Source organism: Ramlibacter henchirensis (genome assembly GCF_004682015.1).
GTDB classification, from domain to species: domain Bacteria; phylum Pseudomonadota; class Gammaproteobacteria; order Burkholderiales; family Burkholderiaceae_C; genus Ramlibacter; species Ramlibacter henchirensis.
On record NZ_SMLM01000003.1, the window covers coordinates 1 to 447,950 of the forward strand.

Sequence of the window (447,950 nt, forward strand, 5' to 3'; positions counted from 1 at the left end):
CTACTGGTTCAAGCAGCAATGAGCGGGCATCCCATGACCACCGACGCGTGCAGCCGCCCCATGCCGCGCCACGCCGCCCGCGCGATCCGCGGCTTCACCATGCCGGAGATGATGGTGACGATCGCGATCGCCGCCGTTCTCGCCGGGGTGGCGGCGCCGTCCGTGCGGGACATGGTCGCCAGGAACCGGCTCAAGTCGCACACCAGCGCCTTGCAGACCAGCCTGATGCTGGCGCGCACCGAGGCGATCAAGCGTCAGGTGCGGGTGGTGGTCTGCAAGTCGGCCGACCAGGCCGGCTGCACCACGGCGGGCGACTGGCAGCAGGGCTGGATCGTGTTCCTCGACGCGAACGATTCCGCCTCGGTCGATGCCGGCGAAACCATCATCGAGAAAGTCGGCGCCCTCAGCGGCTCCTTCATCCTCCAGGGAACCGGAAACCTGGCCGACTACGTCTCGTATACCGGCAACGGGTCGGCCAAGGTCACGGCATCGGACAACGTCCAGACAGGCCGCTTCAACCTGTGCCAGACCGCCGGCGGCGATGCCCGGCAGATCGACGTCTTCGCGACGGGCCGCCTGAGTTTCGGCAAGGAACCGGCGCCTACCTGCCCCGTCACGTAAGCAGCGCCGGCGTCCGCGCCTCCTCCCGATTCGGGATGTCGAAGGCCTGACTCGCGAATAGCTTCAGGCGGTGCCTGCACCGCCTGTTACTTCGCTCTCTCCATGCCTTGCCGCCAGCGGGCCGGCCGCGGCGTTCCAGCGGCGCTCGAGCGGCATGACGCTGGTGGAGCAGGCGGCGACGCTGGCCGTCGCAGCGGTCGTGCTGGCCATCGGTGTTCCTTCCTTTCGCCGCGCCACCGAAACCAGGCAGCTGGATCACGCAGCGATGACGATGCTGGCCACGCTCGGCCTGGCGCGCAGCGAGGCGATCAAGCGCGGCAGCCCGGTCGTGCTGTGCAAATCCGCCAATGGAGCTGCCTGCAGCGACAGCGGGGGCTGGGAACAAGGCTGGATCACCTTCCACGACGCCAACAACAACGCGCTTGTCGAGCCCGGGGAAGAGGTGATCCAGAAGGCGCAGGCTCTCGGACCGCACGTGCGTTTCACCGGCAACCTGCAGGTCGCCCGGTACATCTCGTTTTCATCCTTGGGCGCGCCCCGCACCATAGGCGGTGCTTTCCAGGCCGGCACGCTGACGGCGTGTCAACAGCGGGCGGGCCTGACGGCCGTCCGTCAGGTGACGCTGAGCGCCACCGGGAGAGCGCGCCTGGGCAAGGCGAGCGCCAGCGAGTGCCTGTGACGCCTAGCGCCGGACCTCGTCGACCAGCGTCTTGAACTCGTCGATGTCCTCGAAGCTGCGGTAGACGCTGGCGAAGCGCACGTAGGCCACCTTGTCCAGCTTCTTGAGCTCGCGCATCACCAGTTCGCCAAGCCGCGAGCTCGGGATCTCACGCAGGCCCAGCGTCAGCAGCTTTTCCTCGATGCGCTCCATGGCGGCGTCGACCTGCTCGGTGCTCACCGGCCGCTTGCGCAGCGCCAGGTTCATCGAGGCCAGCAGCTTGCCGCGCTGGTAGTCGATGCGGCGGCCGTCCTTCTTGACCACGGCCGGGAAGTTCACCTCCGGCCGCTCGTAGGTGGTGAAGCGCTTCTCGCAGTCGGCGCACTGGCGCCGGCGGCGGATGAAGTCCCCGTCCTCGGACACCCGGGTCTCGACCACCTGGGTGTCGGCGTTGCCGCAGAAGGGGCACTTCATATCGCGTTCCTAGCGGTAGACCGGGAAGCGGCGGGTGAGGGCGTTCACCTTCTCGCGGACCGCGGCGATGTTGTTTTCATCGCGCGGCCTGTCCAGGACGTCGGCGATCAGGTGGGCCGTCTGGCGGGTCTCTTCTTCCTTGAAGCCGCGCGTCGTCAGGGCCGGCGTGCCGATCCGGACGCCGCTGGTGACCATGGGCTTCTCGGGATCGTTCGGGATGGCGTTCTTGTTGATCGTCATGTGCGCCTGGCCCAGCACCGCCTCGGCTTCCTTGCCGGTGATGCCCTTGGCGCGCAGGTCCACCAGCATGACGTGGCTCTCGGTGCGGCCGCTCACGATGCGAAGACCGCGCTCGACCAGCGTCTCGGCCATGACCCGCGCATTGCGGACCACCTGTTCCTGGTAGGCCTTGAACTCGGGCGACAGCGCCTCCTTGAAGGCGACGGCCTTGGCGGCGATGACGTGCATCAGCGGCCCGCCCTGCAGGCCGGGGAAGATGGCGCTGTTGATCGCCTTCTCGTGCTCGGCCTTCATCAGGATGATGCCGCCGCGCGGACCGCGCAGGCTCTTATGGGTCGTGGAGGTCACCACGTCGGCGTGCGGCACCGGGTTCGGGTAGACGCCGGCGGCGATCAGGCCGGCGTAGTGGGCCATGTCGACCATGAAGATGGCGCCGATCTCCTTCGCGACGCGGGCGAACCGCTCGAAGTCGATGCGCAGCGAATAGGCCGAGGCGCCGGCGATGATCAGCTTGGGGCGGGTCTCCCGCGCCTTGCGCTCCATCGCGTCGTAGTCGATCGCCTCTCGGGCGTCCAGGCCGTAGCTGACCACGTTGAACCACTTGCCGCTCATGTTCAGCGACATGCCGTGGGTCAGGTGTCCGCCCTCGGCCAGGCTCATGCCCATGATGGTGTCGCCGGGCTTGAGGAAGGCCAGGAACACCGCCTCGTTGGCCTGCGCGCCCGAGTGCGCCTGCACGTTGGCCGCGTCCGCCCTGAACAGCTGCTTGACGCGGTCGATGGCCAGCTGCTCGGCCACGTCGACGTTCTCGCAGCCGCCGTAGTAGCGCTTGCCGGGGTAGCCCTCGGCGTACTTGTTGGTCAGCTGCGTGCCCTGGGCGGCCATGACGGCCGGCGAGGCGTAGTTCTCGCTGGCGATCAGCTCGATGTGTTCTTCCTGGCGGCGGTTCTCGGCGGTGATCGCCGCCCACAGCTCGGGGTCGGTTTGCTCGATGAGGATGTTGCGGTGGTACATGCGGCAGTCCTTCCAGACTTATGGTCCTTGTGATGCACAAGGGCTGCCCAGGCGAACGGCGGATCGCGGGGAAAGGAGCGGCGCCCTGGCGCGATCGCGCGCGGCGCAACGTCATCTACCCGCGGTACGCTTCCCAGTGGTGTCCCACGTCAGCGCGGGCCACCCCCTTGGGGCGCCGCGCCTATCGCCAGTCGCGTACGGGGAAAGTGTAGCCGAGGGGCCGTGCCGGGGAGACCGGGCGCGGCCGAACAGCTTCAATAGAAGGCAGCGACCTTCTGCGGATCGGCCGGGGCGGCGGCCTCGGGCGCCGCCGGCGTGGGCGCCATCGTGCGGATGGCGGGCGGGGCGGGCGTGATCACAGGAACGGCCCGCCCGGCGGCCACCTGCTGCAGACGCGCGTACTCGGCCAGGACCTTGTCGGCGTAGCCGCCGTCGTCCGGCAGATGGGCGGCGCCCACGTAGAACTTCAGCCCGGCCTGCAGCGAGCCGGCGCGCTGGATGCACTCCTGCAGCACCTTCACGCCCACGCGCAGGTTGGTCACCGGATCGAAGGCCGCCAGCTTGCCGCCGAAGACCTCGTACTTGTCGCTGTGGATGCCCGTCATCACCTGCATCAGGCCCTGGGCGCCCACCGGGCTCTGGGCGAACGGGTTGAAGCCGGACTCGATGGCCATCACGGCCAGGATCAGCGTCGGCTCCAGCTTGGCGCGGCGGCCGGTGTCGTAGGCCTCGGCCACCAGCGCGCTGAGCGGCTCCGGAGCCACCCGGTACTTCTTGCTCAACCAATAAGCCACGGCGGCCTGCTGCTTGGGCAGGTCCTTGGGGTTGGCGGCCGTCGCGCGGTCGATGGCGTCCAGTTCGGGCACCAGCCCCAGCGCTTCCACTTGGCGGGCCTGCAGCCAGCTCATGAGCTGGCTTTCGCCCACCTGGCGCAGGTCGGGACGCGCAACCAGCGCCGCCAGCGCGACGACGACGGCGACGCCGAGCACGGCCAGTCCGTTGTGCGTGATATCGAAGAAACCTTCGGCGATGTCCGCCGCGAAGGTCCGCAGGCCCTGGGCCAGCCTGGTGGTGCGTCGCACCACTTCTCCTGACGCTGTCATAGCACTTCCTTTCTACGCGTGGGGCCTTCGGTCCTGTGTGCCCGGGGGCACTGGGGGCCTGGAGGCTCCTCGTTTGGATTGGTACGCCATCGAAAGACCGCAGCCCTTGCCAGGGCCTGCAACGGTGATTCGACTTCGCCGGGTTCGGCAGCGGGTCGGGGTGTCCCTAGGTCAGCGGGAAGGGACGGGCGGATTCTAGAAGGCCGCCAAATAACCGGTCAAGAATAAGAGTGTCAGCGCTTATGCAACTGCTTGCGGGTAGAAGCAGAAATTTACGGGCTGGCTCGGCCGCAGGAAAGTCGGACAGAAGCGCCCGCTCTCGTCGGACGCGTCGTACAACAGGAGACGTTCGACGCCCGGCGACACGCTTGTCAATGCAACGCGCTAAATCAGCGCACCCGCCGTCATTGAAAAACGGGGCTTGAAATGATTGGGGGAACTACCTAACTTGGAGGCACCCGAGTGATCGGGCCCTTGTACCGGGATGGTTTCGCTTCGGCGCCCCGTTCCGGTCTTTCCTGGGGGCAATCCCTTGCTCCCGGTGCCGTCGGGACCCTCTTCTCCCGCGGTACGCCCAGACGGCCGGACTCGCGCCGCCGTCAAGCCCGGCAGGCTGGCTTCAGGCCGCCTGCCGGGCTTTCTCTTTTGCGCGGCAGACCGGCTCGAAAACCGCCTGCCGGGCGCTCGCTTTTCCGCGTTCGCGGGCGCCTGCTTCAATCGGGGCGAGAATACGGGCCGGCCCCCGCGATGCGAGGGCGTGTTTTTTTCAGACCAACAGAAGTGACCCAAGCCAGTCTCAAATCCCCCGACAGCCAGGCCCTCGATGCGCTCACCGGCGGCGCGTTCTCGGCGCCCACCTCGGGCGAGCGTGCCTCTCGCGTGCGCGAATGGCTTGCCGCCAACCCGAGCGCCGAGCAGATGCAGGAGGTGTACCGGGAGCTGAGCGCCCGCGACAAGGGCGCGGCGCGGGCGGTGCGCGAGAAGCTCGACGAGCTCAAGCGCGCCCGCGGCCAGGAAGCCATCGCCGCCGAATGGTCGCAGAAGGCCCAGGGCCTGCTCGAGCAGCCCCGGCTGAACATCGCCGACGCCATGGCCTGGCAGCGCGACGCGGCCAAGGCCGGCGCTCCCCTCAGCCGCGAGCCGCTCGCCGGCCTCAAGGCGAAGCTGGCCGACCGCGTCAAGGGCATTGAGGACCTCCAGCACCGGGTGCAGGTGCAGCGAGAGGCGGCCGTGCTGCTGGCGCAGCGGATCGAGGTGCTGTCGACCAAGTCCTGGCGCGACGCCCAGGCCGCCGCCGACGCGCTGCGCGCCGACGTGCCCGAATGGCAGACGCAGGCCCAGGCGCTGCTCGAAGACCCGAACTGGCCCAGCGTGGACTCGCGCTTCCCGCCCCTGCTGGAGGCCTCGCGCAGCCAGCTGCAGGTGGTCTGGGACGCTTTCCAGAGCGCGCTGGCGCAGGCTGTCGCAGCCGACGCCGACCCCGCGGCGCCGCTGCCGCCGGTGCCGGTCTGGGCCGATGAACTGCGCAACGCGCGCGGCTTGCCGGTCGAGCCCGCCCCTGCCAAGCCCGCGCGGCCCAAGGCCGACCCGGAGCTCAAGGCCAAGGCGGCCGAGGCGGTCACGGCCGCGATCGGCCGGCTGGAGCAGGAGATCGCCCAAGGCCACGGAAAGGGCACCTCCGGCGCCGCCGCCGCCCTTCGCGCCGCGCTCAAGGAGCACGGCAAGCTGCTCGAGGACAAGCTGGAGAACCAGGCCCACGCGCTGCTGGCGTCGGCCGGCGAGCTGGAAGGCTGGCAGCGCTGGCGCGCCGACCAGCTGCGGCAGGAGCTGGTGGCCAAGGCCGAAGGCCTGTTCGAGGCGGCCCCGGCGCCGACACCGGCGTCAGCGCCCGCGGAAGGCGAAGCGGCCCCTGAAGCCGCGGCGCCTGCCGAGCCCGAGCCCGCGGTGCGCAAGCCCAAATACGGCGGCCGCAAGATGCAGGAGCAGCTGCGCGCATTGCGCGAGCAGTGGAAGCTGGTCGACCAGGGCGGCCCGCCCAACCACGCGCTGTGGAAGCGCTTCGACGAAGCCTGCAACGAGGCCTACAAGGTGGTCGAGGCCTGGCTGGACAAGATGAAGGCCGAGGCGGCCGACCACCGGGCGCAGCGCGTGGCGCTGATCGAGGAAGTCCAGGCCTGGGCCGGTCAGAACACCACGGCCCTGAACGGCGACTGGAAGGGCTTCAACCGCGTCATCCACCAGTTCGAGACGCGCTGGCGCGAAGCCGGCCACCTGAGCGAAAAGGCGTTCGCCGAACTGCAGCCGTTGTGGAAGCAGGCGATCCAGGCGGCCGAGGCCCCGCTGGCCGCGGTGCAGAAGCAGAGCCTGGAGCGCCGGCACGCGATGATCGAGGAGGCCAAGGCGCTGGGCGCGGCGCCGCAGCTGCGCATCGACGCCGTCAAGGCGCTGCAGCAGCGCTGGCAGGCGGAGGCGCAGGCGGTGCCGCTGGACCGCAAGCACGAACAGAAGCTGTGGGACGCGTTCCGCAAGCCGATCGACGATGCCTTCCAGCGCAAGACCGAGGACCGCGAGCGCGCCGCGGCGGCGCTGAGCGAGCGCGATCGCGCGGTGCTCGAGGCGTCCAAGGCGCTGGAGGCGGCCAACGCGGGTGGCGACGCCCACAAGATCCGCGCCGCGATGTCCGCGCTGGACGCCGCGCTGAAGGGGCAGGCCCAGGCGCAGGCCGACAAGGCCCGCGCCGACGCGCAGCCCACCGAAGGGACGGCGCCCACCGAGGCCGCGACCGAAGCCGAAGGCGCCGAGCCCGCTGACCCCGAGGCTGCTGCTGAAGGCGAGGCGGCGCCCGCCGCGGCGCCCGCGCCCGCGAAGGCCGCTCCCAAGCCCGTCATCGCGATGCGCGGCGACGACCGTCCCGGCATGAAGAAGACCGAACCCGCGCCCATGGGCCGCGGCGGCAAGTTCGGCGACCGGCGCGGTGCGCCCGGCGCCGGCCGTCCCGGCGACCGGGGTGGCGACCGCTCGGGCCGCGATACCCGTTCTCCCGGCCGCTTCGGCGACCGCCCGCAGGAGGACCGTGGCCCGCGCCTCGGCGACGTGGCTTTCCGCGCGCAGCGCGAAGCGCTGGAACACGCGCAGCAGACGCTCAAGAAGCTCGCCGCGCAGGCGCACGGCGAGGCGTTGACGCAGCTGCTCTCGGCCTGGGAGCAGCGGTCCGCGGACCAGGTGCCCAGCCAGAGCGAACTGGGCCGCGCGGTGTCGCCCGCGATCCGGGGCAGCTGGGTCAAGGCGCTGCAGGCGGAGCCTGCAGGCGATCCGGGCGAGGCGCTGCTGCGCCTGGAGATCGCGGCCGAAGCCCCGACGCCGGCCGACCAGCTGGACGCGCGGCGCCGCATGCAGCTGCATCTGCTCACGCGCCGCAACGATCCTTCCCCGGCCCAGACCTGGGGCGAGGACACCGCGCGCGTGCTGGCCACCGCATCCAACCCCGCCGTGGCGCGGCGCCTGCAGAACGTCCTGAAGGTGCTCCTGCGCTGACGCGCGGCTAGGGCCGCGGCCGGAAGAAGCCGTCGAACAGCGCCAGCAGCGCCGGGAACCCCGTGGCGAAGCTGGCGCGGTTGACGAAATAGGCTTCGCCCGCCACCGCGAAGAACTCGCCGATGTTCTCGGCGCCGTATGGGTCGAGCCAGGTCGGCTCGCCGCCGAAGCGCTCGGCGATGACGACCTGTTCGCGGAAGCGCTCGTACTCGGCCTGCATCACGCCGAGCCAGGCCTTGCGGCGGCTCGCGAGCATCGGCGGGCAGCCGTCCGGCGCGCCGTCACGCATGTCGATCTTGTGGATGAACTCGTGGATCACGACGTTGTAGCCCTGGTCGGCCGATGCGCCGGCCTGCTGCACGTCCTTCCAGCTGAGCATCACCGGCCCGCGCTCCATGGCCTCGCCGGCGAGCACCTCCTCCCATTCGTGCACCACGCCCACCTCGTCCTGCGAGGTGCGGCGGGCGACGACCTGGTCGGCATGCACGACGATGCCGACGAAGTCGTCGTACCAATCCAGGCCGAGGTGCAGCACGGGCAGCACGGCCTGCGCCGCGATGGCCAGCGCCATCGAGTCGGTGATCACAAGGCCCTGTGCGCCGTGGAACTCCTTGTCGTGCAGGAAGCGGGCGGCCAGTTCGCGCACGTGCACGAGATCCGCATCGGAGCGGTCGCGCAGGAAGGGATATGCGGAGAGCACGTCCTGCCAGAGCGGCTCCGGGATCGGGCGCGCAGCGCGCCGCCGCCACCAGCCGAACATCAGGCGAGCGGGATGCGCCGCGCGCCGCCGTCCAGCGAAAGGCGCAGCGCCTGCGCGCGCGGCGGGTGCGCCTGCAGGTCCCAGTCGGTGAGCACGATGCGGCGCAGGCCACCGCCAAGATCGTGTTCGCCCGGACGGTGCGTGTGGCCGTGCACCAGCGTCGTGGCGCCGGCGGCGTTCAACCAGGCACGGGCTTCTTCGGAATCGACGTCCGCATAGCTCGCGCCGGAGCGCTTGCGGTCTTCGCTGCGCGCGCGCAGCGAGCGTGCGAGGGCCTGGCGCTCGGCCAGCGGGCGGGCCAGCAGCTCGCGTTGCCATGCGGGGTCACGGACCTGCGCACGGAACTGCAGGTACTCGGTGTCCCCGAGGCACAGAGCGTCAGAGTGGCTGAGGAGCCATCGATGCGTGCCGAACTCCAGCACCGCCGGATCCGGCAGCAGCCGAACGCCGGTGGACTGCGCGAAAGCTTCGCCGACCAGGAAGTCGCGGTTGCCGTGCATGAAGAAGACGGCGCGCTTTTCGGACGCCGAACGCAGCACGCCCGCGCATTCGGCGAGAAAGCCGGGCGACTGCAGCACGTCATCGCCCGGCCAGGCCTCGAACAGGTCGCCGAGGATGATCACGGCGTCGGCGCCGGCGGCCGCCATGAAGCGCCGCCAGGCCTCGAAGGTGGCGGGCTCGCTGTCCTGCAGGTGCAGGTCGGAGATGATGTCGACCGAGCGCCAGGAGGGCCCGGCCTTCAGCTCGAACGCGGAGGGCGGCGCCACCGGCGCGGGCGTCAGAGGGCGACGGCCTTCTCGATGACCACGTCCTGCTGCGGCACGTCGTCATGGAAGCCCTTGCGGCCGGTCTTGACGCCCTTGATGCGGTCGACGATGTCCTTCCCGCCGACCACCTTGCCGAACACCGCGTAGCCCCAGCCCTGCGCGCTCGGCGCCGTGTGGTTGAGGAAGTCGTTGTCGGCGACGTTGATGAAGAACTGCGCCGTCGCCGAATGGGGCGCGTTGGTGCGCGCCATCGCCACGGTGTACTCGTCGTTCTTCAGCCCGTTGTTGGCCTCGTTCTCGATCGGCGCGTCGGTCGGCTTCTGATTCATGCCCGGCTGGAAGCCGCCGCCCTGGACCATGAAGCCGCTGATCACGCGGTGGAAGATCGTGCCGTCGTAGTGGCCCTTGCGCACGTACGACAGGAAGTTCTCGACGGACTTGGGCGCCTTGGCCTGGTCCAGCTCCAGCGTGACGACGCCGTAGCCGGCGATGTGCAGTTCGACCTTGGGATTGGCCATGCTCTTATCTCCTGTTCCTTACTTCACCAGGGTGGCCGACTGGATCACCACCGGGGTCTTGGGCACGTCGCTCGGGAAGGGACCGCCCGCGCCCGTGGGCATGGCCTTGATCTTCTCGATCACGTCCATGCCGCTGACCACCTTGCCGAACACCGTGTAGCCGTACAGCTGCGGCGCGCCTTCCAGCTGCGCGCGCGGCACCTTCTCGTACACGCGGCCCTGGTACTCGAACCGCGGCACCGGGTCGCCGGGCGGGATCGGCACCGGGTCCAGGAACGCGTTGTCCTTGACGTTGATGAAGAACTGCGACGTGGCGGAGTTCGGGTCGTTGGTGCGCGCCATCGCGAGCGTGCCGACCTGGTTCTTCTGCCCGCCCTTGGCCAGCGCCTGCCGGCCTTCGTGCGCCACCGGGGGCCGCGTGGGCTTCTGCACGTAGCGCGAGTCGTAGCCGCCGCCCTGGACCATGAAGTTGTCGATCACGCGATGGAAGATCGTGCCGTCGTAGTGCTTGTCGCGCACGTACTGCAGGAAGTTCTCGACCGTCTTTGGCGCCTTGTCGGGATAGACCTCGACGACGAAGTCACCGGCGCTGGTGCTGAACTTCACCTTGGGCGCCTGCTGCGCCCAGGCACCGCTGCAGGCGGCCAGGCCAACGACGAGAAAGGCCGCCGCGCGGCGCGTCACTGCTGGGATCAACCGATCACTCCTTCGAAAAAGATCTTCCACTGGGTCCCGACGCGCATCCAGTACTGGCGCTTGACGGGGCCGGTGCGGGCGCCCGCGGGCACCTCGCCAAAGGTTACCACCATGGTGTCGGCCGAGTCGGTCCAGCGCAGGATGGAAACGTCCTTGAGCTGCACGTCCTTGCCGCGCGTGCGCTGCAATTCCGACCGCAGCTGCGGCATCCACTCGGCCACGCTCTTGCCGGCGGCCGAGAAGTCGGGCGCGTAGAACGGCAGCACGCGATCGACTTCGCCGCTCGATCGCGCGGCGCGCCAGGCGGCCAGCGCATCACCGAACGGCCGCGCATCGGACTGCAGCTGCTGCGGCGCCACCCATTGCAGCGAGGAGGCGATCACCACCGGCGTGCTGCGAACCTCGACGGTGCGGATGATGCGTTCCAGGTCCGGGTTGGCCAGCACGACGCAACCGTCGGTGGCCTTGGGCGCGCGCGAGAACTGGGTGGGCGGCGTGCCGTGCAGCCAGATGCCGCCGCCGGTCTTGCCGCGGCGCGCGTCGTACGGGTTGGGGTAGTTGATCGGCAGCGCGCCGACGCCGTAGAAGTCCTTCAGCGTCTTCGGGTCGAGGTTGCTGGTGACGTAGTAGACGCCCAGCGGCGTGCGCAGGTCGCCTTCGGCCGACTTGTCGGTGCCCGAGCGCCCGACGGAGATGTAGTAGTCGGCCAGCAGCTTCAGCCCCGAGGCGCTGTTCTCGAAAAGGTACAGGCGCGCGCGCGATGTATCGACCGCGATCGCATGCCGGCTGCGCGGCGAAAGCTGCAGGAACTGCGCGGGCACGGTGCCCGCCGGCGGCCGCTCGCGCAGCGCGCGCAGGCGCAGCTGCGACTCCTCGCGCAGCTCGGACAGCAGCTGCGCGCCGTTCGGGCCGGCCACTTCGGGCACGTCGCCGAGGCCCCGCACCGGGCGCGCACGCGAGGCGAGCAGGTCGCCGTACACCAGTTGCGCCAGCTGGAAATTGGGATGGTCGCGCACCAGCGCCTCGGCCTCCGCCAGGGCTTCGCTCACCTGGCCCGAACCGACCCGCCGGTAGATCGAGATCAGGCGCGCTTCCGCCTGGCCGTCCTGGGGAGCGGGTTGCACCGCCTTGACCGCTGTCTTCGCCTTGCGCGTCGCCGACTCCGAGGGATGCGGCCACGCGATCGCGAGGCACGCGCAGGCCGCGAGCAGGTGGACGGGGCGCGGCCAGGCGGACGGGAAACGGAAGTTCAAGACTGCGGACCTTGGGCGCGCGGCGAACGGCGCGGCTGGCGTGTCAGGCGCCGGTGCTCTCGCGCACGATCAGCCAGCGGCCTTCGACCTTCTGAAGTTCGAGCGTCTTGCGGCCGGTGACGTTCAGCGCGTCGGCGCTGTAGGCCTGCCGGAAGCGGGCGGTGGCCTTGTCGCCCTCGACGTTGACTGCGATGTCCGAGACCCGCACCGAGATGCGCGACTTGCCCACGATGCGGTCGCGGCGCTCCTCTTCCCAGGCCTTGCGCGACTGGCTGCCGGGCGGATCGAACTCCTTGCCGTAGGAGCCGAGGTAGGCCGCCATGTCCTTCGTGGACCATGCGCGGGCCCATGCGTTGACGGCGGCTTCGACTTCCTTGGAGGCGGTGCCTGCAGCCGCGGGTGCGGCGGGGGAAGGCGAGGGCGCTGCTGCGGGCGCCTTCGCGACGGTGGTCGGAGCGGGGGCGGGGGCTGCTGCAGCCGGCGCAGCCGGCGTTGTGGCAGCCGGCGCGGGCGCAGCGGCGGGCGCCTTGGCAACCGTCGTGGCCGGCGCCGCCGCGGGAGCCGCCGCGGCGGGCGACGTCGGCTTGACGCCGCGCGCGCCCGGCGAGAACAGCTCGCGGATCAGCGCCAGCTTGGGCTGCACCGCGGTGTTGTTCGAATCCAGCTGCAGTGCCTTGCTGTACGCCTGGCTGGCAAGCTTGGCGTACACGTCGCCCAGGTTCTCGTGCGCCGTGGCATAGCTGGGGTTGGTGCGGATCGCCATCTCGAGCGCCGCACGCGCCTTGTCGAATTGGCTTTGCCCCGCGTACAGGACCGCGAGGTTGTTGTACGGCTCGGGCAGCTCGGGATAGTCCTCGGTGAGCTTGACGAAAGCGGTGATCGCCTCGTTCGTGCGGCCCGCCTCGGTGAGGATGACGCCGCGCGTGAAGCGCATCTGCGGGTCGCGCGGCTTGGCGGCGAGGAACTGGTCGGCTTTCGCCAGCGCTTCGGTGTGGCGGCCGTTGCGCAGCAGCTGGTTGACGTCGCCGTAGTCGTCGGCGAACACCAGCGCGGGCGCCGCAAGCGCGGCCACCAGGGCGAGCAGGCGCAGCTTGCGCGGGACATGAAGGCGGCGGGCGTGCGACATGGAGGCCTCGAGAAAAGCGCGTGCGGAACGGCCCGGGCAGGGCTATATACTGCGGGCCGATTGTACCGGGCACCTCGACCGCAAGCCCGGGAAAAGACAGCGAGAACCCTCCCGAACTCGCGCCGCCCGAAGGCAGCGCAGGTCGTCCCGAAGATCCATGAGCCTGCGCATCTACAACACGCTGACGCGTGCCTTGGAGGACTTCGCACCGCTGCAAGCGGGCCACGTGCGCATGTACGTGTGCGGCATCACCGTCTACGACCTGTGCCACGTGGGCCACGCCCGCTCCAGCGTCGCCTTCGACCTGGTGCAGCGCTGGCTGAAGGCGTCCGGCTTTCGCGTCACCTTCGTGCGCAACATCACGGACATCGACGACAAGATCATCCGCCGCGCGGTGGAGAACAACGAGCCCGTGCGGCAGCTGACCGACCGGATGACTGCCGAGATGTATCGCGACTTCGACGCCCTGGGCATCGAGCGGCCCACGCACGATCCGCGCGCCACCGACTACGTGCCGCAGATGCTGGACATCGTGCGCAGGCTCGAGGAGAAGGGCCTGGCCTATCGCAGCGGCGGCGACGTCAACTACGCGGTGCGGCGCTTCGCCGGCTACGGCAAGCTCTCCGGCAAGTCGCTGGACGAGCTGCATGCGGGCGAACGAGTCGCGGTGCTCGAAGGCAAGGAGGACCCGCTGGACTTCGTGCTGTGGAAGGCCGCCAAGCCCACCGAGCCGCAGGACGCGCAGTGGGACAGCGACTTTGGCCGCGGGCGACCCGGCTGGCACATCGAGTGCTCGGCGATGTCGTGCGCGCTGCTGGGCGAAACCTTCGACATCCACGGCGGCGGCGCCGATCTCACTTTCCCGCACCACGAGAACGAGATCGCCCAGAGCGAGGGCGCCAGCGGCAAGCCGCTGGCCCGCTTCTGGATGCACAACGGCTTCGTCAACATCGACAACGAGAAGATGTCCAAGTCGCTGGGCAACTTCTTCACCATCCGCGATGTCCTGCAGAAGTTCGATGCGGAAACGATCCGCTTCTTCATCGTCCGCGCGCACTACCGAAGCCCGCTGAACTACAGCGACGTCCATCTCGAGGACGCACGCGGCGCGCTGCGGCGGCTCTACACGGCGCTGGGTTCGACGCCGCCCGCCCCGGTGAGCATCGACTGGGCCGACCCATACGCGGCCCGCTTCAAGGCGGCAATGGACAACGACTTCGGCACGCCCGAGGCCGTGGCCGTGCTGTTCGACGTAGCCGCCGAGGTGAACCGCACCAAGTCTCCGCAGCTCGCCGGCGTGCTCAAGGCGCTGGGCGCTTGCCTGGGATTGCTGCAGGGCGACCCGCAGGCCTTCCTGCGCAGTGGCGCTTCGCTGGATGAGGCCACCATCCTGCGCCGCATCGAGGAACGCGCCGCCGCCAAGAAGGCCAAGGACTTCGCGGCCGCCGACCGCATCCGCGCCGAGCTGCTGGCGCAGGGCATCGTGCTGAAGGATTCGCCCACCGGCACCACGTGGGAGGCCGCGTCCTGATGTCCGACGCCACCGGCTCGCCCGTCGAATTCGCCCGCCCCGACTACTGGCCGGACGCGTGCAAGCACCTCTCCAAGCGCGATCGCGTGATGAAGCGCCTGATCCCCCAGTTCGGCGACTCCTGCCTGCAATCGCGCGGCGACGCTTTCACCACGCTGGCGCGCAGCATCGTGGGCCAGCAGATCTCGGTGAAGGCGGCGCAGACGGTGTGGGACCGCTTCGCCCGGCTGCCGCGGCGGATGACGCCGGCCAATGTGCTCAAGCTCAAGGTCGACGACATGCAGGCCGCGGGCCTGTCCGCGCGCAAGATCGAGTACCTGGTCGACCTGGCGCTGCATTTCGACTCCGGCGCCATCCACGTCGAGTCCTGGAAGGCGATGAGCGACGAGGAGATCATCACCGAGCTGGTGGGCATCCGCGGCATCGGCCGCTGGACCGCGGAGATGTTCCTCATCTTCCACCTCATGCGCCCCAACGTGCTGCCGCTGGACGACGTTGGCCTCATCACCGGCATCAGCCGCAACTACTTCTCCGGCGACCCGGTCAGCCGCAGCGAGGCGCGTGAGGTGGCTCAGGCGTGGGAGCCCTTCTGCAGCGTGGCCACTTGGTATATTTGGCGGTCGCTCGACCCGCTGCCCGTCGACTACTGACGGGCCAAAAGAAGCAAAAGAGAGGAGCCTTCCGCTTGGCCAAGAGAACCTTCCTGGATTTCGAGCAGCCGATCGCCGAGCTCGAGACCAAGATCGACGAGCTGCGCTACGTGCAGACCGAGTCCGCCGTCGACATCTCCGAGGAGATCGACCAGCTCTCGCGCAAGAGCCTGCAGCTCACCAAGGACATCTACAGCCAGCTCACGCCCTGGCAGATCACCAAGATCGCCCGCCATCCCGAGCGCCCCTACACGCTGGACTACGTCGGCGAGATCTTCACCGACTTCATCGAACTGCACGGCGACAGGCACTTCGCCGACGACCTGTCCATCGTCGGCGGGCTGGCGCGCTTCAACGGCAACCCCTGCGTGGTGCTCGGCCACCAGAAGGGCCGCGACACCAAGGAGCGCGCCGCGCGCAACTTCGGCATGAGCCGGCCCGAGGGCTACCGCAAGGCGCTGCGCCTGATGAAGACGGCGGAGAAGTTCAAGCTGCCGGTGTTCACCTTCGTCGACACGCCCGGGGCCTATCCCGGCATCGACGCGGAGGAGCGGGGGCAGTCCGAGGCGATCGGCCGCAACATCTACGAGATGGCCCAGCTCGAGGTGCCCATCATCACCACGGTGATCGGCGAGGGCGGCTCGGGTGGCGCCCTCGCGATCGCGGTGGCCGACCAGGTGCTGATGCTGCAGTACTCGATCTACTCCGTGATCAGCCCGGAGGGCTGCGCGTCCATCCTCTGGAAGACGTCGGAGAAGGCGCAGGACGCCGCCGACGCGATGGGCATCACGGCGCACCGCCTCAAGGCCATGGGCCTGGTGGACAAGATCGTCAACGAGCCGGTGGGCGGCGCCCACCGCGACCACAAGCAGATGGCCGCGTTCCTCAAGCGCGCGCTGAACGATGCCTGGCGCCAGGTGGCGGACCTGAAGGCCCGCGAACTCCTCGACCGGCGCTACGAGCGGCTGCAAAGCTATGGCCGCTTCAACGACACCAAGGCCGAATCCCGCTGAGCCGCCGGGCCGCTCCCAAGGCTCAGAGCACCGCCGCGCGCAGGGCGGCGGTCTTCCTGATACACCGGGACCGAACCCCGCGCTGGCGCCGCTGCAGGCGCTGAATCCCCCGCTTCCCCTGGGCGTCGCCTTCAGCGGCGGCGCCGATTCCACGGTGCTGCTGCACGCCGCCGCGCGGCTGTGGCCGGGCGCCGTGCATGCGATCCACGTGCACCATGGGCTGCAGGCGGCGGCCGATGCGTTCACGCATCACTGCGAGCAAACCTGCCAATCGCTTCGCGTGCCGCTGCATGTGCGCCGGGTCGATGCACGGGCTGCTTCCGGCGAGAGTCCCGAGGAGGCGGCACGCCGGGCGCGCTACCAAGCCTTGGCCGATGCGGCACGCGAAGCGGGCTTGACGTGTGTCGCGCTCGCCCAGCATGCGGACGACCAGGCCGAGACGATGCTGCTGGCGCTCAGCCGCGGCGCCGGCCTGCCGGGGCTGGCCGCCATGCCGCCGAAATTCGAGCGGCACGACACGGTGTTCCTGCGCCCGCTGCTCTCCGTGCCCGGCCCCGAACTGCGCCGCTTCGCCCGCGAACAATCGATCGCCTTCGTGGAGGACCCGACGAACGCCGACACGCGCTACACGCGCAACCGCATCCGCCACGAACTGCTGCCGGCGCTGGAACGGGCCTTCCCCGCCTTTCGCGAGACGTTCCCGCGCAGCGCCCGGCATGCGGCCCAGGCCCAGCGATTGCTGGACGAAGTCGCGGCCGGCGATCTCGCGGCGATGGGCGGCGAGCCGGACATCGCCTCGCTGCAGGGTTTCTCGCCCGCACGCCAAGGCAATCTTTTGCGTTACTGGCTCAGGACCGCGCATTCGCAGCAGCCGAGCGCCGCGCAACTCGATGAGCTGCTGGCCCAGGTGGCCGACTGCACCACGCGGGGCCATCGCCTGCGCCTGAAGGTGGGGACCGGGTACGTCCTCCGGGATGGTCCCCGGTTGCGCTTTGGGACCGGCTGACAGAAGAATGCCGGGCGACAACCCCACAGGAGACGAACGATGGCCATCACCCGCCGCACGGCACTCAAGCAACTCGGCGGCGTCTCGGCCGCGATCGTGGCGTTCCCCGCGCTCTCGCAGCAGGGATGGCCGAACAAGCCGATCCGCTACATCGTGCCCTTCGCGCCGGGCGGCAGCACGGACATCCTGGGCCGCATCGCGGCCGAACGGCTCACGCCGGTGCTGGGGCAGCCCGTCGTCGTGGAGAACAAGGCGGGGCAGGGAGGCTCCATCGGCGCGGCCGAGCTCGCCAAGGCGGCGCCGGACGGCTACACCATCGGCGGCGGCACGATCAGCTCGCACGCGATCAACGCCTCGCTGTACTCGAAGCTGTCGTACGACCCGGCGACCAGCTTCGCCCCGATCACGATGTACGCCACGCAGCCCAACGTGCTGCTGGTGCATCCGAGCGTGCCCGCGCAGTCGCTGGCCGACCTGATCAAGCTGCTCAAGGCCAGCCCCGACAAGTACTCGTTCGGCTCTGCGGGCAGCGGCACTTCGCAGCACATCTCGGGCGAGCTGTTCAAGAGCATGGCCGGCGTGCAGATGCAGCACATCCCGTACAAGGGCAGCGGGCCGATGATGACGGACCTGCTGGGAGGCAACCTCACGGTCGCCGTCGACAACATCGCCACCGCCATTCCGCACATGAAGGCGGGCAAGCTGCGCCCGCTGGCCGTGACCACGTCCAGGCGTTCGCAGGCCGCGCCCGACGTGCCCACCTTCGCGGAGCAGGGGCTGACCGGCTACGAGCTGAGTTCGTGGCAGGCGGTGTTCGCGCCGGCCGGCACCCCGCAGCCGATCATCGACCGGCTCTACAGCGAAATCAGCAAGTACCTCAAGACGCCCGAGATCCAGAAGCGCTTCGCCGACATGGGGCTGGACCCCAGCGGCATGCCGCCGCAGGAACTGGCCGCCCTGGTCAAGTCCGACGTGCAGCGCCTGGGCAAGGTGGTGCGGGACAGCGGCGCAAAAGCCGACTGACGCCCCGCGCTCGAAACAGCGCCGAATGGAAGAGCTGCCGCTTGGCGGCAGTTAAAATGCGCGGTTCCCCATGCGGCCCGAGCCGGCCCCAAGCCGGCCGGGCCCTTCTTTCGCATCTTCCATGGCATTGATCGTTCACAAGTACGGCGGCACGTCGATGGGCTCGACCGAGCGCATCCGCAACGTCGCCAAGCGTGTCGCCAAGTGGGTTCGGGCCGGCCACCAGCTGGTGGTGGTGCCCAGCGCCATGAGCGGCGAGACCAACCGGCTGCTCGGCCTGGCGAAGGAACTCGCCCCCGCGAAACCCGGCGACGCGTACCTGCGCGAGCTGGACATGCTGGGCTCCACCGGCGAGCAGGTCTCGGTGGGGCTGCTGTCCATCGCATTGCAGGCCGAGGGCCTCGAGTCCGTCAGCTACGCCGGCTGGCAGGTCCCCATCCGCACCAACAGCGCCTACACCAAGGCCCGCATCGAGTCGATCGACGACAAGAAGGTGCGCAAGGACTTGGCGGCCGGCAAGGTGGTCATCATCACCGGCTTCCAGGGCGTGGACGACAGCGGCAACATCACGACGCTGGGCCGCGGCGGCAGCGACACGTCGGCCGTCGCGGTGGCGGCCGCGATGCAGGCGGCGGAGTGCCTGATCTACACCGACGTCGACGGCGTCTACACGACCGACCCGCGCGTGGTGCCCGAGGCGCGTCGCCTGCACACCGTCAGCTTCGAGGAGATGCTGGAGATGGCCTCCATGGGCTCCAAGGTGCTGCAGATCCGCTCGGTGGAATTCGCCGGCAAGTACAGGGTGCCGCTGCGCGTCCTGTCGAGCTTCACCCCTTGGGACATCCCGATCGAGGAAGAGGCCAAGTCCGGCACCCTGATCACATTCGAGGAAGACGAACAAATGGAACAAGCCGTCGTTTCCGGCATCGCCTTCAACCGCGACGAGGCCAAGGTGTCGATCCTGGGCGTGCCCGACAAGCCCGGCATCGCCTACAACATCCTGGGCGCCGTGGCCGATGCCAACATCGAGGTGGACGTCATCATCCAGAACCTCTCCAAGGAGGGGAAGACCGACTTCAGCTTCACCGTGCACCGCAACGACTACGCGCGCACCGTGGACCTGCTCAAGTCCAAGGTCCTTCCCTCGCTGGGCACCGACCGGATCGAGGGCGACACGCGCATCTGCAAGGTGAGCATCGTGGGTATCGGCATGCGCAGCCACGTGGGCATCGCCAGCAAGATGTTCCGCGCGCTGGCCGAGGAGGGCATCAACATCCAGATGATCTCCACCAGCGAGATCAAGACCTCGGTCGTGATCGACGAGAAGTACATGGAACTGGCCGTGCGCGCCCTTCACCGCGCGTTCGACCTGGATCAGCCGGCCGCCTGAAACCGCTCTCGAAAGAGCCAGCCGCCCGCCACTGCAGAGCGAATGCTTGGGGCATAATGCCCTTCGCGCTGGAGACGTGACCGAGAGGCCGAAGGTGCTCCCCTGCTAAGGGAGTATGCGGTGTAGAGCTGCATCGAGGGTTCGAATCCCTCCGTCTCCGCCAGCGCAGACCAGAACGCGCCATCCGGCGCGTTTTGTTTTTTGTTCTGGCTTCTGTATCGCTTCGCCCACGACGGCCGCGAGAAAGCAGGGGAATGCCCGCCACTGTTGGTAACGGCGGGCAGGCGCGCGCAGGACATCCATTACCATTCTTCGGTCACGGATGAGTTCTGTCCGAAGGGGCCAAATGGGAGTGCGTTTTGCGATCGTGGACTGGACCGCCCTGGCCCCCGGTCTCGCCGCGCGCACGGATTGGCAGGCCTGGTCCCGGGCACCGCAGCGGCCCGAGGGCGCACTCGAGGCGAAGCTCGACGCGATGCCCGCCATGCAGCGGCGGCGCCTCAATCCGCTGGGGCGCGCCGCAGCGCAGGCGGCTTGGGACTGCCACTCGCCCGATGGTCAAACACCCGTCGTTTTCGCTTCCGGCTATGGCGATGCCCAGCGCTGCCTGCAGCTGCTCAAGGAGTTCGCCGCCAGCGGTGAAGCCTCCCCCACCGACTTCGCGCTGTCCGTCCACAACGCCATCGGCGCCATGTACTCCATCGCGCGCGGGGACGGCGCGAGCTACAGCAGCGTGGCGGCGGGCGCCGCCAGCGCCGCGGCCGGTGTGCTGGAAGCCTGCGCGCTGCTGGCCCAGGGCGCTTCCGAGGTGCTGCTCGTCTGCTATGAGAGTCCCTTGCCCGGCGAGTACGGGGCGTTCGAGCGCGAGCCGCAATGCCCGTACGCCTGGGCCTGGCGCATCGCGCCCGCGCAAGATGGCCGGCCGCACTTCTCGCTCGCGTGGACGGATGCCGCTGATGCGGATTCCAAGGAGGCTGTCGACGGAGACGGTCTTCCCTTCGGCCTCGAATCCCTGCGCTTCGCGATCTCGTCCGATGCCCAACTCTGCGCTCGCGCCGAAGGCACGCGGTGGACCTGGAGCCGCCATGCGTGACCGCCTCGAGCGGGGCTGGCGCGTTTTGGCCACCGGCCTTTGTTTCGCCTCGTTCAGCCTGGGCAGCTTGATGCTCGGCGCGATGGTCTTTCCGTTCCTTCGGCTGGCGATCCGCAACCGCGCGCGGAGGGTGGCGATCGCGCGGCAAGTGATCCGCGGCATGTTCCGATTGTTCGTCGGCATGATGCGCGCGACTGGCGTCCTCACCATCGAGGTGTGCGGCGCCGAACGGCTTCGCGGCGGCGGGCGCCTGATCCTCGCCAACCACCCGACGCTGATCGACGTCGTCCTGCTGCTGGCGCTGGTGGACCGCGGCGATTGCGTCATCAAGGGCGCCCTGGGTCGCAATCCGATCATGCGCGGCACGGTGCGCGGCGCCGGCTTCGTCTTCAACGACGGCGGCGGCGAGGAACTGCTGGCCGACTGCGTGCAGTCGGTGCGCACCGGGAACAACCTGATCATCTTCCCCGAGGGCACGCGCACCTCGCGCGACGAGCCGATCCGCCTGCAGCGCGGGGCGGCCCGCGTCGCGGTGCACGGGGAACTCGACATCACGCCGGTGCGGATCGTCTGCACGCCCGCCACGCTCGCCAAAGGCGAGAAGTGGTACCGGGTGCCGCCGCGCCGGGTGCACTTCCGCATCGAGGTGGGCGAGCCCATCGCGGTCTCGCCCTTCATCGACGCATCCCCGACGGCGGCGCTCGCCGCGCGGCGCCTCACCCGCCATCTCACCGACTACTTCTCACGAGAGGAAGTTGCAATTGCTTGAACAAGAAATCAAGGAACTGATCGTGTCCGTCCTGTCGCTGGAGGACCTGCGGCCGGACGACATCGACACGAACGCGCCTCTCTTCGTCGAAGGCCTTGGGCTGGACTCGATCGATGCGCTGGAACTCGGCGTCGCGCTGCAGAAGCGCTACGGCGTCACCATGTCCGCCGATGCGGCCCAGACGCGAGCCCACTTCCACAGCGTCGCGTCGCTGGCGCGCTTCGTCGCGGCCGTGCGCGGCACGGCCGCATCCGCTTCCACCCAAGCCAGGTGATCGCATGACCAAGGACGAGATCCACCAACGCATCGCGACCATCCTGGAGGAGGCCTTCGAGGTCGACCGCAGCAAGGTCACGCTCGAAGCGAAGCTCTATGACGACCTGGAGATCGACAGCATCGACGCCGTGGACTTGATCGTGCAACTCAAGCCGCTGGTCGGCCGGCGCCTCGAGCCGGACGCATTCAAGTCGGTGCGCACCGTGTCCGACGTCGTCGAGGCCCTGTACGGCCTCGTGAACAACCCGACCACCGCCTGAGTCGCAGGTGCAGGCCGGCGTGAAAGTCGTGCTGACGGCGGCCACGGTCGTCTACCCGCTCGTGGTCTACCTGGGCTTCGGGCGGTGGAATCCCGTCTGGATCGCCTTGCTGCTCGCGGGCCTGATGGTCCTGCGCGCGTGGAGCGGGCGCGATCCGGTGTGGCTGGCCGCGGCCGCCGGCGCGGCACTGCTCGGCGCGGCAGCCGGGCTGGACGGCAGCTACCTGCCGCTGAAGCTGTACCCGTTGATGGTCAGCGCGGTGCTGCTGGCCGTGTTCTCCTTCAGCCTGCTGCGGCCGCCGACCGTGGTCGAGCGGATCGCACGCCTGGGCGAACCCGACCTGCCGCCCGAGGCGGTCGCGTACACACGCAAGGTCACGATCGCCTGGTGCGGCTTCTTCGTCGTGAACGGGGGCATCTCCGCCGCTACGGCGCTCTGGGGCAGCGAGCAGTCCTGGCTGCTCTACAACGGCCTGCTGTCGTACGTGTTCATCGGCCTGTTCTTCGCGGGCGAATGGATGCTGCGCCGGCGCGTGCGTGCGCGCCTCGCGACGGGCTCGGGCCATGGCTGACTGGATCCCGCTCGCTCGCGTGGCCTTGCCAGGGGCTTCCAATCGTCCGGTGGCGCTCCGCGGCGGCGTGGTGCTGGACCACGGGCGCTTCGCGGCCGACGTGGCGCGCTGGCGCGAAGCGTTCTCTCGCGTCGGCGGTGAGAAGGTGGCGCTGCATTTCGCCGACAGTTACGACTTCGGTTGCGCGCTGTTCGGCGCCTGGCACGCCGGCAAGGTCCCGGTGCTTCCGGGCGATGCCCAGCCGGACACGCTCGAGCGCCTGCTGCCGCAGGTGGCCGCATGCGCGGGCGAACTGCCCGGGGCCATCGTCCCGCCCGCGACCGGACGGCCCGGCGACTTGCAGGAGCTCGACCCGCACGCCGCACGCCTCTTGATCTACACCTCCGGTTCCAGCGGCAAGCCCCTTGCGATTCCCAAGCGGCTGGCCCAGCTCGACGCCGAAGTGCGGCACCAGGAAGCCGTGTTCGGCGCACGGCTCGATGCCGAAGGCCCGGTGGTGATCCACGCCACGGTTTCGCACCAGCACATCTACGGGCTCCTCTTCCTCACGATATGGCCGCTGGCGGCGGGGCGCTGCGTCTCCGCCGAGAAGCTGGAGTACCCCGAGCAACTGGCCGCGCGGCTGGCGCAGGGCTCCTGCGTGCTGGTGTCGAGTCCGGCGCACCTGCGCCGCATCCCCGAGTCGCTGGACTGGAGCGGCGCGCGCAGCCACCTGCGCGCCGTGTTCTCCTCCGGCGGTCCGCTGCCGCCCGAGAGCTCGCAGGGTGCCCACGAGCTCTGGGGCCAGTCGCCCATCGAGGTGTACGGCAGCTCCGAAACCGGCGGCGTCGCGTGGCGCCAGCGCGCCTACGACGGGGACGCCTGGACGCCATTGCCCGGCGTGCACTGGCGCCTGGAGGAGGGCACGCTGCACGTGCGCTCCGCGCACCTGGAGAACGATGATTGGTGGGAGACCTCCGACGTCGCAAAGGCATTGCCCGACGGCCGCTTCGTGCTGAAGGGGCGCGTGGACCGGATCGTGAAGGTCGAGGAGAAGCGCGTCTCGCTGCCCGCGATGGAGAAGGCGCTGCAGGCCGGCGGTCTCATCGCCGAGGCGAAGGTGCTGCCCCTGGAGGACCGTGGCGCGACGCGGCTTGCGGTCGTCGCCGTGCCGACGTCCGCCGGCTGGGACGCGCTGCGCACCCAGGGCAAGCGCGAGTTCAACGAGCAACTTCGCAGCGATTTGCTGCGCGGTTTCGAACGCGTGGTGCTGCCCCGGCGCTTCCGCTTCGTGCGCGAACTGCCGGTCAACACCCAGGGCAAGTCCACCGAAGCGCTGCTGAGTGCGCTGTTCCAGCCGGACCTGCCGTCCGTGCAATGGCGCGTGCAAGGGCCGCAAGCGGCTGTCGCGACGCTGGACATCGTTCCACAACTGCGAGTGCTGGACGGCCACTTCCCGGGCGCGCCGGTGCTGCCCGGGGTGGCGCAACTGCACTGGGCCGCGGTGCTCGGTCGGCAGTCCTTTCCTTTGCCCGGGCGCTTCGTGCGCGCCGAGCAGCTCAAGTTCCAGATGCCCATCGTGCCGCCGCTGCAGCTCGATCTCTCGCTCGAGTGGGATGCGCAGCGCCAGTGCATGAATTTCTCTTACACGTCCGCACTCGGCACGCATTCCTGCGGCCGGCTCGTGTTCCGGCCCGACGATGTTTGATCCTGTCGTCGTCATCCCCGTCTTCAACCATCCGGCGACCATCGGCGGCATGGTCGCGCAGGTGCGCGCCCACGGGCTGCGCTGCATCCTCGTCGACGATGGCAGCGATCGGGAGTGCGCCGGGGTCCTCGATGCGCTGGCGCGTCAGGACGACGCAATCGCCCTCGTGCGCCTGCCGCGCAACCGGGGGAAGGGCGCTGCCATGGTCGCGGGCTTTCGCGAGGCGGGACGCCGCGGCCACAGCCACGTGCTGCAGATCGACGCCGACGGGCAGCACGCCTGCGCGGACATCCCGCGCTTCCTCGCGCAAGCCCGTGCGCATCCAAAGGCCGTGATCGCCGGGTGCCCGCTGTACGACGCCAGCGTGCCTCGCGGGCGCCTGCTGGGAAGGTATGCCACGCACGTCTGGGTCTGGATCAACACGCTCTCGTTCGACATCCGCGACTCGATGTGCGGCTTCCGCGTGTACCCGCTCGCAAGCCTGCTGCCGCTGCTCGATGCGGTGAAGATCGGCCGTCGGATGGAGTTCGACAGCGACGTGATCGTTCGTTTGCACTGGCGCGGCGTGCCCGTGGTGAACCAGCCGACGCGCGTCACGTATCCGCAGGACGGCGTTTCGCACTTCCGCATGTGGCGCGACAACGTCCGCATCTCGGCCATGCACGCACGCCTCTTCGCGGGAATGCTGTGCCGCGCGCCGCTGCTGCTCTGGCGAAAGGTGGCTGCGTGAGCATTGCAGCGCGCGGCGTCCACTGGGCCCGCATCGGCGAATCCACTTTCGCCGCTGGCATCTGGTTCCTCTATGGTGTGAACGCCGTCGCCGGGCGCCGGGTACTGCGGCTGCTGCTCTGGCCGGTGGTGCTGTTCTACGCGTGCACCCAGCCACGGGCGCGGCGGGCCTCGCTCGATTACCTGCGGCGGATCGAGGCGGCGCACGGCGTGCTGGGCGAGCCGCCGCGCGCACGCCATTGGCTGCGGCACCTGATGGCCTTCGCGGAAACGCTGGTCGACAAGCTGCTGGCGACTTCGGGCCGCTACCGCTTCGCGCACGTCCGCATCGAGGGGCAGCAACAGGTCGAGCGGCTGCTGGCCGAAGGCCGCGGCGCCGTGCTCGTCACCGCGCACGTCGGCTGCCTCGAGTTGTGTCAGGCCCTCGCGTCGCGCATGCCGGCGCTGCGGCTCACGGTGCTCGTGCACACCCGCCATGCGGAGCGCTTCAATGCCATCCTCCGCCGGCTCAATCCCGAGAGCCGTGTCGAACTGCTGCAGGTCACCGACGTCAATGCGGCCACGGCCGTGGAGCTGGAGAAGATCGTGCGCGCCGGCGGCTTCGTCGCGATTGCAGGCGATCGCGTTCCCGTCGATGGCGGGCGGATCGCGCGGGTGCCGTTCCTGGGAGCACCCGCGGAGTTCCCGGTGGGTGCGTACGTGCTGGCCTCGCTGCTCGCATGCCCGCTGCTGATGCTCGGCTGCGTGCGCGAGGGCGGAGGGCATGTCGTGCGCTTCGAGGCCCTGGCCGAAAGCGTCGAGCTGCCGCGGACGGGCCGGACGCAGGCGCTGGAGCAGTACGCGGCCTCGTTCGCGCAGCGCCTCGAAGCCCTGCTGGTGCGCTCGCCGTACGAGTGGTTCAACTTCTACCCGTTCTGGTCCCGGACATGAGCGCATCCCTCGACCTGAGCCACGAGATCGAGGTGGTCCCCGCCTTCTACGACATCGACCCGATGGAGATCGTCTGGCACGGGCACTACGTCAAGTACCTGGAGCTCGCACGCTCGGCGCTGCTGCGGAAGTTCGATTACGACTATCCCAGGATGCGGGCCTCGGGCTACGCCTGGCCGATCGTCGAGATGCGACTGAAGTACGTGCGGCCCGCGGAGCTGGGACAGCGCCTGATCGTCCGGGCTGAGGTCCTGGAGTGGGAGAACCGGCTGCGCATCGGCTACCGCATCCGCGATGCGGCCACGTCTCGCAAGCTCACCGAGGCCAGCACGATCCAGGTCGCGGTGGACCTCGCCACGCGCGAGATGCTCTACGTCTGCCCGGGCGTTCTCTGGCAGCGCCTGGGGGTGCGGCCGTGATCACGCGCAGGGCGCTCTGCGTCGTGTTGGCTTCAGCTCCGGCCCTTCTGAGGGCCGAGAGCCTGTCGCCGCTGTTGCGCGAAGTGCGCCAGCGGCTCGTGAACGAGCCGGTGGTTCGCGGCGGCTTCGAGCAGCACAAGACGGTCAAGGGATTCCGCAATCCGCTGGTCTCCAGCGGCGACTTCGTCGTGGCGCGCGGGCAGGGCGTCCTCTGGCGCACCCGGCAGCCGTTCGCCTCGACCCTCGTCGTCACCCGGGACCGCGTGCTCGCCCGCCAGGCCGACGGCACGGTCGTGCGGCGCCTGAACGCGAACGAGGAGCCAGCCGTTCGCGCAGTGAGCGAAACCCTGTTCGGCGTGATGGCCGCCGAGTTCTCCGCGCTGGCGCAGCGGTTCCAGATCGATGGCGAGTCCGGTACGGGCGCAGGAGAGTGGCGCCTCGCGCTGCTGCCGCTCCAGCCCTCTCTGGCGCGCTGGGTCCAGCGCGTGGAGCTGCAAGGCGACCGCTTCCTGCGCAGCATCCGGATGCACGAAGCCAGCGGCGACCAGACGCAGATCCGTCTCGCGCGGCACGCGACCGGCTCGGCCATAACGGCGGACGAGGAGGCCCAGTTTGAGTGATCCCGCCGTCCTGCGAGCGCCGCCGGAACTGACCGCAGGGCCTGCGGCGTCGGGCCGGGCCTGGCGTCTGGCGGCATTCGCCTGGCTGTTGTGCGTGCTCCTGATCGCGGCGCACCATTGGCAGTTCTGGCGCGGCGGCCGGCTCGACACCGACGTGCTCGCGTTGTTGCCCCGGGCCGAGCAATCGCCCGAAGTCGCGCGCGCGAGCGACGTGCTCGCGCAAGGCGCCTCCCGGCAGGTGGTGGTGCTGCTCGGCGCGCCCGACTGGGCTTCGGCGAAGCAGGCCGCGCAGCAGTGGCGCACAGCCATGGAGGGCAGCGGCGCGCCCATGCAGTCTTCGGCGAGCGCCGGTGAACGGGCGGTGGATGCGTTGTTCGAGTTCTACGCCCCATCGCGCGACCGCCTCCTCACCCCCGGGCAGCGCAGGCAGCTCGAACAGGATCCCGCGCAAGTCCAACTGGAGCGCGCCCTGGCGCTGCTGCACCAGCCGGGCGCCGGCGCACGTCTGGCGGACTTCGCGTCGGACCCTCTCGGCCTGTGGCCCCAGTGGCTGCAGGCGCGTTCCGCGCAAAGCCGCGCGCGGCCTCGCGACGGCGAACTGTGGGTCAGCGGAGAGGGCGTGGAGTGGGTCGTGCTCCGCTACGAGATCACCGGGCAACCGTTTTCCCTGAGCGGCGAAGCCCGCCTGCAGCCGGCGCTGGACGCGGCGCTGCAGGCCGCCCGGAAGGAAGTGCCGCAGGCGCGCGTGCTCGCCGCCGGGCTGCCCTTGCATGCCGAGTCGGCCGCGGTTCGCGCCAGCCGCGAGGTCAGCACGATCGGTTGGGGTTCGCTGGCGGCCGTCGTGCTGCTGGTCTGGCTCGCGTTCCGCAGCTTCTCGCCGATCGCGCTCACGGCCCTGTCGCTCGTGATCGGCGTGGCGGCCGGTGTCTCGGTCACGGCCTGGATGTTCGGCCAGGTCCATCTGCTGACGCTCGTGTTCGGCGCCAGCCTCGTCGGCGTCGCGGAAGACTACGGCATCCACTATTTCGCGGCCCGGCAGTCGGAGCCTTCGACGCGACCAAGGACGCTGATGCGAAAGCTGCTCCCCGGCCTGGCCCTGGCGCTCGCGACCAGCGTGGTCGCCTACCTGGCCCTCGGACTTGCCCCGTTCCCCGGGCTGCGGCAGATGGCCGTGTTCTCCGCCGCCGGGCTGACCGCCGCGTTTCTTACGGCGATCTGCTGGTTTCCCTGGCTCGATCGCGCGGTGCCGCGCTCGTCGCGCTTCGCCGATTTCGTGCGCGGTTCCCTCGCGCGCTTCCCGCGCTGGCAGGGATCGCGGCGGCAGCACATCGCCACGTGCTTGCTGGCGCTGGCCTGCATCGGGGGAGCGGTGCAGCTGCGCGCCAGCGACGACCTGCGGCACTGGCAAGGCTCGCCGCCGGAACTGCTGCAGGCGCAGTGGAAGGTGGGCCAGCTCCTCGGCACTCCCAGCGTCGCCCAGTTCTACATGGTGCGGGGCGCCACCGCGCAGGAGGTGCTGGAACGCGAGGAAGCGCTGAAGGAGCGGCTCGACGGGATCGTGGAGGCGCGCCTGCTGGCGGGTTACGCGGCGGTTTCCGACTGGCTTCCTTCGCTGCGCAGGCAGGAGCGCGACGCACGGCTCTTGACGCAAGTCGAAACGCAGCTGATCTCGGGCGTCAACCGGCTGCTCGGTGAGCGGCTCGCGCGGCCCCCTTCCGCATCGCGCCCGCTCACGCCGCAAGAGTGGCTCGCGCATCCCGCGTCGGCGGCGGGGCGGCCGCTCTGGCTCGGGGAAGTCGAAGGTGCGTACACCACTGTCGTGATGCTGCACGGGCTGCAGGATCCGGCGCTGCTTCCGCGCCTGCAAAGCCTGACCGACGGGCTCGCCGGAGTGCGCTGGGTGGATCGGTCGGGAGACATCGCGTCCCTGCTCGGGCGCTATCGCTGGGCGATGACGCTGCTGCTGCTGGCCGGTCATGTCCTGGTGTTCGCCGCGTTGTGGTCGCGTTTCCGCGCCGCAGCGTGGCGCGCGTGGCTGCCCACGGTCCTGGCCAGTGTCGCGGCGGTCGCGGTCCAGGGCTGGCTGGGTGTTCCCTTCCAGCTCTCCAACATCCTCGCCTTGCTGCTGCTGCTCGGCATCGGTGTGGACTACGGCATCTTCCTGCTCGAGCACCGCGGCGATGGCGGCGCGTGGCTGGCGGTCGTCCTCGGCGCAGCGAGCACCTGGCTGGCTTTCGGACTGCTGGCCCTTTCGTCGACGCCGGCGCTGCATGCGTTCGGCCTGACGCTGATGATCGGTGTCGCCGTCGTGTGGGCCGTGTCGCCCGTATTCCGTCGCAGCGAGGCCGTGCAATGAGGTTGCTGCCCGCCATTTCCGCAATGCTGCTGGCCGGCTGCGCCGTCGCGCCGCCGCAAAGCGACATCATGCTGCGCCTCGCCCCCGGCTCGCTGGGACGCGAGCTCGCATTGCAGCAGCGCATGACGGTGAGCTCCCATGGCCGCACCGAACAGCTGGACCTCGCCATCGAATCCGACGAGGACTCGGTGCGGCTCGCCGTCATGGATTTCGGCCAGACCGTGATGCGGCTCGAATGGGACGGGCAGGCGCTGAAGGAGAGCCGTGCCACCGGCTGGCCCGCCTTCATCACGCCGGAACGTGTCCTGAGCGACCTGCAGCTGGTGCACTGGCCCCTGGAGTCGATCCGGCCCGGCCTGCCCACGGGCTGGTCGGTGGACGACGAGGCCGGCACGAGGGTGGTGCGCGCGCGCGGGGAGGTGGCGATCCGCATCCGTCATTCCGGCACCGACAACGCCGAACTGGAGCACCTCGCGGCGAAATACCGCGTCCGCCTCGAGCCCTGGCCCAGGAGCGCGCCATGAGCCCCGTGTACCTGCAAGCGCCGGCCTGGCTGAGTGCGCTGGGCCGCGGCACCGACGCACGCGAGGCGATGTTCGGTCTGCGTTCCGCCGGCATGGCCGTGACCGAGCGCTACACGCCGGGCAGGCCGCTTCACCTCGGCTGCGTGACCGAGCCGCTGCCGTCGCTGGAGTCGCAGCCGGTGGCCTTTCGCAGCCGCACGAATGCATTGCTGGCCGCGGTCGTGCCCGACCTGCAGCCGATGCTCGAGACGGCCCTGTCGCAACACGGGCCCGACCGCATTGCGGTGGTCCTGGGCGTCAGCGCGGCCGGGCTGCAGGAAGGCGTCGCCGCCGCACGCCAGTTCCGCGCGCAAGGCTCGTGGCCGGCCGGCTACGACTACGCGCAGCAGGAGATGGGCAACGCGGCGGCCTTCCTGAAGCGCGCGCTCGGGCTGCGTGGCCCGGCGTACACGGTCTCGACCGCTTGCTCCTCCAGTGCCAAGGCGCTCGCATCGGCGGCCCGGCTGCTGCACGCCGGCATCGCCGATGCGGTCGTGGCCGGTGGCGTCGATGCGCTCAGCGGCTTCACGATCGGCGGCTTCAGCGCGCTGGAATCCGTGAGCGCGCAGCGCTGCAACCCGCTCTCCGCCCATCGCAGCGGCATCAACATCGGCGAGGGCGCTGCCCTCTTCGTCGTCAGCCGCGAACCCTCGGCGGTCCGGCTCGCGGGCTGGGGCGAGAGTTCGGATGCGCACCACATGTCCGCGCCCGAGCCCGGCGGCCGCGGCGCGCTTGCCGCGATGGAGCAGGCGCTCGCGAGGGCGGGCATTCCGGCCGGCGCGATCGACTACGTGAACCTGCACGGCACGGCCACGCGGCAGAACGACGCGATGGAAGCCCTCGCGGTCGCACGGTTGCTGGGCCACGAGGTGCCGGTCAGTTCGACCAAGCCGCTGACGGGACATGCGCTCGCCGCGGCCGGCGCCATCGAGGCGGCGATCGCCTGGCACACGCTGGCCGCCAATCCATCCGGGCGCCTGCCGCCGCACCTGTGGGACGGTGTGCGCGATCCGGAGCTGGCGCGGGTGCGTGTGGTCGCAGCCGGTGAATCGCTCGGGCGGTCCCCGCGCCATGTCCTGAGCAACTCCTTTGCCTTCGGCGGCAGCAATGCCTGCCTGGTCTTCTCGGGTGAGTGATATGGAACAACGAGTGGAGAGCTGGATCCCGCACCGCGGTGCGATGTGCCTGCTGGACCGCGTGCTGGAAGTCGGCGCGGAGATGGCCGTCGCCGAGGTCGAGGTTCCTTTCGATGGCCTGTTCGTGAGCGATGGACAGGTCCCCGCGTGGGTCGGCATCGAATACATGGCGCAGACCGTATCGGCCTGGGCCGGCGGACGCGCACGCGGCAGCGGCGAAGCGCCGCGCCCTGGACTGCTGCTGGGCACGCGCCGCTACGAGGTCGACTGCGACGGTTTTCCCAGCGGAGCGCGGCTTCGCATCGAAGCGCGCTGCGAATTGATCGGCGGCAACGGGCTGGGCCAGTTCGACTGCCGCATCGAGATGGACGGCAGGCAGGTCGCGACGGCGAAGCTCACCGTGCTCGATCCACCCAAGGACGCCAACCCGCTGGCGAGGAACGAGGCATGAGCGCGACCACCGTGCTGGTCACCGGCTCCAGCAGCGGCATCGGCGAGGCCATCGCGCTGCGGCTGGCGGCGGCCGGCCATGACATCGTGGTGCATTGCCGCTCGAGCCGCTCGAAGGCCGACGCCGTCGCAGACCGCATCCGGGCGCTCGGGCGTGCAGCCCGCGTGCTGCAATTCGATGTCGCCGATCGCGCCGCGTGCGCCGAGACGCTGGAGGCCGACATCGCCGCCCACGGCGCCTACTACGGCGTGGTCTGCAACGCAGGCATCACTCGCGATGCGGCGTTCCCGGCGATGTCGGGCGACGATTGGGATGCGGTCGTGCACACGAACCTCGACGCCTTCTACAACGTGCTGCATCCGGTCACGATGCCCATGGTCCAGCGGCGCAAGCCGGGCCGCATCGTGACGATCGCCTCGGTGTCGGGCCTGGTGGGCAATCGCGGGCAGGCCAACTACAGCGCCGCGAAGGCCGGGCTGATCGGCGCGACCAAGGCGCTGGCGATCGAGCTGGCCAAGCGCGCCATCACGGTCAACTGCGTCGCGCCCGGCCTGATCGACACGGAGATGCTGCCGGCCGAAGTGCGGGAGCAGGCCATCGAGGTGGTGCCGATGCGGCGCGTGGGCACCGCAGGTGAAGTAGCGGGTGCGGTGGCTTTTCTCATGAGCGACGAGGCGGCGTACATCACGCGCCAGGTGATATCGGTCAACGGGGGAATGGTGTGAAGCGTGTCGTCATCACGGGTGTGGGCGCGTTCAGCCCGCTGGGCCATGACTGGCCCACGGTGCGCGAGAGCTTGCGCGCGATGCGCAATGCGGTGCGCCGCATGGACGAGTGGGACGTGTACGACGGCCTGAACACGCGGCTGGGCGCGCCGGCCAAACCCTTCGAACTGCCGGACCACTACAACCGCAAGGCCACGCGCAGCATGGGCCGCGTCGCCCTGATGGCGACGCGCGCGAGCGAGCTTGCATTGGCCGATGCCGGGCTGCTGGGCGACCCGCTGGTGGCCGGCGGAAAGATGGGCATTTCCTACGGCTCCTCGGTGGGGTCGCCGCCGGCCATCGCGGACTTCGGCCGCATGATCATCGCGAAGGCGACCGAAGGCATCACGGCCAACACGTACATCAAGATGATGTCGCACACGGCCGCCGTCAACATCGGCGTGTTCCTGGGCATCACCGGCCGCATCGTCACCACATCGAGCGCCTGCGCGGCCGGCAGCCAGGGCATCGGCTACGCGTTCGAGGCGATCCAGAGCGGCCGGCAGGTCGCGATGCTCGCGGGCGGCGCCGAGGAACTCGATGCGATCGACGCGGCCGTGTTCGACACGCTGTTCGCCACCAGCGTGAAGAACGACCAGCCGCAACTCACGCCGCGGCCTTTCGACGCCGCCCGCGACGGGCTGGTGCTGGGCGAGGGCGCCTGCACGCTGGTGCTGGAAGAGATGGAGCACGCCAGGGCGCGCGGCGCCCGCATCCTGGCCGAGGTCGCCGGCTATGGCACCAACAGCGACGGCGCGCACGTGACGCAGCCGCAGTCGGCCACCATGGCGGGTGCGATGAGATTGGCGCTCGAAAGCGCGGGGATCCCGGCCGCGGAGATCGGCTACGTGAATGCGCATGGCACCGCGACCGACCACGGGGACATCGCCGAGAGCGTGGCGACGCATGCAGTGCTGGGTGATCGCGTACCCATCAGCTCGCTCAAGAGCTACATGGGGCACACGCTCGGCGCCTGCGGCGCGCTCGAGGCCTGGATGTCCATCGAGATGATGCGGGAGGACTGGTTCGCGCCGAACCTGAACCTGGAAAACGTGGGCCCGGGCTGCGCGGAGCTGGACTACATCCGCGGCGGCCTGCGCAAGCTGCAGACCGAGTGGGTGATGAGCAACAACTTCGCCTTCGGCGGGATCAACACCTCACTGGTGCTTCGGCGCTGGCCGTGATGGCGGGAGCTATCCATCTCGCCTGCGGCCGGGTCGATGCGCTGCTGCGGGAGGCGCGCGAGCCTACGAAGTGGCTGTCCGCCGGGGAGTTGCAGCGCCTCGGGTCCATGCGATCGTCCAGGCGCCGCGGGCAGTTCGTGGCCGCGAGGTGGCAGGCGCGTCGGCTGCTCGCTTCCGTGTTCGGTGGCAGCCCCGCCGACTGGCCGCTGGACGCCGCGCCCGACTCACCGCCGACGTTGCCGGCCCGCAGCGACCTTCATCTGTCCATCAGCCACAGCGCGGATTGGACGGCCTGCGCCGTCAGCTTCGAGGCCGTGGGACTGGACATCGAAACGCCTCGGCCGGATCGCGACATCGAGGGACTCGCGCAGGTCTGCTGCACACCCGGGGAGGTGGCGTTGATGCAGGCCGCCCCGGACGGGGAGGCGTTCTTCTATTCGCTGTGGACCGCCAAGGAAGCCTGGCTCAAGCGCCGCCGCGAGTGGATGGCGCCGAGCCGCTTGCGGCAGCTGGAACTGAGGCCGGGCGGATTCGACGCGAGGACCTGGTCGGCCCCGGGTTGGTCGCTGGCCCTGTGCGGCTCGGGCAAAGTCCGCTGGTCGAGCGATGAACCGACGTCAAGGCGCTGCTGGGAAATGCGCGACGAGGCAGCGTCGCCGGCTTGAGGCGAGCCGCGGATCAGGCGGCCGGCTTGATCGCCACCAGGTTCAGCAGCGTTTCTTCCCGTTGCGCACGGGGCCGGATGCCGAACCACCGCTCCAGGATGCCGAGGTCGGACCGGCTCCACCACAGGTACGGATAGGAGATCGAGCTTTCCGGCACCCTGAAGCCGGCCCTGCGCAGCATGTCGATGTACTCCGGTGCGCTGCGCTGCACGTCCATCGGATGCCGGAACAGCGCTCGGATGATCCAGGAATGGATGTAGCGGCGCGTGGACTCCGCGAACAGCAGGATGCCGCCCGGCTTGAGCACCCGGAAGAACTCCGCGAGGGCCGCCTCCTGCTCGACGAGGTGGTGGAAGGTCTGGTGGCAGAACAGCAGGTCGGCCGACGAATCCTGCAGCGGCATCAGCGTGCTGGAAGCTTCCAGCAACCTCACCGGAACGCCTGCGCGCGCGGCCTCGTCGCGCGCGGCTGCGAGCATCTCCGGATCGATGTCGACGCCCACCAGGTCACGAGGCGAAAACCGCTGCGCGAGCTTGGGCAGCGAATAGCCGGAGCCGCAGCCCACGTCGACCACGACGGGGTAAGCCGGTTGCCGGTCCGGGATCAGGCGGACCAGGTCGGCGACGGCGCGCTCGAGCACATGGACCCGCCAGGTTTCGGTCTTCAGGAACCACTTGCCGAATGCGGTTTCGGGAACGTGGAGCGCCGTGGAGTGATGCATCTTCCAGGCCGCCGGGAGGGCCGGCGGGTACTTCCTTTGCGAAGGGTTCAGGCGGCCTTCGCCAGTTCCGTCCGGATGGCCTGGATGAACTCGTTCACCCACTGGTTGTAGAAGGGATGGATCACGCCGGCGCCGGTGGATGCCGGGGGCGTACTTCATGTTGATGCTGTCCTTGTACGCCACCGAGAACTGCGACGCGGTGTAGCGGATGTCGGTGACCACGGTGTGCGTGCGCACCTGGTAGGTGGCCACCAGGTGGCCGGGGACCTGTTCGGCGATGACCCATTTGCGACCGGTGGCGGATGCGGCCGCGACGATGGCCTTCTTCACGTCGTCGGCCGTCGCGCTGCGGCCCGAGGGCGCCTGGACCAGGACGTTTTCGTGGTTGACGATCGGCACCGGGGCGCGTTGCGCGCCGGCTTGGGCGGCGGCGAAGGCGAGCACCGCGGCGAGGAGCAGGTGGGATGGCTTCATGTTTTCCTCCAGTGCTTGTTTCGTACTAAAAATTGAACCGGAGGCTCCAGCGCCGGCCGAACTGCCCGGCAGTGTAGCAATGGATGAGCTGGCGCAAGGGGTTGGCGGATTACCGCCCGCAGGCGGCGTCCCGCCTGGCCGGGCCGCCGTTCTGAGGAACGAGCGGAAAAGCAAAGCCGCCCCGAGGGGCGGCTTTTTCTTGCGCGTCGCGCGGCGGGATCAGGCCTTGCGCGTTCCGTTCGGCAGCGCCAGCGGCGCTTGCTTGAGCGGCTGGCTCACCGCCACGGTTCCACTCACCCCCTGGCTGCTTGCGCGCCCGGCGATGCTGGGCGGAAGCTGCAGGCCGTAGGAGGCGGCCGTGACCGCGAGGATCACCGGCACACGCTGGAGCATGGAGCTGGTTTTACGTTCTTGCATTCGCACTCCTCTAATGCTGCGAAGCCTGCGAGTATCACCCGCCCTCGTGTCGGTCTCGTGACGAATTGCTGCGTTGGACAGCAGCTCGCGACCGATGCCCACGCCGATGTCGGAGGGGTCCGACAGGGCGCGCTCACGCGGGCTTGAGACGCGCGTTTCCCTGCTTCCATGCAGCGAGCTGCCGCACCAGCACCGGCACCACCATGACCGCGCCGACGATCGTCACGACGAGGCCCGGCGCGATCAGCAGCAGGGCCGCGGCGGCGCACAGCAGCTGTTCCCAGCGCTTCATCTCGACGAGGAAGAACTTGCTCAGGGCCGCCGCCAGCACGGTGATTCCCAGCACGCAGCCGATGAAGGTGACGCTGAAGTCGTACCAGGTGAAGCCCTTGGCCACGAGCAGCAGCGAGGGCGAGAACACGAACACGAACGGCACCAGCACCTTGGCCAGCCCGAGACGGAACGCCATGTTGCCGGTTCGGAACGGGTCGCCGCCCGCCATGCCCGCGGCGGCGTAGGCCGCCAGGGCCACGGGTGGCGTGATGTCCGCGAGCACGCCGTAATAGAAGACGAAGAAGTGCGCGACCAGCGGTTCGACACCCAGCTGCACCAGCGTGGGCGCTGCCACCGTGACCATGATGATGTAGTTGGCGGTCGTCGGGATGCCGCAGCCCATGAGGATGCAGACCACGCCGGTCATCACCAGCGCCGCGAAGAGCGTCAGCGCGCGCGTGTCCGCCAGGAGCGCGGGCACCACGGCCGAGAGGCCGCCGGCGATCGTCGTCGCCCAGCTCGTGATGATGTAGCTGATCTTGAATCCCACGCCGGTGAGCGTGACCACGCCGATGACGATGCCGACCGTCGCCGCCGCCGCGCCCACCGCGAGCGCGTACTTGGCGCCGGTCTCGAAGGCTTCCATCAGCACGCCGTGGCGGATGCGGCCCGTGACGCCGGCCAGCTTCCAGGCCGCGAGGGCGAGCAAGGTACCGAAAGTGAAGATGCCCAGCCGGATCTCTTCGCTGCGCGCGCCGTAGTCGCCGAAGGCGATGGCGGCGAGCAGCGCGTGCAGCACGACCAGCATCAACCAGTTCTTCACCGCGTTGCCGCTCACCTGCGTGGTGAGGCCCACGATGGCGCAGGACGTGATGCCCGTGAAAGCTGCGAGGTACGGCGTGCGGCCGGACACCAGGATCCAGATCAGCAGCACCAGCGGGATCAGCGTGGGCCAGCGCTGGCGCAGTGACTCGCGCAGCCTGGGCATCTCCTCTTCGGTCAGTCCGCGCAGGCCATGGCGTTTGGCCTCGAAGTGCACCTGCATGAACACGCCGAAGAAATGCATGAAGGCCGGCACCACGGCGGCCGCGATGATCGTCTGGTAGGAGACGTCCAGGAACTCGATCATCAGGAAGGCCGCCGCGCCCAGCACCGGCGGCGTGATCTGGCCGCCGGTCGAGGAAGCCGCTTCCACCGCGCCGGCGAACTCGCGCTTGTAGCCGACCCGGATCATCGCGGGGATGGTGAGCGAGCCGACCGTGACCGCGTTGGCGACCGAGGAGCCGGACAGCATGCCGAACATCGCCGAGCCGAACACGCTCACCTTGGCGGGACCGCCGGCGTAGCGGCCCGCCACCGTGGATGCGATGTCCAGGAACAGCTGCCCCAGCCCGATGCGCGTGGCCATCACGCCGAACAGGACGAAGTGGAAGACGTAGGTCGCCACCACCCCGATCGCCACGCCGTAGATGCCCTGGCTGGTGAGGTACTGGTGGTTGATCATCTGGCTCCACGTCGCGCCCGCGTGTTTGAGCAGCCCCGGGAACCAGGGTCCGGCGAGCGAGTAGGCCGTGAAGAAGATGGCGATCAGCGGCAGCGGCCAGCCCATGGAACGGCGCGTCGCTTCCAGCAGCGTGATGAACAGGATCGAGCCGAACACCACGTCGACGAGGCTCGGGTTGCCGACGCGGAAGGCAAGGTCGTCGAAGACCCAGGGGATGTAGAGCACGCTGGCGACGCAGGCCAGCCCGAGCAGCCAGTCCGCCAGTGGCACGCTGCCGGGCGAGAGCCACGAGGACTTGGCTTCCCGGTCGTGCGAACGCTTGCCGGCCGCGAACACCAGGAAGATCAGGCCGAGCACGAAGGCCATGTGCACGCCGCGGTGGGTGGTCTCGCGCAGCAGGCCGAATCCGGCGGTGTAGAAGTGGAAGCAGGACAGCGCGATCAGCAGCCACTTCACGATCACCGAAGCCGGCGGAACCGTCGGCCGGAAGCGCATCTCCGGGTCGAACTTCTCCTCCAGCTCCTGCAGCTTGCTTTCGTCCAGCGTCGTTGCAACCGTCATGTGAACCGCCCCTCTCGCGGTGAACGTCCAATAAAAAAGGGAGGGCGCGCCCTCCCTCGTGGGAAGCCCGCGCTGCTTACTTCAGCAGGCCCGCTTCCTTGTAGAACTTCTCGGCGCCCGGATGGAACGGGATGCCGACGCCCTGGACCGCATTTTCCTTGGTGATGAACTTGCCCTTGGCGTGGCCGGCCTGCAGCGCCTTCTGCGTGGTCTCGGAGAACAGCGCCTTGGTGATCTGGTAGACCGTCTCGGTGTCGACCTTGGCGCTGGTCACCCACTGGGCGCCCACGGCCAGGGTCTGCACGGCGGGCACGTCCTTGTAGGTGCCGGCCGCGATGTTGTCGACGGAGAAGTACGGGTTCGTCTTGCGCAGCCCCTCGGCCTGCGTGCCGGTGAGCGGCACCAGCTCGATGCCCGTGCCGCCCGAGGCCAGCTCGGCGATGGCGCCGGCGGGCGCTCCGCCGACGAAGAAGAAGGCGTCCAGCGCGCCGTCCTTCAGCTTGTCGCCCGCCTGGTTGGGCTTGATGTATTCCGGCTTGATGTCCGATTCCTTGACGCCGTATGCGGCCAGCACCATGCGGGCGTTGATCAGCGTGCCGGAACCCGGCTCGTCGAGCGCCACGCGCTTGCCCTTGAGGTCGGCCACGGTCTTGATGCCCGAGCCCTTCTTGGTGACCAGGTGGATGCTCTCGGGGTACAGGTTGGCGATCATGCGCAGGTCGGCGATCTTGGGCTTGCCCTCGAAGGCGCCGGTGCCGGTATAGGCCCAGGTGGCCACGTCCGACTGCGAGAAGCCCGACTCCATCGCGCCGCCGGCGATCGCGTTCACGTTGGCCAGCGAGCCGTTGGTGGCCTGGGCGGTCACCACGATCTTGCCGGGCTGGCTCACGTTGTTGGCGATCATGCCGCCCACCGGGTAGTACGTGCCCGCGGTGCCGCCGGTGCCGATGCGGAAGAACTGCTGCGCCTGCGCAGTGCCGGCGAAGGCGAGGGTGGCCGCGACAACGGCGGCCCAGTGCTTGAGGTTCATGGATGGAGCTCCTGTGGGAAGGCGGCAGTAGAGCATGCAGGCAGGAACCGGGGAATAGTGAAAGCCCGAGCACTCGACACGAGCACCGGCGGAAATGGGGCGCCGGTGCGTGCCCTCACCCCAACCCTCTCCCGGAGGGAGAGGGAGCAACACGCTAGCCGTCGTCGTCGATCGACGCGCTCCAGCGGTCGCCCCAGCCCTTTTGCGCCTCGTCCAGCTCGCGCCTTCCGCGCTTGGTGGGCCGGCCATGCTCGATCGACAGGGCCGGTTCGCGCGCGAAGCGCCGCTGCTGCGCCGCCTCCTCGCGCGCCTTCAGGCTCTCGGGCGTTTCCTCATAGAGCTGCTGCGCGACCGGCGCCGGGCCGCGCAGGTTGGAGAGCCCCTTGACCACCACCGTGCGCGTCACCGACTCGCGCCGCACCGAAACCGTGTCGCCCACCTTCACCTCTCGTGCGGCCTTGGCTTCCTGGCCGTTGATCTCGACGCGGCCCTTGCCGATCTCTTCCGCCGCCAGCGTGCGCGTCTTGTAGAAGCGCGCGCTCCACAGCCACTTGTCAATGCGCAGTCGTTCCATCTGCCTCCATTGTGGCCAGCGGCCCCACCATTGTCTCCAGCGGCAGCCGCACCGTGGCGTCCAGTCCCTGGGTTTGCCCCTGCATCAGCCGGTTCTCCAGTTCGATCGAACCGTCGAGCGCACGCACGATCTCCGCACAGATGACCAGCCCGAGGCCGCTGCCGCTGCGCAGGTCGCCGGCCGCGAACGGCTGGAACAGGCGCGAGCGCAGCTCGTCCGCGATTCCCGGGCCGCTGTCGGAGAACGTGAGCGCGAGCGAGCGCGCATCCGTCACGAGCCGCACCGCAAGCGGCCCGCCTGCGCGGCTGTGACGGATCGCGTTGTGCAGCAGGTTGCGGGTGAGCTCGCGCAGCATCCACTCGTGCGAGCGCACCGGCGCCGGCACGGTGTCGAGGCCGAAGTCGAGATCGCGCTCGGCCACCAGCGGCGACAGTTCCAGCGCGACGGACCGAACCACCTCGGCAAGGTCCGTGACCGGTGCATCGGCCTGTTGCCTCAACTGCTCCACTTTCGCGAGCGACAGCATCTGGTTGGCCAGCAGCGTCGCGCGCTGGACCGTGCCGCCGACTTCCTGCAGCGCCTGGCGAGGTTCGACATCGCCGCGCAGCGCCGACTGCACCTGCGTCTTGAGCACGGCCAGCGGCGTGCGCAGCTGATGCGCCGCGTCGCGCACGAAGCGCTTCTGGTTCTCGAGCAGCTGGGCCAGGCGCGCCATGACGTCGTTGGTGGCGTCCACCAGCGGCAGCAGTTCGCGCGGAGCGTCTCCGGCCGCGATCGGTGTCAGGTCGCCTTCCGGCCGCGCCTGCAGCACCGCCGAGAGCCGCCGCACGGGACGAGTCGCGCGCTGGACCACGACCAGCACCACGAGCGCGATCACCGCCACCAGCAGCGCCTGGCGCCAAAGCGTGTCCACCAGGATCTGCCGCGCGAGCGTGCGCCGCAGCTCCAGTGTCTCGGCCACCTGCACGACGGCCATGCCGCGGCCGCGTGAACTGGCGACGGGCTGCAGCAGCACGGCGACGCGCACGTCGTTTTCCCGGAAGCGTTCGTCGTAGAAGTCGACGAGGGCGGCATACGGCGGCTTGGCCGGCAGTTCGCCGCGCCAGAAGGGCAGGTCGTCGAAGCCCGAGACCAGGACTCCTTGCAGGTCCGAGACGCGGTAGAAGAGCCGACTGCGAGTGTCCGCCTCGAAGGCTTCAAGCGCCGAGTACGGCACCGTGGCGCGCAACCGGGCCTGGCCGTCGTAGCCCTCGACGTCGAGCTGCTCGCCGATCACCTTGGCCGAAGCCAGCAGCGTGCGGTCGTAGGCCGTGTTCACCGCCTCGAGCGCCTGCCGGTACAGGCTGACGCCATTGGCGGCGATCAGCAGCAGCACTGGAAGCAGGATGCCCAGCAGCAGGAAGCGGCGCAGGGACATCTGCCTCATCCGCAGCACCCCGGGGACGCGCATCGGTGCCGCGTCATTCGCCCTTCACCAGGTAGCCCAGTCCGCGCAGCGTCATGAGCGACACGCCGGTGCCCGCCAGCTTCTTGCGCAGACGGTAGGCCACGACTTCGACGGCTTCGTACTGCACGTCCGCCTCGCCCGGGAACACCAGCTCGAACAGCTTCTCCTTGGACACGGCATGGCCCGGCCGCGTGAACAAGGCCTGCAGCAGCGCGGATTCGCGCGGCGTCAGTTCCAGCACTTGCGCGCCGACGTAGAAGGCGCCAGCGGCGCGGTCGAGCCTCACCCGGCCGACCTGCACCTCGCCGCCCGGGTCCGCCGCGGAAGAGCGGCGGCGGGCCAGCGCACGCAGGCGCGCTTCCAGCTCGTCGAGGTCGAAGGGCTTGGGCAGATAGTCGTCGGCACCCGCGTTCAAGCCGAGCACGCGGTCGCCCACGGTGCCGCGCGCGGTGAGCAGCAGCACGGGCGTGGCGAGCCCGTCGCGCCGCGCCCGCTCGAGCACCTGCAGGCCATCCAGCCCGGGCAGGCTCAGGTCGAGCACGACCACATCGGGCTGGAAGGCCGTCCACGCCGCGAGCGCGAGTCCTCCGTCCGCGCAGGCCTGCACCTGCATGCCGCGGCGAGCGAGCGAGCGTTCGAGCGTGGTGCGCATGGAGACGTCGTCCTCGACCAGCAGCAACTTCATGGGTGGGGGAGGGTAGCAGCGCGGGCTTCAGCAGCCAGCTTCGGTAGTTTCCCCAATGCCGCGGACAGCCGATTGACAGGAGCGCGGCGCATGATCCGCTGGTTCACCCGATCCCCAAGCAAGGAGACAAGCTCATGCGTCGAGACACCTTCCTGAAAACCATCGCGGCGCTGGCCGCCGCGGGCGCGCTGCCGCTGAGCGCGCGTGCCGCCGCCAACGTCAAGATGATGATCCCCGCCAACCCGGGCGGCGGCTGGGACACCACCGGCCGCGCGCTCGGCAAGGCACTGCAGGACGCGAAGGTGGCCGACAACGTCACCTACGAGAACAAGGGCGGCGCCGCCGGCGCGCTGGGCCTGGCCCAGTTCGTCAACGCCAGCAAGGGCGACCCGAACGCGCTGATGGTGATGGGCGCCGTGATGCTGGGCGGCATCATCACCGGCAAGCCGCCGGTCAACCTGTCGCAGGCCACGCCGATCGCGCGCCTGACCAGCGAGTACAACGTGTTCGTGCTGCCGTCCAACTCGCAGTTCAAGACCATGGGCGACGTGGTCGCGCAGCTGAAGAAGGACCCGGGCAGCGTCAAGTGGGGCGGCGGCTCGCGCGGCTCGACCGAGCACATCGCCGCGGCCATGATCGCGCAGAAGGTCGGCGTCGATCCGTCCAAGATCAACTACGTCGCCTTCCGGGGCGGCGGCGAGGCGACGGCGGCCATCCTGGGCGGCAACGTCACCGTCGGCGGCAGCGGCTTCTCCGAGTTCGCCGAATACATCAAGTCCGGCAAGATGAAGCCGATCGCCGTCACCTCGGCCAAGCGCCTGAACAACGTGCCGACGCTGAAGGAGCAGGGCATCGACGTGGAGATCGGCAACTGGCGCGGCGTCTACGGTGCGCCCGGCCTGAACGACGCGCAGCGCAAGCAGGTGACCGACATGGTGCTGGCCGCGCTCAAGACCAAGAGCTGGCAGGAGGCGCTGGAGAAGAACGACTGGACGCCGGCGGTGATGTCCGGCCCGGCCTTCGAGAAGTTCGTCGACGACGAGTTCGCCAGCCTGCGCGCCACCATGGTGAAGTCCGGCATGGTCTGACGCGGTCTTGCGCCAACCCTGACGCCCGGCCTGTCCGGGCGTTTCGTCGTGAGCAGCCGGCCAGGAGACAAGCGATGGACAACAAGACGAACAAGGCGGCCAGGCCGCAGGCGGCGGTCGGCGCGGGCGTACTGCTGCTGGGCGCGGCGCTCGCGGCCGGGGCGCTGGTGATTCCCTCGGCGGCCGGCTACGGCGGCGTCGGCCCCAACTTCCTGCCGTGGATCGTGGCGGTCGGGCTCGTGGCCTGCGGCGCGATGATCCTGCGCGAGGCGTTCACCGGCGGATTCCGTGCGATGGAGGAAGCCTCCGGCGCCGCCACCGCTTACTGGCCCGGCCTGGCCTGGATCAGCGCCGGCCTGCTGGTGAATGCGGCGCTGATCACGCGCATCGGCTTCATCCTCGGCTGCACGCTCTGCTACATGCTGGCGATCCAGGGCCTGCGACGTTCGACCGGGCAGGCGGCAGGCCGGCCGGCCTCATTGGGTGCCGACCTCGTCACCGGCCTGCTGATCTCGGCGCCGGTCTACTGGCTCTTCACCAAGTTCCTCGGCATCAACCTGCCGGGGCTCACCGGGACGGGCTGGCTGTGATGGACATCCTCAACGCCCTGATGCAGGGCTTCGCCACCGCCGTCTCGCCCGTCAACCTGCTGTGGGCGCTGGTGGGCTGCGCCCTCGGCACGGCGGTCGGCGTGTTGCCCGGCATCGGCCCGGCGACGGCCGTGGCCATGCTGCTGCCGATCACGGCCAAGGTCGACATCACCGCATCGATGATCTTCTTCGCCGGCATCTACTACGGCGCGATGTATGGCGGCTCCACGACCTCGATCCTGCTGAACACGCCGGGCGAGACGGCCACCATGGTCACCGCCATGGAAGGCAACCGCATGGCCAAGAGCGGCCGCGCCGGCGCGGCGCTGGCGACGGCGGCGATCGGCTCCTTCGTCGCGGGGACGATCGCGACGGTGATCGTCACGCTGTTCGCGCCGACCGTCGCCGAATTCGCCGTGCAGCTCGGGCCACCGGAATACTTCATGCTGATGGTGCTGGCGTTCACCACGGTCAGCGCGGTGCTGGGCAAGAGCACGCTGCGAGGCATCGCGGCGCTGCTGCTCGGGCTGGCCATCGGCTGCATCGGCCTGGACCAGATCTCGGGCCAGCCGCGCTACACGCTGGGCGTGCCGGAGCTGCTGGACGGCATCGAGATCGTGCTGGTCGCCGTGGGCCTGTTCGCAGTCTCCGAGGTGCTGTACGCGGCGATGTACGAGGGCCGCGTGCGCGAGTCGCAGAACGCGATGAGCCGCATCTACATGAGCGGCCGCGACTGGCGCCGCTCCGTGCCGGCCTGGCTGCGCGGCACGGCGATCGGCGCGCCGTTCGGCTGCATCCCGGCCGGTGGCACCGAGATCCCCACCTTCCTGAGCTACGCGACGGAGAAGAAGCTGGCCAAGGGCGAGGACCTGGCCGAGTTCGGCGGCAAGGGCGCGATCGAGGGCGTGGCGGGGCCGGAGGCGGCGAACAACGCGACGGTGACGGCGGCGCTGATCCCGTTGCTCACGCTGGGCATTCCGACGTCCAACACCACCGCGATCCTGCTCGGCGCCTTCCAGAACTACGGCATCCAGCCGGGGCCGCAGCTGTTCACCGCGTCGGCGGCGCTGGTCTGGGCGCTGATCGCATCGCTCTACATCGGCAACCTGATGCTGCTGGTGCTCAACCTGCCGCTGGTGCGCCTGTGGGTGCTGCTGCTGAAGATCCCGAAGCCGCAGCTGTACGCGGGCATCCTGGTCTTCGCCACCGTCGGCGCCTACGGCATGCGCCAGAGCGCTTTCGACCTGGTGCTGCTGTGGGGCATCGGCCTGCTCGGCGTGGTGATGCGCCGCTTCGACTTCCCGGCGGCGCCGGTGGTGGTCGGCATGATCCTGGGGCCGCTGGCCGAGGCGCAGCTTCGCAACGCCGTGTCGATCGGCGAGGGCAGCTTCATGGTGTTCCTGCAGCGGCCGATGTCGCTGGCGCTGCTCGTCGTGGTGATCGCGATCCTCGTGCTGCCGCGCGTGCTGCGGGTGCGGGCGCGCCGGCGCGCCGAGGCCGGGACCGGCTGAGCGCCGCGGCGCTACCATCCGGGCCCATGCAAGACGACTCGCTGCCGCGCGACGGCCAGCGCATCCTGGAGCTGGCGGCGCGGTCCATGTTCGACCTGTTCGCGAATGCGAGCGAGGGCATGCTGCTGGTCGACCGCGACGCGCGCGTGGTCTGGATCAACGACCAGTACAAGCGCTTCCTGCCGGCGCTGGGCTTCGAGCGGGTGGAGGACTTCGTCGGCCACCCGGTGTCCGAGGTGGTGCAGAACACGCAGATGGACCGCGTGATCCGCACCGGCAAGCCGATCCTGATCGACCTGCTGTCCAACCGCGCCGGCACCTTCGTGGTCAGCCGCATCCCGCTGCGCGACGAAGGCGGGCAGGTGATCGGCGCGCTGGGCATCGTGCTGTTCGACCATCCCGAGACCACGCTGCAGCCGCTGATCCACAAGTTCGCCAACCTGCAGCGCGACCTGGACGATGCGCGGCGCGAGCTGGCCACGCAGCGCCGCACCAAGTACACGCTGGGCAGCTTCATCGGATCGAGCCCGCCGGCGGTGGAGGTGAAGCGCCAGGCGCGCCGCGCCGCAGGCTCGTCCAGCCCGGTGCTGCTGCTGGGCGAGACCGGCACGGGCAAGGAGTTGCTCGCCCATGCGATCCACGCCGGTTCGTCGCGCGCGAGCGGGCCTTTCGTCAGCGTCAACATCGCCGCGGTACCGGACACGTTGTTGGAGGCCGAGTTCTTCGGCGTGGCGCCGGGCGCCTTCACCGGCGCCGACCGGCGCGGACGCGACGGCAAGTTCAAGCTGGCCGACGGCGGCACGCTGTTCCTCGACGAGATCGGCGACATGCCCACCAGCCTGCAGCCCAAGCTGCTGCGCGCGCTGCAGGAAGGCGAGATCGAGCCGTTGGGCTCGAACAAGGTCGTGCCGTTCGACGTGCGAGTGATCGCGGCGACCTCGCGCGACCTCGGTGCGCTGGTGCGGGAAGGGCGCTTCCGCGAGGATCTCTACTACCGCCTCAACGTGCTGCCGATCCGGGTTCCGCCGCTGCGCGAGCGCCGCGGCGACATCGCGGCTCTGGTGGAGGCGCTGGGCGAGGACATGGCGCTGCGCAACGGCACGCCCGCACCCGAGGTCAGCGCGCAGGCCATGGCCCTGCTGGCCGCGCAGTCCTGGCGCGGCAACATCCGCGAGCTGCGCAACGTGCTGGAACAGGCGGCGATGCGCAGCGACTCGCCGCGGCTGGAGGCGGCGCAGGTGGAAGAAGTGCTGCGCGCTGCGGGCATCGAGCACATCGCTCCGGCGGCATTGCCGATTGAGCCGCCCGCGGTGGGCGATCCGGGCCTGCTGCGTCCGCTGGCCGAGCAGGTCGCCCGGCTGGAGCGCGCGGCGATCAGCGCGGCCATGGCCGCCACCGGCGGCAACAAGGTGGCCGCGGCGCGCATGCTGGGCATCTCGCGCGCCAAGCTGTACGAGCGGTTGATGAATGAAGATCAGACATTTGCCTGAAAATCAGACATCAAAAATGACTGACAATCGAACACGCAGCGAGCGGCGAACTCGCTCCGCCTTTGAAATCAACCACTTACGGGCTGGCACGCTGCGTGCAGACGTGAGCCCGGGTTCGCAGTTCTATCAGGAGACAAAGCAATGCAAAGACGCACCTGGGTCGCGCTCGCCGCGCTGGCCGCCTCGGCTCTCGCCACCCCGTTCGCTGTCGCCCAGTCCAAGGGCGACATCAAGATCGCCCACATCTACAGCCGCACCGGCCCGCTCGAGGCCTACGGCAAGCAGACCCAGACGGGCCTGCTGATGGGCCTGGACTACGCCACCAACGGCACGATGACTGTCAACGGCCGCAAGATCGTGGTGATCGAGAAGGACGACCAGGGCAAGCCGGACGTGGGCAAGAGCCTGCTGGCGACCGCCTACGGCGACGACAAGGTCGACCTGGCCGTCGGCCCGACCTCCAGCGCCGTCGCGCTCGCGATGCTGCCGGTGGCCGAGGAGTACAAGAAGATCCTGCTGGTCGAGCCCGCGGTGGCCGATGCGATCACCGGCGACAAGTGGAACAAGTACATCTTCCGCACGGGCCGCAACAGCTCGCAGGACGCGGCCAGCAATGCCGCGGTGGCGGACCAGGACGGTGTTTCCATCGCCACGCTGGCGCAGGACTACGCGTTCGGCCGTGACGGCATCAAGGCCTTCAAGGAAGCGCTGAAGAAGGCCAAGGTGGTCCACGAGGAATACCTGCCGCCGAACACGACCGACTTCACCGCTGGCATCCAGCGCGTGGTCGACCAGCTCAAGGACAAGCCGGGCCGCAAGTTCATCGCCGTGGTCTGGGCCGGCGCCACGCCGCCGTTCAACGCGCTGGCCGCGCAGAACCTGAAGCAGCGTTATGGCATCGACGTGGCCACCGGCGGCAACATCCTGCCGGCCATGGTGTCGTACAAGCAGTTCCCCGGCATGGAAGGCGCTACCTACTACTACTTCGGCATCCCGAAGAACCCGGTGAACGAGGCGATGGTCGCGGCCCACTACAAGCAGTTCAAGTCGCCGCCGGACTTCTTCACCGCGGGCGGCTTCTCGGCGGCGATGGCCATCGTCACCGCGCTGAAGAAGACCAACGGCGAGACCGACAGCAACAAGCTGATCGCCGCGATGGAGGGCATGAGCTTCGACACGCCCAAGGGCAAGATGACGTTCCGCAAGGAAGACCACCAGGCCCTGCAGAGCATGTACCACTTCAAGATCAAGGCCGACCCGGCCTTCGCGTGGGGCGTGCCGGAGCTGGTGCGCGAGATCAAGCCGGAGGAGATGAACATCCCCGTCCGGAACAAGAGATAGACAGACGATGACGAGGCGCCCCGGCGGCGCCTCGCCTTCTGTCCGACTTCCCCTCCTGCCTCGAGGCCCGGTTTCCTGGCCCGGCCTCGCTCACCCTCACGACCATGAGCCGACTCGAAACCCGCGACCTGACGATCCGCTTCGGCGGGCACGTGGCCGTCAACGCCGTCACGTGCAGCTTCGAGCCCGGCACGCTGACGGCCATCGTCGGGCCGAACGGCGCGGGCAAGACGACCTACTTCAACCTGATCTCGGGACAGCTCAAGGCGTCGAGCGGCAGCGTCAGCCTGGGCGGGCGCGACCTCTCGGGGATGTCGGCGTCGGAGCGCACCCACGCGGGCCTCGGCCGCGCGTTCCAGCTCACCAACCTGTTCCCGCGCCTGACGGTGCTGGAGAACGTGCGGCTGGCGGTGCAGGCCTCGCGCGGTGGCCCGCACCGGCGCGGGCTGAACCTGTGGAGCGTGTGGAGCGACCACCGCACGCTGCTGCAGCATGCCGATGAGATCCTGGGTTCCATCGCCCTCAAGGACAAGGAACACGAACTCGTGGCCAACCTGCCGCATGGCGACCAGCGCAAGCTGGAGGTCGCGCTGCTGATGGCGCTGGAGCCGCAGGTGTTCATGTTCGACGAGCCCACCGCGGGCATGAACGCGGCGGAGGCGCCGGTGATCCTGGACCTGATCCGCCGCCTCAAGGCGGACCGCAGCAAGACCATCCTGCTGGTGGAACACAAGATGGACGTGGTGCGCGAACTGGCCGACCGCATCATCGTGCTGCACAACGGAAGCCTGGTCGCGGACGGCGAACCCGCGGAGGTGATCGCCTCGCCGGTCGTGCAGGAGGCGTACCTGGGGCTGTCGCCCCAGGACGCCTCTGGCGGTACCGACACTCCCCCCCATCCCGACCTTCCCCCGTCCGGGGGAAGGAGCAAACAGCCATGAACGAGAGCCTCTTGACGCTCGAAGGCGTCCACACCCACATCGGCGCGTACCACATCCTGCACGGCGTCGACCTGCAGGTGCCGCGCGGGCAGCTCACCATGCTCCTGGGGCGCAACGGCGCCGGCAAGACCACGACGCTGCGGACCATCATGGGCCTGTGGAAGGCCTCGCGCGGCCGCATCACCCTGGACGGCCAGGACATCACGGCGCAGCCGACGCCGCAGATCGCCGGCCGCGGCGTGGCCTACGTGCCGGAGAACATGGGCATCTTCGCGGACCTCACCGTGCGCGAGAACATGCTGCTCGCCGCGCGCTCGGCCAAGAACGCCGACCAGATCGACGAGCAGCGCCTCAAGTGGATCTTCTCGCTCTTCCCTGCGGTGGAGAAGTTCTGGAACCACCCGGCCGGCAAGCTCTCGGGCGGGCAGAAGCAGATGCTGGCGGTCTCGCGTTCGATCGTCGAGCCGCGAGAGTTGCTGATCATCGACGAGCCGAGCAAGGGCCTCGCGCCCGCGATCATCAACAACATGATCGAAGCCTTCGGCGAGCTCAAGCGCAGCGGCGTGACCATCCTGCTGGTGGAGCAGAACTTCAACTTCGCCAAGCGGCTGGGCGACACCGTCGCGGTGATGGACAACGGCCAGATCGTGCATGCCGGCGGCATGGAGGAGCTGGCCGAGGACGAGGAACTGCAGCATTCGCTGCTCGGGCTGGCTCTATGAAGAATGTCGATTTCGACTGGAAGCCGCTCGCGCTCGTGCCGCTGCTCGCGCTGCTGGTGCTGCCCTTCATCGGATCGAGCTCGACGTGGGTCACGCTCACCATCGCGGGCCTGGCCATGGGCATGATCATCTTCGTCATCGCGTCCGGCCTCACGCTGGTGTTCGGCCTGATGGACGTGCTGAACTTCGGCCACGGGGTGTTCATCGCGCTTGGTGCGTTCGTCGCCACCAGCGTGCTGGGCGCGATGGCCGACTACACCGCTTCGGGCAGCCTGTTGCAGAACCTGCTGGCCGTGCTGCCGGCGATGGTGATCGCGATGCTGGTGGCGGCCGCGATCGGCCTGGCCTTCGAACGATTCATCGTGCGGCCGGTGTACGGCAATCATCTCAAGCAGATCCTGATCACCATGGGCGGGATGATTATCGGTGAGGAGCTGATCAAGGTCATCTGGGGCCCGCTGCAGATCCCGCTGCCGCTGCCCGAAGGCATGCGCGGCATGGTGCTGCTGGGCGACGCCGCGGTCGAGCGATACCGCCTGCTCGCGGTCATCGTCGGCGTGCTGGTGTTCGGCCTGCTGCTGTGGACGCTGACGCGCACCAAGCTCGGCCTGCTGATCCGCGCCGGCGTGCAGGACCGCGAGATGGTCGAGTCGCTCGGCTACCGCATCCACGTGCTGTTCGTCGGCGTGTTCGTGGCCGGCAGCGCGCTGGCGGGCCTGGGCGGCGTGATGTGGGGCATGTACCAGCAGACCGTCGTGCCGCAAATGGGCGCGCAGGTCAATGTGCTGATCTTCATCGTGCTGATCATCGGCGGCCTGGGCTCCACGACGGGCGCACTGATCGGCGCGCTGCTGGTCGGCCTGATGGCCAACTACACCGGCTTCCTGGTGCCCAAGGCGGCGCTGTTCTCCAACATCGCGCTGATGATGGCCATCCTGCTGTGGCGGCCGCAGGGCGTGTACGCGCTGAGCAAGTGAGGGGAACGCCATGATCGCCCGACTGCTTTCCAACGACTTCCCGCGCAACCGCATCCTCGCCGTGCTGCTGCTGGTCGTGGTGGTCACGCTGGCGCTCACGCCGTTCGTGATCCCCGGCATCAAGGCGCTGAACGTCGCGGCCAAGGTGCTGGTGTTCATCGTGCTCGTCGCCAGCTTCGACCTGCTGCTGGGCTACACCGGCATCGTGAGCTTCGCGCACACCATGTTCTTCGGCATCGGCGCGTACGGCGTCGCGATCGCATTCACCCGGCTCGGGCCGACCTGGCCGGCGCTCGCCGCCGGCGTGGCCGCGGCGCTCGCGTTGTCGTTCGTGCTCGCGCTGGCCATCGGCCTGTTCTCGCTGCGGGTGCGCGCGATCTTCTTCTCGATGATCACGCTGGCCTTCGCGGCGGCCTTCCAGACCCTGGCCTCGCAGCTGTCGGAGATCACGGGCGGCGAGGACGGCCTGACCTTCAAGGTGCCGAGCGTGCTGTCCCCCAGCCACGAGTTCTCCTCCGAGCCCTTCCTCGGGGTGAGCCTGGACGGCCGGCTGCTGACCTACTACCTGCTGTTCGTCACCGCGCTGGTGCTCGTGCTGGCGCTGCTGCGCATCGTGAACTCGCCGTTCGGCCGCGTGCTGCAGGCAATCCGCGAGAACGAGTTCCGGGCCGAAGCGATCGGCTATCGCGTGGTGGTCTACCGCACGACGTCGGCCATCCTGTCGGCGCTGTTCGCCACCCTCGCGGGCGCGATGCTGGCGCTCTGGCTGCGCTACAACGGGCCGGACACGTCGCTGTCCTTCGAGATCATGCTGGACGTGCTGCTGATCGTGGTGATCGGCGGCATGGGCACGATCTACGGCGCGGTGATCGGCTCCGGGCTGTTCGTCGTCGCCCAGAGCTACCTGCAGGACCTGCTGCGCATCGCGAGCGAGGCGACGTCGGGCCTTCCATGGCTTTCCGCGCTGCTGTCGCCCGACCGCTGGCTGCTCTGGCTGGGCCTGCTGTTCGTGCTGTCCGTCTACTACTTCCCCACCGGCATCGTCGGCAAGCTGCGCTCGATGCGCGCGGCGTCCAAGCGTCCACCGGCTGCCGGCGAGCCGCGGCACAGCCCCGCGCTCAAGTAGCAACGAGAGGAAGGCGCCCATGGTTCCGAGCTCGAATTACGTCACCTGCGCCGGCCGCGAGATCCACTTCATGGAGTGGGGCGCCGGGAACGCCGCGACCGTCATCGCCTGGCACGGCCTGGCGCGCACCGGCCGCGACATGGACGAACTGGCCGGGCACCTGAGCGGCCGCTGGCGGGTGATCTGCCCCGACACGCTGGGCCGCGGCTTCTCGCAATGGAGCCCGCAACCGGACGTCGAGTACTCGCTGGCCTTCTACTCGCAACTGGCCGCGGACCTGTTCGACCGGCTCGGCATCGACAGCGCGCACTGGGTCGGTACATCCATGGGCGGAGCCATCGGCACCGTGTGCGCAGGTGGCCTCGTGCAGCCGCGGCTGAAGGGCCGCGTGCGCAGCCTGGTGCTCAACGACAACGCGCCGCGTCTGGCGCAAGCGGCGGTGGAACGGATCAAGGCCTATGCGGGCAACCCGCCGGCCTTCGCCACGATGGGGGAACTCGAGGCGTTCTTCCGGCAGGTCTACAAGCCCTTCGGCTGGCTGAGCGACGCGCAGTGGCGCCGGCTCACCGAGACTTCGGCGCGCCGGCTGCCCGACGGCCGCCTGACGCCGCACTACGACCCCGCGATGGTTCGCCAGTTCATCGACCATCCGCGCGACTACGACCTCTGGCAGCACTACGACGCGATCGAGGCGCCCGTGCTGTGCCTGCGCGGCGCCGAGTCCGACCTCGTGCTGCCCGATGCCGTCGAGGAGATGAAGCGGCGCGGCCCGGGCGCGCGCGGCCGCCTGCGCGTGGTGGAAGTGCCCGGCTGCGGCCATGCGCCCGCGCTGAACGTGGCCGAGCAGCTCGACCTGGTGGCCGGCTTCATCGAGGAAAGCGAGCGCGCGTTCCAGGCCGCGCGCCTGGTCACCGCGTAGCGCCCAGCGCCGCGGCGGCCTGCCGCGTACGCTCCTGCGCCTGCGCATCGGGCGCGGCCTGCGTGGGCCAGCCCGCGAGATGCCGCGCGGTGATCTCGCCGAAGGCACGGATCCAGGCTGGCTCGGCGTTCAGGCAGGGGATATAGCGGAAGTCCTTCCCGCCCGCGGTGAGGAAGGCATCGCGGCCTTCCTGCGCGATCTCTTCCAGAGTCTCCAGGCAGTCGCTGGTGAACCCCGGACACGCCACGTCGACGCGCTCCAGTCCCTTGCCCGCCAATGCGCGCAGCGTGGGCTCGGTGTACGGCTCCAGCCACTTGGCGCGGCCGAAGCGCGACTGGAACGACACCGTGTAATCGCCCTCTGCCAGTCCGAGCCGGCCCGCCAGCAGCCGAGCCGTCTTGCGGCACTCGCAGTGGTACGGATCACCGAGATGGAGCGTGCGCTGCGGCACGCCATGGAAGCTCATGAGGAAGTGGTCGGGCGGCCCGTTCTGGCGCCAGTAGCCGCCGATGCGGCTGGCCAGCGCTTCGATGTAGCCGGGCTCGTCGTGGTAGCCCCGCACGAACCGCAGTTCCGGCACGTTGCGGATGCCCCCGGCCCACGCATTGACTTCGTCGATCACGCTGGCGGTCGTGGTGCCCGAGTACTGCGGGTAGGCCATGATGACCAGGATGCGCGTGGCCCCTTCGGCCTTGAGCGCATCGAGCTGCGATGCGATGGAAGGATTGCCGTAGCGCATCGCGTAGCGCACCTTCACCCGGTGCCCGGCCTCGCCCAGCCAGCCTTGCAGCAGCCTGGCCTGCCGCTCGGTCCACACCTTCAGCGGCGATCCTTCCGGCGTCCAGATGCTGGCGTACTTCGCCGCCGATCTGGAGGAACGTCGCGGCAGGATGACGGTGTGCAGCAGCGGCAACCACACGGCGCGCGGGATCTCCACCACACGCGGGTCGGAGAGGAATTCGCGCAGGTAGCGCCGCACTGCGGCCGGTGTCGGCTCGTCGGGCGTGCCCAGGTTGCACAGCAGGACACCGGTGGCCGCCGCCTGGCCGTGGGTGAAGGCCGGTTCGGCGCGGTAACGGGAGGCGAGGGGCATGCGGTTATTCTCGCCGCATGCTCGACACCCGGAAGGTCAAGGCCATCACGCTGGACCTGGACGACACGCTCTGGCCGATCTGGCCCACGATCGAACGCGCCGAGAAGGTGCTGCACGAGTGGCTGGTGGAAAACGCGCCCATGGCCGCCGCGCTGTTCTCCAACCCCGCCGCCCTGCGCGAGATCCGCAACCACCTGGCCGAACAGCGGCCCGAACTCAAGCACGACCTGAGCGCGGTGCGGCGCGAGTCCATCCGCCTGGCGCTGTACCGCGCCGGCGAGGACCCGCTGCTGGCCGAAGCCGCCTTCGACGCCTTCTTCGCGGCGCGGCAGCAGGTCGAGCTGTTCGACGACGTGCGTCCGGCGCTGCAGAAACTCTCCGAACGCTTTCCGCTGGTGAGCCTGTCCAACGGCAACGCGGACCTGGAGCGCGTCGGTCTCGCGGCCTACTTCCGCGCGGCGGTGTCGGCGCGTGAATTCGGCGTGGGCAAGCCCGATCCCCGCATCTTCCACGCGGCGGCCGGCGCCGTGGACGTCGTGCCCGAGCAGGTGCTGCATGTCGGCGACGACGCGACGCTGGACGTGGTGGGCGCGCTCAACGCGGGCATGCAGGCGGTGTGGGTCAATCGCGGCGACCACCTGTGGCCGCATCCGCAGCAGCCGCACGCGACGGTCACGACGCTGACGCAGCTGTGCGAACTGTTGGCCTGAGGCGGTCCGCGGCCGCGATCGCCGACCGCACGGCACCTTCGATCGTGGCCGGATAGGGCCCGTCCACGTAGTCGCCGCAGGCGAGCAGGCCCGGCGCCACCTCGATCGGCGGCCTGCTCAGTCCGGGCAGGCAGGCGAACGTCGCACGCTTTTCCACGACGGTCTTGATAGGCTGCACTTGCCAGCCGAGGGAAGCGGCCTGGGCGATCACCTGCTGCTCGATCGTCCGCGCATCGCCTTCGCTGGCGCTGACGACGAAGGCGAGCACGTCGCTCGGGCCGCCGAGCTGCGCGCGATCGAACACGAACTGCGCGGGCGCACCCGCGCCCGAGTCGAGCGCCAGCATCGGCAAGGGCAGGGCGGGACCGCCCGTGGCGTAGACCGTGGCGATGCCCTCGTGCGTCAAGGCGCCGGTGCTGGTCAGCCAGGCGCGCGCCCCCGCATCGCTCGCGGCCACGAGGCGCTCCGCTTCCCAGGCCGGGCAGGCCAGCAGCACGGCGTCGAAGGGCTCGGCGTCGAGGGCCCAGCCGCCGCCGTGCCGGCGCAGCGTCTGCACGCGCGAACCGAGGCGCAGCTCGGCTCCGCGTGCCTGCAGCCACTCGGCGGCCTGTTCGGGAAAGACCTGGCCGAGGTCCACGCGAGGGATCAGCAGGTTGGACGCGCCCCAGCCGTTGCGTGCAGGGCCGAAGAGGCCGTCGCGCAGCACGCGCAGGAATACTGCGGCGCTCGCCCGCTCGGCGGAGGTGTTGAGTGCCGCGACGCAGAGCGGCTCGACCAGCTCGCGCATCACGGCCCGAGGCAGCCCGCGGCAAAGCTGCCGCACCGTCATCCGGTCGTCGCATTGGAATCGGCGCAACTGCCAGCCCGCGGCGTGCCGCAACAGCGAGAGCTTGTCGCGCCAGCTCCAGCCGCTCGCGGTGAGGATGCCCCAGGCGGCGTCGAGCGGCGACGGCCAGTCCGGCAATCCGAGGCCGCGTCCATCGGGGAAACGCAGCGTCAACGGCAGGCGATGCAGCACCTGCGCGGGCACGATGCCGACCTCTCGCATCAGCGCAAGCGTCTCGGTGTACGCGCCGATCATGATGTGCTGCCCGTTGTCCAGCAGCGCCTCGCCGCCTTCGGGGAGCTTCAGCGCGAGCGAGCGCGCCCGACCGCCGAGCTGCCGGGTGGCTTCGTGCACGACGACACGGTGGCCGTCACGGGTCGCGCGCACCGCCGCCGCCAGCCCGGCCCAGCCCGCGCCGACGATGGCGACCTTCACAGCCGGCCCAGCGCCTGGACCTTCCAGGCCAGCCAGAACTTGCGCAGCGGCGTCAGGCTCACGCGCTGGTGCAGCACCCTGAAGTCGTCGGCCTCGATCTCGCGCAGCAGCGTGCGGTAGATGCTGGCCATCATCAGGCCCGGCTTCTGGTTGCGCCGGTCTTCGGCCGGCAGCAGCGCCAGCGCTTCGTCATACAGCCGGTGCGCGCGTTGGGCCTGGAAGCGCATCAGCTCGGTGAACCGCTCCGAGTACTTGCGCTGCACGACCTCGTGCGCCTTCACGTCGAACTGCTGCATCTCGTCGATCGGCAGGTAGATGCGGCCGCGCATCGCGTCCTCGCCGACGTCGCGGATGATGTTGGTCAGCTGGAAGGCGAGGCCGAGCTTGTGCGCGTAGTCGGTGGTGCCCGGCTGCGTCTGGCCGAAGATGCGCGCGGCCACCTCGCCCACCACGCCGGCCACGAGGTGGCAGTAGCGCTCGAGCGAAGGAAAGTCCAGGTAGCGGGTCTGCTCCAGGTCCATGCGGCAGCCCTGGATGACGGCCTGCAGCTGCCGCTCCTCGATGCCGAACTCGCCCGCGAGCGGCATCAGCGCGCGCATGACCGGATGCTGCGGATCGCCCGCGAACGAGCGCGCCACCTCTGTCTGCCACCAGGCGAGCTTGGTCTGCGCGACGCCCGGGTCCTGCACCTCGTCGACCACGTCGTCCACCTCGCGGCAGAACGCGTAGAAGGCCGTGATCGCGGCGCGCCGGCGGGGCGGCAGGAAGAGGAAGGCGTAGTAGAAGCTGCTGCCCGAACCTGCCGCCTTCTCCTGGACGTATTGCTCCGGGGTCATCGGGCGATTGTCACATCCGCACCATGCGCGCCCCGATGACGAGAACGTCGAGCGGCCCGAGCCTGGGCCGGTGCCGGAAGGTGTCGAAGCCGAGGGCTTCGATCCTGTCCAGGATGCGCAGGCCGCCTTGCACCACGGCTCGCAGCTCCCATCCCGCGCGGCCCGGCACCCGATGCACGAGCGGCGCGCCTTCGAGCATCAGGCCGCGGGCCCACGCGCATTCGGCTTCCAGCAACGCCGCGCGTTGCGCTGCGGGCGACGCAGCGGGCGCGATCGGATCGACGCCGTGTTCGAGGCAGTCCGCATCGGGCAGGTAGCGGCGGCCGCGCGCAAGGTCCTGCCCGACGTCCTGCCAGAAGTTGATCAGCTGCAGCGCGGTGCAGACCGCGTCGCTGCGGGCGAGGGACGTCGCGTCCGAGACGCCATAGAGGTGCAGCATCAGACGTCCGACGGGATTGGCGGAGCGCCGGCAGTAGTCCAGCAGTTCCGCCCGGTCCGCATAGCCGGCGCCGTCGCGCGTCTTCACCACGTCCTGCTCGAAGGCACTCAGGAGGTCGAGGAGCGCGGAGACGGGCAGTTGCCATTCGGCCAAGGCACGCGCGAGGGGGCCGAAGACCGCAGGCCAGCGGTCCGAAGGCGGGCGGCCGGCTGCGATGGCATGCAAATCCGCGCGGTACGCAGCCAGCTCATCAAGCCTGTTTTGCGGTGAGGCATCGCCCTCATCCGCCAGGTCATCCGCGGTCCGTGCGAACCAGTAGATGGCGGCGACGGCGGGCCGCAGGCGCGGCGGGCACAGCCAGGAAGCGACCGGAAAGTTCTCGTAATGGTCGACGGGCCGGGCCCGGTGCAGAGCAGTCACGGGGCCGGATTCTCGCTTGACAAGGGCCGGAGGTTGCACTTAGATTACTAACCAGTCAGTCATTAGCAACGCTTCTCCCCGGGATTCCACCTATGCGCCTGCCTACCGCCCGCCCGCGGCTGCTGTTGCCGCTGCTGCTCGCAGCCACCCTCGCGGCCTGCTCCAGGCCGGAGCCCGCGCCCGAACCCATCCGCTCGGTCAAGGTCGTGACCGTGGGGACCAGCACCTACGGTTCGGCCTACGAATTCGCGGGCGAGGTGCGGCCGCGCCTCGAATCGCGCCTGGGGTTCCGCGTCGCCGGGAAGATCGTCCAGCGACAGGCCGAAGTCGGCCAGCGCGTGCGGCCCGGGCAGGTGCTCGCGCAGCTCGATCCGCAGGACTACCGCCTGGCGGCGGACGCCGCCCGTGCGCAGGTGGCGGCGGCCACGACCAACCGCGACCTGGCCGCGGCGGACTTCAAGCGCTATGCGACCCTGCGCGACCAGAACTTCATCAGCGGCGCGGAACTGGAGCGGCGCGAGAGCACGCTGAAGGCGGCCCAGGCGCAGCTGGAGCAGGCGCAGGCGCAACTCACGACGCAATCCAACCAGGCCGGCTACACGCGGCTGGTTGCGGACGTGTCCGGCGTGATCACCGCCATCGAGGCGGAACCCGGCCAGGTGGTGAGCTCCGGCGCGCCCGTGGTGCGCATCGCGCAGGACGGCCCGCGCGACGTGGTGTTCGCCGTGCCCGAGGACAAGGTGACCGCGATCCGCCCGGGCTCCGAGGTACGCGTGCGCGTCTGGGCCAATGGCGAGAGCGTGTCGGGCAAGGTCCGCGAAATCGCCGCCACCGCCGATCCCGTCACCCGCACGTATCCCGTGAAGGTGTCGCTCGAAGCTTCGGTCCAGCCGCCGCTGGGCGCGACCGCCTACGTGTCACCGCAGTCGCTCAGCCAGGCCGGCACGCAGGTGATCAAGCTGCCGACCAGCGCGCTGCGGCAGGACGGGCGGGAAACGGCCGTGTGGGTGCTCGATCGCTCGAGCATGACGGTTCGCTCGCAGCCGATCCGGATCGCCACCGCGGACGGCAACGAAGCCGTGGTCGCGGGCGGGCTGGAGCCCGGCACGCTGGTGGTCTCCGCGGGCGTGCATGTGCTCGCGCCGGGGCAGAAGGTGCGCATCTACGAAGAGCGCGCAGGCTCGCCGAATGGCGTCGCCACGCAGGCGGACAGCGCCTCGATCACCGCCGCCGCGGCGCGGCCGGTCACGACCAAGTGAGGCGGCCATGAGGGACGACGACACGCCGCCCGCGCGCGGCTTCAATCTCTCGCGCTGGGCCCTGGAGCACCCGGCGCTCACGCGCTACCTGATGGTGGTGCTGATGGTGCTGGGCTTCGCCGCCTACTTCCAGCTGGGGCAGGACGAAGACCCGCCGTTCACCTTCCGCGCGATGGTGGTGCGCACGAACTGGCCCGGCGCGACGGCGCAACAGGTGGCCGAGCAGGTGACGGACAGGATCGAGCGGACGCTGCAGGAGGTGCCGTACGCCGACATCATCCGCAGCTACTCCAAGCCGGGCGAGTCGCAGATCATTTTCCAGATCAAGGACTCGTCGAAGCCCTCCGAGGTCGCCAACGTCTGGTACACGGTGCGCAAGAAGATCGGCGACATGCGCCAGACGCTGCCCGCGGGCATCCAGGGGCCGTTCTTCAACGACGAATTCGGCGACGTCTACGGCGTGATCTACGCGCTCAAGGCCGATGCGGGCTTCAGCTACGCCGAACTCAAGACCTTCGCCGACGACGTGCGCCAGCAGCTGCTGCGCGTGCCCGACGTCGCCAAGGTCGAACTGTTCGGCGTGCAGGACGAGAAGCTCTACGTCGAGGTCTCGCAGAAGCGGCTGGCCCAGCTGGGCCTCGACCTGAACCAGGTGCTCGCCCAGCTCGGGCAGCAGAACGCGGTGGAGCCGGCCGGCGCCGTGCAGACGCCGCTGGACGTAGTGCAGGTGCGCGTGGGCGGCCAGTTCCAGGCAGTCGATCAGCTTACGGCGATGCCGATCCGCGGCAGCTCCGGCAACCAGCTCAAGCTGGGCGACATCGCGGAGATCAAGCGGGCCTACGTGGATCCGCCGCTGGTGAAAGTCCGCCACGACGGGCAGGAAGTGATCGCGCTGGGCGTGTCGATGACCAAGGGCGGCGACATCATCGAGCTGGGCCAGTCGCTGCGCGCCGCGTTCAACCGCATCGAGGACGGACTGCCCGCGGGCGTCCGACTGGTGCAGGTTCAGGACCAGCCGCGCGCGGTGGCCACGTCGGTCAACGAGTTCGTGCGGGTGCTGGTCGAGGCGGTGATCATCGTGCTGGCCGTGAGCTTCATCGCCCTGGGCCTGCACAAGCGCCCGAACGCCGCCGCGCTGCCGCTGTGGAAGCGCTGGTACGTGGACATGCGCCCCGGCCTGGTGGTCGGCATCACCATCCCGCTGGTGCTGGCCGTCACCTTCCTGGCCATGAATTACTGGGGCATCGGGCTGCACAAGATCTCGCTGGGCTCGCTGATCATCGCGCTGGGCCTGCTGGTGGACGACGCCATCATCGCGGTCGAGATGATGGTGCGGAAGATGGAGGAGGGCTACGACAAGGTCCGGGCCGCCACCTTCGCGTATGAGGTCACCGCGATGCCGATGCTCACCGGCACGCTGATCACCGCCACCGGCTTCCTGCCGATCGGCATGGCCCGCTCCACGGTGGGCGAGTACACGTTCGCCATCTTCGCCGTGACGGTGATCGCGCTGGTGCTCAGCTGGTTCGTCTCGGTCTACTTCGTGCCTTACCTCGGCACGCTGCTGCTCAAGGCCAAGCCCGTGTCCAGCGAGCACCACGAGCATTTCGACACGCCGTTCTATCGCACGTTCCGCCGCACGGTGGACTGGTGCGTGGAACACCGCTGGCTCACGATCGGTGCGACGCTGCTGGTGTTCGCGCTGGGCATCGTGGGCATGGGCAAGGTGCAGCAGCAGTTCTTCCCGGATTCGAGCCGGCCGGAGATCCTCGTCGCGCTGTGGTCGCCCGAGGGCACGTCGTTCACCGCGAACGAGGAAGTGGCCAGGCGGGTCGAAGCGCGCCTGAAGCGTGAGTCCGGCGTTACGACGGTCAGTACCTGGGTGGGCTCGGGCGTGCCGCGCTTCTACCTGCCGCTGGACCAGGTCTTCCCGCAGACCAACGTGTCGCAGCTGATCGTGATGCCGCAGGACCTGAAGACGCGCGAGAAGCTGCGGGTCGCGCTGCCCGCGCTGCTGGCGACCGAGTTCCCGGAGGTGCGAGGCCGCGTCACGCTGCTGCCCAACGGCCCGCCGGTTCCGTATCCGGTGATGTTCCGCGTGGTCGGAACCGACCCGGCGGTGCTGCGCGGCTACGCGGACCAGGTGAAGGAAGCGATGCGCGCCAGCCCCAACACGCGCGGCGTCAACGACAACTGGAACGAGGCGGTGAAGGTGCTGCGGCTGGAGATCGACCAGGCCAAGGCCCGCACCCTGGGCGTCACCAGCCAGTCCATCGCGCAGGCCTCGCGCACCATCCTGTCCGGCACGCCGGTGGGGCAGTACCGCGAAGGCGACAAGCTGATCGACATCGTGCTGCGCCAGCCGCTGGACGAGCGCAACGCGATCACCGACATTGGCAACGCCTACCTGCCGACTGCGTCGGGCAAGTCGATCCCGCTGACGCAGATCGCCAAGCCGGTGTTCACCTGGGAGCCGGGCGTGATGTGGCGCGAGGGCCGCAGCTACGCGATCACGGTGCAGAGCGACATCGTCGAAGGCCTGCAGGGCGCAACCGTCACGAATGAGCTGCTGCCCCAACTGCGCGAGCTGGAGAAGAAGTGGACGCCGGGCTACCAGATCCAGGTGGCGGGTGCGGTGGAGGAGAGCTCCAAGGGCTCTTCGTCGATCTCGGCGGGCGTTCCCGTCATGCTGTTCATCACCTTCACGCTGCTGATGCTGCAGCTGCATAGCTTCAGCCGCGCCATGCTGGTCTTCCTGACCGGCCCGCTGGGCATCGCGGGCGTGGCGGGCGCGCTGCTGGTGCTGGATCGGCCGTTCGGCTTCGTGGCGCTGCTGGGCGTGATCGCGCTCATGGGGATGATCCAGCGCAACTCGGTGATCCTGATCGACCAGATCGAGCAGGACCGCAGCCGCGGCGTGCCGGCGTGGGAGGCCATCGTCGAATCGGCGGTGCGAAGGCTGCGGCCGATCGTGCTGACGGCGGCGGCCGCGGTGCTGGCGATGATTCCGCTCTCGCGGTCCGTGTTCTGGGGGCCGATGGCGGTCGCGATCATGGGCGGGCTGATCGTCGCCACCGTGCTCACCCTGCTGGCGCTGCCGGCGATGTACGCGGCCTGGTTCCGCGTGAAGCGCCCCGGCGGCTGAGCCTCTGCGGGCCGAGCCGGTGCCCGCCTAGGGTTTAAAATCGCGGACTGACCGAATTCGGGCGGGCGGCCGGTGTTCCATTCCGGGCCGCCCGCCCTGCTTTTGGACCGCGCGGGTGGCGAAATTGGTAGACGCACCAGGTTTAGGTCCTGACGCCTTCACCGGCGTGTCGGTTCGAGTCCGACCCCGCGCACCACGATTGAAACCTCTAGAGACCCACCATGGCCGTGAACGTTGAAACCCTCGACAAGCTCGAACGCAAGATCACGCTGACGCTGCCCGCCGACGCGATCAAGTCCGAAGTCGACTCCCGCCTCAAGCGCCTGGCGCGCACCGTCAAGATGGACGGCTTCCGTCCCGGCAAGGTGCCGATCAACGTGGTGGCGCAGCGCTACGGCTACTCGGTGCACTACGAGGTGATGAACGACAAGGTGGGCGAGGCCTTCGCCCAGGCGGCCAACGAAGCCAAGCTGCGCGTCGCCGGCCAGCCGAAGATCACCGAGAAGCAGGAAGCGCCCGAGGGCCAGCTGGCCTTCGATGCGATCTTCGAGGTGTTCCCCGACGTCAAGATCGGCGACCTGTCCACCGCCGAAGTGGAGAAGCTCTCCGCCGAGGTGAGCGATGCCGCCATCGACAAGACGCTGGACATCCTGCGCAAGCAGCGCCGCACCTTCGCGCAGCGCGCGCAGGACGCGTCGGCGCAGGACGGCGACCGTGTCACCGTGGACTTCGAAGGCAAGATCGACGGCGAGACGTTCCAGGGCGGCAAGGCCGAGGACTTCCAGTTCCTGGTCGGCGAGGGCCAGATGCTCAAGGAGTTCGAGGACGCCGTGCGCGGCATGAAGTCCGGCGAGAGCAAGACCTTCCCGCTGGCCTTCCCGGCCGACTACCACGGCAAGGACGTGGCCGGGAAGACGGCCGATTTTCTGGTGACCGTCAAGAAGATCGAGGCCGCGAAACTGCCGGAGGTGAACGAGGACCTGGCCAAGTCGCTGGGCATCGCCGAAGGGACCGTGGAAGGCCTGCGCGCCGACATCAAGAAGAACCTGGAGCGCGAGGTCAAGTTCCGCCTGCTGGCGCGCAACAAGAACGCCGTGATGGACGCGCTGGTCTCGAAGGCCGAGCTCGACCTGCCCAAGAGCAGCGTGCAGGCCGAGATGGACCGCATGGTCGAAGGCGCGCGCGCCGACCTGAAGCAGCGTGGCGTGAAGGACGCCGACAAGGCGCCGATCCCCGACGACCTGTTCCGCCCGCAGGCCGAGCGCCGCGTGCGACTGGGCCTGGTGGTGGCCGAACTCGTTCGCGCCAACAACCTGCAGGCCAAGCCGGAGCAGATCCGCGCGCACGTGGAAGAGTTGTCCGCCAGCTACGAGAAGCCGGCCGAGGTGGTGCGCTGGTACTACAGCGACAACCGCCGCCTCGCGGAGGTCGAGGCCGTCGTCATCGAGAACAACGTCACGGAGTTCGTGCTCTCCAAGGCCCAGGTCAAGGACAAGCAGATCTCCTTCGACGAGCTGATGGGGCAGGGCTGACGAGGGCGGCTCGGAGCCGTCACAAACGCCGGGGCCTGGTGCCGGGACTTGCAGTCCGGCGCGCAGGCCCCATGTCTTTTTTGGCTACAGTAAGAGCCGCACTTCAGAGATTCCCCCAATGAGCTCACTAGACACCCAGGGCCTCGGCATGATCCCGATGGTCATCGAGCAGTCCGGCCGCGGCGAGCGGTCCTACGACATCTATTCGCGCCTGCTCAAGGAGCGCGTGGTGTTCCTGGTCGGCCCGGTCAACGACCAGACGGCCAACCTGGTGGTGGCGCAACTGCTGTTCCTCGAGAGCGAGAACCCCGACAAGGACATCTCGTTCTACATCAACTCCCCGGGCGGCAGCGTGAGCGCCGGCATGGCGATCTACGACACCATGAACTTCATCAAGCCGGACGTGTCCACGCTGTGCACCGGCATGGCCGCCAGCATGGGCGCCTTCCTGCTGGCCGCCGGGGCGAAGGGCAAGCGCTTCTCGCTGCCGCATTCGAAGATCATGATCCACCAGCCCCTGGGCGGCATGCAGGGCCAGGCCACCGACATCGAGATCCACGCCAAGGACATCCTCAAGACCCGGGCGCTGCTGAACAAGATCCTGGCGGACAAGACCGGCCAGCCGCTCGAGCGCATCGAGCGCGACACCGAGCGCGACTACTTCCTGTCGGCCGAAGAGGGCAGGGAATACGGCCTCGTCGACCAGGTCATCGCCAAGCGGCCCTGAGCGCCCCTTCCGCTTTCACCGACGCCCTTGCACGCCCGGTTGCGGTAGAGCAACGGCGTCTCCACTGACAGGAGGCGCCGCGGGACCTTTGGTTATCATTGAAATTCCACGCGACGGAAAGCGCACCCCCATGGCCGACAAGAAGGGCTCATCCAGCGAGAAAACGCTTTACTGCTCGTTTTGCGGGAAGAGCCAGCACGAGGTGAAGAAGCTCATCGCAGGCCCATCTGTCTTCATCTGCGACGAGTGCATCGACCTTTGCAACGAGATCATCCGCGACGAGCTTCCCGCGGGTGAGGAGCAGCGCGAGGCGCGCGGCGACCTGCCCACGCCCACCGAGATCAAGGCCAACCTGGACAACTACGTCATCGGGCAGGAGGCGGCCAAGCGCGCTCTGTCGGTGGCCGTGTACAACCACTACAAGCGGCTGCGCCACAAGGACAAGGCCAAGAAGGACGACGTCGAGCTCACCAAGAGCAACATCCTCCTGATCGGCCCCACCGGCTCGGGCAAGACCCTGCTGGCCCAGACGCTGGCGCGCATGCTCGACGTTCCGTTCGTCATGGCCGACGCCACCACGCTGACCGAAGCGGGCTACGTGGGCGAGGACGTCGAGAACATCATCCAGAAGCTGCTCCAGAGCTGCAACTACGAGGTGGAGCGCGCCCAGCGAGGCATCGTGTACATCGACGAGATCGACAAGATCTCGCGCAAGTCCGACAACCCCAGCATCACGCGGGACGTGTCGGGCGAGGGTGTGCAGCAGGCCCTGCTGAAGCTGATCGAAGGCACCATGGCCAGCGTGCCGCCGCAGGGCGGCCGCAAGCACCCGAACCAGGATTTCCTGCAGATCGACACCACCAACATCCTGTTCATCTGCGGCGGCGCCTTCGCCGGGCTGGAGAAGGTGATCGAGCAGCGCACCGAAGGCTCGGGCATCGGCTTTGGCGCGGCGGTCAAGAGCAAGGCCCAGCGCAGCCTCACGGACGTCTTCCGCGAAGTCGAGCCGGAGGACCTGATCAAGTTCGGCCTCATCCCCGAGCTGGTCGGCCGCATGCCGGTGGTCGCCACGCTGGCCGAGCTGTCGGAAGAGGCGCTGGTCCAGATCCTGACCGAGCCGAAGAACGCCCTGGTCAAGCAGTACGCCAAGCTGCTGGCCATGGAAGGCGTCGACCTCGAGATCCGTCCCAGCGCGCTGCGCGCCATCGCCCGCAAGGCCCTGGCCCGCAAGACCGGCGCGCGGGGGCTGCGCTCCATCCTGGAGCAGTCGTTGATCGACACCATGTTCGAGCTGCCCAACACCTCGAACGTGGACAAGGTCGTGGTGGACGAGTCCACCATCGAAGAGAGCAAGCCGCCGCTGCTGGTGTACCGGGAAGCGGCCAAGAAGGCCTGAACTCCCCCGTTTTCCCGTTGACTCGACCTTTTCTTCCCACCCCCGGCGCCCACCGCGCCGGCGGACGGGTTGAAAATCCGCATTTCCGGGCCATCTGCGCCAGGTAACACAAGGATCCTCATGTCCGGACACGTCCCGCTTCCCGCCACCCCGATCGAGCTGCCGCTGCTGCCGCTGCGCGACGTGGTGGTGTTCCCCCACATGGTCATCCCGCTGTTCGTCGGCCGGCCCAAGAGCATCAAGGCCCTCGAGGCCGCGATGGAGGCCGAGCGCCGCATCATGCTGGTGGCGCAGAAGGCGGCCGCCAAGGACGAGCCTTCCGTCAACGACATGTTCGAGGTGGGCTGCGTCTCCACCATCCTGCAGATGCTCAAGCTGCCCGACGGCACGGTGAAGGTGCTGGTCGAAGGCCAGCAGCGCGCCCGGGTGAACAGGATCGACGAGGGCGAGGCCCACTTCCTAGCCAACGTCACGCCGGTCGATCCTGCCGAGCAGGACGCCAAGTCCAGCGAGATCGAGGCGCTGCGCCGCGCGGTGATGCAGCAGTTCGACCAGTACGTGAAGTTGAACAAGAAGATCCCGCCGGAGATCCTCACGTCCATCTCCAGCATCGACGACGCGGGCCGGCTGGCGGACACCATCGCCGCGCACCTGCCGCTGAAGCTGGACAACAAGCAGATCGTGCTGGACCTGGCCGACATCAAGGCGCGGCTGGAGAACCTGTTCGAGCAGATCGAGCGCGAGGTCGACATCCTCAACGTCGACAAGAAGATCCGCTCGCGCGTGAAGCGCCAGATGGAGAAGAACCAGCGCGACTTCTACCTCAACGAGCAGGTCAAGGCCATCCAGAAGGAGCTGGGCGAGGGCGAAGAGGGCGCCGACATCGAGGAGATCGAGAAGAAGATCAAGTCGGCCAAGATGCCCAAGGACGCCCTGAAGAAGGCCGAGGGCGAGCTCAAGAAGCTCAAGCTGATGTCGCCCATGTCGGCCGAGGCCACCGTGGTGCGCAACTACATCGACGTGCTCACCAGCTTGCCGTGGAGCAAGCGCACGAAGATCAAGCACAACCTGGCCCATGCCGAGGACGTGCTCAACGAAGACCATTACGGCCTCGAGAAGGTCAAGGACCGCATCCTCGAGTACCTCGCGGTGCAGCAGCGCGTGGACAAGGTGAAGGCCCCGATCCTGTGCCTCGTGGGCCCGCCGGGCGTGGGCAAGACGTCGCTGGGGCAATCGGTGGCCAAGGCCACCGGCCGCAAGTACGTGCGCATGGCGCTAGGCGGCATGCGCGACGAGGCGGAGATCCGCGGCCACCGCCGCACCTACATCGGCGCGCTGCCGGGCAAGGTGCTGCAGTCGCTGTCCAAGGTGGGCACGCGCAACCCGCTGTTCCTGCTGGACGAGATCGACAAGCTCGGCACCGACTTCCGCGGCGACCCCTCCAGCGCGCTGCTGGAAGTGCTGGACCCGGAGCAGAACCACACCTTCAGCGACCACTACGTCGAGGTCGACTTCGACCTGTCGGACGTGATGTTCGTCGCGACGTCGAACTCGATGAACATCCCGCCCGCGCTGCTGGACCGGATGGAAGTGATCCGCCTCTCGGGCTACACCGAGGACGAGAAGACCAACATCGCCATCAAGTACCTGCTGCCCAAGCAGATGAAGAACAACGGCGTGAAGGACAACGAACTCGAGGTCACCGAAGACGCCATCCGCGACATCGTCCGCTACTACACGCGCGAGGCGGGCGTGCGTTCGCTCGAGCGCGAGCTGTCCAAGATCTGCCGCAAGGTGGTCAAGGGCCTGCAGTTGAAGAAGATGACGCCCAAGGTGGTCGTCAGCGCGGAAAACCTCAACGACTTCCTCGGCGTCCGCAAGCACACCTACGGCCGCGCCGAGAAGCAGAACCAGGTCGGCCAGGTGGTCGGCCTCGCGTGGACCGAGGTGGGCGGCGACCTGCTCACCATCGAGGCGGCGCTCATGCCCGGCAAGGGCAACATCCTGCGCACCGGCTCGCTGGGCGACGTGATGAAGGAGTCGGTGGAGGCCGCGCGCACGGTGGTGCGCAGCCGCTCGCGGCGCCTGGGCATCCCGGACGAAGTGTTCGAGAAGAAGGACATGCACATCCACGTGCCCGATGGCGCGACGCCCAAGGACGGCCCAAGCGCGGGCATCGCGATGACCACCGCGATCGTCTCGGCGCTCACCGGCATCCCGGTGCGCAGCGAAGTCGCGATGACCGGCGAGATCACGCTGCGTGGCGAGGTCACCGCGATCGGCGGGCTGAAGGAGAAGCTGCTCGCGGCCCTGCGCGGCGGCATCAAGACGGTGCTGATCCCGGAAGAGAACACCAAGGACCTGCAGGACATCCCGGAGAACGTGAAGAACGGCCTGGAGATCGTGCCGGTCAAGTGGATCGACCGCGTGCTGGAAGTGGCGCTCGAGCGGCAGGCCACGCCGCTGCCGGAGGACGAACCGCAGCCCGCCGCCGCGAGCACCACGCCCGATGGCGCGCCCGCGGTGCCGGCCTCGGTGAAGCACTGAGATTTTTTCGCCGGGCCGAAAGAGGGCCTCGAAATTGGCCCTATAATGGCGGGCTTACGCGGGAGTAGCTCAGTTGGTAGAGCGCAACCTTGCCAAGGTTGAGGTCGCGAGTTCGAGACTCGTCTCCCGCTCCAGTTTCTGAACGCGAAAAGGGAAGCCCAGGCTTCCCTTTTTCGCTCGAAGGGATCCGAGACACGGCGCGTTAGCAAAGCGGTTATGCAGCGGATTGCAAATCCGTTTAGATCGGTTCGACTCCGGTACGCGCCTCCACCCACAGCCCCGTGCCCCGCGCCGGGGCTGTTTGCTTTTTGGCGTACAGTGAACCGCCGGCCTCGATGGTGAAATTGGTAGACACAGCGGACTTAAAATCCGCCGCTTGCTGCAAGGCGGCGTACCGGTTCGAGCCCGGTTCGAGGCACCAGGCACCAGGCACGCGCGGACAGGCCGCCGGATACAGCGCATAGGCGGACAGCACATGGCGAACTACGACAACGCCCCCTTCGAGATCCACGTCCATGGCGACGTGCCGCTGCGCGCCGACGTTACCTACGCCCAGCTGCAAGAGGCGCTCAAGCCCCTGTGGAAGTACGCCGGGGCCAAGTCGCTGGCCGACGGCGCCGAGAGCGCTTACGAGGAAGAGCCGGGCATCAAGTTCGACGCGCAGGAGCACCTGCTCACCATGTGCTGGACGGTCGGCGGGGACATGGACTTCCGCCAGTCGCTGGACGACATGTGCATGAGCCTCAACGAGCTGGCCGAGCAGGGCGCGGCCATCGAGGTCACCTTCTACGACGCCGAGTTCGACGAGGAAGAGGAGCCGCCCGAGGCCGAGTCGCGCGACGACTTCATCATGCTGTTCGTCGGCCCGACGCCGGCGGCCATCATGCAGGTGCAGCGCGACCTGCTGGTCGAGGACGTGGTGAACCTGATGGAGCGCCACTTCGACACCCAGGAGCTGGGCGGCGTGGTGGCCGAGATCGACAAGCTGTTCTCGCAGCGCTTCGACGCGCTGGTGAGTTCGCTCGAGATCGGCAAGCCCCCGCGCGGCGGCGGCAGCGGAGGCAGCCATGGCGGCGGTCGACGGCCGCGCCACCTGCATTGAAGGACGATGACGACGCGGCCCCGGTGGCCGCGTTTTTTCTGGAGGAGGCGAGCCCATGGCCTTGTTCCCGCAGGACGCGCTGAACCCCGGCGTGCGCAGGCGCGAGGTGTTCGGCTGGGCGATGTACGACTTCGCCAACTCGGGCTACACCACCGTCGTGATCACCGCGGTCTTCGCCGCGTACTTCGTCGGCGGCATCGCGGGCAAGGCGCCCTGGGCCACCTTCGCGTGGACGGCGGCGCTCTCGATCTCCTATGCGATCGTGATGCTCACCATGCCCAGCCTCGGCGCGTATGCGGACCTGCGGGCGGCCAAGAAGAAACTGCTGATGGTGGTCACGGCGGCCTGCGTGGTGAGCACCGCCGCGCTCGCGCTGGCCCAGCCTGGGTCCGTCGCGCTCGCGATGTTGCTGATCATCGTCTCCAATACCTTCTACAGCTATGGCGAGTCGCTGACCGCGGCCTTCCTGCCGGAGCTGGCGCGGCCGCACGCGCTGGGCAAGGTCAGTGGATGGGGCTGGGGCTTCGGCTACTTTGGCGGGATGCTGGCGCTGGGCATCTGCCTGGCATACGTGCTGTCGGCGCAGGCGCGGGGCATCCCCGCGCAGCGGTTCGTGCCCGTGACCATGCTGGTGACGGCCGCGATCTACGGGCTGGCGGCGCTCGTCACCTTTCGGCTGCTGCGCGAACGTGCGCAGCCCAATCCGCAGGCGCTGCGGCAGGGCGGCCTGCGCGCCTCGCTGCAGCAGCTGCGCCAGACCTTCCGGCAGGCGCGCCGCTACCGCGACTTCATGTGGCTGATGGCGTGCGCCGTGTTCTACCAGGGTGGAGTGGCGGTGGCCGTGACGCTGGCCGCGATCTACGCGGAGCAGGTGATCGGCTTCCAGCCGCAGGAGACGATGGTGCTGATCTTCGTGCTCAACCTCGCGGCCGCAGGCGGCGCCTTCGCGTGGGGGTACCTGCAGGACCGCATCGGGCACAAGCTGGCCCTGGGCAGCACTCTCGTGGGCTGGATCGCCACGTGCGTCATCGCGGCCCTGACCACGACCAAGGGCGGCTTCTGGTGGGCCGCCGCGATCGCCGGCCTGTGCATGGGCTCCAGCCAGTCGGCGGGGCGCGCGATGGCCGGCATGTTCGCGCCGAAGCGGCAGTCGGCCGAGTTCTTCGGCCTGTGGACTTTCGCGATCCGGTTCGCGAGCATCGTCGGGCCGCTGTCGTACGGCGCGATCACCTGGGCGACCGGCGGCAACCAGCGCACCGCGATCCTGTCCACGACCGCGCTCTTCATCGTGGGCCTGGTGCTGCTCGCGAAAGTGGATGTGCAGCGCGGCCGCCTCGCTGCCTCGGAGGCGGACGAACAGCCGCTGGAAGACGGGCGGCTCGCGCCCGCCTGAAGCGCGCGCCCGGTCAGGCGGCCGCGACCGGGATCTTCTTGAACTCGCCCGTGGCGATGCGCTTGCTCCACTCGGCCGGACCGGTGATGTGGGCGCTGGTGCCGCCGGCGTCCACCGCCACCGTCACCGGCATGTCGACGACGTCGAACTCGTAGATCGCTTCCATGCCGAGGTCCTCGAAGCCGACCACGCGGGCCTTCTTGATCGCCTTGCTCACCAGGTAGGCCGCGCCGCCCACTGCCATGAGGTAGGCGGAGCGGTGCTTCTTGATCGCCTCGATGGCCGCCGGGCCGCGCTCGGCCTTGCCGATCATCGCGATCAGCCCGGTCCGGGCCAGCATCATGTCGGTGAACTTGTCCATGCGCGTCGAGGTCGTCGGGCCCGCGGGGCCGACCGCTTCATCGCGCACGGGATCGACGGGGCCGACGTAGTAGATGACGCGGTTGGTGAAGTCCACCGGCAGCTTCTCGCACTTGGCCAGCATGTCCTGGATGCGCTTGTGCGCGGCGTCGCGGCCGGTGAGCATCTTGCCGTTGAGAAGCAGCGTTTCGCCCGGCTTCCAGCCGGCGACTTCCTCGCGCGTGAGCGTGTCCAGGTCGACGCGGCGGCTCTTCTGCGTGTCGGGCATCCACTCGACCTTGGGCCAGAGGTCCAGGCTGGGCGCCTCGAGGTACACAGGGCCGGAGCCATCCAGCACGAAGTGCGCGTGGCGCGTCGCCGCGCAGTTGGGGATCATCGCCACCGGCTTGCTGGCCGCGTGCGTCGGGTACATCTTGATCTTGACGTCCAGCACGGTCGTGAGGCCGCCCAGGCCCTGCGCGCCGATGCCCAGCGCGTTCACTTTCTCGAACAGCTCCAGGCGTAGCTCCTCGACCTGCGTGAGCTTCTCGCCCTTCGCCGCCCTGGCCTGCAGCTCGTACATGTCGAGGTCGTCCATCAGGCTTTCCTTGGCCATCAGGACCGCCTTCTCGGCGGTGCCGCCGATGCCGATGCCCAGCATGCCGGGAGGGCACCAGCCCGCGCCCATGGTGGGCACCGTCTTCAACACCCAGTCGACGACCGAGTCGCTCGGGTTGAGCATCACCATCTTGCTCTTGTTCTCGCTGCCGCCGCCCTTGGCCGCGACCGTGACATCGACTTTGTCGCCCGGCACCAGCTCCGTGAAGATCACCGCCGGTGTGTTGTCCCTGGTGTTCTTGCGGGCGAACTGCGGATCGGCCACCACGCTGGCGCGCAGCGTGTTGTCAGGATGGTTGTAGCCGCGGCGCACGCCTTCGTTCACCGCGTCTTCCACGCTGCCGGTGAAGCCCTCGAAGCGCACGTCCATCCCGACCTTGAGGAACACGTTGACGATGCCGGTGTCCTGGCAGATCGGCCGATGCCCGGTCGCGCTCATCTTGCTGTTGGTCAGGATCTGCGCGATCGCGTCCTTGGCCGCGGGGCTCTGCTCGCGCTCGTAGGCGCGCGCGAGATGCGTGATGTAGTCGGCGGGGTGGTAGTAGCTGATGTACTGCAGCGCGGCCGAGATGGATTCGATCAGGTCGGCTTGCTTGATGGTGGTCGGCATGTCTGTTGAGCTTCCAAGGCGCAGCCTGCGATTATCCCATCCGCACAGTGGTGGCCGCGCGTGCGAGCCTTGACGCGTCTCGAGCGCGCGCCGCATCATGTTCCTTCCGCGGCGACGCCCGCTCCTCGAGAGGAGACAACCATGACCCTGCGCATCAACGACGTGGCGCCCGACTTCAAGGCCGAAACGACCAAGGGCCCCATCAACTTCCACGAGTGGATCGGCGACGGCTGGGCGATCCTGTTCTCGCATCCGAAGGACTTCACGCCCGTGTGCACCACCGAGCTGGGCTACATGGCGCGCATCGAGCCCGAGTTCACCAAGCGCAACGCCAGGCTCATCGGCCTGAGCGTCGATCCAGTGGACAGCCACCAGCGCTGGCTGGGGGACATCGAGGAGACCCAGGGCGCCAAGGTCAACTATCCGATCATCGCGGACCGCGACCTGGCCGTCTCCAAGCTGTACAACATGCTGCCCGCCGAGGAGACCGGCACTTCCGAGGGCCGCACGCCCGTCACCAACCAGACGGTTCGCACCGTGTTCGTGATCGGCCCGGACAAGCGCATCAAGATGATGCTGGCCTATCCCATGACCACGGGCCGCAACTTCGACGAGATCCTTCGCGTGATCGACTCGATCCAGATGACGGCCAAGCACAGGGTGGCCACCCCGGCCAACTGGAAGCAGGGCGAAGACGTCATCATCGCCAGCTCGGTCTCCGACGAGGAAGCGAAGAAGCTGTTCCCGGGCGGCTGGAAGACGGTCAAGCCGTATCTGCGCGTTGTCGGCCAGCCGCGCTGACGCGGGAGCCGCCATGCTGTTCGAGCAGGTCGCCGCGGGCGGCTGCCGGTCCTACCTGGTCGGTTGCCCGGACACCTGCGCGGCCGCGGTGATCGATCCCGAGGCCAGCCAGGTCGATCGCTACCTCGCGCTCGCCGCGCGCGATGGCCTGCGCATACGCTACGTGATCGACACGCACACGCATGCCGACCACTTTTCGGCCGGCAAGCAGCTGGCGCGCAAGGTGGACGCGCCCGTGGTCATGCACCGCCAGAGCACGGTGCCCACCGTGGACATGCGGGTGGATGACGGCGACATGGTGATCGTCGGCAAGCTGCGCCTGCAGGTGCTGCACACGCCGGGCCATACGCGGGATTCGATGTGCCTGCACGTCGCGGACCGCGTCTTCACGGGCGATACCTTGTTGATCGGCGGCACCGGCCGCACGGACCTGCCGACAGGGGACTCTTCGGCGCTGTACGACAGCCTGTTCGGCAAGCTGCTGCGGCTCGATCCGGCCACGCTGGTTTTCCCGGCCCACGAGTACAAGGGGCGCGATCACACGACCCTCGGCCAGGAGCTGGCGAGCAACCCGCGCCTGCAGGTGCGGGAGCGCGAAGCGTTCATCGAGCTGATGTCCAGCCTCAACCTGGCCATGCCCGACCACATCACCGAAGCGCTGCGCACCAACCTCAGCGGCGGCAAGACCGTGGCGCAGATGCTGGCCGAGGCGGCGGCGACCGTGCCCTTCATGTCCATGCAGCAGTTGCAGCAGCGGATCGGCGCCCGCGATGACGAACTGATCGTCCTGGACGTTCGTGAGCGCGAAGCCTGGGAGGCGGGGCACATCCCCGGCGCTAGGCTCCTGCCGCGCGGGCAGCTGGAGTTGCGGGTGAACGAGGAGTTGCCCGATCCCACCAGCCGCATCGTCACCTGCTGCGAGTTCGGCCGCATCTCCACGCTGGCGGCGGCGACGCTGCGGGAGATGGGCTTCCAGCGCGCGGTGGCGCTGGATGGCGGGATGAAGGCCTGGCGCGAGGCGGGTTATCCCCTCGAGTCGGCGCCCGTACGGCACTGAGTGCGCCGGGCGCCACCGAACTGGAGCCGCCGTCGGGCTAGACGGCCGTCGCGCCGTCGATCACGGCGCTCACGCGCGAGATGCGGTTGGCCGGGAAGCCGCCCTTCTCGGCATGCTCTAGCACGTCCTTCTCGCTGTCCGCGATGTAGACGCAGTAGACCTTGTCGTCCGTGACGTAGCTCTGTTGCCAGTTCACGCGCGGCCCCATGCTGCGCAGCACGTCGCAGGATTTCTGGGCGACCGCCTGGAGCTCCTGGGGCGACAGCTTGCCGGCATTCGGGATCTCGCGCTCGATGACGTACTTGGGCATGGCGGTGTCCTTGGTGGTTGGGCGGCAAGTATGGTTCGCAACTGCCAAAAGCCAAGACGCACATTGCGTGCGCTGCAGCACTGCTCAGCGGGCAGCCGGATGCCAAGCCCGAACGTGGATCTCGATGGTGGAATGCGCCACGTCCGTGTGTGCCGACATCCAGCCGCGGACGGTGTCGGCCGTCAGGGTGGCGTCGTTCGTCACCGCCGTGAGGGCGCAGGAGTAGGCGGAGCGTCCCACGCGCCAGACGTGCAGGTCGACGATGCTCGTGCCGCTGTCCCGGCCGTTCGTCTCGACCGCGCGCCGGATGCCGTCGACGACGGGATGGTCCATCTCGCGGTCGAGTAGCACCTTGCCGGTCTGCACGATCAGCCCCTTGGCCCACAGGGCCACGAAGGCGGCGCCGAAGATGCCCATCAGCGGGTCGAGCCAGGCCCAGCCCCAGAGCCAGCCGCCCAGCAGCGCGATGATGGCCAGCACCGACGTTGCGGCATCGGTCACGACGTGCAGGTACGCGGACTTCAGGTTCAGATCCTCGTGGTGATGGGGATCATCGCCATGCAGATGCTCGTGGCCATCGTGCTCGTGCGCCGATTGCTCGTGCGCAAGGTGCTCGTGCGCATGGCCGTGATCGTGGCGGTGCGCCTTGCCGAGGATGAACGCCGAAGCAATGTTCACGACCAGCCCCAGAGCCGCGACGGCGATCGCTTCCCCGTACGCGATCGGTTCCGGCGAGAGCAGCCGTTCCACGGAACCGGCGAGCATGAGCGCCGCCACCGCAAGCAACAGGACCGCGCTCGTGAAGCCACCGAGCACCTCGATCTTCCAGGTACCGAAAGCAAAGCGGTCATCCCCGGCATGACGCCGCGCCGCCGCATAGGCGAACGCACTCAGCCCGATGGCGAGCGCATGCGTGCTCATGTGAAAGCCGTCGGCCAGCAGCGCCATCGAGTTGTAGAACCAGCCGGCCGCGATCTCCGCGGCCATCGTCAGGGCCGTCAGCCAGACGACGAGCCGGGTGCCGCTCTCGGCGCGGGCATTGCCGCGGTCGAACACGTGCTCGTGGCGCCACTCGCTCAGGTCATGCGTGTGCATAAGCTGCCCGATTATCCGGGCTCCCGCCCGCGCGAGGTCACGCAGACACAGCCGGGCGCAACTCTGGTACGGTGAAACTCAGTGCATCACCGGACACCGCCATGCCCAGCCGCATCGAGAAAGACACCTTCGGGCCGATCGAAGTTCCGGCCGAGCGCCTTTGGGGCGCGCAGACGCAGCGCTCGCTGCAGAACTTCGCGATCTCGGGCGAGCGTCAGCCGCGCGAGTTGATCCGCGCCTTGGTACAGGTCAAGCGCGCCTCGGCCGTGGCCAATCACCTGCTCGGGCTGATGGATGACCGCAAGGCCTCGGCCATCATCGCGGCGGCGGACGAAGTGCTCGGCGGGCGGCATGACGATGAATTTCCGCTCGTGGTCTGGCAGACGGGCTCGGGCACGCAGAGCAACATGAACGTCAACGAGGTCCTGGCCAATCGCGCCAGCGAGCTGCTGGGCGGCGCGCGCGGCGAGGCCCGGCTGATCCATCCCAACGACGACGTCAACCGCAGCCAGTCGTCGAACGACGTGTTCCCCACCGCCATGCACGTTGCGGCGGTGGACGCGATCCGCAACAAGCTGCTGCCCGCGCTGCAGAAGCTGAAGGGCACGCTCGCCGACAAGAGCGAGGCTTTTCGCGACATCGTGAAGATCGGGCGCACCCATCTGCAGGATGCGACGCCGCTCACGCTCGGCCAGGAGTTCTCCGGCTACGTGGCGCAGCTCGAACAATCCGACCGCCACCTGCACGCCAGCCTTCCCCACCTGTGCGAGCTGGCGCTGGGCGGTACCGCGGTGGGCACGGGGCTGAACGCACCTCCCGGCTACGCGGAGAAGGTGGCGCAGGAGCTGGCGCGGCTCACCGGGCTTCCATTCGTCACGGCGCCGAACAAGTTCGAGGTGATGGCCGCGGCCGATGCGCTGGTGCATGCGCACGGCGCGCTCAAGACGCTCGCGGCCAGCCTGATGAAGATCGCCAACGACATCCGCTGGCTGGCCAGCGGCCCGCGCAGCGGCATCGGCGAGCTCTCGATTCCGGAGAACGAGCCCGGCTCTTCGATCATGCCGGGCAAGGTGAATCCGACGCAGAGCGAGGCGCTGACCATGCTGTGCTGCCAGGTGTTCGGCAACGACGTCGCGATCAACTTCGGCGGCGCGTCGGGCAACTTCGAGCTCAATGTCTTCCGGCCCATGATCGCCCACAACTTCCTGCAAAGCGTGCGGCTGCTGGCCGACGGCATGAACAGCTTCAACGACCACTGCGCCGTGGGCATAGAGCCGAACCGCGAGCGCATCACGGAGCTGGTCGACCGGTCGCTGATGCTGGTGACCGCGCTCAACCCGCACATAGGCTACGACAAGGCGGCGCAGATCGCCAAGAAGGCGCACAAGGAGGGCACGACCTTGCGCGAGGCGGCGTTGGCCACGGGTTACGTGACTGCCGAGCAGTTCGACCAGTGGGTGCGGCCCGGAGACATGGTCGGCCCGCGCTGAGCGCTCACGCGGGCCGGGCGCGTTCGGCCCGGCGCCGCTCGCGCAACCAGCCGACGAGGACCGCGACGAGCGCGGTCAGCAGCAGCAGCGTGAAGACGCCCACGCCCCAGACGACCAGCAGCACCGCGGGCATCAGGTCTTCCAGCCAGCCGGCCGAGCCCTGCAGCATGCGGATGGCCCACTCGACCATCGGCGCGGCCGCCTCGAGCCACTCGCGCCAGGCGGTGCCCAGCCACGCTTCGAGCGCTGGCGGCAACTGGATCTCGCGGATCCGTTCGCTGACCTGCGACCAGGGCAAGGCGGCCAGCATCGTCCAGCCCAGCCACGACACCCACATCGTGGCGGTCCACAGCACCAGCAGCAGCAGGCCCACGGCCCAGACGGCGATCAGCATGGCGTTCTCCCGGTTCGTCTGATCCATGGACCCGCGGCGGCACGGCAGGGTTCCGCGCGCGCAAACGACAACGGCGCCCGAAGGCGCCGTTGTGTCCTCGCCGCGTGGCGGTCAGAGCGTGTCGATGAAGCTGCGCAGCTTGTCCGAGCGGCTCGGGTGCTTGAGCTTGCGCAGGGCCTTGGCCTCGATCTGGCGGATGCGCTCGCGGGTGACGTCGAACTGCTTGCCGACTTCCTCCAGCGTGTGGTCCGTGCTCATCTCGATGCCGAAGCGCATGCGCAGCACCTTGGCTTCGCGCGGGGTGAGCGAGTCCAGGATGTCCTTGACCACGTCGCGCAGGCCGGCCTGCATGGCGGCGTCGATCGGCGCGGTGTTGCCGGTGTCCTCGATGAAATCGCCCAGGTGGCTGTCGTCGTCGTCGCCGATCGGCGTCTCCATGGAGATCGGCTCCTTGGCGATCTTCATGATCTTGCGGATCTTGTCCTCGGGGATCTCCATCTTGGCCGCCAGGATGGACGCATCGGGCTCGAAGCCGAACTCCTGCAGGTGCTGGCGCGAGATCCGGTTCATCTTGTTGATGGTCTCGATCATGTGCACCGGGATGCGGATGGTCCGGGCCTGGTCGGCGATCGAGCGCGTGATGGCCTGCCGGATCCACCAGGTGGCATACGTCGAGAACTTGTAGCCGCGGCGGTATTCGAACTTGTCCACCGCCTTCATCAGGCCGATGTTGCCTTCCTGGATCAGGTCCAGGAACTGCAGGCCGCGGTTGGTGTACTTCTTGGCGATCGAGATCACGAGGCGCAGGTTGGCCTCGATCATCTCCTTCTTGGCCTCGCGCGAGGACGCCTCGCCCTCGTTCATGCGCTTGTTGATCTCCTTGAGCTCGTGCAGCGGCACCACCACGCGCGCCTGCAGGTCCATCAGCTTCTGCTGCAGTTCCTGGATCGGCGGGACGTTGCGGGCCAGCACCGTGCTCCACGGCTTGCCGGCGGCGGCCTGCTTCTCCACCCACTTCAGGTTGAGCAGGTTGGGCGGGAACTCCTTGATGAAGGTTTCCTGCGGCATGCCGCACTTGTCCACGATGATGCGGCGCAGCTCGCGCTCCTTCTTGCGCACGTCGTCGACCTGCGCGCGCACCATGTCGCACAGCTTCTCGATGGTCTTGGCCGTGAAGCGGATGGTCATCAGCTCCTCGGACAGGGCCTTCTGGCACTTCATGTAGCTGGGAGTGCCGTAGCCTTCCTTGTCGTAGACGCGGTGCACCTTCTCGAACAGCTCGGCGATGCGGCTGAAGCGCTCCAGCGCCTGCGCCTTGAGTTCCTCGAGCTTCTTGGTCAGCGCCTTGGAGCCGCCGTTGCCGTCGTCGTCGTCGTCCGCGTCGAACTCGTCGAAGTCCTCCTCGGCCACGTAGTCGTCGGCTTCGTTGGGGTTGGAGAAGCCGTCGACGATGCTGGAGATGACGACCTTGCCCTCGCGGATCTCCGCGGCCAGGCGCAGGATCTCGGCGATGGTCGCGGGCGAGGCCGAGATCGCCTCCATCATGGCCTGCAGGCCGCCTTCGATGCGCTTGGCGATCTCGATCTCGCCCTCGCGCGTGAGCAGTTCCACCGTGCCCATCTCGCGCATGTACATGCGCACTGGGTCGGTGGTGCGGCCGAATTCGCTGTCCACGGTGGACAGGGCGGCCTCGGCTTCCTCTTCGGCTTCCTCCTCGGTGGCGGCGGTGGGGCCGGTGTTTGTCAGCAGCAGCGTCTCGGCGTCGGGCGTCTGCTCGTACACCGCCACGCCCATGTCGTTGAGCATGGAGACCACGACCTCGAGCGTCTCCGCATCGACCAGCTTCTCGGGCAGGTGGTCGGTGATCTCGGCGTGGGTCAGGTAGCCGCGGGTCTTGCCGAGCTTGATCAGCGTCTTCAGGCGCTGACGCCGCTTGGTCATTTCCTCTTCGGTGAGGATGGTCTCGTCGAGGCCGAATTCCTTCATCAAGGCCCGTTCCTTGGCCTTGCTGATCTTCATGCGCAGCGGTTTGACCTTCTCCGCGGTCTCGGCGGCCGGCTCTTCGGAGAACTCGGCCTCGATGTCCGACAGGTCTTCGTCTTCCGCGGGCGCGGCGTCCGGCTTCTCGGCGCCGGCCTTGGGCTTGCGGCCGCGCTTTGCACCGGCGGTCTTGGCGGGCGCTTCGCTCTCGGCGGCGGCAGCCTTGGGCGGGCGGCCGGGCTTCTTCTTGACCGGCTCGTCGGCGGCGGTCACGGCCGCCTTCGCGGTCTTCTTGGGCTCTTCCTTGGCGGCGGCTTTGTCGGTCTTGGCAGGCGTGGTCTTGGTACTGCTGGGCACGGGCTTGGCTTTCGTGAGGGGCTTCGTGGCGGCCTCGGCTGCGGGCGCTGGAGTCTTGACGACCTTCAGCGCCGCCTTGGCGGGCGAAGCGGGTTTGACCGGTTTTTTCGCGCTGGGTTTCGCGGGCTGCTTGGGCGACGCAGGCTTCTGAGCGGGCATGAACGACCTCGGGCAAAGGAAACGGGATGCGCCACAACTACCCGGCGCGGGCGACGGAAGGCGCACGCATGACGCGCGCCTCCTACTGGGCAAGATGGGTGGGCGAACATTTGGAATGCAGTCCTTGCGGTGGAGTGGCGCTGTCGTGTCCGTCTGGATGCACGGTCGGCCGGGCCCGGAGGTGCTGCTGTCGCTCTTGCCGCTAGCAAACCCTACATTATATCTTTTCTTCGCGTTTTCAAGACCTTAGCGCGTGTTTCTGCTGCAACAGCGCCTGCTGCCTGCGGCTGAGTTCGAGCAGCCGGTCGACCCGCGACGGGTCGCTTTGCGGCACCTGGCTGGCCTGCTCGATCGCGGCGCCGACGACGTCCAGGTGGATCTCCAGCATCGACAGGCGCAGGTCCCTGTCGGTCGTGTCCAGGTCTTCCACCACGCGGCTGAGCGGCTGGCTGCCGTCGTAGGCCATGAGCTCCGTGGCGCGCGTCTCGAAGGCCTGGCCTCCCAGGCCGGCCTGGAGGGCGGCCCAGGGCTGGCCGCCATGTTCGTGCGTGGTGGCGTCGATCCAGGAGAACAGGTCGCCCAGCGGCGGCTGCAAGCCGCACAGGACCTCGTGGTCGTCATGGCCCAGCAGTTCCCACGCGCTGGAGTTGCGCAGGACCAAGCGGGCGACGGTCTCAGCGTACGCGATGGTCTTGGGCTTCACCGCCTGGCGCACCCCCGCGCCGTAGGCACGCTGCGGGCGGAAGCCGCGGGATGCGCGCGATCCCGAATGGCCCGGCACCCGCCACAGCTGGCCGAGCTCGTGCGTGCCCATCTGCGAACGCTCCGCGATGTCGGCGAACAGCTGGCGCTTGAGTGCGCCGTCGGGCAGCAGCGACCAGAGCGGGTGAGCAACCGTGAGCATGCGAGAGCGGCCCTCGGCCGTGGAGAGATCGCAGTCTTCCGCCGCGGCCTCGAGAAGGAAAACGCTCAACGGGACGGCCTGCCGCACGTAGCGCTGGAACTCCTCGCGCCCGAACTCGCGGATGAAGCTGTCGGGGTCGTGCTCCGGGGGCAGGAACAGGAACTTCACCGTGCGCACATCGGTGGCGTAGGGCAGGGCGCCGTCCAGCGCCTTGCGCGCGGCCCGCCGGCCCGCGGCGTCTCCGTCGAAGCTGAAGACGACGCTGTCGGTAAACCGGAACAGCTTGTGCACGTGCTCCGGCGTGCAGGCGGTGCCAAGCGTGGCCACCGCGTTCGGGAATCCGAGCTGCGCGAGCGCGACGACGTCCATGTAGCCCTCGGTCACCAGCACGAAGCCGGCATCGCGAACGGCATTGCGCGCTTCGTACAGGCCGTACAGCTCGCGCCCCTTGCTGAAGACCGGCGTCTCGGGCGAGTTCAGGTACTTGGGTTTCTCGTCCCCGAGCACGCGGCCGCCAAAGCCGATGCACTCGCCCTTGACGTTGCGGATCGGAAACATCACGCGGTCGCGGAAGCGGTCGTAGCGCTTGCCGTCTTCCTCATTCACGATCACCAGGCCGCTCTCGGCCAGCAGCGGGTCGTCGTATTCGGGAAAGACGCTGGCCAGGCTGCGCCATCCCGCGGGCGCATAGCCCAGGCCGAACTGCTTCGCGATCTCGCCGGACAGGCCTCGGCCCTTGAGGTACTCGATCGCGCGCTGCGATCCCTTCAGGTGCTTGCGGTAGGCCTGGCCCGCTTTTTCCAGGACGTCGCTGAGCGTGGCCTGCTTCTCGCGCTGCTGCGCCGCGCGCTCGCGGTCCTCGGGCGAGCGTTCGTCCTGCGGCACCTCCATGCCGTACTGGCCGGCCAGGTCCTTCACCGCGTCGATGAAGCCCATGCCGGCATGCTCCATCAGGAAGCCGATCGCGTTGCCGTGCTTGCCGCATCCGAAGCAGTGGAAGAACTGCTTGGTGGGGCTGACCGTGAAGGAGGGACTCTTCTCCGAGTGGAAAGGGCACAGCCCCGAGAAGTTGGCGCCCGTCTTCTTCAGCTGGACATGGCGGCCGACGATCTCGACCACGTCCGCGCGGGCCAGCAACTCCTGGATGAACGACTGGGGAATGGCCATCGGCTCGGTATTCTTACTTAATGGAGCCGCGATGCGGCCGGGCTTACGCTAGTGCCGCAGCCCGCCGGACAACACCAGGAGACACCGCATGCCCAGCATTTTCGACCAGGACCTGCCGCGCAACGCGGCGAATTTCGCGCCGATCTCGCCGCTGTCGTTCCTGGAACGGTCCGCCGAGGTCTACCCGCAACAGCTGGCCGTGGTGCATGGCGAGCTGCGCCGCACCTGGTCGCAGCTGTACTCGCGCTGCCGGCAGCTGGCTTCTTCCCTGAAGCGCCGCGGCATCGGCAAGGGCGACACGGTGTCCGTGATCCTTCCCAACACCCCGCCGATGGTGGAGGCGCATTTCGGCATCCCGATGGCCGGGGCCGTGCTCAATGCGCTGAACACGCGCCTGGACGCCGAAACCATCGCGTTCATGCTGGACCACGGCGAAGCCAAGGCGGTGATCGTCGATCCGGAGTTCGCACCGGTGATGAAGAAGGCGCTGGCGCTGCGCACGCGCAAGGCGCCGCTGCTGGTGGTCGACGTGGAGGATCCGCTGTTCACCGGCGCGGCCGAGCGGATCGGAGAGATCGGGTACGACGCCTTCGTCGCGCAAGGCGAAGCGGCGGACCCGTGGGAGCTGCCGGCCGACGAATGGGATGCGATCGCCCTCAACTACACGAGCGGCACCACCGGCAACCCCAAGGGCGTGGTCTACCACCACCGCGGTGCGGCGACCAACGCCGTTTCCAACATCCTCGAGTGGGACATGCCCAAGCACGCGGTGTACCTGTGGACGCTGCCCATGTTCCACTGCAACGGCTGGTGCTTCCCGTGGACGGTCGCGGCTCGCGCCGGCGTCAACGTGTGCCTGCGCCGCGTGGAAGCCAAAGCGATCATCGACGCGATCCGGCAGCACGGCGTGACGCACTACTGCGGCGCACCCATCGTTCACGGCATGCTGGTCAACGCGCCGGACGAAATGAAGCAGGGCCTGCCGCGCGGCGTGAAGGCCATGGTGGCGGGCGCCGCGCCACCGGCGTCGATGATCGAAGGCATGGAGCGCCTCGGCTTCGACCTCACGCACGTCTATGGCCTGACCGAGGTGTATGGCCCCGCAACGGTCTGCCCGAAGCACGAGGAGTGGGAGCAGCTGGACATCGGCGAGCGTGCGCGGCTGAATGCGCGCCAGGGCGTGCGCTACCACCTGCAGCAGGGCGCGCGCGTGCTGGATCCGGAGACGATGCGGCCCGTGCCCTGGGACGGCGAGACCATGGGCGAGATCATGTTCCGCGGGAACATCACGATGAAGGGCTACCTGAAGAACGCGAAGGCCACCGAAGAGGCCTTCGCGGGCGGCTGGTTCCACACGGGCGACCTCGCGGTGCAGTACCCGGACGGCTACATCAAGATCAAGGATCGCAGCAAGGACATCATCATCTCGGGCGGCGAGAACATCTCCTCGATCGAGGTGGAGGACGTTCTCTATCGCCACCCCGACGTGCTGGCCGCTGCAGTCGTGGCCCGGCCCGATCCGAAGTGGGGCGAGACGCCGTGCGCCTTCGTCGAACTGAAGCCCGGTGCCACCACCGGGGCCGAGGACATCGTGGCGCATTGCCGCAAGCACCTGGCGGGTTTCAAGGTGCCCAGGGCCGTGGTCTTCGGCGAGCTGCCGAAGACGTCGACCGGCAAGATCCAGAAGTTCGAGCTGCGCAAGCAGGCCGGCAGCGCCGACGCGATCGACGTCTGAGCCCGCGGCTCAGGTCTTCAGCGAGAGCCCGAGGCGCTCGATGATCTGCTTTTCCTTCTGGTACTGCTCGCGCATGAACTTCGTGTAGTCCTCGGTGTTCATGTAGATCACCGACTGGTCGTACTTCTCGAAGCTGGCCAGCACCGCGGGGTCTTCCGTCGTCTTCTTGAAGGCGTCGTGCAGGCGGCGCGTGACGGCGGGGTCCATGCCTTTGGGGCCGCCGATCCCGAAAGGCGAGTCCGACACCGTGTCGTAGCCCAGTTCGTTGAGCGTGGGCACGTTCGGCCAGCGCTTCGTGCGCTTCGATCCATACGTGGCCAACAAGCGGCAGGTGCCCGCATCGACGTGCGGGCCCCAGCCCGTCGCGTCACTGTGCGACATGACGTGGCCGCCCAGCAGCGCCTGCATGCCGTCGGCGTTGCCCTTGAACGGCACGTGCTGCAGCTTGATGCCGGCCTTCATGGCGAACTCCTCCACGGCCAGGTGCGGCGTGGTGCCGTTGCCAGTGGAGCCGAAGGTGAACTGGCCGGGGTTGGCCTTGGCGTAGTCGACCAGGTCCTTCACGGATTTGATCGGCGAGTCCGCGCGCACCACCAGCCCGAACGTGTAGCCGGTCAGCAGGGCGATGTAGGTGAAATCCGCCAGCGGGTCGAACTGCATCTTCTGCATGTGCGGAAGGCGCACCACGCCGATGGTGAGCTGCGATAGCGTGTAGCCGTCGGGCTTGGCGGTCAGCAGCTCGTTGGGACCGAGCATGCCGCTGGCGCCAGCCTTGTTCTCCACCACCATCTGCCCGCCCAGCGCCTTGGCTGCGCTGTCGGCGATCGCCCGCATCACCGCATCCGTCGAGCCGCCGGCGGGCCAGGGACAGATCAGCTTGATCGGCCGCGACGGGAAGGCTTGTGCGAACGCCAGTCGCGGCGCGGCGATCATGGCTGCGCCGGCGGCGATCGCCTTGTGGAAAGCACGGCGGGTGGAAACGGGTTGGCTCATGGCTGCCTCCTGTGGTCCCGGCAATCTAGACCGCGGCGCCAGCCTGAACCATGGGACAAGCCCGATTCGGGCAAGCCCTGTAACAGCGGCGCCCGGTCCCCGGTGCGCCGCACGATACTGGACTCATGAGCATGCTCAGCCCCGCGGCGTCGCAGGTGCTCGCCCACCCCGGCGAGTTCCTGCGGCGCGTGTTGCGCAACTTCGTGCGCAACCAGGGGCTGCTGCTGGCGGGAGCCGTCGCGTACTACGCGCTGCTCTCGGTGGTGCCGCTCCTGATCCTGGCGGTGATCTTCCTGTCGCACTACGTCGACAAGACCATGCTGCTGGAGACGCTCGGGCTCTATCTCGAGTGGCTGATGCCGGGCCAGTCGAAGGCGATCGTGAGCGAGCTCGCCACGTTCGTGACGCACCGGGACACGGTCGGCTGGGTGCTGCTGGCCACGATGCTGTTCTTCAGCTCACTGGCGTTCACGGTGCTCGAGAAGGCGATGTCGGTGATCTTCCTGCACCGGGTGGTGATCCGCCGCCGGCATTTCCTGGTGTCGGCGCTGCTGCCGTACTGCTACATCGTGTTCCTCAGTTTCGGCCTGCTCGTGGTCACGCTGGTCTCGGGCGGGCTGCAGTCGCTGGGGGACGAAAGCGTGGCCGTGCTGGGGCGGGAGTGGTCGCTCAGTGGGCTTTCGGGCGTGCTGCTGTACCTGCTCGGGTTCACCGGCGAGGTGTTCCTGCTCACCTCGGTCTACATGGTGATGCCGGTCGGGCGGATCACGTGGCGGCACGCGCTGCCGGGCGGCGCGACCGCGGCGGTGCTGTGGGAGATCACGCGGCACGTGCTGGTCTGGTACTTCAGCACGCTGTCGCAGGTGAGCGTGGTCTACGGTTCGCTGACCACGGCGATCGTGGTGCTCCTCAGCCTGGAGATCGCCGCCACCTTCCTGCTGCTGGGCGCGCAGGTGATCTCGGAGTACGAGCGCATCGACCGCAAGGAAGCGCAGGCCGGGGCCGCCCACTGAAGGCGGCCGCGTCCTTTCAGTCGCCCATCACGACGCCTTCGCGGCGCGGATCGGCGCCGCCGAACCAGAAGACCTGGCCGTGCGCCTGGCCGCGCGTGATCGCCTGCAGGCCGCTGGTCAGGGCCTGCTCACGCACTTCGGCGCCGCGCGCACGCAGGGCTTCCACGGTCGCGGGCGGGAAGCGCTTTTCCTCGAGCAGGGAAGGTCCGTTCAGCGAGGCGAAATTGGGCAGGTTGATGGCCTGCTGCGGCGTCATGCCCCAGTTGAGCGCGCCATAGATCGTCTTGGCCGTGAAGTGGATGATGAGCGCGCCGCCCGGGCTGCCGCCGCTCATCACGAGCGCGTTGGTCGACTTGTCGAACACCAGGGTCGGCGCCATCGAGGAGCGCGGACGTTTGCCGGGCTGGACGCGATTGGCGATCGGCTGGCCCTGCGCATCGGCGGGCGCGAAGCTGAAGTCGGTGAGCTCGTTGTTCAGCAGGAAGCCGCGCACCATCTGGCGCGAGCCGAACTGGTCCTCGATGGTGGTGGTCATCGCGATGGCGTTGCCGTGCGGGTCGACGATGCTGATGTGCGACGTGCCGTACTCCGGCTGCTCCGGCATCGGCGCATGGCTGGTGCGCACAGCCCCCGGCGTGCCGGGCTGCGCGACCTTCATGCTCTGGGGGCCGATCAGTCGCGCGCGCTGTGCCAGGTAGCCGGGATCGAGCAGCGACATCCAGCTGCCGCCGGGCGGCTGCACGAAATCCGGATCGGCGACGTACTGCCCGCGATCGGCGAAGGCGAGCCGGGAGGCCTCGGTGTACAGATGCAGCCAGTCCGGGCTGGGCAGGCCGTCCGCCAGCGGAAGCGAAGCCGCATTGGTGTTCGAGAGGATGCCCAGGATCTGTCCGATGGCAATGGCGCCTGAGCTCGGGGGCGGGAAGCCGCAGACGCGATAACCCTTGCCCTGCGCCTGGTAGTCGTGGCACAGCGGCGCCCGCTTCTTCGGCTGGTAGCCCGCGAGATCGGCCATCGTCAGCTTGCCGGGATTCGTGGGGTGCTTCTGGACCTTCTCGACGATGGCCTGCGCGATGTCGCCCTCGTGGAAGGCCTTCGAGCCTTCGGCCGCGATGCGCCGCAGGACGGCCGCGAGTTCAGGGTTGCGCCGCACGGAGCCGACGTCGATCGGCTCGCCGTCGGGCTTGTAGAAGTAGGCGGCCGCGACGGGGTCCTTCTTCAGGTGGGCTTCGGCCTTGAGCAGCGTGTTCAGTCGCGGGCTGACGCGGAAGCCTTGCTCCGCCAGCGTGATCGCGGGCTGGAACAGCACGGCCCAGGGCAGCCGGCCGTGCTGCTTGTGCGCCATCTCCAGCACGCGCACCGTGCCCGGCACGCCGACGGAACGCCCGCCGACGACACCTTCGTAGAACGGGACCGGCTTGCCGTCCGCCCCGACGAACAACTTCTCGTCGGCCGCGGCCGGCGCGGTCTCGCGGCCGTCAAAAGCCTCGACTTCGTTGCCCTTCGCATGCAGCAGGAAGGCGCCGCCCCCGATGCCGCTGGACTGCGGCTCGACCAGCGTCAGCACCATTTGCACCGCTACCGCCGCATCGATCGCCGAACCCCCGGCCTTGAGCACCTGGTAGCCCGCGTCGGTGGCCAGCGGATTGGCCGCGGCGACTGCGAACTTCTTCGTCGCCCAACCCGGCTTTTCGGTGTAGCCCGAAGGCGCCTCCGGCAGGACCGGCGGCTGGTAGCTGAAGTTGGTGGGCGTTGCGGCGCACGCGGCCAGCAGCGCGGCGAAGGCAAGGGCCGTGAACCTGGGTTTCATGGCGTCTCCCGTGTTTGCGGAAGGCCCATCCTACCCCCGGCCTTCGAGGCCGAAGGTCAGCGCGGTGCGAGCCGGATCGCGCCGTCGAGGCGGATCACTTCGCCGTTGAGCATGTCGTTCTCGAAGATGTGCTTGGCGAGCTTGGAATAGTCCTGCGGCGTGCCGAGGCGCGAAGGGAAGGGCACCGCCGCGGCCAGCGACTCCTGCACTTCCTTGGGCATGCCGAACATCATCGGCGTGCCGAAGATGCCGGGCGCGATCGTCATGTTGCGGATGCCGCTGCGCGCCAGGTCGCGGGCGATGGGCAGTGTCATGCCGACGACGCCGCCCTTCGAGGCGCTGTAGGCGGCCTGGCCGATCTGGCCGTCGTAGGCCGCCACCGAGGCGGTGGACACGATGCAGCCGCGCTCGCCGGTGGACTCGGGCTCGTTCTTGCTCATGGCTTCGGCCGCGAGCCGGGTCATGTTGAACGTGCCGATCAGGTTGACCGTGATGCACTTGGTGAACACCGCCAGGCTGTGCGCGCCGGTCTTGCCGACGGTCTTCTCCGCCGGCGCGATGCCGGCGCAATTCACCAGCCCCATCAGCTTGCCCATGGACACCGCCTTCGCGACCACGGCCTGGCCGTCGGCTTCCTGGCTGACGTCGCACTTCACGAACGCGCCGCCGATCTCGCGGGCCACGGCCTCGCCTTTCTCGACCTGCATGTCGGCGACGACGACCTTGCCGCCCTCGGCCGCGAGCATGCGCGCCGTGCCTTCGCCCAGGCCCGAAGCGCCGCCGGTGACGATGAAGACCTTGCCCTTGATGTCCATGAGTGCTCCTGTTGTGTTGACGTGCGCGTCAATTATCGGGGACGAAAAAAGGGCCGCTTGGGCGGCCCCTTTCTGGATCCCCGCCTTCGCAGGGATGACCTTGCGAAGCCGCGGGGCGGCCTTTGCAAGGTCACTTGAATCCGACGCGATCCAGCATCTGCTGCACCTTCACCTGGTTGGCCCCGACCGCGGAAAGAGGGATCGTCTCGGACTTGAAGTCGCCGCCGCCGCTCATGGCCTGCAGGGCGGGGTTGTTCACCTTCACGCCCTTGGCCGTGGGCCATTCGTTGTTGCCGTTGGCGAAGTAGTTCTGCGCCTCGGCGCTGGCCAGGTACTCGAGGAACTTCACCGCGGCCGCGGTGTTCTTCGCGTTCTTCGCGACGGCGCCGCCCGCGATGTTCAGGTGCGTGCCCCACGACTGCTGGTTCGGGAACACGACGGAGACCTTCTCCATCACGGCGCGGTCCTCCGCCTTCTCGGAGCGCAGCAGGCGCGCGACGTAGTAGCTGTTGCTCACCGCGATCTGGCATTCGCCCGCCGCGACGGCCTTGATCTGGTCGGTGTCTCCACCCTTGGGGTCGCGCGCCAGGTTGGCATGCAGGCCCTTGATCCAGTCCTGCGCCTTGGCTTCGCCCAGGTGCTCGGTCACTGCGCCGAACAGCGACAGGTTGTACGGATGCGAGCCGGAGCGGATGCAGATCTTGCCCTTGTTCTTGGCGTCCGCGAGTTCCTCGTAGGTGTCCACGTCCTCGCGCTTGACCTTGTTCTTGTCGTACACGACGACGCGGGCGCGGGTGGAGAAGCCGAACCACGGCGTGCCTTCGGCCGTGGCGGTGCCGCGGTATTGGGCGGGGATCGCGTCCTCCAGCACCTTCGACTTGACGGGCTTGAACAGGCCATCGACCTCGCCCTTGTACAGGCGGGCGGCATCGACCAGCAGGATCACGTCGGCCGGCGATGCGGCGCCTTCAGCCTTGAGGCGGGCCAGGATGCCGGCGTCGTCGGCATCGACGCGGTTGATCTTGATGCCGGTGGCCTTCGTGAAGTTGCTGTAGAGCGCCTCGTCGGTCGAGTAGTGCCGCGCCGAGTACAGGTTGAGCACCTGCTCCTGGGCGAACGAGGAGGAGGCGAGGGCGGCCAGCGCGAAGGCGGCGGCGAGGGCTTTTCGGGACATGCAGGGCTCCGGTGATGAGAAACGGTGTCGTGTGTGGCGCGAATGGTAAACCAAACACGAATCATTCTCAATCGCAGGCGTGCAGGGCACGGCAAAAGGAAGGCCCAGGCCTTCACTTCGGGCAATAAAAAAGCCCCAGCCTTGCAGCTGGGGCTAGCGTCGCTGCGCTCCGTCGCCCAAAGGGCGCAATAAAAAAGCCCCAAGCTTTCGCTTGGGGCTAAGGATCCCTGAACCTGTGAAGGTGTCGAAAGGACCCGAGGAGACAACCTGAAGAACTCCGGTCGATCACAGGAGTGTCCTATAGACGCTCCGGGACGAGTGAGAGTTCCGGCTCTCGGTCAGTTGCGGGCCGAAACCCGGGTTTCAAGTGTTCTCAGCGCTTGGCGCGGGCGGTCGGCGCCTTGCTGGCGTTGACGGCAGTGGTGGCGACGGCGTTGAAGTTGGCTTCCGCGACTTCGGTGGCCTGCTTGACGGCCTTCTGCACAGATTCCAGGGCGTTGTTGCCGGCGGCAACGGCGCTCTTGAACACGGCGACGGCCGTCTCGGAGCCGGCGGGAGCGTTCTTGGCGGCGTTGTCGACCACGGCCAGGAACTTCTTCTGGGCGTCGGCGGCTTGCGTCTCGAACGTCTTGCCGAACTCGGCGCCGGTGCCGGCGGCGATGTCGTACAGGTGACGGCTGTAGGCAGCGGTCTTCTCGGCCAGGGGCTGGAACAGGCTGGCTTGGAGGGCCAGCAGTTCCTGGGCGTCCTTGACGCTCAGCAGCGACTGGGTGGTGCCGGCGGCTTCGGCCAGGGCGGCCTTGGTGGCGGTCAGGTTCAGCTCGACGAGCTTCTCGACACCTTCGAAGGCCTTGTTGGTCAGGCCGAAGAGGGTCTCGACGGAGGCCTTCTGGGAGGCCAGGACTTGTTCAGCGGTCAGCATTGCGGAATCTCCAGGTAATGGGCGGCGGAAAAAACGCTGCTCTGGAGGGCCGGAGCCTTCATGTTGCAGTGCAGCATGGGCCGAATTATAGGGAGGTCGTCCGTGGAGGCAAGCATTTTTTTGTGCGTTGCAGCATTCTAGATCGTCCCACCTAAAACCCGGCGAACCGCCGGGCCGGGACAATCTCGGCATGCAGGTGTTCTACGCCACCCAGTTCGTCCTGCCGCTGCCGCCTGGCCACCGCTTTCCCATGGGCAAGTACCAGCTGTTGCGCGACCGGCTCGCGGCCGAGCTCCCGGCCATCCGGCTCATGCAGGCCCTGCCGGCGTCTGACGGCGAGTTGGCGCTCGTCCACAAGCCCAGCTACGTCCAGGGGATCACGGACGGCACGGTCGACCCGGCCATCCTGCGCGAGATCGGCTTTCCATGGAGTGCGGCGATGGCCGAGCGCGCCCGCCGGTCGGTCGGCGCGACCATCTCCGCCTGCCGCGCCGCGTTCTCCGAAGGCATCGCCGCCAACATCGCCGGCGGCACCCACCACGCGAGCGCCGACCGGGGCGGTGGCTTCTGCGTGTTCAACGACGCCGCTGTCGCCGCCTGCCTGATGCAGGCGGAGCAGGCCCGACTCGGCCGCCGGCTTCGCGTGGCGATCGTCGACCTGGACGTCCACCAGGGAAACGGCACGGCGCGCATCTTTCGCGGCGACGACAGCGTCTTCACCCTGTCGATCCACGGCCAGAAGAACTTCCCGTTCCGCAAGGAGCCGTCCGACCTCGACGTGGACCTGCCGGACGGCTGCACGGACGACGAGTACCTGCACGCGCTCGAAGGCGCGCTGGCCGAACTCGAGCGGCGCTTCGACCCCGGCCTGGTGATCTACCTCGCCGGCGCGGACCCGCACGAAGGCGATCGGCTCGGCCGCCTGAAGCTCACCTGGGACGGTCTCGAAGCGCGCGACCGCCGTGTGTTCGACTGGGCCTGGCAACGCGGCCTGCCGCTGGCCTTCGCGATGGCGGGTGGCTATGGCCGCCGGATGGAGGACACCGTGCAGGCCCAGGTCAACACCTTCGGCGTGGCGGTGAGCTACTGGCAGCGCTGGCAGAATCGCCGGCGATGAGCGACAGCCCCGCCGCCCCCCACCGGCCCCAGCCCGAACCGCGCAGCGCCTACAAGGTCTTCCGCACGATCAGCACCCGCTGGATGGACAACGACGTGTACGGCCACGTCAACAACGTCGTCTACTACAGCTGGTTCGACACCGCCGTGAACGCGCACCTGATCGAGCGCGGCGCGCTCGACATCGAAGGCGGCGGCGCGATCGGCCTGGTGATCGAGACCCAGTGCAACTACTTCGCCCCGCTGGCGTTCCCGCAAACCGTGGAAGCCGGCCTTCGCGTGGCGCGCCTGGGCGGCTCCAGCGTGCGCTATGAGGTCGGGCTGTTCGCCGCCGGCCAGCCCTCGACCGCCGCCAAGGGCCATTTCGTCCACGTGTACGTCGATCGCGCCACCCGCCGTCCCGTGCCGCTGCCCGACCGCCTGCGGTCGGTCCTCGAGGAACTCCAATGAACGCAAACAAACGGCCAGCCGTGGCCGACCCGATCAGCGTCGAGACGGCCATCCAGACCCGCTTCTCCGCACGCGCTTTCCTGCCGAAACCCGTGCCGCGCGAAACGATCGAGCGCCTGCTCGAACTGGCCAGCCGCGCGCCTTCGGGCACCAACACCCAACCCTGGAACGTCTACGTGCTGCAGGGCGCGAGCCGCGACGAACTGGTGCGCAAGGTGTGCGCCGCGCACGACGCCATGTACGCCAATCCCGCGCTGGCCGCCGAGTACCGGGAGGAATACGACTACTACCCGGAGAAATGGGTGTCGCCCTACATCGACCGCCGGCGCGAGAACGGCTGGAGCCTGTACGGCCTGCTGGGCATCGCCAAGGGCGAGAAGGACAAGATGCATGCGCAGCACCAGCGCAACTTCCGCTTCTTCGACGCCCCGGTCGGGATGATGTTCACGCTCGACCGGATCATGGGCCGCGGCTCGCTCGCGGACTACGGCATGTTCCTGCAGAACCTGATGCTGGCGGCGCGCGCCCATGGCCTGCACACCTGTCCGCAGGCGGCGTGGAACGGGTTCGCGAAGATCATCCTCCCGCACGTCGGCGCCGGCGAGCACGAGATGCTGGTCTGCGGCATGTCGCTGGGCTACCTGGACGAGAAAGCGCCGGTGAATTCGTTCCACACGCCGCGCGAGCCGGTGTCCGGCTTCACCCGCTGGCTGGAGTAGCGCCGCAAAAGAAAGAGGGCGCGACACCGGTGCCACGGCATCGCGCCCTTGCATGAAGAACCGCCCCGCCGGACGGTCTCCCGCGGCGGCCGCTGTCCGGACGGCCACCGCATCCCAACGCGCCTTCAGGACCCGTCGAAACGGAAGTCCGGATTGCGCCGCTCGAACTCCTTCACCTGCCCGTCCGCCTCTTCCTTCGCGATCCCGTGCCGCTCCTGGATGCGGCCCAGCAGCTGCTCGCGGCGGCCGGCGATCACGTCGAGGTCATCGTCCGTGAGGCGCCCCCAGCGCTCCTTGAGCTTGCCCCTGAACTGCTTCCACTGGCCGCGAAGCCGGTCGTTGTTCATCTTGCTTCCCTGGCGGACTGGCTTGCGGTTCACTTTAGGCGGCGGCCCCGGCCGGCGCGGTAGGAGGGCCTGCCCAGCGCCCGTAGGCACCAGCCTACAGCTGAGGTAGAAAATCCCGCGTTGGTATGCTCGGCGGTCGCCGGCAAACCCGGCCTGACCTGGAGAAGACCCCAATGAGTTCCGCGCGCTCCATCGGCATGGGGCTGGCCCTGCTGATGCCGCAACTGGCGCTGGCCGCTGAATTCGACGGCCGCCAGCTCTCGCCGATCTGGGGCGTCCCGTTCGCGGGCATCCTGCTCTCGATCGCGGTGATGCCGCTGCTGGCGCCGAGCTTCTGGCACCACCATTTCGGGAAAGTGGCGGCCGCCTGGTCGCTGGCCTTCCTGGTGCCATTCGCCATCGTTTTCGGCCCCGGCGCGGCGGGCGCCGCCTTCGTGCATGCGCTGCTGGGCGAGTACATCCCCTTCGTGATCCTGCTCACGGCCCTGTTCACGGTCGCCGGCGGCATCTTCATCCGGGGCAACCTGCACGGCAGCCCCGGTCTCAACACCGGCGTCCTGGCGGGCGGGGCCGTGCTGGCCAGCATCATGGGCACGACAGGCGCCTCGATGCTGCTCGTGCGGCCCCTGATCCGGGCCAACGACAACCGCCGCCACAAGGTGCACGTCTTCGTCTTCTTCATCTTCATCGTTTCCAACGCCGGCGGCTCGCTGACGCCGCTGGGCGACCCGCCGCTGTTCCTGGGCTTCCTCAAGGGCGTGGACTTCTTTTGGACCGTGCGCCACATCTTCCCGGAGACGCTGTTCCTGGTGGGCTCGCTGCTGGTCCTCTTCTTCGCGCTGGACAGCTGGTACTACCGCCGCCGCGAGGAGGTCCTGCCGCGCGATCCCACGCCGGACACGCAGCGCCTGGGCTTCGACGGCGCGCGCAATTTCTGGCTGCTCGGTGTCATCGTCGGCCTGGTGCTGCTGTCCGGCATCTGGAAGTCGCCGGTGGTCTTCAACATCGCGGGCACCGAAGTGGGCCTGCCCGGCATCGTGCGCGACGTGGGGCTGATCGCGGTGACGCTGGTCTCGATGGCGATCACGCCCAAATCGGTCCACGCGGCCAACCAGTTCGCGTGGGCGCCGATGCAGGAGGTGGCCAAGCTGTTCGCCGGCATCTTCCTGACCATCATCCCGGTGATCGCGATGTTGCGTGCGGGCATCGACGGCCCCTTCGGCGCCGTGATCGCCGCCGTCACGCGGCCCGACGGCTCGCCCGACCCGGCGATGTATTTCTGGGCTTCCGGCGTGCTCAGCTCCTTCCTGGACAACGCGCCGACCTACCTGGTGTTCTTCAACACCGCCGGCGGCGATCCGCAGGTGCTGATGACGACAATGGCGGCCACGCTGGCCGCGATTTCGGCCGGCTCCGTCTTCATGGGCGCGAACAGTTACATCGGCAACGCGCCCAACCTCATGGTCAAGGCGATTGCCGAGGATCGCGGCGTCAAAATGCCCAGCTTCTTCGGCTACATGGTCTGGTCGACGGGCATCCTGGTCCCGCTGTTCGCGCTCATGACCCTCATCTGGTTCCGCTAATCCCCTTCATGAACAAGCCCTCCATCCTCGTCGCCCGGGCCGTCTTCCCCGAGGTGATCGCCCGCCTGCAGCAGCACTTCGACGTCGAGCAGAACCCGGCCGACGAGCCGCTCTCGCGCGAGCAGCTGGTCGCCCGTCTGCACGGCAAGGCCGGCGTCTTCACCACCGGCGGCGAGCGCATCGACGCGTCGCTGCTGGCCGCCTGCCCGCAATTGCGCATCTGCGCCAACATGGCCGTGGGCTACAACAACTTCGACCTGCCCGCGATGACGGCGGCGAAGGTGCTGGCCACCAACACGCCCGACGTGCTCACCGAAACCACCGCGGACTTCGGCTTCGCGCTGCTGATGGCGACCGCCCGGCGCATGGCCGAGGGCGAGCATTTCCTGCGCGCGGGCAAGTGGAACAAGTGGGCGTACGACATGTTCTCCGGCTCCGACGTGCACGGCAGCACGCTCGGCATCCTGGGCATGGGCCGCATCGGCCAGGGCATCGCCCGCCGCGGCGCGCATGGCTTCGGCATGAAGGTGATCTACCACAACCGCTCCCGCCTTTCGCCCGAGCTGGAATCGGAGTGCAAGGCCCGGTACGTGGGCAAGGAGGAACTGCTGCGCGAGTCGGACCACCTGGTCCTCGTGCTGCCGTACTCCGCCCAGTCGCACCACTCGATCGGCGCCGCCGAACTGGCGCAGATGAAGCCGACGGCGACGCTGATCAACGTGGCCCGAGGCGGCATCGTCGACGACGCCGCGCTGGCCAAGGCGCTGCGCGAGCGCCGGATCGCGGCCGCGGGCCTGGACGTCTTCGAAGGCGAACCCAAGGTCCATCCGGACCTGCTCACCGTGCCGAACGTGGTCCTCACGCCGCACATCGCCAGCGCCACCGTGCCGACCCGGCTCGCGATGGCCAACCTCGCCGCCGACAACCTGATCGGCTACCTGGTCCACGGCAAGCCGGTGACGCCGCTCAATCCCGAAGTGCTGGGGTCCTGACGGTGCAGGGTTCGATGACGCAATTGCCGGCCGGAGCCGGCACCGTGTGGCTGCTCGTCGCGGCCACTGTCCTGCTGCTGGTGGGCGTGATCGCCGGCTGGCTGCTGGCCCGCCGTTCGGCAGGAGCGCAGATCCAGGCCGTCGCGGCCCAGGTGAAGGCCGAGGCCTTGGTCGAGGTCGCCACGTTGGGCGAGCGCGCTCGCAGCCTCGAGGCGGAGCGCCAGTCGCTCTCGGCCGAATTGCTGGAGGTCCGCAGCCAGTCCGCCGCACTGCGCGACGCGCTGGACAGCTCGCGCGACGAGCGGGCCCAGCTCGGCGAGCGGGCCGCGCGCGTTGCGGTGCTGGAGGCCGAAATGACCGCGCTCGTCACGCGCGCCGAGCGGCTGGCGCAGGACCTTTCCGGCGTCGAGCGCCGAGCGGCCGGGCTCGATGCTTCGCTCAAGGCCGAGGCCGAGACCGCCGAAACCCTGCGCCGCGAACTCGCCGTCGCGATCGAAGCGCGCGAGGGCCTGCAGCGCCAAGCGGTGGAACTGGGCCGGCAGGTCGCCGAGCTCACGACGCAGCTCAATGCGGAGCGCTCGCAATCGCAGGAAAAGCTCGCGCTGCTCACCAATGCCAAGGACGAACTGTCCAACCAGTTCAAGGCGCTGGCCAACGACATCCTGGAAGAGAAGACCCGCAAGTTCTCCGAGCAGAACCAGGCCAGTCTGGGTCAGCTGCTCGATCCGCTGCGGTTGCGGCTGCAGGAGTTCCAGGGCCGCGTCGAGAAGCTGTACGACACCGAAGGCAAGGAGCGGTCCGCGCTGGCGCAGCAGGTGCTGCAGCTGCTCGAACTCAATCGCACCCTGGCCGACGAAGCGAAGAACCTGACGTCGGCTCTCAAGGGCTCGGCCAAGGTGCAGGGCAACTGGGGCGAGCTGATCCTCGAGCGGGTGCTGGAGGGCTGCGGGCTGCGCAAGGGCGTGGAGTACGAAACCCAGGCCAGCGTCAACCGCGAGGAGGGCGGCCGCGCCCAAGCCGACGTGGTGATCCGCATGCCCGAGGAACGCAGCCTCGTGGTCGATGCCAAGGTGTCCTTGCTGGCGTACGAGGAATACGCCAGCAGCGACGAAGACGATGTACGTGCCGCAGCGCGCAAGCGGCACCTGGATTCGATCCGCGCCCACGTGAAGGGCCTGTCCGAGCGCAACTACCAGCTGCTCTACGGGCTCAAGTCGATCGACTTCGTGCTCATGTTCGTTCCGATCGAACCGGCCTTCATGCTCGCCGTCACCGACGACGGCAGCCTGTTCATGGATGCCTGGAACAGGAACGTGCTGCTGGTCAGCCCTTCGACGCTGATGTTCGTGCTGCGCACGGTGGCCCACCTGTGGCGGCAGGAGCAGCAGAGCCGCAACGCGCAGGAGATCGCGCGGCGCGGCGCGGAGCTGTACGACCGACTCACGGCCTTCGTCGCCGACCTGGAGAAGGTCGGCAAGAACATCAAGCAGGCCAGCGAAGCCTACGGCGAAGCCTTCGACAAGCTCACCAAGAACAAGGGCAACGTCATCCGGCAGGCGGAGATGCTGCGCAGCCTCGGGGTAAAGCCCACCAAGTCCTTGCCCGCACCCCTCGTCGCCGATGCGGTCGGCGACAGCGAAGGTGAATTCGGCACCGCGTGAATCCGGCCCCACGGCCGAACTGGCGCGCCTGATCACGGCACAGGTCTTCCTGCATGCCAGCATGGCCGGCATGCGGCTGGCCGCGCCGCTGCTGGCGCTGCGAAGTGGTTACAGCGAGGCGGCCGTCGGCGTGCTGCTGGCGCTGTTCGCGCTCACCCAGGTGTTCCTCGCGCTGCCCGCGGGCAGCTATGCGGACCGGCACGGCCTGCGCCGCCCGTTCGCCTGGGCCACGGCGGCCGCGACGCTCGGTTGCGCCCTGGCCGTGGCTTTTCCCGTCTTCCCGGTGCTCTGCCTCGCGGCGCTGCTGACCGGCGGAGCCACCGGGGCGGCCTCCATCGCGCTGCAGCGCCACGTCGGCCGCGCCGCCGAGGGCGCTACGCAACTGCGGCAAGTGTTCTCGTGGCTGGCGATCGGGCCGGCGTTCTCCAACTTCCTCGGCCCCTTCGCCGCCGGCGTGGCCATCGACAGCGGCGGCTTCCGGGTCGCCTTCCTGCTGATGGCCGTGCTGCCCATCGCCAGCTGGGCCTGGGTTCGCGCAGCCCGCGAAATGCCGCCGCCCCCAACCCCGCACGGCGAGCGGCCGCGCCCGGCCTGGGACCTGCTGCGCGAAACGCACTTCCGCCGCCTGCTGCTGGTCAACTGGCTGCTCGCTTCCTGCTGGGACGTGCACACCTTCGTCGTGCCCGTGCTGGGCCATGAACGCGGCCTGTCGGCTTCGGTGATCGGCACCATCCTCGGCGCGTTCGCCGTGGCTGCGGTGGTGATCCGCGTGCTGCTGCCCGTGATCGCGGCGCGCGTGCGGGAATGGGCGGTGATCACCGCAGCCATGCTCGCCACGGCGCTGCTGTTCTGCGTCTATCCGCTGCTGCACTCGGCGCTGGCGATGGGCCTGTGCTCGGTGCTGCTGGGCGTGGCCCTGGGTTCCGTGCAGCCCATGATCATGAGCACGCTGCACCAGATCACGCCGGAGCACCGCCACGGCCAGGCGGTGGGGCTGCGGCTGATGGCGATCAACGCCTCGAGCGTGGCGATGCCGATGCTGTTCGGCGTGGCGGGCGCCGCGGTCGGCATCGCCGGCGTGTTCTGGGCCGTCGCCGCCATCGTGGCAGGCGGCACGCGCATGTCCTGGCGCCTGCGGGAAGCCGATCAGAGCCGGTAGAACGCCTTGATCACGTCCCAGGCGGTCTCGGGATCGTCGGCGTAGCGGAACAACTCCAGGTCGGCCGGCGAGATCACGCCTTCCTCGATCAGCACCTCGAAGTTGATCAGCCGCTTCCAGTACTCCGAGCCGAACAGCACGATGGGCACCTGCTTGGACTTGCGCGTCTGCACCAGCGTGATCACCTCGAACAGCTCGTCGAGCGTGCCGAAGCCGCCGGGGAAGGCCACCAGCGCCTTCGCGCGCATCATGAAGTGCATCTTGCGCAGCGCGAAGTAGTGGAACTTGAACGACAGCGCCGGCGTGACGTACGGGTTGGCCGCTTCTTCCATCGGCAGCGCGATGGACAGCCCCACGCTGATGCCGTCGCCTTCATAGGCTCCGCGGTTGGCCGCCTGCATGATGCCGGGCCCGCCGCCGGTGCAGATGAACAGCATGTCGCGCGGGTCCTTGCCCGCGCTGTACTGCGCCACCAGCTTGCCGAACGCACGCGCCTTTTCGTAGTAGTGGGCATTGCGGGCGAGGGCCCGCGCTCGGCGGATCACCGCCTCGTCGCCGCCCGCCTCGGCCGCGGTGATCAGCGCAGCCGCTTCCTCTTCGCTGCGAAAGCGCGCGCTGCCGAACACCACGATGGTGTTCTCGATGCCGTGGGCCTGCTGCTCCAGGTCGGGCTTAAGCAGCTCGAGCTGGAAACGGATGCCGCGCGTCTCGCGGCGCAGCAGGAACTCGGGGTCGGCGAAGGCCAGCCGGCTGGCGTCGGGGTCCAGCGGCAAGCCGGCATCGGAATGCGCCTTGAGGGTGGCCCAGGCGTCGGCCAGGCGGTTGTCGTGGAGATTGCGGTTCGAAGGCATGAACCGATTTTGGGGCATAGCCCCGGTCCGGGTTCGGCCGCGTGGTGCGCCTCTGCGCTAGCCGGAAGGCAGCGCGATGGCGAGGCCCAGTGGCACGAACACCACGGCCAGCGCATTCCCGAGCAGGATCATCGCGGCCACGCGTTCGGGCTCCTGCGCGTAGCGTTCGGCCAACAGGAACTGCATGACGGCGGGCGGCAGCGCGCCAAAGAGGATGAGTTGTGCTCGCGCCGGACCGGTGAGATCGAGCGCCCACGCCAGCGGCACGGCGAGCAGCAGGCCGATGACAGGGCGTGCCACGGCGCCCAGCACGCCCCGGGGCACGTCCTGCGGTTGCAATGTCGTCAGCCGGACGCCGAGCGCGAACAGCATCAGCGGCAGCATCGCATCGCCCATCAGCCGCATGCCCGTCATCAGCATGTCGGGCGGGCGCACGCCGCTGGCCGCGCTGGCGAAGCCGAGCGCGGCGGAGATCATCAGCGGGCTGAGGAGCAGGTCGCGCGTGCGGGCTTCGGCGCTCGTGATGCGCGCGCCGAGGGAGAAGTGGATGACGTTGCTGATCGAAAACAGCGCCACCGCCGCGCCCAATTGCGCGGGGCCGAACGCCAGCAGGGCGAGCGGCAGGCCCATGTTGCCGCAGTTGTTGAACATCACCACCGGCACCAGGCTGCGCGGCTGCACGCGGGTGCCACGGGCCAGGACCCAGGCGAGGGCGCCACAGCCCAGGATCAGCAGCGCGCCCGCGAGCAGCAGCGGGGCGTGGTCCTGCAGGCGGAACTCCTTGCCGGCCAGCGCCGTGTAGACCAGCAGCGGCGTGAGCACGTCCAGCACGAGCCGGTTGAACCACGTCATGTCGGGCCGCACGCGACGCGCATAGACGAAGCCCACCGCCACAATGAAGAACACCGGCACGATCACCTGCGCGATGCGCAGCAGCAGCTCCATCAGGCCATCTTCCGGGCCAGCCAGCGCAGCAGCGGTTCGCGGGCGGGCGCCAGGCCCTTGTATTCGAGCACCGCGGGCGTCATCGAGGCGAGCGACGCATGCAGCCGCGCTGCCTTGGCCGCGTCGTCGACGACGGCGGCCAGCGGCGCGAGCATCACGCGGATCGTGAACACCGCCTGGCGCGTGCCCCGGCCGACCGGCAGGAAGGTCTGGCGCTCGGCCCGGAACCAGCAGGACCGCGCGAAGGCTTCATCGTCTTGCGCCGCGGGCCACGGAGCCCGTGCATGCCGGCGCGGATGCTGGTCGTGCCGCGGCGAAGGGCTGACGGTCCAGACATGCCGCTCCCAGCGTTCGCCGGACGTCGCCAGCCGCACCAGGTGCGAAGCCGCCGCGACCAGCGTGGCGCCGTCGGCGACCGGCGCATGGACCGCCGGGAACGGCAGCCCCAGCTTGTCCTCCGGCGCCCAGTGCGAGGGCACGCAGACGCACAGCCAAGGCAGGGTGCCGGTGTCGCCGTCGAGCACCGCGAAGTCCTCTTCGAAGCTGAGCTCCAGGCGCTGCGGATCGAACGGCGGATGGCCCTCGCGCCGCGCCTGTTCGGCGATGGCCGCGAGCGCCGGAGAAGGATCGAAGCCGGGCACCTGCAATCGCGAGGCGGCGGCCGCCACCACCCGGGCCTTTTCCTGGTACAGCGCGCTGTCCGGCCGCAGCGGCGTGAGCTGCGGCTCGCCGGGCTGCAGCTTGCGCAGGCCCGGCTGCATCCGGAAGGGCGCGGCGATCAGTTCGAAGTCGAAGTCCACGTCAGGGCCGAAAAACAAAAGGCTCCTCGCGGAGCCTCGTGGCGGGTTGCGCGCGCGCCGCTCAGACGCGGCGGCGGTATTCCCCGGTGCGGGTGTCGATCTCGACCTTGTCGCCCTGGGCCACGAAGATCGGCACGCCGATCTCGAAGCCGGTGGCGATCTTGGCGGGCTTGAGCACCTTGCCCGAGGTGTCGCCCTTGACGGCCGGCTCGGTCCAGGTGATCTCGCGCTCGACGCTGGTGGGCAGTTCCACCGAGATGGCCTTGCCTTCGTAGAACACCACCTCGGCGGGCATGCCGTCCTCCAGGTAGTTCAGGGCGTCGCCCATGTTCTCGGCCTCGACCTCGTACTGGTTGTACTCGCTGTCCATCCAGACGTACATCGGGTCGGCGAAGTAGGAATAGGTGCAGTCCTTCTTGTCCAGGACGATCTGGTCCATCTTGTCGTCGGCCTTGAAGACGACTTCCGTTCCCTGGTTGGACAGCAGGCTCTTAAGCTTCATGCGGACGGTGGCCGCATTGCGGCCGCCGCGGGCGTACTCGGTCTTCAGCACGACCCAGGGCGCGCTGTTCTGCATGATCACGTTGCCGGCGCGGATTTCTTGAGCGATTTTCATGATGTGAGCGGCGAAGGTAGGCCGCGGGGCGCCGACGTGGCGGGCGCGGAAAGTGCGGCGGAAAGGCGCGATTGCCGCCAGGAGGGCGAGCCCGCGCAAAGCCTTGGATTTTACTTCGAAACGGGCGCTGAACCCATCAGGCCGGCTCGGGCGCCCGCTCGATGCTGCACGAAGCTCTGCAGTTGGGTCGTCAGGTCCCGCACGGCGAGCAGGCGCTCGCGCGCCCGTTCCGCGCAGGCCAGCCACGGCGCGGCGTCGGCCGGCAGGACCGGCTCGCCGCCCTGGTTCCATGCGGCGTGGAACCTGCGCAGGTCCGACGGGGCACCGATCCAGTCCAGGAAAGCGTCGAGCTTGGCCAGGTGCGCGTCGTCGTGCTGCGGATAGATGTGCCACACGGCCGGCCGGCCCGCCCACAGCGCGCGCACCAGCGAGTCCTCGCCGCGAACGAGGTTCAGGTCGCTGGCCCACAGCAGGTGGTCGAACTCGGGCTGCGGCATGAGGGGCAGCCAGTGGATGGACAGCTGGCCTGTCCGCGAACCTTCCGGCAGAACGCGCCGCACCGCGGATCGGGCGCGGCCCGCGGTCACGAGCAGCTGGGTGGGCCGAGTGTCGTTCGCGAGTTCGGCGAGGAAGGCGGCGAGGCCCGGCGGTTCGTAGCAGAACAGGCTGATCACACGCTCGCCTTGCCAGCGGATGTCGCGTGCGCGCAGCCACGCCGCGCGGTCGAATGCGGCCTGGCGGGCAATCAGGTCAGGCTCGCGGATCAGCCCGCCGGTAGCCGGGGTGAATCCGGGATAGAAGAAGTGCTTGATCAGGCCCTCGCCCGGGCCGCTGAGCACCGGAGAGGGCAGGCCGTGACACCGCTCCACCCACGATTGCGCGGACAGGTACTCGAGGTTGATCCACGCGGGCTGCCGGCCCCTCGCGCGAGTGCGCGCGGCGATCGCGGCGATGAAGGCGGGCTCCAGCTCGCAGCCGAAGGCCTCGACGACCACGTCGCCGGGTGCCGCATCGACGCTCGCGCCCCAGCGCAGCACCTCGACGCCGCGCGCGCCGCCCGGCGCCATCCATTCGAGCGCGCTCGCGTCGTCCGCCCACAGCCGGACGGTGTCGCCGCGTCCCGCCAGGTCGGCCGCCAGCCGCCAGCACACGCCGATGTCGCCGTGGTTGTCGATGACCTTGCAGAAGATGTCCCAGCGCATGCTGCCGGGATAATACGCATCGATGTCCGCCGTGCATTCCGAACACCTGCTCGCCGAGGTGGCCGCGCTGCCGCAGCTGCCCGGTGTCTACCGCTACTTCGATGCCGATGGCGGCGTGCTGTACGTGGGCAAGGCGCGCAACCTGAAGAAGCGCGTCTCCAGCTACTTCCAGAAGAACCACGGCGGCACGCGCATCGGCCACATGATCTCGCGCATCGCGCGGATGGAGACCACGGTCGTGCGCTCCGAGGCCGAGGCGCTGCTGCTCGAGAACAACCTCATCAAGGCGCTCGACCCGAAGTACAACATCCTGTTCCGGGACGACAAGAGCTATCCCTACCTGAAGATCCACGGCGCGCCCGACAAGGTGGGCTTCGACGACGCGGCGGCCGCGCAGGGCTCGCACTCCGCGGCCGACTTCCCGCGGGTCGCGTACTACCGCGGCTCGGTCGACCGCAAGCACCGCTACTTCGGGCCTTACCCCAGCGCCTGGGCGGTGAAGGAATCGATCCAGCTGCTGCAGAAGGTGTTCCGCCTGCGCACCTGCGAGGACACGGTGTTCGCCAACCGCACGCGGCCCTGCCTGCTGTACCAGATCAAGCGTTGCTCCGGCCCGTGCGTGAACCTGGTGACGCCGCAGGACTACCGCGAGGACGTGCGCAATGCCGAAGCGTTCCTGCGCGGCGAAACGCAGGCGGTGCTGGCGCAACTCGAATCGCGCATGGTGCAGCACGCGCAGAGGCTGGAGTTCGAGCAGGCCGCCGAACTGCGCAACCAGATGTCCGCTCTGTCCAAGGTGCTGCACCAGCAGTCGGTGGACACCGGCTCCGACAAGGACGCGGACATCCTGGCCGTGAAGGTGCAGGGCGGAAAAGCCTGCGTGAACCTCGCGATGGTTCGCGGTGGCCGCCACCTGGGCGATCGGCCGTACTTTCCTTCGCACGTCGAGGACGCGGCCGCGGTGCAGGACTTCGACGATGCGCAGGACGCCGCGCCGGCGCAGCCGGTGGAGGTGCAGGTGCTGGAGGCCTTCATCGCGCAGCACTACATCGGCGTGCCCACGCCGCCGACGCTGATCACCAGCGTCGCGGTCAGCCGTGAACTGGTCGCGGCGTTGTCCGAGCAGACCGGCGTGAAGATCACCGCGGTCCACCAGCCGCGCGAGCAGCGCCGGCTGTGGCTGGAAATGGCGGAGAAGAACGCGGGCCTGCAGCTCGCCCGGCTTCTGGCGGAGGAAGGTTCGCAGCAGGCGCGCACGCGCTCGCTGGTGGAAGCGTTGCATCTCGAGCCCGACGATCTCGATGCATTCCGCGTCGAATGCTTCGACATCTCGCACACGGCGGGCGAGGCGACCCAGGCGTCGTGCGTGGTGTTCCACCACCACAAGATGCAGAACAGCGAATACAGGCGCTACAACATCGAGGGCATCACGCCGGGCGATGACTACGCTGCGATGCGGCAGGTGCTCACGCGGCGCTATGCGCGGCTGGCCGACGCGGGCCGCGATTCGCCGGAAGCGTCACCGCCGATCACGGAGGAAGGGCCTGGGGTGGAGGCCGAGGCTGCGCCGTGCGCTGAAGGCGACGAGGCACCGCGCAAGAAGCCATCCGCCCGCGGCGGCGCGCCTCGATTGCCGGACCTGGTGCTGGTCGATGGCGGGCGCGGCCAGGTGAGCATGGCGCGCGAGGTGTTCGCCGAGTTGGGCCTGGACCTTTCCGTCATCGTCGGCGTGGAGAAAGGCGAGGGCCGCCGCGTGGGCCTGGAGGAACTGGTCTTCGCCGACGGCCGCGAGAAGGTCTATTTGGGCAAGGATTCCGCGGCGCTGATGCTGGTCGCGCAGATTCGCGACGAGGCCCACCGCTTCGCCATCACCGGCATGCGCGCGCGCCGGGCCAAGGTGCGCGTCGGCGGCAGCAAGCTGGAAGAGATCCCCGGCATCGGTGCGAAAAAGCGAGCACGGCTGCTGCAACGCTTCGGAGGCATCCGCGGCGTGGCCTCGGCAGGCGTGGATGACATCGCCGCGGTGGAAGGCATCGGGCGAGAACTGGCGGAGGAAATCTATCGTGCGCTGCATTAAGACCCTGACGTGCGCCTGCGCCGCGTTGCTGGCCGCCTGCGAATCGCCCGGTCCGTCCTCGACGCCGGCCACCGTCGCCGGTGCGGGGACGCAGTCCGCGAGGGTCGCCGGCGCCACGATCCCGCCGCCGCCGAACCCCTCCGTGCGCGCACGCGACTGGACCGAGTACAAGATCCGCGCCGCCCGTCGAATCCAGCTGGCCAATCCGGCCGAGACCTTCTCCGGGCCCTTGCCCGACCCGCTGCAGTCAATCCCGGTGCTGCAGGTGCACCTGAACCGCGACGGCTCGGTGCGCGACATCAGCGTGCTGCGCACGCCGCGCCAATCGCCCGAGACGCTGCAGATGGCGATCCGCGCCATCCAGCGCGCGGCGCCTTTCGAGCCGGTGGCACACCTGCCGCGCCCGTGGCAGTTCAACGAGACTTTCCTCTACAACGAAGACCTCAAGTTCCAGCTGCGCTCGCTGGTGGAAGCCGTGCCCTGAGCGGGCAAGGGGGCGCGCCATGACAGAATCGCGCCCATGTTTTTCACGGTCCCCACGATCCTGACCTGGACGCGCATCGTCGCGATCCCCTTGATCGTCGGGGTGTTCTACCTGCGCACGCCGCCCGAAGCGGTGCAGAACCTGGTCGCCACGGTGATGTTCATCGCCTTCGCGCTCACGGACTGGCTGGACGGGTTCCTCGCGCGGCGGCTCAAGCAGATGTCGGCCTTCGGCGCCTTCCTCGACCCCGTGGCGGACAAGTTCCTGGTCTGCGCGTCGCTGCTGGTGCTGGTGCACCTCGGGCGAGCCGACGTGTTCGTCGCGTTGATCATCATCGGCCGCGAGATCGCCATTTCCGCGCTGCGCGAGTGGATGGCGCAGATCGGCGCGGCGCGCAGCGTCGCCGTGCACATGCTCGGCAAGGTGAAGACGACCGTGCAGATGATCGCCATTCCCTTCCTGCTGTACGACGGGTCCCTGTTCGGTCTGGTCGACACCGGCGTGTGGGGCCGCTGGTTGATCTGGGCCGCCGCGATCCTCACGGTCTGGTCGATGGTGTACTACCTGCGCAAGGCGCTGCCGGAAATCCGCCAGCGGGTGAAGTGAGTTGCGCGCCATGACCGACCAAGGCCGGCAGGACCTGCTGGTGCGGGCGATGCCCGCCGTCTTCGTCCTGATCTGGAGCACCGGCTTCATCGTGGCGCGCTACGGCATGCCGCATGCGCCGCCGATGAAATTCCTCGCGGTGCGCTATGCGCTCTCGGTGGCGTGCTTCCTCGTGTGGGCGTCACTGGCGCGAGCCGCCTGGCCGGCCAACCGCAAGCAGATCGGGCACCTCGCCGTGACCGGCATCCTCATGCACGCGGGTTATCTCGGCGGGGTATGGGCCGCGGTCAAGGACGGCATGGGCGCGGGATTGTCGGCGCTGCTCGTCAGCCTGCAGCCGGTGCTGACGGCTTTCTGGGTGTCGGGCCGCGGCGGTGAAGTGGGGCGCCGCCAGTGGATGGGGCTGGCGCTCGGCCTGGCCGGACTGGTGCTGGTGGTCTGGCAGAAGCTGGGGATGGGTGAGGTGCATGCGCGCAACCTCACGTTCGCCCTGATCGCGCTGTTCTCGATCACGGCGGGCACGCTCTACCAGAAGCGCTTCGTGCAGCCCTGCGATGTGCGCACGGCCAACCTGGTGCAGCTGGCCGCGGCCTTCGTGGTCACGCTGCCGCTGGCACTGCTGGAAGCGGAAACGATGCGCTGGTTCGACGCGTCCGGTTCACTCAACGCGCAACTCGTCGGCGCCATGGCCTGGTCCGTGCTCGGCCTCACGCTGGGCGGCAGCTCGCTGCTCTACCTGCTGATCCAGCGCGGCGCTGCCACGACCGTGACGAGCCTGATGTACCTGGTGCCGCCGGCCACCGCGCTGATGGCCTGGGCGCTGTTCGGCGAGCCGATCACCGCGGCCATCGTGGCGGGCGTCGCGCTCACCGCCGTCGGCGTCAGCCTCGTGGTGCGCGCGCCCGCGCCGGTCCGACCGCAGCAGAATCGGGCCTAGCGCCGCGCGCGCGGCACAGCACTGAAGGAGCAAGCATGGGCAAGAAGAGGATCGCCGTAATCGCCGGCGACGGCATCGGCAAGGAAGTGATGCCGGAAGGCGTGCGGGTCATGGACGCGGCCGCGCGCAGGTTCGGCATAGACCTGCAGTTCGACCACTTCGACTTCTCGAGCTGGGACTACTACGAGAAGCACGGCAAGATGCTGCCGGACGACTGGAAGGACCGCATCGGCGGGCACGACGCCATCTTCTTCGGCGCGGTGGGCTGGCCCGAGAAGATCGCGGACCACGTGTCGCTGTGGGGATCGCTGCTGCTGTTCCGGCGCGAGTTCGACCAGTACGTGAACCTGCGCCCCGCGCGCCTGATGCCCGGCATCATCGCGCCCGTGGTGCGCCGCGACGGCAGCAGGCGCGAGCCCGGCGAGATCGACATGTACATCGTGCGCGAGAACACCGAGGGCGAGTACTCCAGCATCGGCGGCCGCATGTACCCCGGCACCGAGCGCGAGATCGTCATGCAGGAAACCGTGATGTCGCGCGTGGGCGTGGACCGCGTGCTGAAGTTCGCCTTCGAGCTGGCGCGCTCGCGGCCGAAGAAGCACCTCACCAGCGCCACCAAGTCCAACGGCATCGCGATCACGATGCCGTACTGGGACGAGCGCGTGGCCGAGATGGCCAGGTCCTATCCCGACATCAAGACCGACAAGTTCCACATCGACATCCTCACCGCGCACTTCGTGCAGCGCCCCGACTTCTTCGACGTGGTGGTGGCGAGCAACCTTTTCGGTGACATCCTCAGCGACCTCGGACCTGCATGCACGGGCACGATCGGGATCGCGCCGAGCGCCAACCTGAATCCGGATCGCAGGTTCCCTTCGCTGTTCGAACCGGTGCACGGGTCGGCGCCCGACATCGCGGGCCGCAACATCGCGAACCCGATCGGGCAGATCTGGTGCGGCGCGATGATGCTGGACTTCCTCGGCCACAAGGACGCGCACGACGCGGTGCTGCGTGCGATCGAGCAGGCGCTCGATCCCAGATCCGGTGCGCCGCGCACCGCGGACATCGGCGGCAAGGCGACGACGACGGACCTGGGCAAGGCCATCGCATCGGCGATCTGAGGCTCGAGCCGGAACCTGCATCGCGTGACAAAGTGCGTGGGGCCGCGGCGCCGGAACCCGCGCCACGCAAGGCTTTGCGCCCGAAATGGGCGCTCGGCTGTTGTAAAGGTGCGAGCCTTATTGACAGGGCCAGACACCGTGGCTTTAATCGGGCGCAGTGGCCTACGGCCGCGCTGAAAGTCTCCCTTCCCCTTGGCAAAACGGCACCGCGATGGCGTGCTGCAGGGGGCCGGGAGACAAAAATTTTTAAGAGACGTCCTGTCCAACTATTTCTCTGAACGAGGGGCTCCCGTGAACAAAACAGAACTGATCGAGCACATCGCGAAGCATGCCGACATCTCGAAGGCGGCAGCTACGCGGGCGCTGGAATCGATGATCGGCGCCGTCAAGACGACGCTGAAGAAGGGCGGCTCCGTGTCGCTGGTGGGATTCGGCACCTTCGCGGTCGGCAAGCGCGCCGCCCGCAGCGGCCGCAATCCGCGCACCGGCGCGCAGATTAAAATCAAGGCCGCCAAGGTGCCCAAGTTCCGTCCCGGCAAGGCGCTCAAGGATGCGCTGAACTGACGACAGATCGCCCGGTGGGGTGCTTAGCTCAGCTGGTAGAGCGGCGCCCTTACAAGGCGTAGGTCGGCGGTTCGATCCCGTCAGCACCCACCAACCCCGCGAAGGCGAACGGAATGTTCGCCTTTTGTTTTTCCGGGCCCCGAGTTCGGTATTGAGAGTCGAGAGTCGCGCATGTTTGATTTCGTCCGCAAGCACAACCGCGTCATGCAGGTGCTGCTGTTCCTGCTGATCGTGCCGTCGTTCGTGCTGTTCGGCCTGGAGGGCTACAACCGCTTCCAGGAGCGCGGCGCCACCGTGGCCAAGGTCGACGGCCAGTCGATCTCGCAGTCCGACTGGGACAACCAGCACAGGAACCGCATCGACCGGCTGCGCGAGCAGGCGCCCAACATCGATGCCAAGCTGCTCGATTCGCCGCAGGCGCGCTACGCGACGCTGCAGGAGATGGTGCGCGATCGCGTGTTGATCGCCGCCGCCGCGAAGGGCCGCCTCACCGCCAGCGACCAGAGGCTGGCGCGCGAGCTGGAATCGAACGAAGTGATCGCGTCGCTGCGCGGCCCCGACGGCCGCCTGAACATGGACGCGTACAAGCAGCTGCTCGGCCGCCAGGGCCTCACGCCGCAGATGTTCGAGGAGCAGGTGCGCAGCGACATCGCGCAGCGCCAGGTGCTGGGCGGCGTGGCCGCCACGGGCCTGGCCACGCCGGCGCAGGCATCGGTGTCTCTGGGCGCGTTCTTCGAGCGCCGCGAAGTGCAGGTGAGCCGCTTCGACGCGGCCGCCTACCAGTCGAAGGTGAATCCCACGCCGGCGGAGATCGAGGCCTTCTACAAGGAGAACCCGCAGCTGTTCCAGGCGCCGGAGCAGGCGTCGATCGAGTACGTGGTGCTCGACACGGCCACCGTGCAGAAGGGCATCGTGGTCAACGAGCAGGACCTCAAGACCTACTACGAACAGAACCTGGCCCGCCTGGCCGGCCAGGAAGAGCGCCGCTCCAGCCACATCCTGCTGGAAGTGCCCAAGAACGCGCCGGCGGCGCAACGCGAGCAGGCCAAGGCCAAGGCGCAGGAGCTGCTGGACGCCGCGCGCAAGGCGCCGCAGACGTTCGGCGAGCTGGCGAAGAAGAACTCGGCCGACCCGGTGTCGGCGGCCAACGGCGGCGACCTGGACTGGTCGGCGCGCGGCGGCTACGCGAGCAAGGCTCTGGAAGACGTCGTCTTCAACCTGAAGAAGGGCGAAGTGGGCCTGGCCGAAACCGAATTCGGCTGGCACGTGGTGATGGTGACGGACGTGCGCGCGCCGCAGCAGCGCAGCTTCGAGCAGGTGCGGCCGGAGCTTGAGGCGCAGCTGCGCAAGGAGCAGGCCCAGCGCAAGTTCGCCGAGTCGGCCGATGCGTTCAGCAATGCGGTCTACGAGGCGTCGGACGGCTTCAAGTCCGTGGCGGACCGATTCAAGGTGGAGATCCGGACCGCCAACAACGTGACGCGCACGCCGGCTCCCGGCTCCACGGGTCCGGTTGCGAATCCCAAGTTCATCGCCGCCATCTTCTCGCCCGAGAGCGTGGAGAAGAAGCGCAACACCGAAGCGGTGGAGATCGGCCCGGGACAGCTCGCGTCCGCGCGCATCGTGCAGTACAGCCCGGCGCGCACGCGCCCGCTGGCGGAGGTGCAGGACGACGTGCGCAAGCGCCTGGTCGCCACGCGCGCCGCCGAGATGGCGAAGAAGGAAGGCATGGAGAAGCTTCAGGCCTGGAAGGCGAACCCCGCCTCGGCCAGCCTCGCCGAAACCGCCGTGGTCTCCCGCTCCGAGCCCTCGAAGCTGCCGGCCGAAGTGGTCGAGGCCGCGCTGCGCGCCGACCCCGCGGCGCTGCCGCAGTTCGCCGGCGTCGACTTGGGACCGCAAGGCTATGCCGTGGTGAAGGTGAACAAGGCCCTGCCGCGCGAAGCGCCGCCGGCGCCGGTCGCCCAGCAGGAGGTGGCGCAGTACACGCAGCTGTGGACGTCCGCCGAGGCGCTGGCCTACTACGAGGTGCTGCGTGGGCGCTTCAAGGCCCAGATCCTGGTGCCCAAGCCGGCCCCCGAGGCGGGCGCCACGGCCCAGCGCTGAAGCCATCCGGAGCGCGGCCGCGAGCTATAATCCCGGCCTTCGACGGTGGCTGTAGCTCAGTTGGTAGAGTCCCAGATTGTGATTCTGGTTGTCGTGGGTTCGAGTCCCATCAGCCACCCCAATTTTCGAGAGCCCCGCTTCGCGGGGCTTTTTCTTTTGCGAGACCTCCGTGAGGGCGCAAGGGCCTGGATAGATGCCAGCATCCTCGCAAATTCACCGCCGAGGGTCCCGCATGGCTGATTCACGTGTAAGGTTCGTCGAGCTGAGCAGATCGGGCGCTCTAGCACTGCAGCAGTGCCGTTGGGAGAACGACGCGATAGTGCTCGCGCTTCTGCTGGAGCCTTGCGAAGACGCGCCGAAGGAAAACTGGGCGGTACGTATTGAGCAGCCATTTGAGGAGCGGCTCTCAGGCGGTTGGGTCGAGCCGTTTGGATTCGCGGACGAGCACCCCGTACTCCTGCCGTGGAAAGAAGACCAGTGTGACATCTACTTCACCGACAACGCCTTATCGGCCGCGAGTCTCTTGGGCATTGTTGCAATGGCTTGTTCCCAGATCGTGGGCGACTGGTTGCCGGCCTCGCGGTTTCTCAATAACGGCCTGAATCTAGTTGCTGGAGAGCGCTCGCCTCACGGACTGCTCGGCCGGTTCCCGCGCTCGCTGGCGAGTGCGATCCTGTCGCAGTTGCCGCAAGACTCCATCCGCGCTGTCCTGGTGAACTCGCGACCGCCACATTACTGGGATGGCATCCAGTTTGTGGCTTATCCGGACGATCTGCAGGTGCTGACGTTCGGGTCGTCGTTCGTGGTGGGCGCGGGATTCACGTTCACCGGCCCGTGATCGCATGGACTCTCCGCGTTTGATCCGGGGCGGCTTCAGCCGTTCACCATCACCAGTTTCCCCTTCACCCCGCGCGAGCCCATGTACGCATAGGCTTCCTTCAGCTGCGCCATCGGCATGGTGCGGTCGATCACCGGCTTGACCTTGCCCTGCGCGTACCACTGCGCCAGTTCGCCCATCGTGTCGGCGTTGGCCTTGGGCTCGCGCTTGGCGTAGTCGCCCCAGAACACGCCGACGATGGAAGCGCCCTTGAGGAGGGCCAGGTTGAGCGGCAGCGAGGGGATCGGGCCGGACGCGAAGCCCACCACGAGGTAGCGGCCGCGCCAGGCGATGGAGCGGAAAGCGGGCTCGGCGTAGTCGCCGCCCACGGGGTCGTAGATGACGTCGGGGCCCTTGCCGCCGGTGGCTTCCTTGATGGCGTCGCGCAGGTTGCCCTGGCTGTAGTTGATGGTCGCATCGGCGCCGATCGACTTGCACAGGGCGCACTTCTCGTCGGTGGACGCGGCCGCGATCACGCGCGCGCCCATGGCCTTGGCGATCTGGATCGCGGACGTGCCCACGCCGCCCGCGGCGCCGAGGACCAGCACCGTCTCGCCGGCCTTGAGCCGCGCGCGGTCGACCAGCGCGTGATGCGAGGTCGCGTAGATCATGATGAACGCGGCGGCGTCCACCGCCGGAAAGCTGGCCGGCAGCGGAAGGCAGATCGCCGCCGGCGCCAACGCATGCGTGGCGAAGCCGCCGGTGCCCGGCAGGCAGGCGATGCGCTGCCCGACTTTCAGCTGCGTGACGCCTTCGCCTGCGGCCTCGACCACGCCCGCGTATTCGGAGCCCGGCACGAAGGGCAGGGGCGGCTTGATCTGGTACTTGTTCTGCACGATCAGCAGGTCGGGGAAGTTCAGGCTTGCCGCCTCGATGCGCACCAGCACCTCGCCCCGCTTGGGCTGCGGCGTCGGCAGTTCCTTCCACTGCAGCGCGTCGACACCGACGGGGTTCTCGCAGAGCCAGGCGTGCATCACGGTCTCCTTGTTGCGCAAAGCGGTCCATCATAGGCAACACCCCCCGGCGCGGCCGTCGCAGCAGCGACCTCAGCCCTACAATGCCTGCAGGCTGTCCGCATGAAGATCCTCCTGTCCAACGACGACGGCTACCAGGCGCCCGGCCTGGTGGCGCTGCACGAAGCGATCCGCGACCTCGCCGATGTCGAGGTGGTCGCCCCGGAACACAACAACAGCGCGAAGTCCAACGCGCTCACGCTGCATTCGCCGCTTTACGTGCACGAGGCCCCCAACGGCTTCCGCTACGTGAACGGCACGCCGGCCGACTGCGTGCACATCGCGCTGACCGGGCTGCTCGACTGGCGGCCCGATCTCGTGGTCAGCGGCATCAACAACGGCGCCAACATGGGCGACGACACCATCTATTCGGGCACCGTCGGCGCGGCGATGGAGGGCTACCTGTTCGGAATCCCCGCCATCGCGTTCTCGCAGGTCGAGAAGGGTTGGGGCCATCTCGATTCGGCGGCACGCAAGGCGCGCGAGCTGGTGCAGCGTGTGCTGCAGCAGGGCCTGGACGCCGAGCGGCCCTTCCTGCTCAACGTGAACATCCCCAATCGCGCCGAGAGCGAACTCGGGCCCTTCGAGGTCTGCCGCCTCGGCCGGCGCCACGCGGCCGAGAAGGTGATCCCGCAGCCCAGCCCGCATGGGCAGACCATGTACTGGATCGGCGGCGCCGGCCTGCCCAAGGATGGCGCCGACGGCACCGACTTCCATGCCACGGCGCAGGGCCGCATCTCCGTCACGCCGCTGCAGGTGGACCTCACCGACCACGCCTCGCTGCCGGACTGGTCGGCGCGCGTGGTCCGCAACGCGGGCAAGCGATGACGCGCCGCCCCGGATTTCCCGCGCAGCTGGGTCCCTCGCAACCGAAGCCCCCGACGCAGCGCGCTGCCGCGGCCCGAACCGGCGCGCCCGCGGCGCTGCCGCCCAGGCCGCAGGGCGTCGGCCTCGATTCCGAAGCGGTGCGCACGCGCATGGTCACGCGCCTGGCGGCGCAGGGCCTGGCCGACCCGCGAGTGCTCGCCGCGATGGGCCGCATCGAGCGGCATCGCTTCGTCGACAGCGCGCTGGTCAACCAGGCCTACGAAGACACCAGCCTCCCGATCGGCCTCGGGCAAACCATTTCCAAGCCCAGCGTGGTCGCACGCATGGTCGAGCTCCTGCTTGCCGCGACGCCCGCGGGCGCCCGGCTGGGACGCATCCTGGAGATCGGCACCGGCTGCGGCTACCAGGCGGCGGTGCTCTCGCAAGTCGCGACCGAGGTGTACAGCATCGAGCGCCTGCGCGGACTGCACGACAAGGCGCGCGACAACCTGCGCGCCTTCCGCCTGCCCAACGTGCACCTGCTGTTCGGCGACGGCATGGAGGGCTTCGCCAAGGGCGCGCCCTACGCGGGCATCATCGCGGCGGCTGGAGGCGAGGCCGTGCCGCAGGCGTGGATCGATCAGCTCGCGTCGGGTGGGCGCATCGTCGCGCCCACGGTGATGCCCGACGGCCGCCAATCGCTCGTCGTGCTGGAGAAAACCGCGCGCGAGGTGCGCCGCAGTTTTCTTGAGACGGTTCACTTCGTCCCCCTAAAATCCGGGATCGCGTGAAGGAATACAAAACGATGAAGGGCATGGCCTGTCATGCAGGCAAGGGTGTGGTGCTGTTGCTGGCCGCGCTGGTGCTGGCCGGCTGCGCCTCGCGTGCCCGCTCGCCCGCGCCGGTGGAAGACCGCAGCAGCGGCCTGCGCGGATGGCCCGTTCCCGCCGTGGTGTCCCCCGCCGATCCCAACCGGGTGCTGCCGGGCGCCGACAACGCCGGCAAGCCCGGCTACTACACGGTGCGGCCGGGCGATACGCTGATCCGCATCGGCCTGGACAGCGGCCAGAACTGGCGCGACATCGCGCGCTGGAACGGCATGGACAACCCGAACATGATCGAAGTGGGGCAGGTGCTGCGCGTCGCGCCGCCGCCCGAGCCCGCGGTCGTGCGGCCGGTCGCTTCGACCCCCGTGCCCGCCGCGCCCGTCACGGCCCAGCCCGCGAGCGCGGCTTCGTCGCCGGTCGCGGCGTCTTCGGCTCCCGTCACAGCGTCTTCATTGCCCGTGGCGGCGGCTTCGGCACCTGTCGCAGCGGCTTCGTCCCCCACCGCGACCGCGAGCGCCCCGCGCGGCACCGTGACCGCGGCCGCGCCGGGTCCTGCGGCTGCGCAACCGGCGGTGCCCGCCGAGGAGGAGATCGCCTGGGCCTGGCCCGCGCCCGGCAACACGGCGCTGGTGGGCACCTTCGACGAAGTGCGCAACAAGGGGCTGGACATCGGCGGCAAGGCCGGCGATCCGGTGCTCGCCGCCGCCGATGGCCGCGTGGTCTATGCCGGCGCCGGCCTGCGCGGCTACGGCAACCTCATCATCCTCAAGCACAACAACACCTACCTCACGGCCTACGCGCACAACCAGGCGCTGCTGGTCAAGGAAGACCAGACAGTTCGCAAGGGACAGAAGATCGCGGAGATGGGTTCCAGCGACACTGACAGGGTGAAGCTGCATTTCGAAATCCGCCGCCAGGGCAAGCCCGTCGATCCGGCCCGGCACCTGCCGCCGAGGTAGCCATGGGCAAGCGCAACGGAAAGGTCACCACACCTGATCCGGGCGCGATGGGACAGGGCGTGCCGCCCGATGCTGCGGATGTGCCGCAGGAGCCCGAGATCCAGGTGCCCAACGGGCGCGAACTGCAGGCCGACGTGGCCGGCGAATCCAGCGACACGCTCACGCTCTACCTGCGCGACGTGCGCCGCACCGAGCTGTTCACCGCCGAGGAGGAATTCAACGCCGCCAGCCGCGCGCGCGCCGGCGACTTCCAGGCGCGCCAGTCGATGATCGAGCACAACCTGCGGCTCGTGGTCAGCATCGCCAAGGGCTATCTCGGACGCGGCGTTCCGCTGTCGGACCTGATCGAGGAAGGCAACCTCGGCCTGATGCACGCCATCGACAAGTTCGAGCCGGAGCGGGGCTTCCGCTTCTCCACCTATGCCACCTGGTGGATCCGGCAGGCGGTCGAGCGCGCGGTCATGAACCAGGGCCGGGTGATCCGCCTTCCCGTGCACGTCGTGCGCGAGTTGCAGCAGGTGCTGCGCGCGCGCCGCACGCTGGAGAACGATCCGGCCTTCCAGGCGTCTCGGGTCGGCATCGGCGGGGACGGCGTGCGGGTGGAGGACGTGGCCGCGCTGCTGGGGCGCAACGTGCAGGAAGTGGCCGACCTGCTGGCGATGGCCGAGGCGCCACGCTCGCTCGATGCGGCCCTGGACCGCTCGGAGGACGAGCACACGCTGGGCGATTCGCTGGCCGACGACATGGCGGCCGATCCCACCGGCGTGGCGCAGAACCACGAGGTCGAACGCCTGCTCGCCACCTGGATCGACACGCTCTCGCAGCGCGAGAAGGAAGTGCTGGAAGGCCGCTTCGGCCTGAAGGACCGCGAGCCGGAAACGCTGGAAGTGCTCAGCGAACGCCTGGGCCTCACGCGCGAACGGGTGCGCCAGATCCAGAACGAAGCGCTCCTGAAGCTCAAGCGCCAGATGACCCGCAGCGGCATCAACCGCGAAGCGCTGTTCTGATTGCCAGAACCGTCCCCCTCCGGGGGAGGGCAGGGTGGGGGTTCCTGAAGCGGCAGCAGGCCAGCTCATGAAGGGCACTGGTACAGTGACCTGCATGAGTTGGCCGGTTTTAGTCTTCGACATCGAATCCATCCCCGACGTGTCGGGCCTGCGCCTGCTGCGCGACGCGCCCGCGGAAAGCAGCGACCTGCAGGTCTACGAGGCCTGGTGCCAGGAGCGCAAGGAGAAGGGGCAGAGCGACTTCATGCCGCTGCACCTGCAGCGCGTGCTGGTCATCAGCTGCGTGTTCCGCAGCGGCGAGGGCCTGCGCGTGCACTCGTTCGTCGACCGCGACGGCGCGAGCGAAGGGCGCGTGGTCCAGAACTTCTTCAACAGCATCGACAAGCACGTGCCGCAGCTGGTCAGCTGGAACGGCGGCGGCTTCGACCTGCCGGTGCTGCATTACCGCGGCCTGCGCCACGGCGTGGTCGCCGACAAGTACTGGGACCTCGGCGACGACGACCGCGAGTTCAAGTGGAACAACTACATCAGCCGCTACCACATGCGGCACCTGGACCTGATGGACCTGCTGGCCATGTACCAGCCCAAGGCCAATGCGCCGCTGGACGCCATGGCCAAGTTGTGCGGCTTCCCCGGCAAGCTCGGGATGGACGGCTCGCAGGTGTTCCAGGCGTACAAGGACGGCAAGCTGGAGGACATCCGCCGCTACTGCGAGACCGACGTCATGAACACCTACCTGGTGTACTGCCGCTTCCAGAAGATGCGCGGCGGCCTGACAGAGGCCGAATACGAGCAGGAGATCGTGCTGGTGAAGAACACGCTGGCCGAACTGGCCGGCGCGGAGCCGCACTGGCGCGAGTACCTGGACGCCTGGCGCTGACGCGCGATCAGGTCGAGGGCTGCAGCAGCTCGTCGTAGCCGCGGCCGCGGAACTGGAGCAGGTCCAGCCCGTGGCCGAAGGGATCGGCCAGGTTGGCCATGCGGCCCCAGCGCCGCTCCTGGATCGGCTTCTCCAGCTTCGCTCCCAGCGAGACGAGGCGCTGCACGACGGCATCGACGTCGTCCACCACGAAGTCCAGGTGCACGGGCGTCCAGTGCCGCGCGTACTCGCGGCGCTGAGGGTGCGCTTCACCCAACGGTGCCGTGCCCGGGGCATTCGTCAGCAGGTCGATGACGGATCCGCCGCCCAGCAGCTCGGCCCAGTCGCTGCCCAGCCGCCGTCCGGCCCGCAGCCCCAGCCCGGCGGTGTAGAACCCGATCGCCCGCTCGAGATCGGGCACGTCGATGCAGATGCGGATGTCCATGGCGTCTCCGAAAGGCCGGCCAGTATGGCCTGAGACAATCACGCCATGACAGGAGAGAACGACGGCGCGAAGCCGAAGCTGCCCGAGGGCTGGCTGGCGGTGGACGCGCTGGACATCGAGGCGCAGGGCGTGGCCCGGCGCGAAGACGGCAAGGTGGTGTTCATCGACGGCGCTCTGCCGACCGAGCTGGTGAGCGCCCGGGTCACCCGCCGCAAGAACAACTGGGAGCAGGCCCAGCTGACCGAGATCCACCGGGAATCGTCGCAGCGCGTGCGGCCGCGCTGCCCGCATTTCGGCCTGCACGAGGGCGCCTGCGGCGGCTGCAAGATGCAGCACCTGCAGGCCACCGCGCAGGTCGCGATGAAGCAGCGCGTGTTGGAGGACAACCTCTGGCATCTGGCGAAAGTGCGGCCGGAGCGGGTGCTGCGCCCGATCGAAGGCCCGTCGTGGAACTACCGCTGGCGGGCCCGCTTCTCGGTGCGGCACGTGCGCAAGAAGGGGACGGTGCTGGTCGGTTTCCACGAGCGCAAGAGCCGCTACGTGGCGGACATCCGCGAATGCCACGTCGTGCCCCAGCACGTCAGCGACCTGTTGATGCCGTTGCGCGCGCTGATCGGCTCCATGGACGCGATCGAGACCTGCCCGCAGATCGAGCTGGCCTGCGGCGACGAGGTCACGGCGCTGGTGCTGCGCCACCTGGAGCCGCTGAGCGCGGGCGACCTAGCGAAGCTTCGCGCCTTCGCCCGGGAGCATCCCGGCGTGCAGTGGTGGCTCCAGCCCAAGGGCCCCGAGACCGTGCACCTGCTGGACGAGGGCGGGCCGGAGCTGGCCTATGCGCTGCCGGAGTTCGGGATCACCATGCCTTTCCGGCCGACCGACTTCACCCAGGTCAATCCGTACATCAACCGCGTCCTCGTCGTCACCGCGCTTCGGCTGCTTGACGTGCAGCCCAGCGACCGGGTGATCGACTGGTTCTGCGGCCTGGGCAATTTCACGTTGCCGCTGGCCACCCGCGTACGCGAGGTGCTGGGCATCGAAGGCAGCGAGGCTTTGGTGGCGCGCTCGCGCGAGAACCTGGCGCGCAACGCGGCAGGCCGCAGGCTGGCCCTGACGCAGTTCGCAGCCCGAAACCTGTTCGACATGACGCCTCAGCAGCTGGTGGCCGACGGCGTGGCCGACCGGTGGCTTGTGGACCCTCCGCGCGAGGGCGCCTTCGCGCTGGCCAAGGCGCTTGCCGACCTGCACCAGCAGCCGGAGTTGGGCTCGGGGTGGAACGCGCCGCAGCGGATCGTCTACGTCAGCTGCAACCCGGCGACCCTGGCGCGGGACGCCGGGTTGCTGGTGCACCAGGCGGGCTATCGCTGCAGCGCGGCGGGCGTGGTGAACATGTTTCCGCACACGGCGCACGTGGAGAGCATCGCGGTCTTCGACAGGTCTCCCTGACCACAAGCAGGCACATTCAAAAAAGGACAAGGGCGCCAACGGCGCCCTTGTTTCGTCTCTGGAGCGAAGCGGTTGCTGAGTGAGTTATTCCGAGCTGCCGCCGATGCCGAAGATCGCCAGCAGGGCCTGGAACACGTTGTAGATGCTCAGGTACACGCCCAGCGTGGCCGTGATGTAGTTGGTCTCCTCGCCATCGCGCACGCGCTTGAGGTCGTACAGGATGAAGAACGAGAAGATGCCGATCACGAGCACGGCCAGGGTGATCATCAGCGCGCCGCTTTGCAGGAACACGTTGGCGATGCCCGCGATCAGCACCAGGATCGCGCCGATGAACATGAACTTCGCCATGCCCGACAGGTCGCGCTTGACGATCGTGGACATCGTGGCCATGCCCAGGAAGATCGCGCCCGTGCCGGCGAACGCCATCATGACGAGGCTCGCGCCGTTGCCGAAGCCGAGCACGATGGCCAGCAGCCGCGAGAGCATCAGGCCCATGAAGAAGGTGAACGCCAGCAGGATCGGCACGCCGGCCGCGGAGTTCTTGAACTTCTCGATGGCGAACATGAAGCCGAACGCGCCCGCCAGGAAGACGACCAGGCCGACGCCGGGCGACATCGCGCGGGTGATGCCCGTGGCCACGCCCAGCCAGGCGCCCAGCACCGTCGGGATCATGGAAAGCGCCAGCAGCCAGTAGGTGTTGCGCAGGACGCGGTTGCGTTCCTGGACGGACGGAAGCGCATGGCCGCCGTAGCCGTAGGGGGTGGTGACTCGCTCGTTCATACCAAAGCTCCTTTGCCTGGAACGGGAAGTTGGATGCAAAGATTCTAGGCGGGTTCCCCAACCGTTCCCGCGTAAAGCCCCCACGCGGCCCCGCCGTTATGCTCCGGCTCTCATTTTTCAGCCCCGAGCAACCATGAAGACCAAGCCCGCCCTCGAACTGTCCGACGTCAAGAAGATCGCCGCCGCCGCGGAAGCCGAAGCCCTGAAGAACCAGTGGGCCGTGTCCATCGCCATCGTCGACGACGGCGGCCACCTGCTGTGGCTGCAGCGGCTGGATGGCGCCGCGCCCATCTCGGCCCACATCGCGCCGGCCAAGGCCAACACCGCCGCCGTCGGGCGCCGCGAGAGCCGCGTCTACGAGGAGATGATCAACGGCGGCCGCGTGTCCTTCCTCAGCGCGCCCGAGCTGCGGGGCCTGCTCGAAGGCGGCGTGCCGATCCTCAAGGACGGGCAATGCCTCGGCGCCGTCGGCGTCAGCGGCGTGAAGTCCAGCGAGGACGCGCAGATCGCCCGCGCCGGCATTGCCGCCATCGGGCTCTGACGCGCCCGGCTACTTCGTAAGGATCAGCTTGCCGGTGCGGGTGGCCTGCAACCTGTAGAGCTCGCCGTTGTGGTGGATCTCCACCGCGCGGTGGCCCTGGAACAACTGGCTGCTTTCCACCAGCGGCGGCCGCGCGGGCAGGCAAGCCTGCGCGGTGCCGGGCGCCGTCTCCGGTTGCGCCTGCGGGCGCGGGGTCGGGCGGGTCGGGCTCATTGGGCCGCCTTCGGTTCGGTGATGAATCCGATCTTGCGCAGGCCCGCCTGCTGCGCCGCCGCCATCGCCTGCGCGACGCGCTCGTAGCGCACTTCCTTGTCGCCGCGGATGTGCAGGTCGGGCTGCGGGTCGCGCGCGGCCTCGGCCCGGAGCAGCCGCGCCAGCTCCTCGTCGGAGACCTTGCCTTCGTTCCACCAGTAGGCGCCGGTGGCGTCCACCGACAGCCGGATCGTCTGCGGCTTCGGGTCCTGCGGCTGGTTGGTGGCCCGCGGCAGGTCGATGTTGACCGAGTGCTTCATCACCGGCACCGTGATGATGAAGATGATCAGCAGGACCAGCATGACGTCGACGAGCGGCGTCATGTTGATCTCGTTCATCACCTCGTCGGTTTCGTCCTGGGTCCCGAAGGCCACGATCAGATCCCTTTCTTCATCGGCACGACGCGGCCGGCGTCGCCGCCGGTGCCCACGCGCGACCCGGTGACCAGGTAGGCATGCAGGTCGTGCGCGAAACGGTTGAGCCGGAACAGCACCGACTTGTTGCCGCGCACCAGGGCGTTGTAGCCCAGCACCGCGGGAATCGCGACCGCGAGGCCCAGCGCCGTCATGATCAGCGCCTCGCCGATCGGGCCGGCCACCTTGTCGATCGTCGCCTGGCCGGCCGCGCTGATCGACATGAGCGCGTGGTAGATGCCCCAGACGGTGCCGAACAGGCCCACGAAGGGAGCGGTCGAACCAACGGAGGCGAGCACCGCGAGACCCGACTGCAGGCGCGCCGTGGATTCGTCGATGGAGTTGCGCAGGCTGCGCGTGAGCCATTCGCTGGCGTCCAGCGAGTCGTGCAGCTGCGGCTGCGCGTTGTGGTGCGCGGCGGCCTCGCGGCCCTCCAGCGCCAGCGTGCGGAACGGATTGGCCGGATCGGTGCCCAGCTTGTTCAGGCCGTCGGCGAAATCGGCCGAATGCCAGAAGCTCTCGATGCGGCGCGCCTGCGAGGCGTAGCGGCGCAGGTCCAGCGCCTTGACGATGATCACCATCCACGAGGCCAGCGACATGCCCAGCAGCAGCAGGAACACGCCCTTGGTCACGAGATCGCCCTGCTGCCACAGCTGCACGAGTCCGAACTGGGTATCCATCTTCTTCTCACTCCAACACGAAATTGATCGGCACGTTGAACCACATCGCCTCGGGCACCCCGCCGCGCTTGCCCGGCACGTAGCGCCACTTGAGCACGGCATTGAGCGCGGCTTGATCGAGCCTTTCGTAGCCGCTCGACCGCGTGACCTGGGCCTGCTGCGCGGAGCCGTCCGCACCGATCAGCACGCGCACCATGACCTGGCCTTGCTCGCCCAGGCGGCGGCTCATGGCCGGGTAGGCGGGCGGCGGGTTCTGCAGGTACTCGGCGCTGCTGGAAGGCAGTTCGATGCGCGGCGGCGCGGCGGGCGCGGGAGGTGCCGGGGGCGCGGGCGGAGCCTCGGCCACGGGCGCGGGAATCGGAGGAGCCGGAGGCTGCGGCGTGGTGACACCGACGGGCGCCTGCGGAGCCGGCACGGGTGAGGGGACTGCCATCGGCTTGGGTGGCGGTGGCGGCTGCACCTTGCGCACCGGCGCGGGTTTGGGCGGCGGCGCCGGCGCCGGGGGCTGCGGCCTCGGCGGCGGGGGCGCGGGCGGATCGATCTTCGGCTGCGGCGGCTCGACGATCTGGGCCAGCACCTCCACCGGCACGATCACCTCGACCGCGCGGCGCAGCAGGCCGGATTGCAACGCCCACAGTGCGGCCGCGTGGAACAGCACCACACCGGTGGCGATCGCCGTATTGCGATGGCGACGGAGATCGGACACGGGGAACGAGGTGGCGGAGCTGCCCATAGTTTAGGAACGTCCGCGCGGACGAGGTCCGCGCAGGACCCAGCAGGCGGCGGCGACGACCAGGATCAGGCTGCCGCCCAGGGTGACGACGAATTCCATGCCGGGCTCTCCGTGATGCGGGGAGCGAGCTGGATGGCGGCGACCGGGGCGGTGGCGCTGCACTGGGCGACCACATCGCGGGCGCAGCTCTCGCATTGCCCGCACTGGGTCGCCACCCCCAGCTCCAGCTGGATCTCGCTGAAGTCCATGCCGGCGCGCACGTGGCGGGCGATGTCCCGGTCGGAAACGCGGTGGCAGACGCAGACGATCATGGCGGAGAGGGTTTGGCTGGCGGTTGAGGAACAGGGTGTGTGGCGGGAAGTATAAATGCGAATCGATCGCATTTGCAATAACTATAGTGCCGGTCCTGCTTGTCTCGTGGGATCAGGTGTCGGCCCACATCCTCAACAGGTTGTGGTACGTGCCCATCAGCGCGACCGTGGCCGGGCTTTCGCCCGAGATCTGGCGCACCGAGGTCAGGGCGAGATCGAACTCATGCAGCAGGCGGCGCTGCTCGTCCGTGCGCACCAGGCTCTCGACCCAGAAGAAGGCCGCCATCCGCGTGCCGCGCGTGACCGGCAGCACCTCGTGCACATGCGTTCCCGGGTAGAGCACCGCATCGCCGGCGGGCGGCTTGAAGCGGCGTTCGTCGCCCGCCTCGTAGACGACCAGCTCGCCGCCGTCGTAATCGCCCGGATCCGATAGGAACACGGTGCACGAGATGTCGGTGCGCACGCGCTGGCCGTTCTCGCCGAAGCGGATCGAGCCGTCCACGTGCTTGCCGTAGGCGTTGGTCTCGCCGGAGTAGCGGTTGATGCGCGGCGGGAACACCTTGCGCGGCAGGCAGGCGGAGAGGAACTGCGGCGACCGATCCAGCGCGCGCAGCACCATCGCGCCGATCGAGCGCGCGGCTTCGCAGTCTTTGGGCAACTGCTCGTTGTTCTTGGCCTGCACGGCCTGCGAGCCGGCGCCGATGCGCCCGTCGGCCCACGGGGCCTGCGCCAGCATGCGCCGGGCGAGCGCGAGTTCGTCTTCGGTGAGCAGGTCGGGCAGGGCGAGGAGCATGGCGGCGGCTGGCTTCTGGTAGGGCTAGAACTTCGCGGCGAGCGACACCTGCAGCAGGCGCCCCGCACCGGGAACGTAGTGCCCGCGGTAGAGCGACTCCGCGTAGTACTTGTCGCCCACGTTGGTCAGGTTGGCCTTGAGCAGCATCGACGAGCTGATCGCGTACTCGGCCATCAGGTCGGCGGTGACGAAGCCCGGCGCTTCCCACGCCGGCGCGGTGACGTCCGCGGGCGACTGTTCGCTTCGGAAATTCAGGCCGCCGCCCACGCGCCACTTCGGCGTGAGCTGGTAAGTCGTCCAGATCGTTCCGCTGTGCCGCGGCGTCAGGCCGGGACGGTCGCCCTCGCGATTGCCTACCGTCGTGGCGGTGGAGGCGGCCTCGTCGACCTTGGCGATCGGCATCCACATGTACGAGCCGTAAACCTCCCACCTGGGCGTGAGGCGGCCGACGGCGTCGATCTCGACGCCCGCCGTGTGGCGCTTGCCCGTGAGCAGCAGCCGGTCGGCGGCGGTGTCGGGGTCGGTGTTGCGCTCGTTCTTCTTGGTCGAGCGGAAGAGGGCGAGGCGCGTCGAGAAGCGCTTGTCGGCCGAGTCGAGCTTGGCCCCGATCTCGATGTTCTCGCTCTGCTCCGGCGGCGTGTTCGCGCTCTGCGCGTTGTACGAGTAGGTGTCCCCCGAGGTGTTGAACGACGTGCCGTAGGAGAAGTGATAGGAGGTCAGTGCGTCGGGCTGGTAGAGCAGGCCCACGCGCTGGCTCCACTCAGAGATCTTCTGCGAGAAGTGGAGGTCCGTCACCGGGCCCGGGGCGTTGTTCGGGATGTTGAACTGGTCGTAGCTGCCGTCGAGGCTGTCGTAGCGCAGGCCGCCCAGCACCTTCCAGTTCGGCGCGACCTGCACCAGGTCCTGCACGTAGGCGCCCCACGCCTTGGCGGTGAACTGGTTGCCCAGGCGCAGCACGCGGCGCGATTCGTCGATCGACGCGCCGTCGTCCGGCGTGCCGGCCAGCGTCGTGGGTTTCACCAAGTCGACGCCGCCCTGCGCCGCATTGCGCGCCGCGTACACGGTCTTCTCCTCGCGGGCGGCATCGACGCCCGCCTGCAGTTCGTGCTGCAGGCCCAGCGCATGGAACTTGCTGGAGAAATCGCTTTGCACGTGCAGCGTGTCGACGTCCTGGATCTTCAGGCTGGTGCCGCGCGTGAACACAGTGCGCGGGCTGAAGTTGGTCAGGTCTGCCGCCACACCGCCGGGTTGCGCGGCCGCGGGTGCGAAGCGGATTGCGCTGGCCCGCAGGTCGCGTTCGAACAGGCCCTTGCGGACCTGGGTGCGCAGCTCCGCGCCCGGCGCGTCGAAGCGGTGGATGTGGCTGAAGGATGCGATCTTCGCGCCGCCGTTGTTGCGGTCGCTGGCCATGCCGTAGTAGGCCGTCGGGTCGAGGCCGGGGATGATGGTGTTGGACGCGCTCGTGTCCGTCGCGCGCGGACGGATCCAGGGCAAGCCGTAGTTGATGCCGTTGTCGTTGTCCAGGTAGTACAGGCTGGCCATGAACTCGTCGCGGCGCCCGATGCCCCAGCGGAAGGAGCCGGCCGCGCCGTACTTGTCGATGCTGCTGCCCGAGCCATTGTTGTCGGCGCGCGTGCGCATCACGTTCAGGCGCAGGGCCGCGTCTTCACCGGTGTGGAAGTTGAAGTCGCCCGTGATGCGGCCGTAGCGGTGGTTGCCGACAGTCGTCGTGACCTCGTGCTCGTTGATCAGGCGCGGCACCTTGCTCACCTGGTTGACCGCGCCGCCGGTGGAGCCGCGGCCGAACAGCATCGAGGCGGAACCCCGCATGACTTCCATGCGATCGAGGTTGAAGGTGTCGCGGTCGTAGAACGCCGGATCGCGCATGCCGTCCAGGAAGATGTCGCCGGTGCCCGCCAGCGAGAAGCCGCGCAGGCGGATGTCCTCCTCGCCGCCCTCGGCCGCCAGGAAGCTGATGCCGGCGGTGTTGCGCAGCGCGTCCTTGACGGTGTCGAGGTTGCGGTCGTCGATCAGCTTTTCGGTGACGACAGTTAGCGATTGCGGCACGTCGCGCAGCTGCTGCGTGCCGCGGCCGATGTTGGTGGTGGTGGCGCGCAGCGCTTCCTTGCCCTCGGGCGCCTCGGCTCGGTCCTTCACCACCACGGGGGCGAGGTTGCGGCTCTCGGGCGCGGGGCTCGACTGGGCCCAGGCGCCTGCCGACGCGGCAAACAGCAGGGCGCCCAGCGGCAGCAGGACAGGGGATTGCGGCGAAGTTTCTTGTGCCAAGACTGGCCTCCAGGTGGGCCCGCTCGAGCGGGCGTTCTTCGGGGAGGCTGGCTGGGGCGCGCCGCGAGGCTCGGGCGCGCAGGAATTGGCTGGCCGGGTTCGGCCGGGATTCTAAGCTAAATGCGAATCACTCGCATTAGCGAGAGGGTATTGCTCAGCTCGGTTCGCCCATTGCCGACTGCAGGTAGTTCTGCAGGCCGAGCTTGCCGAGCAGGTCGAGCTGGGTCTCGAGGTAGTCGATGTGATCCTCGGTGTCTTCGAGGATGCGCTCCAGGATTTCGCGCGAGATGTAGTCGCGCACGGCTTCGCAATGGGCGACGCCTTCCTTCAGCGTCACCTGCGCGCCGCGCTCGCTGCGCAGGTCGCATTCGAGGATCTCCGGCACGTTCTCGCCCACCATCAGCTTGCCCAGGTCCTGCAGGTTGGGCAGCGCGTCCAGGAGCAGGATGCGCTCCATCAGCCGGTCGGCGTGCTTCATCTCGCCGATGGACTCCTCGTACTCCTTCTTGGCGAGCCGCTCGAACCCCCAGTGCTTCAGGATCCGGTAATGCAGGAAGTACTGGTTGGTGGCCGTGAGCTCGTTCTTCAGCTGTGCCTGCAGGTGCTGGATGACGCCGGGATCGCCTTGCATTGTTGTTCTCCTGGAGCGTGGTGCGGGACGTGATTCTCGCGCCAATGCACGCGATCCGTTCGGCCGGAACTTGTCGAGGCCGGGTGAGCCGGCGTCGACAAGCTCAGCCTGCGCTCAGGTGCGCTTACGCCGGCACCGAGCTGCGGATCAGGTGGTCGAACGCACCGAGCGCCGCCTTCGCACCGTCGCCGGCCGCGATGATGATCTGCTTGAACGGAACCGTCGTCGCGTCACCGGCCGCGAACACGCCCGGCACCGAGGTCTGGCCCTTCGCATCCACCACGATCTCGCCGTGCCGCGACAGCTCCAGCGTTCCCTTGAGCCATTCCGTGTTGGGCACGAGGCCGATCTGCACGAACACGCCTTCGAGTTCCACGCGGTGCTCCTCGCCGCTCGCGCGGTCCTTGTAGACCAGGCCGTTGACCTTCTGGCCGTCGCCCGTGACCTCGGTGGTCTGCGCGTTCAGGATCGTCTTCACGTTGGGCAGGCTGGCCAGCTTGCTTTGCAGCACCGCGTCGGCGCGCAGCTGCTCCCCGAACTCGATCAACGTCACGTGCTGCACGATGCCCGCCAGGTCGATCGCGGCCTCGACGCCGGAGTTGCCGCCGCCGACCACCGCCACGCGCTTGCCCTTGAACAGAGGACCGTCGCAGTGCGGGCAGTAGGCCACGCCCTTGTTGCGGTACTGCTCTTCGCCGGGCACGCCCAGCTTGCGCCAGCGCGCGCCGGTCGACAGGATCACGCTGCGCGCCTTCAGCGCCGCGCCGTTCTCCAGTTCCACCTCGATCATCTGCCGGCCGGGCTTGAGTGCCTTCGCGCGTTGCAGGTTCATGATCTCCACGTCGTAGTGACGCACGTGCTCCTCCAGCGCCAGCGCGAACTTCGGGCCTTCGGTTTCCTTGATCGACACGAAGTTCTCGATGCCGAGCGTGTCCAGCACCTGGCCGCCGAAGCGCTCCGAAGCGATCCCCGTGCGGATGCCCTTGCGCGCGGCGTAAACCGCAGCCGCTGCACCCGCGGGCCCGCCGCCGACGATCAGCACGTCGAACGGTTGCTTCTGCGCGATCTTCTGCGCTTCGCGCTGGCCCGCATTGGTGTCGACCTTCGCGAGGATTTCCTCCAGGCTCATTCGGCCGTTGCCGAACATCGTGCCGTTCAGGAACACGGTGGGCACGCCCATGATCTGCCGCTGCTCGATCTCGTCCTGGAACAGGCCGCCTTCGATCATCGTGGTCCGGATGCGCGGGTTCTGCACCGCCATCAAGTTGAGCGCCTGCACCACGTCTGGGCAGTTGTGGCAGGTGAGCGAGACATACACCTCGAACTCGAGATCCTGGTCGATGGAGCGGATCTGCTCCAGCAGCTCCTGCTCCACCTTGGGCGGGTAGCCGCCGACCTGCAGCAGCGCGAGCACGAGCGACGTGAACTCATGGCCCATCGGCAGGCCGGCGAAGCGCGGGCCGTGGTTCTCGCCGGGGCGGTTGATCGCGAACGACGGCGTGCGATGCGGGCCGGCGTCGCGCGTCTCGGTGACCTTCACCAGCGGCGAGGCTTCGGCGATGTCCTCGAGCAGCGCCTGCATGTCGCGCGAGGCTTGCGTGTCGTCCAGCGCGGCCGTGATCTCCACCGGCTGCGAGATGCGCTGCAGGTACGCGGCGAGCTGGGTCTTGAATTGGGCGTCGAGCATTCGATGGCTCCCTTCGGGATGTGTTCTTGAAAAAGACGAAGGCCCGGGCGCAGTGCGCACCCGGGCCTTGCGAAGTCAGGCGTGGCGTGCGCCGGCCGTCAGATTTTTCCGACGAGGTCGAGCGAGGGCTTCAGCGTCTCGGCGCCTTCGCTCCACTTGGCCGGGCAGACTTCGCCCGGGTGGGCGGCGACGTACTGGGCGGCCTTCAGGCGGCGAAGCGTTTCCTTCGCATCGCGGCCGATGCCGTTGTCGTGCACCTCGATGGTCTTGATGCGGCCTTCCGGATCGATGATGAAGGTGCCGCGCAGGGCCAGGCCGGTGTCCTCGCCTTCGGTGATCAGCACCTGGAAGAAGCGGGCCAGCTGGTGGCTGGGGTCGCCGATCAGCGGGTACTGCACCTTCTTGATGGTGTCGGACGTGTCGTGCCAGGCCTTGTGGGTGAAGTGGGTGTCGGTGGACACGCCGTACACCTCAGCGCCCAGCTTCTGGAACTCCGCGTAGTTGTCGGCCAGGTCGCCCAGCTCGGTCGGGCAGACGAAGGTGAAGTCGGCCGGGTAGAACACGACGACGGACCACTTGCCCTTGAAGCTGTCCTGCGTGACGGGCACGAACTTGCCCTTGTGGTAGGCGGTGGCCTGGAACGGGGTGATCTGGGTGTTGATCAGGGACATTGATGCGTTTCCTCTCGGTTTCCAAAGTGCTTCTGTGAGACCGTAGGGTAGGGCCTGGGTTCTGATCAATCCAATTCATTGGTTCAATTCGGTCGATCGGCTGCGGCTATTGGCCTTGGCCCAGCGCAGTGACAACACAGTCCGACGCGCCCACACTCCATCTCCTGTCAGGGCCCCCTGTACAACCCACGGAAAGTGGCTCGGTGAACCTCCAGCATGGCAACCCCTTCAACCCGCCGCTGGCCGTTGGGGTGATGCGCTTCGGTTTCCGCAAGTGGTACGAGCGGGAGCTGCTGTCGAGCCACGCGCACCTGGTTCTCGCTTTCCTGAGCCTGGTGGCCGTCTTCGCCAGCCTGGAAGCTTCGCGCGGCGCCGAGTTCGGCGACAAGCTCACCAACGCGCTCTATCTGATCCTCTCGGCGGCGATTGGCGTGTGGGCGCTGCGCCGCTACCTGTTCCTGCTGACCCGGGCCGAGGTCGTGGCCAACCAGGCCCAATGCGAGGATTGCGGCGAATACGGCCGCTTCAAGGTAGTGGCCGATTACCGCGGCCGCGACGAAACCGAGGTGTGCTGCCGCAAGTGCCAGCACCACTGGGTGATCAACAGCTGCGGCTGAGCCAGCTCAGTACTCCAGCCGCTCCGGGCGGATCTCCTGCAGGATCGTGGTGGCGATTTCCTCGATCGACTTCGTCGTGGTCGACAGCCAGCGGATGCCCGCGCGCCGCATCATCGCCTCCGCCTCGGCTACTTCCATGCGGCAGTTGTCCAGCGAGGCGTAGCGCGAGTTCGGCCGCCGCTCGTTGCGGATCTCCGAAAGCCGCTCCGGCTGGATGGTCAGGCCGAAGATCTTCTTCCTGTGCGGCACCAGCGCGCTGGGCAGCTGCTGCCTTTCGAAGTCCTCCGGGATCAGCGGGTAGTTGGCCGCCTTCAGGCCATGCTGCATCGCCAAGTAGAGCGAGGTCGGCGTCTTGCCGCTGCGGCTGACGCCCACCAGGATCACGTCGGCTTCGTCGAGGTCGCGGTTGCTCTGCCCGTCGTCGTGCACCAGGCTGAAGTTGATGGCCTCGATGCGATCGTGGTACTCCTTGCTCTTGCTCACGTCGGAGAAGCGGCCCACGCGGTGGTTGGACTTCATCCCGAGCTCGATCTCCAGCGGCCGCACGAAGGTGCCGAACATGTCCAGCAGCATGCCCCTGCAGCCGTCCTCGATGACCTGGAGGATCTCGACGTTCACGAGCGTCGTGAAGACGACCGGCCGGCGTCCTTCAACCTCGGCCACGTGGTTCACCTGCCGCACCACCTGGTGGGCCTTGTCCACCGTGTCGATGAAGGGCAGGCGCACATGGCGCGGCTTGAATTCGAACTGGGCCAGGATGGCGTTGCCGAAGGTTTCCGCCGTGATGCCGGTGCCGTCCGAAATGAAGAACACGGTGCGGGTGTGCTGGGAGGCCATGTGATCCTTTCGGAAGGGATGCGCGCCGCGGTGAAGTGCGCGTGCCTACAATGGCCGGCAATTATCTGCCCCTCGACATGACGCGTTCCGGCCCATTCGAACAAGCAAAAAGCCGATCCTGCGCAGAGGGGGGCGCGCGCTGCTGCGGCGCAGACCCGGTTTCAACTTCTGGAGTTTTCCCCCCATGTCTGCACTGTTCAGCGCGACCGCCCTGGTCGTACCGTTTGAGAACCTGAGGATGACCGACGTCGAGGCGGTTGGCGGCAAGAACGCCAGCCTCGGCGAAATGATCTCGCAGTTGCCGCAAGGCGTGCGGGTCCCCACCGGCTTCGCCACCACCGCCCACGCGTTCCGCCAGTTCCTCGCGCACGGCGGCCTGACCGAACGCATCAACAAGCGGCTGAACACACTCGACACCGAAGACGTTCGCGCGCTCGCCGCCGCCGGCGCGGAAATCCGCAAATGGGTCGAGGCACAGCCGTTCCCCGCGGACCTGGAGCGCGAGATCCGCAGCGCGTTCGACAAACTCTGCGGCGGCGGCGACGGCCAGGCCAGCTTCGCCGTGCGCTCCTCCGCCACGGCCGAGGACCTGCCCGATGCCTCGTTCGCGGGCCAGCAGGAGACGTTCCTCAACGTGGTCGGCATCGAAGACGTGCTGCACAAGATGAAGGAAGTGTTCGCCTCGCTCTACAACGACCGGGCGATCAGCTACCGCGTGCACAAGGGCTTCGCCCATTCCGACGTGGCGCTTTCGGCGGGCGTGCAGCGCATGGTGCGCAGCGACCTGGGCGCGGCCGGCGTGATGTTCACCATCGACACCGAATCGGGCTTCTCCGACGTGGTCTTCATCACCTCCAGCTACGGACTGGGCGAAACGGTGGTGCAGGGCGCGGTCAACCCCGATGAGTTCTACGTCCACAAGCCGATGCTCAGGGCGGGCAAGCGCGCGGTGATCCGCCGCAACCTGGGCTCCAAGCTGATCCAGATGGTGTTCAGCAGTCGGCAGGAGAAGGCCGCGAGCGGCAAGCTCGTCAAGACGGCCGACGTGCCGCTGGAGCAACGCAACCGCTACTCGCTCACCGATGCGGACGTGGAGCAGCTGGCGAAGTACGCGCTGGTGATCGAGCAGCACTACGGCCGGCCGATGGACATCGAGTGGGGCAAGGACGGAATCGACGGCCAGCTTTACATCCTGCAGGCGCGCCCCGAGACGGTGAAGAGCCAGCAGCGCGGCAAGGCCGAGACGCGCTACAAGCTCAAGGGCAAGGGCAACGTCCTCGCCGAGGGCCGCGCCATCGGCCAGAAGATCGGAACCGGCCCGGTTCGGCTGGTCCACAACATCTCCGAGATGGATCGCGTGCAGGCCGGCGACGTGCTGGTCACCGACATGACGGACCCGAACTGGGAACCGGTGATGAAGCGGGCCAGCGCCATCGTCACCAATCGCGGCGGACGCACCTGCCACGCGGCCATCATCGCGCGCGAGCTGGGCATCCCCGCCGTGGTGGGCTGCGGCGACGCCACTTCGACGCTGAAGGACGGCACGCTGGTCACCGTGAGCTGCGCCGAAGGCGACACCGGTTTCATCTACGACGGCCTGCTCGAGACCGAGGTGAGCGAGGTGCAGCGCGGCGAGATGCCGCCGATCGCCACCAAGATCATGATGAACGTCGGCAACCCACAGCTGGCCTTCGACTTCGCGCAGCTCCCCAACGACGGCGTGGGCCTGGCCCGGCTGGAATTCATCATCAACAACAACATCGGCGTCCACCCGAAGGCGATCCTGGACTATCCCAACGTCGATGTGGACCTGAAGAAGGCCGTCGAGTCGGTGGCGCGCGGTCATGCCTCGCCGCGCGCGTTCTACGTCGACAAGGTCGCCGAGGGCGTCGCCACGATCGCGGCGGCGTTCTGGCCCAAGCCGGTGATCGTGCGGCTGTCGGACTTCAAGAGCAACGAGTACCGCAAGCTGATCGGCGGCAGCCGCTACGAGCCGGAGGAAGAGAACCCGATGCTCGGCTTCCGCGGGGCGGCGCGCTACGTCAGCGGCGAATTCGCGGAAGCCTTCGCCATGGAATGCGAGGCGCTGCGTCGCGTGCGCAGCGAGATGGGCCTGACGAACGTGCAGGTGATGGTGCCCTTCGTGCGCACGCTCGGGCAGGCCGACCGCGTGACGCAGCTGCTGGCGCAGCATGGCCTGAAGCGCGGCCAGGACGAGCTCAAGGTGATCATGATGTGCGAGGTGCCGAGCAACGCCATCCTCGCCGAGGACTTCCTGAAGTTCTTCGACGGCTTCTCGATCGGCTCCAACGACCTCACCCAGCTCACGCTGGGCCTGGACCGCGACTCGGGGCTGGAGCTGCTGGCGGCGGACTTCGACGAGCGCGACCCCGCGGTCAAGGCCCTGCTGTCCCGCGCGATCAGCGCCTGCCGAAGCCAGAACAAGTACGTCGGCATTTGCGGCCAGGGACCCAGCGACCACCCCGACTTCGCTCAGTGGCTGGCGGACGAGGGCATCGCCTCAATCTCGCTCAACCCGGACAGCGTGATCGCCACCTGGCAGCAGCTGGCCGCGCGCTGAGCGCGAGCATTCCCTAGCGGGACGGCGCCGCGCCCGGTGCGATGATCGGGCCGAGGAGGGCCCGACCGCATGAGAGACCGCGCCTACGAACGCAGGCTGGCCCGCGTGCTGGCGCTGTACGTGCTGGGCCTGTGCAGCGTGCTGCTGCTGCTCGCCTGGGCGGAGCAGCAGGGCCTTTCGCGCCAGTGGCTCGGCCCCTTCTTCCTGTTCGCGACCATCATGGTCTATGCGGCCATCGGGATCTGGGGCCGCACCACCGATCCCGAGGAGTACTACGTCGCGGGCCGGCGGATCCCGCCCTTCTACAACGGCATGGCGGCCGCTGCCGACTGGATGAGCGCCGCCTCGTTCATCAGCCTGGCGGGCGGGCTCTACCTGCAGGGATTCACCGGTGCCCCGGGCCAGCCCGGCGGCTTGGCCTACGTGCTCGGATGGACCGGCGGCTTCTGCCTCGTCGCACTGCTGGTCGCGCCGTACCTGCGCAGCCTGGAGCTCTACACGCTGCCCGACTACTTCCAGCATCGCTACGGCGGCGAGTGGCCGCGCCGGCTCGCCGCGCTGTCGGCGATCGCCTGTTCGTTCACCTATGTCGTCGCGCAGATCTACGGCATCGGGCTGATCGCGTCGCGCCTGACGGGCGTGCAGTTCGAGATCGGCATCCTGCTGGGACTGGGTGGCGTGCTGCTCTGTTCTTTCCTGGGCGGCATGCGCGCGGTGACCTGGACGCAGGTGGCGCAGTACGTGATCCTGCTGCTCGCCTTCCTGATCCCCGTGTCCTGGCTCGCGTACAAGCAGGTGGGCAATCCGCTGGCGCCCCTGGTCTACGGGCAGCAGCTGGCGCGCATCGGCGAGATCGAGCAGCGGCTGATGGCCGCCCCGGACGAGAAGGAGGTGCAGGCCGAGTACCTGCGCCGCGCCGAGAGCTACCGGTCCTGGCTGCAGGACGTCGAAGGCTCGCTTCGACGCGAGCGGGCGGCGGCGCAGGACCGCATCCGGCGGCTCAAGTCCGAGGCGGCGGACTCCGCGCGGATCGTCGCGGCGCATCGTGAGCTCGCCGCGCTGCCGAAGGACGTCGCCGCGGCGCGGGAGCAGTGGACCCGCGCAATGCAGGAGAGCCTGGAGCGCGCCCGCCCGTTGACCGGGCTTCCGGCGCACGGGCGGCCTTTCGCGGGCGATCCCGCGGGATCGGGCGCGCAGCAGGACGCCTTTGACTCGTCCCGGCTCAACTTCCTCGCGCTGGTGTTCTGCCTGATGGCCGGCACGGCGGGACTGCCGCACCTGCTCACCCGGTTCTATACGGCCACCAGCGTGGGGGCCGCGCGCAGCTCGGTCGCGTGGGCGCTGTTCTTCATCGTGCTGCTGTACCTGAGCGTGCCGGCGCTCGCGGTGATGGTGAAGTACGAGGTGATGCAGCACCTGGTGGGCAGCAGCTTCGACCAGCTGCCGTCCTGGATCCTGCAGTGGGCGAGGGTGGACCCGTCGCTGATCTCGGTGACCGACATCAACGGCGACGGCCGCGTGCAGTTCGGCGAGATCCGGCTGGGCGCCGACATCATCATGCTGGCCACGCCGGAGATCGGCGGCATGCCGTACGTGGTGGCCGGTCTCGTGGCGGCGGGTGGCCTGGCCGCGGCGCTGTCGACGGCCGACGGCCTGCTCCTGACCATCAGCAATGCGATGGTGCGCGACCTGTACAGCCACGACCTCGGCTCGCACATGACGGCGGAGCAGCGGGTGATCCTGTCGAAGTTCGCGCTGCTGGCGGTGGCGCTGCTGGCGGCGATGGTGGCTTCGCTCAAGCCGGCGGACATCCTTCCCCTTGTGTCCGCCTCGTTCTCGATCGCGGCGGCGGCCTTCGTGCCGGCGCTGGTGCTGGGCATCTTCTGGCGCGGCGCCACGCGCCGCGCGGCCGTGGCGGGCATGGCGACGGGCCTCGCGGTGACGCTCTACTACATGGTCGCCAACGCGGCTTCGGTGAGGGCCGCGCTCGGGGTGACGGCGCCACCGCCGCAGTGGTTCGGGATCGTGCCGGCCTGCGCGGGCGTGTTCGGCGTCGCCGCGGGGACAGCGGTGATCGTCGCGGCCAGCCTCGCGGGGCGCCGCCGGGCCGAGGTGGCCGCCGCCTGATTCAGGCGGGCCGATGGGCTTGCATGTGCTGCATAAGGCCGTGGCCGCTTCGGCCCCGCGGGCGCTCCGCACGACGGTCTCCGCCCGTTGCACGATCGCCAGCAGGTCCTGGGGCGTCCGGACGGATTCGATCCGCATGCAGAGTCCATCCGCCTGCGGTCCCAGGAGGTCGTTCAGCCGCCCGACGGCTGCGCGCTGCGCCTGGGCCAGCTCGACCAGGATCAGGAGCGAGCGCCCTGATAAAGGGAAATCCCTTACCGAAAGCTGACATCACGTAAGCAACCCGTAAGCGCAGCTGAAAAGCATGACGGGCGACCCTTCCCGCTGCCTTGAGGAGAGCACTTGCTGCTGCTGGTCGAGATCCTGAAGTTGCTGGCCGAGATTGCGCTTCTCTGCCTCGCGGGGCAATTCGTCCTCGCTCTCCTCGCGGGGCCCAAGAGGAACCAGAACCTGTTCTACCAGTTGTTCCAGGTCCTCACCCGCCCCCTGCTGGTGGGCGCGCGCTGGATCTCCCCGAAGGTCGTCCTCGACCGCCACCTGCCGCTGGTGGCCTTCCTGCTGCTTTTCTTCATCTGGCTGGTGGCCACGATCACGAAGATCGACATCTGCCTTCGCATCGGGGTGCACCTGTGCAAGTGATGCGGCGCCTGCGCTGGCTTGGGTTCAAGTGGCGCGCCATGGCGCTGCTGGTGTTCGCGCGGCGTGACCAGGCGATGCGTGTCTTCCAGGAGATGCTCGCGGACTTCCCTGGTGACGCCTACGCGCTGGCCAGCATCGCCCACCTGCAGGCCCAGGCTGGCGCGAGGCGAGACGCACTGGAGACGATGCAGCAGCTGTTGCAGGTGCAGCCGCAGGACGGCGGCCACTGGTTCAACTACGGCTTCCTGCTGGAGGCCGACGAACGCTACGAGGAGGCCGAGACCGCATTCCGCCGCGCGGTGGAGCTGCGCCCGTCGCTCGACCGCGCCTGGTACGGTCTGGGGCTCGTCCTGATCCGACTGGGCCGCCTCGACGAGGCGGCCGATGCGCTCAAGCGCAACACCCAATTGCAACCCATGAGCCCGTACGGCTGGTACCAGCTGGCACGGGTCCATGTGGACCGGCAACAACCGGAGGAGGCCGTGCGGATCATCCGCCACCTGCGCCGGTTCGAGCCGAAAGTGGCCGCCCAGCTGGAGCGCGAGACGGGCCTGCTCGTCCCCGCCGCCAGCTGAGCGGGTACTTGAACCGGCCCGGTTGCAAGGGCCTGGCGCGAGCCGGGCGGGGCTGGCGGGGTGTTTGGCAACTGCGCGGGCCGCGAGGTCCAGAAGGAGACAGGACATGCAGCTGACAGATCGGCATCGGGAGTATTGGCGCAAGAACCTCAGGATCACCGGCATCCTGCTGGCCATCTGGTTCTTCGTCACCTTTGTCGTGGGGTATTTCGCCCGCGACCTGAGCTTCAACTTCTTCGGCTGGCCGTTCAGCTTCTGGGTCGGGGCCCAGGGCGCGCTGGTGGTGTACGTGCTCATCATCGGGTACTACGCCTACTACATGAACAGGCTGGACCGCGAGTACGGCGTGGCGGAGGAGGAATGAACATGGCAACCGCATCCGTAACCGCAACCTCCACCTCGAGCGCCGCCAACGCTGCATTCAAGAAGCAGCTCAACAAGGTCTACGGCTTCTACACGGGGGGCTTCATCGCCTTCGTGATCATCCTGGCCGTCCTGGAGCAGATGGGCCTGAACCGCGACTGGATCGGCTTCATCTTCCTGTTGGCCACCATCGCGCTGTACGCCGGAATCGGGATCATGAGCCGCACGACCGACGCGGCCGAGTACTACGTGGCGGGGCGCCGCGTGCCGGCCGTCTACAACGGCATGGCAACGGGCGCGGACTGGATGTCCGCGGCGTCGTTCATCGGCATGGCCGGCACGCTGTACCTCTCGGGCTACAGCGGCTTGGCGTTCATCATGGGCTGGACGGGCGGCTACTGCCTGGTGGCCCTGTTCCTCGCGCCCTACCTGCGCAAATTCGGCCAGTTCACGATCCCCGACTTCCTGGGTGAACGCTACGGCGGCAACCTGCCGCGGTTCATCGGCATCGTGGCCGCGATCCTCTGCTCGTTCACCTACGTGGTGGCGCAGATCTACGGCGTCGGGATCATCACCACGCGCCTGACCGGGGTGGCCTTCGAGGTCGGCATCTTCCTGGGACTGGGCGGCATCCTGGTGTGCTCGTTCCTGGGCGGCATGCGCGCGGTGACGTGGACCCAGGTGGCGCAGTACATCATCCTGATCATCGCGTACCTGATCCCGGTGGTCTGGCTGTCCGTCAAGCAGACCGGCGTGCCCGTGCCCCAGGCGGTCTATGGCTACCAACTGCAGAAGGTGACGGGGCTCGAGGAGAAGCTGATCAAGGATCCGAAGGAGCTGGAAGTCCGCAAGGTCTTCGCCGACCAGGCCCGGGCCCTCGGCGAGAAGGTGAAGGATCCCAAGACCGCTCTGGCCGCCGACCGCTCCGCCGCCGAAAAGAAGCTGGCTGACCTGAAGGCGAACAACGCCTCGGCCAACCAGATCACGGCCGCCGAGAAGGAGCTGGCCGCCGTACCGAAGGACGAGGCGTCCGCGGTGAAGGCCTGGACCGCCGCGAAAACCGCCGCCGAGGCGCGCGACAAGCCGTTGGGCGGCATGCCGCGCCACGGCACGATCTTCGCCGGCGACCCCAACGGCGATGCCGCGGCGAAGACGGCGTACGACACCTCGCGGCGCAACTTCCTCGCGCTGATCTTCTGCCTGATGGTGGGCACCGCGGCCCTGCCGCACATCCTGATGCGCTACTACACCACGCCCAGCGTGAAGGAGGCGCGCAATTCGGTGACGTGGTCGCTCTTCTTCATCTTCCTGCTGTACTTCACGGCGCCCGCCCTGGCGGTGCTGGTGAAGTACGAGATGTTCAACGCGGTGGTGGGGGCGTCCTTCGACAAGCTTCCTTTCTGGATCACGGCCTGGAACCAGGTCGATCCGTCACTGCTGTCGGTGGTCGACGTCAACAAGGACGGCCTGCTGCAGTTCGGCGAGATCCGCATCGGCGGCGACGTCGTGGTGCTGGCCACGCCGGCCATCGGCGGCCTGCCGTACGTGGTCTCGGGCCTGGTGGCCGCGGGCGGACTGGCGGCTGCTCTGTCCACCGCCGACGGCCTGCTGCTGACGATCGCCAACGCGCTGAGCCACGACCTCTACTACAAGATGATCGACCCGAACGCGCCCACTGCCCGGCGCGTGACGCTGTCGAAGGTATTGCTGCTGGTCGTGGCGCTGGCAGCCGCAGGCGTGGCATCGCAGAAACCGGCGGACATCCTGTTCCTGGTCTCGGCGGCGTTCTCGTTCGCGGCGGCGGCATTCTTCCCGGCACTGGTGCTCGGCATCTTCTGGAAGCGAGCCACGGGGGTCGCCGCGTCCCTGGGGATGATCGCGGGCCTCGGCATCACGTTCTACTACATGGCCACGACACAGCCCTGGATGCGCAGCGTCTTCGGCGTGACCTCGCCGGTGGAACTGTGGTGGGGCATCCAGCCGATCTCCGCCGGCGTGTTCGGCGTGCCGCTGGGCTTTGCGGTGATCGTCCTCGTCAGCCTGGTGACGCCGGCGCCCCGCAAGGAGATCCAGGAGCTGGTGGAGCACGTGCGCTACCCCGAGCTGCGCGGCGCCGCCATGCGCACCAGCACGGTCTGACGCTTCTTTCCCGGTGAAGCCCCGCGGTCCGCCGCGGGGCTTTTCTTTTTCGACCTTCAACTGCTGCGCCTGCGCGTCCAGCTGGGAGAGGGGGAGTCCTCCCGAGCCGGGTGGCGGCTGCACCTTGCTATAATCGTGGGCTTTTCCCTTGCCGCACCCCTGTCTTCGGACGACGACCTCCGGTCGTGACGCCGGGGCGGCTTCAATCCACAAGGAGAGTCCATGCGTCATTACGAAATCGTGCTGCTGATCCACCCGGACCAGAGCGAACAGGTTCCGGCCATGCTGGAGCGTTACAAGGGCATGATCACTGCCGGCGGCGGCAAGGTGCACCGCGTCGAGGACTGGGGCCGCCGCCAGCTGGCCTACCAGATCAACAAGCTCGCCAAGGCGCACTACCTGTGCGTGAACATCGAGGCCGACCAGAACGTGATGGGCGAGCTCGAGCACGCCTTCCGCTTCAACGACGCCGTGCTGCGCCACCTGACGGTGCAGAAGAAGAAGGCCGACACCGGCCCGTCTTCGATGATGAAGACCGTCGAGCGCGAGGAAGCGCGCAAGGCCCAGCAGGCGGAGTACCAGTCGTAAGGCGCGCGCCGTTGCGGCTTGACCGCCGGTGAACCAGGTCGCCCTGTCCGCCCGAATCGCCGAGAGCAGCGCGCTGCGCTACACCCCGGCGGGGCTCCCGGCCCTGGACCTGCGGCTCGAACACGAGTCCCAGGTCCTCGAAGCCGGACAGGCCCGGCAGGTCAAGGCGGCGGTCAGGGCGGTGGCGATCGGCAGCGTGGCGGAGAGCATCGTCCGCCACCCGGTCGGCAGCCTCTGGGCCTTCACCGGCTTCCTGGCCACCCCGCGCAACGGCAAGCACCCCGTGCTCCACATCCAGTCGTTTGAACCCGTTTAGATCAGAAAGAGGCACCCCATGGCCACATTCAAGAAATTCAACAAGGACAAGCGTCCGAAGCGCAACACGCAGTCGCTGCTGTTCAAGCGCAAGCGCTTCTGCCGCTTCACCGTCGCCGGCGTCGAGGAAATCGACTACAAGGACGTCGACACCCTGCGCGACTTCATCTCCGAGAACGGCAAGATCATCCCGGCGCGCCTGACCGGCACCCGCGCGATCTACCAGCGCCAGCTCAATACCGCCATCAAGCGCGCGCGCTTCCTGGCCCTGGTCCCGTACAGCGACCAGCACCGCATCTGAGGAGGCCCGCACCATGCAAGTCATTCTTCTGGACAAGGTCGTCAACCTCGGCAACCTCGGTGAGATCGTCAAGGTCAAGGACGGCTACGCCCGCAACTTCCTGATCCCCACGGGCCGCGCCCGCCGCGCCACCGAGGCGAACAAGGCCGAATTCGAAGCGCGCCGCGTCGAGTTGGAGAAGGCCGCGGCCAGCAAGTTGGCCGAATCGAAGGCCCAGGGCGAGAAGCTCTCCGGCACCACGCTGAAGCTGACGCAGAAGGCCGGCGTCGACGGCCGCCTGTTCGGCTCGGTGACCAACTTCGACATCGCCGAGGAGCTGAACAAGCAAGGCTACAAGGTAAGCAAGTCGCAGGTGCGCATGCCCAACGGCCCGATCAAGACGGTGGGCGATTCCACGGTCAGCGTGGCGCTGCATACCGACGTGGTGGTGGATATCAACATCACGGTTTACGGAGAGACCGCGTAAACCGCTGCGCTCCTACAGGAAACAAGGCTGCCTGCGGCAGCCTTGTCCTTTAGAAAAAGACCGGCCCGCACCGGTCTTTTTCGTTTTTCCGAAGGACAAGGTTGCGCAGCAGCCTTGTTTCGACTTTGGAGCGTAGCGGATATCCACAGGTTCTCAACGCGATCTGCCCAGTGTTGTGCCTCGACTTTTTCAGGCCGGTCCCTAGCATCGTGGGGTTGAGGAGAAACGAATGTCGGCCGTCCTGACGCCCGTGAACGACGAATTCCCGCGGGACCGCCAGGTCGCGCAGCTGCGCGTGCCGCCGCATTCGGTGGAAGCCGAGTCCAGCGTGCTCGGAGGCCTGTTGATCGACAACGGCGCCTGGGACCGGGTGGGCGACCTGCTCACCGACGCCGACTTCTACCGCTACGAGCACCGCCTGATCTACTCGGCGATCGGCACCCTGATCAACGGCAGCCGGCCGGCCGACGTGGTGACGGTCTACGAGCACCTGCAAAGCTTGGGCAAGTCCGAAGAGATCGGCGGACTGGCTTATCTGAACTCGCTGGCGCAGTACGTGCCCAGCGCCAGCAACATCCGGCGTTACGCGGAGATCGTCCGCGAGCGGTCCATCCTGCGCAAGCTGGTGTCGGCCTCGGACGAGATCGCCACCAGCGCGTTCAACCCGCTGGGCAAGGCGGTCGACCAGATCCTGGACGAGGCCGAGCAGAAGATCTTCAACATCGGCGAGGAAGGCTCGCGGATGAAGCAGGGGTTCCAGGCCATGGACAGCCTGGTCGTCGAGCTGCTGGACCGGGTCCAGGAGATGGCGGACAACCCGAACGACATCACGGGCGTGCCCACCGGCTTCTACGACCTGGACCGCATGACGTCGGGGCTGCAGGCCGGCGACATGGTGGTGCTGGCGGCGCGTCCCTCGATGGGCAAGACCGCGTTCGCGATCAACATCGCCGAGCACGTCGCGCTCAACGAGGGCCTGCCGGTTGCGGTGTTCTCCATGGAAATGGGCGCCTCGCAGCTCGCCGTGCGTATCGTGGGCTCGATCGGCCGCATCGACCAGGGCCACCTGCGCACCGGCAAGCTGACGGACGAGGAGTGGCCTCGCCTCACCGAGGCCATCGAGAAGCTGCGCAACGTGTCGCTGCACATCGACGAGACGCCCGGCCTCACCGTGAGCGAACTGCGCGCCAACGCGCGCCGGCTGGCGCGCCAGTGCGGCGGCAAGCTCGGCCTGATCGTGGTGGACTACCTGCAGCTGATGAGCGTGTCTTCGGGCATGAACGACGAGAACCGCGCCACGGCGGTCGGCGAAATCTCGCGTGGCCTGAAGATGCTGGCCAAGGAACTGGGCTGCCCGGTGATCGCCCTGTCGCAGCTGTCGCGCGGCGTGGAGTCGCGCACCGACAAGCGCCCGATGATGAGCGACCTGCGCGAATCCGGCGCCATCGAGCAGGACGCCGACGTGATCATGTTCATCTACCGCGACGACTACTACAACAAGGACTCCAAGGAGCCAGGCGTCGCCGAGATCATCATCAGCAAGCAGCGTAACGGGCCCACCGGCACGGTGAAGCTGGCCTTCATGAAGCAGCTGACCAAGTTCGAATCGCTCGCCAGCGGTGGCGGCGACTTCTGAGCGCTCAGAAGGCCCAGAACGGCAAGGTTCCCGGCCCGAAGGGCGGGGCGTAGCCGACGAACACCGAGCGGCCGTAGAAGAACGGCAGGCCGTAGTCGAAGCTGTCCGGGATGCCGTTGGTTCCGCCGATGTGCGCCGCAGCGGCGTTGTCCCGGATCTCCGTCACGCTGTCGATGAAGAAATCGACGGTGGCCGCAACGCCGCTCGCAGAGGTGTTGGTCGCGGTGAGCTGGACCGGCGCGTTGCCCGGGCAGTAGAAGTCCCCGCACGAAGGGAATGCGGGATCGTTGAAGAACAGCCCGTTCGAGCCGCTGTCCAGGAAGCTCGACGAGTAGTTCACGCCCTTGTACGTCGTGGTGATGAAGCCCTGCGCGTTCGCGTTGAACACCGTCGCATTGCCCAGCTGGTTGTTGGCCTGCGTGCCGACGCCGAGGATCAACGAGCCGGTGGCCTGGCCGGCGCCGCCGGGGGGAACCGTCGGCATCACGAGAACCACGCCGTTGTTGTTGGCGCCGAACGAGATCACCGGATTGCTGACCTGCGAGGCCAGCGCGAGCCGGCTCGCCGTGCAGCCGCCGCCCGCGTTGCAGCCGTAGTAGAAGTTGGGCGCGCCCGCGGGCCCAAGGTCGCAGAACGCGCCGCAATCCTCGCGAAAGAAGCCCACGCCGAGGATGCCGTTGGCGCCCCGGCCAGAACCGATGTTGGGACCAGTCGCCGAGCAGGATGCGGGCACCTGCGAATAAGGCAGCGCCGGATCGTTCACCACCTGGATCGAGATGCTGCCCGCGACCTCGCCGCCCATGCGCACGTCGGCCACGCGCACCGATCCCCACGAGAAACCGCTGGCGAACTGCGCGCACTGGCCGACCGCGTCGTTGTTGGTGTTGGTGACGGGCGTGAGGTTGAAGCCCGCGGGCAGCGCGGACGCGGCGACGCGCAGCCCCGAAGAGCCGGTATCGAGCACGACGTGGTCGATGTCCACGCAGGTGGTCGTGCCGGGCTGGCAGACGCGCACGGTGACAAAGGGCGTGTTGATCGACGGCGAGGTCTCGTCGAGGCCGCGGTCGACCAGAACCTGCAGCACGTTGGCGCCCGGCACCGACGGCGCGGCAACGCTGGCCGTGCCCCCGAGGCCGCTGCTGCGTGACGGGGAATTTCCGCCATCGCCGCCGCCGCAGCTGGCCAGCAAGGCGAGCGCGCCGGCCGCCAGGCCGCGAAGCAGCGTGACCCTCAGGGCAGCAGGCGCCTTCATTGCAGCGTGCGCGGGTCGAGCCCCGCGGGAAGCTGACGCGGCAGCCAGGCGCGCCCCTGGAAAGCGCCCATCCGGCCTGCCGAGATGATCGCGACGTCCGGGCGCGAGATGCTGACCGCGGAGGACCGGCCGGCCACCGCCGAATGCTGCTCGAGCGCGGCGAAGTGCGGCCCCAGCAGGGCGCGCAGGTCGGGCAGGAAGGGGCCGCTCCACGACACCGCGAACACGGTGCCACCTGCATCCGCATACTCGCGCACTTCGGTGCCGGACTCGAGCCGGCGAGTGAGCTGCGTGTAGCTCGCGCCCGCGGCTGTCTGCACACGCGCACTGGACACGCCCGCGCCGTTGGCCACCGACGCGGAAGGGTCGCCCAGGGCGGCCCAGCAGGAGCCGCCCGCGGCCACCAGGGCCGCGGCCAGACACCGTTTGGTCGGAAGCATCTTGGTCATCAGCCCCAAGATTAGCCAGACTGGAGCCCCGTGGGGCGCCTTCGCAACCCGACGCTACCGGCTCAACAGGGCTATAGCACTTCGCTGGCGAAGTCGGCCAGGCGGGAGCGCTCGCCGCGCGCCAGGGTGATGTGGCCGCTGTGCGGCCAGCCCTTGAACTTGTCGACGGCGAACGTGAGACCGGATGAGCCCTCGGTGAGGTAGGGCGTGTCGATCTGCGCCAGGTTGCCCATGCAGATGATCTTGGTGCCCGGGCCGGCGCGGGTGATCAGGGTCTTCATCTGCTTGGGCGTGAGGTTCTGCGCCTCGTCGATGATGACGTACTTGTTGAGGAAGGTGCGGCCGCGCATGAAGTTCATGCTCTTGATCTTGATGCGGCTGCGGATGAGTTCGTTGGTGGCCGCGCGGCCCCATTCGCCGGCGCCGGTGTCGGTCTTGGCCAGCACTTCCAGGTTGTCGTCCAGCGCGCCCATCCAGGGGCCCATCTTTTCCTCTTCCGTGCCGGGCAGGAAGCCGATGTCCTCGCCGACGCTCACGGTCGCGCGGGTCATGATGATCTCGGTGTAGCGCCGGTCGTCCAGCACCTGCGTGAGGCCGGCCGCGAGCGCCATCAGTGTCTTGCCGGTGCCCGCGGTGCCGGTCAGCGTGACGAAGTCCACCTCCGGGTCCATCAGCAGGTTCATCGCGAAGTTCTGCTCGCGGTTTCGCGTCGTCACGCCCCAGACGGCGTTCTTCAGGTGGCCGTAGTCCTTCAGCGTGCGCAGCACGGCGGTCTTGCCGCGGATCTCGGTCACGCGCGCGTACAGGCTCGGTTCGCCGGGCGACTCGAAGTACACGAACTGGTTGATCATCAGGCTCGGGACGATCGGCCCGGTGACGCGGTAGAAGGTCTGCTGGCCGCTCTGCCAGCTTTCCACCGTCTTGCCGTGCTTGGCCCAGAAGTCCGGCGGCAGCGCCAGCGCGCCGGAGTACATCAGCTCCAGGTCGTCCAGCGTCTTGTCGTTGCGGTAGTCCTCCGTGGCCAGGCCGAGCGCGCGCGCCTTCACGCGCATGTTGATGTCCTTGGACACCAGTACCACGTCGCGCGGCGAATACTGCTCGCGAAGGGCCTGCACCACGCCCAGGATCTGGTTGTCGGCCTTGCCCTGCGGCAGGCTGGGCGGCAGGTGGTTGGCCAGCGACTGGGTCTGGAAGAACAGGCAGCCGCCCGCTTCGCCGTGCCCGGTGGAATCGAGCTTCAGGCCGGCGCTGATGTCGGCGCCGTTCGTGCCCGCCAGCGCGTCCAGCGATCGGCTGGCCTGCCGCGCATTGCGCGCGACCTCGGTCGTGCCCTTCTTGTGGCCGTCCAGCTCCTCCAGCACGATCATCGGCAGGAAGATGTCGTGTTCCTCGAAGCGGAACAGGCACATCGGATCGTGCATCAGCACGTTGGTGTCCAGCACGAACAGCTTGGTCGGGCCCGCGGACTTGGCCTTCTTGCGTGCGGCCGGTGCGGCGGTGGGCGCGGGCCGGGTGCGCGCCGCCGGCTGCGGCTTGTCGAGGACCGCGGCCTCGTCGAAGAAGGCCGTGGGATGCGAGGCATCGCGCTCGCCGCCGCCGCGCGGGTCGAAGTCCTCGACCTGCGGACGATCAGCCAGCGGACTGTCCGCGCCGGGTGCCTCCGTTTTTCGCGTCACCTTGTGCGAGGACCGGGCCGGGGCGTCGTAGGCCTCGGGCGGGAGCAGGGCGGCGCGTTTCGTGGGGGCGGGGGGCAGCGGCATAGGGCAGGACGTTCCCGGAAAAACGAGGGGTCATGAAACGAAAAAGCCGCCTGGCGAGCCCGGCGGCTTTTCCTTCGGATGCGGTGTCGACGCGAAGCGCCGGAATCAACTGCATGAGCCCATTATGCACAAGGCCCGTTACACCACTACGGCAATGTGCCGCCTGTTGCTGCCGGACATCACCGACAGTTCAGGCCGCCTTCTTCAGCAGCTTGACGGCCTTGAGCACCTCGTCGACGTGGCCAGGCACCTTTAGGCCGCGCCATTCCTGCTTGAGGATGCCGTCGGCGCCGATGAGGAAGGTGCTGCGCTCGATGCCCTTGACCTTCTTGCCGTACATGATCTTGTTCTTGACCACGCCGAACATGTGGCACATCTTTTCCTCGGTGTCGGCGATCAGCTCGAAGGGCAGCTCGAGCTTGGCCTTGAAGTCGTCGTGCGACTTCATGTTGTCGCGCGACACGCCGAAGACGGTGGCACCCGCCTTGACGAAGTCCTTGTACTTGTCGCGGAACTGCATGGCCTCGGTGGTACAACCGGGCGTGTTGTCCTTCGGGTAGAAGTACAACACCAGGATCTGGCCGAGGTGGGACGTATTGCTGACCTTCAGGCCGCCCGTGGCGTTCGCTTCGAATTCGGGGATGGGCTTGTTGACAACGATCGCCATGGATTTTGTACTCGTGTGACAGGAATGTGCCCCTGGCTGGGCGCGCGCAAGGGCCGGCGGCAACACGAGATTTTACCCGAAAGGGGCGCAGCGCGCCGCTCAGTCGGGCAGTTCCAGCAGCAGCGCCACGGCGACCTGCCGGCCTTCCTGCGCGAGGATGTTGTAGGTGCGGCAAGCCGCCGCCGTGTCCATGGTTTCCAGGCCGATGCCCCGCTCGGCCAGCGGGCGCAGCCAGGCCGAGCGCGGAAAACGGATGCGAAGACCGCTGCCGAAGATGACCACCTCGGCCTGCAACTGCGCCAGCCGCTCGAAGTGCCCCGGCCCGAGTTCCTCGTAGCTGCGCGCTTCCCAGTCGATGCGTTCGCCGCCCGAGCTGAGGATCACGCTGTGCGTGATCCTGTCCGTGCCCACGCCCACCCAGCCCGGCCCATAGCCGCTGATGGCCTGCACATCGAACCGGTCGGGCTGCAGCTTCATTCGGAGAAGTGGGGGAGGAAAGCGGGCGGAGCAGGGCGGCAGCCCATCCGATCTATGGTCAAATTATAGGTTTCACCCTTGACAACTCCGCCGCCGGGAGGGGCTTTGAAGACCGTCCAGAAATCCGCCAAGCTGGCCAACGTGCTGTACGACATCCGCGGGCCGATCATGGACGCGGCCCGGCAGATGGAGGAAGAGGGCCACAAGATCATCAAGCTGAACATCGGCAACCTCGCACCGTTCGGCTTCGACGCGCCGGAAGAGATCCAGCAGGACATGATCCGCAACCTGCCGAACTCGGCGGGGTACTCCGACAGCAAGGGCATCTTCGGCGCGCGCAAGGCGGTGATGCACTACACCCAGCAGCAGGGCATCGCGGGCGTCACGCTGGACGACGTCTACCTTGGCAACGGCGCCAGCGAGCTGATCGCCATGGCCACCAACGCGCTGCTGGACAACGGCGACGAGTTGCTGGTGCCGACGCCCGACTACCCGCTGTGGACCGCGTGCACCAGCCTGTCCGGCGGAAAGCCCGTGCACTACCTGTGCGACGAGGCCGACGGCTGGATGCCCGACCTGGAGGACCTGCGCCGCAAGATCACGCCGCGCACCAAGGGCATCGTCGTCATCAACCCGAACAACCCCACGGGCGCGCTCTACTCCGACGAGCTGCTGAAGGAGATCGTCGCCATTGCGCGCCAGCACGGCCTGGTGATCCTGGCCGACGAGGTGTACGACAAGGTGCTGTACGACGGCGTCAGGCACACGGCCATCGCCAGCCTGTCCGACGACGTGCTCACGCTCACCTTCAACTCCCTGTCCAAGAGCTACCGCTCCTGCGGCTACCGCGCGGGCTGGATGGTGGTCTCGGGCGACAAGAAGCTGGCGGCCGACTACATCGAGGGCCTGACCATGCTCTCGAACATGCGCCTGTGCCCGAACGTGCCGGGCCAGTGGGCGATCCAGACGGCGCTGGGCGGCTATCAGAGCATCAACGAGTTGATCGCTCCCGGCGGACGGCTGCGCCGCCAGCGCGACCTGGCGTACGAGCTGATCACCGCGATCCCGGGCGTCACCTGCACCAAGCCGCAGGCGGCGCTGTACATGTTCCCGAAGCTCGACCCCAAGGTCTACCCAATCGCCGACGACCGCCAGTTCTTCCTGGAACTGCTGCAGGAGACGCGCGTGATGCTGGTGCAGGGCTCGGGCTTCAACTACCCGGACAACCAGCACTTTCGCATCGTCTTCCTCCCGCACGAGGACGACCTGCGGGAGGCGGTGGGCCGCATCTCGAAATTCCTCGACCACTACCGCAAGCGTCACACTTCATGAGCCCCCACGCTCCGCACTCCGTGTCTCCGCTGCCCCCCGAGGGGGCCGTTGCCTCCCTAGAGGCGGCTCGTCGGGAGGCAAGATGAAAGCCATCCAGGTCGGCCTGCTGGGCATCGGCACCGTCGGCAGCGGCGTCTTCAACGTCCTCAGTCGCAACCAGGAAGAGATCCAGCGCCGCGCCGGCCGCGGGATCGAGATCGCGATGGTGGCGGACCTCGACACCGCGCGCGCCCAGTCCATCGTGGGCAACCGCACGAAGGTGGTGAAGGACGCCCGGGAGGTCATCGCCAACCCCGACATCGACATCGTTGTCGAGCTGATCGGCGGCTATGGCATCGCCCGTGAGCTGATGATGGAAGCCATCGCGGCCGGCAAGCACGTGGTCACGGCCAACAAGGCGCTGCTGGCGGTGCACGGCACCGAGATCTTCGCCGCCGCCCACAAGCGCGGCGTGATGGTGGCCTTCGAAGCGGCGGTGGCCGGTGGCATCCCCATCATCAAGGCGCTGCGCGAGGGCCTGACGGCCAACCGCATCGAGTGGATCGCCGGCATCATCAACGGCACCACCAACTTCATCCTGTCGGAGATGCGGGACAAGGGCCTGGACTTCGACGTGGTGCTCAAGGAAGCGCAGCGCCTGGGCTATGCCGAGGCCGATCCCACCTTCGACATCGAGGGCGTGGACGCGGCCCACAAGGCCACGATCATGAGCGCCATCGCGTTCGGCATCCCGGTGCAGTTCGACAAGGCCTACGTCGAGGGCATCACCAAGCTGGCCACGCAGGACATCCGCTACGCGGAGCAACTGGGCTACCGCATCAAGCTGCTGGGCATCACCAAGCGCGCGGCGCGCGGCATCGAGCTGCGCGTGCACCCGAGCCTGGTGCCGGCCAAGCGGCTGATCGCCAACGTGGAAGGCGCGATGAACGCGGTGGTGGTGCAGGGCGACGCGGTCGGCACCACGCTGCACTACGGCAAGGGCGCCGGCAGCGAACCGACGGCGAGCGCCGTCATCGCCGACCTGGTGGACATCACTCGCCTGCATACGGCCGACGCGGCCCACCGCGTGCCTCACCTGGCCTTCCAGCCCGACCAGATGAGCAGCGAGCCGGTGCTGCCGATGGAAGAGATCGTCACCAGCTACTACCTGCGGCTGCGCGTGGCCGACCAGGCCGGCGTGCTGGCCCAGGTCACCGGCCTCCTGGCCGGCGCAGGCATCTCGGTCGACGCGATGCTGCAGCGCGAGGCGGGCGAGGGCGAGAAGCAGACCGACCTCATCATCCTCACCCACGCCGTGCGCGAAGGGACGATGAACGAAGTGCTCGCGAAGATGCAGGGCCTGCCCACCGTGCTCGCACCCATCGTGCGCATCCGCAAGGAAGAACTCGCTTAACGTCCCGATGCTGTACCTGTCGACGCGGGGCCATCCGGACCGCAAGCATTTCTGCGAGATCCTGCTGGAAGGCCTGGCGCCCGACGGCGGGCTCTACCTGCCCGAGCGCTATCCGCGCGTCGACCCGGCCACGCTGGCCAGGTGGCGCGGCCTGCCCTACCACGAGCTCGCCTTCGAGATCCTGTCGCTCTACATCGACGACATTCCCGCGGCCGACCGGCGCGCGGTCTGCGCGAAGACGTACACGCCCGAGGTGTTCGGCACCAGGGAGATCGTGCCGCTCAAGAAACTCGAGGACGGCCTGTACCTGGAGGCGTTGTCCAACGGTCCGACGCTCGCCTTCAAGGACATGGCGATGCAGCTGCTGGGCAACCTGTTCGAGTACGAGCTGGGCCGCCGCGGGGAACAGCTGAACATCCTGGGCGCGACGTCCGGTGATACCGGCAGCGCCGCCGAGTACGCCATGCGCGGCAAGAAGGGCGTGCGCGTGTTCATGACCTCGCCGCACGGACGCATGAGCCCCTTCCAGCAGGCGCAGATGTTCAGCCTGCAGGACGCCAACATCCACAACCTGGCGCTCGAGGGCGTCTTCGACGACTGCCAGGACATCGTCAAGGCGGTGAGCAACGACCTGGAGTTCAAGCGCAAGTACCGCATCGGGACGGTGAATTCGATCAACTGGGCGAGGCTGGTCGCGCAGGTCGTCTACTACTTCGCCGGCTATTTCCAGGCCACGAAGCACGACTCGCAGAAGGTCAGCTTCGCGGTGCCCTCGGGCAACTTCGGCAACATCTGCGCCGGCCACGTGGCCCGCATGATGGGCCTGCCGGTCGAGCGGCTCGTGCTCGCCACCAACGAGAACGACGTGCTCGACGAGTTCTTCCGCACCGGCGTGTACCGCGTGCGCGCCGGGGCCGACACGCACGAGACGTCCAGCCCGTCGATGGACATCAGCAAGGCCAGCAACTTCGAGCGCTTCGTGTTCGACCTGCTCGGTCGCGACGCGGCGCGCACCAAGACGCTGTTCGGCGACGAGCTCGCCCGCAACGGCCGCATCGACCTGAGCCGCGACCCCGCGTTCAAGCAGGCGCGCGAGCGCTTTGGTTTCATCAGCGGAAAGAGCACCCATTCGGACCGCCTGGCGACGATTCGCAGTACCTGGGAGCGTCTCGGCGTGATGGTCGACACCCACACGGCCGACGGCCTGAAGGTGGCGCGTGAGAACCTCGAGGCGGGCGTTCCGATGATCGTGCTGGAGACGGCGCTGCCCGTGAAGTTCGCGGCCGCCATCGTCGAGGCCCTGGGCCGCGAGCCCGAGCGGCCGGCCCGCTTCGAAGGCCTCGAACGGCTGCCCCGGCGCGTGACGGTGCTGCCGCCCGACGTCGGCCAGGTCAAGTCGTACATCGCCGCGCATTGCGGCTGAGCGTTCCATGAAAGTCGTTGGATTCGCCGGATATTCCGGCTCCGGCAAGACCACGCTGATCGAGCGGCTCATCCCCGCGCTCAAGCTGCGCGGCCTGCGCGTCTCGGTCGTCAAGCACGCGCACCACAACTTCGACATCGACCGGCCCGGCAAGGACACGCACCGCCACCGCGAGGCCGGCGCCTTCGAAGTGGTCGTCGCGTCCAACCGGCGGCTGGCGCTGATGCGCGAGTTCGAGCAGGAGGCCCGGCTCACCGTCCACCAGCTCATCGCCGAGCTCTACGAGGGCGTGGACTGGGTGATCGTCGAAGGCTTCAAGCAGAGCAACCTGCTCAAGGTCGAGGTCTGGCGGGCCGAGCCGGGCAAGCCGGCGCGTTACCCGGAAGACGATTTCATCGCCGCCATCGCCACCGACACGCCCGGCCGGCTGCCCGAAGCAACCCTGCGCCCCGTGCTGGACCTGAACGACCCGGATGCGGTGGCGCAGTGGCTGGTCGACAATGGCCACCGGTTCGAGTACGACCCGGAGATGTATACGTGAGCTCCCGTCCTCCCCTCAGATCGCTGGACGAGGCCCTGGCCGACCTGCTGGGCCGCGTTTTTGCGCTCGACGAGGTGGAGCGCGTCGCGACATTCGATGCCGACGGCCGCGTGCTGGCGCAGGACCTGGTGTCGGGCCTGCAGGTGCCGCCGCAGGACAACAGCTCCATGGATGGCTACGCCGTGCGGCGCTCCGAGATCCCGGACGAGGGCGTGGTGCTGCCCATCAGCCAGCGCATTGCCGCCGGCCACGCGGCGCAACCGCTGCAGCCCGGCACGGTGGCGCGCATCTTCACCGGCGCCCCGGTGCCGGAAGGCGCCGATGCGATCGTGATGCAGGAGCACACGGAGGCGGTGGGCGAATCGGCCGTGCGCATCCAGACCGTGCCGGACGCAGGGCAGTGGATCCGCCGCGCGGGCGAGGACGTCATGCGCGGCGCCATCGTCCTGCAGCGTGGGCACCGGCTCGATCCCGCAGCGTGCGGCCTGGCGGCGAGCATCGGCTGCGACCAGGTGCGCGTGGCGCGCCGCCCGAAAGTGGCGCTGTTCTCCACCGGCGACGAGCTGGTCATGCCCGGCACCGTTCCGCCCGAAAAGATGCGGCCCGGCGCCATCTACAACTCCAACCGCTTCTTCCTGCGGCAGCTGCTGGCGCGCTGCGGCTGCGAGCTGGGCGACCTGGGCATCGTGCCGGACGATCGCGAGGCCACGGTGGCCGCGCTGCGCACCGCTGCCCAGGGGCACGACGTCATCCTCACCAGCGGCGGCGTGTCGGTCGGCGAAGAGGACCACATCAAGCCCGCCGTCCAGCAGCTCGGCTCGCTCGACCTGTGGCAGATCGCGATGAAGCCCGGCAAGCCTTTCGCCTACGGCCGCGTCGGCGGGGCGCATTTCCTCGGACTGCCGGGCAACCCGGTCTCCAGCTTCATCACCTTCCTGCTGCTGGTGCGGCCTTTCCTGCTCAAGCTGCAAGGCGCGACGAGGCTGGCACCTCCGGCCTTGACGCTGCGCGCAGACTTCGACCTGAAGCGCCCCGACAAGCGGCGCGAGTTCCTGCGCGCGCGTCGCAACGGCGAAGGCGGCCTGGAGCTGTTCGCCAACCAGAGTTCCGGCGTGCTCACGTCCACGGTCTGGTGCGACGGTTTCGTCGACAACCCGGGCGGGCAGGCGATCGCCCGGGGCGACCTGGTTCGTTTCCTGCCCCTCGCGGAGCTGATCGCATGAAGGTGCAACTGCGTTACTTCGCTTCCGTGCGCGAGGCCATGGGCCGCGGCGCCGAGGAGCGCCAGACCTCGGCGTCCAGCCTGGCGGGCCTGCGCGAAGAATTGATCGCGCTGGGCGAGCCCTATGCCCAGGCGATCGGTGGAAGCAAGTCGGTGCGCATGGCGCTCGACCAGGTCATGGCCGACCGCGACATGCCGTTGCGCGAAGGCGCCGAGATCGCGTTCTTCCCGCCGGTGACCGGAGGCTGAAGTGGCCGCGCCGCGCGTGTCGATCCAGACCGCCGACTTCGACGTCTCGGCCGAACTGGAGGCGCTGCGCCGCAGCGACCATCGGGTCGGCGCGGTCTGCAGCTTCGTCGGCACCGTGCGCATGGCCAACCAGGGCGACAAGGCGCCGCAGGTGCTGTCGATGGAGCTCGAGCACTACCCCGGCATGACCGAGAAGGCGATCGAGGCCATGATCGACGAGGCGCACCGCCGCTTCGACATCTTCGCCGCCCGCGTCGTGCATCGGGTCGGCCTGCTCATGCCGGGCGACCAGATCGTGCTGGCGGCCGTCACCTCGGCCCACCGTGGCCAGAGCTTCCAGGCCTGCGAGTTCCTGATGGACTACCTCAAGACGCAGGCGCCGTTCTGGAAGAAGGAGCGCACGCCGCAGGGCGAGCAGTGGGTCGATGCGCGCGTGAGCGACGACCAGGCCCTGGCGCGCTGGGGCATCCGCGCCGGCAACGCCGGCTGACGCCCCGCGTTCAGCCTTCCTGCGCCGGCGGCACGAAAGCGGCCCGCGCCTGGTCCTCGAGTTCGCCCGTGAGCAGCTGCAGCAGTGAGAGCAATTGCTCCTGCTGGTCGCGGTCCAGCGGCGCCATCAGGCGGCGGTAGGCGCGTTCGGCGGGCTTCTGCGCGGTTTCCAGCATCTGCGCACCGGCAGCGGTGAGCTGCACCGAGACGTTGCGCTTGCCGGCCGAGGACTCGCGTTCGACCAGGCCCCGCGACTCCAGTCCGCGCAGCACCCGCAGCACGGTCACCTTGTCGAAGCCCAGCGCGCGCGCCAGGCTCGACTGCCCAAGGCCGGGGTGCGCCCTGAGGACGGTGAGCACGCCGAACTGCGCGGGCGTGAGCTGCAGCTCGCGGCATTCGTCCTCGAACACCGCCGCGGAGATCTGGTGCGCGCGGCGCAGCAGGAAGCCGGGTCGGGCGTACAGGCGGGAGAGGATCGCGCGGGACTTGGGCGGCTGCACGGGCGGGCTTGCTGGCTCGGCTAGGGAATGCGTGGATTGTGCCTTGCGGACCGCGCTCGCATGCTCGTTGGCATGCAAACTCAAGCCGAGGCCTCCATGCCACGCGTCCCCCGTCGCCTGCTGCTCGCCCTGGCGCTGTGCGCCGCCGCGCCCGTCCTGCAGGCCCAGCAGCAAGCCCAGCAGGCGCCTGCCGCGGGTGGCGCCCAGCCTCTGCGCCTCATCGTCCCGTTCACGCCGGGCACCGGCATCGACCTGATCGCACGCACCGTGGGACCGAAGCTCGGCGAGAGGCTCGGCCGTCCCGTGGTGGTGGACAACCGCGCGGGCGCCTCCGGCAACATCGGCACCGAAGCGGTGGTGCGCGCCGCGCCCAACGGCAACACGCTGCTGGTCAGCGTGAACACGCTGGTGATGAACCGCAGCCTCTATCCGAAGCTGCCGTTCGACCCGGTCAAGGACCTCACCCCGGTGTCGCTCACCAGCTGGGGCCAGCTGCTGCTGGTCACGAATCCCAATACCGGCTGGCGCACGGCCGCCGACCTGGTGCAGGCCGCGAAGGCGAAGCCGGGCGCGATCAACTACGCCAGCCCCGGCGTCGGCACGCCGCACCACCTGTCGATGGAGCTCTTCAAGGCGACCAGCGGCATCTCCGTCACGCATGTCCCGTACCGCGGCACGGCCGGGGCGGTGACCGACGTGCTCGGCGGGCAGGTCGAGCTGATGTTCCTGCCCATCCACGTCGCGCTGCCGCACGTCAAGGCGGGCAAGCTGGTGGCGCTGGGCATCGGCAGCGAGAAGCGCCATGCGCTGCTGCCGCAGGTCCCGACCCTCATCGAGGCGCGCGCGGGCAACGTGAACGTCGACATGTGGTACGGCATCTTCGCGCCGCCCGGCACGCCGGCGGACTTCGTCGCCCGCCTGAACCGCGAGCTCAAGGACATCCTCTCGCTGCCCGAGGTGCGCACCGCGTTCGAGACGCAAGGCATGGATCCGGCCAGCAGCACGCCGGAGGAATTCCGCCGGCTCGTCGAGCAGGACGCCGAGCGCTGGGCGCGCCTGATCAAAACCCAGAACATCACGGCTGAATGAATCATGGCCCCCACGCTTGTCACTTCGTGTACTGCGCTGCCCCCCGAGGGGGCGAGCCCGCCTAGAGGCGGCCCGTCGGCGGACTAGAACCCACATGCGCGTGGCCATCCTCGGCGGCGGCATCGGCGGGCTGGCGCTCGCGCTGTCGCTGCACCGGCACGGCATCGCGTGCGACGTCTACGAGGCCGTGCCCGAGGTGCGCGAGATCGGCGTGGGCATCACGCTGCTGCCGCACGCGATGCGCGAGATCACCGCGCTCGGGTTGCAGGCGCAGATCGAGGCCGAAGGCATCGAGAACCTCGAGAGCGTGTTCTTCAACCGCTGGGGCCAGTTCATCTACCGCGAGCCGCGCGGGCGGCACGCGGGCTATGAGCTGCCCGAGATCGGACTGCCCCGGGGCAAGCTGCACCGCGTGTTGTACCAGGCCGTGCTGGACCGCCTGGGCGCGGCGGCCGTGCACCTGGACCGGCGCTGCGTCGGCGTCGACCAGGACGAGCACGGCGTCACGCTTCGACTGCAGACCAGTGCCGGCGCGCCGGTGACCGCGGAGCAGGCGGAAATCGCGGTGGCCTGCGACGGCGTCAATTCCGCGGTGCGCCGGCAGTTCTATCCGGACGAGCAGCTCGCCTTCGCCGGCATCAACACCTGGCGCGGCGTGACCGTGCATCCGCCCATCCTCACCGGCCGCAGCTACCTGCGCATCGGCTCGATCGGCACCGGCAAGATGGTGATCTACCCGATCGTCGACAACGTCGACGGTCAGGGCCGCCAGCTGGTGAACTGGGTGGCCGAGATCCAGCGGCCCGGATCGCAGATGAACGACTGGAACCGCGCCGGCGCGCCGGACGATTTCATCGACCTGTTCGCCGACTGGCGCTACGACTGGCTCGATGTCCCGGCCCTGATCCGCGGCGCGGCTCAGATCTTCGAGTACCCGATGGTCGACCGCGACCCGGTGCCGCGCTGGACGTTCGGCCGCGTCACGTTGCTGGGCGACGCGGCGCATCCGATGTACCCGCGCGGCTCCAACGGCTCGGCCCAGGCCCTGATCGATGCGCGGGTGCTCGCGACCGAGCTCGCGGCAGGCGGCGGGCCGGCGGGGCTGGCGCGCTACGAGGCGCAGCGGCTTGCCCCGACCGCGCGCATCGTGGAGACCAACCGTTCGGTGCCGCCGGACTTCATCAACATCCGCGCCGATGAGCTGAGCGGCGGCAAGCCGTTCCCGGGAACGATCGACGACCTGATCAGCCAGGAAGAGCTGCGCCGCATCTCCGACGAGTACAAGCGCATCGCCGGGTTCGCGCTGGAACCCGGCACCGGCGGCAAGTGAGTTTCAGTTGAGGTAGCGCGGCCGCTCGAAGCCGAAGTCCGGCTCGACGCTCTCGGCGGCCGGCGCGGTGGGCGTCGAGAAGGGCTCTCGCCATTGCGCGCGCGCCAGCGCCTGCTCCAGCAGGTGCATCATGCCCTGCATCAGCCGCTGGTCCATCTCCACCTGGAAGCCGCGCGGCTTGTCGCCACCGCTCGCCGCGGCCCGCTCATTGAACGCCAGGCGCAGGCGACCGCTCGGAAGCGGGGCCGCGTCGATGTCCGTCACGAGCAGCGGGTCGGCGCCGAGGGGATGGGTGGACTGGTCCTGGTAAGGCGTCTCGAAGTCGGCCTTCTGCAGGAACTCCTCCTTGCGGAACTCGGTGAGCATGCGCCGCAGTTCCTCGTCGGTGCCGTCCAGGGCGGCGCCGGCGGGCTCGCTCCTGAGCAACTGCTCGGTCTGCAGGCGGGTGAGCATCGGCCACAGGCTCACCATCAGGCGGCGCGTGAGCCACAGCCGCATCTCCTCGCCGCTGGTGCTGTTCACGCGCAGCAGCAGCCTGTCCTGCTCGGCCTGGTAGTTGACGGACAGCTGGTGGATCTGCATGGCGGCGATTCTAGACAGCGGAACGGCCGGGCTGGGTGCGTTCGGTAACCCTTGAAAACCCGGGGGCAAGCCTAAGCTTCCAGTGCAACGGAGATCCATCCCATGCGACTCGACAAACTGACGACCAAGTTCCAGGAGGCCCTGGCAGAGGCCCAGAGCCTGGCGTTGGCCAACGACCACGCCTACATCGAGCCCGAGCACGTCCTCGTCGCCATGCTGCGGCAGGAGGACGGCCCGCGCGCGCTGCTGCAGCGCGCCGGCGTCAACGTGCCCGGCCTGCAGGCGGGGGCCGAAGCCGCGATCCACAAGCGCCCGCAGGTGCAGGGGCAGGAGCAGGTCCAGGTGGGCCGCGAGCTGGTCACGCTGATGCAGGCCGCCGAGAAGGAAGGCCTCAAGCGCGGCGACCAGTTCATCGCCAGCGAACTGTTCCTGCTCGCGCTGGCCGACAGCAAGTCCGACATCGGCCGCATCGCGCGCGAGAACGGGCTCTCGCGCAAGTCCTTCGAATCCGCGATCGACGCGGTGCGCGGCGGCCAGAACGTGAACAGCGCCGAGGCCGAGGGCCAGCGCGAAGCGCTGAAGAAATACACCATCGACCTGACCGAGCGCGCCCGCCAGGGCAAGCTCGATCCCGTCATCGGCCGCGACGAGGAGATCCGCCGCGCCATCCAGGTGCTGCAGCGGCGCACCAAGAACAACCCGGTCCTGATCGGCGAGCCGGGCGTGGGCAAGACCGCGATCGTCGAAGGCCTGGCCCAGCGCATCATCGCCGGCGAAGTGCCGGAGACGCTGAAGAACAAGCGCGTGCTGTCGCTCGACATGGCCGCGCTGCTGGCGGGCGCCAAGTACCGCGGCGAATTCGAGGAGCGCCTGAAGAACGTGCTCACCGAACTGGCCAAGGACGAGGGCCAGACCATCGTCTTCATCGACGAACTGCACACCATGGTCGGGGCCGGCAAGGCCGAGGGCGCGATCGACGCGGGCAACATGCTCAAGCCGGCGCTGGCGCGCGGCGAGCTGCACTGCGTGGGCGCCACGACCCTCGACGAGTACCGCAAGTACATCGAGAAGGATGCGGCCCTCGAGCGCCGCTTCCAGAAGATCCTGGTGGGCGAACCGAGCGTGGAGGCCACCATCGCCATCCTCCGCGGCCTGCAGGAGAAGTACGAGGTGCACCACGGCGTGGAGATCACCGACCCGGCCATCGTGGCCGCGGCGGAGCTCTCGCACCGCTACATCACCGACCGCTTCCTGCCGGACAAGGCCATCGACCTGATCGACGAGGCCGCGTCCAAGATCAAGATCGAGATCGACTCCAAGCCCGAGGCGATCGACCGTCTCGACCGCCGCATGATCCAGCTGCAGATCGAGCGCGAGGCCGTGCGCAAGGAGAAGGATGAAGCCTCGCAGAAGCGGCTCGGCCTGATCGAGGACGAGATCGGCCGGCTCGGCAAGGAAATCGCCGACCTCGAGGAGATCTGGAAGTCCGAGAAGGCCTCGGCCCAGGGCGGCGCGCAGGTCAAGGAAGAGATCGATCGCGTGCGAACGCAGATCGAGGAGTTCAAGCGCAAGGCCGACTTCAACAAGGTGGCCGAGCTGCAGTATGGCAAGCTGCCGGAGCTGGAGCGCAAGCTCAAGGCAGCCCAGGACGCCGAGAACGGCAAGGCCAAGGCGGGCCGGCCGCAGCTGCTGCGCACGCAGGTCGGCGCCGAGGAGATCGCGGAAGTGGTGGCGCGCGCCACCGGCATCCCCGTGTCGAAGCTGATGCAGGGCGAGCGCGAGAAGCTGCTGCAGATGGAAGACCGCCTGCACCAGCGCGTGGTGGGCCAGGACGAGGCGATCAGCGCCGTGGCCAACGCCATCCGCCGCTCGCGCTCGGGCCTGTCGGACCCGAACCGGCCGACCGGCTCCTTCCTGTTCCTCGGCCCGACGGGTGTGGGCAAGACGGAGTTGTGCAAGGCGCTGGCGAATTTCCTGTTCGACAGCGAGGAGCACCTCATCCGCGTCGACATGAGCGAGTTCATGGAAAAGCACTCGGTGGCCCGCCTGATCGGCGCGCCGCCGGGCTACGTGGGCTACGAGGAGGGCGGCTACCTCACGGAAGCCGTGCGCCGCAAGCCCTACAGCGTGATCCTGCTCGACGAGGTCGAGAAGGCGCACCACGACGTGTTCAACGTGCTGCTGCAGGTGCTGGACGATGGCCGCCTGACCGACGGGCAGGGCCGCACCGTGGACTTCAAGAACACGGTGATCGTGATGACCAGCAACATCGGCTCGCACATGATCCAGGGCATGGCCGGACGGCCGTACGAGGACATCAAGGAAGCCGTGTGGGACGAGCTGAAGAACCACTTCCGGCCCGAGTTCCTCAACCGGATCGACGAGACCGTGGTGTTCCACGGCCTGGGCGCGGACCACATCGCGCGCATCGCCCAGATCCAGCTCAAGGTGCTGGAGCAGCGGCTCGCGAAGATGGACCTCACGCTGCAGGTGTCGCCGGCGGCGCTGGAAGAGCTGGCCAAGGTCGGCTTCGATCCGGTGTTCGGCGCGCGGCCGCTCAAGCGGGCGATCCAGCAGCGCATCGAGAACCCGCTGTCGCGGCTGATCCTCGAGGGCCGCTTCCCGCCCAAGAGCGTGATCCCGGTCGAGGTGAACCCGGCGATCGAGCCCGGCGTCTTCCATTTCGGTTCGGCCAGGGCCGAGCCACGCGAAGAAGCCACCGCGTGACGCCGAGAGGCCGACGGCGAAAAGGGGCAAGCGGGCGCGTGCTTGCCCGCCCCGGCGGGCCGGGCGACACTGGGCGCCTCTTCCTGTCTTCCTGACGAGATCCACCGAATGCCCGCTTTCCTCGCCTTCCTGATTCACCTGCTGGCCCTGGCGGCCGGGATGGTGTTCACCGTCGGCATGCTGGTCGTCAGCTTCGTCGGCGCCGCGCTGTGGCTGCTGCATTCCGGCTGGGTCCGCCTCGGCGGCCGGCCGGTGTGGTCGTTCCTGCTCGCCCGCCGCCGCGGCGCCAACCGTGCCTGGACCGAGCACGTTCGGCCCGAGCGCCGCTTCGTGCCGCAGCGCGTGCGCGTGCCGGTCCGCGACATCACGGACGTCGACCCGAAGTAAGGGCCGCGATGTTCAAGGCGCTGGTGCTGGACAAGGCGCCGGAGTTCTCGGCTGCCGTGCGCGAGGTCGGCGACGACTTCCTGCCCGAAGGCGACGTCACCGTCGAGGTGGCGTACTCCACGCTCAACTACAAGGACGGCCTGGCGATCACCAACCGCTCGCCGGTCGTGCGCAGCTGGCCGATGGTGGCGGGCATCGATGGCGCCGGCCGCGTGGTGGAGAGCAGTTCACCGAAATGGAAGCCGGGCGACCAGGTCGTGCTCAACGGCTTCGGGGTGGGCGAGACGCACAAGGGCTGCCTGGCGGGCCGTGCGCGACTGAAGGGCGATTGGCTGGTGCGCCTGCCGCAGGCGTTCACGCCGCGCCAGGCGATGTCCATCGGCACCGCCGGCTACACCGCGATGCTGTGTGTGCTGGCGCTGGAGCGGCACGGTCTCAAGGCCGGCGATGGCGAGGTGCTGGTGACGGGCGCCACTGGCGGGGTCGGCTCCATCGCCGTGGCCTTGCTCTCGAAGCTGGGGCACCGCGTCGCCGCCGCCACCGGAAAGGCGAGCGAACACGGCTTCCTGCGCGACTTGGGCGCAGCGACGGTGATCGACCGCGCCGAACTCGCTGCTCCCGGCAAGCCGCTGCAGAAGGAACGCTGGGCCGCGGTCGTGGATGCAGTCGGCAGCCACACGCTGGCTAATGCCTGCGCGCAGACCCGCTACGGCGGCGCGGTGGCCGCGTGTGGCCTGGCCCAAGGCATGGACTTCCCCGCGACCGTCGCGCCCTTCATCCTGCGCGGCCTGAGCCTGCTGGGCGTGGACAGCGTGATGGCTCCGATGCCGCTGCGCGAACAGGCGTGGACACGGCTCGCGAGCGACCTCGATCCGGCGCGGCTGGAAGCGATCACCACCGAGATCACCCTGGACCAGGCCATCGAACACGCGCAGCGCCTGATGGCGGGCCAGGTGCGCGGCCGCCTCGTCGTGCGCACCGGCGGCTGAGCCGCCGTTTTGTTTCTCACGGGTAAATCCTGTCCGCCCGCGCGGTGGGTACGCGTTGGGGCAATTGGAAAGGCAGGTGTTTCATGCTCGTCCAATGCACCCCGATGTCCCCGTTTGAACTCGAGGCCTTCGAGACCGCGATTCGCGACAGCGGCAGGGATCCCGGCAGCTTCAAGGCCCAGGTGTTCGTGGCCGCGGCCAACGACGCGAGCATCCGGCTGCGGCGCGTGCACATCGTCTCGCGCCACGCGGCCGCGCAGTACGACGCCAGCGGCGGCTCACGCTGGACCGAGAGCTTCGCGCGGCACCTGGCGCGCGGCTTCTTCGGCTAGGCCTTCCGATCAGCGGCCGGTGAACTTCGCGGGCGCGTGCTGCGCCGCGAACGCCGCCGCATCGGCGCGCGCGCTTCGTTGGCGGCGCAATTGCAACAGTTCCTCGCTCCCAGTGGGCCGGGTACGTCGCTTGCCTGACGGCACGACACCGCGAGCCCCCCATGCCCATTCCCTTCAGCTTCGACGACCTCTACCTTCACCGCAAAGTGGCTTCGCTCCACGGCCGCGGCCGCGACCCGGCCGTGGTGTGCAGCGTCCGTTCGGCCGACAGGGCCGGCGACGAACATCTGTCGCACCTGTGGCTGTTTCCGCTCGATAGCGGCGAGCCGCGGCAACTCACCTTCGAGTCCGGCCAGGACACTTCACCGCGCTGGTCGCCTTCGGGCGACCGCATCGCGTTCCTCTCCGCGCGGGACGACAAGGGCGTGCAGGTGCACCTGCTGCCGTTCGGCGGCGGCGAGGCGCACTGTTGCAGCGACATCGAAGGCGGCGTGGCTTCGCTGCGCTGGTGCCCCGACGGGCGCAGCCTGCTCGTCACCGCCGCCGTCACGGTGGACCCCGAGCTGCGAGGCCGGCGCGGCCCGCCCGCCGAGCGGCGGCCGAACAGCCCCGAGGTCGTGTGGAAGCTGCCGTACAAGAACGACGGGGTCGGCTACCTGCTCTCGCGCGAGATCCACCTGTTCCGCGTGGACGCCGACAGCGGCAAGCATCGCCGGCTCACCGACGGGCCGTTCGACGTGTTCGGCTTCGACTGCTCGCCGCAGGGGCGCCGCATCGCGCATGTCCGTACCCGCGAGGGCCGGTTCGCGCACCGCACCGACCTGTGGGTCTGCGATGCCGATGGCGGCGGCGCGCGGCAGCTCACCGACGAGTTCGCGAGCGTGCTGCAACCGGCGTGGTCGCCCGATGGACGCTGGATCGCCTTCGCCGGTGCGCGGGAGGAGGGCGACGCCCGCGCCAGCCTCTTCCTGCTCGAGGTCGGCACCGGCCGCGTCGTTTCGCCGCAGGACGACGTGGAGGTTGCGGACGGTGAGTCCCTGCACTGGGACGATGGAGGGCGGCTGCTCTTCACCCGCGCCTGGCACGGCTGCCATGAGATCTGCAGCATCGCGGCGGACGGATCGGACCTGCGCAGGCTGGTGCGGGGCGAGCGGCAGTTCGGCGCCTTCACGACCGCGGGCGAGCACCTGGTCTTCAGCGTCGAACAACCGGCCCTGCCGGAAGAGCTGCACGCGTGCCGCGCGGACGGCAGCGGCGAGCGACAGGTCAGCGACCTCAATGCCTGGTGGAAGGAACGCACGCCGCTGGAGGCGGCCCGCAGGCGCTTCACCGTCCCCGACGGGCGCGGCGGCCGCGAGCCGATCGAAGGCTGGTTGATCCGGCCACGCAATGCCCCGGGCCCGTTGCCGCTGCTGAACGACGCGCATGGCGGGCCCGCCAGCTACGCGCTGCTGGATTTCGACAGCGCCGTGTACCGCCAGGTGCTGTGCTCCCGGGGCTGGGCGGTGCTGCTGCTCAATCCGGTGGGTTCCGCCAGCCATGGCCGCGAGTTCTGCGATCGCCTGTCCGGCCATTGGGGCGAGTACGACCTGCCGCAGCACCTGGAAGCGGTGCGCCAACTGCAGGACGAAGGCGTGTGCGACGAGCGGGTGGCGATCGCCGGCAAGTCCTACGGGGGCTTCCTCGGCGCCTGGGCGGTGGGGCACACGCAGCTGTTCCGCGCGGCCGTCGTCATGGCGCCGGTGGGCAACATCGAGACGCACTACGGCACCTCGGACGGCGGCTACTACGCCGACCCGCGTTACGTCGATTCCGAACCCGGATTCGACCGGGCCCGGGCGCGGGCGCTCTCGCCGCTGCAGCACATCGAGAAGTCGAGGACGCCGGTGCTGTTCCTGCAAGGCAAGGAAGACGAGCGCTGCCCCAAGTGCCAGTCCGAGGAGATGTTCGTCAGCCTGATGAGGGCGGGCGAGACGCCGACCGAGATGGTGCTGTACCCGCAGGCCGACCACCACTTCCTCGGCGACGCGGCGCCTTCGCAGCGCCACGATGCCGCACGCCGCATTGTCGAGTGGGTGCACCGCTGGTGCGTCGACGGCGCGGATGAGGATCGGCGCGGTGCCGTCCATGCGCTCCAGGGCGAAGCTCAACCGGGCTGAAGCGCTGCGTAGGACAAGGCCGACACTTGTCGGCCGCCGCCGGGTGGGCTGTAAGCACCCGCCTAAGATCGTTCCTCTTCCGAGGGGACCATGACTGCGATCCTTGCCGAATCGCGGGCGCCGGAAGCGAGGACCTTGTAGGAGGCCGCCGAATGTCCGCCCGGCCGCACATGCGCCTGCCTCCGCCGTGGAGGCTCTGGCTGCTGCTCGCCTGCGCCTGGCACGGCCTGCTGTACGCGGCCGCTCCCGCGCCGGCTGCCGCGCCCGGCGAGAGCGTGCTGAAAGCCGCCTTCCTGTACCGGATCGCCGGGCTGGTGGAATGGCCGCCCGGCACCTTCGAGCGGCAGGACGATCCGCTGGTGGTCGCGGTCGCCGGCCATGAGGCCGTGGCCGCGGAACTCGAGCAGATCGCCGCCGGCCGCACGCTCGATGGGCGTCCCATCGTCGTGCGACGGGTTCGGGAAGGCGAACCCATCGCCGGGGCGCACGTGCTGATGATCGGCGCCACCGGCGAGACCCGGGTGCGCGAACTCGCCGCCTCGGCAACCGGGCCGGTCCTCGTGGTCACGGAGCAGGAGAACGGCCACCGCCTCGGAGGCATCCTCAATTTCACGAGCGACGGCGACCGGGTGCGGTTCACGGCATCGCTGCCGGTCGCCGACGCGCGCGGCGTGCGATTGAGCGCGCGGCTGCTGGCCGTTGCGCAGTCGGTGGAGGGGCGCAGCCGATGAAGGCGCCGGGCCGCCGTTCCATCCGCAGCAAGCTCAACGCCATCCTGGCGACCACGACCCTCATCGCCCTGCTGGTCGCCGCGGCGGCACTGGTCGTGTTCGACCTGCGCCGCGAACTGGCCGACATCCACGAGGACCTGGTCACGCAAGCCGACGTGATCGCGCTGGCGACCGCACCGGCCGTGGCCTTCGCCGATGCGCGCGTGGCCCTCGAGAACCTTTCGGTGCTGCGCGCCAAGCAGTCGGTGGTGGCCGCGGCGCTGTACGACGAGCGCGCTGCGCTGTTCGCCACCTACCGAAGGCCCGGCTCGGAAGGCGTGGAGATCCCCGCCCGGACGCAGCCGAGTGGCGTCACGGTGGAGGGGGACTGGGCGGTGGTGTGGCGGCCCGTGCTGCTCAATCGCGAGCGGGTGGGCACGGTGTGGCTGCAGGTGCGCCACGAGCGGCTGCGCCAGGCGATCGAGTACCTGGGCGCGCTGGTGCTGATCATGGGGGGCAGCCTGGCGGCGGCGCTGCTGCTGTCCAACCGGCTGCAGCGCTCGCTGACCGCGCCGATCATGGGCATCAGCGAAGTGGCCCGCAAGATCCTGCGCGGCGAGACCGGCGACCTGCGCGCGACGAAAAGCAGCGACGACGAAGTCGGCGAGCTGGTCGATGCGTTCAATGCGATGCTCGACGAACTGCAGCGGCGATCGCACACGCTGGAGGCCGCCAACCAGGCGCTGCGCACGAGCGAGGCCCGTTACCAGCTCGCGGTGCGCGGCTCCAGCGCGGGCCTGTGGGACTGGGACATGCCGGCCGGCACGATGTTCTTCTCGCCGCGATTCAAGGCGCTGCTGGGCTACACCGACGAGGAGTTCCCGGACCTGCCGTCGTCGATCCGCCAGGTGCTGCATCCGGACGACCGCTCCCTCGTGAAAGCGGCGTTCCGCGCCCACCTGCGCGAGCGCGCGCCGTACCAGGTCGAATGCCGGCTGCGGGACCGGACAGGCCGCTGGCGCTGGTTCTTCGTCGCCGGCGCTGCCTTGTGGGACTCGGCGGGGCAGCCCTTCCGCATGGCCGGCTCGGTGGTGGAAGTCACCGAGCGCAAGGAAGCGGAGCGGGTGCTGCAGGAAGCCAATCGCGCCAAGGACGAATTCCTCGCGACGCTGGCGCACGAGCTGCGCAACCCGCTCGCGCCGATCCGCACCGGCCTGGAGATCCTGAAGAAGGACACGGCCAACGGCGAGCTCTCCGCGCGCGCCCGCACGATGATGGAGCGGCAGCTCGGCCACATGATCCGCCTGATCGACGACCTGCTGGACATCTCGCGCATCAACAGCGGCAAGATCCGGCTGGAGGTCTCGCGCATCCGGCTGCGGCCGGTGCTCGACAGCGCGGTGGAGATCAGCCGGCCGGCGATCGCCTCGGGCGGCCATGCGCTCACCGTCGACGCGCCGCAGGAGGAGATCGAGCTGATGGGCGATCCGACGCGGCTCGCGCAGGCGCTGGGCAACCTCCTGAACAACGCCGCCAAGTACACCCCGCCCGGCGGCCGCGTCCTGCTGCGCGCGCGGCGCGACGGCGATGACGCGCTGATCGAGGTGGAGGACAACGGCGAAGGCATCCCGCACGAGATGCTGGAGAGCATCTTCTCGCTGTTCGCGCAGGTGCGCAGCACGCTGGACCGCGCGCAGGGCGGCCTGGGCATCGGGCTGTACCTGGTTCGCAGCCTGATCGAACTGCATGGCGGCACGGTCGTCGCGGAAAGCCCGGGCCCGGGCCTGGGCAGCCGCTTCGTCGTGCGGGTGCCTTGCCTGCCGGCTTCGGTGCAGGCGCTTGCGGAGGAGGCGCCCTCGTCGGAAGCCAGGCCCGCGGAGGGGCTCAAGGTGCTGCTCGTGGACGACAACGTGGATGCGGCCGAGACGCTTTCGCTGGTGCTGGAGATGGCGGGCTGCATGACGCGCATGCTCCATGAAGGAACGCACGTCGTGGAAGCCGCGCACGAGTTCGGGCCGGACCTGATCCTGCTGGACATCGGCCTGCCGGGCATGAGCGGCTACGAGGTGGCGCAGCGGCTGCGCCGGGAACCGCGCTTCGTCCGCACGCTGCTGGTGGCGATCACGGGCTGGGGCACGGAACAGGATCGGCGCCGCTCGCAGGAGGCCGGGTTCGACCAGCACCTGACCAAGCCGGTGGACTTCGCGGCGCTGGAGCCGCTGCTGCGGCAGGCCAAGGCCAAGGCAGCGGCGGCGGGACGGGCCAACGCGCAGCCTTAGGGCAGGAGCTGCTCCAGCCGGTCCACGAAAGGCTGCTGCGCGGCAAGCAGCTTGCGCCGGGCCGCCTGCGGATCGAACCAGCCGGCGCGATCGATCTCGGGGAACTGCCGCAGCCGGCCCGAGCGCGGCGGCCACTCGACCTCGAAGAGGTTGCAGCGCAGGTGGGCCGGATCGAAGTCGCCCTCGAAGGCCCAGGCCTGCACGCGCTTGCCGCTCTTGAGGCGCACTTCGCCCAGGTCGAGGAAGGGTCCCGTGGGGGCGCAGCCGGTCTCTTCCTCGAATTCGCGGCAGGCCGCCGCGAGCGCGTCCTCGCCGTCCTGCAGTTCGCCTTTGGGGAGGGTCCAGGCGCCGTCGTCCTTGCGCGCCCAGAACGGCCCGCCCGGGTGGGCGAGCAGCAGTTCCAGCGCACCGGCGGCGCGGCGGAACATGAGCAGGCCGGCGCTTCTCATCGCCGGCCGATTCTCGCGCGGGCTAGCGCCGCACGTCCGCCTCGTCCCGGCCGTCCGGCTGCCGCTGGCGGTCCTGCGAGATCAGATGCTCCATGGCGCTGGCGGCACCTTCGCCCGAGCGGCGGCCCGGCGCCTGGTCGGCGGGCGCGCGGCCCGTCGGCGCGGTGTCGTCGTTGCGTTCCTGCGATTGGCTCATCTCGACGTCCTTTCCAACCACGCGCACGGGAGATTGCCATGCGCAGGCGCATTGAAGCGCTGCAAGTCGAGCTCAGCAGTCGGTGCAAGCCCAACCGTCGTGTAGGACAACGGCTGAGCCTGGCGTGCTTTTCAGGGCTGGTGGCGGGCCTGGAAATGACGCGGCGGCTGGCCCATGGCGGCCTTGAACATGGCGCTGAAGGCGCTCTCGCTCGCGTAGCCGGTAGCCGCGGCCACCTGCTGCACCGGCACGCCGCGCGCCAGCAAGGGGAGGGCGTGGGCCAGCACGGCCTGCTGGCGCCATTGCTGGTAGCCGGTGCGCAGCTCGGCCCGGAACAGCCGCGCCAGGGTCCGCTCGCTGGCGCCGACGTCCGCGGCCCATTCGGCCAGGCTGCCGCGCTGGCCCGGGGCGCGCAGCACGGCTTCGCACAGCGCGCGCAATCGTTTGTCGCCGCCGGGCGCAGGCAGCGGGACGCCCAGCGCCTGCGGGTCGGCATGCCGCAGTTCCTCCAGCACCAGGCCGACGAGCAGCCGCTCGCGCTCGCGCGGCAGGCCGGGAGCGTCCAGCGCCGCGACCAGCTCCCGCAGCAGCGGCGAGACCTGCAGCACGCGGCAGCCGCTCCAGCCGGCGGGCGTTACCCCGGCGTGCAGGTACAGGGTTCGGAATTGGGCGGTCTCCAGCACGTGCACCGAATGGCGCGCGCCCGGCGCGATCCACACCGCGCGCGAGGGCGGGACGATGTACGTCACCTCGTCGGGCGCGCCGCGGCCCTGTTCGGCGCACACCTGCAGCACGCCGCTGGAGCAATAGGCGAGCTGCGCCCACGCATGCCGGTGCGGCTCGAAGTGCGTGTCGGCCGGCAGCGAACGGGCGCGCAGACGCACGGGCCGGGCCGCACTCGGGCGGTACGCGTCGGCGCCCGCAACGGGTGAGGAAAACACGGGTTGGGCCATTCGGGCATTTTGGCGGGAAACCGGGGAAAGCTGGCGAACTGTCGCATTCCGGAAAGCGGCGCCTCTCGGTACGATGCCCGCCATGGCTTCCAGCACCGCCGGCTCCGTGCCGCTTCCTCCCCTGCGCCAGGACGCCGGCGTCATCGGTCTGGTGGGCCTGGCCCACCTGGTCAGCCACTTCAGCCAGCTGCTCCTCGCGCCGCTGTTCCCCTGGCTGAAGGACGCACTGAACGCGAGCTACGTGGAGCTCGGCTTCCTGATGACGATCTTCTTCGTCGTGTCCTGCGGGGTGCAGGCGGCCTCCGGATTCCTGGTCGACCGGCACGGGCCGCGGCCGGTGCTGTTCGGCGGCCTGGCGCTGGTGGGGCTGGCGGGCTTCGGCTTCGCCGCGAGCACCAGCTACTGGATGATGGCCGCGTTCGCCGTGGTCGCCGGCGTCGGCAACGGTGTCTTCCATCCGGTCGACTACACGCTGCTCAACCGCAAGGTGAGCGCCCCCCGGCTGGGCCATGCCTACAGCTTCCACGGCATCACCGGCAGCCTGGGCTGGGCGCTGGCGCCGGCCCTGCTCGTGCCGCTGGCCATCGCCTTCTCCTGGCGCGTGGCGCTGGCCGCCGCCGGTGCGCTGGCCTGGGTCGTGATGCTGGTGCTCTGGCTCAAGCGCGACCGGCTGGACCTGCCGAAGGCGGCTGCGACCACGCCCGGCGCGGCCAAGGCGGGCGACGCCACCTTCGATTTCCTGCGCATCCCGGCGGTCTGGATGTGCTTCGCGTTCTTCCTCGCGTACGCCGGCGTGCTGAGCGTGGTGCAGGCGTTCGCGCCGGAGGCGGCGCGGCAGCTGCATGGCGTGCCGGTGGCGCTGGTCGCGGCCTGCCTCACGATCTACATGGTGTGCAGCGCGGGCGGCATGGTCCTGGGCGGCTTCCTGGCGTCGGACCCCTCCCGCTGCGAGCGCATCGTGGCCGCCGGTTTCGGGCTGGCCGCCGTCGTGGCGCTGGTGATCGGGCTCGCGCCACTTCCGGCGCTGGCCATTCCGGCCCTGTTCGGCGCCATGGGCTTCGCCAGCGGCATCGCCGGGCCTTCGCGCGACCTGCTGGTCAAGCGCTCGACGCCGGAGAACGCCAGCGGCCGGGTGTTCGGCATCGTCTATTCCGGCCTGGACATCGGACAGGCGATCGCGCCGCTGGTGTTCGGCAGCCTGATGGACCACGGCCGCTATGCCGGCGTGTGGCTCGGCCTCGTGGCGTTGCAGGCACTGCTGATCGCCAGCGCGTTCAACGTGCGGCGCGTCCGCCGCACGGCGCTCGCGCCCGCCTGAGTTCTGCCGCCGCGCGATCGGCGGTCCGGCGCGGGTATCCTTGTCGCCCATGTACGCGCCGTATTTCGGGCTGTCGCACGAGCCGTTCTCGATCGCGCCGGACCCGCGCTACCTGTTCATGAGCGAGCGCCACCGCGAGGCGCTCGCGCACCTGCTCTACGGCCTGGGCGGCGGGGGCGGCTTCGTGCTGCTCACGGGAGAGATCGGCACGGGCAAGACGACGGTGTGCCGCGGGTTCCTGGAGCAGATCCCGGAGAACTGCAACGTCGCCTACATCTTCAATCCCAAGCTCACGGTCACGGAGCTGCTGCAGTCGGTCTGCGAGGAGTTCCGCATCCAGGTGCCGCGCCGCGAAGGCGCCGTGCCCACGGTCAAGGACTACCTCGACCCGCTCAACGCCTTCCTGCTGCAGTCGCACGCGAACGGCCGCAACAGCGTGCTGATCATCGACGAGGCCCAGAACCTCTCGGCCGACGTGCTGGAGCAGCTGCGCCTGCTGACGAACCTGGAGACGTCCCAGCGCAAGCTGCTGCAGATCGTGCTGATCGGGCAGCCCGAGCTGCGGGAGCTGCTGGCGCAGCCGCGGCTGGAGCAGCTCGCGCAGCGTGTCATCGCGCGGTTCCATCTCGACGCGCTGACGCGCACGGAGACGCAGCAGTACGTGCGGCACCGGCTGGAGATCGCGGGCCTGTCGCGGCCGATGCCGTTCGACCGCGGCGCGCTCGAGCGCATCCACAAGCGCAGCGGCGGCGTGCCGCGCCGGATCAACCTGCTGTGCGACCGCGCGCTGCTGGGCGCTTTCGGGCGCAGCGAAGCGACGGTGACCCGCGCGATCGTCGACCAGGCCGCGCGCGAAGTGTTCGGCGATCCCGCTCCCGCAGCGCAACCCACCTGGCCGCGCCAGGCCGCCGTGCTGGGCGTGGGACTCCTGGCCGGTGCAGGGCTGGTCGCCGGCGTGCGCTGGTGGACCGAAGCGCCGCAGCCGGTCGCGAGTCCTGCCGCCGCGGCCGCGCCGGCCCCGGTCCAGACAGAGACGGTCGCCCAGGTGAACACGGTCGCGGTCCAGCCGGTGGTCGCCGAGCCCGCTGCTGCGCGGGCCGCAGCGGCATCGAATCCGGTGCCGCCCACGCTGCTGCGCGACGAGCGCGCGGCCTGGCGCGAACTCGCCAAGGCCTGGAACCTCGAGGCGGGCGAGGGCGATCCCTGCGCCGCGCTGGCACGCGAGTCCGTTCACTGCTTCACGCGAGCGCTGCCGCTCGGTTTGATCCGCCAGCTGGACCGGCCGGGCATCGTGACGCTCGATCGCGACACGGGCAAGCCTTCCTACGCAGTGCTCACCGCGATCACCGACAAGTCCGCCACGCTGTCGGCGGGCGGAAGCGAGCAGACCGTGACGCTGGCCGCGCTCGCGTCGCGCTGGAACGGCGAGTGGGCCACGCTCTGGCGCGCCCCGGCGGGCTTCGATCCGCGTTCGCCGGAGCGCGAAGCCCGCAAGGTCGCCGGCTGGGTGGATGAGCAGCTCGCCAAGGCCGGCGCTGCGGCCGCGGAGGGTGATGTGAGCGGCGGCCCGCTGCGCGGCCGCATCCGCAGCTTCCAGCTCGCGCAAGGCCTGCCCGCCGACGGCGTGCTCGGCCCGTTGACCTTCATGCAACTCAATCGCAGCGCCGGCGTCGACGAGCCGCACCTGCGCCACGCGCCCTGACCATGTCGTACATCCTTGAAGCCTTGCGCAAGGCAGACGCCCAACGCGAACGCGCGCGCGTGCCCGGCTTGCATGCGCGACCGCTTTCCGCCGTGGTGGAGGCGGAGCCCGAGCGCCGCTGGGGCGGTCCCGCCATGGCAGCCGTGCTGGCGGTGGGCATGGTGATGGTGGGCCTGGTCGCCTGGCGGCTGGCCGGCGGTGGCGGAACGCCCGCTGCGGCACCGGTGGAAGCGGTTGCAGCGGTCACGCCGGCAGCACCGGCGATCACCCCCCCGGTTCTCAGCACGCCTGCCGCACCGCCCGCACCCGCCGAGCCCGCCACGGCCATCGTGCCGGCCGCGCCGCCGCCGTTGCCGCACTCGGCGGAACCGGAGCGGCCGGCGCGCGCCGCCAGGGCGCCTGCGACCGCTCGCCAAGCCGAGCCCGTTGCCGCCCCCGAGGCTCGCTCACCCGCGCCCGCCACGGCCCCGGGCGCCGTCGCGGCTGCGCAAGTGCCTGCGCCCATGCCGGCCGCTTCAGCCGTCCCGGTCGCCGCCCCGATGCTCGCCAACGCCGCGCCGCCCGGCACGCCGCAACTGGCGGTGAGCGGCGGCGTCTATTCGCAGAATCCGGCGCAGCGCATGCTCATCGTGAACGGCCAGGTGTTCAACGAAGGCAGCGAGGTCGCTTCCGGCGTGCGGCTGGAGGAAGTGCGGCCCAACAAGCAGGCCGTGATGAACTTCCGCGGGCAGCGCTTCACGCTGCCGTACTGAAGGACGGTCAGCGCGCCATCGGCGACTGGAACACCGACCAGCGGCCTTCGCGGAACAAGTACAGCGCCGACGAAACGCGGCTCCTGTTCGCCGATGCGTAGAGCGCGGCGACGCTGAAGCGCAAGGCCGCGACCGCTTCGTCGTCGTCGGCCGGCGCGTACAGCAGGCCTCCGCGTTGCGGCACCGCCACCACCAGCCCCTTCGCATGCCTTGCTTCCAGCGATTGCCAGAACGTCCGGTCGAGGAAGTAGCTGCTGTTCAGGTCGTCGGCGCGGCCCAGCACCTGCATCAGGCCGCCGCGCCACGGGCGCACCGTCGGCTCGCCGTAGGTGCGGCGCATGTTCGCCACCGCGAGCTGCAGCGCCTGCTCCGGCTCCAGCTGCAAGCGGTCCAGGTCCTCCGGCGACGCGCTCTGCAGGTGGGCAGCGCTGTCGAACACCAGCCGGATGTGCATGTCGCCCACGTAGCGGAACCAGCTGGTCTCCAGTTCCACCTCGCTGCCATCGGGCAGCTGCGCGCGCAGCGTTCCATAGGGCTGCAGCGTCTCGCGATCCTGGTTGATGCCGGAAGACTCGCGCAGGACCGCCAGCAGGTTGCCCGGCCCCGTGTCGAAGGAGTCCTGCGCCTGCGCGCTACACACCATCAGCGCCGCCGCGATCGCCACCCATGCCCTCTTCATGCCGTCCTCCCGTTACGGACGAATATGCGACGAGCCGACATGCGCCGCAACACGCGTTACACGATGTGTGGCGGATGGGCTGCTTTCGCGTGTCATGTAAACGGTTACGGAACTTGCTGAGCCATGCATGCATGTAAGCGAGCTCATCCCTAGCATCCAAGGCTCACCCACCCCACTGAGAGGATTTCCGATGGCACTGCAGTCTCCCTTCTTCAACAACGGCAAGCGTGAGGACGTGCGCCCGAACACCCCCAACGGCGCCGCGCTGAGCACCGCTGCCGCGCCGACGGCGCCCGCCGCCAACACCGCGCCCGCTCAGGAAGGCGAAGCGAAACTGACCGTCGGCCCGAACATCAAGCTCAAGGGCGTGGAAATCACCGACTGCGACACGCTCGTGGTCGAGGGTTCCGTCGAGGCCACGATGGACTCGCGCATGATCCAGATCTCCGAGCGCGGCTCCTTCAAGGGCTCCGCCGAGATCGACGTGGCCGAGATCCGCGGCTCCTTCGACGGCAACCTGACCGTGCGCCAGAAGCTGGTGATCTACTCCACCGGCAAGGTCACCGGCCGCATCCGTTACGGCAAGGTGGTGATCGAGGAGGGCGGCCAGCTCTCCGGCGAGATCGAGTTCGGCGCCACCCCGGCGTCCGCCACTGCCGCCACCCGCAACACCGGCACGCCCAAGCTGCAGGTCGCCTGAGATCAAGTTGCTGTCACACGAAAAAAAGCGCGGCCCGGCCGCGCTTTTTTTCTTGCCGCAAGGCGGCGAGCTCAGACCGCGCTGCGGTGCCTCGCGATGCAGGTGTCCAGGACTTCGCCGGCCTCGCGCTGCCACCAGTCCAGGCCTGAGAAGATCTCCACCTCGCTGTAACCGGCGAAGCCCTGGCCTTCGACCCAGCCGCGGATTCGAGGGATGTCGATGACGCCGTCGCCCATCATCCCGCGGTCGTTGAGCAGGTCGCGCGTGGGCGTGAGCCAGTCGCAGACGTGGAAGGCGAGCAACCGTTCCCGGCCTGCGCGCTCGATCTGCTCGCGCAGCTTCGGGTCCCACCACACGTGATACACGTCGACCGCGACGCCCAGGGCGCCGCTCCGTGACGGGTCGAGCGCGTCGCAGACGTCCAACGCCTGCTCCATCGTGTTGATGCAGGCGCGGTCGGCCGCGTACATCGGGTGCAGCGGCTCGATGGCCAGCGGCATCCCCGCCGCGCGTGAATGTTCGAGCAGGCGGCCGATGCCGTCGTGCACCTGCTGGCGCGAGAGCGCGATGTCCTTGTGCGCTGCACGGCCGCCCAGCGCGCCGGGCAGGGCGCCAACCACCAGCACCAGGCAGGCGGCGTTCAGCTCGCGCGCTTCCTCGAGCGCGCGGCGGTTGTCGTCGTCGGCCGCCTTCAGGCCAGCGTCGTCCGCCGCAGTGAACATGCCGCCGCGGCAGTAGCCCGACAGCTCAAAGCCATTCGCCTTCACCTGCCGCGACACCTGCGCCAGGCCGACGGCCGCGACCTGGTCGCGCCACGGGGAGATCGCGCGGATGCCACGACGTGCGCACGCGTCGAGGATCTCCGTCAGCGGAAGGTCCTGGCCCTTGCTCTTGCGGACCGTGGCCGTGTTGATCGACAGCCAGCGGTGGTCCTGCGAGAAGTCCCGCATGGCTTCAGGCCCCGACGCCGTGCACGGCCAGCAGCGAGTTCATGCGGCGCACCGCCAGCTCGGGCTGCTCCAGCAGGTTGGCCGCATCGGCCAGGCGGAACAGCTCGGCCAGGTGCGGCAGGCTGCGCGCGCTCTGCTGGCCGCCCACCATGGTGAAGTGCTTCTGGTGGCCATTGAGCCAAGCCATGAACACCACGCCGGTCTTGTAGAACCGCGTCGGCGCCGCGAAGATGTGGCGCGACAGTGGCACGGTCGGCCCGAGGATGGCGTGGAACCGCTCCAGGTTGCCCTCCGCCAGTTCGCCCAGCGCGGCGCTCGCGGCGGGCGCAATGGCGTCGAAGATGCCCAGCAGCGCATCGCTCTTGCCGTGCGTCGGTTGGGTACCGAAGCCGTCGCCGGCGATCAGCTCGGCATAGTTGAAATCGTCACCCGTGTACATGCGAACGCCCGCAGGCAGGCGTCGGCGCATGGCGATCTCCTTGTCCTTGTCCAGCAGCGAGATCTTGATGCCGTCAACCTTGCCGGCATGCGCGGAGATGACGCCCAGCGCCGTGGCCATGGCGGCGTCGACGTCCTTGCCGCCCCAGTAGCCGGCCAGCGCGGGATCGAACATCTCGCCCAGCCAGTGCAGGATCACCGGCTGCTTCGCCTGCGACAGGATGCGGCCGTAGACCCGCTCGTAGTCGCCGGGATGGGTCGCCACGCGGGCGAGGGCGCGGCTGGCCATGATGATCAGCTTGCCGCCCAGCTTCTCGATGGCGGCCATCTGCTCCTCGTAGCCGCGGATCACGTCGTCGACCGTCTTCACCTCGTCGGGCGAGAGGTGGTCGGTGCCGCAGCCGGAGGCGACCAGCGCGCCGGGATAGTCGCGCGCCGCATCGAGCGAACGGCGGATCAGCTCCAGCGAAGTGGGCCAGTCCAGCCCCATGCCGCGCTGTGCGGTGTCCATCGCTTCGGCCACGCCCAAGCCGAGCGACCACAGGCGCTGCCGGTAGGCAATGGTGGCGTCCCAGTCGAGCGCCGCGGTCAGCCACGGATCGACCGCCGCCAGCGGATCGGCCACCACATGCGCGGCCGAATAGGCGATGCGGTTGAACTTCACGCCCTTGGGGGGTTGCACGGGCGCGGTGCCGCGCAGGCGGTAGTCCTCCAGCGCGCCCGAGCGCGCCGGCAGCTTCAGGGTGGTGGCCATGTCGCTCCCCTTCAGAACTTCAGCGGCGGCACGTCGACGAAGCGGCGTTCCTTCCAGCTTTGCAGCGCGGCTTCGACCAGCTGCACGCCCTTGGCGCCTTCCGGCAGCGTCCACTTGTACGGCGCGTCCTCGACGACGTGGCGGATGAAGTGCTCCCACTGGATCTTGAAGCCGTTGTCGTAGAACTCGGTGTCGGGCACTTCCTGCCACTGCTCGAAGAAGTTCATCGGCGACTTGACCTCGGGGTTCCAGATCGGACGCGGCGTGGCGACGCGGCTCTGGGCGCGGCACTCGGTCAGCGTCGCGACGGCGGAGCCGTGCGTGCCGTCGACATGGAACGTCACCAGGTCGTCGCGGCGCACACGCGTGGCCCACGACATGTTGATCTGCGCGACGATCGGCTCGCCGTCGTGGCCCACCAGTTCGGCGATCGCGTAGGCCGCGTCATCGGCCGTGGCCTTGTACTTGCGGCCCTCTTCGTCCCAGCGCTCGGGGATGTGGGTGGCGCCCAGGCAGGAGATCGACTTCACTTCGCCGAACAGGTTGTCCAGCACGTAGCGCCAGTGGCACATCATGTCCAGGATCATCCCGCCGCCGTCCTCGGTGCGGTAGTTCCAGCTCGGGCGCTGGATCGGCTGCAGGTCGCCCTCGAACACCCAGTAGCCGAACTCCAGTCGCAGCGACAGCATGCGGCCGAAGAAGCCGGAGCGGCGCAGCATGTCCAGCTTGCGCAGGCCGGGCAGGAACAGCTTGTCCTGCACCGCGCCGTGCTTCAGGCCTGACTTCTGCGCGGTCTGGGCGATGTCCATCGCCTCGGCCAGCGTGGTGGCGATCGGCTTCTCGCAGTACACGTGCTTGCCGGCGCGCAGCGCCTTGGCCAGCAGGGTGGGGCGCATCTGAGTGGTGCCGGCGTCGAAGAAGACGGTGTCCTGCGGGTTGGCGAGCGCCTTGTCGAGGTCCGTGCCCCAGCGCTCGATCTTGTGCGTGCGGGCGAGGGCCTCGATTTTCTCGGCGTTGCGGCCGATCAGGATCGGGTCCGGCATCACCTTGTCGCCGTTGGACAGCGTGACGCCGCCCTGGTTTCGGATGGCGACGATGGAGCGGATCAGGTGCTGGTTCATGCCCATGCGTCCGGTGACGCCGTGCATGATGATTCCGAGGCGCTGGGTGGCCATGGTTTCGGTCCTTCGTTGGGGGGAAAGGGCCGGCCCGCGTGGAGGGGCCGGCGGGGGCGGATTACTTCTGAACTTCGAGGCCGGCGGCCTTGACGAGCGCAGCGTTGCTGCGGATCTCCTCGCGGATGTAGGCGTCGAACTGCTCCGGAGGCAAGGTCCAGGCATCGGCGCCGAGCGTGTTGAAACGCTCCTTCACCTCCGGCGTGTTGAGCGCCTTGACCACCTCTTCATGCAGGCGGTTGACGATCTCGCGCGGAGTCTTGGCCGGCACCATCATGCCGATCCAGAAATTGAACTCGGAACCCGGCACGCCGGCCTCGGCCGTGGTGGGCACGTTGGGCAGCGCGGCGGCGCGCTTGGGCGAGCCCACCGCCAGGGGGACCAGTTGGCCGTTGCGGATCTGGCCGATCACGGGAGCGATCGGCGAGAAGTAGTAGTCGACGCGGCCGGCCATCACTTCCGTCACCGCTTCTGCGGAGCCCTTGAACGGGATGTTCTGCGCATCGATCTTGGCGGCCAGCTTGAACTTCTCGGCGTTCAGGTGCGTGGCGCTGCCCTGGCCGGCGGAAGCGAAGTTCATGCTGCCCGGCTTGGCGCGTGCGGCGGAGAGCAGGTCACCGAGGGTCTTGAAGTTCTTGGACGGCGAGACCACCAGCACGTTGGGCGTCGAGGAGATCGGCGTCACGCCGACGAAATCCTTCTCCGTGTCGAACGGCAGCTTGGCGAAGGTGTGCGGGCTGACCGTGTGCGACGACGAGTGGATCATGATCGTGTAGCCGTCCGGGGCCGACTGCGCCACCGCGGCCTGCCCGATGGTGCCGCTGGCGCCGCCGCGGTTTTCCACCACGAGCTGCTGGCCCATGCTCTGGCCCATCTTGTCCGTGATGGCGCGGGCAATGATGTCGGTGGTGCTGCCGGAGGCGAAGGGCACGATCACGCGGATCGGCTTGTTCGGGTAGCCGCCTTGCGCCGAGGCGCCGAAAGGCGCGAGGGCGGCCAGGCCGGCCAGAGTGAGGGCGAGGGTTCTTCTCTTCAGCATCGCAAAGTCTCCTGGGTGAAGTGTGCCTGCTAATTCACTGGCCGGTGAATTATAGGGTTCGGGCCGGCGCGTGCAAGCGCGACCGGTGCGCCCGGCTTTCAGCCCCTCAGCACGTAGCCGAGGACGACGTCGCACATGTGCGTGAGACGCTCCTGGCGCGCCTTGGCCGTGAGCAGGTCGCGGCCGAAGATGGCCGACAGCGTGTGGTTGTTCGAGAGGTAGAAGTACGACATGCCGGCGATGGAGATGTACAGCTGCAGCGGATCCACGCCGCCGCGGAAGGACCCCTCCCGGCGGCCGCGCTCGAGGATCTGCGCGAGCATCTCGATCAGCGGCGAATTCAGCTCGCGCGCGCGGCGCGACTGCTCCAGGTGCCGGGCCTTGTGGAGGTTGGCGCTGTTCAGCAATGTGAGGAACTCGGGGTGGTCCAGGTAGTAGGACCACGTGAACTCCACAAGGCGACGGAGCGCATCGGCGGGGCGCAGCTCCAGCAGGTTCAGATGGCGTTCGGCCTCGCGGATGTCGCGGTAGGACTGCTCCAGCACGGCCTGGAACAGCGTCTCCTTGTCCTGGAAGTAGTAGTAGATCAGCCGCTTGTTCAGGCCCGCCCGCTCGGCGATTCGGTCCATGCGCGCGCCGCCCAGCCCGAGCTCGGCGAACTCGTCGCGGGCCGCCGCTAAGATGGTGCTCTGCGATCGGTCGGCGTCGCGCACGCGCTCCTCCGCTGCGGGTGCGGCGTGCAGCCTGGTGCCTCGGGTCATCGTCCGATAATTCACATTCTGGTTAATAAAGTCAAGCCATGCCCACGGAACGCGCTCCCAGCATCGCCGGCCACCTGATCGTCGAATGCCTCGTCGCACAAGGCGTCACCCACGCTTTCGGCGTGCCCGGCGAGAGCTACCTGGCGGTGCTCGACGGCTTCCACGCCTTCCGGGACCGCATCCAGTTCGTCATCAACCGGCAGGAAGGCGGCGCGGCCTTCATGGCCGAGGCGGCGGGCAAGCTCACCGGGCGGCCGGGCGTGTGCTTCGTGACGCGCGGGCCGGGCGCCACCAACGCGTCCATCGGCGTGCACACCGCGTTCCAGGACTCGACGCCGATGGTGCTGTTCGTGGGCGACGTGGCCTCGGACCAGCGCGACCGCGAGGCCTTCCAGGAGGTCGAATACACCAGCTTCTTCGGCCCCAGCACCAAGGGAATGGCCAAGCGGGTCGAGCGCATCGACTCGCCCGACCGCATCCCCGAATACATCGCGCGCGCCTTCGCTACCGCGATGAACGGACGTCCGGGCCCGGTCGTGCTGGTCCTGCCCGAGGACATGCTGGTCCAGACCACCACGGCCGCGCCGCTGCCGCGGGTGGAGCCGGCCGAAGCCTGGGCCGACCCGGGTTCGCTGCGCAAGCTGCGCGAGATCCTGCTGGCAGCGCAGAAGCCTTTGGTGATTGCCGGCGGGGGCGGCTGGACCCCGCAGGCGGCGCAGGCGCTGCAACGCTTTGCCGAGAACTGGAAGCTGCCGGTGGGCAATGCCTTCCGCTTCCAGGACACGTTCGACAACCACCACCCGCTGTACGCCGGCGACGTGGGCATCGGCGTCAGCCCGAAGCTGGCCGCGCGCATCCGTGAGAGCGACCTGGTCCTGGCGATCGGCCCCCGGCTGGGCGAGATGACGACCAGCGGCTACACGCTGCTGCAGCCGCCCCGGTCGAAGCAGAAGCTGGTGCACATCCACGCCAGCGCGGAGGAGCTGAACCGCGTCTACCAGGCCGACCTGGCGATCAACGCCACCATGAACGCGGCCGCGCGTTCACTCGAAGTGCTGACCGCGCCGACCGAGCTGCCGTGGCAGGCCTGGACCGAGGCCGTGCACGCCGACTACGAGGCCAACCTGGTTCCGCAGAAGCTGCCGGGCGACATCGACATGCCCGCCATCGTGGCGCTGCTGCAGAAGCATCTGCCGGCGGACACGGTGCTGACCAACGGCGCCGGCAACTTCGCCAGCTGGGTGCACCGCTTCTTCCGCCACCACGGCCTGGCCAAGGGGTTCAAGACGCAGGCGGCGCCGACGTCGGGCGCGATGGGCTACGGCGTGCCGGCGGGCATCGCGGCCAACCTGCTCACGGGCCGCACCGCCTTCACCATCGCCGGCGACGGCGACTTCCTGATGAACGGGCAGGAGCTGGCCACGGCGGCGCAGTTCGGCGGCAAGAGCATCGTGGTCCTCCTGAACAACGGCATGTACGGAACGATCCGCATGCACCAGGAGCGCGAGTACCCCGGCAACGTGCACGGCACCCATCTGGCCAATCCGGACTTCGCCGCTCTCGCACGTGCCTACGGCTACGCGGGCGTGCGCATCACGAAGACGGCGCAATTCGAGCCGGAGCTGCTGGCGGCACTGGAGCGCAAGCAGGGCACGCTGATCGAGGTGATGCTGGATCCGGAGGTGCTCACCACGCGCGGCACGCTCAGCGCGCTCCGCGAGGCGGCGCTCAAGAAGAAGTAAAGCAGGGCGAGCGCCAATGAAAAAGGGCCGCGACTGCGGCCCTTTTGATTGCGGCGCGAGGCCGGCTTACTTCACGTGCTTGCCGATCAGGCCAGCCATCTCGAACATCGAGACCTGGTTCTTGCCGAAGATTTCCTTCAGCTTGGGGTCTGCGTTGACCATGCGCTTGTTGTTGGTGTCCTGCAGCTTGTTCTTCTTGATGTAGGCCCACAGCTTGCTGACCACTTCGGTGCGGGGCATCGGCTGGTTGCCCACGACCGCGGCCAGCTGGGGGCTGGGGGTCAGCGGCTTCATGAACGCCGCGTTCGGGGTGCGCTTCTTGGCGGGCGCCTTCTTGGCGGCGGCCTTCTTCGCCGGAGCAGCCTTCTTCGCGGCGGCCTTCTTGGCCGGAGCGGCCTTCTTCGCCGGCGCCTTCTTGGCGGCGGCCTTCTTGGCCGGAGCCTTCTTCGCCGCGGCCTTCTTGGCGGGAGCTTTCTTCGCTGCCGCTTTCTTCGCAGTTGCCATTTGATTTCCTTCTAGAAGTTGAGTGATCACCAATGGGAAAAAGCTAGCTACCACTGGCAAGGCGGATGCTAAAGGAGAAAAAACGCGTTTCCAAGGGGAGAGAAGCGTTTTTCGCTGGGCGCTGTCGTTTTTTCCGCCGCCCGGAGGGGGCGTTTCCCCTCTGGAGAGGGCCCGGGTCAGCGCGAGGACTGCTCGCTCTTGCCTCTGAAGATCAGCACCACCCCCGTGAGGATGACGGCGCAGGCGGCCCATTCGGCGCCGCTCACCGCCTCGCCGGCGAGCGTCACGCCCAGCAGCAGCGCGATCACCGGGTTGACGAAGGCGTAGCTCGTGGCGAGCGCGGGGGACGCGTGGGCCAGCAGGTACAGGTAGGCGCTGAACGCCACCAGCGATCCGGCCACGACCAGGTACAGCCAGGCGGCCGCCGCCAGCGGCTGCGGCGGCCACCGCGGGCGTTCGCCCAGCGCCAGGGAGACCAGCATCAAGGCCACGCCCCCGCACAGCATCTCGCTGGCGAATCCCGCCGCGCCGGGCGCCAGCGGCCAGCGTGTGGTGGAGAGCACGGACCCCAGCGACCACGCCAGCGTGGCTGCCGTGATGCAGGCGATGGCCGCCGGCGAGGCCCCGAAGCTGGCTCCGCGGACCAGCAGCAGCACGCCGGCCAGTCCCACCACCATGCCGGCGAGCTCGAGCCGACCGGGCTTCTGGCCGAACAGCAGGCCCCAGAGGCAGACCAGCATCGGCACCACGGCGATGAAGGCCGCGACCAGGCCGGAGCCGACGTGCTGCTCCGCGCTGGCCGTCAGGCCCATCCCGGCGCCCAGCATGAGCGTGCCGATGAGCGCCGCATTGCGCCACTGGAGCGCGCTGGGCCAGCGGCCGCCCCGCACCATGACCCAGGCCAGCAACAGCACGCCGGCGCAGAGGAACCGCGTGCCCATCTGGAAGAACGGCGGAAAGCTCTCCAGCGCCCAGCGGATCGCCAGGTAGGTGGAGCCCCACACCAGGTAGCAGGCGAGCAGGGCCGGCACGACCAGGTTGCGGGCGGGAGGGGGCGGGGCGAGGGTGGTGGACGGGATGCTCATGGCAAAACGATCGTAGGTGGGCGAGGGTACGCAAGCCATGCACAATTCGCGGAGACGAGGCTTCCTGGCCTTGTTTTTCAAGGTTGATCGGGCGATGCCCACCGAAATTTCCGAAATCGACGCCTACGACGGCCGCATCCTGGCCGAATTGCAGCAGGACGCCCGAATCAGCATGGCGGAACTCGGCCGCCGGGTGCATCTGAGCCAGCCGGCGGTGACGGAGCGCGTGCGCAAGCTGGAGCTGCAGGGCGTGATCAAGGGCTATCGCGCCGTGGTGGACTACCAGCGCCTGGGCTACGGCATCCGCGCGATCGTGCGCGTGGGGCGGGTGGAGTACGCCCGAGTGGTGAAGCTGATCGAGCACACGCCGGAGGTGATCAATGCCTTCAACGTCACCGGCGAGGACAGCTGGATCCTGGAGATCGCGGTCATCGACGTCGAGCACCTCGATGCCGTGGTCACGCGCTTCTGCCTCCTCACCGAAACTTCCACATCGATCGTGCTGAACATGCCGCGCGAGAACGCGGGCGTGCTGCCGGCGCGCCGGGAGAACATCAAGCCGGCGATCCGGAAAGTGACCGGAAGGTGAGCCGGCGCCCTGGTCAGCGGCCGTCCGCTGACCCGGACGGCAGGGTCGCGAGCAGCACGCCGGCCAGCGCAAGTGCGAACGCCGCCGCCTGCAAGCCGCCGAACGGCTCGCCCAGCACCAGCACGCCCACGAGCGCAGCCGACACCGGGAGCATCACCGTGAACACGCCACCCAGCGCCGCGGGCAGGTGCCGCAGTCCGGTCATCCACAGCCACACGCTCCACACGCTCGCGGCCAGCGAGTAGAACAGGAGCAGCAGCCAGGTCGGCGCGGTCAGCGCCGAGAAGTCGAACGAAGTGGCCTGCCACAGGCCGAACGGCGTGACCAGCAGCAGGCCCCAGAGGTTGACGATCGCGCTGATGCGCCGCGGCCCCAGCGCGCCGGTGAGCTTCTTGCCGATCACCGCGTAGGCCGCCTCGCAGAGCACGGCGCCGAACACCAGCACGTTGCCCAGCCAGGCCGTGTCGCCCGTCTCGCCGGGCGGCTTCCCGAACGCGAGAAGCGCGATGCCACCAACGGCGCACGCGACCGCAGCCCACACGCGCGGCGCCACCCGTTCCCGCAGGAAAGCCCAGCTCATCACCGCGACCACGGCGGGGATCGAGGCCATGATCACGCCCGCCGACACGGCGCTCGTCATGCTGACGCCGAACAGCATGCAGATCGAGAACAGGAAGTTGCCCAGGAAGGACTCGAGAAACAGCAGGCGCCTGGTGCCGGCCTGGAGCGGCCGCTCGTTCGAGGGCCTGGGCAGCCAGTGCAGCATGGCCAGGGCGCCGATGCCGAAACGCAGCCACGCCAGCAGGAACACCGGGATCGCGGCCACCAGCGGCTTGGACAGCGCGACGTAGCTGCCCACCAGCGACATGCTGAGGGCGAGACAGGCGCAGGCAAGCCAGCGGGGCAGGGCAGGCGTCACGGGTCGGGCAAAAAGCGCGCATCTTGCCCGAGCCGCCTCCCCCGTCCCCTCGCGAGTCCTTTTCACCGGCCTGCAAGAGCATTCCGCATAACGAAATGCGGTCATGCTGCACCGCCGCAAATTTTCCCAATATGAGAAGGCCGTTGTCGTATTGCGGAATGAAATGCGCAAGCTATTGATCCGGAACAGGAATATCTCAGGTCTTTTATAAGACACAGGAGTCCCACAAAGTCTTCTACAAGACTTAAAGTTGCTCGAAACGGCCACCCGCCGCCCGCTTTCAACTACCAAGGAGTGAACGCATGAGCAACTGGACGCACCTGAGCCGCGAGCAGCAGATCGCGCAACTGGAAAAGGACTGGGCCGAGAACCCGCGCTGGAAAGGCATCAAGCGCGGCTACAGCGCCGCCGACGTGGTGCGGCTGCGCGGGTCGCTGCAGATCGAGCACACACTGGCCAAGCGCGGTTCCGAGAAGCTGTGGAACCTGATCAACACCGAACCCTTCGTGAACTCGCTCGGCGCGCTCACCGGCAACCAGGCGATGCAGCAGGTCAAGGCCGGCCTCAAGGCCATCTATCTCTCGGGCTGGCAGGTGGCCGGCGACGCCAACAGCAACGGCGAGATGTACCCGGACCAATCGCTGTACTCGGTCGATTCCGTGCCGAAGGTCGTCCGCCGCATCAACAGCACCTTCCAGCGCGCCGACCAGATCCAGTGGAGCGAGGGCAAGGGCCCCGGAGACGAGGGCTACATCGACTACTTCGCGCCCATCGTGGCCGATGCGGAAGCGGGCTTCGGTGGCGTGCTCAACGCCTTCGAGCTGATGAAGGCCATGATCGAAGCGGGGGCAGCCGGCGTGCACTTCGAGGACCAGCTGGCGGCCGCCAAGAAATGCGGCCACATGGGCGGCAAGGTGCTGGTGCCCACGCGTGAAGCGGTGTCCAAGCTGGTGGCGGCGCGCCTTGCCGCCGACGTGATGGGCACGCCCACCGTGCTGCTGGCCCGCACGGACGCCGAAGCCGCCGACCTGGTGACCAGCGACGTGGACGAGAACGACAAGCCGTTCTTCACCGGCGAGCGGACCGTGGAAGGCTTCTACCGCACCCGCAACGGAGTGGAGCAGGCGATCAGCCGCGGCCTCGCCTACGCCGAGTACGCCGACCTGATCTGGTGCGAAACCGGCACGCCCGACCTCGCCTTCGCCAAGCAGTTCGCCGATGCCATCCACGCGAAGTTCCCGGGCAAGCTGCTGGCCTACAACTGCTCGCCCTCGTTCAACTGGAAGAAGAACCTGGACGACGCCACCATCGCCAAGTTCCAGAAGGAGTTGGGCGCGATGGGCTACAAGTTCCAGTTCATCACGCTGGCCGGCTTCCACAGCCTGAACTACTCGATGTTCAACCTGGCCTACGGCTACGCGCGCAACCAGATGAGCGCTTTCGTCGAACTGCAGCAGGCCGAATTCGCCGCCGCCGAGAAGGGCTTCACGGCCGTCAAGCACCAGCGCGAGGTGGGCACCGGCTACTTCGACGCGGTGACCACGACGATCGAGAAGGAAGCTTCCACGGCCGCGCTGAAGGGATCCACGGAGGACGCGCAGTTCTTCGACGAGAAGAAGGCCGCCTGAGGTCCTGAGCGATGAGGTTGGGCCGGCGCGCAGGGGCGTGCCGGCCCATTTTTTCTGGTGCCGGCGGTAGCATGCCGGGTGCGCGGGCGATGCCCGCGCGCGCCGCTTCGCTAGCCAGTGACTGCGACTTCTCCCGAATCCCTCGTGCCTCGTCCGCACCGCCTCTGGGTGGCGCCGCTGCTCGTCCTGCTGCTGGCCCTGATGGTCACGGCCGTCCTGCTGTTCTACGTGACCAGGTCGATCGAGCAGCGGGACCGTGCCGCCTTCGAAGCCGATGCCGTTCGCACCACGGACGCGATCCGCGAGCGCCTGGACACCACGATCACGCTGCTGCACGGCACGGCCGGCCTGTTCGCGGCGCAGGGCGAGGTCAGCCGCGAGCAGTTCCGTGACTACGTGGCGCAGTTGCGCTTGCGCGAGCGGTATCCCGGCATCCAGGGTATCGGCTTCTCGGCGCGCGTCGGCCCGGGCGCGCCCGGCGAAGTGGTCGCCCGCGCCCGTGATGATGACGACGAGCAGGTGCGCGTCTGGCCGATGGGCGCGCGCGAGGAATACCACGCGATCGTCTTCCTCGAGCCGATGGACGAGCGCAACCAGGCGGCCATCGGCTACGACATGTTCACCGAGCCGACCCGGCGCGAGGCGATGAGCCGTGCGCGCGACAACGGGGCCGCCGCGGCTTCGGGCAAGGTGATCCTGGTCCAGGAGATCGACGAGAGCAAGCAGGCCGGTTTCCTGATCTACCTGCCGGTCTACCGTGACGGCAGCGTGCCGGACACGCTGGAGGGGCGCAGGCGCGAACTGCAGGGCTTCGTCTATGCGCCCCTGCGGGTGGGCGACCTGCTCACCGGGGTTCGCGGCACGGGTCTGCAGCAGATCGACTTCGAGTTGTACGACGGCAGTGAGGCGCGGCCGCACGCGCTGATGCAGTCCACGCGCGAGAAGGCGCGCAGCGCGGCGGCGCACTCGAGCGCCCGGCAGTTGGACGTCGCCGGGCGCCGCTGGTTGCTGGTGATGAGCAGCCGGCCCGACTTCGAGTCGCTTTCGCACCGGCGGCTGGTCCCTTGGCTGGTCGCGGTGTCGCTCGCCGCCAGCGTGCTGCTGGCGTGGATCACGCTGGTGCAGGCACGCGCGCGGCGCGCGGCGGAGCGGGCCTCCGCCCAGCGTCGGGCCAACGAGCTGGCGCTGCACGCCAGCGAGGAGCAGGCGCGGCAAAGGGCCGAGCAACTGGAGGAGCTGTATGCGCGGCAGCGCGAAAGCGACCAGCGCAAGGACGAGTTCCTGGCCGTGCTGGCGCACGAACTGCGCAACCCGCTGGCGCCGATCCGCAATTCCCTGGAGATCCTTCAGCGAGGGCCCGACCCCGGCCTCGCCCAGCGGGCCCGCGACATCGCGCAACGCCAGCTGCTGCACATGGTGCGGCTGGTCGACGACCTGCTGGATGTCTCGCGCATCTCGCGCGGCAAGATCGCGCTGAAGCGGGAGCGGGTCCGCGTGGCCGAGGTGGTCGATGCCGCGGTGGAGACGAGCCGGACGCTGGTCGAACAGCGCCGGCACGAGCTCCTGGTGTCGCCCGTGGACGGCGAACTCCATCTCGATTGCGACCCGACACGGGTGGCCCAGATCCTCACCAACCTGCTGAACAACGCCGCCCACTACACGCCGGAGGGCGGCCGCATCGAAGTCGGCGCGTGGGCGGACGGTCCTGCCGTGCGCATGCGCGTGAAGGACACCGGCGTCGGGCTCACGCCCGAGCAATTGCGCCAGGTGTTCGAGCTGTTCGTGCAGGTGGACCGCAATGCGAAGGGCGGCGGGTTGGGCATCGGCCTGAGCCTGGCCGCCCGGCTCGCGGAACTGCACGGCGGGCGCATCGAAGCGGCCAGCGAGGGCCTCGGCCGCGGGGCGGAGTTCGTGCTGGTCCTGCCGCGGGAGCGCGCGGCCGCTGCGGGTCCGCGGACGGGCGGTTAGAATCGAGCGTTCCCCCAGGCACAACAAGGGCGAGAAAGGCAGCTTCGGTTATGACACCGCGAACTACTCCGGAAGGATCCACGGCCCTGTAGCGGCCGGGTAGTCGCGCGTCACGAGGCAAGCTTCGGTTTCCAGCAAGAGCGCGGCTACAGGCCGCGCTTTTCGTTTTCCCGTCTCGCTGGAGCTTCCCAACATGATCTCGATCACGCTTCCCGACGGCTCGCGCCGGGAGTATCCGGGCCCCGTCACGGTGGCCGACATCGCCGCGTCCATCGGCCCGGGCCTCGCCAAGGCGGCGCTCGCCGGCAAGGTCGATGGCAAGGTCGTGGACACCACGTACACGGTGGACCGCGACGCGCCCGTCTCCATCATCACGGCCAAGGACCCCGACGGATTGGAGGTCATCCGGCACTCGACGGCGCACCTGCTGGCCTATGCGGTGAAGGAGCTGTTCCCGGAAGCGCAAGTCACGATCGGGCCGGTGGTGGAGAACGGCTTCTACTACGACTTCTCGTACAAGCGGCCCTTCACGCCGGAGGACCTCCAGGCGATCGAAAAGCGCATGGCCGAACTCGCGGCCAAGGACGAACCGGTGGTGCGGCGTGTGCTGCCGCGCGATGCCGCGGTGGAGTACTTCAAGGGCTTGGGCGAGCACTACAAGGCCGAGATCATCGCCAGCATCCCGCAGAACGAGGAAGTCTCGCTCTATCGCGAAGGCGGTTTCGAGGACCTGTGCCGCGGCCCGCACGTGCCCAGCACGGGCAAGCTGCGGCATTTCAAGCTGATGAAGGTGGCCGGTGCCTACTGGCGCGGCGACCACCGCAACGAGATGCTCCAGCGCATCTACGGCACGGCCTGGGCCAGCAAGGAGGAACTGCAGCAGTACCTGCACATGCTGGAGGAAGCCGAGAAGCGCGACCACCGCAAGCTCGGCCGTGAGCTGGACCTGTTCCACATCGACGACGTCGCGCCGGGCGTGGTGTTCTGGCATCCGAAAGGCTGGGCTGTGTGGCAGGCGGTCGAGCAGTACATGCGGCAGGTCTACAAGGACACGGGCTACCAGGAGGTGAAGGGGCCGCAGATCCTGGACAAGAGCCTGTGGGAGAAGACGGGCCATTGGCAGAACTACCGCGAGAACATGTTCGTCACGGAATCGGAAAAGCGCGACTACGCGCTCAAGCCGATGAACTGCCCCGGCCACGTGCTGATCTTCAAGTCGCAGCTGCGCAGTTACCGCGACCTGCCGCTTCGCTACGGCGAGTTCGGACAGTGCCACCGCAACGAGCCCTCGGGCGCGCTGCACGGGATCATGCGGGTGCGCGGCTTCACGCAGGACGACGGGCACGCCTTCGTCACGGAGGACCAGATCCTGGACGAGTGCGTGGCGTACACGGAAAAGCTGCAGCAGGTCTACCGAGACTTCGGCTTCACCGACATCCTCTACAAGGTCGCGACGCGGCCGGAGAACCGGGTCGGCTCCGACGAGCTCTGGGACAAGGCCGAGCACGCCGTGATGGAGGCGCTGCGGCGCTCGGGGGTGGACTTCGTGGTCTCGCCGGGCGACGGCGCGTTCTACGGACCCAAGATCGAGTACACGCTCAAGGACGCGCTGGGCCGCCACTGGCAGTGCGGCACGATGCAAGTGGACTTCAACACGGCCGAGCGCCTGGGCGCCGAGTACGTGACGGAGACGAGCGGCCGGGCCCACCCCGTGATGCTTCACCGGGCCATCGTCGGCAGCCTGGAGCGGTTCATCGGCATGCTGGTGGAGCACCACGCAGGCGCGCTGCCCGCGTGGCTCGCGCCGGTGCAGGTCGCGGTGCTCAACATCACGGACGGGCAGGCGGACTGGGCGCGCGAGGTTGCGAAAACTCTGCAGAATCAAGGGTTTAGGGCAGAGCTCGACCTTCGCAACGAGAAGATTACGTATAAAATACGGGAGCATTCGTTGCAGAAGCTGCCTTACATCCTGGTCGTCGGCGACAAGGAAAAGGCGGCAGGTGCCGTCGCAGTGCGCGCCCGGGGCAACCAGGACCTCGGTGCAATGCCCCTCCAGGCGTTTTCCGAACGTCTGGCCCGGGACGTTGCCAGCAAGAGCTGACCGAACTTGAGGCAGAGCTTGCGGGCGTGAACTGAGGCGGCTTTGCTACTTGGGGTAGCCCACCATTGATGAAGGATCGAGACCATCGCTACTGACTTTCGCGACCGCCGCCAGCGCGAGGAACGCAAGCACCGCCTGAACCGGGAGATCATGGCCCCGGAAGTCCGGCTCTCCGGACCCGACAACGAGCCCCTGGGCATCGTCAGCCTCCAGGAGGCGCTGCGAATGGCAGGCGAACTGGACGTGGACCTGGTCGAGATCGCCGCGACCGCCAACCCGCCCGTGTGCCGGCTGATGGACTACGGCAAGTTCAAGTACCTCGAGCAGAAGAAGGCCGCGGAAGCGAAATCCAAGCAGAAGGTCATCGAGGTCAAGGAGATCAAGTTCCGCCCGGGCACCGACGACGGTGACTACAACATCAAGATGCGCAACATCCGGCGCTTCCTGGAAGAGGGCGACAAGTGCAAGATCACGCTGCGCTTTCGCGGCCGCGAGATCACGCACCAGGAGATCGGGATGGCGCTGCTGCAGCGCATCCGCGACGAGCTGGGCGACACCATCCTGGTGGAGCAGTTCCCCAAGCTCGAGGGCCGGCAGATGATCATGATGATCGCGCCGGGCCGCAGGAAGCCGGGCGGCGGACAGCCCAAGCCGGCTGCCGAAGCCGCCGGAACGGCGACGGCGTAGGAGCATTCACGGATCGCATCGGTTGGCGCCGGCGCGGTCCGGCGAAGGGAAGGCTTTGTGCCTTCCCGCGCGGCGAAAGCCGCGCACAAGTGGCGAACTTGGAAACTCGCCGACAAGTGGCTCGGGGCCATCAAGACGCGAAGGATTCGCGGCGCCTCACGAGCACGAACGAAGAAGGAGCATTCACATGCCCAAGATGAAGACCAAGAGCGGAGCCAAGAAGCGCTTCCGCGTGCGACCCGGCGGCACCGTCAAGCGCGGCCAAGCCTTCAAGCGTCACATCCTGACCAAGAAGTCCACCAAGAACAAGCGCCACCTGCGTGGCCCCGTGACCGTGCACGAGACCAACATGGGCCACATGGCCCAGATGTTGCCGTTCGCAGGCCTGTAACCCACGACGAAGAAGGAGAACACACATGCCTCGCGTCAAACGTGGTGTCACGGCTCGCGCCCGTCACAAGAAGGTCCTCGCCCTCGCCAAGGGTTTCCGCGGCCGCCGCGGCAACGTCTTCCGCATCGCCAAGCAGGCGGTGATGAAGGCAGGCCAGTACGCCTACCGTGACCGCCGCCAGCGCAAGCGCGTCTTCCGCCAGCTGTGGATCGCGCGGATCAACGCCGCGGCCCGCGCCAACGGCCTGACGTACAGCCAGTTCGCCAACGGCATCCGCAAGGCCGGCATCGACATCGACCGCAAGGTCCTGGCCGACATCGCCGTGCACGACCCGGCGGCGTTCGCCGGCATCGTGAACCAGGTGAAGGCCAAGCTGGCTGCTTGAGTTCGCAGCCGGGCGCACCGCAAGGCGCGCCCGGCGCAACGGTAACTTCAAGGACAGGGGCTAGGGCGCTGCACTAGCCCCTGTTTGTCGTCTGATGACCCAAGAACTGCAATCGATCGTCGAGAGCGCCCGCCGCGCCTTCGCCCAGGCGGCCACACCGGCCGAACTGGAGAACGCCAAGGCGCAATTCACCGGCAAGGCCGGCCGCATCACCGAGCTGATGAAAGGCCTGGCCGCGCTGCCGGTGGAGGAAAAGAAGAGCCGGGGCGCCGCCATCAACGTGGCCAAGCAGGCGATCGAAGCCGCGCTTGCCGAGCGCCGCCAGGAGCTCGCCGACGCCGAGCTCGAGTCCCAGCTCAAGGCCGAGGCGCTCGACGTCTCGCTGCCGGGCCGTCTGCGCGAGCCCGGCGGCCTGCACCCCGTGAGCCTGACGCTCGAGCGCATCGAGCAGATCTTCGCGAGCATGGGCTTCGACGTCGCCGACGGGCCGGAGGTCGAGAGCGACTGGCACAGCTTCACTTCGCTGAACAACCCGCCCAACCACCCCGCGCGTTCGATGCAGGACACGTTCTACGTCGACATCGACGGCGAGGACGGCATCCCCTACAACCTGCGTCCGCACACCAGCCCGATGCAGGTGCGCTACGCCCAGCAGCATGTGCGCAAGTACGCGGGCCGCGACATGCCGGAGATCCGCGTGATCGCGCCCGGCCGCACCTACCGCGTGGACAGCGACGCGACGCACTCGCCGATGTTCCACCAGTGCGAAGGCCTGTGGCTGGGCGAGAACGTCAGCTTCAAGGACCTGAAGGTCGTCTTCACCGACTTCTGCCGCACGTTCTTCGAAAGCGACGACCTGGCGCTGCGCTTCCGTCCGAGCTTCTTCCCGTTCACCGAGCCCAGCGCCGAGATCGACATCCAGTTCCAGAGCGGCCCCCTGGCCGGGCGCTGGCTGGAGGTGGCCGGTTCCGGCCAGGTGCATCCCACCGTCGTGCGCAACATGGGCCTGGACCCCGAGAAGTACATCGGCTTCGCCTTCGGCATGGGGCCGGACCGCCTGACCATGCTGCGCTACGGCGTCAACGACCTGCGCCTGTTCTTCGAAGGCGACATCCGTTTCCTGCGCCAGTTCCGCTGAGCCCGCAAGCCAAGAGCCAACATGCAATTTCCCGAGTCCTGGCTGCGCGAGTTCTGCAACCCGCCGCTGTCCACCAAAGAGATCGCCGACGTGCTCACCATGGGCGGGCTGGAGGTCGAGGACCTGCGCCCGGTCGCGCCGCCGTTCACCCGAGTGGTGGTGGGCGAGATCAAGGAAGCCGCCCAGCATCCGAACGCCGATCGCCTGCGCGTGTGCCAGGTGGACGTGGGGCAGGGCGCGCTGCTCAACATCGTCTGCGGCGCGCCGAACGCCCGCCCCGGCATCCGTGTGCCATGCGCGCTGGTCGGCGCCGAACTGCCGCCGGGCGAGGACGGCAAGCCGTTCCAGATCAAGCTGGGCAAGCTGCGCGGCGTCGAGAGCCAGGGCATGCTGTGCTCGGCGCGTGAGCTCAAGCTGTCCGAAGACCACGGCGGGCTGCTCGAACTCGCTGCTGACGCGCCTGTCGGAAAAGACGTTCGCGACATCCTGGCGCTCGACGACTGTGTCTTCACGCTCAAGCTGACGCCCAACCTGGCGCACGCGCTCAGCGTCTACGGCGTGGCGCGGGAGCTCTCGGCCCTGACCGGTGCGCCCCTCAAGCAGCCGAAGTTCGAGCCGGTGCGGCCGGTGCACGATGGCAAGCTCAAGGTGAAGGTGCAGGCGCCCGACTTGTGCGGGCGCTTCTCCGGCCGCGTGGTCCGCAACGTCGACACGCAGGCGAAGACACCGCAGTGGATGGTGGACCGCCTGGCCCGCTGCGGCCAGCGCAGCGTGACGGCGCTCGTGGACATCTCCAACTACGTGATGTTCGAGTTCGGCCGGCCTTCCCACATCTTCGACCACGACAAGATCCATGGCGGTCTCGAGGTGCGCTGGGGGCGCGCGGGCGAGCAGCTCAAGCTCCTGAACGGCAACACGATCACCGTCGACGAGAAGGTCGGCGTGATCGCGGACGACAGGGAAGTGGAGTCGCTGGCCGGCATCATGGGCGGCGATGCGACCGCGGTTTCCGACGAGACCCGCAACATCTACGTCGAGGCCGCGTTCTGGTGGCCGCAGGCGATCCAGGGTCGCTCGCGCCGCTTCAACTTCTCCACCGACGCGGGGCACCGCTTCGAGCGCGGTGTCGATCCGAGCCAGACGGTCGAACACATCGAGCACATCACGCGCCTGGTCCTGGAAATCTGCGGCGGCGAGGCCGGGCCGATGGACGACCAGGTGCTGTCGCTCCCCGAAGCCAGGCCCGTGTCGCTGCGCGTCGCGCGCGCCACGAAGGTGATCGGCATGCCGGTGTCGCAGGAGCAGTGCCTCGATGCGTTCCGGCGCCTGGGGCTGCCCGCTCGCGCGACGCAGGACGGCATCGTCACGGTCACGCCGCCGCCGTACCGCTTCGACCTCGCGATCGAGGAAGACCTGATCGAGGAAGTCGCGCGTATCGTGGGCTTCGAGCGTCTGCCCACGACGTCTCCGCTCGCGCCCATTACCGCCAAGCTGCCGCGCGAATCGCGCCGCTCCCCCTTCGCGCTCCGGCGCCTGCTGGCCGCTCTGGGCTACCAGGAGACGATCAACTTCAGTTTCGTCGAGGAAAGCTGGGAAAAGGAGCTGGCCGGCAACGCCGACCCGATCCGCCTCCTCAACCCGATCGCGAGCCAGATGAGCGTGATGCGCTCCTCGCTGATCGGTTCATTGCTGCAGGTGCTTCGCTTCAACCTGGATCGCAAGGCGGAACGGGTTCGCGTCTTTGAAGTGGGCCGCGTTTTCCTGCGTGACGTGTCGGTGCAAACAGGGGAAAGCACCGTTCGCGGCGTGCGCCAGCCGATGCGCGTGGCGGGCCTGGCTTACGGCGAGGGGGATGGCCTGCAGTGGGCGCGCAAGGCGCCCGGTGTCGACTTTTACGACATCAAGGGCGACGTCGAGGCTTTGCTTTCACCGCGCCGCGGCGTGTTCCGCCCGGCCACGCATCCGGCCATGCATCCAGGCCGCTGCGCGTCGATCGAGATCGACGGCGGCGAAGCGGGGTTCGTCGGCGAACTGCATCCGCGCTGGCGACAGTCGTGGGACCTTCCGCACGCGCCGGTGCTGTTCGAACTGGATCTCGACGCCGTGCTCGCGCGCGACCTCCCCTCGTTCCAGCCGGTGCCGCGCTTCCAGCCGGCCGAGCGCGACATCGCGGTCATCGTGGCCGACAGCGTCACGCATGCGGCGCTGATGGAATCGATCCATTCGGCCGACACCGGCGGGCTGCTGCGGGACGCGTTGCTGTTCGACGTCTACAAGCCCAAGCAGGCGACGGCCGGCATGGCGGCGGGCGAGAAAAGCCTGGCCGTGCGCTTGACGCTCGCCAGCCCCGAGGCCACACTGACCGACGACCAGATCGACGCGGCAGTGCGGGCCGTGGTCGACCGCATCGGCGAACGCCTCGGCGGCCGTCTCAGGAGCTAGGAGTTTCGGCATGCTGACAACAACAAGGGAAGAGCCCACGATGGACTTCACCGTCGAAAGCCTCGAGACGCCGGCGCTCACCAAGGCGCAGCTCGCGGAACTGCTGTTCGAGCAGATCGGGCTGAACAAGCGCGAGTCCAAGGACATGATCGACGCGTTCTTCGACCTGATCGCGGGCAGCCTCGTCGACGGCCAGGACGTGAAGATTTCCGGCTTCGGCAATTTCCAGATCCGCACCAAGGCCCCCCGTCCGGGCCGCAATCCGCGCACCGGGGAAGCCATCCCGATCAAGGCGCGCCGGGTCGTGACGTTCCACGCCAGCCACAAGCTGAAGGAACAGATCCAGGGCCACGGCGCCGACAGCTCTGGCGATTGAACAACACCGGGTGGCCCCCGTGCGCGGCCGCTTTGCGCCTGCGGCTGTCTTCGAGTAACCTAGAAGCTTTCTCTCGTACCACATTGATTTCAGTGGAGAAAGCTCTTCCCGCCATCCCGGCCAAGCGGTACTTCACCATCGGTGAAGTCAGCGACTTGTGCGGCGTCAAGCCGCACGTGCTGCGGTATTGGGAGCAGGAGTTCACCCAGCTGCGGCCGATGAAGCGGCGCGGCAACCGCCGTTACTACCAGCACCATGAGGTGCTGATGATCCGGCGCATCCGCGACCTGCTGTACGACCAGGGCTTCACCATCAGCGGCGCGCGCAACAAGCTGCAGGAGCTGGTCCAGCTCGAAAGGGACAAGCGCCGCGCCGGGGAGGTGATGCTCGAGGGCGTCGAAGTCATCGAGGTGGAAGACTCCACGCTCGAGGACTTCGAGGACAGCGCCTTGCCGCCCGAAGCCGACGAGGTTTCGGAGAAGCTGCTGCTGGTCCGCCGCGAACTGTTCGAGATCCGCGACCTGTTGTCGGCGAACCACTGACGCGGGGCCGCATATAATGGCGGGCTCGGCGTGTAGCGCAGCCTGGTAGCGCACTTGCATGGGGTGCAAGGGGTCGCGAGTTCGAATCCCGCCACGCCGACCATCTTCCGTCATCAGCAATAGGGCCGGCGCGACACACGTTGCGCCGGCTTCTTTGTTTCCGGCAGAGCTGCGGCATACAATGGCCGCGACATGGCCACCGTTGTATTTGCTGACCTGGTCGGAAGCACCGGCATCTTCGAGAGGCTGGGCGACGAGACGGCCGGGCGGTTCGTCACCCAGCTCACGACGGCGCTTTCCCGCACGTTCGAGCAGCACCGCGGCCGCGTCGTGAAGCTGCTGGGCGACGGCCTCTTCGTGGTCTTTCCGGCCGAGGCGGACGCCATCTCCGCCTGCGTCAGCATCCAGAAGCGCCTGCAGGACACCCCCGTGTATCCCGGCGGCACCGGCAAGCCGGTGCAGATGCAGATGGGCGTCGAATCCGGCGAAGTGGTGGAGATCGAAGGCGACTGCTACGGCGATGCCGTGAACAGCGCCGCGCGCCTGGCCGACCTGGCCGGTGCCGAGCAGATCCTCACCACCAGCCGCGTGCGGGAGGCGCTCGGCGCCGAATTGCGCGGCAAGCTGCGCAGCCTGGGCCCGATGTTCCTGCGCGGCAAGAACGAGCAGACCGAGGTCTATCGCGTCCAGTGGCAGCCCGAGCGCGATGTCGACGCCACGATGATGGGCGCTTCGATGTTCAAGGCCACGCCCAACGCCCACCTGGAGCTCACCGGCGCCGGCAAGACACTCCGGGTGGACCCGCAGGGGACCTCGCTCACGCTGGGCCGCGCCGCCACCGCCACTCTCTCCATCAACGATGCCCGCGTGTCGCGCGTCCACGCCACGGTCGACTGGAAAGGCGGTCACTTCATCCTGAGCGACCAGTCCAGTTTCGGCACCTGGGTCTACATGGGCGGCGGCAACACACCCCTGGTCCTGCGGCGGACCGAGTGCTACCTGGTCGGCAGCGGCCTGATCACTCTGGGCTGCGAGCGTGAAGCCGAAGCCGCGCCCCGGGTGGAGTTCGCCGTTTCGGCCTGACCTGCCCACCCACGGGGTCCCAAGTGCAAATCAAGAAGCTGGGCCGTTATGACCTCGTCCGAGTGCTCGGGAAGGGCGCGATGGGCGTGGTCTACGAAGGCCGCGACCCCAACCTGGACCGCCACGTCGCCATCAAGACCATCATGGTCGACGGCCTGGGCACCGCGGCCGCCGCCGAATACGAGGAGCGCTTCCGCATCGAAGCGCGATCGGCCGCGCGCCTGCAGCATCCGAACATCGTCACCGTCTACGACTCCGACCGCGACGGCAACACCGCCTTCCTCGTCATGGAGTTCGTCGCCGGCGACGACCTCAAGCAGCTGCTGGACCGGGGCGGCCGCTACGCCGTCAACGACGCGCTGCGCCTGATCCACGACCTGCTGGCCGCGCTCGATTTCGCCCACCGGCAGGGCGTGGTCCACCGCGACATCAAGCCGGCCAACCTGCTGGTCGAAAGCGGCGGCCGGCTCAAGCTCACCGACTTCGGCGTCGCGCGAATCGCGGGCGAATCCACGCGCACCCAGGGCAGCATGATCGGCACCCTGAAGTACATGGCGCCCGAGCAGGTGCAAGGCCAGAAGGTGGACGCGCGCGCCGACCTGTTCTCCGCCGCGGTGGTCACGTACCAGCTGCTCACCGGGTCACGCCCCTTCGACGGCGACAACGATTTCTCGATCATCCACCAGGTGCTCGGGCACACGCCGGCCGCGCCCACTTCGATCGCGCCGGAGCTGCCTGCGGCGGTCGATGCCGTCATGGCGCGCGCCCTCGCCAAGAACCGTGACGAGCGCTTCCCCACGGCGGCCGAGTTCTGGCAGGCCTTGCGGGAGGCGTTCCCGGAGCTGGACCTTCCCGTCATGGCGCCGCCGCAGCAGGGCACGCGCGTGCCCACGATGCCGCCGATGGCGCCGCCGCTGGTCTCCGCTCGCGCCCCGACGCTGCCCGGCGGCCAGATCACGCAGGAGCTGGAGCTGGAGTACTGGCGCGCCGTGCGCGACTCCACCGATGCGCGCGAACTCGAAGGATTCCTGCTGCGATTCCCCGAAGGCATCTATGCCGACCTCGCTCGCCGGCGCCTGCAACGGCTGGCTGCGCCCGGCGATCCGGACCTGACCGTGCTGCACGGCATGACACGCGCGGGTCCGGCGCCGGCGGCTGCCGGCAACGAGGCCACGGCGACAGCGACGGCAACCGTCCCACTGCAGTACGGATCCGACGCGTCCGAGGCCGATCGCGCCTGGCAGGCCCTGGCCCAGGCGCACGCCACGCTTCCCACGAACCCGGACGCGGGCTACGAGGCCCGGGCTCGACTGGCGAGGGTTGCGGCGCTCCCGAAACCTGCGCCGATGCCGAGAACGAGGCCTTCGCTGCGCTGGGCCGGCGCCGCCACGGCCGTTGTCAGCGTGGCGCTCCTGGCCGTGCTGCTGTGGACCCGCAGCCCCGGCGCGGACGCTGGCGCCGCAACTGCGGCAAGCCCCGAGACACCGCCGTCGGCCGCTCCCACTGCAATCGCTGCGCCCGCACCAGCCGCGACCGCACCAGCCGCGCCCGCCGCAGGCAGCACGATCGTGGGCACCGCACGGGCACCGGCAACCCCCGCGCTCGCACCGGCTTCCGCCGTTCGAACCGTGTCGGCTGCAGCGGTCCGTCCGGCGTCCTCGCCTGTTCCCGCCGTGGCAGCCACTCCCGCCACCACCGCAACTGCGCGGCGTGCCGGCACAGCCCCGACATCGGCGCCCGCGCCGACCTCGGCCGCCGCACCCGCACCCGCAACCCCCGCGGAGGAGCAGCACGCCCGCGCCGACGAGCCCAGGGTCGCGCAGAGCGGCGGCCCCCGGGCCCAGCACCTGGTGCCGCCTTCGGAAACCTGCAAGGACAAGATCTTCGTGCTGAAGGAGTTCTGCCTGCAGAACGAGTGCGCCAAGCCCGGCTACCAGAACTTCCCGGCCTGCGTGCGGCTGAAGGAAGAAGCGCGGCTGCGGGACGAGAGCCGCGTGCGCAACTAGCGCCGCCCGGCGCTCAGCTGACCTCGAGGTTGTGCACGGCGTGGCGCCCGCGCCGCCGGTCTTCGAAGTAGCACAGCAGCGTCTCGCGCACGGTCTTGAAGGCGATCTCCTCCCAGGGGATCTCGTCTTCGCCGAACAGCCGCGCTTCGATGGTCTCGTGCCCCGGCGCGAACTGGTCGCTCAGCAGGCGCGCGCGGTAGAACAGGTGCACCTGGCCGACCCGGGGCACGCTGATCACGCTGACCAGGTCCTCCATTTCCACCTGCGCGCCGGACTCCTCATCGGTTTCCCGCGCCGCGCCTTGCTTCGTGGTCTCGCCCAGCTCCATGAAGCCCGCAGGCAGCGTCCATTTGCCCCAGCGCGGCTCGATGTTGCGCTTGCACAGCAGCACCTTGTCGCCCCAGTAGGGCACGGTGCCGACCACGTTGAGCGGGTTCTCGTAATGGATGGTTCCGCACGCCGGACACACGGCCCGCTCGCGCGTGTCGCCGTCGTCGGGCACGCGGTAGACCACCGCCTGCCCGCAGTTTCGGCAATGCTTGATCGGGGTGCGGAAAGGCGGCACGGTGGACACGGAAAGGGCTCCCGAGGGAGCCCTTTGGACGGGAACGCGAAGGAAGTTTAAGCCTTCTTGCCGCCGGCGGCCGCGGGGGTGGACTTGCCGTGCTTCTCGATCAGCGACTTGGCGGTGTCGAGCAGCTTCTTGCCGTCGAAGCCTCGCTTGTTCATGTCCTCCACCCACTCGACTTCGACGAGGCGAGCCTTGCGCTTGAACTCCTGCGCGTCGGCGGCGGAAATCGTGTGGATCGTGTTCTTGCGATCCACCGCGGTCTTGCGGCCGACGGCGTCGTTGCCCTGCTGCACCTTGCCCAGCCAGGCGGAGGTCTCCAGGCCGGAGTTGGCGTCGATCACCTTCTTCAGGTCGGGCGCGAGCGAGTTGTACTTGGCCTTGTTCATCGCCATGACGAACGTAGTGGTGTACAGCGCGCCGCCTGCCGGATCGAACTCGCTGTGGAACTTCGTGAGCTCGTCCACCTTGACCGAGGGCACGACCTCCCACGGGATGACGCAGCCGTCGATGGTGCCCTTGGACAGCGCGTCCGGGATCTGCGGCAGCGGCATGCCGACCGGCGTGGCGCCCAGGAAGCCGAGCATCTTCGTGATCTGACGAGTGGGGCCGCGCACCTTCAAGCCGCGCAGGTCGTCGGCTGTCTTGATGAGCTTGTTCTTCGTGTGGAACATGCCCGGCCCGTGCACCTGCAGCGCGAGCACCTGCGTGTCCTTGAACTCGTCCTGCGCGACCGTCTGCACGTACTCCCAGTACGCCTTCGAAGTCGCCTCGGCGTTGTTCATCATGAACGGCAGCTCGAACACCTCGATGCGCGGGAAGCGGCCGGCGGTGTTGCCGGGCAGCGTCCACACGACGTCGACGACGCCGTCCTTGGCCTGGTCGTACAGCTGCACGGGCGTGCCGCCCAGCTGCATCGCGGGGTAGCCCTCGAACTTGATGCGGCCGCCGGAGTCCTTCTCCACCTTTTCCATCCACGCCTTGTGCATGGTCAGCCAGACGTTGGACTGGGGCGCCATGAAGGTGTGGAACTTCAGTGTCACCGCCTGCTGCGCCAGCCCGCTGAGGCCGGGCGCGCCGAGCGCCACCGCCGCGGTGGACTTCAGGAGCGTGCGTCGCTGGATCATTTCGAATCTCCTACGGAATGCATGAACTTAACTGCAGCCCTGTGGCGCGCGCCACGGGGCTTTCCCTCAACTGATGAACCCCACCAGCCACAACGGGATGATCGGGAAGAACAGGAACAGCATCGTTCGCAGCACGTCGCTGATCAGGAAGGGCATGACGCCGCGGTAGGTCTCGCCCATCGGGACGTCCTTTGCGAGGCCGTTGACGATGTAGACGTTCAGTCCCACCGGCGGCGCGATCAGGCCGAAGCCCACCGTCATCAGCACCACAATGCCGAACCAGATGGCGACCGATTCGCGCGGCATGCCGAAGTCCAGCCCCATGATGATCGGGAAGAAGATGGGGATCGTGAGCAGCAGCATCGACAACTCGTCCATCACGGCGCCGAGCACCACGTAGAACAGCAGGATGGCCACCACCACCAGCAGCGGCGCGACGCCCCAGCTGCCCACCACCTGCGCCAGTTGATTGGGCACCTGCGTCAGGGCCAGCGCCGCGTTCATCAGGTCCGCCCCGAGGAAGATCAGGAAGATCATGGCGGCGCTCACGGCGGTGCCGTAGAAGCATTCCTTGAACTTCTTCAGCGTCATCTCGCCCTTCAGCAGCGCCGTCAGGAACGTGGTGGAGGCGCCGACGGCCGCGCCCTCGGTGGGCGTGAAGAAGCCCCCATAGATGCCGCCGAACACCAGCAGGAAGATGATGGCGATCGGCACGATGCCCATCAGCGCGCGCAGCGTCATCGGCGGCGGCGCCTCCTCCACCTCGGGTGCATGGCCGGGGACCAGGCGCACATAGAGGCCGACTGCAATCATGTAGCCGATCATCGCGATGATGCCGGGCACGATGGCCGCGGCGAACAGCTTGCTGATGTTCTGCTCGGTCAGGATCGCGTAGATCACCAGCACGATCGAAGGCGGAAGCTGGATGCCCAGGGTGCCGCCGGCAGCCAGCGTCCCGGTGGCGAGCCGCCCCGAATAGCCGTGGCGCCGCATCTCCGGCAGCGCGACGCTGGTGATCGTGGCGGCCGTCGCCACCGAGGAGCCGCTGATCGCGCCGAAGGCCGCGCAGGCCAGCAGCGACGCCATCGCCAGTCCGCCCTTCATGCGTCCCATCACCGCCGCCGCGAACTCGAACAGCGACTTGCTGATGCCGCCCTTGGTGGCGAAGTGCCCCATCAGGATGAACAGAGGGATCACCGACAGGTCGTAGCTCGCGAAGCGCGCGAAGGCCTGCGTGTTCAGGAAGAAGGAGAACGGCGCCCAACCGGTCTGCATCACGTAGCCGATGGCGCCCGCGGCGAACATGCTCACCGCGATCGGGATGCGCACGGCCATGCAGGCCAGCATGATCCCGAAGATCAGGGCGGTCAGGGCCAGCGGCGTCATTGCACGGCCTCCTGGGCGGCCGCCACCGGGTCCTCGGGCTTCGTGCCTCCGAAGCCGAACACCGCCTGCCACAGTCCGATCAGCGCGCTCAGCGCGAAGGCCGGCACCATGAACGCATAGACCACCCACTCGGGGAAGCCCATGATCTGCGTCTCCGAGTTCGACTGCCAGACGTTGATGCCGCCCAGCGTGCTGCGCCAGGCGAGCAACGCGAACACCACGAACAGCAGCAGCGCGCCGATGCGATCGAACTTGTCGTTCACGCGTTCAGGCAGACTCGCGGTGAAGAAGTCGACGATGATGTTCCCGCGGCGGATCTGGCACAGGGGCATGAACAGCGCGATCGCCGCGCCGGCCGCCACCCCCGTGAGTTCGAAGGCCCCCACGATGGAGTGCCCCGTGGTGTTGCGGCCGATCAGGCTGGCGCACGTCATCAGCGTGATGCCCGTCAGCAGCACGCCGGCCAGGATGGCGCACAGCTTGGCCAGGGATTCCAGAACGCGCAAGGGCAGGCTCCTTCTTGTTGTTCGCCGCGCCGCCGCGGCATGCGAGCGCGATTATGGTCGGGCCGCCCGACCCGCGGCTCAGCCGATGCGCACGCGCAGCTCGCCCAACCCCGCCACGCTGCCCACCAGCGTGTCGCCGGACGACACCGCAGCCACACCCTCGGGCGTGCCGGTGAAGATCAGGTCCCCGGGCGCCAGCGCCCACGCGGCCGAGAGGTGCTCGATGGTTTCGCCGATGTTCCAGATCAGCTTGGAGACGTTGGTGCGCTGGCGGTCCTGGCCGTTGACCTGCAGCCAGATCTCGGCCTTCGTGACGTCGCCGGCCTGCGCCGCCGGCGTGATCGGGCCGATCGGGCCGGACTGGTCGAAGCCCTTGCCGATGTCCCAGGGCCGCCCCTGCTTCTTCATCTCGCCCTGCAGGTCGCGGCGCGTCATGTCCAGGCCCACCGCGTAGCCGAAGATGTGCTTGTGCGCGTCGGCCGCCTTGATGTTGCGGCCGCCGGTGCCGATGGCCACCACCAGTTCGATCTCGTGGTGCAGGCTCTTGGTGAGGGTGGGATAGGGGATGGTGCCCGTCTCGCCTTGCGCTACGGGCACGATGGCATCGGCCGGCTTGAGGAAGAAGAAGGGCGGCTCGCGGCCGGTGAAACCCATCTCCTTGGCGTGTTCCTCGTAGTTGCGGCCCACGCAGTAGACGCGGTGGATGGGGAAGCGCTCGCCGCGGCCCACGACGGGAACCGAGGGTGTGGCCGGGGGATTGAAGACGTAGCTCATGTCAACCTTTCTTCCTTGAGGAGGCCCAGCGCCCGGTGAACGGGCCGGTCCGAAAAACTGAACAGCATGCAGCCGCCGGCCGAGGAGAGCCGGGCAGTGTGCCACGAGGGAATCACGAAATGGTCGCGCGGCGCGAAGTCGAAGCGCCAGCGCTTGTCGCCCGATTCGACCTCCACCGAGCCCGAGCCTTCGACCACGCTGTACACCGCGCCGTCCGTCTGGCGCCAGCCCTTGCCCGAGAAGCCGGCGGGCAGCTTCTGCATGAAGGTCGCCATCGTCGGCATGGGGTAGCCGCCGGTGAGCGGGTTGACGTAGCGCAGCTTCACGCCGTCCCATTCGTCGACGGGCGCATCGCGTTCAAGGCGCTCCAGTGCTTCACGGCTGCGCTCGTACGGATAGCTGAAGATGGGCGACGTGACTCCGAACGGCGCGTCATGCCGCACGGGAACCATGTTGTGGCCGTACCGCGCCATGCTGGTGCCCTCGGTCCGCGTGACCTGCTGCGAACGCGCGGTGCCGTTCTCGGCGAAGCCCGCATCGAAGAAGCGAACCATCGGGATGTCCAGGCCGTCGAGCCACACCACGGGCCCGCTCGCGTCGCTGCCGTGGTCATGGAAGGTCCAGCTCGGCGTGATGATGAAGTCCCCCGGCCGCATCGTCGTGCGCTCGCCGTCGACGGCGGTGTAGGCGCCGCTGCCTTCGACGATGAAGCGCAGCGCGCTCTGGCTGTGGCGGTGGCTGGGCGCGACTTCGCCCGGCAATATCAGCTGCAGCCCCGCGTAGAGCGACTGCGTGATGGCCGACTGGCCCCGCAGCGCCGGGTTCTCCAGGATCAGCACGCGGCGCACGGCTTCCTCGGCCGTGATGGCTTCGCCCGCACGCATGAGGAACGGCCGCACCTCGTCGTATTTCCAGTGCGCGGGCACGCAAGGCGTCGCGGGCCGCGGCGGCACCAGCGCATGCAGCACCTCCCACAGCGGCGTGAGGTGGTGCGGGTCCATGTCTCGGTACAGCTGCTGGCGCACCAGCAGCGAGTTGTCCGGAGCGTTCATCACGGTCTCCTTGGCAGCGTTCAGTCCTCGTGCCCCAGCCAGGCGCCTTGCGCCTCCAGCCGGGACTGCAGTTCAGCGGTGTCCACGTCGGCAGCCGCCGTTGCGCCCCGCAGCGACAGCGCCGCTGCGCAACCCGCGGCCTGGCCCATCACGAAACACGCGCCGGTGACCCGGGCGGCCGATTGCGCCTCGTGCGTCATCGAAGCGCAGCGGCCTGTGATCCACAGGTTGGCGACGCCCTCCGGAACGATCATGCGGTAGGGCAGGTGGTTGAAGCCGCGGCTTTGCGGAATCTTCGGCCAGCGGAACTCGACGTCGCCCTTGAGGTGCAGCTCCAGCGGCCAGCCGTTGACGCCGATGGTGTCCTCGAAGCTCGCGCAGTCCAGCACGTCGGACTCGGTGAGCTGGTACAGCCCGCGCACCCGCCGGGTCTCGCGGATCCCCACCTGCGGCGCGATGTCGACGATGTAGGAGCGCTCGAAACCCGGCACCTCGCGCAGGAACCCGGCCACGCCCGCGATCTGCCGGCGGCCCAGCACCTCGGCCTGCGTCAGTTCGTCCGCATCCGTGCCGTCCAGTGCGTTGCCCTGCGCGTTGGCCAGCTGCGTGAGATTGACGCGCCACTCGATGCCGCTCTTCTGCGGCCGCACGATCGGCGTCTTGCGAGGGAAGCGATGCCGCCCCTCGGCTTCGGCGCGCAGCATCAGCCCGGGGATCACTTCCCACGCCGGGCCGGCACGCTGCGGGTCCACGCCGTTGATGCGGAACATGGTGGAGGGGTAGAGGAAGTTGCCCGCGCCGTCGCCCTTCTCGTACGGAACACCGGCCCAGGCCGCGAGGTCGCCGTCGCCCGACGCGTCGATGAAGGCGCGGCCCACGATCGCGCGGCGGCCGGACTTGGTCTCGACCAGCAGCGCCGAGATGCGGTCCCGCGAGGCCATCACCACGCCCGCGCCCAGCGCATGGAACAGCAGCTTCACGCCCGCCGTCGTCATCAGCTCGTCGGCCGCGATCTTGTACGCCGCCGTGTCGTAGGCCTGCGCGACCGTCTTGCCGAACAGCGCATGCGGCGTGTTCAGTCCACCCAGCCGGTCGATGCGTTCCAGCAGCTCGGTGGCCACGCCGTGCACGACGCGCCGGATCTCTCCGTGCACGTTGGCGTGCAGGCCGCAGAAGTTGGTGACGCCGGCAGCCGTGCCCATCCCGCCGAGGAAGCCGTAGCGCTCCACCAGCAGCGTGCTGCAGCCTGATTTCGCCGCGGCGACGGCGGCCGCCATGCCCGCCGGTCCGCCACCGAGCACGACGACGTCGTACTCGCCGTAGACCTCGGTCTGGCGCGCGGGTTCGGTCAGCGTGGGGGCCATGTCAGGTGAACAGCCGTTGCGGGTCGATGCCCTCGTACATCCACTTCAGGCCGGCGAAGCCTGCCGATTCCTGCCCGCTCTGGAACATGCGGTTGCGCAGTTCGCGGGCCACGCCGCTGGCGTGGTAGATGTCGCCGTAGAAGCGGGAGGTGAGCTGCACGCGCCCGGTGCGCAGGTAGCGAGCCTGCTGGTAAAGCAGGAACGCCTGTTCGAACTGCCCACCGGTGTGCCGCAGCGCCGCGCCGAGCACCACCGCGTCCTCGATCGCCTGGCCCGCGCCCTGGGCGAGGTACTGCAGCATGGGATGGGCCGCGTCGCCCAGCAGCGTCATGCGGCCGCGGGTCCAGTTGCTCACCGGCTCGCGGTCGCACAGCACCCACATCTTCCAGGTCTCGATCTTGCCGAGCAGCTCGCGCACCTGCGGCACCGCCTGGGCGAACCGCTCGTTCAGTTCGGCCGTGTCGCCGAAGGTGTTCCAGCCTTCGTCGTACTTGTTGCTGTGGAAAACGGCGACCAGGTTGAACAGCTCGCCGCGCCGCAGCGGGTAGGTCACCAGGTGCGTCTTCTCGCCGCCCCACAGCAGCACGTCGTCGTTCCACAGGTGCCGCGGCACGTCCTCTCGCTTGAGCACCGCGCGGTAGGCGATGTGGCCCGACACGCGCGGCTTGCCATCGCCGACGATCGATTCGCGCACGCGGCTCCACAGGCCGTCGGCGCCGATCAGCGCGGCGCCTTCGACCACTTCGCCGCCCGAGAGCGTCACGCGCACGCCGGCGCCGTCCTGCTCGAAAGCCTCGACCTTGGAAGCGGTGCGCAGCGTCACGCCCGGAAGCGCCCGCACGGCATCCAGGAAGACCTGGTGCAGATCGGCACGGTAGATCACGCCATACGGGAAGCCGTAAGCCGCACGCGCCGTGTCGCCCAGCGGCACGCGCACGACCTTCTCGCCGGTGCGCACGTCGTTCATGCCCAGCCCCGGCGGGAAGTACGCGACCCGGTTCACCGCTTCGGTGAGGCCCAGGTACTCGAACATGCGGAAGATGTTCGGCCCGAGCTGGATGCCGGCGCCGATCTCGCCGAAGGCGGACGACTGTTCCAGCACGGTGACCGGCAGGCCCTGGCGCGCCAGCACATAGGCCGCCGCGAGGCCGCCGATGCCGCCGCCGGCCACGAGCACGGATGAAGAGGAGGGCATGGTGATTGCTGAGGTGAGCCGCCTGCGGCAAAGATGCTAAGCATACATATCAATTCGGGGCGCGGCAACCGCGCGCGGCTGGCTACACTCGCGCGCATGCCCAAGAGCTTCGACTTCGAGCATGCGCCCGGCCACCTGATCCGCCGCGCGCACCAGGTCGCGGTGGCCATCTTCATGGAGGAAACCGGCGAGCACGAGGTTACGCCGGTGCAGTTCGCCATCCTCAATGCACTGATGGAAGACCCGGGCGAAGACCAGGTGACGCTGGCGGGCAAGGTCGCGTTCGATGCGGCGACGTTCGGCTCGGTCATCGGCCGGCTGGAAGCCAAGGGGTGGGTCAGGCGCGAGCCCGACGCGGCCGACCGGCGCCGCAAGCTCTTGTGGGTGACCCCCGCGGGGGAGCAGGCCGCGCTGGCGATGAAGCGGGCCGTGGCGCGTGCCCAGCGCCGCATCCTGGGTCCGCTGGAGCCGCAAGAGCGCGACACGCTGGTCGAGCTTCTCAACAAGCTCGTGCGCGGGCACGCCGCGGGCTAGGTCTGCGTCGGCGGCAAGTCGACCGTCAACCCATCCAGTTGCGGCCCCAGCGCGATCTGGCATGAGAGCCGGCTGTTCGGCTGCCTCGGCGACGCGGTGAATTCCAGCATGCCCAGTTCATCCTCGACGGGTGGGGGCAGGGCGGACGCGAAAGGCTCGCGCACGTAGACATGGCAGGTCGCGCAGGTCATCAGCCCGCCGCATTCGGCTTCGATGCCCTTCGCGTTTGCCGCCACCGCCGCCTGCATCAGGCTCTGGCCGGGCTTCGCGTCGAGGGTGAGCGCCTCGCCGCCGTCGGCGGGCACCAGGTGGACCTTGATCATGGGAAGAAATCCTAGAAGCGGCTGAAGTACTCGCGCCGGTGGAAATCGGCCTTGTCCTCGGCAGCGTCGTGGCGCTGCTGCTCCGAGGTCTTCAGCGTGGCGAAGTAGTCGATGAACGGGCGGCCGAACGCGTCGCACATCACCGCGTCGGACCGCAGCGCCTCCAGGGCTTCGCCCAGGCTGGTGGGCAGTTGCGCGTCGGCCTGGCCGTACGGCGAATCGGTCGCGGGCGGCGGTTGCAGCCGGCGCTCGATGCCGTCCAGGCCCGCATGGATCTGCGAGGCCATGTACAGGTACGCATTGGCGGACGGCTCGCCGATGCGGTTCTCGATGCGCGTGCCCGCGTCGCCGCATTGGCCGATGACGCGCAGCATCGCGCCGCGGTTGTCGCGGCCCCACAGCACGGACTGGGGCGCCAGCGCGTTCGGCCGGAAGCGGCCGAAGCCATTGACGGTGGGCGTGCAGAACACCGCCATCGCACGCGCATGCTCCAGCAGTCCCGCCAGGTAATGCGAGCCAAGGTCCGACAAGGTGTGCGCGGCGTCCGCGGGCGTGCTCCCGGCGCGCGGCGTTTCGCGCTGGAAAGCGTTGCGGCCGCCGTCCGCCTCGACCAGCGACTGGTGCAGGTGCCATCCGCTGGAGATGATGTTGGGGAAGGGCGGGCGGCACATGAACGTGGCGTGGTAGCCCGCGTGCCGCAGCGCCTGCCGCACCCCATTGCGGAACAGCACCATGTTGTCGGCCGCGGTCATCGCGTCGGTCACGTCGAACACCGCTTCCACCTGGCTGGGCCCGAGTTCGATCTCCAGCGACAGCAGCGGCAGGCCCAGCGCCTGCGCGGTGCGCTGCACGATGCGCAGCGGCTCCTCGGCCATGTCGAACGCGCTCTCGGCCAGCAGGTTGTAGCCGGGGTGCACCATCTGCACCTGGGGCGGCAGGCCCGGCCACGCGGCCTGCTCGGGGTCGACCTGGGCCGTGTTGTCCGTGATGCGGTAGATGTGGAACTCGACCTCCAGCCCGCAACGCATGCTCAGGCCGGCCTTGTCGAGCCGGGCCAGAGCGCGCTGCAGCACGCGCCGAGTGTCCAGCTCGACGGGCGTGCCGTCCTGGAACCAGGGCTGTGCGCGCAGCCAGCCGGTGGCGGCGGTCCATGGCAGCTGGTGGAAGCTCTCGGGGTCGGGCAGCAGCACCAGGTTGTTGGCGAAGCCGAAGCCGGGCAGGCTCGCCGTGCCGCCGCGTTCGAACACCTTGTAGGCCGTGCGGTCCGAAGTGTCCTTGAGCATCAACGTGCTGACCATGCCGATGCCTTCGTCCAGCGCACGGCGCACCGCGGAAGCCACCAGCGTCTTGCCGCGCGTGACGCCGTGCACGTCACACCAGACGATTCGCACCAGCTCGAGGCCCGCTGCCTCGATCAGCCGCGCGGTGCGCTGCGCCGCCTGCTCACGGGCGGGGCCGTGAAGGCCGCAGAGCTCGGCGAAGCGGGTCACGCCGGCTCCGTGCCGGCCTTGGCTTGCACCGGAGCAGCCGCGCCGGTGGCAGTCGCCCAGGGCGCGCGTTCGCGCTTGGCCTTCAGTTGGGCCTGCGACCAGTTCGGCCACTCGCCGGCGGGCGCGATGCCGTCCACGGTGTCGGGGCCGTGCATCTGCGGCGCCAGAGCGGCGTCGGCCACCCCGGGCGGGGTGCCGCCCGCCTGCACGGTCTCGATCGCCTTGAGCAGCATGCGCCGGTTGGCCATGATCACCTTGTCGCTGGTGCCCAGGTGTTCGCGGGTGCGGTCCTGGATCGGGCCCATGCTCTCGCACGCCCACTGGTCGTGCACGTTGATGTCTTCCTCGCCCATGCCCAGGAAGGTGGTGGTGCGCTGCTCCTCGGGGTTGAAGCCCCAGTTGTTGTGGCGCCCCGCCCGCGGGATGTAGTCCGGCAGCGTGATGAACTGCAGCCGCTGCCGCCGCATCGCCTCCTTGTCCACCGGTCCCGCGAAGCTGGTGAAGATGGAGTACCAGTAGGTGTGCGTGTCGTCCACCGGCAGGTGCAGCTGCGTGATGGTCAGCGTCTCCGACAGCGGGATGACGAACGTCTGCGGGAAGATCGCGTTGGTGATGCGCACGTGCGTGAGCTCCTGCGTCATCGGCCGCAGCGCGGTGAGCTGCAGCCCCCAGGGCCTGGCCTCGAACGAGATCTCGGGCTGGTGGAACTCACGCATGATCCGTGTCATCGGCCAGCGCTCGCCGCCCTGGAATTCGCCGGCGCTCGCGCTGCGGAACTGCTTGCCCGCGGCGTTGTCGCCGATCGCTTCCAGCGGAGCGTCGTTCAGGAAGCGGTGCAGGAAGGAGGGATGCGCCGGATCGATCCCGACTTCCAGCGCCTGCAGCCAGTTGCAATTCCAGAGGCCCTTGAACGCGAAGGTGTGGGTCGAGGGCGCGACGAAGCAATCGAACTGCGGAAAGGGCGGCGGTTCGGCGTCCGGCTCGCCGAACCAGGCGAACAGGATCCCGCTCTTTTCCAGCACCGGATAGCTGCGCTGGCGCACCCGCTCGCAGAGCTTGCTGCCGGCGGGCTCAGCGGGCGTTTCCAGGCACGCGCCGGTCGCGTCGAACTTCCAGCCGTGGAACGGGCAGCGCAGGCCGTCGCCTTCATTGCGGCCGAACGACAGGTCGGCGCCGCGGTGCGGGCAGTCGCGGTCGAGCAGGCCCCAGCGGCCCTGCTGGTCGCGAAACAGCACCAGGTCCTGGCCGAGCGCGCGCAGCGCCTTGACCGGCCGCTGGGCCATGCGCGGGTCCAGCGCCGGATCGAATTCGTCCACCAGAGCCACCGGCTGCCAGTACCGGCGCAGTACCGCGCCGCAGGCGGTGCCGGGGCCGATGCGCGTGAGCAGTTCGTTCTGATCGGCCTTCATGCGGCCTCCTTCCAAAAACGGTATACCGAAAATCAACTTCAGTGTACAGTCGCTGCCATGAACCTGCAAGAGACGGTGCTGATCCAGCTGCGAGACCTGATCCTGCGCGGAGAGTTCGCGCCGGGACAGCGGCTGGCCGAGCAGCAGCTCGCCGAGCGGCTGGGCGCCTCGCGCACGCCAGTGCGGGCCGCGCTCGTCGCGCTCGAGCAGGAGGGCCTGGTCGAGGCCAACGAGACCGGCAAGTACCTGGTGCGGCGCTTCACGCCGCGCGAGGTGGCCGATGCGATCGCCGTGCGCGGTCACCTGGAAGGCATGGCCGCCCGGCTGGTGGCCGAGCACGGCGTTTCGCGGCAGCTGCAGCTCGACCTCGAGGCGTGCCTCGAGGAAGGCGACCGCCTGCTGGCGGCCGATCCGCTCGCCTACGACAACTACGCAGGTTATGCGGCGATGAACGACCGGTTCCACGCGCTCATCCTCGAGGCCAGCGGCAATCGCGCGCTTCAGCGCGCCATCGCCTTGAACAACGCGCTGCCCTTCGCGCCCGCGTCCGCGATGCTTCCCATGCAATCGACCCTCCAGCAGGACCGCGACTGGATGCTGTACGCGCACCGCCAGCATCACATGCTGTTCGACGCGTTGCGGCGAGGCGAGGGCGCGCGCGCGCAGGCGCTGGCGGTGGAGCACACCGAGGTGGCGCAGATGAACCTGCGGCTCGCGCTCGACCGCCGCAGCGAGACCGAACGCGTGATGCCGGCGATCCGCCTGGTCGTCGGGCGGTGAGCGAAGCGCCCGTCCGTTTCACGCGGGAAGGCATCTGGCGCGGCTTCGTGCTGGCGCAGCCGCTGGCGCCGGGCGTTGCGGTCTACGGCCTCGTGTTCGGGGCGCTGGCCGCAGAGCGCGGCCTGTCCTGGCTGCAGGCGACGCTCATGAGCGTGTTCGTCTATTCCGGCAGCGCGCAACTCGCCGCGCTGCAGGTGTGGAGCAGCCATTCATCGGCCGTGCTCGCATTGGCGGTGACGGTGGTCGCGATCAACGCGCGCTACGTTCTCTATTCCGCCGCGATCCAGCCCTGGCTGTCGCAGGTCTCGCGTCCGCGGGCGCTGGGCACGCTCTTCCTGCTCGGCGACGGCAGCTGGGCGCTGGCGATGCGGGAACACGCGGCCGGTTACCGCGACGCCGGCTTCATCCTCGGCAGCGGCCTGGCCGGCTTCATCCCGTGGGTGGGCGGCACGCTGGTGGGCCAGTTGCTCGCGCGCGAGATGCCCGACCCGCGCGCGTGGGGACTGGACTTCATGCTGCCTGCGTTCGCCGCAGCGATCGGCATTTCGCTCTGGCGAGGACGAACCGACGTCGCGCCTCTCGCCTGCGCCATCGCCGTCGCGCTGCCCATGGAGCTGTGGGCGCCGAGCGGCTGGACCATCGTGCTGGCCGGGCTGGCGGCCGGCGTCGCCGGAGCGTTGCGCCATGGTCGCTGACGCAACTTTCTACCTCGCGGTCGTCGGCATGGCCGTGGCCTCGTACGCCTGCCGCGTCGGCGGCTTCCTCCTCATGGGCTACCTCACCATCACGCCGCGGCTCGAAGCCGCGCTGCGGGCGATGCCGATCGGCGTGATGGCGGGCATCGTCGCGCCTTCGGTTGCTGCGGGCCGCCCGCCCGAAATCGCGGGCCTGCTGGCCGTCGCCCTCGTGATGAAGCTCACCCGCAGCGACATCGCCGCCGCAGTGGCGGGCGCGGCCGTCGTGGCCATCGGCCGGCGCTGGATGGCCGCGGGCTAGGTTTATGCTCGCAGCGCTATGAAGCTGCACAACTACTTCCGCTCCTCGGCGTCGTTCCGCGTGCGCATCGCGCTGGAGCTCAAGGGCGTGACGTACGAGTACCTGCCGGTGCACCTGGTCAAGGGCGAGCACAAGCAGGAGGCCTATTCGGCCGTGTCGCCTTCCGGCCTCGTGCCCACGCTCGTCACCGACGAAGGCGAGCGCATCGGGCAGTCGATGGCCATCATCGAATACCTCGACGAGACGCATCCGCAGCCGCCGCTGCTGCCACGCGATCCGCTCGGCCGCGCCCGCGTGCGTGCGCTGGCGCAGCTGATCGCGTGCGAGATCCACCCGCTCAACAACCTGCGCGTGCTCAAGTACCTGGTGCGCGAGCTGAAGGTGCCCGAGGAAGCCAAGAACGGGTGGTACCGCCACTGGGTGCGCGACGGGTTGCTGGCGTTCGAGCGTGAACTCGCGCAGCTGCCGCGCGGCACCTATTGCTACGGCGACACGCCCACGCTGGCCGACTGCTGCCTGGTGCCGCAGATCTTCAATGCGCAACGCTTCAAGACCGACCTGTCCGGGCTGGACCGCACGATGGCGGCGTTCGACAACTGCATGAAGCACCCGGCCTTCCAGAAGGCCCAGCCTTCCAACTGCCCGGACAACGAGCCTTGATGGGCGAAGCGCGCGACGCCTTCCTGCGTCCCGACTGGCCCGCGCCGCCGAATGTTCGCGCGCTGTGTTCGCTGCGCGAGGGCGGCGTGTCCACGGGGCCTTATGCGAGCCTGAACCTCGGCGACCACGTTGGCGATGAAGCGCAGGCGGTCGCCGAGAACCGGAGCCGATTCGCTTCGGCACTGCAGGCCCGCCCCGTGTTCCTGCAGCAGGTGCATGGCGCGAACAATGTGCGACTCGCTCTCGACAGCCCGGACGGACTGCAGGCCGACGCCTGCTGGACGCGCGAGCGCGACCTGGCCTGCACGATCATGGTCGCCGACTGCCTGCCGGTGCTGCTGGCCGATCGTGCCGGCAGCTGCATCGCCGCGGCGCACTGCGGCTGGCGCGGCCTGGCGGGCAGCAACGGGCGCGGGGTGCTGGAGTCGCTGTGGGATGCGTGGTGGCCGCAAATAGCGAACCGCCAGCAGGCCGCGGCGGACCTCACGGTCGCATGGCTGGGCCCCTGCATCGGCCCGACGGCTTTCGAAGTCGGCGATGAAGTGAAGGCCGCATTCGAAGTGTCGGAGGCGAAGGCCGCAGGACATTTCATTGCGGCCGCTTCAAAAGGCAAGTGGCTGGCCAACCTGCAAGGCCTCGCGCGCGATCGCTTGCACGCCCTGGGCGTGCGCAGCATCCACGGCAACGACGGCAGCACCGGCTGGTGCACCGTCTCCGATCCCTCAAGGTTCTTTTCGCACCGGCGCGACCGGGTCAGCGGGCGTTTCGCCGCCGCCGTCTGGCTGGCCTGAAGCGGCCTTCTGCTGGGCTTCCCATTCGGCCTGTTCGCGGGCCTTGATGGCCTTCTTGCGGGCCGGGGTGGCCATGATGTAAACCACCAGAGACACCGGCCCCACGCCATAGAGAAGAAAGGTGAAGATGGCACCCAGCACGGTGCCGTCGGTGCTGGTGGCTTCGGCCACGGCCATCATCAGTGCGACGTACAGCCAACCTATCGCAACCAGGTACATCGGCTCAGCCGCAGAAAGATGTTGCGGTGCAACATGAACGGTGAAATACTCCGGGATTACCCTAAGAAGAGAACATCAGGAGACAACAGATGCATTCTGGTCCCGATTGGGCGGACAGCGCCCGCCAGCTCCAGCAATCCCTCGAAGAGGGCTGGCAGAAGTCCCTCGAAACCTTCGCCGGCGGCAAGTCGCTCACTGCATTCGCCGGCTTGGGCGAACACACCAACGCGCCGCCGCAACTGCCGCAGCTGACCTTCTCGCCGGCCAGGATCGCGGCGCTGCAGCAGGCCTATCTCAAGGAAGCGTCCGAGCTGTGGAACCACGGCCTCTCCGGCGTTGCCGGAGGTGACAAGCGTTTCACCAATGAGGCGTGGGGCAGCAATCCGGTCTCCGCTTTCACGGCCGCTACCTACCTGCTGAACGGCCGCACTTTGCTGGGACTGGTGGAGGCCGCCGAGACCGATCCCAAGACCAAGGCGCGCCTGCGCTTCGCGATCGAGCAGTGGATGGCCGCCTCCGCGCCGAGCAACTTCCTCGTGCTCAATGCCGAGGCGCAGAAGAAGGCGCTGGAAACGCGAGGCGAGAGCATCGCCAAGGGCATCCAGAACCTGCTCAACGACATCCAGCAGGGCCACGTCTCGATGACGGACGAGCGGCAGTTCGAAGTGGGCCGCAACGTGGCGACCACCGAAGGCGCCGTCGTGTTCGAGAACGAGCTGATGCAGCTCATCGAATACAAGCCGGCTGGTTCCAAGGTGTACGAGCGCCCGTTCCTCGTGGTGCCGCCCTGCATCAACAAGTACTACATCCTCGACCTGCAGCCGGAGAACTCGCTGGTCAAGCACCTGGTCGACCAGGGGCACCGCACCTTCGTGGTGAGCTGGCGCAACGCCGATTCGGAGATCGAGAACAAGACCTGGGACGACTACGTGGGCGAAGGCGCTCTTGAAGCGATCCGCGTGGTGCAGGAAATCAGCGGCGCCAGGCAGATCAACGCGCTGGGGTTCTGTGTCGGCGGCACCATCCTCGGCACGGCGCTCGCGGTGCTGGCCGCGCGCAAGCAGAAGCCGGTGGCCTCCGCCACGTTCCTCACGACACTGCTGGACTTCACCGAGACCGGCGTGCTGGACCTGTTCATCGACGAGAACTTCGTCAAGTTCCGCGAGCTGCAGATCGGGCAGAAGGGCCTGCTCAAGGGCCAGGAGCTCGCATCCACGTTCAGTTTCCTGCGGCCCAACGACCTGGTGTGGAACTACGTCGTCGGCAACTACCTCAAGGGCGAGACTCCGCCGCCGTTCGACCTGCTGTACTGGAACAGCGACTCGACCAACCTGCCGGGCCCGATGTACGCCTGGTACCTGCGCAACACTTACTTCGAGAACAACCTCGTGAAGCCGGGCAAGTGCACGGTCTGCGGCGAGAAGATCGACCTGAGGAAGGTCGACATCCCGGTCTACATCTACGGCTCGCGCGAGGACCACATCGTGCCCATCGGCGGCGCGTACGCGAGCGTGCAGCACCTGCCGGGCAAGAAGCGCTTCGTCATGGGCGCTTCCGGCCACATCGCCGGCGTGATCAACCCGCCCGCGAAGAACAAGCGCTCGTACTGGACCAACGACAAGCTGCCCGCCACCCATGCCGAATGGATGGAAGGCGCGAAGGAGCACCCGGGCAGCTGGTGGCCGGACTGGATGTCCTGGCTCAAGCCGCTCGCCGGCAAGCAGGTGCCCGCGCCGAAGCGCTATGGCAAGGGCGAGTACAAAGCGATCGAGCCGGCGCCTGGCCGGTACGTGAAAGCCAAGGCCTGATCCCCACCGGGCGCCCGCCGCGGGCCCGGCACTCACTTCATCCCCCAACGCAGGAGCCCTCCATGGAAGACATCGTCATCGTCTCGGCCGCCCGCACCGCCGTCGGCAAATTCGGCGGCTCGCTCGCCAAGATCCCCGCGACGGAGCTCGGCTCCATCGCCATCAAGGAAGCCCTCGCGCGAGCGAAGCTCGATCCGGCACAGGTGGGTGAAGTCATCATGGGGCAGGTGCTCGCCGCGGGCGCGGGCCAGAACCCGGCGCGGCAGGCTTCGCTGAAGGCCGGCCTGCCCAAGGAAGTGCCCGCGCTGACGATCAACGCGGTGTGCGGTTCCGGCCTGAAGGCCGTGATGCTGGCCGCGCAGGCCGTCGCCTGGGGCGACAGCGAGATCGTGGTGGCCGGCGGCCAGGAGAACATGAGCGCCGCGCCGCACGTGCTGCTGAACTCGCGCGACGGCCAGCGCATGGGCGACTGGAAGATGATCGATTCGATGATCGTCGACGGCCTCTGGGACGTCTACAACCAGTACCACATGGGCATCACCGCTGAGAACGTGGCCAAGCAGTACGGCATCGACCGCGGCGCGCAGGACGCGCTGGCGCTTGCAAGCCAGCAGAAGGCCTCGGCCGCGCAGGAAGCGGGCAAGTTCAAGGACGAGATCGTCCCGGTCACCATTCCGCAGAAGAAGGGCGATCCCCTCGTGTTCGCGCAGGACGAGTTCATCAACAAGAAGACCAACGCCGAAGCGCTCGCCGGCCTGCGGCCGGCGTTCGACAAGGCCGGCACCGTGACGGCGGGCAATGCTTCGGGCATCAACGACGGCGGCGCAGCCGTGGTGGTGATGTCGGCGAAGAAGGCGGCGTCGCTGGGCTTGAAGCCGCTGGCACGGATCGCCGCGTTCGGCACCTCGGGCCTCGATCCCGCCACGATGGGCATGGGCCCGGTGCCGGCATCGCGCAAGGCGCTGCAGCGCGCCGGATGGAACGCGCAGGACGTGAATCTCTTCGAGCTCAATGAAGCTTTCGCGGCCCAGGCTTGCGCGGTGAACAAGGAACTCGGCATCGATCCTTCCAAGGTCAACGTCAACGGCGGCGCCATCGCCATCGGCCATCCCATCGGCGCGTCCGGTTGCCGCATCCTGGTGACTCTGCTGCACGAGATGAAGCGACGCGAAGCGAAGAAGGGCCTGGCGGCGCTGTGCATCGGCGGCGGCATGGGGGTTTCCCTCGCCGTCGAACTGGCGTGATTCGATAGAGTGGTCCGAAGCCCGCGCAACGCGGGCTCTCCACTCGCAATCGTCACAAAACGCAAGGAGAACACATGGCTCAGAAAGTGGCTTACGTGACGGGTGGCATGGGCGGCATCGGCACCGCCATCTGCCAGCGCCTGCACAAGGAAGGTTTCAAGGTCATCGCGGGCTGCGGCCCCACGCGCGACTTCAACAAGTGGCTCGACGAGCAGAAGGCCAAGGGCTACAACTTCTACGCCTCCGTCGGCAACGTGGGCGACTGGGATTCGACGGTCGATGCGTTCAGCAAGACCAAGGCCGAGCACGGCCCCATCGACGTGCTGGTCAACAACGCGGGCATCACGCGCGACCGCATGTTCCTCAAGATGACGCGCGAGGACTGGGACGCGGTGATCGAGACCAACCTCAACTCCATGTTCAACGTCACCAAGCAGGTGGTGAGCGACATGGTCGAGCGGGGCTGGGGCCGCATCATCAACATCTCTTCCGTCAACGGCGAGAAGGGCCAGGCCGGCCAGACCAACTACTCCGCGGCGAAGGCCGGCATGCACGGCTTCACGATGGCTCTGGCGCAGGAGTTGGCCAACAAGGGCGTCACGGTCAACACCGTGAGCCCGGGCTACATCGGCACCGACATGGTCCGCGCCATCCGGCAGGACGTGCTGGACAAGATCGTCGCCACGATTCCCGTCAAGCGCCTGGGCGAGCCGAGCGAGATCGCTTCGATCATCGCGTGGATCGCGTCGGACGAGAGCGGCTACTCGACGGGGGCGGACTTCTCCGTCAACGGCGGCCTGCACATGGGGTAGCGCCCCGGCGCGATGTCGAAGAAAGCCCGCCTCGGCGGGCTTTTTCATGGGCGCGCGGCCTTCGATGCACTGCTCTTGCGACTCGCGGCCGCTTCGGCCGGCGAGGGCCACTGCGCGACCGCGGCCGCAGCTGCATCGAGCTGCTGCAGCAACTGGACTCCGTCGACCCGGCCCATGCGCGCGGCGCCGGAGCCGCCGGCCCAGAGGTGCTGGCGCGGCGGCAGGGCCGCTCGCAGTTGCTGCACCAGCGGCGCAACCTGACGCGCGGGAAACGCGGATGAAAACGACAGCGCCACGATGTCCACTGCGTGGTCCCGCGCCGCGCGCGCGATCTCCAGCAGCGGCATCTGCGTGCCGAGGTTGATGCAGCGTGCGCCCTGGAGGGCCAGCAGGCACTCCAGCATCATCAACCCCAGCCCATGCGGCTCGTCCGGCACGGTCGTGAGCAGGACCACCGGCGCGCGGCCGCGGGGAAGCTGCGACACGGCCTGCCGCAGCACACGGAGCACCGTCTCCGTGAACAGGTGCTCCTCGTGGATCTGGAGCTCGCCGTCGGCCCAGTCGAGGCCTACCTGAAAGGCGGCCGGTGCGATTGTGTCCTGGACAAACTGCTGCAGACCCTCCCGCGCGAGACGCTGCTGCAGCGCCTCCGAAAGCCGCTGCGGATCGCGCTCCCGGACCAGCTGCATCAGCCCCGCGAGATCGGCGGGTGCCAGCTGTGTGCGGGAAGAGGGCGCGTCCGCCGCGGCGCCGGCCAGGCTCTGCAGCGCTTCGTACGGCAACTCGAGCAATCGGCCCGGCCGGTGGCCGACGTCCATGAGCCGCTTGACGAGCGCCAACCGCCGGACCTGCTCAGCCGGGTAGAGGCGCTCGCCGCTGGCATCGCGGCCGGGCGTAGGGAAGCCATAGCGGCGCTCCCAGACGCGCAGCACGTCCTTGGAGAGCCCGACCTCGCGCTCGACCACGGCGATGCTGAAGGTGGACTCCGCTTTTTTTGGTTTGTCCAAGACAAATCCTTGACAGACTGGGTTCTTGCAATTACCGTTCGCTCCCGATTCTGATTTGTCCTAGACAAAATCGCAAGGAGTTTCCAGGTGACCGACCTGCTTGCTGCGAATCGCGCTGATACCTCGCAACCCTTCCTCAACCCCGCAAAGGAAATCTCATGAGAAAAGCCATCCTGGCTACCGCCATCGCCTTCACCGCCCTGTCCGCCCAGGCCAAGGACATCGTCGACACCGCCGTGGGCGCCGGCGAGTTCAAGACGCTCGCCGCCGCTCTCGAGAAGGCTGGCCTGGTGCAAACGCTCAAGGGCCCCGGCCCGTTCACCGTCTTCGCACCAACGGACGCCGCCTTCGCGAAGGTGCCGAAGGCGCAGCTCGACGCTCTGCTTGCCGACAAGGAGAAGCTCACCTCCGTCCTCACTTATCACGTGGTGCCCGGCCAGGTGATGGCCCAGGACGTCAAGGCCGGAAAGGTGAAGACCGTGCAGGGCGGCGAGCTGACCGTCAGCACCGGCGGCGGCGTGAAGGTCGACGCTGCCAACGTCGTGAAGACCGACATCGTGGCGGACAACGGCGTCATCCACGTCATCGACAGCGTCGTGCTGCCGAAGTGATCCGGCGGGGCGCCATTCCGTTTGGCGCCGCCGCCATCTGCAAAAGACAAGGCCCGCATCGCGGGCCTTGTTTCCTTCCGGAGCGGAGCTGTGACCGCTTACGCCAGGTCTTCGATCACGAGCTTGCGGTAGTACTGCGCATGCGCCGGCAGGTGGCCCTTCAGCGCATCCATGATGTCGTCGCGGTCGTGCTCGCGCGAGACGTGGATCAGCAGACCGAAATGGCCCTGGGACGCGAGCTCGGAGAAGCGGCGCACCGTGTCCGCCTCGGTGCCGGCGGAGGGCAGCGGCAGGTCGGCGTTTCCGACCGTGCGCACGATGTCGCGCAGCATCGCTTCGGGCGTGATCAGGCTGATCTCATCTTCGGGGACGTCTCCATCCGCCAGCGCACGCGCGGCGGCCCGGGCAGCGTCTTCCGTAGGGAACATCGCCACGATGTGGTCCGTGGGATAGAACTGCCCGCCCATGGTGAGCATGTCGGGGCTGAGCTGGAAGTTCTTCATGGCGGCCTCCTGGTCCTGCACTTCAACGGGACCATTGCAGCGCCGCGGGCGCGGCCGTGGTGTCGGTGCCGAAGGCCTGGGGCTGTAGGAAGTCTCCGCGCGCGCTGGGTGAGCCGTGTGCCTCAGTCACCTGTTCATCGATTCATAAACCGCGCCTATGAATCGCAACAGAAGCTTCATTTCACTTCCGCCCGCGCGTGGCCTTTAATGTCCGCTGACGCGGAACGTGTGGACGGTGCAATGAACGATGCTCTTTCGGCCCAGGTGCTCATCGTGGGTGCGGGCCCCGTGGGCCTGACGCTGGCTACGGACCTCGCCCTGCGCGGCCTCCAGGTGCTGGTGGCCGAGATACGGCAGCGCGGCGAGCCCCCCAGCGTCAAGTGCAACCACACCTCGGCGCGCTCGATGGAGATCTTCCGCAGGCTGGGCGTGGCCCGCGCGCTGCGCGATGCGGGCCTGCCCGCCGACTACCCGAACGACGTCTCCTACCGCACGACCTTCACGGGCGAAGAGCTCTCGCGCATCCCGATCCCCGCGCGCAAGGACCGCTACACCGCCAGGGGCGGCCCCGACACCTGGTGGCCCACGCCCGAGCCGCCGCATCGCATCAACCAGATCTACCTGGAGCCCGTCCTGTTCGCGCACGCGGAAGCGACGCCGGGTGTGCGCATCCTGAACCGCACCCGCATCGACGACTTCACGCAGGATGCCGAAGGCGTGCGTGCCACCGGCGTCGACCTGGAAACGGGCGAGGAGGTGAGGGTTCGCTGCGACTACCTGATCGGCTGCGACGGCGGGCGCTCCGCCGTGCGCAAGGGCATCGGCGCGAAGCTGAGCGGCACCGACGTCGTCGGCCGCGTGCAGTCGACCTACTTCCGCGCTCCGGACCTGCTCAAGCGCGCGAAGCACGAGCGTGCCTGGGCCACCTTCTCGCTGAACCCGCGCCGCTCCGGCAACGTCTACGCGATCGACGGCCGCGAGACCTTCCTGCTGCACAACTACCTGCGCGCCGACGAGACCGACTTCGAAGCCGTCGATCGCGACGCGTGCATCCGCACCATCCTCGGCGTCGGTCCCGACTTCCAGTACGAGATCATCTCCAAGGAAGACTGGATCGGGCGGCGCCTCGTGGCGGACAAGTTCCGCGACCGCCGGGTGTTCATCTGCGGCGATGCCTCGCACCTGTGGATCCCGATGGCCGGCTACGGCATGAACGCGGGCATCGCGGACGCGATGAACCTGTCCTGGCTGCTGGCGGCGCGCCTGAAGGGCTGGGCGCCCGAGGGCGCGCTGGCCGCGTACGAGGCCGAGCGCCTGCCCATCACCGAACAGGTATCGAAGTTCGCGATGAACCACGCGATCGCGCTGCAGAAGGAACGCGAGGGCGTGCCGCCCGGCATCGAGGAACCGGGGCCCGCCGGCGAGGCCGCGCGCGCAGCGGCCGGCAAGGCCCTCTACGACCTCAACGTCAAGCAGTACTGCTGCGCAGGCCTGAACTTCGGCTACTTCTACGACGCGTCGCCCCTGATCGCCTACGACGGCGAAGCGCCACCCGCGTACACCATGGACCAGTTCACGCCGTCCACGGTGCCCGGATGCCGCACGCCGCACGTGTGGCTGGACGACGGCCGCTCGCTGTACGACGCAATGGGCCCCGACTACACGCTGCTGCGCTTCGATCCCGGTACCGACGCGAGGCCGCTGCAGGATGCCGCTGCCCGGCGCGGCGTGCCGCTCACGGTGCTGGACGTGAAGTCGGCCGAGGCGGCCGGCCTCTACCGCCACGCCCTGGTGCTGTCGCGGCCCGACCAGCACGTGGCCTGGCGTGGCGACCGCCTGCCACAGGATCCCCTGGCGCTCATCGACCTCGTGCGCGGCGCCGCCAATCGAAGGAAACCGAACCATGAAACGACGTGACGTCCTGACCCGGATCGCCGGTGCCGCCGCCGTGGCGGCCGCTCCTGTGCCGCTGCTCGCACAGGGCGACAAGCCCATCACCATCATCGTGCCCTACGCGCCGGGCGGCACGACCGACATGCTGGGCCGCACGCTGGCGCGCGAGATGGCGCCGCTGCTCGGCCGCACGATCGTCGTCGACAACAAGCCCGGCGCCGGCAGCGGCCTGGGCGCGGCCCACGTGGCGCGCTCCGCGCCGGACGGCAACACGCTGCTGGTGGCCACCAGCACCACGCTGGCGATCAATCCGTGGCTGTACAAGAAGCTGCAGTACGACCCGCAGAAGGACTTCGCGCCCATCGGCATGATCGGCGCCGTTCCGCTGCTGGTCGCGGTGAATCCCTCGGTGCCCGCGAAGAACATCGGCGAGCTCATCGCGCTGTCGAAGTCGAAGCCGGGCACCCTGAGCTACGGCTCGGCCGGCAACGGCAGCCCGCAGCACCTCGGCGTGGAGATGTTCAAGGCGGCCACGGGCGCCGACCTGACGCACGTGCCTTATCGCGGAAGCGCGCCCGCCGTCACCGACCTGCTCGGCGGCCAGATCCAGGTGATGTTCAGCGACATCCCGCCGGCGCTGCAGCACGTGAAGACCGGCCGCCTGCGCGCGCTGGCCGTCACGTCGGCCAAGCGCCAGCCGGCGCTGCAGGACGTGCCCACGATCGCGGAATCCGGCGCCCCGGGCACCAAGGACTTCGAGGCAGTGGCCTGGCAAAGCCTGGTCGCTCCGGCCGGCACGCCACGAGAGCTGGTCGATCGCTACGCGCAGGCGCTGGCCAAGGTGATGAACCAGCCGGAGCTGCGCGCACGCTTTTCCGCCGACGGCTTCGAGCCCGGGACCATGATGCCGCAGGCCCTGGCCGCCTACATCCGCAGCGAATCGGAGCGCTGGGGCAAGGTGGTGAAGGCCTCGGGCGCCACGATGGACTGAGCACGCGGCCGTCTTACCCGCAGGTATCCTGCGCGAGCCGCTCGCCACGAAGTCCCTCCGCATGGGCGGAGGGCTTGCATCGATTGCGCGGGCGCCGGCCGCCATGATCAAGACACCTCCCTCGCTGAAAGAGCTGCCCTCGGTGCGGCAGCTCCGCGCCTTCATCGCCGTCTACCACACCGGCAACCTGTCGGTGGCCGCCGAGCGGCTTGCGCTGACGCAGCCGGCCGTGACGGTGCTCGTGCGCGACCTCGAGACCAAGCTGGGCGTGCGGCTGTTCGACCGCACCACGCGCAGGCTGCGGCGCACGGAAGCGGCGGCCGAAGCGATCGGCTATGCCGAGAGGGCGCTGGCCGAACTCACAGCGATGGGCAACACCATGGCGGAGTTCGCCGGCACGCGCCGGGGCCGGCTGCGCATTTCGGTCACGTCGACGGTCGCGCAGACGCTGCTGCCCGAGAAGCTCGCCCGGTTCCGGCAGCGCCACCCGGACATCAAGGTGTCGGTTGACGACTGCGCGCCCACGGAGCTGGTGGACCATGTCCTGTCCGAGTACTCCGACTGCGGCGTGGGCACGCTCGAGGCCCAGGTGCCCGGGCTGGAAGAGAAGGTGTTCCTGCGTGATTCAGTCGTGGTCGCGGGAACGCGGCACGACCTGCCCGGAGAGGCCCGCACGATCACCTGGAAGCAGCTCGCCGCGCTACCGGTGATCACCGTGAAGGCCGGCTACGGCATGCGCACCCGGATCGAGCAGGCAGCCGCCGCGGCGGGTGTCGAACTGAAGCTGGAGCACGAGGTCTCGCTGCTGACGACGGCGCTGGCGATGGCCGCGGCGGGCCTCGGTGTCGCGGTGGTTCCGCGCACCATCCTCTCGGCCGGAGCGCCCGCGGGGCTGGTCACCCGTGCCCTGGTGCGACCGCAGGTGCACCGCACGATGTCGGTGATCTACAGGAAGGACCGCAGCCTTTCGCCCGCGGCCCAGGCGTTCGTCAGGCTGATGGCGGGATAGCGAGCCTCACTCGCCCTTCACGTTGAACTCGCGCATCAGCTTTTCCCACTGCTGCACCTCGACGGGGATGTTGCGCTCGAACTCCTTCGGGCTGGAGCCCACCGGCTCGATGCCCTGGTCGCGCATCACCTTCGCCAGGCCCGGCTCGTTGATGATCGCGACGATGTCGCGCGAGACCTTGTCGACGATGGCGGGCGGCGTGCCGGCCGGCGCAAGGAAGCCGAACCAGCCCCCGCGCTCCATGCCTGCGTAGCCCAGCTCGGCGAAGGTCGGCACGTCGGGCAGCACCTTGGAGCGCCCGGGCGCGACGATGGCCAGCGGGCGCAGCTTGCCCGATCGGATGTGCGGAATCGCCGTCCCCACCGAGTTGAAGCTCACGTCCAGGTGGCCGCCCAGCAGGTCGTTCAGGTGCAGGGCCTCGCCCTTGTAAGCGACCGGCACCACTTCGATGCCCGCATTGCGGCCGACCACCAGGCCATAGAAATGGAAGCTCGAGCCGTTGCCGAAGTGGCCATAGCGCATCGGCCTGCCGGACGACTTCACGCCGGCCGCCAGTTCCTTCAGCGAGCGGTACGGCGAGTCGGATCGCACCAGCATCACGACCTCGGGCGTCGCGTACTGCGTGATCGCGGTGAAGTCGGTCACCGGGTCGTACGGCGTGTTCGGATTCATCAGCTTCGCCATCGTGTGCGTGCCGAAGGTGGACAGCAGGGTGTAGCCGTCCGGCGCCGAGCGGGCGACCTCTTGCGCGCCGATGCGCGTGCTGGCGCCGGGCCGGTTCTCCACGGTGACGGTCTGCCCCCACTGTTTGCCCAGCCGCTCGGCGATCAGGCGCGTGAAGCGGTCGGGGCTGCTGCCGGGCGCGCTGGGAATGATGATCTTCACCGGCTTGGCCGGCCACTCCTGCGCCCATCCCGCCGCCGGAAGCGAGCCGAGGAGGGCGAGGCCGATCAGGTCGCGACGCTGCATGTCCATTTCCTTGTCTCCCTCGCGTTCAGGCGTAGCTCGGTTCGCTCGTGAATCGCGGCATCACTTCCTGCGCGAAGATCGTTGCGGATCGCAGCGACTCCTCATAGCTCAGGTTGCCGAACGCGAAGCGCGTGAGCACGTAGTTGACGCCGGCGATCTCGATCTCCCGCTGCAGCCCTTCGGCCACTTTGTCCGCGGTGCCCACGAGCAGGATGCCCGCGTCCAGCGCCGCCATGAAGTCCTCGGGGATCGGGTAGTGCTTCATCGGGTTTCCGTGCACGCGCCACAGGTGCTGCAGGCTCGCATACCAGCGGTCGAAACCGCGCTTGCCGGCCGCGAGCGCGTCCTTGCGCGTCTCCGCGATGACGATGTGGCGGCCCATGCCCAGCAGCGGAAGCGGCCGGGCCGAAGAGCGTGCCGTGCCGGCCCACACTTCGCGGTAGCGGTCCGTGATCGGTCGGATGTTGGAGGACGGCCCGTTGCAGACGATGTTGACGCCGTTCTCGGCCGTCCACGGAACGGCTGCCGGCGCGGACAGGCCGTACCAGATGGGCGGTGTCGGCTTCTGCACGCACTCGAGCACCACCGGGTAGTCCTTGAAGCGGTAGTGCTTGCCCTCGAAGTTGATCGTCTTCGACTGCAATCCCTGCATGAGGATCTCGTACGCCTCCTTGTAGAGGCCGCCCGACTCCTCCGCGGTCACGCCGAAGTAGGCCAGCTCATAGGGCGAACTGCCGCGGCCGACGCCGAGCTCCAGCCGGCCGTGACTCATCTGGTCCAGCATGCAGACCTCTTCGACCAGGCGCAGCGGATTCATCAGCGGCAGGGTGTAGACCAGCGGGCCCAGCCGCAGCCGGTGGGTTCGCTGGATGACGGCTGCGAGGAACACGCTCGGCGAGCTCGCCATGCCGAGCGGCGTGCCGTGGTGTTCGGCGACGTGGTAGGCGTGGAAGCCGTTGTGGTCGTAGAACTCCGCGAGGCGCAGGCGGTTATCGAAGTGCTGCGCGAGCGGCACGTCGCCGCGGTCCACGTGGTCGAAGACACCGAACTTCAAAGACGTTCTCCAGAAAGTGCGTCGGGCGCTCAGCGGCGCCAGACGATGTGGCTCTTGATGGCCGGGGCGCGGTCGCGCACCCAGCCGTATTTCGCGGCAGCGGCCACCATGGCCTGCGCCTGTGCCCGCCATGGCGCGCCTTGCGACGCCTCGCCGAGCGCGAAGAGGGCGTCCTGGTCGACCCAGGCCGTCTCCTCCGATTCGATTTCCCCGATGCCGGCGAAAGCCTTGCGGGCCGCCTGCAGGTCCTGGAACGCCGGGTCGATCTCGCAGTGGAAGCGCCGGAAATCCGCGGGCTCTTCCAGCGCCACGCTGCCGTTCTTCTGCAGCACGAGGATCATGCGGCCCCCGCGCCAGCGAGGCCTGGCGTTGCGGGCGCGTAGCGGCCGTTGACGAACACCAGGGGCTCGCCTTCCGTGTGCTCGTAGCGCACGACCTTGCCGAGGAAGATCACGTGGTCGCCGGCTTCCATCGTCTTCCACATCTCGCATTCGAAGGTGGCGAGCGAGCCGGGGATGCGCGGCGTGCCGCCCAGGCCGTCGTGCAGCACCAGGCCCTCGAACTTGTCGTCGGCCGGCCGCGCCATGCGATGCGACAGGTCGATCTGGTCCGCGGACAGGACGTGGACGGCGAAATGCGTGCAAGCGAGCACGGCCTCCAGGTGCGGCGAGGCGAGGCGGTAGTTCCAGCTGACGAGGGGCGGATCGAGCGAGACGCTGGCGAAGGAATTGGCCGTGACGCCGACCCGCCGGCCATCCGCGAGCCGGAACGTCACCACCGTCACGCCCGTCGCGAACCGGCCGAAGGCTCGGCGCAGGTCCCGTGGATCGAACGTTGCGGACATGCCGGCAGGCCTCAGCTCTTCTGCCGCTGCTCGAGCGGATCGATGCCGTCGATCAGCACGAACGCGATGCGGCAGACCTCTTTCGAGCGGTTCACCCAGGCATGGTTGGTGCCTTGCTGGACCAGGATGTCGCCGGCCTTCATGTGCACCTCGGAGTCGTCCAGGAGCATGTCGATCTCGCCCTGCAGCACGATGGCGTAGTCGACGCTCTTCGTCCTGTGCATGTACGGATGCCGCGCCGGGCCGCCGCCGTGCGCGTGGTGCCCGGCGCCCATCGACTTGAGCAGGGCTTCCTGGTCGATCTTGTCCGTCTGTTCGTCCACGGGCGGGAAGTCGACGACGCGCAGGATGGAGCCGTTGGGCGGCGGCGGCACACCGATCGTCCGTTCGGCGCGGTCGCGCCGCAGGTCCATGCGCGCCGGGGTTTCGTCCGTGACCCAAAGCAGGCTGCTGACGAAACCTGCGCCGGGGCGGACGCGCACATGGGGGCAGATGCCGTCCATCTCGACGATGGCCTTGCCGCTGTCGTCGTGGCCGGTGACGATCCTGCGGATCTGGTGGGTGGGATGCATGTCGGTCGTGTTTCTCAGTCGATGGTGGCGCCGGACGTCCTGATGGCGGGACCCCAGCGCGCGTACTCGCTGCGCACGAAGTCCGCCATCGCCGCGGGCGGGATCGGCTCGGTGGGTTCCATGGCGGCCTTGTTCAGCAGCTCGGCAAAATGCGGCGTCGACTGCAGCTTGCGGATTTCCTCCGCCAGCAGGTTGACCACCGGCGCCGGCATGTTGGCCGGCCCGGCGACGCCGATCCAGCCGCTCCAGTCGAAGCCCGGGACGGTTTCGGCGATCGTGGGCGCGGAGGGCAGCAGCACGCTGCGCCTGGCCATCGAAGTGCCCATGGTGAACAGCTTGCCCGCCTTGATGTTGGGGATCGCCAGCGTGCCGTCCAGGAACGCCATGTCCACCTTGCCGGAGAGCAGGTCCGGCATCGAGCTGCTGCTGCCCTTGTAGGGCACGTGCACGATGTCCAGGCCCAGCTGCTTCTTCAGCAGCTCCATGAAGACGTGGTGCGGCGAGCCGTTGCCCGAAGACGCGTACGAGTACTTGCCGGGATGCGCCTTCACTTCGGCGATCCACTCCTTCATGGTGCGCGCGGGGAACGAGGGATGCACGCTCAGGAAGAAGTTGGTCGCGCCGAGCCGGGCGATGGGCGTCAGCTCCCTGAGCGGATCGATGCCGGGCCGCGACACGAGCTGCGGCGCCATGCTCATGGTGGTGACCGTCGGCACCAGCAGCGTGTAGCCGTCCGGCGGCGCGGCGGCCACGATCTTCGCCCCCAGCAGCGTGCTGGCGCCCGGCTTGTTGTCGATCACCACCGGCTGCTTGAGCGTGCCCGTCAATGCTTCGCCGATGGAGCGGCCGAGCACGTCCACCAGCGACCCGGCCGGGAAGGGCACGACCACCTTGATCGGCTGCGAGGGGTACGGCGCCTGCGCGCCGGCGCCGGCGGCCGCGATCGAGAGCGCGACCAGCGCTGTCCAGCGACGGATGAGTCTCACGGCTTGTCTCCTTGGAATTACGATTACCGTAATGTTTTACGTATACTGTAATTCCAGTGTAGGCACGCATGGGATGCCTGTCAAACGCGAGGCCGGGTGTCCGGCGAGGGGAAAACGGTGGCAACAGTGCAAGCCGCGCGCGGCGGCGGTGTCGATGCGGTGGAGGTGGTGGGGACGATCCTGCAGGCGCTGCTCCATCTTCCGCGGCCGGCGCGGCTGAAGGACCTGGAGGACGCGACCGGCATCCCCTCGGCCAAGCTGCACCGCTACCTGGTGAGCATGGCGCGCTGCGGGCTCGTGACGCGCGAGGAGGGCAGCCGCCGCTACCAGTTCGGGCTGCTCACCTACCGCATCGGCCAGGTGGCGTCGCATGAACAGAGCGCGCTGTCGCTGCTGGAGCCTCGGTTCGAAGCCTTCTCGGCAAGGCTGGACAAGCCCGAACTCGGGCAGGTGGTCGGCCTGGGCCAATGGGTGGGCCACGGCGCCACCATCGTGCGCTGGTTCGAAAGCAGCTCGCCGCTGTCCATCCGCATGAAGCCGGGCGTCGGCTTGGGCATCACGTCGTCGGCCACGGCCAAGCTGCTGGCGGCCTACCTGCCGCGCGAGTCGACGGAGGCGCTCGTGCGCCAGGAACTGCTGGAGCAGGGCCGCGCCGCCAACTCGGCCGTGGAAGCCGTGTACGCGGAGTACGCCGCCATCCGCAAGGCGCAGATCGCCTCTTCGCACGGTGCGCGGCGCCGCGGCCTGAATGCCTTGTCGGTGCCGCTGTTCGATCACGAGGACAAGGTGGTCGCGGCGGTCACGGTGCTGGGCATGGGCCCGCAGTTCGAGGCCTTGCCCGGCAGCTCCGCGGGCAAGCGGCTCAGGCAACTGGGTCGCGAGCTCTCGGCGCTCCTGGGCCAGGGGGCTCCGGCGAAAGCGCGGGAAGCCGCGTAGAACTTTCGGAGGGCGTGGAATCCCGATCCCCTGCGCCGCGCGGGGCGCGACAGAATGCATTCAAAGTTTGAATGCAAAGTTTGGCCATGGAAATCGACTTCGGCGTCATCGACCACCTGGACCGGCAGGAAGGCGTGGCGATCCACGAGACCTACGACAGCCGCCTGGCGCTGGTCCAGAAGTACGACGAAGCCGGGTTCACCACCTTCCTGCTGACCGAGCACCACTTCACGCCGCTCGGGCTCGCGCCGTCGCCGCTGGTCTTCCTGGCGGCTGCCTCCCGCATCACCAGGCGCATCCGGCTCGCTCCGCTGGTGCTGATCCTCCCGCTGTACCACCCGCTGCGCGTGGCCAGCGAGATCTGCATGCTGGACCACCTGAGCCACGGCCGGCTCGACATCGGCCTCGGCCGCGGGATCTCGCCGTACGAGCTGGCGTACTTCAACGTCAACCACCTCGAGTCGCGCGAGATCTTCGACGAGGCGCACAGGGTGCTGATGGACGCGCTCACCAAGAATGTCGTCAACTTCCGCGGCAACTACTTCAAGTTCTTCAACGTCCCGATCGAGCTCAAGCCGCTGCAGCAACCTTCGCCGCCCATGTGGTTCCCCTGCAGCACGCCCGAAGGCGCGCGCATGGCGGCGGCGCAGGGCATGAACACGTGCTTCCTCGCGCCGGCGCCGCGCGCGAAGGTGATGGCCGATGCGTACAAGAAAGCCTGGACCGAATCCGGGAACACGAAGCCCATGCCGAAGATCGCGATCACGCGCCACATCTTCGTCGGCGAGAACGACGCCGAGGCGCGCCGCCGCGGCATCGAGGCGCACAAGATGTGGTACCAGCGCTTCAGCTACCTGTGGGCGAAGTTCGACCCGCGCATGCCCTCGCCGTACGACGAGGAAAAGCACATGGGGCCGGGCACGCTGATCTTCGGCTCGCCCGAGACCGTGCGGGCCCGCATCGCCGAGGAGATCGAGGCCACCGGCGTCAACTACTTCGTGACGAGGTTCGGTTTCGGCGACCTGCGGCACGAGGAGAGCATGCGATCGCTGGACCTGTTCACCCGCGAGGTCATGCCGCACTTCCGCGGCTGACGCCATGGACTTCCCCCGCCTCGACCCGCAGATGCGCGCCGCGCTCGCGCGCAATGACGAGATCGTTCGCGAACTCGGGCCTCCCACGCCGGGCATCGAAGGCGTGAGGGCGCAGGCCGCGGCCGCCCGGGCCTGGTGGAACGAGGGTGGCCCCGCGATGGCGCAGGTGCGGGACGGGAAGGTGCCCGGACCGCATCGCGAGATCCCGGTGCGCGTCTACGTGCCGCGGCGCAGTGCCTCGCCGCTTCCGGCCTGCGTCTTCTTCCATGGGGGCGGGTGGCGCATCGGTTCGCCCGCGTCCAACGACCGCCAGCTGCGCGAGCTGGCCGAGGCGTGGGGCGGCATCGTGGTCAGCGCCGACTATGCGCATATGCCGGAGAAGACCTTTCCGGCTCCGGTGGAGGAGGCTGCAGCGGTCTACGGCTGGCTGGCCCGCCACGGCTGCCAGTGGGGCATCGACGGACAGCGGCTCGCTTTCGGCGGCAACTCGGCGGGCGCCAACGTGGCGATGGGGGCCTTCCACGCGGCAGCGCAAGTGCAGGGCGCCTTCCGTTGTGCAGCGTTCGTGGTCGGCGTATTCGACGGCGACGTCGAGACGCAGTCCATGCGCGAGTACGGCGATGCGGGCCTGTTCCCGACCCGCGAGTCCGCGCGCAAGACCTTCGAGGACTATCTCGGGAACGACGCGAACCTCGCCGATCCCCGCTTCAACGCACTGCAGGCGGACAGCGGCCGGCTGCCCCCGGTCTTCCTCGCCGCAGCGGAGTGCGACGTGTACCGCGACAGCTCGGCCGCGCTGGCCCGGCGCATCCGCGAGGCCGGGCGCAGCGCCGAACTGCGCGTCTATCCCGGCATGACGCACCTTTTCTTCGGCTACAGCCGCATGGTGGACCGCGCCGCCGAATGCATCGGCGACGTCGCGCGTTTCCTGCGCGAGCACCTTCCCCCGGCGAACGACTGAGCATGGACCGCCATCCGCTCACGGCGCTGTACGACATGCCCGCCCACCTGATCCGGCGGGCGCACCAGCACGTCACCCAGGTGTTCGAGCACGAGATGGGCTACCTCGGCATCACGGCCAGCCAGCTGGGCGTGCTGATCGCGGCGCACCTGCAACCCGGGCTGCAGCAGCGCGAGCTGGCCGGCACGCTGTATTTCGACGAGGCGACGCTGGGCGGCATGGTGGGCCGCCTCGAGGCGCAGGGCTACATCGAGCGGCGCAGCAGCTCGCGGTCCACGCGCGGCCGCGAGATCTATCTCACGCCGGAAGGGCAGCGCCTGTACGCCAGGATCGAACCGCACGTGCGCAACATCCAGCGCGAGCTGCTCTCGCGGCTCTCGGGCGAGGAACGCAAGCAGTTCCTCCACCTGCTGAGCAAGGTGATCGCCGCCGACAACAGCCACCACCAGCCCCGCAAACCATCGACCAAGGAGACAAGATGAAGGCATTGAAGACCCTGGGCCGCGCGCTCGCCGCGGCGGCTTTCCTCGCTGCGGCGAGCGCAGGCGCGCAGACGACCGTGCTGCGGTTCTCGGACCTGTTCCCGGCCGCGTACCCGTTCGGCGCCCTCAGCGCGCAGTTCGCCAAGGACGTGAAGGAGCGCACCGGCGGCAAGGTGGAGGTGCAGGTGTTCCCCAGCGGCACGCTGACCCCGCCGCCCCAGTGCTACGAGGGCGTGCTGCAGGGCCTGTCGGACATCTGCCAGGCGGTGCTCGCGTACACGCCGGGCCGCTTCCCGGTGATGGAATCGGTGGACCTGCCGGGCTATCCCAACAGCGGTCGCCTCACCACGCGCGTGGCGAACGACGTCTACCAGAAGTTCCAGCCCAGGGAACTCGATGCGGTGAAGGTGCTGTACCTGCACGCGCATCCGCCGGGTTCGCTGATGACGGTGAACAAGCCGGTCAAGACGCTCGACGACCTCAAGGGCATGAAGATGCGCTCCACCGGCCTGTCGGCCCGCATCGTGACGGCGCTGGGCGGCTCGCCGGTGAGCATGCCCATCACCCAGGCCTACGACCCGCTCAAGCGCGGCGTGCTCGACGGCACCGACGGCACCTTCAACGCGTTGAAGTACTACCGCTTCGCGGAAGTGACGAAGTACACGACCATGGCCACGGACGTCGGCTACGTGTCCACCTTCGCCGTCGTGATGAACAAGGCCAAGTGGAACGCGCTGCCGGCCGACGTGCGCACGGCGCTCGACGCCGTCTCGCGCGAGTACATGGTCAAGGCCGGCGACCTGTGGGACCAGATCGAGCGCGAAGGCCTGGCCTTCGGCCGCGAGAAGGGCCACGAATTCATCCGCCTGGACCCGAAGGAGCTGGAGCGCTGGCGCGCCGCCGTGATCGAGCCGCTGCACACCGATTACGTCAAGCGGGTTTCGGGCAGCGGCCTGCCCGGCGAGGAGATCGTGAAGGCCAAGCGCGAGTCCATCAAGCGGCACTCCGCGGCCTTTCCGGCGCTCGAAGTGCCGGTCAAGTGAGCGCCGCGCAGGAAGCACTGCCCGCCGGCGGATGGGGGCGCGCGGTGGCGCGCCTGTCGGACTTCTGCCTGGTGGTCGCCAAGGCCTGCATCGCGGGGATGACGCTGCTGGTGACGGTCGACGTCATCCTGCGGCTGGTGGCGCGTGCTCCGGTGAGGGGCGCCTACGAGGTGGTCGGCCTGCTCGGCGCGCTGGCGGTGGCGGGCGCGTTGCCGCACATCCAGCGCACGCGCGCCTTCATCGTGGTGGAGACCCTGACCGAAACGCTGAAGGGCGCCGCGCGCGCCTGGCTCCAGCGCGCGATGCTCCTGGTCGAGACGATCTTCTTCGCGCTGCTGTTCGTGCAGTTCGCGGCCGGCACCCAGGCGATGCGGGTTTCGCGTCAGGTCACCGACATCCTGAACCTGCCCGTGTGGCTGGCCTACGCGGCGATCGCCTTCTGCTTCGCCTGCGTGACCCTCGTTTGCCTGTGGCAACTGCTGCAGCCGCTGGACAGGAGAGACGCCCGTGTCGCCTGAACTCGCCGGACTGGTCGGCGTGCTGGTCGCGCTGCTGCTGATGTTCACCGGCGCCAACGTCGCCATCGCCATGGCGGCCGTGGGCATGGTGGGCGTGAGCCTGTTCGTCGGCGTCAACGTCGGTTTCGAGAGCCTGGCCCCGACGATCTTCTCCAGGATCGCGAACTACGACCTCGCGGTGCTGCCGCTGTTCATCCTCATGGGGCAGCTGATGTTCGCCAGCGGCGGCGGCGAGCGGCTCTACGCCGCCGCGCGCGCCTGGATGGGGCACTGGCCGGGCGGCCTGGCCATCGCGACGGTGGCCGCTTGCGCGGGCTTCGCGGCGATCTCCGGATCGGCGATCGCAACCGCGGCGACGATCGGGGCGTTCGCGCTTCCCGAGATGCGGCGCGCGGGCTATCCGATGGGATTCGCCGGCGCCACGGTGGCGGCGAGCGGCACGCTCGGCATCCTGATCCCACCCAGCGTGACGTTCATCATCTACGGCATCCTGGTCAACGAGAGCATCGGCCGGCTGTTCATCGCCGGCATCGCGCCGGGACTGATCATGGCGCTGGGCTTCATGGCCGTCGTGGCAATGCAGGAAAGGCGCCGCTTCGCGGACACGCAGCGTGCACCGGCCGCTTCGCGGGAAGAGCGGCTGCGCTCGCTGGGCGGGCTGATCGAACCCGCCCTGCTGATCGGCATCGTGATCGGCGGCATGTTCGGCGGCATCTTCACGCCGAACGAAGCCGGCGCGATCGGCGCCATGGGCGCGCTGCTCTTCGGCCTGGCACGCCGCGCGCTGGGCTGGGAAGCGATCTCGAAAGTACTGACCGAAACGGCGGCGACCTCGGCCGTGGTCATCTTCATCATCGCCGGCTCGGCCGTGCTCAGCACCTTCCTGACCGTCACCCGCATCCCGTTCACGCTGGCGGACACCATCAACGCTTCGGAGTTGCCGCAGTTCGTCGTGCTCGCCCTGATCGTGATCGGCTACCTGATCGCGGGCATGGTGATGGAGATCCTGCCGGTGATCATCATCACGGTGCCGATCTTCGCGCCCATCATCGTGAACATGGGCTACGACCTGATCTGGTTCGGCGTGCTGATCGTCATCCTGGGCCAGGCCGGGATGATCACGCCGCCGGTCGGCGTGAACATCTTCGTGGTCAAGCGCATGCTGCCGCAGGTGGGCCTGGGCGAGCTGTTCCGTTCGGTCTGGACCTTCGTCGGCGTCATGCTGGTGATCGTCGCGGTGATGATCGGCTGGAAGGGATCGGTCGCATTCTTCCTGCGGCTGTTCGAATAGGAGGGGTCCGACATGGAGAACTCGCTGCGCACGGTGCTCGAAGCCCGCAAGGCGCTGCTCGTCGTCGACATGCAGCGCGACTACTGCGTGCCCGAAGGCATCATCGGCACGCTCGGCCACGACACGTCGCACTTCCCGGCGGTGGCCGAGCGGCTGGCGGCTTTCCTGCAGCGGACGCGGCCGCTGTTCGACCAGGTGGTCTTCGTCCGCACCGACTTCCCCGCCTGGCCGCGCTCGCGCGCGCAGGCGCTGCACTATGGCCGCAACGCGCTCTCACGCAAGCGCGACGCCGCGCTCACGGACTGGTTCGGCGTGCAGCCGGGGGCGGGCGACCACGTGATCAGCAAGGCGCGCTACTCGGCCTTCCGCGACACGCAGCTCGACGCGCTGCTGCGCGCGAGCCGCATCGAGACGGTGGTCGTGTGCGGCGCGACGACGGACGTCTGCGTGGACACCACCGCGCGGGACGCCTTCATGCACGACTACTCGGTGGTCGTGCTGTCGGACTGCAGCGGCGCGTCCACCCCGCAGCGGCACCAGCACGCGCTGGACGTGCTGGACCACTTCTTCGCGAGGGTGAACACGGCCGACGAGGTGGCGGCCGCGCTGGGCGCCTGAGCGGCGCGAGGGTCGTTCAGGCCTGGACCGCCATCAGCGACTGCCCGGCGGCTCCCGGCGCTTCGCCTGCAGGCTCGCCGCAGAGCATCCCAACCAGCGCTTCCGGATCGGCCGGCACCGCGTCGCCGCGCCACGCCACGTGCTGGTCGTCCCGCACGAGCACGAGCTTGTGCCTGTACGGCGCCGGCACGTGGCGCTGGGAGATATCCAGCAGCGTGAGCGGCATACCCCGGCGAGCTGCAGCCGACTGGAACGCGGACACGTCCGCGCGAGGATCGAACCGCAGCAGCGTGTAGCCCTGCCCCAGGGCGTCGTAGAGGGATCGGCCGTCTTCCAGCCAGAAGTGCGGCGCGCGGCAACCCGGCACCGTGGACTCGGTGAAGTCGCCCATGCTGTACCCGGGCGGGGATTCGCCATCGGATGCGATGATGGGCGAGCGGTCGTAGTAGTAGCCGAAGTTCAGCCCGGCGCAGCAGAACTGCTGCACGTTGAGCTCGTACGCCTCGCGTGCGATGCCATCGCGGGCCTCCTGGCCCTCGGCATCCGGAGCTTCGATGTTCGGGGGCACGGCGCTGCGCGCCCTGATCATCTTGGCCGCATGGTCCATCGCGAAGTGCGACACCTGCTCGGTGATCGGCTGGCGTTCCGCTTCGTAGGCTTCGAGGATGGCTTCGTCGCCCCATCCTTGCAGGCGCGCCCCGAGCAGCCAAGACAGGTTGAGCGCGTCGGCGATTCCGGCGTTCATGCCGTAGCCGGCGTAGGGCACCCAAAGGTGCGCGGCATCGCCCGCGAGGAACACGCGGCGGTCGCGGAAGCGATCGGCCACGAGCCGCCGCCCGACCCAGTCCTCCTTGCTGATCACCTCGTACTCGAAATCCGGCCCCACGCCGAGGATGTTGCGGATGGAGGTGTCGCGGTCGATCGAATCGAACTCGGGCTCGTTCGGGTTGAGGTGGTTGTGGACCAGCCACTTCGAGTGCCCGTCGATCGCGAACACCGTGCCGCAGCGGCGCGGGTTGATCGAGTAGTAGCACCACGCCGGCTTGCCCTGAAGCATCTCGCGCAGCCTGGGCGCGCGGATGAAGGTCGACTGCACGCGCTGGACCACGGGCGTGCCCTCCAGGCGCGCGCCGATCTGCTTGCGCACGGTGGAACTGCCGCCGTCGCAGCCGACCAGGTAGCGGGCAAGGATCGTCCGCTCCTGCTGCGTGTCCAGGTCCCGCACGGTGGTCTGCACGCCGGCGTCGTCCTGAGTGAACCGCAGGACTTCATGGCGGTTCAGCAACTTCACGCCCGGCAGCGCCGCGGTGTGCTCCAGCAGGATGGGCTCCATGCTGATCTGGTTGATGCGGTGCGGCGGCTCGGGCGTCGGCCACCAGGTGTCCGGCCCTTCGCGCGAGCTGTAGCGATCGGCGCGGCTGGGGATCGGGATGCGGGTGAGCTCGATGCCGCACATGCTGGTGCGGAACACGACGTCGTTGGGGTAGTCGGCGGGCAGCCCCGCGTCGCGCAGTTTCCCGGCGACGCCCAGGCGCCGGAAGCGCTCCATCGTGCGCGCCGAGACGTGGTTGCACTTCACGCTCGGCGGCTCGGCGTAGCGGCGGATCTCGGCGAGCGTCACCTTCGCACCGCGCGACGCCAGGTCCATCGCGAGCGTCAGGCCGACCGGGCCGGCCCCGGCCACGAACACGTCCGCGTCGAATGCCTGCATGGTCCTACTGGTCGATCTTGATGTTGGCCTGGCGGATCACCTTGGCCCACTTCTGGGTCTCGCTGCGGATGTAGGCGTCGAATGCATCGGGCTTGCTCGGCGCCGGCTCCACCCCCAGGTTGCGCATGCTCGTCTTCGTCTGCTCGTCGTTCAATGCGGCGGTGATCTCCGCGTTCAGGCGTTCGACGATGGGCGCCGGCGTCCCGGCCGGCGCGACCACGCCGAACCAGCCGGTGGAGTCGTAGCCGGTCAGCCCCGCTTCGGACACCGTAGGCACGTCAGGCAGTTGCGGCAGGCGCTGCGCCGACGTGACCGCATACGCCACCAGCTTGCCGGCCTTGATGTGCTGCAGCGCCGACGGCAGGTCCACCACCGCGAGCGGCACGTTGCCCGCGAGCACGTCCAGCGCCGCCGGGCCGGAGCCCTTGTACGGCACCTCGACCAGCTTCACGTCCGCCATCTGGCTGAACAAGGCGGCGGACAGGTGCATCGCCGTGCCGTTGCCGCCGTGCGCGACCGACAGCTTGCCCGGCTGCGATTTCGCCATCGCGATGAGGTCCTTCTGCGTTTTCGCGGAAAGCGAAGGGTGGCCGATGATCACGAACGGGATGGCTGCGAGCATGCTCACGGGCTTGAGGTCCTTGAGCGGATCGAAGGGCATGTTGGCGTACAGGCTGCTGTTGGCCGAAAGCGCGCCGGCCGCACCGACACCCAGCGTGTAGCCATCCGGCGGCGCCTTGGCCACGAGCGACAGGCCGATGTTGCCGCCGGCGCCCGGCCGGTTGTCCACCACCACCTGCTGGCCGAGCTTTTCGTTCAGGCGCGGAACGATCATGCGCACCACCGCGTCCGCGCTGCCGCCCGGCGGGAAGGTCACCACCATCCGGATGGGCTGCCTGGGAAAGTCGGTTGCGGCAGGTGCCTGCGCAAAGCCAGTGGTGAGGAAGCCGGCCGTGGTGATGGCGGCGAGCATTCGCGTGATGGTCCGCATGGATTCGTCTCCTTGTCCTTTTATTGGACCATCAATCGAAACACCACGACCCGGGTGAAAGGCCCGCGATTCGCGCAGCGGCGCTGCGGAGCTGTCGCCTGCTATAAACGGCAGCCCTTGCAGTAGAGAACCTCCCCATGCAGATCAAAACCGTGCGGGCCACACCGCTGAACCTGCCCGTCACCGTCGACTCACCCTCGGGCAAGCAGAAGACCACTTCGCTCTCGCTGTGCCTGGTGGACGTGGAGCTCGACGACGGACGCTTCGGCACCGGGATGACCGCCATCACCGAAGAAGAGGTGGTGGCCAGCATCGTCAACGACGTCGCCGCCCACGCGCTGAAGGGCCATGATCCGCTGCGCCACGAGCAGCTGTGGGACAAGCTGTACTGGCTGCTCACGCCGCGCGGCCAATCGGGCTACGCGGCTCATGCGATTGCGGCCATCGACCTTGCGCTGTGGGACCTCAAAGGCCAGATCCTCGGCCAGCCGTGCTGGCGCCTGCTCGGCGGCGCCCGTGCGCAGGTTCCGGTGTACGCGACGTTCGGCTTCGCTTTCTTCGAACGCGAGGAGCTCGCGGCCGCGGCTCGCGCGTGGGTCGACCGCGGGTTCCGCCGGCTGAAGATGACCGTGGGCCACCACGCGCTGCAGCGCCGCGACGAGCCGCGGCCGCTGGCCGACGTCATCGCCGAAGACGTGCAGCGCATCCGCGCCGTGCGCGAGGCCGTAGGGCCGCAGGTGCAGATCTACATCGACGCGAACTGCAGCCTTGACTACTTCCACGCGCTCTCGCTCACCCAGCGCATCGAGGAGTTCGGCATCACCTTCTTCGAGGAGCCGGTGTCGCAGAACGACATCCCCAACATGGCCAAGCTGCGCGCCAAGACGCGCATCCCGCTGGCCGCCGGCCAGAACGAGGGCCTGGCCAGCCGCTTCCGCGACATGCTGGTGGCGCAGGCGGTGGACGTGGTGCAGCCCAACGCCTGCATCACGGGCGGCTTCACGCAGTGCCAGCGCATCGCCGGCATGGCGGCCGCCTTCAACGCGCAGTTCGCCAACGGCGGCGCCTGGCCGCACCACAACATGCACCTGCATGCCGGCCTCGCGAACGGATCGCTGGTGGAGTACCACTCGGTCGCGGTGGAATGCTGCAAGCTGGTGTTCGACGGCCTGCCCGAGCCTTCGCAAGGCGTGCTCGCGCTGCCCGACCTGCCGGGGCTGGGCTTCAAGCCCAATCGCGAGCGCATCGCCGAGCTGGCGAAGCGGCCGCTTTCGCGCGGCGTCGGCAAGGCCTGAACGCGATCCCGCAGATCACAGGAGACAAGCAGTGAAGAACGATTCCTTCTCGCTTTCGAGGCGAGCCGTCCTGGCCTCGGGCTTGAGCCTTGCCGCGCCCTGGGCCGCGGCCCAGACGGCCAGCGATTACCCGAACCGGCCCGTCCGGTTGATGGTCGGCTATGCAGCCGGTGGCGGCGTGGACGCGATGGCGCGCATGCTGTCGGCGCGCCTGCCCGCGCTGCTTGGGCAGCAGGTCATCGTGGAGAACCGCGCGGGAGCGACGGGCGCGATCGCGGCCGACGCGGTGGCGAAGGCCGCACCCGATGGCTACACGCTGCTCGTCGGCGAGACGGCGATGCTGATCTCGCCGCATCTGGGCACCAAGGTGCCGTACGACCCGATCCAGTCCTTCACGCCGGTGGCCGGCGCGTTCCAGGCGCCGCTGATGATCGTGGCCAACAACAACGTGGGCGTCAGTGGTCCCAAGGAGTTGATCTCGCTGCTGAAGGCCAACCCGGGGCGCTATTCGTATGCGACCTCCGGCGTGGGCACGGTGCATCACCTCGGCATGGAGATCCTCAAGGCCCGCACCGGCAGCTTCATCGTCCACATCCCCTACCGCGGCGCGTCGCAGATCATGCCGGACGTCATCAGCGGCCAGGTGCCGTTCGGCGTGGTGAGCGCCGCGGCGGGCCTGGCGCAGGCCCGCTCGGGACGACTGAAGGCGGTGGCGATGATGAGCACCAGCAAGTTGCCCGGTGCCGAGGCGGTGCGTCCGCTGGCCGACGCGCTGCCCGGCTTCGACGTGGCGCCGCGCATCTTCGTGCTGGCCCCGGCCGCAACGCCAGCGCCCGTGACTTCGCGGCTGAACGACGCGATCCGCACCATCCTCGCCAGCGCCGACCTGGTCCAGGCCGCCGCGCAGCAAGGTGCGGTGCCGGCGTATCTCGCGCCGCAGGCGCTGGCTGCGGAGATGAAGCGGGAGTCCACCGAGTGGGCCGGCGTCATCAAGCAGCAGAAGATCACCGCCGAATGAGCCCCGCACGCCCCCGCATCGGCCTGATCGTCCCGCCCGCGCATGGGCGGGTGCCGCAGGACGGCCCCGACCTTTACGGCGACCGCTACGAGTTCATCGCGCGCGGCCTGGGCATCGCAGCCGTGTCGCCCGAAGGCTTCGACCCCGTCGTCGACACCATCCTCGACCGCGCGCGCGAACTGCGCGCGGCCGGCGCCGAGGTGATCTCGATGATGGGCACGTCCCTGAGCTTCTATCGCGGGCAGGCCTTCACGGACCAGCTTCGATCTTCGATGCAGCAGGCGACCGGCGTGCCGTGCACGACCATGAGCCACGCGGTCATCGCCGCCTTGCGCCGTCTCGGCGTGCGCAAGGTCGCCGTTGCCACCTCGTACATCGACGACCTGAACCAGCGCCTGGTCGACTATCTCACCGGCGCCGGGTTCACCGTGACGGCGATCGAGGGCATGTCGATGACGGGCGTGGAGGCGATGGGGGAAGTGCCCACCCAGGCGCTCGTCGACCTGTCGCTGAAGGTGTTTGAGAAGGACCGCTCCGCGCAGGGCATCTTCATCTCGTGCGGCGGGCTGCTCACGCTGGAAGCGATCCGGCAACTCGAAGACCGGCTGGGCGTGCCGGCCACGGCCAGTTCACCTGCGGGCTTCTGGGACGTGGTGCGCCTGGGCGGCTGGGACGCGTCTTCCCCGGGACACGGCCGGCTGTTCGGCGAGCGGGAACGCTGATCGCGAGCGTCAGGGCATGAGAGCCGTGGCCGGGATCACGATGGTCGGCTGCGTCGGGTCGGGCACGAACCCGGTGCCGCCGGAGCCGATCGGAACCGCCGGCGATCGCGTGGGGGAGACCGCACCCGCTCCAGCCGGCGCGTTGGACGGCACCACCGGCGCGACCGGTCCGGCCGACGCGCTGGCGACCGTGCCTGGCTCGGAAACGGGTTGGCTGGTTCCAGCCGGATCACCACCACCGCCCCCGCCGCATCCGAGCAGAGCGATGGTGGCGGCGCCCAGGGCGACAACTCTGAAGGTGCGCATCAGCTAAAGCAACGGCAGTGCCCGCTGGAGCGCTTCCAACGCGGCCCGAGCGGAGTGGTTGGGTTGACCATGCTGCCGCGCGCCGCGCAAATCGCACGTGCGGCACTGCTGACGAACGCGGTAGGGGCAAGAGGGCCAGCAGTTTGGAATTCCTACGTCCGGACGGCGCAGGGTCCTTGGCCGCGCTGCCTGGCCCATCGGCGCGGCCTGCCCCGCTTCAGGCCGCGAGCAGCATCGCCTCGGGCGTGTCGTTCACCGTGGTGCGGCGCAGCTCGCGCCGCTCGCTGATGTCGTAGCGCCTTCCGCGGTGCAGGGTGCTGCGGTTGTCCCAGATCACCAGGTCGCCGATCTCCCACTTGTGCGTGTAGACGTTCTCTCGTCTCGTGGCGTGTTCGAGCAGGTCCAGCAGGTACACGCGGCTCTCGGCCGTGGGCCAGCCGAGGATCTGCCGCGCATGGACGCCGACGAACAGGACCTTGCGGCCGGAGCCGCGATGCGTGTCGGCGATCGGCCAGACGGCCGGCGGGATCTCCTTCTTCTGCTCGTCCGTGTAGGCGTCGTCCCCCAGCAGGATGCGCGTGTGCAGCGCGAAGTGCTCTGCCTTGAGGTCCTGGATCTCGGCCTTGGTCCGCTCGTCCAGCGTGTCGTACGCGTTGCGCAGGTCGGCGAATTCGGTGTCCCCGCCCCAGCTCGGCTTCACGACGCAATGCAGCATCGAATACGCCGCGCGCGGGTCCATGAAGGAGCTGTCGCTGTGCCACAGCTGGTTGGCGAAGTTGGACAGGTTCTTGGGCGAGTCGCGGCGCGCCACGTTGCCCTGGGCGTCGACGTTGGAGATGTCGATCAGGCGCTCGTCGGGCAGCCGCTCCGGCCGCTTGAACACGCGCTTGAGGCCGATGTCCAGCGGGCCGAAATGCTTGGCGAAGTCGATCTGCTGCTGCGCAGTGAGCGGCTGGCCGCGCCACACGAGCACGCCGTACTCGTTCATGGCCGCGTTGATGGCGCGAACGTCGCGATCGGCCAGCGGTTGCGTCAGGTCGAGGCCGCTGGCTTCGGCCACGAAGACGGGATGCAGGGGTTTCAGTTGGAGGCTCATGGCGGTGCTGCTCAGTCGATCTGGATCTTGGCGTCGGTGACGACCTTGCCCCAGCGCTTCATCTCGCTGGCGATCAGGCCGTTGAACTGCTCGGGCGTCGAGGCGACCACCTTCAGGCCGTACTCGCGCGCCCGCTGCTGGATCTCCGGGCTGGCCAGCGCCTTGGCGGTGTCCGCCTGGATCTTCTGGACCACGGCCTTGGGCGTTCCGGCTGGCACCACGTAGCCGAGCAGGGCGCCGACGTTGAAGCCGGGAACTGTCTCGGCCACCGTGGGGTAGTCATGGCCGGCCACGCGCTGGTCGCCCATCGTCGCGATCAGCTTCATCCTGCCGCCCTGCACGTAAGGCAGGATGGACAGGAACGGATCGACTACTAGGTCCAGGCGGCCGCCCATCAACTCCGTGTGCGCCGGCGCGCTGCCCTTCATGCCCACATGCTGCATTTGGAAACCTGCTTCGCGCTGCAGCAGTTCGGCGCCCAGGTGCGTGGTGCTGCCGGCGCCGGGCGTGCCGTAGTTCAGCTTGCCCGGGTTCTTCTTCGCGTAGGCGATCAGTTCCTTGAGGTTGTTGAACGGTGCATCCGGGCGGGCCACGATGGCCAGCTGCATGTCGAACAGCTGAGTGACGCCCGTAAGGTCCTTTTGCGTGTCGTACGGCAGCTGCTTGCGCAACGTGGGGTTGACCGCCAGCGAGGAGTTGACCATCCCGATCGTGTGACCGTCCGGAGCGGACTTCGCCACGTGGTCGGCCCCGATCACGGTGCCGGCGCCGGGCTTGTAGTCGATCAGGACCGGCTGGCCCCACGTGTCCTGCAGGTTCTTGGCGAGGATGCGGCCAACGGTGTCGGTGGGGCCGCCCGGCGGGAACGGGATGATGATCTTCACGGGCCCCGTCGGGAAGTTCTGGGCGGCTGCCGGCGCGGCCATTCCGAAGGCGAGGCTGCCGGCGAGCAGGCCGGTGCAAAGCTTGAGGAAGCGCAAGGGTGTCTCCTGGAAGTCTGGGATCGTGGAACGCTGTTTCGAGATCGTAAGACGGCCCGAAGTTCGCGGGGCGATCGAGAGCGAAGCCCGGCTCACTTAAGATGCCCTGCATTGCCCAGGATGGCTCTGCCGTGTGCACTTTCGTGTGCACGGAAGCCGCGGAATGCCCGAACGAATCGAATTGAATACGGTCCAGCGTCACCAGCAGCACGGCGGCTGGCGCATCAGCGTCGCGCCGATGATGGATCGGTGCGAAAACATAAGAGTGGCGCGGGTTCCCGAAGGGTCGTGTGCGCTGGGTGTGCAGTTCCCGAAGATCAGCAGCGGCACGAGCTCGGCCACTGTGTCTCAGAGCGCTTTGGGCGCCGGCTGACACCGGCCTCGGAACGGGCGTCCTGTCCAAAGCCGTCCATGGAAGTCCAAGGGCGGCTCGCGCTTCTTGGCTATGGACGGGAAGGCGGTTCGGTCTCCTCGCCATACCCTGGTCACGAGGAGCGAGCAATGAGTGATTGGGTGCGCGAGGCAGTCCCGTTCGGGCTGGTGTTGGCGGGGTCCTCGGCCCGAGAATCGCGCAAGTCTCTAGCGGCGAGAGTGGGGGGCCTCGCCTGGGCTAGCAAGCCGGGCTTTAGGCCCGCACGAACCGTGAGAGTGGCGTAGCTCAGCCGCTCCGTTGACGAGCGACATTCAGATTGAAATACATCACCTCCAGCACCTTCTCCATGGTGCGGAGAAGTCGATGGGCATCAGACGCATCGGCATCGTGAGCTTCGAGTTGCTGGATCAAGTCGCGCTGGTGCTTCACACGCCGCTCCGCCTCCAGCACGCGGCGCTGCGCGATCTGAAGCATGCTGCGTGGGGGAGCTTCGCGGCGCTGAGGTGCAACTATGAGGGTGCTTATGTACTGCCAGCAAAGGCGGTGGAAACTCTCAAGAGTGGTGAGGTGCTTTTCGTACACGCGCGCGAGTCGGCCATCCGCTCGGTCCACTACTGTCGCCCGCCCCATCGCGTCCAACAGCTCGAATCGGCTGATCAAGACTTCGACCCAGCAGACGCGAATTTGGGGCAGTGATGCGGTCAATCCCCCCATCGCATCGAAGGCGTCCGAGTTGCGCCGATAAAGGGACTGATCATCGGGGCTACGGATTAGCTCCTCAAGCAGCATTCGATATTGGTCGAGTTGCTCCAGTGCCGCCGCAACAGCAGCGGCCAGCTCGGTTGCATGTGAAGGCCGCACGATCCGCTCCCTTCCATCCTGAAAGGCGGTTGTGTACCCAAGCCTACTTCACCGCGTCGTCGGGGTGTCCTTTTCTAGGGGCCGAGAAGTAGCCCATCTGAAGATGCCGCATGAACTTGGAGAGCCACGCCTCCGGGGGGTAGAACGCAGCCGAGCACGGCCCACGGATGCAGACTCGACCATCGGCGTCAACCATCGCTTGGAAGTGTTCTGGATCGCCGCTCTGCGTGCGGACCGCGTTTCGGACCAGCTGAGTGCACTCGTGAGAAGCCACCGATCTAGAAGTGCCCTCCTCCATGCATGACATCTTCATGCAAAGGCCAGGTGACTGAAGGTTCATTCTTTTGCAACGTGACGAAGGATTGCACCTAGCCGGGCGCGGCGAAGCTGGCTGACGACGAGTTGGCGATGCGGTTTGGCCGCAGCACCTTGCGGGTCCATGTCCGGCCTGAAGGCCCCCCCTATGTCACGCCTAGTGCAAAAGAGCCAGCGGCCGCTCGCAGGCGCTCGCCTATCCTTCAGGTTCGCCTTCGAGGCCTGTACGAGGCGAAGGCTCGCGGACTGGGTGTGGAACTTCGGATGGGCCATGGGCAAGAGGCAGGCCCTAACGCACATATCAGGCAGCCGCAGGTCCGGCGAACTGGGCACTCAGACTCACTGACGTGCCGAGCGCGGTCAGTCGTCACGACGAGATCGCCCTTGGAAACCTTCGGCCGTGAGGTGCCTCTGCTTGCGCGCGTTAGTGAGGCAACCCAGAAGCCTTGAACAAGCGCCTCATGAGGCCAGTTGCGTGAGCCTGATCTTCGGCAATTAGCGCATCGAGCTCAAGAAGTGCCTGCGTTCCCGCGCTTCCTCTCGGACGTAGCGCGAGCATGGTTGCATGTCGTCTCCGTAGGCCTTCCAGACGGGCCATTGCAACTTGCCACTCCGACCGTATTAGGTCCGGCGACTTGTTCTTCAGATTCGGGCTGCTCAGGTTCCATCATTCATGCATGTTCACAGACGCGCGCCAATGTAGCTCCGCCATTTCAAGAAAAAGCCCCTTCTTACACGACTTCGCGGATCGAAATTCACTCGCATCAGGCCAGCATGCACGTTCCGCTGCGTGTGCGTTGAGGTAGAACAAACTGAGGGCGCAGGGGCGTCATCAAGAGTGACCCGCCCCATGTAGTTTGCAACGACACGCGCCGGAAGGCCTGCGCCGCCCCTTCACCGACGCGGACTGGATCTCGAGATCAAGCAGGACGGCTACCGGCGGCGAAGGCGGGCAGGTGCAGCTCAGACGAAGACCGGCCACGACTGCACCACCTGGTTCCCGGAAATCGCGGAGGCGCTGGCGCAGCTCCCGGGTGGACCGCACGTCATCGACGGAGGCCTGCGAGATCAGTCGGCGATGCGTGCCGGATCGCGTGCGGCCATAGCCAGCCTCACCGTTTCACGGCGGAAGTGATCGCGACGGCGTGGCTCGCGCTCCATCAGGAAGTGGTCTTCATCGGCTCGATGCCGATGCGTAGCAGGTTCCTAGCCCGTTGACGCTGGGCTGCAATGAGGGTGGACCTCCGACGCTTCGCGCCTGATAGGCGAGACGTCTGTGCTGACGTAGACACCAGCTCCGAGTGCCCAATGAGCAACTCGACGAATAGTGAGTACAGGCTGGGGAAGGCGGCGCACTGGATCCGTACGGTGCGGACAGTCTCGGTCATGCGCAGCAGGCACCCTTCGCTTCGGGTGGGCTCACACGAGTCCAGTTCATCCAGCTCGCTCAGGTAAAGGTCGAGCGCAGCAGCGAGCCGAAACGCGGCAGCAGTGCCGCTAGTGGCCGTGCGAGTCATTCCGCAATGATCGGCAGCGCACAAGGAACGCAGTGTCGGACACTCCTGATCGGTGGTGGCCGATCCAACGAACCGTTTGTCAGACAGATGGCATCGCGAAGTAGCTTGTATCGCCTTGGTATGGCTTGCGACTCGCATTCGATGATCAGCATATGTGCGGTGACTACACATCGAAACCCACCAACGGCTTAGCATCGCGCTGGGTATGCAATCGCCGACCGAGCAGCCGAGGCCTTCCGCACTTTCACGAGCCTGGACGAGGCGCGGGACTGGCTGCACATATGACCCAAGGGGATAGAGCAAGGTCCGTGTCGACGCTGGCAGGTGCAGTGCGAACCGCGGCTGCTCGCAAAAAAGAGAAGCCCCTGGCACCGAGCCAGAGGCTAACTAGTAGAGCGCCCCCAGGAGGGACGGAGGGAGGAAAGCTCACAGCCTGTCAAGCTGCGAGAAGATGATAGCTGGCAGCCAGCAGGACGCTTCGTAAGCCCGTTTTCATTGCAAAACCCCGCAACGCGCCCGCGCCTGACTTGGAAGTGCTACCACTGTTCAGGTGCAGGAAGGCACGTCGACTGGCGTAGGTGGAAGAGCCCCTGACCCGCAGGTCAGAAGCTGTCCCACTCTCCTCCACTATCCAAGGTCGCGGGCGCCACGCCGACGGCCGCGGCAAGGCTGGCCTCGCGACTTCTAATGCATGACAGGGGCGCCGGGCACCACACAAACGTGATCCGTTCCTGATCGCACGAGGACCACGCTGGCCGCAGCGTCCATTGATCGGAGCATCACCTTCCAGCGTCCGCTTAGCAACTGCTCGAGGGCCTCTACTCGATACAACCGATGGTCGTTGGCGAGCTGCAGGACGTCTGTCCTGCTCAGCTTCTGGATCGTCCGCAGTGCGTTCGCCTTCAATGTCAACTCCTGAACCCAAGGGCTCTCCTACGCATGTAGGTTTGGGCCGACTGGGACGTAGGAAGTGTCTTCAGAACTACTCATCTATGCCTGTAACGCGGATTTGAAGATGTAAGCATGCACACGATGCCGGCTCGTAGCGCGCGCACTTCGATCCGCTCCGCAACCAAAGCCGCGCGCTTGGGCCCGCTCGCAGCCGGCGGTGCCCGCCCAGCGCACAGCCCACTCGGCGAGATCCTGCGCCGTGGCACCTTCTCGCAGGTCACTTGGAGTCGCGCAGCGGCCGATCAGTGTCACAGGCGGCGGCGGAAGCTCCGCGGACGCACGCGGCGGCGTCGTGCAGCCGGCGCACAGCGCCAGGAGTGAGCACGCAAGCAGCTAGGTTGGTTGAGAACCTTGACGGCCGAAAGGGGCTTATTTGTTGGGAGCAAGTAAGTAGCTCTCCTACCTCATCTGCTGTGCGGTGCCTACAATTTTCATCCAAGTGCTTGCTAGTCTCAGATTCAGCCTACCGGGAGTCCATCATGGCTGACGACAAGACCAAGGCCCACGGTCAAGACCGTGAGCGCATCAATGTGAACCAGGAGCACGAGGTCCGCGACTGGAGTAAGAGTCTAGGCGTCGCGCCCGAGCGGCTTAAGAAGGCCGTTGCAGCCGTCGGTGATCGGGTCAAGAAGGTCCGGGAGTACTTGAAGAGCGACAAGCCGCACTAAGTTGTCGTCGGCCGGAATGCGACTGTCGGCGCTGCGGCCGATGCTGGCCGACAACCGCAAGTACCCCGCGTTCTCGCACCCAGATTGGCTGTTCGAGATCAAGTATGACGGCTACCGCATGCTCGCTGAGTTTGGCGGACGGGTGGCGCTCCGCACGCGCCAGGGACTCGACTGCACCTCTTGGTTCCCCGAGATCTCGCGCGCGTTGAGCAGCTAGGACGGTGGACCGTACATTGTCGATGGTGAGGTCTGCGTGCTGGACGACCTCGGAAGGTCGGACTTCAATCGGCTTCAGGACAGAGCCCGCCGCAAGTGCCACTACCCGGGTTGTGATGCGGTCACGTATTGCATATTCGATCTGCTGCACGCGGCGAGCAGCCTCGTGGATCTGCCGGTAGTGCTGTGCAAAGCGCTTCTCTCAGAACTCTTCACGCCGAAGCCGTCCCACGACCTGCTCGTGGTGCAAAGCATTCCGGCAGAAGGTCTAGATCTGTACGCGGCTGCGTTGAAACTGGAACTGGAGGGTCTCATGGCCAAGCGCTGCGACAGCGACTACGTGCCCGGTCAGCGATCGTCGTGCTGGCGCAAACTGAAGCGGCCTGGCGCGATTCCGGCGGAGCGCTTCGCCCATAAGTGCCGGAGCACATAGCGTGGGACACCGCTAGGTGAAGAAGCTACCCGACTCGGATAACGCCTTCGGTCAGACGCGAAGGCGGAGACCGCCGGATTGCGAGTCCGCAGGTCTGATGTCTGTATCGGCCAGGAGCGGACGTGCCGGAGGCGCGCACGGAGCGGCCTCGTCCTTTACTATCGCGTGCGCTGCACATGACGAACATCAAGCTGTCGCTCAGGCTTGTCCTGATTGCCGCTGTCTCGATGCTTTACTCGGGCTGCGCCTCCGTGCCCGCTCAGAACACCGTTGCCACGGTCCAGGTGTACAAGGTGTTCGCGCATCGAGACAAGTACGGACTCAGCTTGAGACCGTCGGAATTGGCCGGGTTGAGAGCGGCAGGCGTGGACGATAACGAAGTTGCCGCCGGGCGTGTGGTTGGCGTGCATTGCGCCGTCATGGCGGATGGCTGGTGGGACAGCCTCGCAGTTCTGCCTCCTGGGCTGCAGGCAGGCGAGGGAACCACATTGCGGGTGAGAGTGGTCGACCCGGGAGATAACCAGAGACTCGGCGTCAGCACCGTCGTTGATGTCCCGGCCCAGCTACCAAGCCGCGAACTTGCGTACCGCTATGTCCCGAACTGGCGTGAGCTTGGGCGAAGGAACAACTTCGAGCGGATCGAGCTACCGCCACAGTTGCGCGACAAATACTTGATCGTTCAGGGCTCGTACCTGCTTAAGTGCAATCCCTAGCACCAACCGGCTCGAGCAAGCGTCGGGGGGCGGTCCGCCGGCGTCGGATGGCAGCTTCGGGTCGGAAGCAGACATCCGCGGGTGACGCCGCATTGCTTCAGAGTTGCGGACCTACAGAAGGATCAAGGCGGCTGCCGCAACCGCCGTGGGCAGGAGTGCTCCAGCAGCGAGACCGGCCGCTCCGATCGATTCGTCCGCGAAGCCGCGCTTGAGAAGCGCGACGCCAGCCGGGTTGGGCGCATTGGCGATCACCGTCAGGCCTCCTCCCGCGACTGCACCCGCTACCAGGCTGTACTTGGCCTCATCGGAGATTCCCTCGATCAGCGAGCCGAGGTAAGTCAGCGCGGCGTTGTCGGTGATCGCCGTTAGGGCCGTCGCGCCGAAGAACAGCTCCGTCGGCGCCATGGCGGACACCAGCGGCTGCAGCCACCACTGCTGCAAGCCGCCCAGCACCACCAGCCCCGCCAAAAAGAACCCGACCAGCAGCGCCTCGCGGATGATGAGCGGACTCTGGTGGCGCTCGTACGCCTGCGTGTAGCCGAGGAAGAATAGGAACACGCCCAGGAACGCGACGGGATGGTGCGCGAGCAGGACCACGGCCACCAGGCAGATCGCGTGAATGAACACCACCGACGATGGCATCGTGGTGCGAACCTCGGCTTCGGCCGCCCCGCCGGCTTCTGGCCGTGCCAGCTGCCCCCGGAGCACGTAGGTGGCGAGCGACGCATTCACGAGCACGGCCAGCGCCGACTTCCAGCCAAAATTGGCCGCCATGAAAGCCGAATCCCAGTTCCACTTCGCCGCCACCATCAGCACGGGCGGCGCGGCGAACGATGTCAGCGTGCCGCCGATCGAGACGTTCACGAACAGGACGCCAAGCGCGAAGTATTTGAGGCACTCAGGAATGCCCCGGCGGAAGATCTGCGGGGCCAGGATCAAGGCCGCGATCGTCATCGCCGCCGGTTCGGTGATGAACGAGCCGAACAGAGGAACGGCGGCAAGACCTAGCCATGCGGATGCGAGCGGGGTCGGCAGAGGCGCGAGGCGAGCTAGGGCCTGCGTGGTCTCGAGAACCGCGTGAACAATTGGACGCGACGCCGAGATCACCATCACAACGAAGACGAACAGTGGCTCCGTGTAGTGGCGGGATTCGGCGTAGTCGAGCGCCACGTCGCCGCCGCGAAGCAGCGCCAGCACGATGACGAGCATGACGGCCCAGAAGCCGAAGACAACCTCCACCTCCCCCAGCAAATGAAAGAGGCCGGCGTGGCGCGGGAAGCGATGGGAGAGCCGCTCGAACTGCTTGGCCGTGAAGGTGTGAATCAATGCCAGCGCGAAGAGGCCAGCGGCGACGTACTGAATGAGGGTGTCGGGATTGCCCGGCATGGTCGAGGTCACTCCCGCGAGGCGGCCCGACCTTCGCGTGTACCTGCCCGCTCGCACGGCGGACACCCAAGCAAGCATTCTACGGAGGGCCAGCTAAGCAGTTGCGGCTCGGGATGGACCAGGGCCGAGGATCTGAGAGCCAGATTGCGAGCGAATCAGGTGGTGACCTGATGTCGATGTCTGCTACCGGCCAGGAGCGGTCAAGAGACACGCGAGAGTAGGACGTCGGTGCAGCCGACCATTTCCGGTTAGCCGCCGCTCTAAATGCTGAAACGACAGAGGCGTGCCCTGTTGGGCGTTGTCGTATCGCGCGATGAGTCAAGGTGCAGGTATCAAGGAGCGGCCGTCACGAAACCATAGCCCAGATGCGTCAAGCACTCCTCACTGGCAGCATCCTCTGGCTGCCTCCGAAATAAGCAATGTGTCGGGAGCCACTATGCACCGGCCTTTCCCTGCGGCATGGGCGGCTTGCCCACAGATTTGTCCACAGAACTTGTGGGGTCCGTCCTACGCCGTAGAGCTGGACCTTCCCTAAGGTGTCCCCCTAGTAAGGCCGGCTGTGGCCGGCCTGAAAGTTTATCGCCCGGGGTTGCCAGCAGCTTGGTGGCCTTCTCGTCGTGCGCGCCTCAACATACTTTTGGACCTCGCATCCCGAGTTGCACCTCATGGGATGCAGGGTTGTCACCCTTGCAGCGCTCGGCCCCTCTAATGGGCAGAGGGATCAAAGGAACGAAGCGTCGTTGCTCCGGTACCTCGCCGAAGGAGTTGCCATGAAATCCGTGTTCCGAGCGATCGTTCAACGCCCGGGCGGCCGCGGTCGTCGAGAGCCGCAAGGCGCAACGCCTGCAATGTCCGAAGCATCCCGCGGACCGCAGCCACGAGATACAGCAGTACAGGAACTCTAACGAGATGAGCGGCCGTTGGCGCCGCGTGTACGCGAGAGTCATGAAGCCGAGGCCACTCGACAGGTGGCCGCGCCTCATGACTCTCGCACGGATAGCTCCAGTCTTCTGAGCGTCCCGCCGCGCAAGCTAGTTGACTTGCAGTTGCCTGCAATAGGCATGAGCGGCGTTCCGGTGACTTGGCGCGAATTCCAGGCACGTGCCAGTTGGCCAACGGATCCTGCCAATTCAATGCCCCGTTCGGCGTACGGAAGGAAGTACCCCGCGGGATCCGGGAGCTGTGCGGACCGCTGCTGCGGCCACGAGCGGACATGACCTCCGCACCCCGAGAGGAGGGGTCATTCTGAGCGGAGTAGGTGGGAGGGAGTGCGGCAGTAGAGCTGAACCGTTTGCGGACGCTCACCCCACACGTTGCGACCGCGTGTTAGTGTGGTCGACTGACAAGTGCGGGGAACAGCATGGATCGGCGAACAGCATTGCTCGGGCTCGTTGCGGCGCTCGCGGGATGTGGAGGCGGCGGAGGCTCGGCGTCTCCGGCGCCGGCGCTCGCGGCAGCTCCGCCCGCCGCCGCACAGGGACCACTGGCGGCGCCACCACCGCCGGGGCCGCCGGCCGTCACCCTTTCCAGCAATATCGCTTTGTGGGGCGACTCGCTTACCGATGGGACCAGCGAGATTCCGGGCTACTCCGTCCAGCTACGACGCATCTACCCTTCGCGAATCGTCTACGACGGCGGTGTCTGGGGTGAGACCTCAACCAGCATCACGAGGCGTGTGCTTGCCGACCGGGATCGGCGCACCTGGGTGACCGTGTTCTGGATGGGGCGAAACAACCTGGCAGACCCGGAGCAGGTCAAGGCGGACATCGCCGCCGCTGTCGCGCACCTGGGCGGCAACGCTCGTTTCATCGTCATGTCCATCATCAACAGCTCGGACGAGACACGGGGCACCGCGCGCCACGCGACGATGACGCAGCTGAACGCTGATTTGGCTTCGACGTACCATGACAACTTCCTGGATGTTCGCGGTCACCTCGTCGATCAGTTCGATCCGAACTCGCCGCAAGACGTCGCCGCGCACGCGAACGACGTCGTCCCGCCTTCGCTGTCGCAGGACGGGTTGCACCTGAATGGTGCCGGGTATGCGGTGGTCGCCAACCGCGTCAAAGCTTTCATGGACGCGAAGGGCTGGTGATGGGGCCAGCCCGTAGCTCTCTCGAGCCATGGCAATCTGCGCCAAGCTTCGTACTATGGGTCATGGCCATCGCTCCCGCCATTCAGGCGAAGCTCTTCAATGATTACCGTGGCGCTTCCATGCCACGTGGCCACTTTCGCTCCGTAGCCCCGCCCTGAACCGTCCTTCCGGTTCATAGCCCCTCGGGCGGCTTGCCGCAGGGGCAGCCCGCCCGCTCTCGGTCTCCGCGCATTCCAGCCTCACGGCGGCTGCGGTGCGCCTCTTGCGGGATTCTCTATGGACTATCGAAGGGAAATTGACGGACTGCGGGCGCTTGCGCTCCTGCCGGTCCTGTTGTTCCACGCCGGATTCAAGACGTTCAGTGGCGGCTACGTCGGCGTCGACGTCTTCTTCGTCATCAGCGGCTACCTGATCACGTCCATCGTGCTCAAGAGCCTCGATGAGGGGCGCTTCTCAATCATTAACTTTTACGAGCGAAGGATGCGGCGAATCCTCCCGGCGCTCTTTCTCGTGCTGCTCGTCTCGTTCCCCTTCGCCTGGGCGTGGATGTTGCCTGCCGACATGGAGCGCTATTCGGCGGGCCTGGCTAGCGTCTCCTTGTTCGGATCCAACATCCTGTTCTGGCGCACCAGCGGCTACTTCGATGTGGAGGCCGAACTCAAGCCTCTGCTGCACACGTGGAGCCTCGCGGTGGAGGAGCAGTTCTACCTGCTGTACCCGCTGCTGTTCCTTCTTGTATGGGCACGCGGTCGCAAGGCGTTCGTGTTGTTCATCGCGATAGGCGCTGTCCTCAGTTTCGCCCTCGCCGAGTGGGCGTCGCACCTGCGCCCGTCCGCCACGTTCTATCTTCTGCCTACGCGAGCGTGGGAACTCGCGCTTGGAGCCCTCACGGCTGTCTACCTGTCGCAGCGCCACGCGCGTGCGGGTAGCTCACAGGTTCACGCGGCCGGCAGCCTGCTCGGCTTGGTGTTGATCTCGTTTGCGGTCTTCGCATTCGACGATGGCACCCCATTCCCGGGCAAGTACGCGCTGCTGCCCACAGTGGGAACAGTGCTGATCATCTGTTTCGCCACCAACGAAACCTGGACGGGCCGCCTGCTCTCAAGTCGGGTGCTGGTTGGCATCGGGCTCGTGAGCTACAGCGCGTACCTCTGGCACCAACCCCTGCTCGCGCTCGCTCGCCACCGCTCGTTGGGCCATATCGAGTGGCCCCTCGCCGCAAGCCTGCTGGCTGCCTCGCTCGCGCTTGCCGCACTGAGTTGGAAGTACGTCGAGAAGCCCTTCCGGGATCGGAAGAAGATCTCCCGCTCGCATGTCTTCGGCCTTGCGGCAGCCGGGACCGTCCTCTTCCTCGTGGTTGGTCTTGGCGGGCACCGGACCGACGGCTTCTCGTTCCGACTCCCAACCGACCAGCGTCGTTTCCTGGAGCACTTCGACAACAGCCTGCCTGCCTTGGCCTTCCACATGCGCGAACTCACGCACCAGTTCCGCGACGAGTGCAACTTCTACGACCTGGACGCCGAGGTACGAGGGAAACCCACGCGCAGGCCGAAGCCCGAAATCGCCGCTGGCTGCTACACGCGTGATCCGGCTCGTGCGCATGCCGTGTTCCTGTGGGGGGACAGCCATGCGCAGCAACTGACGCCGGGGCTGCAGAAGGTGCTGTCGACAGACTGGCAACTGCTGCAGGTAGCCAGTTCCGGGTGCGTGGCGCGCATCGAGCCGAGTGATCACATGGATTTCTGTCGCCACTCGAACTGGTTCGCAATGAAGACGATAGAGGCAACACGGCCGGACGTGGTTCTGGTGGCGCAAGCGAATGAGCACCAGAAGACTCCGATCGAAGCAATCGCGGCGCATCTGCGGCAGGCCGGAGTGAAAAAGATCATCTTCATGGGCCCAACGCCGCACTGGACGACCAGCTTGCCCAACGTGGTCGTCCGCAAGGCATGGATCGACACGATGCCGCGGATACTCACAGGCGTCGACCGGCGCTTCGTTGAACTCGATACTCGTCTCAAGGATCGGCTGCATGAGCACCCGGATGTCGACTACTTCAGTGTCATCGACCGAATGTGCAATGCGCAAGGGTGCCTGGTCTATCTTGATGGCCGCCAGCGCGAGCGCCTGACCTCGTATGACAAATCCCACCTGACGCCCCACGCTTCTGAATGGCTGGCCAGGAGCGCCCTCGCTGATGAGGTGTCGGCGACGAAGCTCAAGCTGCCCTGCCGCAACGGTGCGAAAGATGGAAACGGTGATCACCTGTGTGACTAGCCGGGAGTACACCGCCAGTGTCCGTCGATACGCAGAGTGGGCAGCTGCTCGACTTTCCCTCCCCCTGGAATACCTTGACCAAGCTGAGGCGCGGAAGCTACACAGGACTGTGCTCCACGACATGATCGACCGTGAGGCAAGGACAAGCCTATTCGTCGTCGGAAAGGCCCGCCCCGTGGCACCGGCATTAAGCGTGCACTACTGGAACTTGGAGGGAGCGATCCGCGTTTTGCGGCGGCCGATCCTGCGGGCGAGTCGAACTTTCAGAGCTCCACTGCGTTTCGCCGTCGGTTTCGATGGCACGCCGTTCGGGCGGCGCCTGCTAGAGACGGTTTCTAACTCCGCACTGCTTGCTGGCTTGGCGTGCCGAGTGATGGTGGCAGGGCGCGCGAAGGCTGCGGCGTGCAATCAGCTTCGCTGGGCGGAGTTGACGCTGCGCGATGCTGGCTTCCAAGTCGCAGGCCAGTTGCTGCCTGACGATTCTGAAGCTGCCATTTGCGCCTGCATCGATGAAGCGGACATCGACCTCCTTGTATTGGCGATGCCTTGGGAATGGGGAGTGAAGGAGTTCTTTCTCGGCAGCACGCTCTCCCTGATCAGAACCTGCCCGGTGCCGGTGCTCATCTATCCCCACTCCCCAGTGCTTCTTGGTCGTCGGCACATGCCGTGAAAACACAAGCCTTTGCAGCAGCTCGAGATCAGCGTTGCCATTGGCTGTTCCGCTCCACCCACAACCTGCCTGGCTGGGCCGCCGCGCTTTCCCGGCCATGTTCGCTATAGTCAAAAGCGGACTTCGGTTCTCCGGCATGAACGTGACCGTTGCGCACGCGCGGAGTGGCGTTCAGCGATGCGGTGTCCACGTCGTACGGCGACGGCAGCTACGCGCCCCGCGGCATCTTCGGCCTAGGCATCCTCATCGAGCCGACGCGCAAGCTGGTGATTGCTTGGCGGTGGGCTGCTGGACTCTCGAGGTGGCGTGAAAGCCCCCGAGACGAGCTTGTGAGGGCCGGTAGGCCACGAGCGCGGGAGCGCAATCGGGACACTGAAGGCCTTGCGGGCGCCGTATTACTTCTTGACCGCCACGAGCGCCCCTTGGAGGGCCTCATTCGACTTACGCCGCAGCTTCGCAGCTACAGCGACCATCTCTTCGGTCGGGCCTGTCCCCCTACCTTGGGCAAGGCTCATGAGTGCGTCCGCGACCGCCCGCTCGGCAGTAAGCGCTCGTGCATCCGCAACACGCCACTGCTTCAGCAGGTCTGCCAAGTCCTCCATTGGTACTACCCTCATCGTCTTTCGCCTAGCTTACGTCGTGCTTTGGATGATGGATTTTCACGGCAGTGAGCGGGCTGCTGTCATCGGGAGTACCCGAGGAGGCGCGGTGGGCTCAACGCGTCCCGGCTCTCTACGCTCCTTCGTGGTGCGTTGGCGACTGGCGCGATGGGCCCGATCAGCGGTGCCAAGGAGCCGCGGGAGGACCGCGGAGACCGTACAGGGGGTTTCGTGGTCCCTTTTGCTTATGAGCCTGACCCGCCCGAACTCGGGCCGGAGCTCAAAGACTCAAGCCGCTTCCGCAGATCGGCCATCTCCCGGTCGATCAAGGCAATGACGCGGTGGATGTCCCCGCGCTCTTTTCCCGTGAGCAGGCTATTGAGCGCGAGTTGCTCCAGGATGGCGCGTAGGCTCGCTCGCCGCTCAAGGAGAGCCTGAAGTTGTAGGGCAAGCCGCTCTGGCTCTTCGTAGGTCACGGGGCAAATCTACCTGAGTCAGCAGCCCGGCGACCGTAAGAAGTTCACTAGCTACGGGTGGCTTGGCGGGCGCTTGGCGGCAAGCCGCTCCTGCGCTCGGCGCCTTGCAGACCACGAGCCGCGGCTTAAACGCTTGCGAAATCGGATAGGCGCGGCCGGCCGTTCCGACTTCGAGCTACTCCGGCCTATCAGGGCGCGGGGACTTCCGCCGCATCAGCAGCGTCTGCGCAAGCGGACCGACGGATTGACACTTTGGTGGTGCAGGGGAGCAGTGCCTGGACACCTCTGCTCGCCAGAAGCGCCGCAATGCCTTGCCGTGAGGATCTCCTTCGGATCACCGAAACGTACCGCTGGCACTTCCGGCGCCGCCCGCCCACCTGCAAGCCAGCAGTGTCGCTTAGCGCGGGCCAGAACTTGCCACCTGGCTGGCCGCCGACTGCGACGATCTTCGCTCGGGCAACAAAGCGGTGCTCCTTACGAATAAGGCTGCTGGACAGGCAGTTGCCGCAGGTGTAGGTTACTGTGGGTAACAGAAGCTGGGCACCGGCAGAGGAGATCTATCTTGCGGCTCACCCGTCCTTCCAGCGGCTACGAAGGGCTTGGCGCACCAGGGGTGCGCTGGGTAGAAATCATCAAGAGCAGGACAGTTGTCGCTACCTCGGTAGCCGTATTGAGCGCGTACTGCAGTGCAAGCGATGCATCAGCGCAGACAGCGGCCGCGTCAGCCGCCCCGCCGTTGCGCGTGCTCGTGAACCCAGGCGACAACAGCGAGCAATCGCGCGTGGTTTTGTACAGTGCCTGGAAAGTGGTGCTGGAGCAGGCCCTGCGCAAGCACGCGACAGCCGGCCTAGATGTCATCCTGTCCAGCGACGCGACGGCGGACTTGGGCAGCACCCGGTCCAAGCTGCACGATATCTTTATCGCTCCCGCGCATGTTGTCGGCAGCGCAGTGCGCTACGGCTACCAGCCGGTTGTCGGCCTCGACAAACCAGTGCAGGCCGTGCTTGTGGCGCCGTTGAACAGCAGCATCGGCAACTTGGCGCAGGCAGAGGGCAAGCGTCTCGGACTACCACTGCAGGACAGCGTGGTGACGTATTTGGTTCGCGGCGAGGTGAACGCGGCGAACACCACAATCAAGAGCCACTTCGCCTCGGTCTATGACACCCGCTATCAGGATGCGCTGCTGCCCTGCCTGCAGGTGCGCCGCTGCGACGTGGTGGCAGTCGAGAAGGGAGTCTTCGAACGCTGGGTGGCCGCCGGGGAGCCCGTCAAAGCCATCATGGAGTCAAAGCCAGTGCCCGGACTAAGCCTGGCCGTCCGCGACGGCGCGAAGACTGGGGCCGCGATACTGCAGGGTGCGCTGGCCGACTCCCAACCTTTCGCTAACCTGCTCCGCAGCGAAAACGCGAAGGCGGTCGTGTACACGCCGGCGGACTTCAAGTACGTGGCCACGCTCGGCTACTTCACTCCGCGCGCGCTGCCGGGCGCGAATGTAGTCGATGCGGCCGACGTCGCCCAACTGCTGCAGCGCGGCGGCATCTATGTCGACACCCGCACCGAGGCGGAGTTCAAGGTCGGCCATGTGCCCGGTGCAGTGCTGGTGCCGTACCTTGAGAAGAGCGCCAAAGAGGCCGACTTCGACGGCAGCCAGGACAAATTTGACTTGGCCCGACTGGTGCCCAATCGCGACGCCGAACTGATCTTCGCGTGCAATGGCCCGGAATGCTGGAAGAGCTTCAAGGCGTCGAAAGCGGCATTGAACGCCGGTTATCGCAAGGTCCACTGGTTTCGGGGGGGCTTTCCCGAGTGGCGCAGCTCCGGCATGAAGTTCGCAGGCGCCAACCACTAGTCTCATCTGGCTGATAGCTACGGGCCTTGTGCTTGGCGCGGACGCTATTCGCCTTCAGCCCAGCAATGCAGATTTCGCTTCGGGCGGAAAGCCGAAAATCACCGCCGGATTGGTGATCGGTAGGTCGAATCGCGACCCGCGCGGCGGCCAGTGCGGACCCGATCCGTTGATTGGCCGTCGGCATGGCGAACAGCCGCGATTCTGGTCGGAGCAGCGAGCACGTCTAGCGGTACTTAAACGGCACTTCATTTGTTCCAACACCAGAATGTAAAGCGCTCGTGCGGCCAGCGTCCCGGAAGCTGGAGACCTTCGCCGGGGCCTGCGGACTGAGACTCCGTCGGTCTGATGTCTGCTTTCGGCCAGCAGCGGACCTGGTCCGCGGACGGGTCCGCCATTTGTCGGGCCGCGAGCTCAACTGAGCGCCCGAAAAGCCTGTTCAGGATCATCGATCCCGGCGACGCGGTAATGCGCCTTCGGGCATGCTGGGCATGACGCCGGAAAGGCCGTGGGCGGTTCAGGCCCGAGCTGACGTACTGACGGTTCCTCAGGAGACAGACCTCATGACGCCGATCATCAAGACCGCCACCGAATCCGACGAAGCTGCGGCCACGGCGGTCGTGGTGCTTGCGTTTAGCGCGGACCCTGCGGCACGTTGGGCGTGGCCCGATCCAGACGAGTACCTCAGACATTTTCCGGGTTTCGTAAAAGTGTTCGGGGGCAGCGCGTTCGCCCATCAGAGCGCCTACTACGTGGACGGCTATGTCGCGGCGGCGCTGTGGCTGCCGCCTGGAGTCAACCCTGACGATGAGGCGCTCACTGCATTCGTGCAACGCACCGGGTCCGCGCAGGTGCAGCGGGACGGCCCGGCGGTGTTCGAGCAGATGGCCCGCTACCACCCGCAGGAACCGCATTGGTATCTGCCGTTCATTGGAGTGGATCCATCCCGGCAAGGCGAAGGCTACGGCGCGGCGCTGATACAACACGCGCTGATCCCGTGCGACCGCGATCGAACGCCGGCCTATCTCGAATCGTCCAACCCAAGGAACATTTCGCTTTATGAGCGGCACGGGTTCGAGGTACTGGGCTCCATTCAGGTGGGAACCTCGCCGCCGATCGTGCCTATGCTCCGTTCACCACGGTAGCTGATCGAGAAGCCGGGCTAGCCCTTTCCCCGTTTCCATCTCGGCACGATGGCTTCAACGCTGATTGATTCACTTGTGGACAAGCGATGGCACAGACGCATAGCGACCGCAACGGCGTTCGGCCGCTTTCGGCCAGTAGCAGCCGTCCCGATCAGTCGTAACAGTCTGCAGGCGATGGCCATCAGAACATCCCATTGGAGTTCTTGGATTCACCAGGCACGACCTGCAAGACATCCCAGTGTTCGACGATCTTTCCATCCTCGTTCAATCGAAAGATGTCGATCCCAGCATAGTCGTGATCGCCAGGCCATCTCTGGTGGCAGTGCAGGATCACATGATTGCCCTCAGCGAAGACCCGCTTGAAATCGACGCGCTTGCCGGGATACTCGCGGGCCATTCGCTCGAAGTAGTCGACGAATGCGTCTTTGCCGTCGGCGACGTGCGGGTTGTGCTGCCGGTACTCTGCGTCGGCAAAACGGTCGATAGCCTCCTGAGGCCGGCACTGATTGAACATCAGGTCGTAGAAGGCCACCACGTTGGCCTTGTTGCGTTCGAGTGAATCCACGGCGTCTCCAACGGCAGAAAGCCGGAGCGTGGCACGGCTCCGGCCTATTCCTTGCGAAAAAAAGTATCAGAACTTGCCGTTGGCGTTCTTCCACTCGGCGCGCGGCGGGATGGCTTCGATGGTGTCCCAGTGCTCGGCGATCTTGCCGTTCTGCACGCGGAACAGATCGTAGAAGGAGGTGGGCTTGCCGGCGAACTGTCCTTCACTCACAACCAGCACGAAATCGCCTTCGCCGAGCACCTTGTGCACGCGGCTGTACTTCATCGTGACGCCGGCCTTTGCCATGGCTTCCAGGGCTTTGCCCAAGCCGGACAGTCCGTCGGCGATTTGCGGGTTGTGCTGCACATAGTTGTCGCCATCGAAGTAGCCCGTCAGCTTCTCCATGCGCCCGTTGACCAGGATGTCGTCGACGAAGGCAGCGACCAGCTTCTTGTTGGCGGCCGTGACTTCGAGCCCGCTCGATTGCGTGGGCCCGTCGATCATCGTGCGGCCGCTCGGGTTGGGAGCCTTGGGGGGCTCCTGCAGGTTGTCCCAATGCTCGACGATCTTGCCGTCTTCGAAGCGGAAGATGTCGAATCCGACTTTCGGTCCGAAGAAGTTGTAGTCGGTGTGGGTGAACACGAACTCGCCGTCGTGGAAGACGCGGACCGTGTTGACCTTTGCGGATCCCTTGGGCAGCGCTTGCAGCAGCGCGCCGAAGCCGGCCAGCCCGTCCGCGGCGCCAAGGTTGTGCTGGATGTACTTGTTGTGGTTAATGACGGCAACGGGGGCGCCTTCGCCGGTTTCGATCGCCTTCAGCAAGGCGACCACTTGTTGCTTCTGCTGGGTCATGGTGGCTTTGTGCTTGGTGCTGTTGACGAAGGGACCGCTTGCGCACGCCGAAAAGGCGGTCGCGGCAAGTACGGCGAGCGCAAGGCGGCGTGGCGTGTTCAGTGTCATGGTTGAAATCGTTCGTTGATGCGCTAGCTGCGCGGCCTCGGGTCGGAGGTGTCCGCTTCATGGCGGTATTGTGAAAGTGGCAGGGACGCGCGGAAAGGTTGAACGGAATCAACCCATGGTCAGATCTGGGAGGTTCAGCGTAGACTGCCTCGATGCCACGACGTAGTCCCTCCGTTCTGGACCTGCGCTTTCAAAACCCGCGACTTGCCAGAGTGGGCGTGGAAGTGCTCTCCCTGGAGCAGCTTCGAAGCAGGGCAAAACCCAGCCTGTTCGAGGCGCCGCAGCGTGTCGACTTTCACCACCTGCTGCTGATCCAGGAAGGGCGCGCCGAGCACATGGTCGACTTCGTGACGTACGGACTTAGGCCCGGGGCCGTGCTGCTTGTGCGGCCAGGCCAGGTGCAGCAGTGGAAACTCCCCGCGGAAGTACAGGGCCAGCTTGCGCTGATCTCTAGCGAAGCACTATCACCGTCAGTGGCCCGCACCGATGTCGACATGCATCTGCTCGCCCTTGCGCAGTGGCCCGCCTTCTCGCAGCCAAGCAGAGCCCTGTTCCGTGCGGCCGTGGACGACATCGGCAGGCTTGCTGCGGATGTAGAGCGCTTCGAAGGAACGGATGTCGAGGCCGCGATCATCCGGCACGAACTCCTCACGCTCCTCATGAGGCTGGCGCGCGAACTGCGAAGTGTCATCCCTCACCGTGAGGCAACGCGCGACGCCGAGATCTACGCGCTCTTCCAGAAGGAGCTGGAGGCGACTTATGCCAAACGCCTGAGCGTGCTCGACTATGCGAGGCGTCTCGGCTTCTCCGAAAGCACGCTCTCACGCGCTTGTGTGGCGACGGTGGGGCGCACCGCCAAAGCGGAAGTCGACGGTCGTGTTGTCCTGGAGGCAAAGCGCTTGCTCGTGCACAGCCAGTACACCGCCGTCCAGATCGCGCACCAGCTCGGCTTCACCGAACCAACGAACTTCCTGAAGTTCTTCAAGCGGGGTGCCGGCTGCACTCCCTTGGAGTTTCGGCAAGCACACACGATTGCGGGCCGTCCTGCGAACGCTCAGAACAAGCGGAAGCGTTTGGCCCGGTAAGCCATCTGGCCTGGCGTGATTTCCAGCTGTCGCGCGGCCTCTGCCACGTCGCGTTCTGGAATGCGACGTCCGCTGTGGGTCTAAAGCAGCCGTAGAGCATGGTGAGGTCCTCTTCATGAGGAGCTCCCATGGGCATACAACGCTCTGCCTGGAACAAAGGACGGCTGCTTGGCCAGAAGCCGCCGCTGAAGCCGAGGGAGATCTGGTCTCTCCGCATTCGCCTTCAGCTTGCTGACAAAGCTCGCGACCTTGCGCTGTTCAACTTGGCAGTCGACAGCAAGCTACGCGGCTGCGATCTTGTCTCGCTACGGGTTCGAGACGTGCACCAAGGCAGCGCGGTCGCGAGCCGTGCCATCTCATGCAGCGCAAGACGCAGCGTCCGGTGCAGTTCGAGATCACGGAAGCAACGCGTGAGTCCATTGCCGCCTGGGTGGCGCGATCTAATCTTCGCTCGACAAGCTACCTCTTCCCGGGTCGAGGCAAGGAACGCCACCTATCTGTACGCCAATACAGCCGGATCGTGAAGGGCTGGGCGCGCTGCATTGGTCTGGACCAAAGCCGGTACGGGACGCACTCGCTGCGTCGGACGAAGGCAACGTTGATCTACAAGCGGACCAAGAACATCCGGGCCGTCCAGCTCCTGCTCGGTCACACGAAGCTGGAAAGCACCGTGAGGTACCTGGGCATCGAGGTTGACGACGCACTTGAGATCTCGGAGCAGACGGAGATCTAGACTGCTTCCGGTTAGAAGGGGCCGTTCCGCCTCAAAGCTTCAGCACGCGGTTCTCCGGTCGCTCGCGGGGCTGAGACTGGGCCGGACTTCCGCGTTAGCTCTCGCCGCCAACTTGCCACGTTGGGCTGGTGAGGGGTTCGAAATCCGAACATCTCGAACGTGTTCAACGTACCTTCTATCAGAGGCTGCTCATGATTCGGCTGTCCGGCGACGGAACCGCAGCTGATGGTACTGTGCTCGCCTTACCAACTCGCCGCGTTGGTGTTCAGAACGTCATCAATCGCGCGAGCGGATGCCGAACCAGCGTGCCAGCCGGTCGCGCCAGATGTCGCGGCCGGCCTGACGATAGTCCCGCAGCCACCCCTGGGTTGGCGGCATGCGGCGCACGACCCACTGCGCCACGATGATGAAGGTCACCATCCAAAACAGGCTGAGCCACAACGCGGCCCACCAACCGTGGCCGGCTTGTTCCAGTCCCTCGCGCAGCGCCGATCGCAGCACGATCACGCCGAAGAGCGGCAAGGCCGCGATGCACAGGTAGCCGAGCAGGAACCTGGTGAGGCCAAGCCGGCGGCGGCGTTCGCTGGAAACCAGGGACGTGATGGCCACCGAAACCAGCAGCACCACGGCGAACCAGGGCAGCTGTTCGCTTGCACGCTCGACGAAGGCACTTGAGAGGGTCTGGGGCACGGGCGTTAGGACCAGCCGAGCGCGTTGCCTGGCGACTCGGGTCGCGTTATTGACGTGGAGCGATAGTGTGTCTTCTGGTGGTAACTTAGCCGCCAGCAATGCTGAGCGGCCGTGCATGCGAGTGAACCACCTGCGACCCTGAGCAGCGCGGTTTCGAATCCGAGGTTTTCTTGTCGCAGTCGGACGGAGGGCAGTACTGAGCACGGGAGCAGCCGATTGGGCTCCCTCAGCTAACCAGTTCGCGCGGCTGCTTTCGGCCAATAGCACCCCTGCGAGATCACTCCGTTATCTCAGGCCCGTGCTCCCTTGCCGCTCTGGAGGCTCACAACGCCGCTTGGCTTGAGTATCAGGGTTTGCACCGGATACCGAGGTGTCCAGGCAGCGGACCATCACCGTCAAAGGAGAACGTGTGCGAAAAATCGAGCTCTGGCTGGAGTACGCGAGCACGTACTCCTACCTGACTGTCGCCCGAGTTGGTCGCCTCGCCGATGAGCGACGAATCGAGATTGAGTGGCAGCCGTTCTGGTTGTACCCGGTTCGCGAGAAGCTGGGCTTGCTCCCGCCGTTTCCCGAAGGCTCCGTACGGGAGCGGTACATGTGGCGGGACCGGGAACGGCGGATTAGCAAGCTCGCGAGATGTAGAGATCTCATCTTGAGTCCTCGAAGTGACGACATCCCGACGCTAGTTGCGCGGCATTAGCCGGGTGTAAGGCGTCCATGCGATTCCCAGTGCGTCTCATCCCACGCCCGGCGCATCGCCTTCAAGCCTAGTGGCTCCGCTGCACTTGACCAACCCGCTTGAGTCACGCGCGGTGACGACGCTGCCGGGTGGAGAGGCAGTTCCGGCGGGCGCGCGTCAGCTCGACGTAGGAATTGCTGGCCTTAAAACGCGGCCGTTGACTGCACTGCTGTAGGAACTGCCCGGTTCACAGCGCTTCGGCTGCGGACCACGATGGGTCAAGGTTCGCACGCTTATGAGCTCACGCGCATTGACGCGGCAAGTCCGGAACATCGCCCGCTCCGCTGGGGTCTCGGACCCAGAGGGATACCGCGCTGCTGAGCTCGGCGACGGAACTGTTCGGGTTCGAGGCCCACACGCGACAGCGGTCTACCCCAAAGAGGCTTGGGCGAGCTTATTCAGCAGGCATCTTGAAAAGGGACTCTTTGGCGCGCGGAGCACCCCAAAAACAGACCAGGCGAAGCCAGTTGAACTTCGGAGCCAGGAGCGCGCGAAAGAATAGTGGCGGCCTGCCTGCGCAAAGCCCCGACTGGCTCGAGGAAGCCCGGCCGCGCTAAGAAGCTCTGACGAGAGCTGAAGGGTACTTTCGCAGCCAGCTCGAGCTGCTGGGCGCGCCGTAACCAATGGCGCAACCGCCGCCAGGCGCTGGAGGTGCGCGCGGTGCAGTACCAGACCACGGTGGGCCTGATCCGCGATCGGCGGCAGCTGGGACGCGCCGACGCCGGCCGGGTGAGGAAACCGGGAGCAGGTTCGCGGCGCGTTAGCCGCCTGGGCTCCTAGGGCCCGTTTCGCTGGTTCAGCCTGTGCCGGACGACGGCGTCCGCGTGTATGCGCACGCACACGGGGTGGTGGCGGTACTCGGAGCTCGCGCATTCGTAGGCGACGCAGAGTTCGCGCGCAATCGAGTAATCCTGCCGGCAGACGTTGAGCGGCGAGGGCGAGGGCGGCGCCGCCATCGCGGCGGTCGCGCGGGAGGACGGTTCCGGCGGTTCGGTGGCGGCCGTGCGTTGCGGGGCGGGTCGCTCGACGGTCTCGCGCGGCCGGGGCGCGGGCGCCGGCGGAGGCGGCGGTTGGGCGGCCGCCTGGCGTGGCGGCACTTCGATCGGCTCCGCCACCACGATCTCGCGCACGCCCCGCTCGACGGGCGGCTCGACGGCCTTGCGCGGGCGCGGTTCGGCGGGCCGGCCCGTAGCGGGGACGGGGGCTGCCCCGCGCACTGGCCTCAGATTCGCGAGCGCCTGGGCGGCCTTCGGCGCTTCGATCGAGGCCGTGGCCGGCACCGCATGGGCGGCCGGCAAGTCCGGCGGCGGCGCAGGCGCGGCGGCCAACGGTGAAGGCGCGGGCGAGGGCGAAGTCGCCGCAGCCGCAGCGGGAGCGGGAGCCGCCCTCTGGCCCGGCGCGCCCAGCGGCGCGCGCATGCTTTCCACGCCCACGCCCACGAACATCCCCCCAACCACGAGGGCGGCCGCAAGGCCGGCGACCAGCGCCGCGCCGGCGCAGCGGTGGCGGACGGCCGCGGGTTCACCGAGCTCTTTGGGCGCCGTCGGGGGCGCCGGCGCCCGGGCCTGCACCGCGCGCTGGGGTCGCACGGGAACGACCGCGCGTTCCTCCACGTGCATGCCGAACGCGGTCTGCAACGCGGCCGCGAGTTCGGCGGCGTTGTGGTGGCGCGCCTCCGGATTGCGCGCCTGCGCACGTTCGAACACCGCATCCAGGGCTGCCGGAAGCTCGCGCCTCAGCTCACGGGCAGGGCGCGGCGCCGCGTGCGCCTGGTACGGCCAGGAGCCCGTGAGCAGTTCGTAGGCGACGACCGCGGCCGAGTAGAGGTCCGCGCGGCAGTCCGCCGGCTGGCCAAGGATCTGCTCGGGCGCCATGTACGCCGGCACGTCGAACACGCCGGGCCGGCGGCTGGCCGAGGCCGCGGCGCCCAACCAGCCGAATCCGGCGATCTTCAGCTGGCCGTTGCGGCCGATCAGCACGTGCTGGGGATTCAGTGCGGAGTGCACCAGGCCTCGTTCATGCGCGGGGGCCAGCGCGGCCAGCAGTTGCACCGACAGCGAGAGACCCTGCAGCGCAGGCAGCCGCCCCGCCCGGGCCAGGTACTGCGCCAGCGTCTCGCCTTCTACAAACGCCGTCACTGCGTACGCGCCGTCTCCGTGCCAGCCGAAATCGTGCAGCTCGACGATGCCCGGATGCTGCACCCCGGCCGTCTGCATGGCCGTGGCCCGCATGCGCTCGCGCCGGTCGGTCGAAAGCGTCGGATCCACCGGCCACTGCGTGACGGCGACGCGCTCCCCGGTTTCCGTGTCGACGGCCTCGTGAACCGTCGCCGTCCCCCCCCAGTGGCGACGACGCGCTGCAGCTGGTAACGGCCGATGTCGCCGGGCATCAGCACTTCTCCGCTCTTTCGGGCCGGACCGGCAGCTGGTAGCGGCGCTTCAGCAACTCCAGCCCCAACATGCTGCGACCGCGTGTCTTGCGCCCCCGGTTGGCCGCCGTCTTGATCCTTCCTATCGTTGACCTTGCGCGTCATGGTGGCCATGTTCTTTTTTCCCATCAAAGCGCCGGGTAGGACAGCTACCCACATGCTTGTCGCCGGGCCGCTAGTGTCCAGCCACTGGGGCGGCCCGAGCCGGTAACGGTCGAGCACTACCAACATGTTGTGGTCAGGCCCAGCGGGGCCCCGGCGGCACTCCACCATGCCGCCCGCGCGCCCGCACGAGGGTCGTGGCAGGGGGCTCGCTCAGAGCCTGCGAAGAACAGCTCAATAGAGGTGGCAGTGACGTCGACGGCCTCAGGCGGCGGTGCGAGGAGACCCCCCGTAGCACGGGAAAGCAGCGCTGGCCAGCTGTGCTGGCTGCTTCGGGTCGAAGCGACCGTGACCGGCGGATTGTTGATCCGCAGGGCGCCCCGAGGCACTTGGCTAGTCGCCAAGTGTTGCCTCTTGTCCGAGCCGCTTTGAACGGCGAGGGCCTAATTCGCCACCGCAGAGCATGGTAATTTCGTGAGCCTTGCCGATGTTCAGAGAGGACCAGTTCTCCACCAAGGACCAATCAGGAGCGTCCGGTGCTATCTCACGCATGTGGCCCTTGCGATGAAGATCAGCCACGGGCGGAGAATCGCGCCGGCCTCGAGCACCACTTGCCGTTTGTGACCAACAGAAGGAGGCGTCCAACGCGCCAGCACCGGTGGGAATGTGGGCGCTTCAGTTGTAGGTCGCCTTCACCGGTAGACCTGTTGGGGCAGACGGAACCCAAAGCTTCGCATCGCACAGGCCCCGTTGTGCTAAAGGGAACTGTGTTGAGCGGTGACACTACTCTGTGGGCGTCGAGCAGTGGCGGCCACAACGCAGCACGGGTCAGTGCAGGACAAAACGCCGCCGTCGTGTAGTAAACAATCCCACACACGTAGGACTTGCTGCGTGGGATAAGTTTCCATCCTCGTCAATCACTACACCCGAGGAGCAACCATGAGCTGTTCAAGTACGCTTCATCCGAGCCGTTTCCTTGTTCCGCTATTGCGGGAGGCAAGCTCGACAATCCTAGCCTTGGGGCTCTTCGCAGGAGCCGCACATAGTCAGACGCTTCTGTCCGAGACAACGTGGGGCGGCCAGGGCGCCGACGTTGCCCACGGAGTCGCAGTTGCCACGGACGGCAGTTCGTACATGGTGGGCCTCTCCGACAGCTTCACGACCGATCAATTCGGTAATCCGCGCCCGGCCATCTCGTTGGTGAAGTTCTCGTCCAACGGGTCCGTCGTCTGGCAGAAAGTCTGGACCGGCGAGACGCAGCGCGGCGGCGGACGTGCGCCAACCGTGGCGCTAACGTCCGACCAGAGTTCGGTCTATGTGACCGGTCTTTCGAATGCGAACGGCGGCGATGCGGTGCTGCTGAAGTTCGATTCCGACGGCAACCTCCTGTGGCAGAGAACCTGGGGTGGCAGCGTCATCCGCGAGGAGAGCGAGGCCGTCGCTACGGACGCGCAAGGGGCCGCCTACATCTCGGGCACCCAACGAGACCACCAGGCTGGGACGGCAGGCCTGTTCGTCGTCAAGTTCAATGGGGACGGCACCGTTGCGTGGCAAAAGATCTGGAACGACGCATCGGGGTCGGCGGTCGCCGTCGGGCCCGACGGCCATGTCTACGCAGCAGGAAGCAAGATGCGTACTGATGGATCGTTTGAGTTCGACGTCCTGGCACTCAAGATCACGAATGGCGGCGGACTCGTCTGGGACATGACGTATTCCGCCGCCGGGACTGTGGACGCGCGTGGCGGAATGACGGTCGGGCCCGACGGAGGCCCGATATTCGCGGGTGCCATCCAGGCCGGAAAAAAGGTCGTGGGCATCTCAGCCTTGCTTGTCAAGCTCACCACCGACGGCGGGCTGTCGTTCGATAGTCAATGGGGAGGCAGCAAGAACGGCACCTCCGGCCACGCCGTGGCCCTGGCGCCGGATGGGTCCATCCATGTCGCCGGAGCGGCGAGTCTCGGAAGTGGCGCCGACGAGGCATTCGTCTTCCACGTGGACACCCAGGGCAGGGGCCTGGATGCGGTGACGTGGGGCGGCGCTGGGTTCGACAGCGGCCATGGCGTGGGTGTTGCAGGCGACGGCACGGTCGTGCTCGCGGCGACCACGAACCCGCCGGGGCCACCGTTCACATTGCTCGATACATCGGGGAAGGTGTCCAGTGTCGGTGGCGCCGTTGCGGTCGCCGGCGGCAGTCTCGCTGATGCACCAGGCCTTGCGGCCGATGCAGGCGCGCTCGTTATCAATTCGACTGGTGGCACCAGCTACGCCGGGAATTCCGAGACGGCGCTCGTGAAGTTCTTCGGGGCCTCGAAGAAGTAGGGCAGTCGTTGCCAACAGCGGCCACGTCTTCGAACCGGCCGCGGGTACGGATCAGGACCCGGGTAGCCGGCCTGTTTCGCGCCCTGTACTGAGCACCTACTGAAAGCGCGTTGATGCTGGGCGCGTGCGGCTCGGGGCGGCGCGTACCCCAGCTACTGCATCTTTGCCCGCTGGTGGAGGTCGGTGCCTGCCGGGGAGCGGACGGCAAACTGGCGCGAGATTGAGCGGCCTCGCGCGGGCAGACGGAGCGGTTCCGACGCGCCGCGTGACAGCGAGGGCCATTCCGTTCTGGCTGGCCCGTTATGAGAGTAAAACGAATGCCATGTCAGCTACAAACCACCGTTCGACCCGGGTGCTGATCGTCGAAGACGAGGAGGACTGCCGCATGACCCTGGCGCTGCTGATGTCCATGCACGGCTTCGAGGTGCGCGCAAGTGCGAGCGGCCGGGAGGCGATCGCCATCGCAGAAGAGTTCCTGCCCGAAGTAGTCTTCCTCGACCTCGGGATGCCCTTGATGGACGGCTACGAGACGGCGGCCGCGCTGAGAATGAATGCTCGCACGATGCAAGCTCGAATCGTTGCACTGACGGGCTACGGAGCTGAGCGCGAAATGGAACTCGCTGCGGCAGCTGGCTTCGACTTGTACCTGGTCAAGCCAGCAGCATTGGCAGATCTTCTCGCCGCCGTATCGCAACCCTTGCCGACAATGCTCGCCTGAGCCGCGTCCAAGCTGCGCCCGTTACGCAGCTCGCAACGACGGTGGCAGTCGCATGGACCTGCCTCAGCAACGAACTACGGACTACGAATCCGCCGGTCCCAGTGACCTCATCGGGTGAGTCGCTCTAGGTGCAGAGGTCCGCTTCGGCGGCTAGCAAATATCGCCCGATCGATTGCTCCTTGCCCGGCACAGCCCGGCAGAGGCTCTGATCACCACGGCCCCTCCCACCGCCGGACCGCGCCCGGTGGCTTAGACGGCCGAGAGGCTCTCAAGTCTTGGGCTTCAAAAAGTCGCAGGCGCGATCCGTTGCTCTCGGCGCGCCTCACGAGGACGCTCTTTCCGATGAGTCACACGCCTTGTTGCCTTGGCTATGCTGGCACGGTGGCGTACACCTGTGAAATCGAACTCAGGCCGGATCATGTCCGCGCCGCCATTGCCGGATCCGGCACCGTGGAGGAATTCATCAGCATGGTCCAGTGGCTCGGAGCGAGGAGCGTCACTTGGCGCTCCTCGGTGCTGCTCGTGGATCTTCGGGGAGTCGAGACGGTCTACACGTTCACTGAGCAGTTGATGATCGGACGCGCGGTGGGCGTGAACCTGCGCCACTTACGCAGGCACGCTGCCGTTGTGCGGGCGGAGCGCATCACGCACGTGGGCGAGAAGGCAGCGCAGCACGAAGGCAGCCCCCTTCGCGTGTTCGCCGACGAAAAGGAGGCGGCGGCCTGGCTGTTCGAGACGGATTAGGCAGTTACGCCGCTGGCCAGGGTTGGCTAGATGGAGACGTGTTCAGATTGGCGGATGTTGAGCCGGCGGTTCGCCCGACGCATGACGATGCACGCCTGCTTCAATGCGCTCTAGTCGTTTGACCGCCGGATTGTTCATCCATGGTGGTTCCGGCCCCGAACTACGAATCGGTTCAGAGCAGCGGGGAAGTGCGGTTAGACGGAGGCGGTGGCTGCCAAGGTCCGCGCCTGGAGCGGCTGCGCGACGCCAGCTTGCACAGTCCGCCAGCTAATCCGCCTGAAGGACGATGATCTGCGAAGTCGATCGGCTAGGGTTTGACGCCGTCGCAGCGCTCACGATACCCTTTCCGCATTGCGGGGACAGGCGATGGCGATCACAAACGCTCAGCTCACCGAGCTCCTAGAGGGCATGGCCCGCACGCACATTGCCTTGCTGAGGGCAACCCTCGATCATCACCCGACGCTGCGACTGGTCGTTCCGGCGCTGCAACGCGAGGCTCAAATCACCGGGGGTGCTTCTCAGCCGATATCTTTGGGGAACGTCTACGCACGCATGATGCTGAATGCAGGCGCCGTACCGCCCCCGGACCAGCAGTCCATTGAGTACTTCGCGAAGGAGCTGGACAAACTCACGGGCGCGTAGGCCCGACACCTCACGAGTTCAGGTGGGTTCCTCGACCATGGCGCTTCCCCACGCTCAAACGTCGGCGCTTCTGGGGCTTGCGGAGCGGCGCGTCATCGAAGCCGAGATGCGCGTTACCAGAATGCGGCAGCTGGTCCTCTCCCTGGCCGAAAAAGGGCGAAATACAACACAGGTGGAGGCAGAGTTGGTGTCCATGGAGTGCACTGTGCAGAGCATGCATGATGCGCTGCAAGCTGCCCGACGGAGCGATTTGCTCAACTCGTCCACTCCCGTCCTTCCTGCCACCCCGGCCGCTTAATTTTCGCCGAGTCCGCCGACCGCACGCCGGGCGCGGCGTTCGCCTACTGCCGTCCGCCCTTGCCCCGCCTACAGTAAAGTTCCTTCTGGACCCATGCAGCTCCCCTAGTGCCCTGAGCTGCCGCCGATAACAGGCAGGCCACTTCGCTGCTTTCGCACCCCCTCTGGAGTGCGTATGAGCACCGAATCGAGACACCCCATCTTTGACAAATGGCTCGTCGTGCAGGCAAAGGCGCATCAAGCCGAGCTAATCGTAATGCGCGCCCAAATTCAGGAGGCGGTTGGTGCTGGCCCAGTTCCTCCGGACCTGCTGGAGCACGCCAGAACCTTGCGGATGCGGGCGAGCATTCTGGTTCCGGAGGCACTTGCTGAGATGGCGCGCCTCGCGGACTCAGTCCGCTGGCGGCCGGACGAGCAGGACCAAGAGATGGAGAGGATTGCCCGAGCGGCAAGCGCGCACCACGCGGAGTAGCGCAGGCCTCGGGTGCCTGCGTCGGGGGTTCACTACGGACGCGCTTCGTCTTTCACAGCGGCATATACCTGTCTGAACAAGGCGGCCGCGTCCCGGCGAAGAGACGTCGCCACTTCAATCAACCCTTCAAGCTCCGCGTTCGTTGGAGTCTGCACGTCTGCGCCTGCCGCTCTGCCGCGACTGCTGCCTGTTCGGCTGCTGGCCAAGTCTTGATGAGGGATTCTCTATTCGGCATGCGAGGCATGTTAGCGACTGGCGGACAAGCTGGCGGAAGGCAGATCGAACCGGCGGAGAGCCAATACTGGCGCGGGTCTTGACAGACGCCCTCTCCGGCCAAACCGTAGAACGCCTCATTGGCGCTAGACGGCGGACGCCTCATTGGCGCTAGACGGCGGACGATGATCGTCTTTGCCAGCTCACGCACGGGTCCCTTTTGCCGGGCCGCTCCCACGGGTGATTCGGACCCCAAACTCGGACTGTTGTGATGGCCGTGTAAGGGGGTTGTCCTGTATGCGTCCTGTCAAGCAATTCGGAAACCGACCCACTAGCGGCCCACCGACAGCTCGAATAACCCGCGGGCGTCCTCGCTAGGAGGACCCGGAATCCTCGGCAGGGCACGGTAGTGGCCAGCGGCGCTCACCCATCCACTAGCGTTAGGCGAGCTCGTCGCTCAACTCCTCCTCAGCTAAGACCGCCGCTCTCGTGAACGTGGCTTGGTGAGGAGCTGCCGAGCATACGCAACTGCCTCTTGCGCCTTCTGCTTGTTGCGCGCCAACTGCTCAAGGCTCAATACTTCTTCTGCTGGCGCGAGGTCTCTAGCGGGCTGCGGCATCTGTCGGCAAATTTGCTCGAAGAGCCCCGCGTCAGGAGGATTCCCTGGCGGCAGATGCATAAGTCCGTATTGAAGCTGTTCATCTGAGAGGCCGGCAAGCTGCTGTCGCCAGTCTTCCAAGACGCTCGCCAAGTCGATGCCATCCCATCGGCCGAGAAAGTAGTGCCCGTACCGAAGGGCAATCCTGTTGAATACTCGCTCAATGCTTTGCGAGCGCGAAGGCTGCTTGTTCGCGAACATTCTTTGTCTCCACGTCGATGGTCATGCCCAGATTGAGTGTGTCCACAGCTGCAATCCCTGGAAGAGAAGATGCGACGCGTCTGGCGCGTTCACTGCGCGAGGGCCGCACTGCGACTGCTTGGCCGGCCCGGGCCTGGAGCCATTGGGTGCGTACTGCTTCGCAATCGTGCAACAGGAGCCCGATCGGGTGCCGTTTCGGTGCGTAATGCTCCAGCTGAAGGTAGAACTCGGCCACCAGCGGCGCTTCGGGGGCGGGGATACGCTGGAGTAGGTGCTTCAGCTGTCCGTTCACCTTGCTATTGCGGGTTGGGGGAACGCCATGGCGTTCCTGGAAGGCCTTCGCATAGCGCGCCCATACGTCCGAAATGCTGGCCTGTTGCACGGAATCTTTTTCGCGCGATGGTGTAGGACTGGATGGGACGAGTTTCACCTCGTCCAAAGAAGAGTCTGGGAGATGGGTAATGGGGTCTGGTGTCTGGGTACCCGTTGCGCACATTTCGCGTTCCGTTTCAGATGGCGTTTCAGGCGGCGTTTCAGGCTCTGGCGCAGACCCGGCCTGTGAGCCCGCGGAAGGTGCACTACCGACGGACCGGGCCAGCGCCCTCACTTCAGCAATCGGAGCGTTGAAGGGCAGGTGGTGCCCAGCAGCGTTGATGGTGGCGAACAGCTCCGCACGTTCAAGTCTGTGACGTACAAGCCGTGTGTGTTCGTTCTTCTTCTTGGCTTCGCGCTCTGGGGCACCGTCCTTGTAGGCTTGAATCACGGCATCGCACGTGCGCTGATGCCATCCATCAGGTTGAAGGTGGAAGAATTCTTCTAGTACCGCAGCAATGGCCTGTTTTTGCGCTCTTGTGCACGCCCGCACTTGCCGGCAGGCTTCGGAGATTTCAGCAGGTATGGGACGCTCTCGGCGGTAGTACCACCTAAGCAGGCGTGTGTATGCCATATCCTCGTCCCAACTTAGATGGGCCGTTGCCGCGTCATAGTCGCGGATGTGGTGCTCGTAGTAGTTCACGTCTATCTGGCTTGAAGAGCCGAGGGGCGACCGGAGCAAGGCTGCCGGCCACTTAGCTAAGCGAAGTTATTTAGCTCGAAGGGGCGAGGGCGACGCAGCAAGGTTGCCCCCACTGGTTCAGAGCAGTTCTTTGGAGCCCACGAGGGCCGCACGGACGTGGCTGTCCAGAAACTCGCGCACGCCAGCCTTGGGGTACAGCACTCGGTTTCCAACAAGTGCGTACGCCGGCCCCTTCCGTCTCTTGCGCCAGGCTTCCGCTGTGCTGGGCGTAATGGAGCAGAGCGCACAGAGATCCTGCTCTGTCAAGTAGTCGAGCGCCGCTGCGAGCGCTTCGACACGGCTGGCAGTTGCCGCGGGGGTGATTGTCTGGGCTGTCAAAGGTGCCTCCTGAAGGAATGGGAGGTATCTTTCCAGCGAACTCCGGGGCCTGAACCGGAACAACCTTCGATTTGTTGGCGGACTTATTCCGGTTCTGGCCAGGATATCAGTCGGGCACTCGACGCCAGGCCGCTGTTCTTCAGAAGTGACTCCACCGTCTGGCTGTCGAACTCAGTGTTCAGAGTGGCATTGCAGAAGCTCGCCACAACATGGCCGCATGGCTTACCGTCTTTGGGCATCCCTAGAGGCGTATTCACCGCATCCGTTGCCCTGCCGGCGGTGAACATACGAAGGTAGATAGTGAGTTCGAAAGCCAGCATAGTCGCTACCTTTCGAGGAGGGCCTTGAAGAGGGAGCGGGCTGTCGAAGTACAGGTTGCCGTCTGTGTGGAGATGCCAGAATCCCTCACCATTAAGCTCAGGTATCTGATCGCCCAGTGTCTCAGCTAACTCGTTGAACCAAGCATGCCCGAGCTCCAGGTAGCTCCTGCTGCCACCATCTGCAGGACCGGAGAGCTCCGCCTGCGCTGGGTTGTTGCCGCCTGGTAAGCCCCAAAACATAGCACGGTCCCCACGGTCACATGCTTTCGCCAACATGTTTGCCGCCGCTCTCAAGTGCTCAACACGTTCTCGCTGAGCAGCTAGCTCCTTGCGATACGTGCGACCTGGATCTTTCGTTGCGTCGTACCTTTCAGCGGAGAGGCAAGCGGTGCCTATCCGCAAAAGGGTGATGCAGCGGTCCCTTTCGATCCCACGGTCCGTTCCGGTCCGACGTAGTTTGTCGAACAACTTCATGGCTGATCGCGTTCCAAGCCGATCCCGCCAGGCTCCCCAGTCGCCCCGCCAAGCTCCCCTCCACTCGGCTGCGGTCGAAAAGAGCTGCTCACTCGCAAGCGCTGGCCTGCTCCAGCTCCGCGGTGAAGTGGGCGGCAAAGACTCTCGGAGATCGTTGTTGGCGGTCATCGAACTAAGCCCTCGATGGCACGATAACGGCATGCACGTCTTCCGGTTTGATCTCCGTATACCGGCGCAACATGCTCCACGTTTTGTGGCCGGTGAGGAGTGCCACGCGCGGGATGTCTAGGCCCATGCGAAAGAACTGTGCAGTGGCCCGGTGCCGCAGGTCGTGGAAGTGCAGATCTTCGATGCCGACCGCTTGGCACGCCCGCGTAAAAGCGGTCGAGACTGACGCGGCTCTGGCTTGGAAGATGCTGCCGGCCTGCCGGTCCTTGATCGCGCGCTCAACGACTGCCCACGCGTCAGGCAGCAATGGCACGGTTTGATTGTTGCCCGCCTTTCTCTGAGGGTCCTTGCGGTCGCGGATTACGACCGTCTTGCGCTGGCTGTCGACGTCCTCGACCTGTAGTCGGCAGATCTCGTCCTGGCGCATGCCGGTAGCCAGCGCGAACCGGCACAGCGTGGGCATGTCAATTCGCTGCCGCGGGCTGGTCCCCCAATGGGCGTAGAGCTTGTCCAATTCGTCGTCGGTGGGCTCGCGCTGGCGCTCCTTGCTGCGCGTCTGCAGGCCCCGGTGCTTGAGGCTTTCGCGGGCCTCCAGCGCGAGCCGGTCGTTGACGTCCAGTTGACGGGCGTGTCGAGCCCACTTGAGCACGGCGGACAGGAACGACAGGTCGGCCGCGATCGTCACGCCGCCGGCACCCGCCTGTTCGCGTCGATCGATGAAGTCCCGCAAGACGACGGCGGAGACGGAGGAGAGCTTCACCTTGCCCATCTCGCGCTTGAGCATCGCCAGCGTTGCAGCCTTGGTCTTGCCAGGCTCGCGGGCGAGCGTCTCCTGGTACTTGTCGATCAGGTCGCCGACCGTGGCGCCTTTAGGCGCAGGGGCGAAGCCGCCGGCCGCGATGTGGTGCGACTGGGCTTCAATGCCGGTCGCCCAGTCGCGGGCCTCGCGCTTGGTCGCGAAGGTGGCGGCCCGGTACAGGCCCGCGCGCCTTACCTGCGCGCGCCACTTGCCGCTGGGTAGCTGAGAAAATGTAGGCATCGTGTGCAGTCCCCTCGTGTGCAGTCTTTGTGCGTCCGATCGTTCCCGGATTATTCCCGCGATAGCCCTGCCGTGTGCACGCCGTGTGCACTTCATCGCGCACACGCCGCTTTTTAGCGATCCGACAATCTGAAAAAACCATTGTGAATCAAGAGCTTATCAGATGGCGCGTCAGTGTTGCACCGATGATGGACTGGACCGACCGCCACTGCCGCTACTTCCACCGGCTCCTCAGCCGCCGCGCGCTGCTCTACACGGAGATGGTGACCACGGGCGCGCTGCTGCATGGCGACGTTCCGCGGCACCTCGACTTCGACGAGACCGAGCATCCGCTGGCGCTGCAGCTCGGCGGCAGCGAGCCGGATGAGCTCGCCAAATGCGCGAAGCTCGGCGAGCAGTGGGGCTACGACGAGATCAACCTCAACTGCGGTTGCCCCAGCGAGCGGGTGCAGCGCGGATCGTTCGGCGCCTGCCTCATGGCCGAGCCGAAGCTCGTGGCCGACGGCGTGAAGGCGATGGTGGACGCGGTGAGCATCCCCGTGACGGTGAAGCACCGCATCGGCATCGACCGCGACGAGAGCTACGAATTCGTGCGCGACTTCGTCGGCACGGTGGCCGAAGCCGGCTGCGGCGTGTTCATCGTCCACGCCCGCAATGCCTGGCTCAAGGGCCTGTCGCCGAAGGAGAACCGCGAGGTCCCGCCGCTGCGGTACGAGACCGTGCATCGGCTCGAGCGCGACTTCCCGGGGCTGCAGTTCGTCATCAACGGCGGCTTCGGCACCACCGCCGAAGTGCAGGAGCAACTGCGAGCACTCGACGGCGTGATGGTCGGGCGCGAGGCGTACCACAACCCCTGGTGGCTGGCGTCCTGGGACGAGGCGTTCTTCGGCGACGCGCCGTTCGAGGGCACGCGAGAGTCGGTCGAGGCCGCGCTGGTCGACTACATGGCGCGGCAGCGGCGCGAGCACGGCACGTACTGGTATGCCGCGGCCCGGCACATGCTCGGCCTGCGCAACGGCTTGCCGGGCGCGCGCCGGTGGCGGCAGGTGTGGAGCGACCATCGCCTGAAGGCGCTGGACCCGCACGACGTGATGGCGCTGGCACACCGCCAGGTCGCGCTGGCCGCCTGAGCCACCCCTTTGGGGGATGGCCGTTTTTCGGCTAGATGCTTTAAACTTAAATAATCCAGGCTTGGAGCATCTGAATGAAGATCGTCTGCATCGGCGGCGGCCCGGCCGGCCTGTACTTCGCCCTGTTGATGAAGAAGCAGGACCCGCGGCACGACATCACGGTGGTCGAGCGCAACAAGCCCTACGACACGTTCGGCTGGGGCGTGGTGTTCTCCGACCAGACGCTGGGCAACCTCCAGGCGGCCGACCCGCAGACGGCGGCCGAGATCCTCGGCGCCTTCAACCACTGGGACGACATCGAGGTCAACATCCGGGGCGAGAAGATCCGCTCGGGCGGCCACGGCTTCTGCGGCATCGGCCGCAAGCGCCTGCTCAACATCCTGCAGAAGCGCTGCGAGGAACTGGGCGTTCGCCTGCAGTTCGAGACCGACGTGCAGGGCGACGAGCAGTTCCCCGACGCCGACCTCATCATCGCCAGCGACGGCCTGAACAGCCGCATCCGCACCAGGTACCAGGCCACGTACCAGCCCGACGTCGACATGCGGCGCAACCGCTTCGTCTGGCTCGGCACGCACAAGCTCTTCGAGGCCTTCACCTTCGCGTTCGAGGAAACGGAGCACGGCTGGTTCCAGGTCCATGCGTACCAGTTCGACGGAGACACCTCGACCTTCATCGTCGAGACGCCGGAGGAGGTCTGGCGCAAGGCGGGGCTGGACACGATGGAGAAGGAGGAGTCGATCGCGTTCTGCGAGCGGCTGTTCGCCAAGTACCTCGACGGGCACAGGCTCATGTCCAATGCCGCCCACCTGCGCGGCTCGGCCCAGTGGATCCGTTTCCCGCGCGTCGTGTGCAAGACCTGGGTGCACCACAACGGCCGCCAGCCCGTGGTCCTGATGGGCGATGCCGCCCACACGGCGCATTTCTCGATCGGGTCCGGGACCAAGCTGGCGCTCGAGGATGCGATCGAGCTGGCGCGCTGCATCTCCAGCGCCCAGGGCGACCTGAACCGCGCGCTCGCCGACTACGAGGCGGTGCGCAGCGTCGAGGTGCTGAAGATCCAGAACGCCGCACGCAACTCCACCGAGTGGTTCGAGAACGTGCCGCGCTACGTCAACCTGCCCGCGCCGCAGTTCGCCTATTCGCTGCTCACGCGCAGTCAGCGCATCAGCCACGAGAACCTGCGCCTGCGCGACAAGGGCTACGTGGAGCAGTACGAGGACTGGATCGCGCAACTGGCCGGCGTGCACCGCTCGCCGACGCAGCAGCCGGTGCCGCCGATGTTCACGCCGTTCAGGCTGCGCGGGACGGTGCTGAAGAACCGCGTGGTCGTCTCGCCCATGGCCCAGTACTTGTGCGAGGACGGCGTGCCCGCCGACTACCACATGGTTCACCTGGGCGCCCGCGCGCTCGGCGGAGCCGGAATGGTCGTGGCCGAGATGACCTGCACATCGCCCGATGCGCGCATCACCCCCGGCTGCCCGGGCTTGTGGAATGAGCAGCAGCAGGCCGGCTGGAAACGCATCGTCGACTTCGTGCACCGCCACAGCGACGCAAGGATCGCGATGCAGCTCGGGCATGCGGGCCCCAAAGGCTCGACCCGCGTGCCCTGGGAAGGCGAGGACCAGCCGCTCGCGTCGGGCAACTGGCCGCTGCTGTCCGCCTCGCCGCAGCAGTACATCGATGGCGTGAGCGACTGGTCGCGCGCGATGACTCGAGCCGACATGGACCGCGTGCGCGACGATTTCGTGCGCAGCGCGCGGTTCGCCGCGGCCGCCGGATTCGATTGGCTGGAGCTGCACTGCGCGCACGGCTACCTGCTCTCCAGCTTCATCTCGCCGCTGACCAACCTGCGCACCGACGAGTACGGCGGCTCGCTGGAGAACCGGCTGCGCTATCCGCTGGAGGTGTTCCGGGCCATGCGCGCGGTCTGGCCGGAGCACCTGCCGATGTCGGTGCGCATCTCGGCGCACGACTGGGTGGAAGGCGGCATCACGCCCGACGACGCCGTGGCGATCGCGCGCGCCTTCAAGGCGGCGGGCTGCGACCTGATCGACTGCTCTTCGGGCCAGGTGAGCAAGAAGCAGAAGCCGGTGTACGGCCGGATGTACCAGACGCCTTTTGCCGACCGTGTCCGCAACGAAGTCGGCATCGCGACGATGGCGGTGGGCGCGATCTCGGAAGCCGACCACGTCAACAGCATCATCGCGGCCGGCCGGGCGGACCTGTGCGCGGTGGCTCGACCGCACCTGGCCAGCCCGTCCTGGACGCTGCTGGAAGCGGCGCGCATCGGTTACCGCGACGCGAAGTGGCCGGTGCAATATCTCTCCGGCAAGTCGCAGCTGGAGCGCAACCTCGAACGCGAGAAGGCGATGGCCGTGCAGACCGCGGGCCTGTCGCCGCTGGAGCAAGCCAACCAGGCGCAAGGCGTCTGAGTCCACACAAGGAGATCCCATGAAAGACGAGAGCGGGCCGCGGCTCGACCCGGCGCTGGCCGCCGGCAACATGAAGCCGATGGCCGGCTACAAGGCCCGGCACTTCGGCTGGTCGGTGCAGGGCAAGGTGGCGACCATCACGCTGAACCGGCCCGAGCGCAAGAACCCGCTGACGTTCGACTCGTATGCGGAATTGCGCGACCTGTTCGGGCAGCTTCGCTACGCCACCGATGTGAAGGCGGTCGTGGTCACCGGCGAGGGCGGCAACTTCTGCTCGGGCGGCGACGTGCACGAGATCATCGGGCCGCTCGTGAGATTGGCGGCGCCCGAGCTGCTGATGTTCACTCGCATGACGGGCGATCTGGTCAAGACGATGCGGGCCTGCCCGCAGCCGATCGTGGCGGCGGTGGACGGCGTGTGCGCCGGCGCCGGTGCGATCGTCGCGATGTCGTCGGACCTGCGTCTGGGCACGGCGCGCAGCAAGACCGCGTTCCTCTTCAACCGCGTCGGCCTGGCCGGCTGCGACATGGGCGCCTGCGCCATCCTGCCGCGCATCATCGGCCAGGGCCGCGCGAGCGAACTGCTCTACACCGGGCGCTCGATGTCGGGCGAGGAGGGCGAGCGCTGGGGCTTCTTCAACCGGCTGTGCGAACCGGACGCGCTGCTGGGAGAAGCGCAGAAGCTGGCCGCCGAGGTGGCCGCCGGTCCCACCTTCGCCAACGGCATCACCAAGACCATGCTCCACCAGGAATGGGCGATGACGCTGGAGCAGGCGATCGAGGCGGAAGCGCAGGCCCAGGCGATCTGCATGATGACCGAGGACTTCAAGCGGGCGTACAACGCATTCGTCGGCAAGCAGAAGCCGGTGTTCGAGGGGAACTGACGTGAGCGACCGCGCCTACCTCGATTGGCCCTTCCTCGAGCCACGCCACAGGGAACTGGCCCAGTCGCTCGACGCGTGGGCCAACGGCAACGTGCCGCATGCGCACGGACGCGACGTGGATGCCGAGTGCCGCGCCCTCGTCAAGTCGCTCGGCGGGGCCGGCTGGTTGCGTCATGCGGTGGGCGGATCGCACGGCGCGGCGCCAAGCATCGACACGCGTGCGATCTGCCTGATCCGCGAGACGCTGGCGCGCCACAGCGGGCTGGCCGACTTCGCTTTCGCGATGCAGGGCCTGGGCTCCGGGGCGATCAGTCTGCAGGGCACCGAGCCCCAGAAGGACCGCTACCTGACGCGCGTCGCTCGCGGCGAGGCCATCGCGGCGTTCGCGCTGTCGGAGCCCGAAGCGGGTTCGGACGTCGCTGCGATGCAGTGCTCCGCGCGCGTCGAAGGCGGCGAGGCGATCCTCGATGGCGAGAAGACCTGGATCTCCAACGGCGGCATCGCGGATTTCTACGTGGTGTTCGCGCGCACGGGCGAGGCGCCGGGCGCGCGCGGCATCTCGGCCTTCATCGTCGATGCGGGCACGCCGGGCTTCGAGATCGCCGAGCGCATCGAGGTGATCGCACCGCATCCGCTGGCGCGCCTGCGCTTCACCAACTGCCGCATTCCGGTTTCGCAGCGCATCGGCGAAGCGGGCGAAGGCTTCAAGGTGGCGATGCGGACCCTCGACGTGTTCCGCACGTCCGTCGCGGCCGCCGCACTGGGCTTCGCGCGTCGCGCGCTGGACGAGGCGCTGCACCGCGCCACGACGCGCAAGATGTTCAACCAGACGCTGGCGGACTTCCAGCTGACGCAGGCCAAGCTGGCCGGCATGGCGACCACGATCGACAGCGCCGCCTTGCTGGTCTACCGCGCCGCGTGGCAGCGCGACCAGGGCCGCAATGTCACGCGCGAGGCCGCGATGGCCAAGCTCACCGCCACCGAAGGCGCGCAGCAGGTCATCGACGATGCCGTCCAGATCTTCGGCGGCCTGGGCGTGGTGAGCGGCCAGCCGGTCGAGATGCTCTACCGCGACATCCGTGCCTTGCGCATCTACGAAGGCGCGAGCGAAGTGCAGCAGCTCATCATCGCGCGGGAACTGCTGAAGGACCTGAAGGGAGACAAGGCATGAGCCAGCATCAGGCGGTGCTTCCGGCCGGCTGGCCGCGGCCCAAGGGGTATGCCAATGGCGTCGTCGCCGGCGGCCGGCAGCTCTACATCGCAGGCATGGTCGGCTGGGACGCCAACCAGCAGTTCCACAGCGACGAGTTCGGCGCACAGACCTGGCAGGCGCTGAAGAATGTCGCGGACGTGCTCAAGGAAGCGGGCGCGAAGCCGGAAAATATCGTCCGCATGACCTGGTACGTCACGGACAAGCGCGAATACCTGGCGGCCGGCAAGCAGGTCGGGCAGGCGTTCCGGGAGTTGATCGGGCACTACGAAATCGCGATGACGGCGGTGGAGGTGAAGGCCCTGATCGAGGACCGTGCCAAGGTCGAGATCGAAGTCACCGCGGTCCTGCCGGACTGAAACCAGGAGTTCCCCATCATGGCAAGCAAGGCCACGTTCCATTGGGCCGACCCGCTGCTGCTGGACCAGCAGCTCACCGACGACGAGCGTGCCGTGCGCGAGGCCGCCCACGCCTATTGCCAGGAAAGGCTGGCGCCGCGCGTGCTGGAAGCCTTCCGCACCGAAACCACGGACCCGGGCATCTTCCGCGAGATGGGCGAACTGGGCCTGCTGGGCCCCACCATTCCCGAGCAGTACGGCGGCGCGGGCCTGAACTACGTGAGCTACGGCCTGATCGCGCGCGAGGTCGAGCGCGTGGACTCCGGCTACCGCTCGATGATGAGCGTGCAGTCCTCGCTGGTGATGGTGCCGATCTACGAGTTCGGCAATGAAGCCACCAAGCGCAAGTACCTGCCCAAGCTGGCCACCGGCGAGTTCATCGGCTGCTTCGGGCTGACCGAGCCGAACCATGGGTCCGACCCGGGCAGCATGGTCACGCGCGCGCGGAAGGTCGACGGTGGCTACCGCCTCACCGGCAGCAAGATGTGGATCTCCAACTCGCCCTTCTCCGACGTGTTCGTGGTCTGGGCCAAGGACGACGCAGGCGCCATCCGCGGCTTCGTGCTCGAGAAGGGCTGGAAAGGCCTGTCGGCGCCCAAGATCAGCGGCAAGGTGGGCTTGCGTGCCTCGGTCACCGGCGAAATCGTCATGGACGAAGTGTTCTGCCCGGAAGAGAACGCTTTCCCGGAAGTGCGCGGCCTCAAGGGACCGTTCACCTGCCTGAACTCGGCCCGCTACGGCATCGCCTGGGGTGCGCTGGGCGCGGCCGAGGACTGCTGGCACCGCGCGCGCCAGTACGTGCTGGACCGCAAGCAGTTCGGCAAGCCGCTCGCCGCCAACCAGCTGATCCAGAAGAAGCTGGCCGACATGCAGACCGAGATCACGCTCGGCCTTCAGGGCTGCCTGCGGCTCGGCCGCATGAAGGACGAGGGCACCGCGGCGGTGGAGATCACGTCCATCGTGAAGCGCAACTCCTGCGGCAAGGCGCTGGACATCGCGCGGCTCGCCCGCGACATGATGGGCGGCAACGGCATCAGCGACGAGTTCGGCGTGGCGCGCCACCTGGTGAACCTCGAGGTGGTGAACACCTACGAGGGCACGCATGACATCCATGCGCTGATCCTCGGGCGCGCGCAGACCGGTATCGCGGCGTTCTGACGCTGGAACCCTGAGGCGCGCGCGGGCCACAATGGCCCGATGCCGCGCGGACCTGCTTCCTTGCTCCGCCGCCAGCTCTGCCTGGCGGCGGCCGCGTGCTTCGCCCCTGCGGTGCCCGCGCAGCTTGTGCCCGCGCCGGGATACGAGGTGGTGCCGCGCAGCGCCGACGGCATCGGCAAGTCCTTCATGGGCCGCGAGATCGCAGGCGTGATGGGCTGGCAGGGCGCCGCATGGCTGGAGCGCGAGGACCGTGAACGCCAGGAGCGATCGGACCTGCTGCTGCGCGAGCTGAATCTCGCGCCGGGCCTGCAGGTAGCCGACATCGGGGCTGGGACCGGGTATCACGCGCGCCGCATCGCGCGGCTGGTGGCGCCGGGCGGCACTGTGCATGCGGTCGACGTGCAACCCCAGATGCTCGAGCAGCTGCAGGCGCGGGCCCGCCGCGAGGGCATCGCCAACATCGTGCCGGTGCTGGCCAGCGAGCGCGACTCGCGGCTGGCGCCTTCCAGCATCGACCTTGCGCTGCTGGTGGACGTGTACCACGAGCTCGAGTACCCGGTGGAGGTGATGGCCAGCGTCGTGCGCGCGCTGCGGCCGGGCGGGCGGCTGGTGCTGGTCGAGTACCGGGGCGAAGACCCGAAGGTGCCGATCAAGACGCTGCACAAGATGAGCGAGGCGCAGGTGCGGCGGGAGATGGCGGTGCATGCGGTGGTGTATGAGCGCACGTCGGATGTGCTGCCTTGGCAGCACATCGTGGTGTTCCGGCGGGACTGATGGATTCCCCCGAGTCCGCCCGCGGATACCCACCCCAGAATGTCTCCGGCACCAACAAGGAGACACCCCGCATGAAGTTCCACCGCCTCGGGCAACTGATGTCCATCGCCTTTCTCGCCTGCGCCGCGGGAGCCGCCGCGGCACAGGCGGCCTGGCCGACCAAGCCCATCCGCATCGTCGTGACGTTCCCGCCCGGCGGCGCGCCGGATACGCTGGCGCGCATCCTGGCCGACAAGTGGGCGTCGCTCGGCCAGCCCGTCACGGTGGACAACAAGCCCGGCGCGGGCGGCAACATCGGCACCGACCTGGTGGCCAAGAGCGCGCCGGACGGTGCGACATTGGTGATCGGCACCGTGGGCACGCACGGCATCAACGCGTCGCTGTACCCGAACCTGCCGTATCACCCGCAGCGCGACTTCACGCCGATCACTTTCCTGGCTTCGACGCCCAACCTGCTCGTCGTGAACAACAGCGTGCCGGCCAAGACCACGCAGGAGCTGATCGACCTTGCGAAGAAGACGCCGCTCACGTTCGGCTCCAGCGGCAGCGGCACGTCCATCCACCTCTCGGGCGAGCTCTTCAACACGATGGCCGGCGTGAAGATGCAGCACATCCCCTACAAGGGCCGCGCGCAGGCCATCCCGGACCTGCTGGGCGGGCGCATCACGATGATCTTCGACAACATGCCTTCGGCGCTGCCGCTGGTGAAGTCGGGCGAGTTGCGCGCGATCGCGGTCACCAGTGCGAAGCGCTCGGCGGCCGCGCCGCAGATCCCGACGCTGGCCGAGTCGGGCCTGCCGGGGTTCGAGGCCACGTCGTGGTTCGGCCTCTTCGCACCGGCCAACCTGCCCCGCGAAGTGCAGATGAAGATCAATGCCGAGACCACGCGTGTGCTGGGCTTGCCGGACGTGAAGGAGAAGCTGGCGACGCTCGGTCTGGATCCCGCGCCCGGCACGCCCGAGCAGCTGGCGTCGCTCGTGCAGTCCGAGATGACGAAGTGGGCGAAGGTCGTGAAGGAGTCCGGCGCCAAGCCGGACTGAGCGGCTTCAGGCGCGAAGGTCCTGCACCTCGGGCAGGCCGGGCACGGGTTGCCCGGCTTCGCGCAGCACCTGCTCGAGGATGTCCGGCACCTCGAACACCGCCCGGTTGCGGACCTTCGCGACGCTGGCCCGCAGTTCGTCCAGGCGCGCCAGCAGCTCGTTGACGGGCTCGCGCAGCTTGCGCATCGACGTGCCCACGACGCCGAAGCCGTTCTCGAGCAGCCAACCGGTGTTGTAGCGCTCCTGCGGCATGGTCCACGAGTTGCGCACGGTGACCACCGGCAGGCCCATGTGCACGGCCTCGGACAGGCTGCCCGGCCCGGGCTTGCCGATCAGGAAATCGCCCAGTTGCATGTACTCGCGCACGTTGGGCGTGAACTCGACCACCGCTCGCGGCGACTGAGCGGGCATGCGCCGCAGCCGGCGCGCGACGGACGCGTTGTGCCCGCACAGGAGCACCAGCTGCACGTCGTGCAGCTCCTTGGCGATCGAGAGCATCGCGGCCGAGCCGTGGCCGCCGAACATGACGACGCCGGTCGGCCGGTCGGGGTCCAGGCCGAGCGCCTCGCGTGCGGCGCGGCGGTCCTGTGCGACGGGCTTGTAGAAGTCCGGGCGCAGGATCATCCCCGAGGTTCGGTGCACCTGCCACGGCTCGCAACCCTGCTCGAATGCCTGGCGAACCGCGCGATCGGTGCCGCAGATGTAGTGCTGGCGCTGCCCGGGCTCGACCCAGAAGTTGGGCGGGTAGTCGGCAAGATCCGTCATGGCCGTGACGTACGGAACGCCGGGAAGTGCCGAGGCCAGGCTCTCGTACAGGCACCGGTTCATGTTGGGGATGAGCGAGACCACCATGTCCGGCTCGGTGCGCAACCAGTGATCGCGCAGGCGCTGCACGAGGAAGGGATGCAGGAGCCGCAGGGTGGCCTGGAACACCTTGAGCTCCTGCGCCAGGCCCAGCGTGAAGCCGGTGGCCAGGCGCGCGTTGTACCAATCCTCGGGCTCCATCCCGGTCAGGCGCTTGTACAGGCGCTCGGGGTCCAGCACCTCCATGACGTTGATGCGCTCGACGCGCCAAGGCCGCCCCTGTTCCGCGATCACTTGCTCCAGCGCCTGTGCGGCCGCGCGGTGTCCGCCGCCTGCGTTGAAGTAGACCAGCGTGATCGCCGGCGTCATGGGGCGCGGTTCAGCACTGGATGGTGTTGCGGCAGAACTTCTCGAGTTCGCGCACGACGGCGTTCCTGGCCACGGGATTGACCGCGCTCGGTCCCACGTCGAAGCTGAGCTTGGCCTGGTACTTGCGGAAGAACTCGTCGAAGAGCTCGCCGCCCAGCGTTGCGTAGGCAGTCAGCGTGTCCGCCGCCGCATCGTGCGTGAGCAGCACGGCGCACAACGGCTGTTCGGCGGGGCCGGAGAGCACCTGCGCGCCCTTGGCCGGGTCGTACTGGCTGTGCTCGGCGCAGCAGTGGATCAGGTCGTCGCGCACGCCCTTGCTGGCCTTCTTGGGGCGGAAGCTGATGAAGCTCACCTCCTTCGTCGGGTAGACGAGCTGGTGCGCGCAGATCGCGGAGAAGGCCACGATGCTGCGCCGCGGGCCCACGCCGCCCGGCCAGGCGTAGGTGTCGCGATTCTTGGTGGTCAGCACCTGCGGGGGCGCGGCCTTGCCCAGGTCCAGCAGGAAGACCGGCGTCGCTTCGAACGGATAGTGGAAGACGTAGTTGCTGCGCGGCTTCAGGCTTGAAGCCTTGACCGGCCGGCCCTGTTCATCGACCAGCAATGCCCTGGCGTATTCCTTCGCCTTCGCGTCGGCGGCGAAGGCGGGCAGGGCTGCCGACGCGGCGGTGAGGCAGGTCGCGTGGGCGGCGCAAGACTCGATGAAACTGCGGCGGTCCATGGGGCTCCTTCCGGCGTCGGCACCGTCGCTGGAGGGTAGCAAAAAAACCGCCCCGGCAGGCCGCGTGGGCGCTGCTGCAGAGGCTCAGCGCGCAGGCGCTGCGGGACTCACCGGAGCTGGTTGTCCGGGCGCTTGCGGCGCAGTGGCCGGGCTTGCGCCCATGGCGCCCGAAGCCTGCATGCGGGCGAGCGTCTCCTGCGACACCAGCCGCAGCTGGCCGTCCTGCGACACCACCTGGACCGCGGGGGCTGGGACCCCGGGTCCCATGCCCACGACGAAGCCGCCGGGGCCGGAGGTGACGATCGCGGCCGGGCGGTTGTCCATCACGAGCGACGGCATGTAGCGGTGCTGGTCGCGCGCGGAGACGAGGTCCCAGTCCGTGGCATGAGGCGCTGCGCAACCCGCGGCCGAGAGCAGTGCAACGGCCGGCAGCGCGAATCGCGCGGCGCTGATCCAGCTGGTGTTCATCGAAGGGCTCCTGTTGTCTCAGGGCCCGGGCAAGCGCGCGCCCGAACCGCTCAGCCACTGTAGGAGCGGCCACGCGCGCCGTGTGTGTGCTTCTGTTTGAGCTGTGTAAGGCTGTGCCGCCTACGCGGCTCACGCCGCCGCTTCCAACCCGTTGCGGAAGTGCTCCTGCATCCGCTGCATCGCGGCCGCGGCGTCGCGCTTTTCCAGCGCCTTCATCACGCGACGGTGCTCCGCCAGGCTCTCCTCGATGCGCCCGGACTTCAGCAGCGAATGGTGGCGATTGAGCTTCATCACCTTGCGCAGGTCGGCCACCATCTGGTTGCGCCAGCGGTTGCCGGCGATCTCCAGCAGGCGCATGTGGAAGCGCTCGTTGAGTGCGAAGAACTTCTCGCGGTTGCGCACCGCGCCTTCCAGTTCCTTGTGCAGGGCCTGCAGCTCGCGCAACTGCGCATCGGTGGCCTTGGTGGCTGCCACCGCGGCGGCGTCGCTCTCGAGCAGGGAAAGCAGGTGGTAGACCTCGGCCAGGTCCTGCTCCGACACCTCGGTGACGTAGGCGCCGCGGCGCACCTTCATCGTCACCAGGCCTTCGGCCGCGAGGACCTTGAGCGCTTCGCGCAGCGGCGTGCGGCTGATGCCGAACTCCTCCGCGATCTTCATCTCGTCGATCCAGCTGCCGGGCTCCAGTTCGCGGCGGAAGATGCGCTGGCGCAGCAGCTCGGCCACCTCCTCGTAGAGGGCGCGCGGGGCGAGGGACACGGCTGACATGGGCGGCGATTCTAACGGGGTTGGGCATTTTGCATCAATAATTATGAATGCGGTAAGATGCCGCCGATCTCCGCACGAACCCTCCCCATGAGCTCTGCCAACGAATACCCGTCCGTGCCCGTCGAGGCGTGGGCGAAGGCCGCCGCCAAGTCCGCGCCCGGCGGCGACCCCCAGGCCCTGAACTGGCTCACGCCGGACGGCATCGCCGTCAAGCCGCTGTACACGGCCGAGGACCTGAAGGGCCTGCCGCACACCAACACGCTGCCCGGTTTCGAGCCGTACGTGCGCGGCCCGCAGGCCACGATGTACGCCGTGCGGCCGTGGACCATCCGCCAGTACGCGGGCTTCTCCACGGCGGAGGAGTCGAACGCGTTCTATCGCAAGGCCTTGGCCGCTGGCGGGCAGGGCGTCTCGGTCGCGTTCGACCTGGCCACGCACCGTGGCTACGACAGCGACCACCCGCGCGTGTTCGGCGACGTCGGCAAGGCCGGCGTGGCGATCGACTCGGTCGAGGACATGAAGATCCTGTTCGACGGCATCCCGCTCGACCAGGTCTCCGTGTCGATGACGATGAATGGCGCGGTGCTGCCGGTGCTGGCCGGCTACGTCGTTGCCGCCGAAGAGCAGGGCGTGCGGCAGGACCAGCTGTCCGGGACCATCCAGAACGACATCCTCAAGGAGTTCATGGTCCGCAACACGTACATCTACCCGCCGCAGCCCAGCATGCGCATCGTCGGGGACATCATCGAGTACACGGCGAAGAACATGCCGAAGTTCAACTCGATCTCGATCTCCGGCTACCACATGCAGGAAGCCGGCGCCAACCAGGCCCTCGAGCTGGCCTTCACGCTGGCCGACGGCAAGGAGTACGTGAAGACGGCGACGGCCAAGGGCCTGAGCGTGGATGATTTCGCCGGGCGCCTTTCCTTCTTCTGGGCGATCGGGATGAACTTCTATCTCGAGATAGCCAAGATGCGCGCCGCGCGCCTGCTGTGGTGCCGGATCATGAAGGGCTTCGGCGCGAAGAGCCCCAAGAGCCTGATGCTGCGCACGCACTGCCAGACGTCGGGCTGGTCGCTCACCGAGCAGGACCCCTACAACAACATCGTGCGCACCACGATCGAGGCGATGGCGGCGGTGTTCGGCGGCACGCAGTCGCTGCACACCAACAGCTTCGACGAGGCGATCGCGTTGCCTTCGGAGTTCTCCTCGCGCATCGCCCGCAACACGCAGCTGATCATCCAGGAAGAGACGCACATAACGAACGTCATCGATCCCTGGGCAGGCAGCTACATGATGGAGAAGCTGACCCAGGACATGGCCGACGTGGCCTGGAAGATCATCGAGGAAGTCGAGGCCATGGGCGGCATGACGCGCGCGGTGGACTCGGGCTGGGCCAAGCTCAAGATCGAGGCCGCGGCGGCAGAGAAGCAGGCCCGCATCGATGCCGGCAAGGACGTGATCGTCGGCGTCAACAAGTACCGCCTGGCCAAGGAGGACCCGGTCGAGATCCTCGAGGTGGACAACCACAAGGTGCGCGAGCAGCAGATCGCGCGCCTGCAGAAGATCCGCGCCAGCCGCGACGGCGCCAAGGTGCATGCGGCGCTGGAGGCGCTGACCACGGCCGCGCGAACGGGCCAGGGCAACCTGCTCGACCTGAGCATCCAGGCGATCCGCCTGCGCGCCACGGTCGGCGAGGTGTCGGAGGCATTGGAGAAGGTTTTCGGGCGCCACCGCGCCGATACGCAGAAGGTGACCGGCGTGTACGCAGCTGCCTACGACTCGGCCGAGGGCTGGGAAAAACTCAAGGGCGAGATCGCCCGCTTCGCCGAGGAGCAGGGCCGCCGCCCGCGCGTGATGATCGCCAAGCTCGGCCAGGACGGCCACGACCGCGGCGCGAAGGTGGTGGCCACGGCCTACGCGGACCTGGGCTTCGACGTCGACATGGGGCCGCTGTTCCAGACGCCCGAGGAATGCGCGCGCCAGGCCATCGAGAACGACGTGCATGCGGTCGGCGTCTCCACGCTGGCGGCCGGGCACAAGACGCTGGTCCCCGCCATCATCGAGGAGCTGCGCAAGCAGGGCGCCGACGACATCATCGTGTTCGTCGGCGGCGTCATCCCGCAGCAGGACTACGCCTTCCTCTACGAGGCCGGGGTGAAGGGCATCTACGGCCCCGGCACGCCGATCCCCGCCAGCGCGAAGGATGTGCTGGAGCAGATCCGCAAGGCGCAAGGCGGCTGAGCCGCCGGATATTGCGTATACTTGTGTGACTGTCACACGTCATACAAACCTCACCCGCCATGTCCACCCTGTCCATTCGGCTCGATCCCGAACTCGAGCGCCGGCTCGACCTCGAAGTCGCCCGGCGCAAGAGCACGCGCTCCCGGTTCGTGCAGGATCTGTTGCGGGAGGCGCTTTCGCCGCAGGACCCGGTGCACCTGCTGCAGGAAGCCCGTGCCGCGTACGGCCTGCCCGATCCAGCGCGCGCCAAGGTGCGCACGAACAAGGCCGCCGACGTCAAGGCGCTGGTGCGCAAGGCCGTGGCCGAGAAGCAGGGCCGCCGCAAATGAGATTCGTGCTGCTCGACGCCAGCGTCATGGTGGCGCTCTTCGATGACGCCGAGCAGCGACACAGCCATTACGCCGGCAAGATCGGCCGCCACTGCCCCGCCTGGCAGCTGGCCACCACCTGGCCTTGCGTGGCGGAAGCCAGCTACCTGCTGTCGCCGCGCAACCATCTTGCGATGCTGCACTGGCTGCACAAGGGCGGCGCCATCGTCCTGAACTTCGAGGCCGCGGACCTCGGGGAGCTGCTGCCCTGGATGCAGCGGTACTCGGAAAAGCACAAGTCGCTGATGGACCTGGCAGATGCGTCGCTGGTCTGGCTGGCCAGCCAGCTCGACACGCAGGCCATCCTCACCGAAGACCGGCGCGATTTCCTTCGCTACAAGCTCCCGGACGGCCGCGGCTTCGAGGTGCTGGCGTGAAGGCCGGCGTCACTGCGCGGGACATCCTCGCCGCGGCCCCGGGGCCGCAGCGCCGCGCCATCGCCAAGGCGATCACGCTGCTCGAATCCACCCGGGCCGATCACCGCGCGCGCGGCGATGAACTCCTCACGGAACTGCTGCCGCATACGGGCCGTTCGTTCCGCCTCGGCATCTCCGGTGTGCCGGGCGTGGGCAAGAGCACCTTCATCGAGTCGCTCGGGCTGTACCTCATCGAGCAGGGCCATCGCGTCGCCGTGCTCACGATCGATCCTTCCAGCAGCGTGTCCGGCGGCTCCATCCTGGGCGACAAGACGCGGATGGAGAGGCTGTCGGTCCACGAGAAGGCCTACATCCGCCCGAGCCCGTCGGCGGGCACGCTCGGCGGCGTCGCCGACAAGACGAGGGAAGCGATGCTGGTCTGCGAGGCCGCGGGCTACGACATCGTGATCGTCGAGACCGTGGGCGTGGGCCAGAGCGAGACGGCGGTGGCCGGCATGACGGACATGTTCGTGCTGCTGCAGCTGCCCAACGCGGGCGACGACCTGCAGGCGATCAAGAAGGGCGTCATGGAGCTGGCCGACCTGGTGGCGATCAACAAGTCCGACCTCGACCCGGATGCGGCCATGCGCGCGCAGGCCCAGATCACCAGTGCGCTGCGCCTGCTCACGCAGCAGGGCCGCGAGCGCGGGCCCTGGCAGCCGCAGGTGCTGCAGCTGAGCGCGCTCACGGGCGATGGCGTCGATCGCTTCTGGCAGGCGGTCAGCCGCTATCGCGAACTGCAGGGCGCAGCCGGTGCCATCGAGGCGCGGCGCAAGCAGCAATCCCGTGCGTGGATGTGGGAGCGCATCGAGAGCGGGCTGCGGCACGACTTCCGCCAGCACCCGCAGGTGAAGGCCCGCCTCGGGCACCTGACGGCCGAGGTGGAGCACGGCAGCGTGCCGGCATCGACGGCGGCTCGGCAGCTGCTCGCGCTGTGGCGCGCGCACCCCTGATACCCGCAAAGGACACGGAGAAGAGAACATGCAGGACATCCTGGAACAACTGGAGAAGAAGCGCGCGGCAGCCCGCCTGGGTGGCGGCACCCGGCGCATCGAGGCGCAGCACAGGAAGGGCAAGCTCACGGCGCGCGAGCGCATCGAGCTTCTGCTGGACGAAGGCACGTTCGAGGAATGGGACATGTTCGTGGAGCACCGCTGCCACGACTTCGGCATGCAGGACCAGAAGGTGCCGGGCGACGGCGTGGTCACCGGCTACGGGATGATCAACGGCCGGCTGGTGTTCGTGTTCAGCCAGGACTTCACCGTGTTCGGCGGCGCGCTGTCGGAGGCGCATGCCGAGAAGATCTGCAAGGTGATGGACCAGGCCATGAAGGTGGGCGCGCCGGTGATCGGGCTCAACGACTCCGGCGGCGCGCGCATCCAGGAGGGCGTGGCGTCGCTGGGCGGCTACGCCGACGTGTTCCAGCGCAACGTGATGGCCTCGGGCGTGGTCCCGCAGATCAGCATGATCATGGGCCCGTGCGCGGGCGGCGCGGTGTACTCGCCGGCCATGACGGACTTCATCTTCATGGTGAAGGACAGCTCGTACATGTTCGTCACGGGGCCCGAGGTGGTGAGGACCGTCACGCACGAGGAAGTCACGGCCGAGGAGCTGGGCGGCGCCACCACGCACACCACCCGCAGCGGCGTGGCGGACCTCGCGTTCGAGAACGACGTGGAGGCGCTGATCATGCTGCGGCGCCTGTACAACTACCTGCCGCTGAACAACCGCGAGAAGCCGCCGATCCGCCCGAGCAACGACCCGGTGGACCGCATGGACCCTTCGCTCGACACGCTGGTGCCGGACAACCCGAACAAGCCGTACGACATGAAAGAGCTGATCGTCAAGACGGTCGACGACGGCGACTTCTTCGAGCTGCAGCCGGAGTTCGCGAAGAACATCATCATCGGCTTCGCCCGCATGGAAGGACAGACGGTGGGCATCGTGGCCAACCAGCCGCTGGTGCTGGCCGGCTGCCTGGACATCAAGAGCTCGACCAAGGCGGCGCGCTTCGTGCGCTTCTGCGATGCGTTCAACATCCCGGTGATCACCTTCGTCGACGTGCCCGGCTTCATGCCCGGCACCAGCCAGGAGTACGGCGGCATCATCAAGCACGGGGCCAAGCTGCTCTACGCGTATGCCGAGTGCACCGTGCCCAAGGTGACGGTCATCACGCGCAAGGCCTATGGCGGCGCGTACGACGTGATGAGTTCCAAGCACCTGCGCGGCGACGTCAACTTCGCCTGGCCCAACGCCGAGATCGCGGTCATGGGCGCCAAGGGCGCGGTGGAGATCATCTTCCGCGAGGACAAGAACGACCCGGCCAAGCTGGCCGCGCGCGAAGCGGAATACAAGGCCCGCTTCGCCAACCCCTTCGTCGCCGGCGCCCGTGGCTTCATCGACGACGTGATCCTGCCGCACGAGACGCGCAAGCGCATCTGCCGTTCGCTCGTGATGCTGCGCGACAAGAAGCTGGAGAACCCGTGGCGCAAGCACGGGAACATCCCGCTGTGAAAGCGGATGCGGACTCCCGTACGCAGAAAACGCGGAGAAACGCAGAAATCGCGGAGAGCAAACCTTTGAATCTTCTCTGCGTCCTCTGCGACCTTTCTGCGTTTTCTGCGTACGGCCGTCCGACTTTCTAAGGTCTACCATGTTCAACAAGATCCTGATCGCCAACCGCGGCGAAATCGCCTGCCGCGTCATCAAGACGGCGAAGAAGATGGGCATCAAGACGGTCGCCGTGTATTCCGACGCCGACCGCGACGCCCGCCACGTGGCGCTGGCCGACGAGGCCGTGCACATCGGCGCCGCGCCCAGCCGCGAGAGTTACCTGCGCATGGACCGCATCATCGAGGCCTGCAAGCAGACCGGTGCGCAGGCGGTGCATCCGGGCTACGGCTTCCTCTCGGAAAACGAGGAGTTCGCGCGCAAGGTCGAGGAGGAGGGCATCACCTTCATCGGGCCCAAGCACTACTCGATCGCGGCGATGGGCGACAAGATCGCTTCCAAGAAGCTGGCGAAGGAAGCGAAGGTCAACACCATTCCGGGCTGGAACGAGGCGATCGAGAGCGCCGAGCAGGCCGTGTCCATCGCCAAGGACATCGGCTATCCGGTCATGATCAAGGCGTCGGCGGGCGGCGGCGGCAAGGGCCTGCGCGTGGCCTACAACGACAAGGAAGCCTTCGAGGGGTTCACCTCCTGCCGGAACGAGGCGCGCAACAGCTTCGGCGACGATCGCGTCTTCATCGAGAAATTTGTCGAGGAGCCGCGCCACATCGAGATCCAGGTGCTGGGCGACGCGCACGGCAACGTGGTCTACCTCAACGAGCGCGAATGCTCGATCCAGCGGCGGCACCAGAAGGTGATCGAGGAAGCGCCGTCGCCCTTCATCAGCGACGACACGCGCAAGGCCATGGGCGAGCAGGCCGTTGCACTGGCCAAGGCAGTGAAGTACCAGAGCGCGGGCACGGTGGAGTTCGTGGTCGGCAAGGACCAGTCGTTCTACTTCCTGGAGATGAACACGCGGCTGCAGGTGGAGCATCCGGTCACGGAATGCATCACCGGCCTGGACCTGGTGGAGCTGATGATCCGTGTGGCGGCCGGCGAGAAGCTGCCGATCACGCAAGCCGACGTGAAGCGCACCGGCTGGGCCATCGAGTGCCGGATCAATGCGGAAGATCCTTTCCGGAATTTCCTGCCGTCGACTGGAAGGTTGGTGAGATTTCAGCCGCCGAAGGAGAGCATGTGGGCGGGGGAACCCTCACCGCAGCCCTCTCCCGAGGGCGGCGTCGTTGGTGGCGTGCGGGTGGACACGGGCGTGGCCGAAGGCGGCGAGATCCCGATGCACTACGACTCGATGATCGCCAAGCTCATCGTGCACGGCAGCGACCGCCAGGATGCCATCGCGAAGATGCGCGATGCGCTCAACGGCTTCGTGATCCGCGGCATCTCCAGCAACGTGCCGTTCCAGGCGGCGCTGCTGGCGCATCCGAAGTTCGTGGCGGGCGACTTCAACACGGGCTTCATCGCCGAGCACTACGGCAAGGGGTTCCGCGCCGAAGACGTCACGCACGACGATCCGGACTTCCTCGTGGCGCTGGCGGCCTACGTGAACCGGCGCTCGCTGCAGCGCTCGGCCGGCATCAGCGGGCAGATGCGCGGCCACACCTTCCGCGTCGGCGAGGACTTCGTCGTCGTCAAGCTGGGCGAGGGCGGCAAGAACGAACCTCAGCCCGCCAGGGTTTCGGATTTCCAGGCTGTCTCCGGCTCCAGCGTGGTGGAGACCGGCGGCAAGCGCTACGAGATCTGCAGCAACTGGCACATGGGCGCCTCCCGCATCCGCGGCACCGTGGGCGGCAAGCCTTTCACGGCGCAGGTCGAGCGTGGCGTGGGCAAGAACCCGCTGGCCATCGCGATCAGCCACAACGGCACCCGCCTCGTGGTCATGGTCTTCACGCCGAAGACGGCCGAGCTGCACGCGCTGATGCCGTACAAGGCGCCGCCGGACATGAGCCGCTACGTGCTCTCGCCGATGCCGGGGCTGCTGGTCGACGTGGCCGTGCAGCCCGGCCAGAAAGTGCAGGCCGGCGAGCGGGTGGCCGTGATCGAGGCGATGAAGATGGAGAACGTGCTCTTCGCCGCGGCCGATGGCGTGGTCGCCAAGGTGCTGGCGGGCAAGGGCGAGTCGCTCGTAGTGGACCAGCCTATCGTGGAGTTCGAGAAATGAGCGCCAGGCCTTTCCGTGTGCTCGGGGTGCAGCAGATTGCCATCGGCGGCCCCGACAAGCAGCAGCTTCGCAAGCTGTGGGTCGACGTGTTCGGCCTGGAGGTCACGGGCACGTACCGGAGCGATCGCGAGAACGTGGACGAGGACATCTGCGCGCTCGGCGCCGGTCCGCTCAAGGTGGAAGTGGACCTGATGCAGCCGCTCGACCCGGAGAAGAAGCCGGCTGTCCACACCACACCGCTCAACCACATCGGCCTGTGGATCGACGACCTGCCCGCGGCCGTGAAGTGGCTGGGCGGGCAGGGCGTTCGCTTCGCGCCAGGGGGCATCCGGAAAGGTGCGGCGGGTTTCGACATCTGCTTCATCCATCCCAAGGGCAACGAGGAGTTCCCGGTCGGCGGCGAAGGCGTGCTGATCGAGCTGGTCCAGGCCCCGCCGGAGGTAGTGAAGGCGTTCACCGCGCTTGCGGGAGAATCGCCGGATGGACCTCTCTAGATTTCCCCGCCGGCGCTACACACCGTTCGCCACCCCCGTCGAATTCCTTCCCCGCTTCAGCGCCGCGCTCGCGCAGTCCTGTCCCGGCGGGCAGGGCCCACGCGTGTGGATCAAGCGCGACGACATGCTGGGCCTGTTCCCGGGCGGGAACAAGACGCGCAAGCTGGAGTTCCTGGTCGCCGACGCGCTGGCCCAGGGCGCCGACACGCTGATCACCTGCGGCGCGCCGCAGTCCAACCACTGCCGCATCACGCTGGCCGCCGCCGTGAAGGAAGGCCTGAAGTGCCGCTTCGTCATCGAGGAGCGCGTTGCCGACAGCTACGACCCCAAGGCCAGCGGCAACAACTTCATGTTCCGCCTTCTCGGGGTCGAGAAGATCACCGTCGTGCCGGCCGGCACCGACATGGGCGCCGAGATGAAGAAGGTGGCCGATGCGCTCGCCGCCGAAGGCCGCAAGGGCTACATCATCCCGGGCGGCGGCTCCAATGCGCTGGGCGGCCTGGGCTACGTCGCGTGCGCGCAGGAGCTGCAGCAGCAGCTGTTCGAGCAGGGCCTGCGCATCGATCGCATGGTGGTGGGCTCGGGCAGCTCCGGCACGCACGGCGGGCTGGTGGCCGGCTTCCTGGGGAACAACATCCGCATCCCGATCGTGGGCATCGGCGTCAGCCGCGACCCCGCCGACCAGGAGCCGCTGGTGCTGAAGGAAGCGCAGGCCGTGATGGACCTGCTGGGCACGGGCATCAAGGTGCCGCGCGAAGCCGTGCACAGCGTGGGCGGTTACTGGCAGCCCAAGTACTCGTTGCCCAACGCGGCCATGGTGGAAGCGGTGCAGATGCTGGCACGCACCGAGGGCATTCCGCTCGATCCGGTCTACACCGGCAAGATCATGGCGGGGCTCATCGGCCTGGCGCGCAAGGGCGAGCTGCGGCCCGATGAGAACGTGCTGTTCCTGCACACCGGCGGCCTGCCGTCGCTGCACGCCTACGAACGAGAAGTGCTGGGCGAGATCGAGCTTCGCGGTTGAGTTGCCCACCCGGGTAAGCCCGGAGCGGCGCGCAGGGACCCGGCGGTCATAGTGGGGGACGGGGCCGCAGCCCCGCCCCGGCGAGCGCCGCAGGGCGCCGGCGGGAAGCGAAGGAGACGAAGCCTTGCAGCGAACCGATACCGCCGATCCGGCCTACTTCCACAAGGTCGTCGATTGCCAGTACGCCTGTCCCGCCCACACCCCCGTTCCCGAGTACATCCGCCTGATCGCGCAGGGCCGCTACAGCGACGCCTACATGGTCAACTGGGCGTCGAACGTCTTTCCGGGCATCCTGGGGCGCACCTGCGACCGGCCCTGTGAGCCGGCGTGCCGGCGGGCACGCGTGGAGCAGGCGCATGCCCAGCAGCCCGAGCCGGTGGCGATCTGCCGCCTCAAGCGCGTCACCGCCGACCTGAAGGACGACGTTCGCGGCCGCATGCCGAAGGTCGCGCCGAAGAACGGCAAGCGCATCGCGTGCGTGGGCGCGGGTCCCGCGTCGCTCACCGTCGCGCGTGATCTCACACCGCTAGGCTACGACGTCACGATCTTCGATGGCGAAGCGAAGGCCGGTGGCTTCATGTGGACGCAGATCCCCCGCTTCCGGCTGCCCGAGTCGGTGATCGACGAGGAGACGGGCTACATCCTGGACCTCGGCGTGGCGTTCCGCTCGGGAGAGCGCATCGATTCGATGAAGGCCTTGCTCGCGCAAGGCTACGACGCGGTGTTCGTCGGCTGCGGGGCGCCGCGCGGGCGGGACCTGGACATCCCGGGCCGGCGCGAGGCCGCTTCGAAGATCCACATCGGCATCGAATGGCTGGCTTCGGTTTCGTTCGGCCACGTCACCAGCATCGGCAAGCGAGTGATCGTGCTGGGCGGCGGCAACACGGCGATGGACTGCTGCCGTTCGGCGCGCCGCCTGGGCGGCACAGACGTCAAGGTCATCGTGCGCAGCGGCTTCGAGGAGATGAAGGCCTCTCCATGGGAGAAGGAGGATGCGATGCACGAAGGCATCCCCATCATCAACTACCACGTGCCCAAGGCTTTCGTGCACGAGGAGGGGCGGCTCACGGGCATGACGTTCGAAATCGTCAAGGCGGTGTACGACGAGCGCGGCCGACGCAGCCTGGTGCCCACGGGGGAGCCCGAGGTCTTCTTCGAGTGCGACGAGGTGCTGGTCGCCGTGGGCCAGGAGAACGCCTTCCCCTGGATAGAGCGAGACTGCGGCCTTGCCTTCGACGACTGGGGCCTGCCCAAGCTTTACAAGGAAACCTTCCAGTCCACGCTGCCGCACGTCTTCTTCGGCGGCGATGCTGCGTACGGGCCGAAGAACATCATCACCGCGGTGGCGCATGGCCATGAAGCGGCGGTGTCGATCGACCGCTACCTGAACGGCCTGGACACCGCCGTGCGGCCTGCGCCGATGACGAATCTCGTCTCCCAGAAGATGGGCATCCACGAGTGGAGCTACGACAACGACACCTCGCTGGACCTGCGCTACAGGGTTCCCTGGGCCAAGGCCGAGAAGGCGCTGGCCAGCATCAAGGTGGAAGTGGAACTTGGCTTCGACGCCGCCACCGCGTTCAAGGAGGCGCAGCGCTGCCTGAACTGCGACGTGCAGACGGTCTTCACCGAAAGCGCCTGCATCGAGTGCGACGCCTGCGTGGACATCTGCCCCATGGACTGCATCACCTTCACCGAGGACGGCCAGGAGCAGGAGCTCAGGCCGCGCCTGAAGGCGCCGGCGCTCAACCTGGCGCAGGACCTCTACGTCGGCGGACCGCTCAAGACCGGCCGCATCATGGTCAAGGACGAGGACGTGTGCCTGCACTGCGGCCTGTGCGCGGAGCGATGTCCGACGGGCGCCTGGGACATGCAGAAGTTCCTGCTCAACCCCACGCAGGCCGGGCAGCAGGCGCGCGAGGTGGCCGGGAGGCCCGCATGAAGCCGATCGAATCCATCAACGACTTCGTCGTCAAGTTCTCGAACGTCAACGGCTCGGGCTCGGCTTCGGCGAACGAGCTGTTCGCCAAGGCCATCCTGCGCATGGGCGTGCCGGTGAGCCCGCGCAACATCTTCCCGAGCAACATCCAGGGCCTGCCGACCTGGTACGAGGTGCGCGTCAGCGAAGCGGGCTGGCTGGGCCGGCGCGGCGGCATCGACATGATGGTGGCGATGAACCCGCAGACCTGGGACGCCGACGTCGCGGAGTTGGAACCCGGCGGCTACCTGTTCTACGACAGCACTCGCCCGCTGCCGCCCTCGAAGTTCCGCTCCGACGTCCACGTGATCGGCATGCCGCTCACGGAGATCTGCAACGCGGTCTACAGCGATCCGCGGCAGCGCCAGCTGTTCAAGAACATCGTCTACGTCGGCGCGCTCTCGGTGCTGCTGGAGATCGAGCCGGAGGTGATCGAGAAGCTGTTCAGCGAGCAGTACCGCGGCAAGGAGAAGCTGCTGGCCTCGAACGTCCAGGCCCTGCACCTCGGCCGCGACTTCGCGCGTGAGCACCTGAAGGCGCCGATCGGCATTCGCGTGCGCCGCGCCGACAAGGTGGGCGACGGCATCTTCGTGGACGGCAACAGCGCCGCCGCGCTGGGCTGCGTGTACGGCGGCGCCACGGTCGCGGCCTGGTACCCGATCACGCCGTCGTCATCGGTCGCCGAGGCCTTCCAGAAGTACTGCGGGAAGTTCCGCGTGGACCCCGCCACCGGGCAGAACCGATACGCGATCGTGCAGGCCGAGGACGAGATCGCGTCCATCGGCATGGTCGTGGGCGCGGGCTGGAACGGTGCGCGCGCGTTCACGGCCACGTCGGGCCCGGGCGTGTCGCTGATGACCGAGTTCATCGGGCTCGCTTACTTCGCCGAGATCCCGGTCACGATCATCAACGTGCAGCGCGGCGGCCCGTCCACCGGCATGCCCACGCGCACCCAGCAGGCCGACGTGCTGGCCTGCGCCTACGCCTCGCACGGCGACACCAAGCACGTGCTGCTGTTCCCTGAAGACCCGCACGAGTGCTTCGAGCACGCGGCCGCGGCGCTCGACTTGGCCGATCGCCTGCAGACGCCCGTCTTCGTGATGACCGACCTGGACATCGGCATGAACCAGCGCCTGTGCCGCCCGTTCGTGTGGGAAGAGGGCCGTCGCTTCGATCGCGGCAAGGTGATGACGGCCGAGGAACTGGAGGCCGGCAAGGACTTCGGCCGCTACAAGGACGTGGACGGCGACGGCATCCCGTGGCGCACGCTCCCGGGCACGCACCCGACCCGGGGCAGCTACTTCACGCGGGGCACCACCCGCGATCCCTACGCCCGCTATTCCGAGCGCGGCCCCGACTACATCTACAACGTCGAGCGGCTGCTGTGCAAGTTCCGCACCGCGGCCGACCTGGTGCCGCAGCCCGTGCTTCGGCTCGCCACGGAACCGACGCGCCTCGGCGTGCTGTATTTCGGTTCGACCAGTCCGGCGATGGACGAGGCGCTGGAAGTGCTCACGGACGAGGGCGTGCACGTGGACGCGATGCGCCTGCGCGCGTTTCCGTTCCCGGACAGCGTGGCGCAGTTCATCGCCGCGCACGACCGGGTGTTCGTGGTCGAGCAGAACCGCGATGCGCAGATGCGATCGCTGCTGGTCAACGAGCTGGAGATCGACCCGGCGCGGCTGGTCAAGGTGCTGCATTTCGACGGCACGCCGATCACCGCCCGCTTCATCACCACCGCCATCCTGAAACACGTGCAGGCGCCCGCCTTGGCCGCGCCGCGCCGCGACCCGGAGCTGCAGCCATGACGTACATCGCCAAGCCGCCGCTGCGGCATCCCACCCTGGAGCGAAACAAGGTCGGCTACACCCGGCGCGACTACGAGGGCAAGATCTCGACGCTGTGCGCCGGCTGCGGCCACGACTCGATCTCGGCGGCCATCATCCAGGCCTGCTGGGAGCTGGACATCGAGCCGCACCGCGTGGCCAAGCTCTCGGGCATCGGCTGCAGTTCCAAGACGCCCGACTACTTCCTGGGCGCCTCGCACGGCTTCAACACCGTGCACGGCCGCATGCCGAGCGTGCTGACCGGCGCCAACCTCGCCCACCGCGACCTGCTGTACCTGGGCGTGTCGGGCGACGGCGACTCGGCGTCGATCGGCCTGGGCCAGTTCGCGCATGCGATGCGGCGCGGCGTGCGCATGGCCTACATCGTCGAGAACAACGGCGTGTATGGCCTCACGAAGGGGCAGTTCTCCGCCACCGCCGACCAGGGATCCAAGAGCAAGAAGGGCGTCGTCAACAGCGACAGCCCGGTGGACCTGGTGGGGCTGGCACTGCAGCTGGGCGCCACCTACGTCGCGCGGAGCTTCTCGGGCAACAAGGCGCAGCTGGTGCCGCTGGTCAAGGGCGCGCTGCAGCACGGCGGGGCCGCGTTCATCGACGTGATCAGTCCCTGCGTGGCCTTCAACAACCACCCGGGCAGCACCAAGAGCTACGACTACGTGCGCGAGCACAACGAGGCGGTGAGCCGGATCGACTTCATCACCGGGCGCGAGGAGATCACGGTGGACTACGGCCCGGGCGAGGTGGTGGACGTGCGGCAGCACGACGGCACGCTGCTGCGGCTGCGCAGCCTGAACACGGGCTACGACCCGACCGACCGCAACCAGGCGATGGCCTACATGCAGCAGCATCAGGCCCGCGGCGAGGTGCTCACGGGGCTGCTGTTCGTGGACCCGCTGGCCACCGACCTGCACACCGCGCTGAACACCAGCGACCGTCCGCTCAACGCCCTGGGCGAGGCGGACCTGTGTCCCGGCGCCGCGGCGCTGCAGAAGCTGAACGCCTCGCTGCGCTAGTTCCGCGCCGCGAGATCTTGCAAGAGGGAGGTGCCTCATGAGCGAACGCACCGTGTTCCAGTCGCTGACGCACAAGCACGTGGTGCGCGTCGGCCCCGAGGCCAGCGTCTACGAAGCGGCCTGCGTGATGACGCGCGCCAATTGCGGCAGCGTGCTCGTGATGGAGCCGCCCGACGCGATCCTGGGCATCCTCACCGAGCGCGACCTGATGACGCGCGTGCTGGCCCGGGCGCTCGACCCGGCGCTGACCGCCGTGCGGGAGGTGATGACGCCCAAGCCGGTCTGCGTGAAGCCGGAGCTGCCGGTGTCCGAGGCCGTGCTGATCATGCTGGAGCGCGGCTTCCGGCACCTGCCGGTGGTGAGCGGCACCCGCGTGCTGGGCGTGTTCTCGGCGCGCGACGCGCTGCCGCGCGAGGTGGGCGCCGCGATGGGCATCGTGGAATTCAACGAGCAGGTGAACGACGTCGCGGGTGGCTGACGCCGCTCGGCTCAGGCCTTGCCGCGGCGGGCCCGCGCGCGGGCGAGGGCGGCCTCGATGACGGCGCGCTTGCGATCGGCCTCGGTGCATTCGGTGCCGTGCGTCTGGGCGGGCAGGTCGGCGAGCTTGGCCTCGGCCTTGCGCTCCAGCCGCCCGGCGTGCTCGGCCTCTTCGCGAGCCAGGCGCTGCTTGCGTGCTTCGTAGCGGTCCAGCGCCATTTCCGCCTGCTCGGCGCTCCACGCCTGCCAGCCAGCGCGGTCGCCGGTGACGTTCTCCAGCGAGATGCAGTCCACGGGGCAGACCGGCACGCACAGCTCGCAGCCGGTGCAGTACGGCTCGATCACGGTGTGCATGCGCTTGTGCACGCCGAGGATCGCGTCCGTGGGGCAGGCCTTCAGGCACAGCGTGCAGCCGATGCACCAGGCCTCGTCGATGACCGCCACGGTGCGCGGCCCTTCGACGCCGTTGGCAGGATTGAGCGGCAGCGGCGGACGGCCGGTGAGGGCGGCCAGGCGCTGGATGCCTTCCGCGCCGCCGGGCGGGCATTGGTTGATGTCTGCCTCGCCCCGGGCCATGGCCCGGGCGTAGGACTCGCAATCGGGGTAGCCACAGCGCGTGCACTGCGTCTGCGGCAGCGCGGCATGGAGCCGCGCCGCAAGGTCTTGCACCGGGAAACCTCCGAGAGTTGCTCGCTCCGGCGCAACCCCGCTCAGGCCGCGGGCTCGACCGCCTTCTTGCGTGCCGACGCCTTGGCCGGAGCGGTGCGCTGCGCGTTCGGCACCACCGGGCCGTCGTTGAAGCGCGCGATGAAGTCGCGCACCTCGGGGTAGACCATCTCGCGCCACTTGCGGCCGGAGAAGATGCCGTAGTGGCCGGCTCCCTTGACCTCGAAGTGCTTCTGGCGCGACTTCGGCACGTTGTAGCAGAGCTCGTGCGCGGCCTCGGTCTGGCCGGCGCCGGAGATGTCGTCCAGCTCGCCTTCGATGGTGAGGTGGGCCGTGGTGGTGATGTCCTCCGGACGAACGCGCTCGAGGTCGCCGTCCTCGCTGATCACGTCCCAGGTGCCGTTGACGAGCGCGAACTCCTGGAACACCGTGCGCACGGTCTCGAGGTAGTAATCCGCGTCCATGTCGAGCACGGCGTTGTACTCGTCATAGAACTGGCGATGCGCCTCGGCCTTGTCGTCGTCGCCCGCCACCAGGTGCTTGAAGTAGTCGTAGTGGCTGGAGAGATGCCGGTCGGGGTTCATGGCCACGAAGCCCGTGTGCTGCAGGAAGCCCGGGTACACCCGGCGGCCTGCGCCCGGGAAGCTGGTCGGAACGCGGTAGATCACGTTGTTCTCGAACCATTCATAGCTCTTGTTCATCGCCAGGTTGTTCACGGCCGTGGGCGATTTGCGCGCGTCGATCGGGCCGCCCATCATGGTCATCGTCAGCGGCGTGACCTCGCCGCGGGAAGCCATCAGCGACACCGCGGCCAGCACCGGGACCGTCGGCTGGCACACGCTGATCACGTGGCAGTTGCCGTAGATGCCTTGCAGGTGCCGGATGAATTCCTGCACGTAGTTGACGTAGTCGTCGAGGTGGAACTCGCCCTGGGAGAGCGGGACCGTCCGCGCGTTCTTCCAGTCGGTGATGTAGACCTTGTGGTCGGCCAGCAGGCTGCGGACCGTGTCGCGCAGCAGCGTGGCGTAGTGGCCCGAGAGCGGCGCGACGACGAGCACGGTCGGCTGGGCCTTGATCCTGGCCAGCGTGGCCGGATCGTCGGAGAAACGCTTGAAGCGGCGCAGCTCGCAGAACGGCTTATCGATCTCGACGTCTTCATGCACGACGACATCTGTTCCGTCGACCGCGACCGTCTTGATGCCGAACTCGGGCTTCTCGTAGTCCTTCCAGAGCCGGTACACCAGCTCGTACGCGGCGGATGCGCGCTGGGCGAACAGGTTCTGGCCGAAGGGCGTAAGGGGGTTGCTATAGAGCTTTGCCGCCGCCTGCGCGAAATCGGCGAAGGGTTCCATCAGCGAACGCTGGGCTTCGTAAATCTGGTAGAGCATGTGCTGTGGCCCGTTGAATGGTGCAATGCAATATAGCAGTCCTGCCCGCCTCGTGCTCATCCGTGAAACCCGCAGGCATCATCGGAATCCACGCGTGCGACACAGTGCAGCTTGCTTTTATTGCGCCGCACGATTTGCGGGAATTTTCAGCAAGCTTGTGTCAACCAAGAACGCATGACGACCGACGCTTCCGACCTGTCACTTTCCTTGCAGAGCCTGCGACCCAGCGCGCGCCTGCCGGCCCTGTTCATCGGCCACGGCAGCCCGATGAATGTCATCCAGGACAACGAATGGCGCCGGGGCTGGCAGGCGTTCGGGCGCGAGTTCGTCGCCCGGTGGCCGGCGCCCCGATTGATCCTGTGCGTGTCGGCGCACTGGCTGACGCATGGCTGGTGGATCACCGGCATGGAACGGCCGAAAACCATCCATGATTTCGGCAACTTCCCGCCCGAGCTGTTCGCGCAGCAGTACCCCGCGCCGGGCGCGCCCGAGGCCGCGCGCGAAATCGCGAAGTTGCTCGGCGCCGGCGTGGACGAAGGCGAATGGGGCCTGGACCACGGCAGCTGGTCCGTGCTCAAGCCCATGTTCCCCGAGGCCGGCATCCCGGTCGTGCAGCTTAGCCTGGACTGGGACCGCCCGCCCGCCGAACACCTGGCCATGGGCCGGCGCCTGCGCGCGCTGCGGGATCGCGGCGTGCTGGTCGTGGGCACCGGCAACACGGTCCACAACCTGCGCGTGATGCGGCGCGAGCTGCCGTCCAACCAGGCGTACGACTGGACGGTGGCATTCGACAGCAAGGTGGCCGACTGCGTGCGCGCGGGCGATATCGAGGGCCTGGCCCGCTTCGAGTCGTGGGGCGAGATGGCCCGGCTCGCGCATCCGAGCTACGAGCATTTCCTGCCGCTGCTCTACGCCGCCGGCGCGGCGGAACCGGGCGAGCCGGTCCGCTTCTTCAACGAGGGCTACCAGGGCGCCTCGATCGCGATGCGGTCGATCGTGTGGGGGTGAGGCGCCGGCCGCTCCGGGTTACTGGAGCACTTTCGCGATCGACTTGCAGACGTAGTCGATGTTCTTGCTGTTGAGCGCGGCCACGCACATGCGGCCGGTGTCCGTGCCGTAGACGCCGAACTCGGTGCGCAGCCGGACCATCTGGTCCTTGGACAGGCCCGAGTAGCTGAACATGCCGACCTGCGTCGTGATGAAGCTCATGTCTTCCTTCACGCCGCAATCCTTGAGCTTTTCCACGAGCGCCAAGCGCATCTGCTTGATGCGCAGGCGCATCTCGCCCAGCTCCTTCTCCCACATCGCCCGCAGCTCCGGCGTGCTCAGCACGCTGGTCACCACCGAAGCGCCGTGGATGGGCGGGTTGCTGTAGTTGGTGCGGATCATGATCTTCAGCTGGCTGAGCACGCGCGCTGCGTCGTCCTTGTCCTGGCAGAGGACGGACAGGGCGCCCACGCGCTCGCCGTACAGGCTGAAGCTCTTCGAGAACGAGGTCGCGACGAAGAAATCCTGACCGGACGCGACGAACTTGCCGATCACGGCGCCGTCCTCGGTGATGCCGGCGCCGAAGCCCTGGTAGGCCATGTCGAGGAAAGGCACCAGCTTCTTCGCCTTGGTTGCGGCGATGACCTTGTCCCACTGCTCGGCCGTGATGTCGTAGCCGGTCGGGTTGTGGCAGCAGGCGTGCAGCACGACGATGGTGCCCTCGGGCGCCATGTTCAGCGCGGTGAGCATGCCGTCGAAGTCGATGCCGCGGCGGGCGGCGTTGTAGTACGGGTAGGTCTCGACCGTGAAGCCGGCCTGGCTGAACAGGGCGCGATGGTTCTCCCAGCTCGGGTCGCTGATCAGCACCTTGGCCTTGGGATTCACCTTCTGCAGGAAGTCGGCGCCGATCTTCAGGCCGCCGGTCCCGCCCAGGGCCTGCACGGTGGCGACGCGGCCCCTCTTGACGGGCTCGCTCTCGGCCCCAAATACGAGGTTCCTGACGGCCTGGTCGTACGCCGCGATGCCGTCGATGGGCAGGTAACCGCGCGCCTTGGGCGCCTCCATCATCTGCTTTTCCGCCTGCTGCACGCACTGCAGCAGGGGGAGCTTGCCGCTGTCGTCGTAGTACACGCCGACGCCGAGGTTGACCTTCTGCGGGTTGGCGTCTGCGTTGAACTGCTCGTTGAGGCCCAGGATGGGGTCGCGCGGGGCCATCTCGACCGACTGGAACAAAGACATGCGGGGGATCCTCTGGAAGATGCGGGTGCAGGGGCTGCGGAGCCGCCGGAGCATGCTGTACGCTGTCCGGCTTGCCTGCGATTTTAAGCGCGCGTCATTCACCCAACCCAGCAGCAGTCATGCCAGAAACCGCAGTCGCCATGCCTGAAAAGCAAAAGGGCGAGTTCATCACGTATCCCGGCTCGCCCTTCGAGCTGTACCAGCCGTACCCGCCCGCGGGCGACCAGCCGCAGGCGATCGAAAAGCTGGTGGAAGGCGTGCAGGACGGCGAAGTGTTCCAGACGCTGCTGGGCGTGACGGGTTCCGGCAAGACCTTCACGATGGCCAATGTGATCGCGCGCCTGGGGCGGCCGGCCATCGTGTTCGCACCCAACAAGACGCTGGCCGCGCAGCTGTACTCGGAGTTCCGCGAGTTCTTCCCGAAGAACGCGGTGGAGTACTTCGTCAGCTACTACGACTACTACCAGCCCGAAGCCTACGTTCCGCAGCGCGACCTGTTCATCGAGAAGGACAGCTCGATCAACGAACACATCGAGCAGATGCGGCTGTCGGCCACCAAGAGCGTGCTGGAGCGCCGCGACACGGTCATCGTGGCCACGGTGAGCGCCATCTACGGCATCGGCGCCCCGGAGGACTACACGCAGATGCGGTTCATCTGCCGCGCCGGCGACAAGATCGGCCAGCGCGACGTGATCGGCCAGCTGATTCGCATGCAGTACAACCGCAACGAGCAGGACTTCTCGCGCGGCACCTTCCGCGTGCGCGGCGACACCATCGACGTGTTTCCCGCCGAACACAGCGAGCTGGCGGTGCGGCTGGAGCTGTTCGACGACGAGATCGAGTCGCTGCAGCTGTTCGATCCGCTCACGGGCCGCATCCGCCAGAAGGTGCCGCGCTTCACCATCTATCCCTCCAGCCACTACGTCACGCCGCGCGAGAAGGTGGTCTCGGCGGTGGAGTCGATCAAGATCGAACTCGAACAGCGCCTGAAGGAACTGGTGGGCATGGGCAAGCTGGTGGAGGCCCAGCGCCTGGAGCAGCGCACCCGCTTCGACCTGGAGATGCTCAGCGAGGTCGGCCACTGCAAGGGCATCGAGAACTACACGCGCCATCTCTCGGGCTCTCCCCCGGGTGCGCCGCCTTCGACGCTCACCGACTACCTGCCCAAGGACGCGCTGATGTTCCTGGACGAGAGCCACCAGATGATCGGCCAGCTGAATGCGATGTACGCCGGCGACCGCCAGCGCAAGACCACGCTGGTGGAGTACGGCTTTCGCCTGCCTTCGGCGCTGGACAACCGGCCGCTGAAGTTCGAGGAGTTCGAGGCGCGCATGCGGCAGGTGGTCTTCGTGTCGGCCACGCCCGCGGCCTACGAGCAGGAGCATGCCGGCCAGGTCGTGGAGCAGCTGGTGCGCCCCACCGGACTGGTCGACCCCGAGGTCGAGGTGCGCCCCGCCACCCACCAGGTCGACGACGTGCTGCAGGAGATCCGCATCCGCGCCGAGAAGAACGAGCGGGTGTTGATCACGACGCTGACCAAGCGCATGGCGGAGCAGCTCACCGACTACCTGGCCGACAACGGCGTCAAGGTGCGCTACATGCACAGCGACATCGACACGGTCGAGCGGGTGGAGATCCTGCGCGACCTGCGGCTGGGCGCGTTCGACGTGCTGGTCGGCATCAACCTGCTGCGCGAAGGCCTGGACATCCCGGAGGTGTCGCTGGTCGCCATCCTCGACGCCGACAAGGAAGGCTTCCTGCGCGCCGAGCGCTCGCTGATCCAGACGATCGGCCGCGCGGCGCGCAACCTGCACGGCAGGGCGATCCTCTACGCCGACAACATGACGGAGTCCATGAAGAAGGCCATCGGCGAAACGGAGCGGCGCCGCGCCAGGCAGATCGCCCACAACGCGCTGCACGGCATCACGCCGCGCAGCATCCGCAAGGAAGTGCGCGACCTGATCGACGGCGTCTACAGCGAGAAGGCGGCCAAGGAGCAGGAGAAGCAGGAACTGCAGCGCGCCATGGCCGAGGACATGTCGGAAAAGGACATGGCCAGGGAAATCAAGCGGCTGGAAAAACAGATGCTCGAGCACGCGCGCAACCTCGAGTTCGAGAAGGCCGCGCGGGTGCGCGACCAGCTGGCGCTGCTCAAGCAGCAGGCCTTCGGCGCCGTCGTGCACGACAATGTGGTCCCCATCTCCTCCGGCCGCCGCGGCTGAGCTAGCTCGCCGGCCCGGAACCAAATCGCGACTGGCCAGTCTATTTACCCGAGCAAAGCAGTGGGTTTTCGGGTATACTTGACGGAATCGCTCAGGATCAAAAGAACTCGACGTGGCGCGTAGGCGCCGCATGGAACAGGCGCTCGGGAGGCGCCGCGAGGGACGGCCGCACAGGCCGTGAACATGGGTGGAGACGGACCGCGCCGGCTGGTGCTTGTGCGGTGCAACAACGGTACACAGCAACAAGGAGGTTGCGATGCGTCTCACAACCAAAGGCCGCTTTGCGGTCACGGCGATGATCGACCTGGCCCTGCGCCAGAACAATGGCCCCGTCACCTTGGCCGCGATCAGCCAGCGCCAGCAGATCTCCCTGTCGTACCTGGAGCAGCTGTTCGGCAAGCTGCGCCGGCATGAGCTGGTGGAGTCCACCCGCGGGCCGGGCGGCGGCTACACGCTCGGCCGCAAGGCTTCCGAGATCACCGTGGCCGACATCATCGTCTCGGTCGATGAGCCGATCGACGCCACCCAGTGCGGCGGCAAGGAGAACTGCCACGGCGACGGCGGCCGCTGCATGACGCACGAGTTGTGGGCGCAGCTGAACCAGCGCATGGTGGAGTTCCTCGATTCGGTGACGCTGCAGAAGCTGGTCGACGACCAGCTGGCCAAGGGCATCCAGATCGAGGACAAGCCGGCGGTCAAGCGCGCGATCTCGAGCGCGCCGGTCGTCAAGCCGATCCGCGTGAACGCGCCGAACTCGGTGTTCGCGCTGGGCAGCATGGTGCCCGCCAAGTCCTGATCACCAACCCACGGAAACGAACGCCAGCCAAGAGCCAGCCCGACATGGACATGACCCCGCATTTCCCGATCTACATGGACTACGGCGCCACGACGCCGGTCGACCCGCGCGTGGTCGACGCCATGGTACCCTGGTTGCGCGAGCACTTCGGCAACCCGGCCTCGCGCAGCCACGCCTGGGGCTGGGAGGCCGAAGCCGCCGTGGAGAAGGCGCGCGAGCAGGTGGCCGAATTGATCGGGGCGGACCCGCGGGAGATCGTCTGGACGTCGGGCGCCACCGAGTCCAACAACCTCGCGCTTAAGGGCGCGGCCCATTTCTACAAGACCAAGGGCCGGCACCTTGTGACGGTGAAGACCGAGCACAAGGCGGTGCTGGACACCATGCGCGAGCTGGAGCGCCAGGGCTTCGAGGTGACCTACCTCGACGTGCAGGAAGACGGCCTGCTGGACCTGGAGAGGTTCAAGGCCGCGCTGCGGCCGGACACGATCCTGGTCAGCGTCATGTTCGTGAACAACGAGATCGGCGTGATCCAGGACATCCCGGCCATCGGCGCGATCTGCCGCGAGCGCGGGATCATCGTCCACGTCGATGCGGCGCAGGCCACCGGCAAGGTGGAGATCGACGTCAAGTCGCTGCCGGTCGACCTCATGAGCCTGGCGTCGCACAAGACCTATGGGCCCAAGGGCATCGGCGCGCTGTACGTGCGCCGCAAGCCGCGCGTGCGGCTGGAAGCGCAGATGCACGGCGGCGGCCATGAGCGCGGCATGCGCTCGGGCACGCTGCCCACGCACCAGATCGTCGGCATGGGCGAGGCCTTCCACCTCGCGAAGCTGGAGATGGCGCAGGACCACGCCAAGGCGACGGCGCTGCACAAGCGGCTGCTCGAGGGCCTCAAGGGCATCGAGCAGGTGTTCATCAACGGCAGCACCGAGCCGGGCCGCCGCGTTCCGCACAACCTGAACATGAGCTTCAACTTCGTCGAAGGCGAGTCGCTGATCATGGGCATCAAGGGGCTCGCCGTGTCCTCGGGATCGGCCTGCACCTCCGCTTCGCTGGAGCCCAGCTACGTGCTGCGCGCGCTTGGCCGCAGCGACGAACTGGCGCACAGCAGCCTTCGAATGACGATCGGCCGATTCACGACCGAGGAAGAAATCGACTACGCGGTGGAGACGATCAAGAAGAACGTCGCCAAGCTGCGCGAACTCAGCCCGCTCTGGGAGATGTACCAGGACGGCGTGGACCTCAGCACCATCCAGTGGACCGCGCACTAGACAACCATTGAAAAGACGTTAGGAGAGAACATGGCTTACTCCGAAAAGGTCGTGGACCATTACGAGAACCCGCGCAACGTGGGTTCCTTCGACAAGGGCGACGCGACGGTGGGCACCGGCATGGTCGGCGCACCCGCCTGCGGCGACGTGATGAAGCTGCAGATCAAGGTCAACCCGCAGACCGGGGTGATCGAGGACGCGCGCTTCAAGACTTACGGGTGCGGCTCGGCGATCGCGTCGAGCTCGCTGGTCACCGAGTGGGTCAAGGGCAAGACCCTGGACCAGGCGGCGGCGCTGAAGAACAGCCAGATCGCCGAGGAACTGGCGCTGCCGCCGGTGAAGATCCACTGCTCCATCCTGGCCGAGGACGCCATCAAGGCGGCCGTCGAGGACTACAAGAAGAAGCATGCGCATTGATCCCGTCGAAACCGCGGCCGTCGAAGGCGCGGGCGGCGAGTCCGGGCAGCCGAAAGCCGTCACGCTGACGCGGGCGGCTGCCCGCCACGTGCTGCGCTACCTTGCCAAGCGCGGCAAGGGCATCGGCGTGCGGCTCGGGGTCAAGACCACCGGCTGCTCCGGCCTGGCCTACAAGCTCGAGTACGTGGACGAGGCGGCGCCCGAGGACCTCGTGTTCGAGAACCACGGCGTGAAGGTCCTGGTCGATCCCAAGAGCCTGGCCTACATCGAAGGCACGGAGCTGGACTTCGTGCGCGAAGGCCTGAACGAGGGCTTCCGGTTCAACAACCCGAACGAGCGCGACCGCTGCGGTTGCGGCGAGTCGTTCAGGGTGTGAGCGTCGCAGGGCCGCCCCAAGACGCGAAGGCCCCCTCGGGGGGCAGCGAGCCCACGAAGTGGGGGAGCGTGGGGGCCCTATCCCTCTCCGACAACGACTTCGTCCTGTTCGGCCTGCCGGAACGCTTCGCGCAGGACCGCGGCGCCATCGACACGCGCTGGAAGGAACTGCAGCGCGAAGCCCACCCCGACCGCTTCGCCGCACAGGGCGGCGCCGCCCAGCGCGCGGCGATGCAGTGGTCGGTGCGCATCAACGAGGCCTACAACCGCCTGAAGGATCCCGCCAGGCGCGCAGCCTACCTGTGCGAACTGCGCCGCGCGCCCATCGACGCCGAACGCAACACCTCCATGCCGCAGGCCTTCCTGATGCAGCAGATGCACTGGCGCGAGGAGCTGGAGGAGGCCCGCAGCAGCGACGACCTCGACGTGCTCGCCGACGAGCTGCAGCAGGCCCGCGCCAAGGTCTTCGACGACATCGAGCGCCTGCTCGACCGTGAGAACGACGCCGCCGCAGCCGCGCAGCAGGTGAGGGGGCTGATGTTCATCGAGCGCTTTGCCCATGACGTCGAAGCGCGCTTCGACCAGCTGGGACAATAAAAGCCATGGCGCTCCTCCAGATCTCCGAGCCGGGCCAGGCTCCCGACCCCCACCAGCGCCGAATCGCGGTCGGCATCGACCTCGGCACCACGCACTCCCTCGTCGCGGCTGTACGCAACGGCGTGGCCGAATGCCTGCCGGACGCCGAAGGCCGCGTGCTGCTGCCCTCGGTGGTGCGCTACCTCGAGAACGCCGGCCGCCAGATCGGCCATGACGCGCAGGCCGCGCAGGCGCACGACGCCGAGAACACGATCGCTTCGGTCAAGCGGTTCATGGGCCGGGGGCTCACCGACATCGCCGACCGCGAACGGATGCCGTACGACTTCGTCGACCAGCCCGGCATGGTGACCTTGCGCACACGGGCCGGCGAGAAGTCGCCGGTGGAGATCAGCGCCGAGATCCTGGCCACCCTGCGTTACCGCGCCGAAGACACCTTCAGCGACGACTTGTACGGCGCGGTGATCACCGTTCCGGCCTACTTCGACGACGCGCAGCGCCAGGCCACCAAGGACGCGGCGCAGCTGGCCGGCCTGAAGGTGCTGCGCCTGATCAATGAGCCGACGGCCGCGGCCATCGCGTACGGCCTGGACAACGCGTCCGAGGGTGTCTATGCCGTCTACGACCTGGGGGGCGGCACCTTCGACATCTCGATCCTGCGGCTGTCGCGTGGCGTGTTCGAGGTGATCTCCACCGGCGGCGATTCGGCGCTGGGCGGCGACGACTACGACCGTGCACTGGCTGAGCACCTGCTCGCCAAAGCCGGCGTGAAGGCCTCGACGCCCGCGGACAAGGGCGGCGTGAAGATGGAAGCCCGCGCCGCCAAGGAGCGGCTCACCGACCACGAGCAGACCGAAGCCGTGCTGCTGCTGTCGACCGGCGAAGTCACCGTGCCCATCACGCGCGTGGAGTTCGAGCGCGTCACGGCCGAGCTGACGCAGCGCACGCTGTCCGCCGTGCGCAAGACCCTGCGCGACGCCAGACTGTCCCGCGACGAAGTCAAGGGGGTGGTCCTCGTCGGCGGTTCGACGCGCATGCCGCAGGTGCGCAGCGCGGTGGCCGACTTCTTCGGCCGCGAGCCGCTCACCAACCTCAACCCCGACGAGGTCGTGGCGATCGGCGCCGCCATCCAGGCCAACCAGCTCGCGGGCAACAACGCCTCGGGCGAGTTGCTGCTGCTGGACGTGATCCCGCTGTCGCTGGGCATCGAAACCATGGGCGGGCTGGTCGAGCGCATCGTGCCGCGCAACGAGACCATTCCCACCGCCAAGGCGCAGGACTTCACAACCTACAAGGACGGCCAGACCGCGATGGCGCTGCACGTCGTGCAGGGCGAGCGCGACCTGGTGCAGGACTGCCGCAGCCTGGCGCGCTTCGAACTGCGCGGCATACCGCCGATGGCCGCGGGTGCGGCACGCATCCGCGTCACCTTCACCGTCGATGCCGACGGGCTGCTCAGCGTGAGCGCGAAGGAGCAGACCAGCGGCGTCGAGGCGCGCATCGACGTCAAGCCGTCCTACGGGCTCACCGACGAGCAGGTCGCCACGATGCTGCAGGAAAGCTTCTCCACCGCGCAGCAGGACATGAAGGCGCGGGCGCTGGCGGAAGCGAAGATCGATGCGCAGCGCATGCTGCTGGCGACGCAGAGCGCGTTGGACGCCGACGGCAATCTGCTCGATGCCGATGAGCGCGCCCTCATCGAAGCATTGATGCAGGACCTGCGTGGCACCGCCGAATCGAGCGAGGACGCCGGCGCCATCGAAGCGGCCACCGCTGCGCTCGCCAAGGGGACGGAAGCCTTCGCCGCGCGCCGGATGAACCGCAGCATCCGGCAGGCGCTGGCCGGCCGCAACGTGGAGACGCTTTGACCATGGCCGTCATCCGCATCCTTCCGCATCCGGAGTACGCGCCCAAGGGTGCGGAGATCAGCGCGCCCGCGGGCACCTCGATCTGCGAGGCGCTGCTGGACAACGGCATCAAGATCGAGCACGCCTGCGAAATGAGCTGCGCCTGCACGACCTGCCACGTGGTCGTGCGCGAAGGCTTCAACTCGCTCAACGAGGTGGACGAGAACGAAGAAGACCTGCTCGATCGCGCCTGGGGCCTGGAGCCGAACTCGCGGCTTTCCTGCCAGGCCATCGTGGCGCAGAAGGACCTGGTGGTCGAGATTCCCAAGTACTCGATCAACCACGCGAAAGAAAAGCACTGAGGCGCAGCGCGCCGCGGCGGCGTGGAAACGTCGCCACTGGCGCGTGCCGTGTGCACGGCGGCGGGCGCTTGCAGCTCGGCAGCAGCCCGCATAATCGCGGCCATGCGCCAGATCGTCCTCGACACCGAAACCACGGGCCTGTCCGCCGAGACGGGCGACCGCATCATCGAGATCGGCTGCGTGGAACTGGTGGGACGCAAGCTGACCGGCAACAACCGGCACTGGTACCTCAATCCCGAGCGTGAAAGCCACGAGGACGCGCTCAAGGTCCACGGCATCACCAGCGAGTTCCTGCGCGACAAGCCCAAGTTCGCGGCCGTCGCAGACGAACTGCTGGAATACGTCGGCGGCGCCGAGATCATCATCCACAACGCCGCCTTCGACGTCGGATTCCTGAACAAGGAGCTGGAGCTCCTGGGCAAGCCGGGCTTCCGCAACTTCGTCGACAACGTGATCGACACGTTCGCCATGGCCAAGGAGATGTACCCGGGCAAGCGCAACAGCCTCGACGCGCTGTGCGATCGCCTCGGCGTCGACAACTCCGGCCGCACGCTGCACGGCGCGCTGCTGGATGCCGAACTGCTGGCCGACGTCTACATCAACCTCACGCGCGGCCAGGAAGCACTGCTGATGGACGTGTCGCCGCAGGACGCCGTTGCCGGCATCCAGACCCGAGTCGACCTGCGGCAGTTCACGCTGCCCGTGCTGCTCGCCAGCGAACAGGAAGCCGCGGCCCACGAGGAAATGCTGGCGCAGTTGGACAAGGCCAGCGGCGGCAAGACGCTGTGGCGCATCCAGACCCGCGAGAGCGGCTCCGCGCCTGTGGCATAATCGCGGGCTTTCCGGCAGCTTTCGTTGCCGCGAAAACGGGTGATTAGCTCAGCGGTAGAGCACTGCCTTCACACGGCAGGGGTCACATGTTCGATCCATGTATCACCCACCATCTGACAGCCAAAAGTTGTTGGGTGACAACGAGTTAGGTTCACGCTCGCAGCGATTCATCGCAACCGCACCAGCCTTCCAAGGCAGTGCCCTTACGGAGAATCGAAGTGCCCCGACTCGCTGCTTCACGCATGCAATTTGACCTCGCTGCCGCCGTCAAGGCCATCGAGGATCGTCCCCCTTCCAATCACACCCTGCGCGAGCTGGTGCAGGCGTTCAGCGCCGCCACCGCTGGCGACGCCGACCTGCGCCTTCGCAAGTGGCTCGACGCCTTCGGCGAGCTGCCTGCGTGGGACGTGAAGGCCGATGAACTGCAGAAGGCCGCCGACGCCATGCGGCAGGCTGGCTACGCTCCAGCGTCCGTCAACCGGGACCTGTCGGCGCTCGGCAGCGCCTACAAGTGGGCCAAGAAGAACCGCCTGTGCCCGCGCGGGTTCGTCAGCCCCACGACGCAGATCAGCCGCTCGCCCGAGCCGATCCGCCGGGTGCACGTCGAGCCCGCCGTCATCGACGCGGTGCGCAAGCTGGCCCTGATCTACCCCGACGCGCGGTTCGGCGTGTACGTGTCGCTCCTGATCGACACCGGCGCGCGCAAGTCCGAGCTGCTGCGCCGCTATGGCCGTGACCTCGACCTGGAACGCTGCGAAGTCCTCGCCCCGGTGACGAAGAACGGCACGCCGCGCGTGCTGATGTTCCGCGACTCCACCTCGACGCTCATTCGCCGTGTCTACAAGAGCATCGACCCCGACCGGCTGCTGTTCGAGGGCAGGGTGCGCGGCCAGCCGATCAACTTTCGCAAGGCGTGGGAGTTCGTCACGCGCGAGGCGGGCAGGCCCGATCTGCGCATGCACGACCTGCGCCATGTGCGCGCCGCCGACTTGCTGCGATCTGGCGAGTCGGTGGCGGTCGCCGCGCAGGTCCTCGGTCACGATGCCGCCGTTTTGACGCGCCGCTACGGTCACCTCGAAACGCGCGCGCTCAGGCAGGCGCAAGAACGGTCGTGGGCGCAAGCTGCCTGATCGAGTGATCGCACATGCTGAAGCGGGCCTTGAGCCCGCTTTTCTTTTTGGGCGACTGATTCATACGTACTTGCAACGAGTCGGTTACCGAGTCGGGTGGATGTGCACTGAGGCCCACAAGTGCATGCATCTTCTTTAGAGTTCGCCGCGTTTCGCTGCGAGCGTGACACCAACTCAACTCAATCAACCAAGCAGTACCAACATGGAATGGTCGACCATCCACGAGGCGTGGGACGCCTTCGTCAGCCAGCATCCTGAGCTGGGGTACAACCCCGGCTTTTTCCAGCTCCACAACTTCCTGCGTCATCACCGCGCGCCCCTGGTGCGTGCTGACGCGATCCGCAAGGTCAAGGGCAAGCACTGGATCGCCCACCGCGAACGCTTCCCGCAGATCGCTTTCGACGCTGCCACCGGCCACCTGGCGGCGCTCGCCTAGCACGGGGCAGCACCTATGCAGATCAAGATGACGGTCTTCGACGACGTGAATGCGCTACAGCGGCGCGAGCGCGTCGTGCACTGGGATGATCTGGCGCGCGAACTGATGTCGCCCCCGCAGTACGCCAGCAAGGCGGCAATGCCGCTTCTCAAGCTCGCTACATTCGGCGACCATCGCAGTGCGCAGGGCTCGGTGCGCTGGGACGCCAACGTGCGCGAAGTGCACGGCATCGAGGGTGACTACGACACCGAGGTCACCAGCGTCGAGCGCGCGCACGACATCCTGACGCGCGCGGGCGTCGAAGCACTCCTGTACACGACGGCCCGCAACGAGCCCGGCAAGCCACGCTGGCGCGTCCTGTGCCCGCTCTCAACCCCTTGCGTGCCACACGACCGGCGCGCGTATGTCGGCATCCTGAACGAGATTCTCGGTGGGGTTCTCGCGGACGAGAGTTTCACGCTGAGCCAGAGTTTCTACTATGGTGCTGTGAGTGGCTGCGAGTTCAAGGCGCTGCGCTCTTCGGGCCGTTGCATCGACGACTTCTCGCTTCTCTACGATGGCGTGTTCCCTACGGAAGATCGCCATGAAGCGAACGCAGAAGACATCGATGCGGCTGTTCGCGCGCTCGCGTTCGCGAACGTCACCGACGAGACGATGCTGGACATCCGCTCCGCTGTTGCCGCTCTCAGGCCTCACCGCTACGAGCAGGGAAGCTACCTCAAGTGGTTCGAGATCATCCTGGCGTTGAATAGCCTGCGTTTCGCCAACCGCGAGGCCGAAGCCCGCAACATCGCAATTGAGTTCAGCCGCAGGGGCGGCGCGGCTTTCGACCCGCGCGCCTTCGACCGCCTGTGGCGTGAGGTCCCCAAGCGTTACACCTACCGCACGATCTTCAAGCGCGCAGCCGAGGACGGCTGGGCGAATCCTCGCGCGTCTGCAACGCAGCCTGACCGAGCCGATGGTGGGCGCGTCGATCACACCGACAGCGGCAACGTCAACGCGCTCTACGAAGAGACGAAGGGCGACCTGCGCTATGTCGTCGAGCGCAAAGTGTGGCTGTGGTGGACCGGGTGCGGCTGGCAAGTGGACGAGTCAGGCAGCCGCGCCCGCGACGCAGCACTGAAGGTCGCCGAACGCTACTGGACCGCTGCCGCGACGCTCGAAAAAGATGCGGATCGCCTCGATGGCGAGGAACGTAAACACGCTCAAAAGCTCGCACGAGCCGTGCGCTCCTGGGCGCTGCATTGCCGGAACAAGAAGGGCCTCGACAACATGCTCGCGCTTGCCGCGCGTGACTCGCGCTTTGCCGTGAGTGCCACGGAGCTTGATCTCGACGTGTGGGCACTCGGCGTCGCGAACGGAGTTGTCGATCTGCGTACCGGGGTCCTGCGCGCCAACAGCCGCGAGAACTTCATCACGAAGAGCTGCAACTGCCGCTTCGACCCCGATGCCGGTGCGCCTGCATGGCGCGACTTCATCGCAAAGATCACCGGTCTGCCGGATGGCCCGAACTGCTTCATTCCTCGCCCTGAGCTGGCAAGCTATGCCCAGCGCGCGATTGGATACTGGGCGACGGGTTCGACACGCGAGCAGAAGATGTTCGTTGCCGTTGGCGACGGCTCGAACGGCAAGAGCGTGATGTTCGACGTGATCGAACACATCCTCGGCCCCTACTGCGTCCAGGTTCCGCCCGATGCGATGATGGCTTCGAGCCGCGATGCAGATGCGGAACGCCCGACCCCGGTGGCGCGCAGCCTGGCTGGCGCGCGGCTCGCCTTCGGCAGCGAAGCGAAGGAACGGCACAAGCTGAACGCCGCATGGGTCAAGAAGCAAACCGGCGACGGGAAAATGACCGCGCGCGGCATGCACGAGAACACGTTCACGTTTTCCATTACTCACAAGCTCGCGCTGCTGACGAATCACGAACCGCAGCTCGATCACATGGATGAGGCCACTCGTGGGCGCATTCACACTTGGCCGTTCGACCGCCGCTGGAACCGCCCGGGCTTGTCGAGGCGTGACCCTAACCTGCCTGACGGTGACAAGGACCTGAAAGAGAAGCTGCTGGCCGAAGGCGAAGGCATCCTCGCATGGATCGTCGCTGGGGCCGTCCTCTATTGCCGCGAAGGGCTGGAACCGCCTGCGCCGGTGGCCGAGCGAACTGTCGCCTACTTCGACCAGCAGGACGCGCTTGTGCAGTGGCTCGCCACGACGGAGAAGTGCGCGCTGGCCGAAGGCACACGCGCGAACGAACTGTTCGAGTCTTACAAGTCGTGGTGCGGGGTCGAGGGATTCACGCCGACGCCCTCGAACGTAGCCTCATTCGGGAAGCGTCTGAAATCGACAGGTTGCGAGTACGAGCGCGACAAGGCCGGCAGCGTCTACGGCCTTCGTGTCGGCACTCCGACGTTCTGACCCAAAGATGCCGATGACAGGGTGGCAGCAGTGGCAGCTTGTTTGCCACTTTTCCACTGAAGGCATGGTCAACGAAGACCGGGCGAGTAGACGCAACCTTGGTGCCACTGCTGCCACCTGCCAGCATCGAACATATTGCTCGCCGGGTGCCGATAATCGCGCGTAGATCACGAAGCGTCGCATTGAGCAAACGGCAGGGGTCGAGGCGCGCTGCGAGACTGCGCGATACTCAGCCGCGGAGGCGGTGATGCTGCACAAGTTAACCGGAACGAAGATGATCCCGCTTGAGCGGGAGTACGAAGGCTGGGTGGTTCGAGGGATTCAAGACTACTTCGAGCATCGAGGGCAGAAGGTCGTGATCTTTGCCTTCTCACCGCTGTTGGAAAAGGACTACCCCGCAGACGAGATCATGAAGCTGCCCGCCGGGTACAAGGGCTTCGGGCTGCAGTTCAAGCGGCCCTCTTCTTTCGCGACAGACTCCGTCAGATGGGCGGTTGATGCGACGCAGCACAAGTCCATCGCATCGGGCAAGTCCATCTTCTACGCGCTGCCGACCTTCGCCAATCGCGACGTCTACAAAGAGGCTCTGCAGCACTGCCTCTTTTTTCACCCGACGATCACGTCGCCGTGGCTGGGTGAACCCCTAGAGATTTTTCTGGACCCGAAGGGGAACGTAACGAGTTTGCGCCTCAAGCAGTCAAAGGCGGCAATAGGTGGCGGGGAGGAACTCCACGGGGCTGGTTTCGCCCTGCGGTGGGGTGCGTTCATAGAGATCGCGGAGAGATGTCACATTGGGGTAAAAGGGAGCGGATTCGCCGCCGACATCGCGGCGCACATTGCTCGAAGCAAGGAAGCCCGTAGCGAGTCGTTTCAAGCGGGCGCAGCGCAGCCCGCGGACTCGACGCTATACCTGATGGCATTCAAGCCGTAGAGCACTGGGGACCCTGGCCGCGCGCGGGGCGGGCGGGGGCGATGAGGCCCGCTGGTCGCGAGTTTTTGGCTTTCGCAAACTTGATTTCGCAATTGCGATCAGACCGGGCGCTCTCGACAGCTTCAACTCGACTTGACCTCGGGTGAGCGAAATTGGCCCGCAGGCGCAAATCGACACGCGCGGGCAGACTCGCTCGCATGCAACCCCACACCTACGAGCGCGCCGCAGGACACGACCCGCGCCTCGCTGACGAGCCGTTTCCCAGCACGCCGGGTTTTTGGCCGGTGCGCCAAGCCGCCGCGTTCGTCGGCCTCTCTGTGAACGGCCTTGTGGCGGGCATCGAGAACCATGACATCCCGGTCGTGATGCGGCGCATCGGACGCGGTGGCAAGCGGTGGGTCAACGTCGAGCAGCTCCGCGCCTGGGTAGCCGAATCCGCAACTCCCGCTTCCGACGAGAACCTTTTCTAGGAGCTGAAATGACCGTGCATCTCCACGAGCCTGGCGAAGTCGCCGTGATGACCCCAGCAGACATCAAGAAACTCGCCGCCGAGGTCGAGCGCATGAGGAAGCTGTCGGCCCAATCCTCATCCCGTGCGGGCCTCGCCGACGCCTTCAACCGGCTCGCCGTCGCATGCTGGGCGAAGCGCCGCGCCTCATCGAAGGGACCGATGTAAATGGATATCGACAAGCTCTACCGGCTCGAAGCGCATCTCGAAGTGCTAGGTGAAGCACGTCGTGGGCGCGCCGAGGCGTACCGCAATCGCATTGCTGCTTCCCGCGCCTTGCGTACCGAAGCCACCATCGCAGCGCACCCCGAATACCAGGTGATGTCGCTGGCCGATCTCGCCGCCCGACCGAGCGATGAACTGAAGCAAGCAGGCGTGGATGAGAGCCTGCTGCGGCGTGCCGCCGTCGAGCGGCATCTCGCAGACGCAATCATGCGCGGCGATCCGCGTGACGAAGAAGAGTTCGTCGCCTTGTCGGCGCTGGTGCCGCGACTGCGCGACTACGCAATGGGAGCTGCCTGATGGCCGTGCTGAAGAAAATCGAAGCCGTGCGCGCGCGAATCCGCGCGCTGAAGAACGAGCGCACTGCGCTCGAAGCGCAGCCGCGCAGTCGCGACGCCGTGCGCGAGAAGGTCGTCGCAACTGTGACCGCGTGGCACGAGCGCGCGCGTCAGCGACATGCGCGTAACCTGCGGCAACTCGCGCACGGCCACCATGTCAGTCTGCTCGATCTGAATCTCGCCGACGATGCCGGTCCCACCTGGACGCTGATGCTCGGCCCTGAAGCCGTCCAGCGCGCGCTGCTGCAGGACATCGACTGCGTACCCGAAGGTGTCAGCGCCGAGGCTCGCGCCGCCCGGCTGGAGGCTATCAGCAAAGAGCTGGAAGCAGTGGAGGCCGAAGAAGAAGTGCTGATCGTGCAAGCCGAGGTCAATGGCGAGCGCGTGTGGCGTCGCGGAGACGCCAGCCCGGCGGCGATTTTCGGGGCGATCCCAGCGCACAGCCCCTAGCCGCGAGAGGCCGGTATTCCGCGTTGGCCCGACGCTCCCCATGCCTTGCCGGGGGCTTGCGATCCGTCGCACCACACGCGCATCCTGACCTGCCCCATTCTTGCCACTTTGTTGTGTGGCGGCTTACCACCCCGGAAAAGTCACGGCCCGTTCCTGTTGAGTTGCTAGACTCTTCGTCTGTGGCCAGCTGAGATAGGGCCGAAATAGCCGGTGCAGGGAGCGTCGATGCAGAATCCATTGAAGTCCTCGCGACTTCTATTTGTCAGTTCAGTCTTCTACTTTGCAGTCGGGCTCGTCGTTCTGCTACTGAGGGACGACTTCACGGTGATGGTTTATGGCGAACCGCATCGAAGCGCTCTTTTCCTGTCTGTCGGTTTATTCGCGTTAGCAGTCGGTGTCGGCGGCATGCTCCTGCTCTATCTGCGGGGGGGAATCGAGTTCCGGCGGGAAGACTTTCAAGACACTGGCCCGGGGTTTTTGCCGACCGACACACTAGGCCGGCGGCTCCGCGAACTGCGGCTGCGCGTTGACCGGCTTGACGAAAATGTTTCACAAATAGGAAAAGCTCAAGTCGCTGGCCAGCTCGGCGACAAGGATCAGCTCGTGGCCAGCTTGCTCCCCGCCATCAATGCGGAGTTGGCAAAGGAACTCGAAAACCGTTACTCCGCGGCGGCAGTGAGAGCGAAGGGATTGCAGGAGGTTAGGGAGACTCTGCAGCGGGCGCACCGCAGGTTGGAGAATGAGCTTGATTCCTTGTCTCGCCGAGGCAATCTAAACTTGGTGATCGGCGTACTAACCACTGCCCTCGCAGTCACGTTGCTCGCCTACATGGTCCTGGGCCACGAGAAGCAGTTCAGTTCGGTCACAGACCTGTTGTCGCACTACGTGCCACGAGTGACCATCGTCGTGTTCGTAGAAGTTTTCTCGTTCTTTTTCTTGCGTCTGTACCGTACAACGCTAGCCGAGATTAGGACTTATCAAGCTGACTTGACTGAAATCTCGGTGAAGCAAGTCGCGGTCGAGGCGGTTTGGAACTCGACGGATGATGTGACTCGCAGGACGCTCTCAAGAGAACTGCTTAATGCTCCTCGACACACAGTGGGACAACAGGTGGCCACCGATGATCTGGACCCGAAGGCTCTCGCGGAGTTGTTGGTTAAGTTCTCGCAGCTGCTTCCAAAAAAAGGCAAAGATGACTGAGAGCTGCTTCTGCTTTGAGCAATGAGCAATCAACGCGACTTAATCCAAGCGCAGGCGTTGGCCGAGGAGCTACGACGTTTCGCGAAAGAGCGCGATTGGGATCAATTTCACTCGCCTAAGAACCTGATCCTGGCGTTAGTCGGTGAGGTCGGCGAGCTTGCCGAGATTTTCCAGTGGATGCGCGAGGACGAGTCTGCCCGCGCCGCATCCGATCCCCGGACATCAACCGCTGTTCGAGAAGAGCTGGCCGATGTCACGTTGTATCTCGTGCGGCTCGCAGACGTTCTTGGCGTCGATCTAGACGACGCAGTGCGTCGCAAGCTGAAGGCCAATGCAGAGAAGTACCCGGTGGAAACCGCTCGTGGTAGCAGCAAGAAGTACAACAAGCCGCCGCAGCCATGATCGTCTATCAATCAGACAAGCGCGAGTTCCTTCACGACAACGACCACCGCGACATCCAGGATGTTATTCACGACCGCTTTCAAGCGGCCACCGGCCGTCGGGTAGGGGGCAGCGAGCTGAGTTCATGGCGTGACTCGCTGAACGCATTGGCGAAGGTGCTGAGGGATCGCGACATCCCGGACGACCTCGGCGTCGCAGTGGAATTCGTGCTGCCGCAAAGCACGAAGCGGATCGATGTGATTCTCGCTGGGCACCACGAAGACGGCACCAAGCGCATCGTCGTCGTTGAGCTGAAAGGCTGGACAGATGCGAAGGCGACGAAGAGTGATGGCATCGTCACTACGCGGCTGGGTGGCGCTGAACGATTCACAGTGCACCCGTCGTATCAGGCGTGGTCCTATGTGGCGTTCTTGGAGGGCTTCAACGAGGCGGTGTACGAGGGGGGAATTCGCCTTCAGCCATGTGCGTACCTGCACAATTTCGACACTCCCGGGGTTTTGGACAGCGACCACTACAAGCCTTACGTCTCGAAAGCCCCCCTATTTCTGAAAGGTGAAGCGGACCGCGAGACGCTGCGCGCCTTCATCAAAGAGCACGTCAGGCATGGGCGAGGAAAGTCGATCCTGTACGAGGTCGAGAAGGGCCGCATCAGGCCCTCTAAGGCGCTTGCCGATTCAGTGGTCAACCTGCTCAAGGGGAACAGCGAGTTCACGTTGCTTGACGACCAAAAAGAGATCTACGAAGCGGCGCTGGCTGCTTGCCGACAGGCCAGCACCAGTTCGCGCCGTGTGGTGATCGTAGAAGGTGGCCCCGGTACGGGCAAATCGGTCGTCGCGGTCAACCTGCTCGCCGCATTGCGACATGGCTTGAACGTGAAGTACGTCTCGAAGAACGCCGCGCCGCGTGAGGTCTACAGCCATCAACTCGCGCAGGGTCCCGGCAATGCACACTTGGCAAACCTGTTCACGGGTTCCGGTTCCTTTATGAACTGCCAGCCAGCCGCGTTCGATGCGCTGATCGTTGACGAGGCGCACCGACTGACCGAGAAGAGCGGCTTCTATCAGAACGAAGGTGATCATCAGATCAGGGAGATCATCCGAGCCGCAAACTGCGCCATCTTCTTCATTGATGACCGCCAGCGCGTCACGCTCAAAGATGTCGGCAGCGTCGAATTGATTCGCCAGCTCGCCGAGGAGCAGGGTGCGTCCGTCGAGCAGTACAAGCTACGTTCGCAGTTCAGGTGCGCCGGGTCAGACGGCTACCTGGCTTGGCTGGACAATACACTAGGCATCGAGGAGACGGCGAATGACTCTCTAGACGGAGTCCGCTACGACTTCCAGGTGTTCGATGACCCGGCTGACATGCACGCAGCAATCGAAGCGAAGAATGCAAACAACAAATCGCGCGTAGTGGCAGGCTACTGCTGGAAGTGGGCCAGTAGAAATGATCCAGCAGCCGATGACATCGTGATCGGCAGCTACCGACGGCAGTGGAACCTGCTGGATCAAGGGAGCCTCTGGCTGGTGTCACCAGACTCGAGCGCGCAGGTGGGTTGCATTCACACCTGCCAAGGGCTCGAGCTGGACTACGTTGGAGTGATTATTGGGCCTGACCTCGTTGCAGGCCCGACCGGCACGCTCAGGTCTGTGCCGCGCGCACGCGACCGCCATGACAAGACAATGAAAGGCTACGTCACTATGTCGCGTGACGACCCTGAAGGTGCGTACCGCGCGGCAGATCGAATCATTCGGAACACGTACCGAACGCTGATGACCCGAGGAATGAAGGGGTGCTACGTGTACGCCACGGATTCTGCCCTCAGAGAGCACCTGCGGTCACGAATGAGGGATGCAGTCGTTGTCGCGGCCGGCGAAGAACAGTCGCAGGCAGCAAAGTAGGGGTGATCGAGAATGCGTTACTCAGTTCTTGACAATGATGGGAATCCGCTGGACGCCCACTTTGAGATCGACTCTTCTGAGATAGTTTTTCATTCGCGCGGCGGAGCAAAGGGCCAGGACGCTCGGAACTCGCAGTACGAGGCTGGCCTGAGGCTCTTAGTTGGCCGACTGCGTTCAGCTCAGGTCGTGCTCAGTGGCGCGTTTGTTGACAGTAGCCAGGTGAAGTCAGTGCCGCTGGAACAGCGCCGAATCCTAAGCGCCGCTGAGGGTGCGACGACGGCAGAAGAGGTCTGCAAACTTCTGGCATCTCGGATGAAGGTGTTCGGACAGTCGCCCTCGGCATCAGGCGGGAACTCGACGAAGAGGATCCGCATCCGGCTGTCGGCCCCATTTCAGCTCACTGATGAGAAGGTGGTCGATGTAGTTGCAGCCGCGCCGGAGCGGCTTCCTGCATCGCAGCTTGAGAAGGTCGGCGCTCAAGACCTCCTGTTCGCGGTCGAGCAACTGCTTGCAGGTGCATCGCATAGGTTCGGGGAGTCCACCGACTACGACGTGCTGCTTGACACCGGCAAGCGGCTTCCTCCTAAAGCCATCTTCGGGATCGCTGCGACGCGCGCGCTGGGCTTCTCGGTCCTACCGGGGCACTTTTCAGGAGGCGTCGGCACCCCATGCTTCAAGGCACTAGAGGGCGCGGGTTATCAGATTGTTCCGAAGGATGCGCCCGATCCTGAAGTCCCTCGCGAAGCGGCAGATCGCGAGTACGTCGAAGGCACCCCGAAGCTGCGGTCGCACCTGCGAAAAGAACGTCGAAGTGGCCTTGCGGCGGCGAAGAAGGACGAGTTCAGGCAGGCGCACGGTCGATTGTTCTGCGAGCGGTGCGAAATGGATCCCGTGAAGGTGTACGGGGACAGCAGCGGAGAGGCGTGCATCGAGGTGCACCACCGTGCCGTGCAGGTGCAGGACATGGCACCTGGTCACAAGACGAAGCTGTCAGACCTCAAGTGTCTCTGCGCGAGCTGCCACAGAGTCGTGCACAGGCGCCTTCAGCAAGAGAGCTGAGCAGCCCGGGAAGGCGCGAACCGCACCCCACATCGTCAGGCAGACGCTCGGATCCACGTCTCAGAGGGGCTGCCTGGCTTCACCTTCTTTCGTCGGCTGAGAGCTTCCCGAAAAATGTCGAGGATCTCCCGATCCCGCTCGACGCAGCTGAGCAGAGCCCCTGCGAGTACGAGTACGTCCGCCTTGTCGAGCATGAGGTACTGGCACTTTCCATCATCTGCCTCGAATACCACCCCGACACTGCCGCGAATCCCGTTCGGCTCGTTCCGCCCACGGTAGTGATGGAGCTGGACCCGAACCTGCTTCTTCTCATGCGGCTTGGAGCGGACAAAATTTCTTCCAATCAAGAACTGTCGTGTCAGTTTCGCCATGGCCTGCACCGTCTCCTGCCTCGTCAAGCGACCTCGCCGAACTTATTCGATCGAAATCGCAGTTCGGCACACGTTACGGCTGAAGAGCGTACCGGCTGCCCCGCTAATCTGAACTGGCTGTGTGGATCCGCGGCCCCACTGGACCTCACCGTGCTCGCCCCACGTAGCCTCGACATCGCCACTGACTCGCAAGTGCTTGAAGAGGGGGCTTCCGCCAATCTACGTCTATGAGGCTTCGACACGTTGACACCACTGGATCGTTAACCTATGTCAGAGTTGCAGGATGGGAATCCAGCAATTGCTGAGCTACGAGATGGTGTGTCACCATTCGGCAGGCGGCGCTCAAAGCGTCCGGGGGATGCATGCCGACGTCTTTTGAAAACAAAGGTTCCACTGTCGTAGTCGCGGGGAGCTTCGCGCCGTCGATGTTTCACCCATTGTGGTTCCAAAGCAACGATCTGCTTGGCAAGCAGGAGACCAAGGCGGCAGCCGAGAAGCAAACACTGTTAGTCAGCGACGAGCTTACGGTGTTCAGCGTGGCCGGCATGGACTTCCATGTCCGCGCGGATCGGATTCAGGTTGGAACCGCGCAAGAGAACCTGTTCGGCCCCGTTCGTGATCTTGTGATTGGCACCATGCAGTTGCTTGAGGCTTCCACAGTGCGAGCCGTAGGCATCAACTGGACCGCCCATTTCAAGCTGCCATCGCGAGATGCATGGCACGCTGCAGGGCACAAAATGATTCCATATGAGTTTTGGGCGCGGACGTGGACCAAACATGTGGGCATGAGGAACGTCACTGTCGAGCTAGAGCGCAAAGATGGACGCGGTGGTTATGTGCAAGTCACAGTGCAGCCATCCAATGTGGTCGAATCGGGCGTGTATGTGTCCGTCAATGATCACTACGATATGGCTAAAGAAGGGGAGCCGAGCACGGGCGCGCAATCGGCGAGCTTGCTGCAAGATCAGTGGGACGGTTCACAAAAGATCGCTATGGAGTTGCTTGAGCAAATTCAGAAGGAGTGCGTAAGTGGTTGAGACATCGGAAGTCTCCGCTAAGCAACAGCGGTTCACCTCCTCCACGGCAAGACTCGACCAGATCACGGGTCGGCTTCCGCGCGCTCATTCGCTACTGCCCGAGCTTGGCAATACGGCCCCGCTTCGCCATGACGTGAAGTCTGAAGAAACGGCACTACGCGGACGTCCACAGCCCGCCACTTCTTTCAAGACACTTGAATCGTGGGTCTGCAAAGTTGAATCTGTTGATGCGGCTGCGGGGACGTTCACGGCTGTAGCTGCAAGCGACCGGCAGGGCGGACTTCAGGAGCACGCAGAATTTCAGCTTGACGAACTGTCGGCAGATGACGTCGGCTTAGTTGAGCCTGGCGCTGTCTTCTACTGGTCTGTGGGATACCAAATTGATGAGTTCGGCGGCCGAGTTACTGCGTCTGCCATTCGCTTCCGGAGATTGAGGCATTGGACTCGCAGAGAACTTGACGCAGCGAAGGTCCGAGCTGCCGGGTACGCGAAGTGGTTCGTGGGAGAAATGGGAGATGCCGGGACCGCCGCTGCCAAATGAACTCGAACTTACTCTGATTGGTCCAAATGTCGGTGAGAGCGTCATTGCCCACTACCAAGGCAATTGGTTTCTTTTCGATAGCTGTACGGATCGGAAAACTGGCGAACCGGCTGCCCACGTTTATCTAACGTCCATCGGGGTCCAGCCGGAACAAGTCCGTGTGATCGCCTGCACCCACTGGCACGACGACCACTTCCGTGGACTCGGTAGGCTTAGCGAGGTTTACTCGCACGCTCAGCTTTGGATGTCACACGCGCTCCGACGCGAAGAGTTCATCGACGTGGTAGAGGCGTGGCGCAATTTTCCTTCTGGAGCTTATCCACACACTTCGGGCCTTGAGGAGTTGACAAAGTGCGTGGACATCGCACGTGAAAGGAACAGGCCGCCAATGTTTGCGTCCCACGACAAGCGTATGTGGCTGTCAGAGGATGGCACTGGAGAGCTGTGGTCGCTTAGCCCATCGGCGGCGATGATCGTAAAAAGCCAACAAGACATCGCAGCTCTGTTCCCCGCGACCTGGTCAATCAAGAAAGCGGCAGCCGAGAGTCGACCGAATCACATCGCAGTTGCAATGCATCTGCGCGCGGGAAATCACTCGATCATTTTGGGATCTGACCTTGAAGAAGAGGGCGATCCTCAAACGGGATGGAGCGCAGTGATTGCGAGCACGGCGAAGCCGCCGCAGCGCGGGAGTCTGTACAAAGTCGCGCATCACGGCTCTGAAACTGGGCACCACGGCGGCATTTGGACCAGCTTACTTTCGGCAAGGCCAGTGGCCGTACTAAGTCCTTTCTCGCGCAGTCACCTGCCGCGCGACTCGGACGTGACCCGCCTAAAGGGGCTGTCGTCAGCGGTGTACATAACTGCCAAGCGAGGGAAGACTGAGGTGAAGCGTACCGGCGCAGTGGGCAAGTTCACGCAGCAGAAGAAGCTGCGCGTAATTGCCGGGCTCGCGGGGGCCGTGACCTGTCGAATCGACGCGAGTAATCCGGCAGCCGAATGGTCGATTCAGCTCGAAGGGCTGGCGGAGAAGCTGTAGCCGCTTGTGCTACGCTTGCGGCTCGTTCGCTTGCGGGCGTGTCCTTCACACGGCAGGGGTCACATGTTCGATCCATGTATCACCCACCAATCTGAAAACTCCGTAAGTCCCTGACTACGGAGTTTTTTCTTTTTGGCATCGTTCCCGAATCAGCCGGAAAGCCAAACAGGTCTACGCCACATCGGATGCTGATCGCAAGGCTCACGCCGCGGCTAAGGAGATCCTGCAAGCCAAGAGGGATGACCTGGCTGGCAAAGCGTTCGCTCAGCGCGCCAGTTGCCCGCGAAGCTCGCCGCCCGGATTTGCGGCCGTGTGGATGTTCACGTAGTAGCGGCCGCCCTTCAGGTCCGCGTATTGCTCGGCGGTGAGGGTTGCGGTGCCCGTGATGGGCGACTGCGCGACGCTCGGGAACGGAATCTTGACGCCCGCGTTCTGCCCGGCAGGAGCGGGGCCGTGGATGTGACCCATTGTCGCCGGCCCGGTCAGGCCCGAGTAGGTGACGCGGTACGTCATGGCCATCGTCGAGGGGTTCACCGTCACTTCGGCGCTTCCGGTCCCAGCGCTCGAGACCGGCGGCACTTCCTGCGCCCCGGAGAGCGTCGCGCGATACGTCTCCATGCCACCCGTGCCACCGCCCATACGCATTTGGCCACAGGCGCCGAGAGCCATCGCGAACGCGGTTGCAACAAGGCAGCGGGCAAACAAGTGACGTGAAATCATGAGGGGCACCCCAGGAAGTGGATGTCTCATTGTGGTGAAGGCATGGGCCGGCCGGGGTGGTGGATTCCCTGCCTTCGGAACCTCATCCTTGCAGCATCTACTCGCTCGCGTGATGCGCGCAAACGAGGTGAACCGTGGGCGCGCTGCGGAGTCAACCAGAGATGATTCCGAGACATCTGCGCGCGGCAGTCGCGCCAGCCGCGTTGGTCGCGGCACTGGTCGGGAGCGGATGTGGTGGCGGCGGCGACGTCGCTCCACCGACCGCGCCGCCCGCGACTTCCGTTAACAGCGCCACCTACGCGGCCGGCAGCCCGCAACGGCTGGCCTACGATCAGCTCAATGCAGCCCGGCTGCGCTGCGGCTTCGGGCTGCTCGCGCAATCCGCGGCCCTCGACCAGGCAGCGGCGGCCCATGGCAACTACATGAGCCTCAACAGCGAGTTGGGCCACGGCGAGGATCCCGGCAAGCCCGGCTTCACCGGTGCGACGCCGCTCGACCGCGCCCTGGCCGCGCGCTATGCCCCGCGCGCTGTGGGCGAGGACATCTCCGCCAGCGGATCGCCCGGCGGCTCGACGGCAGCCGATGCGATCCGCAACCTCATGGCCGCCCCGTACCACGCCAAGTCGCTCCTGACCGGCTTCCGCGAAGTAGGCCTCGCATGGAACGTCGTGGCCTCGCTCGACACGCTGACCGTCGATCTGGGCGTCCCGGCTTCGGCGCAGTTGCAGTCACCACAGGGTGTGGCCACGTTCCCTTGCGCGGACACCACCGATGCCGTGGCCCGTGGCGGCAACGAATCGCCTTCGCCCTTCCCGTCCAACCCGGATGCGCAATGGGGCCAGCCAATCACCGTGGCAGGGCCCCAGGCGCTGCGCATCACCTCGGCCACCATCACCGGTCCGTCCGGACCCGTGGCACTCCTGGTCACCTACGGCTCGGGCGCGACGGCCGACCCCAATGGCGCCTTCGCCGACGGATGGTTCTCCCTCATCCCGGAGGTGCTGCAGCCCAGCACGAGTTATGCGGTTGCGATCGACTACACCGTCAGCGGCACTCCCGGCTCTGCGCGCTTTTCGTTCACCACGGGCGGTGGCCGTTGAATGCCGTGCCCGCGGTGGCCGCAATCTCGAAACCTCACCGACCCTTCGGCTGCATCGCGGCCTGGTAGCGCGCCTTGTTCTCCGCATTGGGCGGGTACAGGCCCGGCAGCGCTGCGCCCTTGTTCACTTCGTCCATGATCCAGCCCTCGAGCCGCTCCTGCTCCGGCGCTTCCTGCAGCACGTGCTCCAGCAGCGCAGCGGGGATCAGCACCGCGCCGTCGTCGTCGCAGACCATCACGTCGCCCGGGAACACCGCAACGCCGCCGCAGGCGATCGGCTGCTGCCACGCGACGAAGGTGAGTCCGGCCACGGACGCCGGTGCGGCAGCGCCGCCGCACCACACCGGCAGATTCGTGCCCAGGACGCCTTGCACGTCACGCACCACGCCATCGGTGACCAGGGCGGTGATGCCGCGCCTGGCCATCCGGGCGCAAAGAATGTCGCCGAAGATGCCCGCATCCTGCACGCCCATGGCGTCGACCACGGCGATGCAGCCCGCCGGCATGTCCTCGATGGCGGCGCGCGTGGAAATGGGCGAGCCCCAGGACTCCGGCGTGGCGAGGTCCTCCCGGGCCGGTACGAAGCGAAGCGTGAAGGCTCGCCCGACCAGCCGCGGCTGGCCGGCGCGGATCGGGCGGGCGCCGCGCAGCCACAGGTTTCGCAAGCCCTTCTTCAGCAGCACGGTGGTGATGGTGGCCGTGGTGACGCGCGAGAGCGTCTCGATGACCTGGGGGTCCAGGTCCATGGTTGCGGGTGCGGGGGTGGGGGGCATGGACATGGGAAGGCTCCTTCATCCGAGTTCGTGCAGGCGCTTGTCCTGCCGGCGCACCAGGCGATCGATGTCCGCAAGGTCCTGGGCCGAGAGCCTGGGTCCGGGCTTGCGAACGAACGGCGAGGCGATCGCGCCGCGCTGGTGCAGCAGGTGCTTGCGCACGGCCAGCCCGATGCCGGCCTGCTGCTCGTAGCGCGCGAGCGGGAGGTACGCGTCGAACAGGTCATGGGCGCGCTCGACGTCGCCTCCCGCATGGGCCGCGACCACGTCGACCATCATCTCGGGCCAGGCGAAACCGGTCATCGCGCCATCGGCGCCGCGCGACAGTTCCTCGGGCAGGAACAGGCCGCCGCCGTTGCCGGTGAGGATGGATACGCGGCGCACTTCGCCCTTGTCGCCGGCGGCGCGAATGGCCGACAGCTTCGCCAGGCCCGGCCAGTCCTCGTGCTTGAGCATCACGCAGTGCGGCGAATTTTTCAGGATGCGCAGGATCACCGCCGGTGACATCTGCACGCCGGTCGCGACGGGATGGTCCTGCAGGCACCAGGGCACCGGCCCCAGCGTCTCGTTCACCATGTCGAAGTAACCCGCGATCTGGTCGTCCGTGCGCACCGTGGAGGGCGGCGCCACCATCACGCCGGACGCACCGAGGTCCATCACCGCCCGGGTGAGTTCGCCCATGGCCGCGAAGCCGGGCGAGGACACGCCCACGACGATGGGGACCCGGCCGGCGGCACGCTGCACGACCTGGCGGGTGAACGCCTTGGCTTCTTCCGCGGTGAGCTTCGTCGCTTCGCCCATGATCCCCAGGATCGTGAGCCCGGTGACGCCGCGCTCGAGGCAGAAGTCCACCATGCGGTCGGTGCTGGCGAGGTCGAGCGCGCCGCCGTCGGTGAACGGCGTGACGGTGATGAGGTAGACGCCCTTGGCGGACGTGTCGAATCGGTGCATTGGGAACTCCGGTCTATGAAATCCGCGGCTTGGCCGAGTGCGCGGCCCGCCGTGCGAGCTGCATCACGAGGACAAGCAGCAGGAGGACGAAGCCCGTGCCGTTGGCGAGGCCCGACGGGTAGACGAGCGCGAGGCCGGCGGCGACGAGCAGCACGCGTTCGAAGGCGCTCGTCCGCAGCAACGCCCAGCCCTGGAAGGCGGCGGCCAGCGCAGCGATCGCCGCGGCGGCCGTGAGGGTCACCTTGGCCACCAGCAGCCAGTCGGCGCCCGCCGCCGCCTTGGCCGATCCCATGAGCAGCAGCGCGCGGCCATCGGGATCGAGCACGAACATGAACGGCAGCAGGAACGCGGGGAGCGTGTACTTCCAGCAGTGCAGCGTCGTCTTGTACGGATCGCCGCCGGTGATCGCCGCCGCCGCGAAAGGCGACAGCGCCGTGGGGGGAGACACTTCCGAGAGAACGGCGTAGTAGAAGATGAACATGTGCGCGGCGAAATCGGGCACGCCGAGCTTGGTCAGCGCCGGCGCGGCGATCACCGCGCAGATGATGTAGGACGCCGTCACCGGCACCGCGAGGCCGACGATCCACACCACCAGCGCGGTGAAGATCGCGGTCAGCAGCAGGGACCCCGCGGCGTACGCGATCACGATGGAGCTGAACTTCAGGCCGAGCCCGGTGAGCGTGACCACCCCCACGATGATCCCCGCGCCCGCGCAGGTCGCCCCCACGTTGAGCATGCCGGTGGAGCCGCCTGCCATCGCCCTGGTCAGCGGCATGTCCAGGAGCTTGCGGCCCAGTTTCCCCGGTGCGGTGAACAGGTCGTACGGGATCAGCGAGGTGTCGCGTCGCAGCAAGCTCGTCGCCAGGGAGACGGCGGTCGCCCAGAACACCGACATCACCGGGGAAAAGCCCCACACCATGAAGGCGATGATCGAGACCAGCGACAGGAAGTGGAACCAGTAGCGGCGCGCCAGGGCCCACGCCGTCTGAACTTTCTCGAAGGTGATGTTGCCCATCGCGTACTTGCGCGCGTCGATCTCCACCATCAGGAAGAGCGCCAGGTAGAACAGCACCGTGGGGATGACCGCCATCAGCAGCACATCCATGTAGGAGATCTTGAGGAACTCGGCGATCAGGAACGCCGCCGCCCCGAGCACCGGCGGGGAGATGATGGCGCCAAGGCCGCCAGCTGCGAGCAGGCCGCCCGCCGCGTTGCGCTCGTAGCCGACCTTGGAAAGCATGGGGTAGGCCACGGAAGCGAGCGTGACGGTGGTCGCCACGCCGGAACCGGAGGGCCCGCCCAGCAGGAACGAAGACAGCACCACGGTGCGCCCTGCGCCCGTGGGCCTGCCCCCCATCGCCGCGAAGGAGAAATCGATGAAGAACTTGCCGGCGTTGGAGTACTGCAGGAAAGCGCCGAAGATGGTGAACAGGATGATGAGCGAGGACGAGACGTCGATCGCCACGCCGAAGATGCCTTCCAGCGTCATGTACATCACACCCACCAGCCTGCCGACGTCGTAGCCCTTGTGCGTCCACGGCGCAGGCAGCCACGGGCCGGCCAGCGCATAGGCGAGGAACGCGGCCGTGATGACCGGCATGACCCAGCCGCTCGTGCGCCGCATGGCCTCCAGCACGAGCACGATCAGCGCGATGCCGAACGCGACGTCCCAGGGCAGCGGTAGCGTGTTGCGGTCCGTGAAGTCATCGCCGCCGCGGATGGCGTACGCCGCCACCGCGATCGCGATCGCCGCCGCCAGCCAGTCCCACCACATGATCCGGTGGCGGAAGCGCCGCGCGACGGGGAACAGCAGGAAGGTGAGGGCGAGCACGAACGCCACGTGGACGCCGCGCATCGTCTGCGTCGGCACGATGGAATACGCGGAATAGAGGTGGAAGGCGCTCATTGCGACCGCCCCCAGGGTGAGGAAGACGGCGAGGCCGCCGCGCGGCCTGTTGGCCGCGCCTTCCTCCGCCTCGATGTACTCCTCGGCCTTCTGCAGGCTCTCAGACGAGACTGCCGCGGCCTCCGAGAGCGACACGCGGGCAGGCTCGTTCATGCCGGGCTAACCCGTGTCCCCGCGTTAGTTGACCTTGACGCCGCGCTCGGCGAAGTACTTGAGCGCGCCCGGGTGGTACGGGATGGGGGTGGCGCTCGCCTTCTGGTTCTCCAGCTTGAAGTTCTCGGCTTCCTTGTGGACCGCGACCAGTTCGTCCTTCTTCTCGAACAGGGTCTTGACGATGTTGTAGGCCGTCTTCTCGTCCATGCTGTCGTGGGCGACCAGGATGTTCATGACCGTCGCCTGCTTGTTGTCGGCGTCCATGCCCTTGTAAACCGCCTTGGGGATGGTGTCCTCGACATACAGGTTGCCGTACTTCCTGTTCATGGCCGCCACGAGCTCGGCATGGTCGATCATCCTGATCTTGGTGTTGGGCGTGTTGGCCAGGTCGGTCACCGCCGCGGTGGGCAGGCCCCCGACCCAGAAGAACGCGTCGATCTTGCCGTCCTTGAGGGCGTTGACCGATTCCGCGACGCCCAGGCGCTCGCGTTTCATGTCGCCGTCCTTGTCCATGCCCGCCGCCTCGATGAGGCGGAAGGCCATCACCTCGGTGGCGCTGCCGGGCGAGCCGGTCGACACGCGCTTGCCCTTGAGGTCGGCGAACTTGTTGATGCCCTTGCCCTCGACGCTCACCACGTGCATGCGGTTCGGGTACAGCACGGCCAGCGTCTTCACCGGCACCTTCTGGCCCTTGAACTTGTCCTCGCCCTTGTAGGCGTCCTGGGCCGCATCGCTCATCGAGAAGGCGACATACGGCTTGCCGCTCGCGATCAGCTTCAGGTTGTCGACCGAGCCGCCCGTCACTTCAGCCGTGGCCTGCATTCCGGGGACGTACTTGGACAGCACGGCCGCGAGCCCGCCGCCCATGGGGTAGTACACGCCGCCGGTGCCGCCGGTCGCGATCGAGATGTTCTGCGCGATGGCCGCGAACGACAGGCCGGCAGCGACGAGCGCGGCAAGAAAGTACTTCAGGAACTTCATCGGTTTGTCTCCTGTTGAACGAGCAGGGGCACTGCCCCGGTGCCTCCCGATTCTTGCAATGCGCCCGGTCGCCCGCTCTAGTGGCTTTCCAGCAGTGAGCCCCGGGTTCTACGTATTGGGGATCGTCCCGACAGGTTTCGGCGGCCGCAGAAAATCGAAATCGACACCTTCGTCTGCCTGCGTGACGGTGGCAAGGAAGAGCTTGCGGTAGCCGCGCTCGGCCGCCGGCGGGACCGGCGGCGCTTCCTGGGTGCGACGCGCGAGTACCTGTTCGCTCACGAGCAGCGTCAGTTCGCGGCGGGAGACGGACAGGCGGATGCGGTCTCCGGTGCGTACGTAGGCGAGCGGTCCGCCCACCGCAGCTTCCGGGACCACGTGCAGCACGATCGTGCCGAACGCCGTTCCGCTCATCCGGCCATCGGAGATGCGGACGATGTCCTTCACGCCGGCGCGGGCGAGCTTGCGCGGGATCGGGATGTATCCGGCCTCCGGCATGCCGGGGGCGCCCTTGGGCCCGATGTTCTTCAGGACCAGGATGTCGTCCGCGTTCACGTCGAGATCGTCGCCGTCGACGCGCTGGGCGAGGTCCGCCGCGTTCTCGAACACCACGGCCCGGCCCTCATGCTCCATCAGCCCAGGGTCGGCCGCGGACTGCTTGATGATGGCCCCGCCGGGCGCGAGGTTGCCCTGCAGCACCGCGATGCCACCCTGCGCGTAGACCGGGTTGTCCCTCGGACGCACGACATCCTGGCTGAACGGCGCCGGCGCACGGTCGAGCTCTTCGCCCAGCGTGCGGCCGGTCACCGTCATCGCGTCCAGGTGCAGCAGGGGCTTGAGTTCCCTCAGGAGCGTGGCCATGCCGCCGGCGGCGTGGAAGTCTTCCATGTAGTGCCGGCCGGAGGGCTTGAGGTCCACGAGCACCGGCGTCTCGCGTCCCATCCGGTCCAGCGCCTTGAGATCCACCTGAAGCCCCAGCCTGCCCGCAATCGCCGTCAGGTGCACGATGGCGTTGGTCGATCCGCCGATGGCGAGCAGCACTCGCATCGCGTTCTCGAACGCGTTGGCGGTGAGGATCCGGTCGATGCCGAGGTGGCTCCTGGCCATCTGCACCGCCACCGCGCCGGTCTCTTCGGCCACGCGCATCCGGTCGGCGGTCACCGCCGGGGGCGAGGCGCCGCCTGCCACCGTCATTCCCAAGGCTTCCGCAACGCACGCCATCGTGCTGGCCGTGCCCATCACCGAGCAGGTTCCCACGCTGGGCACCAGCTGGTCGTTGACGCCTCCGATCTCATCGTCGTCGATCTCGCCGGCACGGAAGCGCCCCCAGTAGCGGCGGCAGTCCGTGCATGCGCCGACGCGTTCGCCGCGGTGCGAACCAGTGAGCATGGATCCCGTGATCAGCTGCACCGCCGGGATGCCGGCCGAAGCGGCGCCCATCAGCTGCGCCGGCACGGTCTTGTCGCAGCCGCCGATCAGCACCACGGCGTCCATCGGCTGCGCCCGGATCATCTCCTCCGTGTCGATGGACATGAGGTTGCGCAGGTACATGCTGGTCGGATGGGCGAAGCTCTCGTGCAGCGAGATGGTCGGGAACTTCACCGGCAGGCCGCCGGCCAGCATGATCCCGCGCTGCACCGCCTCGAGCAGTTGCGGCATGTTGCCGTGGCACGGGTTGTAGCCGCTGCCGGTATCGGTGATGCCGATCACAGGCCTGTCCAGCGCGGTGTCGCTGTAGCCTGCCCCCTTGATGAAGGCCTTGCGCAGGAACAGGGAGAAACCGGCGTCACCGTAGCTGGTGAGCCCCTTGCGCATCCCGCTTGCTTCGCCGCCGGCGTGGCCCTGCAGCTTGTCTTGGTTCCGGCTCATTGGTCCGCCTTCTTTGACCCGCTTGGGGCTTGCTCATTCTGGAGCAAGTCACCGCGATCCGCAGCCATGGCCGGCATTGGCTATCCTGTGGCTGTGAGGCCTGACAGCTCGATGGAGAGGGACGTGGTGGGGGCCGCGGCGGTGGTCGCCACGGATGCGGTGACCGCATCGAGCCCCGGCCATGATCGACGCCTGGTCGGCTGGCTGTCGCTCGCGCAGCTGATCAGCTGGGGCAGCGTCTTCTACACGTTCGCCCTGCTGCTCGGTCCGGTGGAGCGCGAACTCGGGCTCACGCGCACGCAGTCGTCCTTCGCCTTCAGCCTCGCCCTGCTCGCGGAAGGCCTGCTGGCGTACCCGGTCGGGCGGTGGATCGACCGCGGCCACGAGCGCATCGTGATGACGGGCGGCACGCTGCTGATCGCCGCCGGCCTGACACTGCATGCCTTCGTGCAGTCCGCCGCCGGCTTCTTCGCCGCCTGGCTCCTGCTCGGCGCCGCGTTGGCCGCCACCCTCTACAACGCCGCCTTCTCGGTCGTGACGCGGCGTTTCCCGCGCGACTTCCGCCGCGCGATCATCACCATCACCTTCCTGGGCGGGCTGGCGAGCAGCGTCTTCATCCCGCTTTCCGCCGCGCTGATCTCCGCCTGGGGCTGGCGCGCCGCCTTGCTGGTGCTCGCCGGCATCCACCTGCTGGTCTGCCTGCCGATCCACGCGCTCGTCCTGCGAAACGCTCCGGCAGGTGCGGCATCCGCGCCCGGCGGCGGCCACTTTCCTCCCGCGCTCCTGCGCCACCCGGCGTTCCTGCTGATTGGCGTGTTCGTGGTGGGCATGATGGGGATCACCGCCGCGATCCCGCCGCACCTCGTCAGCCTGCTCCGCGAGAGCGGGCTCGCCGAAGCCTGGGTCATCGCGATCCCGGCCACCATCGGCGCGGTGCAGGTCCTGGGACGCGTGCTGCTGTTCTTCTTCGAAGGCCGCTTCGACCTGCACCTGGCCAACCGGCTCATTCCCATCCTGGTTCCTCTCGCCCTGGCGGCGCTGATCGCCGGCGCCGGTTCGCCGTGGGGCGGCGTGCTCTTCGTGCTGCTCTACGGACTGGGCAACGGCATGCTGACGATCGTCAAGGGAACGGCGATCGCCCAGTACGTCGACCGCGAGCATGTCGCGTCGCTCAATGGTGCGCTTGGCGTTCCCGTCGCGATCGCGCGGGCCTCGGCGCCCGTGCTCCTTGGCGTGATGTGGACGCACGATGCGGGCTATCGCTGGGGGCTGGGGATGCTGCTCGCGGTCGGCGTGCTGGCGTCGCTGGCGCTGGTGATGGCGCAGCGCCGTGCGCCGGTAGCCTAGTCCAGGCAACGGTGCGTGGCGCCGGAGGGGCTGGGCGGGCCGGCTTCGCTTGACTGCCTCCCGGAGGGGAATGCCATCATGACAGCCGCCGGCCTGCGACGCACAATGGAACGGCATTCCGTAGAGCCATCGGAGGCGCCCCGTGCCCTCGACAGGGAAGCAGGATTCATCGCCGCAGGCCCCAGGCCCCCATGCCGCACCGATGGGTTGGCCGAGACACCAGCCTGCCGACATCACCGGGCGCCAGCGCACCGGGGAGACGAGCCATGAACTCCAGGAACTGTGGCGTGTCGCCTTCGAGGCCAACCCGACGATGTACTTCATCGTCGACGAGGCCGGCGCCATCGTGTCGGTCAATCGCCTGGGAGCCCAGCAGCTCGGTTACGCGGTGGGCGAGCTCGTCGGGCAGCCGGTGCTGAATGTCTTCTTCGAGCCCGACCGCGCCATCGTCCAGAAGAACGCCGACAACTGCCTTCGACACCCCGGCCGATCGTTCCGGTGGGAAGCGCGCAAGGTGCGCAAGGACGGCACGATGCTCTGGGTACGCGAGACGGCCAATGCCGTCCTGCTGCCGGACAACCGGCCGGTTCTGCTGGTCGGCTGCGAGGACGTGACCGAGCGCAAGCACGCCGAGCAGGCGCTGCGGGACAGCGAGGAGCGCTTCCGCACGCTGGTCGAGTTCTCATTCGACGTCTACTGGGAATCCGACGCGCAGCATCGCTTCACGAGGCAGGAATACGGCCCGGAGCTGGCGGACGCGCCGGCCCGCCGCTCCGAGCTCGGCAAGACGCGCTGGGAAGTGCCGTACCTCGAGCCGGACGAGGAGGCCTGGCGCAGGCACCGGGCAACGCTCGACGCCCACCTGCCGTTCCGTGATTTCGAGCTCGCGCGCCCGACGCCCGACGGCGGCAAGCGTTACGTGTCGGTCTCCGGCCTGCCCGTGTTCGACGAGACCGGCGCCTTCGTCGGTTACCGCGGCGTCGGCCGGCACATCACCGAAAGCAAGCTCGCTGAACAGGCGCTGCGCCAGCGCGAGAAGGAGCTGCGCGAGATCGTCGAGACCATGCCGGCCATGGTCTTCGTCGCCGACGCGAGCGGGCGCAACTCCATGGGCAACCGGCGTTGGCTCGAATACGCCGGGCTGGCCCCGGGGGCCGTCGGTTCGCCGGCCCCCGTGCATCCGGACGACGATGCGCGCTACAGGGCCGCGCGCGCCCACAGCATCGCGACGGGCGAGCCCTTCGAGCAGGAGGTGCGGCTTCGTCGCTTCGACGGCGAGTACCGCTGGTTCCTCAGCCGTGCCGTGCCGCTGCGCGATGACCAGGGCCGGATCCTGAAGTGGTACGGCGTCCTCACGGATATCCACGACCGCAAGGTGGCCGAGGAAGAACGCGCCGCCCATGTGTGGTTCCTGGAACGCATGGACCGCATCAACCGCGCGATGCAGGGCACGAACGATCTCGAGCAGATGACGAGCGACGTGCTGGACGCGGTGCTGGAAGTCTTCGGGTGCGATCGCGCCTGGCTGGTCTACCCGTGCGACCCCGGGGCACCGTCCTGGAAGGCGGTGATGGAGCACACGCGGCCGCAATTCTCCGGTGCGTTCGCCCTGGGCGCCGACGTGCCGCTCAGCCCGGATACCGCCAGCACTTTCCGCGCCGCACTCGCCGCGGAGGGCGCCGCCTTGGTGTTCGACCCGCACGGCCTGCAGGTGACCGCATCCGCCGAGCGCTTCGGCGTTCTCTCCCAGGTGGCCACGGTGGTGCGGCCCAGGGTCGACCGGCCCTACCTCTTCGGCCTGCACCAGTGCTCGCACGCGCGTGTGTGGAGCGAGCCGGAGAAGCGCCTGGTCGAGGAGATCGGCCGCCGCCTGGAGGATGTGCTCACCAGCCTGCTCATCTTCCGCAGCCTGCGCGAGAGCGAACGCAAACTGGAGGAGGCCCAGCGCATCGGGCGCATGGGCTACTTCGAATACGACCTCGGCACCCAGAGCCTGACGCTCTCGGACGAGGCCTGCCGGATCTACGGCGTCGAGCAGCACCAGTTGTCGTCCTGGCAGGGGCGGGTCCTCGAGCTCGTGCACGCCGAGGACCGCGACACGCTGACCGGGGCGATCGCGGCTGCCGCCGGGCGCAACGGGCGGTTCGCCGTCGAGTTCCGCGCCCTTCGCCCGGACGGGGAGGTGCGGATCGTGCACAGCCGCGGCGAGGCGACCGGGGACGCGGCGCAGGGGCTGCGCGCGTTCGGGACGCTGCAGGACATCACGCAGCTGCGGAACGCGCAAGAGGCGCTGCGTGACGCCGAGGCGGCGCTCGCGCGCGCCAACCGCGTCACGACCCTCGGGGTGCTCGCCGCCTCCATCGCGCACGAGGTGAACCAGCCGCTGGGCGCCATCACGACCAGCGCTGCCTCGTGCGCGCGTTGGCTGGCGGCCGAGCCGCCGCAGATGGAGAAGGCGCGGTCGGCGCTCCAGCGCATCGGCGCCGACGGCAAGCGGGCAGCCCACGTCGTCGACCGCATTCGCGCCCTGGTGAACCGCCAGGCGCCGCGCACGGCCCGCCTCGATCTCGGCGAGGCGATCCTTGAAGTGGTCGCGCTGACGCGCAACGAAGTGCGGCGCAACGCCATCGTGCTGGACACGTCGCTGGCGCCCGACGTGCCGCCCATCGAGGGGGACCGGGTGCAGCTGCAGCAGGTGGTGCTGAACCTCATCGTCAATGCCGTCGAGGCGATGAGCGGCAGCGGCCCGGCAACCCGTGAGCTGGCGATCGCCTCCAGCTGGGACGGCGCGAACACCGTGACGGTCGAGGTGCGCGACTCGGGGCCGGGCGTCGACCCCGACCGGGCCGACCGGCTCTTCGAGCCGTTCTACACCAGCAAGGCGGACGGGATCGGGATGGGCCTGTCGATCAGCCGTTCCATCATCGAAGCCCACGGCGGGTGGCTCTCGGTGACGCCCAACCTGCCGAGCGGCGCCGTGTTCCGGTTCTCGTTGCCCGTGGACCCGCCGGTGTCCTGAGGATGCGAGTGGACCGGCCCGTCGTCTACGTGGTCGAGGACGACCCGTCGATGAGGGAGGCCGTCCAGGACCTGATCGCCTCGGTGGGCCTGGAGGCCCGCGGGTTCGCGTCGCCCCGGGAGTTCCTCCAATCGAGCCGCCCCGACGTGCCCGGCTGCCTGGTCCTGGACGTTCGCCTGCCAGGGTCCAGCGGGCTCGCCTTCCAGCAGGAACTGGCACGCGCCGGCGTCCTGCTGCCCGTCATCTTCATCACCGGCCACGGCGACATCCCGATGTCGGTGCGCGCCATCAAGGCGGGGGCGGTGGAGTTCCTCACCAAGCCTTTTCGCGACCAGGAACTGCTCGATTCGGTGCATGCCGCCATCGAGCGCGACCGTGCGCTGCGGCAGGATGCCGCAGCCCTGGAGGACCTGCGGCAACGCTTCGCCACCCTGACGCCGCGCGAGCGGGAGATCATGGCGCTGGTGATCGTCGGGCGCATGAACAAGCAGATCGCAGGCGAGCTCGGCGTGAGCGAAGTGACCGTCAAGGTCCACCGGGGGCAGATCATGCGCAAGATGCGGGCGAAGTCGCTGCCCGAGCTCGTTCGCATGGGCGACATGCTGCGCCTGGGCGGCACGTGGTCACCGTCCACCTGAGCCGGACCTTGCCTTCGCCGCCGGGCCCACCCGTCGCAGTGCGGCCTTGAGCACCTCGAGCGGGACGGGCTTGGTCAGGTGGACGGAGAAGCCCAGGTCGGATGTGCGACTGCGGGTGCCGGCATCGTCCCACGCCGTACAGGCGATCAGCAGCGGTGCAGGCCAGAGCTGTCTCAGCACGGCGGCCGCCTGGAACCCGTCCATGATGGGCATGCCCAGGTCGAGCATGACCGCGTCGTAGCGCTCGCGGCTCGCTTCCCGGACGGCCTCCAGCCCGTTGTGGGCCGTGCGGGTGCGGTGCCCCTCGAGTTCGAGCAGGATCGACAGGGCGGTCGCGGCGTCGCGGTTGTCGTCCACCACCAGGATGCGCAAGGCGCCGGGGTGCTGGCCGTCCTCAGGCATGCGCCACTCCCATGCTGCGAGCCGAACCCCGGCCGACCCAGAGCTCGGCGGCAAGCACCGCTTGCACGTGCAGGGCCTGGAGCCTCGTGTAGAGCTGCTCCAGGAGGTGCAGGGTGCGAAGTTCCGGGAACCACGACGCCAGCGTCTGCAGCTCGGCCAGCACGGCATCCCAGTCGAATGGCTGCCGGGTGCGGTGTTGCGCCAGGACGCTGCGGCAATGCTCCAGCACCTGACCCGCGCCCCCGCTGCGCTCCTTGGCCAGCATTTCCTCGATGTCGTACTTCCAGCGTGCCTGCTCCAGGGCCTTGTCGCACGACAGGAAACCCGAATCGGCCAGCGCCTGCGCGAAGGCCTCATCCAGCGCCGGCGTCCCGATCACGGCGCGCAGCACTCCGGTGGTCGATTGCGGCCCGGGCGGAATGAGCCGCGTGCGCTTGACCAGCCGCGGGACCGACCACGCCATCTCCGGTGTGATGGGCAGGACGGCCGTAGCGGCCGCAAGCGTCGTGTGCACGGCGCGCAACTGCTCGGCGCCGTCGACTTCGCACGGTGAAGGCATTGAACACTCCTCGCTCGGAAGGGTCGGGGATCCAGGCTCGCCGTCACGGCGCCCGTGTGGCGGCGGAAACCTGCCCTCGATCGCCACGGACGGGCTCCGCTGCGCCGCCAGGCCGATGCAGTCGAGCAGTTCGTCGCCGGCGAACGGCTTGGTGAGATAGGCGATCACGCCCGCCTTGAGGGCGCGCCTGCGGGTGGCCTCGTCCGGGTACGCCGTGATGAGGATGGTGGACACGCTGCCCCCGGATGCCGCGACGTGCTCGTGCAGCGCCAGCCCGCTCATCCCCGGCATGCGCATGTCCGCGACCACGCAGGCGACGCGATCCAGATGGCCCGAGTCGAGCAATTGCTGCGCAGACACGAACGTTTCGGCGTCCAGGCCCGCCGACGCGAGCAGGTCCTGTGTGGTGTCGCGGATGGACGGGTCATCGTCCACGATCGCGACGAGTGCGCTTTGCGGCATCCGTGATCCCCTTCGTGTCTCGGTTTGGAGACTACGCGTGACGGGGTCGGACAGCCATTGTGCGTGCGTCGATCGAGACTGCACGCATGGAAGCTCCGGTTGGACGGGGGAATGAGTCGCCTACGACCTTGGTATAGGTGGCGAGCGAAGCGCCTCAGGTGAGGTTCGCGAAGTTGAATGCGGCGCTTGCTGCCGGCTGCTGCCTGTTTCAGCCTCGAGATCTCCTGCATCCCCGCTGGGCTCGTGCGGTGCAGGGGTGCAGTTCGTCAGCCGGAGAATCGATGTGCCTGCTGCGCCTTACGCGCTCGCAGCACCTTTGACCACGCCATGCATCAACTTATGAGGTGAACAATCGCTTGACCGATGGGGCCATGTGAAGCTGCGATCCTCGCTCAAAGAGAGCCACTCTGGAGAAGAAGCGAGGGCCGGAGTCGGCGCGCCCAGGACCGGGCGAGCGACGCCTCTGTCGGCGCAGGCTGCAAATGCCTTCGAAAAGCTCAAATGGATCGACGGCGATCTTGCCGAGCAGTATGAAAAGACCCGTGGGGAACGGCGCAAACGCAGCCGCTAGCGCCGCGCCGGCTTGCGGGCGACAAACCCGGGCTGAACGCGCCCTTACAGGTTCGAGTGTCCGTTACGGGCATGGACGAGCAGCCCCGTGGAGACTTCCTACGTCCTAGTCAGCGACGGACTACATCTGTAGGAGCGGCCTGGGTCATCAGGGAGCTCCATGAAACCGAACGCACTACGGACCATCCAGAAGCTGAGCATGCAGGACGTCCTGCGCTTTGCGAACGACCCTCGCCTGTATCGCGTGATAGCCCTTGAGCAGTTACTTGGCGGGCGCTGGAAAGTGATGCTCCGCTCCTTCGATGAGGCGGCCAGCAAGACGCTTGTGCGGTGTGGGACCGACCAGGTTTTTGTAGTGCCGGGCGGGGCTCTCTTGCATTGAGCGGGAGGACAGCGGCTTGCGCCACTGTCGAAGGGGCGGATGCAGTCAGGCCCTACCTTGAACAGGAGCGCAAAGACCGGATTGCGCAGAGCGCCTCTCAGTCCCGGGAAGGATGCCCCACCGGGCGTGCTTCTCCCGGGTGCAGCGACTCGTGACGGCTGCGCTCGTCGTCTTGCACGCACCTGCGGTAGATCGCCTCCGCAACGCGGCGCATCAGGCCTGCGGGCTCACAAGGTTTCCTGAAGTAGCCGTCGAACCCTGCGGCCACGCATGAATCTTCCATGCCTTCGGTTCCCCAGCCCGAAACCGCGAAGACGGCAGGCTGAGCGGAGCCAGCGTCGGTGCGGATGGACGCCAGCACCTTGTAGCCGTCTTCTCCAGGCATCGCGAGGTCCAGCAGGATCACGGGAGGCCGCACCTCGTGCGCGACGTCCACCGCTGACCGGCCATCGCGCGCAGTAAGGACATCGAATCCCTCCGCCTCGAACAACATTGCCAGGGTGTCGGTGAAATCCCGGTCATCGTCCACCAGCAGGACAGTGCGCGCGCCCATAGAACCCCCCACCTCGTGGCGCAACAATATGTGACGACCAGGCAAGCGCTCTAGGGGTATGCGCGAAATGTTCGGACGTCCAGTGTTTGGGATGGTGTCATCAGCCAAGGCCTTGCTTCGAAGTCCCCGCGCATGTGGCGAACTTTGCGATGGTGCCGCATCGCCCGGGTGAATTGACCCACCGACCGCGGCAGATCACCCACCCCGGAACCGATTTGCGGAGGTTCCTCACTCGGAGTCCGCGTGCCGCTCACCGGGCGTGCTTCTTGCGTTGATTGCACCCGGCCCGGTTGCGACCAACAGCGGCTGAGGGCAGGGCGCAGCCAACCAACCCAGCAAGCGGCCGGCCCCCTCCGACTACCCAGACCTGCTCGGCGGAAGGGCGAATCTTTCGCGCGCCAGGAGTGCCAGAATCGCGACGACCGGCGACAGAACCGGGCGAGCGGGCGGAGATGTCCAGGAGAACCCAATGATCTCCAGAGACGCCATGAAGAGGTCCTCGATCGAGAGGGCCTTCACCGCGATTGCCCTGGCGCTGATGCGGTGGCGCTTGTCGCCCTTCACGACAGTGAAGCGTGCGAGGTGGCCTGGCGCCTTGCGGCAGGTCGCTGCTCTCTTCATCATCGTTCTCGGCCTCGCCGCCGGCGGCATGGCCGCTGCCGCGCCGCCTGCGCCAACTCCTCTCGGACCGGTCAACGGCGCGAACGTCACGGTGCCGGCCACCATGTCCTGGTCGGCCGTCACCGACCCGAGCGGCGCTGCCATCGCGGGCTACAACTGGAGAGTCAGTGCCTCGCCGAGCATGACGCCCTTGGTCTTCGCGGACTCGACGAACGGAACGACCACGCAGGACACCCTGAGCGGCCTCTCGCCCGGTTCGTATTTCTGGCAGGTCCAGGCGGCCGGCAGCGCGGGCGAATCGAGCGCGTGGTCGCCGGCGCAAAGCTTCAACGTCACCGGCGCCGGCCCCGGCACGCCGGGCACGCCCGTGCTTGCGCCCACGCGCGGGTATTCGACCTTCCATCCGTGGGAGAGCGTGCATTTCAGCTGGAGCGCCGTTCCAGGTGCGCCGACCTACCGCCTCGAGGTCTCGAGCGACCCCAGCTTCCCGCTGGGCACCCCGGGCGTCGTGACGTTCTGGAACGAGAACATCCGCGCGACCACCGACGGCTTCGTGCACCACCCCAGCCTGGGTGAAGGCACCTTCTATGCACGCGTGTTCGCCACCGACTCGGATTTCGTCGGGGGCATCCGCAGCCTGCCTTCCAACGTCATCCAGTACACGGTGTTCTACAACAACCCCATCGGGCCGCCGCCGGTGCTGGTGTCTCCCGTGAATGGGGAGACGCTGACGCTTCCGGTGACGCTCCGTTGGGAGCATGTCCCCAACCCGCAGGCCTCGGGCTACGTCTGGGAAGTCGCCACCGACGCGACGTTCTCGAACATCGAGGCGTTCTACAACCAGTCCACCGAGCCGTTCGCCGTCCTGCCGCCGCTCACGCCCGGACCCAAGTTCTGGCGCGTGCTCTCGCAGCATGGCCTGTCTTCGTTCGATCCACGCACGGGCGCCTCGACCAACGCCAACACAGAATGGTCCGCGACGGGACGATTCACGGTCAGCGCCGCGCCGGCTGTGCCGGTGGCGATCACGACCGTGGGCGGCGCCCTGCCGCAGTCGGTCTACGGCGGCCCCGGCCGCCATGTCGGTGTGCAGCTCAGTGGCGTGGCCCCGGCGGGCGGGGCGGCGGTCGCCATGACCAGCTCGAACCCGGCCTTGGTGCCGGTGCCGGCGACACTCACGGTGGCGGCTGGCTTCGCCGAGAACAGTGTTGCGATCCCCATCGGGCAGGTGACAGCCCCCACGGCGGTGGTGCTGACGGCGACGTTCAATGGCGCATCCATATCGCGCCAGCTGACCGTGCTGCCGCCGACACTCAACGACGATCCGTTCCAGGCGAACCCGACACGCGCCACGGGCGGAGCAGCGATGTTCGGCTATGTGGACCTGGAGGGCGGCGCCTTCCCCGGCGTTGCGCCGGCGGGAGGATTCATCGTGAACCTCTCGACCAACTCTCCGGCTGCGATCGTCCCCAACGCGGTCACGATTCCCGCGGGCTCCGTCGGCGTCGGGTTCCCCATCCAGACGAGCCCGGTGCCGACGAGCACGGTGGTCACCATCACAGCGAGCGCGGGAGGCGTGACGACGCAGTGGCCGATCACGCTGGAAGCAGCCGCTGCGCCCACGTCGTTCTTCGTCAGGCCGATGTCGACGACAAGTGGCTCCCAGGGCGTCGTCACCGCCGCGGAGGGGACAGGATTCGACCAGATCCTGCAGGTGACGAGCAGCAACCCGGCGCTGGCGCAGGTGCCCAGCGTCGTGACGGTCTTCGCCGGGAGCGGTGTCGGCTTCTTCGACATCACGACCACCCCGGTCACCGCGCAATCCATCGTGACGATCTCGGTGTCCGGAGGGGGCGTGACCCGGTCCGCTGCGCTGACGCTGCATCCGGCCTTGCCTGCGCTGACGTCGCTCACGGTGAATCCGACCACTGTCGCAGGAGGCGCTACCGCGACCGGCACCGTCCGGCTGGCGAGCGCCGCACCTGCGGGCGGGGTCGCGATCAACCTGGGGAGCAATCTTCCCCGCGCGGCCAGCGTGCCGGCGAGCGTCACCGTCCCCGCGGGTGCCACCAGCGCCACTTTCACGGTGACGACCTTCCCCAGCGCCCTGACGACCGTTCAGCTCACGGCCGCCCTCAACAACGTGTTCCAGTCCGCGGCGATCACCGTCGGCCCGTCGGCCCCGCCGCCGGGGCCGACGCTCTCGGCAGTGAGCCTCACCCCGACGAGCGTCGCGGGCGGTACGGCTTCGACCGGCAGGGTGACCCTGAGCGGCGCCGCGCCGAGCGGCGGAGCGGTGGTGACGCTCTCGGACGATTCGGCCGCGACCGCCGTGCCGTCCAGTGTCACCGTCCCCGCGGGAGCCAGCAGCGCCAGTTTCACCGTCACGACGTCGCCGGTGACGGCCGCGACCGCGGCGAGCATCTCCGCGGTCTTCGGCGGCGTGACGCGTACTGCGGCGCTCACGGTGAATGCCCCGACGTCACCACCGCCGCCGGAGGCGCCGTCCGCGCCTTCCGCGCCGACGCTGCTCTCTCCGGCCGCCGACGCAAGACCAGCGCAACCCGTCACTTTCGACTGGAGCGACGTCGCCAACGCGACCAGCTACGAGATCCAGGTCGATGATTCCTCGACCATGACGGCCCCGTTCAGGGCGAGCCGGGTGGTCAACGTTTCGCAGGCGACCATCGAAGGCCTGCCCGCGCAACGCCTGTGGTGGCGCGTGCGGGCGCAGAACTCGGCGGGTGTGTTCGGTCCGTTCTCGAGCGCGCGGCGCTTCGAGCCGCGGGCGGCTACGGCTCCCGCAGCAGCGAGCCTGTCGTCGGTGTCGGTGAACCCCGCGAGCGTGGTGGGCCCGGCCTCTTCGACCGGCACTGCGAGCTTGACTGCGCCGGCACCCTCGGGCGGTGTGGTCGTGGCCCTGGCCAGCAGCAACCCGGCAGTGGCCGCCGTTCCCGCCAGCGTCACCGTGCCGGCGGGTGCGACCAGCGCCAGCTTCGCCGTGACCACCAGCGCGGTTGCCGCGAACACCGGCGTGACGCTCACGGGGACCTACAACGGCACGAGCCGGACGGCCTCGCTCACGGTGACGCCGGCGGCCGCGCCACCGCCACCCGCGAGCCTCGCTACCTTGGCCTTGAACCCCGGCAACGTGACCGGCGGTGGGACCTCGCAGGCGAGCGTGACGTTGACAGGCCCGGCACCGGCCGGCGGAGCGGTGGTGGCGCTTTCCGACAACTCGACCGCGGCGGCGGTGCCGGCGAGCGTCACCGTGCCTGCCGGCGCCAGCAGCGCCAGTTTCACCGTCACGACGAGCCCGGTCACGGCCGCGACTGCGGCGACGATCTCCGCAGTGTTGGGCGCCGTCACCAGGACGGCGGTGCTCACGGTCAACCCGCCCGGCACCAATGCGGCCTTGACGGTGAGTGCGAGCGGACGCAGCGGAGAACGGATCACATCTAGCCCTGCGGGCATCAGTGTCACCGTCGGCAGCAGCGGCTCGGCCTCCTTTGCCACCGGAACGTCGATCACGCTGAACGCATCGAACGGCCGCGATGTGATCTGGTCGGGTGCATGCTCCAGCGGCGGCAACAAGACCAGGACCTGCACGTTGACGATCAATGGCAATGCCTCTGTCAGCGCCAACGTGCAGTAAGCCGCATCCTGGGAACCTCACTGCCGCTTGCCTGGTGCCTTGTGGCAGGAGCATCCATTCGGTCGACGTGTCGCGCAGCGACGCCTACACCGCCGCGTCCGCGCGCCGCTCCCGGATCGCACCCCCGTTCAGACTCCGCCCCAGCGCCAGCTTGCGAATGCAAGCCGCGAACGACCGCACGGCCGGCGGCTGTTTCGCGTCGCGCTTCCACAGCATCCCGGGCGTGCGCACCGGCGTCGGACTCTCCAGCGGCACGATGCGCACGTCTTCCCGCGGCGTGACGGCGTGGCTGGAGACGATCGTCGCCAGCTGCGTGCGGGCCACGATGCCGATCATGGGCGCGATCGCATTCATCTCCGCCGCCACCACCGGTTCCGCGCCGGCCGCGCGGAAGCATTCCTCCAGCATCGTGCGGGTCGCGAAGGCATGGGGCAGCAGCACCAGGTTCTGCCGGTGCAGTTCCACCATCCGCACGCGCCGGCGCTGGGCCAGCGGGTGTGAGGGCGCAACGACGAGGACCATCTCCTCGGTGTAGAGCGGCTCGAACCACAGGTGCGTGGGATCGGCGGGCTGGTAGGCGATGCCGACATCGAGTGTGGAGTCGATCAGCCGCTGGCCGATGGCATTGGCGGCGAGTTCCTCCACCGTCACCTTCACCGTGGGATTGCGCTGCAGGAACATCGCCAGGCACTCGGGGACGAAGGTGATGTTGAACGTCCCCGTGGCGCCGATGCGTACCTCGCCCGTGAGTTCATCGCCGGCGCGCATCAGGTGCGACAGGCCGTCGTCCACTTCGCGCAGCGCCTTGGACGCGTAGCCCAGGAAGCTCTCGCCGGCCTGCGTGAGCACCACGCGCTTGCCGATCCGCTCGAACAGCGGCTGGCCGACTTCGTCCTCGAGCTGTTTGATCTGGTGCGAAAGCGTCGACTGCGTTACATGCATCCGCTCGGCCGCGCGGGTGAACGACAGGCACTCGGCCAGAGACACGAAGTAGCGCAGGTGGCGCAGTTCCATAGGGTTTACCCCGGCGAATGATCGACGGCATCGATCCAAACCATCGAAATTCTTCACTACTTCCCGGTACTGTCAATCGATAGAGTCCCGGCAAGCCCAACGGAGGTGACCCATGGCCCAACTGGAATACGACACCCTCAGCATCACCGACGCGGTGATCGGCCGGCTGGCCGAGTGCCGGGACCCGCGCTTCAAGGAGGTGATGACCTCCCTCATCAAGCACCTGCATGCCTTCGCCCGCGACGTCGACCTCAAGGGCGACGAGTGGATCAAGGCCATCGAGTTCCTCACCGCCTGCGGCAAGGCCTGCGACGACAAGCGCCAGGAGTTCATCCTGCTGTCGGACACGCTGGGGCTGTCGATGCTCGTGGTCGCCCTCGAGCACGCGCGCGCGCTCAAGGGCCGCACCGGCGCGACTCCGCCGACCGACGCCACCGTGCAGGGACCGTTCTACTGGGAAGGCGCGCCTGAGCTGCCGCTGGGCGCCGACATCGCCGAAGGCGTGTCGGGCGAGCCGGCCCTCTACAGCGGCCGCGTGACCGACCTGGAAGGCAAGCCGCTCAAGGGCGCACTGCTGGACATCTGGTCGGGCGACGGCGAAGGCGTGTACGACATGCAGCGCGACGACTCGCCCATGCGAGCCCGCGCCCGCATCCGCACCGACGACCAGGGCCGCTACTGGTTCTGGTCGATCCGCCCGACCTATTACCCGGTGCCGGACGACGGCCCGGTGGGCGACATGCTGCGCAAGATGGGCCGCCATCCGAACCGCCCCGGCCACATCCACATGATGGTCTCGGCGCCCGGGCACAAGAAGCTGGTCACGCACCTGTTCGTCAAGGACAGCCCCTACCTCGACTCCGACGCGGTGTTCGGCGTGCGCGAGAGCCTGGTGGTCGACTTCGAGAAGAAGGAGCCGGGCACGGCCATGGACGGGCGCAAGATGAACAAGCCCTACCACGTCGCCCACTACGACTTCCGCCTGATTCCGCAGGGCGCGGCATGAGTTCATCGATCAACAAGATCGGCAAGTCGACCGTGCCGCGCACGGCGATCAGCACGTCGGACGAACACAGCATCACGGTGCGCGGCGAAGACCTGTGCCGCGACCTGATCGGACGCATCTCCTTCACCGACTATTTCAGCCTGCTGGTCACGGGCAAGCGGCCCTCGCAAGCCGATGCGATGGTGCTCGATGCGACGCTGGTCGCGATCGCGGAGCATGGCCTCGTGCCCAGCGTACAGGCCAGCCGCATGACGTATGCGGCGGCGCCCGATGCGCTGCAAGGCGCGGTGGCGGCGGGCATCCTGGGCTGCGGCAGCGTGATCCTCGGCGCCTCGGAAACGGCGGGCAGGCTGTTCACCGAGGTCGACGAAGCCGCCAAGGGCAAGGACCTCGCCGCGGCCGCGCGCGAAGTGGTTCGGCGCTGGCGCGAAGCGAAGCAGCCCATCCCGGGCTACGGCCATCCGCTGCACAAGGAGCGCGATCCGCGCGTGGCCCGCCTGTTCGAGGTGGCGAAGCAGGCGGGCAGCAGCCTGCGCTTCGTCGAGATCGCCGAAGCGGTGGAGAAGGTGATCCCCGAAATCGTCGGCAAGGACCTGCGCCTGAACGTCTCGGCCGCCATTCCGGCCGTGCTGCTGGGCACCAACTTCCCGCTGCGCGCGCTGCGCGGCGTGCCGATCCTCGCCCGCTGCGCGGGGCTGATCGCGCACCTCACCGAGGAAGCCGTCAACCCGAGCGGATTCGCGCTCTCGTACCAGGCCACGCGCGAGCTGGTGTACGAAGGCGAGCCGCCGGCGAAGGAGGCCGCGAAGTGATCGAAGTCCTGAAGGACGTGCGCGTGCTCGAACAGGGCACCTTCATCACCGGCCCCGCCTGCGGCATGCTGCTGGGCGACCTGGGCGCGGACGTCATCAAGGTGGAACAGCCCGGCAGCGGCGACCCGTTCCGCGCGTTCAAGGGCGGCCTCTACAGCCCGCATTTCCAGACCTACAACCGCAACAAGCGCAGCATCACGCTCAACACCAAGCAGCAGGCCGACCGCGAGCGCCTGTACGAGCTGGTGAAGACCGCCGACGTCTACATCCAGAATTTCCGGCCCGGCGTGGCGGAGGAGCTCGGCGTGGGCGAGAAGCAGCTGCGCGCGATCAACCCGCGCCTGGTCTACTGCTCGATCAGCGGCTTCGGCCCGGACGGCCCGTCGGCTTCGCGTCCCAGCTACGACACGGTGGCGCAGGCGGCGAGCGGCTATCTCAAGCTGCTGGTCAACCCCGCCAATCCGCGCGTCGTCGGCCCGGCCATCGCCGATGCGGTGACCGGTTTCTATGCCGCCTATGGCGTGCTCGGCGCGCTGTACGAGCGCTCGCGCACCGGCCGCGGCCGCAAGGTCGAGGTGTCGATGCTGGAGGCGATGTCGCACTGGAACCTGGACGCGTTCACCCACTACTACTCGGCGGGCGAGGTGATGGGGCCATTCAGCCGGCCGCGCGTGTCGCAGTCGTACGTGATGGAGTGCAAGGACGGCAAGTGGGTGGCGCTGCACATGTCCTCGCCGGAGAAGTTCTGGCAAGGGTTGGCCAACGCCATCGAGCGGCCGGACATGTTCCAGGACCCGCGCTTCGCCACGCGCGAGGCGCGCATCCAGAACCAGGAAGCCATCATCGAGCTGCTCTCGGGCATCTTCGCCAGGCGCACGCGCACGGAATGGTGCAACCGCCTGCTGGCCGAGGACGTGCCGCATGCGCCCATGTACGACACCGACGAAGCGCTGGAGGACCCGCAGGCCAGGCACCTGCAGTTGCTGGTGCAGGCCACGCATCCGACCATGGGCGACTTTCGCACCGTGCGCCCGCCCGTGAGCTACGACGGCGAGCGGTCGCTGTCCGTGCGCCCGCCGCCGACGCTGGGCGAGCACAACGGCGAGATCGAGGCCATGCTCCGCGAGAGGAGCGCGGCATGACGCCGTCCGCAAGCTTTTGACCTGGATCCACCGCTTCACACCGCGCGCCAGCGCTTGATAACGACCGAAAAGGAGACAGCCATGACCCACTCGCACAACGTGCCTCGCCGCACCGTCCTGGCGGCGGCCGCGCTCACCGCTGCCGCGCCGCTGGCTTTCGCGCAGCAGCCGCCGATCCGCATCGGCAGCACCCTGGCCCTGACCGGGCCGCTGTCCGCCACCGCGCAGGTGCACAAGCTGGTGGGCGACATCTACGTCGAGGACCTCAACCGCCGCGGCGGCCTGCTGGGCCGCAAGGTGGAATGGGTGCTGAAGGACGACCAGTCCAAGCCGGACCTGGCCCGCACGCTGTACGAGCAGCTCATCACCTCGGACAAGGTGGACCTGCTGATGGGGCCGTACGCCACCGGCGCAATCCTCTCCGCCATGGGCGTTGCGCAGCGCTACGAGAAGGTGCTGGTGCACCACACGCTGGGCGTGCCCTCGCTGGCCAAGTACGACAAGCAGTTCCCGGCCTGGTCGCTCGGCTCCGACCCGGCCAACACGACGACCAACACCGTGTTCGAGGCGCTGGCCAAGGGCCCCAAGCCGCCCAAGACCGTCGCGGTCGTCACGAGCAAGTTCCCGTCGATCCACTTCATGTCGATGGGCGCGCGCGAGACGATCAAGAAGCGCGGCCTGCAGGAAGTGCTGTTCCTCGAATGGGAGTTCGGCAACCGCGACTTCGGCCCGATCGCCAGCCGCATCAAGGACGCGAAGCCGGACTTCGTGTGGGTGGGCGCCATCGGCCTGGACGGCAACCTGCTGCTCGACGCGATGAAGAAGATCGACTACGCGCCGCCGCAGCACTTCTACCTCTACCCCGCGCCCGGCCCGCTGGTCACGCTGCCGGAGGCGCAGGGCGCGCTGTCGGTGACCATCTTCGAGGAGCACCCGCCCTTCAGCTCGCGCCCGAAGGCCCAGGAGTTCATCAAGACCTACCGCGAGCGCGCGGCCAAGGCCAACTTCCCCGACACCTCGGTCGAGGTGCAGGCCGCTGCTTCGTTCACCGCCTGGCAGATCCTGGAAACGGCGGTCAACGCCACCAAGGGGCTGGACGACAAGCAGATCGCCGAGTGGCTGAAGAAGAACAAGGTCGAGACCATCCAGGGCAACCTGCGCTTCGACGGCCCATCGAACTACGGCGACGACCTGATGCGCATCAAGCAGGTGCAGAACGGCAAATGGCAGGTGGTGTACCCGCCCGAGTTCGCAGCACCGGGCGCGAAGATGATCGCGCGCTGACCCGATGTCCTTCCCGAGCTGGACGCTGCTCGCGCAGTCGGTGCTGTCGGGCGTGTTCGCGGGCGCCCTCTACGGCTTGCTGGGGCTGGGCCTGGGCTTGTCGTGGGGGCTGCTGCGCACCATCAACCTGACGCACTTCGCCTTCGCGTTCCTCTCCGCGTACATCTGCTACCAGCTGGCGGTGGTGTCCAAGGTGGACCCGCTGCTCACGCTGGCGGGCATCGTGCCGCTGATGTTCGCGCTGGGCGCGGCGCTGCACTGGCTGACCGACCGCTTCCGGCTGTCACCGTTCAGCTCGCTGCTGCTCACGTTCGGCTTCATGGGCATCGCCGAGTCGGTGATGCAGACGATCTGGACGGCGGACCCGCGCAAGCTGGAGTCGCACTACGCCGAGATGAAGCTGCGGCTCGGCCCGCTGTTCCTGCCGATCCCGGAATTGCTGGCGCTTTTCCTGGCCGTGGCGATCTCGGTCGCGGTCTGGGCGGTGCTGCGCTACACGGACCTCGGCAAGGCGCTGCGCGCTTCGGCGGAAGATGCGCCCGTCGCCGCCGCCTTCGGCATCAACCAGCGCCGCAACGGCTACCTGCTCGCGGGCACCTGCGCTGCGCTGGCCGGCGTGGCGGGCGTGTGCATCGCGCTGTCCAGCAGCATCAGCCCGTCGCAGATGTACGCATGGGTGGGCGTGGTGTTCGCCGCCGTGATGCTCGGCGGCCTGGGCACCGCGCTCGGGCCGCTGGTGGCCGGCGTCATCATCGGCGTCAGTGAAGCGGTCACGATGGCCGTCACCTCGCCCTCATGGGCGCCGCTCGTGTCGTTCACGCTGCTGATCCTGATCCTGCTGTTGCGGCCGGGGCGCATCGGGCGATGAAGCTGCGCGCCGCTCCCGCAGCCGTCGCCGGCGCCGGCGTGCTGCTGGCCGTGCTGCCGTTCTTCCGGCTGCCGGCCTTCTACGAGTCGTTCCTGTACCTGGCGCTGTTCTGGATCGTGCTGGCCACGTCCTGGAACATCCTGTCGGGGTACGCGGGCTATTTCTCCTTCGGACACGGCGCGTTCTTCGGCGCGGGCGTGTACACGAGCGCGACGCTCGCAGCGAAATTCGAGTGGCCGTTCCTCTGGACGCTGCCCGTGGCCGCGCTCATCGCGGCGGCCATCGGCGTGGGCGTCGGCGCGGTGGCCTTCCGGGTGCGCGGCGTTCGGGGCGAGCTGTTCGCGCTGCTCACGCTGGCTGTCACGTTCGTCGTCGCCACCATCGTCGGCAACACGCCGATCGACGGCGGACCCGGCGTGTACCTCAACGCGGTGCCGGTCCCGAAGCTCGGCCCGACGCCGACCGGCAGCCTGTTCCTGATGATGCTGGCCGCGGCCGTGGTGACGTTGCTGATTTCCTGGGGGATCCGCCATTCGCGTTTCGGGGCGGGCCTGTTCGCGATCCACGACGACGAGGAAGCCGCGGAAGTGATGGGCGTGCCCACCTACCGCTGGAAGCTGGCGGCGCTGGCGGTTTCGTGCGCCCTGGCGGGATGGGCCGGCGGCATCCATGCGCTCTTCATTTCGTACGTCACGACGGCGGAGACGTTCAACCTGACCGTGCCGCTGACGGTGGTGCTCATGAGCATCCTGGGCGGGACGCGCCACTGGATCGGCCCGGCGATCGGGGCGGTGGCGATCACCTGCCTGCTGTTCGCCTTCACGGGCGGGGAATATGCGGTGCTGGGGAAGGGCGTGATCGGGTTGATCCTGGTGATCGGGATCCTGTTCATGCCGGAAGGGGTGATGGGGAAGTTGCGGCGCAGGATGCGGCCCGACGCATCGGCGCGTGCCCCCCTCCCAACCTCCCCCCAGAGGGGGGAGGAGCAAGGGAAGGTCCTCCCTCCCCCTCTGGGGGAGGGTTGGGGAGGGGGCACGCACGCTGCCCAAACGCCCCTGCTCCAGGTCAAAAACCTCTCCAAATCCTTCCGCGGCCTCAAGGCCCTCTCCAACGTCAGCCTCGAAGTCCGCCGCGGCGAGATCCTCGGCCTGCTGGGTCCTAACGGCTCGGGCAAGTCCACCTTCATCAATGTCGTCAGCGGCCATTACCTGCCCAACGGCGGCGAGGTGTGGCTCGAGGGGCGCAACATCGCGGGCCTGCCGGCGCACCAGATCGCGCGCGCCGGCATCGCGCGCACTTACCAGATCCCGCGGCCCTTCTCGCAGATGAGCGTGCTCGACAACGTGGCGATCGCCGCGATGTACGCGGGCCAGGGCCTGCGGTCGATGGAAGAGGGCCGCCGCGAGGCGCTGCAGTGGCTCGAATTCACGCACCTGGCCGGCAAGGCCAAGGTGCTGCCGGGCGAGCTCAACCTGCACCAGCGTAAGTTCCTCGAGCTGGCCCGTGCGCTTGCATCGAGGCCGAGGCTCGTGCTGCTCGACGAAGTGCTGTGCGGGCTCACGCCCACCGAGATCCAGTCCGCCGTCGCGCTGATCCGTCGCATCCGCGACCAGGGCACGACCATCGTGTTCGTGGAGCACGTGATGGACGCCGTGATGGCGCTGACGGATCGCATCGTCGTGTTCGACCAGGGCGCGATGCTGGCCGAAGGCGCGCCGCGCGAGGTGATGCAAAGCCCGGCGGTGATGAGCGCGTACCTGGGGGTGTCGCATGCTTGAACTGCAGCAGCTCACCGTGGCCTACGGCCAGGCGCGCGCGCTCTGGGACATTTCCATGCACGTGAAGCAGGGCGAGCTGCTCTGCGTCGTCGGGCCCAACGGCGCCGGCAAGACCACGCTGGTCAACACGCTGGCCGGCATCCTGCGCCCGGTGTCTGGGCGCATCGTGATGGAGGGCCGCGACATCACGCGGCTGGCCCCGCACCGGTTCTGCGAGGCCGGCATCGCGCTGGTGCCCGAGGGGCGGCGCCTCTTCGCCGGCATGACGGTGGCGGAGAACCTGGACATCGGCAGCTTCCTGCCGGCGGCGAAGAAGCGGCGGCGCGAGACGCTCGACGAAGTGCTGCAGCTCTTCCCGGCGCTCAAGGCCAGGCTCCCCGCGCCGGCGGGCGAGCTCTCCGGCGGGCAGCAGCAGATGGTGGCCATCGGCCGCGCGCTGATGGCGCGCCCGCGGCTGCTGCTGCTGGACGAGCCTTCGCTCGGCCTGTCGCCCATCGTCGTGGGCGACATGTTCGATGCCATCCGCAAGGTGAGCGCCGGCGGCATCACCATCGTGCTGGTCGAGCAGAACGTGTCGATGGCGATGCGCATCTCGCACCGTGCCTGCGTGCTCGAGCTGGGCCGCATCGTGGCCGAAGGCGTGCCGGAGGAGCTGATGAAACGGCCCGAGATCCGGCAGGCCTACCTGGGTGTCTGAATCAAAGGAGAAACCAAGCATGCTGTTCCCCACCACCATCGTCGGCAGCTATCCGCAACCGGAGTGGCTGATCGACCGCGCCAAGCTGGCCGGACGCTTCCCGCCGCGCGTGCGCGCGCGAGAGCTCTGGCGCCTGCAGGAGCCCTATCTCGCGCAGGCGCAGGACGACGCCACGCTGCTGGCCATCCGCTTCCAGGAAGAAGCGGGGCTGGACATCGTGTCCGACGGCGAGATCCGCCGCGAGAGCTACTCCAACCGCTTCGCCACCGCGCTGGAAGGCGTGGACCTGGACAACCCCGGCAGCGCGCTGGACCGGTCCGGCCATCCCAACCCGGTGCCGCGCATCGTGGGCAAGATCCGCCGCAAGCACGCGGTGGAAGTGGAGGACCTGAAGTTCCTCAAGCGCAACACCACGCGCAAGACCAAGATCACCGTGCCCGGTCCGTTCACCATGCTGCAGCAGGCGCAGAACGACTTCTACAAGTCCGAGGAAGAGGCCGCGGCCGACTACGCCGACGCGGTCAACGCCGAGATCAAGGACCTGTTCGCGGCCGGCGCCGACGTCGTGCAGATCGACGAGCCCTACATGCAGGCGCGCCCCGAGAAGGCCAGGCAGTACGGGCTGGCGGCGCTGAACCGCGCGCTGGACGGCGTGCAGGGCACGACCTGCGTGCACATCTGCTTCGGCTACGCGGCCATCATCCACGAGCGGCCGAGCGGCTACTCCTTCCTGCCCGAGCTGTCCGGCTGCCGCTGCAAGCAGGTCTCCATCGAGACGGCGCAATCGAACCTGGACACCAGCGTGCTCCAGCAGCTGGGCGGCAAGCAGGTGCTGGTCGGCTGCATCGACCTGTCGGACATGAACGTGGAGACGCCCGAGGTCGTGGCCGGCCGCATCCGCAAGGCGCTGAAGCACATCAAGCCCGAGCAGGTGATCCTCGCGCCCGACTGCGGCATGAAGTACCTGCCGCGCGAAGTGGCGCAGGGCAAGCTGCGCTCGATGGTGGAGGCCGCGCGCATGCTGCGGCAGGAGCACGGGGTGCGGCAATGAGCGGGTTTTCCACTTCGCGCCGCAGGCTGCTGGCTGCCGCGGCGGCGCTGCCCGCCGCGATGGCGCTGCCGGCGTTCGCGCAGGACGGCAACGTCCGCCTGATCGTGCCGTTCGGCGCGGGCACGACGACCGACATCGTCAGCCGCGTCGTGGCCGAGGGCCTGGGCCGCGCGCTGCAGCAGACCATCGTGGTCGAGAACCGCGCCGGCGCGGGCGGCGCCTCGGGCAGCGACCTGGTCGCCAAGGCGGCGCCGGATGGACGCACCATCGTCATGGGCACCGTGGGCACGCACGCCATCAACTCCTCGCTGTTCCGCAAGCTGCCGTACGACCCGCTCAAGGATTTCGCGCCGCTCGCTCTGGTGGGCTTCACGCCGACGCTGCTGGTCGTGGCCGCCGATTCGCCGGCGAAGTCCCTGCGCGACCTGGCGGCGCTCGCGGCGCGGCGGGAGGGCATCACCTTCGCTTCGGCCGGCAACGGCACCTCGGGCCACCTCGCGGGCGAGATGCTGGCGCAGCGGCTGGGCGGGCGGATGGTGCACGTGCCGTACAAGGAAGGCGGCATGGCGCTGACGTCCGTCATCGGCCGCCAGGTGGACTTCATGTTCTATCACCCGGCCGCGGTGAACCCGCAGATCCGGGCCGGCAAGCTGCGCGCCCTGGGCGCCAGCAGCGCTCAACGCAGCGCGGCGGCTCCTGACGTGCCCACGCTGCTGGAGCAGGGCGTGCGCGACTTCGACCTGGTTGCCTGGTTCATGCTGTATGCGCCGGCCGCGACGCCGGCCGCCACGCTGGACCGGCTGCGCCGTGCATCCACGACGGCCCTGGCCGACGCCGCCGCGAAGCTGCAGGAGCAGGGCGTGGAGCAGCGCCGGCTGCGCCCCGACGAACTCGCCGCCTTCAACAAGTCGGAGATCGACAAGTGGGGCGAGCTGGTCAGGCGCTCTGGAGCGCAGGTGGATTGACGGTCGGCCTCGCCGCCGACTTCAGCATCGCGGTGAACAGCTGCCGGTCGGTCTTGTAGCAGCTGCACGAGGCCGCCCTCAGCCCGCGGTGGTCCAGCACCGTCACCCGGCCGCGGCTGTAGTCGATCAGCCCGCCGCGCTGCATCTCCTTGGCCGCGGCCGTGATGCCGACGCGGCGCACGCCCAGCATCTGCGCCAGGAACTCCTGCGTGACATGGATGCTGCGCGAGCCGGCGCGGTCGTGCGTCATCAGCAGCCAGCGCGCGAGCCGGGGCGACAGCTGGTGCGTGTGCAGGCAGGCGCTGGAAGCGGCCATCTGCCGCAGGGTGACGTGCACGAACCGGTTCACGGCGGCCCGCAGTTCGGCGTTGCGAAGGATCTCGGCGTCGAAATCCTCCGCGTCCGCACGCAAGGCCGTGCCGCCCTCCTGCACGATGGCCGTCAGCGGCGCCGACGCGATGCCCAGCGCAAGCTGGATGCCGACCATGCCTTCGTGGCCGACCATGGCCACTTCGGCGCAGGGTTCGCGCTCGCAGGTGGCGAACAGGCAGACCAGGGCGTCGACCGGGAAGTAGACGTGCCGCGTGGGCGCGTCCGCTTCCTGCAGCAATTCGCCCAGCTCCAGTTCCACGGGCCGGCACATCGACTCCAGCAGCCGCGCCTCCTCCCGCGGGAGCAGGTCGATGAAGGTGTTGTGGGGGCTGACCATGGGGCTAGGCTCGCTGAATATCTCACCCAGGGCCCGTGCGAGCGGCTTCACCCGCCGGCCCTCACGGGTTTGAAGTAACTGGCCATCTCCACCAGGTCGGACATCTGCAGCACGCCGGCGGCAAAGCGCAGGCGAAGCAGGCTCAGCAGGTGGTTGTAGCGCGCCTGGGCGAGGGTGCGCCGGGCGTCGAACAGCTGCTGCTGAGCCTGCAGCACGTCCAGGTTGATGCGCTGGCCGCCGGCCACGCTGCGCCGCGTGGCTTCCACCAGCAGCGTCGCGGAATCCAGGGCGGCGCGGGCCGCATCCAGGCGCGCAACACTGCTGGCGGTGAGATCGAACTGCTTGCGCAACTCGATCAGCACTTCGTTGGTGGCGACATCCAGGTCCGCCTTGGCCTTTTCGGCGTTCGACTCGGCCTGCGCGACCGCGGCCGAGACCGCTCCGCCCGAATACAGCGGCACGTTGAGCTGCACGCCGACGCTGCGGATGTTGGCCTTCTGGTTGAAGGTGGTGATGCTCTCCGAATCGTTGCGGCCTGCGCTGGCCACCAAGTCGAGCCGGGGCAGGTGGCCGGCACGGTGCCTGTTGGCCTCTTCCTGCGCCACGTCGACCGCGTGCCGCCGCGCCTGGATCTCCGGGTTGGTGCTGAGGGCGATGCCGCGCCAGTCCGCGAATTCGCCCGGCACGAGCTGCTTGACCCGGAAATCGTCGGTCAAGGCATCCAGCTGCGAGACGTCCTGCCCCACGATGGCGCTCAGCGCATCGCGCGCGTTGCGGACGTTGTCGTTGGCCTCCAGCACCTGCGCGACGGCCAGGTCCAGCCGCGCCTGCGTTTCCACCACGTCCGTGCGCGTGCCTTCCCCGCGCAGGAACAGGCGCTGGTTGGTCCGCCGCTGCTCCGACAGCGCGTCGCGCTGCGCCACCGCGAGCGCCAGCTGGTCCTCCGCGTACTTGGCGAAGGTGTAGGCCGAGGCCAGGCGCACGATCAACTCCTGGCTGCGCCCGGCGAACTGCGCGTCGCTGCCCTTCGTCTGCGCCACGCCCTGGCGGTAGCGCGCCATGCCCTCCGGGTGGTACAGCGGCTGGCGCAGCTGGAGGTTGGCGGACAACGCGCTGTAGCGGCGGTGGTCGGTCGCCCCGCCGCCGACCCCGGTGTTGGTCACGTCCGCACGGTTTCGGGACGGCGCGTAGGTGGCCGCGATGCTGGGCAGCAGGTTGGACCTCCCCAGCACCGCGAACTGCTGCGCGGCCTCGTTCTCGTGCTGGGCCGACCGGTACACCGGGTCGTTCTTGACGGCGGCCTCGTAGGCTTCCACCAGGCTGATGGCGAACGAGGAGGGCGCCGCAACGGCCAGCAGCGCGGCGGCCGCTACCAGCCGCAGTTTGTTTTTCTTGGCGGTGCTCACGATCAGTCCTCCTTGAGCGCCATGCGGGCGTTGTCGATCATGGGCTTGAGCAGGTAGCTCATCATGGTCCGCTCGCCGGTCTTGACGAACATGTCCACCGGCATGCCGGGGCGGATCTGCAGCTGCGAAACCATCTTCATGCCCTCGGGCGCCACCTTGGCCTTCACGGCGTAGTAGGGCTGTCCCGTCTTCTCGTCCACCAGCCGGTCGGCCGAGACGTGGGTCACCACGCCGGGGATGTGGGGCGTGAGGTTCTGGTTGAACGCCGAGAAGATCAGCTCCACCTTCAGGTCGGGGTTCACCTTGTCGATCAGGTGCACGGGCAGCTGGCCGTCGACGACCAGCGGGTCGCCGCTGGGCACGATGTCCATCAGGCGGTAGCCCGCGGGCACCACGCCGCCGTTGGTGAACACGTTCATGGCCACCACGGTGCCGTCCACCGGGGCGCGGACGATGGTGTTGGTCACCTCATGGTCCAGGCCGGCCAGCTTGTTGGACAGCGCCTCGGCGTCCTTCTGGGCCTCCGACAGCTGCGTGCGCACCTCCTTCTGGTACTCCTGCTGCTTCTGCACGCGACGCATGCGGATCTCGGAGATCTGGCGGGCGCTGCGGCCGATGCTGCCGCTGTCCTCGGCGATCGAGGTGTTGATCTGCGCATAGAGCCGCTCCAGCTCCAGGAGGCGGTTGCGCGGCACGTAGCCGTCCCTGGCCAGGTCGCGCATGCCCTCGAGCTGCTCCTTGAGGAACTGCAGCTGCTCGCGCTTGCCCTGGCGCGATTCCTCCAGGCCCTGGTTCTGCAGGGTGAGCCCGATGATGTTTTCCTCCAGCGCCGCCATTTCGCTGCGCAGCGCGGACTGGCGCGTGGTGATGAGCTGGCGCTGGACGGTGATCATGGTCGCGATCCGCGGGTCGCCCTGCATGCGCAGCAAGTCGGCGGGGAAGGCGATGGTTCCGCGGCTGTCGCGCTCCGCGATGAGGCGGGCTTCGGCGGCGCGGGCGGCGAAGTACTGCACCCGGATCGCCTCCGCCGCCGCGCGCGGCTGCACGGCGTTCATGCGCACCAGCGGGTCGCCCGCCTTCACCACGTCGCCTTCCTTGACCAGGATCGATTCCACGGTGCCGCCCACCTGGTGCTGCACGGCCTTCTTGTTGGTGGCGACGGTCACGGTGCCGGTCAGCGGAACGCCCTTGTCAAGCGGCGCCAGCGAGGCCCACGCGCCGAAGCCGCCCAGGCCGGCCAGGATGACGGCCCAGCCCAGCCGCACGTGCTTGCGTGAATCGACGTCGACGACGGGGTTCGCCTTGAGCGCCGCGGTCTGGAGGGCCGCGAGTTCGTTGCTGGAAGGGTTCTTCATGATGGTCTCCTCACTCTCGATTGACGGATGAACGATGGCGGGCGGGCCTCAGCCCACTACGGGCGCCGTCCCGGTGCGGGCAGGCTGGGGCTGGCTCTTCTCGCGGGCGGTGGTCAGGTCGGTCAGGACCTTGGCCGTCGGGCCGAACATCGCCGTGGCGCCGGCGCGCAGGACGAGCAGCTTGCTGGTGACGCCCAGTGCGCTGGTGCGCTGCGTGATCAGCACCAGCGTCTTGCCGCGGTTGCGCAGGTCGACGATGGCATCCACCAGGGCTCGCTCGCCGACCTCGTCGAGGTTGGAGTTGGGCTCGTCCAGCACCAGCAGCGACGGGTCGTCGTACATGGCGCGGGCCAGGCCGATGCGCTGCTTCTGGCCGCCCGAGAGGCCGGCGCCACTGTCGCCCAGCGGTGTCTCGTAGCCCAGGGGGAACTGCAGGATCATCTCGTGCACCCCGGAGCGCTTGGCCGCCACCACCACCTTCTCGGAGTCGATCTCGCCGAAGCGCGCGATGTTCTCGGCGATGGTCCCGGCGAACAGCTCCACGTCCTGCGGCAGGTAGCCGATGGAGGGGCCGAGTTCGTCCTTGTTCCACAGGTAGACGTCGGCGCCGTCCAGGCGGACCGTGCCCACGCCGGCCGGCCACACGCCCACCAGCAGACGGGCCAGGGTGGACTTGCCCGCGCCGCTGGGGCCGATCACGCCGAGCACGTCGCCGGGTTCGAGCGCGAAATTGAGCTGGCGGACGGTGGGCGTGGTGACTCCCGGGGGCGCGGCGGTCACGCCTTCCACCGCGATGCGGCCCTGGGGCTTGGGCAGCGACATGCCGGTGCGGCGCTCGGGGTTGGCGGCCAGCAGCTGGTGCAGGCGGGACCACGCGCTGCGCGTGCCTTCCCAGTTGCGCCAGACGCCGATCAGCTGCTCGACCGGGCTCAGCGTGCGGCCCATGAGGATCGAGGCGACCACCATCATCCCGCCGGTCATCTTGCCGTCCAGCACCAGCATGGCGCCGAAGCCCAGGACCAGGGACTGCATCGACATCCGCACGAACTTGGCGAGCGAGGTGATGGCGCCCGCCCGCTCGCTGCCCTTGGCCTGCAGCATGAGGAAGCGCGTGTGCATCGCGAACCAGCGGTTCATCAGCTGCGGCAGCATCCCCATCGCCTCGATCGCCTCGGCGTTGCGAAGGTTGTTGGTGGCGAGGTTGTTGGCCGCGATCGAGACGGAGGTGGCCTCCGCGATCGGCTTGCGCGTCGCCGATTCGTTCAGCCAGGCCAGGCCGACCAGCACGATGGCGCCGCCGAGCGCGAACAGGCCGAGCGGGACGCTGAAGAAGAAGATGATCGCCAGGTACAGCGGGAACCAGGGCGCATCGAAGAACGCGAACAGGCCGTTGCCGGTGACGAACTGGCGCACCGACGTCAGGTCCTGCAGCGCCTGTCCGGCGTTGCCGCCCGCCTGCTTCAGGTTCTGCTCGAAGGCGGCCGTGTAGATGCGCTTGTTCAGCCGCATGTCCAGCTGGGCGCCCACGCGCACCAGCACGAAGCTGCGGACGAACTCCAGGGCGGCCATGAAGAACAGGGCGCCCAGGATCATCACGGTCAGCATCACCAGGGTGGTCTGGTTGCGGCTGGCCAGCACGCGGTCGTACACCTGCAGCATGTAGATGGAGGGCGCCAGCACGGTGATGTTGATCACCGCGCTGAAGAAGGCGACCGTCCAGAACGCGCCCTTGAACTCCGACAGCGCCTGGGCGACCTCGCTCCTGCGCTGGGCGGTTGCGGTTTTCATGAATCTCTCTCCTCGGGGCAATGAAGGGGACCCCGGGCCGGCTCGGCCCGGTGCCTGGAAAACGAAAACAAAGGGGAACTGCCCGGCGGCGCGCCGCCGGGCAGCGGCTGTCAGCCGATCACGTCGGCCGCCTGCAGCGTCGTGACTCCGATCAGCGCGACCTGCATGTCCGTCGTCAGGCCGTTGGCCCCGCCGACGTTGCCCTGCATGACCGAGCCGGTCGTCCCGACGCCTGGCGTGGGCTCGTTGTGGTAGCGCAGCTGTGCGTTGGCCGTGAAGCCGGCGCCGCTCGTGGTGCTGAACGTGAAGTTCTGGTCCCCTGCCACCGCCGTGTTGGCGTCGATGGTGGTGAAGTCCAGCTTGTCGGTTCCGCTCGTGAAGTCGTTGACGCGGTCGCGCAGCAGGGGCGCTTCGTTCGGGATCTCGGCGGTCGAGTTGAAGTCGAACGTGTCGATGCCCGTGCCGCCCGTCGAGATGTCGGACCCCAGCCCGCCCGTCAGCGTGTCGGTGCCGGCGCCGCCGTTCAGCGTGTCGTTGCCGTCCTGCCCCTGCAGGTTGTCGTTGTCGCCACCGCCGTTCAGCGTGTCGTTGCCCGTGCCGCCCAGCAGCGTGTCGTTGCCGGCGTCGCCATTCAGGACGTCGTTGCCGCCCAGCCCGTTCAGCGTGTCGGCGCCGTCGCCGCCGTTCAGGGTGTCGGCCCCGGCCCCGCCGGTGATGGTGTCGTTGCCGCCGTTGCCGGAGATGACGTTGCCGTTGGCATTGCCGATGATCGTGTCGGCGCCGCTGCCGCCCGTGAGGTTGTTGATGCTGGTGATGACATCGCTGGTGGCTGCCGTGGCGCCGCTGCCGCCCACCACCGCGCCGGCGTTCAGCGTCACGTTCAGGCCGGTCGTGTTGGCCGAGTAGTTGACCGTGTTGCTGCCGCCCAGCCCGTCGATCGTGTCCCGGGCGTTGTCGTTCGTCATGATGAAGGTGTCCGCGCCCGCACCGCCGGTCAGCACGTTGGAGCCCGCGCCGTCGGTCATGGTGTCGCCGCCGGAGCTGCCCGTGATGTTCTCCACGCCGGACAAGGTGTCGCTTCCCGTGGCACCGCTGGTGGAGGTCCCCGTCGGCGTCGAGAGGTTCACCGTGGCCCCCGCGGTCGTGCCGGCAAGCGTGTAGAGGTCGGTGCCATCACCCCCGATGTAGGTGTCGTTGCCGTCCGTGGCGCCCACCGCGCCGCTCGCGACCAGGGTGTCGTTGCCCGCGCCGCCGTCCACCAGGTCGACACCGGTCCCGCCGTTCAGCGTGTCGGCGCCGGCGCCGCCGTTGAGCGTGTCGTTGCCCCCCAGTCCGTTCAGCGTGTCGTTGCCGTCGCCGCCCGAGAGGTTGTCGGTTCCGCCCCCGCCCGTGAGGGTGTCGTTGCCCCCGCCACCCACGAGGGTGTTGCCGTTGTTGTTCCCGGTGATCGTGTCGCTGCCGGTCCCGCCGGTGAAGTTGTTGATGTTCGTGATCTGGTCGGTGTTCCCCGTCAGCCCGCTCAGGGTTCCGCTGCCGATCACCTCGGTGTTGGTGCCCGTCAGCGTGACGCTCAGGTTGGCCGCCGAGGCGGAGTAGTCGATCGTGTTGCTGCCGCCAAGGCCGTTGATCGTGTCGCGGGTGTTGTCGTTCGTCATGACGAACGTGTCCGCACCTGCGCCGCCGGTCAGCACGTTGGTGCCAACGCCGTCCGTGATGGTGTCGCCGCCCTGGCTGCCGGTCACGTTCTCGATCGCGTTCAGCGTGTCGGTGCCCGTCTCCGTGCTGGTCGAGGAGTTGGCGGTCAGGTTGACGTTGGCGCCGGCGGCGGTGGCCGCCAGGCTGTACGCGTCCGTGCCGCCGCCGCCGCGCAGGATGTCGTTGCCGTCGCCCACGGTGGCCAGCAGCGTGTCGTTGCCGGCATTCCCCTCGACGATGTCGTTGCCGGCGCCGCCGGTGAGCGAGTCGCCGCCGTTGCCGCCTTCGAGCACGTCGTTGCCCAGGCCACCGTTGATCGTGTCGGCGCCGCCGAGGCCCAGCAGGATGTCGCTGCCCGCCGTGCCCGTCATGCTGTTGGCCAGCCCGTCTCCGATCATCGCGGTCTGGGCCGAGACGACCTGCTGCGTTCCGAACGCATCGGTGTAGGTGGTGACCACCCGCGTCGTGATGTTGGACAGGGTGCCCGTCGTGGCGCTGGTGGCGCCGGCAATGTCGACCCAGTTGCCCGTGGCGGTGTCCAGCTGCTGCCACTGGAGGGTGCCTGCCGGCCCGGTCCCCAGGTCCTCGTCCACGACGGTGTTCGTGGCCGTCAGCGTGGCGTTGGTGTCCGTCGTCGTCCAGCTCGTGATGTTCACCCCGCCGGTGGCGGCATCGTCCGCGTTGGTGACGGTCACCGCGATGGCCTGCGTATCCGACAGCACACCGTCCGTCACCCGCACCACCACGTCGTAGACGTTGTTCAGCCCGACGTCGGCCGCCGCCTCGAAGTTGGGCGCCGCGACGAAGGACAGCGTGCCGACGAGGGAGTCGATCACGAAGCGGTCGGCGTCCGCGCCTTCGAGCGAGAACAGGTACAGCGCTTCCGGATCCTGGTTGGCCAGCGTTACCGTCGTCACCGCCTGGGTGTTCTCGGCGACGGTGAACGCGCCCGGCGTGGAGATGGCCAGCCCGAGCTGCACCATGCGGTCGAGGAACTGCAGCTGCTCGATGTTGCGCAGCGTGTCGGTGCCGTCGCTCGACGCTCCCGCCGCCGGAGCGATGTGCGTGACCGTGACGATGCCGTCGGCGGCCTGGTCGACCAGGTACTCCTCGAAGCTGCCGTTGTAGACGGCGGTGTCGACCGCCAGCGAGTCGGCCTCGGACTGCAGGATCTCGCGAACGATGCTCAGTTGCGCCGGGTTGATCTCGCGGGTGAGCATCCGGTCGCGGATCTCGTCCATGCTGTCGACGCTGAAGTCGGCCTCCGCCCCTCCTTCCGGCATGTCGACCGCGATGCGCACGTTCAGCCACGCGTCGCCGTCGATGATGTCGTCGCCCAGGTTGCCGGTGATGGTGTCGCTGCCGCCGCCGCCGAGCAGGATCTCGGCGCCGAGGGTGACGTCGATGATGGTCGTGTCCGGCGCCAGCGCGCTCACCGCCGCATCCGTCGTCCCGAGCAGCTCTGCCAGGCCGTCGATCAGCCCGACGTTGCCGGCCTTCAGGGCGCTGGAGTCGGTCGGGGCCTCCACGCCGTCGCCGCCGACTTCGGCTCTCAGGATCGCCGCACCGGTCAGGACGTCGTCGTGGTTCCATCCGGACAGGCCTTCGACGGAATCGAAGCGGTCGCGCAGGATGAAGTTCGGGTCCGTCGTGAAGATGGGAACGCCCAGGTCGGAGTTGGCGCCGGTCGGGTCGTCCTTGTGGATCGCCCAGTCGAAGCCGAACATGCCGTTGCTTCGCGTGATGCCGGTGTTCTGGACCATGATGTCGTCACCCGACTCGCCGTCGTAGTCGGTGTCGTTGCCCTGGCCGTTGAGCACGTCGTGGCCGACGATCGTGCTGTTGAAGAACAGCTCGGAGTTGTCCCCTGCGATCCCGTCGAAGCCTTCTCCGCCCTCGATCCAGTCGTTGCCCTCGTTGCCCATCAGCACATCGGGGCCGTTGCCGCCCAGGACGAAGTCGTCGCCCGTGCCGGCGAACACCTCGCTGAAGTCCTGCCCGGTGAAGATGAAGTCGTTGTCCGCGCCGCCGAACAGCAGGTCGTTGCCCGGCCCGCCGCCGATCACGTCGTTGCCGTTGTCGCCGCGCAGGAAGTCGGCGGCCCCGGGCTCGGTGCCGCGGTCCTGGATGATGTCGTCGCCGTCGCCGCCGAAGATGTGGTCGGGCGAGTCGCCGCCGTCGATGAAGTCGTCGCCGCCGTCGCCCCAGAGGGTGTCGAGGCCGCGGCCGCCGGTCAGGATGTCGTTGAACTGCGTGCCGCCCAGGACGACGTGGTCGCCGCCGGTGAAGTTGTAGCTCAGCATGCCGTCGTATTCCATGACGCCGTCGCCGTTCTTGTCCAGGCGGGCGTCGTATTCGCCGGCCTCGACGACGCCGTCACCGTCCGCGTCCGCCGTCGCGCGCTGGACCAGCGGGCTGAGCATGTCCAGCAGGAGATCGCCGTGCAGCGGATCGCCGTTCATCGTCAAGCCGTCGGGGCCGAGGATGCCGGTGCGCTGGTTGTCCTGGTCCATCTCCAGCGTGTAGTTCGGGGTGACGAACAAATGGCCGGGCAGGTGCGCGGTGGTGCCTTCTTCGCCCAGGTCGCTGTTTCGCATCACCATCGCGGCGAACGTGTTGGGTTCGAGTTGGTTGAGCAGGTTCAGGCCCTGCGTGCGGCTCAGGTAGTAGAAGCGGTCGCCGTTCTGCAGGTTTTCCAGCTGGGACTCGAATACGAAGTTGAAGGTCGGGCCCAACATGCCGCCGAACTCGGTCGTGGACTCGGCCAGGCCGCCGATCCAGAAGTCGATCTTGTCGACGCCGCCGTTGTCGGTGGCGTACTCGCCGGTGCTGTTCAGGAAGGCGGTGCGGTCCGCCATCCACGCCTGGATCTGGGCGGGATCGGTCAGCCCGTGCGTGCCGAACACCAGGTCCATCGCGGCGTCGCGCTTGGCTTCGACCGTCGCCGCCGAGGTGATGGAATCGTGCTGCCCGTAGGCCGCGATGAAGTTGACCACGGAGAGCGGGTTCTTCAGGTGCGGTGCGAGGTCGATCCAGCTGGTGTAGGGCTCGTACTGGAGGTCGCCCGTCATCTCGTAGAACTGCTCGCGCGCCTCGTTGAAGGTGGGCATGGCCGTCTCGCGGGCGCGGGTCATGTTGATCGTCGCCAGGTCCAGCGGCAGGCCGAGCAGGTTGTTGCGCAGCGCCTCGGTCACGAACTCGTCGATCTCGTTGCCGACCTGCGAGGACATGCCCAGCATGATCCCGGAGATGGCGCCGGCTACATCGACAGGGATGGGATTGCCGTTGGCGTCGACTCCCATGTTGAACTCCACCGGGTTCAGGAATGCCTGGATCAGCCCGATGTCGTACTCGCCCATGGTCGCGGCGTTGGTGCGATCGACGGTCTCCGTCAGCATCGAATGGCCGAAGCGGTAGACGACGTTGGCGAACTCCTCGACGATGGCCGGGTCGAGATCGGCCGAGTTCTGGAAGATGAACGGGTCGATCTGGGGCGACACCGCGCGGGCGAACTCCTCGAACACCATGTGCTGGTACTGCATCTCGGTGACGAAGCGGCCGGCCTGGAACAGGCGCTCGCCGTCCCAGGTGGCGCCGGCCGCCACTTCCTGGCCGAGCGCGGCCCATTGCTCGGCCGTGCGCGGGCCCGTGCCCAGGTCGGTCGTGAGCCATTCGTTCAGGAACGCCACGTCCTGCTTGGCGATCGCGTCGGCGATCAGCGTTTCCTTGTACTGGTCCACCAGCCGGTTGTGCTCGGAGTGGAAGACCGAGTGGATGGCCGTCAGGCCGATGTTCTCGTTGCCGCGGCCATCGCCGGTGATGAAGTGCCGGCCCAGCATCTCGTCGTCGTAGGTGAGCCGGTTGCCGTCGTCGCCCGTGCCGGGATCCGTGTCCGCGGTCTGCGCCACGAGGTCGTTCGTCGTCATGGGATTGCCGTCGAGATCGACCATGGCAGGCGCGGCGTGGTGCGCGATGTCGTCCAGGAAGGCGTGGTTGGTGCGGACCGCATTCGTGGGCACCAGGGTCCCCAGGCCGCCGTTTGCGGTCGGATCGGCCTCCACCAGTTCGAGCCGGGCCTCGCTCGTGACCGGATCCACGACCTGTGTCACGAACTGCACGTAGCCGTTGTCGCCCCGAAGGTACTCACCGTAGCGGTCCGTTGCCAGCAGGGGCACGTTGAACACGTCCTGGTCGGTCAGCTGCACGCCCAGCAAGTCGGCTGCCTGCGCTTTCACCTCGGTCCAGTTGGCGGCCCCGTACTGGCCTTCGAGCAGGGCGCCCGTGGCGACCGTGTTGCCGGTTGCGTCGGTCGTGTACTCGCGCAGGAACACCTGGTGCGAGGGGTGCGAGGTGTAGGTCTGGTTCTGGTCGACGAAGGGCGTCGTGGTGTTGACGTGGCCGTCGTCCGCCGTACCGGCGATGCCGTCGGCGCCCGGATCATCGGTGGCCCGCGTGAGGACCATGAAGTTGGTGCGGCTGCCCGCCACATACAGCGGGTCGTCCGGCTGCAACGGCACGAACACGGTGCCGCCGCCCTTGGTGATGAGGTCCAGGCCGTGGTCGAAGAACTGGCCGAACAGCGTCATCACGCCGTTGAACGGAGGCGACAGGCCGACGTCGGGCGACTGGTTGGGGATGAAGAGCGTGCCGTTCTCGGAGACCTGCACTTCCTCGAGGCCCGGGAACGTGGCTTCGCCCGCCCGGTCCTCCGCAGCCTGCACCGCGGCCGGGTTGCTTGCCGTCTGGTCGACGATCAGGTTGCTGATGATGCGCGGCTCCGGATCGACGTACAGGTTGGTGGTGCCCGGCATCGGCGTGACGTACTGCGGCAGCAGCGTGCCGGTGGTCAGCCGGGGCATCACCTGGTCGGCCGACCCGTATAGCTGCTGGCCCGGCAGCAGGTTGTTCCAGGTGCCATCCACCGTGCGCAATCCGAAGGGCGCCAGCGGGTTCACCGCGTCGCGCAACGCATCGCCGTTGACGGTCCCATCGGGATTGGTGGTCTCCTCCGCGATCTTGATCTGGTTGAGGATGAAGAGCAGGTCCTCGGTCGTCACGAAGAAGTCGTACTGCAGGGGGGTCGCCATGGTGTTTTCCTCCGGGGTGGTGGTGTGGCGGGACTCGCGGTTTTGTTCGCGAGGGGACTTACGGCTTCATGGTGGAAGTGACCGACCTCACCAGCAATCCTCAGTTCTGGTGCATCGCTTCTGATGATGCGGATCAAGTCGCGCGCAGTTTTTTGCGACGCGTCTCCAAGTTCTGAAAGCGCGCCGGATGTTTACTCGCGTGTCGCGTGTGTTCGTCCCACAGCCGTTGGCGAGTCACGCCACGAAGCTATGAAAGCGATAGCAATATGGCTGAGCCAAGAACGCCGTGCAGGTATCGAAACGGTCAGCGCCGCGCAGCGGCTTCGCGATCTTCCCGGCCTTGAGATAACAAGCTGCGTGAGACGTAATGATTCGATTCGGCGCAACGGTTCTGCTCGGCCGTGGCGGGTATCTGACGAATGTTCGTTGGCGTACAGACATGACCTGCGTCATCAACTTACCTTCGCGTCCCTGAGAGGTGGATAAGGAGGGAACCTGGAATGACTGACTATGAGTGCCGCGCGCCCGGCGCAACGCCGACCGTCCCCATCCGCGCGCAGCCAGGCGGATTCGCGATCTTCAAGAACTCACCCTGCGTCTGGCCCGAGAGCATGGCCGGCCAGCCCGACTCGCCGCTTCGCGTCCACGTCGTGGACAGCGACGCGCACGTGCGCGGCGTCATCTCGCAGGAACTCATGGGTGACAGCCGGACAGTCGTGGCGGGCCAGGCGGGCTCGCTGCGCGACGGCAGGCGCCTGGTGCGCGACCTGGGTTTCGACGTGCTGCTCGTCGACGTCGCGCTCTCCGACGGGGCCGGGTTCGATCTGATGGCGCACGCCAAGAGCCTCAACCCCAAGGCCGAGGTGATCGCGCTGTCGAAACACGAGACGGACGATGACGCGATGCGCGCCTTCGAGCTGGGCGCCGCGGGCTTCGTGGTCAAGAACTCCTGGTTCGTGAGCTTCGTGCAGGCCGTCCTGCAGGTGGCCAACGGCGGGGCGGCCATCACGCCGGCGCTTTCCAGGCGGCTCTTGCTCAAGCGTGGCGCGAGCGCTGCGACGCACTCGGTGCCGGGGCCGTCCGGCGAAGTGGTGCGCATCAAGCTCTCGCTTCGCGAACACGAGGTGCTGCGAATGATCGCCAGCGGACTTACGAGCAGCCAGATCGGCGACAAGCTGGCCATCAGCTCCACCACCGTCAACTCGCACGTGAAGAACATGTACCACAAGCTGCACGTGCGCTCGCGCGCGCAGGCCGTGAGCTGCGCGAACACGTGGGGCTTGTTGTAGCCACGGTGCTCCGTCGTCAGGCCGCCCGCATGCCGGGCGGCTTTTTTTTTGCAGCCAGCTAGATCAATCGTGACCGAATGCAAGTGGCGAACGCGGACCGCCGTTTTTTCGACTGTTCTTGCATTTGAAGCGGTGTGGCGGGGAAGGGCGCATGGCGCCTCGCTTGCGCATGGATCGGCAGCGGCCCTCGCGCCAACGCGCAGCAAGCCGGTCAGGCAGATCGCGTGCCTCGACCGGCGTCCAGGCGGCCCGACTCCTCCCCAGAACTTGCTTTTCCGCCCCCTGTCCTCGCGCGAGCGCGAGGCCTAAATTGGTCCGACCGCGCGCTGCGCCCTCGAAGTCAATGGGACGGGCCGGCGCTGCTTCCGACATGAGTCGTACGAGGAGGAGGCGGGCATGACTGATCGAACCGAATCCCGGGAAAAGCTCCCGGTGGATGCGCCGAGAAGCGCATCGAGGCGCCTGTTGTTCAGGACGGCCGGTGCATCCGCGGCGGGCGTGTTCGCCCCGAAGCTGGCCACCGGCCAGGTGCTGCCGCCGCCACGGCCTCCCAGCCCTCCCACGACGCCGTGGGCGGAGGAGTTGCCGGTGCAGCAGCCGAAGTCGCCCGAGTCTTCGCTCAGTCCGACTCCGATCGGCACCCTGGGCGAAGGCGAGGCCGGCCGCGCCGACCACCAGGCGTGGGCCGGCTCCCCCGCGCAGTTGATGTACAAGATCGACGTCAAGGTGGGCTCGCACCGGTTCCACCCGGAGCTGCCCACGCAGGAAGTCTGGGGTTACGACGGCAAGGTGCCGGGGCCGCTGTTCCATGCACGGTATGGACAGCCGATCGTGGTGCGCTTCCGCAACCAGCTGCCGAGCTCCGTTCAGGGCTACGGCTCGCCCGACATCTCGGTGCACCTGCACAACCTGCACACGCCCTCGGAGAGCGACGGCTATCCGGAAGACTGGTTCAGCGCCACCGCGTGCGGTCCGACGCTCACCCGGGCCGGCGAGTACAAGGACTACCACTACCCGATGGTGTACGCGGGCGGCGACTCGAAGGAGGCGCTGGGCACCATGTGGTACCACGACCACCGGCACGACTTCACCGCGGGCAACGTGTACCGCGGCCTGGCAGGTTTCTTCCTGGCCTTCGACGGCCTCGACTCCGGCAACGAGAACGATCCGAACACGGGGGCGCTGCGGCTGCCCAGCGGCGAGTTCGACGTGCCGCTGATGCTGGCCGACCGGTATTTCGACAGCGGCGGCTACGTCTCGTTCGACCAGTTCAACCAGGACGGCTTCATCGGCGACAAGTGGCTGGTGAATGGAAAGGTCCAGCCGTACTTCCACGTCGCGCCGCGCAAGTACCGCTTCAGGCTCCTGGCGGCGGGAACCGCCCGGATCTGGGACCTGCAGCTTCGCTACCAGAACCGAGTCCAGAGCTTCATCCAGATCTCCAGCGACGGGAACCTGTTCGCCTCGCCGGTCCTGCGCAGCAACGTCGTGCTCGGCGCGGCCGAGCGCGCCGACCTGGTCATCGATTTTTCGCGGTTCCCGGTGGGCTCCGAGCTGTTCCTGACGAACCGCCTGAAGCACCTGGACGGCCGCAAGGCGGAGGTCGACCTGCTGCCCACGCCCGACCAGTTGCTCAAGTTCATCGTCGACCGGCCGCTGCCGGGGCCGGACAACAGCCGGGTCCTGAGCAGGCTGCGTGACCAGCCGACGATCGACATGGCGCAGGTGGCGGCCACGCGCAACTTCAACTTCGGACGCTCCAGCGGGGGCTGGACGATCAACGACAGGCTGTTCGACGGCCGGCCGATCTGCACGCCGAAGATGGGCACCGCGGAGATCTGGAACCTGCGCAACACCAGCGGCGGCTGGGCGCATCCGGTCCACATCCACTTCGAGGAAGGGCGCATCCTCAAGCGCAACGGGATCGACCCGCCGGCCTGGGAACGCGGCCGCAAGGACGTGTTCCTGCTCGGACCGAACGAGAACGTGCAGGTGTACCTGCGTTTCCGGGACTTCCCGGGCAAGTACATCATGCACTGCCACAACACGATCCACGAGGACCACGCAATGATGGCCCGCTTCGACATCGTGGCCTGACACGGGGGACTGCCATGACATCTTCGCCTGATCCCATCCGCGCGAGCAGCGCGGCATCGGCGGCAGAAGGCCGCCGCCAAAGCCTGGCCATCCTGGGGGGCGGCATCGCTGCCGCCGCCGGTGCCGGACTGGCCTACCAGCTCGAGCTGGCGCCGGGCGCGCAGCTTCCGGGCGGGAGCCTCGCCGCGCGCGGCCCGCTCGGCAGCATCCCGGACGTGCCCCTGATCACGCACGACGGCCGGCGCGTGCGCTTCCACTCCGACCTGGTGCGCGACCGCGTGGTGTTCGTGAGCATGATGTACACGCAGTGCAGCGAGCGCTGCCCGCCGATGACGCAGAACCTGCGCGCGGTGCAGGAGGCGCTGGGCGACCGCGTCGGCCGGGACGTGTTCATGTACTCGATCACGCTGCTGCCGGAGTTCGACCGGCCGGCCGACCTGAAGGCGTACCGCGAGCTCAACGGCATCGGCCCGGGCTGGACCTTCCTGACCGGCACCAAGGCCGACGTGGAGCGGCTGCGTGTAGCGATGGGTTTCTCCGATCCGGACCCGGCCATCGACGGAGACATCGGCCAGCACATCGGCATGGCGCGTGTCGGCAACGATGCGCTCAACCGCTGGTGCATGACGCCGCTGTCGTTGCAGCCGCACCGGATCCTGGAGGCGCTGATGGCCGTGGACCCGGCCACACGCGCCCGGGGCCGCACGTGGGCCGTCCCGGCGCAGGCCTGAAAGAGCCATCCCGCCGCGGCTTGCGAGCGGCTCGTGTTAACTTGCGGCCCGGTCGCGCCTGCGCGCGGACGGGAGCAGGATGGATCAGGTCGAAGCGGTGGTGGTCGGCGCCGGCGCGGTGGGGCTCGCCGTGGCGCGCGCGCTCGCCATTTCGGGTCGCGAGACCCTGGTGCTGGAAGCGCAGGGCGGCATCGGCCAGGGCGTGAGCTCGCGCAACAGCGAGGTCATCCATGCAGGGCTTTACTACGTGCCTGGCTCGCTCAAGGCCCCGCTGTGCGTGCGCGGCAAGGAGCTGCTCTATGCGATGTGCGCGAGCCACGGCATCGGCCATCGGCGCTGCGGCAAGTTCACCGTGGCCAACAGCGAAGCGGAAGTGCGCGCGCTGCGCGGCTTGCAGGACCGTGCCGCCGCGAACGGCGTCCCCGTCGAGTGGCTCGAGGGTGAGCAGGCCTGCGCCATGGAGCCGGCGCTGCGCTGCATCGCCGCGCTGCATTCGCCCAGCACGGGCATCGTCGACAGCCACGGCTTCATGCTCGCGCTGCAAGGCGACCTCGAACGGGCCGGCGGCATGGTCGCCTTCCGTTCCGCGCTCGATTCGGTTCGCCTCGCGGCGGGCGAGGGCGGGCTGCACGTTCTGCGGCTGGCCGACGGCACCGAACTGGCCACCTCGATCCTGGTGAACTCCGCTTCGCTGCACGCGTGCGCACTCGCGCGCCGCTTCGAGGGGCTGGATGCGCGCTTCGTCCCGCGCGAGTGGTTCGCCAAGGGCAACTACTACGCGCTGGCCGGCAAGGCGCCTTTCAGCCGGCTGATCTATCCGGCGCCGGCCGATGCCCACCTGGGCACGCACCTGACGCTCGACCTCGGTGGCCAGGCCAAGTTCGGGCCGGACATCGAGTGGCTGGACATCCACGCGCCCGAGGAGATCGACTGGACGGTCGACCCGGCGCGCGCCGAGGGTTTCTACGCCGAAGTGCGGCGCTACTGGCCCGGCCTGCCGGATGGAAGCCTGCAGCCGAGCTACAGCGGCGTGCGGCCCAAGATCCACGGCGCGCACGAGAAGGCGCCGGATTTCCGCATCGACGGTCCGGCCCTGCATGGCGTGCCCGGGCTGGTGAACCTGTTCGGGATCGAGTCGCCGGGGTTGACGAGTTCGCTGGCGCTGGCGGAGGACGTGGTGGGGTTGCTTCAGTAGTTCCCCGTCATTCGGGCGAACAACTTCAGCGCATGCGCTTGAGCGCCGAAGCAACTTCACCCACGAGGGCAGGCCCCTTGTAGATCAGGCCGGTATAGATCTGCACCACGTCCGCTCCGGCTCGTACCTTCGAGACCGCGTCCTCGGCGCTCAGGATGCCGCCGACTCCGATGATCGGAAACCCCGCGCCGAGCGCGGCGCGCAATTGCGAGATCACGCGATTGCTGGCGGCCAATACAGGCGCTCCACTCAGCCCCCCAGTCTCCTGCGCATACGGCAGGCCTTGGACGGCCTCGCGCGAGATCGTGGTGTTCGTCGCGATCACGCCGTCCATGCCGTGCCGCCGCAGCGTGGCCGCGATCACGTCGACCTGGGCTTCGTCGAGATCGGGCGCGATCTTCACGAAGACGGGCACGCGCCGGCCGTAGGTCGTGGCCAGCGTCTCGCGCCGCTGCGCGATGGCTCCCAGCAGCGAATCCAGTGCTTCATCGGACTGCAGCGCGCGCAGGTTCTTCGTGTTGGGGCTGGAGATGTTGACCGTCACGTAGTCGGCGTGCGGGTACACGCCTTCCAGGCCAGTGAGATAGTCGCTCGTCGCGTCCTCGATGGGCGTGGCGGCGTTCTTGCCGATGTTCAGGCCGAGGATGCGTCCGCGCTGGCGGAAGGACGAACGCTTCACGTTGGCTAGGAAGGCATCGAGCCCGTCGTTGTTGAATCCCAGCCGGTTGATCAGCGCATGGGCCTGCGGCAGGCGGAACATGCGCGGCTTCGGGTTGCCTGGCTGCGGCCTGGGCGTGACGGTGCCCACTTCGACGAAGCCGAAGCCCATGGCCCCCAGGCCGTCGATGCAGCGCGCGTTCTTGTCGAGACCGGCCGCGAGGCCGACGCGGTTGGGAAAGCGCAGCCCGGCCAGCTCGATCGGATCGTGGACGGCCGGCGAGCTCCAGGCCCGCGCCAGCGGCGTGCCCTGCAGCCGCGCCAGCGATTCCATCGTGAGGTCGTGCGCGGCTTCGGGATCGAGCCCGAACAGGAACGGCCGCGCGAGCGAGTAGGGCAGCAGGGGCATGGATAATCCGTCGCGTTTTCTCTTGTCGAACAGCCGAGGATTGTCGCGTGACCCAGGATGAACTGAAGGCCCTCGTCGGCCAGGCCGCCTTGCAGTACGTCGTGCCGGGCGAGATCGTGGGCGTGGGCACCGGCTCCACCGTCAACAAGTTCATCGAGGCGCTCGCCGGGATGAAGGACCGCGTCCGAGGCGCGGTGTCCAGCTCGGAGGCTTCCACCGCGCGGCTGCGCGCCATCGGCGTGCCGGTGTTCGACGCGAATGAGGTCGGGGAACTGGCCGTCTACATCGACGGCGCCGACGAGATCGACGGCGTCGGCCACATGATCAAGGGCGGTGGCGCCGCGCTCACGCGCGAGAAGATCGTGGCCGCCCAATCGCGGTCCTTCGTCTGCATCGCCGACGAATCCAAGCTGGTGCCGGTGCTGGGCACATTCCCGGTGCCGGTGGAGGTGGTGCCGATGGCCGCAGGCCGCATCGCCCGCCAGTTCGCCGCGATGGGCGCGCGGGCCACGCTGCGGGTGAAGGACGGCGCGCCGCTGGTCACCGACAACGGGCAGCGCATCCTGGATGTCGCCGGCCTCAAGATCGACCAGCCCCTCGCCTTCGAGAGCGAGGTGAACCAGTGGCCGGGCGTGGTGACGGTGGGCGTGTTCGCCCACCAGAAGGCGTCGGTCTGCCTGCTGGGCACGCCTTCCGGCGTGCGCACGATCAAGTTCTAGTTCAGAACGTGATGCCGGCGGGGTTGCTGCCCCCCGGTTGCTGCGGCGCGCGCGCCGGTGCACGAGTCGCCGCGGCGGGCTCGGCTGCGGCGGCCGGGGCCTCCGGCTGGATCGGCTGCGCCATCACCAGCGGGGTCGCCGCGGGCGGACGGTAGCTGGCGGGCAGCAGCGAGTTGCGCGGGTAGCCGGCGGCGTCCAGGAACTGCGACCACTCCGTCTCGGAGTAGCCCTTGAGCTGCTGCGCGCCCACCGTGAGCAGGGGCAGGGCGGGGCTGCCGCCGCTCAGGCGTGCGAACGCCTCGACATCGTCCTGGCTGCTGACCGTCTTCTCGACGAACGGAATGCCGCGCTGCGACAGGTAGCTGCGGCCCGCGCCGCAGGGCACGCAGTTGGGACCGGCGTAGAGGGTGACGGGGTAGCGGCTGGCGACCTGGCGCAGTTCGAACGGCAGCGAGCCGGAGGCGATGGCCCCGCCCGCGCGGCCACCCGCGGCGGCCGCCGGGGCTGCCTTGGCGCCGGTTTCAACGGGCGGCTTGTCGGAGAAGGTGACCTTGCCGTCGGGACCGACGATGCGATAGACCTGTTGCGCGCCCGCCGCGCCGGTGGCGGCAACGAGGGCGAGGACCGCCAGGCGGCCCGCAAGAACGGCTTTCGAAGACGACATCACGAACCCTCTCCTCCTGCTGTTTGGACTGACTCCGTCAGGCCATCCCCTGGTGCCGCAGCAGCGCGTCCAGCGTGGGCTCCCGCCCGCGGAACGCCTTGAACGACTCCATCGCCGCCCGGCTGCCGCCGGACTCCAGGATGGCCTGCCGGTATTTTCGCCCGGTTTCCACGCTGGGTGAACCATCCGCGCCCGCGGTTTCCTCAAAAGCCGCATAAGCGTCGGCAGAAAGCACCTCCGCCCACTTGTAGCTGTAATAGCCCGCCGCATAGCCGCCCGAGAAGATGTGGCTGAAGGTGTGGGCGGTGCGGCTGAATTCCGGCGGCTGCAGGACGGCGACTTCCTCGCGAACCTTGCGAAGCAGCGGCATGAAGTCCTCGGCCGGGTCGTGTTCGGTGTGCAGCAGCATGTCGAACAGCGCGAACTCGATCTGCCGCAGCGTGGCCAGCCCGCTGTGGAAATTGCGCGCCGCCACCATCTTGTCGAACAGGTCGCGCGGTAGCGGCTCGCCCGTCTCCACGTGCGCCGTCATGTGGCGCAGCACGGCCCATTCCCAGCAGAAGTTCTCCATGAACTGGCTGGGAAGTTCCACCGCGTCCCATTCCACGCCGCTGATGCCCGAGACGTCGCGCTCGTTCACGCGCGTCAGCATGTGGTGCAGCCCGTGGCCCGATTCGTGGAACAGGGTGATCACGTCGTCATGCGTCAGGAGCGCCGGCTTGCCTTCCACGCCGTCGGCGAAGTTGCACACCAGGTGTGCCACCGGGGTCTGCAGCTTGCCCGTGTCGGGCCGCTGCCAGCGGGCGCGCACGTCGTCCATCCAGGCGCCGCCTCGCTTGCCGGTGCGCGCGGCCGGATCCAGGTAGAACTGGCCGACGCGCTCGGTGCTCACGTGCCCGCTCGAGTCCTTGTGTTCGCGCTCGATCCGGTAGAACTCGACGCCGGGGTTCCACACCGGCGCGTAGTCGCGGCGGATCACCACCTCGAACAGCGTCTCGACGATCTTGAACAGGCCCGCCAGCACCTTCGGTGCCGTGAAGTACTGCTTGACCTCCTGCTCGCTGAACGCGTAGCGCTCTTCCTTCAGCTTCTCGCCGATGTAGCTCCAGTCCCAGGGCTGCGGGTCGCGGATGCCGAGCTTCTCCGCGGCGAAGGCCCGCATATCGGCCACGTCCTTTTCCGCGAACGGCCGCGCCTTGGCGGCCAGTTCGCGCAGGAAGCCGATCACCTGCTGCGGCGACTCCGCCATCTTGGGCACGACGGACACTTCGCCGAAGTTGCCGTATCCGAGCAGCTGGGCTTCTTCCTTGCGCAGCGCGAGAATCTCGCGGATCGCCTCGGTGTTGTCGTACTTGCGGAACTCCGGCGGCGCCTGGTCGCTCGCCCGCGTGACGTACGCTCGGTACATGCGCTGGCGCAGTTCGCGGCTGTGGGCGAACTGCATCACCGGCAGGTAGCTCGGCATCTTGAGCGTGAGCTTGTAGCCGTCCTTGCCCTCGGCCTGGGCGGCGACGCGCGCGGCCTGCACCACGTCCTCCGGAACGCCATCGAGCTCCTGGAGCGACGCGTAGTAGGCGAAGGCGTCGGTGGCATCGAGCGCGTTCTCGCTGAACTTCTGCGACAGCTCCGCCTGCCGCTCCTGGATGGCGGCGAAGCGTTCCTTGGCCGCGCCCTGCAGCTCCGCGCCCCCGAGCACGAAGTTGCGGATCGCGTTCTTCAGCGCCTGGCGCTGCTCCTCGTTGAGGGTGGCGGGATCGATCGCCTTGTACTTGGCGTACAGGCGCTCGTCCGACCCGAGCCGGGTCCAGAACTCGGTCACGCGCGGCAGCGCCTCGTTGTAGGCGGCGCGCAGCTCGGGGGTGTCGGCGACGTTGTTCAGGTGGCTGACCGCACCCCAGGCGCGGCTCAGGCGTTCGGTGGTGCAGTCCAGGCGGGCCGACAAAGCCTTCCAGTCGGCGGGGAAACCGGGCGCGACGACGGCTTCCAGCGCCGTTTCGCTCTCGGCCAGCAGGGTGTCGACGGCGGGGGCGACGTGTTCCGGCCGGATCTGGTCGAACAGCGGCAGGTCGTGGAAGTCGAGCAGGGGATTGGTGGGCATGGCGCCCATTTTGCGGCACGCCCGCGGCTGTTCAAGCACCCGCGGGATTGCCGATGCTGATGGCCGCGATTACCGGGCTGCGCGCTCGGCCGCTTCGAGCGTGTTCACGAGCAGCATCGCGCGCGTCATCGGACCGACTCCGCCGGGCACCGGGGTGATCCAGCCCGCCACCTGGCGCACGCCTTCGAAGTCCACGTCGCCGCAGAGCTTGCCCTCGTCGTTGCGGTTCATGCCCACGTCGATGACCACCGCGCCGGGCTTGACCATGTCGGCCGTCAGCACGTTGCGCTTGCCGACCGCGGCCACCACCACGTCGGCCTGCAGCGTGTGCGCCTTCAGGTCGCGCGTGGCGCTGTGGCAGATCGTCACCGTGGCGTTCTTCTGCAGCAGCATCAGCGCCATCGGCTTGCCGACGATGTTGCTGCGCCCGATCACGACGGCGTGCTTGCCGCGCAGGTCGAAGCCGATGCTCTCCAGCATCTTCATGCAGCCGTAGGGCGTGCACGGCCAGAAGCCCGGCTGGCCGGTGACCAGCGCGCCGGCGCTGGCGACGTGGAAGCCGTCGACGTCCTTGGCGGGCGAGATGGTCTCGATCACCTTGCTGGCGTCCATGTGCCTGGGCAGGGGCAGCTGCACCAGGATGCCGTGCACCTTCGGGTCGGCGTTCAGGGTGTGGATGCGGTCCAGCAGCGCCGCCTCGGTGAGGTCGGCCGGATAGGTCTCCAGCGTGGCCTTCAGGCCCGTCTCGGTGCTGTCGTTCACCTTGTGCCGCGTGTAGACCTGGCTGGCCGGGTCGCTGCCCACGAGGATGATGGACAGGGCCGGCTGGATGCCGCGCGCCTTGAGCGCTTCGGTGCGGCCGGTGACTTCGGAACGAATGCGCCTGGCCAGCGCGTTGCCGTCAATGAGTTGTGCAGTCATGGGAGGGATGCGCGATGGGCGCCGCGCCGGCGCCCGCGGCGTGCGGGCGGGGCGTCAGGCCTTGGCCGGGTGGTTCTGGCCGAGGGCGATCTTGAGCAGGTCGGCCACCGTGTTGGCGTTGAGCTTTTCCATGATGTTGGCGCGGTGCGCCTCCACCGTCTTGATGCTGATGCCCAGGTCGTCGGCGATCTGCTTGTTCAGGCGGCCGGCGACGATGCGCTCGAGCACCTGCGCCTCGCGGCTCGTGAGCTTGGACAGCAGCGCGTCGCGGCTGGCGGCGCTCTGGTACTCGGCGAAGGCGCCCTTGGCGTGTTCGAGCATCCGTTCGACCAGGCCGACCAGCTCTTCTTCCTTGAAAGGCTTCTGGATGAAGTCCATCGCACCCTTCTTCATGGTGTTCACCGCCATCGGCACGTCGCCGTGGCCGGTGATGAAGACGACGGGCAGGGGCGACTTGCGCTCGATCAGGCGGTCCTGCAGTTCCAGGCCCGTCATGCCGGCCATGCGGATGTCGACGATCAGGCAGGCCACCTCGCGCGGGTCGTAGCGGGAGAGGAAGGATTCGGCCGATTCGAAGCAGCGGACGCGGTAGTCCTTGCCTTCCAGCAGCCACTGGAGCGAGTCGCGCACGGCCTCGTCGTCGTCGACGACATACACCGTGCCCTTTTTCGGAATCAGGCTCATGCAACTACTCCGGCGTCCTTGTTTGCTGCGGAACTGATAGCGCCGGAGACAGGAATCCAGAAGGAGAAGCGGCAGCCGGCGACTTCGCTGCCATTGTAGATGTTCTCCGCCTGCATCCTGCCCTGGTGCGATTCGACGATGCTTCGGCACAGGTTCAGGCCGATGCCCATGCCTTCGACCTTGGTGGAGAAGAAGGCCTCGTACAGGCGCTCCATCACCTCGGGCGCCAGGCCCGCGCCCGAGTCCTGCACCGAGAACTCCACCACGTGCTGGCCTTCGATCTGGCGCGGCACGGCGCGCAGTTCCACGCTGCGGTGCGCGGTGGGACGTCTCGCATGCTCGATGGACTCGGCGGCGTTCTTCAGCAGGTTGACCAGCACCTGCTCGATCAGGATCGGGTCCACCATCAGCTTGGGCAGGCGCGCGGCCACGTAGTGCGACAGGCGCACGTTGCGGCGGCGCAGTTCGATCTCGGCCAGTTCCACCGCTTCGGCCACCATGGTCGCCACGTCCGAGAGCGAGCGATTCGGTTCGCTGCGGCGCACGAAGCTGCGGATGCGCTGGATGATCTGGCCGGCGCGCTGCGCCTGGCGGGCTGTCTTGTCCAGCGCCACCAGCAGGTCGTCCTGGTTGATCTGGTTGGAGCGGATGCGCGAGACCAGGCCGTTGCAGTAGTTGTTGATGGCCGTCAGCGGCTGGTTCAGCTCGTGTGCCACGCTGGAGGCCATCTCGCCCATGGTGATCAGCCGGCTGGCGGCCTGCGCGCGCTCGGCCTGCGCGGCGGCCTGTTCCTCGGCATGCCGGCGCGGCGTGATGTCGGTGGCGATCACCATCTGCGCCAGGCGGCCGTCCACCCAGTTCAGGTAGCGCGAACGCACTTCCAGCCACTTGCCCAGTTCGGGCACGAAGATCTCCGCGTTCTCCGATTGGGCCGTGGTCAGCTGGCCGGTGGGCAGGCCGACGAAGGAGTCGACCTCGTCGAGCGATTCGTCGGTGCGCGGATGGTCCGGCACGCCGGCCTGCGCCACCATCTGCAGGTGGCCGCCCGTGTGCAGCCCGAACCACAGGCGGTACAGCTTGTTGGCGAACAGCAGTTCCTCGCTGCCCAGCGGCGCGACGGACACGGATGCATCCAGCGCCTCCAGCACCGTCGTGAACCGCTCGTAGGAAGCGGAGAGCTGTTCGCGGATGCGGTTCGGCTCGGTGATGTCGGTCATCGACGTCATCCAGCCGGTCTGGTGGCCCTTGGGGTCGACCAGCGGCGAGACGTACATGCGTGCGTCGAACAGCGTGCCGTCCTTGCGCTTGACGCGCACCTGGAAGCCGCCGGGCGTGGTGCGGCCATTGAGTTCGTCCTCCAGCCGCGCCATCAGCTGGTCGCGGTCGGCTTCCGGCCAGTAGGGGAAGGGCGCCGTGCGGCCCACCAGCTCCGCCTCGCTCCAGCCGGTCATCTGGCAGAAGGCGGGGTTGACGTAGGTGATGCGGCCCTGCATGTCGAGCGCCCGCATGCCCGTGAGCATGGAGTTCTCCATCGCCCGGCGGAAGTTGGTCTCGGCGATCAGGGCCTGCTGCGCCTGCATGCGACGGCGCGTGTGGCGCCAGTTGCCGATCAGCATCCAGGCCGTCATCGCGCTCAGGGTTCCCACCAGCCAGAACAGGCCGCTGCCGACCACGCCCAGCGAAGTGCGGTAGGCCTGGGCCTTGAGCACCAGCCCGTTGCCCACGGGCGAGACCGGCACTTCGTATTCATTGGCCTGCGGCGCGGCCCACGCGAGCAGCCGGCTGGCGGTGCCGCGCCCGGGCAGCACCTGCCCGGCCAGCGCGCGGCCCTTCGCATCCAGCAGCGACACCGCGTAGCGGGCCGAGACCTCGGCGGGCACGCCGTACCGCAGCAGGCTGTCCACCGAGTACTCGGCGAGGATCACGCCGCCGAAGCGCGCGTGTTCGGCGAGCGGCACGTGCAGTTGCAGCAGCGGCGCGTTCTCGCCCGCGAGCGGCGGCTGCGAGTACACCGGCTGCTGCAGGTCGCGCACGAGCGAGAAGGTAGTCTCCGTTTCGCCGGGACGCAGCACGTCGCCCGCGCGGCGCTGCTGCTGCGCGGGCACGCTCGGGCCCGCATAGGCGGCCTGGATGCGCCGGCGGTCGTCGATCCAGGCCAGGGCCTGCAGCTCCGGGTACTGGATCACCATGGTCTCGGCGCGTCCGACGAATTCCTCCGGATCGATCTCCTTGTTGGAGATGTCGCGGGCGATCCGCATCAACTGCTCCTGGCGTTCGAGCAACCGCAGGCGCAGGCGCTGCTGCGCGTATTCCACGTCGCGCCGCACCGCTTCCTGCTCGCGGTCCATCTCCTCGAGGCGCAGGTACCAGAACGCGGAAATGATGGCCGCGAGGAACAGCAGCACCGCGGCCAGGGGCGCGAGCATCGCGTAGCGATCCTGCCGCCCCGGCGTCTGCCGCCGCCACCAGCGGCGCAGCCACGGGACCGGCGCCACGGCCTCGTGCAGCTCGGGAAGGGTGCTGTCTTGCATCAGCGTCAGAGTGTAGGTGAGCGTCAGAAGTGCTCTTAATTCATTATGTGAAATTAGACGGCACGATTTGAAAAAGACCGGGTCCTGTGCGACACTCGCCGCGGCCACGCCGGCCTGCGAAGGTCAGCCGTATGGCGCGTACTAAATTAGCCCCCGAAAGAAGGAGACAAACCATGTCAGCCCAGCCCGACAACATGTTCGGCGCGGCCGCGAACGACGCGGACGTGCAGGAGACCCGCGAATGGGTCGATGCCCTGTCCGCGGTCATCGCCGCCGAAGGCCGTGAACGGGGGCATTTCCTGCTCGAACAGTTGCTGGAGCAGGCTCGGCAGGAGGGCATCGACATGCCCTTCTCGGCCACCACCGGTTACGTGAACACCATCGAGCCGCAGGACGAGGAACGCTGCCCCGGCAACCTGGAGATGGAGGAGCGGCTGCGCGCCTACATGCGCTGGAACGCCATGGCGATGGTGGTCAAGGCCAACCGCCTGCATCCGGAAGACGGCGGCGACCTGGGCGGCCACATCAGCTCCTTCGCTTCGCTGGCCACCATGTTCGGCGCGGGCTTCAACCATTTCTGGCACGGCGAGAGCGACAACCACGGCGGCGATTGCCTGTACATCCAGGGCCACAGCTCGCCGGGCATCTACGCCCGAGCGTTTCTCGAGGGCCGCATCAGCGAGGAGCAGCTGCTCAACTTCCGCCAGGAGGTGGATGGAAAGGGCCTGTCGAGCTATCCGCACCCGAAGCTGATGCCGGAGTTCTGGCAGTTCCCCACGGTTTCGATGGGCCTCGGTCCGTTGATGGCGATCTACCAGGCGCGCTTCCTGAAGTACCTGCACGCCCGCGGCATCGCCAACACCGAGAACCGCAAGGTGTGGGTGTTCTGCGGCGACGGCGAGATGGACGAGGTGGAGTCGCTCGGCGCGATCGGCGTGGCGGCGCGCGAGAAGCTGGACAACCTGATTTTCATCGTCAACTGCAACCTGCAGCGGCTGGACGGCCCGGTGCGTGGCAACGGCAAGATCATCCAGGAGCTCGAAGGCGAGTTCCGCGGCGCCGGCTGGAACGTGATCAAGCTGATCTGGGGCAGCTACTGGGACCCGCTGCTGGCGCGCGACAAGGAAGGCATCCTGCGCCAGATCATGATGGACGTCGTCGACGGCGACTACCAGGCGATGAAGGCCAACGACGGCGCCTTCGTCCGCAAGAATTTCTTCGGACGCCACCCGAAGGCGCTGGAGATGGTGGCCAAGATGAGCGACGAGGACATCTGGCGCCTCAACCGCGGCGGCCACGACCCGCAGAAGGTCTATGCGGCCTACCACAAGGCGGTCAACACCAAGGGCCAGCCGACGGTGCTCCTGATCAAGACGGTCAAGGGCTTCGGCATGGGCAAGGCGGGCGAGGGCAAGAACATCGCCCACCAGGCCAAGAAGCTGACGGACGAGGACATCCGCGCGTTCCGCGACCGCTTCAACATCCCCATCCCCGACGAGAAGCTGGCCGACATCCCGTTCTACAAGCCGGAGGAACACACGCCGGAGATGCAGTACCTGCACCAGCGGCGCAAGGCGCTGGGCGGCTACCTGCCCAAGCGCCGCGTGAAGGCCGACGAGCAGCTGAAGGTGCCCGCGCTGGACGCTTTCAAGGCGGTGCTGGAGCCGACGGCGGAAGGGCGCGAGATCAGCACTACGCAGGCCTACGTGCGCTTCCTGACCTCGCTGCTGCGCGACAAGGAACTGGGTCCGCGCGCGGTGCCGATCCTCGTCGACGAGGCGCGCACCTTCGGCATGGAGGGCCTGTTCCGCCAGATCGGCATCTACAACCCCGAAGGCCAGAAGTACACGCCGCAGGACCGCGACCAGGTGTCCTACTACAAGGAAGACCAGTCCGGGCAGATCCTGCAGGAGGGCATCAACGAGGCGGGCGGCATGGCCAGCTGGATCGCCGCGGCGACGTCGTACTCGACGAACAACCGCATCATGGTGCCGTTCTACATCTACTACTCGATGTTCGGCCTGCAGCGCGTAGGCGACCTGTGCTGGGCGGCGGGTGACATGCAGGCGCGCGGGTTCCTGCTGGGCGGCACGTCCGGCCGCACGACCCTGAACGGCGAAGGCCTGCAGCACGAGGACGGCCACAGCCACATCCTGGCGCAGACCATCCCCAACTGCGTGAGCTACGACCCGACCTTCGCGCACGAGCTGGCGGTGATCATGCACGACGGCCTGCGGCGCATGGTGGAGAAGCAGGAGAACGTCTTCTACTACATCACCCTGCTCAACGAGAACTACCCGATGCCGGGCCTGGTGGCCGGCACCGAGCAGCAGATCATCAAGGGCATGTACCTGTTCAAGCCGGGCGCGAAGAAGGCCAAGGCGCCTTCGGTGAACCTGCTGGGGTCGGGCACGATCCTTCATGAATCCATCGCCGCGCAGGCGCTGCTGGAAAAGGACTGGGGCGTGTCTGCCAACGTGTGGAGCTGCCCGAGCTTCAACGAACTGGCTCGCGACGGCCAGGACTGCGAGCGCTGGAACCTGCTGCATCCGGGCGAGACGGCGCGCACGCCGTTCGTGTCGCAGCAGCTCGAGCCGCACGCAGGTCCGGTGGTGGCGTCGACCGATTACATGAAGGCTTACGCCGAGCAGATCCGCCCCTTCGTGCCCAAGGGCCGCAGCTACAAGGTGCTGGGCACGGACGGCTTCGGGCGCAGCGATTTCCGCAGCAAGCTGCGCGAGCACTTCGAGGTCAACCGCCACTACGTGGTGGTCGCGGCGCTGAAGGCGCTGAGTGAGGACGGCGCCGTGCCGGCCGCCAAGGTGGCCGAGGCGATCCGCAAGTACGGGATCAAGGCCGACAAGATCAATCCGCTCTACGCCTGACCGGCGGCCGGCGGCTCACAAGAACAAACAGGAGAACAAGCCCATGGCATCGGTCGAAGTGAAGGTCCCCGACATCGGGGACTTCAGTGAGGTTGCGGTCATCGAATTGCTGGTCAAGCCGGGAGACACGATCAAGCCCGAGCAGTCGCTCGTCACGGTCGAGAGCGACAAGGCGTCGATGGAGATTCCGTCGTCCACCGGCGGTGTCGTCAAGGAACTGAAGGTCAAGCTCGGGGACAAGGTGTCCGAGGGATCGGTGCTGCTGGTGGTGGAGGCGGAGGGCGCTGCGGCTGCGGCGCCTGCAGCCGCCGCTCCCGCGAAATCGGCGCCTGCCGCGCCGGCTGCTGCGAGTCCAGGCGCCGGAGCGCCCCCACCCCAACCCTCCCCGGCAGGGGGAGGGAGCGTCGAGGTCAAGGTGCCCGACATCGGCGACTTCAAGGACGTCGCCGTCATCGAAGTGCTGGTCAAGCCGGGCGACATGGTGAAGCAGGAGCAGTCGCTCATCACGGTGGAGTCGGACAAGGCCTCGATGGAGATTCCGTCTTCGGCGGCAGGGACCGTGAAGGAGCTGAAGGTCAAGCTGGGGGACAAGGTCAACATCGGCGATCTGATCGCGGTGCTCGAAGGCGCAGTGGGGGCAGGGAGTTCCTCACCCCAGCCCTCTCCCCCGAGTGGAGAGGGAGCGGCACCGGTTGTTCCTCCCTCTCCCGCACCAGCGGGAGAGGGCCGGGGTGAGGGCGCCCGCGTCGCGCCCACCGCCGCCTTGCCGCCCCACGAACCCTCCGCGCCGTCCGGCAAGCTCCCGCACGCCTCGCCGACCGTGCGCAAGTTCGCGCGCGAACTCGGCGTGCCTCTCGAAGAGGTCAAGGGCACGGGTCCGAAGGGACGCATCCTGCAGGAGGACGTGCAGAACTTCACCAAGGCGGTGATGAAGGGCGAGGCCAGCACTCGTGCGGCGGCGGGCAGGGCTCCCGCCGGCGGCGGCGAGGCGATGGGCGTGCTGCCCTGGCCCAAGGTGGACTTCGCGAAGTTCGGGCCGATCGAGCGCAAGGACCTCTCGCGCATCCGCAAGATCAGCGGCCCCAACCTGCACCGCAACTGGGTGATGATCCCGCACGTCACCAACCACGACGATGCCGACATCACCGACCTGGAAGCTTTCCGCGTCCAGCTCAACAAGGAAAACGAGAAGAGCGGCGTGAAGGTCACCATGCTGGCCTTCCTCATCAAGGCCTGCGTGGCGGCGCTGAAGAAATTCCCGGAGTTCAACAGCTCGCTGGACGGCGAGCAGATGGTGCTCAAGAACTACTGGAACATCGGCTTCGCGGCCGACACGCCCAACGGCCTCGTGGTCCCGGTGATCAAGGATGCCGACAAGAAGGGCGTGCTGCAGATCAGCCAGGAGATGTCGGATCTGGCGAAGAAGGCGCGCGACGGCAAGCTGGGGCCGGCCGACATGTCGGGCGCGACCTTCACGATCTCCTCGCTGGGCGGCATCGGCGGGCGTTACTTCACGCCGATCATCAATGCGCCGGAAGTCGCTATCCTCGGGGTGTGCAGGAGCCAGACCGAACCGGTCTGGGACGGCAAGCAGTTCCAGCCGCGTCTGATGCTGCCGCTGTCCCTGTCGTGGGACCATCGCGTCATCGATGGCGCCGCGGCGGCCCGCTTCAATGCCTACCTGGGCGCCATCCTGGCGGACTTCCGCCGCGTGCTGCTCTGAAGAAGAAAAGAAAACCCGATCCCACATGACGACCGTCGTAGTAGTGAAGAAGGCCGGCCAGATCGCCATCGCAGCGGACACCCTGGTGACATTCGGCGACACCATGCTCTCCAAGCGCTACGAGGACAACGCCAAGATCTTCCGCGTCGAGACCGATGAAGGCCCCAGCTACGTCGGCATGGCCGGCACCGTGGCCCACTTCCCGGTGCTGCGCAAGGCGATGGGCTTGATGCCGCGCGAGATCCTCCACCTGAACAGCAAGGACGAGGTGTTCGACACCTTCACCAAGCTGCACCCGTACCTGAAGGACAACTTCTTCCTGCAGACCAAGGAAGAGGACAGTGATCCGTACGAGTCCAGCCAGTTCAGCGTGGTGATCGCCAACGCGACCGGCATCTACGGCCTCTACAGCTACCGCGAGGTGTTCGAGTTCAAGGAGTTCTGGGGCATCGGCTCCGGTCGCAGCTTCGCGCTCGGCGCCATGCACTCGATCTACAACAAGGCGAAGACGGCGCGCGAAGTGGCCGAAGCCGGCATCACCGCGGGGTGCGAGTTCGACCGCAATTCCGCGCTGCCGTTCGACCTGTTCACGCTCAGGACGAAGGAAGCCAAATGAGCACCGTCGACGTCAAGGTTCCGGACATCGGCGACTTCAAGGATGTCGCGGTCATCGAGGTGCTGGTCAAGCCGGGCGACACGATCAAGGCGGAGCAGTCGCTCGTCACCGTCGAGAGCGACAAGGCTTCGATGGAGATCCCGTCGTCCCATGCGGGGGTGGTGAAGGAACTGAAGGTCAAGCTAGGGGACAAGGTGTCCGAAGGCTCCGTGTTGTTGGTGCTGGAGAGCAGTGCGGCGCAGAGCCCCTCACCCCAGCCCTCTCCCCAGGGGGGAGAGGGAGCAAAGGCGTCCTCTCCCTCTCCCGCCCCGGCGGGAGAGGGTCGGGGTGAGGGCAGACCCGCGCCCGTTGCCTCCACCTACGGCGGCGGCGCCGACCTCGAATGCGACATGCTGGTCCTCGGCGCCGGCCCGGGCGGTTACTCCGCGGCGTTCCGCGCCGCCGACCTGGGCATGAAGGTCGTGCTGGTGGAGCGCTACGCCACGCTCGGCGGCGTCTGCCTGAACGTCGGCTGCATTCCTTCGAAGGCGCTGCTGCACGTCGCGGCCGTCATGGACGAGGTCAGCCACTTCGACACGCTCGGCATCAGCTACGGCAAACCGAAGATCGAGCTGGACAAGCTGCGCGCCCACAAGGGCAAGGTGGTGGGCAAGCTCACGGGCGGCCTGTCAGCGATGGCCAAGATGCGCAAGGTGACGGTGGTCCGCGGGAGCGGCCGCTTCGTCGATCCGCACCACCTCGAGGTCGAGGAGACCAGCGGCGAAGGGCAGCAGGCCACCGGCAAGAAGCAGACGGTCAAGTTCCGCAACGCGATCATCGCGGCCGGCTCGCAGGCGGTGAGCCTTCCGTTCATGCCGAAGGACCCGCGTGTCGTCGACTCCACCGGCGCCCTGGAACTCGCGAGCATTCCCAAGCGCATGCTGATCCTGGGCGGCGGCATCATCGGCCTGGAGATGGGCACGGTCTATTCCACGCTGGGCTCGCGCCTCGACGTGGTCGAGATGCTCGACGGCCTGATGCAGGGCGCCGACCGCGACCTGGTGCGCGTGTGGCAGAAGATGAATGCGCCGCGCTTCGACAACATCATGTTGAAGACCAAGACCGTCGGCGCCGAAGCGACCAAGGGCGGCATCCTCGTCCGCTTCGAAGGCGAGCAGGCGCCCAAGGAGCCGCAGGTTTACGACCTCGTGCTGCAGGCAGTGGGCCGCAGCCCCAATGGCGCAAAAATCGGCGCCGACAAGGCCGGCGTCATCGTCGGCGAGCGGGGCTACATCCCGGTCGACATCCAGATGCGCACCAACGTGCCGCACATCTTCGCGATCGGCGACATCGTCGGCCAGCCGATGCTGGCGCACAAGGCGGTGCACGAGGCGCACGTGGCCGCCGAAGCGGCGGCGGGCGAGAAGAGCACGTTCAACGCGCGTGTGATCCCCAGCGTCGCCTACACCGATCCCGAAGTGGCCTGGGTGGGGCTCACGGAGGAGCAGGCCAAGGCGCAGGGCCTCGCGATCAAGAAGGGCATGTTCCCCTGGACGGCTTCCGGCCGCGCCATCGCGAACACGCGCGACGAGGGCTTCACCAAGCTGCTCTTCGACGCGGAGACCCACCGCATCGTGGGCGGCGGCATCGTCGGCACCCATGCGGGCGACCTGATCAGCGAGGTGGCCTTGGCCATCGAGATGGGCGCGGACGAGGTGGACGTCGGCAAGACCATCCATCCGCACCCCACGCTCGGCGAGAGCGTCGGCATGGCCGCCGAGATCGCCCACGGCACCTGCACGGACGTGCCGCCGCAGCGGCGCTAAAGCCTGGAGATCAGGGAGCGGAAGGGGCGCCGGCGGCGGGCTCAGGCTGCTGCTGCGCCACCACCACGCGCCGCGCGCCATCGAAGCGGCGCTGCCAGTAGCTGGCGTTCATGTCTTCCACCCGTACCTGCGCGCCCGGCTTGGGCGAGTGGATGAACTTGCCTTCCCCGACGTAGATCCCCACGTGGCTGAAGGCGCGGCGCAGCGTGTTGAAGAACACCAGGTCGCCGGGCTGCAGTTCGCGCTTGTCGATGACCTGCGTGGCAGCGGCCTGCTCGTTGGCGCGCCGGGGCAGGATCAGGCCGACTGTCTGCTCATAGATCGCCCGCACGAATCCGCTGCAGTCGAAGCCCGTCTCGACCGAGTTGCCGCCGCGCCGGTACGGCACGCCCAGGAATCCCATCGCGGTGACCACGAGCTCGGAGGTGGTGCTCGTGACGCTGCTCGTGACGCGCCCACCCACCTCGCCCAGCCGCTGCAGAAGCCCGCTCTCGGCCACGAAGCGGTTCGGGTCGTCTTCGGCCGTCGCGGGCTGCGCATGGGCGGGCAGTGCGCAAGACACGGACAAGCCGAAACTGATGAGCCACTTGGTCATTTGCCCGCAGGGTAAGCAGCGTGATACGAGAAGTCAAGCGAGGTTTGCACTGTAACTGCCTGATGCTCAAGCAGATTCCAGTTGGTTCGTTCGAGCCAGACTGCGTCGGCCATCAACTTTCTGCAAGGAGTTCGAACAATGCGCTGGATGCTTCCGGGCTTCTCCCGCTGGCGCTGGGCCGCGGTTCTGCTGGCCGGCGCCGGCGGCTTCGTGGGCGCGGCCCGCGCGGAGCCGAGGGCCGAACCGGTGGCATCAGGCCTGGCGCACCCTTGGGCGGTGGCGTTCCTGGAGGGCGGCCGGTTCCTGGTGACGGAACGCGCCGGCCGCATGCGGGTGGTGGAGCCCGACGGCAAGGTCGGGCAGCCGCTGGCCGGCGTACCGCAGGTGGCGGTGGGCGGGCAGGGCGGTTTGCTGGACGTGGTGGTGGACTCCGGCTACGCGTCGAACCGCACGGTGTATTTCTGCTTCTCCGAACCCGGCAACGGAGGCAACTCGACGGCGTTGGCCAAGGCGCGGCTCGCGCCCGACCGCTCGCGGCTGGAAGACGTGCGGATCATCTTCAGCCAGCGCCCGAAGGTTTCGAGCCAGATGCACTTCGGCTGCCGGATCGTGGAGGCGCGTGACGGCAACCTGTTCCTGGTGATGGGCGACCGCTACTCGCGGATGCAGGACGCGCAGCGGCTGGACAACCACATCGGCAAGGTGGTGCGGATCACCAAGGAAGGTGCGCCCGCTTCGGGAAACCCGTTCGCCAACCGCTCCGGTGCGATGCCGGAAATCTGGAGCTACGGCCATCGCAACGCCCAGGGCGCCGCGCTCGCGCCCGACGGAAAGTTCTGGCTGCACGAGCACGGTCCGCAGGGCGGCGATGAGATCAACCTGCCCGAGCCCGGCCGCAACTACGGCTGGCCCATCATCACGTTCGGCGAGAACTACGGCGGCGGGAAGATCGGCGAGGGCATCACCGAGCGCGAGGGGCTGGAGCAGCCGGTGCACTACTGGGTGCCGTCCATCGCTCCGTCCGGCATGGTCTTCCTCACCAGCGACCGCTATGGCGCGGGCTGGAAAGGCAACCTGTTCGTCGGTGCGCTCAAGTTCAGTCATCTCGCGCGTCTCGAACTCGCCGACGGGAAGGTGCTGCGCGAGCACCGCCTGCTGCAAGGCGTGGGGCGGGTGAGGGACGTGCGCCAGGGCCCCGACGGGCTGCTCTACCTGCTCACCGACAGCACCGACGGCAAGCTGTTGCGCGTGGCGCCCTGATCAGGGATTGACCAGCCCCTTGCGCACCGCGTAGCGGGTCAGGCTCGCGATGTCGTTGAGCTTGAGACGCTCCATGATGCGGGCGCGGTGCACGTCCACGGTCTTCGACGACAGGCCCAGGTCGAACGCGATTTCCTTGGACGCCTTGCCCTGCGCGATCAGCTTCAGGATCTCCAGCTGGCGGTCGGTGAGTTCGTCGCTGGCGCTGGGCTCCGAAGGCTGCAGCAACCGCTGCGCGATGACCGGGCTGAAGTAGGTGCCGGTCGCCATCACGCTGCGGATCGACTGCTCGAGCTCGAAGGGCGGGGCGTCCTTCATGAGGTAGCCGCAGGCGCCGCTGGCCACCGCGCGCTTCACGAAATCCACGGTGTCGTACATGGAGAGCACGAGCATCCGCACTTCGGGCATGCGGGCGCGGATCTCGGCGATGGCGGCGATGCCGTCCATGCCCGGCATCGAGATGTCCGTCATCACGAGGTCGGGCCGCAGCGACTCGACCAGCGTGACCAGTTCGCGGCCGTCGCGGGCCTCGGCCACCACTTCGACGCCGTCGACCATGGTCAGCAGGGCCTTGATGCCCGAGCGCACCAGGTCGTGGTCGTCGGCGAGCACGACGCGGATCGTTGCGGTTGCAACGGAGTTCTTCATCTTGTCCCCTTGAATCTCAAAGCACGGCGCGAACCGCGACACCGGAGCCCGGCCGCGTGCGGATGTGCAGCCGGCCGCCGGCCAGTTCCGTGCGTTCGATCATGCCGTACAGCCCGACATTGCGTTCGCTGGGGGCTCCCGTGAGCAGCGCTTGCTTGTCGAAGCCCACGCCGTCGTCGACCACGAGCAACGCGATGCGGCCTTGCGGCAGGAAACGCAGCCGCACCTCGATGCGCGCGGCGCGAGCGTGGCGCACGGTGTTGGTCAGGGCTTCCTGCACCAGCCGCACGGCGACGGAGGCGTTCTCCCCCAGCGGCTTGGGCTCCTCGCCGCGCGAGGTGACCCGGAACTCGAGCTGGGCCGGCTCGGCGATGCGCTGCACCGCCGACTGCACCGCCGCCACCAGACCGAGCAGGTCCAGCTGCGCGGGCCGCAGCGAGAACGAAAGCGTCTTGAGCTGCTCGATGGCGGCCTGCGCCATCTCCATGGCCGTGCCCGTGTAGTTGCGTGCCGCGTCGGGATCGCAGGACCGCCGCGCCGCATGCAGGTGGATGAGCATGCCGGTGAGCGTCTGGCCGAGGTGGTCGTGCAGCTCGCGCGAGATGCTCAGGCGCTCGCGCTCCTGCGCCACCACGAGGCGTGCCGACAGCTTCTTCAGGCGGCGGTAGGCCGCTTCCAGCTCGCGCGCCATCCGGTCCTGCTCCGTCGTGCGGCGCCGTTCAGACATGACGCGCTCGATGATCTGCGGCAGCGTGCCGAGCTTGTCCTTGGTGACGTAATCCTTGGCGCCGCAGCGCAGCACGTGCACCGCCGCATCCTCGCCGATCGCCCGCGTCACCACCACCAGCGGTGTCGGCGACCGGCGCGCCATCAGGATCTGCAGCGCGGCATACGGTGAGAACCGCGGCATGTTGAAGTCGCACAGGATGGCGTCGAAATCCTCCTGCAGCGCATGCGCGAACGTGCTGGCGTCGTCGACCCGGTGCAGCTGGTAGCGGCGCCGCGGGTCGGCCCGCTCCAGCGCGATGCCCATCAGCTCCACGTCGTCCGGGTTGTCCTCCACGCACAGCAGCCTCACGGGGGGCGCGTCGGCGAGTGGAGAAGCGTGCATGGATGAGCTCGGGCGGGAGGCGGGCAAGTTTAAGCGCCAGCACCTGACATCCACCCGTCACCAGATCGCTCTTCAGTAAGCAAATTCCTTAGAACTTTCCCCGCATCCGCTTAGCAGCGCGCGCGCCCGCGCTTCCATAGTTGAGTTTCGCGGGCACAACAAGCGGTTCGAAGGCCACGCGGAAGGTGAAGCAGTGACAGAACAGGGTGGCACAGGGACACGGGCGCCGGGCGGTGACCGGCACCATGCCGCTGCGGCGATGCCGCCCGGATGGGTGTCCACCCGGGTGCGCGCGATCGAACCCTGGGCGCTTGCGGCCCTGTCCTTCTCGACGGCCGCCACGGCGGTCTTCCTCTGGCCCGGCCTCCTCGCCTCCTGGCTGCTGGCCCCGGTGCCGCTGCTTGCGGCGCGCTGGGCGCACTCCGGCGCTGCGCGCCACCCCTCGGAACTCGCGCTGCGCGGCACGCTGGTCGTTTGCGCGGTGCTCTTGCTCCAGCTGCACCGCCCGGCAGACGCCGGCGCCGCTGCACTGCTGACGCAAGCGTGGCTGGCTGTCGCCTGCGCCGCTTACGCGTTCATGCTCCGTCCGGCGTGGGCTTGCGGCGTCAGCTCGGTCGCGCTCGTCGTGCTGGCCGCCGTGCGCCTGCTGTCGGGTGAGCCGCCGACGCCCGTGGTCGCAATCGCCGAAGGACTCGGTGTCGTGCTGCCCGCCCTGCTCGCAGCGTTTGCCGGCGCGGCCATGCGGCGGGCCGACGCGCAGCGCGAGTTCAGCCACTTCGATCCCGCCACGGGCCTCTACAGCCACGAAGGCCTGCTGTCCTGCGGACACGAGCTCCTGGCCCGGTGCCTGCGCCGGCGCCGGGCCGTGACGATGGCCGTCTTCGATTGCAGCGACCTGCTCGAGGTGCGCCGTATCTACGGTCCGCAGGTCGCGCGGCATCTGGCGCTGAGCGTGGCCCGCCAGCTCTCCAGGGTCGCGGGCGACAAGGGAATGGCGGCGCGCAGCGGAATGGTCGAATTCAGCCTGGTGCTGCCCGGGCTCGACCGCGAGCAGGCGCTGCGCGCGATCCAGCAGGTGCTGGGCTCGCCTACGCGCGTGGAGTACGAGGCGGGGGGTGTCGAGATCGTGCTGGTCCCGAACTTCGTGCTTGCCCCGGTCGAGAACACGGACGAGGACATCGCCCGCGTTCACGCCGGCGCCATCCGCAAGCTGGCCGCGTCGCGGGAGCAGGAGGAGCGGCGCCACCGCTCCATGCGCCGCGCGCGCGAGCGGCATTCGCGGCCCGGTTCGCAGGCGAGGCAGGAGATGCAAAGCGCGCGCGAGCGGGCCCTCGCCAAGACGGTGCCGATGCCGCTGATGGCATCGTCCTGAAACCGCGCGCCGGATAATCGGGCGACCCGAAGGACTCGCCCGAATGCTGCTCCAAGCCGAAGAATCCCAACTGGTGCTGGTGGACTACCAGCAGCGCCTCATGCCCGCCATCCACGACCGCGAGGCCGTGCTGGCCAATGCGCTGCGGCTCGCGAAGGCGGCCCGCCTGCTGGAGGTGCCCTGCTGGGGCACGGAGCAGAACCCGCAAGGCCTCGGCCCCCTTGATCCCGCGTTGCAGCCGCTGATCGGCAAGACCGTCTCCAAGATGACGTTCGGGGCGGCCGAACAGCTGATCCCGCGCCTGCGCCCGCCGGCGCGCGCCCCGCAGGGCAATGCGCGCAGCCTGCCCAAGCACCTGCAGAAACCCGCCGAGCCGCAGGACGAGCGCGAGAGCCTCGTGCTCGCCGGCTGCGAGGCCCATGTGTGCCTGCTGCAGACTGCGCTTGAACTGCTGGAGCAGGAGTTCGAGGTCTGGGTGGTGACGGACGCCTGCGGCTCGCGAACCGAACGCAACCGCGACGCCGCCTTCGATCGCTTGGCCGGCGCGGGCTGCGAGCTGGTGACCACCGAGATGGTCGTGTTCGAGTGGCTGCGCTCCGCCGGGCACCCGCAGTTCAAGGAAGCGCTGGCACTGGTGAAGTAGCGCGCCCGTCAGCGTCCGGAAAGGCCGCGGTCCACAATGGCGCGGCAGAACCGAGACAGGAGACAAGGATGGGCTACGCCGAGTTCTACCGCCGCTCCATCGAGCAGCCCGACGAGTTCTGGGCCGAGCAGGGCCGGCTCATCGAATGGCAGACGCCGCCGCAACGCGTCTGCGACGACAGCCATCCGCCGTTCACCCGCTGGTTCGTCGGGGGCACGACCAACCTCTGCCACAACGCGGTCGACCGGCATCTGAAGGACCGGGCCGAGCAGCCCGCGCTGATCTGGGTGTCGACCGAGACGGACCGGGAGCGCGTCTACAGCTTCCGCGAGCTGCACCAGGAAGTGCAGCGCACCGCGGCCATGCTGCAGGCGCTGGGTGTGGGCAAGGGCGACCGCGTCCTGATCTACATGCCGATGATCCCGGAGGCCGCGTTCGCGATGCTGGCCTGCGCGCGCATCGGCGCGATCCATTCCGTGGTGTTCGGCGGCTTCGCTTCCGTGTCGCTGGCGTCGCGCATCGAAGACGCCGAGCCCAGGGTGATCGTCAGCGCCGACGGCGGCTCACGGGCCGGCAAGGTGATCGCGTACAAGCCGCTGCTGGACGAGGCGATCCGCCTGTCCTCGCACAAGCCGCAGGCGGTGCTGCTCGCCGACCGCCAGCTCGCGCCCATGGAGCGCGTCGCGGGCCGCGACCACGACTGGGCGCCGCTGCGTGACAAGCACCTCGATGCGCAGGTCGCCTGCGAGTGGCTGCAGTCGACCGACATCAGCTACACGATCTACACCAGCGGCACGACCGGCCGGCCCAAGGGCGTGCAGCGCGACGTCGGCGGCTACGCGGTGGCGCTGGCGGCCAGCATGCAGCACATCTTCCAGGGCCGCGCCGGCGAGACCTACTTCTCGACCAGCGACATCGGCTGGGTGGTGGGGCACAGCTACATCGTCTACGGCCCGCTGATCGCAGGCATGGCGACCATCATGTACGAGGGCCTGCCGATCCGGCCAGATGCCGGGATCTGGTGGAAGCTGGTCGAGAAGTACAAGGTCACCGTGATGTTCAGCGCGCCCACTGCGGTGCGCGTGCTGAAGAAGCAGGACCCGGCGTTCCTGAAGAAGTACGACCTGTCCAGCCTGCGCGGGCTGTTCCTCGCCGGCGAGCCACTGGACGAGCCCACCGCGCGCTGGATCTCCGACGGCCTGGGCGTGCCCATCATCGACAACTACTGGCAGACCGAGAGCGGCTGGCCGATCCTCACCATCGCCGGCGGCGTGGAGCGCAAGCCCGCGAAGTTCGGCAGTCCGGGCGTGCCGATGTACGGCTACAAGGTCAAGATCCTCCACGAGTCCACCGGCGAGGAACTCACCCGGCCGAACGAGAAGGGGGTGGTCGTCATCGAGGGTCCCACGCCGCCCGGCTTCATGCAGACCGTCTGGCGCGACGACGAGCGATTCGTGCGCACCTACTGGCAGAGCATCCCGGGCAAGCAGGTCTACAGCACCTTCGACTGGGGCATCCGTGATGCCGACGGCTACTTCTACATCCTCGGCCGCACCGACGACGTGATCAACGTGGCCGGCCACCGGCTGGGCACGCGGGAGATCGAGGAGAGCATCTCCAGCCACCCCGGCGTGGCCGAGGTGGCGGTCGTTGGCGTGGCCGACCCGATGAAAGGCCAGGTGGCGATGGCCTTTGCCATCCCGAAGGACTCTTCCGTGATCACCGACGCCGCTGCCGCGCTCAAGCTCGAGGGCGACGTCATGAAGCTCGTCGACCAGCAACTCGGCGCCGTCGCTCGCCCGTCGCGCGTCCGTTTCGTGTCCCTTCTCCCCAAGACCCGCAGCGGCAAGCTCCTGCGCCGCGCCATCCAGGCCGTCTGCGAAGGCCGCGACCCCGGCGACCTGACGACAATCGAAGATCCCTCAGCGCTGCAACAAATCAAAGACCTGATCAAGCAATGATCCGGCCCCTCTCCCCCTCGGGGGAGAGGAGCAAGGCGGATGCCTTGCGACGAGGGGGCCGGGCTGGGGTGAGGGGGTTCGTGATGCGGCCAACGGCGGGCACTACAGCGAAGCGGGTTGTGCCACACCGTGGCACAATCCGCGGCCTGTAGTGCAACCGCCAACCGGTCCAGCCGTGCCGCGGAAGGTTTCATCAACCAGCTGAAGCTCCCTGAAGGGGAGCAGAAAGTAGCGAGAGATGAGCGATCAGAGCTCCGTCTATTCGGCCTACCGTGGCAACTCCTACCTGTTCGGCGGCAACGCGCCGTACGTGGAGGAGATGTACGAGAACTACCTGGCCAACCCCACGAGCGTTCCGCAGACCTGGCGCGAATACTTCGACGCGCTGCAGCACGTGCCCGCCTCCGACGGCAGCGACGCCAAGGACGTGCCGCACATGCCGGTCATCAATGCCTTTGCGGAGCGCGCCAAGCAGGGCGGCACCCGGGTGGTGGGCGCGCGGGGCGCCGATTCGGAGCTGGCGCGCAAGCGCACCGCCGTCCAGCAGCTGATCGCCGCGTACCGCAACGTGGGCTGCCGCTGGGCCGACCTGGACCCGCTCAAGCGCGCCGAGCGCGAGAACATCCCCGAGCTGGAGCCGTCCTTCTACGGCTTCACCGCCGCCGACCAGGAAGCGGTGTTCAACACCAGCAACACCTTCTTCGGCCGCGACAGCATGTCGCTGCGCGAGCTGATCAACGCCCTGCGCGAGACGTACTGCGGCTCCATCGGCGCCGAGTACATGTACATCAGCGACCAGGGCCGCAAGCGCTGGTGGCAGCAGAAGCTGGAATCCATCCGCAGCAAGGCCAGCTTCCCGAACGAGAAGAAGAAGCACATCCTCGAGCGCCTCACGGCCGCCGAGGGCCTGGAGCGCTTCCTGCACACCAAGTACGTCGGCCAGAAGCGCTTCTCGCTGGAAGGCGGCGAGAGCTTCATCGCCTCGATGGACGAGCTGATCCAGCAGGCCGGCGCCCGGGGCGTGCAGGAGATCGTGATCGGCATGGCCCACCGCGGCCGCCTCAACGTGCTGGTCAACACGCTGGGCAAGATGCCGGCCGACCTGTTCGCCGAGTTCGAGCACACCGCCAAGGAAGACCTGCCCGCGGGTGACGTCAAGTACCACCAGGGCTTCTCCTCCGACGTCAGCACGCCCGGCGGCCCCGTGCACCTGTCGCTGGCCTTCAATCCCTCGCACCTGGAGATCGTGAACCCGGTGGTCGAAGGCTCCGTGCGCGCTCGCATGGACCGTCGCGCCGACCCCAAGGGCAAGCAGGTGCTGCCCGTGCTGGTCCACGGCGACGCCGCCTTCGCGGGCCAGGGCGTGGTGCAGGAGACGCTGGCGCTGGCCGAGACGCGCGGCTACTTCACCGGCGGCACGGTGCACATCGTCATCAACAACCAGATCGGCTTCACCACGTCGGACCCGCGCGATGCGCGCTCGACGCTGTACTGCACCGACATCGTGAAGATGATCGAGGCGCCGGTGCTGCACGTGAACGGCGACGACCCCGAGGCGGTGGTGCTGGCGACCCAGCTGGCGCTGGAGTACCGCATGGAGTTCGCCAAGGACGTGGTGGTGGACATCATCTGCTTCCGCAAGCTGGGCCACAACGAGCAGGACACGCCCTCGCTCACCCAGCCGCTGATGTACAAGAAGATCGCGGCCCACCCCGGCACCCGCAGGCTGTACGCCGACAAGCTGGCCGCGCAGGGCCTGGGCGAGTCGCTGGGCGACGACATGGGCAAGGCCTACCGCGCCGCCATGGACGCGGGCAAGCACACGGTCGATCCGGTGCTGTCCAACTTCAAGAGCAAGTACGCCGTCGACTGGCAGCCCTACCTGGGCAAGAAGTGGACGGATGCGGGCGACACGGCCATTCCCACCGCCGAATGGCGCCGCCTGGCCGAGCGCATCACGGCCGTACCGGAGAACTTCACGGTCCATCCGCTGGTCAGGAAGGTGCTGGAAGACCGCGCCGCGATGGGCCGCGGCGACGTCAACGTCGACTGGGGCATGGGCGAGCACATGGCCTTCGCCTCCCTGGTGGCCAGCGGCTACCCGGTGCGCCTGTCGGGCGAGGACGTGGGCCGCGGCACCTTCACCCACCGCCACGCCGTCCTGCACGACCAGAACCGCGAGAAGTGGAACGAGGGCACCTACATCCCGCTGCAGAACGTGACGGAGAACCAGGCGCCGTTCACCTGCATCGACTCCATCCTGTCGGAGGAGGCGGTGCTCGGCTTCGAGTACGGCTACGCGTCCAACGACCCGCACACGCTGGTGATCTGGGAAGCGCAGTTCGGCGACTTCGCCAACGGCGCCCAGGTCGTCATCGACCAGTTCATCGCGTCGGGCGAGGTGAAGTGGGGCCGTATCAACGGCATCACGCTGATGCTGCCGCACGGCTATGAAGGGCAGGGACCGGAGCACAGCTCGGCGCGCCTGGAGCGGTTCATGCAGCTGTCGGCCGACACCAACATCCAGGTGTGCCAGCCCACCACGGCCAGCCAGATCTTCCACCTGCTGCGCCGCCAGATGATCCGCCCGCTGCGCAAGCCTCTGGTGATCATGACGCCCAAGTCGCTGCTGCGGAACAAGGACGCGACGTCGCCGCTGTCCGAGTTCACCAAGGGCGGCTTCCAGACCGTGATCCCCGAGAACAAGGACCTCAAGGCCGACAAGGTCAAGCGCGTCATCGTCTGCTCGGGCAAGGTCTATTACGACCTGGCCAAGAAGCGCGAGGAGAAGGGCGCCGACGACGTGGCCATCCTGCGCGTGGAGCAGCTGTATCCGTTCCCGCACAAGGTCTTCGCCGCGGAGCTGCGCAAGTACCCCAACACCACCGACATCGTGTGGTGCCAGGACGAGCCGCAGAACCAGGGCGCGTGGTTCTTCATCCAGCACAACATCCACGAGAACATGCTGGAAGGCCAGAAGCTCGGCTACGCCGGCCGGGCCGCGTCGGCCTCACCCGCGGTGGGGTACGCGCACCTGCACCAGGAGCAGCAGAAGGCCCTGGTGGACGGCGCGTTCGCCAAGCTCAAGGGCTTCGTGCTCACGAAATAAGCGCAACGTCATCCCCGCGCAGGCGGGGATCCAGACGCGCGCGCATGCGCGCCGCCCAAGAGCCCTGGATTCCCGCCTCCGCGGGAATGACGGCACACCAGATAAGAACCTAGGAAAAAACAACATGGCGATCGTTGACGTCAAAGTGCCGCAGCTGTCCGAGTCCGTGGCCGAAGCCACCCTGCTGCAATGGAAGAAGAAGCCCGGCGAGGCCGTGGCGCAGGATGAGATCCTGATCGAGATCGAGACCGACAAGGTGGTGCTCGAGGTGCCCGCGCCCAGCGCGGGCGTGCTGTCCGAGATCGTGGTCGCCGACGGCGGCACGGTGGCCGCCGAACAGGTGATCGCGAAGATCGACAGCGAAGGGCGGGCCGCCGCCGCGGCTGCAGCAGCGCCGGCGCAGGCCGCCGCACCGGCCGCGGCCAAGCCGGCTCCCGCCACGGCCTCGGCCGGCGCGAAGTCGGACATCGCGATGCCCGCCGCGGCCAAGCTGATGGCCGACAACCAGCTGGGTGCCGGCTCGGTTCCGGGCACCGGCCGCGATGGCCGCGTGACGAAGGGCGACGTGCTGCAGGCGGTTGCCGGGGGTGCCGCCAAGGCCGCCGTGGCGCCGCCCGCGCCCGCCGCCCGCCCGCCCGCGCCTGCACTGCAACAGGTGTCCGCGCCGGCGTCGCCCGACCTGGGCGAACGGCCCGAGCAGCGCGTGCCCATGAGCCGACTTCGTGCTCGCGTCGCGGAGCGGCTGCTGCAGTCGCAGTCCAGCAACGCCATCCTGACCACCTTCAACGAGGTCAACATGGCCCCGGTGATGGAGATGCGCAAGCGCTTCCAGGATCGCTTCGAAAAGGAACACGGCGTCAAGATCGGCTTCATGTCGTTCTTCGTGAAGGCCGCGGTGCACGCCCTCAAGAAGTACCCGGTGATCAACGCCAGCGTCGACGGCAACGACATCGTCTACCACGGCTACTTCGACATCGGCATCGCGGTGGGCTCGCCGCGCGGCCTGGTGGTGCCGATCCTGCGCAACGCCGACCAGATGTCGTTCGCCGAGATCGAGAAGAAGATCGCCGAGTTCGGCGCCAAGGCGCGCGACGGAAAGCTGGGCATCGAGGAGATGACCGGCGGAACCTTCTCCATCTCCAACGGCGGCGTGTTCGGCTCGATGCTGTCGACGCCCATCATCAACCCGCCGCAGTCGGCCATCCTGGGCGTGCACGCCACCAAGGACCGCCCGGTGGTGGAGAACGGGCAGGTCGTCGTCCGCCCGATCAACTACCTGGCCATGAGCTACGACCACCGCATCATCGACGGCCGCGAGGCCGTGCTGGGGCTGGTGGCGATGAAGGAAGCGCTGGAAGACCCGGCCCGCCTGCTCTTCGACATCTGAGGAGCGGCACATGGCAAAGGAATTCGACGTCGTCGTCATCGGCGGCGGCCCGGGCGGCTACATCGCCGCCATCCGCGCGGCCCAGCTCGGCTTCAACACGGCCTGCATCGACGAGTGGAAGAACAAGGACGGCAAGCCGGCGCTCGGGGGCACCTGCACCAACGTCGGCTGCATCCCGTCCAAGGCGCTGCTGCAGTCGTCGGAGAACTTCGAGCACGCCGGCAAGCACTTCGCCGACCACGGCATCCAGGTCTCCGGCCTGGGCCTGGACCTCGCGAAGATGCTGGGGCGCAAGGACGCCGTCGTGAAGCAGAACAACGACGGTATCCAGTACCTTTTCAAGAAGAACAAGGTCAGCTTCTTCCACGGCCGCGGCTCGTTCGCGGGCAAGGCCGAAGGCGGCTGGCAGGTCAACGTGGGCGAAGAGTCCCTCACGGCCAGGCACGTGATCGTGGCCACCGGTTCCAACCCGCGGGCGCTGCCGGGCGTGCCGTTCGACGAGGAGAAGGTCCTCTCGAACGACGGCGCGCTGCGCATCCCCGCCGTGCCCAGGAAGCTGGTGCTGATCGGCTCCGGGGTCATCGGCCTGGAAATGGGCTCGGTCTGGCGGCGCGTCGGCGCCGAGGTCACGGTGCTGGAGGCGCTGCCCACGTTCCTGGGCGCGGTCGACGAGCAGATCGCCAAGGAAGCGCACAAGGCCTTCACCAAGCAGGGCCTCAAGATCGAGCTGGGGGTCAAGGTCGGCGAGGTGAAGACGTCCGGCGCCGGCGTGTCCGTGAGCTACACGTCGGCCAAGGGCGAAGAGCAGACGCTGCAGGCCGACCGCGTGATCGTGTCGATCGGCCGCGTGCCCAACACCATCGGCCTGAATGCCGAATCGGTGGGCCTCAAGGTCGATGAGCGCGGCGCCATCGTGGTCGACGACGAGTGCCGCACCAACCTGCCGAATGTGTGGGCCATCGGCGACGTGGTGCGCGGCCCGATGCTGGCGCACAAGGCGGAGGAGGAGGGCGTGGCGGTGGCCGAGCGCATCGCGGGCCAGCACGGTCACGTCAACTTCAACACCATTCCCTGGGTCATCTACACCAGCCCCGAGATCGCCTGGGTCGGCCAGACCGAGCAGCAGCTGAAGGCGGCCGGCGTGAAGTACAAGGCCGGCAGCTTCCCGTTCATGGCCAACGGCCGGGCGCGCGCGCTGGGCGACACGACCGGCATGGTCAAGTTCCTGGCGCACGCGGAGAGCGACGAGATCCTGGGCGTGCACATCGTCGGCCCCATGGCCAGCGAGCTGATCTCCGAAGCCGTGGTGGCGATGGAATTCCGCGCCAGCGCCGAAGACATCGCGCGCATCTGCCACGCGCATCCTTCCCTGTCGGAAGCGACGAAGGAAGCGGCGCTGGCGATCGACAAGCGCACGCTGAACTTCTGAAGGCCGGGTTGAACACCCGTACGCAGAAAACGCAGAAATGACGCAGGCAACGCAGAAGAATCGATGATGGCTTCTTCGGTTTCTGCGCGCTTTCGGCGTTTTCCGCGTACGGGTGTCCGCTCCCCTGCATGAGCGTCCGCGCCGCCTACGAGGCCGAACTGAAGGCGCGGGGTTACGAAAGCGACCCCGCGCAGCTGCGCGCGGTCGAGGCCCTGGACCGCTGCGCGCAGGAGTGGGCGGAGTTCAAGGAGCAGCGCTCCAACGTCTTCAAGAAGCTGATCAACCGGCCGGACATCCCGCGCGGCGTCTACATGTGGGGCGGCGTGGGGCGCGGCAAGAGCTTCCTGATGGACTGCTTCTTCAACGCAGTCCCGCTGCGGCGCAAGACGCGCCTGCACTTCCACGAGTTCATGCGCGAGGTGCACCGCGAGCTCACCGAGCTGCAGGGCACGGTGAACCCGCTGGACGCCCTCGGGGAACGCATCGCCAAGCGCTTCCGGCTCATCTGCTTCGACGAGTTCCACGTCGCCGACATCACCGACGCGATGATCCTGCATCGCCTGCTGCAGGCGCTGTTCGACAACGGCGTGGGCTTCGTCACCACGTCCAACTTCCGGCCGGACGACCTGTACCCGAACGGGCTGCACCGTGACCGCATCCTTCCCGCGATCGCGCTGCTCAACGAGAAGCTGGAGGTCGTCAACGTCGACAACGGCATCGACTACCGGCGCCGCACGCTCGAACACCTGAAGCTCTACCACACGCCTTTGGGCGCGCAGGCCGATGCGGAGATGAGCCGCGCCTTCGACGAACTGGCCGAGGCGCATTACGAGGATCCGACGCTGCACATCGAGCAGCGCGAGATCCGCGCCCGCCGCAGGGCCGGCGGCGTGGTGTGGTTCGACTTTCGCACGCTCTGCGGCGGTCCGCGCTCGCAGAACGACTACCTGGAGATCGCGACGCAGTTCCACACCGTGCTGCTGTCCGACGTGCCGTACATGCCGGTCAACCTCGCCTCCGAAGCGCGCCGCTTCACCTGGCTGGTCGACGTGCTCTACGACCGGCGCGTCAAGTTGATCATGTCGGCTGCCGTCGCGCCGGAGGCGTTGTACACGGAAGGTCCCCTCGCGCATGAGTTCCCGCGCACGGTTTCGCGGCTGAACGAGATGCAATCGGCCGAATTCCTGGCCGAGGAGCACCGCTCGGTGGACACTCGGCTCACATGAACAAGTTCGCGTTTCTTCTTCTCGCTTGCGTGGCCGTGCCGGCCTGGGCACAGCCGGGCGACGTCGCGGCCCAGCGCGCGCAGATCGCCGCCGAGCGCAGCCGGGCCGAAGCCGAGTTCGAGCAGGCGCACAAGGCCTGCTACCAGAAGTTCGCCGTCAACGACTGCATCTCCGATGCACGAGCCACACTGCGCCAGGTTCTCGCCGGCCTGCGCCAGCAGGAACTGGCGCTCAATGACGCGGAGAGGCGGCGCCGTGCGGCCGAGCGGATGCGCGAGATCGAATCGCGCTCGGCTGGGCGAGAGGGCGGAGCGGAGCCCGGGGGGCAGCAAGCGCAGCAGCGCGCACCACAAGAGACGCAGCAGGAAACGCAGCAGGACACCGAGCGCGGCTCCAGGGTGCGCGACACGGCCAAGGCGGCTCCGCCGCAACGCGCCGCCTCCGCACAGGCGCCAAAGCCTCGCCGTGCCGCCCAGGCGCCGCGCACGCCCAAGCCGGTCGAACGTCCCGACACCGAAGAGAACGAGCGCCGCTACAACGAGCGGCTGCAGCAGGCCCAGGAGCACAGGGCCAAGGTGGAAAAGCGCGCCGCCCAGTCCGGCAACAAGGACGTGAAGCCGCTGCCCGTGCCGCCCTGAGCCTCGCGTGAGCGGGCGGCCCGCTCAGCCCTCCAGCGGCTCCAGCTTGACGATCACGAGCGACAGGTTGTCGCCGCCGCCGCGGGCGCGCGAGCGCGCCTTCTCGATCAGGAACTCGCTGGCCTCGCGCGGCGAGAGCGACGAAAGCACCGAACCGAGTTCGTTGGGGCTGAAGTAGTGCCACACGCCGTCGCTGCAGGCCATGAGCACGTCGCCGGGGCGCAGCTGGTCCACGTGGTGCAGTGTGGCCGGCGGATCGTCTTCCGCCCCCAGGCAGCCCATGAGGATGTTGGACTGCGGGTGGACGTTGGCCTCTTCCTCGGTGAGCTGTCCCGCTTCCACCAGCGTCTGCACGTAGGAGTGGTCGAGAGTGCGCTTGACCAGGTTGCCGCCGTGGAAGTGGTAGATGCGCGAATCGCCCGCATGCACCCAGTGGCAGTCGCCCGCCGGGTTGATGAGGAACGCGGCGATGGTGCTGTGCGGCTCCTGCTCCGCGGCAATCGCTGTGAGCTTGATGACGAGGTGCGCCTCCTGCACCACCTGCTTGAGCAGCACGCCGGCGTCGTCGTGGTCGGGCGAGTAGCGCTCGAACAGCTGGCGCGCCGTGAGCATCACCTGGTCGGATGCCTTGCGGCCGCCGCTGCGGCCGCCCATGCCGTCGGCCACCACCGCGAGCACGCAACCGCTCATTCGGGGATGGGCGATCAGGGCGACCTGGTCCTGCTGGTATTCGCGGTCACCCTTGTGGATGCCCGTCGCTGCGGTGAGTCGGTAGCCTTTGCCCATGCTTGGCGAGTGCGCGCCGGGAAAGCGTCGCGCCCTCGATAATTGACTGCGGAGCGCGTATTATCGTTTGATCCTGTGGAGTTCCCGCTCCGCCGAGCCGCCCCCCATTCGTCGTGGAATCCAACCTGCACTCGCCCGAGCGGCGCCTGATCGAGCTGCGCATCGAACATGCCGATCTCAACGCCCTCATCGACGCCGCCGCGCGCGAGCAGCCCCTGGACGAACTCACGTTGCGCCGCCTCAAGAAACGCCGCCTGGCCCTGCGCGACCTGATCGCCCATCTCGAGCTGGAGCTGGATCCCAAGGAACCCGCCTGAAACTGCCCCGATGACGTTGACTGATGCGGTCCGCCGGGCCTTCGCGGCCGACGGCGCCCTGCCGCGCGCGGCCGATTCCTTCCGGCCGCGAGCCGCCCAGACCGAGATGGCCCTGGCCGTCGCCCGCACGATCGAAGAAGGCGGCGCGCTCGTCGTCGAGGCGGGCACCGGCGTGGGCAAGACCTTCTCCTACCTCGTCCCGGCGCTGCTCTCGGGCGACCGGGTGCTGCTGTCGACCGCCACCAAGACCCTGCAGGACCAGCTGTTCGGGCGCGACCTGCCGCGGCTGGTCGAGGCGCTCGGGCTGCCCGTGCGCACCGCGCTGCTCAAGGGGCGCGGCAGCTACCTGTGCCTGCACCGGATGGAGCTGGCGCGTCGCGATCCGGGCGCGGGCGACCGCGGCATCGCCGCCGCGCTGGCCCGCGTGGAGCAATGGGCTCAGGCCACCCGCAGCGGCGATCTGGCCGAGCTGCCGGGGCTGGACGAACGCTCACCGGTGATCCCGCTGGTCACCTCGACGCGAGACAACTGCCTGGGCGCGCAGTGCCCGAAGTTCCGCGAGTGCCACGTGAACCGCGCGCGTCGCGAAGCGCTCGCGGCCGACGTCGTCGTGGTGAACCACCACCTGTTCTTCGCCGACCTGGCCGTGCGCGAATCGGGCATGGCCGAACTGCTGCCCACGGTGCGCGTGGCGGTCTTCGACGAAGCGCACCAGTTGAACGAAACCGGCGTGCAGTTCCTCGGCGCGCAGCTGGGCACCGGACAGCTGCTGGACTTCACGCGCGACTTGCTGGCGGCCGGCCTGCAGCTGGCCCGCGGGCTCGCCCCGTGGCATGAAGTCGCCGCGGCGCTCGACCGCGCCGCGCGCGAACTGCGGCTGGTGGTGGGACGCTCGACGGCCGGCAGCCGCCTGCGCTGGACCGGCGCCGCGCCGGAAGGCGTGCCGCAGCACGCCTGGCAGGACGCATTGGCCGACGTGGAGGTTGCATGCGAAGACGCGATGGAGGCCTTGGCCACCGTGAGCGAGATCGCGCCCGACTTCGTGCGGCTGCACGAGCGCGCCGCGACCCTGGCCCAGCGCAGCGGCCGCTTCCTCGCCGAGGCCGCGCCGGATGCCGTGCGCTGGGTCGACGTGGGCCAGCAGCTGCGGCTGGTGGAGTCGCCGCTGGACATCGCGCAGGCGGTGCGCACGAAGCTGCTCAAGGCTGATCCCCCAACGGCGAAGGGCACCGACGACGAGCCGGGGCGCGAGCCGGTGGAGCAGGGCGGCCGCGCCTGGATCTTCACTTCGGCCACGCTGGGCGATGACGCGCGCCTGCGATGGTTCACCGAGCCCTGCGGGCTGGACGACGCCGAGGTCTTGAAGGTCGGCAGCCCGTTCGACTATCCCGCGCAGGCGGCGCTCTACCTTCCGCGCGACCTGCCCAAGCCCAACGATCCCGGCCACAGCCCGGCGGTGGCGCGGCTTGCTGCGCAGGCAGCCCAGGGCCTGGGTGGCCGCACGATGGTGCTCACGACCACTCTGCGCGCACTGCGAGGCATCGGCGAAGAGCTGCAGCGGCGATTCCAGGGCTCGATGGAGCTCGAAGTGCTGGTCCAGGGCCAATGGCCCAAGCGCCGCCTGATCGAGCGATTCCGCGAAGGCGCCGGCCCCGGCCGGCCGGGCTGCCTGCTGGTGGCCTCGGCCTCCTTCTGGGAAGGCGTGGACGTGCCCGGTGACGCTCTCGAACTCGTGGTGATCGACAAGCTGCCTTTCCCACCGCCCGGCGATCCGCTGGTGGAAGCGCGTTCGCAGCGGCTGCAATCGCAAGGCCGCAATCCGTTCAACGACTACTTCGTCCCCGAAGCGGCGGTGGCGCTCAAGCAGGGCGCAGGCCGCCTGATCCGCAGCGAGACGGATCGCGGCGTGCTGGTGGTGTGCGACACGCGCCTGGCGCAGATGGGTTATGGGCGGCGGCTGCTGGCGGCGATGCCGCCGATGCGGCGGCTGTCGTCGCCGGAGGAATTCGAGGAGGCACTCGAGGCGCTGGGGGCGGCGCGGACTTCAGCCGCGGCGGCCTGAGGGCGTCACCAGAACTGCCACCAGGACTTGCCGTTGCCGGCCTTGTAGCCCCGGGTCAGGTACTCGCTCTGCGGATACGTCTTCTCAAGCACGCGCCGGCTGTCATCGCGCAGCTGGGTCATGCCGAGCGCGTCGTACGAACGCACCAGGATGTACAGCGCCTCCTCCAGCGCGGGCACGTCGCGGTAGTCGGCCAGCGCAGCCTGCGCGCGGTTGATCGCGGCCACGTAGGCGCCGCGGGAGAAGTAGTAGCGCGCCACGTGCACCTCGGACTGGGCCAGCGAGTTGACGATGTACGTCATGCGGGCCCGCGCATCGGGCGTGTAGCGCGAATCCGGAAAACGGGCGACCAGTTCCTTGAAGGATTCGAAGGATTCCTTGGCCGCCTTCTGGTCACGCTCGGACAGGTCCTGCCGCGACAGCCACGAGAACATGCCGAGGTTGTCGTTGAAGTTGACCAGTCCCTTGAGGTACAGCGCGTAATCGACAGCGGGGCTGGCCGGGTGCAGCTTCATGAAGCGGTCGAGCGTCGCGATGGCCTGGGCCTGCTCGCCGGCCTTGTAGTGCGCGTAGGCTTTCTCCAGCTGGGCCTGCTGGGCCAGCGGCGTGCCGGCCGCGCGGCCTTCGAGCTTCTCGAACAGCGGAACCGCTTTCTCGTACGAGCCGGCGTTCATCTCGTCGCGGGCTTCGGCGTAGATCCGGTTCGGGCTCATCGTGGCCGTGCGGTCCTCGCTCACCGAAGCGCAGCCGGCCAGCAGAAGGGCCGCCACCGCGACACCGGATAATTTCGCTCGAAGCATCACGCGCAGACCTTCTTGAAACAGGGCCGGACGATTATAGAAGCGGGCCTTTCTCCCGACGCCTCGCCGCTGCCGCCGGACGAGGAGGGCGAAAGCGAACCTGCGTCCGAGCTGCGGCAGCTCGTCGTCGACGAGGAGCGGCACGGCCGCCGGCTGGACCAGGCGCTGGCCGAGCTGGTGCCCGAGTTCTCGCGCAATTACCTGCAGCAGCTGGTCAACGGTGGCGCGGTCGCACTGAACGGCCGCCGTGCTGCGCGGCCCGCGCACCGCGTCAAGGCGGGGGACGCGATCGCGATCGAACTGCGGCCCACGCCGCAGAGCCTGGCATTCCGGCCCGAGCCGATGCCGCTGTCCGTGGTGCACGAAGACGAGCACCTGCTGGTGATCGACAAGCCGCCAGGCCTGGTGGTGCATCCCGCGCCGGGCAACTGGACCGGCACGCTGCTCAATGGCCTGCTGGCGCGTGACGAGCGTGCGGGGCTGCTGCCTCGCGCGGGCATCGTGCACCGGCTGGACAAGGACACCAGCGGCCTGATGGTGGTGGCGCGCACGCGCGCAGCGATGGACGCACTGGTGCGGGCGATCGCGGCGCGCGCGGTCGCGCGGCAGTACATCGCGATCGCGCATCGCCGCTGGAGCGGGCCCCCGACCCGCGTGGTCGATGCGCCGATCGGGCGCGACCCGCGCAACCGGCTGCGGATGGCAGTCGTCGGCGCGGCGGACCCCGGCAAGGCCGCGATGACGACCTTCGAGCTCCTCGACACCGCGCAGGAGGCCTGCCTAGTGCGCGCGAGCCTGCACACCGGCCGCACCCACCAGATCCGCGTGCACATGGCGCACCTGGGTCATCCGCTGGTGGGCGATGCCCTCTACGGCGGCAGCGTGGACGGCGGCCTGGGGCGGCAGGCGCTGCATGCGTTCCGCCTCGCTTTCGCGCATCCTTTCACGGGCGAGGCGCTGGACTTCGCGTCGGCGCTTCCTGCCGACCTCGTGCATGGGCTTTCGCTCTGGGGGCTGCGTTACAATCCGGCTCCAGCGATGGCCCCCCATGCCACGCCTGCCGGTCCAGCCGCGCAGCCTGCGCAAGGCCCCCGGCGATGACGCCGCCCAGCCCACATGGGCCCATGACTGGAGCGCCGCCGGCGCCCGATCCAGCCAGGAAGTAGCAAGAAGATGAATACCGCGGATGCCAAGCGCGTCCTCGAAACCGCGCTGATCTGTTCGCCGCAGCCGCTGCCGCTGCGCGAACTGCGCGTGCTGTTCAACGACGAACTGGGCGCCGACACTGTCAGGTCCCTGCTGGAAGACCTGCAGCACGACTGGGCCCAGCGCGGCGTCGAACTGGTCTGCGTGGCCAGCGGCTGGCGTTTCCAGAGCCGCCCCGAGATGCGCGAGTACCTGGACCGGCTGCACCCGGAGAAGCCTCCCCGCTACACCCGGGCGGCGCTCGAGACGCTGGCCATCATCGCGTACCGCCAGCCCGTGACGCGCGGCGACATGGAAGACATCCGCGGCGTCACCATCAACACGCAGATCCTCAAGCAGCTCGAGGACCGCGGCTGGGTCGAGGTGATCGGCCATCGCGAGGCGGCCGGCCGCCCGGCGCTCTATGCCACCACGCGGCAGTTCCTCGACGACCTGGGCCTCGGCTCCCTCGACCAGCTGCCCATGCTGGAGTCGCCCTCGCAGCAGGTCGCCGCGCTCGCCGGCCTGGCCGGCGCGGCCGACGATGCGGTCCAGCCAGACCTCGCCATCGACTCGCAGGATGCACGCGGCGACGCCGCCGGCGAACATGCGCAATCCCCCGAAGCCGCTTCCTCCCATTCCCCTTCCGATGAAGTCCCGCCGGCCGATGCCGGCGATGCGGCCCCCGCCGCGCTGACCTGAAGTCCCCCGCATGAACCCCACCGACCAGCCCGCCACGGCCGACGAGGCCCCTCCCCCGGAAGACCAGGAACAGGCGGCGCGGCAGGCCGCGACCGAAGGCGCGGCGCTCCCGCAGGACCCGGTGGAAGCTCGCCAGCGCGATCCGGAGGACCTTCGGGACGAGGGCGAAGAGGCCGACGACGAGGACGCCGACGACCTGCAGCCCCAGGGGCGCCGCGAGCGGCCCGCTCCGCTGCCGCCGGCCGAGCCGATCCGCTTCGAGGACGTGGTCTCGGGCCGCTTCGACGAGCAGGAGACCAGCGCGGAGACCGGGCCGCCCAAGCGCGTGCTGGCGCCGCAGGCCGAGACGCCCAAGCTGCACAAGGTGCTGGCCCAGGCCGGCCTGGGCTCGCGCCTGGAGATGGAACAGCTGATCATGGAAGGGCGCATCTCGGTCAACAACGAGCCCGCCCACATCGGCCAGCGCATCCAGTGGGGCGACCAGATCAAGGTCAACGGCAAGCCGATCAAGGTCCGCATCGCGCCGCCGCCGGCCCGCGTGATCGCGTACCACAAGCCCGTGGGCGAAGTGGTCACGCATGACGATCCGCAGAACCGCCCCACCGTATTCCGCAAGCTGCCGCGGCTGCAGCAGGGCAAGTGGCAGTCGGTCGGACGGCTGGACCTGAACACCGAAGGCCTGCTGCTGTTCACGAATTCCGGCGAACTGGCCAACCGTCTGATGCACCCTCGCTTCGGCCTGGAGCGCGAATACGCGGTGCGCGTGCTGGGCGCGCTGTCGGACGAGGAGAAGCAGCGGCTGCTGGAAGGCATCGAGCTGGACGACGGCAAGGCCCAGTTCGGCGCGATCGAGGATGGCGGCGGCGAGGGCGCCAACACCTGGTACCGCGTGACGATCTCCGAAGGCCGCAACCGCGAGGTGCGCCGGCTGTTCGAGGCGCTCGGCCATGCGGTCAGCCGCCTGATCCGCATCCGTTACGGCGCGATGGTGCTGCCGCGCGGTTTGAAGCGCGGCGCCTGGCTGGAGCTGGACGAGCGCGACATCCGGGCGCTTACGCAGGCTTCCGGCGGGCCGCTCTCGAGCGAGCGCGCGCAGGGTGAGGGGGACGCCAAGTCCCGCAACAACCGCAGGCGCGGCAACCGCGGCGGCGGCCCGCGGCCCGACGGCGCGAACCGGGGCAACGGCCAGCCCGGCGGCAAGGGCGGCCAACCCCAGCAGCAGCAGCGCCGGTCCAAGGACCGCACGGGCGGAGGCGGCGGCAATTCGCAGCCCGATCCGATGAAGACCTCCTTCGGCTACATCGGCGCGGACAGCTTCATGCGGCAGCGCCAGGGGCCGGGCGGCGGTGGCGGCGGACAACGCCGCGGCGGCGGAGGGGGTGCTGGGGGCGGTGGGGGCGGTGGTGGCTCCGGCGGCCAGCGCCGGGGCGGCGGCGGCCGCGGCGGCCGCTGAACAAGCCCACGCTGCCATGAGGCGGCTTCGCCGGCAGGCTAAAATATCGGGCTTTGCCGAACTTTCGCGCCACGGCACACCCCAAGCGGCGCGCATTCCTCCACAAAACAATCGACAGGCAGATTCCAAATGGCGATCGAACGCACCCTTTCCATCATCAAGCCGGACGCCGTGGCGAAGAACGTGATCGGCCAGATCTACGCGCGCTTCGAGGCCGCCGGGCTGAAGATCATTGCCGCCCGGATGGCGCATCTGTCCCGCCAGGAGGCCGAGCAGTTCTACGCCGTGCACAAGGCGCGCCCCTTCTTCAAGGACCTGGTCGACTTCATGATCTCGGGCCCCGTGATGATCCAGGTGCTGGAAGGCGAGAACGCCATCCTCAAGAACCGCGAGCTGATGGGCGCCACCGACCCGAAGAAGGCCGAGAAGGGCACCATCCGCGCCGACTTCGCCGACAGCATCGACGCCAACGCGGTGCACGGCTCCGACGCCCCCGAAACCGCCAAGGTCGAAGTCTCGTTCTTCTTCCCCGGCATGAACGTCTACTCCCGCTGACGGGAGCCCGCATGCGATGACGGCCAGTCCTGTTGGCTCCCGGGCCAACCTCCTCGAATTCGACCTCGAAGGGCTGGCCGCGTTCTGCGAAACGCTCGGGGAAAAGCGTTTCCGCGCCACGCAGCTTTTCCGCTGGATCCACCATCGCGGCGCGCGAGACTTCGACCAGATGAGCGATCTGGCCAAGTCGCTGCGCGAGAAGCTCAAGACCACGGCCTGCATCGAAGGCCTGCCCGTCCTCTCGCAGCACGAGTCGGCCGACGGCACGATCAAGTGGCTGTTCGACGTGCGCGACGGCAATGCGGTGGAAGCAGTGTTCATCCCGGAGGACGACCGCGGCACGCTGTGCGTTTCCTCCCAGGCCGGGTGTGCGGTGGGCTGCCGTTTCTGCTCCACCGGCCACCAGGGCTTCTCGCGCAACCTCACCGCCGGCGAGATCGTCGCCCAGCTCTGGTTCGCCGAGCACTTCCTGCGCCGCCACCTGGACACGGGCGAGCGGGTCATCTCCAACGTGGTGATGATGGGAATGGGCGAGCCGCTGCAGAACTATTCGGCGCTCGTACCCGCCCTGCGCGTGATGCTGGACGACCACGGCTACGGCCTGTCGCGCCGCCGCGTGACCGTCTCCACGTCGGGTGTCGTGCCGATGATGGACAGACTCGGGCAGGACTGCCCGGTGGCCCTGGCCGTGTCGCTGCACGCGCCGAACGACGACCTGCGCGACAACCTCGTGCCCCTGAACCGCAAGTACCCGCTGGCCGAACTGCTGGACGCGTGCAACCGGTACCTGGAGCACGCGCCGCGCGACTTCATCACCTTCGAATACTGCATGCTCGACGGCGTCAACGACCAGCCGGAGCATGCGCGCCAGCTGATCGAGCTGGTGCGGCACCACGCCGGCCGGGGCGTCAGCTGCAAGCTGAACCTGATCCCGTTTAATCCATTTCCCCAGTCCGGGCTGACGCGCTCGCCCAACACCCGTGTTGTCGCGTTCGCGAAATTGCTGAGTGATGCTGGTATCGTCACCACCGTGCGCAAGACGCGAGGGGACGACATCGACGCTGCCTGCGGCCAGCTCGCCGGCGACGTCAAGGACCGCACCCGCGTGGGCGAACGGATCGCCCAGCAGCGCACCGTGATGCTGAAACCGGTGCCCGTCGGCGCCGGCGCGAAGGAGACGTGAGCATGAAGCGGGGCGTGGGGATGGTGGGATTGCTCGCGGCGGTCGTGCCCTGGGCGGGGCTGTTGTCCGCGGCCCTGGTGCTGGGCGGATGTGCATCCGGCCCAAATGCGGACATGGGGCAGCAGGACATCGCGACCGAGTCCGACGAATCCGAAGCCCGTCGCCGCGCCCGCATCCGCATGCAACTGGCGGTCGGCTACTTCGAGCAGGGCCAGACCGCGGTCGCACTGGACGAACTCAAGCAGGTGGTCGCAATCGACCCGACCTATCCGGACGCCTACAACCTGCGCGGCCTGATCCACATGCGCCTGAACGACTTCCGCCAGGCGGAGGACAGCTTCAAGCGCGCCGTCTCGCTCAATCCGCGCGACGGCAACACCATCCACAACCTCGCGTGGCTGTACTGCCAGCAGCGCCGCTTCGAGGATGCCAACCAGTCTTTCGAGCAGGCCCTCAGCAACCGGACGTATGGCGATCGCGCCAAGACGCTGATGGCGCAAGGCCTGTGCCTCAACCGGGCGGGCAAGAAGGCTGAGGCGGAAAAGAGCCTCAGCCGCGCGTACGAGCTGGATGCGGGCAATCCCATCATCGGCTACAACCTGGCGTCGCTGATGTACGACCGCGGCGAGCTGCAGCGCTCGCAGTTCCTGATGCGCCGCCTGAACAACAGCCAGCTGGCCAACGCGGAGACGCTGTGGCTGGGCGTGAAGGTTGAGCGCAAGATCGGCGACCGCCTCGCCATGAACCAGCTGGCCGACCAGCTCAAGCGCCGCTTCCCGCAGTCGAAGGAAGCGGGGCGCCTGGACCGCGGAGCCTTCGATGAGTGACACCGCCTTTGCCGCCGGCCCCAGCGGGGGCGTCCTGCTTCGGCAAGCCCGGGAGGCTGCCGGCCTGCATGTCGCCGCCTTGGCCGCGTCTCTGAAGGTCCCCGTGCGCAAGCTCGAGGCGCTGGAGGAAGACCGCTACGAACAGCTCACCGACGCGGTGTTCGCGCGCGCGCTGGCTCTGAGCGTTTGCCGCACGCTGAAGATCGATCCGCAACCGATCCTGGATCGCCTGCCGCAGACCACCGCGCCGCGGCTGGTCCAGGACCATGAAGGCATCGGCGCGCCTTTCCGCGCACCGGGCGATGCGGCTGCCCCGGTTTGGCGCGACTACGTGAAGAGCCCCGTGACGCTCGCAGTGGGCGGCTTGCTCCTGGGCGCCATCGCCATCCTGCTGCTTCCCAGCTTCCGCAGCGAAGCTCCCGCCGCCGCGGTCCGCACCGAAACGACCGAGGTGCCGATGGCCGCGTCCGTGGTCCTGCCGGCCACCGTCTCTGATGGCGGTACGCCAGCGGCCAATACTTCTCCCTCCGCGCCTGCCGTGCCCACCGCAGCCCCGGTCGCGGTGTCGACCACGCCGGCGCTTGCCGCCGCCCCCGCGGTCACCGTTACGACGGTCAGCACCGTGGCTTCACCGGCCAGCGCCCCGGCCGCTGCGACACCCGTCAACGTCGCGCCGGCCGCCACCGGCATCGTCGTTTTCAAGGTCAGCGGCCCGTCCTGGATCGAGGTCATGGACAGCCAGGGCAAGGTTCCCCTGCGCCGGCTGCTGGCCGCCGGTGAGAGCGCCGGGGCTTCCGGCGCGCTGCCGCTGGCGGTCACGGTCGGCAGCGTCAGCACGACGACCGTCGAGGTTCGCGGCAAGCCGTTCGACCTCGGTCGGGTCTCGCGCGACAACGTCGCCCGATTCGAGATCAAGTAAATGTCCCCCCAACCCTGCCTGCCGGTTCTGCCGGCCGCTCCCGCTTCCCGCCGCAGTCGCCAGGCTCGCATCACCTGGGGCTCGCGCGTGGTCACCGTCGGCGGCGATGCGCCGGTGCGCGTGCAGTCGATGACCAACACCGACACCGAGGACCCGATCGCCACGGCCATCCAGTGCAAGGAGCTCGCGCAGGCCGGTTCCGAGGTGGTGCGCATCACCGTCAACACGCCCGAAGCCGCGAAGCAGGTGCCCTACATCCGCGAGCAGCTGGACCGCATGGGCGTGGACGTGCCGCTGGTGGGCGACTTCCACTACAACGGCCACCGCCTGCTGACCGAGTTCCCGGACTGCGCGCAGGCCCTGTCCAAGTACCGGATCAACCCCGGCAACGTCGGCAAGGGCGACAAGCGCGACCGTCAGTTCGGCCAGATGATCGAAGCCGCCATGCGCTGGGACAAGCCGGTGCGCATCGGCGTCAACTGGGGCAGCCTCGACCAGGAGCTGCTCGCGACGCTGATGGACGAAAACCACGCCCGCGCCGAGCCCTGGGACGCCCGCAGCGTGATGTACGAGGCGCTGATCACGTCCGCCATCGAATCGGCCCGCCGGGCGGAAGCGATGGGCATGCCCGGCCACCAGATCATCCTGTCGTGCAAGGTCAGCGGCGTGCAGGACCTGATCTCGGTGTACCGGGAGCTGGCGCGCCGCTGCGACTATCCCTTGCACCTCGGCCTGACCGAGGCGGGGATGGCCACCAAGGGCACCGTGGCCTCCAGCGTGGCGCTGGGAATCCTGCTGCAGGAAGGCATCGGCGACACGATCCGCGTGTCCCTCACGCCGCAGCCGGGCGAGTCGCGCACGCAGGAAGTCGTGATCGCGTCCGAGATTCTCCAGGCGCTGGGCCTGCGCGTGTTCGTTCCCAGCGTCACGGCCTGCCCGGGCTGCGGCCGCACGACCAGCACCACCTTCCAGGAACTGGCCAAGCAGATCGATGACCACCTGCGGGCCAACATGCCTCTGTGGCGCACCAAGTACCCCGGTGTCGAGAAGCTCAGGGTCGCCGTGATGGGCTGCATCGTCAACGGCCCGGGCGAGAGCAAGCACGCCGACATCGGCATCAGCCTCCCCGGCACGGGCGAGGCCCCGGCGGCGCCCGTCTTCATCGACGGCCAGAAGGCGTTGACGCTGCGCGGCGAGAACATCGCCGCCGAATTCCACAAGATCGTCGAGAACTACATCGAAAAGCGTTTTGGCGCTCCTGCGCTGACGCTCTGAGCGCCTTCCGCTTTGCGGCAGGCAGGAAGGGCGAGCAAGCTCGCCCGGCGCCCCGAAAGAGCACCTGTTACTCATGGCTGAAAAACTGAGTGCCGTCAAAGGCATGAACGACATCCTGCCGGCTTCCGTGCCGCGCACGGAGAAGCTGCCGGATTCGGCACTGTGGCAATGGTTCGAGTCGGCCGTGCGCACGGTGCTCGCGCGCTACGGCTACCAGTACCTGCTGACGCCCATCGTCGAGCCCACCGCGCTGTTCGTCCGTGGCCTGGGCGAGGTCACCGACATCGTCGAAAAGGAGATGTATTCCTTCGTCGATTCGATGAACGGCGACCGGCTCACGCTGCGTCCCGAGGCCACCGCCGGCATCGTCCGCGCGGTCATCGAGCACAACGCCCTGTACAACGGCCCGCTGCGCATCTGGACGCTGGGCCCTATGTTCCGCCACGAGCGCCCCCAGAAGGGCCGCTACCGGCAGTTCCACCAGCTCGACGTCGAGGCGATGGGCTATGCGGGCCCCGACGTCGATGCCGAGATGATCCTGATGGCCCGCGCGCTGTGGCGCGAGCTGGGCTTGGTCGAAGGGCAGCACGTCCGGCTGGAGATCAACAGCCTGGGCCAGCCCGAGGAACGCCGCGCGCATCGCGAGGCGCTCGTGCGCTACTTCGAGGAGAACGCCTCCACGCTGGACGCCGATGCGCAGCGCCGCCTGCACAGCAACCCGCTGCGCATCCTGGACAGCAAGAACCCGGCGATGCAGGCGGTGATCGAAGGCGCGCCGCGCCTGATGGATTTCCTCGGCGCGGAATCGAAGGCGCATTTCGATGCCGTGCGCGGCGCGCTGGATGCCGTGGGACTCGAGTACCGCGTCAACCCGCGCCTGGTTCGTGGCATGGACTACTACAACCTCACCGTGTTCGAGTGGATGACCGACCAGCTCGGCTCCCAGGGCACGGTCTGCGGAGGCGGCCGCTACGACGGCCTGATCGGCCAGCTGGGCGGCAAGCCCGCGCCGGCCGTCGGATTCGGCCTGGGCATCGAGCGGCTGCTGCTGCTGATCCAGGAACTCGGGCTGCCGGTCCCCTCGGCGGCCCCGGATGTCTACGCGGTGGTGCCGGCCGATGCGCCGCTGCCGACCGTGGTCGCCGCACTCGAAGCGCTGCGTGCCGCCGGCGTGCGGGTGTTGCAGCACGGTGCCGGTCCGGACGGCCCCGGCAGCCTCAAGTCGCAGTTCAAGAAGGCCGATGCCAGCGGCGCGCGTTACGCGCTGATCTTCGGCGCGGACGAACTCGCTGCGGGTGAAGTCACGGTCAAGGCGCTGCGGGATGGCTCGGGCGCGCAGCAGCGGCAGCCGCTCGCAGGCGTCACCGCCTGGGCCGCGACGCTGAAGAGCTGACCTCCGCGGCTCACTACAATGCCCGGTTGCCCCGTCCGGGCACAAGGATTCCATGGCCTCGCATCTCGACCTCGAAGAACAGGAGCAGCTTGACGATCTCAAGCACTTCTGGAAGACCTACGGCAACCTGATCTCCTGGCTGCTGATCGCCGTGTTCGGCGCCATTGCCGCGATGAACGGCTGGCAGTGGTACCAGCGCACCCAGTCGGCCAAGGCCTCGGCCCTGTACGAGGAAGTCGAGCGGGCCGTGCGGGCCGGCGACATGGCGCGCGCGGAGCAGGGCTTCGCCGACGTCAAGAACAAGTACGGCGGCACGGTGTTCGCGCAGCAGGCCGGCCTGCTCGTCGCGCAGGCGGAGGCCGACAAGGGCAAGCCCGATGCGGCCAAGGCCGCCCTGCAGTGGGTGGCGGACAAGGCGTCCGACGAAGGCCTGCAGGCCGTCGCGCGCCTGCGCCTCGCGGCGCTGCTCGTGGAGTCCAAGGCGTACGACGAGGCGCTGAAGCAGCTGAACGCCGAGGTGCCCGACGAATTCAACGCGCTGGTGGCCGACCGCCGCGGGGACATCTACAACCTGCAGGGCAAGAAGGCCGAGGCCAAGGCCGAATACACCAAGGCCTACCAGTCGCTCACCGACGGCGCCGAGTACCGGCGGCTGCTCGAAGTGAAGCTCACCTCGCTGGGCGTCGATCCCAAGAGCCTGGCGCCCGCCAAGGAGGCCTCGTCCGGGACCGCCAAGTCATGATGGGCCGGGCGCAACCGGTGCTCCGACGCGGCCTCGCCGCCGCTGCGATCACGCTGCTTCTTGCGGGCTGCTCCTCGCTGCCGTTCTTCGGCGGCCCCGAGAAGCCGAAGCCGGCGGAGCTGCAGCCCAACCCGGCGACGCTGGGCATCCGGCCGGCCTGGACGAATCGCATCGGTGAAGTGGCGTTCCCGCTGCTGGTGAACGTCACCGGCAACCAACTGGCGGTCGCGAGCAGCGACGGCACCGTGGCGGTGCTCGATGCAAGCACGGGCCGCGACCTGTGGCGTGCGAGCGTGGGCGCGCCGATCGGCGCCGGGGTGGGCAGCGACGGCACACTGGCGGCGGTCGTCACCCAGCAGAACGAAGTGGTGGCGCTCTCCGGCGGCAAGGTGCTGTGGCGCGAGCGTCTGCCCGCCCAGGCCTACACGGCACCGCTGGTGGCCGGCAACCGCGTGTTCGTGCTGGCGGCGGATCGCTCCGTCACCGCCTTCGACGGCCAGACCGGCCGTCGCCTCTGGAACCAGTCGCGCCCGGGCGAGCCGCTGGTGCTGCGCCAGGCCGGCGTGCTGCTGGCCGTGGGCGACACGCTGGTGGCCGGGCAGGGCGGGCGCCTCGCCGGGCTGAATCCCTTGAACGGCAGCATCCGCTGGGAAGCACCGATCGCCACTCCGCGTGGCACCAACGATGTCGAACGGCTGGTCGACCTGGTTGGGCGTGTCAGCCGCGTCGGCAACTCGGTCTGTGCGCGCGCTTTTCAGGCATCCGTGGGCTGCGTCGACACCGGTCGCGGCCTGGTGTCCTGGACCAAGCCGGCCAACGGCGGCGAAGGCGTGAGCGGTGACGAGCGCTTCGTCATCGGCACCGAATCGGACGGCCGCGTGGTGGCCTGGCGCCGCGACAACGGCGAGCGCGCCTGGGTGAACGACAAGCTGCTGTACCGCGGTCTCTCCACGCCGCTGGTCGTGGGCAGTTCGGTCGCCATCGGCGACAGCACCGGCCTGCTGCACGTGCTCTCGCGCGACGATGGCTCGCTGCGCAACCGCCTGCCTACCGATGGCACGCCCGTGGCGGCGCCGCCGGTGGTGGTGGGCAACACCCTGGTCGTGGTCACGCGCGGCGGCGGCGTGCACGCCTTCGTTCCGCAGTAAGTTGCTCGAAGGGCGCCGATGAAACCCGTGATGGCCCTGGTGGGCCGCCCGAACGTCGGCAAGTCGACGCTGTTCAACCGCCTCACCAAGTCGCGCGACGCCATCGTCGCCGACTTCGCGGGCCTCACGCGCGACAGGCACTACGGCAACGCGAAGCACGGCAAGCACGAGTTCATCGTGGTCGACACCGGCGGCTTCGAGCCCACCGCCGAGAGCGGCATCTACATGGAGATGGCCAAGCAGACGCGGCAGGCCGTGGCGGAAGCCGACGTCGTGGTCTTCGTGGTCGATGCCCGCGGCGGCCTCTCCGCGCAGGACCACGACATCGCCAACTACCTGCGCAAGCTGGGCAAGCCGACGGTGCTTGCGGCCAACAAGGCCGAGGGCATGACGGAGGGCGTTCAGCTCTCGGAGTTCTACGAGCTGGGCCTGGGCGAGGTGCACCCGGTCTCGGCCGCGCACGGTCAGGGCATCCGCAGCCTGGTGGAGACGGCGTTCGAGCCGCTGAATCTGCCCGACGAGGAGGAAGAAGCGGGCGAGGTGGAGGCGGGCGTCATCAAGCTGGCCGTGGCGGGTCGTCCCAACGTCGGAAAGTCCACCCTGATCAACACCTGGCTGGGCGAGGAGCGCCTGGTCGCGTTCGACTTGCCCGGCACGACGCGCGATGCGATCGCGGTGCCGTTCGAGCGCGGCGGGCAGAAGTACGAGCTGATCGACACCGCCGGATTGCGCCGGAAGGGCAAGGTGTTCGAGGCGATCGAGAAGTTCTCGGTGGTCAAGACGCTGCAGGCGATCGAGTCGGCCAACGTGGTGCTCCTGCTGTTGGACGCCACGCAGGGCGTGACCGACCAGGACGCGCACATCGCCGGCTACATCCTGGAGAGCGGCCGCGCGGTGGTGATCGCCGTCAACAAATGGGACGCAGTCGACGAGTACCAGCGCGAGCAGCTGCAGCGTCAGATCGAGGCTCGGCTGGCCTTCCTGAAGTTCGCGTCCCTGCACCTCATCTCGGCGAAGAAGCGCCAGGGCCTGGGCCCGGTGTGGCAATCGATCGCGCAGGCGCACAAGGCCGCGATGACCAAGATGCCGACGCCGGTGCTGACGCGGCTGCTGCAGGAGGCTGTGCAGTTCCAGTCGCCCAAGCGCTCGGGCATGTTCCGCCCCAAGCTGCGCTACGCGCACCAGGGCGGGATGAACCCGCCGGTGATCGTCATCCACGGCAACTCGCTCGAGCACGTCACCGATGCGTACAAGCGCTTCCTGGAGGGGCGGTTCCGCAAGGAGTTCAACCTCATCGGCACGCCGCTGCGCATCGAGATGAAGACGTCGAAGAACCCTTACGCCGACAAGGAGTAAGGTGCGCGAGATGCCCGTTGATGGGGCGCGCCCTTGAACCGGACCGCGCCGGCCCCATGTGCTGGCGGTGCCGAAGCCAGACTACTTGCACAGCTGTGTTGCTGTGGTAAGGTGCGTTTTCCAACAACACCCCGAACACGGAGAATATCGTGAGCAACAAAGGGCAGCTACTTCAAGACCCGTTCCTGAACACGCTGCGACGCGAGCACGTGCCGGTGTCGATCTACCTGGTCAACGGGATCAAGCTGCAGGGGCAGATCGAATCTTTCGACCAGTACGTCGTCCTCCTGCGCAACACCGTGACGCAGATGGTCTACAAGCACGCGATCTCCACCATCGTCCCCGGCCGCGCCGTGAACTTCTCCACGGCCGAAACCAACGAAGCCGCCGCCAGCTGACCGCGAGCACGCGGTGGCGTGCGCTCCCCGCCGGGCGTGTCCATCCCTGATACCCCCGGATCCCCGTTTTGTCAGATTCCCAAGCAAGCCCCGCCGCCCCCACGATCCTCGTCGGGGTGGACCTTGGCCTTCCCCATTTCGATTCCGAACTCCTGGAACTCGGTGAACTGGCCCGCACCGCCGGCCTGGAGCCTGTGGCGCGATTGACCGCCAAGCGCAAGGCGCCCGACGCGGCGCTGTTCGTCGGCCGCGGCAAGGCCGACGAGATCAAGGCGCTGGCCGAAGAGACCGGCGCTGCCGAAGTGCTGTTCGACCAGGCCCTCAGCCCCGGCCAGCAGCGCAACCTCGAACGCCACCTGGGCCTGCCGGTCAACGACCGCACGCTGCTGATCCTGGAGATCTTCGCCCAGCGCGCCCGCAGCCACGAAGGCAAGCTGCAGGTCGAACTGGCGCGCCTGCAGTACCTGAGCACCCGGCTGGTCCGCCGCTGGTCGCACCTGGAGCGCCAGCGCGGCGGCATCGGCGCGCGCGGCGGCCCGGGCGAAACGCAGATCGAGCTGGACCGCCGGATGATCGGCGACGCCATCAAGCGCACGCGCGACCGCCTCGAGAAGGTCAAGCGACAGCGCCACACGCAGCGCCGCCAGCGCGAGCGCCAGGGGGCCTACAACATCTCGCTGGTGGGGTACACCAATGCCGGCAAGTCGACGCTGTTCAATGCGCTGGTGAAAGCCCGCGCGTATGCGGCCGACCAGCTGTTCGCCACGCTGGACACCACCACGCGGCGCCTGTACCTCGATGACGTCGAAGGCGGCTCCGGCGGCCGGTCGGTGTCGCTGTCCGACACGGTCGGGTTCATCCGCGACCTGCCGCACGGACTGATCGACGCGTTCCAGGCCACGCTGCAGGAAGCAACCGATGCCGACCTGCTGCTGCACGTGGTCGACGCGGCCAACCCGAACCACCGCGAGCAGATCGAGGAAGTGCAGCGCGTGCTGCACGAGATCGGCGCCGACCAGGTGCCGCAGCTCCTGGTCTTCAACAAGGTCGATGCGCTGGAGCCTTCGCAGCGCCCGCGCCTGCGCAGCGATGTCTTCGAGCTCGAGGGAACGCCGGTGCGCCGCCTGTTCGTCAGCAGCCGCACCGCGGACGGCCTGCCCGCCCTGCGGCAGGAGCTGGCCGGCCGCGCCGCCGACGCGGCCCGCCCCCAATCCCTCCCGCAAGGTCCTGAATTGCACGACGCCGCCGCCTGATTGGGCACAATCCGGCCAGACAACGAACAGAAACACTTCGAATGAAGCTTCCCCTGCCCGGCATCGGGTCGCGCCTCAGAGGCATGTTCAACCTGAACGATCCCCGGTGGGGACGGGGCGGGGACGACGGCAAGGACAACCGTCCCGATCCGCAGCGACCGGAGCGCGGCCCCAACCAGGGCCCGCCCGACCTGGACGAACTCTGGCGCGACTTCAACCGTCGCCTGGGCGGCCTGTTCGGCGGCGGCCGCGGCCGCCGGCCTGACAACAACAACAACAACGGCTTCCAGCCCGACATGAAGAGCGCCGGCGTGGGCATCGGCCTCATCGCGGCGGTGCTGCTGCTGATCTGGCTGGGGACCGGCTTCTTCATCGTGCAGGAAGGCCAGCAGGCCGTGATCACGCAATTCGGCCGCTACAAGGCTACGGTGGGCGCGGGCTTCAACTGGCGCCTGCCGTACCCGATCCAGCGGCACGAGGTCGTCTACGTCACGCAGATCCGCTCGGTCGACATCGGCCGCGACACCGTGATCAAGGCGACGGGCCTGAAGGAGTCGGCGATGCTGACCCAGGACGAGAACATCCTGGACATCAAGTTCTCCGTGCAGTACCGGCTGAAGGACGCGCGAGCCTACCTGTTCGAGAGCAAGAACCCCGCGGAAACCGTCGTGCAGGTCGCCGAGACCGCCGTGCGCGAAGTGGTCGGCAAGATGCAGATGAACGCGGCGCTGGGTGAGGAGCGCGAGCAGATCGCGCCGCGCGTGCGTACGGTGATGCAGAACGTGCTGGATCGCTACCGCGTCGGGATCGACGTCGTCGTCATCAACCTGCAGCAGGGCGGGGTGCGCGCGCCCGAGCAGGTGCAGGCCGCGTTCGACGACGTCAACAAGGCAGCCCAGGAGCGCGAGCGGCTGAAGAACGAAGGCGCGGCCTACGCCAACGATGTGATCCCGCGCGCCGCCGGTTCCGCAGCGCGCCTGCGGGAAGAAGCGGAGGGCTACAAGTCCCGCGTGGTCGCGCAGGCCCAGGGCGATGCGCAGCGCTTCCGCTCGGTGCTGACCGAATACCAGAAGGCGCCCCAGGTGACGCGGGACCGCATGTACCTGGAGACGATGCAGCAGATCTACGCCAACGTCACCAAGGTGATGATCGATTCGCGCCAGGGCTCCAACCTGCTGTACCTGCCGCTCGATCGCATCATGCAGCAGGTGTCGCAGGGCGGCGCCGCGGTCGTGCCCGATGCCGGCACCGGCGGCGCGCCGGCCGCCGGCACCAGCGGCGGGCCCGCCGGTCCTTCCTCCGATGTCCGCAACCGGGACACCAACGCCCGCGGCCGCGAACGCGAGTCGCGCTGACGGGAGCACCACGCAATGAACCGAATCGGCTTTATCGGCGCCGCCGCCCTCGTGGCTCTGGCCCTGCTCAGCTCCATGCTCTTCGTCGTCGACCAGCGCCAGTTCGGCGTGGTGTACGCACTCGGCCAGATCCGCGAAGTGATCACGGAACCCGGTCTGAACTTCAAGCTGCCGCCGCCTTTCCAGAACGTCAGCTACATCGACAAGCGCCTGCTCAACCTGGACAGCAACGACACCACGCCGGTGCTCACGGCGGAGAAGCAGCCGGTGGTGATCGACTGGTACGTGCGCTGGCGCATCACCGATCCCACCCTGTACATCCGCACCGTCGGCCTGGACGAGGCCACCGGCGCCAACCGGCTCTCCAACGTCGTGCGCAGCGCCTTCAACCAGGAGGTCAACAAGCGCACGGTGCGCGACCTGCTGTCGACGCAGCGCGAGCAGCTGATGGCCGACGTGAAGGCGGAGGTGCTGGAACAGGTCAAGGGCTCGCAGCCCTGGGGCATCGATGTGATCGACGTGCGCGTGACGCGGGTCGACTACAGCGAAGCGATCACCGAGTCGGTCTATCGCCGGATGGAGGCCGAGCGGCGCCGCGTGGCGAACGAACTGCGCTCCACCGGCGCCGCCGAGAGCGAGAAGATCCGCGCCGACGCCGACCGCCAGCGCGAGGTGATCATCGCCAACGCCTACCGGGACGCGCAGAAGATCAAGGGTGAGGGCGATGCCCAGGCCGCCTCGGTCTACGGCGACGCCTTCGGACGCGATCCGCAGTTCGCGCAGTTCTATCGCAGCCTCGAGGCCTACCGCGCCACCTTCAACAAGCGCGGCGACCTGCTCGTGGTCGACCCGAACGGGTCGGAGTTCTTCCGCGCCTTCCGGGGCCCCGGCAGCGGCGCCGGCGCCGGCGGCGGCTCGGCCCCCGCGGCACCGGCTCAGCGTCGCTGAGTTGGACAGCGATACCCTCTGGGCGGCCCTCGCCCTGGTCCTGGTGCTCGAGGGCCTGTTCCCGCTGCTGTCCCCGCGCGGCTGGCGCAGCACCTTTCGCAAGCTGCTCGAACTGAAGGACGGGCAGCTGAGGTTCTTCGGGTTGTGCAGCGTGGGGCTGGGATTGCTGCTGCTGCTCGTGTTCGGCTGAGCCGCCTCTGTGCGGTGCGCCGAGTCCAGCTCGGCAGCCGAGGCACGCCCGGTAAAATCCCGCTTTTAACAGCCCATCACTTCCTCATGTCCGCCTGGGTCCTGCCGGATCACATCGCCGATGTCCTGCCGTCCGAGGCCCGGCACATCGAGGAACTGCGGCGGCAGCTGCTCGACACGGCGCGCGGCTACGGCTGCGAGCTCGTGATGCCGCCGCTGCTGGAGCACCTGGAGTCGCTCCTCACCGGCACCGGCGAAGCGCTGGACCTGCAGACGTTCAAGCTGGTGGACCAGCTGTCCGGCCGCATGATGGGCCTGCGCGCCGACACCACGCCGCAGGTGGCCCGCATCGACGCCCACCTCCTGAACCGCTCCGGCGTCGCCCGCCTGTGCTACTGCGGACCGGTGCTGCACACCCGCCCCGACCGGCCCCATGCCACGAGGGAGCCGCTGCAGTTCGGCGCCGAGATCTACGGCCATGCGGGCCTGGAAGCGGACCTCGAAGTCCTGTTGCTCGCGCTCGATTGCTTGAAGGCGACGCAAGTGGCCTGGCTCACGGTGGACCTCGCCGATGCCCGCATCGTGCGTTCGCTGTTCGCCGGCGTGCCGGTGGAAGCGCAGGCGCTGCGTGACGTGCACGCGGCCCTCGCGGCGAAGGACGCTTCCTCGCTCGCCCGGCTCACGCGCGACTTCCCGGCCGCTTCGCGTGAAGGGCTTGCCGCCCTGGTCACGCTCTATGGCGACGAGACGGTTCTGGCCGAGGCGCGCCGCGTGCTGCCGCCGTCGCCCGCGATCGCGCAGGCGCTGGACCAGCTGGCCTGGATCGGCCGCCACCTCGAGGGCGCTGCGATCACGTACGACCTGGCCGACCTGCGCGGCTATGCGTACTACAGCGGCATCCGCTTCGGCATCTACACGCCGGGCGCGAGCGACGCGCTGGTGCGCGGCGGCCGCTACGACGAAGTCGGCGCCGTGTTCGGCCGCAACCGGCCGGCCGCCGGCTTCTCGCTCGACGTCAAGGAGCTCGTCGGCGTGGTGGCCAAGCGGCCACTGAAGGCCGCCATCCGCGCGCCCTGGGGCGAGCAGCCCCAGCTGCGCGCCGCGATCGCGCGCCTGCGCGCCGAGGGCGAGACCGTGGTCTGCGTCCTGCCGGGCCACGAAAGTGAAGTGGACGAGTTCCACTGCGACCGCGAGCTGGTCGCCCAGCACGGCCAATGGGCCGTGCGCCCCCTCTGATTTTTTCCTTTCCGGGTTTTCTCCGTCATGAACAAGACAACGGGTCGCAATGTGGTCGTCGTGGGCACGCAGTGGGGCGACGAAGGCAAGGGCAAGCTGGTCGACTGGTTGACCGAGATGGCCCAGGGCGTGGTGCGCTTCCAGGGCGGCCACAACGCCGGCCACACGCTGGTGATCAACGGCGTCAAGACCGCGCTGCACCTGATCCCCAGCGGCATCATGCGGCCGGGCGTGCGCTGCTACATCGGCAATGGCGTCGTGCTGTCGCCCGGCAAGCTGTTCGAGGAGATCGAGGGGCTGGAGAGGGCCGGCGTGGAGGTGCGCTCGCGCCTTCGCATCAGCGAGGCCTGCCCGCTGATCCTGCCGTTCCACTCCGCGCTGGACGTGGCGCGCGAGACCCTGCGCGAAAAGGGCGGCACCGAGAAGATCGGCACCACCGGGCGCGGGATCGGCCCGGCATACGAGGACAAGATCGCGCGCCGTGCGCTGCGCGTGCAGGACCTCAAGCACCCGCAGCGCTTCGCCGAGAAGCTCAAGGTGCTGCTGGAGCTGCACAACCATGTGCTCACCACCTTCCTGCATGCGCCCGCGGTGGACTACCAGCAGGTGCTGGACGAGGCGCTGAAGCACGGCGAGCAGCTGCGGCCGATGATGGCCGACGTCTCGCGCGAGCTGAACGAGGCCAACCGCCACGGCGACAACCTGCTGTTCGAGGGCGCGCAGGGCACGCTGCTGGACGTGGACCACGGCACCTATCCCTACGTGACGTCGAGCAACTGCGTGGCCGGCAACGCTTCGGCGGGCGCGGGCGTCGGGCCAGGCATGCTGCATTACATCCTGGGCATTACGAAGGCCTACTGCACGCGCGTCGGCGGCGGCCCGTTCCCGACGGAGCTGGATTGGGAGACGCCGGGCACCGTCGGCCATCACCTGTCCACCGTGGGCGCCGAGAAGGGCGTCACCACGGGCCGCTCGCGGCGCTGCGGCTGGTTCGACGCGGCGCTCCTGAAGCGCAGCGCGCAGGTCAACGGCCTGTCGGGGCTTTGCATCACCAAGCTCGACGTGCTGGACGGCATCAAGGAGCTGCTGCTGTGCACCGGCTACGAGCTCGATGGCGAGCACACCGACATCCTGCCGCTGGGCGCCGACGAGATCGCGCGCTGCAAGCCGATCTACGAAAAGATGGACGGCTGGACGCAGAGCACCGTCGGCGTCACCGACTACAACAAGCTGCCAGTCAACGCGCGCCTTTACCTGCAGCGCATCGAACAGGTGACCGGCGTGCCCATCGATATCATCTCGACCAGCCCGGACCGCGACCACACGATCATGATGCGGCATCCGTACCTGGCCTAGGAGTAGAACGAGATGTTGACGGAAGACGGCAAGCACCTGTACGTGAGCTACGACGAGTACCACAACCTGATCGAGAAGCTCGCGATCAAGGTGTACCAGTCGGGCTGGAAGTTCGACACGATCCTCTGCCTGGCGCGCGGCGGCATGCGGCCGGGGGACATCCTCTCGCGCATCTTCGACAAGCCGCTGGCCATCATGTCCACCAGCTCCTACCGCGCCGAAGCCGGCACCATCCAGGGACACCTGGACATCGCGCGCTACATCACCACGCCCAAGGGCGAGATCGCGGGGCGGGTGCTGCTGGTCGACGACCTGGCCGACTCCGGCCACACGCTGCACAAGGTGGTGGACCTGCTGCGGAACAGCTACAAGCCCATCACCGAGCTGCGCAGCGCAGTGATCTGGACCAAGGGCCTGTCCACGTTCACGCCGGACTACTCGGTGGAATTCCTGCCCACCAACCCCTGGATCCACCAGCCGTTCGAGGGCTACGACGCAATGGGCCCCGAGAAGCTGCTGGAGAAGTGGAAGATCTGAGTCGCTGAGGCCGCCGCTACCATCGCGGCATGCCCTCGCGTCCGACCGATCTCATCCACCACCCCTACACACCGCCGGCGGGCTTTTCCGCGCCGCAGCCCGGGGTCTACAAGGCCTCGACGGTCATCTTCCCCAACGTCGCGGCGCTGCGCGCCCGCGACTGGAAGCACAAGACCGGCTACACCTACGGCCTGCACGGCACGCCCACGACCTTCCAGCTCGAGGAGCGCATCGCCACGCTCGAAGGCGCGAAGCAGTGCCTGCTGGTGCCCAGCGGCCTGGCGGCGATCGCATGCGTGAACTTCGCGCTGCTGGCAACGGGCGATGAGGTCCTCATCCCCGACAACGCCTATGGCCCGTTGAAGGCGCTGGCCGAAGGCGAGCTGCGGCAATGGGGGATCACGCACCAGCGCTATGACCCGATGAACCCGGCGGACCTGGAGCGGCGTCTCGGCCCGCGGACGAAGCTGGTCTGGCTGGAGGCGCCGGGCTCCGTGACGATGGAGTTCCCGCCGCTCGCGCACCTGGCGCACGTGTGCCGGCAGCGCGGCATTACGACCGTCCTCGACAACACGTGGGGTGCGGGCCTGGCCTTCAACGGCTTCGACCTGAGGCACGGCGAACGCTTCGGGGCCGGCAGCGGCGCCGACATCGTGGTGCAGGCGCTGACCAAGTACCCCAGCGGAGGCGGCGACGTGCTCATGGGCAGCATCGCCACGCGCGACGAGGCGCTGCACGTGCGCATCAAGCTCACGCACATGCGGATCGGTTTCGGCATCGGCGCGAACGACGTCGAAGGGGTGATGCGCTCGCTCCCGAGCCTGCCGGTGCGCTATCGCGCGCACGATGCCTCCGCCCGCTCGCTCGCCCGCTGGATGCAAGGCCGACCCGAAGTCGCGCAGGTCCTGCATCCCGCGCTCGAGGGCTCGCCCGGCCACGAGCACTGGCGTTCGCTGTGCGGCGACGACGGCCTCGCCGCGGGCCTGTTCTCGGTGGTCTTCCACGACCGCTACGCGTCCACCCAGGTCGACGCGTTCTGCGATGCGCTGAAGCTCTTCAAGCTCGGCTATTCATGGGGCGGCCCGATGAGCCTGGTGGTGCCTTACGACGTCCCGTCCATGCGCAGCGCCGAGGTCGCGAAGTGGCCGCATCGCGGCGTGCTGGTGCGCTTCTCGGTCGGGCTCGAACACCCGGCGGACCTGCAGGCGGACGTCGAACAGGCGCTGGCCGCGCTCGGCTGAGGCAGGCGGGGCAGCTGCCGTGTTGCCGCCCCAGATTTTTGGCGTACATTGGTCCCATCCTCTTACGAACGGACGAGCTGTGGCCACACCCAATTACGGATACGAGAAGCGACAGAAGGAATTGGCCAAGAAGCGCAAGAAGGAAGAAAAGCTCAGGGCCAAGGCCGACCGGAAGGCCGGGGTCGGCGGGCCGGCGGGCGACACGACGGCCGGCGACGAAGGGCAGGGCGACGCGCCCGCCGAACCCAGCCAGCAGCCCCCGCAAGGCTGAGCACTCAGCCGCCCGCCTCGACGATCTCCCGCGCCAGACGCTCCATGCTGGCCGCGCTGCGGTCGGGCAGCACGCAGGCCCGCGCATCCGCAAACCGAACGAAGTTGCGCTGCGTCGACGACGCATAGCCCGGGTCGTAGTGGGCCTGCAGCAGCTCACGCACCACAGTTTCCACCTCCCCCTTCTTCACCAGCGCCTGCCAGCGCTCGACCGTGGCCTTGCCACGCAGCTGGCTCAGGGCCGCAAGCCGGCCGCAGAACAGCTGCGGATCGTGGACGAAGAAGGCGTAGTCCTCCATCAGCAGCGCCACGCGCTCGTCGTCGGGCAGGTCGATGCGCAGGCACGGGCTGGCGCGCATGGCGTCGATCAGGGCCTCGGGCACGGCGACATTGCCGACCTTGCGGCTCTCGCTCTCCACGTACACCGGCCGCTGCGGATCGAAGCGGCGCAGCGCGTCCCAGACGCGGGTGTCGAAAGCCTTCTGGCTGGGCTGCGGTTCGCCGGGGATGAACCCCAGCACCGAGCTGCGGTGGTGCGCCAGGCCTTCGAGGTCCAGCACCTGCGCGCCGGCCGCGGCCAGCGCATGCAGCAGCCGGGTCTTGCCGGAGCCGGTCGGCCCGCACACCACGCGATACGACAACCGCTGGGCAAGCTCAGGCACCTGCGCCAGTACCGCGCTGCGGAAAGCCTTGTAGCCGCCCTCGATCAACGTGACCCGGAAGCCGATCTGGTCCAGCACCAGCGACAGCGCCCCGCTGCGCTTGCCGCCGCGCCAGCAGTACACCAGCGGCTGCCAGTCCTTGGGCTTGTCGAGCACCTCGCTCTCGATGTGCCGCGCGACGTTGGCGGCCACCAGCGCCGCCCCGCGCTTGCGCGCCTCGAAAGGGCTGACCTGCTTGTAGATCGTGCCGACGAGCGCACGCTCGTCGTTGTTCAGCGAAGGCCAGTTGACGGCGCCGGGCAGGTGGTCCTCGGCGAACTCGGCCTCGCTGCGCGCATCGACGATGGTGTCGAACTCGGCCAGGCGCCCAACGGCCTGCGCCGCCGCCAGGGTCTGCACGCTCACCTGAGCAGCTTGCGCAGCTCGGGCCAGACATTGGCCAGCATGCGCTCCTGGGCCTGCTCGTTGGGATGGATGCGGTCGGACTGGAAGAACCGCGGCGCGTCCTCGATGTCGGCAACGCCCTTGAGCAGGAAAGGCACCACGGCCGCCTGGTGCTCGCGCGCCACTTTCTCGTAGATCGCCGCGAACCGGTTGCCGTAGTCCGCGCCGTAGTTGGGCGGCAGCTGGATGCCCACCAGCAGCACGCGGGCGCCGGCCTTCTGTGCGGCCTGCACCATGGACGCGAGATTGGCCTGCGTCATCTCCAGCGGCAGCCCTCGCAGGGCGTCGTTGCCGCCCAGCTCGATGACCACGTGCGTCGGCTTGTGCTGCGCCAGCAGCGGCGCCAGCCGCGAGCGCCCGCCCGAGGTGGTGTCGCCGCTGATGCTGGCATTGACCACGCGGGCGTCGACCTTGTCGTCGGCGAGCTTGCGTTCCATCAAGGACACCCAGCCGCTGCCGCGCTTGAGGCCATACTCGGCGCTGAGCGAATCGCCCACCACCAGGACGGTGGCGGGCGCCGCGAAAGCGGTCCCCGCATAAGCGGCAGCTAACCCAGCCGCGATAAAGTGCCTGCGCCTCAAGACTGAACCTTCTCCATGCCCGAACCCATCATCGCCGTCGAACACGTCCACAAGTCGGTCACCGATTCGACGGGCACGCTCGACATTCTGCGCGATATCGATTTCACGCTCGCGGAGCGGGAGACCGCCGCCATCGTCGGGGCCTCGGGCTCCGGCAAGAGCACGCTGCTGTCCATCGTCGCCGGGCTGGATACGCCCACCCAGGGCACCGTGCGCCTGGCCGGCGAGGACCTGTTCGCGCTGGACGAGGACGACCGCGCGGCGCTGCGAGCGCGCAAGGTGGGCTTCGTGTTCCAGAGTTTCCAGCTCCTGGGCAACCTCACGGCGCTGGAGAACGTGATGCTGCCGCTCGAACTGGCCGGCCGGCGCGATGCCCGCAAGGCTGCCGGCGCGATGCTCGACCGCGTGGGCCTGGCCGAGCGCCTGGGCCACTACCCCAAGGTGCTTTCGGGTGGCGAGCAGCAACGCGTGGCGCTGGCCCGCGCCTTCGTCGTCGAGCCGGCCGTGCTGCTGGCCGACGAACCGACCGGGAGCCTGGACTTCGCCACCGGCGAGCGGGTGATGGACCTGATGTTCGAGCTCAACCGAGAGCTCGGAACGACGCTCGTGCTGGTCACGCACGACCAGGGCATCGCGCAGCGCTGCGAGCGGCGCATCACCATCGAGGCCGGGCGGTTGGCCGAGGGCTGAAGGAAAACCGGTACGCAGAAACCACGGAAAGGACGCAGAAAGCGCGGAAGAATTCTTTGAGATTTTTCCCAGCGTTTTCTGCGTCCTTTCTGCGCTTTCCGCGTACGGCTGTTTTCCCCTCGCCGAGATAATCGCCGTCATGTCATCCGCCAAGGTCCTGTTCGGTTTCCATGCGGTCGGCGTGCGCCTGAAGACCGCGCCGCAGTCCGTGATCGAGGTCTATTACGAGGCGGCGCGGCGCGACGCTCGCATGCGGCAGTTCCTCGATCGCGCGCGCGAGGCGGGCGTTCGCCTGATCGAGGCCGACGCGCTGCGCATCGCCAAGCTGGCCGGCAGCCACGGCCACCAGGGTGTGGCTGCCAGAGTGGAGCCGCTGCCCGCGGCCAAATCACTGGACGACCTGCTCGACCAAGTCCAGGGACCGCCCCTGCTGCTGGTGCTGGACGGCGTCACCGACCCGCACAACCTGGGCGCCTGCCTGCGCGTCGCCGACGGCGCGGGCGCGCATGCGGTCATCGCGCCCAAGGACCACGCGGTCGGCCTGAACGCCACCGTCGCCAAGGTGGCCAGCGGCGCCGCCGAAACGGTGCCGTACTTCATGGTGACCAACCTCGCGCGCACGCTCGGCGAGCTGAAGGAGCGCAGCATCTGGTGCATCGGAGCCAGCGACGACGCGCCGCGCACGGTCTGGCAGGCGGACCTCAAAGCGCCGGTGGCGCTGGTGCTCGGCGCCGAAGGACCCGGCATGCGCCAGCTCACGCGCAAGACCTGCGACGAACTGGTGTCGATTCCGATGCGCGGCGCAGTGGAGAGCCTGAACGTCTCCGTGGCCAGCGGCATCTGCCTGTACGAGGCTCTCAGGCAGCGACATGAGCGTTGAGCAGGTGCGCGGCTGGATCGCGGCGGCGCGCCGCATCGCCGTGCTCACCGGCGCGGGCATGAGCGCCGAGTCGGGCGTGCCGACGTTCCGCGACGCGCAGACCGGGTTGTGGGCGAAGTTCCCTCCCGAGGACCTCGCCACCGAAGAAGCGTTCCGGCGCCGCCCTGCGCACGTGTGGGACTGGTACGCGATGCGGCGCGAGCGCATGGCGGGTGTCAAGCCGAATGCCGGCCATGTGGCGCTGGCGCGGTTCGCGCAGTCGCATCCGGGGCGCCTCACGCTCATCACGCAGAACGTCGACGGCCTGCACCAGAAGGCGGGCAGCCCCGGCGTGCTGGCCCTGCACGGCAGCATCGCCGAGGACAAGTGGCTGGATTCGCCCCGCCGCTGCTGCGATTCGCAGCCGCCGGTCGAAGGCCGCCCACCGCGATGCGGCGCGTGCGGCAACCTGCGCCGGCCGGCCGTGGTCTGGTTCGGCGAGATGCTGCCGATGGACGTGCTCGCCGCCGCGGAAGACGCTGCCGGTACCTGCGACCTGATGTTGGTGGTGGGCACCAGCGGCGTCGTCTACCCTGCCGCCGGTCTTGCGCGCACCGCGGCCGCCCATGCGCGCATGGTGGTGCTCAATCCCGAACCGAGCGACCTGGACGATGCCGCGCACGTGGTGCTGTGCGGGACCGCGGCCAAGCTGTTGCCGCAGCTGCTCGAACCCGCCGCCTAGACGAGCCCGAACCACCCCAGCACCGCACCCGCGCCCAGCAGCCAGAGCAGGTGGATGCGTGTGCGCCAGACGATGATCGCGGCCACGAAGGCCACGGCCCACAGCGGCGCATCGCGCAATTTCGGCTGGGCCCCCGTGGCCAGCACCCAGCCTGTCGCGATCAGCAGCGCGATCACGATGGGCGCCATGCCCTGCTTGAACGCGCGCACGCCGCGCAGCTCGCGATTTCGGTGGCCCCATTGCGAAGCCAGGTAGGTGAGGGTGCAGCTGGGCAGCAGGATGCCGACCATGGTGACCACCAGCCCGAGCGACGCGAGGAAGAAGCTGCCGGCGTTCAGCCCCACGTTCCAGCCCATGAGTGCGACGAACAGCACGTTGGGTCCGGGCGCGGCCTGCGCGATCGCCACCGACGCGCTGAACTGCGGATCGGTCATCCACTGCCGCTCCTGCACCAGGTAGCGGTGCATGTCGGGCGCGGTGGTGATCGCGCCGCCCACGGACAGCAGCGAGAGCACCAGGTAGTGCGTGAAGAGGTCGACCCAGTCGGCGCCGGTCATCGCGGCGCTCCTTCCAGCGACCCGAGCCGCCGCCAGGTGAGCCAGCAGCCGACGCTGCCCAGTCCGAGCAGCACCCACAGGAGAGGCCAGCGAAGGAGCGCGATGCCGATGAAGCTCGCGGCGCCCAGCGCAAAGCAGCCCGGCGTGCCCAGCGGGTGCTTGCGCAGCGCCGGCACCAGCTTCAGGCCCGTGGCCGTGATCAGTCCGGCCGCCACGGCACCCATGCCGCGCAAGGCGCCGGCGAGTTGCGGGTGGTCCGCGAAGCGAGCGTGCAGCAGCGCCAGCGCGAGCACGACCACCAGAGGCGCGGCCAGCATGCCCGCCAGCGCGACGATCGCGCCGCGCAGGCCGAAGTAGCGGCTGCCGATCATCAGTGCGAGGTTGACCACGTTCGGCCCCGGCATGATCTGCGCGACGGCCCATTCCTCGACGAACTCCTCGCGCGTCATCCAGCGCTTGCGTTCCACCAGCTCGCGCTGCACCACGGCCAGCACGCCGCCGAATCCCTGCAAGGCCAGGAAGGTGAGGGACAAGAAGAGGTCGGTGAGCGATTCCGGCTGCGGCCGGCGCGTCTCGCCGGCGGGCGGCGCGGGCGGGGAGGTCATGGCCGCGGATTATCGGCGCGGCGGGTGGCGAGCCACAGCCCGGTTCCGATCAGCAGCAGCGCGAACCAGGTCCAGGCCTGCGGACGTTCGCCAAGCAGCCCCCAGCCCAGGAGCGCCGCCGTCACCGGATTGAGCGCGAGGAACACCGTGACGCGCGTCGGCGGCAGGTGCTTGAGCGCGTACAACCACCAGAAGTAGCCGATGCCGCTGGACACGCCGATGAAGCCGATCGCCCACCACGCGCCCGCGCCGAATCCGCCCAGCCTCGCAGGCCACGCCTCGGGCAATGCGAGCAGCGCCAGCGCGACCACGGACGCGAGCATGGCGAACGCGGACACCGGCACCACGGGATAGCGCTGCAGGTACGGCCGGTACAGCACGCTGCACAACGCGCCGGTCGCGGCCGCGCCGAGGACCGCCATCTCGCCCCACCAGCCGCCTGCGTGCCGCGCTTCCAGCTTCGGCACCAGCGTGCAAGCCACGCCGGCGATGGACAGCAGCACGCCAACGGCCAGGCTCGCGGTCGGCTTCTCGCGCCCGAGCGCTGTCGCCAGCGCCAGCGTGAGCAGCGGGAACAGGCTGAAGATCAGCGCCGCCTGCGCCGCCGGGACGCGCTGCAATCCGAAGTTGAGCAGCGCGATCAGCACGCCGAACTGGCCGATGCCCAGCGCCGCCATGGCGAGCAGGTCCCTGGCCGGTGCTCGCGCAGCCGAGCGGGGCATCGCGGCCAGCACCCGCCAGGCGAACGGCAGCAGGCAGGCGAAGCCGAGGGCGTAGCGCAGCATCGCCAGCGTGAGCGGCGGCACCTCCGCCACGGCGAAGCGCGATGCGACGATGGCCGCGCCGACCTGCACGCCGGTCGCGGCGGCCGCCCACAACGCCAGGTTCATGCAGTCAGCGCAGGTCGAGCGACCAGGATTCGCTCACCAGCTTTTTTCCGTAAGCCTCGAGCGGCTCGCTCTCCTCGAGCGTGAAGCCGCGCGACGAATAGATGGCGCGGGCCGCATCGAGTTGCCCGTTGGTCCAGAGCACCATCTTGCGGTAGCCCTTGGCCCTGGCGAACGCGATGCATTCGTCGACCAGCCGCCCGCCGAGGCCGAGGCCGCGCGCATGCGGGGAGAGGATCAGCAAACGCAGTTGCGCGACGGTCGCCGACTTGCGCACCACGAAGACGGAGCCGACCCGCTCGCCGTCGAGTTCGGCAATCCAGCCCTTCTCCCAGTGCGGGTCGAAGTTCTTCAGGTAGCCCGAAGCGACTTCCGCCACCAGCGCTTCGAACTCGTCGCTGTAACCGTACTCGCGGGCGTAGATCTCGCCGTGTTGCATCACCACCCAGCCCAGGTCGCCCGGGCGCGGGTCGCGCAGCTGCACCGTGCGGGTGCGCGCCTCGTCGGGCGCCAGGAGCCGCTGCACGGTCTGCATCGCGGCGATGACGCGCTCGCGCTGGCCGGGCGGCAGTGGCTGCAGCAAGGCGGAGGCTTCGTCGCGCGAACGCTGCTGCAGCGGCTCGAAGGCTTCGCGGCCGGAACGCGTCAGGCGCAGCAGGCTCTGGCGCGCATCGGCGGGGGAGGGCACCCGCTCCAGCCAACCCTTGTGCTCGAAGCGGCGCAGGATGCGGCTGAGGTAGCCGGGGTCCAGCGACAGGTCGCGCCCGAGTTCGCTGGCGGTCGGCTGGTCACGGTGCGCCAGCTCGTAGAGCACGCGCACCTCGGTCAGCGAGAAGTCGCTGCCCAGGTAGGGGTCCAGCACGCCGATGCGCTGGGTGTAGAAGCGGTTGAAGCCGCGCACCGCCTTGACATGCGCGGCCGAGACGGACGACGGGGCCACGGCCCATCGTCAATCAATTGCTTGACGCTGTCAAGAAATCAGGACAACAGCCGGGCCGTCGCCTCGAACGGCCGCCACTCGTCCTTGGGCTGGGCCAGCCGGTGCGTGATCACCTCCAGCGCGCGCGGATGGGCCGGCAGCTCCTCGTGACGCACGCCGGGCAGCTCGATGTTCTCGGTTTCGTGCGACTCGCGTTCGACGCATTGCTCCCATCGCACGACGCCGTCGTCCTTGCTGTAGATCGCGGTGCAGGGCACCGGCGGCTGCTGGCGCAGCGAATTGCGCATGCACAGCGGCATGCGCTCGGGCCCCGCGTCCAGCAGGGCCACGACCTTGCAGCGGCGGTGCGGATCGGCCGCCGTGTTGAAGGGCGAGCCCAGCGTGATCACCTGCCGCACCAGCGGATTGGCCCGCTTGGCGAGTTCGCGGGCGTAGATGCCCGAAAGGCCCCAGCCGATGAGCGTGACGGGCGCCTGCGTCACCTCGAACGCGTCGATCACGCATTCCTCGAGCTTGCGAAGCCAGCGCGGCAGGCCCATGCCGCGCGGGCCCTCATCACGGCCGTGGCCCCAGTCGAAAGGGCGGAAGCCCGCCTCTTCGAGCGTGCGGCGCAGCGGCGCCGTGCTTTCGGGGCCCGTGCCCTGGCGGGGAAAGACGATGACCGGCTGGCCGTCGCCTTCGTAGATTCGTCCTTGCCCGGTGCGGCGCACCTTAGGCGCGTTGAACAGCTGGCGTAGCGGCTGACGCAGGGTGTCCAGCGCCTGGCCGGGGGCGAAGCTGGACAACAAACCGGCCTGTGACATGCGATCCTCCCTGTGCAACGCCGCGCATGTTCGACGGCGAAACGCGATGCTAGGGAGGGCGGCAACCGCGGCGGTTGGGAGCAGGCGCTGTTACAAGGTAGGACGCCGCCTACCGCCTGTAACAGGCCGCGAGCGGAGCACGGTCTCAATAAAAAGTCCCCCGCTCCTTGCGGAGGGGGGACTGAAGCAGCCGGGGGAAGAAACTTGAAAAAAAACCCGGCCACCTGCTTGGAGCCGGATCGCACCGTCCGGTTCCTCCTGCCGGGCTTCCGGAGCAATCCGCGCGCGCATTCGCCCCGCCGAACTCTGCCGTAACCGCGGTGCCTACGATGGCCCGCCGATACTGTCCAGTTCGTGCTCAACCGCTCGCGTGAACAACATCACGAGGACCCCTCGAGATCGGCTTTACATGTCCCTTTCGCTCGCGCGAAAAGGCGGCCGTCTGTAGGATTCCACTGACAAGAGAGGACCTGCATGTCTGATTTATCCGTCGGTTCCAGCCCCACCCACGAGTTCGGCAAGGACGAGCAACCCAACGGCGGCCTCTGGCTGTCGATCAAGAAGGCCGCTTCGCGGTTTTCCGACTGGTTCGTCATCCAGAGCTCCGCCGTCAAGTTCCTGGTCATCGCCGTCGCGCTGATGATCCCGGCCACCGGCGTCTATTCGTTCGTGCTGTGGCAAAAGCAGGCCGCCGTGGCCGAGCAGGTGCGCGCCATGGCCAGCGCCGATGGCATCGCCGCCTTCGACGAAACGCAGCCCGTCGTCTTCGGCACCGGCTCGGTGCTGGGCTTCCTGCAGAACAACCAGGTGGACCGCATCACCGTGATCTACAAGCCGCTGATGTGGAACGTCTCCGAGCGCTTCGTGCTCGTCTCCTCGGGTGGCAAGCAGTACGCCTACTACCCGTCGGACATGGAAACCAAGATCTTCGCGGACAAGGCGGTGTCGGCCCCGTGGAGCGGCAAGCTCTCGTTCGTGCCGCGCTCGGACCTGAACGCGTCCAGCCTGCAGATCCTGGACCGCCTGGACCAGGGCTTCGCCAACGCCCGTCCGCAGTCCGAGAAGGACGCGTGGAAGGCCGGCGTCTCCGGCGTGCTGTCGGCCGCGCTCACCCTGGGCCTGCTGGGCTTCCTGGCCTTCCAGCTGCGGGGCCAGTTCAAGTCGCTCAAGTTCATCGAGCCTTCCCAGGTCAACGGATCGCTCCTGGACCTGGTGGGCATGGATGACATCAAGTCCGAAGTCGCCCAGATCAAGGACCAGTACAGCCGCCGTGCGGAGTACGCCGAGTACGGCATCAACAAGCCGTTCAACGTGATGTTCAGCGGCCCCGCGGGCACCGGCAAGACCAAGCTCGCCAGCTACCTGGCCAAGGAGCTGAACCTGCCGATCCTGTTCCACTCGGCCGTGAACCTGGAGACGGGCTACGTGGGCGGCGGCGCCAATACCCTGAGCCGCATCGTGGCGATGGCCAAGCGCCGCAAGCGCTGCATCGTGTTCCTGGACGAGGCGCAGGACCTGTTCATGAAGCGCGGCGGCCACCGCAAGTTCGACGACGACACGCAGAACATGCTGCTGGCGGTGCTGGACGGCGTGCGCACCAAGAACGACGCCGAGATCATCTGGATCGTGGCCTCCAACTTCAACAGCGAGCAGATGCAGATGGACGAAGCCATGCTGCGCCGCTTCCAGATGAAGGTGGACTTCCGCCTGCCCAACCGCGAGGAGCGGCTGGCGATCATCCAGCACTACCTCTCGCAGCGCGCCGACAAGGTGCTGCCGGAGATGGACCTGCGCCACCTGGTGGAGATCACCGAAGGCCGCAGCCCGGCCGACCTCGAGACCATCGTCAACCAGGCGGGCATCACGGCCGTGCAGGCCGGCATCATGATCGGCGCCGACACGCTGATGCAGGCGGCCGAGCGGGTGCTGGTGGGCAACGTCAACACCAACACCACGAAGGAGCGCGAGCGCGACCGCCGCATCATCGCGATCCACGAATGGGGCCACTTCCTGGTCGACTTCGAGCACGAGCGCAAGAAGGCCGGCGGCAACTGGGACGCGATCCTGGCCGAGATGAAGACCATCAAGATCTCGCTCAAGGCCAACCCGCGCAACAACGCGCTGGGCTTCGTGTTCCACAAGCAGGGCGCCAACCTGCTCAAGACCAAGTCCGACATCGAGCACGACGTTCGCGTGCTGCTGGGCGGCATGGCCAACGAGGAGCTGTTCTTCGGCGAGGAAGGCACCACCAACGGCGCGCACAACGACATTACCCGTGTCACCAAGCTGCTGCACCACGCCGTGGGCGAGATGGGCATGTACCGCAAGACGCGGCTGAACTTCGGCGCGCTGGCCAACGACGGCCACGGCAGCAAGTCGCTGGACGAGGAGACGCGCTCGATCATGGAAGCCCAGAGCGAGCGCCTGTACGGCGAGACCAAGACCGCCCTGGCGCGCATGAAGCCGCTGACCGAGCACCTGGCCGGCAAGCTGATGGACGCCGGCGAGATGAGCCTGCGCGAAGCCCTGCACGAGATCCGCAGCTTCGAGGCCGCCTGCTACACCTTCAACTCCAAGGTGGGCCTGCAGCCGGCCGCCTGAGCGGCTCCGCTTCAAGACAAAGGGCCGCAGCGAGCGGCCCTTTTTCTTGCCCGCTCCCGCACACTGCCGTGATAGTGTTGGCATGCAAACGATCCGCGTTGGGGCGATGGCTCTAGCAAGGCCGTCTTTACGTGTTTCCGGAGTGCTGTAGAGCTTGCCCGCGTGGCATCATCCCCGCCGTTTCCCATGCGCAATAACTTCGATTCCCTCGCTCTTACTCCTCCCCCTGCAATGGGCACGGCCGACGGCAGCGCCCCCCGCCGCGTGCTGGTCGTGGAGGACAACCCGGACGGCCTGGAAACCCTGGTGGCACTGCTCGAGATGCTCGGCCATGAAGTGGCCGGCGCCGCGGATGGCGAGCAGGCCATCCAGCAGGCCGCCGCTTTCCGCCCACAGGTGGTGCTGCTCGACCTGGGCCTTCCCGTGATGGACGGCTACGAGGTCGCCCGCACGCTGCGCCAGGACCTTCGTTTCGACGACGTGTTCATCGCAGCCCTCACCGGATGGGGCGCCGAAGGCGATCGCCGCCGCACCGCCGATGCCGGTTTCGATGCGCACCTCACCAAGCCGGTGGAACTGCCGGCGCTGGAAGCGGTGCTGGCCCGCAGCGGCCAGCGCTGCGCGCAGGGCTGACAGGCCAACGCTCGCCGGATCTCAGCGAGGCTGCCGGATTCAACGAGCCTGCCGCAGGAAGCGCCGCACGTTATCCGGATCGGCCCCGATCGATTCCACGGCATGCTGCAGCTCCTGCTCGCTGCATCCGAGCCATTGCGACCAGTTGCGGCGTTCCCACTCGTGTTCGAGGCTGATGAGATCTTCTTCCGCCGCGTGACGACCCTTGTCTTCCGACATCGCTGTACTCCTTCGATGTGGGATCGAAGGTAGCTCGCGGAGCGATCGCGGTGGTATCGGCGGCCGCCGCCGCGAGCGTTCCGCGCCGGCAGGCGCGGCTGTAGGAACGGGGCCGTTCCGCGTGCGGGCGGACATCCGGAACGCGCGAAGAGGCGTGATGACCTTCACGGTTGCAGTCGGTGGCGTGATGTTTCAACGGCGTTGCACCTGCGCCCGCGCGTGCTGCCTAGCATGGATTTCATGCGCTACACCCGTGAAGAGTACGCCAACATGCAGGCCGTGCAGCGCCGCGTGGCGCGGGCCGAAGCCGATTACGCGAGATTTCGCGCAGCCTACCTGGAGATCGCGCAGACACAGCCGGACCACGAGGTCGCGCTGGCCATGATCGGCGCCGACATGAACCGGGCCCATGCCTACCTGCAGGCGCTGATCGGCCTGCCGCCCACGCCGTTCGAAAAGCAGCCCAGCGTGGTGGTGATGCGCGAGGCCCGGCGCCTCGCCGAAGAAAAAGGCAAGCACTAGGCGCCGTGCGGCCCCGGTGCCCGTCCATGCCTTCCTAGAATCGAAGGCTTGCACGACCCTGCCGCTTCCACCGAACTGATCGACGCCACCGAGGCGCAGGCGCGCCGCCTGGTGCTGGCGCAGGCGCTGGAGGCAGGCGATCCCGAAGGCAGGCTGGTCGGCCGGCTCGAGCGGGAGCAGGTCGAGCGCGATTCGCTGGCGGCCACCGGCGACCCGGCGCGCGGCGAGCCACTCGATGCCAAGGCCTACCTGCTCGCCCGGGCCGACCGGCTGCTGGGCCTGTTGTCGCACCGGCAGCCCGCGTTGGCGGCCTTGCAGCATCCGCCCGCGTGGCAGACCTGGGTCGCCTGGGGACTGCCGCTGCTCGCCCTCGTCGCCGGCGCGCTGGTCGAGCGCATCGACAATCCCAAGCAGGTCAATCTGCTGTCGCCGCCGCTGCTCGCTTTCCTGTTCTGGAACCTGGCGGTTTATCTCCTGCTGTTCGTCTTCGCAGTGCGCCCTCCATCAGCGGACTCGCGCCTGCGGCTTTCGTGGGCGCGCCGCGCGCGCAGCCTCGGCGGACGCGCAGCGACGGGGCTGCGCGGTCAGGTGGCCGGACATTTCCAGCAGGCCTGGTGGCAGGCCGCCGGCGCGCTGGAAGGGCACCGGTGGCGCCGCATCCTGCACGTCTCGGCGGCGGCCTGGGGCGTCGGTGTGGCGCTCTCCATCGTGCTGGGCGGGCTGGTGCGCGAATACCGCATCGGATGGGAGAGCACGCTGCTGGACCTGCCGCAGGTGCACGCCTTCCTGAGCGCGCTGTTCGCGCCGGTGGTGGCGCTCACGCCGCTGCAGCCGTTCAGCATGGACGAACTGGCGCGCCTGCACTTTGGCACCGGCGAGGGCGTCGGGCGCGAGGAGGCGCGGCGCTGGGTGTTCCTCTACCTGGCCCTGCTCGGGTTGGTCGTGGTCGTGCCGCGGCTGCTGCTCGCCGCGTTCGCGTGGTGGCGCGAACGCCGGCTGGCCCGCGCGCTCACGCTCGACCTCGGCGATCCCTCCTTCCAGCCCGTGCTGGGCCGCGTGCGCCCGGCCCGGGTCGGCCTGTTGCTCGTGCACGCGGGCCGCGGCGAGCTGGCGGCCATCGAACAGGCCCTGCGGCAAGCGGGTGGCGTGCCGCCGCCCGAAGATCCGCGCGAAATCTGGACGGTGCTGTCGACGCCCCGCGGCGACGCGCTGCAATGCGGCGTGCACACGACGATCGCCGGCGGTGCGACTGCACCGGCCACCAAACCCTCCTTCTGGGCCCGCCTGCTCGCGCCGCGCAGCGAGTTCGCCGAGCGGCGCTCGCCCGCCGCCGATGTCGTGCTGCTGGCCGCCGACCTGCCTCTGGCCGAACCGGCGCTGGCCGCCTGCCGCGAGCCCGGCCTGCCCGTGCTGTGGCTGCTGGGGCAGGGCGCCGAGGGCGAAGCCTCCGCCACCATGCGCCGCGCGGGCCTGACCGGCGAAGTGCTGCCGGTCTCGTCGCTGCCCACCTGGCGCGAGGACCAGCGCCTGCAGGCGGCCATCGCGCGCCAGCTGCCGCCGTACAAGGCGCCGGGCATGGAGCGCCTGCGCGATGCGTGGCAGCAGCGCGCGCAGCTGCGCTTGAGCGAATCGATGCGCGTTCTCGCCACCGAACTGCTGCAGGCCGCGCGCGAGGCGCACCAGCTCGCGGCCGAACCGGTCGGCGTGCGCCAGCTGGTCGTGCGTGGCGAGCGCGAGGCGCAGCAGGGCGCGCAGCAGCTCGCAGCGGCGGCCATCGTGACGAGGCTGCGCGAGCGCCAGGCGGCCAACGATGCGCGGCTGCTGTCGCTGCATTCGCTCGATGGCGTGCTGCCCGCCACCGGCTGGCAGCCGGTGCTGCCACAGCGGTTCGACGTGCAGCAGGCGGTCCACGAGCCGCAGGCAGGGCTCGCGGGCGCGGCCAGCGGCGCCGCGATGGGTGCGGCCGTGGACCTGATGACGGGCGGCCTCACGCTCGGCGCGGCCGCCGCCATCGGCGCGCTTGTTGGCGGCGGTGCCGGCCTGGTCGGCGCGGTGTTGAAGAACCGGCGCACGGAACCGGGCCGCACGAGCGTGGCGCTCGGGGACGAG

413 protein-coding genes, 9 tRNA genes and 2 pseudogenes (1 of these 424 running past the window's edge) are annotated in these 447,950 nt (G+C 67.9%); 276 read left to right on the plus strand and 148 right to left on the minus strand.

The genetic code is table 11. From position 1 onward, the window contains the following. Positions 1-33 precede the first annotated feature (33 nt). Positions 34-621, plus strand: a complete 588-nt coding sequence (locus EZ313_RS18060) for a GspH/FimT family pseudopilin (RefSeq protein WP_167772653.1) — start codon at positions 34-36, stop codon at positions 619-621. A gap of 154 nt (positions 622-775) precedes the next feature. After that, positions 776-1,300, plus strand: a complete 525-nt coding sequence (locus EZ313_RS18065; protein ID WP_135264714.1) for a GspH/FimT family protein — start codon at positions 776-778, stop codon at positions 1,298-1,300. A gap of 3 nt (positions 1,301-1,303) precedes the next feature. Here EZ313_RS18065 and nrdR read toward each other — a convergent pair whose 3' ends face one another. The 3 genes from nrdR to EZ313_RS18080 all read right to left on the minus strand — a co-directional run bounded on the left by nrdR (position 1,304) and on the right by EZ313_RS18080 (position 4,110). Next, complete coding sequence (nrdR, locus tag EZ313_RS18070) at positions 1,304-1,753, minus strand: transcriptional regulator NrdR (RefSeq protein WP_135264715.1); 450 nt, start codon at positions 1,751-1,753, stop codon at positions 1,304-1,306. A gap of 9 nt (positions 1,754-1,762) precedes the next feature. Continuing rightward, the gene (glyA, locus tag EZ313_RS18075) at positions 1,763-3,007 is read right to left on the minus strand and encodes a serine hydroxymethyltransferase (RefSeq protein WP_135264716.1); all 1,245 of its coding nucleotides are present in this window, start codon (positions 3,005-3,007) and stop codon (positions 1,763-1,765) included. A gap of 254 nt (positions 3,008-3,261) precedes the next feature. Next, entirely contained in the window at positions 3,262-4,110 is an 849-nt protein-coding gene (locus EZ313_RS18080) for a lytic transglycosylase domain-containing protein (protein ID WP_135264717.1), read from the minus strand. 747 nt (positions 4,111-4,857) lie between these two features. Between EZ313_RS18080 and EZ313_RS18085 the strand changes: the two genes are divergently transcribed. Continuing rightward, on the plus strand, positions 4,858-7,644 hold the full coding sequence (locus EZ313_RS18085; RefSeq protein ID WP_135264718.1) for a DUF349 domain-containing protein: 2,787 nt from the start codon (positions 4,858-4,860) through the stop codon (positions 7,642-7,644). A 7-nt stretch (positions 7,645-7,651) separates the two neighbouring features. Here EZ313_RS18085 and EZ313_RS18090 read toward each other — a convergent pair whose 3' ends face one another. From EZ313_RS18090 to EZ313_RS18115, 6 genes are read right to left on the minus strand one after another with little or no spacing between them, the layout of a single operon-like run. Then, the gene (locus tag EZ313_RS18090; RefSeq protein ID WP_135264719.1) at positions 7,652-8,404 is read right to left on the minus strand and encodes a M90 family metallopeptidase; all 753 of its coding nucleotides are present in this window, start codon (positions 8,402-8,404) and stop codon (positions 7,652-7,654) included. After that, positions 8,404-9,171: a UDP-2,3-diacylglucosamine diphosphatase gene (locus EZ313_RS18095; RefSeq protein ID WP_135264720.1), complete on the minus strand. Its 768-nt coding sequence runs from the start codon at positions 9,169-9,171 to the stop codon at positions 8,404-8,406. Before EZ313_RS18095 ends, EZ313_RS18090 begins: the two co-directional genes overlap by 1 nt. A gap of 11 nt (positions 9,172-9,182) precedes the next feature. Beyond that, complete coding sequence (locus EZ313_RS18100) at positions 9,183-9,689, minus strand: peptidylprolyl isomerase (protein WP_135264721.1); 507 nt, start codon at positions 9,687-9,689, stop codon at positions 9,183-9,185. A gap of 18 nt (positions 9,690-9,707) precedes the next feature. Then, on the minus strand, positions 9,708-10,382 hold the full coding sequence (locus EZ313_RS18105) for a peptidylprolyl isomerase (RefSeq protein WP_420849330.1): 675 nt from the start codon (positions 10,380-10,382) through the stop codon (positions 9,708-9,710). Further along, the gene (locus tag EZ313_RS18110) at positions 10,382-11,638 is read right to left on the minus strand and encodes a L,D-transpeptidase family protein (protein ID WP_135264723.1); all 1,257 of its coding nucleotides are present in this window, start codon (positions 11,636-11,638) and stop codon (positions 10,382-10,384) included. The genes EZ313_RS18105 and EZ313_RS18110 overlap by 1 nt, the downstream gene beginning before the upstream one ends. A 43-nt stretch (positions 11,639-11,681) precedes the next feature. Further along, on the minus strand, positions 11,682-12,764 hold the full coding sequence (locus EZ313_RS18115) for a nuclear transport factor 2 family protein (protein WP_135264724.1): 1,083 nt from the start codon (positions 12,762-12,764) through the stop codon (positions 11,682-11,684). Positions 12,765-12,921: 157 nt separating this feature from the next. Between EZ313_RS18115 and cysS the strand changes: the two genes are divergently transcribed. The 24 genes from cysS to EZ313_RS18235 all read left to right on the plus strand — a co-directional run bounded on the left by cysS (position 12,922) and on the right by EZ313_RS18235 (position 33,850). After that, entirely contained in the window at positions 12,922-14,295 is a 1,374-nt protein-coding gene (cysS, locus tag EZ313_RS18120) for a cysteine--tRNA ligase (protein ID WP_135264725.1), read from the plus strand. Continuing rightward, positions 14,295-14,945 (plus strand): DNA-3-methyladenine glycosylase family protein, encoded by a 651-nt coding sequence (locus EZ313_RS18125; RefSeq protein ID WP_135264726.1) that lies wholly within the window; start codon positions 14,295-14,297, stop codon positions 14,943-14,945. Before cysS ends, EZ313_RS18125 begins: the two co-directional genes overlap by 1 nt. Positions 14,946-14,980: 35 nt before the next feature. Beyond that, positions 14,981-15,958: an acetyl-CoA carboxylase carboxyltransferase subunit alpha gene (locus EZ313_RS18130; RefSeq protein WP_135264727.1), complete on the plus strand. Its 978-nt coding sequence runs from the start codon at positions 14,981-14,983 to the stop codon at positions 15,956-15,958. After that, on the plus strand, positions 15,921-16,964 hold the full coding sequence (gene tilS / locus EZ313_RS18135) for a tRNA lysidine(34) synthetase TilS (RefSeq protein ID WP_135264728.1): 1,044 nt from the start codon (positions 15,921-15,923) through the stop codon (positions 16,962-16,964). The genes EZ313_RS18130 and tilS overlap by 38 nt, the downstream gene beginning before the upstream one ends. Before the next feature lie 39 nt (positions 16,965-17,003). Beyond that, entirely contained in the window at positions 17,004-17,987 is a 984-nt protein-coding gene (locus EZ313_RS18140; RefSeq protein ID WP_135264729.1) for a Bug family tripartite tricarboxylate transporter substrate binding protein, read from the plus strand. A gap of 121 nt (positions 17,988-18,108) precedes the next feature. Further along, on the plus strand, positions 18,109-19,377 hold the full coding sequence (locus EZ313_RS18145; RefSeq protein WP_135264730.1) for an aspartate kinase: 1,269 nt from the start codon (positions 18,109-18,111) through the stop codon (positions 19,375-19,377). A 70-nt stretch (positions 19,378-19,447) separates the two neighbouring features. Beyond that, a tRNA-Ser gene (locus EZ313_RS18150) sits at positions 19,448-19,540 on the plus strand. 183 nt (positions 19,541-19,723) lie between these two features. Beyond that, positions 19,724-20,470 (plus strand): beta-ketoacyl synthase chain length factor, encoded by a 747-nt coding sequence (locus EZ313_RS18155; RefSeq protein ID WP_167772654.1) that lies wholly within the window; start codon positions 19,724-19,726, stop codon positions 20,468-20,470. After that, positions 20,463-21,239, plus strand: a complete 777-nt coding sequence (locus tag EZ313_RS18160; RefSeq protein ID WP_135264732.1) for a lysophospholipid acyltransferase family protein — start codon at positions 20,463-20,465, stop codon at positions 21,237-21,239. Before EZ313_RS18155 ends, EZ313_RS18160 begins: the two co-directional genes overlap by 8 nt. Further along, positions 21,226-21,513 carry a phosphopantetheine-binding protein gene (locus EZ313_RS18165; RefSeq protein ID WP_135264733.1) on the plus strand — a complete coding sequence of 96 codons (288 nt, stop codon included), beginning with the start codon at positions 21,226-21,228 and terminating at the stop codon, positions 21,511-21,513. Before EZ313_RS18160 ends, EZ313_RS18165 begins: the two co-directional genes overlap by 14 nt. A gap of 4 nt (positions 21,514-21,517) precedes the next feature. Then, on the plus strand, positions 21,518-21,775 hold the full coding sequence (locus EZ313_RS18170) for an acyl carrier protein (RefSeq protein ID WP_135264734.1): 258 nt from the start codon (positions 21,518-21,520) through the stop codon (positions 21,773-21,775). Between the two features lie 19 nt (positions 21,776-21,794). Then, on the plus strand, positions 21,795-22,346 hold the full coding sequence (locus EZ313_RS18175; RefSeq protein WP_205960441.1) for a COG4648 family protein: 552 nt from the start codon (positions 21,795-21,797) through the stop codon (positions 22,344-22,346). Then, positions 22,339-24,033 (plus strand): ApeI family dehydratase, encoded by a 1,695-nt coding sequence (locus EZ313_RS18180; protein ID WP_135264736.1) that lies wholly within the window; start codon positions 22,339-22,341, stop codon positions 24,031-24,033. The genes EZ313_RS18175 and EZ313_RS18180 overlap by 8 nt, the downstream gene beginning before the upstream one ends. Then, positions 24,026-24,763, plus strand: coding sequence for a glycosyltransferase family 2 protein (locus EZ313_RS18185; protein WP_135264737.1), 738 nt, complete (start codon positions 24,026-24,028; stop codon positions 24,761-24,763). The genes EZ313_RS18180 and EZ313_RS18185 overlap by 8 nt, the downstream gene beginning before the upstream one ends. Further along, positions 24,760-25,692 carry an LpxL/LpxP family acyltransferase gene (locus tag EZ313_RS18190; RefSeq protein ID WP_135264738.1) on the plus strand — a complete coding sequence of 311 codons (933 nt, stop codon included), beginning with the start codon at positions 24,760-24,762 and terminating at the stop codon, positions 25,690-25,692. The genes EZ313_RS18185 and EZ313_RS18190 overlap by 4 nt, the downstream gene beginning before the upstream one ends. Then, complete coding sequence (locus EZ313_RS18195; protein ID WP_135264739.1) at positions 25,689-26,111, plus strand: acyl-CoA thioesterase; 423 nt, start codon at positions 25,689-25,691, stop codon at positions 26,109-26,111. Before EZ313_RS18190 ends, EZ313_RS18195 begins: the two co-directional genes overlap by 4 nt. Then, positions 26,108-26,731, plus strand: a complete 624-nt coding sequence (locus EZ313_RS18200; protein WP_167772655.1) for a LolA family protein — start codon at positions 26,108-26,110, stop codon at positions 26,729-26,731. The genes EZ313_RS18195 and EZ313_RS18200 overlap by 4 nt, the downstream gene beginning before the upstream one ends. Then, positions 26,724-29,087, plus strand: a complete 2,364-nt coding sequence (locus EZ313_RS18205) for an MMPL family transporter (protein ID WP_240788707.1) — start codon at positions 26,724-26,726, stop codon at positions 29,085-29,087. The genes EZ313_RS18200 and EZ313_RS18205 overlap by 8 nt, the downstream gene beginning before the upstream one ends. Continuing rightward, on the plus strand, positions 29,084-29,611 hold the full coding sequence (locus tag EZ313_RS18210) for a DUF3261 domain-containing protein (RefSeq protein ID WP_135264741.1): 528 nt from the start codon (positions 29,084-29,086) through the stop codon (positions 29,609-29,611). Before EZ313_RS18205 ends, EZ313_RS18210 begins: the two co-directional genes overlap by 4 nt. Continuing rightward, entirely contained in the window at positions 29,608-30,786 is a 1,179-nt protein-coding gene (locus EZ313_RS18215) for a beta-ketoacyl-ACP synthase (RefSeq protein ID WP_135264742.1), read from the plus strand. Before EZ313_RS18210 ends, EZ313_RS18215 begins: the two co-directional genes overlap by 4 nt. 1 nt (position 30,787) lies before the next feature. Then, on the plus strand, positions 30,788-31,237 hold the full coding sequence (locus tag EZ313_RS18220; RefSeq protein ID WP_135264743.1) for a hotdog family protein: 450 nt from the start codon (positions 30,788-30,790) through the stop codon (positions 31,235-31,237). Beyond that, positions 31,234-31,962 carry a 3-ketoacyl-ACP reductase FabG2 gene (locus tag EZ313_RS18225; RefSeq protein WP_135264744.1) on the plus strand — a complete coding sequence of 243 codons (729 nt, stop codon included), beginning with the start codon at positions 31,234-31,236 and terminating at the stop codon, positions 31,960-31,962. The genes EZ313_RS18220 and EZ313_RS18225 overlap by 4 nt, the downstream gene beginning before the upstream one ends. Continuing rightward, positions 31,959-33,185: a beta-ketoacyl-ACP synthase gene (locus EZ313_RS18230; RefSeq protein WP_135264745.1), complete on the plus strand. Its 1,227-nt coding sequence runs from the start codon at positions 31,959-31,961 to the stop codon at positions 33,183-33,185. The genes EZ313_RS18225 and EZ313_RS18230 overlap by 4 nt, the downstream gene beginning before the upstream one ends. Then, positions 33,185-33,850: a 4'-phosphopantetheinyl transferase family protein gene (locus EZ313_RS18235; protein WP_135264746.1), complete on the plus strand. Its 666-nt coding sequence runs from the start codon at positions 33,185-33,187 to the stop codon at positions 33,848-33,850. The genes EZ313_RS18230 and EZ313_RS18235 overlap by 1 nt, the downstream gene beginning before the upstream one ends. 13 nt (positions 33,851-33,863) lie before the next feature. On the opposite strand, the gene EZ313_RS18240 is transcribed toward EZ313_RS18235, so the two are convergent. The 7 genes from EZ313_RS18240 to EZ313_RS18270 all read right to left on the minus strand — a co-directional run bounded on the left by EZ313_RS18240 (position 33,864) and on the right by EZ313_RS18270 (position 41,536). After that, a complete protein-coding gene (locus EZ313_RS18240) occupies positions 33,864-34,571 on the minus strand; it encodes a class I SAM-dependent methyltransferase (RefSeq protein WP_135265322.1) in 708 nt (235 codons plus the stop codon). Between the two features lie 693 nt (positions 34,572-35,264). Continuing rightward, positions 35,265-35,462, minus strand: coding sequence for a hypothetical protein (locus EZ313_RS18245; protein ID WP_135264747.1), 198 nt, complete (start codon positions 35,460-35,462; stop codon positions 35,265-35,267). Between the two features lie 133 nt (positions 35,463-35,595). Continuing rightward, the gene (locus tag EZ313_RS18250) at positions 35,596-37,800 is read right to left on the minus strand and encodes a TRAP transporter permease (protein ID WP_135264748.1); all 2,205 of its coding nucleotides are present in this window, start codon (positions 37,798-37,800) and stop codon (positions 35,596-35,598) included. Positions 37,801-37,876: 76 nt separating this feature from the next. Further along, positions 37,877-38,830, minus strand: a complete 954-nt coding sequence (locus EZ313_RS18255; protein ID WP_135264749.1) for a TAXI family TRAP transporter solute-binding subunit — start codon at positions 38,828-38,830, stop codon at positions 37,877-37,879. Positions 38,831-38,984: 154 nt separating this feature from the next. After that, positions 38,985-39,404, minus strand: a complete 420-nt coding sequence (locus EZ313_RS18260) for an RNA-binding S4 domain-containing protein (protein WP_135264750.1) — start codon at positions 39,402-39,404, stop codon at positions 38,985-38,987. After that, the gene (locus EZ313_RS18265; protein ID WP_135264751.1) at positions 39,385-40,821 is read right to left on the minus strand and encodes a sensor histidine kinase; all 1,437 of its coding nucleotides are present in this window, start codon (positions 40,819-40,821) and stop codon (positions 39,385-39,387) included. The genes EZ313_RS18260 and EZ313_RS18265 overlap by 20 nt, the downstream gene beginning before the upstream one ends. 43 nt (positions 40,822-40,864) lie before the next feature. After that, positions 40,865-41,536 (minus strand): response regulator transcription factor, encoded by a 672-nt coding sequence (locus tag EZ313_RS18270; protein WP_135264752.1) that lies wholly within the window; start codon positions 41,534-41,536, stop codon positions 40,865-40,867. Positions 41,537-41,670: 134 nt separating this feature from the next. Between EZ313_RS18270 and EZ313_RS18275 the strand changes: the two genes are divergently transcribed. The 10 genes from EZ313_RS18275 (at position 41,671) to EZ313_RS18320 (ending at position 52,241) form a co-directional block, all read left to right on the plus strand. Then, positions 41,671-42,624, plus strand: a complete 954-nt coding sequence (locus tag EZ313_RS18275) for a Bug family tripartite tricarboxylate transporter substrate binding protein (RefSeq protein ID WP_135264753.1) — start codon at positions 41,671-41,673, stop codon at positions 42,622-42,624. Positions 42,625-42,698: 74 nt separating this feature from the next. Then, positions 42,699-43,214, plus strand: a complete 516-nt coding sequence (locus EZ313_RS18280; protein WP_135264754.1) for a tripartite tricarboxylate transporter TctB family protein — start codon at positions 42,699-42,701, stop codon at positions 43,212-43,214. Continuing rightward, positions 43,214-44,725, plus strand: a complete 1,512-nt coding sequence (locus tag EZ313_RS18285; RefSeq protein ID WP_135264755.1) for a tripartite tricarboxylate transporter permease — start codon at positions 43,214-43,216, stop codon at positions 44,723-44,725. Before EZ313_RS18280 ends, EZ313_RS18285 begins: the two co-directional genes overlap by 1 nt. A gap of 26 nt (positions 44,726-44,751) precedes the next feature. Further along, positions 44,752-46,215, plus strand: coding sequence for a sigma-54 interaction domain-containing protein (locus EZ313_RS18290; RefSeq protein ID WP_135264756.1), 1,464 nt, complete (start codon positions 44,752-44,754; stop codon positions 46,213-46,215). Positions 46,216-46,356: 141 nt separating this feature from the next. Continuing rightward, positions 46,357-47,556, plus strand: coding sequence for a substrate-binding domain-containing protein (locus EZ313_RS18295; protein WP_135264757.1), 1,200 nt, complete (start codon positions 46,357-46,359; stop codon positions 47,554-47,556). Positions 47,557-47,660: 104 nt separating this feature from the next. Then, entirely contained in the window at positions 47,661-48,497 is an 837-nt protein-coding gene (locus EZ313_RS18300; RefSeq protein ID WP_135264758.1) for an ABC transporter ATP-binding protein, read from the plus strand. Further along, entirely contained in the window at positions 48,494-49,219 is a 726-nt protein-coding gene (locus EZ313_RS18305; protein ID WP_135264759.1) for an ABC transporter ATP-binding protein, read from the plus strand. The genes EZ313_RS18300 and EZ313_RS18305 overlap by 4 nt, the downstream gene beginning before the upstream one ends. Continuing rightward, a complete protein-coding gene (locus EZ313_RS18310; RefSeq protein WP_135264760.1) occupies positions 49,216-50,196 on the plus strand; it encodes a branched-chain amino acid ABC transporter permease in 981 nt (326 codons plus the stop codon). The genes EZ313_RS18305 and EZ313_RS18310 overlap by 4 nt, the downstream gene beginning before the upstream one ends. Before the next feature lie 10 nt (positions 50,197-50,206). Next, positions 50,207-51,322, plus strand: a complete 1,116-nt coding sequence (locus tag EZ313_RS18315; protein WP_135264761.1) for a branched-chain amino acid ABC transporter permease — start codon at positions 50,207-50,209, stop codon at positions 51,320-51,322. 19 nt (positions 51,323-51,341) lie between these two features. Beyond that, positions 51,342-52,241, plus strand: coding sequence for an alpha/beta fold hydrolase (locus tag EZ313_RS18320; protein ID WP_135264762.1), 900 nt, complete (start codon positions 51,342-51,344; stop codon positions 52,239-52,241). Here the strand turns inward: EZ313_RS18320 and hemH are convergent. Beyond that, positions 52,231-53,334, minus strand: coding sequence for a ferrochelatase (gene hemH / locus EZ313_RS18325; RefSeq protein WP_135264763.1), 1,104 nt, complete (start codon positions 53,332-53,334; stop codon positions 52,231-52,233). The genes EZ313_RS18320 and hemH overlap by 11 nt on opposite strands. 17 nt (positions 53,335-53,351) lie before the next feature. Here hemH and EZ313_RS18330 point away from each other — a divergent pair, with 17 nt between their 5' ends. Continuing rightward, a complete protein-coding gene (locus EZ313_RS18330) occupies positions 53,352-54,044 on the plus strand; it encodes an HAD family hydrolase (protein WP_135264764.1) in 693 nt (230 codons plus the stop codon). Here EZ313_RS18330 and hpnE read toward each other — a convergent pair. From hpnE to hpnC, 3 genes are read right to left on the minus strand one after another with little or no spacing between them, the layout of a single operon-like run. Continuing rightward, positions 54,007-55,305, minus strand: a complete 1,299-nt coding sequence (gene hpnE, locus EZ313_RS18335; protein ID WP_135264765.1) for a hydroxysqualene dehydroxylase HpnE — start codon at positions 55,303-55,305, stop codon at positions 54,007-54,009. The two genes, EZ313_RS18330 and hpnE, sit on opposite strands and share 38 nt — an antisense overlap. Next, positions 55,302-56,141, minus strand: a complete 840-nt coding sequence (gene hpnD, locus EZ313_RS18340) for a presqualene diphosphate synthase HpnD (RefSeq protein ID WP_135264766.1) — start codon at positions 56,139-56,141, stop codon at positions 55,302-55,304. Before hpnD ends, hpnE begins: the two co-directional genes overlap by 4 nt. Before the next feature lie 10 nt (positions 56,142-56,151). Next, entirely contained in the window at positions 56,152-57,000 is an 849-nt protein-coding gene (gene hpnC / locus EZ313_RS18345) for a squalene synthase HpnC (protein ID WP_135264767.1), read from the minus strand. Between the two features lie 92 nt (positions 57,001-57,092). Here hpnC and EZ313_RS18350 point away from each other — a divergent pair, with 92 nt between their 5' ends. From EZ313_RS18350 to EZ313_RS18405, 12 genes are all read left to right on the plus strand, one after another. Then, positions 57,093-58,259, plus strand: a complete 1,167-nt coding sequence (locus tag EZ313_RS18350; RefSeq protein WP_135264768.1) for an efflux RND transporter periplasmic adaptor subunit — start codon at positions 57,093-57,095, stop codon at positions 58,257-58,259. 7 nt (positions 58,260-58,266) lie between these two features. Beyond that, positions 58,267-61,404, plus strand: coding sequence for an efflux RND transporter permease subunit (locus EZ313_RS18355; protein WP_135264769.1), 3,138 nt, complete (start codon positions 58,267-58,269; stop codon positions 61,402-61,404). A 109-nt stretch (positions 61,405-61,513) separates the two neighbouring features. After that, a tRNA-Leu gene (locus tag EZ313_RS18360) sits at positions 61,514-61,600 on the plus strand. A 25-nt stretch (positions 61,601-61,625) separates the two neighbouring features. Continuing rightward, positions 61,626-62,936, plus strand: a complete 1,311-nt coding sequence (gene tig, locus EZ313_RS18365; protein WP_135264770.1) for a trigger factor — start codon at positions 61,626-61,628, stop codon at positions 62,934-62,936. 118 nt (positions 62,937-63,054) lie between these two features. Continuing rightward, the gene (gene clpP, locus EZ313_RS18370; protein WP_135264771.1) at positions 63,055-63,663 is read left to right on the plus strand and encodes an ATP-dependent Clp endopeptidase proteolytic subunit ClpP; all 609 of its coding nucleotides are present in this window, start codon (positions 63,055-63,057) and stop codon (positions 63,661-63,663) included. Between the two features lie 130 nt (positions 63,664-63,793). After that, on the plus strand, positions 63,794-65,059 hold the full coding sequence (gene clpX, locus EZ313_RS18375) for an ATP-dependent Clp protease ATP-binding subunit ClpX (protein WP_135264772.1): 1,266 nt from the start codon (positions 63,794-63,796) through the stop codon (positions 65,057-65,059). 120 nt (positions 65,060-65,179) lie between these two features. Further along, positions 65,180-67,606 (plus strand): endopeptidase La, encoded by a 2,427-nt coding sequence (lon, locus tag EZ313_RS18380; protein ID WP_135264773.1) that lies wholly within the window; start codon positions 65,180-65,182, stop codon positions 67,604-67,606. Between the two features lie 58 nt (positions 67,607-67,664). Continuing rightward, positions 67,665-67,740: transfer RNA gene (locus EZ313_RS18385), tRNA-Gly, on the plus strand. Positions 67,741-67,802: 62 nt separating this feature from the next. Further along, positions 67,803-67,876: transfer RNA gene (locus tag EZ313_RS18390), tRNA-Cys, on the plus strand. A gap of 59 nt (positions 67,877-67,935) precedes the next feature. After that, positions 67,936-68,027, plus strand: a tRNA-Leu gene (locus tag EZ313_RS18395). Between the two features lie 54 nt (positions 68,028-68,081). After that, positions 68,082-68,708 carry a DUF6806 family protein gene (locus EZ313_RS18400; protein WP_135264774.1) on the plus strand — a complete coding sequence of 209 codons (627 nt, stop codon included), beginning with the start codon at positions 68,082-68,084 and terminating at the stop codon, positions 68,706-68,708. A gap of 55 nt (positions 68,709-68,763) precedes the next feature. Continuing rightward, positions 68,764-70,101, plus strand: coding sequence for an MFS transporter (locus EZ313_RS18405; RefSeq protein WP_135264775.1), 1,338 nt, complete (start codon positions 68,764-68,766; stop codon positions 70,099-70,101). Positions 70,102-70,114: 13 nt separating this feature from the next. Here the strand turns inward: EZ313_RS18405 and EZ313_RS18410 are convergent, their stop codons facing one another. Beyond that, positions 70,115-71,668 carry a fumarate hydratase gene (locus EZ313_RS18410; RefSeq protein ID WP_135264776.1) on the minus strand — a complete coding sequence of 518 codons (1,554 nt, stop codon included), beginning with the start codon at positions 71,666-71,668 and terminating at the stop codon, positions 70,115-70,117. A gap of 141 nt (positions 71,669-71,809) precedes the next feature. Here EZ313_RS18410 and EZ313_RS18415 point away from each other — a divergent pair, with 141 nt between their 5' ends. Both EZ313_RS18415 and EZ313_RS18420 read left to right on the plus strand, forming a co-directional pair. Beyond that, positions 71,810-72,469 (plus strand): peroxiredoxin, encoded by a 660-nt coding sequence (locus EZ313_RS18415; RefSeq protein WP_135264777.1) that lies wholly within the window; start codon positions 71,810-71,812, stop codon positions 72,467-72,469. Positions 72,470-72,482: 13 nt separating this feature from the next. Next, positions 72,483-73,526: an MBL fold metallo-hydrolase gene (locus EZ313_RS18420; protein ID WP_135264778.1), complete on the plus strand. Its 1,044-nt coding sequence runs from the start codon at positions 72,483-72,485 to the stop codon at positions 73,524-73,526. A 37-nt stretch (positions 73,527-73,563) separates the two neighbouring features. Here EZ313_RS18420 and EZ313_RS18425 read toward each other — a convergent pair whose 3' ends face one another. Both EZ313_RS18425 and dmeF read right to left on the minus strand, forming a co-directional pair. After that, a complete protein-coding gene (locus EZ313_RS18425) occupies positions 73,564-73,836 on the minus strand; it encodes a DUF4242 domain-containing protein (protein WP_135264779.1) in 273 nt (90 codons plus the stop codon). An 84-nt stretch (positions 73,837-73,920) separates the two neighbouring features. Next, on the minus strand, positions 73,921-74,931 hold the full coding sequence (gene dmeF, locus EZ313_RS18430; RefSeq protein WP_135264780.1) for a CDF family Co(II)/Ni(II) efflux transporter DmeF: 1,011 nt from the start codon (positions 74,929-74,931) through the stop codon (positions 73,921-73,923). 101 nt (positions 74,932-75,032) lie between these two features. Here dmeF and fumC point away from each other — a divergent pair, with 101 nt between their 5' ends. Next, entirely contained in the window at positions 75,033-76,421 is a 1,389-nt protein-coding gene (gene fumC / locus EZ313_RS18435) for a class II fumarate hydratase (RefSeq protein ID WP_135264781.1), read from the plus strand. A 4-nt stretch (positions 76,422-76,425) separates the two neighbouring features. Here fumC and EZ313_RS18440 read toward each other — a convergent pair whose 3' ends face one another. From EZ313_RS18440 to dnaG, 3 genes are all read right to left on the minus strand, one after another. Next, a complete protein-coding gene (locus tag EZ313_RS18440) occupies positions 76,426-76,815 on the minus strand; it encodes a hypothetical protein (RefSeq protein ID WP_135264782.1) in 390 nt (129 codons plus the stop codon). A gap of 111 nt (positions 76,816-76,926) precedes the next feature. Next, a complete protein-coding gene (rpoD, locus tag EZ313_RS18445; protein WP_135264783.1) occupies positions 76,927-79,311 on the minus strand; it encodes an RNA polymerase sigma factor RpoD in 2,385 nt (794 codons plus the stop codon). Positions 79,312-79,549: 238 nt separating this feature from the next. Further along, positions 79,550-81,382, minus strand: a complete 1,833-nt coding sequence (dnaG, locus tag EZ313_RS18450; RefSeq protein WP_135264784.1) for a DNA primase — start codon at positions 81,380-81,382, stop codon at positions 79,550-79,552. Positions 81,383-81,470: 88 nt separating this feature from the next. Here dnaG and EZ313_RS18455 point away from each other — a divergent pair, with 88 nt between their 5' ends. Then, positions 81,471-83,117 (plus strand): acyl-CoA synthetase, encoded by a 1,647-nt coding sequence (locus tag EZ313_RS18455; RefSeq protein ID WP_135264785.1) that lies wholly within the window; start codon positions 81,471-81,473, stop codon positions 83,115-83,117. 9 nt (positions 83,118-83,126) lie between these two features. Here the strand turns inward: EZ313_RS18455 and EZ313_RS18460 are convergent, their stop codons facing one another. After that, positions 83,127-84,110, minus strand: a complete 984-nt coding sequence (locus EZ313_RS18460; protein WP_135264786.1) for a tripartite tricarboxylate transporter substrate binding protein — start codon at positions 84,108-84,110, stop codon at positions 83,127-83,129. 125 nt (positions 84,111-84,235) lie between these two features. On the opposite strand from EZ313_RS18460, the gene EZ313_RS18465 reads away from it, so the two are divergent. After that, positions 84,236-85,123: a YihY/virulence factor BrkB family protein gene (locus tag EZ313_RS18465; RefSeq protein ID WP_135264787.1), complete on the plus strand. Its 888-nt coding sequence runs from the start codon at positions 84,236-84,238 to the stop codon at positions 85,121-85,123. A gap of 16 nt (positions 85,124-85,139) precedes the next feature. Here the strand turns inward: EZ313_RS18465 and ggt are convergent, their stop codons facing one another. The 4 genes from ggt to EZ313_RS18485 form a co-directional block, all read right to left on the minus strand. Continuing rightward, positions 85,140-86,933, minus strand: a complete 1,794-nt coding sequence (gene ggt, locus EZ313_RS18470; RefSeq protein ID WP_135264788.1) for a gamma-glutamyltransferase — start codon at positions 86,931-86,933, stop codon at positions 85,140-85,142. Positions 86,934-86,989: 56 nt separating this feature from the next. Continuing rightward, the gene (locus EZ313_RS18475) at positions 86,990-87,748 is read right to left on the minus strand and encodes a 3-hydroxyacyl-CoA dehydrogenase (RefSeq protein ID WP_135264789.1); all 759 of its coding nucleotides are present in this window, start codon (positions 87,746-87,748) and stop codon (positions 86,990-86,992) included. A gap of 130 nt (positions 87,749-87,878) precedes the next feature. After that, positions 87,879-88,922, minus strand: a complete 1,044-nt coding sequence (locus tag EZ313_RS18480; RefSeq protein ID WP_135264790.1) for an extracellular solute-binding protein — start codon at positions 88,920-88,922, stop codon at positions 87,879-87,881. Between the two features lie 373 nt (positions 88,923-89,295). Next, positions 89,296-89,844, minus strand: a complete 549-nt coding sequence (locus EZ313_RS18485) for a phasin family protein (RefSeq protein WP_135264791.1) — start codon at positions 89,842-89,844, stop codon at positions 89,296-89,298. A gap of 190 nt (positions 89,845-90,034) precedes the next feature. Between EZ313_RS18485 and EZ313_RS18490 the strand changes: the two genes are divergently transcribed. Genes EZ313_RS18490 through EZ313_RS18500 form a run of 3 tightly spaced genes read left to right on the plus strand, consistent with a single transcriptional unit; the run spans position 90,035 to position 92,129 of the window. Beyond that, positions 90,035-90,961 carry a histone deacetylase family protein gene (locus EZ313_RS18490; RefSeq protein WP_135264792.1) on the plus strand — a complete coding sequence of 309 codons (927 nt, stop codon included), beginning with the start codon at positions 90,035-90,037 and terminating at the stop codon, positions 90,959-90,961. After that, a complete protein-coding gene (locus EZ313_RS18495; protein WP_135264793.1) occupies positions 90,958-91,410 on the plus strand; it encodes an acyl-CoA thioesterase in 453 nt (150 codons plus the stop codon). Before EZ313_RS18490 ends, EZ313_RS18495 begins: the two co-directional genes overlap by 4 nt. Next, positions 91,407-92,129 (plus strand): nitroreductase, encoded by a 723-nt coding sequence (locus EZ313_RS18500; RefSeq protein WP_135264794.1) that lies wholly within the window; start codon positions 91,407-91,409, stop codon positions 92,127-92,129. Before EZ313_RS18495 ends, EZ313_RS18500 begins: the two co-directional genes overlap by 4 nt. 125 nt (positions 92,130-92,254) lie before the next feature. Here EZ313_RS18500 and EZ313_RS18505 read toward each other — a convergent pair whose 3' ends face one another. Then, on the minus strand, positions 92,255-92,476 hold the full coding sequence (locus tag EZ313_RS18505; protein ID WP_135264795.1) for a CsbD family protein: 222 nt from the start codon (positions 92,474-92,476) through the stop codon (positions 92,255-92,257). 173 nt (positions 92,477-92,649) lie between these two features. Here EZ313_RS18505 and EZ313_RS18510 point away from each other — a divergent pair, with 173 nt between their 5' ends. From EZ313_RS18510 to EZ313_RS18525, 4 genes are read left to right on the plus strand one after another with little or no spacing between them, the layout of a single operon-like run. Beyond that, a complete protein-coding gene (locus EZ313_RS18510; RefSeq protein ID WP_135264796.1) occupies positions 92,650-94,059 on the plus strand; it encodes a sodium:proton antiporter in 1,410 nt (469 codons plus the stop codon). 8 nt (positions 94,060-94,067) lie between these two features. Further along, entirely contained in the window at positions 94,068-95,051 is a 984-nt protein-coding gene (locus tag EZ313_RS18515; RefSeq protein ID WP_135264797.1) for a 2-hydroxyacid dehydrogenase, read from the plus strand. Positions 95,052-95,065: 14 nt separating this feature from the next. Further along, positions 95,066-96,712 carry a DNA recombination protein RmuC gene (locus EZ313_RS18520; protein WP_135264798.1) on the plus strand — a complete coding sequence of 549 codons (1,647 nt, stop codon included), beginning with the start codon at positions 95,066-95,068 and terminating at the stop codon, positions 96,710-96,712. Next, the gene (locus EZ313_RS18525; RefSeq protein WP_135264799.1) at positions 96,672-97,871 is read left to right on the plus strand and encodes an MFS transporter; all 1,200 of its coding nucleotides are present in this window, start codon (positions 96,672-96,674) and stop codon (positions 97,869-97,871) included. Before EZ313_RS18520 ends, EZ313_RS18525 begins: the two co-directional genes overlap by 41 nt. Here the strand turns inward: EZ313_RS18525 and EZ313_RS18530 are convergent. The 5 genes from EZ313_RS18530 to earP form a co-directional block, all read right to left on the minus strand. After that, positions 97,859-98,722, minus strand: coding sequence for an LOG family protein (locus EZ313_RS18530; RefSeq protein ID WP_135264800.1), 864 nt, complete (start codon positions 98,720-98,722; stop codon positions 97,859-97,861). The two genes, EZ313_RS18525 and EZ313_RS18530, sit on opposite strands and share 13 nt — an antisense overlap. 57 nt (positions 98,723-98,779) lie before the next feature. Next, positions 98,780-99,667 carry an AEC family transporter gene (locus tag EZ313_RS18535; RefSeq protein WP_135264801.1) on the minus strand — a complete coding sequence of 296 codons (888 nt, stop codon included), beginning with the start codon at positions 99,665-99,667 and terminating at the stop codon, positions 98,780-98,782. After that, on the minus strand, positions 99,667-100,467 hold the full coding sequence (locus EZ313_RS18540; protein WP_135264802.1) for a heme-dependent oxidative N-demethylase subunit alpha family protein: 801 nt from the start codon (positions 100,465-100,467) through the stop codon (positions 99,667-99,669). The genes EZ313_RS18535 and EZ313_RS18540 overlap by 1 nt, the downstream gene beginning before the upstream one ends. 61 nt (positions 100,468-100,528) lie before the next feature. Then, entirely contained in the window at positions 100,529-101,083 is a 555-nt protein-coding gene (efp, locus tag EZ313_RS18545; protein ID WP_135264803.1) for an elongation factor P, read from the minus strand. A gap of 110 nt (positions 101,084-101,193) precedes the next feature. Further along, on the minus strand, positions 101,194-102,285 hold the full coding sequence (gene earP, locus EZ313_RS18550) for an elongation factor P maturation arginine rhamnosyltransferase EarP (RefSeq protein WP_135264804.1): 1,092 nt from the start codon (positions 102,283-102,285) through the stop codon (positions 101,194-101,196). A 22-nt stretch (positions 102,286-102,307) separates the two neighbouring features. Here earP and uvrC point away from each other — a divergent pair, with 22 nt between their 5' ends. From uvrC to EZ313_RS18600, 10 genes are all read left to right on the plus strand, one after another. After that, positions 102,308-104,362, plus strand: a complete 2,055-nt coding sequence (uvrC, locus tag EZ313_RS18555; RefSeq protein WP_135264805.1) for an excinuclease ABC subunit UvrC — start codon at positions 102,308-102,310, stop codon at positions 104,360-104,362. Continuing rightward, positions 104,349-104,846, plus strand: a complete 498-nt coding sequence (locus EZ313_RS18560; protein WP_135264806.1) for a hypothetical protein — start codon at positions 104,349-104,351, stop codon at positions 104,844-104,846. Before uvrC ends, EZ313_RS18560 begins: the two co-directional genes overlap by 14 nt. A 36-nt stretch (positions 104,847-104,882) precedes the next feature. Beyond that, on the plus strand, positions 104,883-105,452 hold the full coding sequence (gene pgsA, locus EZ313_RS18565) for a CDP-diacylglycerol--glycerol-3-phosphate 3-phosphatidyltransferase (RefSeq protein ID WP_135264807.1): 570 nt from the start codon (positions 104,883-104,885) through the stop codon (positions 105,450-105,452). A 10-nt stretch (positions 105,453-105,462) separates the two neighbouring features. Further along, the gene (locus tag EZ313_RS18570; RefSeq protein ID WP_135264808.1) at positions 105,463-106,389 is read left to right on the plus strand and encodes a DMT family transporter; all 927 of its coding nucleotides are present in this window, start codon (positions 105,463-105,465) and stop codon (positions 106,387-106,389) included. Between the two features lie 35 nt (positions 106,390-106,424). Continuing rightward, on the plus strand, positions 106,425-107,510 hold the full coding sequence (locus EZ313_RS18575; RefSeq protein ID WP_135264809.1) for a tartrate dehydrogenase: 1,086 nt from the start codon (positions 106,425-106,427) through the stop codon (positions 107,508-107,510). Between the two features lie 291 nt (positions 107,511-107,801). Continuing rightward, the gene (locus tag EZ313_RS18580) at positions 107,802-108,074 is read left to right on the plus strand and encodes an HU family DNA-binding protein (protein WP_013901776.1); all 273 of its coding nucleotides are present in this window, start codon (positions 107,802-107,804) and stop codon (positions 108,072-108,074) included. A 17-nt stretch (positions 108,075-108,091) separates the two neighbouring features. Further along, positions 108,092-108,167: transfer RNA gene (locus EZ313_RS18585), tRNA-Val, on the plus strand. A 78-nt stretch (positions 108,168-108,245) separates the two neighbouring features. Continuing rightward, a complete protein-coding gene (locus tag EZ313_RS18590; RefSeq protein WP_135264810.1) occupies positions 108,246-110,174 on the plus strand; it encodes a SurA N-terminal domain-containing protein in 1,929 nt (642 codons plus the stop codon). A gap of 45 nt (positions 110,175-110,219) precedes the next feature. Continuing rightward, a tRNA-His gene (locus EZ313_RS18595) sits at positions 110,220-110,295 on the plus strand. 111 nt (positions 110,296-110,406) lie between these two features. Further along, positions 110,407-111,012: a hypothetical protein gene (locus tag EZ313_RS18600; protein ID WP_135264811.1), complete on the plus strand. Its 606-nt coding sequence runs from the start codon at positions 110,407-110,409 to the stop codon at positions 111,010-111,012. 35 nt (positions 111,013-111,047) lie between these two features. Here the strand turns inward: EZ313_RS18600 and EZ313_RS18605 are convergent, their stop codons facing one another. Continuing rightward, the gene (locus EZ313_RS18605) at positions 111,048-112,025 is read right to left on the minus strand and encodes an NADPH:quinone oxidoreductase family protein (RefSeq protein ID WP_135264812.1); all 978 of its coding nucleotides are present in this window, start codon (positions 112,023-112,025) and stop codon (positions 111,048-111,050) included. A gap of 102 nt (positions 112,026-112,127) precedes the next feature. Between EZ313_RS18605 and surE the strand changes: the two genes are divergently transcribed. The 5 genes from surE (at position 112,128) to EZ313_RS18630 (ending at position 116,544) form a co-directional block, all read left to right on the plus strand. Beyond that, positions 112,128-112,892, plus strand: coding sequence for a 5'/3'-nucleotidase SurE (gene surE / locus EZ313_RS18610; protein WP_135264813.1), 765 nt, complete (start codon positions 112,128-112,130; stop codon positions 112,890-112,892). Then, positions 112,889-113,662: a protein-L-isoaspartate(D-aspartate) O-methyltransferase gene (locus EZ313_RS18615; protein ID WP_135264814.1), complete on the plus strand. Its 774-nt coding sequence runs from the start codon at positions 112,889-112,891 to the stop codon at positions 113,660-113,662. The genes surE and EZ313_RS18615 overlap by 4 nt, the downstream gene beginning before the upstream one ends. Positions 113,663-113,685: 23 nt before the next feature. After that, positions 113,686-114,657 (plus strand): peptidoglycan DD-metalloendopeptidase family protein, encoded by a 972-nt coding sequence (locus EZ313_RS18620; RefSeq protein WP_135264815.1) that lies wholly within the window; start codon positions 113,686-113,688, stop codon positions 114,655-114,657. 2 nt (positions 114,658-114,659) lie between these two features. Continuing rightward, a complete protein-coding gene (rpoS, locus tag EZ313_RS18625; protein WP_135264816.1) occupies positions 114,660-115,664 on the plus strand; it encodes an RNA polymerase sigma factor RpoS in 1,005 nt (334 codons plus the stop codon). 94 nt (positions 115,665-115,758) lie between these two features. Beyond that, positions 115,759-116,544, plus strand: coding sequence for a 3'-5' exonuclease (locus EZ313_RS18630; RefSeq protein ID WP_135264817.1), 786 nt, complete (start codon positions 115,759-115,761; stop codon positions 116,542-116,544). 7 nt (positions 116,545-116,551) lie between these two features. On the opposite strand, the gene EZ313_RS18635 is transcribed toward EZ313_RS18630, so the two are convergent. After that, positions 116,552-116,968: a VOC family protein gene (locus tag EZ313_RS18635; protein ID WP_135264818.1), complete on the minus strand. Its 417-nt coding sequence runs from the start codon at positions 116,966-116,968 to the stop codon at positions 116,552-116,554. Positions 116,969-117,013: 45 nt separating this feature from the next. Between EZ313_RS18635 and rlmD the strand changes: the two genes are divergently transcribed. Further along, positions 117,014-118,411 carry a 23S rRNA (uracil(1939)-C(5))-methyltransferase RlmD gene (rlmD, locus tag EZ313_RS18640; protein WP_135264819.1) on the plus strand — a complete coding sequence of 466 codons (1,398 nt, stop codon included), beginning with the start codon at positions 117,014-117,016 and terminating at the stop codon, positions 118,409-118,411. Positions 118,412-118,495: 84 nt separating this feature from the next. On the opposite strand, the gene EZ313_RS18645 is transcribed toward rlmD, so the two are convergent. After that, entirely contained in the window at positions 118,496-119,191 is a 696-nt protein-coding gene (locus EZ313_RS18645; protein ID WP_135264820.1) for a Bax inhibitor-1/YccA family protein, read from the minus strand. Positions 119,192-119,324: 133 nt separating this feature from the next. Here EZ313_RS18645 and EZ313_RS18650 point away from each other — a divergent pair, with 133 nt between their 5' ends. Continuing rightward, positions 119,325-119,732 carry a GlcG/HbpS family heme-binding protein gene (locus EZ313_RS18650; protein WP_135264821.1) on the plus strand — a complete coding sequence of 136 codons (408 nt, stop codon included), beginning with the start codon at positions 119,325-119,327 and terminating at the stop codon, positions 119,730-119,732. A gap of 9 nt (positions 119,733-119,741) precedes the next feature. On the opposite strand, the gene hemP is transcribed toward EZ313_RS18650, so the two are convergent. The 10 genes from hemP to ahpC all read right to left on the minus strand — a co-directional run bounded on the left by hemP (position 119,742) and on the right by ahpC (position 128,189). After that, positions 119,742-119,945, minus strand: coding sequence for a hemin uptake protein HemP (gene hemP / locus EZ313_RS18655; protein ID WP_135264822.1), 204 nt, complete (start codon positions 119,943-119,945; stop codon positions 119,742-119,744). Then, positions 119,942-120,358 carry an ExbD/TolR family protein gene (locus tag EZ313_RS18660; RefSeq protein ID WP_135264823.1) on the minus strand — a complete coding sequence of 139 codons (417 nt, stop codon included), beginning with the start codon at positions 120,356-120,358 and terminating at the stop codon, positions 119,942-119,944. The genes hemP and EZ313_RS18660 overlap by 4 nt, the downstream gene beginning before the upstream one ends. Positions 120,359-120,360: 2 nt before the next feature. Further along, positions 120,361-121,077 carry a MotA/TolQ/ExbB proton channel family protein gene (locus EZ313_RS18665; RefSeq protein WP_135264824.1) on the minus strand — a complete coding sequence of 239 codons (717 nt, stop codon included), beginning with the start codon at positions 121,075-121,077 and terminating at the stop codon, positions 120,361-120,363. Positions 121,078-121,084: 7 nt separating this feature from the next. Continuing rightward, on the minus strand, positions 121,085-121,810 hold the full coding sequence (locus EZ313_RS18670; RefSeq protein ID WP_135264825.1) for an energy transducer TonB: 726 nt from the start codon (positions 121,808-121,810) through the stop codon (positions 121,085-121,087). A 65-nt stretch (positions 121,811-121,875) separates the two neighbouring features. Continuing rightward, positions 121,876-122,121: a (2Fe-2S)-binding protein gene (locus EZ313_RS18675; RefSeq protein ID WP_135264826.1), complete on the minus strand. Its 246-nt coding sequence runs from the start codon at positions 122,119-122,121 to the stop codon at positions 121,876-121,878. 112 nt (positions 122,122-122,233) lie between these two features. Continuing rightward, positions 122,234-122,914, minus strand: a complete 681-nt coding sequence (locus tag EZ313_RS18680) for a Fe2+-dependent dioxygenase (protein ID WP_135264827.1) — start codon at positions 122,912-122,914, stop codon at positions 122,234-122,236. 24 nt (positions 122,915-122,938) lie between these two features. After that, on the minus strand, positions 122,939-125,200 hold the full coding sequence (locus tag EZ313_RS18685) for a TonB-dependent receptor (protein ID WP_135264828.1): 2,262 nt from the start codon (positions 125,198-125,200) through the stop codon (positions 122,939-122,941). Positions 125,201-125,354: 154 nt separating this feature from the next. Next, positions 125,355-125,831, minus strand: coding sequence for a bacterioferritin (bfr, locus tag EZ313_RS18690; protein WP_135264829.1), 477 nt, complete (start codon positions 125,829-125,831; stop codon positions 125,355-125,357). A 124-nt stretch (positions 125,832-125,955) separates the two neighbouring features. Next, positions 125,956-127,518: an alkyl hydroperoxide reductase subunit F gene (gene ahpF / locus EZ313_RS18695; RefSeq protein WP_135264830.1), complete on the minus strand. Its 1,563-nt coding sequence runs from the start codon at positions 127,516-127,518 to the stop codon at positions 125,956-125,958. 98 nt (positions 127,519-127,616) lie between these two features. Then, positions 127,617-128,189, minus strand: coding sequence for an alkyl hydroperoxide reductase subunit C (gene ahpC / locus EZ313_RS18700; protein WP_135264831.1), 573 nt, complete (start codon positions 128,187-128,189; stop codon positions 127,617-127,619). A gap of 203 nt (positions 128,190-128,392) precedes the next feature. On the opposite strand from ahpC, the gene EZ313_RS18705 reads away from it, so the two are divergent. Beyond that, complete coding sequence (locus tag EZ313_RS18705; protein ID WP_135264832.1) at positions 128,393-128,806, plus strand: hypothetical protein; 414 nt, start codon at positions 128,393-128,395, stop codon at positions 128,804-128,806. A gap of 6 nt (positions 128,807-128,812) precedes the next feature. Here EZ313_RS18705 and ppsR read toward each other — a convergent pair whose 3' ends face one another. Continuing rightward, complete coding sequence (gene ppsR, locus EZ313_RS18710) at positions 128,813-129,643, minus strand: posphoenolpyruvate synthetase regulatory kinase/phosphorylase PpsR (protein WP_135264833.1); 831 nt, start codon at positions 129,641-129,643, stop codon at positions 128,813-128,815. Positions 129,644-129,827: 184 nt separating this feature from the next. Between ppsR and ppsA the strand changes: the two genes are divergently transcribed. The 11 genes from ppsA (at position 129,828) to dnaB (ending at position 141,373) form a co-directional block, all read left to right on the plus strand. After that, positions 129,828-132,224, plus strand: coding sequence for a phosphoenolpyruvate synthase (gene ppsA / locus EZ313_RS18715; RefSeq protein WP_135264834.1), 2,397 nt, complete (start codon positions 129,828-129,830; stop codon positions 132,222-132,224). A 69-nt stretch (positions 132,225-132,293) separates the two neighbouring features. Then, positions 132,294-134,351, plus strand: a complete 2,058-nt coding sequence (locus EZ313_RS18720) for a VC_2705 family sodium/solute symporter (RefSeq protein WP_135264835.1) — start codon at positions 132,294-132,296, stop codon at positions 134,349-134,351. A gap of 342 nt (positions 134,352-134,693) precedes the next feature. After that, positions 134,694-134,990, plus strand: coding sequence for a hypothetical protein (locus EZ313_RS18725; RefSeq protein WP_135264836.1), 297 nt, complete (start codon positions 134,694-134,696; stop codon positions 134,988-134,990). Continuing rightward, positions 134,990-135,565 (plus strand): tetratricopeptide repeat protein, encoded by a 576-nt coding sequence (locus tag EZ313_RS18730; protein ID WP_135264837.1) that lies wholly within the window; start codon positions 134,990-134,992, stop codon positions 135,563-135,565. Before EZ313_RS18725 ends, EZ313_RS18730 begins: the two co-directional genes overlap by 1 nt. 106 nt (positions 135,566-135,671) lie before the next feature. Then, positions 135,672-135,929 (plus strand): DUF4212 domain-containing protein, encoded by a 258-nt coding sequence (locus EZ313_RS18735; RefSeq protein WP_135264838.1) that lies wholly within the window; start codon positions 135,672-135,674, stop codon positions 135,927-135,929. Between the two features lie 2 nt (positions 135,930-135,931). Beyond that, positions 135,932-138,067: a sodium:solute symporter family protein gene (locus EZ313_RS18740; protein WP_135264839.1), complete on the plus strand. Its 2,136-nt coding sequence runs from the start codon at positions 135,932-135,934 to the stop codon at positions 138,065-138,067. A 222-nt stretch (positions 138,068-138,289) separates the two neighbouring features. Continuing rightward, a complete protein-coding gene (gene rpsF / locus EZ313_RS18745; protein WP_027099875.1) occupies positions 138,290-138,655 on the plus strand; it encodes a 30S ribosomal protein S6 in 366 nt (121 codons plus the stop codon). A 28-nt stretch (positions 138,656-138,683) separates the two neighbouring features. Beyond that, on the plus strand, positions 138,684-138,971 hold the full coding sequence (priB, locus tag EZ313_RS18750) for a primosomal replication protein N (RefSeq protein WP_135264840.1): 288 nt from the start codon (positions 138,684-138,686) through the stop codon (positions 138,969-138,971). Positions 138,972-138,989: 18 nt separating this feature from the next. After that, positions 138,990-139,271, plus strand: a complete 282-nt coding sequence (gene rpsR, locus EZ313_RS18755; protein WP_135264841.1) for a 30S ribosomal protein S18 — start codon at positions 138,990-138,992, stop codon at positions 139,269-139,271. A gap of 13 nt (positions 139,272-139,284) precedes the next feature. Next, positions 139,285-139,737: a 50S ribosomal protein L9 gene (gene rplI / locus EZ313_RS18760; RefSeq protein ID WP_135264842.1), complete on the plus strand. Its 453-nt coding sequence runs from the start codon at positions 139,285-139,287 to the stop codon at positions 139,735-139,737. Positions 139,738-139,966: 229 nt separating this feature from the next. Then, positions 139,967-141,373, plus strand: a complete 1,407-nt coding sequence (dnaB, locus tag EZ313_RS18765; RefSeq protein WP_135264843.1) for a replicative DNA helicase — start codon at positions 139,967-139,969, stop codon at positions 141,371-141,373. Positions 141,374-141,377: 4 nt separating this feature from the next. On the opposite strand, the gene EZ313_RS18770 is transcribed toward dnaB, so the two are convergent. From EZ313_RS18770 to EZ313_RS18790, 5 genes are all read right to left on the minus strand, one after another. Beyond that, positions 141,378-142,625 (minus strand): DUF3443 family protein, encoded by a 1,248-nt coding sequence (locus tag EZ313_RS18770; protein ID WP_135264844.1) that lies wholly within the window; start codon positions 142,623-142,625, stop codon positions 141,378-141,380. After that, positions 142,622-143,074, minus strand: a complete 453-nt coding sequence (locus tag EZ313_RS18775; protein WP_135264845.1) for a DUF2844 domain-containing protein — start codon at positions 143,072-143,074, stop codon at positions 142,622-142,624. Before EZ313_RS18775 ends, EZ313_RS18770 begins: the two co-directional genes overlap by 4 nt. A 71-nt stretch (positions 143,075-143,145) precedes the next feature. Continuing rightward, on the minus strand, positions 143,146-144,834 hold the full coding sequence (locus EZ313_RS18780; protein ID WP_135264846.1) for a PhoH family protein: 1,689 nt from the start codon (positions 144,832-144,834) through the stop codon (positions 143,146-143,148). 190 nt (positions 144,835-145,024) lie between these two features. Continuing rightward, positions 145,025-145,501: a peroxiredoxin gene (locus EZ313_RS18785; RefSeq protein ID WP_135264847.1), complete on the minus strand. Its 477-nt coding sequence runs from the start codon at positions 145,499-145,501 to the stop codon at positions 145,025-145,027. Positions 145,502-145,600: 99 nt separating this feature from the next. After that, positions 145,601-145,978 (minus strand): Mth938-like domain-containing protein, encoded by a 378-nt coding sequence (locus EZ313_RS18790; RefSeq protein WP_135264848.1) that lies wholly within the window; start codon positions 145,976-145,978, stop codon positions 145,601-145,603. A gap of 105 nt (positions 145,979-146,083) precedes the next feature. Here EZ313_RS18790 and EZ313_RS18795 point away from each other — a divergent pair, with 105 nt between their 5' ends. From EZ313_RS18795 to EZ313_RS18825, 7 genes are all read left to right on the plus strand, one after another. Beyond that, complete coding sequence (locus EZ313_RS18795) at positions 146,084-147,310, plus strand: pyridoxal phosphate-dependent aminotransferase (RefSeq protein ID WP_135264849.1); 1,227 nt, start codon at positions 146,084-146,086, stop codon at positions 147,308-147,310. 82 nt (positions 147,311-147,392) lie between these two features. Next, complete coding sequence (locus tag EZ313_RS18800) at positions 147,393-148,703, plus strand: homoserine dehydrogenase (RefSeq protein WP_135264850.1); 1,311 nt, start codon at positions 147,393-147,395, stop codon at positions 148,701-148,703. A gap of 7 nt (positions 148,704-148,710) precedes the next feature. Next, a complete protein-coding gene (gene thrC, locus EZ313_RS18805; protein WP_135264851.1) occupies positions 148,711-150,126 on the plus strand; it encodes a threonine synthase in 1,416 nt (471 codons plus the stop codon). Between the two features lie 7 nt (positions 150,127-150,133). After that, positions 150,134-150,667: a molybdopterin-guanine dinucleotide biosynthesis protein B gene (gene mobB / locus EZ313_RS18810; protein WP_135264852.1), complete on the plus strand. Its 534-nt coding sequence runs from the start codon at positions 150,134-150,136 to the stop codon at positions 150,665-150,667. Continuing rightward, positions 150,664-151,890: a molybdopterin molybdotransferase MoeA gene (locus tag EZ313_RS18815; RefSeq protein WP_135264853.1), complete on the plus strand. Its 1,227-nt coding sequence runs from the start codon at positions 150,664-150,666 to the stop codon at positions 151,888-151,890. The genes mobB and EZ313_RS18815 overlap by 4 nt, the downstream gene beginning before the upstream one ends. Beyond that, on the plus strand, positions 151,887-152,138 hold the full coding sequence (locus EZ313_RS18820; RefSeq protein ID WP_135264854.1) for a MoaD/ThiS family protein: 252 nt from the start codon (positions 151,887-151,889) through the stop codon (positions 152,136-152,138). Before EZ313_RS18815 ends, EZ313_RS18820 begins: the two co-directional genes overlap by 4 nt. 1 nt (position 152,139) lies before the next feature. Beyond that, positions 152,140-152,628, plus strand: coding sequence for a molybdenum cofactor biosynthesis protein MoaE (locus EZ313_RS18825; protein ID WP_135264855.1), 489 nt, complete (start codon positions 152,140-152,142; stop codon positions 152,626-152,628). Positions 152,629-152,638: 10 nt separating this feature from the next. Here the strand turns inward: EZ313_RS18825 and EZ313_RS18830 are convergent, their stop codons facing one another. After that, a complete protein-coding gene (locus EZ313_RS18830; RefSeq protein ID WP_135264856.1) occupies positions 152,639-153,127 on the minus strand; it encodes a MarR family winged helix-turn-helix transcriptional regulator in 489 nt (162 codons plus the stop codon). 96 nt (positions 153,128-153,223) lie between these two features. Here EZ313_RS18830 and EZ313_RS18835 point away from each other — a divergent pair, with 96 nt between their 5' ends. Both EZ313_RS18835 and EZ313_RS18845 read left to right on the plus strand, forming a co-directional pair. Next, complete coding sequence (locus EZ313_RS18835; RefSeq protein WP_135264857.1) at positions 153,224-154,216, plus strand: tripartite tricarboxylate transporter substrate binding protein; 993 nt, start codon at positions 153,224-153,226, stop codon at positions 154,214-154,216. A gap of 94 nt (positions 154,217-154,310) precedes the next feature. Continuing rightward, complete coding sequence (locus EZ313_RS18845; protein ID WP_135264858.1) at positions 154,311-155,546, plus strand: flavin-dependent oxidoreductase; 1,236 nt, start codon at positions 154,311-154,313, stop codon at positions 155,544-155,546. Positions 155,547-155,549: 3 nt separating this feature from the next. Here the strand turns inward: EZ313_RS18845 and EZ313_RS18850 are convergent, their stop codons facing one another. After that, positions 155,550-156,128, minus strand: a complete 579-nt coding sequence (locus tag EZ313_RS18850) for a hypothetical protein (RefSeq protein ID WP_135264859.1) — start codon at positions 156,126-156,128, stop codon at positions 155,550-155,552. 102 nt (positions 156,129-156,230) lie between these two features. Between EZ313_RS18850 and clpB the strand changes: the two genes are divergently transcribed. The 7 genes from clpB (at position 156,231) to EZ313_RS18885 (ending at position 165,711) form a co-directional block, all read left to right on the plus strand. After that, positions 156,231-158,855 (plus strand): ATP-dependent chaperone ClpB, encoded by a 2,625-nt coding sequence (gene clpB / locus EZ313_RS18855; protein ID WP_135264860.1) that lies wholly within the window; start codon positions 156,231-156,233, stop codon positions 158,853-158,855. A gap of 108 nt (positions 158,856-158,963) precedes the next feature. Next, the gene (locus tag EZ313_RS18860) at positions 158,964-159,242 is read left to right on the plus strand and encodes a hypothetical protein (RefSeq protein ID WP_135264861.1); all 279 of its coding nucleotides are present in this window, start codon (positions 158,964-158,966) and stop codon (positions 159,240-159,242) included. Between the two features lie 8 nt (positions 159,243-159,250). Then, positions 159,251-160,231: an acrylyl-CoA reductase (NADPH) gene (acuI, locus tag EZ313_RS18865; protein WP_135264862.1), complete on the plus strand. Its 981-nt coding sequence runs from the start codon at positions 159,251-159,253 to the stop codon at positions 160,229-160,231. Between the two features lie 104 nt (positions 160,232-160,335). Beyond that, positions 160,336-160,563 carry a hypothetical protein gene (locus EZ313_RS18870; protein WP_135264863.1) on the plus strand — a complete coding sequence of 76 codons (228 nt, stop codon included), beginning with the start codon at positions 160,336-160,338 and terminating at the stop codon, positions 160,561-160,563. A 161-nt stretch (positions 160,564-160,724) separates the two neighbouring features. Next, a complete protein-coding gene (locus EZ313_RS18875) occupies positions 160,725-162,722 on the plus strand; it encodes a S9 family peptidase (protein WP_135264864.1) in 1,998 nt (665 codons plus the stop codon). Positions 162,723-162,874: 152 nt separating this feature from the next. After that, positions 162,875-163,453: a TOL_0243 family YfiR-like periplasmic protein gene (locus tag EZ313_RS18880; protein ID WP_135264865.1), complete on the plus strand. Its 579-nt coding sequence runs from the start codon at positions 162,875-162,877 to the stop codon at positions 163,451-163,453. Further along, on the plus strand, positions 163,450-165,711 hold the full coding sequence (locus tag EZ313_RS18885; RefSeq protein WP_135264866.1) for a sensor histidine kinase, YfiR-like protein-associated: 2,262 nt from the start codon (positions 163,450-163,452) through the stop codon (positions 165,709-165,711). Before EZ313_RS18880 ends, EZ313_RS18885 begins: the two co-directional genes overlap by 4 nt. Here the strand turns inward: EZ313_RS18885 and EZ313_RS18890 are convergent. From EZ313_RS18890 to EZ313_RS18895, 3 genes are all read right to left on the minus strand, one after another. Then, on the minus strand, positions 165,708-166,160 hold the full coding sequence (locus tag EZ313_RS18890; protein WP_135264867.1) for an NUDIX hydrolase: 453 nt from the start codon (positions 166,158-166,160) through the stop codon (positions 165,708-165,710). The two genes, EZ313_RS18885 and EZ313_RS18890, sit on opposite strands and share 4 nt — an antisense overlap. Before the next feature lie 22 nt (positions 166,161-166,182). Next, the gene (locus tag EZ313_RS23360; RefSeq protein WP_167772658.1) at positions 166,183-166,356 is read right to left on the minus strand and encodes a hypothetical protein; all 174 of its coding nucleotides are present in this window, start codon (positions 166,354-166,356) and stop codon (positions 166,183-166,185) included. A 131-nt stretch (positions 166,357-166,487) separates the two neighbouring features. Continuing rightward, entirely contained in the window at positions 166,488-167,309 is an 822-nt protein-coding gene (locus tag EZ313_RS18895) for an AraC family transcriptional regulator (RefSeq protein WP_135264868.1), read from the minus strand. Positions 167,310-167,391: 82 nt separating this feature from the next. On the opposite strand from EZ313_RS18895, the gene EZ313_RS18900 reads away from it, so the two are divergent. From EZ313_RS18900 to EZ313_RS18910, 3 genes are read left to right on the plus strand one after another with little or no spacing between them, the layout of a single operon-like run. Next, positions 167,392-168,627, plus strand: coding sequence for an MFS transporter (locus EZ313_RS18900; protein ID WP_420849324.1), 1,236 nt, complete (start codon positions 167,392-167,394; stop codon positions 168,625-168,627). Positions 168,628-168,676: 49 nt separating this feature from the next. Beyond that, positions 168,677-170,329: an AAA family ATPase gene (locus EZ313_RS18905; protein WP_135264870.1), complete on the plus strand. Its 1,653-nt coding sequence runs from the start codon at positions 168,677-168,679 to the stop codon at positions 170,327-170,329. Positions 170,330-170,331: 2 nt separating this feature from the next. Further along, a complete protein-coding gene (locus tag EZ313_RS18910) occupies positions 170,332-171,081 on the plus strand; it encodes a general secretion pathway protein GspB (protein WP_135264871.1) in 750 nt (249 codons plus the stop codon). Between the two features lie 7 nt (positions 171,082-171,088). Here the strand turns inward: EZ313_RS18910 and EZ313_RS18915 are convergent, their stop codons facing one another. Beyond that, entirely contained in the window at positions 171,089-171,760 is a 672-nt protein-coding gene (locus tag EZ313_RS18915) for a DUF1444 domain-containing protein (protein WP_135264872.1), read from the minus strand. A gap of 190 nt (positions 171,761-171,950) precedes the next feature. On the opposite strand from EZ313_RS18915, the gene EZ313_RS18920 reads away from it, so the two are divergent. Next, on the plus strand, positions 171,951-172,460 hold the full coding sequence (locus EZ313_RS18920) for a bactofilin family protein (protein WP_135264873.1): 510 nt from the start codon (positions 171,951-171,953) through the stop codon (positions 172,458-172,460). 71 nt (positions 172,461-172,531) lie between these two features. Here the strand turns inward: EZ313_RS18920 and EZ313_RS18925 are convergent, their stop codons facing one another. From EZ313_RS18925 to EZ313_RS18945, 5 genes are all read right to left on the minus strand, one after another. Next, the gene (locus tag EZ313_RS18925; RefSeq protein WP_135264874.1) at positions 172,532-173,410 is read right to left on the minus strand and encodes a sugar phosphate isomerase/epimerase family protein; all 879 of its coding nucleotides are present in this window, start codon (positions 173,408-173,410) and stop codon (positions 172,532-172,534) included. A 4-nt stretch (positions 173,411-173,414) separates the two neighbouring features. Beyond that, positions 173,415-174,602: a dihydrodipicolinate synthase family protein gene (locus EZ313_RS18930; protein WP_135264875.1), complete on the minus strand. Its 1,188-nt coding sequence runs from the start codon at positions 174,600-174,602 to the stop codon at positions 173,415-173,417. A gap of 11 nt (positions 174,603-174,613) precedes the next feature. After that, entirely contained in the window at positions 174,614-175,777 is a 1,164-nt protein-coding gene (locus EZ313_RS18935; RefSeq protein ID WP_135264876.1) for a Gfo/Idh/MocA family protein, read from the minus strand. 61 nt (positions 175,778-175,838) lie between these two features. After that, positions 175,839-176,816, minus strand: coding sequence for a tripartite tricarboxylate transporter substrate binding protein (locus EZ313_RS18940; RefSeq protein ID WP_135264877.1), 978 nt, complete (start codon positions 176,814-176,816; stop codon positions 175,839-175,841). A 98-nt stretch (positions 176,817-176,914) separates the two neighbouring features. Then, a complete protein-coding gene (locus tag EZ313_RS18945; protein ID WP_135264878.1) occupies positions 176,915-177,577 on the minus strand; it encodes a TetR/AcrR family transcriptional regulator in 663 nt (220 codons plus the stop codon). Positions 177,578-177,615: 38 nt separating this feature from the next. On the opposite strand from EZ313_RS18945, the gene EZ313_RS18950 reads away from it, so the two are divergent. Then, entirely contained in the window at positions 177,616-179,319 is a 1,704-nt protein-coding gene (locus tag EZ313_RS18950) for a thiamine pyrophosphate-binding protein (protein ID WP_135264879.1), read from the plus strand. A gap of 66 nt (positions 179,320-179,385) precedes the next feature. Here EZ313_RS18950 and EZ313_RS18955 read toward each other — a convergent pair whose 3' ends face one another. Together EZ313_RS18955 and yedA are read right to left on the minus strand one after the other, a co-directional pair. After that, entirely contained in the window at positions 179,386-179,823 is a 438-nt protein-coding gene (locus EZ313_RS18955; protein WP_135264880.1) for an SWIB/MDM2 domain-containing protein, read from the minus strand. Between the two features lie 176 nt (positions 179,824-179,999). Continuing rightward, complete coding sequence (yedA, locus tag EZ313_RS18960) at positions 180,000-180,908, minus strand: drug/metabolite exporter YedA (protein WP_135264881.1); 909 nt, start codon at positions 180,906-180,908, stop codon at positions 180,000-180,002. Between the two features lie 94 nt (positions 180,909-181,002). On the opposite strand from yedA, the gene EZ313_RS18965 reads away from it, so the two are divergent. Continuing rightward, on the plus strand, positions 181,003-181,497 hold the full coding sequence (locus EZ313_RS18965) for an Lrp/AsnC family transcriptional regulator (protein ID WP_135264882.1): 495 nt from the start codon (positions 181,003-181,005) through the stop codon (positions 181,495-181,497). 13 nt (positions 181,498-181,510) lie between these two features. Here EZ313_RS18965 and EZ313_RS18970 read toward each other — a convergent pair whose 3' ends face one another. Continuing rightward, positions 181,511-182,416, minus strand: coding sequence for a DMT family transporter (locus EZ313_RS18970; protein ID WP_276606971.1), 906 nt, complete (start codon positions 182,414-182,416; stop codon positions 181,511-181,513). Between the two features lie 320 nt (positions 182,417-182,736). Here EZ313_RS18970 and aceA point away from each other — a divergent pair, with 320 nt between their 5' ends. The 13 genes from aceA to EZ313_RS19035 all read left to right on the plus strand — a co-directional run bounded on the left by aceA (position 182,737) and on the right by EZ313_RS19035 (position 197,163). Then, entirely contained in the window at positions 182,737-184,044 is a 1,308-nt protein-coding gene (gene aceA / locus EZ313_RS18975) for an isocitrate lyase (RefSeq protein ID WP_135265324.1), read from the plus strand. Positions 184,045-184,188: 144 nt separating this feature from the next. Continuing rightward, positions 184,189-186,012: a CHASE domain-containing protein gene (locus EZ313_RS18980; protein ID WP_135264883.1), complete on the plus strand. Its 1,824-nt coding sequence runs from the start codon at positions 184,189-184,191 to the stop codon at positions 186,010-186,012. Positions 186,013-186,205: 193 nt separating this feature from the next. After that, positions 186,206-188,113, plus strand: a complete 1,908-nt coding sequence (gene thrS, locus EZ313_RS18985; protein ID WP_135264884.1) for a threonine--tRNA ligase — start codon at positions 186,206-186,208, stop codon at positions 188,111-188,113. A 75-nt stretch (positions 188,114-188,188) separates the two neighbouring features. Continuing rightward, entirely contained in the window at positions 188,189-188,800 is a 612-nt protein-coding gene (gene infC / locus EZ313_RS18990; protein ID WP_135264885.1) for a translation initiation factor IF-3, read from the plus strand. Between the two features lie 187 nt (positions 188,801-188,987). Then, positions 188,988-189,191, plus strand: a complete 204-nt coding sequence (gene rpmI, locus EZ313_RS18995; protein WP_135264886.1) for a 50S ribosomal protein L35 — start codon at positions 188,988-188,990, stop codon at positions 189,189-189,191. A 25-nt stretch (positions 189,192-189,216) separates the two neighbouring features. Next, complete coding sequence (rplT, locus tag EZ313_RS19000; RefSeq protein WP_135264887.1) at positions 189,217-189,576, plus strand: 50S ribosomal protein L20; 360 nt, start codon at positions 189,217-189,219, stop codon at positions 189,574-189,576. A gap of 94 nt (positions 189,577-189,670) precedes the next feature. After that, entirely contained in the window at positions 189,671-190,714 is a 1,044-nt protein-coding gene (pheS, locus tag EZ313_RS19005) for a phenylalanine--tRNA ligase subunit alpha (RefSeq protein WP_135264888.1), read from the plus strand. Between the two features lie 21 nt (positions 190,715-190,735). Beyond that, a complete protein-coding gene (pheT, locus tag EZ313_RS19010; RefSeq protein ID WP_135264889.1) occupies positions 190,736-193,156 on the plus strand; it encodes a phenylalanine--tRNA ligase subunit beta in 2,421 nt (806 codons plus the stop codon). A 40-nt stretch (positions 193,157-193,196) separates the two neighbouring features. Next, complete coding sequence (locus EZ313_RS19015; protein WP_135264890.1) at positions 193,197-193,532, plus strand: integration host factor subunit alpha; 336 nt, start codon at positions 193,197-193,199, stop codon at positions 193,530-193,532. Positions 193,533-193,624: 92 nt separating this feature from the next. Then, positions 193,625-194,074 carry a MerR family transcriptional regulator gene (locus EZ313_RS19020; RefSeq protein ID WP_135264891.1) on the plus strand — a complete coding sequence of 150 codons (450 nt, stop codon included), beginning with the start codon at positions 193,625-193,627 and terminating at the stop codon, positions 194,072-194,074. A gap of 26 nt (positions 194,075-194,100) precedes the next feature. Continuing rightward, positions 194,101-194,177 (plus strand) — tRNA-Pro (locus EZ313_RS19025). Positions 194,178-194,266: 89 nt separating this feature from the next. Continuing rightward, positions 194,267-195,157, plus strand: coding sequence for an adenylate/guanylate cyclase domain-containing protein (locus EZ313_RS19030; RefSeq protein WP_135264892.1), 891 nt, complete (start codon positions 194,267-194,269; stop codon positions 195,155-195,157). A 23-nt stretch (positions 195,158-195,180) separates the two neighbouring features. After that, positions 195,181-197,163 (plus strand): serine/threonine-protein kinase, encoded by a 1,983-nt coding sequence (locus tag EZ313_RS19035; RefSeq protein ID WP_135264893.1) that lies wholly within the window; start codon positions 195,181-195,183, stop codon positions 197,161-197,163. A gap of 13 nt (positions 197,164-197,176) precedes the next feature. On the opposite strand, the gene EZ313_RS19040 is transcribed toward EZ313_RS19035, so the two are convergent. The 8 genes from EZ313_RS19040 to EZ313_RS19075 all read right to left on the minus strand — a co-directional run bounded on the left by EZ313_RS19040 (position 197,177) and on the right by EZ313_RS19075 (position 205,135). Further along, positions 197,177-197,737 carry an NUDIX hydrolase gene (locus EZ313_RS19040; RefSeq protein WP_240788710.1) on the minus strand — a complete coding sequence of 187 codons (561 nt, stop codon included), beginning with the start codon at positions 197,735-197,737 and terminating at the stop codon, positions 197,177-197,179. Positions 197,738-197,784: 47 nt separating this feature from the next. Next, the gene (locus tag EZ313_RS19045) at positions 197,785-198,858 is read right to left on the minus strand and encodes a TRAP transporter substrate-binding protein (protein WP_135264894.1); all 1,074 of its coding nucleotides are present in this window, start codon (positions 198,856-198,858) and stop codon (positions 197,785-197,787) included. Between the two features lie 66 nt (positions 198,859-198,924). Beyond that, on the minus strand, positions 198,925-200,244 hold the full coding sequence (locus EZ313_RS19050; RefSeq protein WP_135264895.1) for a TRAP transporter large permease: 1,320 nt from the start codon (positions 200,242-200,244) through the stop codon (positions 198,925-198,927). Further along, on the minus strand, positions 200,241-200,750 hold the full coding sequence (locus tag EZ313_RS19055; protein ID WP_135264896.1) for a TRAP transporter small permease: 510 nt from the start codon (positions 200,748-200,750) through the stop codon (positions 200,241-200,243). The genes EZ313_RS19050 and EZ313_RS19055 overlap by 4 nt, the downstream gene beginning before the upstream one ends. A gap of 78 nt (positions 200,751-200,828) precedes the next feature. After that, on the minus strand, positions 200,829-201,524 hold the full coding sequence (locus EZ313_RS19060) for a fumarylacetoacetate hydrolase family protein (RefSeq protein WP_135264897.1): 696 nt from the start codon (positions 201,522-201,524) through the stop codon (positions 200,829-200,831). Then, complete coding sequence (gene gtdA / locus EZ313_RS19065) at positions 201,521-202,576, minus strand: gentisate 1,2-dioxygenase (protein WP_135264898.1); 1,056 nt, start codon at positions 202,574-202,576, stop codon at positions 201,521-201,523. Before gtdA ends, EZ313_RS19060 begins: the two co-directional genes overlap by 4 nt. A 20-nt stretch (positions 202,577-202,596) precedes the next feature. After that, on the minus strand, positions 202,597-203,940 hold the full coding sequence (locus tag EZ313_RS19070; RefSeq protein ID WP_135264899.1) for an FAD-dependent oxidoreductase: 1,344 nt from the start codon (positions 203,938-203,940) through the stop codon (positions 202,597-202,599). A gap of 1 nt (position 203,941) precedes the next feature. Further along, positions 203,942-205,135 carry a 3-hydroxybenzoate 6-monooxygenase gene (locus tag EZ313_RS19075; RefSeq protein ID WP_135264900.1) on the minus strand — a complete coding sequence of 398 codons (1,194 nt, stop codon included), beginning with the start codon at positions 205,133-205,135 and terminating at the stop codon, positions 203,942-203,944. 96 nt (positions 205,136-205,231) lie between these two features. Here EZ313_RS19075 and EZ313_RS19080 point away from each other — a divergent pair, with 96 nt between their 5' ends. Next, the gene (locus tag EZ313_RS19080) at positions 205,232-205,669 is read left to right on the plus strand and encodes a MarR family winged helix-turn-helix transcriptional regulator (RefSeq protein WP_135264901.1); all 438 of its coding nucleotides are present in this window, start codon (positions 205,232-205,234) and stop codon (positions 205,667-205,669) included. Here EZ313_RS19080 and EZ313_RS19085 read toward each other — a convergent pair. From EZ313_RS19085 to EZ313_RS19095, 3 genes are read right to left on the minus strand one after another with little or no spacing between them, the layout of a single operon-like run. Continuing rightward, positions 205,666-205,992 (minus strand): 2Fe-2S iron-sulfur cluster-binding protein, encoded by a 327-nt coding sequence (locus tag EZ313_RS19085; RefSeq protein WP_135264902.1) that lies wholly within the window; start codon positions 205,990-205,992, stop codon positions 205,666-205,668. The genes EZ313_RS19080 and EZ313_RS19085 overlap by 4 nt on opposite strands. An 11-nt stretch (positions 205,993-206,003) precedes the next feature. Continuing rightward, positions 206,004-207,482 (minus strand): glutamine synthetase family protein, encoded by a 1,479-nt coding sequence (locus EZ313_RS19090; protein WP_135264903.1) that lies wholly within the window; start codon positions 207,480-207,482, stop codon positions 206,004-206,006. Next, a complete protein-coding gene (locus EZ313_RS19095; RefSeq protein ID WP_135264904.1) occupies positions 207,479-208,891 on the minus strand; it encodes a Rieske 2Fe-2S domain-containing protein in 1,413 nt (470 codons plus the stop codon). The genes EZ313_RS19090 and EZ313_RS19095 overlap by 4 nt, the downstream gene beginning before the upstream one ends. A 57-nt stretch (positions 208,892-208,948) precedes the next feature. Here EZ313_RS19095 and EZ313_RS19100 point away from each other — a divergent pair, with 57 nt between their 5' ends. The 5 genes from EZ313_RS19100 to pgeF are packed head-to-tail and all read left to right on the plus strand — an operon-like array spanning position 208,949 to position 212,118. Further along, on the plus strand, positions 208,949-209,671 hold the full coding sequence (locus tag EZ313_RS19100; RefSeq protein WP_135264905.1) for a GntR family transcriptional regulator: 723 nt from the start codon (positions 208,949-208,951) through the stop codon (positions 209,669-209,671). Further along, the gene (locus EZ313_RS19105) at positions 209,668-210,366 is read left to right on the plus strand and encodes an AzlC family ABC transporter permease (RefSeq protein ID WP_135264906.1); all 699 of its coding nucleotides are present in this window, start codon (positions 209,668-209,670) and stop codon (positions 210,364-210,366) included. The genes EZ313_RS19100 and EZ313_RS19105 overlap by 4 nt, the downstream gene beginning before the upstream one ends. Beyond that, positions 210,356-210,667: an AzlD family protein gene (locus EZ313_RS19110; protein ID WP_135264907.1), complete on the plus strand. Its 312-nt coding sequence runs from the start codon at positions 210,356-210,358 to the stop codon at positions 210,665-210,667. The genes EZ313_RS19105 and EZ313_RS19110 overlap by 11 nt, the downstream gene beginning before the upstream one ends. Positions 210,668-210,685: 18 nt before the next feature. Beyond that, positions 210,686-211,327: a maleylacetoacetate isomerase gene (maiA, locus tag EZ313_RS19115; protein WP_135264908.1), complete on the plus strand. Its 642-nt coding sequence runs from the start codon at positions 210,686-210,688 to the stop codon at positions 211,325-211,327. After that, the gene (gene pgeF / locus EZ313_RS19120; RefSeq protein ID WP_135264909.1) at positions 211,327-212,118 is read left to right on the plus strand and encodes a peptidoglycan editing factor PgeF; all 792 of its coding nucleotides are present in this window, start codon (positions 211,327-211,329) and stop codon (positions 212,116-212,118) included. Before maiA ends, pgeF begins: the two co-directional genes overlap by 1 nt. Here the strand turns inward: pgeF and EZ313_RS19125 are convergent. After that, positions 212,050-212,337 (minus strand): hypothetical protein, encoded by a 288-nt coding sequence (locus EZ313_RS19125; protein WP_135264910.1) that lies wholly within the window; start codon positions 212,335-212,337, stop codon positions 212,050-212,052. The two genes, pgeF and EZ313_RS19125, sit on opposite strands and share 69 nt — an antisense overlap. 89 nt (positions 212,338-212,426) lie before the next feature. Between EZ313_RS19125 and phaC the strand changes: the two genes are divergently transcribed. The 3 genes from phaC to phbB all read left to right on the plus strand — a co-directional run bounded on the left by phaC (position 212,427) and on the right by phbB (position 216,201). After that, positions 212,427-214,145: a class I poly(R)-hydroxyalkanoic acid synthase gene (gene phaC / locus EZ313_RS19130; RefSeq protein ID WP_135264911.1), complete on the plus strand. Its 1,719-nt coding sequence runs from the start codon at positions 212,427-212,429 to the stop codon at positions 214,143-214,145. 62 nt (positions 214,146-214,207) lie between these two features. Beyond that, the gene (locus EZ313_RS19135; RefSeq protein WP_135264912.1) at positions 214,208-215,389 is read left to right on the plus strand and encodes an acetyl-CoA C-acetyltransferase; all 1,182 of its coding nucleotides are present in this window, start codon (positions 214,208-214,210) and stop codon (positions 215,387-215,389) included. A 74-nt stretch (positions 215,390-215,463) separates the two neighbouring features. Beyond that, entirely contained in the window at positions 215,464-216,201 is a 738-nt protein-coding gene (gene phbB, locus EZ313_RS19140) for an acetoacetyl-CoA reductase (protein WP_135264913.1), read from the plus strand. A 44-nt stretch (positions 216,202-216,245) separates the two neighbouring features. Here the strand turns inward: phbB and EZ313_RS19145 are convergent, their stop codons facing one another. Then, positions 216,246-217,208, minus strand: a complete 963-nt coding sequence (locus EZ313_RS19145) for a MerR family transcriptional regulator (RefSeq protein ID WP_135264914.1) — start codon at positions 217,206-217,208, stop codon at positions 216,246-216,248. 158 nt (positions 217,209-217,366) lie between these two features. On the opposite strand from EZ313_RS19145, the gene EZ313_RS19150 reads away from it, so the two are divergent. Continuing rightward, positions 217,367-217,819 carry a fasciclin domain-containing protein gene (locus EZ313_RS19150; protein WP_135264915.1) on the plus strand — a complete coding sequence of 151 codons (453 nt, stop codon included), beginning with the start codon at positions 217,367-217,369 and terminating at the stop codon, positions 217,817-217,819. Positions 217,820-217,917: 98 nt separating this feature from the next. Here the strand turns inward: EZ313_RS19150 and EZ313_RS19155 are convergent, their stop codons facing one another. Beyond that, positions 217,918-218,322 carry a hypothetical protein gene (locus tag EZ313_RS19155; protein ID WP_135264916.1) on the minus strand — a complete coding sequence of 135 codons (405 nt, stop codon included), beginning with the start codon at positions 218,320-218,322 and terminating at the stop codon, positions 217,918-217,920. Between the two features lie 240 nt (positions 218,323-218,562). Here EZ313_RS19155 and EZ313_RS19160 point away from each other — a divergent pair, with 240 nt between their 5' ends. From EZ313_RS19160 to EZ313_RS19170, 3 genes are all read left to right on the plus strand, one after another. After that, complete coding sequence (locus EZ313_RS19160; RefSeq protein ID WP_135264917.1) at positions 218,563-220,239, plus strand: FAD-dependent oxidoreductase; 1,677 nt, start codon at positions 218,563-218,565, stop codon at positions 220,237-220,239. Further along, on the plus strand, positions 220,226-221,206 hold the full coding sequence (locus tag EZ313_RS19165; RefSeq protein WP_135264918.1) for a Bug family tripartite tricarboxylate transporter substrate binding protein: 981 nt from the start codon (positions 220,226-220,228) through the stop codon (positions 221,204-221,206). The genes EZ313_RS19160 and EZ313_RS19165 overlap by 14 nt, the downstream gene beginning before the upstream one ends. 103 nt (positions 221,207-221,309) lie before the next feature. After that, positions 221,310-222,215 (plus strand): LysR substrate-binding domain-containing protein, encoded by a 906-nt coding sequence (locus tag EZ313_RS19170; protein ID WP_240788711.1) that lies wholly within the window; start codon positions 221,310-221,312, stop codon positions 222,213-222,215. 6 nt (positions 222,216-222,221) lie between these two features. Here the strand turns inward: EZ313_RS19170 and EZ313_RS19175 are convergent, their stop codons facing one another. The 6 genes from EZ313_RS19175 to EZ313_RS19200 are packed head-to-tail and all read right to left on the minus strand — an operon-like array spanning position 222,222 to position 226,640. Next, a complete protein-coding gene (locus EZ313_RS19175) occupies positions 222,222-223,184 on the minus strand; it encodes a Bug family tripartite tricarboxylate transporter substrate binding protein (RefSeq protein ID WP_167772659.1) in 963 nt (320 codons plus the stop codon). 25 nt (positions 223,185-223,209) lie between these two features. Next, a complete protein-coding gene (locus tag EZ313_RS19180; protein ID WP_167772660.1) occupies positions 223,210-224,238 on the minus strand; it encodes an LLM class flavin-dependent oxidoreductase in 1,029 nt (342 codons plus the stop codon). 29 nt (positions 224,239-224,267) lie between these two features. Further along, complete coding sequence (locus EZ313_RS19185; RefSeq protein WP_135264922.1) at positions 224,268-224,579, minus strand: hypothetical protein; 312 nt, start codon at positions 224,577-224,579, stop codon at positions 224,268-224,270. Further along, on the minus strand, positions 224,576-225,082 hold the full coding sequence (locus EZ313_RS19190) for a flavin reductase family protein (protein ID WP_135264923.1): 507 nt from the start codon (positions 225,080-225,082) through the stop codon (positions 224,576-224,578). The genes EZ313_RS19185 and EZ313_RS19190 overlap by 4 nt, the downstream gene beginning before the upstream one ends. Before the next feature lie 11 nt (positions 225,083-225,093). Then, positions 225,094-225,654 (minus strand): cupin domain-containing protein, encoded by a 561-nt coding sequence (locus tag EZ313_RS19195; protein WP_135264924.1) that lies wholly within the window; start codon positions 225,652-225,654, stop codon positions 225,094-225,096. Positions 225,655-225,668: 14 nt separating this feature from the next. Then, a complete protein-coding gene (locus tag EZ313_RS19200) occupies positions 225,669-226,640 on the minus strand; it encodes a Bug family tripartite tricarboxylate transporter substrate binding protein (protein WP_167772661.1) in 972 nt (323 codons plus the stop codon). 117 nt (positions 226,641-226,757) lie between these two features. On the opposite strand from EZ313_RS19200, the gene EZ313_RS19205 reads away from it, so the two are divergent. From EZ313_RS19205 to EZ313_RS19240, 8 genes are all read left to right on the plus strand, one after another. Next, positions 226,758-227,576 carry an IclR family transcriptional regulator gene (locus EZ313_RS19205; protein WP_167772662.1) on the plus strand — a complete coding sequence of 273 codons (819 nt, stop codon included), beginning with the start codon at positions 226,758-226,760 and terminating at the stop codon, positions 227,574-227,576. An 86-nt stretch (positions 227,577-227,662) separates the two neighbouring features. After that, the gene (locus tag EZ313_RS19210) at positions 227,663-228,670 is read left to right on the plus strand and encodes an LLM class flavin-dependent oxidoreductase (RefSeq protein WP_167772663.1); all 1,008 of its coding nucleotides are present in this window, start codon (positions 227,663-227,665) and stop codon (positions 228,668-228,670) included. Positions 228,671-228,674: 4 nt separating this feature from the next. Next, positions 228,675-229,631, plus strand: coding sequence for an alpha/beta hydrolase fold domain-containing protein (locus tag EZ313_RS19215; RefSeq protein ID WP_135264928.1), 957 nt, complete (start codon positions 228,675-228,677; stop codon positions 229,629-229,631). Between the two features lie 2 nt (positions 229,632-229,633). Continuing rightward, positions 229,634-230,113, plus strand: coding sequence for a MarR family winged helix-turn-helix transcriptional regulator (locus tag EZ313_RS19220; protein WP_167772664.1), 480 nt, complete (start codon positions 229,634-229,636; stop codon positions 230,111-230,113). Next, on the plus strand, positions 230,110-231,156 hold the full coding sequence (locus tag EZ313_RS19225; RefSeq protein WP_135264930.1) for a TRAP transporter substrate-binding protein: 1,047 nt from the start codon (positions 230,110-230,112) through the stop codon (positions 231,154-231,156). Before EZ313_RS19220 ends, EZ313_RS19225 begins: the two co-directional genes overlap by 4 nt. Next, the gene (locus tag EZ313_RS19230) at positions 231,153-231,674 is read left to right on the plus strand and encodes a TRAP transporter small permease (RefSeq protein WP_135264931.1); all 522 of its coding nucleotides are present in this window, start codon (positions 231,153-231,155) and stop codon (positions 231,672-231,674) included. Before EZ313_RS19225 ends, EZ313_RS19230 begins: the two co-directional genes overlap by 4 nt. Then, entirely contained in the window at positions 231,664-232,965 is a 1,302-nt protein-coding gene (locus EZ313_RS19235) for a TRAP transporter large permease (RefSeq protein ID WP_135264932.1), read from the plus strand. Before EZ313_RS19230 ends, EZ313_RS19235 begins: the two co-directional genes overlap by 11 nt. 12 nt (positions 232,966-232,977) lie before the next feature. Further along, positions 232,978-233,583, plus strand: coding sequence for a cysteine hydrolase family protein (locus EZ313_RS19240; RefSeq protein WP_135264933.1), 606 nt, complete (start codon positions 232,978-232,980; stop codon positions 233,581-233,583). A 16-nt stretch (positions 233,584-233,599) separates the two neighbouring features. On the opposite strand, the gene EZ313_RS19245 is transcribed toward EZ313_RS19240, so the two are convergent. Beyond that, positions 233,600-235,294, minus strand: a complete 1,695-nt coding sequence (locus tag EZ313_RS19245) for an FAD-dependent oxidoreductase (RefSeq protein WP_135264934.1) — start codon at positions 235,292-235,294, stop codon at positions 233,600-233,602. Between the two features lie 4 nt (positions 235,295-235,298). Further along, positions 235,299-236,285 (minus strand): Bug family tripartite tricarboxylate transporter substrate binding protein, encoded by a 987-nt coding sequence (locus EZ313_RS19250; protein WP_135264935.1) that lies wholly within the window; start codon positions 236,283-236,285, stop codon positions 235,299-235,301. A 137-nt stretch (positions 236,286-236,422) separates the two neighbouring features. Here EZ313_RS19250 and EZ313_RS19255 point away from each other — a divergent pair, with 137 nt between their 5' ends. From EZ313_RS19255 to EZ313_RS19265, 3 genes are read left to right on the plus strand one after another with little or no spacing between them, the layout of a single operon-like run. Then, positions 236,423-237,580 carry a mandelate racemase/muconate lactonizing enzyme family protein gene (locus EZ313_RS19255; protein WP_135264936.1) on the plus strand — a complete coding sequence of 386 codons (1,158 nt, stop codon included), beginning with the start codon at positions 236,423-236,425 and terminating at the stop codon, positions 237,578-237,580. Positions 237,581-237,611: 31 nt separating this feature from the next. Beyond that, positions 237,612-238,598, plus strand: a complete 987-nt coding sequence (locus tag EZ313_RS19260; protein ID WP_240788712.1) for a Bug family tripartite tricarboxylate transporter substrate binding protein — start codon at positions 237,612-237,614, stop codon at positions 238,596-238,598. Further along, complete coding sequence (locus tag EZ313_RS19265; RefSeq protein WP_135264937.1) at positions 238,595-239,320, plus strand: arylmalonate decarboxylase; 726 nt, start codon at positions 238,595-238,597, stop codon at positions 239,318-239,320. Before EZ313_RS19260 ends, EZ313_RS19265 begins: the two co-directional genes overlap by 4 nt. Before the next feature lie 9 nt (positions 239,321-239,329). On the opposite strand, the gene EZ313_RS19270 is transcribed toward EZ313_RS19265, so the two are convergent. The 3 genes from EZ313_RS19270 to EZ313_RS19280 all read right to left on the minus strand — a co-directional run bounded on the left by EZ313_RS19270 (position 239,330) and on the right by EZ313_RS19280 (position 241,702). Further along, positions 239,330-239,626 (minus strand): hypothetical protein, encoded by a 297-nt coding sequence (locus EZ313_RS19270; protein WP_135264938.1) that lies wholly within the window; start codon positions 239,624-239,626, stop codon positions 239,330-239,332. A gap of 217 nt (positions 239,627-239,843) precedes the next feature. Beyond that, on the minus strand, positions 239,844-240,722 hold the full coding sequence (locus EZ313_RS19275; RefSeq protein WP_135264939.1) for a TauD/TfdA dioxygenase family protein: 879 nt from the start codon (positions 240,720-240,722) through the stop codon (positions 239,844-239,846). Between the two features lie 11 nt (positions 240,723-240,733). Then, complete coding sequence (locus tag EZ313_RS19280; protein ID WP_240788713.1) at positions 240,734-241,702, minus strand: tripartite tricarboxylate transporter substrate binding protein; 969 nt, start codon at positions 241,700-241,702, stop codon at positions 240,734-240,736. 163 nt (positions 241,703-241,865) lie between these two features. Here EZ313_RS19280 and EZ313_RS19285 point away from each other — a divergent pair, with 163 nt between their 5' ends. Beyond that, a complete protein-coding gene (locus EZ313_RS19285; protein WP_135264940.1) occupies positions 241,866-242,075 on the plus strand; it encodes a hypothetical protein in 210 nt (69 codons plus the stop codon). 285 nt (positions 242,076-242,360) lie between these two features. On the opposite strand, the gene EZ313_RS19290 is transcribed toward EZ313_RS19285, so the two are convergent. After that, complete coding sequence (locus EZ313_RS19290) at positions 242,361-242,936, minus strand: hypothetical protein (RefSeq protein WP_135264941.1); 576 nt, start codon at positions 242,934-242,936, stop codon at positions 242,361-242,363. 3,262 nt (positions 242,937-246,198) lie between these two features. Between EZ313_RS19290 and EZ313_RS19295 the strand changes: the two genes are divergently transcribed. From EZ313_RS19295 to EZ313_RS19305, 4 genes are all read left to right on the plus strand, one after another. Further along, complete coding sequence (locus EZ313_RS19295; RefSeq protein WP_135264942.1) at positions 246,199-246,387, plus strand: DUF3606 domain-containing protein; 189 nt, start codon at positions 246,199-246,201, stop codon at positions 246,385-246,387. 40 nt (positions 246,388-246,427) lie between these two features. Next, complete coding sequence (locus EZ313_RS23365) at positions 246,428-246,604, plus strand: DNA ligase-like domain-containing protein (RefSeq protein ID WP_167772665.1); 177 nt, start codon at positions 246,428-246,430, stop codon at positions 246,602-246,604. Between the two features lie 15 nt (positions 246,605-246,619). Next, entirely contained in the window at positions 246,620-247,036 is a 417-nt protein-coding gene (locus tag EZ313_RS19300; RefSeq protein ID WP_135264943.1) for an ATP-dependent DNA ligase, read from the plus strand. A gap of 176 nt (positions 247,037-247,212) precedes the next feature. Then, complete coding sequence (locus EZ313_RS19305; protein ID WP_135264944.1) at positions 247,213-247,749, plus strand: hypothetical protein; 537 nt, start codon at positions 247,213-247,215, stop codon at positions 247,747-247,749. A gap of 111 nt (positions 247,750-247,860) precedes the next feature. On the opposite strand, the gene EZ313_RS19310 is transcribed toward EZ313_RS19305, so the two are convergent. Further along, the gene (locus tag EZ313_RS19310) at positions 247,861-249,135 is read right to left on the minus strand and encodes a putative Na+/H+ antiporter (RefSeq protein ID WP_135265328.1); all 1,275 of its coding nucleotides are present in this window, start codon (positions 249,133-249,135) and stop codon (positions 247,861-247,863) included. 1,360 nt (positions 249,136-250,495) lie between these two features. On the opposite strand from EZ313_RS19310, the gene EZ313_RS19315 reads away from it, so the two are divergent. The 5 genes from EZ313_RS19315 (at position 250,496) to EZ313_RS19335 (ending at position 258,243) form a co-directional block, all read left to right on the plus strand. Further along, entirely contained in the window at positions 250,496-251,230 is a 735-nt protein-coding gene (locus EZ313_RS19315) for an SGNH/GDSL hydrolase family protein (RefSeq protein ID WP_135264945.1), read from the plus strand. 276 nt (positions 251,231-251,506) lie between these two features. After that, complete coding sequence (locus tag EZ313_RS19320) at positions 251,507-253,507, plus strand: acyltransferase family protein (protein ID WP_135264946.1); 2,001 nt, start codon at positions 251,507-251,509, stop codon at positions 253,505-253,507. A 121-nt stretch (positions 253,508-253,628) separates the two neighbouring features. Continuing rightward, positions 253,629-254,177 carry a universal stress protein gene (locus tag EZ313_RS19325; RefSeq protein ID WP_167772667.1) on the plus strand — a complete coding sequence of 183 codons (549 nt, stop codon included), beginning with the start codon at positions 253,629-253,631 and terminating at the stop codon, positions 254,175-254,177. Between the two features lie 1,637 nt (positions 254,178-255,814). After that, entirely contained in the window at positions 255,815-257,101 is a 1,287-nt protein-coding gene (locus tag EZ313_RS19330) for a rhodanese-like domain-containing protein (protein WP_240788714.1), read from the plus strand. Between the two features lie 560 nt (positions 257,102-257,661). Then, positions 257,662-258,243 (plus strand): GNAT family N-acetyltransferase, encoded by a 582-nt coding sequence (locus EZ313_RS19335; protein WP_135264948.1) that lies wholly within the window; start codon positions 257,662-257,664, stop codon positions 258,241-258,243. A 181-nt stretch (positions 258,244-258,424) separates the two neighbouring features. Here the strand turns inward: EZ313_RS19335 and EZ313_RS19340 are convergent, their stop codons facing one another. Continuing rightward, positions 258,425-258,808, minus strand: a complete 384-nt coding sequence (locus EZ313_RS19340; protein WP_135264949.1) for a nuclear transport factor 2 family protein — start codon at positions 258,806-258,808, stop codon at positions 258,425-258,427. 66 nt (positions 258,809-258,874) lie between these two features. Then, positions 258,875-259,639, minus strand: a complete 765-nt coding sequence (locus tag EZ313_RS19345) for a nuclear transport factor 2 family protein (protein WP_205960442.1) — start codon at positions 259,637-259,639, stop codon at positions 258,875-258,877. Between the two features lie 326 nt (positions 259,640-259,965). Here EZ313_RS19345 and EZ313_RS19350 point away from each other — a divergent pair, with 326 nt between their 5' ends. Next, entirely contained in the window at positions 259,966-260,832 is an 867-nt protein-coding gene (locus EZ313_RS19350; RefSeq protein WP_167772668.1) for a helix-turn-helix domain-containing protein, read from the plus strand. Between the two features lie 128 nt (positions 260,833-260,960). After that, positions 260,961-261,565, plus strand: a pseudogene (locus EZ313_RS19355) (tyrosine-type recombinase/integrase). A gap of 276 nt (positions 261,566-261,841) precedes the next feature. Here EZ313_RS19355 and EZ313_RS19360 read toward each other — a convergent pair. Then, positions 261,842-262,255, minus strand: coding sequence for a hypothetical protein (locus EZ313_RS19360; protein WP_135264952.1), 414 nt, complete (start codon positions 262,253-262,255; stop codon positions 261,842-261,844). A 1,515-nt stretch (positions 262,256-263,770) separates the two neighbouring features. Next, a pseudogene (locus EZ313_RS23500) lies at positions 263,771-265,321 on the minus strand (serine/threonine-protein kinase); the annotation flags it as partial. A gap of 1,337 nt (positions 265,322-266,658) precedes the next feature. Here EZ313_RS23500 and EZ313_RS19370 point away from each other — a divergent pair. The 5 genes from EZ313_RS19370 to EZ313_RS19390 all read left to right on the plus strand — a co-directional run bounded on the left by EZ313_RS19370 (position 266,659) and on the right by EZ313_RS19390 (position 270,716). Continuing rightward, the gene (locus EZ313_RS19370; protein ID WP_135264954.1) at positions 266,659-267,843 is read left to right on the plus strand and encodes an NHL repeat-containing protein; all 1,185 of its coding nucleotides are present in this window, start codon (positions 266,659-266,661) and stop codon (positions 267,841-267,843) included. Between the two features lie 322 nt (positions 267,844-268,165). Then, positions 268,166-268,561, plus strand: coding sequence for a response regulator (locus EZ313_RS19375; protein WP_276606974.1), 396 nt, complete (start codon positions 268,166-268,168; stop codon positions 268,559-268,561). Between the two features lie 381 nt (positions 268,562-268,942). Beyond that, a complete protein-coding gene (locus EZ313_RS19380) occupies positions 268,943-269,305 on the plus strand; it encodes an STAS/SEC14 domain-containing protein (RefSeq protein ID WP_167772670.1) in 363 nt (120 codons plus the stop codon). 366 nt (positions 269,306-269,671) lie between these two features. After that, a complete protein-coding gene (locus EZ313_RS19385; protein ID WP_135264957.1) occupies positions 269,672-269,947 on the plus strand; it encodes a hypothetical protein in 276 nt (91 codons plus the stop codon). Positions 269,948-270,419: 472 nt separating this feature from the next. Continuing rightward, entirely contained in the window at positions 270,420-270,716 is a 297-nt protein-coding gene (locus EZ313_RS19390) for a hypothetical protein (protein ID WP_135264958.1), read from the plus strand. A gap of 685 nt (positions 270,717-271,401) precedes the next feature. Here EZ313_RS19390 and EZ313_RS19395 read toward each other — a convergent pair. The 5 genes from EZ313_RS19395 to EZ313_RS19415 form a co-directional block, all read right to left on the minus strand. Then, on the minus strand, positions 271,402-271,788 hold the full coding sequence (locus EZ313_RS19395) for a hypothetical protein (RefSeq protein WP_135264959.1): 387 nt from the start codon (positions 271,786-271,788) through the stop codon (positions 271,402-271,404). Then, positions 271,748-272,803: a YdaU family protein gene (locus EZ313_RS19400; RefSeq protein WP_167772671.1), complete on the minus strand. Its 1,056-nt coding sequence runs from the start codon at positions 272,801-272,803 to the stop codon at positions 271,748-271,750. The genes EZ313_RS19395 and EZ313_RS19400 overlap by 41 nt, the downstream gene beginning before the upstream one ends. 117 nt (positions 272,804-272,920) lie before the next feature. Further along, the gene (locus EZ313_RS23805; RefSeq protein WP_420849325.1) at positions 272,921-273,244 is read right to left on the minus strand and encodes a helix-turn-helix domain-containing protein; all 324 of its coding nucleotides are present in this window, start codon (positions 273,242-273,244) and stop codon (positions 272,921-272,923) included. 20 nt (positions 273,245-273,264) lie between these two features. Continuing rightward, on the minus strand, positions 273,265-273,975 hold the full coding sequence (locus EZ313_RS19410) for a hypothetical protein (protein WP_135264961.1): 711 nt from the start codon (positions 273,973-273,975) through the stop codon (positions 273,265-273,267). 172 nt (positions 273,976-274,147) lie between these two features. Beyond that, positions 274,148-275,182, minus strand: a complete 1,035-nt coding sequence (locus tag EZ313_RS19415; RefSeq protein WP_167772673.1) for a tyrosine-type recombinase/integrase — start codon at positions 275,180-275,182, stop codon at positions 274,148-274,150. A 140-nt stretch (positions 275,183-275,322) separates the two neighbouring features. Here EZ313_RS19415 and dusA point away from each other — a divergent pair, with 140 nt between their 5' ends. The 8 genes from dusA to EZ313_RS19455 all read left to right on the plus strand — a co-directional run bounded on the left by dusA (position 275,323) and on the right by EZ313_RS19455 (position 284,207). Continuing rightward, a complete protein-coding gene (dusA, locus tag EZ313_RS19420; protein WP_276606975.1) occupies positions 275,323-276,312 on the plus strand; it encodes a tRNA dihydrouridine(20/20a) synthase DusA in 990 nt (329 codons plus the stop codon). Positions 276,313-276,386: 74 nt separating this feature from the next. After that, entirely contained in the window at positions 276,387-278,744 is a 2,358-nt protein-coding gene (locus EZ313_RS19425; RefSeq protein WP_135264964.1) for a bifunctional salicylyl-CoA 5-hydroxylase/oxidoreductase, read from the plus strand. Between the two features lie 19 nt (positions 278,745-278,763). Beyond that, entirely contained in the window at positions 278,764-279,627 is an 864-nt protein-coding gene (locus EZ313_RS19430; protein ID WP_135264965.1) for an enoyl-CoA hydratase family protein, read from the plus strand. Position 279,628: 1 nt separating this feature from the next. Then, on the plus strand, positions 279,629-280,798 hold the full coding sequence (locus EZ313_RS19435; RefSeq protein ID WP_135264966.1) for an acyl-CoA dehydrogenase family protein: 1,170 nt from the start codon (positions 279,629-279,631) through the stop codon (positions 280,796-280,798). Then, positions 280,795-281,196 (plus strand): RidA family protein, encoded by a 402-nt coding sequence (locus tag EZ313_RS19440; protein ID WP_135264967.1) that lies wholly within the window; start codon positions 280,795-280,797, stop codon positions 281,194-281,196. The genes EZ313_RS19435 and EZ313_RS19440 overlap by 4 nt, the downstream gene beginning before the upstream one ends. An 18-nt stretch (positions 281,197-281,214) precedes the next feature. Continuing rightward, positions 281,215-282,393: an acyl-CoA dehydrogenase gene (locus EZ313_RS19445; RefSeq protein WP_135264968.1), complete on the plus strand. Its 1,179-nt coding sequence runs from the start codon at positions 281,215-281,217 to the stop codon at positions 282,391-282,393. Positions 282,394-282,453: 60 nt separating this feature from the next. Next, positions 282,454-283,167 carry a class I SAM-dependent methyltransferase gene (locus tag EZ313_RS19450; RefSeq protein WP_240788715.1) on the plus strand — a complete coding sequence of 238 codons (714 nt, stop codon included), beginning with the start codon at positions 282,454-282,456 and terminating at the stop codon, positions 283,165-283,167. A 71-nt stretch (positions 283,168-283,238) separates the two neighbouring features. After that, on the plus strand, positions 283,239-284,207 hold the full coding sequence (locus EZ313_RS19455) for a tripartite tricarboxylate transporter substrate binding protein (protein WP_135264970.1): 969 nt from the start codon (positions 283,239-283,241) through the stop codon (positions 284,205-284,207). Between the two features lie 6 nt (positions 284,208-284,213). Here EZ313_RS19455 and EZ313_RS19460 read toward each other — a convergent pair whose 3' ends face one another. From EZ313_RS19460 to EZ313_RS19475, 4 genes are all read right to left on the minus strand, one after another. Beyond that, on the minus strand, positions 284,214-285,380 hold the full coding sequence (locus EZ313_RS19460) for a glycosyltransferase (protein ID WP_135264971.1): 1,167 nt from the start codon (positions 285,378-285,380) through the stop codon (positions 284,214-284,216). 10 nt (positions 285,381-285,390) lie between these two features. Further along, a complete protein-coding gene (locus EZ313_RS19465) occupies positions 285,391-286,098 on the minus strand; it encodes a Rieske (2Fe-2S) protein (RefSeq protein ID WP_135264972.1) in 708 nt (235 codons plus the stop codon). 84 nt (positions 286,099-286,182) lie between these two features. Further along, on the minus strand, positions 286,183-286,566 hold the full coding sequence (locus EZ313_RS19470; RefSeq protein ID WP_135264973.1) for a hypothetical protein: 384 nt from the start codon (positions 286,564-286,566) through the stop codon (positions 286,183-286,185). A 129-nt stretch (positions 286,567-286,695) separates the two neighbouring features. After that, positions 286,696-287,331: a GntR family transcriptional regulator gene (locus EZ313_RS19475; protein ID WP_135264974.1), complete on the minus strand. Its 636-nt coding sequence runs from the start codon at positions 287,329-287,331 to the stop codon at positions 286,696-286,698. A gap of 87 nt (positions 287,332-287,418) precedes the next feature. Between EZ313_RS19475 and scpA the strand changes: the two genes are divergently transcribed. The 12 genes from scpA (at position 287,419) to EZ313_RS19535 (ending at position 301,922) form a co-directional block, all read left to right on the plus strand. Then, the gene (scpA, locus tag EZ313_RS19480) at positions 287,419-289,575 is read left to right on the plus strand and encodes a methylmalonyl-CoA mutase (RefSeq protein ID WP_135264975.1); all 2,157 of its coding nucleotides are present in this window, start codon (positions 287,419-287,421) and stop codon (positions 289,573-289,575) included. Between the two features lie 59 nt (positions 289,576-289,634). Then, positions 289,635-289,904: a ribbon-helix-helix domain-containing protein gene (locus EZ313_RS19485; protein WP_135264976.1), complete on the plus strand. Its 270-nt coding sequence runs from the start codon at positions 289,635-289,637 to the stop codon at positions 289,902-289,904. Then, on the plus strand, positions 289,901-290,320 hold the full coding sequence (locus EZ313_RS19490) for a type II toxin-antitoxin system VapC family toxin (RefSeq protein ID WP_135264977.1): 420 nt from the start codon (positions 289,901-289,903) through the stop codon (positions 290,318-290,320). Before EZ313_RS19485 ends, EZ313_RS19490 begins: the two co-directional genes overlap by 4 nt. Next, positions 290,317-291,312 carry a methylmalonyl Co-A mutase-associated GTPase MeaB gene (meaB, locus tag EZ313_RS19495; protein ID WP_135264978.1) on the plus strand — a complete coding sequence of 332 codons (996 nt, stop codon included), beginning with the start codon at positions 290,317-290,319 and terminating at the stop codon, positions 291,310-291,312. Before EZ313_RS19490 ends, meaB begins: the two co-directional genes overlap by 4 nt. 28 nt (positions 291,313-291,340) lie before the next feature. Continuing rightward, positions 291,341-292,873, plus strand: a complete 1,533-nt coding sequence (locus EZ313_RS19500) for an acyl-CoA carboxylase subunit beta (RefSeq protein WP_135264979.1) — start codon at positions 291,341-291,343, stop codon at positions 292,871-292,873. Positions 292,874-293,012: 139 nt separating this feature from the next. After that, on the plus strand, positions 293,013-295,088 hold the full coding sequence (locus EZ313_RS19505) for an acetyl-CoA carboxylase biotin carboxylase subunit (protein ID WP_135264980.1): 2,076 nt from the start codon (positions 293,013-293,015) through the stop codon (positions 295,086-295,088). Next, positions 295,085-295,582: a VOC family protein gene (locus EZ313_RS19510; protein ID WP_135264981.1), complete on the plus strand. Its 498-nt coding sequence runs from the start codon at positions 295,085-295,087 to the stop codon at positions 295,580-295,582. Before EZ313_RS19505 ends, EZ313_RS19510 begins: the two co-directional genes overlap by 4 nt. Then, a complete protein-coding gene (cuyA, locus tag EZ313_RS19515; protein ID WP_135264982.1) occupies positions 295,569-296,606 on the plus strand; it encodes a D-cysteate sulfo-lyase in 1,038 nt (345 codons plus the stop codon). Before EZ313_RS19510 ends, cuyA begins: the two co-directional genes overlap by 14 nt. 124 nt (positions 296,607-296,730) lie before the next feature. Beyond that, a complete protein-coding gene (locus tag EZ313_RS19520) occupies positions 296,731-298,548 on the plus strand; it encodes an FAD-dependent oxidoreductase (RefSeq protein WP_135264983.1) in 1,818 nt (605 codons plus the stop codon). After that, positions 298,545-300,392: a 2-oxoacid:acceptor oxidoreductase subunit alpha gene (locus tag EZ313_RS19525; RefSeq protein WP_135264984.1), complete on the plus strand. Its 1,848-nt coding sequence runs from the start codon at positions 298,545-298,547 to the stop codon at positions 300,390-300,392. Before EZ313_RS19520 ends, EZ313_RS19525 begins: the two co-directional genes overlap by 4 nt. Beyond that, positions 300,389-301,444 carry a 2-oxoacid:ferredoxin oxidoreductase subunit beta gene (locus EZ313_RS19530; RefSeq protein WP_135264985.1) on the plus strand — a complete coding sequence of 352 codons (1,056 nt, stop codon included), beginning with the start codon at positions 300,389-300,391 and terminating at the stop codon, positions 301,442-301,444. Before EZ313_RS19525 ends, EZ313_RS19530 begins: the two co-directional genes overlap by 4 nt. A gap of 37 nt (positions 301,445-301,481) precedes the next feature. Next, a complete protein-coding gene (locus EZ313_RS19535; RefSeq protein ID WP_135264986.1) occupies positions 301,482-301,922 on the plus strand; it encodes a CBS domain-containing protein in 441 nt (146 codons plus the stop codon). 11 nt (positions 301,923-301,933) lie between these two features. On the opposite strand, the gene rsxB is transcribed toward EZ313_RS19535, so the two are convergent. After that, entirely contained in the window at positions 301,934-302,590 is a 657-nt protein-coding gene (gene rsxB / locus EZ313_RS19540) for an electron transport complex subunit RsxB (RefSeq protein WP_135264987.1), read from the minus strand. A 41-nt stretch (positions 302,591-302,631) separates the two neighbouring features. Then, the gene (locus EZ313_RS19545; protein WP_135264988.1) at positions 302,632-303,975 is read right to left on the minus strand and encodes a polyhydroxyalkanoate depolymerase; all 1,344 of its coding nucleotides are present in this window, start codon (positions 303,973-303,975) and stop codon (positions 302,632-302,634) included. 174 nt (positions 303,976-304,149) lie between these two features. Here EZ313_RS19545 and ygiD point away from each other — a divergent pair, with 174 nt between their 5' ends. After that, complete coding sequence (gene ygiD / locus EZ313_RS19550) at positions 304,150-304,983, plus strand: 4,5-DOPA-extradiol-dioxygenase (protein ID WP_135264989.1); 834 nt, start codon at positions 304,150-304,152, stop codon at positions 304,981-304,983. A gap of 18 nt (positions 304,984-305,001) precedes the next feature. Here the strand turns inward: ygiD and EZ313_RS19555 are convergent, their stop codons facing one another. Continuing rightward, a complete protein-coding gene (locus EZ313_RS19555) occupies positions 305,002-306,201 on the minus strand; it encodes an amino acid aminotransferase (RefSeq protein ID WP_135264990.1) in 1,200 nt (399 codons plus the stop codon). A 140-nt stretch (positions 306,202-306,341) separates the two neighbouring features. Here EZ313_RS19555 and uvrB point away from each other — a divergent pair, with 140 nt between their 5' ends. The 22 genes from uvrB (at position 306,342) to EZ313_RS19665 (ending at position 325,905) form a co-directional block, all read left to right on the plus strand. Then, complete coding sequence (gene uvrB / locus EZ313_RS19560) at positions 306,342-308,423, plus strand: excinuclease ABC subunit UvrB (RefSeq protein ID WP_205960444.1); 2,082 nt, start codon at positions 306,342-306,344, stop codon at positions 308,421-308,423. 256 nt (positions 308,424-308,679) lie between these two features. Next, a complete protein-coding gene (gene iscR, locus EZ313_RS19565; RefSeq protein ID WP_135264992.1) occupies positions 308,680-309,219 on the plus strand; it encodes a Fe-S cluster assembly transcriptional regulator IscR in 540 nt (179 codons plus the stop codon). 44 nt (positions 309,220-309,263) lie between these two features. After that, a complete protein-coding gene (locus EZ313_RS19570) occupies positions 309,264-310,490 on the plus strand; it encodes an IscS subfamily cysteine desulfurase (RefSeq protein WP_135264993.1) in 1,227 nt (408 codons plus the stop codon). Positions 310,491-310,520: 30 nt separating this feature from the next. After that, complete coding sequence (iscU, locus tag EZ313_RS19575) at positions 310,521-310,907, plus strand: Fe-S cluster assembly scaffold IscU (RefSeq protein WP_135264994.1); 387 nt, start codon at positions 310,521-310,523, stop codon at positions 310,905-310,907. Then, complete coding sequence (gene iscA, locus EZ313_RS19580) at positions 310,897-311,283, plus strand: iron-sulfur cluster assembly protein IscA (protein ID WP_240788716.1); 387 nt, start codon at positions 310,897-310,899, stop codon at positions 311,281-311,283. Before iscU ends, iscA begins: the two co-directional genes overlap by 11 nt. Positions 311,284-311,351: 68 nt before the next feature. Next, positions 311,352-311,879, plus strand: a complete 528-nt coding sequence (gene hscB / locus EZ313_RS19585) for a Fe-S protein assembly co-chaperone HscB (RefSeq protein ID WP_135264995.1) — start codon at positions 311,352-311,354, stop codon at positions 311,877-311,879. Positions 311,880-311,884: 5 nt separating this feature from the next. Then, the gene (gene hscA / locus EZ313_RS19590; RefSeq protein ID WP_135264996.1) at positions 311,885-313,744 is read left to right on the plus strand and encodes a Fe-S protein assembly chaperone HscA; all 1,860 of its coding nucleotides are present in this window, start codon (positions 311,885-311,887) and stop codon (positions 313,742-313,744) included. A 2-nt stretch (positions 313,745-313,746) separates the two neighbouring features. Next, entirely contained in the window at positions 313,747-314,085 is a 339-nt protein-coding gene (fdx, locus tag EZ313_RS19595; RefSeq protein WP_135264997.1) for an ISC system 2Fe-2S type ferredoxin, read from the plus strand. Between the two features lie 90 nt (positions 314,086-314,175). Next, complete coding sequence (gene dnaQ / locus EZ313_RS19600; protein WP_276606976.1) at positions 314,176-314,916, plus strand: DNA polymerase III subunit epsilon; 741 nt, start codon at positions 314,176-314,178, stop codon at positions 314,914-314,916. A 37-nt stretch (positions 314,917-314,953) separates the two neighbouring features. Next, positions 314,954-315,028: transfer RNA gene (locus tag EZ313_RS19605), tRNA-Val, on the plus strand. A 130-nt stretch (positions 315,029-315,158) separates the two neighbouring features. Beyond that, positions 315,159-316,046: a tyrosine-type recombinase/integrase gene (locus tag EZ313_RS19610; RefSeq protein WP_135264999.1), complete on the plus strand. Its 888-nt coding sequence runs from the start codon at positions 315,159-315,161 to the stop codon at positions 316,044-316,046. A 202-nt stretch (positions 316,047-316,248) separates the two neighbouring features. Then, a complete protein-coding gene (locus EZ313_RS19615) occupies positions 316,249-316,482 on the plus strand; it encodes a hypothetical protein (protein WP_135265000.1) in 234 nt (77 codons plus the stop codon). Between the two features lie 15 nt (positions 316,483-316,497). Further along, positions 316,498-318,897, plus strand: coding sequence for a DNA primase family protein (locus EZ313_RS19620; RefSeq protein ID WP_135265001.1), 2,400 nt, complete (start codon positions 316,498-316,500; stop codon positions 318,895-318,897). A 247-nt stretch (positions 318,898-319,144) separates the two neighbouring features. Next, entirely contained in the window at positions 319,145-319,828 is a 684-nt protein-coding gene (locus EZ313_RS19625) for a hypothetical protein (RefSeq protein WP_135265002.1), read from the plus strand. A 197-nt stretch (positions 319,829-320,025) separates the two neighbouring features. Further along, positions 320,026-320,298 (plus strand): hypothetical protein, encoded by a 273-nt coding sequence (locus EZ313_RS19630; RefSeq protein ID WP_135265003.1) that lies wholly within the window; start codon positions 320,026-320,028, stop codon positions 320,296-320,298. A gap of 8 nt (positions 320,299-320,306) precedes the next feature. Then, a complete protein-coding gene (locus EZ313_RS19635; RefSeq protein WP_135265004.1) occupies positions 320,307-320,504 on the plus strand; it encodes a hypothetical protein in 198 nt (65 codons plus the stop codon). Further along, the gene (locus EZ313_RS19640) at positions 320,505-320,858 is read left to right on the plus strand and encodes a hypothetical protein (protein WP_135265005.1); all 354 of its coding nucleotides are present in this window, start codon (positions 320,505-320,507) and stop codon (positions 320,856-320,858) included. After that, entirely contained in the window at positions 320,858-321,346 is a 489-nt protein-coding gene (locus EZ313_RS19645; protein ID WP_135265006.1) for a hypothetical protein, read from the plus strand. The genes EZ313_RS19640 and EZ313_RS19645 overlap by 1 nt, the downstream gene beginning before the upstream one ends. A gap of 225 nt (positions 321,347-321,571) precedes the next feature. After that, the gene (locus EZ313_RS19650; protein ID WP_135265007.1) at positions 321,572-322,546 is read left to right on the plus strand and encodes a hypothetical protein; all 975 of its coding nucleotides are present in this window, start codon (positions 321,572-321,574) and stop codon (positions 322,544-322,546) included. 21 nt (positions 322,547-322,567) lie between these two features. Continuing rightward, entirely contained in the window at positions 322,568-322,948 is a 381-nt protein-coding gene (locus EZ313_RS19655) for a nucleotide pyrophosphohydrolase (RefSeq protein WP_135265008.1), read from the plus strand. Further along, positions 322,945-324,846, plus strand: a complete 1,902-nt coding sequence (locus tag EZ313_RS19660; protein WP_135265009.1) for a DUF2075 domain-containing protein — start codon at positions 322,945-322,947, stop codon at positions 324,844-324,846. Before EZ313_RS19655 ends, EZ313_RS19660 begins: the two co-directional genes overlap by 4 nt. Before the next feature lie 228 nt (positions 324,847-325,074). Continuing rightward, a complete protein-coding gene (locus tag EZ313_RS19665; protein ID WP_135265010.1) occupies positions 325,075-325,905 on the plus strand; it encodes an HNH endonuclease in 831 nt (276 codons plus the stop codon). 35 nt (positions 325,906-325,940) lie between these two features. Here the strand turns inward: EZ313_RS19665 and EZ313_RS19670 are convergent, their stop codons facing one another. Continuing rightward, a complete protein-coding gene (locus EZ313_RS19670; RefSeq protein WP_135265011.1) occupies positions 325,941-326,276 on the minus strand; it encodes a hypothetical protein in 336 nt (111 codons plus the stop codon). A gap of 362 nt (positions 326,277-326,638) precedes the next feature. Here EZ313_RS19670 and EZ313_RS19675 point away from each other — a divergent pair, with 362 nt between their 5' ends. Together EZ313_RS19675 and EZ313_RS19680 are read left to right on the plus strand one after the other, a co-directional pair. Further along, positions 326,639-327,313 carry a hypothetical protein gene (locus EZ313_RS19675; RefSeq protein ID WP_135265012.1) on the plus strand — a complete coding sequence of 225 codons (675 nt, stop codon included), beginning with the start codon at positions 326,639-326,641 and terminating at the stop codon, positions 327,311-327,313. A gap of 515 nt (positions 327,314-327,828) precedes the next feature. Next, positions 327,829-328,893 carry an MBL fold metallo-hydrolase gene (locus EZ313_RS19680; RefSeq protein ID WP_135265013.1) on the plus strand — a complete coding sequence of 355 codons (1,065 nt, stop codon included), beginning with the start codon at positions 327,829-327,831 and terminating at the stop codon, positions 328,891-328,893. Between the two features lie 264 nt (positions 328,894-329,157). On the opposite strand, the gene EZ313_RS19685 is transcribed toward EZ313_RS19680, so the two are convergent. Then, complete coding sequence (locus EZ313_RS19685; RefSeq protein WP_240788717.1) at positions 329,158-329,511, minus strand: CHRD domain-containing protein; 354 nt, start codon at positions 329,509-329,511, stop codon at positions 329,158-329,160. A 263-nt stretch (positions 329,512-329,774) separates the two neighbouring features. On the opposite strand from EZ313_RS19685, the gene EZ313_RS19690 reads away from it, so the two are divergent. After that, entirely contained in the window at positions 329,775-330,713 is a 939-nt protein-coding gene (locus EZ313_RS19690) for a CAP domain-containing protein (RefSeq protein WP_135265015.1), read from the plus strand. A 34-nt stretch (positions 330,714-330,747) separates the two neighbouring features. Here the strand turns inward: EZ313_RS19690 and EZ313_RS19695 are convergent, their stop codons facing one another. The 5 genes from EZ313_RS19695 to EZ313_RS19715 all read right to left on the minus strand — a co-directional run bounded on the left by EZ313_RS19695 (position 330,748) and on the right by EZ313_RS19715 (position 337,342). Further along, positions 330,748-331,491: a ribonuclease activity regulator RraA gene (locus EZ313_RS19695; protein ID WP_205960445.1), complete on the minus strand. Its 744-nt coding sequence runs from the start codon at positions 331,489-331,491 to the stop codon at positions 330,748-330,750. 12 nt (positions 331,492-331,503) lie between these two features. After that, the gene (locus EZ313_RS19700; protein WP_135265016.1) at positions 331,504-332,436 is read right to left on the minus strand and encodes a dihydrodipicolinate synthase family protein; all 933 of its coding nucleotides are present in this window, start codon (positions 332,434-332,436) and stop codon (positions 331,504-331,506) included. A gap of 13 nt (positions 332,437-332,449) precedes the next feature. Next, positions 332,450-334,495: a TRAP transporter permease gene (locus EZ313_RS19705; protein ID WP_135265017.1), complete on the minus strand. Its 2,046-nt coding sequence runs from the start codon at positions 334,493-334,495 to the stop codon at positions 332,450-332,452. Positions 334,496-334,519: 24 nt separating this feature from the next. Beyond that, entirely contained in the window at positions 334,520-335,476 is a 957-nt protein-coding gene (locus EZ313_RS19710; protein ID WP_135265018.1) for a TAXI family TRAP transporter solute-binding subunit, read from the minus strand. A gap of 108 nt (positions 335,477-335,584) precedes the next feature. Further along, positions 335,585-337,342 carry an IlvD/Edd family dehydratase gene (locus EZ313_RS19715; protein ID WP_135265019.1) on the minus strand — a complete coding sequence of 586 codons (1,758 nt, stop codon included), beginning with the start codon at positions 337,340-337,342 and terminating at the stop codon, positions 335,585-335,587. Positions 337,343-337,435: 93 nt separating this feature from the next. Between EZ313_RS19715 and EZ313_RS19720 the strand changes: the two genes are divergently transcribed. From EZ313_RS19720 to EZ313_RS19730, 3 genes are all read left to right on the plus strand, one after another. Then, a complete protein-coding gene (locus EZ313_RS19720; RefSeq protein WP_240788718.1) occupies positions 337,436-338,689 on the plus strand; it encodes an MFS transporter in 1,254 nt (417 codons plus the stop codon). Between the two features lie 202 nt (positions 338,690-338,891). Continuing rightward, positions 338,892-341,708: a PAS domain S-box protein gene (locus EZ313_RS19725; RefSeq protein WP_135265020.1), complete on the plus strand. Its 2,817-nt coding sequence runs from the start codon at positions 338,892-338,894 to the stop codon at positions 341,706-341,708. Positions 341,709-341,710: 2 nt separating this feature from the next. Continuing rightward, complete coding sequence (locus EZ313_RS19730; RefSeq protein ID WP_135265021.1) at positions 341,711-342,346, plus strand: response regulator transcription factor; 636 nt, start codon at positions 341,711-341,713, stop codon at positions 342,344-342,346. On the opposite strand, the gene EZ313_RS19735 is transcribed toward EZ313_RS19730, so the two are convergent. Together EZ313_RS19735 and EZ313_RS23505 are read right to left on the minus strand one after the other, a co-directional pair. Further along, on the minus strand, positions 342,332-342,748 hold the full coding sequence (locus EZ313_RS19735) for a response regulator (protein WP_167772675.1): 417 nt from the start codon (positions 342,746-342,748) through the stop codon (positions 342,332-342,334). The genes EZ313_RS19730 and EZ313_RS19735 overlap by 15 nt on opposite strands. Beyond that, positions 342,741-343,769: a response regulator transcription factor gene (locus EZ313_RS23505; protein ID WP_205960446.1), complete on the minus strand. Its 1,029-nt coding sequence runs from the start codon at positions 343,767-343,769 to the stop codon at positions 342,741-342,743. The genes EZ313_RS19735 and EZ313_RS23505 overlap by 8 nt, the downstream gene beginning before the upstream one ends. A gap of 769 nt (positions 343,770-344,538) precedes the next feature. On the opposite strand from EZ313_RS23505, the gene EZ313_RS19745 reads away from it, so the two are divergent. Next, a complete protein-coding gene (locus tag EZ313_RS19745) occupies positions 344,539-344,721 on the plus strand; it encodes a hypothetical protein (RefSeq protein ID WP_135265023.1) in 183 nt (60 codons plus the stop codon). A 97-nt stretch (positions 344,722-344,818) separates the two neighbouring features. Here EZ313_RS19745 and EZ313_RS19750 read toward each other — a convergent pair whose 3' ends face one another. Further along, the gene (locus EZ313_RS19750; RefSeq protein WP_135265024.1) at positions 344,819-345,274 is read right to left on the minus strand and encodes a response regulator; all 456 of its coding nucleotides are present in this window, start codon (positions 345,272-345,274) and stop codon (positions 344,819-344,821) included. Between the two features lie 469 nt (positions 345,275-345,743). Between EZ313_RS19750 and EZ313_RS19755 the strand changes: the two genes are divergently transcribed. Beyond that, positions 345,744-349,550 carry a beta strand repeat-containing protein gene (locus EZ313_RS19755; RefSeq protein ID WP_135265025.1) on the plus strand — a complete coding sequence of 1,269 codons (3,807 nt, stop codon included), beginning with the start codon at positions 345,744-345,746 and terminating at the stop codon, positions 349,548-349,550. Between the two features lie 84 nt (positions 349,551-349,634). Here EZ313_RS19755 and EZ313_RS19760 read toward each other — a convergent pair whose 3' ends face one another. After that, positions 349,635-350,564, minus strand: a complete 930-nt coding sequence (locus EZ313_RS19760) for a LysR substrate-binding domain-containing protein (RefSeq protein WP_135265026.1) — start codon at positions 350,562-350,564, stop codon at positions 349,635-349,637. A 112-nt stretch (positions 350,565-350,676) separates the two neighbouring features. On the opposite strand from EZ313_RS19760, the gene EZ313_RS19765 reads away from it, so the two are divergent. The 9 genes from EZ313_RS19765 (at position 350,677) to EZ313_RS19805 (ending at position 360,167) form a co-directional block, all read left to right on the plus strand. Continuing rightward, a complete protein-coding gene (locus EZ313_RS19765) occupies positions 350,677-351,570 on the plus strand; it encodes an intradiol ring-cleavage dioxygenase (RefSeq protein ID WP_135265027.1) in 894 nt (297 codons plus the stop codon). Next, a complete protein-coding gene (locus EZ313_RS19770; protein WP_135265028.1) occupies positions 351,567-352,382 on the plus strand; it encodes a citryl-CoA lyase in 816 nt (271 codons plus the stop codon). Before EZ313_RS19765 ends, EZ313_RS19770 begins: the two co-directional genes overlap by 4 nt. Continuing rightward, the gene (locus tag EZ313_RS19775; protein WP_135265029.1) at positions 352,379-353,524 is read left to right on the plus strand and encodes a CaiB/BaiF CoA transferase family protein; all 1,146 of its coding nucleotides are present in this window, start codon (positions 352,379-352,381) and stop codon (positions 353,522-353,524) included. The genes EZ313_RS19770 and EZ313_RS19775 overlap by 4 nt, the downstream gene beginning before the upstream one ends. 81 nt (positions 353,525-353,605) lie before the next feature. After that, positions 353,606-354,808, plus strand: a complete 1,203-nt coding sequence (locus tag EZ313_RS19780) for an amino acid ABC transporter substrate-binding protein (protein WP_135265030.1) — start codon at positions 353,606-353,608, stop codon at positions 354,806-354,808. A gap of 4 nt (positions 354,809-354,812) precedes the next feature. Continuing rightward, positions 354,813-355,676, plus strand: coding sequence for a branched-chain amino acid ABC transporter permease (locus EZ313_RS19785; protein WP_135265031.1), 864 nt, complete (start codon positions 354,813-354,815; stop codon positions 355,674-355,676). After that, positions 355,673-357,454: a branched-chain amino acid ABC transporter ATP-binding protein/permease gene (locus EZ313_RS19790; protein WP_135265032.1), complete on the plus strand. Its 1,782-nt coding sequence runs from the start codon at positions 355,673-355,675 to the stop codon at positions 357,452-357,454. Before EZ313_RS19785 ends, EZ313_RS19790 begins: the two co-directional genes overlap by 4 nt. After that, positions 357,447-358,151, plus strand: coding sequence for an ABC transporter ATP-binding protein (locus EZ313_RS19795; RefSeq protein WP_135265033.1), 705 nt, complete (start codon positions 357,447-357,449; stop codon positions 358,149-358,151). Before EZ313_RS19790 ends, EZ313_RS19795 begins: the two co-directional genes overlap by 8 nt. A 19-nt stretch (positions 358,152-358,170) precedes the next feature. Next, the gene (locus EZ313_RS19800) at positions 358,171-359,202 is read left to right on the plus strand and encodes a uroporphyrinogen decarboxylase family protein (RefSeq protein WP_135265034.1); all 1,032 of its coding nucleotides are present in this window, start codon (positions 358,171-358,173) and stop codon (positions 359,200-359,202) included. Further along, a complete protein-coding gene (locus EZ313_RS19805; RefSeq protein WP_135265035.1) occupies positions 359,199-360,167 on the plus strand; it encodes a Bug family tripartite tricarboxylate transporter substrate binding protein in 969 nt (322 codons plus the stop codon). Before EZ313_RS19800 ends, EZ313_RS19805 begins: the two co-directional genes overlap by 4 nt. On the opposite strand, the gene EZ313_RS19810 is transcribed toward EZ313_RS19805, so the two are convergent. From EZ313_RS19810 to EZ313_RS19830, 5 genes are all read right to left on the minus strand, one after another. Continuing rightward, positions 360,139-360,876 carry a Crp/Fnr family transcriptional regulator gene (locus tag EZ313_RS19810; RefSeq protein WP_135265036.1) on the minus strand — a complete coding sequence of 246 codons (738 nt, stop codon included), beginning with the start codon at positions 360,874-360,876 and terminating at the stop codon, positions 360,139-360,141. The genes EZ313_RS19805 and EZ313_RS19810 overlap by 29 nt on opposite strands. A gap of 47 nt (positions 360,877-360,923) precedes the next feature. Beyond that, positions 360,924-362,282, minus strand: coding sequence for a TolC family outer membrane protein (locus EZ313_RS19815; protein ID WP_240788719.1), 1,359 nt, complete (start codon positions 362,280-362,282; stop codon positions 360,924-360,926). 2 nt (positions 362,283-362,284) lie between these two features. Next, positions 362,285-363,637: an HlyD family type I secretion periplasmic adaptor subunit gene (locus EZ313_RS19820; RefSeq protein ID WP_135265037.1), complete on the minus strand. Its 1,353-nt coding sequence runs from the start codon at positions 363,635-363,637 to the stop codon at positions 362,285-362,287. 48 nt (positions 363,638-363,685) lie between these two features. Further along, entirely contained in the window at positions 363,686-365,425 is a 1,740-nt protein-coding gene (locus EZ313_RS19825; protein WP_135265038.1) for a type I secretion system permease/ATPase, read from the minus strand. Between the two features lie 110 nt (positions 365,426-365,535). Beyond that, positions 365,536-372,207: a peroxidase family protein gene (locus EZ313_RS19830; protein WP_135265039.1), complete on the minus strand. Its 6,672-nt coding sequence runs from the start codon at positions 372,205-372,207 to the stop codon at positions 365,536-365,538. 500 nt (positions 372,208-372,707) lie between these two features. On the opposite strand from EZ313_RS19830, the gene EZ313_RS19835 reads away from it, so the two are divergent. The 4 genes from EZ313_RS19835 (at position 372,708) to EZ313_RS19850 (ending at position 377,519) form a co-directional block, all read left to right on the plus strand. Continuing rightward, positions 372,708-373,496 carry a LuxR C-terminal-related transcriptional regulator gene (locus EZ313_RS19835; protein WP_135265040.1) on the plus strand — a complete coding sequence of 263 codons (789 nt, stop codon included), beginning with the start codon at positions 372,708-372,710 and terminating at the stop codon, positions 373,494-373,496. A 396-nt stretch (positions 373,497-373,892) separates the two neighbouring features. Beyond that, complete coding sequence (locus tag EZ313_RS19840) at positions 373,893-375,593, plus strand: multicopper oxidase family protein (protein WP_135265041.1); 1,701 nt, start codon at positions 373,893-373,895, stop codon at positions 375,591-375,593. 14 nt (positions 375,594-375,607) lie between these two features. Then, the gene (locus EZ313_RS19845; protein WP_135265042.1) at positions 375,608-376,324 is read left to right on the plus strand and encodes an SCO family protein; all 717 of its coding nucleotides are present in this window, start codon (positions 375,608-375,610) and stop codon (positions 376,322-376,324) included. A gap of 79 nt (positions 376,325-376,403) precedes the next feature. Then, positions 376,404-377,519, plus strand: coding sequence for an NAD(P)/FAD-dependent oxidoreductase (locus EZ313_RS19850; protein WP_135265043.1), 1,116 nt, complete (start codon positions 376,404-376,406; stop codon positions 377,517-377,519). A gap of 25 nt (positions 377,520-377,544) precedes the next feature. Here the strand turns inward: EZ313_RS19850 and EZ313_RS19855 are convergent, their stop codons facing one another. Next, positions 377,545-378,585 carry a quinone-dependent dihydroorotate dehydrogenase gene (locus EZ313_RS19855; RefSeq protein WP_135265044.1) on the minus strand — a complete coding sequence of 347 codons (1,041 nt, stop codon included), beginning with the start codon at positions 378,583-378,585 and terminating at the stop codon, positions 377,545-377,547. 47 nt (positions 378,586-378,632) lie between these two features. On the opposite strand from EZ313_RS19855, the gene rpiA reads away from it, so the two are divergent. After that, on the plus strand, positions 378,633-379,304 hold the full coding sequence (gene rpiA / locus EZ313_RS19860; RefSeq protein ID WP_135265045.1) for a ribose-5-phosphate isomerase RpiA: 672 nt from the start codon (positions 378,633-378,635) through the stop codon (positions 379,302-379,304). A gap of 1 nt (position 379,305) precedes the next feature. Here the strand turns inward: rpiA and EZ313_RS19865 are convergent, their stop codons facing one another. The 5 genes from EZ313_RS19865 to EZ313_RS19885 all read right to left on the minus strand — a co-directional run bounded on the left by EZ313_RS19865 (position 379,306) and on the right by EZ313_RS19885 (position 386,202). After that, on the minus strand, positions 379,306-379,968 hold the full coding sequence (locus EZ313_RS19865; protein WP_135265046.1) for a glutaredoxin family protein: 663 nt from the start codon (positions 379,966-379,968) through the stop codon (positions 379,306-379,308). A 37-nt stretch (positions 379,969-380,005) separates the two neighbouring features. After that, positions 380,006-382,066: a M3 family metallopeptidase gene (locus tag EZ313_RS19870; protein ID WP_135265047.1), complete on the minus strand. Its 2,061-nt coding sequence runs from the start codon at positions 382,064-382,066 to the stop codon at positions 380,006-380,008. Between the two features lie 69 nt (positions 382,067-382,135). Beyond that, on the minus strand, positions 382,136-382,987 hold the full coding sequence (gene folD, locus EZ313_RS19875) for a bifunctional methylenetetrahydrofolate dehydrogenase/methenyltetrahydrofolate cyclohydrolase FolD (protein WP_135265048.1): 852 nt from the start codon (positions 382,985-382,987) through the stop codon (positions 382,136-382,138). A gap of 54 nt (positions 382,988-383,041) precedes the next feature. Beyond that, positions 383,042-383,671, minus strand: a complete 630-nt coding sequence (locus EZ313_RS19880; protein WP_135265049.1) for a response regulator transcription factor — start codon at positions 383,669-383,671, stop codon at positions 383,042-383,044. After that, a complete protein-coding gene (locus EZ313_RS19885; RefSeq protein WP_135265050.1) occupies positions 383,668-386,202 on the minus strand; it encodes a PAS domain-containing sensor histidine kinase in 2,535 nt (844 codons plus the stop codon). The genes EZ313_RS19880 and EZ313_RS19885 overlap by 4 nt, the downstream gene beginning before the upstream one ends. Positions 386,203-386,375: 173 nt before the next feature. Between EZ313_RS19885 and aceE the strand changes: the two genes are divergently transcribed. From aceE to lpdA (EZ313_RS19905), 4 genes are read left to right on the plus strand one after another with little or no spacing between them, the layout of a single operon-like run. Beyond that, on the plus strand, positions 386,376-389,087 hold the full coding sequence (aceE, locus tag EZ313_RS19890; protein ID WP_135265051.1) for a pyruvate dehydrogenase (acetyl-transferring), homodimeric type: 2,712 nt from the start codon (positions 386,376-386,378) through the stop codon (positions 389,085-389,087). A gap of 43 nt (positions 389,088-389,130) precedes the next feature. Then, on the plus strand, positions 389,131-390,810 hold the full coding sequence (gene aceF, locus EZ313_RS19895; protein WP_135265052.1) for a dihydrolipoyllysine-residue acetyltransferase: 1,680 nt from the start codon (positions 389,131-389,133) through the stop codon (positions 390,808-390,810). A gap of 25 nt (positions 390,811-390,835) precedes the next feature. Continuing rightward, positions 390,836-391,426: an Ntn hydrolase family protein gene (locus EZ313_RS19900; RefSeq protein WP_135265053.1), complete on the plus strand. Its 591-nt coding sequence runs from the start codon at positions 390,836-390,838 to the stop codon at positions 391,424-391,426. Then, positions 391,423-393,231: a dihydrolipoyl dehydrogenase gene (gene lpdA / locus EZ313_RS19905; protein ID WP_135265054.1), complete on the plus strand. Its 1,809-nt coding sequence runs from the start codon at positions 391,423-391,425 to the stop codon at positions 393,229-393,231. Before EZ313_RS19900 ends, lpdA (EZ313_RS19905) begins: the two co-directional genes overlap by 4 nt. Positions 393,232-393,241: 10 nt before the next feature. On the opposite strand, the gene EZ313_RS19910 is transcribed toward lpdA (EZ313_RS19905), so the two are convergent. Beyond that, positions 393,242-393,826, minus strand: a complete 585-nt coding sequence (locus EZ313_RS19910) for a C40 family peptidase (protein WP_135265055.1) — start codon at positions 393,824-393,826, stop codon at positions 393,242-393,244. 147 nt (positions 393,827-393,973) lie between these two features. Between EZ313_RS19910 and EZ313_RS19915 the strand changes: the two genes are divergently transcribed. Next, positions 393,974-395,086 carry a PQQ-dependent sugar dehydrogenase gene (locus EZ313_RS19915; protein WP_135265335.1) on the plus strand — a complete coding sequence of 371 codons (1,113 nt, stop codon included), beginning with the start codon at positions 393,974-393,976 and terminating at the stop codon, positions 395,084-395,086. Here the strand turns inward: EZ313_RS19915 and EZ313_RS19920 are convergent, their stop codons facing one another. Both EZ313_RS19920 and EZ313_RS19925 read right to left on the minus strand, forming a co-directional pair. After that, a complete protein-coding gene (locus EZ313_RS19920; protein ID WP_135265056.1) occupies positions 395,087-395,734 on the minus strand; it encodes a response regulator in 648 nt (215 codons plus the stop codon). Positions 395,735-395,750: 16 nt separating this feature from the next. Further along, positions 395,751-396,845 (minus strand): ATP-binding response regulator, encoded by a 1,095-nt coding sequence (locus EZ313_RS19925; RefSeq protein WP_135265057.1) that lies wholly within the window; start codon positions 396,843-396,845, stop codon positions 395,751-395,753. Positions 396,846-397,038: 193 nt separating this feature from the next. Here EZ313_RS19925 and EZ313_RS19930 point away from each other — a divergent pair, with 193 nt between their 5' ends. The 8 genes from EZ313_RS19930 to EZ313_RS19965 all read left to right on the plus strand — a co-directional run bounded on the left by EZ313_RS19930 (position 397,039) and on the right by EZ313_RS19965 (position 408,610). Continuing rightward, complete coding sequence (locus tag EZ313_RS19930; RefSeq protein ID WP_135265058.1) at positions 397,039-398,217, plus strand: GGDEF domain-containing protein; 1,179 nt, start codon at positions 397,039-397,041, stop codon at positions 398,215-398,217. A gap of 43 nt (positions 398,218-398,260) precedes the next feature. Beyond that, positions 398,261-398,860 (plus strand): isochorismatase family protein, encoded by a 600-nt coding sequence (locus EZ313_RS19935; protein ID WP_135265059.1) that lies wholly within the window; start codon positions 398,261-398,263, stop codon positions 398,858-398,860. After that, positions 398,803-400,821 carry a propionate--CoA ligase gene (locus tag EZ313_RS19940; protein WP_276606972.1) on the plus strand — a complete coding sequence of 673 codons (2,019 nt, stop codon included), beginning with the start codon at positions 398,803-398,805 and terminating at the stop codon, positions 400,819-400,821. Before EZ313_RS19935 ends, EZ313_RS19940 begins: the two co-directional genes overlap by 58 nt. 238 nt (positions 400,822-401,059) lie before the next feature. Then, positions 401,060-403,930, plus strand: a complete 2,871-nt coding sequence (locus EZ313_RS19945) for a 2-oxoglutarate dehydrogenase E1 component (RefSeq protein ID WP_135265061.1) — start codon at positions 401,060-401,062, stop codon at positions 403,928-403,930. A 124-nt stretch (positions 403,931-404,054) separates the two neighbouring features. Beyond that, on the plus strand, positions 404,055-405,317 hold the full coding sequence (gene odhB, locus EZ313_RS19950; RefSeq protein ID WP_135265062.1) for a 2-oxoglutarate dehydrogenase complex dihydrolipoyllysine-residue succinyltransferase: 1,263 nt from the start codon (positions 404,055-404,057) through the stop codon (positions 405,315-405,317). 10 nt (positions 405,318-405,327) lie between these two features. Then, entirely contained in the window at positions 405,328-406,746 is a 1,419-nt protein-coding gene (lpdA, locus tag EZ313_RS19955) for a dihydrolipoyl dehydrogenase (protein WP_135265063.1), read from the plus strand. A 128-nt stretch (positions 406,747-406,874) separates the two neighbouring features. Then, complete coding sequence (zapE, locus tag EZ313_RS19960; RefSeq protein ID WP_135265064.1) at positions 406,875-407,972, plus strand: cell division protein ZapE; 1,098 nt, start codon at positions 406,875-406,877, stop codon at positions 407,970-407,972. After that, complete coding sequence (locus EZ313_RS19965) at positions 407,969-408,610, plus strand: hypothetical protein (RefSeq protein WP_135265065.1); 642 nt, start codon at positions 407,969-407,971, stop codon at positions 408,608-408,610. Before zapE ends, EZ313_RS19965 begins: the two co-directional genes overlap by 4 nt. 24 nt (positions 408,611-408,634) lie before the next feature. Here EZ313_RS19965 and EZ313_RS19970 read toward each other — a convergent pair whose 3' ends face one another. Next, positions 408,635-409,396 (minus strand): PP2C family protein-serine/threonine phosphatase, encoded by a 762-nt coding sequence (locus tag EZ313_RS19970; RefSeq protein WP_135265066.1) that lies wholly within the window; start codon positions 409,394-409,396, stop codon positions 408,635-408,637. 113 nt (positions 409,397-409,509) lie between these two features. Between EZ313_RS19970 and EZ313_RS19975 the strand changes: the two genes are divergently transcribed. Together EZ313_RS19975 and EZ313_RS19980 are read left to right on the plus strand one after the other, a co-directional pair. Beyond that, positions 409,510-409,713: an HP1242/YdcH family protein gene (locus EZ313_RS19975; protein WP_135265067.1), complete on the plus strand. Its 204-nt coding sequence runs from the start codon at positions 409,510-409,512 to the stop codon at positions 409,711-409,713. 10 nt (positions 409,714-409,723) lie between these two features. Continuing rightward, positions 409,724-411,775 (plus strand): DNA repair helicase YoaA, encoded by a 2,052-nt coding sequence (locus EZ313_RS19980; protein ID WP_135265068.1) that lies wholly within the window; start codon positions 409,724-409,726, stop codon positions 411,773-411,775. Positions 411,776-411,780: 5 nt separating this feature from the next. On the opposite strand, the gene EZ313_RS19985 is transcribed toward EZ313_RS19980, so the two are convergent. After that, on the minus strand, positions 411,781-412,575 hold the full coding sequence (locus EZ313_RS19985) for an outer membrane protein assembly factor BamD (RefSeq protein ID WP_135265069.1): 795 nt from the start codon (positions 412,573-412,575) through the stop codon (positions 411,781-411,783). 15 nt (positions 412,576-412,590) lie between these two features. Here EZ313_RS19985 and EZ313_RS19990 point away from each other — a divergent pair, with 15 nt between their 5' ends. The 22 genes from EZ313_RS19990 to EZ313_RS20095 all read left to right on the plus strand — a co-directional run bounded on the left by EZ313_RS19990 (position 412,591) and on the right by EZ313_RS20095 (position 434,097). After that, positions 412,591-413,676: an RluA family pseudouridine synthase gene (locus EZ313_RS19990; protein WP_420849326.1), complete on the plus strand. Its 1,086-nt coding sequence runs from the start codon at positions 412,591-412,593 to the stop codon at positions 413,674-413,676. 72 nt (positions 413,677-413,748) lie between these two features. Next, on the plus strand, positions 413,749-414,462 hold the full coding sequence (gene scpB / locus EZ313_RS19995) for an SMC-Scp complex subunit ScpB (protein WP_135265070.1): 714 nt from the start codon (positions 413,749-413,751) through the stop codon (positions 414,460-414,462). 10 nt (positions 414,463-414,472) lie between these two features. After that, a complete protein-coding gene (locus tag EZ313_RS20000) occupies positions 414,473-415,915 on the plus strand; it encodes a pseudouridine synthase (RefSeq protein WP_135265071.1) in 1,443 nt (480 codons plus the stop codon). A gap of 129 nt (positions 415,916-416,044) precedes the next feature. Continuing rightward, positions 416,045-416,470, plus strand: a complete 426-nt coding sequence (gene ndk, locus EZ313_RS20005) for a nucleoside-diphosphate kinase (RefSeq protein ID WP_135265072.1) — start codon at positions 416,045-416,047, stop codon at positions 416,468-416,470. Between the two features lie 16 nt (positions 416,471-416,486). Continuing rightward, complete coding sequence (gene rlmN, locus EZ313_RS20010) at positions 416,487-417,653, plus strand: dual-specificity RNA methyltransferase RlmN (RefSeq protein WP_135265073.1); 1,167 nt, start codon at positions 416,487-416,489, stop codon at positions 417,651-417,653. 2 nt (positions 417,654-417,655) lie between these two features. Beyond that, positions 417,656-418,480, plus strand: coding sequence for a type IV pilus biogenesis/stability protein PilW (gene pilW, locus EZ313_RS20015; protein ID WP_135265074.1), 825 nt, complete (start codon positions 417,656-417,658; stop codon positions 418,478-418,480). After that, a complete protein-coding gene (locus EZ313_RS20020; RefSeq protein WP_135265075.1) occupies positions 418,473-419,399 on the plus strand; it encodes a helix-turn-helix domain-containing protein in 927 nt (308 codons plus the stop codon). Before pilW ends, EZ313_RS20020 begins: the two co-directional genes overlap by 8 nt. Further along, positions 419,400-420,674, plus strand: coding sequence for a flavodoxin-dependent (E)-4-hydroxy-3-methylbut-2-enyl-diphosphate synthase (gene ispG / locus EZ313_RS20025; RefSeq protein ID WP_135265076.1), 1,275 nt, complete (start codon positions 419,400-419,402; stop codon positions 420,672-420,674). Positions 420,675-420,747: 73 nt separating this feature from the next. After that, positions 420,748-422,067: a histidine--tRNA ligase gene (gene hisS / locus EZ313_RS20030; RefSeq protein WP_135265077.1), complete on the plus strand. Its 1,320-nt coding sequence runs from the start codon at positions 420,748-420,750 to the stop codon at positions 422,065-422,067. 52 nt (positions 422,068-422,119) lie between these two features. Further along, positions 422,120-422,809, plus strand: coding sequence for a YfgM family protein (locus tag EZ313_RS20035; RefSeq protein WP_135265078.1), 690 nt, complete (start codon positions 422,120-422,122; stop codon positions 422,807-422,809). Further along, positions 422,809-423,957, plus strand: coding sequence for an outer membrane protein assembly factor BamB (gene bamB / locus EZ313_RS20040; protein WP_135265079.1), 1,149 nt, complete (start codon positions 422,809-422,811; stop codon positions 423,955-423,957). The genes EZ313_RS20035 and bamB overlap by 1 nt, the downstream gene beginning before the upstream one ends. An 18-nt stretch (positions 423,958-423,975) precedes the next feature. Beyond that, positions 423,976-425,313, plus strand: coding sequence for a ribosome biogenesis GTPase Der (der, locus tag EZ313_RS20045; RefSeq protein ID WP_135265080.1), 1,338 nt, complete (start codon positions 423,976-423,978; stop codon positions 425,311-425,313). Positions 425,314-425,462: 149 nt separating this feature from the next. Further along, entirely contained in the window at positions 425,463-425,711 is a 249-nt protein-coding gene (hfq, locus tag EZ313_RS20050; RefSeq protein ID WP_135265081.1) for an RNA chaperone Hfq, read from the plus strand. A 68-nt stretch (positions 425,712-425,779) separates the two neighbouring features. Further along, positions 425,780-426,964, plus strand: a complete 1,185-nt coding sequence (gene hflX, locus EZ313_RS20055) for a GTPase HflX (protein WP_135265082.1) — start codon at positions 425,780-425,782, stop codon at positions 426,962-426,964. Between the two features lie 41 nt (positions 426,965-427,005). Then, a complete protein-coding gene (hflK, locus tag EZ313_RS20060) occupies positions 427,006-428,319 on the plus strand; it encodes an FtsH protease activity modulator HflK (RefSeq protein WP_240788720.1) in 1,314 nt (437 codons plus the stop codon). 15 nt (positions 428,320-428,334) lie between these two features. Next, entirely contained in the window at positions 428,335-429,267 is a 933-nt protein-coding gene (gene hflC / locus EZ313_RS20065; protein WP_135265083.1) for a protease modulator HflC, read from the plus strand. A gap of 1 nt (position 429,268) precedes the next feature. Further along, on the plus strand, positions 429,269-429,457 hold the full coding sequence (locus EZ313_RS20070; RefSeq protein WP_135265084.1) for a DUF2065 domain-containing protein: 189 nt from the start codon (positions 429,269-429,271) through the stop codon (positions 429,455-429,457). An 86-nt stretch (positions 429,458-429,543) separates the two neighbouring features. Then, a complete protein-coding gene (locus EZ313_RS20075; protein ID WP_135265085.1) occupies positions 429,544-430,692 on the plus strand; it encodes an ATP phosphoribosyltransferase regulatory subunit in 1,149 nt (382 codons plus the stop codon). Positions 430,693-430,719: 27 nt separating this feature from the next. Next, positions 430,720-432,048, plus strand: a complete 1,329-nt coding sequence (locus EZ313_RS20080) for an adenylosuccinate synthase (protein WP_135265086.1) — start codon at positions 430,720-430,722, stop codon at positions 432,046-432,048. Positions 432,049-432,060: 12 nt separating this feature from the next. Further along, positions 432,061-432,585: a phosphoribosyltransferase gene (locus EZ313_RS20085; RefSeq protein WP_135265087.1), complete on the plus strand. Its 525-nt coding sequence runs from the start codon at positions 432,061-432,063 to the stop codon at positions 432,583-432,585. A 29-nt stretch (positions 432,586-432,614) separates the two neighbouring features. Next, the gene (locus tag EZ313_RS20090) at positions 432,615-433,826 is read left to right on the plus strand and encodes an aminotransferase class I/II-fold pyridoxal phosphate-dependent enzyme (RefSeq protein ID WP_135265088.1); all 1,212 of its coding nucleotides are present in this window, start codon (positions 432,615-432,617) and stop codon (positions 433,824-433,826) included. 79 nt (positions 433,827-433,905) lie between these two features. Further along, positions 433,906-434,097 carry a hypothetical protein gene (locus EZ313_RS20095; protein ID WP_135265089.1) on the plus strand — a complete coding sequence of 64 codons (192 nt, stop codon included), beginning with the start codon at positions 433,906-433,908 and terminating at the stop codon, positions 434,095-434,097. 4 nt (positions 434,098-434,101) lie between these two features. Here EZ313_RS20095 and mnmH read toward each other — a convergent pair whose 3' ends face one another. Next, positions 434,102-435,163 (minus strand): tRNA 2-selenouridine(34) synthase MnmH, encoded by a 1,062-nt coding sequence (gene mnmH, locus EZ313_RS20100; protein WP_135265090.1) that lies wholly within the window; start codon positions 435,161-435,163, stop codon positions 434,102-434,104. Further along, a complete protein-coding gene (locus EZ313_RS20105) occupies positions 435,160-435,783 on the minus strand; it encodes an arylesterase (RefSeq protein WP_135265091.1) in 624 nt (207 codons plus the stop codon). The genes mnmH and EZ313_RS20105 overlap by 4 nt, the downstream gene beginning before the upstream one ends. A gap of 15 nt (positions 435,784-435,798) precedes the next feature. Between EZ313_RS20105 and EZ313_RS20110 the strand changes: the two genes are divergently transcribed. The 3 genes from EZ313_RS20110 to EZ313_RS20120 all read left to right on the plus strand — a co-directional run bounded on the left by EZ313_RS20110 (position 435,799) and on the right by EZ313_RS20120 (position 438,074). After that, complete coding sequence (locus tag EZ313_RS20110) at positions 435,799-436,473, plus strand: ABC transporter ATP-binding protein (protein WP_135265092.1); 675 nt, start codon at positions 435,799-435,801, stop codon at positions 436,471-436,473. 139 nt (positions 436,474-436,612) lie between these two features. Next, positions 436,613-437,353 (plus strand): 23S rRNA (guanosine(2251)-2'-O)-methyltransferase RlmB, encoded by a 741-nt coding sequence (gene rlmB / locus EZ313_RS20115; RefSeq protein WP_135265093.1) that lies wholly within the window; start codon positions 436,613-436,615, stop codon positions 437,351-437,353. Then, positions 437,343-438,074 carry an SIR2 family NAD-dependent protein deacylase gene (locus EZ313_RS20120; protein WP_135265094.1) on the plus strand — a complete coding sequence of 244 codons (732 nt, stop codon included), beginning with the start codon at positions 437,343-437,345 and terminating at the stop codon, positions 438,072-438,074. Before rlmB ends, EZ313_RS20120 begins: the two co-directional genes overlap by 11 nt. Here EZ313_RS20120 and EZ313_RS20125 read toward each other — a convergent pair. Genes EZ313_RS20125 through EZ313_RS20145 form a run of 5 tightly spaced genes read right to left on the minus strand, consistent with a single transcriptional unit; the run spans position 438,071 to position 441,866 of the window. Beyond that, complete coding sequence (locus EZ313_RS20125; RefSeq protein ID WP_135265095.1) at positions 438,071-438,631, minus strand: chromate transporter; 561 nt, start codon at positions 438,629-438,631, stop codon at positions 438,071-438,073. The genes EZ313_RS20120 and EZ313_RS20125 overlap by 4 nt on opposite strands. Further along, a complete protein-coding gene (locus EZ313_RS20130) occupies positions 438,628-439,236 on the minus strand; it encodes a chromate transporter (RefSeq protein ID WP_135265096.1) in 609 nt (202 codons plus the stop codon). The genes EZ313_RS20125 and EZ313_RS20130 overlap by 4 nt, the downstream gene beginning before the upstream one ends. Next, entirely contained in the window at positions 439,233-440,126 is an 894-nt protein-coding gene (locus EZ313_RS20135) for a DMT family transporter (RefSeq protein WP_135265097.1), read from the minus strand. Before EZ313_RS20135 ends, EZ313_RS20130 begins: the two co-directional genes overlap by 4 nt. 4 nt (positions 440,127-440,130) lie before the next feature. After that, the gene (locus tag EZ313_RS20140; RefSeq protein ID WP_135265098.1) at positions 440,131-441,063 is read right to left on the minus strand and encodes a bifunctional helix-turn-helix transcriptional regulator/GNAT family N-acetyltransferase; all 933 of its coding nucleotides are present in this window, start codon (positions 441,061-441,063) and stop codon (positions 440,131-440,133) included. Positions 441,064-441,101: 38 nt separating this feature from the next. Beyond that, a complete protein-coding gene (locus tag EZ313_RS20145) occupies positions 441,102-441,866 on the minus strand; it encodes an alpha/beta hydrolase (RefSeq protein ID WP_135265099.1) in 765 nt (254 codons plus the stop codon). A gap of 474 nt (positions 441,867-442,340) precedes the next feature. Here EZ313_RS20145 and EZ313_RS20150 point away from each other — a divergent pair, with 474 nt between their 5' ends. Together EZ313_RS20150 and EZ313_RS20155 are read left to right on the plus strand one after the other, a co-directional pair. Further along, the gene (locus EZ313_RS20150) at positions 442,341-444,467 is read left to right on the plus strand and encodes an AAA family ATPase (RefSeq protein ID WP_135265100.1); all 2,127 of its coding nucleotides are present in this window, start codon (positions 442,341-442,343) and stop codon (positions 444,465-444,467) included. A gap of 231 nt (positions 444,468-444,698) precedes the next feature. Further along, positions 444,699-445,100 (plus strand): response regulator, encoded by a 402-nt coding sequence (locus EZ313_RS20155; RefSeq protein WP_167772676.1) that lies wholly within the window; start codon positions 444,699-444,701, stop codon positions 445,098-445,100. 39 nt (positions 445,101-445,139) lie between these two features. Here the strand turns inward: EZ313_RS20155 and EZ313_RS23375 are convergent, their stop codons facing one another. Next, on the minus strand, positions 445,140-445,319 hold the full coding sequence (locus tag EZ313_RS23375; RefSeq protein WP_167772677.1) for a DUF3606 domain-containing protein: 180 nt from the start codon (positions 445,317-445,319) through the stop codon (positions 445,140-445,142). Between the two features lie 240 nt (positions 445,320-445,559). Between EZ313_RS23375 and EZ313_RS20165 the strand changes: the two genes are divergently transcribed. Continuing rightward, positions 445,560-445,841, plus strand: a complete 282-nt coding sequence (locus tag EZ313_RS20165; RefSeq protein ID WP_055896204.1) for a hypothetical protein — start codon at positions 445,560-445,562, stop codon at positions 445,839-445,841. A gap of 48 nt (positions 445,842-445,889) precedes the next feature. Continuing rightward, positions 445,890-447,950, plus strand: the 5' portion of a protein-coding gene (locus EZ313_RS20170) for a DUF3482 domain-containing protein (protein ID WP_135265103.1). It continues 249 nt past the right edge of the window; only the first 2,061 of its 2,310 coding nucleotides appear in the window; its start codon is at positions 445,890-445,892; the stop codon falls past the right edge of the window.

What these genes read in the sequence shown, in the direction of transcription:
- EZ313_RS18300 (WP_135264758.1), top strand. Translation starts at nt 47,661, where the DNA reads ATGAGCCGACTCGAAACCCGCGACCTGACGATCCGCTTCGGCGGGCAC.
- EZ313_RS19460 (WP_135264971.1), bottom strand. Translation starts at nt 285,380, where the DNA reads ATGACGCCGGCGATCACGCTGGTCTACTTCAACGCAGGCGGCGGACAC.
- hpnD (WP_135264766.1), bottom strand. Translation starts at nt 56,141, where the DNA reads ATGACCCCGGAGCAATACGTCCAGGAGAAGGCGGCAGGTTCGGGCAGC.
- EZ313_RS18065 (WP_135264714.1), top strand. Translation starts at nt 776, where the DNA reads ATGACGCTGGTGGAGCAGGCGGCGACGCTGGCCGTCGCAGCGGTCGTG.
- EZ313_RS19825 (WP_135265038.1), bottom strand. Translation starts at nt 365,425, where the DNA reads ATGAAAACCGCAACCGCCCAGCGCAGGAGCGAGGTCGCCCAGGCGCTG.
- EZ313_RS18170 (WP_135264734.1), top strand. Translation starts at nt 21,518, where the DNA reads ATGACCAAGGACGAGATCCACCAACGCATCGCGACCATCCTGGAGGAG.
- EZ313_RS19625 (WP_135265002.1), top strand. Translation starts at nt 319,145, where the DNA reads ATGCTGCACAAGTTAACCGGAACGAAGATGATCCCGCTTGAGCGGGAG.
- EZ313_RS18935 (WP_135264876.1), bottom strand. Translation starts at nt 175,777, where the DNA reads ATGGCCACCCAGCGCCTCGGAATCATCATGCACGGCGTCACCGGACGC.
- EZ313_RS18945 (WP_135264878.1), bottom strand. Translation starts at nt 177,577, where the DNA reads ATGACCCGAGGCACCAGGCTGCACGCCGCACCCGCAGCGGAGGAGCGC.
- EZ313_RS19475 (WP_135264974.1), bottom strand. Translation starts at nt 287,331, where the DNA reads ATGTCAGCCGTGTCCCTCGCCCCGCGCGCCCTCTACGAGGAGGTGGCC.
- der (WP_135265080.1), top strand. Translation starts at nt 423,976, where the DNA reads ATGAAACCCGTGATGGCCCTGGTGGGCCGCCCGAACGTCGGCAAGTCG.
- EZ313_RS18270 (WP_135264752.1), bottom strand. Translation starts at nt 41,536, where the DNA reads ATGAAGTTGCTGCTGGTCGAGGACGACGTCTCCATGCGCACCACGCTC.
- EZ313_RS18275 (WP_135264753.1), top strand. Translation starts at nt 41,671, where the DNA reads ATGCGTCGAGACACCTTCCTGAAAACCATCGCGGCGCTGGCCGCCGCG.
- EZ313_RS18145 (WP_135264730.1), top strand. Translation starts at nt 18,109, where the DNA reads ATGGCATTGATCGTTCACAAGTACGGCGGCACGTCGATGGGCTCGACC.
- thrS (WP_135264884.1), top strand. Translation starts at nt 186,206, where the DNA reads ATGATCTCGATCACGCTTCCCGACGGCTCGCGCCGGGAGTATCCGGGC.
- EZ313_RS18410 (WP_135264776.1), bottom strand. Translation starts at nt 71,668, where the DNA reads ATGCCGACCACCATCAAGCAAGCCGACCTGATCGAATCCATCTCGGCC.
- EZ313_RS19920 (WP_135265056.1), bottom strand. Translation starts at nt 395,734, where the DNA reads ATGAAGAACTCCGTTGCAACCGCAACGATCCGCGTCGTGCTCGCCGAC.
- aceE (WP_135265051.1), top strand. Translation starts at nt 386,376, where the DNA reads ATGTCAGCCCAGCCCGACAACATGTTCGGCGCGGCCGCGAACGACGCG.
- EZ313_RS19750 (WP_135265024.1), bottom strand. Translation starts at nt 345,274, where the DNA reads ATGGGCGCGCGCACTGTCCTGCTGGTGGACGATGACCGGGATTTCACC.
- EZ313_RS19160 (WP_135264917.1), top strand. Translation starts at nt 218,563, where the DNA reads ATGAACGATGCTCTTTCGGCCCAGGTGCTCATCGTGGGTGCGGGCCCC.
- EZ313_RS18400 (WP_135264774.1), top strand. Translation starts at nt 68,082, where the DNA reads ATGGCGAACTACGACAACGCCCCCTTCGAGATCCACGTCCATGGCGAC.
- EZ313_RS18310 (WP_135264760.1), top strand. Translation starts at nt 49,216, where the DNA reads ATGAAGAATGTCGATTTCGACTGGAAGCCGCTCGCGCTCGTGCCGCTG.
- EZ313_RS18125 (WP_135264726.1), top strand. Translation starts at nt 14,295, where the DNA reads ATGTCCGACGCCACCGGCTCGCCCGTCGAATTCGCCCGCCCCGACTAC.
- lon (WP_135264773.1), top strand. Translation starts at nt 65,180, where the DNA reads ATGTCCGGACACGTCCCGCTTCCCGCCACCCCGATCGAGCTGCCGCTG.
- EZ313_RS18505 (WP_135264795.1), bottom strand. Translation starts at nt 92,476, where the DNA reads ATGAACAACGACCGGCTTCGCGGCCAGTGGAAGCAGTTCAGGGGCAAG.
- dmeF (WP_135264780.1), bottom strand. Translation starts at nt 74,931, where the DNA reads ATGCACACGCATGACCTGAGCGAGTGGCGCCACGAGCACGTGTTCGAC.
- EZ313_RS18260 (WP_135264750.1), bottom strand. Translation starts at nt 39,404, where the DNA reads ATGGAACGACTGCGCATTGACAAGTGGCTGTGGAGCGCGCGCTTCTAC.
- EZ313_RS18180 (WP_135264736.1), top strand. Translation starts at nt 22,339, where the DNA reads ATGGCTGACTGGATCCCGCTCGCTCGCGTGGCCTTGCCAGGGGCTTCC.
- dnaG (WP_135264784.1), bottom strand. Translation starts at nt 81,382, where the DNA reads ATGGCCATTCCCCAGTCGTTCATCCAGGAGTTGCTGGCCCGCGCGGAC.
- EZ313_RS18940 (WP_135264877.1), bottom strand. Translation starts at nt 176,816, where the DNA reads ATGCTGAAGAGAAGAACCCTCGCCCTCACTCTGGCCGGCCTGGCCGCC.
- EZ313_RS18930 (WP_135264875.1), bottom strand. Translation starts at nt 174,602, where the DNA reads ATGGCCACCACCCTGAAGCTGCCGGCGCGCTCGGGCGCGCTGGAGGAC.
- EZ313_RS18740 (WP_135264839.1), top strand. Translation starts at nt 135,932, where the DNA reads ATGGCAACCGCATCCGTAACCGCAACCTCCACCTCGAGCGCCGCCAAC.
- EZ313_RS19410 (WP_135264961.1), bottom strand. Translation starts at nt 273,975, where the DNA reads ATGAAGTTGTTCGACAAACTACGTCGGACCGGAACGGACCGTGGGATC.
- zapE (WP_135265064.1), top strand. Translation starts at nt 406,875, where the DNA reads ATGAGCGTCCGCGCCGCCTACGAGGCCGAACTGAAGGCGCGGGGTTAC.
- EZ313_RS19985 (WP_135265069.1), bottom strand. Translation starts at nt 412,575, where the DNA reads ATGCTTCGAGCGAAATTATCCGGTGTCGCGGTGGCGGCCCTTCTGCTG.
- EZ313_RS18900 (WP_420849324.1), top strand. Translation starts at nt 167,392, where the DNA reads ATGGCTTCCAGCACCGCCGGCTCCGTGCCGCTTCCTCCCCTGCGCCAG.
- EZ313_RS18465 (WP_135264787.1), top strand. Translation starts at nt 84,236, where the DNA reads ATGAGCATGCTCAGCCCCGCGGCGTCGCAGGTGCTCGCCCACCCCGGC.
- EZ313_RS19885 (WP_135265050.1), bottom strand. Translation starts at nt 386,202, where the DNA reads ATGCAAGACAGCACCCTTCCCGAGCTGCACGAGGCCGTGGCGCCGGTC.
- hemP (WP_135264822.1), bottom strand. Translation starts at nt 119,945, where the DNA reads ATGAGCCCGACCCGCCCGACCCCGCGCCCGCAGGCGCAACCGGAGACG.
- EZ313_RS19100 (WP_135264905.1), top strand. Translation starts at nt 208,949, where the DNA reads ATGAACCTGCAAGAGACGGTGCTGATCCAGCTGCGAGACCTGATCCTG.
- EZ313_RS19430 (WP_135264965.1), top strand. Translation starts at nt 278,764, where the DNA reads ATGAAAGACGAGAGCGGGCCGCGGCTCGACCCGGCGCTGGCCGCCGGC.
- EZ313_RS19915 (WP_135265335.1), top strand. Translation starts at nt 393,974, where the DNA reads ATGCTTCCGGGCTTCTCCCGCTGGCGCTGGGCCGCGGTTCTGCTGGCC.
- EZ313_RS19790 (WP_135265032.1), top strand. Translation starts at nt 355,673, where the DNA reads ATGAAGCTGCGCGCCGCTCCCGCAGCCGTCGCCGGCGCCGGCGTGCTG.
- EZ313_RS18140 (WP_135264729.1), top strand. Translation starts at nt 17,004, where the DNA reads ATGGCCATCACCCGCCGCACGGCACTCAAGCAACTCGGCGGCGTCTCG.
- ahpF (WP_135264830.1), bottom strand. Translation starts at nt 127,518, where the DNA reads ATGCTCGACGCCCAATTCAAGACCCAGCTCGCCGCGTACCTGCAGCGC.
- EZ313_RS19760 (WP_135265026.1), bottom strand. Translation starts at nt 350,564, where the DNA reads ATGGAACTGCGCCACCTGCGCTACTTCGTGTCTCTGGCCGAGTGCCTG.
- EZ313_RS19320 (WP_135264946.1), top strand. Translation starts at nt 251,507, where the DNA reads ATGGACTATCGAAGGGAAATTGACGGACTGCGGGCGCTTGCGCTCCTG.
- EZ313_RS18240 (WP_135265322.1), bottom strand. Translation starts at nt 34,571, where the DNA reads ATGCATCACTCCACGGCGCTCCACGTTCCCGAAACCGCATTCGGCAAG.
- iscR (WP_135264992.1), top strand. Translation starts at nt 308,680, where the DNA reads ATGCGTCTCACAACCAAAGGCCGCTTTGCGGTCACGGCGATGATCGAC.
- pilW (WP_135265074.1), top strand. Translation starts at nt 417,656, where the DNA reads ATGAAGCGGGGCGTGGGGATGGTGGGATTGCTCGCGGCGGTCGTGCCC.
- EZ313_RS19080 (WP_135264901.1), top strand. Translation starts at nt 205,232, where the DNA reads ATGCCCAAGAGCTTCGACTTCGAGCATGCGCCCGGCCACCTGATCCGC.
- maiA (WP_135264908.1), top strand. Translation starts at nt 210,686, where the DNA reads ATGAAGCTGCACAACTACTTCCGCTCCTCGGCGTCGTTCCGCGTGCGC.
- EZ313_RS18880 (WP_135264865.1), top strand. Translation starts at nt 162,875, where the DNA reads ATGTCCGCCCGGCCGCACATGCGCCTGCCTCCGCCGTGGAGGCTCTGG.
- EZ313_RS20080 (WP_135265086.1), top strand. Translation starts at nt 430,720, where the DNA reads ATGAACAAGACAACGGGTCGCAATGTGGTCGTCGTGGGCACGCAGTGG.
- EZ313_RS18735 (WP_135264838.1), top strand. Translation starts at nt 135,672, where the DNA reads ATGCAGCTGACAGATCGGCATCGGGAGTATTGGCGCAAGAACCTCAGG.
- EZ313_RS20125 (WP_135265095.1), bottom strand. Translation starts at nt 438,631, where the DNA reads ATGACCGGCGCCGACTGGGTCGACCTCTTCACGCACTACCTGGTGCTC.
- hscA (WP_135264996.1), top strand. Translation starts at nt 311,885, where the DNA reads ATGGCGCTCCTCCAGATCTCCGAGCCGGGCCAGGCTCCCGACCCCCAC.
- rpsF (WP_027099875.1), top strand. Translation starts at nt 138,290, where the DNA reads ATGCGTCATTACGAAATCGTGCTGCTGATCCACCCGGACCAGAGCGAA.
- EZ313_RS19370 (WP_135264954.1), top strand. Translation starts at nt 266,659, where the DNA reads ATGGTGGGCCTCTCCGACAGCTTCACGACCGATCAATTCGGTAATCCG.
- EZ313_RS18570 (WP_135264808.1), top strand. Translation starts at nt 105,463, where the DNA reads ATGACCGACCAAGGCCGGCAGGACCTGCTGGTGCGGGCGATGCCCGCC.
- EZ313_RS19310 (WP_135265328.1), bottom strand. Translation starts at nt 249,135, where the DNA reads ATGCCGGGCAATCCCGACACCCTCATTCAGTACGTCGCCGCTGGCCTC.
- ggt (WP_135264788.1), bottom strand. Translation starts at nt 86,933, where the DNA reads ATGAAACCCAGGTTCACGGCCCTTGCCTTCGCCGCGCTGCTGGCCGCG.
- EZ313_RS18875 (WP_135264864.1), top strand. Translation starts at nt 160,725, where the DNA reads ATGCCCATTCCCTTCAGCTTCGACGACCTCTACCTTCACCGCAAAGTG.
- EZ313_RS19630 (WP_135265003.1), top strand. Translation starts at nt 320,026, where the DNA reads ATGCAACCCCACACCTACGAGCGCGCCGCAGGACACGACCCGCGCCTC.
- EZ313_RS18620 (WP_135264815.1), top strand. Translation starts at nt 113,686, where the DNA reads ATGGCCTGTCATGCAGGCAAGGGTGTGGTGCTGTTGCTGGCCGCGCTG.
- EZ313_RS18770 (WP_135264844.1), bottom strand. Translation starts at nt 142,625, where the DNA reads ATGAAGGCGCCTGCTGCCCTGAGGGTCACGCTGCTTCGCGGCCTGGCG.
- EZ313_RS19185 (WP_135264922.1), bottom strand. Translation starts at nt 224,579, where the DNA reads ATGATCCTCGTGCTGCAGAAGAACGGCAGCGTGGCGCTGGAAGAGCCC.
- EZ313_RS19490 (WP_135264977.1), top strand. Translation starts at nt 289,901, where the DNA reads ATGAGATTCGTGCTGCTCGACGCCAGCGTCATGGTGGCGCTCTTCGAT.
- EZ313_RS19695 (WP_205960445.1), bottom strand. Translation starts at nt 331,491, where the DNA reads ATGTCCATGCCCCCCACCCCCGCACCCGCAACCATGGACCTGGACCCC.
- EZ313_RS19395 (WP_135264959.1), bottom strand. Translation starts at nt 271,788, where the DNA reads ATGTTCGCGAACAAGCAGCCTTCGCGCTCGCAAAGCATTGAGCGAGTA.
- EZ313_RS19865 (WP_135265046.1), bottom strand. Translation starts at nt 379,968, where the DNA reads ATGTCGTCTTCGAAAGCCGTTCTTGCGGGCCGCCTGGCGGTCCTCGCC.
- EZ313_RS18455 (WP_135264785.1), top strand. Translation starts at nt 81,471, where the DNA reads ATGCCCAGCATTTTCGACCAGGACCTGCCGCGCAACGCGGCGAATTTC.
- EZ313_RS20135 (WP_135265097.1), bottom strand. Translation starts at nt 440,126, where the DNA reads ATGAACCTGGCGTTGTGGGCGGCCGCCGCGACCGGCGTGCAGGTCGGC.
- bfr (WP_135264829.1), bottom strand. Translation starts at nt 125,831, where the DNA reads ATGCAAGGCGATCCCGGCGTCATCCAGCACCTGCAGGCACAGCTGAAG.
- EZ313_RS18720 (WP_135264835.1), top strand. Translation starts at nt 132,294, where the DNA reads ATGAGAGACCGCGCCTACGAACGCAGGCTGGCCCGCGTGCTGGCGCTG.
- EZ313_RS19465 (WP_135264972.1), bottom strand. Translation starts at nt 286,098, where the DNA reads ATGGACCGCCGCAGTTTCATCGAGTCTTGCGCCGCCCACGCGACCTGC.
- EZ313_RS18425 (WP_135264779.1), bottom strand. Translation starts at nt 73,836, where the DNA reads ATGCCCAAGTACGTCATCGAGCGCGAGATCCCGAATGCCGGCAAGCTG.
- EZ313_RS18590 (WP_135264810.1), top strand. Translation starts at nt 108,246, where the DNA reads ATGTTTGATTTCGTCCGCAAGCACAACCGCGTCATGCAGGTGCTGCTG.
- EZ313_RS19660 (WP_135265009.1), top strand. Translation starts at nt 322,945, where the DNA reads ATGATCGTCTATCAATCAGACAAGCGCGAGTTCCTTCACGACAACGAC.
- EZ313_RS19755 (WP_135265025.1), top strand. Translation starts at nt 345,744, where the DNA reads ATGATCTCCAGAGACGCCATGAAGAGGTCCTCGATCGAGAGGGCCTTC.
- EZ313_RS19765 (WP_135265027.1), top strand. Translation starts at nt 350,677, where the DNA reads ATGGCCCAACTGGAATACGACACCCTCAGCATCACCGACGCGGTGATC.
- EZ313_RS19385 (WP_135264957.1), top strand. Translation starts at nt 269,672, where the DNA reads ATGGCGATCACAAACGCTCAGCTCACCGAGCTCCTAGAGGGCATGGCC.
- EZ313_RS18250 (WP_135264748.1), bottom strand. Translation starts at nt 37,800, where the DNA reads ATGACGGTTGCAACGACGCTGGACGAAAGCAAGCTGCAGGAGCTGGAG.
- aceF (WP_135265052.1), top strand. Translation starts at nt 389,131, where the DNA reads ATGGCATCGGTCGAAGTGAAGGTCCCCGACATCGGGGACTTCAGTGAG.
- pgeF (WP_135264909.1), top strand. Translation starts at nt 211,327, where the DNA reads ATGGGCGAAGCGCGCGACGCCTTCCTGCGTCCCGACTGGCCCGCGCCG.
- EZ313_RS18615 (WP_135264814.1), top strand. Translation starts at nt 112,889, where the DNA reads ATGACGCGCCGCCCCGGATTTCCCGCGCAGCTGGGTCCCTCGCAACCG.
- EZ313_RS18440 (WP_135264782.1), bottom strand. Translation starts at nt 76,815, where the DNA reads ATGCTGATCGCCGTCTGGGCCGTGGGCCTGCTGCTGCTGGTGCTGTGG.
- EZ313_RS19445 (WP_135264968.1), top strand. Translation starts at nt 281,215, where the DNA reads ATGGCAAGCAAGGCCACGTTCCATTGGGCCGACCCGCTGCTGCTGGAC.
- hemH (WP_135264763.1), bottom strand. Translation starts at nt 53,334, where the DNA reads ATGCCCCTCGCCTCCCGTTACCGCGCCGAACCGGCCTTCACCCACGGC.
- EZ313_RS20165 (WP_055896204.1), top strand. Translation starts at nt 445,560, where the DNA reads ATGCGCTACACCCGTGAAGAGTACGCCAACATGCAGGCCGTGCAGCGC.
- EZ313_RS18520 (WP_135264798.1), top strand. Translation starts at nt 95,066, where the DNA reads ATGACGCAATTGCCGGCCGGAGCCGGCACCGTGTGGCTGCTCGTCGCG.
- EZ313_RS19295 (WP_135264942.1), top strand. Translation starts at nt 246,199, where the DNA reads ATGGCTGACGACAAGACCAAGGCCCACGGTCAAGACCGTGAGCGCATC.
- EZ313_RS19795 (WP_135265033.1), top strand. Translation starts at nt 357,447, where the DNA reads ATGCTTGAACTGCAGCAGCTCACCGTGGCCTACGGCCAGGCGCGCGCG.
- EZ313_RS19045 (WP_135264894.1), bottom strand. Translation starts at nt 198,858, where the DNA reads ATGATCCAGCGACGCACGCTCCTGAAGTCCACCGCGGCGGTGGCGCTC.
- EZ313_RS18680 (WP_135264827.1), bottom strand. Translation starts at nt 122,914, where the DNA reads ATGCTCCTCGCCCTGCCCGACCTGCTCACCGAAGACGAACTCGCGCTC.
- EZ313_RS18295 (WP_135264757.1), top strand. Translation starts at nt 46,357, where the DNA reads ATGCAAAGACGCACCTGGGTCGCGCTCGCCGCGCTGGCCGCCTCGGCT.
- EZ313_RS18085 (WP_135264718.1), top strand. Translation starts at nt 4,858, where the DNA reads ATGCGAGGGCGTGTTTTTTTCAGACCAACAGAAGTGACCCAAGCCAGT.
- EZ313_RS18950 (WP_135264879.1), top strand. Translation starts at nt 177,616, where the DNA reads ATGCCCACGGAACGCGCTCCCAGCATCGCCGGCCACCTGATCGTCGAA.
- EZ313_RS19525 (WP_135264984.1), top strand. Translation starts at nt 298,545, where the DNA reads ATGAAGCCGATCGAATCCATCAACGACTTCGTCGTCAAGTTCTCGAAC.
- EZ313_RS18575 (WP_135264809.1), top strand. Translation starts at nt 106,425, where the DNA reads ATGGGCAAGAAGAGGATCGCCGTAATCGCCGGCGACGGCATCGGCAAG.
- ispG (WP_135265076.1), top strand. Translation starts at nt 419,400, where the DNA reads ATGTCCCCCCAACCCTGCCTGCCGGTTCTGCCGGCCGCTCCCGCTTCC.
- cuyA (WP_135264982.1), top strand. Translation starts at nt 295,569, where the DNA reads ATGGACCTCTCTAGATTTCCCCGCCGGCGCTACACACCGTTCGCCACC.
- EZ313_RS18420 (WP_135264778.1), top strand. Translation starts at nt 72,483, where the DNA reads ATGCTGTTCGAGCAGGTCGCCGCGGGCGGCTGCCGGTCCTACCTGGTC.
- EZ313_RS19415 (WP_167772673.1), bottom strand. Translation starts at nt 275,182, where the DNA reads ATGCCTACATTTTCTCAGCTACCCAGCGGCAAGTGGCGCGCGCAGGTA.
- EZ313_RS19785 (WP_135265031.1), top strand. Translation starts at nt 354,813, where the DNA reads ATGTCCTTCCCGAGCTGGACGCTGCTCGCGCAGTCGGTGCTGTCGGGC.
- EZ313_RS18515 (WP_135264797.1), top strand. Translation starts at nt 94,068, where the DNA reads ATGAACAAGCCCTCCATCCTCGTCGCCCGGGCCGTCTTCCCCGAGGTG.
- earP (WP_135264804.1), bottom strand. Translation starts at nt 102,285, where the DNA reads ATGCGCTGGGACATCTTCTGCAAGGTCATCGACAACCACGGCGACATC.
- surE (WP_135264813.1), top strand. Translation starts at nt 112,128, where the DNA reads ATGAAGATCCTCCTGTCCAACGACGACGGCTACCAGGCGCCCGGCCTG.
- EZ313_RS19510 (WP_135264981.1), top strand. Translation starts at nt 295,085, where the DNA reads ATGAGCGCCAGGCCTTTCCGTGTGCTCGGGGTGCAGCAGATTGCCATC.
- EZ313_RS19615 (WP_135265000.1), top strand. Translation starts at nt 316,249, where the DNA reads ATGGAATGGTCGACCATCCACGAGGCGTGGGACGCCTTCGTCAGCCAG.
- scpB (WP_135265070.1), top strand. Translation starts at nt 413,749, where the DNA reads ATGAATACCGCGGATGCCAAGCGCGTCCTCGAAACCGCGCTGATCTGT.
- EZ313_RS18775 (WP_135264845.1), bottom strand. Translation starts at nt 143,074, where the DNA reads ATGACCAAGATGCTTCCGACCAAACGGTGTCTGGCCGCGGCCCTGGTG.
- EZ313_RS18850 (WP_135264859.1), bottom strand. Translation starts at nt 156,128, where the DNA reads ATGCAGATCCACCAGCTGTCCGTCAACTACCAGGCCGAGCAGGACAGG.
- EZ313_RS18185 (WP_135264737.1), top strand. Translation starts at nt 24,026, where the DNA reads ATGTTTGATCCTGTCGTCGTCATCCCCGTCTTCAACCATCCGGCGACC.
- EZ313_RS19325 (WP_167772667.1), top strand. Translation starts at nt 253,629, where the DNA reads ATGATCGACCGTGAGGCAAGGACAAGCCTATTCGTCGTCGGAAAGGCC.
- acuI (WP_135264862.1), top strand. Translation starts at nt 159,251, where the DNA reads ATGTTCAAGGCGCTGGTGCTGGACAAGGCGCCGGAGTTCTCGGCTGCC.
- EZ313_RS19485 (WP_135264976.1), top strand. Translation starts at nt 289,635, where the DNA reads ATGTCCACCCTGTCCATTCGGCTCGATCCCGAACTCGAGCGCCGGCTC.
- EZ313_RS23365 (WP_167772665.1), top strand. Translation starts at nt 246,428, where the DNA reads ATGCTGGCCGACAACCGCAAGTACCCCGCGTTCTCGCACCCAGATTGG.
- EZ313_RS18905 (WP_135264870.1), top strand. Translation starts at nt 168,677, where the DNA reads ATGTACGCGCCGTATTTCGGGCTGTCGCACGAGCCGTTCTCGATCGCG.
- EZ313_RS19505 (WP_135264980.1), top strand. Translation starts at nt 293,013, where the DNA reads ATGTTCAACAAGATCCTGATCGCCAACCGCGGCGAAATCGCCTGCCGC.
- EZ313_RS19305 (WP_135264944.1), top strand. Translation starts at nt 247,213, where the DNA reads ATGACGAACATCAAGCTGTCGCTCAGGCTTGTCCTGATTGCCGCTGTC.
- EZ313_RS19925 (WP_135265057.1), bottom strand. Translation starts at nt 396,845, where the DNA reads ATGCACGCTTCTCCACTCGCCGACGCGCCCCCCGTGAGGCTGCTGTGC.
- EZ313_RS18330 (WP_135264764.1), top strand. Translation starts at nt 53,352, where the DNA reads ATGCTCGACACCCGGAAGGTCAAGGCCATCACGCTGGACCTGGACGAC.
- EZ313_RS19835 (WP_135265040.1), top strand. Translation starts at nt 372,708, where the DNA reads ATGACTGACTATGAGTGCCGCGCGCCCGGCGCAACGCCGACCGTCCCC.
- EZ313_RS19335 (WP_135264948.1), top strand. Translation starts at nt 257,662, where the DNA reads ATGACGCCGATCATCAAGACCGCCACCGAATCCGACGAAGCTGCGGCC.
- EZ313_RS18915 (WP_135264872.1), bottom strand. Translation starts at nt 171,760, where the DNA reads ATGAAGAGGGCATGGGTGGCGATCGCGGCGGCGCTGATGGTGTGTAGC.
- EZ313_RS19125 (WP_135264910.1), bottom strand. Translation starts at nt 212,337, where the DNA reads ATGTACCTGGTTGCGATAGGTTGGCTGTACGTCGCACTGATGATGGCC.
- EZ313_RS18475 (WP_135264789.1), bottom strand. Translation starts at nt 87,748, where the DNA reads ATGGACATCAAGGGCAAGGTCTTCATCGTCACCGGCGGCGCTTCGGGC.
- EZ313_RS18235 (WP_135264746.1), top strand. Translation starts at nt 33,185, where the DNA reads ATGGCGGGAGCTATCCATCTCGCCTGCGGCCGGGTCGATGCGCTGCTG.
- EZ313_RS19390 (WP_135264958.1), top strand. Translation starts at nt 270,420, where the DNA reads ATGAGCACCGAATCGAGACACCCCATCTTTGACAAATGGCTCGTCGTG.
- glyA (WP_135264716.1), bottom strand. Translation starts at nt 3,007, where the DNA reads ATGTACCACCGCAACATCCTCATCGAGCAAACCGACCCCGAGCTGTGG.
- EZ313_RS18060 (WP_167772653.1), top strand. Translation starts at nt 34, where the DNA reads ATGACCACCGACGCGTGCAGCCGCCCCATGCCGCGCCACGCCGCCCGC.
- EZ313_RS18290 (WP_135264756.1), top strand. Translation starts at nt 44,752, where the DNA reads ATGCAAGACGACTCGCTGCCGCGCGACGGCCAGCGCATCCTGGAGCTG.
- EZ313_RS20035 (WP_135265078.1), top strand. Translation starts at nt 422,120, where the DNA reads ATGGCCTCGCATCTCGACCTCGAAGAACAGGAGCAGCTTGACGATCTC.
- EZ313_RS18320 (WP_135264762.1), top strand. Translation starts at nt 51,342, where the DNA reads ATGGTTCCGAGCTCGAATTACGTCACCTGCGCCGGCCGCGAGATCCAC.
- EZ313_RS19780 (WP_135265030.1), top strand. Translation starts at nt 353,606, where the DNA reads ATGACCCACTCGCACAACGTGCCTCGCCGCACCGTCCTGGCGGCGGCC.
- EZ313_RS19680 (WP_135265013.1), top strand. Translation starts at nt 327,829, where the DNA reads ATGCCGGGACCGCCGCTGCCAAATGAACTCGAACTTACTCTGATTGGT.
- EZ313_RS19085 (WP_135264902.1), bottom strand. Translation starts at nt 205,992, where the DNA reads ATGATCAAGGTCCACCTGGTGCCCGCCGACGGCGGCGAGGCGCTCACC.
- fdx (WP_135264997.1), top strand. Translation starts at nt 313,747, where the DNA reads ATGGCCGTCATCCGCATCCTTCCGCATCCGGAGTACGCGCCCAAGGGT.
- EZ313_RS18645 (WP_135264820.1), bottom strand. Translation starts at nt 119,191, where the DNA reads ATGAACGAGCGAGTCACCACCCCCTACGGCTACGGCGGCCATGCGCTT.
- EZ313_RS19555 (WP_135264990.1), bottom strand. Translation starts at nt 306,201, where the DNA reads ATGTCTTTGTTCCAGTCGGTCGAGATGGCCCCGCGCGACCCCATCCTG.
- EZ313_RS19855 (WP_135265044.1), bottom strand. Translation starts at nt 378,585, where the DNA reads ATGCCCCTGCTGCCCTACTCGCTCGCGCGGCCGTTCCTGTTCGGGCTC.
- EZ313_RS19800 (WP_135265034.1), top strand. Translation starts at nt 358,171, where the DNA reads ATGCTGTTCCCCACCACCATCGTCGGCAGCTATCCGCAACCGGAGTGG.
- EZ313_RS18665 (WP_135264824.1), bottom strand. Translation starts at nt 121,077, where the DNA reads ATGGATACCCAGTTCGGACTCGTGCAGCTGTGGCAGCAGGGCGATCTC.
- EZ313_RS18265 (WP_135264751.1), bottom strand. Translation starts at nt 40,821, where the DNA reads ATGTCCCTGCGCCGCTTCCTGCTGCTGGGCATCCTGCTTCCAGTGCTG.
- EZ313_RS19095 (WP_135264904.1), bottom strand. Translation starts at nt 208,891, where the DNA reads ATGAAGGCCGATCAGAACGAACTGCTCACGCGCATCGGCCCCGGCACC.
- EZ313_RS19945 (WP_135265061.1), top strand. Translation starts at nt 401,060, where the DNA reads ATGAGCGATCAGAGCTCCGTCTATTCGGCCTACCGTGGCAACTCCTAC.
- EZ313_RS19655 (WP_135265008.1), top strand. Translation starts at nt 322,568, where the DNA reads ATGAGCAATCAACGCGACTTAATCCAAGCGCAGGCGTTGGCCGAGGAG.
- EZ313_RS19640 (WP_135265005.1), top strand. Translation starts at nt 320,505, where the DNA reads ATGGATATCGACAAGCTCTACCGGCTCGAAGCGCATCTCGAAGTGCTA.
- EZ313_RS19075 (WP_135264900.1), bottom strand. Translation starts at nt 205,135, where the DNA reads ATGCCCTCCTCTTCATCCGTGCTCGTGGCCGGCGGCGGCATCGGCGGC.
- EZ313_RS18800 (WP_135264850.1), top strand. Translation starts at nt 147,393, where the DNA reads ATGAAAGCCATCCAGGTCGGCCTGCTGGGCATCGGCACCGTCGGCAGC.
- EZ313_RS19240 (WP_135264933.1), top strand. Translation starts at nt 232,978, where the DNA reads ATGGAGAACTCGCTGCGCACGGTGCTCGAAGCCCGCAAGGCGCTGCTC.
- hflC (WP_135265083.1), top strand. Translation starts at nt 428,335, where the DNA reads ATGAACCGAATCGGCTTTATCGGCGCCGCCGCCCTCGTGGCTCTGGCC.
- EZ313_RS19255 (WP_135264936.1), top strand. Translation starts at nt 236,423, where the DNA reads ATGCAGATCAAAACCGTGCGGGCCACACCGCTGAACCTGCCCGTCACC.
- EZ313_RS19070 (WP_135264899.1), bottom strand. Translation starts at nt 203,940, where the DNA reads ATGGCCCCCACGCTGACCGAACCCGCGCGCCAGACCGAGGTCTACGGC.
- dnaB (WP_135264843.1), top strand. Translation starts at nt 139,967, where the DNA reads ATGTCGGCCGTCCTGACGCCCGTGAACGACGAATTCCCGCGGGACCGC.
- EZ313_RS19530 (WP_135264985.1), top strand. Translation starts at nt 300,389, where the DNA reads ATGACGTACATCGCCAAGCCGCCGCTGCGGCATCCCACCCTGGAGCGA.
- EZ313_RS20000 (WP_135265071.1), top strand. Translation starts at nt 414,473, where the DNA reads ATGAACCCCACCGACCAGCCCGCCACGGCCGACGAGGCCCCTCCCCCG.
- rlmB (WP_135265093.1), top strand. Translation starts at nt 436,613, where the DNA reads ATGTCATCCGCCAAGGTCCTGTTCGGTTTCCATGCGGTCGGCGTGCGC.
- EZ313_RS19700 (WP_135265016.1), bottom strand. Translation starts at nt 332,436, where the DNA reads ATGCACCGATTCGACACGTCCGCCAAGGGCGTCTACCTCATCACCGTC.
- EZ313_RS18870 (WP_135264863.1), top strand. Translation starts at nt 160,336, where the DNA reads ATGTCCCCGTTTGAACTCGAGGCCTTCGAGACCGCGATTCGCGACAGC.
- nrdR (WP_135264715.1), bottom strand. Translation starts at nt 1,753, where the DNA reads ATGAAGTGCCCCTTCTGCGGCAACGCCGACACCCAGGTGGTCGAGACC.
- EZ313_RS20110 (WP_135265092.1), top strand. Translation starts at nt 435,799, where the DNA reads ATGCCCGAACCCATCATCGCCGTCGAACACGTCCACAAGTCGGTCACC.
- EZ313_RS19645 (WP_135265006.1), top strand. Translation starts at nt 320,858, where the DNA reads ATGGCCGTGCTGAAGAAAATCGAAGCCGTGCGCGCGCGAATCCGCGCG.
- EZ313_RS19970 (WP_135265066.1), bottom strand. Translation starts at nt 409,396, where the DNA reads ATGGGCAAAGGCTACCGACTCACCGCAGCGACGGGCATCCACAAGGGT.
- EZ313_RS20085 (WP_135265087.1), top strand. Translation starts at nt 432,061, where the DNA reads ATGTTGACGGAAGACGGCAAGCACCTGTACGTGAGCTACGACGAGTAC.
- EZ313_RS19210 (WP_167772663.1), top strand. Translation starts at nt 227,663, where the DNA reads ATGGAAATCGACTTCGGCGTCATCGACCACCTGGACCGGCAGGAAGGC.
- clpP (WP_135264771.1), top strand. Translation starts at nt 63,055, where the DNA reads ATGAGCTCACTAGACACCCAGGGCCTCGGCATGATCCCGATGGTCATC.
- EZ313_RS20130 (WP_135265096.1), bottom strand. Translation starts at nt 439,236, where the DNA reads ATGACCTCCCCGCCCGCGCCGCCCGCCGGCGAGACGCGCCGGCCGCAG.
- EZ313_RS19245 (WP_135264934.1), bottom strand. Translation starts at nt 235,294, where the DNA reads ATGCAGGCATTCGACGCGGACGTGTTCGTGGCCGGGGCCGGCCCGGTC.
- EZ313_RS18730 (WP_135264837.1), top strand. Translation starts at nt 134,990, where the DNA reads ATGCGGCGCCTGCGCTGGCTTGGGTTCAAGTGGCGCGCCATGGCGCTG.
- EZ313_RS19285 (WP_135264940.1), top strand. Translation starts at nt 241,866, where the DNA reads ATGCCCGAACGAATCGAATTGAATACGGTCCAGCGTCACCAGCAGCAC.
- EZ313_RS20145 (WP_135265099.1), bottom strand. Translation starts at nt 441,866, where the DNA reads ATGTCACAGGCCGGTTTGTTGTCCAGCTTCGCCCCCGGCCAGGCGCTG.
- EZ313_RS19845 (WP_135265042.1), top strand. Translation starts at nt 375,608, where the DNA reads ATGACATCTTCGCCTGATCCCATCCGCGCGAGCAGCGCGGCATCGGCG.
- EZ313_RS18530 (WP_135264800.1), bottom strand. Translation starts at nt 98,722, where the DNA reads ATGCCTTCGAACCGCAATCTCCACGACAACCGCCTGGCCGACGCCTGG.
- EZ313_RS18195 (WP_135264739.1), top strand. Translation starts at nt 25,689, where the DNA reads ATGAGCGCATCCCTCGACCTGAGCCACGAGATCGAGGTGGTCCCCGCC.
- EZ313_RS20150 (WP_135265100.1), top strand. Translation starts at nt 442,341, where the DNA reads ATGTCTGATTTATCCGTCGGTTCCAGCCCCACCCACGAGTTCGGCAAG.
- EZ313_RS19535 (WP_135264986.1), top strand. Translation starts at nt 301,482, where the DNA reads ATGAGCGAACGCACCGTGTTCCAGTCGCTGACGCACAAGCACGTGGTG.
- EZ313_RS23360 (WP_167772658.1), bottom strand. Translation starts at nt 166,356, where the DNA reads ATGAGCCAATCGCAGGAACGCAACGACGACACCGCGCCGACGGGCCGC.
- thrC (WP_135264851.1), top strand. Translation starts at nt 148,711, where the DNA reads ATGCTGTACCTGTCGACGCGGGGCCATCCGGACCGCAAGCATTTCTGC.
- mobB (WP_135264852.1), top strand. Translation starts at nt 150,134, where the DNA reads ATGAAAGTCGTTGGATTCGCCGGATATTCCGGCTCCGGCAAGACCACG.
- EZ313_RS18650 (WP_135264821.1), top strand. Translation starts at nt 119,325, where the DNA reads ATGAAGACCAAGCCCGCCCTCGAACTGTCCGACGTCAAGAAGATCGCC.
- EZ313_RS19965 (WP_135265065.1), top strand. Translation starts at nt 407,969, where the DNA reads ATGAACAAGTTCGCGTTTCTTCTTCTCGCTTGCGTGGCCGTGCCGGCC.
- ygiD (WP_135264989.1), top strand. Translation starts at nt 304,150, where the DNA reads ATGACGACCGACGCTTCCGACCTGTCACTTTCCTTGCAGAGCCTGCGA.
- EZ313_RS19470 (WP_135264973.1), bottom strand. Translation starts at nt 286,566, where the DNA reads ATGAACACCAGCTGGATCAGCGCCGCGCGATTCGCGCTGCCGGCCGTT.
- EZ313_RS19805 (WP_135265035.1), top strand. Translation starts at nt 359,199, where the DNA reads ATGAGCGGGTTTTCCACTTCGCGCCGCAGGCTGCTGGCTGCCGCGGCG.
- EZ313_RS18480 (WP_135264790.1), bottom strand. Translation starts at nt 88,922, where the DNA reads ATGTCCCGAAAAGCCCTCGCCGCCGCCTTCGCGCTGGCCGCCCTCGCC.
- EZ313_RS18495 (WP_135264793.1), top strand. Translation starts at nt 90,958, where the DNA reads ATGAGCGACAGCCCCGCCGCCCCCCACCGGCCCCAGCCCGAACCGCGC.
- EZ313_RS19935 (WP_135265059.1), top strand. Translation starts at nt 398,261, where the DNA reads ATGCTGCTCCAAGCCGAAGAATCCCAACTGGTGCTGGTGGACTACCAG.
- EZ313_RS19275 (WP_135264939.1), bottom strand. Translation starts at nt 240,722, where the DNA reads ATGAGCCTCCAACTGAAACCCCTGCATCCCGTCTTCGTGGCCGAAGCC.
- EZ313_RS18955 (WP_135264880.1), bottom strand. Translation starts at nt 179,823, where the DNA reads ATGGCAACTGCGAAGAAAGCGGCAGCGAAGAAAGCTCCCGCCAAGAAG.
- EZ313_RS18920 (WP_135264873.1), top strand. Translation starts at nt 171,951, where the DNA reads ATGGCACTGCAGTCTCCCTTCTTCAACAACGGCAAGCGTGAGGACGTG.
- ahpC (WP_135264831.1), bottom strand. Translation starts at nt 128,189, where the DNA reads ATGTCCCTGATCAACACCCAGATCACCCCGTTCCAGGCCACCGCCTAC.
- EZ313_RS18355 (WP_135264769.1), top strand. Translation starts at nt 58,267, where the DNA reads ATGAGGGACGACGACACGCCGCCCGCGCGCGGCTTCAATCTCTCGCGC.
- EZ313_RS18635 (WP_135264818.1), bottom strand. Translation starts at nt 116,968, where the DNA reads ATGGACATCCGCATCTGCATCGACGTGCCCGATCTCGAGCGGGCGATC.
- rpoD (WP_135264783.1), bottom strand. Translation starts at nt 79,311, where the DNA reads ATGCCCGCTCAGAAGCCTGCGTCGCCCAAGCAGCCCGCGAAACCCAGC.
- EZ313_RS18215 (WP_135264742.1), top strand. Translation starts at nt 29,608, where the DNA reads ATGAGCCCCGTGTACCTGCAAGCGCCGGCCTGGCTGAGTGCGCTGGGC.
- EZ313_RS18485 (WP_135264791.1), bottom strand. Translation starts at nt 89,844, where the DNA reads ATGCTGACCGCTGAACAAGTCCTGGCCTCCCAGAAGGCCTCCGTCGAG.
- EZ313_RS19175 (WP_167772659.1), bottom strand. Translation starts at nt 223,184, where the DNA reads ATGCAGCGTCGCGACCTGATCGGCCTCGCCCTCCTCGGCTCGCTTCCG.
- rpoS (WP_135264816.1), top strand. Translation starts at nt 114,660, where the DNA reads ATGGGCAAGCGCAACGGAAAGGTCACCACACCTGATCCGGGCGCGATG.
- iscA (WP_240788716.1), top strand. Translation starts at nt 310,897, where the DNA reads ATGCGCATTGATCCCGTCGAAACCGCGGCCGTCGAAGGCGCGGGCGGC.
- EZ313_RS18210 (WP_135264741.1), top strand. Translation starts at nt 29,084, where the DNA reads ATGAGGTTGCTGCCCGCCATTTCCGCAATGCTGCTGGCCGGCTGCGCC.
- folD (WP_135265048.1), bottom strand. Translation starts at nt 382,987, where the DNA reads ATGACTGCACAACTCATTGACGGCAACGCGCTGGCCAGGCGCATTCGT.
- EZ313_RS19745 (WP_135265023.1), top strand. Translation starts at nt 344,539, where the DNA reads ATGCAGGACGTCCTGCGCTTTGCGAACGACCCTCGCCTGTATCGCGTG.
- clpX (WP_135264772.1), top strand. Translation starts at nt 63,794, where the DNA reads ATGGCCGACAAGAAGGGCTCATCCAGCGAGAAAACGCTTTACTGCTCG.
- EZ313_RS18790 (WP_135264848.1), bottom strand. Translation starts at nt 145,978, where the DNA reads ATGAAGCTGCAGCCCGACCGGTTCGATGTGCAGGCCATCAGCGGCTAT.
- phaC (WP_135264911.1), top strand. Translation starts at nt 212,427, where the DNA reads ATGCATTCTGGTCCCGATTGGGCGGACAGCGCCCGCCAGCTCCAGCAA.
- EZ313_RS18500 (WP_135264794.1), top strand. Translation starts at nt 91,407, where the DNA reads ATGAACGCAAACAAACGGCCAGCCGTGGCCGACCCGATCAGCGTCGAG.
- EZ313_RS18675 (WP_135264826.1), bottom strand. Translation starts at nt 122,121, where the DNA reads ATGATCGTCTGCGTCTGCCACCGCGTTTCCGACCGGGACATCGCCCGC.
- EZ313_RS18785 (WP_135264847.1), bottom strand. Translation starts at nt 145,501, where the DNA reads ATGGCGATCGTTGTCAACAAGCCCATCCCCGAATTCGAAGCGAACGCC.
- EZ313_RS19650 (WP_135265007.1), top strand. Translation starts at nt 321,572, where the DNA reads ATGCAGAATCCATTGAAGTCCTCGCGACTTCTATTTGTCAGTTCAGTC.
- EZ313_RS19725 (WP_135265020.1), top strand. Translation starts at nt 338,892, where the DNA reads ATGGGTTGGCCGAGACACCAGCCTGCCGACATCACCGGGCGCCAGCGC.
- EZ313_RS18835 (WP_135264857.1), top strand. Translation starts at nt 153,224, where the DNA reads ATGCCACGCGTCCCCCGTCGCCTGCTGCTCGCCCTGGCGCTGTGCGCC.
- EZ313_RS19250 (WP_135264935.1), bottom strand. Translation starts at nt 236,285, where the DNA reads ATGCGGACCATCACGCGAATGCTCGCCGCCATCACCACGGCCGGCTTC.
- pheT (WP_135264889.1), top strand. Translation starts at nt 190,736, where the DNA reads ATGCAATTTCCCGAGTCCTGGCTGCGCGAGTTCTGCAACCCGCCGCTG.
- EZ313_RS18460 (WP_135264786.1), bottom strand. Translation starts at nt 84,110, where the DNA reads ATGAGCCAACCCGTTTCCACCCGCCGTGCTTTCCACAAGGCGATCGCC.
- rpsR (WP_135264841.1), top strand. Translation starts at nt 138,990, where the DNA reads ATGGCCACATTCAAGAAATTCAACAAGGACAAGCGTCCGAAGCGCAAC.
- tig (WP_135264770.1), top strand. Translation starts at nt 61,626, where the DNA reads ATGGCCGTGAACGTTGAAACCCTCGACAAGCTCGAACGCAAGATCACG.
- EZ313_RS18535 (WP_135264801.1), bottom strand. Translation starts at nt 99,667, where the DNA reads ATGGAGCTGCTGCTGCGCATCGCGCAGGTGATCGTGCCGGTGTTCTTC.
- EZ313_RS18600 (WP_135264811.1), top strand. Translation starts at nt 110,407, where the DNA reads ATGGCTGATTCACGTGTAAGGTTCGTCGAGCTGAGCAGATCGGGCGCT.
- EZ313_RS18220 (WP_135264743.1), top strand. Translation starts at nt 30,788, where the DNA reads ATGGAACAACGAGTGGAGAGCTGGATCCCGCACCGCGGTGCGATGTGC.
- tilS (WP_135264728.1), top strand. Translation starts at nt 15,921, where the DNA reads ATGGCCGCTTCAACGACACCAAGGCCGAATCCCGCTGAGCCGCCGGGC.
- EZ313_RS18315 (WP_135264761.1), top strand. Translation starts at nt 50,207, where the DNA reads ATGATCGCCCGACTGCTTTCCAACGACTTCCCGCGCAACCGCATCCTC.
- EZ313_RS19195 (WP_135264924.1), bottom strand. Translation starts at nt 225,654, where the DNA reads ATGCATCCCACCCACCAGATCCGCAGGATCGTCACCGGCCACGACGAC.
- EZ313_RS18155 (WP_167772654.1), top strand. Translation starts at nt 19,724, where the DNA reads ATGGGAGTGCGTTTTGCGATCGTGGACTGGACCGCCCTGGCCCCCGGT.
- EZ313_RS18820 (WP_135264854.1), top strand. Translation starts at nt 151,887, where the DNA reads ATGAAGGTGCAACTGCGTTACTTCGCTTCCGTGCGCGAGGCCATGGGC.
- efp (WP_135264803.1), bottom strand. Translation starts at nt 101,083, where the DNA reads ATGAAAATCGCTCAAGAAATCCGCGCCGGCAACGTGATCATGCAGAAC.
- EZ313_RS19570 (WP_135264993.1), top strand. Translation starts at nt 309,264, where the DNA reads ATGGACATGACCCCGCATTTCCCGATCTACATGGACTACGGCGCCACG.
- EZ313_RS20075 (WP_135265085.1), top strand. Translation starts at nt 429,544, where the DNA reads ATGTCCGCCTGGGTCCTGCCGGATCACATCGCCGATGTCCTGCCGTCC.
- lpdA (WP_135265063.1), top strand. Translation starts at nt 405,328, where the DNA reads ATGGCAAAGGAATTCGACGTCGTCGTCATCGGCGGCGGCCCGGGCGGC.
- hflK (WP_240788720.1), top strand. Translation starts at nt 427,006, where the DNA reads ATGAAGCTTCCCCTGCCCGGCATCGGGTCGCGCCTCAGAGGCATGTTC.
- ndk (WP_135265072.1), top strand. Translation starts at nt 416,045, where the DNA reads ATGGCGATCGAACGCACCCTTTCCATCATCAAGCCGGACGCCGTGGCG.
- EZ313_RS23375 (WP_167772677.1), bottom strand. Translation starts at nt 445,319, where the DNA reads ATGTCGGAAGACAAGGGTCGTCACGCGGCGGAAGAAGATCTCATCAGC.
- EZ313_RS18605 (WP_135264812.1), bottom strand. Translation starts at nt 112,025, where the DNA reads ATGCACGCCTGGCTCTGCGAGAACCCCGTCGGTGTCGACGCGCTGCAG.
- EZ313_RS19545 (WP_135264988.1), bottom strand. Translation starts at nt 303,975, where the DNA reads ATGCTCTACCAGATTTACGAAGCCCAGCGTTCGCTGATGGAACCCTTC.
- EZ313_RS19220 (WP_167772664.1), top strand. Translation starts at nt 229,634, where the DNA reads ATGGACCGCCATCCGCTCACGGCGCTGTACGACATGCCCGCCCACCTG.
- EZ313_RS18350 (WP_135264768.1), top strand. Translation starts at nt 57,093, where the DNA reads ATGCGCCTGCCTACCGCCCGCCCGCGGCTGCTGTTGCCGCTGCTGCTC.
- EZ313_RS19345 (WP_205960442.1), bottom strand. Translation starts at nt 259,639, where the DNA reads ATGACCCAGCAGAAGCAACAAGTGGTCGCCTTGCTGAAGGCGATCGAA.
- EZ313_RS18405 (WP_135264775.1), top strand. Translation starts at nt 68,764, where the DNA reads ATGGCCTTGTTCCCGCAGGACGCGCTGAACCCCGGCGTGCGCAGGCGC.
- EZ313_RS19620 (WP_135265001.1), top strand. Translation starts at nt 316,498, where the DNA reads ATGCAGATCAAGATGACGGTCTTCGACGACGTGAATGCGCTACAGCGG.
- EZ313_RS18080 (WP_135264717.1), bottom strand. Translation starts at nt 4,110, where the DNA reads ATGACAGCGTCAGGAGAAGTGGTGCGACGCACCACCAGGCTGGCCCAG.
- EZ313_RS18780 (WP_135264846.1), bottom strand. Translation starts at nt 144,834, where the DNA reads ATGCCGCTGCCCCCCGCCCCCACGAAACGCGCCGCCCTGCTCCCGCCC.
- rplI (WP_135264842.1), top strand. Translation starts at nt 139,285, where the DNA reads ATGCAAGTCATTCTTCTGGACAAGGTCGTCAACCTCGGCAACCTCGGT.
- EZ313_RS18490 (WP_135264792.1), top strand. Translation starts at nt 90,035, where the DNA reads ATGCAGGTGTTCTACGCCACCCAGTTCGTCCTGCCGCTGCCGCCTGGC.
- EZ313_RS19880 (WP_135265049.1), bottom strand. Translation starts at nt 383,671, where the DNA reads ATGAGCCTGATTCCGAAAAAGGGCACGGTGTATGTCGTCGACGACGAC.
- bamB (WP_135265079.1), top strand. Translation starts at nt 422,809, where the DNA reads ATGGGCCGGGCGCAACCGGTGCTCCGACGCGGCCTCGCCGCCGCTGCG.
- EZ313_RS19150 (WP_135264915.1), top strand. Translation starts at nt 217,367, where the DNA reads ATGAGAAAAGCCATCCTGGCTACCGCCATCGCCTTCACCGCCCTGTCC.
- EZ313_RS18885 (WP_135264866.1), top strand. Translation starts at nt 163,450, where the DNA reads ATGAAGGCGCCGGGCCGCCGTTCCATCCGCAGCAAGCTCAACGCCATC.
- EZ313_RS18225 (WP_135264744.1), top strand. Translation starts at nt 31,234, where the DNA reads ATGAGCGCGACCACCGTGCTGGTCACCGGCTCCAGCAGCGGCATCGGC.
- lpdA (WP_135265054.1), top strand. Translation starts at nt 391,423, where the DNA reads ATGAGCACCGTCGACGTCAAGGTTCCGGACATCGGCGACTTCAAGGAT.
- EZ313_RS18305 (WP_135264759.1), top strand. Translation starts at nt 48,494, where the DNA reads ATGAACGAGAGCCTCTTGACGCTCGAAGGCGTCCACACCCACATCGGC.
- EZ313_RS18670 (WP_135264825.1), bottom strand. Translation starts at nt 121,810, where the DNA reads ATGGGCAGCTCCGCCACCTCGTTCCCCGTGTCCGATCTCCGTCGCCAT.
- EZ313_RS19155 (WP_135264916.1), bottom strand. Translation starts at nt 218,322, where the DNA reads ATGAAGAACTTCCAGCTCAGCCCCGACATGCTCACCATGGGCGGGCAG.
- EZ313_RS19315 (WP_135264945.1), top strand. Translation starts at nt 250,496, where the DNA reads ATGGATCGGCGAACAGCATTGCTCGGGCTCGTTGCGGCGCTCGCGGGA.
- EZ313_RS19910 (WP_135265055.1), bottom strand. Translation starts at nt 393,826, where the DNA reads ATGACCAAGTGGCTCATCAGTTTCGGCTTGTCCGTGTCTTGCGCACTG.
- EZ313_RS19670 (WP_135265011.1), bottom strand. Translation starts at nt 326,276, where the DNA reads ATGGCGAAACTGACACGACAGTTCTTGATTGGAAGAAATTTTGTCCGC.
- EZ313_RS23505 (WP_205960446.1), bottom strand. Translation starts at nt 343,769, where the DNA reads ATGCCGCAAAGCGCACTCGTCGCGATCGTGGACGATGACCCGTCCATC.
- phbB (WP_135264913.1), top strand. Translation starts at nt 215,464, where the DNA reads ATGGCTCAGAAAGTGGCTTACGTGACGGGTGGCATGGGCGGCATCGGC.
- EZ313_RS18890 (WP_135264867.1), bottom strand. Translation starts at nt 166,160, where the DNA reads ATGAGAAGCGCCGGCCTGCTCATGTTCCGCCGCGCCGCCGGTGCGCTG.
- rlmN (WP_135265073.1), top strand. Translation starts at nt 416,487, where the DNA reads ATGACGGCCAGTCCTGTTGGCTCCCGGGCCAACCTCCTCGAATTCGAC.
- hisS (WP_135265077.1), top strand. Translation starts at nt 420,748, where the DNA reads ATGGCTGAAAAACTGAGTGCCGTCAAAGGCATGAACGACATCCTGCCG.
- EZ313_RS18285 (WP_135264755.1), top strand. Translation starts at nt 43,214, where the DNA reads ATGGACATCCTCAACGCCCTGATGCAGGGCTTCGCCACCGCCGTCTCG.
- rlmD (WP_135264819.1), top strand. Translation starts at nt 117,014, where the DNA reads ATGACAGGAGAGAACGACGGCGCGAAGCCGAAGCTGCCCGAGGGCTGG.
- EZ313_RS19015 (WP_135264890.1), top strand. Translation starts at nt 193,197, where the DNA reads ATGGACTTCACCGTCGAAAGCCTCGAGACGCCGGCGCTCACCAAGGCG.
- EZ313_RS19810 (WP_135265036.1), bottom strand. Translation starts at nt 360,876, where the DNA reads ATGGTCAGCCCCCACAACACCTTCATCGACCTGCTCCCGCGGGAGGAG.
- EZ313_RS19225 (WP_135264930.1), top strand. Translation starts at nt 230,110, where the DNA reads ATGAAGGCATTGAAGACCCTGGGCCGCGCGCTCGCCGCGGCGGCTTTC.
- EZ313_RS19500 (WP_135264979.1), top strand. Translation starts at nt 291,341, where the DNA reads ATGCAGGACATCCTGGAACAACTGGAGAAGAAGCGCGCGGCAGCCCGC.
- EZ313_RS18895 (WP_135264868.1), bottom strand. Translation starts at nt 167,309, where the DNA reads ATGGCCCAACCCGTGTTTTCCTCACCCGTTGCGGGCGCCGACGCGTAC.
- uvrC (WP_135264805.1), top strand. Translation starts at nt 102,308, where the DNA reads ATGTCCGCCGTGCATTCCGAACACCTGCTCGCCGAGGTGGCCGCGCTG.
- EZ313_RS18860 (WP_135264861.1), top strand. Translation starts at nt 158,964, where the DNA reads ATGCCCGCTTTCCTCGCCTTCCTGATTCACCTGCTGGCCCTGGCGGCC.
- EZ313_RS19050 (WP_135264895.1), bottom strand. Translation starts at nt 200,244, where the DNA reads ATGACGCCGCTGGCCCTGACCGCCCTGATCTTCGGGATCATGCTGGCC.
- EZ313_RS18415 (WP_135264777.1), top strand. Translation starts at nt 71,810, where the DNA reads ATGACCCTGCGCATCAACGACGTGGCGCCCGACTTCAAGGCCGAAACG.
- EZ313_RS19705 (WP_135265017.1), bottom strand. Translation starts at nt 334,495, where the DNA reads ATGAACGAGCCTGCCCGCGTGTCGCTCTCGGAGGCCGCGGCAGTCTCG.
- EZ313_RS18255 (WP_135264749.1), bottom strand. Translation starts at nt 38,830, where the DNA reads ATGAACCTCAAGCACTGGGCCGCCGTTGTCGCGGCCACCCTCGCCTTC.
- EZ313_RS19735 (WP_167772675.1), bottom strand. Translation starts at nt 342,748, where the DNA reads ATGCCTGAGGACGGCCAGCACCCCGGCGCCTTGCGCATCCTGGTGGTG.
- EZ313_RS19110 (WP_135264907.1), top strand. Translation starts at nt 210,356, where the DNA reads ATGGTCGCTGACGCAACTTTCTACCTCGCGGTCGTCGGCATGGCCGTG.
- EZ313_RS19830 (WP_135265039.1), bottom strand. Translation starts at nt 372,207, where the DNA reads ATGGCGACCCCCCTGCAGTACGACTTCTTCGTGACGACCGAGGACCTG.
- EZ313_RS19730 (WP_135265021.1), top strand. Translation starts at nt 341,711, where the DNA reads ATGCGAGTGGACCGGCCCGTCGTCTACGTGGTCGAGGACGACCCGTCG.
- EZ313_RS19820 (WP_135265037.1), bottom strand. Translation starts at nt 363,637, where the DNA reads ATGAAGAACCCTTCCAGCAACGAACTCGCGGCCCTCCAGACCGCGGCG.
- EZ313_RS19375 (WP_276606974.1), top strand. Translation starts at nt 268,166, where the DNA reads ATGTCAGCTACAAACCACCGTTCGACCCGGGTGCTGATCGTCGAAGAC.
- EZ313_RS19265 (WP_135264937.1), top strand. Translation starts at nt 238,595, where the DNA reads ATGAGCCCCGCACGCCCCCGCATCGGCCTGATCGTCCCGCCCGCGCAT.
- clpB (WP_135264860.1), top strand. Translation starts at nt 156,231, where the DNA reads ATGCGACTCGACAAACTGACGACCAAGTTCCAGGAGGCCCTGGCAGAG.
- rpmI (WP_135264886.1), top strand. Translation starts at nt 188,988, where the DNA reads ATGCCCAAGATGAAGACCAAGAGCGGAGCCAAGAAGCGCTTCCGCGTG.
- EZ313_RS19610 (WP_135264999.1), top strand. Translation starts at nt 315,159, where the DNA reads ATGCAATTTGACCTCGCTGCCGCCGTCAAGGCCATCGAGGATCGTCCC.
- EZ313_RS19190 (WP_135264923.1), bottom strand. Translation starts at nt 225,082, where the DNA reads ATGTCCGCAACGTTCGATCCACGGGACCTGCGCCGAGCCTTCGGCCGG.
- EZ313_RS19840 (WP_135265041.1), top strand. Translation starts at nt 373,893, where the DNA reads ATGACTGATCGAACCGAATCCCGGGAAAAGCTCCCGGTGGATGCGCCG.
- pheS (WP_135264888.1), top strand. Translation starts at nt 189,671, where the DNA reads ATGACCCAAGAACTGCAATCGATCGTCGAGAGCGCCCGCCGCGCCTTC.
- EZ313_RS18160 (WP_135264732.1), top strand. Translation starts at nt 20,463, where the DNA reads ATGCGTGACCGCCTCGAGCGGGGCTGGCGCGTTTTGGCCACCGGCCTT.
- EZ313_RS20155 (WP_167772676.1), top strand. Translation starts at nt 444,699, where the DNA reads ATGGGCACGGCCGACGGCAGCGCCCCCCGCCGCGTGCTGGTCGTGGAG.
- ppsR (WP_135264833.1), bottom strand. Translation starts at nt 129,643, where the DNA reads ATGGCCTCCCAGCACACCCGCACCGTGTTCTTCATTTCGGACGGCACC.
- EZ313_RS19165 (WP_135264918.1), top strand. Translation starts at nt 220,226, where the DNA reads ATGAAACGACGTGACGTCCTGACCCGGATCGCCGGTGCCGCCGCCGTG.
- EZ313_RS19685 (WP_240788717.1), bottom strand. Translation starts at nt 329,511, where the DNA reads ATGGAGACGTATCGCGCGACGCTCTCCGGGGCGCAGGAAGTGCCGCCG.
- EZ313_RS18965 (WP_135264882.1), top strand. Translation starts at nt 181,003, where the DNA reads ATGCCCACCGAAATTTCCGAAATCGACGCCTACGACGGCCGCATCCTG.
- EZ313_RS18245 (WP_135264747.1), bottom strand. Translation starts at nt 35,462, where the DNA reads ATGCAAGAACGTAAAACCAGCTCCATGCTCCAGCGTGTGCCGGTGATC.
- EZ313_RS18525 (WP_135264799.1), top strand. Translation starts at nt 96,672, where the DNA reads ATGCGGTCGGCGACAGCGAAGGTGAATTCGGCACCGCGTGAATCCGGC.
- EZ313_RS18925 (WP_135264874.1), bottom strand. Translation starts at nt 173,410, where the DNA reads ATGCGGGACTTCTCGCAGGACCACCGCTGGCTGTCGATCAACACGGCC.
- odhB (WP_135265062.1), top strand. Translation starts at nt 404,055, where the DNA reads ATGGCGATCGTTGACGTCAAAGTGCCGCAGCTGTCCGAGTCCGTGGCC.
- EZ313_RS19440 (WP_135264967.1), top strand. Translation starts at nt 280,795, where the DNA reads ATGAGCCAGCATCAGGCGGTGCTTCCGGCCGGCTGGCCGCGGCCCAAG.
- gtdA (WP_135264898.1), bottom strand. Translation starts at nt 202,576, where the DNA reads ATGAACGCTCCGGACAACTCGCTGCTGGTGCGCCAGCAGCTGTACCGA.
- uvrB (WP_205960444.1), top strand. Translation starts at nt 306,342, where the DNA reads ATGCCTGAAAAGCAAAAGGGCGAGTTCATCACGTATCCCGGCTCGCCC.
- EZ313_RS18115 (WP_135264724.1), bottom strand. Translation starts at nt 12,764, where the DNA reads ATGTCGCACGCCCGCCGCCTTCATGTCCCGCGCAAGCTGCGCCTGCTC.
- yedA (WP_135264881.1), bottom strand. Translation starts at nt 180,908, where the DNA reads ATGAGCATCCCGTCCACCACCCTCGCCCCGCCCCCTCCCGCCCGCAAC.
- scpA (WP_135264975.1), top strand. Translation starts at nt 287,419, where the DNA reads ATGAGCTCTGCCAACGAATACCCGTCCGTGCCCGTCGAGGCGTGGGCG.
- rplT (WP_135264887.1), top strand. Translation starts at nt 189,217, where the DNA reads ATGCCTCGCGTCAAACGTGGTGTCACGGCTCGCGCCCGTCACAAGAAG.
- EZ313_RS20120 (WP_135265094.1), top strand. Translation starts at nt 437,343, where the DNA reads ATGAGCGTTGAGCAGGTGCGCGGCTGGATCGCGGCGGCGCGCCGCATC.
- EZ313_RS18090 (WP_135264719.1), bottom strand. Translation starts at nt 8,404, where the DNA reads ATGTTCGGCTGGTGGCGGCGGCGCGCTGCGCGCCCGATCCCGGAGCCG.
- EZ313_RS19690 (WP_135265015.1), top strand. Translation starts at nt 329,775, where the DNA reads ATGATTCCGAGACATCTGCGCGCGGCAGTCGCGCCAGCCGCGTTGGTC.
- EZ313_RS18280 (WP_135264754.1), top strand. Translation starts at nt 42,699, where the DNA reads ATGGACAACAAGACGAACAAGGCGGCCAGGCCGCAGGCGGCGGTCGGC.
- iscU (WP_135264994.1), top strand. Translation starts at nt 310,521, where the DNA reads ATGGCTTACTCCGAAAAGGTCGTGGACCATTACGAGAACCCGCGCAAC.
- EZ313_RS19715 (WP_135265019.1), bottom strand. Translation starts at nt 337,342, where the DNA reads ATGAGCCGGAACCAAGACAAGCTGCAGGGCCACGCCGGCGGCGAAGCA.
- EZ313_RS19425 (WP_135264964.1), top strand. Translation starts at nt 276,387, where the DNA reads ATGAAGATCGTCTGCATCGGCGGCGGCCCGGCCGGCCTGTACTTCGCC.
- cysS (WP_135264725.1), top strand. Translation starts at nt 12,922, where the DNA reads ATGAGCCTGCGCATCTACAACACGCTGACGCGTGCCTTGGAGGACTTC.
- EZ313_RS19870 (WP_135265047.1), bottom strand. Translation starts at nt 382,066, where the DNA reads ATGCCCACCAATCCCCTGCTCGACTTCCACGACCTGCCGCTGTTCGAC.
- EZ313_RS19675 (WP_135265012.1), top strand. Translation starts at nt 326,639, where the DNA reads ATGCCGACGTCTTTTGAAAACAAAGGTTCCACTGTCGTAGTCGCGGGG.
- EZ313_RS19270 (WP_135264938.1), bottom strand. Translation starts at nt 239,626, where the DNA reads ATGCGCACCTTCAGAGTTGTCGCCCTGGGCGCCGCCACCATCGCTCTG.
- EZ313_RS19770 (WP_135265028.1), top strand. Translation starts at nt 351,567, where the DNA reads ATGAGTTCATCGATCAACAAGATCGGCAAGTCGACCGTGCCGCGCACG.
- EZ313_RS18100 (WP_135264721.1), bottom strand. Translation starts at nt 9,689, where the DNA reads ATGGCCAATCCCAAGGTCGAACTGCACATCGCCGGCTACGGCGTCGTC.
- EZ313_RS18910 (WP_135264871.1), top strand. Translation starts at nt 170,332, where the DNA reads ATGTCGTACATCCTTGAAGCCTTGCGCAAGGCAGACGCCCAACGCGAA.
- EZ313_RS18845 (WP_135264858.1), top strand. Translation starts at nt 154,311, where the DNA reads ATGCGCGTGGCCATCCTCGGCGGCGGCATCGGCGGGCTGGCGCTCGCG.
- EZ313_RS19710 (WP_135265018.1), bottom strand. Translation starts at nt 335,476, where the DNA reads ATGAAGTTCCTGAAGTACTTTCTTGCCGCGCTCGTCGCTGCCGGCCTG.
- ppsA (WP_135264834.1), top strand. Translation starts at nt 129,828, where the DNA reads ATGTCTGCACTGTTCAGCGCGACCGCCCTGGTCGTACCGTTTGAGAAC.
- EZ313_RS19135 (WP_135264912.1), top strand. Translation starts at nt 214,208, where the DNA reads ATGGAAGACATCGTCATCGTCTCGGCCGCCCGCACCGCCGTCGGCAAA.
- EZ313_RS18630 (WP_135264817.1), top strand. Translation starts at nt 115,759, where the DNA reads ATGAGTTGGCCGGTTTTAGTCTTCGACATCGAATCCATCCCCGACGTG.
- EZ313_RS19030 (WP_135264892.1), top strand. Translation starts at nt 194,267, where the DNA reads ATGGCCACCGTTGTATTTGCTGACCTGGTCGGAAGCACCGGCATCTTC.
- EZ313_RS19170 (WP_240788711.1), top strand. Translation starts at nt 221,310, where the DNA reads ATGATCAAGACACCTCCCTCGCTGAAAGAGCTGCCCTCGGTGCGGCAG.
- EZ313_RS19900 (WP_135265053.1), top strand. Translation starts at nt 390,836, where the DNA reads ATGACGACCGTCGTAGTAGTGAAGAAGGCCGGCCAGATCGCCATCGCA.
- fumC (WP_135264781.1), top strand. Translation starts at nt 75,033, where the DNA reads ATGCCCAGCCGCATCGAGAAAGACACCTTCGGGCCGATCGAAGTTCCG.
- EZ313_RS19060 (WP_135264897.1), bottom strand. Translation starts at nt 201,524, where the DNA reads ATGAGCTACGTCTTCAATCCCCCGGCCACACCCTCGGTTCCCGTCGTG.
- EZ313_RS20020 (WP_135265075.1), top strand. Translation starts at nt 418,473, where the DNA reads ATGAGTGACACCGCCTTTGCCGCCGGCCCCAGCGGGGGCGTCCTGCTT.
- EZ313_RS19215 (WP_135264928.1), top strand. Translation starts at nt 228,675, where the DNA reads ATGGACTTCCCCCGCCTCGACCCGCAGATGCGCGCCGCGCTCGCGCGC.
- EZ313_RS19455 (WP_135264970.1), top strand. Translation starts at nt 283,239, where the DNA reads ATGAAGTTCCACCGCCTCGGGCAACTGATGTCCATCGCCTTTCTCGCC.
- EZ313_RS18510 (WP_135264796.1), top strand. Translation starts at nt 92,650, where the DNA reads ATGAGTTCCGCGCGCTCCATCGGCATGGGGCTGGCCCTGCTGATGCCG.
- EZ313_RS20090 (WP_135265088.1), top strand. Translation starts at nt 432,615, where the DNA reads ATGCCCTCGCGTCCGACCGATCTCATCCACCACCCCTACACACCGCCG.
- EZ313_RS19850 (WP_135265043.1), top strand. Translation starts at nt 376,404, where the DNA reads ATGGATCAGGTCGAAGCGGTGGTGGTCGGCGCCGGCGCGGTGGGGCTC.
- EZ313_RS19980 (WP_135265068.1), top strand. Translation starts at nt 409,724, where the DNA reads ATGACGTTGACTGATGCGGTCCGCCGGGCCTTCGCGGCCGACGGCGCC.
- pgsA (WP_135264807.1), top strand. Translation starts at nt 104,883, where the DNA reads ATGTTTTTCACGGTCCCCACGATCCTGACCTGGACGCGCATCGTCGCG.
- EZ313_RS19635 (WP_135265004.1), top strand. Translation starts at nt 320,307, where the DNA reads ATGACCGTGCATCTCCACGAGCCTGGCGAAGTCGCCGTGATGACCCCA.